The 461373-nt window shown below is 35.1% G+C and carries 429 protein-coding genes, 3 pseudogenes, 1 riboswitch and 4 other annotated features (2 of these 437 only partly in view); of the genes and pseudogenes, 262 read left to right on the forward strand and 170 right to left on the reverse strand.

Translation table 11 applies throughout. The features are described from left to right. From spoIIGA to pyrE, 21 genes are all read left to right on the forward strand, one after another. On the forward strand, positions 1-812 hold the 3' portion of the coding sequence (gene spoIIGA / locus MT489_RS01820) for a sigma-E processing peptidase SpoIIGA (RefSeq protein WP_244679800.1). 115 nt of this gene lie to the left of the window's left edge; 812 of the gene's 927 nt are visible here — the last part of the coding sequence; its start codon lies off the left edge, out of view; the stop codon is at positions 810-812. 36 nt (positions 813-848) lie between these two features. Further along, a complete protein-coding gene (gene sigE / locus MT489_RS01825; RefSeq protein ID WP_244679801.1) occupies positions 849-1568 on the forward strand; it encodes an RNA polymerase sporulation sigma factor SigE in 720 nt (239 codons plus the stop codon). A 328-nt stretch (positions 1569-1896) separates the two neighbouring features. Then, positions 1897-2763, forward strand: coding sequence for an RNA polymerase sporulation sigma factor SigG (gene sigG, locus MT489_RS01830; RefSeq protein ID WP_244680604.1), 867 nt, complete (start codon positions 1897-1899; stop codon positions 2761-2763). 183 nt (positions 2764-2946) lie between these two features. After that, positions 2947-3222, forward strand: coding sequence for a YlmC/YmxH family sporulation protein (locus tag MT489_RS01835; RefSeq protein WP_244679802.1), 276 nt, complete (start codon positions 2947-2949; stop codon positions 3220-3222). Between the two features lie 116 nt (positions 3223-3338). After that, complete coding sequence (locus MT489_RS01840; protein WP_244679803.1) at positions 3339-4010, forward strand: YggS family pyridoxal phosphate-dependent enzyme; 672 nt, start codon at positions 3339-3341, stop codon at positions 4008-4010. Positions 4011-4028: 18 nt separating this feature from the next. Then, positions 4029-4478, forward strand: a complete 450-nt coding sequence (locus MT489_RS01845; protein WP_244679804.1) for a cell division protein SepF — start codon at positions 4029-4031, stop codon at positions 4476-4478. Positions 4479-4480: 2 nt separating this feature from the next. Then, positions 4481-4741 carry a YggT family protein gene (locus MT489_RS01850; protein WP_244679805.1) on the forward strand — a complete coding sequence of 87 codons (261 nt, stop codon included), beginning with the start codon at positions 4481-4483 and terminating at the stop codon, positions 4739-4741. A gap of 16 nt (positions 4742-4757) precedes the next feature. Next, positions 4758-5534, forward strand: a complete 777-nt coding sequence (locus MT489_RS01855; RefSeq protein WP_244679806.1) for a YlmH family RNA-binding protein — start codon at positions 4758-4760, stop codon at positions 5532-5534. Positions 5535-5629: 95 nt separating this feature from the next. Further along, entirely contained in the window at positions 5630-6139 is a 510-nt protein-coding gene (locus tag MT489_RS01860) for a DivIVA domain-containing protein (RefSeq protein ID WP_244679807.1), read from the forward strand. 52 nt (positions 6140-6191) lie between these two features. Next, positions 6192-6425, forward strand: a binding site (T-box leader). A 41-nt stretch (positions 6426-6466) separates the two neighbouring features. Then, positions 6467-9226, forward strand: coding sequence for an isoleucine--tRNA ligase (ileS, locus tag MT489_RS01865; RefSeq protein ID WP_244679808.1), 2760 nt, complete (start codon positions 6467-6469; stop codon positions 9224-9226). A gap of 302 nt (positions 9227-9528) precedes the next feature. Beyond that, positions 9529-10005, forward strand: a complete 477-nt coding sequence (gene lspA / locus MT489_RS01870) for a signal peptidase II (protein ID WP_244679809.1) — start codon at positions 9529-9531, stop codon at positions 10003-10005. Beyond that, complete coding sequence (locus tag MT489_RS01875) at positions 9992-10897, forward strand: RluA family pseudouridine synthase (RefSeq protein ID WP_244679810.1); 906 nt, start codon at positions 9992-9994, stop codon at positions 10895-10897. Before lspA ends, MT489_RS01875 begins: the two co-directional genes overlap by 14 nt. A 188-nt stretch (positions 10898-11085) precedes the next feature. Further along, positions 11086-11631, forward strand: a complete 546-nt coding sequence (gene pyrR, locus MT489_RS01880) for a bifunctional pyr operon transcriptional regulator/uracil phosphoribosyltransferase PyrR (RefSeq protein ID WP_244679811.1) — start codon at positions 11086-11088, stop codon at positions 11629-11631. Between the two features lie 138 nt (positions 11632-11769). Next, positions 11770-12654 (forward strand): aspartate carbamoyltransferase catalytic subunit, encoded by an 885-nt coding sequence (locus MT489_RS01885; protein ID WP_244679812.1) that lies wholly within the window; start codon positions 11770-11772, stop codon positions 12652-12654. Positions 12655-12666: 12 nt separating this feature from the next. Beyond that, a complete protein-coding gene (locus tag MT489_RS01890; RefSeq protein ID WP_244679813.1) occupies positions 12667-13941 on the forward strand; it encodes a dihydroorotase in 1275 nt (424 codons plus the stop codon). Next, positions 13938-15038, forward strand: a complete 1101-nt coding sequence (locus MT489_RS01895; protein WP_244679814.1) for a carbamoyl phosphate synthase small subunit — start codon at positions 13938-13940, stop codon at positions 15036-15038. The genes MT489_RS01890 and MT489_RS01895 overlap by 4 nt, the downstream gene beginning before the upstream one ends. Further along, positions 15022-18237: a carbamoyl-phosphate synthase large subunit gene (gene carB, locus MT489_RS01900; RefSeq protein ID WP_244679815.1), complete on the forward strand. Its 3216-nt coding sequence runs from the start codon at positions 15022-15024 to the stop codon at positions 18235-18237. Before MT489_RS01895 ends, carB begins: the two co-directional genes overlap by 17 nt. Then, on the forward strand, positions 18234-19016 hold the full coding sequence (locus tag MT489_RS01905; RefSeq protein WP_244679816.1) for a dihydroorotate dehydrogenase electron transfer subunit: 783 nt from the start codon (positions 18234-18236) through the stop codon (positions 19014-19016). The genes carB and MT489_RS01905 overlap by 4 nt, the downstream gene beginning before the upstream one ends. Next, complete coding sequence (locus tag MT489_RS01910; protein ID WP_244679817.1) at positions 19013-19954, forward strand: dihydroorotate dehydrogenase; 942 nt, start codon at positions 19013-19015, stop codon at positions 19952-19954. Before MT489_RS01905 ends, MT489_RS01910 begins: the two co-directional genes overlap by 4 nt. Further along, positions 19926-20636 carry an orotidine-5'-phosphate decarboxylase gene (pyrF, locus tag MT489_RS01915; RefSeq protein ID WP_244679818.1) on the forward strand — a complete coding sequence of 237 codons (711 nt, stop codon included), beginning with the start codon at positions 19926-19928 and terminating at the stop codon, positions 20634-20636. The genes MT489_RS01910 and pyrF overlap by 29 nt, the downstream gene beginning before the upstream one ends. A gap of 3 nt (positions 20637-20639) precedes the next feature. Next, the gene (gene pyrE / locus MT489_RS01920; protein WP_244680605.1) at positions 20640-21278 is read left to right on the forward strand and encodes an orotate phosphoribosyltransferase; all 639 of its coding nucleotides are present in this window, start codon (positions 20640-20642) and stop codon (positions 21276-21278) included. 554 nt (positions 21279-21832) lie between these two features. Here pyrE and MT489_RS01925 read toward each other — a convergent pair. Beyond that, the gene (locus MT489_RS01925; RefSeq protein WP_244679819.1) at positions 21833-23545 is read right to left on the reverse strand and encodes an Rqc2 family fibronectin-binding protein; all 1713 of its coding nucleotides are present in this window, start codon (positions 23543-23545) and stop codon (positions 21833-21835) included. Between the two features lie 143 nt (positions 23546-23688). On the opposite strand from MT489_RS01925, the gene MT489_RS01930 reads away from it, so the two are divergent. The 15 genes and pseudogenes from MT489_RS01930 (at position 23689) to spoVM (ending at position 39232) form a co-directional block, all read left to right on the forward strand. Beyond that, positions 23689-26367, forward strand: coding sequence for a cation-translocating P-type ATPase (locus tag MT489_RS01930; protein WP_244679820.1), 2679 nt, complete (start codon positions 23689-23691; stop codon positions 26365-26367). Between the two features lie 123 nt (positions 26368-26490). Further along, the gene (gene remA, locus MT489_RS01935; protein WP_244679821.1) at positions 26491-26751 is read left to right on the forward strand and encodes an extracellular matrix/biofilm regulator RemA; all 261 of its coding nucleotides are present in this window, start codon (positions 26491-26493) and stop codon (positions 26749-26751) included. Positions 26752-26763: 12 nt separating this feature from the next. Continuing rightward, a complete protein-coding gene (gene gmk, locus MT489_RS01940) occupies positions 26764-27378 on the forward strand; it encodes a guanylate kinase (RefSeq protein ID WP_244679822.1) in 615 nt (204 codons plus the stop codon). Next, positions 27379-27585, forward strand: a complete 207-nt coding sequence (gene rpoZ / locus MT489_RS01945) for a DNA-directed RNA polymerase subunit omega (protein WP_244679823.1) — start codon at positions 27379-27381, stop codon at positions 27583-27585. 99 nt (positions 27586-27684) lie between these two features. After that, complete coding sequence (gene coaBC, locus MT489_RS01950; RefSeq protein ID WP_244679824.1) at positions 27685-28884, forward strand: bifunctional phosphopantothenoylcysteine decarboxylase/phosphopantothenate--cysteine ligase CoaBC; 1200 nt, start codon at positions 27685-27687, stop codon at positions 28882-28884. A gap of 2 nt (positions 28885-28886) precedes the next feature. Then, complete coding sequence (priA, locus tag MT489_RS01955; RefSeq protein ID WP_244679825.1) at positions 28887-31292, forward strand: primosomal protein N'; 2406 nt, start codon at positions 28887-28889, stop codon at positions 31290-31292. Between the two features lie 23 nt (positions 31293-31315). Then, on the forward strand, positions 31316-31801 hold the full coding sequence (def, locus tag MT489_RS01960) for a peptide deformylase (protein ID WP_244679826.1): 486 nt from the start codon (positions 31316-31318) through the stop codon (positions 31799-31801). After that, positions 31798-32751 (forward strand): methionyl-tRNA formyltransferase, encoded by a 954-nt coding sequence (gene fmt / locus MT489_RS01965; protein WP_244679827.1) that lies wholly within the window; start codon positions 31798-31800, stop codon positions 32749-32751. The genes def and fmt overlap by 4 nt, the downstream gene beginning before the upstream one ends. Continuing rightward, positions 32744-34078: pseudogene (gene rsmB / locus MT489_RS01970) on the forward strand (16S rRNA (cytosine(967)-C(5))-methyltransferase RsmB); the annotation flags it as partial. The gene fmt and the pseudogene rsmB, both read left to right, overlap by 8 nt. A 21-nt stretch (positions 34079-34099) precedes the next feature. Beyond that, on the forward strand, positions 34100-34849 hold the full coding sequence (locus MT489_RS01975; protein WP_280518509.1) for a Stp1/IreP family PP2C-type Ser/Thr phosphatase: 750 nt from the start codon (positions 34100-34102) through the stop codon (positions 34847-34849). Beyond that, entirely contained in the window at positions 34849-36804 is a 1956-nt protein-coding gene (pknB, locus tag MT489_RS01980; RefSeq protein ID WP_244679828.1) for a Stk1 family PASTA domain-containing Ser/Thr kinase, read from the forward strand. Before MT489_RS01975 ends, pknB begins: the two co-directional genes overlap by 1 nt. 55 nt (positions 36805-36859) lie before the next feature. Further along, complete coding sequence (gene rsgA, locus MT489_RS01985) at positions 36860-37741, forward strand: ribosome small subunit-dependent GTPase A (protein ID WP_244679829.1); 882 nt, start codon at positions 36860-36862, stop codon at positions 37739-37741. Between the two features lie 2 nt (positions 37742-37743). Further along, positions 37744-38403, forward strand: coding sequence for a ribulose-phosphate 3-epimerase (rpe, locus tag MT489_RS01990; RefSeq protein ID WP_244679830.1), 660 nt, complete (start codon positions 37744-37746; stop codon positions 38401-38403). Then, positions 38400-39053 (forward strand): thiamine diphosphokinase, encoded by a 654-nt coding sequence (locus MT489_RS01995; protein ID WP_244679831.1) that lies wholly within the window; start codon positions 38400-38402, stop codon positions 39051-39053. Before rpe ends, MT489_RS01995 begins: the two co-directional genes overlap by 4 nt. Positions 39054-39151: 98 nt before the next feature. Then, entirely contained in the window at positions 39152-39232 is an 81-nt protein-coding gene (gene spoVM, locus MT489_RS02000; RefSeq protein ID WP_144920313.1) for a stage V sporulation protein SpoVM, read from the forward strand. A gap of 166 nt (positions 39233-39398) precedes the next feature. Here spoVM and rpmB read toward each other — a convergent pair whose 3' ends face one another. Then, entirely contained in the window at positions 39399-39587 is a 189-nt protein-coding gene (gene rpmB, locus MT489_RS02005; RefSeq protein ID WP_244679832.1) for a 50S ribosomal protein L28, read from the reverse strand. 258 nt (positions 39588-39845) lie between these two features. Here rpmB and MT489_RS02010 point away from each other — a divergent pair, with 258 nt between their 5' ends. The 121 genes from MT489_RS02010 to cotE all read left to right on the forward strand — a co-directional run bounded on the left by MT489_RS02010 (position 39846) and on the right by cotE (position 164466). Further along, entirely contained in the window at positions 39846-40208 is a 363-nt protein-coding gene (locus MT489_RS02010) for an Asp23/Gls24 family envelope stress response protein (protein ID WP_244679833.1), read from the forward strand. Between the two features lie 17 nt (positions 40209-40225). Continuing rightward, positions 40226-41905, forward strand: a complete 1680-nt coding sequence (locus MT489_RS02015; protein WP_244679834.1) for a DAK2 domain-containing protein — start codon at positions 40226-40228, stop codon at positions 41903-41905. Between the two features lie 282 nt (positions 41906-42187). Next, positions 42188-42850, forward strand: coding sequence for an L-serine ammonia-lyase, iron-sulfur-dependent subunit beta (gene sdaAB, locus MT489_RS02020; RefSeq protein WP_244679835.1), 663 nt, complete (start codon positions 42188-42190; stop codon positions 42848-42850). Between the two features lie 215 nt (positions 42851-43065). Continuing rightward, entirely contained in the window at positions 43066-43953 is an 888-nt protein-coding gene (gene sdaAA / locus MT489_RS02025) for an L-serine ammonia-lyase, iron-sulfur-dependent, subunit alpha (RefSeq protein ID WP_244679836.1), read from the forward strand. Then, positions 43946-45994: an ATP-dependent DNA helicase RecG gene (recG, locus tag MT489_RS02030; RefSeq protein WP_307414901.1), complete on the forward strand. Its 2049-nt coding sequence runs from the start codon at positions 43946-43948 to the stop codon at positions 45992-45994. The genes sdaAA and recG overlap by 8 nt, the downstream gene beginning before the upstream one ends. Positions 45995-46093: 99 nt before the next feature. Next, complete coding sequence (fapR, locus tag MT489_RS02035; protein WP_244679837.1) at positions 46094-46675, forward strand: transcription factor FapR; 582 nt, start codon at positions 46094-46096, stop codon at positions 46673-46675. Next, complete coding sequence (gene plsX / locus MT489_RS02040; protein ID WP_244679838.1) at positions 46672-47661, forward strand: phosphate acyltransferase PlsX; 990 nt, start codon at positions 46672-46674, stop codon at positions 47659-47661. Before fapR ends, plsX begins: the two co-directional genes overlap by 4 nt. A 2-nt stretch (positions 47662-47663) precedes the next feature. Further along, entirely contained in the window at positions 47664-48611 is a 948-nt protein-coding gene (gene fabD, locus MT489_RS02045; protein WP_244679839.1) for an ACP S-malonyltransferase, read from the forward strand. After that, complete coding sequence (gene fabG / locus MT489_RS02050; protein WP_244679840.1) at positions 48608-49351, forward strand: 3-oxoacyl-[acyl-carrier-protein] reductase; 744 nt, start codon at positions 48608-48610, stop codon at positions 49349-49351. Before fabD ends, fabG begins: the two co-directional genes overlap by 4 nt. 232 nt (positions 49352-49583) lie before the next feature. Continuing rightward, on the forward strand, positions 49584-49817 hold the full coding sequence (locus tag MT489_RS02055) for an acyl carrier protein (RefSeq protein ID WP_244679841.1): 234 nt from the start codon (positions 49584-49586) through the stop codon (positions 49815-49817). A 290-nt stretch (positions 49818-50107) separates the two neighbouring features. Continuing rightward, a complete protein-coding gene (gene rnc, locus MT489_RS02060; RefSeq protein ID WP_244679842.1) occupies positions 50108-50857 on the forward strand; it encodes a ribonuclease III in 750 nt (249 codons plus the stop codon). 402 nt (positions 50858-51259) lie between these two features. Continuing rightward, positions 51260-54826 (forward strand): chromosome segregation protein SMC, encoded by a 3567-nt coding sequence (gene smc / locus MT489_RS02065; RefSeq protein WP_244679843.1) that lies wholly within the window; start codon positions 51260-51262, stop codon positions 54824-54826. Positions 54827-54845: 19 nt separating this feature from the next. Then, a complete protein-coding gene (gene ftsY / locus MT489_RS02070; RefSeq protein ID WP_244679844.1) occupies positions 54846-55841 on the forward strand; it encodes a signal recognition particle-docking protein FtsY in 996 nt (331 codons plus the stop codon). Between the two features lie 93 nt (positions 55842-55934). Continuing rightward, positions 55935-56267 (forward strand): putative DNA-binding protein, encoded by a 333-nt coding sequence (locus tag MT489_RS02075; protein ID WP_244680608.1) that lies wholly within the window; start codon positions 55935-55937, stop codon positions 56265-56267. An 11-nt stretch (positions 56268-56278) separates the two neighbouring features. Next, on the forward strand, positions 56279-57625 hold the full coding sequence (ffh, locus tag MT489_RS02080; protein WP_244679845.1) for a signal recognition particle protein: 1347 nt from the start codon (positions 56279-56281) through the stop codon (positions 57623-57625). A gap of 115 nt (positions 57626-57740) precedes the next feature. Then, positions 57741-58013, forward strand: coding sequence for a 30S ribosomal protein S16 (gene rpsP / locus MT489_RS02085; protein ID WP_213123187.1), 273 nt, complete (start codon positions 57741-57743; stop codon positions 58011-58013). An 11-nt stretch (positions 58014-58024) separates the two neighbouring features. Next, positions 58025-58258, forward strand: coding sequence for a KH domain-containing protein (locus MT489_RS02090; RefSeq protein WP_244679846.1), 234 nt, complete (start codon positions 58025-58027; stop codon positions 58256-58258). Positions 58259-58702: 444 nt separating this feature from the next. Then, a complete protein-coding gene (locus MT489_RS02095; RefSeq protein WP_244680609.1) occupies positions 58703-59095 on the forward strand; it encodes a YlqD family protein in 393 nt (130 codons plus the stop codon). Positions 59096-59100: 5 nt separating this feature from the next. Further along, on the forward strand, positions 59101-59616 hold the full coding sequence (gene rimM / locus MT489_RS02100) for a ribosome maturation factor RimM (RefSeq protein ID WP_244679847.1): 516 nt from the start codon (positions 59101-59103) through the stop codon (positions 59614-59616). Beyond that, the gene (trmD, locus tag MT489_RS02105; protein ID WP_244679848.1) at positions 59616-60335 is read left to right on the forward strand and encodes a tRNA (guanosine(37)-N1)-methyltransferase TrmD; all 720 of its coding nucleotides are present in this window, start codon (positions 59616-59618) and stop codon (positions 60333-60335) included. Before rimM ends, trmD begins: the two co-directional genes overlap by 1 nt. Before the next feature lie 152 nt (positions 60336-60487). Then, positions 60488-60832 carry a 50S ribosomal protein L19 gene (gene rplS / locus MT489_RS02110; protein ID WP_244679849.1) on the forward strand — a complete coding sequence of 115 codons (345 nt, stop codon included), beginning with the start codon at positions 60488-60490 and terminating at the stop codon, positions 60830-60832. A gap of 304 nt (positions 60833-61136) precedes the next feature. Next, positions 61137-61679 carry a signal peptidase I gene (gene lepB / locus MT489_RS02115; RefSeq protein ID WP_213109654.1) on the forward strand — a complete coding sequence of 181 codons (543 nt, stop codon included), beginning with the start codon at positions 61137-61139 and terminating at the stop codon, positions 61677-61679. Between the two features lie 20 nt (positions 61680-61699). Next, the gene (gene ylqF, locus MT489_RS02120; protein WP_244679850.1) at positions 61700-62557 is read left to right on the forward strand and encodes a ribosome biogenesis GTPase YlqF; all 858 of its coding nucleotides are present in this window, start codon (positions 61700-61702) and stop codon (positions 62555-62557) included. A gap of 42 nt (positions 62558-62599) precedes the next feature. Then, on the forward strand, positions 62600-63370 hold the full coding sequence (locus tag MT489_RS02125) for a ribonuclease HII (protein ID WP_244679851.1): 771 nt from the start codon (positions 62600-62602) through the stop codon (positions 63368-63370). A gap of 13 nt (positions 63371-63383) precedes the next feature. Next, entirely contained in the window at positions 63384-64652 is a 1269-nt protein-coding gene (locus MT489_RS02130) for a hypothetical protein (protein ID WP_244679852.1), read from the forward strand. After that, positions 64649-64939, forward strand: coding sequence for an EscU/YscU/HrcU family type III secretion system export apparatus switch protein (locus MT489_RS02135; protein ID WP_244679853.1), 291 nt, complete (start codon positions 64649-64651; stop codon positions 64937-64939). The genes MT489_RS02130 and MT489_RS02135 overlap by 4 nt, the downstream gene beginning before the upstream one ends. A 76-nt stretch (positions 64940-65015) precedes the next feature. Further along, the gene (gene sucC / locus MT489_RS02140) at positions 65016-66176 is read left to right on the forward strand and encodes an ADP-forming succinate--CoA ligase subunit beta (protein WP_244679854.1); all 1161 of its coding nucleotides are present in this window, start codon (positions 65016-65018) and stop codon (positions 66174-66176) included. A gap of 54 nt (positions 66177-66230) precedes the next feature. Beyond that, positions 66231-67133 (forward strand): succinate--CoA ligase subunit alpha, encoded by a 903-nt coding sequence (gene sucD, locus MT489_RS02145; protein ID WP_244679855.1) that lies wholly within the window; start codon positions 66231-66233, stop codon positions 67131-67133. 163 nt (positions 67134-67296) lie between these two features. After that, positions 67297-68079 carry a DNA-processing protein DprA gene (gene dprA, locus MT489_RS02150; RefSeq protein WP_244679856.1) on the forward strand — a complete coding sequence of 261 codons (783 nt, stop codon included), beginning with the start codon at positions 67297-67299 and terminating at the stop codon, positions 68077-68079. A 437-nt stretch (positions 68080-68516) separates the two neighbouring features. Beyond that, positions 68517-70592 (forward strand): type I DNA topoisomerase, encoded by a 2076-nt coding sequence (gene topA, locus MT489_RS02155; RefSeq protein ID WP_244679857.1) that lies wholly within the window; start codon positions 68517-68519, stop codon positions 70590-70592. 288 nt (positions 70593-70880) lie between these two features. After that, entirely contained in the window at positions 70881-71786 is a 906-nt protein-coding gene (gene xerC / locus MT489_RS02160) for a tyrosine recombinase XerC (RefSeq protein WP_244679858.1), read from the forward strand. Positions 71787-71810: 24 nt separating this feature from the next. Further along, positions 71811-72353: an ATP-dependent protease subunit HslV gene (gene hslV, locus MT489_RS02165; protein WP_244679859.1), complete on the forward strand. Its 543-nt coding sequence runs from the start codon at positions 71811-71813 to the stop codon at positions 72351-72353. Positions 72354-72416: 63 nt separating this feature from the next. Then, positions 72417-73805, forward strand: a complete 1389-nt coding sequence (hslU, locus tag MT489_RS02170) for an ATP-dependent protease ATPase subunit HslU (RefSeq protein WP_244680610.1) — start codon at positions 72417-72419, stop codon at positions 73803-73805. Between the two features lie 110 nt (positions 73806-73915). Next, positions 73916-74695 carry a GTP-sensing pleiotropic transcriptional regulator CodY gene (codY, locus tag MT489_RS02175; protein ID WP_244679860.1) on the forward strand — a complete coding sequence of 260 codons (780 nt, stop codon included), beginning with the start codon at positions 73916-73918 and terminating at the stop codon, positions 74693-74695. Positions 74696-74899: 204 nt separating this feature from the next. Further along, the gene (gene flgB / locus MT489_RS02180; protein ID WP_244679861.1) at positions 74900-75289 is read left to right on the forward strand and encodes a flagellar basal body rod protein FlgB; all 390 of its coding nucleotides are present in this window, start codon (positions 74900-74902) and stop codon (positions 75287-75289) included. Positions 75290-75296: 7 nt separating this feature from the next. Next, positions 75297-75746 (forward strand): flagellar basal body rod protein FlgC, encoded by a 450-nt coding sequence (flgC, locus tag MT489_RS02185; protein WP_244680611.1) that lies wholly within the window; start codon positions 75297-75299, stop codon positions 75744-75746. Positions 75747-75767: 21 nt separating this feature from the next. After that, a complete protein-coding gene (gene fliE, locus MT489_RS02190; protein ID WP_244679862.1) occupies positions 75768-76073 on the forward strand; it encodes a flagellar hook-basal body complex protein FliE in 306 nt (101 codons plus the stop codon). Positions 76074-76129: 56 nt separating this feature from the next. Beyond that, a complete protein-coding gene (gene fliF / locus MT489_RS02195; RefSeq protein ID WP_244679863.1) occupies positions 76130-77716 on the forward strand; it encodes a flagellar basal-body MS-ring/collar protein FliF in 1587 nt (528 codons plus the stop codon). Positions 77717-77728: 12 nt separating this feature from the next. Then, the gene (gene fliG, locus MT489_RS02200; RefSeq protein WP_244679864.1) at positions 77729-78736 is read left to right on the forward strand and encodes a flagellar motor switch protein FliG; all 1008 of its coding nucleotides are present in this window, start codon (positions 77729-77731) and stop codon (positions 78734-78736) included. After that, entirely contained in the window at positions 78729-79493 is a 765-nt protein-coding gene (gene fliH / locus MT489_RS02205; RefSeq protein WP_244679865.1) for a flagellar assembly protein FliH, read from the forward strand. Before fliG ends, fliH begins: the two co-directional genes overlap by 8 nt. Beyond that, on the forward strand, positions 79493-80818 hold the full coding sequence (gene fliI, locus MT489_RS02210; protein ID WP_244679866.1) for a flagellar protein export ATPase FliI: 1326 nt from the start codon (positions 79493-79495) through the stop codon (positions 80816-80818). Before fliH ends, fliI begins: the two co-directional genes overlap by 1 nt. Continuing rightward, on the forward strand, positions 80815-81261 hold the full coding sequence (gene fliJ / locus MT489_RS02215; RefSeq protein WP_244679867.1) for a flagellar export protein FliJ: 447 nt from the start codon (positions 80815-80817) through the stop codon (positions 81259-81261). Before fliI ends, fliJ begins: the two co-directional genes overlap by 4 nt. An 8-nt stretch (positions 81262-81269) precedes the next feature. Beyond that, the gene (locus tag MT489_RS22285; protein WP_244679868.1) at positions 81270-81866 is read left to right on the forward strand and encodes a MotE family protein; all 597 of its coding nucleotides are present in this window, start codon (positions 81270-81272) and stop codon (positions 81864-81866) included. Positions 81867-81894: 28 nt separating this feature from the next. Then, a complete protein-coding gene (locus tag MT489_RS22290) occupies positions 81895-83130 on the forward strand; it encodes a flagellar hook-length control protein FliK (RefSeq protein ID WP_244679869.1) in 1236 nt (411 codons plus the stop codon). 4 nt (positions 83131-83134) lie between these two features. Then, entirely contained in the window at positions 83135-83764 is a 630-nt protein-coding gene (flgD, locus tag MT489_RS02230; protein ID WP_244679870.1) for a flagellar hook assembly protein FlgD, read from the forward strand. Positions 83765-83780: 16 nt separating this feature from the next. Next, positions 83781-84167: a TIGR02530 family flagellar biosynthesis protein gene (locus MT489_RS02235; protein WP_244679871.1), complete on the forward strand. Its 387-nt coding sequence runs from the start codon at positions 83781-83783 to the stop codon at positions 84165-84167. A gap of 89 nt (positions 84168-84256) precedes the next feature. Further along, the gene (locus tag MT489_RS02240) at positions 84257-85627 is read left to right on the forward strand and encodes a flagellar hook-basal body complex protein (RefSeq protein ID WP_244679872.1); all 1371 of its coding nucleotides are present in this window, start codon (positions 84257-84259) and stop codon (positions 85625-85627) included. A 53-nt stretch (positions 85628-85680) separates the two neighbouring features. Next, the gene (locus MT489_RS02245; protein WP_244679873.1) at positions 85681-85899 is read left to right on the forward strand and encodes a flagellar FlbD family protein; all 219 of its coding nucleotides are present in this window, start codon (positions 85681-85683) and stop codon (positions 85897-85899) included. Continuing rightward, positions 85892-86314: a flagellar basal body-associated protein FliL gene (fliL, locus tag MT489_RS02250; protein WP_244679874.1), complete on the forward strand. Its 423-nt coding sequence runs from the start codon at positions 85892-85894 to the stop codon at positions 86312-86314. Before MT489_RS02245 ends, fliL begins: the two co-directional genes overlap by 8 nt. Positions 86315-86350: 36 nt before the next feature. Next, positions 86351-87352 carry a flagellar motor switch protein FliM gene (gene fliM / locus MT489_RS02255; protein WP_244679875.1) on the forward strand — a complete coding sequence of 334 codons (1002 nt, stop codon included), beginning with the start codon at positions 86351-86353 and terminating at the stop codon, positions 87350-87352. Next, a complete protein-coding gene (gene fliY / locus MT489_RS02260; RefSeq protein ID WP_244679876.1) occupies positions 87342-88511 on the forward strand; it encodes a flagellar motor switch phosphatase FliY in 1170 nt (389 codons plus the stop codon). Before fliM ends, fliY begins: the two co-directional genes overlap by 11 nt. A 19-nt stretch (positions 88512-88530) precedes the next feature. Next, a complete protein-coding gene (locus MT489_RS02265; protein WP_244679877.1) occupies positions 88531-88893 on the forward strand; it encodes a chemotaxis protein CheY in 363 nt (120 codons plus the stop codon). A 6-nt stretch (positions 88894-88899) separates the two neighbouring features. Next, positions 88900-89586 (forward strand): flagellar biosynthetic protein FliO, encoded by a 687-nt coding sequence (locus MT489_RS02270; protein ID WP_244679878.1) that lies wholly within the window; start codon positions 88900-88902, stop codon positions 89584-89586. Then, positions 89579-90247, forward strand: coding sequence for a flagellar type III secretion system pore protein FliP (gene fliP, locus MT489_RS02275; protein ID WP_244679879.1), 669 nt, complete (start codon positions 89579-89581; stop codon positions 90245-90247). The genes MT489_RS02270 and fliP overlap by 8 nt, the downstream gene beginning before the upstream one ends. 40 nt (positions 90248-90287) lie before the next feature. Further along, the gene (fliQ, locus tag MT489_RS02280; protein WP_244679880.1) at positions 90288-90557 is read left to right on the forward strand and encodes a flagellar biosynthesis protein FliQ; all 270 of its coding nucleotides are present in this window, start codon (positions 90288-90290) and stop codon (positions 90555-90557) included. 4 nt (positions 90558-90561) lie between these two features. Further along, positions 90562-91338 (forward strand): flagellar biosynthetic protein FliR, encoded by a 777-nt coding sequence (fliR, locus tag MT489_RS02285; protein WP_244679881.1) that lies wholly within the window; start codon positions 90562-90564, stop codon positions 91336-91338. After that, positions 91338-92420, forward strand: a complete 1083-nt coding sequence (gene flhB / locus MT489_RS02290) for a flagellar biosynthesis protein FlhB (RefSeq protein ID WP_244679882.1) — start codon at positions 91338-91340, stop codon at positions 92418-92420. The genes fliR and flhB overlap by 1 nt, the downstream gene beginning before the upstream one ends. A 210-nt stretch (positions 92421-92630) precedes the next feature. After that, complete coding sequence (gene flhA / locus MT489_RS02295) at positions 92631-94664, forward strand: flagellar biosynthesis protein FlhA (protein WP_244679883.1); 2034 nt, start codon at positions 92631-92633, stop codon at positions 94662-94664. Continuing rightward, complete coding sequence (flhF, locus tag MT489_RS02300) at positions 94661-95812, forward strand: flagellar biosynthesis GTPase FlhF (RefSeq protein WP_244679884.1); 1152 nt, start codon at positions 94661-94663, stop codon at positions 95810-95812. The genes flhA and flhF overlap by 4 nt, the downstream gene beginning before the upstream one ends. Then, positions 95809-96669 carry a MinD/ParA family protein gene (locus MT489_RS02305; protein WP_244679885.1) on the forward strand — a complete coding sequence of 287 codons (861 nt, stop codon included), beginning with the start codon at positions 95809-95811 and terminating at the stop codon, positions 96667-96669. The genes flhF and MT489_RS02305 overlap by 4 nt, the downstream gene beginning before the upstream one ends. 173 nt (positions 96670-96842) lie before the next feature. After that, positions 96843-97448 carry a chemotaxis protein CheB gene (locus MT489_RS02310; protein ID WP_244679886.1) on the forward strand — a complete coding sequence of 202 codons (606 nt, stop codon included), beginning with the start codon at positions 96843-96845 and terminating at the stop codon, positions 97446-97448. A gap of 4 nt (positions 97449-97452) precedes the next feature. Continuing rightward, complete coding sequence (locus MT489_RS02315) at positions 97453-99486, forward strand: chemotaxis protein CheA (RefSeq protein ID WP_244679887.1); 2034 nt, start codon at positions 97453-97455, stop codon at positions 99484-99486. A 19-nt stretch (positions 99487-99505) separates the two neighbouring features. After that, positions 99506-99973, forward strand: a complete 468-nt coding sequence (locus MT489_RS02320) for a chemotaxis protein CheW (protein WP_244679888.1) — start codon at positions 99506-99508, stop codon at positions 99971-99973. After that, a complete protein-coding gene (locus MT489_RS02325) occupies positions 99963-100601 on the forward strand; it encodes a chemotaxis protein CheC (protein WP_244679889.1) in 639 nt (212 codons plus the stop codon). The genes MT489_RS02320 and MT489_RS02325 overlap by 11 nt, the downstream gene beginning before the upstream one ends. Beyond that, complete coding sequence (locus MT489_RS02330) at positions 100594-101088, forward strand: chemotaxis protein CheD (protein WP_244679890.1); 495 nt, start codon at positions 100594-100596, stop codon at positions 101086-101088. The genes MT489_RS02325 and MT489_RS02330 overlap by 8 nt, the downstream gene beginning before the upstream one ends. 42 nt (positions 101089-101130) lie before the next feature. After that, positions 101131-101886, forward strand: a complete 756-nt coding sequence (locus MT489_RS02335; protein ID WP_244679891.1) for a FliA/WhiG family RNA polymerase sigma factor — start codon at positions 101131-101133, stop codon at positions 101884-101886. Between the two features lie 14 nt (positions 101887-101900). Further along, a complete protein-coding gene (locus MT489_RS02340) occupies positions 101901-102212 on the forward strand; it encodes a hypothetical protein (protein ID WP_244679892.1) in 312 nt (103 codons plus the stop codon). Between the two features lie 9 nt (positions 102213-102221). Then, positions 102222-102728, forward strand: coding sequence for a hypothetical protein (locus MT489_RS02345; RefSeq protein WP_244679893.1), 507 nt, complete (start codon positions 102222-102224; stop codon positions 102726-102728). A gap of 151 nt (positions 102729-102879) precedes the next feature. Beyond that, a complete protein-coding gene (gene rpsB / locus MT489_RS02350; protein WP_244679894.1) occupies positions 102880-103599 on the forward strand; it encodes a 30S ribosomal protein S2 in 720 nt (239 codons plus the stop codon). A gap of 118 nt (positions 103600-103717) precedes the next feature. After that, positions 103718-104599 (forward strand): translation elongation factor Ts, encoded by an 882-nt coding sequence (tsf, locus tag MT489_RS02355; RefSeq protein ID WP_244679895.1) that lies wholly within the window; start codon positions 103718-103720, stop codon positions 104597-104599. 324 nt (positions 104600-104923) lie between these two features. Continuing rightward, positions 104924-105649 carry a UMP kinase gene (pyrH, locus tag MT489_RS02360; protein WP_244679896.1) on the forward strand — a complete coding sequence of 242 codons (726 nt, stop codon included), beginning with the start codon at positions 104924-104926 and terminating at the stop codon, positions 105647-105649. Beyond that, positions 105649-106206, forward strand: a complete 558-nt coding sequence (gene frr / locus MT489_RS02365) for a ribosome recycling factor (protein ID WP_244679897.1) — start codon at positions 105649-105651, stop codon at positions 106204-106206. Before pyrH ends, frr begins: the two co-directional genes overlap by 1 nt. A gap of 592 nt (positions 106207-106798) precedes the next feature. Beyond that, positions 106799-107596: an undecaprenyl pyrophosphate synthase gene (locus MT489_RS02370; RefSeq protein ID WP_244679898.1), complete on the forward strand. Its 798-nt coding sequence runs from the start codon at positions 106799-106801 to the stop codon at positions 107594-107596. After that, entirely contained in the window at positions 107593-108378 is a 786-nt protein-coding gene (locus tag MT489_RS02375; RefSeq protein ID WP_244679899.1) for a phosphatidate cytidylyltransferase, read from the forward strand. The genes MT489_RS02370 and MT489_RS02375 overlap by 4 nt, the downstream gene beginning before the upstream one ends. Before the next feature lie 27 nt (positions 108379-108405). Further along, positions 108406-109551: a 1-deoxy-D-xylulose-5-phosphate reductoisomerase gene (gene dxr, locus MT489_RS02380; protein WP_244679900.1), complete on the forward strand. Its 1146-nt coding sequence runs from the start codon at positions 108406-108408 to the stop codon at positions 109549-109551. Between the two features lie 32 nt (positions 109552-109583). Beyond that, positions 109584-110846 carry an RIP metalloprotease RseP gene (gene rseP / locus MT489_RS02385; protein WP_244679901.1) on the forward strand — a complete coding sequence of 421 codons (1263 nt, stop codon included), beginning with the start codon at positions 109584-109586 and terminating at the stop codon, positions 110844-110846. Positions 110847-110875: 29 nt separating this feature from the next. Beyond that, positions 110876-112576, forward strand: coding sequence for a proline--tRNA ligase (locus MT489_RS02390; RefSeq protein ID WP_244679902.1), 1701 nt, complete (start codon positions 110876-110878; stop codon positions 112574-112576). A 229-nt stretch (positions 112577-112805) separates the two neighbouring features. Further along, positions 112806-117134, forward strand: a complete 4329-nt coding sequence (locus MT489_RS02395) for a PolC-type DNA polymerase III (protein ID WP_244679903.1) — start codon at positions 112806-112808, stop codon at positions 117132-117134. Positions 117135-117381: 247 nt separating this feature from the next. Further along, positions 117382-117849, forward strand: coding sequence for a ribosome maturation factor RimP (rimP, locus tag MT489_RS02400; protein WP_244679904.1), 468 nt, complete (start codon positions 117382-117384; stop codon positions 117847-117849). A gap of 201 nt (positions 117850-118050) precedes the next feature. Then, a complete protein-coding gene (gene nusA / locus MT489_RS02405) occupies positions 118051-119178 on the forward strand; it encodes a transcription termination factor NusA (protein WP_244679905.1) in 1128 nt (375 codons plus the stop codon). Positions 119179-119190: 12 nt separating this feature from the next. After that, complete coding sequence (gene rnpM / locus MT489_RS02410; RefSeq protein WP_244679906.1) at positions 119191-119472, forward strand: RNase P modulator RnpM; 282 nt, start codon at positions 119191-119193, stop codon at positions 119470-119472. Then, entirely contained in the window at positions 119472-119777 is a 306-nt protein-coding gene (locus MT489_RS02415; protein ID WP_244679907.1) for a YlxQ family RNA-binding protein, read from the forward strand. The genes rnpM and MT489_RS02415 overlap by 1 nt, the downstream gene beginning before the upstream one ends. Positions 119778-119792: 15 nt before the next feature. Next, entirely contained in the window at positions 119793-122105 is a 2313-nt protein-coding gene (gene infB, locus MT489_RS02420) for a translation initiation factor IF-2 (RefSeq protein WP_244679908.1), read from the forward strand. Next, on the forward strand, positions 122102-122380 hold the full coding sequence (locus tag MT489_RS02425) for a DUF503 domain-containing protein (protein ID WP_244679909.1): 279 nt from the start codon (positions 122102-122104) through the stop codon (positions 122378-122380). The genes infB and MT489_RS02425 overlap by 4 nt, the downstream gene beginning before the upstream one ends. Positions 122381-122394: 14 nt before the next feature. Then, entirely contained in the window at positions 122395-122736 is a 342-nt protein-coding gene (rbfA, locus tag MT489_RS02430) for a 30S ribosome-binding factor RbfA (RefSeq protein WP_244679910.1), read from the forward strand. A 189-nt stretch (positions 122737-122925) separates the two neighbouring features. Further along, positions 122926-123834, forward strand: coding sequence for a tRNA pseudouridine(55) synthase TruB (gene truB / locus MT489_RS02435; RefSeq protein ID WP_244679911.1), 909 nt, complete (start codon positions 122926-122928; stop codon positions 123832-123834). Positions 123835-123846: 12 nt separating this feature from the next. Beyond that, entirely contained in the window at positions 123847-124797 is a 951-nt protein-coding gene (ribF, locus tag MT489_RS02440) for a bifunctional riboflavin kinase/FAD synthetase (protein WP_244679912.1), read from the forward strand. 118 nt (positions 124798-124915) lie between these two features. Beyond that, complete coding sequence (rpsO, locus tag MT489_RS02445; RefSeq protein ID WP_244679913.1) at positions 124916-125185, forward strand: 30S ribosomal protein S15; 270 nt, start codon at positions 124916-124918, stop codon at positions 125183-125185. Between the two features lie 427 nt (positions 125186-125612). Next, positions 125613-127733 (forward strand): polyribonucleotide nucleotidyltransferase, encoded by a 2121-nt coding sequence (pnp, locus tag MT489_RS02450; protein ID WP_244679914.1) that lies wholly within the window; start codon positions 125613-125615, stop codon positions 127731-127733. Between the two features lie 396 nt (positions 127734-128129). Next, positions 128130-129128: a polysaccharide deacetylase family protein gene (locus tag MT489_RS02455; RefSeq protein WP_244679915.1), complete on the forward strand. Its 999-nt coding sequence runs from the start codon at positions 128130-128132 to the stop codon at positions 129126-129128. 59 nt (positions 129129-129187) lie between these two features. Beyond that, positions 129188-130423: a M16 family metallopeptidase gene (locus tag MT489_RS02460; RefSeq protein WP_244679916.1), complete on the forward strand. Its 1236-nt coding sequence runs from the start codon at positions 129188-129190 to the stop codon at positions 130421-130423. Positions 130424-130633: 210 nt separating this feature from the next. Then, complete coding sequence (locus MT489_RS02465; protein ID WP_244679917.1) at positions 130634-130873, forward strand: YlmC/YmxH family sporulation protein; 240 nt, start codon at positions 130634-130636, stop codon at positions 130871-130873. A 162-nt stretch (positions 130874-131035) separates the two neighbouring features. Next, a complete protein-coding gene (gene dpaA / locus MT489_RS02470) occupies positions 131036-131935 on the forward strand; it encodes a dipicolinic acid synthetase subunit A (RefSeq protein WP_244679918.1) in 900 nt (299 codons plus the stop codon). Beyond that, a complete protein-coding gene (dpaB, locus tag MT489_RS02475) occupies positions 131935-132525 on the forward strand; it encodes a dipicolinate synthase subunit B (protein WP_244679919.1) in 591 nt (196 codons plus the stop codon). Before dpaA ends, dpaB begins: the two co-directional genes overlap by 1 nt. Before the next feature lie 326 nt (positions 132526-132851). Continuing rightward, positions 132852-133907: an aspartate-semialdehyde dehydrogenase gene (gene asd / locus MT489_RS02480; protein ID WP_244679920.1), complete on the forward strand. Its 1056-nt coding sequence runs from the start codon at positions 132852-132854 to the stop codon at positions 133905-133907. 28 nt (positions 133908-133935) lie between these two features. Next, on the forward strand, positions 133936-135171 hold the full coding sequence (gene dapG / locus MT489_RS02485; RefSeq protein WP_244679921.1) for an aspartate kinase: 1236 nt from the start codon (positions 133936-133938) through the stop codon (positions 135169-135171). Positions 135172-135189: 18 nt separating this feature from the next. Then, on the forward strand, positions 135190-136065 hold the full coding sequence (dapA, locus tag MT489_RS02490) for a 4-hydroxy-tetrahydrodipicolinate synthase (RefSeq protein ID WP_244679922.1): 876 nt from the start codon (positions 135190-135192) through the stop codon (positions 136063-136065). A gap of 279 nt (positions 136066-136344) precedes the next feature. After that, positions 136345-138015, forward strand: coding sequence for a ribonuclease J (locus MT489_RS02495; protein ID WP_244679923.1), 1671 nt, complete (start codon positions 136345-136347; stop codon positions 138013-138015). 122 nt (positions 138016-138137) lie between these two features. Continuing rightward, a complete protein-coding gene (locus MT489_RS02500; RefSeq protein ID WP_244680612.1) occupies positions 138138-138878 on the forward strand; it encodes a ClpP family protease in 741 nt (246 codons plus the stop codon). Then, complete coding sequence (locus tag MT489_RS02505) at positions 138875-139087, forward strand: YlzJ-like family protein (protein WP_244679924.1); 213 nt, start codon at positions 138875-138877, stop codon at positions 139085-139087. Before MT489_RS02500 ends, MT489_RS02505 begins: the two co-directional genes overlap by 4 nt. Positions 139088-139267: 180 nt before the next feature. Then, positions 139268-140614, forward strand: coding sequence for an MATE family efflux transporter (locus tag MT489_RS02510; protein WP_244679925.1), 1347 nt, complete (start codon positions 139268-139270; stop codon positions 140612-140614). 115 nt (positions 140615-140729) lie between these two features. Next, a complete protein-coding gene (locus tag MT489_RS02515) occupies positions 140730-143036 on the forward strand; it encodes an FtsK/SpoIIIE family DNA translocase (protein ID WP_244679926.1) in 2307 nt (768 codons plus the stop codon). Positions 143037-143496: 460 nt separating this feature from the next. Next, the gene (locus MT489_RS02520) at positions 143497-144528 is read left to right on the forward strand and encodes a BMP family lipoprotein (protein WP_244680613.1); all 1032 of its coding nucleotides are present in this window, start codon (positions 143497-143499) and stop codon (positions 144526-144528) included. Positions 144529-145123: 595 nt separating this feature from the next. Beyond that, on the forward strand, positions 145124-146659 hold the full coding sequence (locus MT489_RS02525; protein ID WP_244679927.1) for an ABC transporter ATP-binding protein: 1536 nt from the start codon (positions 145124-145126) through the stop codon (positions 146657-146659). Further along, on the forward strand, positions 146652-147692 hold the full coding sequence (locus MT489_RS02530) for an ABC transporter permease (RefSeq protein ID WP_244679928.1): 1041 nt from the start codon (positions 146652-146654) through the stop codon (positions 147690-147692). Before MT489_RS02525 ends, MT489_RS02530 begins: the two co-directional genes overlap by 8 nt. Beyond that, a complete protein-coding gene (locus MT489_RS02535) occupies positions 147693-148652 on the forward strand; it encodes an ABC transporter permease (RefSeq protein ID WP_244679929.1) in 960 nt (319 codons plus the stop codon). It abuts the gene before it with no gap. Positions 148653-148799: 147 nt separating this feature from the next. Further along, the gene (gene yfmF, locus MT489_RS02540) at positions 148800-150080 is read left to right on the forward strand and encodes an EF-P 5-aminopentanol modification-associated protein YfmF (RefSeq protein ID WP_244679930.1); all 1281 of its coding nucleotides are present in this window, start codon (positions 148800-148802) and stop codon (positions 150078-150080) included. After that, a complete protein-coding gene (gene yfmH / locus MT489_RS02545; protein WP_244679931.1) occupies positions 150077-151366 on the forward strand; it encodes an EF-P 5-aminopentanol modification-associated protein YfmH in 1290 nt (429 codons plus the stop codon). Before yfmF ends, yfmH begins: the two co-directional genes overlap by 4 nt. Positions 151367-151414: 48 nt before the next feature. Further along, positions 151415-152137, forward strand: coding sequence for an elongation factor P 5-aminopentanone reductase (gene ymfI / locus MT489_RS02550; protein ID WP_244679932.1), 723 nt, complete (start codon positions 151415-151417; stop codon positions 152135-152137). 81 nt (positions 152138-152218) lie between these two features. Beyond that, positions 152219-152476, forward strand: a complete 258-nt coding sequence (locus MT489_RS02555) for a DUF3243 domain-containing protein (RefSeq protein ID WP_244679933.1) — start codon at positions 152219-152221, stop codon at positions 152474-152476. A gap of 197 nt (positions 152477-152673) precedes the next feature. Continuing rightward, the gene (locus MT489_RS02560) at positions 152674-153462 is read left to right on the forward strand and encodes a YmfK family protein (protein ID WP_244679934.1); all 789 of its coding nucleotides are present in this window, start codon (positions 152674-152676) and stop codon (positions 153460-153462) included. Positions 153463-153480: 18 nt separating this feature from the next. Next, a complete protein-coding gene (locus tag MT489_RS02565) occupies positions 153481-154368 on the forward strand; it encodes a helix-turn-helix domain-containing protein (protein ID WP_244679935.1) in 888 nt (295 codons plus the stop codon). Positions 154369-154620: 252 nt separating this feature from the next. Continuing rightward, positions 154621-155199: a CDP-diacylglycerol--glycerol-3-phosphate 3-phosphatidyltransferase gene (gene pgsA, locus MT489_RS02570; RefSeq protein WP_244679936.1), complete on the forward strand. Its 579-nt coding sequence runs from the start codon at positions 154621-154623 to the stop codon at positions 155197-155199. 26 nt (positions 155200-155225) lie between these two features. After that, positions 155226-156470 carry a competence/damage-inducible protein A gene (locus MT489_RS02575; protein WP_244679937.1) on the forward strand — a complete coding sequence of 415 codons (1245 nt, stop codon included), beginning with the start codon at positions 155226-155228 and terminating at the stop codon, positions 156468-156470. 255 nt (positions 156471-156725) lie between these two features. After that, on the forward strand, positions 156726-157775 hold the full coding sequence (gene recA, locus MT489_RS02580) for a recombinase RecA (protein ID WP_307414949.1): 1050 nt from the start codon (positions 156726-156728) through the stop codon (positions 157773-157775). A gap of 510 nt (positions 157776-158285) precedes the next feature. Next, complete coding sequence (gene rny, locus MT489_RS02585) at positions 158286-159851, forward strand: ribonuclease Y (RefSeq protein ID WP_244679938.1); 1566 nt, start codon at positions 158286-158288, stop codon at positions 159849-159851. Between the two features lie 82 nt (positions 159852-159933). Then, positions 159934-160734: a TIGR00282 family metallophosphoesterase gene (locus MT489_RS02590; RefSeq protein WP_244679939.1), complete on the forward strand. Its 801-nt coding sequence runs from the start codon at positions 159934-159936 to the stop codon at positions 160732-160734. Between the two features lie 144 nt (positions 160735-160878). After that, positions 160879-161139: a stage V sporulation protein S gene (gene spoVS / locus MT489_RS02595; protein WP_213123282.1), complete on the forward strand. Its 261-nt coding sequence runs from the start codon at positions 160879-160881 to the stop codon at positions 161137-161139. Between the two features lie 380 nt (positions 161140-161519). Then, positions 161520-163064, forward strand: coding sequence for a tRNA (N6-isopentenyl adenosine(37)-C2)-methylthiotransferase MiaB (miaB, locus tag MT489_RS02600; RefSeq protein WP_244679940.1), 1545 nt, complete (start codon positions 161520-161522; stop codon positions 163062-163064). A 1-nt stretch (position 163065) separates the two neighbouring features. Further along, positions 163066-163494 (forward strand): YlbF/YmcA family competence regulator, encoded by a 429-nt coding sequence (locus tag MT489_RS02605; protein WP_244679941.1) that lies wholly within the window; start codon positions 163066-163068, stop codon positions 163492-163494. 405 nt (positions 163495-163899) lie between these two features. Continuing rightward, positions 163900-164466: an outer spore coat protein CotE gene (gene cotE / locus MT489_RS02610; RefSeq protein WP_244679942.1), complete on the forward strand. Its 567-nt coding sequence runs from the start codon at positions 163900-163902 to the stop codon at positions 164464-164466. A 296-nt stretch (positions 164467-164762) separates the two neighbouring features. Here cotE and pulA read toward each other — a convergent pair whose 3' ends face one another. Then, positions 164763-166859: a type I pullulanase gene (gene pulA, locus MT489_RS02615; RefSeq protein WP_244679943.1), complete on the reverse strand. Its 2097-nt coding sequence runs from the start codon at positions 166857-166859 to the stop codon at positions 164763-164765. Positions 166860-167111: 252 nt separating this feature from the next. Between pulA and glgB the strand changes: the two genes are divergently transcribed. From glgB to spoIIP, 18 genes are all read left to right on the forward strand, one after another. Then, entirely contained in the window at positions 167112-169025 is a 1914-nt protein-coding gene (gene glgB / locus MT489_RS02620; RefSeq protein ID WP_244679944.1) for a 1,4-alpha-glucan branching protein GlgB, read from the forward strand. After that, a complete protein-coding gene (locus MT489_RS02625) occupies positions 169022-170173 on the forward strand; it encodes a glucose-1-phosphate adenylyltransferase (protein WP_280518467.1) in 1152 nt (383 codons plus the stop codon). Before glgB ends, MT489_RS02625 begins: the two co-directional genes overlap by 4 nt. A 4-nt stretch (positions 170174-170177) precedes the next feature. Continuing rightward, positions 170178-171284, forward strand: a complete 1107-nt coding sequence (gene glgD, locus MT489_RS02630; RefSeq protein ID WP_244679945.1) for a glucose-1-phosphate adenylyltransferase subunit GlgD — start codon at positions 170178-170180, stop codon at positions 171282-171284. A gap of 30 nt (positions 171285-171314) precedes the next feature. After that, positions 171315-172748 (forward strand): glycogen synthase, encoded by a 1434-nt coding sequence (locus MT489_RS02635; protein WP_244679946.1) that lies wholly within the window; start codon positions 171315-171317, stop codon positions 172746-172748. A gap of 6 nt (positions 172749-172754) precedes the next feature. Continuing rightward, positions 172755-175196, forward strand: a complete 2442-nt coding sequence (locus MT489_RS02640) for a glycogen/starch/alpha-glucan phosphorylase (protein ID WP_244679947.1) — start codon at positions 172755-172757, stop codon at positions 175194-175196. Between the two features lie 271 nt (positions 175197-175467). Then, on the forward strand, positions 175468-178044 hold the full coding sequence (gene mutS, locus MT489_RS02645; protein ID WP_244679948.1) for a DNA mismatch repair protein MutS: 2577 nt from the start codon (positions 175468-175470) through the stop codon (positions 178042-178044). 22 nt (positions 178045-178066) lie between these two features. After that, positions 178067-179935, forward strand: coding sequence for a DNA mismatch repair endonuclease MutL (gene mutL / locus MT489_RS02650; RefSeq protein ID WP_244679949.1), 1869 nt, complete (start codon positions 178067-178069; stop codon positions 179933-179935). 14 nt (positions 179936-179949) lie between these two features. Further along, complete coding sequence (locus MT489_RS02655; RefSeq protein WP_244679950.1) at positions 179950-180207, forward strand: hypothetical protein; 258 nt, start codon at positions 179950-179952, stop codon at positions 180205-180207. 160 nt (positions 180208-180367) lie between these two features. Next, a complete protein-coding gene (glpK, locus tag MT489_RS02660) occupies positions 180368-181861 on the forward strand; it encodes a glycerol kinase GlpK (RefSeq protein WP_244679951.1) in 1494 nt (497 codons plus the stop codon). Positions 181862-181902: 41 nt separating this feature from the next. Beyond that, positions 181903-183543 (forward strand): glycerol-3-phosphate dehydrogenase/oxidase, encoded by a 1641-nt coding sequence (locus tag MT489_RS02665; protein WP_244679952.1) that lies wholly within the window; start codon positions 181903-181905, stop codon positions 183541-183543. Positions 183544-183608: 65 nt separating this feature from the next. Continuing rightward, positions 183609-184541, forward strand: a complete 933-nt coding sequence (gene miaA / locus MT489_RS02670) for a tRNA (adenosine(37)-N6)-dimethylallyltransferase MiaA (RefSeq protein ID WP_244679953.1) — start codon at positions 183609-183611, stop codon at positions 184539-184541. Between the two features lie 27 nt (positions 184542-184568). After that, positions 184569-184796, forward strand: coding sequence for an RNA chaperone Hfq (hfq, locus tag MT489_RS02675; RefSeq protein ID WP_244679954.1), 228 nt, complete (start codon positions 184569-184571; stop codon positions 184794-184796). Positions 184797-185324: 528 nt separating this feature from the next. Continuing rightward, positions 185325-186266 carry a stage V sporulation protein K gene (spoVK, locus tag MT489_RS02680; RefSeq protein WP_244679955.1) on the forward strand — a complete coding sequence of 314 codons (942 nt, stop codon included), beginning with the start codon at positions 185325-185327 and terminating at the stop codon, positions 186264-186266. A gap of 125 nt (positions 186267-186391) precedes the next feature. Then, a complete protein-coding gene (gene hflX, locus MT489_RS02685) occupies positions 186392-187630 on the forward strand; it encodes a GTPase HflX (RefSeq protein WP_244680616.1) in 1239 nt (412 codons plus the stop codon). Between the two features lie 13 nt (positions 187631-187643). Then, complete coding sequence (locus tag MT489_RS02690) at positions 187644-188915, forward strand: methionine gamma-lyase family protein (protein WP_244679956.1); 1272 nt, start codon at positions 187644-187646, stop codon at positions 188913-188915. A 121-nt stretch (positions 188916-189036) separates the two neighbouring features. After that, positions 189037-190374, forward strand: a complete 1338-nt coding sequence (glnA, locus tag MT489_RS02695; protein ID WP_244679957.1) for a type I glutamate--ammonia ligase — start codon at positions 189037-189039, stop codon at positions 190372-190374. Between the two features lie 257 nt (positions 190375-190631). After that, positions 190632-193382, forward strand: coding sequence for a phosphoenolpyruvate carboxylase (gene ppc, locus MT489_RS02700; protein ID WP_244679958.1), 2751 nt, complete (start codon positions 190632-190634; stop codon positions 193380-193382). Positions 193383-193426: 44 nt separating this feature from the next. Then, on the forward strand, positions 193427-194629 hold the full coding sequence (gene spoIIP / locus MT489_RS22295; RefSeq protein WP_244679959.1) for a stage II sporulation protein P: 1203 nt from the start codon (positions 193427-193429) through the stop codon (positions 194627-194629). A gap of 30 nt (positions 194630-194659) precedes the next feature. Here spoIIP and lexA read toward each other — a convergent pair whose 3' ends face one another. Then, the gene (gene lexA, locus MT489_RS02710) at positions 194660-195283 is read right to left on the reverse strand and encodes a transcriptional repressor LexA (RefSeq protein WP_244679960.1); all 624 of its coding nucleotides are present in this window, start codon (positions 195281-195283) and stop codon (positions 194660-194662) included. A 160-nt stretch (positions 195284-195443) separates the two neighbouring features. On the opposite strand from lexA, the gene yneA reads away from it, so the two are divergent. From yneA to MT489_RS02740, 6 genes are all read left to right on the forward strand, one after another. Continuing rightward, complete coding sequence (yneA, locus tag MT489_RS02715) at positions 195444-195767, forward strand: cell division suppressor protein YneA (RefSeq protein WP_244679961.1); 324 nt, start codon at positions 195444-195446, stop codon at positions 195765-195767. Between the two features lie 13 nt (positions 195768-195780). After that, positions 195781-196452, forward strand: a complete 672-nt coding sequence (locus MT489_RS02720; protein ID WP_244679962.1) for a YneB family resolvase-like protein — start codon at positions 195781-195783, stop codon at positions 196450-196452. A gap of 66 nt (positions 196453-196518) precedes the next feature. Beyond that, positions 196519-196752, forward strand: a complete 234-nt coding sequence (locus tag MT489_RS02725) for a DUF896 domain-containing protein (RefSeq protein ID WP_244679963.1) — start codon at positions 196519-196521, stop codon at positions 196750-196752. A gap of 124 nt (positions 196753-196876) precedes the next feature. Next, positions 196877-198880 carry a transketolase gene (tkt, locus tag MT489_RS02730; protein WP_244679964.1) on the forward strand — a complete coding sequence of 668 codons (2004 nt, stop codon included), beginning with the start codon at positions 196877-196879 and terminating at the stop codon, positions 198878-198880. A gap of 196 nt (positions 198881-199076) precedes the next feature. Continuing rightward, a complete protein-coding gene (gene sirA / locus MT489_RS02735) occupies positions 199077-199514 on the forward strand; it encodes a sporulation inhibitor of replication protein SirA (protein ID WP_244679965.1) in 438 nt (145 codons plus the stop codon). A 75-nt stretch (positions 199515-199589) separates the two neighbouring features. Then, positions 199590-199802 carry a YneF family protein gene (locus MT489_RS02740; RefSeq protein WP_244679966.1) on the forward strand — a complete coding sequence of 71 codons (213 nt, stop codon included), beginning with the start codon at positions 199590-199592 and terminating at the stop codon, positions 199800-199802. Between the two features lie 151 nt (positions 199803-199953). On the opposite strand, the gene MT489_RS02745 is transcribed toward MT489_RS02740, so the two are convergent. Beyond that, a complete protein-coding gene (locus tag MT489_RS02745; protein ID WP_244679967.1) occupies positions 199954-200109 on the reverse strand; it encodes an aspartyl-phosphate phosphatase Spo0E family protein in 156 nt (51 codons plus the stop codon). 293 nt (positions 200110-200402) lie between these two features. Here MT489_RS02745 and MT489_RS02750 point away from each other — a divergent pair, with 293 nt between their 5' ends. Then, positions 200403-201113 carry a cytochrome c biogenesis CcdA family protein gene (locus MT489_RS02750; RefSeq protein WP_244679968.1) on the forward strand — a complete coding sequence of 237 codons (711 nt, stop codon included), beginning with the start codon at positions 200403-200405 and terminating at the stop codon, positions 201111-201113. A gap of 79 nt (positions 201114-201192) precedes the next feature. Next, positions 201193-201657: a CcdC family protein gene (locus tag MT489_RS02755; RefSeq protein WP_244679969.1), complete on the forward strand. Its 465-nt coding sequence runs from the start codon at positions 201193-201195 to the stop codon at positions 201655-201657. Positions 201658-201681: 24 nt separating this feature from the next. Here MT489_RS02755 and MT489_RS02760 read toward each other — a convergent pair whose 3' ends face one another. From MT489_RS02760 to MT489_RS02770, 3 genes are read right to left on the reverse strand one after another with little or no spacing between them, the layout of a single operon-like run. After that, entirely contained in the window at positions 201682-202041 is a 360-nt protein-coding gene (locus MT489_RS02760) for a fluoride efflux transporter FluC (protein ID WP_244679970.1), read from the reverse strand. After that, positions 202038-202433, reverse strand: coding sequence for a fluoride efflux transporter CrcB (gene crcB / locus MT489_RS02765; protein WP_244680617.1), 396 nt, complete (start codon positions 202431-202433; stop codon positions 202038-202040). Before crcB ends, MT489_RS02760 begins: the two co-directional genes overlap by 4 nt. Before the next feature lie 19 nt (positions 202434-202452). Further along, a complete protein-coding gene (locus tag MT489_RS02770; RefSeq protein ID WP_244679971.1) occupies positions 202453-202884 on the reverse strand; it encodes a DUF2621 domain-containing protein in 432 nt (143 codons plus the stop codon). 220 nt (positions 202885-203104) lie between these two features. On the opposite strand from MT489_RS02770, the gene MT489_RS02775 reads away from it, so the two are divergent. From MT489_RS02775 to MT489_RS02785, 3 genes are read left to right on the forward strand one after another with little or no spacing between them, the layout of a single operon-like run. Then, positions 203105-204250, forward strand: coding sequence for an exonuclease SbcCD subunit D (locus MT489_RS02775; RefSeq protein WP_244679972.1), 1146 nt, complete (start codon positions 203105-203107; stop codon positions 204248-204250). Further along, positions 204247-207381, forward strand: coding sequence for an AAA family ATPase (locus MT489_RS02780; RefSeq protein ID WP_244679973.1), 3135 nt, complete (start codon positions 204247-204249; stop codon positions 207379-207381). The genes MT489_RS02775 and MT489_RS02780 overlap by 4 nt, the downstream gene beginning before the upstream one ends. A 10-nt stretch (positions 207382-207391) precedes the next feature. After that, complete coding sequence (locus MT489_RS02785) at positions 207392-207571, forward strand: hypothetical protein (RefSeq protein WP_244679974.1); 180 nt, start codon at positions 207392-207394, stop codon at positions 207569-207571. A 503-nt stretch (positions 207572-208074) separates the two neighbouring features. Here MT489_RS02785 and MT489_RS02790 read toward each other — a convergent pair. Beyond that, positions 208075-208287, reverse strand: coding sequence for a hypothetical protein (locus tag MT489_RS02790; protein WP_244679975.1), 213 nt, complete (start codon positions 208285-208287; stop codon positions 208075-208077). Positions 208288-208479: 192 nt separating this feature from the next. On the opposite strand from MT489_RS02790, the gene MT489_RS02795 reads away from it, so the two are divergent. The 3 genes from MT489_RS02795 (at position 208480) to MT489_RS02805 (ending at position 210747) form a co-directional block, all read left to right on the forward strand. Continuing rightward, complete coding sequence (locus MT489_RS02795) at positions 208480-208893, forward strand: general stress protein (protein WP_244679976.1); 414 nt, start codon at positions 208480-208482, stop codon at positions 208891-208893. 355 nt (positions 208894-209248) lie between these two features. Further along, positions 209249-210097, forward strand: a complete 849-nt coding sequence (locus MT489_RS02800; protein ID WP_244679977.1) for an STAS domain-containing protein — start codon at positions 209249-209251, stop codon at positions 210095-210097. A 32-nt stretch (positions 210098-210129) separates the two neighbouring features. Then, entirely contained in the window at positions 210130-210747 is a 618-nt protein-coding gene (locus tag MT489_RS02805) for a lytic transglycosylase domain-containing protein (protein WP_244679978.1), read from the forward strand. 44 nt (positions 210748-210791) lie between these two features. Here the strand turns inward: MT489_RS02805 and MT489_RS02810 are convergent, their stop codons facing one another. Next, entirely contained in the window at positions 210792-211055 is a 264-nt protein-coding gene (locus tag MT489_RS02810; RefSeq protein ID WP_244679979.1) for a GlsB/YeaQ/YmgE family stress response membrane protein, read from the reverse strand. 357 nt (positions 211056-211412) lie between these two features. On the opposite strand from MT489_RS02810, the gene acnA reads away from it, so the two are divergent. The 7 genes from acnA (at position 211413) to MT489_RS02845 (ending at position 216120) form a co-directional block, all read left to right on the forward strand. Then, the gene (gene acnA / locus MT489_RS02815; protein WP_244679980.1) at positions 211413-214130 is read left to right on the forward strand and encodes an aconitate hydratase AcnA; all 2718 of its coding nucleotides are present in this window, start codon (positions 211413-211415) and stop codon (positions 214128-214130) included. Positions 214131-214256: 126 nt separating this feature from the next. After that, positions 214257-214385, forward strand: a complete 129-nt coding sequence (locus MT489_RS02820; protein ID WP_244679981.1) for an FbpB family small basic protein — start codon at positions 214257-214259, stop codon at positions 214383-214385. A gap of 55 nt (positions 214386-214440) precedes the next feature. Continuing rightward, complete coding sequence (locus MT489_RS02825; protein ID WP_244679982.1) at positions 214441-214584, forward strand: acid-soluble spore protein N; 144 nt, start codon at positions 214441-214443, stop codon at positions 214582-214584. Between the two features lie 41 nt (positions 214585-214625). Continuing rightward, positions 214626-214862 (forward strand): small acid-soluble spore protein Tlp, encoded by a 237-nt coding sequence (tlp, locus tag MT489_RS02830; RefSeq protein ID WP_244679983.1) that lies wholly within the window; start codon positions 214626-214628, stop codon positions 214860-214862. A gap of 187 nt (positions 214863-215049) precedes the next feature. Beyond that, positions 215050-215487 carry an acyl-CoA thioesterase gene (locus MT489_RS02835; protein WP_244679984.1) on the forward strand — a complete coding sequence of 146 codons (438 nt, stop codon included), beginning with the start codon at positions 215050-215052 and terminating at the stop codon, positions 215485-215487. Between the two features lies 1 nt (position 215488). Then, positions 215489-215800, forward strand: a complete 312-nt coding sequence (locus MT489_RS02840; RefSeq protein WP_244679985.1) for a hypothetical protein — start codon at positions 215489-215491, stop codon at positions 215798-215800. Positions 215801-215820: 20 nt separating this feature from the next. Continuing rightward, entirely contained in the window at positions 215821-216120 is a 300-nt protein-coding gene (locus MT489_RS02845) for a HesB/YadR/YfhF family protein (protein WP_244679986.1), read from the forward strand. A gap of 26 nt (positions 216121-216146) precedes the next feature. Here MT489_RS02845 and MT489_RS02850 read toward each other — a convergent pair whose 3' ends face one another. Both MT489_RS02850 and plsY read right to left on the reverse strand, forming a co-directional pair. Next, positions 216147-217286 carry a CapA family protein gene (locus MT489_RS02850; RefSeq protein WP_244679987.1) on the reverse strand — a complete coding sequence of 380 codons (1140 nt, stop codon included), beginning with the start codon at positions 217284-217286 and terminating at the stop codon, positions 216147-216149. 48 nt (positions 217287-217334) lie between these two features. After that, positions 217335-217916, reverse strand: a complete 582-nt coding sequence (plsY, locus tag MT489_RS02855) for a glycerol-3-phosphate 1-O-acyltransferase PlsY (RefSeq protein ID WP_244679988.1) — start codon at positions 217914-217916, stop codon at positions 217335-217337. Positions 217917-218086: 170 nt separating this feature from the next. On the opposite strand from plsY, the gene MT489_RS02860 reads away from it, so the two are divergent. The 17 genes from MT489_RS02860 to MT489_RS02935 all read left to right on the forward strand — a co-directional run bounded on the left by MT489_RS02860 (position 218087) and on the right by MT489_RS02935 (position 239697). Continuing rightward, positions 218087-218500 carry a CoA-binding protein gene (locus MT489_RS02860; RefSeq protein ID WP_244679989.1) on the forward strand — a complete coding sequence of 138 codons (414 nt, stop codon included), beginning with the start codon at positions 218087-218089 and terminating at the stop codon, positions 218498-218500. Positions 218501-218674: 174 nt separating this feature from the next. After that, positions 218675-220651, forward strand: a complete 1977-nt coding sequence (parE, locus tag MT489_RS02865) for a DNA topoisomerase IV subunit B (protein WP_244679990.1) — start codon at positions 218675-218677, stop codon at positions 220649-220651. Then, positions 220651-223095 (forward strand): DNA topoisomerase IV subunit A, encoded by a 2445-nt coding sequence (gene parC, locus MT489_RS02870; protein WP_244679991.1) that lies wholly within the window; start codon positions 220651-220653, stop codon positions 223093-223095. The genes parE and parC overlap by 1 nt, the downstream gene beginning before the upstream one ends. Before the next feature lie 201 nt (positions 223096-223296). Further along, a complete protein-coding gene (argC, locus tag MT489_RS02875) occupies positions 223297-224331 on the forward strand; it encodes an N-acetyl-gamma-glutamyl-phosphate reductase (protein ID WP_244679992.1) in 1035 nt (344 codons plus the stop codon). A gap of 25 nt (positions 224332-224356) precedes the next feature. Beyond that, a complete protein-coding gene (argJ, locus tag MT489_RS02880) occupies positions 224357-225595 on the forward strand; it encodes a bifunctional glutamate N-acetyltransferase/amino-acid acetyltransferase ArgJ (RefSeq protein ID WP_307414977.1) in 1239 nt (412 codons plus the stop codon). Positions 225596-225614: 19 nt separating this feature from the next. Then, a complete protein-coding gene (gene argB, locus MT489_RS02885; protein ID WP_244679993.1) occupies positions 225615-226394 on the forward strand; it encodes an acetylglutamate kinase in 780 nt (259 codons plus the stop codon). 1 nt (position 226395) lies between these two features. Beyond that, on the forward strand, positions 226396-227553 hold the full coding sequence (locus MT489_RS02890; protein WP_244679994.1) for an acetylornithine transaminase: 1158 nt from the start codon (positions 226396-226398) through the stop codon (positions 227551-227553). 66 nt (positions 227554-227619) lie between these two features. Beyond that, positions 227620-228675 (forward strand): carbamoyl phosphate synthase small subunit, encoded by a 1056-nt coding sequence (locus MT489_RS02895; protein ID WP_244679995.1) that lies wholly within the window; start codon positions 227620-227622, stop codon positions 228673-228675. Further along, positions 228668-231772, forward strand: coding sequence for a carbamoyl-phosphate synthase (glutamine-hydrolyzing) large subunit (locus tag MT489_RS02900; protein ID WP_244679996.1), 3105 nt, complete (start codon positions 228668-228670; stop codon positions 231770-231772). The genes MT489_RS02895 and MT489_RS02900 overlap by 8 nt, the downstream gene beginning before the upstream one ends. Continuing rightward, the gene (gene argF, locus MT489_RS02905; protein WP_244679997.1) at positions 231772-232719 is read left to right on the forward strand and encodes an ornithine carbamoyltransferase; all 948 of its coding nucleotides are present in this window, start codon (positions 231772-231774) and stop codon (positions 232717-232719) included. Before MT489_RS02900 ends, argF begins: the two co-directional genes overlap by 1 nt. 171 nt (positions 232720-232890) lie before the next feature. After that, entirely contained in the window at positions 232891-232971 is an 81-nt protein-coding gene (locus MT489_RS22095; protein WP_280518518.1) for a mannonate dehydratase, read from the forward strand. A gap of 179 nt (positions 232972-233150) precedes the next feature. Beyond that, complete coding sequence (locus MT489_RS22100; protein ID WP_280518468.1) at positions 233151-233294, forward strand: mannonate dehydratase; 144 nt, start codon at positions 233151-233153, stop codon at positions 233292-233294. Positions 233295-233965: 671 nt separating this feature from the next. Then, a complete protein-coding gene (locus MT489_RS02915) occupies positions 233966-234925 on the forward strand; it encodes an ABC transporter permease (protein WP_370876367.1) in 960 nt (319 codons plus the stop codon). A 13-nt stretch (positions 234926-234938) separates the two neighbouring features. Then, a complete protein-coding gene (locus MT489_RS02920) occupies positions 234939-235799 on the forward strand; it encodes a carbohydrate ABC transporter permease (RefSeq protein ID WP_244679998.1) in 861 nt (286 codons plus the stop codon). Positions 235800-235946: 147 nt separating this feature from the next. Beyond that, on the forward strand, positions 235947-237488 hold the full coding sequence (locus MT489_RS02925) for an extracellular solute-binding protein (RefSeq protein ID WP_244679999.1): 1542 nt from the start codon (positions 235947-235949) through the stop codon (positions 237486-237488). A 202-nt stretch (positions 237489-237690) separates the two neighbouring features. Next, a complete protein-coding gene (locus MT489_RS02930; RefSeq protein ID WP_244680620.1) occupies positions 237691-238842 on the forward strand; it encodes a Gfo/Idh/MocA family protein in 1152 nt (383 codons plus the stop codon). A gap of 393 nt (positions 238843-239235) precedes the next feature. Continuing rightward, complete coding sequence (locus MT489_RS02935) at positions 239236-239697, forward strand: staygreen family protein (RefSeq protein WP_244680000.1); 462 nt, start codon at positions 239236-239238, stop codon at positions 239695-239697. A gap of 30 nt (positions 239698-239727) precedes the next feature. Here the strand turns inward: MT489_RS02935 and MT489_RS02940 are convergent, their stop codons facing one another. From MT489_RS02940 to MT489_RS02965, 6 genes are all read right to left on the reverse strand, one after another. Then, complete coding sequence (locus MT489_RS02940) at positions 239728-241299, reverse strand: Vga family ABC-F type ribosomal protection protein (protein WP_244680001.1); 1572 nt, start codon at positions 241297-241299, stop codon at positions 239728-239730. Positions 241300-241590: 291 nt separating this feature from the next. Further along, the gene (locus MT489_RS02945; protein WP_244680002.1) at positions 241591-242763 is read right to left on the reverse strand and encodes an MFS transporter; all 1173 of its coding nucleotides are present in this window, start codon (positions 242761-242763) and stop codon (positions 241591-241593) included. 5 nt (positions 242764-242768) lie between these two features. Continuing rightward, on the reverse strand, positions 242769-243305 hold the full coding sequence (locus tag MT489_RS02950) for a PadR family transcriptional regulator (protein ID WP_244680003.1): 537 nt from the start codon (positions 243303-243305) through the stop codon (positions 242769-242771). Between the two features lie 771 nt (positions 243306-244076). Beyond that, positions 244077-245903, reverse strand: a complete 1827-nt coding sequence (nagZ, locus tag MT489_RS02955; protein WP_244680004.1) for a beta-N-acetylhexosaminidase — start codon at positions 245901-245903, stop codon at positions 244077-244079. Between the two features lie 225 nt (positions 245904-246128). Next, entirely contained in the window at positions 246129-247877 is a 1749-nt protein-coding gene (locus MT489_RS02960; RefSeq protein ID WP_244680005.1) for a M56 family metallopeptidase, read from the reverse strand. Between the two features lie 17 nt (positions 247878-247894). After that, on the reverse strand, positions 247895-248281 hold the full coding sequence (locus MT489_RS02965) for a BlaI/MecI/CopY family transcriptional regulator (protein WP_244680006.1): 387 nt from the start codon (positions 248279-248281) through the stop codon (positions 247895-247897). Positions 248282-248784: 503 nt separating this feature from the next. Between MT489_RS02965 and MT489_RS02970 the strand changes: the two are divergent. Together MT489_RS02970 and MT489_RS02975 are read left to right on the forward strand one after the other, a co-directional pair. Then, a pseudogene (locus MT489_RS02970) lies at positions 248785-248974 on the forward strand (TetR/AcrR family transcriptional regulator); the annotation flags it as partial. Positions 248975-249350: 376 nt separating this feature from the next. Then, complete coding sequence (locus MT489_RS02975) at positions 249351-250109, forward strand: cell wall hydrolase (protein WP_244680007.1); 759 nt, start codon at positions 249351-249353, stop codon at positions 250107-250109. A gap of 377 nt (positions 250110-250486) precedes the next feature. Here MT489_RS02975 and MT489_RS02980 read toward each other — a convergent pair whose 3' ends face one another. Next, positions 250487-250996: a YfiT family bacillithiol transferase gene (locus MT489_RS02980; protein WP_244680008.1), complete on the reverse strand. Its 510-nt coding sequence runs from the start codon at positions 250994-250996 to the stop codon at positions 250487-250489. Between the two features lie 424 nt (positions 250997-251420). Beyond that, entirely contained in the window at positions 251421-252176 is a 756-nt protein-coding gene (locus tag MT489_RS02985) for an alpha/beta hydrolase (protein ID WP_244680009.1), read from the reverse strand. A gap of 171 nt (positions 252177-252347) precedes the next feature. Here MT489_RS02985 and MT489_RS22300 point away from each other — a divergent pair, with 171 nt between their 5' ends. The 5 genes from MT489_RS22300 (at position 252348) to MT489_RS03005 (ending at position 255957) form a co-directional block, all read left to right on the forward strand. Continuing rightward, positions 252348-252659 carry a hypothetical protein gene (locus tag MT489_RS22300; protein WP_307414982.1) on the forward strand — a complete coding sequence of 104 codons (312 nt, stop codon included), beginning with the start codon at positions 252348-252350 and terminating at the stop codon, positions 252657-252659. 379 nt (positions 252660-253038) lie between these two features. Further along, positions 253039-253659 carry a hypothetical protein gene (locus MT489_RS02995; protein WP_244680010.1) on the forward strand — a complete coding sequence of 207 codons (621 nt, stop codon included), beginning with the start codon at positions 253039-253041 and terminating at the stop codon, positions 253657-253659. Positions 253660-253777: 118 nt separating this feature from the next. Beyond that, entirely contained in the window at positions 253778-253912 is a 135-nt protein-coding gene (locus MT489_RS22105; protein WP_280518470.1) for a hypothetical protein, read from the forward strand. Next, positions 253905-255260, forward strand: coding sequence for an arsenic transporter (locus MT489_RS03000; RefSeq protein ID WP_244680011.1), 1356 nt, complete (start codon positions 253905-253907; stop codon positions 255258-255260). Before MT489_RS22105 ends, MT489_RS03000 begins: the two co-directional genes overlap by 8 nt. A gap of 19 nt (positions 255261-255279) precedes the next feature. Further along, positions 255280-255957 carry a DUF2642 domain-containing protein gene (locus MT489_RS03005; RefSeq protein WP_244680012.1) on the forward strand — a complete coding sequence of 226 codons (678 nt, stop codon included), beginning with the start codon at positions 255280-255282 and terminating at the stop codon, positions 255955-255957. Between the two features lie 116 nt (positions 255958-256073). Here MT489_RS03005 and metG read toward each other — a convergent pair whose 3' ends face one another. Further along, positions 256074-257711 carry a methionine--tRNA ligase gene (metG, locus tag MT489_RS03010; RefSeq protein ID WP_244680013.1) on the reverse strand — a complete coding sequence of 546 codons (1638 nt, stop codon included), beginning with the start codon at positions 257709-257711 and terminating at the stop codon, positions 256074-256076. A 53-nt stretch (positions 257712-257764) separates the two neighbouring features. Next, positions 257765-258024 (reverse strand) — a binding site (T-box leader). A gap of 170 nt (positions 258025-258194) precedes the next feature. On the opposite strand from metG, the gene MT489_RS03015 reads away from it, so the two are divergent. Further along, on the forward strand, positions 258195-258368 hold the full coding sequence (locus MT489_RS03015; RefSeq protein WP_244680014.1) for a hypothetical protein: 174 nt from the start codon (positions 258195-258197) through the stop codon (positions 258366-258368). 117 nt (positions 258369-258485) lie between these two features. Here the strand turns inward: MT489_RS03015 and MT489_RS03020 are convergent, their stop codons facing one another. The 3 genes from MT489_RS03020 to MT489_RS03030 form a co-directional block, all read right to left on the reverse strand. Beyond that, positions 258486-260108, reverse strand: a complete 1623-nt coding sequence (locus MT489_RS03020; protein ID WP_244680015.1) for an ABC1 kinase family protein — start codon at positions 260106-260108, stop codon at positions 258486-258488. 63 nt (positions 260109-260171) lie between these two features. After that, on the reverse strand, positions 260172-260624 hold the full coding sequence (locus MT489_RS03025; protein ID WP_244680016.1) for a GNAT family N-acetyltransferase: 453 nt from the start codon (positions 260622-260624) through the stop codon (positions 260172-260174). Positions 260625-260638: 14 nt separating this feature from the next. Then, positions 260639-261442, reverse strand: coding sequence for an HAD family hydrolase (locus MT489_RS03030; RefSeq protein ID WP_244680017.1), 804 nt, complete (start codon positions 261440-261442; stop codon positions 260639-260641). Positions 261443-261680: 238 nt separating this feature from the next. Between MT489_RS03030 and MT489_RS03035 the strand changes: the two genes are divergently transcribed. Then, the gene (locus MT489_RS03035; protein ID WP_244680018.1) at positions 261681-262343 is read left to right on the forward strand and encodes a hypothetical protein; all 663 of its coding nucleotides are present in this window, start codon (positions 261681-261683) and stop codon (positions 262341-262343) included. Between the two features lie 110 nt (positions 262344-262453). After that, complete coding sequence (locus MT489_RS03040; protein ID WP_244680019.1) at positions 262454-263083, forward strand: metal-dependent hydrolase; 630 nt, start codon at positions 262454-262456, stop codon at positions 263081-263083. 29 nt (positions 263084-263112) lie between these two features. Here the strand turns inward: MT489_RS03040 and MT489_RS03045 are convergent, their stop codons facing one another. Beyond that, a complete protein-coding gene (locus tag MT489_RS03045; protein WP_244680020.1) occupies positions 263113-264093 on the reverse strand; it encodes an alpha/beta hydrolase in 981 nt (326 codons plus the stop codon). A 214-nt stretch (positions 264094-264307) separates the two neighbouring features. On the opposite strand from MT489_RS03045, the gene MT489_RS03050 reads away from it, so the two are divergent. Together MT489_RS03050 and MT489_RS03055 are read left to right on the forward strand one after the other, a co-directional pair. Beyond that, complete coding sequence (locus MT489_RS03050; protein WP_244680021.1) at positions 264308-265666, forward strand: Nramp family divalent metal transporter; 1359 nt, start codon at positions 264308-264310, stop codon at positions 265664-265666. A gap of 4 nt (positions 265667-265670) precedes the next feature. Then, on the forward strand, positions 265671-266549 hold the full coding sequence (locus tag MT489_RS03055) for a GNAT family N-acetyltransferase (RefSeq protein WP_244680022.1): 879 nt from the start codon (positions 265671-265673) through the stop codon (positions 266547-266549). A gap of 3 nt (positions 266550-266552) precedes the next feature. Here MT489_RS03055 and MT489_RS03060 read toward each other — a convergent pair whose 3' ends face one another. The 8 genes and pseudogenes from MT489_RS03060 to MT489_RS03090 all read right to left on the reverse strand — a co-directional run bounded on the left by MT489_RS03060 (position 266553) and on the right by MT489_RS03090 (position 273421). Next, a complete protein-coding gene (locus tag MT489_RS03060) occupies positions 266553-266888 on the reverse strand; it encodes a L,D-transpeptidase (protein WP_244680023.1) in 336 nt (111 codons plus the stop codon). Positions 266889-266919: 31 nt separating this feature from the next. Next, positions 266920-267603: an HAD family hydrolase gene (locus tag MT489_RS03065; RefSeq protein ID WP_244680024.1), complete on the reverse strand. Its 684-nt coding sequence runs from the start codon at positions 267601-267603 to the stop codon at positions 266920-266922. Positions 267604-267899: 296 nt separating this feature from the next. Continuing rightward, positions 267900-267995, reverse strand: a pseudogene (locus tag MT489_RS22395) (GNAT family N-acetyltransferase); the annotation flags it as partial. A gap of 368 nt (positions 267996-268363) precedes the next feature. After that, complete coding sequence (locus MT489_RS03070) at positions 268364-269182, reverse strand: class I SAM-dependent methyltransferase (protein ID WP_244680025.1); 819 nt, start codon at positions 269180-269182, stop codon at positions 268364-268366. 657 nt (positions 269183-269839) lie between these two features. Beyond that, positions 269840-270904 (reverse strand): dual-specificity RNA methyltransferase RlmN, encoded by a 1065-nt coding sequence (gene rlmN, locus MT489_RS03075; RefSeq protein WP_244680026.1) that lies wholly within the window; start codon positions 270902-270904, stop codon positions 269840-269842. A 232-nt stretch (positions 270905-271136) separates the two neighbouring features. Next, positions 271137-271781: an HD domain-containing protein gene (locus MT489_RS03080; protein ID WP_244680027.1), complete on the reverse strand. Its 645-nt coding sequence runs from the start codon at positions 271779-271781 to the stop codon at positions 271137-271139. 157 nt (positions 271782-271938) lie between these two features. Continuing rightward, positions 271939-272613, reverse strand: coding sequence for an N-acetylmuramoyl-L-alanine amidase (locus MT489_RS03085; protein ID WP_244680028.1), 675 nt, complete (start codon positions 272611-272613; stop codon positions 271939-271941). Positions 272614-272626: 13 nt separating this feature from the next. Then, a complete protein-coding gene (locus tag MT489_RS03090; RefSeq protein WP_244680029.1) occupies positions 272627-273421 on the reverse strand; it encodes an RDD family protein in 795 nt (264 codons plus the stop codon). 112 nt (positions 273422-273533) lie between these two features. Here MT489_RS03090 and MT489_RS03095 point away from each other — a divergent pair, with 112 nt between their 5' ends. Beyond that, positions 273534-274502, forward strand: a complete 969-nt coding sequence (locus MT489_RS03095) for a stage II sporulation protein M (RefSeq protein ID WP_244680030.1) — start codon at positions 273534-273536, stop codon at positions 274500-274502. A 161-nt stretch (positions 274503-274663) separates the two neighbouring features. Here MT489_RS03095 and MT489_RS03100 read toward each other — a convergent pair whose 3' ends face one another. The 28 genes from MT489_RS03100 to MT489_RS03235 form a co-directional block, all read right to left on the reverse strand. Continuing rightward, positions 274664-276022: a DUF58 domain-containing protein gene (locus MT489_RS03100; protein WP_244680031.1), complete on the reverse strand. Its 1359-nt coding sequence runs from the start codon at positions 276020-276022 to the stop codon at positions 274664-274666. Further along, positions 275973-276902, reverse strand: coding sequence for an AAA family ATPase (locus tag MT489_RS03105; protein ID WP_244680032.1), 930 nt, complete (start codon positions 276900-276902; stop codon positions 275973-275975). The genes MT489_RS03100 and MT489_RS03105 overlap by 50 nt, the downstream gene beginning before the upstream one ends. Continuing rightward, complete coding sequence (locus tag MT489_RS03110; RefSeq protein WP_244680033.1) at positions 276899-278023, reverse strand: DUF4350 domain-containing protein; 1125 nt, start codon at positions 278021-278023, stop codon at positions 276899-276901. Before MT489_RS03110 ends, MT489_RS03105 begins: the two co-directional genes overlap by 4 nt. Then, positions 278004-278663: a DUF4129 domain-containing protein gene (locus tag MT489_RS03115; protein WP_244680034.1), complete on the reverse strand. Its 660-nt coding sequence runs from the start codon at positions 278661-278663 to the stop codon at positions 278004-278006. Before MT489_RS03115 ends, MT489_RS03110 begins: the two co-directional genes overlap by 20 nt. A gap of 18 nt (positions 278664-278681) precedes the next feature. Beyond that, positions 278682-279590, reverse strand: a complete 909-nt coding sequence (locus tag MT489_RS03120) for a hypothetical protein (protein WP_244680035.1) — start codon at positions 279588-279590, stop codon at positions 278682-278684. A 133-nt stretch (positions 279591-279723) separates the two neighbouring features. After that, positions 279724-280806, reverse strand: coding sequence for a peptide-methionine (R)-S-oxide reductase MsrB (gene msrB / locus MT489_RS03125; protein ID WP_244680036.1), 1083 nt, complete (start codon positions 280804-280806; stop codon positions 279724-279726). A 23-nt stretch (positions 280807-280829) separates the two neighbouring features. After that, on the reverse strand, positions 280830-282110 hold the full coding sequence (locus MT489_RS03130; RefSeq protein ID WP_244680037.1) for a hypothetical protein: 1281 nt from the start codon (positions 282108-282110) through the stop codon (positions 280830-280832). 61 nt (positions 282111-282171) lie between these two features. Then, positions 282172-283962: a hypothetical protein gene (locus tag MT489_RS03135; protein ID WP_244680038.1), complete on the reverse strand. Its 1791-nt coding sequence runs from the start codon at positions 283960-283962 to the stop codon at positions 282172-282174. Between the two features lie 139 nt (positions 283963-284101). Beyond that, a complete protein-coding gene (gene murB / locus MT489_RS03140; protein WP_370876351.1) occupies positions 284102-285019 on the reverse strand; it encodes a UDP-N-acetylmuramate dehydrogenase in 918 nt (305 codons plus the stop codon). 170 nt (positions 285020-285189) lie between these two features. After that, a complete protein-coding gene (gene argS, locus MT489_RS03145; RefSeq protein WP_244680039.1) occupies positions 285190-286881 on the reverse strand; it encodes an arginine--tRNA ligase in 1692 nt (563 codons plus the stop codon). Between the two features lie 224 nt (positions 286882-287105). Further along, positions 287106-287315 (reverse strand) — a binding site (T-box leader). Between the two features lie 52 nt (positions 287316-287367). Beyond that, a complete protein-coding gene (locus tag MT489_RS03150) occupies positions 287368-288207 on the reverse strand; it encodes a DeoR/GlpR family DNA-binding transcription regulator (RefSeq protein WP_244680040.1) in 840 nt (279 codons plus the stop codon). A gap of 143 nt (positions 288208-288350) precedes the next feature. Beyond that, positions 288351-289601, reverse strand: a complete 1251-nt coding sequence (gene rhaA / locus MT489_RS03155) for an L-rhamnose isomerase (protein ID WP_244680041.1) — start codon at positions 289599-289601, stop codon at positions 288351-288353. A 232-nt stretch (positions 289602-289833) separates the two neighbouring features. After that, positions 289834-291318 (reverse strand): rhamnulokinase, encoded by a 1485-nt coding sequence (gene rhaB, locus MT489_RS03160; RefSeq protein ID WP_244680042.1) that lies wholly within the window; start codon positions 291316-291318, stop codon positions 289834-289836. Between the two features lie 25 nt (positions 291319-291343). Further along, positions 291344-293413, reverse strand: coding sequence for a bifunctional aldolase/short-chain dehydrogenase (locus tag MT489_RS03165; protein WP_244680043.1), 2070 nt, complete (start codon positions 293411-293413; stop codon positions 291344-291346). 249 nt (positions 293414-293662) lie between these two features. Further along, the gene (locus MT489_RS03170; protein WP_244680044.1) at positions 293663-294262 is read right to left on the reverse strand and encodes a response regulator transcription factor; all 600 of its coding nucleotides are present in this window, start codon (positions 294260-294262) and stop codon (positions 293663-293665) included. Continuing rightward, on the reverse strand, positions 294259-295401 hold the full coding sequence (locus tag MT489_RS03175; protein ID WP_244680045.1) for a sensor histidine kinase: 1143 nt from the start codon (positions 295399-295401) through the stop codon (positions 294259-294261). The genes MT489_RS03170 and MT489_RS03175 overlap by 4 nt, the downstream gene beginning before the upstream one ends. 74 nt (positions 295402-295475) lie before the next feature. Further along, a complete protein-coding gene (gene desA, locus MT489_RS03180) occupies positions 295476-296507 on the reverse strand; it encodes a Delta(5) desaturase DesA (RefSeq protein ID WP_244680046.1) in 1032 nt (343 codons plus the stop codon). A 112-nt stretch (positions 296508-296619) separates the two neighbouring features. Next, positions 296620-297144, reverse strand: a complete 525-nt coding sequence (gene mug, locus MT489_RS03185) for a G/U mismatch-specific DNA glycosylase (protein ID WP_244680047.1) — start codon at positions 297142-297144, stop codon at positions 296620-296622. 269 nt (positions 297145-297413) lie between these two features. Then, positions 297414-298013: an adenylyl-sulfate kinase gene (gene cysC / locus MT489_RS03190; RefSeq protein ID WP_244680048.1), complete on the reverse strand. Its 600-nt coding sequence runs from the start codon at positions 298011-298013 to the stop codon at positions 297414-297416. Between the two features lie 14 nt (positions 298014-298027). Continuing rightward, a complete protein-coding gene (locus MT489_RS03195) occupies positions 298028-299803 on the reverse strand; it encodes an SLC13 family permease (protein ID WP_244680049.1) in 1776 nt (591 codons plus the stop codon). Then, positions 299803-300987 (reverse strand): sulfate adenylyltransferase, encoded by a 1185-nt coding sequence (gene sat / locus MT489_RS03200; RefSeq protein ID WP_244680050.1) that lies wholly within the window; start codon positions 300985-300987, stop codon positions 299803-299805. Before sat ends, MT489_RS03195 begins: the two co-directional genes overlap by 1 nt. 26 nt (positions 300988-301013) lie before the next feature. Beyond that, on the reverse strand, positions 301014-301931 hold the full coding sequence (locus tag MT489_RS03205) for an AraC family transcriptional regulator (RefSeq protein ID WP_244680051.1): 918 nt from the start codon (positions 301929-301931) through the stop codon (positions 301014-301016). A 117-nt stretch (positions 301932-302048) separates the two neighbouring features. Further along, on the reverse strand, positions 302049-303074 hold the full coding sequence (locus MT489_RS03210; RefSeq protein WP_244680052.1) for a Gfo/Idh/MocA family protein: 1026 nt from the start codon (positions 303072-303074) through the stop codon (positions 302049-302051). An 84-nt stretch (positions 303075-303158) separates the two neighbouring features. Beyond that, positions 303159-304553 carry a sulfatase family protein gene (locus MT489_RS03215; protein WP_244680053.1) on the reverse strand — a complete coding sequence of 465 codons (1395 nt, stop codon included), beginning with the start codon at positions 304551-304553 and terminating at the stop codon, positions 303159-303161. 6 nt (positions 304554-304559) lie between these two features. Next, positions 304560-305384 carry a sugar phosphate isomerase/epimerase family protein gene (locus MT489_RS03220; protein ID WP_244680054.1) on the reverse strand — a complete coding sequence of 275 codons (825 nt, stop codon included), beginning with the start codon at positions 305382-305384 and terminating at the stop codon, positions 304560-304562. Next, positions 305381-306403 (reverse strand): Gfo/Idh/MocA family protein, encoded by a 1023-nt coding sequence (locus tag MT489_RS03225; protein WP_244680055.1) that lies wholly within the window; start codon positions 306401-306403, stop codon positions 305381-305383. Before MT489_RS03225 ends, MT489_RS03220 begins: the two co-directional genes overlap by 4 nt. 27 nt (positions 306404-306430) lie before the next feature. After that, the gene (locus MT489_RS03230) at positions 306431-306877 is read right to left on the reverse strand and encodes a sensory rhodopsin transducer (RefSeq protein WP_307415004.1); all 447 of its coding nucleotides are present in this window, start codon (positions 306875-306877) and stop codon (positions 306431-306433) included. 56 nt (positions 306878-306933) lie between these two features. Beyond that, positions 306934-307818 (reverse strand): AraC family transcriptional regulator, encoded by an 885-nt coding sequence (locus MT489_RS03235; protein ID WP_244680056.1) that lies wholly within the window; start codon positions 307816-307818, stop codon positions 306934-306936. Positions 307819-307963: 145 nt separating this feature from the next. Here MT489_RS03235 and MT489_RS03240 point away from each other — a divergent pair, with 145 nt between their 5' ends. Next, on the forward strand, positions 307964-308794 hold the full coding sequence (locus tag MT489_RS03240; RefSeq protein WP_370876352.1) for a phytanoyl-CoA dioxygenase family protein: 831 nt from the start codon (positions 307964-307966) through the stop codon (positions 308792-308794). Positions 308795-308825: 31 nt separating this feature from the next. Here the strand turns inward: MT489_RS03240 and MT489_RS03245 are convergent, their stop codons facing one another. The 20 genes from MT489_RS03245 to MT489_RS03340 form a co-directional block, all read right to left on the reverse strand. Next, positions 308826-309662 (reverse strand): sugar phosphate isomerase/epimerase family protein, encoded by an 837-nt coding sequence (locus tag MT489_RS03245; protein WP_244680058.1) that lies wholly within the window; start codon positions 309660-309662, stop codon positions 308826-308828. Positions 309663-309683: 21 nt separating this feature from the next. Then, entirely contained in the window at positions 309684-310145 is a 462-nt protein-coding gene (locus tag MT489_RS03250) for a hypothetical protein (RefSeq protein WP_244680059.1), read from the reverse strand. Further along, the gene (locus MT489_RS03255) at positions 310138-310524 is read right to left on the reverse strand and encodes a hypothetical protein (RefSeq protein WP_244680060.1); all 387 of its coding nucleotides are present in this window, start codon (positions 310522-310524) and stop codon (positions 310138-310140) included. The genes MT489_RS03250 and MT489_RS03255 overlap by 8 nt, the downstream gene beginning before the upstream one ends. Next, positions 310521-311534 carry an ABC transporter ATP-binding protein gene (locus MT489_RS03260; RefSeq protein WP_244680061.1) on the reverse strand — a complete coding sequence of 338 codons (1014 nt, stop codon included), beginning with the start codon at positions 311532-311534 and terminating at the stop codon, positions 310521-310523. Before MT489_RS03260 ends, MT489_RS03255 begins: the two co-directional genes overlap by 4 nt. Before the next feature lie 15 nt (positions 311535-311549). After that, positions 311550-312596: an ABC transporter ATP-binding protein gene (locus tag MT489_RS03265; protein WP_307415007.1), complete on the reverse strand. Its 1047-nt coding sequence runs from the start codon at positions 312594-312596 to the stop codon at positions 311550-311552. Positions 312597-312611: 15 nt separating this feature from the next. Then, positions 312612-313760 (reverse strand): ABC transporter permease, encoded by a 1149-nt coding sequence (locus MT489_RS03270; RefSeq protein WP_244680062.1) that lies wholly within the window; start codon positions 313758-313760, stop codon positions 312612-312614. Next, positions 313757-314755, reverse strand: a complete 999-nt coding sequence (locus MT489_RS03275) for an ABC transporter permease (RefSeq protein WP_244680063.1) — start codon at positions 314753-314755, stop codon at positions 313757-313759. Before MT489_RS03275 ends, MT489_RS03270 begins: the two co-directional genes overlap by 4 nt. Positions 314756-314999: 244 nt before the next feature. Next, on the reverse strand, positions 315000-316943 hold the full coding sequence (locus MT489_RS03280; protein ID WP_244680064.1) for an ABC transporter substrate-binding protein: 1944 nt from the start codon (positions 316941-316943) through the stop codon (positions 315000-315002). 118 nt (positions 316944-317061) lie between these two features. Next, positions 317062-318444: a sulfatase family protein gene (locus tag MT489_RS03285; RefSeq protein WP_244680065.1), complete on the reverse strand. Its 1383-nt coding sequence runs from the start codon at positions 318442-318444 to the stop codon at positions 317062-317064. Between the two features lie 240 nt (positions 318445-318684). Beyond that, positions 318685-319548, reverse strand: coding sequence for a dimethylarginine dimethylaminohydrolase family protein (locus MT489_RS03290; protein ID WP_244680066.1), 864 nt, complete (start codon positions 319546-319548; stop codon positions 318685-318687). Positions 319549-319756: 208 nt separating this feature from the next. After that, the gene (locus MT489_RS03295) at positions 319757-320986 is read right to left on the reverse strand and encodes an MFS transporter (RefSeq protein ID WP_244680067.1); all 1230 of its coding nucleotides are present in this window, start codon (positions 320984-320986) and stop codon (positions 319757-319759) included. A 37-nt stretch (positions 320987-321023) separates the two neighbouring features. After that, positions 321024-322037: an ROK family transcriptional regulator gene (locus tag MT489_RS03300; RefSeq protein ID WP_244680068.1), complete on the reverse strand. Its 1014-nt coding sequence runs from the start codon at positions 322035-322037 to the stop codon at positions 321024-321026. A gap of 127 nt (positions 322038-322164) precedes the next feature. Beyond that, positions 322165-322701, reverse strand: a complete 537-nt coding sequence (locus tag MT489_RS03305; protein WP_244680069.1) for a DUF1572 domain-containing protein — start codon at positions 322699-322701, stop codon at positions 322165-322167. Positions 322702-322747: 46 nt separating this feature from the next. After that, complete coding sequence (cuyB, locus tag MT489_RS03310) at positions 322748-323449, reverse strand: cysteate racemase (protein WP_244680070.1); 702 nt, start codon at positions 323447-323449, stop codon at positions 322748-322750. Next, positions 323446-324627: a dicarboxylate/amino acid:cation symporter gene (locus MT489_RS03315; RefSeq protein WP_244680071.1), complete on the reverse strand. Its 1182-nt coding sequence runs from the start codon at positions 324625-324627 to the stop codon at positions 323446-323448. Before MT489_RS03315 ends, cuyB begins: the two co-directional genes overlap by 4 nt. 121 nt (positions 324628-324748) lie before the next feature. Beyond that, positions 324749-325822, reverse strand: coding sequence for a branched-chain amino acid aminotransferase (locus tag MT489_RS03320; RefSeq protein WP_244680072.1), 1074 nt, complete (start codon positions 325820-325822; stop codon positions 324749-324751). Between the two features lie 31 nt (positions 325823-325853). Beyond that, positions 325854-327101 (reverse strand): glutamate-5-semialdehyde dehydrogenase, encoded by a 1248-nt coding sequence (locus tag MT489_RS03325; protein ID WP_244680073.1) that lies wholly within the window; start codon positions 327099-327101, stop codon positions 325854-325856. A gap of 18 nt (positions 327102-327119) precedes the next feature. Beyond that, positions 327120-328220: a glutamate 5-kinase gene (proB, locus tag MT489_RS03330; protein WP_244680074.1), complete on the reverse strand. Its 1101-nt coding sequence runs from the start codon at positions 328218-328220 to the stop codon at positions 327120-327122. Between the two features lie 58 nt (positions 328221-328278). Beyond that, positions 328279-328492 (reverse strand) — a binding site (T-box leader). Positions 328493-328527: 35 nt separating this feature from the next. Further along, the gene (locus MT489_RS03335; protein WP_244680075.1) at positions 328528-328818 is read right to left on the reverse strand and encodes a DUF6509 family protein; all 291 of its coding nucleotides are present in this window, start codon (positions 328816-328818) and stop codon (positions 328528-328530) included. Between the two features lie 8 nt (positions 328819-328826). Next, positions 328827-329438, reverse strand: coding sequence for a DedA family protein (locus tag MT489_RS03340; protein ID WP_244680076.1), 612 nt, complete (start codon positions 329436-329438; stop codon positions 328827-328829). Between the two features lie 144 nt (positions 329439-329582). Between MT489_RS03340 and MT489_RS03345 the strand changes: the two genes are divergently transcribed. Together MT489_RS03345 and MT489_RS03350 are read left to right on the forward strand one after the other, a co-directional pair. Continuing rightward, positions 329583-330968, forward strand: a complete 1386-nt coding sequence (locus MT489_RS03345; protein ID WP_244680077.1) for an amidase — start codon at positions 329583-329585, stop codon at positions 330966-330968. A 307-nt stretch (positions 330969-331275) separates the two neighbouring features. Beyond that, positions 331276-331656, forward strand: a complete 381-nt coding sequence (locus tag MT489_RS03350) for a VOC family protein (protein WP_244680078.1) — start codon at positions 331276-331278, stop codon at positions 331654-331656. Between the two features lie 84 nt (positions 331657-331740). On the opposite strand, the gene MT489_RS03355 is transcribed toward MT489_RS03350, so the two are convergent. Both MT489_RS03355 and MT489_RS03360 read right to left on the reverse strand, forming a co-directional pair. Continuing rightward, entirely contained in the window at positions 331741-332250 is a 510-nt protein-coding gene (locus tag MT489_RS03355; protein ID WP_244680079.1) for a hypothetical protein, read from the reverse strand. Positions 332251-332560: 310 nt separating this feature from the next. Further along, complete coding sequence (locus MT489_RS03360) at positions 332561-333556, reverse strand: phosphotransferase enzyme family protein (protein ID WP_244680080.1); 996 nt, start codon at positions 333554-333556, stop codon at positions 332561-332563. Between the two features lie 259 nt (positions 333557-333815). Between MT489_RS03360 and MT489_RS03365 the strand changes: the two genes are divergently transcribed. Beyond that, positions 333816-335207: an MATE family efflux transporter gene (locus MT489_RS03365; protein WP_244680081.1), complete on the forward strand. Its 1392-nt coding sequence runs from the start codon at positions 333816-333818 to the stop codon at positions 335205-335207. 121 nt (positions 335208-335328) lie between these two features. Here the strand turns inward: MT489_RS03365 and MT489_RS03370 are convergent, their stop codons facing one another. The 8 genes from MT489_RS03370 to uvsE form a co-directional block, all read right to left on the reverse strand. Then, positions 335329-338499 carry an ATP-binding cassette domain-containing protein gene (locus tag MT489_RS03370; protein ID WP_244680082.1) on the reverse strand — a complete coding sequence of 1057 codons (3171 nt, stop codon included), beginning with the start codon at positions 338497-338499 and terminating at the stop codon, positions 335329-335331. Positions 338500-338994: 495 nt separating this feature from the next. After that, entirely contained in the window at positions 338995-339408 is a 414-nt protein-coding gene (locus tag MT489_RS03375; protein ID WP_244680083.1) for an SRPBCC family protein, read from the reverse strand. A gap of 3 nt (positions 339409-339411) precedes the next feature. Beyond that, positions 339412-339735, reverse strand: a complete 324-nt coding sequence (locus MT489_RS03380) for an ArsR/SmtB family transcription factor (RefSeq protein WP_244680084.1) — start codon at positions 339733-339735, stop codon at positions 339412-339414. Between the two features lie 448 nt (positions 339736-340183). Beyond that, positions 340184-340687: a PTS sugar transporter subunit IIA gene (locus MT489_RS03385; RefSeq protein WP_244680085.1), complete on the reverse strand. Its 504-nt coding sequence runs from the start codon at positions 340685-340687 to the stop codon at positions 340184-340186. A gap of 21 nt (positions 340688-340708) precedes the next feature. Further along, a complete protein-coding gene (locus MT489_RS03390; protein WP_244680086.1) occupies positions 340709-342163 on the reverse strand; it encodes a glycoside hydrolase family 32 protein in 1455 nt (484 codons plus the stop codon). Between the two features lie 97 nt (positions 342164-342260). After that, positions 342261-343667: a sucrose-specific PTS transporter subunit IIBC gene (locus MT489_RS03395; protein ID WP_244680087.1), complete on the reverse strand. Its 1407-nt coding sequence runs from the start codon at positions 343665-343667 to the stop codon at positions 342261-342263. A gap of 192 nt (positions 343668-343859) precedes the next feature. Next, a complete protein-coding gene (locus tag MT489_RS03400) occupies positions 343860-344849 on the reverse strand; it encodes a LacI family DNA-binding transcriptional regulator (RefSeq protein ID WP_244680088.1) in 990 nt (329 codons plus the stop codon). Between the two features lie 86 nt (positions 344850-344935). Beyond that, on the reverse strand, positions 344936-345889 hold the full coding sequence (gene uvsE, locus MT489_RS03405) for a UV DNA damage repair endonuclease UvsE (RefSeq protein ID WP_244680089.1): 954 nt from the start codon (positions 345887-345889) through the stop codon (positions 344936-344938). Between the two features lie 305 nt (positions 345890-346194). Here uvsE and kynU point away from each other — a divergent pair, with 305 nt between their 5' ends. Genes kynU through kynA form a run of 3 tightly spaced genes read left to right on the forward strand, consistent with a single transcriptional unit; the run spans position 346195 to position 348955 of the window. Continuing rightward, the gene (gene kynU, locus MT489_RS03410) at positions 346195-347466 is read left to right on the forward strand and encodes a kynureninase (RefSeq protein ID WP_244680090.1); all 1272 of its coding nucleotides are present in this window, start codon (positions 346195-346197) and stop codon (positions 347464-347466) included. After that, on the forward strand, positions 347466-348104 hold the full coding sequence (gene kynB, locus MT489_RS03415; protein WP_244680091.1) for an arylformamidase: 639 nt from the start codon (positions 347466-347468) through the stop codon (positions 348102-348104). Before kynU ends, kynB begins: the two co-directional genes overlap by 1 nt. Positions 348105-348106: 2 nt before the next feature. Continuing rightward, the gene (gene kynA / locus MT489_RS03420) at positions 348107-348955 is read left to right on the forward strand and encodes a tryptophan 2,3-dioxygenase (protein ID WP_244680092.1); all 849 of its coding nucleotides are present in this window, start codon (positions 348107-348109) and stop codon (positions 348953-348955) included. 548 nt (positions 348956-349503) lie between these two features. Here the strand turns inward: kynA and MT489_RS03425 are convergent. Continuing rightward, the gene (locus MT489_RS03425; RefSeq protein WP_244680093.1) at positions 349504-349722 is read right to left on the reverse strand and encodes a YdbC family protein; all 219 of its coding nucleotides are present in this window, start codon (positions 349720-349722) and stop codon (positions 349504-349506) included. Positions 349723-349826: 104 nt separating this feature from the next. Here MT489_RS03425 and MT489_RS03430 point away from each other — a divergent pair, with 104 nt between their 5' ends. Both MT489_RS03430 and MT489_RS22110 read left to right on the forward strand, forming a co-directional pair. Beyond that, a complete protein-coding gene (locus MT489_RS03430; protein WP_244680094.1) occupies positions 349827-350090 on the forward strand; it encodes a conserved phage C-terminal domain-containing protein in 264 nt (87 codons plus the stop codon). Positions 350091-350474: 384 nt separating this feature from the next. Then, positions 350475-350606 (forward strand): hypothetical protein, encoded by a 132-nt coding sequence (locus tag MT489_RS22110; RefSeq protein WP_280518471.1) that lies wholly within the window; start codon positions 350475-350477, stop codon positions 350604-350606. A 229-nt stretch (positions 350607-350835) separates the two neighbouring features. Here MT489_RS22110 and MT489_RS03435 read toward each other — a convergent pair whose 3' ends face one another. The 4 genes from MT489_RS03435 to MT489_RS03450 form a co-directional block, all read right to left on the reverse strand. Next, positions 350836-352458, reverse strand: coding sequence for an ATP-binding protein (locus MT489_RS03435; RefSeq protein ID WP_244680095.1), 1623 nt, complete (start codon positions 352456-352458; stop codon positions 350836-350838). Between the two features lie 478 nt (positions 352459-352936). Next, positions 352937-353224: a hypothetical protein gene (locus MT489_RS03440; protein WP_244680096.1), complete on the reverse strand. Its 288-nt coding sequence runs from the start codon at positions 353222-353224 to the stop codon at positions 352937-352939. 217 nt (positions 353225-353441) lie between these two features. Next, positions 353442-354050 carry a branched-chain amino acid aminotransferase gene (locus MT489_RS03445; RefSeq protein WP_244680097.1) on the reverse strand — a complete coding sequence of 203 codons (609 nt, stop codon included), beginning with the start codon at positions 354048-354050 and terminating at the stop codon, positions 353442-353444. 29 nt (positions 354051-354079) lie between these two features. Next, positions 354080-355366 carry a DEAD/DEAH box helicase gene (locus MT489_RS03450; protein ID WP_244680098.1) on the reverse strand — a complete coding sequence of 429 codons (1287 nt, stop codon included), beginning with the start codon at positions 355364-355366 and terminating at the stop codon, positions 354080-354082. 338 nt (positions 355367-355704) lie between these two features. Between MT489_RS03450 and MT489_RS03455 the strand changes: the two genes are divergently transcribed. After that, positions 355705-355788: an SDR family oxidoreductase gene (locus MT489_RS03455; protein ID WP_244680624.1), complete on the forward strand. Its 84-nt coding sequence runs from the start codon at positions 355705-355707 to the stop codon at positions 355786-355788. 1071 nt (positions 355789-356859) lie between these two features. Here MT489_RS03455 and MT489_RS03460 read toward each other — a convergent pair. The 8 genes from MT489_RS03460 to MT489_RS03495 all read right to left on the reverse strand — a co-directional run bounded on the left by MT489_RS03460 (position 356860) and on the right by MT489_RS03495 (position 368310). Continuing rightward, positions 356860-358086 carry a retron St85 family RNA-directed DNA polymerase gene (locus MT489_RS03460; RefSeq protein WP_244680099.1) on the reverse strand — a complete coding sequence of 409 codons (1227 nt, stop codon included), beginning with the start codon at positions 358084-358086 and terminating at the stop codon, positions 356860-356862. Positions 358087-358287: 201 nt separating this feature from the next. After that, positions 358288-359193 (reverse strand): retron St85 family effector protein, encoded by a 906-nt coding sequence (locus MT489_RS03465; protein WP_244680100.1) that lies wholly within the window; start codon positions 359191-359193, stop codon positions 358288-358290. A 311-nt stretch (positions 359194-359504) separates the two neighbouring features. Continuing rightward, a complete protein-coding gene (locus tag MT489_RS03470) occupies positions 359505-360026 on the reverse strand; it encodes a Hachiman antiphage defense system protein HamA (RefSeq protein WP_244680101.1) in 522 nt (173 codons plus the stop codon). 249 nt (positions 360027-360275) lie between these two features. Beyond that, entirely contained in the window at positions 360276-361886 is a 1611-nt protein-coding gene (locus MT489_RS03475) for a DUF2075 domain-containing protein (RefSeq protein WP_244680102.1), read from the reverse strand. Between the two features lie 47 nt (positions 361887-361933). Beyond that, complete coding sequence (locus MT489_RS03480; protein WP_244680103.1) at positions 361934-362236, reverse strand: nucleotide pyrophosphohydrolase; 303 nt, start codon at positions 362234-362236, stop codon at positions 361934-361936. 543 nt (positions 362237-362779) lie between these two features. Further along, complete coding sequence (treC, locus tag MT489_RS03485) at positions 362780-364447, reverse strand: alpha,alpha-phosphotrehalase (protein ID WP_244680104.1); 1668 nt, start codon at positions 364445-364447, stop codon at positions 362780-362782. Then, positions 364440-366404, reverse strand: coding sequence for a PTS system trehalose-specific EIIBC component (gene treP / locus MT489_RS03490; RefSeq protein WP_244680105.1), 1965 nt, complete (start codon positions 366402-366404; stop codon positions 364440-364442). Before treP ends, treC begins: the two co-directional genes overlap by 8 nt. A gap of 169 nt (positions 366405-366573) precedes the next feature. Then, positions 366574-368310: an ABC transporter ATP-binding protein gene (locus MT489_RS03495; protein ID WP_244680106.1), complete on the reverse strand. Its 1737-nt coding sequence runs from the start codon at positions 368308-368310 to the stop codon at positions 366574-366576. Positions 368311-368723: 413 nt separating this feature from the next. Between MT489_RS03495 and MT489_RS03500 the strand changes: the two genes are divergently transcribed. After that, on the forward strand, positions 368724-369269 hold the full coding sequence (locus MT489_RS03500) for a DinB family protein (protein ID WP_244680107.1): 546 nt from the start codon (positions 368724-368726) through the stop codon (positions 369267-369269). A gap of 276 nt (positions 369270-369545) precedes the next feature. On the opposite strand, the gene MT489_RS03505 is transcribed toward MT489_RS03500, so the two are convergent. Further along, positions 369546-370382 (reverse strand): hypothetical protein, encoded by an 837-nt coding sequence (locus tag MT489_RS03505; RefSeq protein ID WP_244680108.1) that lies wholly within the window; start codon positions 370380-370382, stop codon positions 369546-369548. Between the two features lie 119 nt (positions 370383-370501). Here MT489_RS03505 and MT489_RS03510 point away from each other — a divergent pair, with 119 nt between their 5' ends. Continuing rightward, positions 370502-370693, forward strand: a complete 192-nt coding sequence (locus tag MT489_RS03510) for a YbxH family protein (protein WP_244680109.1) — start codon at positions 370502-370504, stop codon at positions 370691-370693. A 66-nt stretch (positions 370694-370759) separates the two neighbouring features. On the opposite strand, the gene MT489_RS03515 is transcribed toward MT489_RS03510, so the two are convergent. The 3 genes from MT489_RS03515 to MT489_RS03525 form a co-directional block, all read right to left on the reverse strand. Next, positions 370760-371080, reverse strand: a complete 321-nt coding sequence (locus tag MT489_RS03515; RefSeq protein ID WP_244680110.1) for a hypothetical protein — start codon at positions 371078-371080, stop codon at positions 370760-370762. Between the two features lie 73 nt (positions 371081-371153). Next, positions 371154-371621, reverse strand: coding sequence for an NUDIX hydrolase (locus MT489_RS03520; protein ID WP_244680111.1), 468 nt, complete (start codon positions 371619-371621; stop codon positions 371154-371156). 10 nt (positions 371622-371631) lie between these two features. Then, positions 371632-372051, reverse strand: a complete 420-nt coding sequence (locus MT489_RS03525) for an SRPBCC domain-containing protein (protein WP_244680112.1) — start codon at positions 372049-372051, stop codon at positions 371632-371634. A 156-nt stretch (positions 372052-372207) separates the two neighbouring features. Between MT489_RS03525 and MT489_RS03530 the strand changes: the two genes are divergently transcribed. Then, positions 372208-372672 carry a GNAT family N-acetyltransferase gene (locus tag MT489_RS03530; RefSeq protein WP_244680113.1) on the forward strand — a complete coding sequence of 155 codons (465 nt, stop codon included), beginning with the start codon at positions 372208-372210 and terminating at the stop codon, positions 372670-372672. A gap of 4 nt (positions 372673-372676) precedes the next feature. On the opposite strand, the gene MT489_RS03535 is transcribed toward MT489_RS03530, so the two are convergent. The 4 genes from MT489_RS03535 to MT489_RS03550 are packed head-to-tail and all read right to left on the reverse strand — an operon-like array spanning position 372677 to position 376785. Next, positions 372677-373699 (reverse strand): aminoglycoside phosphotransferase family protein, encoded by a 1023-nt coding sequence (locus MT489_RS03535; RefSeq protein WP_244680114.1) that lies wholly within the window; start codon positions 373697-373699, stop codon positions 372677-372679. Further along, complete coding sequence (locus MT489_RS03540) at positions 373684-374802, reverse strand: DHHW family protein (RefSeq protein ID WP_244680115.1); 1119 nt, start codon at positions 374800-374802, stop codon at positions 373684-373686. The genes MT489_RS03535 and MT489_RS03540 overlap by 16 nt, the downstream gene beginning before the upstream one ends. Positions 374803-374814: 12 nt before the next feature. Continuing rightward, a complete protein-coding gene (locus MT489_RS03545; RefSeq protein ID WP_244680116.1) occupies positions 374815-376200 on the reverse strand; it encodes an MBOAT family O-acyltransferase in 1386 nt (461 codons plus the stop codon). 24 nt (positions 376201-376224) lie between these two features. Further along, positions 376225-376785 carry a DUF4358 domain-containing protein gene (locus tag MT489_RS03550; RefSeq protein WP_244680117.1) on the reverse strand — a complete coding sequence of 187 codons (561 nt, stop codon included), beginning with the start codon at positions 376783-376785 and terminating at the stop codon, positions 376225-376227. A 328-nt stretch (positions 376786-377113) separates the two neighbouring features. On the opposite strand from MT489_RS03550, the gene MT489_RS03555 reads away from it, so the two are divergent. The 4 genes from MT489_RS03555 to ftsH all read left to right on the forward strand — a co-directional run bounded on the left by MT489_RS03555 (position 377114) and on the right by ftsH (position 381518). Beyond that, positions 377114-378460 carry a cytochrome ubiquinol oxidase subunit I gene (locus MT489_RS03555; RefSeq protein WP_244680118.1) on the forward strand — a complete coding sequence of 449 codons (1347 nt, stop codon included), beginning with the start codon at positions 377114-377116 and terminating at the stop codon, positions 378458-378460. Next, positions 378457-379482 (forward strand): cytochrome d ubiquinol oxidase subunit II, encoded by a 1026-nt coding sequence (locus tag MT489_RS03560; RefSeq protein WP_244680119.1) that lies wholly within the window; start codon positions 378457-378459, stop codon positions 379480-379482. The genes MT489_RS03555 and MT489_RS03560 overlap by 4 nt, the downstream gene beginning before the upstream one ends. A gap of 14 nt (positions 379483-379496) precedes the next feature. Further along, positions 379497-379601 (forward strand): cytochrome bd oxidase small subunit CydS family protein, encoded by a 105-nt coding sequence (gene cydS, locus MT489_RS22400; RefSeq protein ID WP_370876353.1) that lies wholly within the window; start codon positions 379497-379499, stop codon positions 379599-379601. Between the two features lie 90 nt (positions 379602-379691). Next, complete coding sequence (gene ftsH, locus MT489_RS03565; RefSeq protein WP_244680120.1) at positions 379692-381518, forward strand: ATP-dependent zinc metalloprotease FtsH; 1827 nt, start codon at positions 379692-379694, stop codon at positions 381516-381518. A gap of 426 nt (positions 381519-381944) precedes the next feature. Here ftsH and MT489_RS03570 read toward each other — a convergent pair whose 3' ends face one another. From MT489_RS03570 to MT489_RS03630, 13 genes are all read right to left on the reverse strand, one after another. After that, positions 381945-382709, reverse strand: coding sequence for a HipA family kinase (locus tag MT489_RS03570; RefSeq protein ID WP_244680121.1), 765 nt, complete (start codon positions 382707-382709; stop codon positions 381945-381947). Beyond that, positions 382706-383821, reverse strand: coding sequence for a glycosyltransferase family 4 protein (locus tag MT489_RS03575; protein ID WP_244680122.1), 1116 nt, complete (start codon positions 383819-383821; stop codon positions 382706-382708). Before MT489_RS03575 ends, MT489_RS03570 begins: the two co-directional genes overlap by 4 nt. A 109-nt stretch (positions 383822-383930) precedes the next feature. Continuing rightward, positions 383931-385016 carry a hypothetical protein gene (locus tag MT489_RS03580; RefSeq protein ID WP_244680123.1) on the reverse strand — a complete coding sequence of 362 codons (1086 nt, stop codon included), beginning with the start codon at positions 385014-385016 and terminating at the stop codon, positions 383931-383933. 193 nt (positions 385017-385209) lie between these two features. Further along, positions 385210-386538 (reverse strand): UDP-glucose dehydrogenase family protein, encoded by a 1329-nt coding sequence (locus tag MT489_RS03585; RefSeq protein ID WP_244680124.1) that lies wholly within the window; start codon positions 386536-386538, stop codon positions 385210-385212. Further along, on the reverse strand, positions 386535-387434 hold the full coding sequence (gene galU, locus MT489_RS03590; RefSeq protein WP_280518472.1) for a UTP--glucose-1-phosphate uridylyltransferase GalU: 900 nt from the start codon (positions 387432-387434) through the stop codon (positions 386535-386537). Before galU ends, MT489_RS03585 begins: the two co-directional genes overlap by 4 nt. A gap of 115 nt (positions 387435-387549) precedes the next feature. Next, positions 387550-387978 (reverse strand): cell wall hydrolase, encoded by a 429-nt coding sequence (locus MT489_RS03595; RefSeq protein ID WP_244680126.1) that lies wholly within the window; start codon positions 387976-387978, stop codon positions 387550-387552. 69 nt (positions 387979-388047) lie between these two features. Continuing rightward, on the reverse strand, positions 388048-389064 hold the full coding sequence (locus MT489_RS03600; RefSeq protein WP_244680127.1) for an HIT domain-containing protein: 1017 nt from the start codon (positions 389062-389064) through the stop codon (positions 388048-388050). Positions 389065-389075: 11 nt separating this feature from the next. Further along, positions 389076-389918, reverse strand: coding sequence for an oxidoreductase (locus tag MT489_RS03605; RefSeq protein ID WP_244680128.1), 843 nt, complete (start codon positions 389916-389918; stop codon positions 389076-389078). Then, positions 389911-390666, reverse strand: coding sequence for an exodeoxyribonuclease III (locus tag MT489_RS03610; RefSeq protein ID WP_244680129.1), 756 nt, complete (start codon positions 390664-390666; stop codon positions 389911-389913). Before MT489_RS03610 ends, MT489_RS03605 begins: the two co-directional genes overlap by 8 nt. A gap of 15 nt (positions 390667-390681) precedes the next feature. Further along, positions 390682-391509 (reverse strand): GNAT family N-acetyltransferase, encoded by an 828-nt coding sequence (locus MT489_RS03615; protein ID WP_244680130.1) that lies wholly within the window; start codon positions 391507-391509, stop codon positions 390682-390684. Then, positions 391503-392516, reverse strand: a complete 1014-nt coding sequence (locus MT489_RS03620; RefSeq protein WP_244680131.1) for a phosphotransferase — start codon at positions 392514-392516, stop codon at positions 391503-391505. Before MT489_RS03620 ends, MT489_RS03615 begins: the two co-directional genes overlap by 7 nt. A gap of 53 nt (positions 392517-392569) precedes the next feature. Beyond that, complete coding sequence (metA, locus tag MT489_RS03625) at positions 392570-393475, reverse strand: homoserine O-acetyltransferase MetA (protein WP_244680132.1); 906 nt, start codon at positions 393473-393475, stop codon at positions 392570-392572. A gap of 90 nt (positions 393476-393565) precedes the next feature. Beyond that, on the reverse strand, positions 393566-393949 hold the full coding sequence (locus tag MT489_RS03630; RefSeq protein ID WP_244680133.1) for a glyoxalase superfamily protein: 384 nt from the start codon (positions 393947-393949) through the stop codon (positions 393566-393568). Between the two features lie 163 nt (positions 393950-394112). On the opposite strand from MT489_RS03630, the gene MT489_RS03635 reads away from it, so the two are divergent. After that, on the forward strand, positions 394113-395816 hold the full coding sequence (locus MT489_RS03635) for a transglutaminase domain-containing protein (RefSeq protein ID WP_244680134.1): 1704 nt from the start codon (positions 394113-394115) through the stop codon (positions 395814-395816). 180 nt (positions 395817-395996) lie between these two features. Here MT489_RS03635 and MT489_RS03640 read toward each other — a convergent pair whose 3' ends face one another. From MT489_RS03640 to MT489_RS03650, 3 genes are all read right to left on the reverse strand, one after another. Next, positions 395997-397766 (reverse strand): ABC transporter ATP-binding protein, encoded by a 1770-nt coding sequence (locus MT489_RS03640; protein WP_244680135.1) that lies wholly within the window; start codon positions 397764-397766, stop codon positions 395997-395999. After that, positions 397756-399486, reverse strand: a complete 1731-nt coding sequence (locus MT489_RS03645) for an ABC transporter ATP-binding protein (protein WP_244680136.1) — start codon at positions 399484-399486, stop codon at positions 397756-397758. Before MT489_RS03645 ends, MT489_RS03640 begins: the two co-directional genes overlap by 11 nt. Before the next feature lie 385 nt (positions 399487-399871). Next, positions 399872-400348, reverse strand: coding sequence for a hypothetical protein (locus tag MT489_RS03650; RefSeq protein WP_244680137.1), 477 nt, complete (start codon positions 400346-400348; stop codon positions 399872-399874). A gap of 157 nt (positions 400349-400505) precedes the next feature. On the opposite strand from MT489_RS03650, the gene msrA (MT489_RS03655) reads away from it, so the two are divergent. Further along, positions 400506-401030 carry a peptide-methionine (S)-S-oxide reductase MsrA gene (msrA, locus tag MT489_RS03655; protein ID WP_244680138.1) on the forward strand — a complete coding sequence of 175 codons (525 nt, stop codon included), beginning with the start codon at positions 400506-400508 and terminating at the stop codon, positions 401028-401030. 33 nt (positions 401031-401063) lie between these two features. On the opposite strand, the gene MT489_RS03660 is transcribed toward msrA (MT489_RS03655), so the two are convergent. The 6 genes from MT489_RS03660 to MT489_RS03685 form a co-directional block, all read right to left on the reverse strand. After that, the gene (locus MT489_RS03660; RefSeq protein WP_244680139.1) at positions 401064-402227 is read right to left on the reverse strand and encodes a DUF2264 domain-containing protein; all 1164 of its coding nucleotides are present in this window, start codon (positions 402225-402227) and stop codon (positions 401064-401066) included. Between the two features lie 572 nt (positions 402228-402799). Beyond that, entirely contained in the window at positions 402800-403630 is an 831-nt protein-coding gene (locus MT489_RS03665; protein WP_244680140.1) for a sugar phosphate isomerase/epimerase family protein, read from the reverse strand. Between the two features lie 103 nt (positions 403631-403733). Further along, positions 403734-404504, reverse strand: coding sequence for an SDR family NAD(P)-dependent oxidoreductase (locus MT489_RS03670; RefSeq protein WP_244680141.1), 771 nt, complete (start codon positions 404502-404504; stop codon positions 403734-403736). 246 nt (positions 404505-404750) lie between these two features. Beyond that, the gene (locus MT489_RS03675) at positions 404751-406307 is read right to left on the reverse strand and encodes an FAD-dependent oxidoreductase (protein WP_370876368.1); all 1557 of its coding nucleotides are present in this window, start codon (positions 406305-406307) and stop codon (positions 404751-404753) included. Between the two features lie 110 nt (positions 406308-406417). Then, entirely contained in the window at positions 406418-407632 is a 1215-nt protein-coding gene (locus tag MT489_RS03680) for a CapA family protein (RefSeq protein ID WP_244680143.1), read from the reverse strand. A 150-nt stretch (positions 407633-407782) separates the two neighbouring features. After that, complete coding sequence (locus tag MT489_RS03685) at positions 407783-407965, reverse strand: cold-shock protein (RefSeq protein ID WP_244680144.1); 183 nt, start codon at positions 407963-407965, stop codon at positions 407783-407785. 184 nt (positions 407966-408149) lie between these two features. On the opposite strand from MT489_RS03685, the gene MT489_RS03690 reads away from it, so the two are divergent. Further along, the gene (locus tag MT489_RS03690) at positions 408150-409769 is read left to right on the forward strand and encodes an ABC-F family ATP-binding cassette domain-containing protein (protein WP_244680145.1); all 1620 of its coding nucleotides are present in this window, start codon (positions 408150-408152) and stop codon (positions 409767-409769) included. Positions 409770-409815: 46 nt separating this feature from the next. Here MT489_RS03690 and MT489_RS03695 read toward each other — a convergent pair whose 3' ends face one another. The 4 genes from MT489_RS03695 to MT489_RS03710 form a co-directional block, all read right to left on the reverse strand. Beyond that, positions 409816-410688: a DUF421 domain-containing protein gene (locus MT489_RS03695; RefSeq protein ID WP_244680625.1), complete on the reverse strand. Its 873-nt coding sequence runs from the start codon at positions 410686-410688 to the stop codon at positions 409816-409818. An 11-nt stretch (positions 410689-410699) separates the two neighbouring features. Then, positions 410700-410906 (reverse strand): DUF1657 domain-containing protein, encoded by a 207-nt coding sequence (locus tag MT489_RS03700; protein ID WP_244680146.1) that lies wholly within the window; start codon positions 410904-410906, stop codon positions 410700-410702. Positions 410907-411200: 294 nt separating this feature from the next. Next, positions 411201-411404, reverse strand: a complete 204-nt coding sequence (locus tag MT489_RS03705) for a DUF1657 domain-containing protein (RefSeq protein ID WP_244680147.1) — start codon at positions 411402-411404, stop codon at positions 411201-411203. 250 nt (positions 411405-411654) lie between these two features. Beyond that, on the reverse strand, positions 411655-412725 hold the full coding sequence (locus MT489_RS03710) for an AI-2E family transporter (protein WP_244680148.1): 1071 nt from the start codon (positions 412723-412725) through the stop codon (positions 411655-411657). Between the two features lie 162 nt (positions 412726-412887). On the opposite strand from MT489_RS03710, the gene pepF reads away from it, so the two are divergent. Then, complete coding sequence (gene pepF, locus MT489_RS03715) at positions 412888-414699, forward strand: oligoendopeptidase F (protein ID WP_244680149.1); 1812 nt, start codon at positions 412888-412890, stop codon at positions 414697-414699. Between the two features lie 57 nt (positions 414700-414756). Here pepF and trhO read toward each other — a convergent pair whose 3' ends face one another. Then, positions 414757-415722: an oxygen-dependent tRNA uridine(34) hydroxylase TrhO gene (gene trhO / locus MT489_RS03720; RefSeq protein WP_244680150.1), complete on the reverse strand. Its 966-nt coding sequence runs from the start codon at positions 415720-415722 to the stop codon at positions 414757-414759. Between the two features lie 233 nt (positions 415723-415955). Between trhO and MT489_RS03725 the strand changes: the two genes are divergently transcribed. Further along, positions 415956-416846 (forward strand): YitT family protein, encoded by an 891-nt coding sequence (locus tag MT489_RS03725; protein WP_244680151.1) that lies wholly within the window; start codon positions 415956-415958, stop codon positions 416844-416846. Between the two features lie 122 nt (positions 416847-416968). On the opposite strand, the gene MT489_RS03730 is transcribed toward MT489_RS03725, so the two are convergent. From MT489_RS03730 to moaA, 5 genes are all read right to left on the reverse strand, one after another. Next, positions 416969-417922, reverse strand: a complete 954-nt coding sequence (locus MT489_RS03730) for an MFS transporter (RefSeq protein ID WP_370876369.1) — start codon at positions 417920-417922, stop codon at positions 416969-416971. Then, positions 417913-418197 (reverse strand): hypothetical protein, encoded by a 285-nt coding sequence (locus MT489_RS22405; RefSeq protein WP_370876354.1) that lies wholly within the window; start codon positions 418195-418197, stop codon positions 417913-417915. Before MT489_RS22405 ends, MT489_RS03730 begins: the two co-directional genes overlap by 10 nt. Before the next feature lie 129 nt (positions 418198-418326). Next, positions 418327-418830 carry a molybdopterin-guanine dinucleotide biosynthesis protein B gene (mobB, locus tag MT489_RS03735; RefSeq protein WP_244680152.1) on the reverse strand — a complete coding sequence of 168 codons (504 nt, stop codon included), beginning with the start codon at positions 418828-418830 and terminating at the stop codon, positions 418327-418329. Then, positions 418803-420089, reverse strand: a complete 1287-nt coding sequence (locus MT489_RS03740) for a molybdopterin molybdotransferase MoeA (protein ID WP_244680153.1) — start codon at positions 420087-420089, stop codon at positions 418803-418805. The genes mobB and MT489_RS03740 overlap by 28 nt, the downstream gene beginning before the upstream one ends. A gap of 11 nt (positions 420090-420100) precedes the next feature. Beyond that, positions 420101-421105: a GTP 3',8-cyclase MoaA gene (gene moaA / locus MT489_RS03745; protein WP_244680154.1), complete on the reverse strand. Its 1005-nt coding sequence runs from the start codon at positions 421103-421105 to the stop codon at positions 420101-420103. A gap of 149 nt (positions 421106-421254) precedes the next feature. Between moaA and MT489_RS03750 the strand changes: the two genes are divergently transcribed. Next, positions 421255-421971 (forward strand): TPM domain-containing protein, encoded by a 717-nt coding sequence (locus MT489_RS03750; RefSeq protein ID WP_244680155.1) that lies wholly within the window; start codon positions 421255-421257, stop codon positions 421969-421971. 18 nt (positions 421972-421989) lie between these two features. Here the strand turns inward: MT489_RS03750 and MT489_RS03755 are convergent, their stop codons facing one another. The 3 genes from MT489_RS03755 to MT489_RS03765 all read right to left on the reverse strand — a co-directional run bounded on the left by MT489_RS03755 (position 421990) and on the right by MT489_RS03765 (position 425374). Continuing rightward, positions 421990-423903, reverse strand: a complete 1914-nt coding sequence (locus MT489_RS03755) for a vWA domain-containing protein (RefSeq protein WP_244680626.1) — start codon at positions 423901-423903, stop codon at positions 421990-421992. An 18-nt stretch (positions 423904-423921) separates the two neighbouring features. Beyond that, a complete protein-coding gene (locus MT489_RS03760) occupies positions 423922-424788 on the reverse strand; it encodes an ATP-binding protein (RefSeq protein WP_244680156.1) in 867 nt (288 codons plus the stop codon). Between the two features lie 94 nt (positions 424789-424882). Next, positions 424883-425374 (reverse strand): Rok-like winged helix domain-containing protein, encoded by a 492-nt coding sequence (locus tag MT489_RS03765; RefSeq protein WP_244680157.1) that lies wholly within the window; start codon positions 425372-425374, stop codon positions 424883-424885. A gap of 266 nt (positions 425375-425640) precedes the next feature. Here MT489_RS03765 and MT489_RS03770 point away from each other — a divergent pair, with 266 nt between their 5' ends. Beyond that, positions 425641-427125 (forward strand): aldehyde dehydrogenase family protein, encoded by a 1485-nt coding sequence (locus MT489_RS03770; RefSeq protein ID WP_244680158.1) that lies wholly within the window; start codon positions 425641-425643, stop codon positions 427123-427125. 220 nt (positions 427126-427345) lie between these two features. Beyond that, positions 427346-427468 carry a sporulation histidine kinase inhibitor Sda gene (gene sda, locus MT489_RS03775; protein ID WP_244680159.1) on the forward strand — a complete coding sequence of 41 codons (123 nt, stop codon included), beginning with the start codon at positions 427346-427348 and terminating at the stop codon, positions 427466-427468. Positions 427469-427724: 256 nt separating this feature from the next. Here sda and MT489_RS03780 read toward each other — a convergent pair whose 3' ends face one another. The 3 genes from MT489_RS03780 to MT489_RS03790 form a co-directional block, all read right to left on the reverse strand. Beyond that, positions 427725-428531, reverse strand: a complete 807-nt coding sequence (locus tag MT489_RS03780; protein WP_244680160.1) for a DUF2935 domain-containing protein — start codon at positions 428529-428531, stop codon at positions 427725-427727. Between the two features lie 446 nt (positions 428532-428977). Then, entirely contained in the window at positions 428978-430237 is a 1260-nt protein-coding gene (odhB, locus tag MT489_RS03785) for a 2-oxoglutarate dehydrogenase complex dihydrolipoyllysine-residue succinyltransferase (protein WP_244680161.1), read from the reverse strand. Between the two features lie 219 nt (positions 430238-430456). After that, on the reverse strand, positions 430457-433300 hold the full coding sequence (locus tag MT489_RS03790) for a 2-oxoglutarate dehydrogenase E1 component (protein ID WP_244680162.1): 2844 nt from the start codon (positions 433298-433300) through the stop codon (positions 430457-430459). A 512-nt stretch (positions 433301-433812) separates the two neighbouring features. Between MT489_RS03790 and MT489_RS03795 the strand changes: the two genes are divergently transcribed. Then, a complete protein-coding gene (locus MT489_RS03795; protein WP_244680163.1) occupies positions 433813-434274 on the forward strand; it encodes an Hsp20/alpha crystallin family protein in 462 nt (153 codons plus the stop codon). On the opposite strand, the gene MT489_RS03800 is transcribed toward MT489_RS03795, so the two are convergent. Next, entirely contained in the window at positions 434269-434913 is a 645-nt protein-coding gene (locus MT489_RS03800) for an MOSC domain-containing protein (protein WP_244680164.1), read from the reverse strand. The two genes, MT489_RS03795 and MT489_RS03800, sit on opposite strands and share 6 nt — an antisense overlap. Before the next feature lie 94 nt (positions 434914-435007). Between MT489_RS03800 and MT489_RS03805 the strand changes: the two genes are divergently transcribed. Together MT489_RS03805 and MT489_RS03810 are read left to right on the forward strand one after the other, a co-directional pair. Further along, positions 435008-436279, forward strand: coding sequence for an MFS transporter (locus tag MT489_RS03805; RefSeq protein ID WP_244680165.1), 1272 nt, complete (start codon positions 435008-435010; stop codon positions 436277-436279). A gap of 52 nt (positions 436280-436331) precedes the next feature. After that, positions 436332-436751 carry a VOC family protein gene (locus MT489_RS03810; protein ID WP_244680166.1) on the forward strand — a complete coding sequence of 140 codons (420 nt, stop codon included), beginning with the start codon at positions 436332-436334 and terminating at the stop codon, positions 436749-436751. Positions 436752-437131: 380 nt separating this feature from the next. On the opposite strand, the gene corA is transcribed toward MT489_RS03810, so the two are convergent. After that, entirely contained in the window at positions 437132-438082 is a 951-nt protein-coding gene (gene corA, locus MT489_RS03815) for a magnesium/cobalt transporter CorA (RefSeq protein WP_244680167.1), read from the reverse strand. A gap of 607 nt (positions 438083-438689) precedes the next feature. Then, positions 438690-438884: riboswitch (cobalamin riboswitch) on the forward strand. Positions 438885-439006: 122 nt separating this feature from the next. Here corA and MT489_RS03820 point away from each other — a divergent pair. Genes MT489_RS03820 through MT489_RS03830 form a run of 3 tightly spaced genes read left to right on the forward strand, consistent with a single transcriptional unit; the run spans position 439007 to position 442715 of the window. Further along, on the forward strand, positions 439007-441271 hold the full coding sequence (locus MT489_RS03820) for a ribonucleoside-diphosphate reductase subunit alpha (protein WP_244680168.1): 2265 nt from the start codon (positions 439007-439009) through the stop codon (positions 441269-441271). Next, positions 441250-441699, forward strand: a complete 450-nt coding sequence (locus tag MT489_RS03825; protein WP_244680169.1) for a flavodoxin — start codon at positions 441250-441252, stop codon at positions 441697-441699. The genes MT489_RS03820 and MT489_RS03825 overlap by 22 nt, the downstream gene beginning before the upstream one ends. A gap of 14 nt (positions 441700-441713) precedes the next feature. Then, positions 441714-442715, forward strand: coding sequence for a ribonucleotide-diphosphate reductase subunit beta (locus MT489_RS03830; RefSeq protein WP_244680627.1), 1002 nt, complete (start codon positions 441714-441716; stop codon positions 442713-442715). Positions 442716-442889: 174 nt separating this feature from the next. Here MT489_RS03830 and MT489_RS03835 read toward each other — a convergent pair whose 3' ends face one another. Continuing rightward, complete coding sequence (locus MT489_RS03835; RefSeq protein ID WP_144919921.1) at positions 442890-443090, reverse strand: cold-shock protein; 201 nt, start codon at positions 443088-443090, stop codon at positions 442890-442892. Between the two features lie 562 nt (positions 443091-443652). Beyond that, the gene (gene ku / locus MT489_RS03840) at positions 443653-444477 is read right to left on the reverse strand and encodes a non-homologous end joining protein Ku (RefSeq protein WP_244680170.1); all 825 of its coding nucleotides are present in this window, start codon (positions 444475-444477) and stop codon (positions 443653-443655) included. Between the two features lie 101 nt (positions 444478-444578). Between ku and MT489_RS03845 the strand changes: the two genes are divergently transcribed. Further along, positions 444579-446423 (forward strand): DNA ligase D, encoded by a 1845-nt coding sequence (locus MT489_RS03845; RefSeq protein ID WP_244680171.1) that lies wholly within the window; start codon positions 444579-444581, stop codon positions 446421-446423. Here the strand turns inward: MT489_RS03845 and MT489_RS03850 are convergent, their stop codons facing one another. Both MT489_RS03850 and MT489_RS03855 read right to left on the reverse strand, forming a co-directional pair. Next, positions 446424-447137 (reverse strand): hypothetical protein, encoded by a 714-nt coding sequence (locus tag MT489_RS03850; RefSeq protein WP_244680172.1) that lies wholly within the window; start codon positions 447135-447137, stop codon positions 446424-446426. A gap of 64 nt (positions 447138-447201) precedes the next feature. Next, positions 447202-447531 (reverse strand): DUF4870 domain-containing protein, encoded by a 330-nt coding sequence (locus MT489_RS03855; RefSeq protein ID WP_244680173.1) that lies wholly within the window; start codon positions 447529-447531, stop codon positions 447202-447204. A gap of 406 nt (positions 447532-447937) precedes the next feature. Here MT489_RS03855 and MT489_RS03860 point away from each other — a divergent pair, with 406 nt between their 5' ends. Together MT489_RS03860 and MT489_RS03865 are read left to right on the forward strand one after the other, a co-directional pair. Beyond that, a complete protein-coding gene (locus MT489_RS03860) occupies positions 447938-448501 on the forward strand; it encodes a GNAT family N-acetyltransferase (protein WP_244680174.1) in 564 nt (187 codons plus the stop codon). A 73-nt stretch (positions 448502-448574) separates the two neighbouring features. Then, positions 448575-449942, forward strand: a complete 1368-nt coding sequence (locus MT489_RS03865) for an MATE family efflux transporter (RefSeq protein WP_244680175.1) — start codon at positions 448575-448577, stop codon at positions 449940-449942. A 45-nt stretch (positions 449943-449987) separates the two neighbouring features. On the opposite strand, the gene MT489_RS03870 is transcribed toward MT489_RS03865, so the two are convergent. Further along, the gene (locus tag MT489_RS03870) at positions 449988-450728 is read right to left on the reverse strand and encodes a CAP domain-containing protein (protein WP_244680176.1); all 741 of its coding nucleotides are present in this window, start codon (positions 450726-450728) and stop codon (positions 449988-449990) included. 395 nt (positions 450729-451123) lie between these two features. Between MT489_RS03870 and MT489_RS03875 the strand changes: the two genes are divergently transcribed. Further along, on the forward strand, positions 451124-451366 hold the full coding sequence (locus tag MT489_RS03875; protein WP_244680177.1) for a DNA alkylation repair protein: 243 nt from the start codon (positions 451124-451126) through the stop codon (positions 451364-451366). Between the two features lie 75 nt (positions 451367-451441). Here the strand turns inward: MT489_RS03875 and MT489_RS03880 are convergent, their stop codons facing one another. The 11 genes from MT489_RS03880 to MT489_RS03930 all read right to left on the reverse strand — a co-directional run bounded on the left by MT489_RS03880 (position 451442) and on the right by MT489_RS03930 (position 459269). Then, positions 451442-452899, reverse strand: coding sequence for a lmo1851 family serine protease (locus MT489_RS03880; RefSeq protein WP_280518474.1), 1458 nt, complete (start codon positions 452897-452899; stop codon positions 451442-451444). Between the two features lie 183 nt (positions 452900-453082). Beyond that, the gene (locus tag MT489_RS03885) at positions 453083-453901 is read right to left on the reverse strand and encodes a D-alanyl-D-alanine carboxypeptidase family protein (protein WP_244680178.1); all 819 of its coding nucleotides are present in this window, start codon (positions 453899-453901) and stop codon (positions 453083-453085) included. Positions 453902-453932: 31 nt separating this feature from the next. Further along, a complete protein-coding gene (deoD, locus tag MT489_RS03890) occupies positions 453933-454640 on the reverse strand; it encodes a purine-nucleoside phosphorylase (protein WP_244680179.1) in 708 nt (235 codons plus the stop codon). A gap of 354 nt (positions 454641-454994) precedes the next feature. Beyond that, positions 454995-455162 (reverse strand): YozD family protein, encoded by a 168-nt coding sequence (locus MT489_RS03895; RefSeq protein WP_244680180.1) that lies wholly within the window; start codon positions 455160-455162, stop codon positions 454995-454997. A 25-nt stretch (positions 455163-455187) separates the two neighbouring features. Further along, positions 455188-455421, reverse strand: a complete 234-nt coding sequence (locus MT489_RS03900; RefSeq protein WP_244680181.1) for a YozE family protein — start codon at positions 455419-455421, stop codon at positions 455188-455190. 161 nt (positions 455422-455582) lie between these two features. After that, a complete protein-coding gene (locus tag MT489_RS03905; RefSeq protein WP_280518475.1) occupies positions 455583-455738 on the reverse strand; it encodes a YjcZ family sporulation protein in 156 nt (51 codons plus the stop codon). Between the two features lie 188 nt (positions 455739-455926). Next, entirely contained in the window at positions 455927-456316 is a 390-nt protein-coding gene (gene msrB / locus MT489_RS03910) for a peptide-methionine (R)-S-oxide reductase MsrB (RefSeq protein WP_244680630.1), read from the reverse strand. A 37-nt stretch (positions 456317-456353) separates the two neighbouring features. Continuing rightward, positions 456354-456890 (reverse strand): peptide-methionine (S)-S-oxide reductase MsrA, encoded by a 537-nt coding sequence (gene msrA, locus MT489_RS03915; protein WP_244680182.1) that lies wholly within the window; start codon positions 456888-456890, stop codon positions 456354-456356. 21 nt (positions 456891-456911) lie between these two features. After that, a complete protein-coding gene (locus MT489_RS03920) occupies positions 456912-457496 on the reverse strand; it encodes a YpmS family protein (RefSeq protein WP_244680183.1) in 585 nt (194 codons plus the stop codon). A gap of 25 nt (positions 457497-457521) precedes the next feature. Continuing rightward, on the reverse strand, positions 457522-458313 hold the full coding sequence (locus MT489_RS03925) for an SGNH/GDSL hydrolase family protein (RefSeq protein WP_244680184.1): 792 nt from the start codon (positions 458311-458313) through the stop codon (positions 457522-457524). Positions 458314-458426: 113 nt separating this feature from the next. Beyond that, the gene (locus MT489_RS03930) at positions 458427-459269 is read right to left on the reverse strand and encodes a DegV family protein (protein WP_244680185.1); all 843 of its coding nucleotides are present in this window, start codon (positions 459267-459269) and stop codon (positions 458427-458429) included. Positions 459270-459430: 161 nt separating this feature from the next. On the opposite strand from MT489_RS03930, the gene trhA reads away from it, so the two are divergent. Then, the gene (gene trhA / locus MT489_RS03935; RefSeq protein ID WP_244680631.1) at positions 459431-460072 is read left to right on the forward strand and encodes a PAQR family membrane homeostasis protein TrhA; all 642 of its coding nucleotides are present in this window, start codon (positions 459431-459433) and stop codon (positions 460070-460072) included. 133 nt (positions 460073-460205) lie between these two features. Here trhA and MT489_RS03940 read toward each other — a convergent pair whose 3' ends face one another. Together MT489_RS03940 and MT489_RS03945 are read right to left on the reverse strand one after the other, a co-directional pair. After that, on the reverse strand, positions 460206-460691 hold the full coding sequence (locus tag MT489_RS03940; RefSeq protein WP_244680186.1) for a dihydrofolate reductase: 486 nt from the start codon (positions 460689-460691) through the stop codon (positions 460206-460208). After that, positions 460688-461373: the 3' portion of a thymidylate synthase gene (locus MT489_RS03945; RefSeq protein ID WP_244680187.1), read on the reverse strand. The gene runs 109 nt beyond the window's last position; 686 of the gene's 795 nt are visible here — the last part of the coding sequence; the start codon falls outside the window, past its right edge; its stop codon occupies positions 460688-460690. Before MT489_RS03945 ends, MT489_RS03940 begins: the two co-directional genes overlap by 4 nt.

Here is a 461373-nt window from a genome sequence, read left to right on the forward strand (position 1 = left end):
GAGGAGTAATAGGTTCTTTACTCATTTTAATGTCTATAACTCCCCTTTCAACATACACTGGACATCCTTTTGTAAAATTAGCTGTATCAGTAGGCATGATCTTAACAACTTTTGGTTATAAAAAGTTCGCCAATTTCCTTTCAAGCTTATTAACCTTTTATTTTGCAACTTTTTTAATGGGAGGCATTTTAATAGGACTTCATTATTTTCTTACCTATGATATGGATCTTAAGTCCACAGTAATCATACAAAGCTTGCGTGGATTTGGTGATCCCGTGAGTTGGCTTTTTTTATTCTTTGCTTTCCCGATAGCATGGCATTTCTCAAGAAGGAGAATAAATGCAATAACAATTTCAAATATTCAATATGATGTAATCGTCAATGTTTCTATTACAATTAACGGAATCATTTTACAATTAAAAGGATTAATCGATAGTGGCAATCAATTATATGATCCAATATCTAAGACACCTGTAATGATTGTTTCTATACAGTCTATTAAAGATAAGATTCCTTCAGAAATTCTTGCGATTGCAGAAGATAAAAATCAGCTGTATGATACCGTTTCTTCTCTTCCTCATGAATGGAGCAGTATAATGCGTCTAATCCCAGCTAAGTCCCTGGGTAAAAATAACCAACTTCTATGTGCTTTTAAGCCTGAAAGAATTAATTTTTATAAAGAAAATGGTAGCACTTCTGTAAATAAGGCATTGGTTGTATTTACATCACAGGCATTATCAAAGGATGAGAGTTTCCAGTGTATCATTCATCCATATATGACAGCGAGTGCTTTCGAGCAGCCGGCTTCATAATTACTAAACTTCTAAGAGTGAAAGGAGGACAATTTTTTGAAATTATTACGTTTACGAATTCAGTACTATTGGTATCGCTTGCTAAATAAATTAGGGTTAAAATCAGATGAAATATATTATATAGGTGGAAGTGAAGCATTGCCTCCTCCACTATCAAAGGACGAGGAAGAAATTTTATTAAAAAAATTGCCTAACGGTGATAAAACTGCTCGTTCCTTATTAATTGAAAGAAATTTACGTTTAGTCGTATATATTGCTAGAAAATTTGAAAATACCGGTATAAATATTGAGGATTTAATTAGTATTGGAACGATTGGTTTAATAAAAGCAGTAAATACTTTTAATCCCGAAAAGAAAATTAAACTTGCTACATATGCATCACGATGTATTGAAAATGAAATTCTTATGTATTTGCGTAGAAATAATAAAACAAGATCAGAGGTTTCTTTTGACGAACCGTTAAATATCGATTGGGATGGAAATGAGCTACTATTATCAGATGTCTTGGGTACGGATGATGATATCATTACTAAAAATCTAGAAGCTAATGTAGACAAAAAACTACTATTTACTGCCCTGCATAAATTATCAGATCGTGAAAAACAAATAATGGAACTAAGATTTGGACTTACAGGCGGTGAGGAAAAAACACAAAAAGACGTAGCAGATATGTTAGGAATTTCCCAATCATATATTTCTCGTTTAGAAAAAAGAATCATTAAAAGACTGCGAAAAGAATTTAATAAAATGGTGTGAGAGTATCCAAAGTGCCTTGACTGTTGACGTCCCTTTGTTGATTACCTAAATGATATAAGGGAGTTAAGTCAAGATCCGAAATACGTAAAGTGTTAATAGGGACTACAAGCAGATATTCCAAAATAAAAACGTCTGTATTTTAACTTCTTTGTCTCTGGTTAATTGATCTCAAACTCCATTAACTTGTAGCTAGACAAGGCATGATGAAGGATGTTTTTATACCCATAAAAGTGATCAAGAAGTTTGCTAGTTGATAAGCGGTGGAGCTGGACATAAAAAAATATTTTTCATGAAAAAAACCAATATTATATTGGTTTTTTCTCTGTTTATGACCTCTGTAAAAAAAAGTAAGTGCATAGATTTTCCTCCTTCGGAAATACTTAATTTTGTACATCAGCTCCTGCAAGGAGGGAAAAAGTTGAAGCGAAATAAAGTTGAAATTTGCGGTGTGGATACTTCTAAGCTCCCTGTCCTAAAAAATGAAGAAATGCGGGAACTTTTAAGGCAAATGCATCAAGGAGATCGATCAGCAAGAGAGAAATTAGTAAATGGAAATTTAAGACTTGTATTAAGTGTTATACAAAGATTTAATAATCGTGGTGAATATGTTGACGATCTTTTTCAGGTTGGCTGTATAGGTTTGATGAAATCCATTGATAATTTTGACCTTAGCCAAAATGTTCGATTTTCAACATATGCTGTTCCGATGATTATTGGGGAAATCAGGCGATATTTACGAGATAATAACCCAATTAGAGTTTCCCGGTCATTAAGAGACATAGCATATAAAGCATTGCATGTTAGAGAGCGCCTGATGGCTAAGACATCAAGAGAGCCAACTTCTGAAGAAATAGCGAAAGAATTAGATATTCCTCATGAGGAAGTGGTATTTGCATTAGATGCTATTCAAGATCCTGTATCATTATTTGAACCAATATACAATGATGGCGGGGATCCGATTTTTGTTATGGATCAACTAAGTGATGAACGAAGCCGCGATACCCAATGGATAGAAGAAATTGCACTTCACGACGGGTTGCAACGCTTAAATGAAAGAGAAAAAATGATCATTCGTAAACGGTTTTTCCAAGGAAAAACACAAATGGAAGTTGCCGAAGAAATCGGAATTTCTCAAGCTCAAGTGTCACGACTCGAAAAAGCTGCTATTAAACAAATGAATAAAAACATTCAATAATGGAGTATGATTCCTTTTTTATCAAAAGGAATCATACTCCATTTTATTTTAAAGTAAAGTTTGGATAAAACTTATTCAAGATTTGTAACTGAATAATCAACAAACAAGATTAACAGAACCTATTGTAAAAAAGATTTCCTCAGCATACATATAGAGTAAATGGGAAGAAGGCGAGGAATCAGAATGGTTAGGATATCTGAATTTCAAACGAAAGATGTTGTAAATATATCTGATGGCCGTAAGCTTGGAAATATAGGTGATATTGAAATTAATTTGGAAACAGGAAAAATTGAAACAATTATTATCGGGTATACAGGGAAATTGCTTGGATTCTTTGGTAAGGATGAAGAGGTAATCATTCCGTGGAATCAGATCGTAAAAATTGGCGAAGATGTGATACTTGTTAGACATCAGGCACAACAATATGTTCAACAGCAGCTAGAAGTACCAAAAAATTGATTTTTATTATCCGACAGACTGCTTTTGTGGTACACTAAAGAAAAATATCTTTTCGTGTAATTTTGACAAGGTTTATTATTATGGATCTTAAAACGAAAAAGTAGGAGCTATTGTACATGAAAGTGGAAACGAAGTTCGCTCTTATTAATGAAAACATAAAATTAGCGTGTAAAAGAGCGGATAGACAACCAGATGATGTAACAGTAATTGCTGTCACTAAATATGTGTCTAATGAAAGAGCATTAGAAGCATTAAATGCAGGAATTGAGCATTTTGGTGAAAATAGAGACGAAGGCCTGACTTCCAAATGGGAGGTTTTGGGAGACAGGCCAGTATTGCATTTTATTGGAACACTGCAAACCCGTAAAGTAAAGAATATCATTGATAAAGTCTCGTATATTCATTCGTTGGACAGGCTTTCGTTAGCTAAAGAAATTCATAAGCGTGCTAAAAACCGTATTAAATGCTTTGTACAGGTCAATGTTTCTGGCGAAGAGTCAAAACATGGAATTAATCCTGAAAAAGTAATACCTTTTATTCAAGAATTAGAATTATTTACAAATATTCAAATTGTAGGGCTTATGACGATGGCCCCAAATACTGATGATGAAGGAGTTCTTCGTAATTGTTTCAGTCGATTACGAAAAATTCAAAGTGAAGTCAAAAAATTAAATCTAGAATATGCTCCATGCAACGAATTATCAATGGGGATGTCGAACGATTATATTATTGCAATTGAGGAAGGCGCTACTTTCGTTCGCATAGGAACTGCCCTAGTTGGAGAATAAAAAAGGAGGCCTCAAGTCGTGGGAATAAAGTCAAAATTTAAAAATTTTTTTCTGCTTGAAGATGAATACGATTATGTTGAAGAAGAAAAAATTGTAAAGGAGACTCCAAAAGTGCCCGAGCAGGAACTAAGTTCTCCCAAAACACGTAAACAAAATGTAGTAAGTCTACAAAGTGTGCAAAATTCTTCTAAGATGATTCTTATAGAGCCAAGGGTTTATGCGGAAGCGCAAGAGGTTGCAGATCATCTAGTAAATCGCCGTGCTGTAGTTGTCAATTTACAGCGAATTCAGCGTGATCAGGCAATTAGGATTGTTGATTTTCTTAGTGGTGCCGTATACTCCATTGGTGGAGATATTCAAAGAGTAGGTAAAGATATATTTTTATGTACGCCGGATAATGTTGAAGTTTCCGGAAATATATCAGAACTACTAGATGAAAGTGATTATCAAGATACGAGGTGGACATAAAAATGGATATGATTTTGGGCATTATTGCCTCAGCAATTGGAATTTATTCTTGGATATTAATTATATATATACTTATGAGTTGGTTTCCAAATTCACGCGAAACTTCTATTGGGCAGTTATTTGCGAAAATATGTGAACCCTATCTTGAACCTTTTCGGAGATTTGTTCCTCCAATCGGAATGATTGATATTTCACCACTCGCAGCATTTTTTGTTTTAAAACTTGCATCAGCAGGCTTGTCAGAAATTGGTAAATGGTTTTAAAGATGGAGTGTGACCCATGTCTGCAATTTACCAGCATTTCAGACCGGAGGAAAAAGAATTTATTGATCAAGTTGCTAGTTGGCAGCAATACGTGGAAAATACATATTCAGAAAAACTAACTGATTTTCTTGATCCTCGCGAGCAATATATTCTTAGATCTATTATTGGAGAGAACAACGAAATTAAGTATCTCTTTTTCGGGGGTACAGAAAATAGTGAAAGAAAAAGGGCATTGCTCTTTCCGGAATATTTGCAGCCAAGCAATGAAGACTTTCAAATATCTTTATTCGAAATTGATTATCCAAAAAAGTTTGTAAATCTTGAACACCGGATGGTCTTAGGCTCTCTCATGTCCATCGGTTTAAAAAGAGAAAAGTTTGGTGATATTATCATTAATGGTGATCGAATTCAATTCTTAACTGCAAAAGAAGTCGAGGATTTTGTTACCCTTCAATTGAACCAAATAGGCAAAGCAAAAGTAAGTGTTTTAAAACAAGATTTACAAAATGCAATCATTTCGGATGAGGAATGGAAAGAAAAAGAGACTACTGCTAGTTCTTTACGTCTTGATGTGGTTTTAGCTGCCGCTTTTAATATTTCTAGGCAAAAGGCACAGCTTATGATTCAGCAAGGGCATGCTAAAGTAAATTGGGAAACAGTTGAGCGCACAGCCTTTGAATGTGATGAAGGAGATGTTCTTTCTGCAAGAGGATATGGTAGATGTAGTTTACTATCAATTCAGGGGAAGACAAAAAAAGACAAATTAAGAATTAAATTAGGATTATTAAAATAAATGTTTAATAAATGAAAAGATTCTAGCAGGTTTAGTCGGAATTTTGTATAATATGGATAAGTACATGTAAGACAGACCGAAGTGGAGGTGGCTTAATGTCTTTAACGCCAGTTGATATACATAATAAGGAGTTTAGTAGAGGTTTTCGTGGGTATGACGAAGATGAAGTAAATGAATTTTTAGATCAAGTGATTAAGGAATTTGAACTTCTTATCCGTGAAAAAAAAGAATTGGAAGATAAATTATCTTCTATGAATGAACGTTTAGGGCATTTTAGTACGATTGAAGATACTTTGCATAAGTCAATTGTTGTTGCACAGGAAGCAGCTGAAGAAGTAAGAGGTAATGCGCAAAAAGAAGCGAAGCTAATAATTCGCGAAGCTGAAAAGAACGCTGATAGGATTGTAAACGAGTCATTATCGAAAGCACGTAAAATTGCATTAGAAATTGAAGATTTGAAAAAACAATCAAAAGTGTTCAGAACAAGGTTTAAATTATTGATTGAAGCACAACTAGATCTTCTTGGCAGTGATGACTGGGAGCATTTAATGGAGTATGAGATAGATTCCTCAGAATTAAAATCCCTACAAGAAATAGAAGAATGACATTGACGAACGATATATCGTTCACATATAATATTTAATACTATTTATTTTATATTAAACGATGACAGGGACAGTACGTTTCTCAGCCCCTATAATAGCGATTCAGGGATAGTGTAAGCCTGGAATAGGAGAGGAATGGAAGATCACCCTTGAGTTCTTAATTCGAAAGCTTAAAGTTAGTAGATGAAAGCGGTCATTCCACGATACGGAAACTAGAGTGGGCAAATCTTTAATGATTTTGCTTATTTGGGTGGTACCGCGGGAAATATACCTTCTCGTCCCTTATTGGGATGGGAAGGTTTTTTATTTTTATGGAGGCGAAATAAAATGGATTACAAAGACACATTATTAATGCCAAAAACGGAATTTCCAATGCGGGGAAACTTACCGAAAAAAGAACCGGAAATTCAAACACATTGGGAAGAAATGAATATTTATAAAAAAGTTCAAGAGCGCACGAAAGGCAGACCACTTTTTGTGTTGCACGACGGTCCTCCATATGCAAACGGTGACCTACATATGGGGCATGCACTAAATAAAACATTAAAAGATTTTATTGTACGATATAAGTCGATGAGTGGTTATTGTGCTCCTTATGTGCCTGGTTGGGATACACACGGACTTCCGATTGAGCAAGCATTAACAAATAAAGGCGTTAAACGTAAAGAAATGACAGTGGCAGAGTTTAGAGAGCTTTGTGCCAAATATGCTTATGAACAAATTGATAACCAAAGATCTGAATTTAAGCGTCTGGGAGTAAGAGGGGATTGGGAAAATCCTTATATTACATTAAAACCGGAATATGAAGCTCAACAAATTCAAGTTTTCGGAGAGATGGCTAAAAAAGGTTATATTTATAAAGGTAAAAAACCGGTCTATTGGTCTCCTTCCAGTGAATCAGCTTTAGCTGAAGCTGAAATTGAATATAAGGATAAACGTTCTCCGTCTATTTATGTTTCTTTTCAAGTGGCTGATGGAAAAGGTGTAGTCGAAGAAGGCGTAAAATTCATCATTTGGACGACAACACCTTGGACAATTCCCGCAAATTTAGCAGTTGCGGTTCATCCTGATCTTGAATACGTTGTTGTTCAAGTTAAAGATGAAAAATACATCATTGCTAAAGATCTATTAGAATCAGTAACTTCCCTTTTAGAATGGGAAAATCCCGAAACTGTTCAAACACTTAAGGGTTCCGAACTGGAAAATGTGGTCGCAAAACATCCGTTTTACGATAGAGAGTCTATTGTCGTATTAGGTGAGCATGTTACAACAGATTCTGGTACAGGATGTGTCCATACGGCACCTGGTCATGGTGAAGATGACTTTTATGTAGGACAAAAATATAACCTAGACGTACTTTGCCCAGTTGATGATAGAGGTCATATGACCGATGAAGCGCCAGGGTTCGAAGGTCTATTTTATGATGCTGCTAATAAACCAATTACAGAAAAGCTTCAAGAGGTTGGAGCATTACTGAAACTTGATTTTATTACTCACTCGTATCCACATGATTGGAGAACAAAAAAACCAGTTATTTTCCGAGCTACTTCCCAGTGGTTTGCGTCTATAAAGGATTTCCGTTCAGAATTGTTAGTAGCAATCAAAGAAGTAAAATGGGTTCCAAATTGGGGCGAAACAAGACTATATAATATGGTTAGGGATCGTGGAGACTGGTGTATTTCCAGACAACGTGTATGGGGAGTGCCAATTCCAGTATTCTATGCCGAAAACGGTGAAATCATTATTACAGATGAAACCATTTCGCATGTTGCAAGCCTATTTAAAGAAAATGGTTCAAATATTTGGTTTGAAAAAGAAGCAGTTGATCTTTTACCAGAAGGATTCACACATCCTGGAAGTCCTAATGGCATCTTTTCGAAAGAAACAGATATTATGGACGTTTGGTTTGACTCTGGTTCCTCCCATCAGGGTGTCTTAGTTGAGAGAGATGATTTACAACGCCCAGCTGATCTATATTTAGAAGGATCAGACCAATACAGAGGATGGTTTAACTCGTCTCTTACAACAGCTGTTGCTGTAACTGGAAAAGCTCCTTATAAAGGTGTTTTGAGTCATGGATTTGTTCTAGATGGTGAAGGAAGAAAAATGAGTAAATCGATTGGTAATGTGATTGTTCCTACTAAGGTAACGAATCAATTGGGAGCGGAAATTGTTCGACTTTGGGTATCTTCAGTTGATTACCAAGCTGATGTTCGTATTTCTGATGCTATCTTGAAACAAGTAAGTGAAGTTTATCGAAAAATTCGTAATACATTCCGTTTCTTGCTTGGAAATCTTGCTGATTTCGACCCTGCTGTAGATGCAATTGAATATAACAAGCTTAGAGAAGTAGATCAATTTATTTTAGTTAGATTAAATAACTTAATTAAAGAAGTGCAAAATTCATATGAAGAGTATGAATTTATGAATATTTACCATGCTGTTAATAATTTCTGTACACTTGATTTGAGCTCTTTCTATATGGATTTTGCGAAAGATGTATTATATATCGAATCGAAAAACAATTATGAGCGCAGGGCTATGCAAACAGTTATGTATGAAAGTGTTGTGGCACTTGCAAAACTACTTTCACCAATTTTACCTCATACAGCGGATGAGGTTTGGATGTTTATCCCTGGTGTGCAAGAAGAAAGTGTTCAGCTTACTGATATGCCGGAATATAAAGAATTGCAAGGAGCTGAAGAACTTGAGGAAAAATGGTCTCTGTTCTTAAAGCTTCGTGATGATGTTTTAAAAGCTCTTGAAGAAGCAAGAAATGAAAAAGTAATTGGAAAATCACTAACTGCAAAGGTAATCTTATATGTGAATAATGATATTAAGGCATTATTAGATAGCCTATCAGAGAGCATGAATCAATTATTTATTGTTTCTGGTTTTGAAGTGGCTGGCTCTATGGAAGATGCTCCAAGCAATGCCTTAAAACTAAACCATGCAGCTATTATCGTAGAAAAAGCAGAAGGTGAAACATGCGAAAGATGTTGGGTAGTAACTCCTGATGTTGGCAAGGATAGTGATCACCCTACACTCTGCCCACGCTGTGCAAAAGTTGTCAAAGAAGATTATTAATAGAAATACGAAAGCGCCTGACTAGGAAGAAGCTACGACGCAGGCATAGGCAACTACGTTCAGTCGCTTTACCTGCACAAGTGCATCTGTGTACTTCGCTTCATAACTGTGCAAAATATCTGGTGGAGAGAAATTACATTTATTTCCTAAAGATATTTGAACTAGTAAGGATATGTGCTAGAGCTAGATAAAAAACAGAAAGCCTTCCGTTTTTTGCGGAAGGCTTTTTAAATCCTGTTTAAACTCAAATATTTATGCTAAAATGCACGAAGGACATCTTTCTTAGAATCGGGGGAAACATAATGATATATTATGCAATCGCGTTATTTGTGATCGCTGTTGATCAACTTACTAAATGGATCATCGTTCATAATATGGATCTAGGACAAAGAATTACAATTATTGATAATCTGTTTTATATTACATCACATCGTAATCGAGGAGCTGCTTGGGGCATACTACAAGACCAAATGTGGTTGTTCTATATTATTACAATCATAGTGATTGCTGCGGTAATTTATTATTTAGAAAAACATGCAAAAGGTAAGCCCTTGTTTCAATTAAGCTTGGCCTTTATTTTAGGAGGAGCTATCGGGAATTTTTTAGATCGCTTATTTAGAAAAGAAGTAGTCGACTTTTTAGATACTTATATTTTCACGTACGATTTTCCGATTTTTAATGTAGCCGATTCTGCTCTTACAATCGGAGTTGTGCTAATTTTCATCCAGATGATAAAAGAGGGACGAGAAGAAAAGGTGAAACCTAATGGACAGAATTGAGCATATAACAATCGAATCTGAAAAAGGTGACCGCCTAGATAAACTTATTACGGGTTTGAATCCAGAGTGGTCTCGTTCACAGGTTCAGCAATGGATTCGGGATGGGCATGTAGAGGTGAATGGGAAAAGAGAGAAGGCTAATTATAAATGTAGCGAAAATGATTACATTGTGATTACCATTCCTGAACCTGAACCTTTAAATATCGAGCCGGAACATATGGATTTAGATATTTATTTTGAAGATTCGGATGTATTAGTTGTTAACAAGCCTAAAGGTATGGTTGTCCATCCGGCACCTGGTCATTATACAGGGACACTTGTAAATGGGATTATGGCACATTGTAAGGATTTGTCGGGAATAAACGGAATTATGCGCCCTGGAATTGTGCATAGAATAGATAAAGATACTTCTGGCTTATTAATGATTGCCAAAAATGATGTAGCCCATGTTAGCCTTGTTAATCAGCTTGTTGAAAAATCGGTTACAAGAAAATACTTTGCACTTGTTCACGGTGTGATTCCGCATGATCATGGAACAATAGATGCACCTATAGGAAGAGATAAAGAAGACCGGCAAAGTATGACTGTTTTAGAAGGCGGCAAGCATGCTGTTACTCATTTTAACGTACTTGAGAGATTTGATCAGTATACATATATTGAATGTGTATTGGAGACTGGGAGAACTCACCAAATCCGGGTACATATGAAATATATAGGCTATCCATTGGTTGGAGATCCGAAATATGGACCACGAAAAACAATGGATACAGATGGTCAAGTTCTACATGCTGGCATTCTTGGCTTTGTTCACCCAAGAACAAATGAATACATGGAATTTTCAGCCCCGCTCCCGTCTTATTTCAACAATCTTCTAGCAAATTTGCGCAATTAGTAATTGACAAATGTTTATTGAAGTATTATAGTGTTTATAGTTTCATAAGCACCTTTAACTTAGTCCAGAGAGGCTGAGAAGGATACTGCTCAATGCTGATGTTATAATCGGCGATATTTTTGGGATTAGTGTACCCTCTTGCCTTATGGCAGGAGGGTTTTTTACTTTGTACTCAAGAGGTGAAAACAGTGGTTCAAAAAACAATTGTTTTAGATGACAAAGCAATTCAAAGAGCACTTACTCGTATAGCACATGAGATTATTGAACGAAATAAAGGTATTAGCGAATGTATCCTGGTTGGAATTAAAACGAGAGGGATATATCTTGCAAACAGATTAGCAAAACGTATTGAAAAGATTGAAGGACAACCAATTTCAGTTGGGGAACTTGATATTACGTTATATCGAGATGATTTAACAATAAAAACAAAAGATGCCGAACCTGAAGTAAAAGGTTCGCATCTACCAACAGATATCAAAAATAAAAAAGTTATTTTAGTGGATGATGTTTTGTATACAGGCAGAACTGTGCGGGCAGCGATGGATGCCCTTGTGGATTTTGGTAGACCATCCGCAATTCAGCTTGCAGTTCTAGTTGACAGAGGACATAGAGAATTGCCCATCCGAGCAGATTTTATTGGGAAAAATATTCCTACCTCAAGTCAAGAAAGAGTGATCGTTGAACTAGCAGAATCTGATGGCTGTGATCAAGTAAGCATTTATAAAAACGAATAATTCCCTTTTAAAAATAGTCCTGTGAGGCTGGCAAAGGGAGGTTGCATGAAGCTGTGCTTAGCTTCTTCTTTACTGTACCCCTCTTTGTCAAAATCAGACTTAGAGGGGTTTTTATTTTGAAAAATGGAGGCAGAACGCATGAAACAACACCTTGTGTCGATGAACGATTTATCCACGGAAGAAATAATGGATATCTTAAAAATGGCTGAGTCATTTGAAAATGGCGAACAATGGTCTCCAAGTAAAAAAACATTTGCTGCAAATTTATTTTTTGAACCAAGTACTAGAACGAAAACGAGTTTTGAAGTAGCAGAACGCAAACTAGGTTTAGATGTTATCCCTTTTGAATCAGGATCATCCAGTTTGCTAAAAGGTGAATCTTTATATGACACCGTCAAAACACTAGAATCGATTGGAATTGATGTTGCGGTAATTAGACACGAAAAAGACAATTACTACGATGAGTTAATCAATAAGGTAAATCTGAGAATTATTAACGGCGGAGACGGATGCGGCCAACACCCAACACAGTCCCTATTGGACCTCTATACAATCAAGCAAGAATTTGGAGCTTTTGAAGGTTTGAAGGTTGCCATTGTTGGTGACTTAAGACATAGCAGAGTGGCAAAATCAAATCGAGATGCATTAAAATCGCTTGGAGCAGACGTTATTTTTTCTGGACCTTCAGAATGGTTTATTGATTCAGCTGATGCTAAATGTAATTTTAATCTCGATGAAGTGGTCGAAACAGTTGATGTCTTAATGCTACTAAGGATTCAACATGAACGCCACTTTAGCTTGACTGCCATCTCGGCTGATCAATATCATCAAAAATTTGGTCTTACTGAAGAAAGAGAGAAAAGGATGAAAAACACAAGTATCATTATGCATCCTGCTCCTGTAAATAGAAATGTAGAAATTGCTGATAGTCTAGTAGAATGCGAACGTTCAAGAATCTTCAAGCAGATGGAAAATGGCGTATATATTCGAATGGCTGTATTGAAAAAATTATTAGAACAATAGGGGGATGAAAAAATGAATTGGCTCATTAAAAATGCTCTTTCAATTGATGGAACATTAACGGATCTTCGAATAAAAGATGGAAAAATTGCTGAAATAGGTGAAAGTCTTGTAAATCATGGTGAAGAAGAATTCAATGCAAAAGGATTAACAATAGCACCTGGTTTTGTAGATCTACATATTCACTTACGGGAACCCGGCGGCGAACACAAAGAGACGATTGAAACAGGTACTCTTGCTGCTGCAAAAGGCGGATTTACAGCAGTTGCCGCAATGCCTAATACAAAACCTGTGCCAGACAACGCCGAACAAATGAGATGGATAGTGAATGAATGTAAAAAACGAGGCTTTGTAAAGGTACTGCCATATGCTGCGATTACGAAAAATCAAGAAGGTAAAGAGCTTGTTGATTTTGCGGCATTAAAAGAAGCTGGAGCATTTGCTTTTACGGATGATGGAGTAGGTGTTCAAACGGCGTCAATGATGTATGAGGCGATGCAAAAAGCAGCTGAACTTGATATGGCAATCGTTGCTCATTGTGAAGACAATTCATTAATTTATGGTGGAGCTATCCATGAAGGCACATATTCGGAGAAATCTGGAATACCTGGTATCCCTTCAATTTGCGAGTCAGTTCATATAGCTAGAGATGTTCTTCTTGCCGAAGCAGCAGGCTGCCATTATCACGTTTGTCATATAAGTACGAAAGAATCAGTAAGAGCTGTAAGAGATGCCAAACGAGCAGGTATTCGTGTAACAGCCGAAGTTTCACCACATCATTTACTTCTTTCAGATGAAGATATTCTTGTTGAAGATACCAACTTTAAAATGAACCCTCCATTAAGAGGAATTGATGATCGAGAAGCACTAATTGAAGGCCTCCTAGACGGAACAATTGATTTTATTGCTACAGATCATGCGCCTCATGCTGCTGAAGAGAAAGCAAAGGGTATGAAATTAGCACCATTTGGAATCGTTGGATTAGAAACAGCATTTCCTCTTTTAAATACACATTTTGTAGGAAAGGGAATTTGCACATTAGAACAGTTAGTAGATTGGCTGACAGTTATTCCGTCAAAAACATTTGGACTTAAAAGTGGAACATTGGAAATTGGACAAGATGCAAATATAACATTGCTTGATTTAAATCTTGTGAAAGAAATTAACCCTGAAAACTTTGCGTCAAAAGGAAAAAATACCCCTTTTGGCGGATGGAATTGTAAAGGATGGCCAGTAGCAACTTTTGTAAATGGCAAATTAATTTGGTCTGAAGGGAATGAAGGACGATGAAACGGAAATTAGTACTTGAAGATGGAACTATCTTTGTTGGCGAAGCTTTCGGTAGTGAAGTTGATTCAATTGGTGAGGTCGTATTCCATACAGGAATGGCTGGTTACCAAGAAGTGATCTCTGATCCTTCGAATTACGGGCAAATTATTACATTTAGTTATCCATTAATCGGAAATTATGGCATCAATCGTGATGATTTTGAAAGCATTCAACCTGTCATTAAAGGAGTCGTCGTAAAAGAAGCAAGTGAGTTCCCTTCAAATTGGCGGAGTAATATGTCCCTAGACGAATTTTTAAAATTAAAGAATATACCTGGTATTGCAGGAATTGATACAAGAATGTTAACTAGATTAATAAGAGATAAAGGGACATTGAAAGGTGCGATATGTGGATCTGAAGAGGATACAGATGCAATCCTCTCACAATTGCGATTCGATAATCATTCTCATAATGCAGTTAAAAAAGTGTCAGTAACAAAGCCATTCCCAAGCCCAGGTCGTGGAAACAGTGTAGTCGTAATGGATTTTGGAGTCAAACACGGAATACTGCGAGAATTAACAGAGCGAGGTTGCGATATCAAAGTAGTTCCATATCACACGTCTGCAGAAGAAATCATTTCACTAAAACCTGATGGAGTTTTGCTTTCTAATGGGCCAGGAAATCCCCAAGATATACAAGAAGTTTGTGAAATTATTAAGGAGATACAACAACATTTTCCACTTTTCGGGATTGGTCTAGGACATCAATTATTTGCACTTGCAAATGGCTGTAAAATCGAGAAAATGGTTTCTGGACATCGAGGATCAAGTTATCCAGTCAAGGAGCTAGAGTCGGGTAAAATTATATTCACTTCTCAAAATCATGGATATGAAGTAGTTGAATCATCTATTGATTCCGAGGTTCTAACGATTACACACAAAGCGTTAAATGGCGGGTCAATTGAGGGAATCAAGCATAATCAATTCCCAGCATTTTCACTTCAATATGAACCAGAAGCATCACCAGGATCAGAGGATGGAAAAAAAGCATTTGATCAATTTTTAAAAATCATGAATGAACAAAATGGAAGGGTGGAGCAACATGCCAAAACGTACTGATATAGAAAGTATTTTAGTAATTGGGTCAGGACCAATCGTCATAGGACAAGCAGCAGAATTTGATTACGCAGGAACTCAGGCATGTCTAGCTTTGAAAGAAGAAGGTTATCGGGTCATCTTAATCAATTCGAATCCAGCCACAATAATGACTGATACTGAAATTGCAGATGCTGTATATATAGAGCCTATTACATTAGAGTTTGTATCAAGAATCATCCGTAAAGAAAGACCGGATGCCATCCTTCCTACATTAGGCGGACAAACAGGATTAAATATGGCAATGCAACTTGCAAAAGCAGGTGTTTTAGAAGAATGTAACGTAGAAATTCTTGGAACGAGGTTATCAGCCATTGAACAAGCTGAAGACCGTGATCAGTTTAGAGAACTAATGAATATGTTGAACGAACCTGTCCCTGACAGCGATATTGTTCATACACTTGAAGAAGCAATAGCTTTTACAGAGCAAGTAGGATTCCCAATTATCGTACGTCCCGCTTATACATTGGGTGGAACAGGCGGGGGTATTTGTGAAAATCTTGATGAATTAAAAGAAATTGTAACGAGTGGATTAAAAAATAGCCCGGTTGGACAATGTTTAATAGAAAAAAGTATTGCAGGATTTAAAGAAATAGAATTCGAAGTAATGCGTGACAGCAATGATAATGCGATTGTTGTATGTAATATGGAAAACGTTGATCCTGTAGGGATACATACAGGTGATTCAATTGTAGTGGCTCCATGTCAAACATTGAGTGATAGAGAAGTTCAGATGATGAGAAATGCATCGCTTAAAATAATTCGTGCGCTTGGAATTGAAGGTGGATGTAATGTACAGCTCGCGCTTGATCCTTATAGCTTTAATTACTACCTAATTGAAGTAAATCCGCGTGTAAGCCGTTCTTCTGCACTTGCATCAAAAGCTACTGGTTTTCCAATTGCTAAGCTAGCAGCAAAAATTGCAGCGGGCTATACATTAGATGAAATTATGAACCCTGTAACGGGGAAAACATATGCTTGCTTTGAACCAGGAATTGACTATGTTGTATGTAAAATTCCGAGATGGCCATTTGATAAATTTGAATCTGCTAATCGTAGACTTGGAACGCAAATGAAGGCAACAGGTGAAGTGATGGCTATCGGACGTACTTTTGAGGAATCATTATTAAAAGCAGTCAGATCCCTGGAAAGCAATGTATTCCATTTGGCACACCCAGACGGAGGTCAGTATGATCTAGATTTCCTACAGACACAGATTGCAAAAGCAACAGATGAACGCTTGTTTTATATAGGAGATGCGTTAAGACAAGGAATTTCCATCGAAGAAATTCATGAATGGAGTAAAATTGACCTTTTCTTCTTATTTAAAATGGAAAAGATCATAAAACTGGAAGAGAGTTTAAGAGAACAACCATTTAATGTTGAACTAGGAAGAAAAGCAAAAGAATTCGGTTTTTCAGATAAAACGGTAGCTAAATTATGGGAAGCTGATGAAAAAACAGTATATGACTGGCGCAATAAGAATGGAATTATTCCAGTTTATAAAAAAGTAGACACTTGCGCAGGTGAATTTGAATCAGATACACCATATTTTTACGGAACATATGAAACGGAAAATGAATCGATCAAAACGGATAAAAAGAGCGTAGTTGTAATTGGATCTGGCCCAATAAGGATTGGGCAAGGGATTGAATTTGATTATGCGACTGTTCATAGCGTATGGGCGATTCAAGAAGCTGGATATGAAGCGATTATTATCAACAGCAACCCTGAGACTGTATCTACAGACTTCAGTATTTCAGATAAGCTATACTTCGAGCCGCTTACGATTGAAGATGTTATGCATATTATCGATTTGGAGCAGCCAGAAGGGGTTGTTGTCCAGTTCGGTGGTCAAACAGCTATTAACCTAGCTGGAGCACTCGAAGAAAGAGGAGTAAAAATCCTTGGTACATCGCTTGAAAGCTTAGATCGAGCTGAAAATAGAAATAAGTTTGAACATGCATTATCACAACTAGAAATTCCACAGCCGAAAGGAAAAACAGCTTTCTCTGTGGAAGAAGCAGTGAAAATAGCAACAGAAATTGGTTACCCAGTGTTAGTTAGACCTTCCTATGTACTAGGTGGTCGAGCGATGGAAATTGTCTATGAAGAATCTGAACTGCTTCATTACATGGATAATGCTGTAAAAGTAAATCCAGATCAACCGGTGCTAGTGGATCGCTATTTAGTAGGGAAAGAAATTGAGGTAGACGCAATTTCAGACGGAGAAAATGTGCTTATTCCTGGAATTATGGAACATATTGAAAGAGCAGGGGTCCATTCAGGAGACTCGATTGCAGTGTATCCACCTCAAAATATTAGTGAAGAAATGAAAGAAAAAATTGTTGACTATACGATTCGACTTGCGAAAGGTCTTGAAATTATTGGACTTTTAAATATCCAATATGTTATTTCTCAAAATGAATTATATGTTATTGAGGTAAACCCACGTTCAAGTCGGACTGTACCATTTTTAAGCAAAATAACAGGGATTCCAATGGCAAATGTAGCTACGAAAGTGATTCTTGGTGAATCTTTACAGTCATTAGGTTATGAAACTGGAATTGCTCCAGAACAAAAAGGTGTTTATGTGAAAGTACCGGTATTCTCCTTTGCCAAGCTAAGAAGAGTGGATATTACGCTCGGACCTGAAATGAAATCAACAGGTGAAGTAATGGGTAAAGATAAAACGATGGAAAAAGCTCTTTATAAGGGCCTTGTTGCATCCGGTATGAACATTAAGACATACGGTACTGTTTTAATAACAGTTGCTGATAAAGATAAAAATGAAGCGCTAGAGCTTGCGAAAAGATTCTCTGCAATCGGTTATCGCATTATTGCAACGAGCGGAACAGCTTCAATCATTGAAAAAGCAGGAATAAAAGTCGAAGTCGTTGATAAAATTGGCTCAACTGGTCCAACACTTATAGATGTGATAAGGCAAGGAAAAGCACAAATTGTCATCAATACTTTAACAAAGGGTAAGCAACCAGAACGAGATGGATTTAGAATTAGACGTGAATCTGTTGAAAATGGCGTGGCTTGTCTAACATCACTTGATACCGCAGAAGCGATCCTTGGGGTACTTGAATCAATGGTCTTCTCTGCAGAGGCAATGGGAAAAGGGGAAGTTGAGCTGAAAGAGGCGATGTATAAATGATTCATCAAGAAAAAATGCTAGTCGTCTCCCAAAAACAAATTGCGAAAGACATTTTCGAATTGACATTACAAGGGAATCTAGTAAAAGAAATGGAGGAGCCAGGGCAATTTGTTCATATTAGAACAAACCCTGGGCTCGACCCCCTTTTGCGTAGACCGATTAGTATTGCTTCAATTGAAAAAGATAAGAATCAATTTACTGTTATATATCGATCCGAAGGAAAAGGAACGAGACTTCTTTCTCAAAATATCGAAGGCAACGAAGTAGATGTTTTAGGTCCGCTTGGTAATGGTTTTCCAGTTGACGAAATTAATTCTGGTGAAACTGCCTTACTTATAGGAGGAGGCATTGGGGTTCCACCATTATATGAACTTGCAAAACAGTTAAACAAGCAAGGTACGAAAACTATTCATATACTTGGTTTTGAAACGGCTGAGAAGTCATTTTATGAAAATAAATTCTCTGAACTAGGTGAAACTTTCATTGCGACAGTAGATGGTTCTCTTGGTACCTCAGGCTTTGTTACGAATGTCCTAGATGAAAATGAGATACATTTTGACGTACTCTATTCTTGTGGTCCAACTCCAATGCTTAAGGCATTAGAAGAACGATTTCATGGAAGAAAGGCCTACCTATCACTTGAGCAGAGAATGGGATGCGGAATTGGAGCTTGCTTTGCCTGTGTCTGTCATGTTGCTGATGATTCAACAGGTTCAAAATACGTAAAAATATGCAGTGATGGGCCAGTTTTTCCTATCGGGAAGGTGGTTTTAACATGAACCGACTACAAATAGAATTACCAGGTTTGTCACTGAAAAACCCGATTATGCCAGCTTCAGGCTGTTTCGGATTCGGAAAAGAGTATAGCCAATTTTACGATTTATCCGTTTTAGGGGCTATCATGATCAAAGCAACTACGTTAGAACCAAGATATGGAAACCCGACACCTCGAGTAGCAGAGACTTCAGCAGGTATGTTGAATGCCATCGGATTGCAAAATCCTGGGTTAGAAGGCGTTTTGGCAAATGAGCTTCCATGGCTTGAACAATTTGATGTTCCTATTATCGCTAATGTAGCAGGCTCAGAAACTGAAGATTATGTGGAAGTAGCGGAAAAAATATCTGTTGCTCCTAATGTGAAAGCTTTAGAATTAAACATCTCATGCCCTAATGTGAAAAAAGGTGGAATTGCATTTGGAACGATACCTGAAGTAGCAGCAGAATTAACAAAAAGAGTAAAGGAAGTTTCCTCTGTACCGGTTTATGTAAAATTATCTCCCAATGTTGCTGATATTGTCGGGATGGCTCAAGCAGTTGAAGAAGCTGGAGCTGATGGTCTAACAATGATTAATACTTTACTTGGCATGCGCCTTGATATTAAAACAGGAAAGCCTATATTAGCTAATAAAAGCGGTGGATTATCAGGTCCTGCGATTAAACCTGTTGCTATTAGAATGATTTACGAAGTGAGCCAGAAAGTGAATATTCCGATTATCGGTATGGGTGGAATAGAATCGACTGATGATGTCATTGAGTATTTTTATGCTGGTGCAAGTGCCGTCGCTGTTGGAACGATGAATTTTACGGACCCATTTATTTGTCCGAGGATTATCAAAGAACTTCCTGGTAAGCTTGATGAACTTAAAGTAACGCATATTAGTGAATTAACCGGAAGGAGTTGGAAAATGTATGGTGCAAAAGCCAATCATTGCTCTTGATTTTCCGGATAGGGTCTATGCTGAACAATTTTTAAATCAATTTCAAGATGAAAAACTATTTGTAAAGGTAGGAATGGAGTTATTCTACAAAGAAGGTACATCTTTTATTAATTGGTTGAAGTCAAAAGGACATTATATTTTCCTAGATTTAAAATTGCATGATATTCCGAATACCGTGTATAGTTCGATGAAAGTTTTGGCAGGTCTTGGTGTAGATATGGTTAACGTCCATGCTGCGGGCGGTTCCAAAATGATGGAATATGCACTTAAGGGATTAGAAGAAGGAACACCAAAAGAAATGGAAAGACCAAAACTGATTGCCGTCACTCAATTGACTAGTACGAGTGAAGAACAGATGCAGAGAGAACAATTGATAGATAGAAAATTAGAGGATTCAGTTATACATTATGCAAAACTTGCATTTAAGGCTGGCCTTGATGGAGTTGTCTGTTCTGCTCTTGAGGCAGGAGAAATTTCTGATGCTACGAATAAATCATTTTTAAAAGTTACTCCGGGAATTCGGATGATAGGAGATAACTCGCATGATCAATCAAGGATTGTAACACCATCCGACGCTAGAAAGCTAGGGTCTAACCATATTGTAGTAGGAAGGTCCATCACACAAGCTGAAAATCCTATGCAAGCTTATGAACGAGTGAAACATGAATGGGAGTTGAATTAAATGATGTCAGAAACAATTGCTGAACAACTACTAGAAATAGAAGCAGTATTTTTACGTCCAAATGATCCATTCACTTGGTCTTCCGGATTAAAATCACCAATATACTGTGATAATCGAATGACACTTTCATATCCAACATTAAGAAAAGATATTGCAAAAGGACTTGTAGATTTAATTAAAACAGAATTTCCTGATGTCGAGTTAATTGCTGGAACGGCAACAGCTGGGATTCCTCATGCGGCATGGATAAGTGATCTTTTAGAATTACCAATGTGCTACGTAAGATCGTCAGCAAAAAGCCACGGAAAAGGTAATCAAATTGAAGGAAAGATTTCAGAAGGGCAAAAAGCTGTTGTCATTGAGGATCTTATCTCAACTGGAGGAAGTGCGATTGCTGCAGCAGAAGCACTTCGTAATGCAGGCATTGAAGTTCTTGGAATTGTGTCCATTTTTACATATGAACTGGACAAAGGAAAGCAGCGAATGGAAGAAGCAAATATTAAAGCTGTTTCATTGACTAACTATAGCAACTTAATAAAAGTAGCTTTGAACAAAGGCATCATTGAAGAAAAAGACGTTGCTCTATTAGAAAGCTTTAGAGATAATCCGGAGACTTGGGGGAGCAAATATAAGTTGAGATAGAAGGAATCTGGGACATAACTAAAACAATCCAACCTAAAGTCGAACAATGATCTAACTAAGCGAAGTATATTTCTGGAGCGGGTATATACACTAATCAACCTAATGTTCGGATTTATCTTTGTCGAAATAGTTATGTCCCGATCTCTTTTATGAAAAATATTAGTAATATTGAATCCCTTAAATGTAAAGTGCAGGTAGAAAGTTAAAAACTCAGAATTTCTCTGAGTTTTTTTCCGGTTTATATTCCTAATTAATTGTTGAATACAAAACTAATAATTATGTTATTTGCAATTTTCTCTCCTAAAACGAAACCAGTTTCTGCTAACCTAGTAACTCTATTGGCTGAAGCAGGATGTGTGAGTATCCTGCCTTAATACAGGGAAAGGGAGACCACATAGGTCTTATAAGCACCTAGGAGGCTCCCCGGTACCACCCATGGAAAGCGGGCGTTTGAAGTACAAATCTACAGTGTTGAATATTGTTATTATTATTAAAGAGGAATTTTTGGTACCTTCAGTTAAGGCAAAATAGTTATTTTGTTTTTAGCTTCTAAATTAACTTCTCTGCATTTCCTTTACACTATCCTCATCAGGTGTAACATAAACCGTCTGCTGATTATCATAGATAACAAATCCAGGCTTAGAACCATTAGGTTTTTTCACATGTCTTATTTTAGTAAAATCTACTGGTACAGAAGCTGAGTTTTTTGCTTTGCTAAAATATGCTGCTAATATAGCGGCTTCGTTAATGGTTTCAACCGACGGATCTTTGCTGCGGATGACGACATGAGATCCAGGGATATCTTTCGTATGAAGCCATATTTCGTCTCGACCAGCTAGTTTATTTGTTAAATAATCATTTTGTTTATTGTTTTTTCCTACAAGTATTTCCGTACCATCTGCTGATTCATATCGATCAATCACAGGTTTTGCGTTCGGATTTTTTCTTTGACCTTTTTTATTTCGCAGCCTTAAATAGCCTTGTTCTGCAAGTTCCTCACGAATTTCTTCGATATCTCTTGCCCGTGCAGAAGTTAGTTGTTGCAGTAATCCATCAAAATAGTTAATTTCATCTTTTGCTTTTTCAATTTGTTCCTTTACTACTTGAACAGAGTTTTTCGCTTTTTGATATTTTGTATAATAGCTTTGTGCGTTTTCGGATGGACTCTTTCTCGGATCTAGCACGATTGTCATTTGTCCGCCATTTTCATCATAATAATTGATAACAGTAATATCTTTCATACCTCTTTTAACTAGATGCATATTTGCTGTTAATAATTCTCCAAGCAATTGATATTCATCTGCTTTTTCTGCAGCTTCTAACGTCGCTTTCAGTTTTTTCACTTTCGTTTCGTTCTTAGTCTTTTCGTTTTTCATTAATCGCTCAAGATCAAATGCTTGCTGCTTTACACGATCGCGATCAGCTTTACCGAAATAAAAACGGTCAAGCATTTCACTAAGAGATGAAAACTTTTTAATTTCTCCTTTTATATGTGTTAAAGGAAATAAATAAAAATGTTCTTTTTCGTCTTCAACCGTAATAGAAGGCTCATATTGATGATTTTTTAACTGCTCCATCAGCAGAACAAATGACTTAGGAACAGTCACCCTATTAGCAAGTGCAGCCTTAAAAATTAATTCTTTTGCCAAAATAGGAGAAAAGCCAGAAAACTTTTCGACAATTTGTTTATCAAGCTTCCCACTGTTAAAATCAATTTTTTTCAGGACATCCTCTTCTGTGGCTGAGAGAGGATTTACTTTATCTTGTTCTGGTGGATAAATATAAGAAGAACCAGGTAGTATTGTTCGATAACTATTTAAAGCCGTGGGTATATGCTTAATACTATCGATAATTTTTTCTTTTTCTTTATCAACTAAAATAATATTGCTATGCCTGCCCATTATTTCAACAATTAATTGTTTATAAGATTCATCACCAAGCTCATCTCGGCCTCGAATTTCAAATATGATAATCCGATCCATATTAACTTGTTTAATATCTTGAATAATTGCTCCTTCCAAATGCTTTCTTAATATCATGCAAAACATCGGAGGCTCAGTTGGATTGTCAAAAGTGTCACCAGTTATTTGTACTCTTGCATAACTTGGGTGAGAAGAAATCAGGAGTTTATGATTTTGTCTTCCAGCTCTTACGGCCATAACTAATTCATTTTTATAAGGTTGGTGAATTTTACTGATTCTTCCTCCCATAAGTTCGGATTTTAATTCATTCACCATCGCTCTTGTAAAAAAACCATCAAAAGGCATTTAAAACATCCTCTTCCTATGTAAATTCGTTCATTTCTTTTCAATTAACGAAAATTATATCATGAAACACCATAACACTGAATAAACTTCCTACTATAATAGGACAACTTCTGTTTGTCGAGGAGGAAGAGAGTGATGGCCGCGTGTTGTATCATGGGATGAAAGAAACCGAAGTGGAACAGACTTTAAATACAAGCATAAAAAAAGGACTATCAGAAAAAGCAATCGAAGCGCGCAGAAAACGGTTTGGATGGAATGAATTATCAGAGGGGGAAAAACAATCAGCTCTCCTTCTATTTTTTAGTCAGTTTAAAGATTTCATGGTCCTCGTTTTACTTGGCGCTACCCTTCTTTCTGGACTTCTTGGTGAATATGTTGACGCCATCGCCATTATGGCGATTGTCCTTATCAATGGGTTGTTAGGATTTTTTCAAGAAAGAAAAGCAGAAAAATCTTTGCAAGCATTAAAAAATTTATCAGCACCTCAAGTGAATGTATTAAGAGACGGTAAATGGATGAAGATTAATTCTCGCGAAGTAGTCCCAGGAGATATTTTAAAATTCTCAAGTGGTGATCGAATGGGAGCGGATGTAAGAATTATCGTTGCCAATAACTTGGAAATTGAAGAATCTGCTCTAACTGGAGAATCGATTCCAACAGCTAAAAATACGGATTCAATAGATGAGGAATCTCCTAATTTAGGAGATATGAATAATATGGCTTTTATGGGGACACTTGTCACTCGAGGTAATGGAATAGGAATCGTTACTTCAACGGGAATGTCGACTGCAATGGGTAAAATTGCCGATATGATACAGACAACTACCTCCGTAATGACTCCATTACAAAGAAGATTAGAGCAATTAGGGAAAATATTAATAACCGTAGCATTATTTCTTACATTGCTTGTTGTTGCTGCGGGTATCACGCACGGACATGATGTTTATACAATGTTCCTTGCTGGAGTTTCGTTAGCGGTAGCTGCTATTCCAGAGGGGCTGCCAGCAATCGTTACCGTTGCTTTATCCCTCGGCGTGCAAAGAATGATCAAAAAAAAGGCGATTGTACGCAAGCTTCCAGCAGTAGAAACTTTAGGATGTGCTTCTGTAATATGTTCTGATAAAACGGGTACAATGACTTTAAATAAAATGACCGTTACTCATCTTTGGAGTGGAGGAAAAACTTGGCTTGTAAAAGGTCATAATGATGAAAATAAAGGAACATTTTATGAAAATGAAAAACTCATCGACCCACAGAAAGAAAAATCAGTTTCTCAACTTCTAACTTTTGGCGTCCTTTGTAATGATACAGAGCTGGTGATTCAAGATAATACTTTGGCAATTGATGGCGATCCTACTGAAGGTGCCCTTCTTTTTGCAGCGTTGAAGGCTAATATGCATAAGGAAGAATTGACAAAGCAATTTAAGATAGAAAAAGAGTTTCCGTTCGATTCTTCGAGAAAAATGATGACTGTAATTGTAACTGATGGAAATGGAAAAAGATTTTCAATTACAAAAGGAGCGCCTGACGTTTTAATCGAAAAGTGTGAATCTATTTTATGGGAAGGAAAACAGCGTATATTAAACGCTCAACTTGTAATAGAAACGAAGGAGGCGGTAGATAATCTCGCAGCTCAAGCGTTGAGAACAATTGCGATTGCCTTCAAACCACTACACTCGAACACAATCCCACAAAAGGAAGAGGAAGTTGAAAAAGGATTAACATTTATTGGACTTCAAGGAATGATTGACCCACCTCGTCCTGAAGTAAAAGCAGCTGTTGCGGAATGCAAAACAGCAGGTATTAAAACGGTCATGATTACGGGAGATCATAAAGCGACTGCATGTGCCATCGCGGAACAGCTTGGAATTCTTGAACATAAAAATCAAGTGATGGATGGACAGCTCTTAAATGAATTATCTGTTGAAGAATTAGAAAACGTCGTAGAGGATATCGCCGTTTTTGCTAGGGTTACTCCAGAACACAAATTAAAAATTGTGAAAGCTTTTCAAAATCGAGGACATGTTGTGGCTATGACAGGGGATGGTATAAATGATGCACCTGCCATAAAAGCGGCTGATATAGGGATTGCGATGGGAATTACAGGTACAGACGTAGCAAAAGAGGCATCTTCTCTTATATTACTAGATGATAATTTCGCGACGATTAAAGCCGCCATTAAAGAAGGACGCAATATATATGAGAATATACGAAAATTTATTCGCTATTTACTTGCATCAAACGTTGGTGAAATTCTAGTTATGCTCTTTGCAATGCTTATGTCTCTGCCATTACCGCTCGTTCCAATTCAAATACTTTGGGTTAATCTTGTCACAGATGGATTGCCAGCGATGGCATTGGGCTTAGATCAACCTGAAGAAAATGTGATGAAACGAAAACCAAGGCATGTAAAAGAAGGGGTATTTGCTCGTGGATTAGGTTGGAAAATCATTTCAAGGGGTTTTCTTATTGGGATTGCCACTTTAATTGCGTTTATAATCATCTACCATCGTAACCCTAATGATCTCCCTTATGCTCAAACGGTCGCTTTTGCAACACTTGTCTTGGCTCAACTAATCCATGTATTCGATTGTAGAAGTGAAATTTCCGTTTTTTCAAGAAATCCTTTTGAAAATAAATATTTAGTTTGGTCTGTTATTTCCTCAGCTGCCCTTATGGTTTCAGTTATATATGTACCGCTATTTCAACCTATCTTTCACACAGTATCTATAGCAGCAAATGATTGGCTCTTAATTATCGGAATGAGTGCTTTACCAACTTTTTTACTAGCCGGATCATTTTTTATAAGAAAAAAGAAATAACTTATGATATAATTCTAAAGGTGATAGAGCATACTCTATTGCCTTTTCTTTTAGATTGTAAAAAAATATAGAAAATAGTATAAAAATAAAGAAAAAAACCGATAGTTGGATTGGGGGAGCAATATGGCTATTAAGCTCTTGAACATAGGTTTTGGAAATATCGTTTCTGCAAATCGAATTATTTCAATTGTACGTCCTGAATCTGCACCAATTAAAAGGATCATACAAGATGCAAGGGATCGTGCTACTTTAATAGATGCTACTTATGGAAGACGGACAAGGGCCGTTATCATTATGGATAGTGAACATGTCATTCTTTCAGCAGTTCAGCCAGAAACGGTTGCTCAGCGTTTATTTGGGAAAGATGACAATGAGGAAGGGTAGGAACAACTTAAAATGAAAGAAAAAGGATTGCTGATTGTACTTTCCGGACCTTCAGGTGTTGGAAAAGGAACAGTGAGGCAGGCAATATTTTCTCGTCCAGGTGCCAAATTCGAATATTCTATTTCAATGACGACGAGAAAACCACGGGAAGGCGAAGTTGACGGCGTTGATTATTTTTTTAGAAGCCGTGAAGAATTTGAACAATTAATTAAAGAGGGTAAATTGTTGGAGTACGCAGAATATGTTGGAAATTATTATGGTACTCCTCTTGATTACGTAAATGAAACTCTTGAATCGGGTAAGGACGTTTTTCTAGAAATTGAGGTGCAAGGTGCTAAGCAAGTTCGTGAAAAAGTTCCAGAAGGTCTATTTATTTTTCTTATGCCGCCAAATCTTAATGAACTAGAAAGCAGGATTGTTGGAAGAGGAACAGAATCCGTAGATTTAATTCGTAATCGAATGGATGCTGCGAAAAGAGAAATTGAATTAATGAGCCTTTATGATTATATTGTTGAAAACGATCATGTCGATTTAGCTGTTGAGCGCATCAATGCCATCGTACTCGCTGAACATTGTCGCAGTGAGAGGGCGGCTTCGAAATACATAAAAATGCTGGAGGGTAAATAAATGCTATATCCATCAATTGATAAACTAATGAATTTCATTGACTCAAAATACTCACTTGTAACGATTGCTGCACGACGTGCGCGGAATTTTCAGGATGAAGAAAATCCAAAGCTAGATCACTATCGTTCACATAAATATGTTGGCAAAGCGCTTGAAGAAATTTATGGTGGTGCGATAAAAATTAAGGAATCAAACGAAGACAAATAATAACAAAATTCTCAATGGCAACCTACTCATGGTTGTCTTTTCTCTTTCTTTTGGACCATAATAATATTAATGAAGATAATTTGATGAGGGAGTAATAAAATGAGCGGAAAAAATATTTTATTATGCGTAAGTGGGGGAATTGCTGTCTATAAAGCTTGCACACTAACAAGCAAGCTTATACAAAATGGCTATAATGTAAAAGTAATCATGAGTGAATCAGCCACTAAATTTGTTTCTCCTCTTACCTTCCAAGCATTATCAAGAAACGAAGTATACACAGATACGTTTATTGAAAATAACCCTAAAGTGATTGCACATATAGATGTTGCAGATTGGGCTGATCTTGTAGTTGTTGCTCCTGCAACGGCCAATATGATCGGAAAACTTGCGAATGGAATTGCAGATGATATGATTTCTACTACTTTGCTTGCAACTACGGCACCTGTTTGGATTGCTCCTGCAATGAATGTCCATATGTATAGTCATCCTGCTGTTCAAAAAAACATAGATACGCTTTATAAATTTGGCCATCGTTTTATTGAGCCCGGAGAAGGTTATTTAGCTTGCGGCTATGTTGGCAAAGGAAGATTGGAAGAACCAGAGGCCATTGTAGAATTGATTCATGCACATTTTAGTCCTCAGTCTCTACCGCTAAATGGAAAAAGGTTTTTAATAACGGCAGGTCCAACTAAAGAAAAAATTGACCCTGTAAGGTATGTTACGAATCATTCTAGTGGAAAAATGGGATATGCACTTGCTGAGGAAGCAGCAAAGATGGGTGCTAAGGTTATTCTAGTTTCTGGTGCAGACAACATATCAGCTCCTGCTGGAGTCACGCTTGTCAAAATTGAAAGCGCGGAAGATATGTATAACGAAGTGATGAAATATTTTCCTGAAAGTGATGTCGTGATTAAAAGTGCTGCGGTTGCCGATTACCGACCAAGTCATGTTTATGATAAGAAAGTGAAGAAACAAGCAGGAAACCTAATGATAGAGTTCGAGAGAACAAAAGACATATTACAGGAATTGGGAAAAAATAAGGATCGTCAATTTCTTGTAGGTTTTGCAGCAGAAACGAATGATTTAGAAAAATATGCTCTGCAAAAGTTAGAAAGAAAAAACCTAGATATGATTGTTGGGAATAATATTCTTGAAGCGGGAGCAGGATTTTCAGGGGACACAAATATTGTAACGATTTTTCATAAAGATCACTCTGTGAAAAAACTTCCTTTATTAAGTAAACATGAAACGGCTAATGAAATTTTAGGAGAAATCATCCTCAAAATGGGAGATGACTAAAAATGAACATAGCTACTGTAATAGTAGACGTTCCTACACTTGGAACAGATAAAGAATTTGATTATCTTATTCCTGAAAAGTGGAAAGGAATCATTGAACGGGGAATGAGGGTAGCAGTTCCTTTTGGACCTAGAACGATACAAGGATTTGTCACAGGACTGAAAAGTAATAGTCCTTATAAAGACAAATTAAAGGAACTGAAAGAGCCACTAGATTTAACACCCGTTCTGAATAAAGAATTGCTTGAACTAGGAGAATGGTTAGCAACAGATACGCTTTCTTTTAAAATATCATGCTTTCAAGCGATGCTTCCTGCCGCTATGAAAGCAAAATACGAAAAAAGATTTCTACGAATTAATATGGAAGATAATCCTTTTCTGGATGATTTATTTGGTGGAAAAACAGAGATTACTTGGAAAAAGGCAGAAGAACGAAATATTCTTCCTGCCCTCCATGCTGAGATTAAATTGGGTAATGCAGAGGTTGTATATGATGTTAAAAGCCTTGCTAGGAAAAAAATGATAAAAGTCTACGAAACTATGATGGACAATGAAGAAATGCTAACATTGTTGAATTCTCTTCCTGCAAATGCAAGCAACCAAAAAATGATTCTTGAATACGTCTTAAAGCAGCAATCTGCACAATACACCGCAAAAGAACTAACAGACGCTGGGGCGCCCCAATCCTCTATTCACGGATTAGTTAAAAAGGGTGTCTTTACTGAAAAAAATGAAGAAGTATATCGTGATCCTTTTGAACATAAGCAATTTGATCGAACCGCACCATTCCTATTAACAAATGAGCAAAGAGAAGTGATTACACCAATATTAGATACGATTGAATCTAAAAAATATGAAACTTTTCTTTTATATGGTGTGACTGGTAGTGGGAAGACTGAAATATATTTACAATCCATTCAAAAAGTATTAGACAAAGGACAGGAAGCCATTGTTCTCGTCCCTGAAATCTCGCTTACACCTCAAATGGTTGATCGATTTAAAAGTAGATTTGGAAATGATGTAGCCGTTCTGCATAGTGGTCTATCAATTGGGGAGAAATACGATGAATGGAGAAAGGTACAAAGAAAAGAAGCTAGAGTTGTAGTCGGTGCCAGATCTGCAATATTTGCTCCTTTCGAAAATATAGGAATTATAATTATTGATGAAGAGCATGAGACAAGTTATAAACAAGAAGAACTTCCGCGATATCATGCTAGAGATGTTGCTATTTATCGAGCAAAATATCATCAATGCCCTGTAATACTAGGCAGTGCAACACCGGCCCTTGAGTCATTCGCAAGAGCACAAAAGAAGGTGTACCATCAACTTACCTTGTCCAAGAGGATGAATAATAAATCACTTCCTCCTGTTTCAATCATAGACATGCGTGAGGAAATGAGAGATGGAAATCGTTCCATGTTTTCTAGGGAATTGCATACTAAACTTGCTGACCGGCTGGAGAAAAAGGAGCAAACGATCTTATTCTTGAATAAAAGGGGCCACTCCTCCTTTATGATGTGTAGGGACTGTGGGTATGTAATGCAATGTCCTCATTGTGATATCTCGCTAACTTTTCATCGATATACAAATGAAATGAAATGTCATTACTGCGGCTTTAATACATTCGTTCCACACACATGTCCTGAATGTTCAAGCAACCATATACGCTACTTTGGTACAGGAACTCAAAAAGTAGAGGAAGAATTGTATAAAGTTTTCCCTGAGGCAAGAGTTGTTCGTATGGATGTTGATACAACAGGACGAAAGGGAGCACATGAAAAGCTTTTAGAGCATTTTCAATCAGGGAAAGCGGATATTTTGCTTGGAACTCAAATGATTGCAAAAGGATTAGATTTTCCCAATATTACGCTGGTTGGAGTTTTAAGTGCAGATACTATGCTTCATTTACCCGATTTTAGAGCAAGTGAAAAAACGTTTCAACTTCTAACTCAAGTGAGTGGCAGAGCAGGTCGGCATGAGTTAAATGGGGAAGTAGTTATTCAAACTTATACTCCAGAACATTACAGTATTGAATATGCAGGACAGCAAGATTATGATCGCTTCTATCAACAAGAAATGGTGATGCGCAAGGTCGGTTCTTATCCACCTTTTTATTATTTGACTCTTATTACAATAAGCCACGAAGATTTGATGAAAACAGTTTCGACGACGGAGAAGATTACAAAATATGTTCAATCGAGAATTTCTGATGAAGCAATTATTTTAGGTCCTGTTGCATCACCGATTCCTCGTATCAATAATAGATATCGTTATCAATGTTTGATAAAATACAAGCATGAACCAGAATTAAAACCAACATTACACAAAGTATTGGAACATTATCAACAGCAATTTATTAAAGAAGGTTTGACTATTTCGATAGATGTAAATCCTTATATGATGATGTAACTGAAAAGAAAAGAGTGAATATATTGTCGATTCTCACCATTGTTGAACACCCTTCCGATATATTGGAGCAAAAATGCGAACCGGTAACTGAGTTCGGAGACGAGTTGCACCAATTATTAGATGATATGTATGAAACGATGATTAAAGCAGACGGAGTTGGTCTTGCTGCCCCTCAAATTGGCATCTGTAAACAAATTGCAGTTATTGAAATTGATGAAGAGGATGGAAGGCTTGAGCTAATCAACCCTAAAATTTTTAAACAAAGCGGGGAACAAATCGATATTGAAGGTTGCCTCAGCTTTCCAGGACTTTTTGGTACCGTGTCTAGATTCCATACTGTTACAGTTAAAGCTATGGATCGAAGTGGCCGTGAGTTTACGTTAATAGCAGAGGATTACTTAGCACGTGTTATCCAACATGAAATCGATCATTTAGAAGGAGTGCTATTCACCTCAAAAGTAATTGAATATGTGGACGAAGAAGATTTAGAAAGTAGTGAAGAGGAATGACGAAAATTGTATTTATGGGTACGCCGGATTTTTCTGTACCAGTGCTAAGAACTTTAATCGAAAATGGATATGATACTTTAGCCGTAGTAACCCAACCAGATCGCCCTGTAGGTCGGAAAAAAGTTCTGACGCCACCACCTGTAAAAGTCGAAGCTGAACGTCACGGAATACGTGTACTTCAACCAGAAAAAATTCGTGATGAGGAATCTGCAAATGAAATTCTTAATCTAGAGCCCGATTTGATTGTCACTGCTGCTTATGGTCAAATATTGCCAACTACTATTCTTGAAGCACCTAAATATGGTTGTATCAATGTTCATGCTTCATTACTACCTGAATTAAGAGGTGGTGCTCCTATCCATTATGCCATTATACAAGGAAAAGAAAAAACAGGTATTACGATCATGTATATGGTAGATAAGCTGGATGCTGGAGATATTATTAGCCAAGTTGAAGTGCCGATACATGAAGATGATAATGTAGGTACATTGCATGATAAGTTGAGCATAGCAGGTTCCAAGTTGCTTATTGACACAATACCTAAGTTAATTTCAAGTGAAATTAAAGCTCATCCTCAAGATCACGAGAAAGCAACTTTTGCTTCAAATATTAAACGCGAACAAGAAAAAATTAACTGGCATGATGCTGGAGAAAAAATTTACAACCAAATAAGGGGCTTATGTCCATGGCCAGTCGCTTACACTACATTTAATGGTCAAGTTTGGAAAGTTTGGAAAGCGGAGAAAATAAAAGTTGCTAAAGAGTATCAACCAGGTAAAATAATTTTAGTTGAACAGGATGGCTTTGTTGTCTCTACGGGAAATAACATAGGAATAAAAATTCAAGAACTTCAGCCAGCTGGGAAGAAAAAAATGTCAGCAAATCAATTTTTGAATGGGGCAGGAAACGAAATAAATATTGGCTCCAGATTGGACAGCAATAATGAATAAACAGAAAAAGACTGTTAGAGAAGCTGCATTAGATGTTTTAGAAGCCATCGATAAACATCAATCCTACAGTAATTTACTTTTAAACCAAACTATCAAAAAATATCAGATTTCCGGTCCGGATACTGGTTTGTTGACAGAAATTGTGTACGGAACAATACAACGTAAGCTTACTTTGGATTTTTATTTAAAACCATTTATAAAGAAGAAGCCTGAACATTGGGTACTCATATTGCTTCGACTCTCACTTTATCAAATGGTTTATTTAGATAAGGTACCTGACCGTGCTATCATTTTTGAAGCAGTTGAAATTGCAAAAAAACGCGGTCATAGAGGGATTGTAGGTCTAGTGAATGGTATATTAAGATCAGTGCAAAGAGAAGGACTCCCATCACTTGATGTTATAAAGGATCCTATAGAAAAGCTTTCATTAGAGACAAGTCATCCTCTTTGGTTAGTAAAAAGATGGACAGATCAATTTGGTTTTGAAAAAGCAAAAGCAATGTGCGAAGAAAATTTATTGGCACCTGTTCAAACTATAAGAATTAATCAGACTAAGACAAATAGAGAAGAAGTATGCAAGTTACTCGAAGAGGAAGGTTTTTCAGTAGAGAAAAGCCCAATCATTCCAGAATCAATTCGAATTTTAAAAGGGAATGCTGCAAACTCCGACTTATATAAAAAAGGATATTTTAGTATTCAAGATGAAAGTTCGATGGCTGTTGCTTATGCTTTAGAGCTTTCGCCGCATATAAAAGTGTTGGACGCATGTGCAGCTCCAGGAGGTAAAACAGGGCATATTGCTGAATTATTGAATGGAACTGGAGAGGTGACTTCACTCGACCTTCATCCTCATAAAGTTAAGCTCATTAAGGAAAATGCAACGCGTCTAGGACTTAATAATATAGATGCTAATGTCATGGACAGTCGTCATGCAAGTGAATCAATTCAACCTAAATCATTTGATCGCATACTAGTTGATGCGCCGTGTTCTGGACTGGGTGTTTTAAGAAGAAAACCTGATATTAAATACACAAAGACAGACCAAGATATTCAATCACTTAGAGAAGTACAACTTTGTATATTAGATGAGGCTGCTTCTTTATTAAAAAATGGTGGACTTCTTGTCTATAGTACTTGTACAGTTGATTTAGAGGAAAACTTTGGGACAGCTGCTGCATTTCTTAAGCAACATGAAGACTTTGAGCCTCATGCTCTTACTTTGCCTGAAGCACTTTCACATTTTACCGAAGAAGGCTCAAATGCTATTCAAATATTTCCGCAAGATTTTGGCGGTGATGGATTTTTTATTTCATGTTTTAGAAGGAAGCAGCCTAAAGGGGACGAGAGTATGAAAGCTTTATTTAAAACAGACAAAGGCATGATCCGGCCACATAACGAAGATAATGGTGGTATTTTTTATAATGAAAAGGGAAACTGTTTAGCAATTGTTGCGGACGGAATGGGCGGACATCAAGCAGGGGAAGTAGCAAGTCGCATTGCTGTTACGAAGCTTCAGGAATTGTGGACTGCTGTTGAGAGTGAGTTAACACCTGAATCCGCAGAAAAATGGTTCCTGGAAAATGTGAGCAAGGTGAATAAGGAAATATTTGACCACTCACAACAATTTCAAGAATATAAAGGAATGGGTACAACATTAGTGGCGGCTATTAGTACTGCTACTTTTGCAACTATAGTTAATGTCGGGGATAGCCGCTGTTATCTTCTAAATGATAATGGATTTAATCAGTTGACTGAAGATCATTCTCTTGTTAATGAATTGATTAAGGCCGGCCAAATATCTCCAGAGGATGCTGAACTGCATCCCCGCAAAAATGTATTATTAAATGCAATGGGAACTGAATCCAATATTGATATGGACATTTCTACCATTACTTTTGAGGAAGGAAATAAACTGCTTCTTTGTTCGGATGGACTGTCCAATAAAGTTTCTAGTTCCGAAATGGCCAAAATCTTAATGGAAGAAACAAATTTAAATGAAAAGGCCGAAGCGCTTATTCAACTTGCAAATCATTATGGTGGAGAAGATAATATTTCAATTGCCATTATTAATGCTTGCCCTGAAAGCGGGTGCGAGTAATGTTATTGGGGAAAAGAATTAGTGGCCGCTATAAATTGCTGCAAATGATTGGCGGAGGCGGAATGGCCAATGTCTATCTGGCACATGATATGATTTTAGATCGCGATGTAGCGATTAAAATTTTGCGGTTAGACTTTGCCCATGAGGATGAATTTATTCGCCGATTTCAAAGAGAGGCCCAATCAGCAACGAGTTTGACTCATGAAAATATCGTAAGTATCTACGATGTCGGTGAAGAAGATGATATTTATTATATCGTTATGGAATACGTTGATGGAATGACGTTAAAGCAATACATACAGTATTATCATCCAATTCCGCTTGAACATACTCTTGATATAATGAAACAATTAACATCCGCTATTTCTCATGCCCATCACAATCATATCGTCCACCGTGATATCAAGCCGCAAAATATATTGGTTGATCATCACGGCCATGTTATGATAACTGATTTTGGCATTGCTATGGCTTTATCTGCCACCTCCATAACGCAAACGAATGCTGTGCTTGGTTCCGTACATTATTTATCACCTGAACAAGCACGGGGTGGAATGGCAACGAAAAAATCTGATATTTATTCTTTAGGAATTGTCATGTTTGAGCTTTTGACAGGTAGGCTTCCTTTTTCAGGAGAATCAGCTGTATCGATTGCATTAAAACACTTGCAATCAGAGACACCATCTCCCAAACGCTGGAATCCTGGTATTCCTCAAAGTGTAGAAAATATTATTTTAAAAGCGACTGCCAAAGATCCATTTCTCCGCTATGAAAGTGCTGATGAAATGGCAAGGGATCTTGAAACAGCATTGGATATAAATAGAATAAATGAACCAAAGTTTACGATACCAGAAGATATTGATGCGACAAAAGCAATTCCTGTTATTACAGCAGAAAACGATCCAAGTATAAATAACAAGACGATTCTTCATAAGAAAGAACAAGCAAAAAAATCAAATGAGCCCGTAAAAAAACCAAAGCGCAAGAAAAAATGGCCCTGGATCATTGGCATATTTATTATGTTGATGCTTTTATCACTTGTGTTTGTGTCGTATGTATTGCCTGCTATCCAAAACGCGAAAATTGTAAAAATTCCTGACGTAAGTGGTGAAGAATATGACGATGCGGTTGTTCGTCTTGTCGATGCAGGTCTAAAAATAGGGAAAAAAATTCAAGCTTCAAGCGATGAGGTACCTGAAGGGGTAGTTATTAAGACAAGTCCTAAAGCAAGTATGGAAGTGAAAAAAGGATATTCCGTCGACATTTATATTAGTACTGGAAAAGATAAATTCATATTACAAGACTATACCGGAAGACAAATTTCTGAAATTGAAAATCTTTTAAGAAATGAAGGATTCGAGGACCCTAAAATTGATGAGGTCTTTAATGAAGCACCTGTTGGTGAGATTATTGAACAATCACTAAGTCCGAATACACCTGTTATCCCTGAGGAAACAGTCTTATCTTTTGTTGTAAGCAAAGGAGAAGAGAAAATAACATTGAAAGATTTACGAGGATTGAATAGTAAAGGTGTGGAAAGTTATGCGGAATCCTCTGGGTTAAATATAGATATGACAAATGAACAATATTCCGATGAAGTTCCTGAAGGACTGGTAATATCACAGGATCCTGCTCCAAATAGTGAGCTTTCTAAAGGAGAACGCGTCACAGTTGTCATTTCGAAAGGAAAAGAAGAGATTCCTCCTAAAACTACGACGAAAAAAGTAACTATCCCATATGAACCTTCAGAAGAAGGGAAACCACAAGTAATTGTGATCCGAATTGAAGACTATAATCACCCCACAATGTCCGTTCCGGTGGACACTTTCACGATCACTGAAACAACAGAGCGGGAATTGGAATTCACTATTGCAAAAGGAAACACTGCAAAATATGAAATATTGAGAGATAATACTGTTATAGAGGCAGATGAGGTTCCTTATCCAGGTGATTAACTATTACCTGGATAGGGGTATAAACTCTCGTGAAATAAGAGAAAGGAACGGTGTTATGACTGAAGGGAAAATTATTAAGGCACTAAGTGGTTTTTACTATGTTCTATCGAATGGTGAGATGATTCAATGTAGGGGAAGAGGAGTTTTCCGTAAGAACAAAGTTACCCCCCTAGTAGGCGATAATGTCATTTTCCAAGCTGAAAATGATAAGGAAGGTTATATAATGGAAATTAAGCCACGTAGAAATGAACTTGTAAGACCACCAATTGCTAACATCGACCAAGCGATATTAATTTTTTCTTCTACAGAACCGGATTTTAGTCCATTATTACTTGACCGTTTTCTTGTCATTGTCGAGTATAGTGAAATACACCCAATTATTTGCATTACTAAAGCAGATTTATTAACGGATAATGAAAGATTGAAAGTGAATAGTTATTTGGAATATTACCGCTCTATAGGTTATGAAGTAATATTATTATCTTCGAAATCAGAAGAGGGGGTTAACGAGCTATACCCCTTATTGAATGGAAGGACAAGTGTTTTTGCAGGACAATCAGGCGTTGGGAAGTCATCGCTCATTAATGCTCTGAATCCTGAGCTGCAGCTAAAGACAGACGAAATATCAAGTCATCTTGGTAGAGGCAAACATACGACTCGACATGTAGAATTAATTGAAGTATGTGGAGGACTTGTTGCTGATACACCGGGTTTTAGTTCGCTTGATTTCACAGAAATTGAAGCGGAGGATTTGGGGCATACCTTTCCTGAAATCTCTGGAAAAAGTGACGAGTGTAAATTTCGTGGCTGCCTTCACGAAAACGAGCCGAAATGTGCCGTTAAAACTGCAGTAGAAAACAACGAGATTTTAAAAGAACGATATGAACATTATCTACAATTTTTATTGGAAATTAAAGAGAGAAAGCCGAGGTATTAAATATGATAAAAATCGCTCCATCCATATTGGCTGCTGACTTTTCAAAATTGGCTGAAGAGGTTAAGGATGTTGAAAAAGGGGGAGCGGATTATATCCATATTGATGTTATGGATGGCCATTTCGTTCCCAATATTACGATGGGGCCAATCGCTGTTGAAGCGGTAAGAAAAGTAACAAATTTGCCTTTAGATGTACATCTAATGATTGAAAATCCTGATCAATACATAAAGGCATTTGTAGAAGCGGGGGCAGATATTATTACAGTCCATGTTGAGGCAACTCACCATTTGCACCGTACATTGCAAGAGATTCGTAGGCTTGGGGTTAAATCAGGAGTGGTATTAAATCCAGCCACTCCAGCTTCCACAATCGCGCATGTATTAGAAGAAATTGACATGGTTTTGTTAATGACTGTAAATCCAGGTTTTGGGGGGCAAGCTTTTATTGATGCCGTTCTGCCGAAAATGAGAGAAGTCAGAAGAATGATTGAAGAAAAGGGCTTAAATATAGATATAGAGGTAGACGGAGGCATTCATGAAGGTACAATAAAGGCTTGCCAAGAAGCAGGTGCAAATGTATTCGTTGCTGGTTCTGCTATTTTTAATAAAAGTGATAGGCAGGCAGCAATCCATGAACTCCGCTCAAAGCTTATTACCAAATGAGTGAACAGAAAAAGATCATACATATTGTGGCTGGCGGACCACTTGATATGATTCCTGAGTTGACACACTATCCTAGAGATATCGTTTGGATTGGAGTCGATAGGGGAGTATATTATTTATTGGAAAATGGAATTAAACCTGATTATTCAGTTGGTGATTTTGATTCCGTATCAGATGAAGAGTGGTCTTTTATTGAACATAATATCCAAGGCTTTAAAAAAGTTCTGCCGGAAAAAGACGAAACTGACATGGAATTAGCATTGATGTGGGCAGTGCAAGAAGAACCAGAACAAATTAAAATTTTTGGAGCAACAGGTGGAAGATTGGATCATTTTATGGCAAACGCTCTAATGCTTTCCCAGTTTCAAAATCCTAATATTAAAATTGAAATGATAGACAAGCAGAATTCTTTATCCCTTTACTATCCAGGTCATTATCGAGTGGAAAGAGACAGTGAAAAAAAATATATCTCCTTTATACCACTTACAAAGGAAATTATCGATCTCTCATTAACTGGATTTAAGTACCCATTAATAAACCGAACTGTTGAATTCGGATCGTCATTATGTATTAGTAATGAACTTATTAAACAATCTGGTAATTTTTCGTTTAAAAAAGGCATATTATTGATGATAAGAAGTACTGATTAACAATTGGCCCATTTTTTGTTAGGGCGCGTACTTATCCATACATGACGAATATAATACATTGGTGACGGGCGGGTATCTTAGTTTAGGAGGGAATTTTAATGAGGTTTTATACAATTAAACTCCCTAGGTTTTTGGGAGGAATCGTAAGGGCAATGTTAGGTACATTTAAAAAAGGTTAATATTAAAATGGAAAAGGCACCTATACAGGCGCCTTTTTGTTTGGGATTTAAGAATTGAATTTTTGTGAATAACTCTTTAAAGGTACTCCGTGTATCGCAAGGAGCCGATCATTAGCAAACTCACTATTGGCATGTATTGCGATGGACAGAAGCTTCCGTTTTTTAGTTATACGCGTTCAACTTTTCCAGACTTAAGTGCTCTTGCTGATACCCATACACGTTGTGGTTTGCCATCAACTAGGATGCGTACCTTTTGAAGATTTGCCCCCCAAGTACGTCTGTTAGCGTTCATCGCGTGTGAACGTTTGTTTCCTGTACTTGTTTTGCGACCTGTAATAACACATTGCTTAGCCATATTTATATTCCCTCCTGTCGCTGAAGTAAGACTATTAGTTGGTTCATCACTTCAATTATTATTCCATTTATTAAAAATATACTTTAATAATTTATCATACTTACCTTTTGAATGCAATACTTCAACAATGTTATGCATGGATCCACACATGTAAAACTTTAAAAAAAACAGCTATTATAGTAAAATAGCCTTATCTATGTTGTGTATGCGATAACATTTTTTATCTGATGTTTTTTCGACCAATAAGGAGGAAATTACATGTCTATCGAAATGAAAACTAAGTTCGGCCAGATTGATATATCCAATGAAGTGATTGCAACAATTGCTGGGGGAGCAGCAGTCGATTGCTATGGAATAGTAGGTATGGCTTCCAAAAATCAAATTAGAGATGGCTTAACAGACATTTTACGCAAGGAGAATTTTACCCGAGGCATCATCATCAGACAGGAAGACCAAGCATTACACATAGACATGTATATCATTGTAAGCTATGGAACGAAAATTTCAGAGGTTGCCCATAATGTGCAATCGAAGGTAAAATACACACTTGAACAGACAATTGGTATATCAGCCGATACGGTAAATATTTTTGTTCAGGGGGTTCGAGTAACGAACCCGTAATGAGGAGGAAAAAGTACGTGTCTATTACAGCGTTAGATGGAAATCGGTTCGCCGAAATGATAATAATAGGAGCCAATCATTTAGCGGCAAATGCTAAAATGGTAGATGCACTAAATGTATTTCCTGTTCCGGACGGAGATACTGGAACGAATATGAATCTTTCTATGTCTTCAGGTTCGAAAGAAGTACAAAATAATAGGCAAGAGCATATAGGAAAAGTTGCCGCTGCATTATCAAAGGGGTTACTGATGGGGGCTCGTGGTAATTCAGGAGTTATCCTATCTCAGCTATTCCGTGGATTTGCAAAAGATATAGAGTCAAAACCTTTTCTTTCTGCAGATGAGTTTGCCCACGCTCTTGAAGCAGGAGTAAACACTGCTTATAAAGCTGTAATGAAGCCTGTGGAAGGAACAATTTTGACTGTTGCGAAAGATGCCGCAAAAAAAGCCGTCGAAGCAGCTAAATTCGAATCAGATATTATCGTTATAATGGAAAAAACGTTAAAAGAAGCAAAAGCTTCTTTAGAAAGAACCCCTGATTTACTCCCTGTTTTAAAAGAGGTAGGAGTTGTTGATAGCGGGGGACAAGGTTTAGTTTGTGTATATGAAGGTTTTTTGGCCGTATTAAAAGGGGAAGAACTTCCTGACACACCAGCACTTGCACCAACGATGGATGAGCTAGTTAGTGCTCAACACCATCAAAGTGTACAAAGCTTCATGAATACAGAAGATATTGTTTATGGATATTGCACTGAGTTTATGGTGAAATTTGAAAAAGACAAAAAGGAATTTTCCGAAAATGATTTCCAAAACGATTTAAGTGAGTTTGGAGATTCATTACTCGTCATTTCAGATGATGAGGTAGTAAAAGTCCATATTCACTCTGAGCATCCTGGAGAAGTTTTATCGTACGGTCAACAATATGGAAGCTTAATTAATATGAAGATTGAAAATATGAGGGAACAGCATAGTTCAATTGTAGGCACTGACAATCAACAACATGGACATACCGTCACCAATCAAAACCTTCCAAAAGAAAAACAAGAATACGCGATTATTGCCGTTTCAATGGGTTCAGGCATTGCCAATCTATTTAAAAGCATTGGTGCAACAGAAGTAATTGAAGGCGGACAAACAATGAATCCAAGCACGGAAGATATTGTGAAAGCAATTAAGTCAGCTAATGCAAAAAAAATCATTATTCTTCCTAACAATAAAAACATTATTATGGCTGCCGAACAAGCTTCTGAAATGGCTGATGAAGAAGTATTAGTCGTTCCGACAAAAACGGTCCCACAAGGATTAGCTGCAGTATTAGCATTCAATCCTACTCAGTCGCTTGAAAAAAATGGTCAGGGTATGACAGAAGCTATCTCTGCTATTAAAACTGGGCAAATCACCTTTGCAGTCCGTGATACAAATATCGATGGTCTTCAAATTGGCAAAGGTGACTATATGGGAATAAACGATGGGAAAATTGTTGAAACCAATAAGGAATTAATAAAGGCCGCTTATAATTTGTTAACGAATATGTTAGAAGAAGAATCTGAAATTCTTACTATTATATATGGTGAAGATACGAAACAGAATGAATTAGATCAACTCTTAGAGTTAATTAATGAAAATTACGAGGATATTGAAATTGAAGTTCATAATGGAAAACAACCGTTATATCACTTTATTTTTTCAGTTGAATAAAATATATAAATGATAAAAGAAATAGAAGGGATAATCCCTTCTATTTCCATGTGCACGATTTAAAAAGATTTAAAAAGTATATTGTCTAAGTATTTATCTAAAAGTATCTATGTAAAGACCTAGCGCTCATCCACTTGCAAACTTCTTATCCTTTTCTTTTACGAAAGAGAGTCGAATTCGTCCTATCGGATTTAGTGTTTCCTTTATATCAATTATTAGGATGAAGAAGGAATGTCGATGAGTAAGACGCTTGTGCTTTTATAACAAGAAAGGAAGATATCAATGAAATATAAAAGTGTCTTTGATATCATAGGTCCTATTATGATTGGTCCTTCAAGTTCACATACGGCAGGAGCCGCCAGAATTGGAAGAGTTGCACGAAGCTTGTTTGGTAGGGAGCCGAAGTGGGCAAAAATTTCGCTTTATGAATCTTTTGCAAAAACGTACAAGGGGCACGGAACAGATGTTGCACTCGTTGGCGGCCTTCTTGATTTTGATACAGATGACAAGCGGATTATAGAAGCATTGAACATTGCTAAGGAACGAAATATTCAGGTAGAGTTTATCGAAGAAACAGCCAACGCAGAACACCCAAATACCGCTCGAATCCTAATCGGAGATGAAAAGGGTGAACTAGAGCTTGTTGGAATCTCTATCGGTGGTGGAAAAATAGAAATTATTGAACTAAATGGTTTTCAATTAAAGTTATCTGGGCATCACCCTGCAATTCTCGTTGTTCACAACGATCGTTTTGGAGCAATTGCAGCCGTATCTAATATTCTCGGATCCCATGAAATTAATATCGGGCATATGGAAGTTTCCCGAAAGGAAAAAGGGAAAATGGCCCTTATGACCATAGAAGTGGATCAGAATATTGATGAATCAATAATTGAAGAAATCAGTAAACTTCCAAATATTACACAAGTGGCACGAGTTGTTGATTAAGGTTATTTTCAAATAGTCTGTTGTTTTTTGTAAAAATATTCGGCTTTAACACCTATTCAATAAAAATTATCTGTCCTGATCAAATTGGCAGCTCTTTTCTTAGCTGTATGATCAATTTTTAAAATAAAATCCATTTAGTTATATGAAAAATCAACAATGTTTGAGAAAAGAGCCTTGATAAAATAGCATCTAAGAGTTAGGAAGGAGGATTAGGAATGTTTAAAAATGTTTCTGAATTAGTCCATCTCGCCGAAACACAAAATAAACAAATATCAGAAATTATGATAGAACAAGAAATGGAAGTTATGAATCGAAGCCGCGAGGAAATCATTGCTCAAATGGATAAAAATTTGACTGTGATGGAAGAAGCTGTTGAACGTGGAATAAGAGGTGTAACTTCGCATTCGGGTTTAACTGGCGGAGATGCAGTTCTGTTGCAAAATTATATTAAGAAGGGTCGTTTCTTATCAGGTGAAACAATCTTGGATGCAGTCAGTAAAGCTGTAGCTACGAATGAAGTTAATGCTGCAATGGGAACAATCTGCGCAACACCAACTGCAGGCTCTGCTGGTGTAGTCCCGGGTACTTTATTTGCTGTCCGAGACAAATTACAGCCAACTAGAGAACAAATGGTTAAGTTTTTATTTACATCAGGTGCGTTTGGATATGTAGTTGCAAATAACGCTTCCATTTCTGGCGCCGCGGGGGGCTGTCAAGCTGAAGTTGGATCTGCAGCAGGGATGGCTGCAGCAGCTATAGTAGAAATGGCCGGAGGTACACCTTCTCAATGTGCAGAAGCAATGGCTATTACATTAAAAAACATGTTGGGGCTTGTCTGCGATCCAGTTGCAGGATTAGTTGAAGTACCATGCGTAAAAAGAAATGCGATGGGTGCGGCAAATGCAATGGTTGCAGCTGACATGGCACTTGCAGGTATTACGAGTCGAATCCCTTGCGATGAAGTTATTGATGCAATGTTTAAAATTGGCCAGCAAATGCCCAGATCTTTAAGAGAAACCGCTGAAGGAGGGTTGGCGGCAACCCCAACTGGGAAAAGATTAGAGGCGAAAATATTTGGGGTTCCGCGTGTAGAACGTGACTAACTCTCTAGGATTGCCTACTACTATTTTGAAAGGTGTAGGTGAAGAAACTGCTGAAAATCTTATGTCAATGGGCATTAACAATATTGGAGATTTATTGCAATATCTTCCATTTCGGTACGAAGACGTCAGACTCCGTGATTTAGCGGAAGTTAATCACGATGAAAAAATCACTGTTGAAGGTAAGGTTCACAGTGAGCCATCTGTCATGTATTATGGCAAGAAGAAAAATAGAATTACGATTCATCTTTTGGTTGACCGTTATTTAATCAAAGTTACCTTTTTTAATAGAGCCTATTTAAAAGGGCAATTATCACCGCAAGATGTGGTAACTGTTACGGGAAAATGGGACAAGCATCGGCAAACGATAACGGGCCAAGATATTAAAATTGGCTCCCAATCACAAACAGCGGATTACGAACCGGTGTACCCTGTAAAATCTCCTATAACTGTAAAATCCCTTCGAAGATTTATTGTTCAAGCATTTAATGAATATGGTGATGAAGTAGAGGAAACATTACCTTCTCAAATATTAAAGGAATATAAATTACCTGCAAAAAAAGAAGCTCTAAGAATTATGCATTTCCCTCATTCACCGGATGAGGTGAAACAAGCTAGACGCAGGTTTGTTTATGAAGAATTTTTATACTTTCAATTAAAAATGCAAGCCTTTCGCAAACTGGAAAGAGAGCAATCTAAAGGAGAAGCACACCATTATAATTTGGAAAAAGTTAAGTCTTTTATTGCCTCTCTTCCATTCCAACTGACAAAAGCCCAAAAAAAAGTTGTAAATGAAATATGTTCGGATTTGAAATCACCTATCAGAATGAATCGACTACTTCAGGGAGATGTTGGCTCTGGAAAGACAGCAGTTGCAATGATTTCCCTATATGCTTGTGTAACTGCAGGCTATCAAGGTGCGCTTATGGTACCAACAGAAATCCTTGCTGAACAACATTTTCAATCTCTCAAAGAATCATTAGCTCAAACAAAGGTAAACATCGAATTACTAACAAGCTCTGTAAAGGGAAAAAAACGTCAGGACATTTTAAAAAGCCTTGAACAAGGTGAGATTCATATATTAATAGGAACTCATGCATTAATCCAAGAGGATGTAAACTTCCAAAAATTAGGACTTGTTATTACGGATGAACAACATCGCTTTGGAGTTGAACAAAGAAGGATTCTCCGAGAAAAAGGAGAGAGGCCAGATGTTCTATTTATGACGGCTACACCAATTCCAAGGACATTAGCGATTACAGTGTTCGGAGAAATGGATGTATCCATCATCGATGAAATGCCTTCAGGAAGAAAAACTATCGAAACACATTGGGCAAAACATAACATGCTAGATAGAATCTTAGATTTTGTCGAAAAAGAATTAAGTAAAGGAAGACAAGCTTATATTATTTGCCCACTAATCGAGGAATCAGATAAACTTGATGTTCAAAATGCAATTGATGTATACGACATGTTATCTAATTATTTTTATGGTAAGTTTAAAATAGGTCTTATGCATGGCAGGCTCCCTGCATCCGAAAAAGAAGAAGTGATGCGTGACTTTAGTGATAATAAAATACAACTTCTAGTTTCCACAACGGTGGTAGAGGTCGGTGTTAACGTTCCGAATGCTACGGTTATGGTAGTGTATGATGCGGAGAGATTTGGTCTATCGCAACTCCATCAGCTAAGAGGTCGGGTTGGTCGTGGAAGTGAACAATCGTATTGTATTTTATTAGCCGATCCAAAAACGGATGTCGGAAAAGAACGGATGAGAATTATGACTGAGACAAACGATGGATTTGTTCTCAGTGAAAGAGACTTGGAACTTAGGGGACCTGGTGACTTTTTTGGAAAAAAACAAAGTGGACTTCCTGAATTTAAAGTCGCTGATATGGTCCACGATTATCGGGCACTTGAAACCGCTAGAAACGATGCGATGAAATTAATCGAAAAAAAAGAATTTTGGTCTGAAAAAGATTATGAGCATATGCGTAAATATCTACAAGATTCAGGAGCGTTATCTGGTGAAAAATTGGATTGAAATACTAGTAAGGAGTGGCGTTATTGTTGCGCTTAACTCCTTATTTTTATATACTACTGTTAATACCTAGTCTTAATATCGTGAATGGTGATGAAAAATATGAGACCTTCAAAAAAAGATCGCCAAAGAATGTTGAGCCAAACAATTAATGAAAATCCTTTTATTACAGACGATGAATTAGCAGAAAAATTTTCAGTCAGCGTTCAAACAATTCGGCTGGACCGAATGGAATTGGTGATACCTGAGTTAAGAGAAAGAATTAAAAATGTAGCAGAAAAGCATGTTGCGGATGAGGTTAAGGCGTTGCCTATAGATGAAGTTATTGGTGAAATAATCGATATTCAGCTTGACCAAACCGCGATATCCATCTTTGATGTGCAGCAAGAACATGTCTTTAAAAGAAATTCAATTGCTAGGGGACATCATTTATTTGCCCAAGCTAATTCTTTAGCCGTAGCAGTTATTGATGATGAACTTGCCCTTACGGTAAAAGTAAATATTCATTTTACTAGACCTGTAAAATCAGGTGAAAGAGTAGTGGCGAAAGCAAAGGTACGTATGCAAGGATGGCCATCTGATAGGACAATAGTGGACGTTATGAGTTATGTAGGAAAAGAGTTAGTATTTAAAGGGGAATTTGAAATGTTTCGATCAAGTCTTAAAGAAGGTGGGCCAAAATGAAAATAGCAATAGACGCTATGGGAGGCGACCATGCCCCTGAGGAAATCATTCAGGGTGTCAATAGGGCTTCCCAAGATTTTTCTGATACCGAATTCTTGTTATACGGTGATGAAGCTCAAATAAAAAAATATTTAACCGCTCAAAGAAATGTTCAAATCATCCATACTACAGAAAAAATTGAAGCTACCGATGAACCAGTAAAAGCAATTCGTAGAAAAAAGGATGCTTCAATGGTTATGATGGCACAAGCTGTTAAAAATGGTGAAGCTGATGCCTGTATATCAGCTGGTAATACAGGTGCGCTAATGGCAGCGGGATTATTTGTAGTGGGCAGGATTAAAGGGATCGACCGCCCAGCTTTAGCTCCTACATTACCTACCTTAGATGGAAAAGGCTTTGTTATGCTTGACTTAGGCGCTAATGCAGATGCAAAACCTGAACATTTACTACAATATGCGATTATGGGAAACATATATGCCGAAAAAGTAAGAGGTATTAATGCGCCAAGAGTTGCCTTATTGAACATTGGATCAGAAGAAAACAAAGGAAATGATCTTACTAAAAAAGCTTTTGAACTTTTAAAATCCGCCAATTTGAATTTTATAGGAAATATTGAATCCCGCGACTTATTAGAAGGACATGCAGATGTTGTTGTAACAGATGGTTTTACAGGGAATGTTGTTTTGAAGTCAATTGAAGGTACGGCATCGTCTGTTTTTTCCATGCTTAAAAATGTGATGACTGGAAGCTTAAAAAATAAAATTGCAGCTAGCCTTCTAATGTCGGATCTAAAAGGCTTAAAAAAAATGATGGATTATACAGAATATGGCGGAGCATGTTTATTTGGCTTGGAGGCCCCTGTCATTAAAGCACATGGTTCGTCTAATGCTAATGCAATCTACCATGCAATTCGTCAAACCCGTGAAATGGTAAGACATAAAATATCCGCAACAATTAAGGAAGCTGTAGACGAAGGGAGATCATAACTATGGGGAAAATAGCATTTGTTTTTCCAGGGCAAGGCTCGCAGTCTGTAGGAATGGGGCAAGTTGCTTTTAATGAAAATGAAAAATCAAAAGAAATATTTAAGATAGCTGATAATCGATTAGGAAGAGAACTTTCTTCGATTATTTTTAATGGACCACAAGATTTACTTACAAAGACTGTGAATGCACAGCCCGCTCTATTAACTACAAGTATTGCATTATTGGAATACTTAAAAGAAGAAGGGATTACTCCTGACTATACAGCTGGCCATAGTCTTGGGGAATACTCCGCTTTGGTTGCAAGTGGTGCAATTGATTTTTCAGATGCCGTTTATGCGGTTTCAAAGCGGGGAGAATTTATGGAAGAAGCTGTTCCAAACGGTGAAGGGACGATGGCGGCAGTACTAGGATTAGATCAAGGCAGTCTTAAGGAAATTACTGACGCTGTAACAATAGACGGAAATTCAGTTCAATTAGCAAATTTGAATTGTCCTGGTCAAATTATCATTTCTGGAACAGTGGCTGGAGTAGAAAAAGCTGGTGAACAGGCGAAAGAAAAAGGGGCAAAAAGGGTTTTACCTTTAAATGTTAGTGGACCATTCCATTCAGAACTGATGAAGCCTGCTGCAGAGAAATTCACTTCAATTTTAAACGAAATAAATATAAAAGACGCTGATATTCCTGTGATTACAAATGTAACGGCTAGCCCAATCAATAAAAACCAAGATATTAAGGAAAAATTAATCGAGCAACTATATTCCCCAGTATTATGGGAGGATTCAGTACAGAAAATGATCGAACTTGGAGTAGATACATTTATTGAAATTGGACCGGGGAAAGTATTATCTGGACTGATTAAAAAAATCAATAAAAATGTACAAATTTATTCAGTTCAAGATCCTGAAAGCTGTGTTGCTACATTAATTGCTTTAAGAGGTGAAGGGGAATGAGATTAGAGGGTAAAACAGCTATTGTAACTGGTGCATCAAGAGGAATTGGTAAGGCAATAGCAATAGCGTTCGCAAAAGAGGGTGCGGATGTCGTCGTTAATTACGCTGGCAGTGAAGAAAAAGCGAAGGAAACCGTTAATGAAATTATTGAACTGGGTAGAAGAGCTTTCGCCTATCAATGTAATATTTCAAACGGTGAATCAGTCCAAGAAATGGTTAAAGAAACGATTCAACAATTTGGAAAGTTAGACATCCTGGTTAACAATGCCGGCATCACCCGTGATAACTTGCTTATGAGAATGAAGGAAGAAGAATGGGATGATGTTATTAATACAAACTTAAAAGGTGTTTTCCTTTGTACGAAAGCTGTAACAAGACAAATGATGAAGCAGAGATCTGGAAGGATTATTAACGTTTCATCGATTGTTGGTGTAAGCGGCAACCCTGGACAAGCTAATTATGTGGCAGCGAAAGCTGGTGTGATTGGTTTGACGAAAACAAGTGCAATGGAATTAGCTCCTAGAAGTATAACTGTTAACGCCATTGCACCAGGATTTATTACGACGGATATGACAGATCAACTTCCGGAAGATGTTAAGGACACTATGCTTAAACAAATTCCTCTTGGACGTTTTGGTGAATCTGATGATATTGCTAACCTTGCCATCTATCTTGCATCCGATGAATCAAAGTATATGACAGGGCAAACGCTTCACGTTAACGGCGGAATGTATATGTGAGGTTTGTGTGTAATAGCTTTTACATTTAATAATATAGCTGTTCTTATGAGGATAGAAACTCTTTTCTAAAGTAATGATTGATGTTTGAGGTTCAATCCATTTTCGGTTACTGCTTAAATAATGAAAAATAAACATTATATAAAAAGATGATTTACTTTGTAGAAAATTTCTTTAAGGCTTGTTTATCTTTAATGGGATATCCTATATAATGTTTTGAGGGGAGGTGAATCAAATGGCAGATACTCTTGAACGCGTAACTAAGATTATTGTTGACCGTTTAGGCGTCGAAGAATCTAAAGTAACCCTTGAAGCTTCTTTTAAAGATGATTTAGGAGCGGATTCCCTAGATGTTGTAGAACTTGTCATGGAATTGGAAGATGAATTTGATATGGAAATTTCCGATGATGATGCAGAAAAAATTGCAACAGTAGGCGACGTTGTCAATTACATAGAAGGTAGCAAATAGTCGCTTGAGTAAGATAATGTCCCGTTGAAGTCGACGGGACATTTCTACTTTACATAAGGCTTTTTTCTTAAATTTTGTTGTTTTCCAATTATTATTGAATTAATTAATGGTTAGATAAATGTCCACCAGAACATGCTAGTTATGTGGGACTATCTCATTGAAATAACAATCTTTGCGAAAAAAGCTTTCGATATAGGTCTTTATATTAACTTTCTTATAATTGATTTGGACGGAAGCAAACATTTAAATTGAAAATAACGTAAACAAATGAATAGCAAGGTGGATTCTTGATGCGAAAATCATATCGTGAAAAAAATACAATGAATAAAATCATTCGTAGCTTTAAGGAATTTCAAGCAAAACTTGATCTTCAGTTCAATGATGAAAAGTTATTAATACAAGCATTTACACATTCATCTTATGTGAATGAGCATCGAAAAAAACCGTATGAAGATAATGAGAGACTAGAATTTTTAGGTGATGCAGTTTTAGAACTATCAGTTTCTAATTTTTTATTTAAGAAATACCCCATGATGAGTGAAGGAGAATTAACGAAGCTGAGGGCTGCAATTGTTTGTGAACCAGCACTTGTGGGCTTCGCAAATGAGCTCAAGTTTGGTGAATTCGTGTTACTTGGAAAAGGCGAAGAAATGACAGGTGGCCGTTCGCGTCCGGCATTGCTTGCCGATGCATTTGAAGCTTTCATTGGTGCATTGTTTTTAGACCAGGGATTAGAAACCGTTATTTCATTTTTAGAGAAGGTTATTTTCCCAAAGGTTGATTTAGGTGCTTTTTCTCATGTGATGGATTTTAAGAGTCAATTACAAGAATATGTGCAAAGAGATGGTTCTGGTGTGCTTGAGTATACGATTCTTCAAGAGGAAGGGCCAGCACATAATCGCGTATTTGTATCACAAGTCTCCCTAAACAAAGAAGTGCTAGGAGAAGGCTCCGGTCGCTCTAAAAAAGAAGCTGAACAGCATGCAGCACAAATGGCTTTAGGAAAACTCGAAGAATATGGATCCAGTGATGTTTTTTAATGGAATATAAGTAAAAGCTATATATCATTTGATTTTACAAAATAGTTTTAATGTCTTGTCCCAGTAGTTGTCGATTGGCAATCTTCCTTTCCTCTCCCTTAGTTTTTTTCTTTTCCATATTTTTTCTCTATTATTTCAAGGATTAGGAAGGAAGGGGCATTTTGCCATGGAATCAATTGACAACAAAGTCCGGAGGGTTTCTTGGTTATGAGCAAGACGCTTGGTCTTTTCTAATATGTATATTACATATAAGTTTTGAATTATGGGTGTTGCTGTCCAGCGCTTCTGGCGCCATCGAGTCGAGATCAAAAAGCCGCCAAAAATTGACTTAATGTGTCTCAGTACTTTATTTATTACGATGGGCGATCGCTTGGCGCTTTTCTTTAATAGGGAGTGATTTGTGTGTACCTTAAACAATTAGACATAATTGGATTTAAATCATTTGCAGAAAAAATTACGATAGAATTTGTTCCGGGAGTTACGGCGGTAGTGGGACCAAATGGGAGCGGAAAAAGTAATATTACAGATGCCATTCGTTGGGTACTTGGGGAGCAATCTGCAAAATCATTGCGCGGCGGAAAAATGGAAGACATTATTTTTGCCGGAAGCGATTCCAGGAAACCACTTAATTTTGCTGAAGTGGCTTTAACTTTAAACAATGAAGATGAGGCTTTGCCGATAGATTATAACGAGGTCTGTGTAGCACGAAGAGTATTTAGATCTGGTGAAAGCGAGTATCTACTAAATGGGCAAGGTTGTAGATTGAAAGATATTATCGATTTATTTATGGATTCAGGACTTGGTAAAGAAGCTTTCTCTATCATTAGCCAAGGGAAGGTCGAGGAAATCTTAAATAGTAAACCTGAAGAGAGAAGGACTATTTTTGAAGAAGCGGCTGGTGTTTTAAAATATAAAACAAGAAAGAAAAAAGCAGAAGGAAAGTTGCAAGAAACTAGCGATAACTTAAATCGTGTCAATGATATCCTTCATGAGCTTGAGAGTCAAATTGAGCCTTTAAAAATACAAGCTTCGATTGCAAAAGATTATCTTGAGAAGAAAAAAGAGCTTGAAAATCATGAAGTTGCATTAACTGTCCATGAAATTGGAGTATTGCACGAAAATTGGGAAACTTCTAAGCAGGAACTACATAAATTATCATTTCAAGAGAAAGAATGTTCCACTAAAATTCAAGCAAATGAATCGAAAACGGAGAAAGAAAGAAACAAGCTTGCATTATACGATGAGACAATTGCAAACTTACAATCTGAATTGCTGACTGCAACCAAAGATTTAGAGAAATTAGAAGGACGGAGAGAAGTTTTAAAAGAAAGAAAAAGAAATGCAACCCAAAACACCGAGCAACTCAAAAAAAACATTGATGATGCTACCTTGAAAGTGTCACAAATTACTGAAAAACGTAATGCAACTAAAAAGGAAGTAAGTCTAAAAGAAACTGAAGTTCAGACATTACAAAAAGAACTAGAAGTGAAAAGAAAACAGTTAAGTCAATTAGACGATACTATTGAAGATACTATTGAATCATTAAAAAGTGATTATATAGAAGTCTTAAATGAGCAAGCTTCTGCTAAAAATGAAATGCAATATTTGGACCAACAACTGAATCAACAAATGGCTCGAAGTAATCGTTTAGATGGAGAAAACGAAAAGTTTATTGAAGAAAGAAGCAATATTGCTGAACAACTAGAAAAAAAGATGGAAGAAATGCATTTACTTGAAAAAGAAATTGCAGAACAACTAATTCAATATAATGAAACGAAGAAAAACATTGAATCTTTATCACAACATCTAGAAAAACAAACATCCATGCTTAATCAAGCTAATCAGTTTATTCAAAAGGCTCAATCTCGCAAGGAAGCACTTGAAGAAATGGAAGATGATTATACCGGGTTTTTTCAAGGTGTCAAAGAAGTGTTAAAAGCTAAGGATAATATTCTTCAAGGCATTGAAGGAGCAATCCTTGAACTAATTCAAGTTCCAAAAGAATATGCTAAAGCAGTCGAAATTGCACTCGGTGGCTCGATGCAGAACATCGTCGTTAAAACTGAAAAAGATGCTAGAGAAGCTATTCAATTTTTAAAAAGGAAGCAATATGGAAGGGCAACTTTTTTACCGTTAAATACCATTAGAGAAAAGGGTATTTCGTCAAACCAAGAAATAATGGTCTCTTCACACCCGTCATTTATAGGAATTGCCTCCAAATTAGTAAAGTTTAAAGACGAGCATGCTGCCGCAGTCAATAGTCTTTTAGGAAATATTATTGTTGCTAGGGATTTAGCTGGTGCGAATCAAATAGCAAAAATTCTCCAACATCGATATAGAATAGTTAGCTTAGAGGGTGACGTTGTTAATCCAGGTGGGTCAATGACGGGCGGTGCCTCTAAACAATCAACAGGCTCTTTACTTGGGCGAAAAAGCGAATTGGAAGATTTAAAAGAAAAACTAGTGGAAATGAGAGAAAAAACGGCTATTCTTCAAGATTCTTGGGAGAAAGCGCGAAACAATTTAACAAATGAAGAAAAACTTCTAGAGTTAATTCGATCCAAAGGTGAACAACTGCGAATAAAACAAAATGATGTAGAATCAACTCTTGCTCAAATTAAAATAAATAAAAAGAATGTAGATGATCGCCTTGCTGTATATGACCTTGAAACATCCGAACTAAAAGTTGAAAAAAATAAAATTAATGACAGGATAAAGGCGCTTTCTGGAATCATCTCAACTTGCGAGGGGAAAATCCACTCCTTAAACGAGCGAATTAAACGATTAACTGCTCAACGAAATAATGAAAGACAATCAAAGGATTCATTGGCAAAAGAGATTACGGAATTATCTTCATTGCTTGCAGTATCTAGAGAGCAATTATCATCCACACGTAATGCCTTCCATTCACTTAACAATGAATTAACGGAGTTGGAAACACGTAAAAATTCTTTAGTGGAGGATCTTCAATGGCTTGAAAGTGAAATGACAGGACACTCATCCACCGAAGGAGATCTTGTTGAAGAAGCGATAAGGAAAAAAGCGGATAAAGAAGAAATTGAACAAAACTTATCCGCTCAAAGGGAAGAAAGACTACAATTACAAATTTCTATTGAACAAAGGGAAGCTGAACTTAAAGAGTTTAACAGAATTTATAATGGAATTACTGTTATGCTTAAAAATGAAGAGGTAAAAAGTAACCGATTGGACGTTGAGCTTGATAATCTTTTAAATAAATTAAGAGAAGAATATTCATTATCGTATGAACGTGCTAAAGAAATATACACTTTAACCTTGCCTGTTGAAGAAACGAGAACGAAAGTAAAATTAATAAAAATTGAAATTGCTGAGTTAGGGACTGTAAACATGGGCGCTATTGAAGAATATGAAAGGGTATCTGAACGATATCACTTCCTAAAAGAACAGCAAACGGACTTAACGGATGCAAAAGATCATTTGTTCCAAGTTATGGATGAGATGGATAGTGAAATGGAAAAAAGGTTCAGTACGACTTTCTTCGATATTCAAAGTGAATTTGAAGGTGTCTTTAAAGCGTTATTCGGTGGTGGAAGGGCGGAATTAACGCTCACAAATCCCGAAGATATGTTGAATACTGGTGTTGATATTGTTGCACAGCCTCCTGGAAAAAAGTTGCAAAATCTAAGCTTGCTATCTGGAGGAGAACGTTCACTGACGGCAATTGCTCTTCTTTTTTCAATTCTAAAAATTCGACCTGTTCCTTTCTGTGTGCTTGATGAGGTGGAAGCTGCGTTAGACGAAGCAAATGTCCAGAGATTTAGTCATTACCTTAAAGAATTTAGTAAAGAAACACAATTTATTGTAATCACTCATAGACAAGGAACAATGCAGGGAGCAGACGTTTTATACGGAGTGACGATGCAAGAATCTGGAGTATCTAAAATTGTTTCCGTTAAGTTGAAAAAAACAAACGAAATGGTGCAAATATAACGAATCGAGGTAGTGTAAGATGAGTTTTTTTAAGAAATTAAAAGAGAAGTTTACTTCTTCTACTGATCAGGTTTCTAGTAAATTTAAAGAAGGCCTAACAAAAACAAGAAACCAATTCTCCGGAAAAATAAATGATCTTGTCTCACGTTATAGAAAAGTGGATGAGGATTTTTTTGAGGAACTTGAAGAAATATTAATTCAAGCGGATGTTGGATTTGAAACGGTAATGGAGATTGTGGAACAATTAAAAATCGAAGTAAAGAGGAGAAATATTAAAGATCCTGCAGAAGTTCAATCTGTCATATCAGAAAAATTAGTTGAAATTTATGATTCCGGGGATGAACAATCAAATCACTTAAATATTATAAATGATGGATTAACCGTCATTTTAGTTGTTGGAGTAAATGGTGTAGGAAAAACAACAACGATTGGAAAACTAGCACATAAGCTTATTCAAGATGGAAAAAAAGTTATGCTTGCTGCCGGTGATACCTTCCGTGCGGGTGCAATTGAACAATTGGAGGTATGGGGACAACGTGTCGGTGCAGATGTTATCAAGCAAGCTGAAGGCTCAGATCCCGCGGCAGTTATGTACGATGCATTACAGGCAGCAAAATCCCGAAAAGTCGATGTTCTTCTTTGCGATACAGCAGGAAGATTACAAAATAAAGTGAACTTAATGAAAGAATTAGAAAAGGTAAAGCGTGTAATCGAGCGGGAAGTACCGGATGCTCCTCATGAAGTATTATTAGTACTGGATGCAACTACTGGCCAAAACGCCTTAATTCAAGCGAAAACCTTTAAAGAGGCTGTTCGTGTAAGTGGGATTGTTTTATCTAAACTTGACGGTACTGCAAAAGGCGGGATTGTGCTTGCCATTCGCAACGAACTAAACATTCCTGTTAAATTTGTTGGACTTGGAGAAAAAATGGATGATCTTCAAGAGTTTGATGCGGAAAAATATGTGTACGGACTTTTTTCCGATGCAATAGAGTCTTCCGAAGATACGAATTAAGTTTAAAAATGTAGGATTGTTGACTTTTTATTAATTGATATGTATGATTTGTGTGTAAAGGATTTTAACTTAACAAGGGGGATTTATATGACAATGCTAGAGAAAACAATGCGCATTAATTATTTGTTTGATTTTTATCAAGCGCTGTTGACTCCAAAGCAACGCAGTTATATGTCCCTATATTATCTCGATGACCTTTCACTTGGTGAAATAGCGGATGAATATGAAGTAAGCCGTCAAGCGGTATACGACAATATAAAGCGCACAGAAGCCATGTTGGAGGAATACGAAGTAAAATTGCAGTTGTTCCAAAAGTTTTTGGAGCGAAGCAATATTATCGAGCAAATGGAAAAAAGTTTGTCTCTTGGAAAATTGGACAATACCAAGTTAGGACAATTTTTAGTATTGCTTAAGGAATTGGATTAGGGGGCGGCAATATGGCATTTGAAGGATTAGCCGACCGGTTGCAGGCAACTATGCAAAAAATCCGGGGGAAAGGAAAAGTAACTGAAGCTGATGTAAAAGCAATGATGCGTGAAGTACGTCTTGCATTGCTAGAAGCTGATGTTAATTTCAAGGTCGTTAAGCAATTTATTTCAAAAGTAAGTGAAAGGGCAGTTGGCCAAGAGGTTATGAAAAGCCTCACTCCCGGGCAGCAAGTCATCAAGGTTGTTAAGGAAGAACTTACGGAGTTGATGGGTGGCGAACAAAGTAAAATTGCGGTTGCCAGTAGACCGCCAACCGTCATTATGATGTCTGGATTGCAAGGGGCTGGTAAAACAACTACAGCTGGAAAATTGGCTAATTTATTGAGGAAGAAATTCAATAGAAAGCCACTTCTTGTTGCAGCTGATATTTATCGACCTGCTGCTATTAAACAGCTAGAAACACTTGGTAAACAATTGGACATCCCTGTTTTTTCCTTAGGTGACAAAGTTAGCCCAGTGGAAATTGCTCAAAAAGCAATTGAGAAAGCGAAAGAAGATCATCATGATTATGTTTTAATTGATACTGCAGGAAGACTGCATATTGATGAAGAATTGATGAATGAGCTAAAAGAAATTAAAGAAGTTGCAAAGCCTGATGAAATTTTCCTCGTAGTTGATGCGATGACCGGGCAAGACGCGGTAAATGTTGCACAAAGTTTTAACGAGATGCTTGAAATAACCGGGGTTGTTCTCACGAAGCTTGACGGAGATACCCGTGGTGGTGCGGCATTATCTATTCGCTCTGTTACTGAAAAACCGATTAAGTTTGTTGGTATGGGTGAAAAAATGGATGCATTGGAACCTTTCCATCCGGAGCGAATGGCTTCACGGATACTTGGAATGGGAGATATGCTCACCTTAATAGAAAAGGCACAAGCATCCGTAGATGAAGAAAAAGCGAAAGAACTGGAGCAAAAGTTCCGCACAGCTTCATTTACATTGGATGATTTTCTCGATCAGTTAGGTCAAGTTAAAAATATGGGACCTCTCGATGAGTTATTAAAAATGATGCCTGGCGCTAATAAGATAAAAGGCATAAATAATCTCCAAGTAGATGAAAAACAAATAGGTCATGTTGAAGCTATCATTCGTTCCATGACGACAAAAGAAAAAGAGCAGCCTGAGATCATTAATGCTGGCAGACGCCGACGAATTGCAAAAGGAAGCGGCACAACTGTTCAAGAAGTAAACCGTCTTTTAAAGCAATTTGAAGAAATGAAAAAAATGATGAAACAAATGACTGGCATGCAGCAAAAAGGGAAAAAGCGTGGCGGCTTTAAATTGCCTTTTATGTAATTATTTTGTGTCAAGCTTCAGTTTTTCTAACCTGTTAAGAAAAAATACTTTACAAACAAATAAAACATCTGATATTATACTATCTTGTGTGAAACTATTCGGAGGTGCTATTAAAATGGCAGTAAAAATTCGTTTAAAACGTATGGGAGCAAAAAAATCTCCTTTCTATCGTATTGTTGTAGCTGATGCTCGTTCTCCACGTGATGGACGCATCATTGAAGAAATTGGAACATATAATCCAATCTCTCAACCAGCTCAAGTTGCAATTAATGAAGAAACAGCACTAAAATGGCTTAAAGATGGTGCAAAACCTTCTGACACTGTTCGTAACTTATTCTCTAAGCAAGGTATTTTGGAAAAATTCCATAACGCAAAGAACAGTAAGTAATTGTGATAGCCATGAATGATCTAATTTTGTCGATTGTAAAGCCGATTGTTGATTATCCCGATGAGGTTGGGGTACGTGAAGTAGAAGAAAATCATCGTATTACGTATCACCTTTCAGTAAATGAACATGATATCGGAAAAGTGATTGGAAGACATGGTAGAGTTGCAAAAGCAATTAGAACAGTAGTCTATGCCGCAGCAGGATTAAAACAACATAAGAAGGTTTACTTGGAAATCGACGAATAGGGAGGCGGAATACCTCCCTTTTTTGTTTATCTTAATAGATTTGTTATTAGTTGGATATGGCGATCATAAGACTCCTGTAGGAAAAGTGAATTAAGAATTTAAGATAACCTATCATCGACACGACTTATCTAGCTGCAGGCGCAAGGCGTTCAAGGTCCAAATTAACCCTACCTCAAAAAGTTTAAGAACAATTTCCTAGGAAGAAATGTTTCCTTCTAGCTAATGGTCAAGTGCCTTCCGATTATCCAATTTTGTCGTTATTCCTTAATCTAAATTAATAATCTAAAATAATCAGATACCATTTGACACGCAGGGACGAGGCTAGTAGCCTGCTAACTGCCTCTGCATATAGGCATGAATGGAAAACGAGTGCTATTTAGGAGAAAACCTACTAATACATTTAAATCAGCTAATTACATAATAGATTATCGGAGGATGATGATGATGAGAATTCTCCAAACTGTTTCCGTTAAACAGGTTTTAACGGAAATGAGTAAGTATAAACTACAAAAAAGATTTAAAGATAATAAACAGCAGCTCAAAAAAGAATGCGATCAGCTTCTTTTTGAATTGAAAAAATTAGAAAGAACTAGAAAGTTTACTCCCTCTGGATTGAAAACTCAGTTCGACAAAGAAATTGAAATGCGCAAGGAAAAAATTAAGCTAATTGACTTCCAAATTGAACAACTTGATATGTTATCTATTGGAAGTGAACTTCATGATCAAGATATACAAGCGATTATTGATATTAAAGTTGGCGATAATTGGGATGAAGTCGCAAAAGGCAAAACGATTGTAATTAAAGATGGCATCATAGTAGAAATTCGCGAGAGGTGAGATTTATGAATTGGTTTAATGTGGGAAAAGTAGTTAACACTCATGGAATAAAAGGTGAGGTAAGAGTGATTTCAAAAACTGATTTTCCAGAAGAAAGGTATTTCCCTGGAAGTTTACTTTATCTTTTTTTGCCAAAGAAAAAAGAACCCATCGAATTAATTGTAAAAACCCATCGTAAACATAAAAATTTTGATTTACTATCATTTGAAAATTATTCGAACATCAATGATGTCGAGCAAATGAAAGAAGGCATATTAAAGGTTACCGAGGAACAGTTAATAGAATTATCAGAAGGAGAATTCTATTTTTACGAAATTATTGATTGCACAGTTGTTACAGAAGACGGTGAAGAAATTGGCACGGTGAAGGAGATTCTAACTCCGGGGGCAAATGATGTTTGGGTTGTAAAAAGTAAAGATGGAAAGGAATATTTGATTCCTTATATTAAAGATGTAGTAATTGATATTTCGGTAGAAAATAAAAAAATTATCATTAATCCAATTGAAGGGTTACTAGAATAATGAAAATCGATATACTAACTTTATTTCCAGAAATGTTTTCAGGTGTTTTAGGTTCTTCCATTTTGAAAAAAGCTGCAGAAAAAAAAGCTGTTTCTTATAACGTTGTTAACTTTCGTGAGTTTTCAGATGATAAACATAAGACTGTTGATGACTATCCTTATGGTGGTGGAGCAGGGATGGTTTTAAAGCCTCAACCTATTTTCGATGCAGTCGACTATTTAAAAAATGAGCGTAACGCAAATCCGCGCGTTATTTTGCTTTGTCCACAAGGGGAAAAGTATACCCAGAAGAAAGCAGAAGAATTTGCTAAAGAAGATCATTTAATTTTTATATGTGGACATTATGAAGGATACGATGAACGGATAAGAGAGCACCTTGTTTCGGATGAAATATCGATTGGTGATTATGTTTTAACTGGCGGAGAGCTTGGGGCTATGGTCATGATAGATTCAGTAGTTCGCTTGTTACCAGGAGTACTTGGTAATGACGAATCACCTATTTATGACTCTTTTTCTTCAGGATTATTAGAACATCCTCATTATACACGTCCTGCTGATTTCAGAGGGATGAAAGTTCCGGAAGTTCTTTTATCAGGTAACCATCAAAAAATTAAAGAATGGCGTGAAAATGAATCACTTTACAGAACTAAGAGCAGGCGTCCTGATTTAATGGAAAAATACTTATTAGAAAAAAATAACAATATTGATCCTCTTAACTAGAATTTCTTAAAAGTTACAATTGCAATCAATATATGTGTATGTTAATATAGTTTTTGTGGCTAAGGCTGATAAGCCTTATTTAGCCTGTAACAACGGTGTTCCGCTGCATGTTTTCCTTTTGCAAGAGCGTCGGTTGGAAGGAGATGAATACGATGCACAAAATTATTGAAGAAATCACAAAAGAACAACTTCGCAATGATCTTCCGGCATTCCGCCCTGGTGATACTGTTCGTGTCCATGTTAAAGTAGTTGAAGGTACACGTGAAAGAATTCAGTTATTCGAAGGGTTAGTTATTAAGCGCCGTGGGGGCGGTATTAGTGAAACTTTCACTGTCCGTAAAATATCTTATGGTGTTGGAGTTGAGCGTACATTCCCTGTACACACTCCAAGAATTGCGAAGCTAGAAGTAGTGCGTCGCGGTAAAGTTCGTCGTGCGAAGCTTTACTATCTACGTAGTTTACGTGGAAAAGCTGCGCGTATCAAAGAAATTCGATAAAACAATGGCAAAAAGAGAAAGGAGCTTGATTTCAAGCTCCTTTTATTCATATAAACATATGATTTTATGTTTAATAAGCAATATTTTCAATGTCCAGCTTTTGCCCTTAGCCCCACGATGTTAAAACCAGCATAATTTATAGTCAAATGCCGGACTTTTTTTGCCCCAGAACATTTATTTGTCGGACTGACTAAGGTGCCTTACGCTTTTCAAGTGATAAATGTTTATTTTTCATTTACAATAGTGTATACATAAATAAAAACTATCAATTAGAAAATGATTGAGTTTATTGGATGGTGAAACGATGACAAAAGAAAAAAACGAATTATGGGAATGGACGAAAGCACTCCTTATTGCAATTGGACTGGCAGCCATCATTAGATATTTTCTTTTTGCTCCAATTGTAGTAGATGGTTATTCTATGATGCCTACTCTACATAATGGGGATCGAATGATTGTGAATAAACTGGGAAAACCACAAAGATTTGATATCATCGTTTTTCATGCACCCGAACAAAAAGACTATATAAAGCGTGTAATTGGGTTACCTGGCGATACGGTCGAATACAGAGATGATACGCTCTATATTAATGGAAAACCATATGCTGAGCCATATTTAGATGCTTATAAAAGTCAAATTGTTGAAGGTCCGTTGACGGAAGACTTTACATTAGAAGAAACCCCTGTTGGCCAAAAAACCGTTCCAGAAGGGGAATTATTTGTAATGGGTGATAATCGTAGATCAAGTAAGGATAGTAGACATATCGGTTCAATTCCATTAGAAAAAGTAATCGGTGATACGAATATTGTTTACTGGCCTTTTAAAGATATTAGATATGTTAAGTAGAATGTTGGAGGAATAGATTCATGACAATTCAATGGTTCCCAGGGCATATGGCTAAAGCTCGCAGGGAAGTGACAGAAAAACTAAAATTAGTTGATATTATTTTTGAACTGGTCGATGCGCGAATACCTGAATCTTCCTCTAATCCTATGCTGCAAGAAATTATTCAACATAAACCAAGACTTATTTTATTAAATAAAGCAGATATGGCAGATCGCATGTTGACTAATAAGTGGATTGACTATTACGCAGAAAAGGGTCAACTGGCATTGTCTATTAATTCACAAGCCGGAACAGGTATTAAAGAAATTGTGAAAGCTGCTGAAAAGATTTTGCATGAAAAAATCGAGCGTCAAAAAGCAAAAGGAATAAGACCAAGGGCCATAAGAGCTATGATTATCGGAATTCCAAATGTCGGAAAGTCTACTTTGATTAATCGATTAGCTAAACGAAATATTGCAAAGACGGGAAATACCCCAGGAATAACAAGGGCTCAGCAATGGATAAAAGTAGGCAAGGAACTTGAACTACTTGATACACCAGGGATATTATGGCCAAAATTTGAAGATCCTGAAACAGGTTATAAGCTTGCGTTGACAGGAGCAATCAAAGATACATTGCTTAACATGCAAGATATTGCTGTTTTTGGACTAAAATATTTACAAGAATATTATCCGGAAAGAATGTTAGAACGTTATCAATTAACCGAAATCCCGGAAGAAATATCCGTATTATTTGATAAGATTGGTCAGCTTAGAGGATGTCTTACTACTGGTGGCGATGTTGATTATGACAAAACATCCGAAATTGTGATAAGAGATATTAGAATGCAAAAATTTGGTAATATTACTTTTGATTTACCGGAGATAAAACCTGAATGAGATCCCATTATGGGGTCTTACATTTTTTTATGGAGCTAACATATGAAAAAAACATCAATTCAAGAGATAAAAAAAATTATAGACCAAATTCAAGATGAAAATAATCCATTCTTGAAACAACTAACATTAGATTCAAGAAAGGGAGTAAAAGATTTACTGGAAAAGTGGCATCATACGAAAAAACAAGAAAGAGACCAACGTAAGCAATATATCATAATGGAAACCTATGAAAGAAGGCTTAGGAAGGATGGGTTTAAATTAATTGCAGGTCTTGATGAAGTTGGTCGAGGACCGCTTGCAGGTCCAGTTGTATCAGCAGCTGTAATACTTGAAGAAAATTCGTATATTCCAGGCTTAAACGATTCTAAAAAATTGACTGAAAAAAAACGTGAAGAATTATATTCGGAAATTATGTCCAAATCTGTTGCCGTGGGAATTGGCATTTTATCATCCGAGGAAATTGATAGAGTTAACATTTATGAGGCAACGAAAAAATCTATGTTGGCTGCAGTACAAAATTTAAGTGTTCAGCCAGATTATTTATTATTGGATGCAATGAAAATTAATAGTATCTATCCTGAAATATCCATTATTAAAGGAGATGCAAAAAGTGTTTCAATTGCCGCCGCTTCTATCGTGGCAAAAGTGACACGCGACGGTATAATGAAGGATTATCATGAGCAGTATCCTCATTATGGTTTTCATTTACATATGGGTTATGGTACGAAGTTACACCTTGATGCATTAAATGATTTTGGACCATGTCCAATACATAGAAAAACGTTTGCTCCAATTAAAAAGCTGTTTGAATAGAGGTGGCATACTAATGGTCATGCAAGCAGTTATGAGAGCTTTGTTGCAAAATCAAGAAAATATTCCTCAAGGCTCTATTCATTTTCGGAATGGGCAAGTTTTTTATGGCGTTATTCAAAGATTGTTTCCAAATCAACACGCGGAAATCAAAATGGGAGTTCACAAATTAATTGCTAGACTTGAAGTTCCATTAGCTGCCGGGAAAGGTTATTGGCTCCAGGTAACTTCGAATGAAGGTGCGCCAAGGTTAAAACTTCTTAACTCAAACCCCATGTCCAATAATGAATCAACAACAAATCTATTACAACAATTAGGACTTTCAAACGATAAAGTCAACCAATCTCTTGTTAGACTTTTAATGAACGAACATATCTTTTTAACGAAAGAAGATATTGTTAATGCTGTCCAACTTCTTAAACAATCACAAAATCTTGAGGAAGGACTTCAAATTATAAAATTAATGTCCCAAAGAAATTTACCTTATAATGAAGGTGTTTTTAAATCGTTAATCGCTTCCGGAAATAATGATTCAACAGAACATTTATTAAAAACTTTACAAGCTTCACTTATATTAGAAGAGAATCAACTCGATTCAACGGGAAAAGAAATATTAAAGCTGCTGAAATCTTGGGATGTAGAAATATTACCTAATAATCGTGAAAATGCATTGTTGTTGTTAAAGCAGTCGTTACAAAGAACAGGGATATTTTATGAAAATACGTTGCTAGACAGTGAACAAAATCATGAATTGTTAAAAGAATCAATGAAACCCCTTTTAGTACAATTTTTACAAGAATCTCAATCCATCCAGAGCGAATCAAAATCCATAGCTGAACAACTGTTATTTAGAATGAATGGTTTTCAATTATTATCTTCTGAAAATGGACCCATTCACCATCTTTTGTATGAAATTCCAATTAAACTTGGTGATTATCCATCTGAGATTGCAATGCAATGGTCGGGTAAAAGAACGGAAGATGGAAAAATAAACTCTGACTTTTGCAGAATTATTTTTTATCTGGATCTGGAACATTTGAAAGAAACGATGGTCGATATGCAAGTACAAAATCGAATCGTCTCAGTTACCATCCTGAATTCAAGTGAAGAATTGAAAAATCTTTCTACAGATATGCTGCCTGCTGTAATATCTGGATTAAAGGAATTGGATTATCGATTGTCATCAATAAATTTTAAAACCCCTGATAATTACAATAAACAAGATTCTAAGAAAAATAGATATCATTCTAAACAATCCTATAATGGAGTGGATATCAGGATATGAGTAAACGAAGGGAACTACCAATAAAGGAAGCAGTAGCTTTACATTATAAAAGTAATATACACGACGCACCTATTGTAGTAGCTAAAGGAAAAGGAATCATCGCTGAAAATATATTATCTATTGGTAGTGAAAACGATATTCCCATACAACAAGATCCAACTCTTGTAGAATTACTAGGTCAACTAAATATTAATGAAACAATACCAGAAGATTTGTATAACGCTGTTGCAGAAATATTTGCATTCGTATATCAATTGGATAAACGAAAAGGAAAAGTCCGTCTTTAATATTGGACATCCGATAAGCGTTTTAATACAATATATAAGGCAATCTATTTTTGACATTGTGATTGGAGGATGCAAAATGAATATCCATGAATATCAAGGTAAAGAAATCCTCAGAAAATATGGGGTTTCTGTACCTAATGGAAAAGTTGCTTTCACAGTTGAAGAAGCTGTTGAAGCAGCGAAGGAGCTTGGTTCCGATGTTAGTGTTGTAAAAGCACAAATACATGCAGGTGGCCGTGGTAAAGCTGGTGGGGTAAAAGTAGCTAAAAACTTAGAAGAAGTGCGTACATATGCCAACGAAATTTTAGGGAAAACACTTGTAACTCATCAAACTGGACCAGCTGGAAAAGAAGTAAAACGCCTATTGATTGAAGAAGGCTGCGATATTAAGAAAGAGTATTATGTTGGTTTAGTAGTGGACCGTGCTACAGATCGTGTTGTCTTAATGGCTTCTGAAGAAGGCGGTACTGAGATTGAAGAAGTAGCAGAAAATACTCCTGAAAAAATATTCTACGAAGTAGTTGATCCAGTTGTCGGTTTAACAGGATTCCAAGCTCGTAGAATTGCATTTAATATTAATATTCCAAAGGAACTTGTTGGTAAAGCCGCTAAATTTATGCTTAGTCTTTACCGTGCCTTTGTTGACAATGATTGTTCTATTGCAGAAATCAACCCATTAGTTGTTACTGGTGATGGAAACGTAATGGCTCTTGATGCAAAATTGAATTTTGATGCAAACGCTCTTTATAGACATAAAGATATTCTTGAGTATCGTGATCTTGATGAAGAAGATGAAAAAGAAATCGAAGCATCTAAATATGATTTAAGCTATATTTCACTTGATGGGAACATTGGTTGTATGGTTAATGGTGCAGGATTAGCGATGGCTACAATGGACATCATTAAATATTATGGCGGAGATCCCGCTAACTTCCTTGACGTTGGTGGCGGTGCGACAGCAGAGAAAGTAACAGAAGCATTCAAAATTATCCTATCTGATGAAAATGTAAAAGGTATATTCGTAAATATCTTTGGTGGAATAATGAAATGTGACGTTATTGCAACTGGGGTTGTTGAAGCAGCTAAACAAGTAGGACTTGAAGTACCACTTGTTGTAAGACTAGAAGGAACAAACGTCGATTTAGGAAAGAAAATATTGAATGAATCCGGATTAAACATCATTGCTGCGGAATCAATGGCAGATGGTGCTCAAAAGATTGTTGGATTAGTCGGATAAACATATATGCTGACTTACTGTCTGCATCGAGAAAACTGAAAGGTAGGGAAAATAATGAGTGTTTTTGTCAATAAAGATACGAAAGTAATCGTGCAAGGAATCACTGGATCTACTGCACTTTTCCATACGAAACAAATGCTTGAATATGGCACGAAAATCGTTGGCGGCGTAACACCTGGTAAAGGTGGTACAGAAGTTGAAGGTGTTCCTGTTTTTAATACTGTAGAAGAAGCCGTAAAAGCTACAGGTGCCAATGCATCCGTTATTTATGTTCCAGCACCATTTGCTGCTGACGCTATTTTAGAAGCAGTAGACGCTGAATTAGATCTTGTCATTTGTATAACAGAGCATATTCCAGTTCTTGATATGGTAAATGTAAAACGTTATATGGAAGGCAAAAAGACACGTCTTGTTGGTCCAAACTGTCCTGGAGTCATCACACCAGATGAATGTAAAATTGGAATTATGCCAGGGTATATTCATACAAAAGGCCATGTAGGTGTAGTGTCCCGTTCTGGTACATTAACATATGAGGCTGTTCATCAGTTAACTCAAGCGGGTGTTGGCCAATCTACTGCAGTTGGAATTGGCGGAGACCCTGTCAATGGAACAAATTTCATCGATGTATTGAAAGCATTTAACGATGATCCTGAAACTGAAGCTGTCATCATGATTGGTGAAATCGGTGGTACAGCTGAGGAAGAGGCTGCAAGATGGGTTAAGGCTAATATGACTAAGCCAGTTGTTGGATTTATCGGTGGGCGTACAGCACCTCCAGGAAAACGTATGGGACATGCAGGTGCCATTATTTCTGGCGGAAAAGGTACTGCTGATGAAAAAATCCGCGTTATGAATGAATGTGGAATTCAAGTTGCCGATACACCATCTGTAATTGGTGAAACACTAATTAAAGTGATAAAAGAAAAAGGTCTTTACGAAAAGTGTAAAACACACTAAAATATGAGATTTTCATTAAAATAGCCTCTCCAAAAGAGGGGCTATTTTGTAAATTCTAAAAAGGAGCTTGATTGAAATTTTTAATAATAAGCTTTTCCACCTCGTTCATTCCAGGTTCTTAACGAGTACATCCATAAGAAAACTTCTGAAGCATGATCCTCAATTGAAAGATCTCTACAATATGTCCCCAGCAAACCTGCAACATATTTTTCAATTTGATTCGAGTACGATGGAAAAATTCACAAATGAATTCCTTTCAATTAATGTGCATAAACTTATTAAACTATATAAATCTAATAAAATATTTTTTATTACTTATAAAGATCCAGAATATCCAAGGCAGTTAAAAGAAATTCATGAGCCTCCCCTAATATTATTTTACATGGGGGATAAATCCTTATTATATAAACCTTCGATTGCTGTTGTGGGAGCGAGAGCTGCTAATCAATATGCAAAAAATGGACTTGATTTGATTTTGCCAAAATTAATAAAAAATAATATTGTAATTATAAGCGGTCTTGCCAAAGGAACAGATACGTATGCACATGAAAAAACAATTGAATTTGGAGGAAAGACCATTGCTGTTCTTGGTGGAGGATTCTTTCATTTATACCCTGCAGAAAATAAAGCGCTTGCAGCAAAAATAGTTAAAAACCATTTGCTTTTATCGGAGTATCCTCCAATAATAAAACCAGAACGTTGGCATTTTCCGATGAGGAATCGTATTATAAGTGGGCTTTCGAGAGGAACCGTAGTTATTCAGGCAAAAAAGAGAAGTGGATCACTAATCACGGCTGATTTGGCACTCGAAGCTGGCAGAGAAGTTTTTGCCTTACCTGGCCCAATCGACGATTCACTTTCGGAAGGTACCAATCATCTCATTCAACAAGGAGCTAAGCTGATTGCTTCTGGACAGGACATTTTAGAGGAAATATTGATTGATTAAACATTTTTTTTAGTTTCAGGCTTTAAAATAAATTATTATTCAAGTATAACTTTGATTAGGCTTAGATGCGAGACACCCTGCTGAAAAAAACACAAAAGAACCTCGCAGTAGTTTCAAGAGCTGAGGAGGCTTCATAGAGTGTTAAGATGCAAGTATTAGAGGTTAGCGGTCCATTTCTATACCTTACATTTGCTTGTCTCTCCTTTTCAAGCGCCTTCAATTTTTAAACTACCAGGAAAATGAGTTTTTAGAGCGGAAATCAAAACAAATGGTCAAAAGAGCTAAAATAAAAAGCTTGCATTTCCGTATATTGTAGGATAGATTTTTCATAACAATTTATTAAAATGTTAAAGATCATTTACACTCGACAATTTTCTTCATTGACAAAATGTTCTTTCCCATATAGTATTTACACTGATTTATAGGGAGGATTGTGTATGTCGGATTACTTAGTTATTGTGGAATCGCCTGCAAAGGCTAAAACAATAGAACGTTACTTAGGAAAAAAATATAAAGTGAAAGCGTCCATGGGGCACATAAGAGATCTACCAAGGAGCCAAATGGGTGTAAACGTTAACGATAATTATGAACCAAAATATATAACAATTAGAGGAAAAGGACCGGTATTAAAAGATTTAAAAACCGCAGCAAAAAAAGCAAAAAAAGTTTTTCTCGCAGCTGACCCTGATCGTGAAGGCGAAGCTATTGCATGGCACTTAGCTCATAGCTTGGATGTAGATGTTAATTCAGATTGCCGTGTAGTATTTAATGAAATAACTAAAGATGCCATTAAGGAGTCTTTTAAGCACCCTCGTCCAATTAATATGGACTTAGTCGATGCCCAACAGGCTAGAAGGGTGTTAGATAGGCTTGTTGGCTATAATATTAGCCCACTTTTTTGGAAAAAAGTAAAAAAGGGACTTAGTGCAGGAAGAGTACAATCTGTCGCAGTACGATTAATAATTGACAGAGAAAATGAGATTAAGAAATTTATTCCTGAGGAATATTGGTCAATAGAAGGGGATTTTAAAAAGAATAAAGAACGCTTTCAAGCCTCGTTTTATGGATTAAACGATAAAAAAACAAAGCTCAGCAATAAAGATGATGTAGATTCCATCATGAACAAAATAAATGGCGATACCTTTCTAGTAGAATCAGTCGAAAAAAAGGAGAGAAAGAGAAATCCTGCTTTGCCATTTACTACTTCTTCATTACAGCAGGAAGCTGCAAGAAAATTGAACTTTAGAGCAAAAAAGACGATGATGCTAGCTCAGCAACTATACGAAGGGATAGCAATTGGCAAAGAAGGCACAGTCGGTCTCATCACATATATGAGAACAGATTCTACAAGAATCTCCGAAGTAGCTCAGAAAGAAACAGCAGAATTTATTAAGGCTAAGTTTGGAAATGACTATTTAAAATATTCCAATTCAAAAGATAAAAAACAAACAAATGCTCAAGATGCCCATGAAGCCATTAGACCCACTAGTACTTTTAGAGACCCTATTACTGTAAAAGATTATTTAAGCAGAGATCAATATCGCCTGTATAAGTTGATATGGGATCGATTTGTGGCGAGTCAAATGGCACCTGCCGTAATGGATACAATGGCTGTAACTTTAACAAATGGTGAAGTGTATTTCCGTGCAAATGGATCAAAAATTAAATTTCCTGGTTTCATGAAGGTTTATGTTGAAGGAACAGACGATCAACAAGAAGAGAAAGAAAACATGCTCCCAGAACTGGTTGTAGGTGATAAGGTTAAAGCTGAAAAGTTAGTTCCAAAACAGCATTTTACACAGCCCCCTCCAAGATATACTGAGGCAAGACTTGTAAAAACACTTGAAGAACTTGGAATAGGCAGACCATCTACGTATGCGCCGACACTTGATACCATTCAAAAACGTGGATATGTAGCTCTTGATAATAAACGATTTGTCCCAACTGAACTTGGGGAGATTGTGCATGAGATAATGGTGGAATTTTTCCCAGAAGTTATCGATGTAGAATTTACTGCTAAGATGGAAAATGAGTTGGATGAAATCGAAGATGGTAAAATCAAATGGGTTTCAATCATTGATGAATTTTATAAAGACTTTGAGAAGAACTTGAAAAAAGCCGAAAAAGAAATGCAGGAAGTAGAAATAAAGGATGAATATGCAGGAGAGAATTGTGAAAACTGCGGAAATCCTATGGTCATTAAAATGGGGCGTTTCGGAAAATTTATGGCGTGCAGCAATTTTCCGGATTGTCGAAATACAAAGCCAATCGTGAAACAGATCGGTGTTCAATGTCCTAAATGTAAAGAGGGACATATTATTGAAAGAAAAAGTAAAAAGAATAGAATATTTTACGGGTGTGATCGTTATCCATCTTGTGACTTTGTCTCATGGGATAAACCTCTAGAACGGCCATGTCCAAAATGCAACGATGTTCTAGTCGAGAAAAAACTTAAAAAAGGGATTCAAGTCCAATGTGCCGCATGTGACTATAAAGAGAAGCCCGTTCAATAGCAAGACAAAAAAGCTATCTCCAAATCCAAAGGGGATAGCTTTGATTTTTTAGAGCTTATGAATGTTATTTGCTTGTCGAATAGTGTAAAATGCAATAATAATATATAACTTGAAAATTCTTAAAGATACGAGTGTTGTCGTTGCCATTTACTGAGCATTATTCCTAAAAAAAGTAGTAATTGGCAAAAGTTAGTAAGAACAATTCAAAACTTTGTGAAAAATTTGTAACATTAATTGCATCGATGATTAAATTGTGTTAATATTTAGTAGCCTTCGAGAGGTGAAGCGATGAATAAGTTTTCAGATGAATCAGTATACTCTTTTATAGAATATTTGCAAATAGAACGTAATTATTCGGAGTACACAATCGACTTTTATAAGAAGGATATTGAGCATTTTGCTTTGTTCATGAATGCACAAGGGCTAAAATCGTTTTCTGATGTTGAATATTTTGATGCGAGGCTTTACGTTACTGAACTTTATAATCAAAAACTTGCAAGGGCAAGTGCATCTAGAAAAATTTCATGTCTTCGAAGTTTTTATAAATTTCTTTTGAGAGAAGGACTGGTGAAAGAAAATCCTTTTTCTCTCATTATCCAACCTAAAACTGGAATCAAGATTCCTAGTTTTTTCTATGAAGAAGAAATGAATTTACTTTTTGAAGCTTGCATGGAATCAACATCATTAAATATTCGAAATCTTGCTTTGTTAGAATTGTTGTATGCTACAGGAATAAGAGTTAGTGAATGTGCAAATATTCAACTTAAAAATGTTGATTTTGATTTTTCGACCATCCTTGTAAAAGGAAAAGGCCGAAGAGAAAGATACGTTCCTTTCGGTAGTTTTGCAAATGAGGCATTACAAAATTACATACAAAATGGTGTAAGAAAAGAACTATTGAAAGGTCGAGAAGATCACCAATATTTATTCGTCAATTCACGAGGTGGCCCGCTTACAGACCGTGGAATCCGCCATATTTTAAAAACCGTTATAGAATCTGCGTCATTGACTGGAAAAATTCATCCACATATGATTCGACATTCCTTTGCAACTCACTTGCTTAACAATGGTGCAGATATGAGAACTGTTCAAGAATTGTTAGGTCATTCCCATCTATCGTCCACACAAGTATACACTCATGTTACGAAAGAACATTTGCGAAGTACGTATTTGAACCATCATCCTAGGGCATAAGCATAAAGCAGGGAGGAATGGAAAATGAACCAATTTCATGCTACAACTATATTTGCAGTACAACATAAAGGAAAATGTGCAATGGCTGGAGATGGTCAAGTCACATTTGGAAATGCTGTCGTAATGAAGCATACTGCAAAAAAAGTTCGAAAACTTTTTAATGGAAAAGTTTTAGCGGGATTTGCGGGCTCCGTAGCAGATGCCTTTACTTTATTCGAAAAATTTGAAGGTAAGCTCCAAGAATACAATGGAAATCTTCAACGTGCAGCCGTGGAGTTGGCAAAAGAATGGAGAAGCGATAAGGTATTACGAAAGCTCGAAGCAATGCTGATTGTAATGGACAACGATAATTTATTGCTAGTATCCGGAACTGGTGAAGTTATTGAGCCAGATGATGGAATACTTGCTATAGGGTCAGGTGGTAATTACGCATTAGCTGCTGGCAGAGCACTTAAAAATTATGCAGCTGATCATTTATCTGCTAAGGAAATGGCGCAAGCAGCTCTAGAAATTGTGGCAGATATTTGTGTGTACACGAATAGAAATATTATTGTTGAAGAGCTTTAAAAAACTGAAAACATCGCTTTTAAAGGAGGGTTCTGTTTGGCGGCTGATAAAAAAGGGTTTAATATGACCCCGAGAGAAATCGTTGAAAAGCTCGATCAATTCATTGTTGGTCAAAGAGAAGCGAAAAGGGCAGTTGCTGTAGCACTTCGAAACAGATATCGAAGAGGATTATTAAGTCCCGAGTTGAGAGACGAAATTATTCCGAAAAACATTCTAATGATTGGTCCCACGGGAGTAGGTAAAACCGAAATTGCCAGGCGAATGGCGAAACTCGTCGGTGCTCCATTCATTAAGGTAGAAGCTACTAAGTTCACTGAAGTTGGATACGTTGGCCGTGATGTTGAATCTATGGTCCGTGATTTAATGGAAACCTCGATAAGAATAGTTAAAGAAGAAAAGATGGATGAGGTAAAGAGTCAGGCTGAAAAGCAAGCTAATCAACGTCTAGTTGAATTATTAGTGCCAGCTAAGAAGAAAACAGAAGGCTTTAAAAATCCGTTTGAAATGATATTTGGCGGCGGGCAGCAAGACTCTGATGAGGATATTGAAAAACAAGAGGAAATGAGTATCCGTGAAAAAAGAAAAATTATTGCTGAGAAATTAGCTAACGGAGAACTCGAAAATGAAAACGTACAAGTGGAAGTGGAAGAACAACAGCCATCTATGTTCGATATGCTGCAAGGCTCTGGTATGGAACAAATGGGAATGAATATGCAAGATGCACTAAGTAACCTCATTCCTAAGAAAAAGAAAAAGCGAAATCTTTCTGTTAAAGATGCACGTATTGTTTTAACGAATGATGAAGCACAAAAATTAATAGATATGGATGAGGTTTCTCAAACTGCTATAAGTAGAGCCGAGCAAACAGGAATTATTTTTATTGATGAGATTGACAAAATTGCAAGTAAAGGTAATTCTGGATCCAATGTTGATGTTTCGAGAGAAGGCGTTCAGCGTGATATTCTTCCGATTGTGGAAGGTTCAACTGTTGTAACGAAGTATGGGCCTGTTAAGACAGATTTCATCTTGTTTATTGGTGCAGGAGCATTTCATATATCAAAACCTTCTGACTTAATCCCTGAGCTGCAAGGTCGTTTTCCGATTCGTGTAGAACTTGGTAAACTCTCAGTTGACGATTTTGTCAGTATCCTTACTGAACCAGATAACGCCTTAATAAAGCAATATATAGCTTTACTTGAAACAGAAGGTATACAAATCGAATTTTCTGACGATGCTATTTATAGACTTGCTGAAATAGCATTTAATGTAAATCAGGAAACGGATAATATTGGGGCTAGACGCCTCCACACCATTATGGAAAAGCTGCTTGAAGATTTATCTTTTGAAGCTCCTGAAGTAGGAATGGGGACTATTAAAATCACTAAACAGTATGTAGATGACAAACTAGCCGCCATTTCTAAAGATAAAGATTTAAGCCAATTTATTTTATAAAACGTTTTACACAATAAACGTATGGGAATGGTACGATAAGTAGTCTTTCTATTAACATTCGTTGCAAAGACTTTAAATATATGTGTTATTTACTTTTAGGAGGAGAATCCATGGAATTATTAACTAGAACAAGAACTATTAATGCAATGCTACAAAAAGCTGCAGGGAAACCAGTAAATTTTAAAGAAATGTCTGAAACATTAAGCTCTGTTATTCAAGCAAATGTTTTCGTATTAAGTCGAAGAGGTAAATTGTTAGGCTATGCCATCAATCAAGCGATTGAAAACGAAAGAATGAAAAAGATGCTTGAAGACAGACAATTCCCTGAAGAATATACAAAAAGCTTATTTCATATAACAGAAACATCTTCAAATCTTTCAGTAGATAGTGAATACACCGCTTTCCCGGTTGAAAATAAGGATCTTTTTAGTAACGGATTAACTACAATCGTTCCTATTATCGGTGGAGGTGAGCGTCTCGGTACACTAATATTAGCACGTTTGGAAGAAGAGTTTCGAGATGATGATTTAATCTTGGCCGAGTATGGTGCTACTGTGGTAGGGATGGAAATTTTAAGAGAAAAATCAGAAGAAATTGAAGAAGAAGCTAGAAGTAAAGCGGTCGTTCAAATGGCAATAAGTTCATTGTCATACAGTGAGCTTGAAGCAATCGAACACATTTTTGAAGAATTAAACGGCAACGAAGGATTACTTGTTGCATCGAAGATCGCAGATCGTGTTGGAATTACTCGTTCTGTAATCGTGAATGCGCTGAGAAAACTTGAAAGTGCTGGGGTAATTGAATCTCGTTCACTAGGAATGAAAGGAACATATATTAAAGTGTTAAATTCAAAATTCCTTAAAGAACTTGAAAAACTTAAATCAAACTAAAACTAAATAAATTGTTACAAAAAAGTTACTAGATTGTAAAATCTAGTAGCTTTTTTTGAGTCTAAAGAACTATTTTGTCTAGTTTTGACGTATTTTAGCTTAAAAGTATAGTCCGGTGTATAGACGTAATATGACAAAAACATTACAATGTAAATGTGGTAATTGTAGGTAAATAGATAAAAATGTAGAAATGCGGTGTCAAAATTGAAATTATTTTCTAGTAATTTTCAAACACTTGAAAAAGCCTTGGGTTATTCGTCACTTAAACATAAAACAATAGCTCAAAATATCGCAAATGTGGATGTACCGAATTACAAAGCAAAAGACGTAAGTTTTAAGCAAGTTCTAACTGAATCCACTAAACCTATTATGGCGAATAGAACCGATTCACGTCACTTTCAATTTAGCATTAGTACAGGTCAGTTAAATGTTTACACAAAGAAAAATACAGAATACAACCACAACGGAAATAACGTAGATATTGACAGCGAAATGTCTGACATGGCAGCCAATCAAATTTATTACCAAGCTTTAATAGAAAGATTAAACGGTAAATTTTCTACTCTTCAAAATGTGATTAAAGGAGGAAGATAACATGTCTATGTTTCAAAGTATGGGAATCACGTCCTCCGCACTCACATCTCAAAGATTAAGGATGGATGTTATATCCTCTAATATGGCTAATGTCGATACGACTCGTGGAAAATTAGTGGATGGTCAGTGGCAACCCTATACGAGAAAAATGGTCGTTATGCAGCCAAAAGAATCATCCTTTTCATCCATTTTTAATTCTAGTCTCCAAAACACTGGAAATAACAAAATGAATGGTGTGAAAGTTTCAAATATTGTAGAAGATGAATCTCCATATCGGCTTGTGTATGATCCTGAACATCCAGATGCTAACGAGGAAGGCTACGTTCAAATGCCAAATGTTGATCCACTAAAAGAAATGGTGGACTTAATGAGTGCCACCCGCTCATACGAAGCAAACGTAACTGTATTTAATGCGTCCAAATCTATGTATATAAAAGCTTTAGAATTAGGAAAGTAAATTTAGGAGGCACATGACTTAATGCCGATTAATAATATTAATTTTTCAAACATTCAACTCGCTCCTGTGAAAAATAATTTTAAACAAGATGGAGGAGTACAAAATAATTCAAGTTTTAAAGATATGTTAAAAAATGCAATTAATGAAGTTAATAACGCTCAAATAGAATCCGATGTTGCTACAGAAAAATTAGCAAGAGGGGAAAATATTGAGTTACATGAAGTAATGATTGCAGCTCAAAAAGCATCTATTACAATGCAAGCTGCACTTGAAATTCGCAATAAAGCTGTTGAAGCATATCAAGAAATGATGAGAATGCAAGTTTAACTTTGGGCTGATGAGGTTTGCCTTTTTAGATTTGCTTTATAGTAAGGGGCTTTTAAATGAGAGAGACAATAAACAAGAAAATAGCTAGTTTAAGAGAATACTGGACGACCAGAACAGGCAATCAAAAATTCATTATACTTGGTTCGATTCTTACTGCCCTTATTTTAGTGGCTGGCATCTTCTATTTTGCCTCTAAGTCCACATTAGTCCCGTTATATACAAACCTATCACCTTCAGAGACAGGCTCCATCAAGGAAAGTCTCGACGCAAAAGGAATTAAATCGGAAATTGCTGATGGTGGAAAGACAATCAAGGTACCCGAAGAACAAGTTGATACCTTGTTAGTAGAGTTAGCTGCAGAAGGTATTCCAAAATCAGGAAATATTGATTATTCCTTTTTTGGCGCAAATGCAGGTTTTGGCATGACAGACAATGAGTTTAATGTGCTTAAATTAGAAGCTACTCAAACAGAACTAGCAGAATTAATGAAAAGTATTGACGGAATAGAGCAAGCCAAAGTGATGATAACTTTGCCTGAAAAAGGGATATTTTTAAGTGATTCAAAGGAAGAAGCTTCTGCTTCTATCATATTACACACTAAGCCTGGTCATGAGTTTAACGAAAAACAAATTAAATCACTTTACCATCTTGTATCAAAAAGTATTCCGAATTTACCAGAAGAAAATATAGTGATTCGGAATCAATTCCTTGAATATTTTGATTTGAATAATGAAAAGTATGCTGATAATGGTTACACACAGCAAATGCAAATTAAAAGTCAAATTGAAAGAGATATCCAACGTCAAGTTCAAAATATGCTAGGAACTTTGATGGGTTTTGATAAAGTCGTTACATCTGTTACTGCTGATATAGACTTTACCCAAGAAAACAGGGAAGAAAACCTGGTTACACCAGTTGATGAAGAAAATATGCGTGGTATAGCAATAAGTGCTCATCGGATTACGGAAACTTTTACAGGTAAAGCTGATCAAGTCGGTGGTATTCCACAAGGTGGAGATACACCTGATGCAGGGACGAGTTATCAAGCAGGAAGTGATTCCAATGGTGACTACGAAAAAACTGAAGAAACAATTAATAATGAAGTTAATAGAATTCGTAAAGAAATTGTAGAAAGTCCATACAAAATTAGAGATCTCGGGATACAAGTCATGGTTGAACCACCGACTCCAGAAGACATTAATACATTCCCCGAGGATCGGAAACAAGATATCCGAGAATTACTATCTACAATTGTGAGAACGTCAATAGATAAAGACGCTGGAACCGACTTATCGGACGATTCCATTCAAAATAAGATAGTTGTGTCGGTACAACCGTTCAATGGAAAGGTTGATATCCAAGATATACCAACTCAAAAACTTCCATGGTGGATATACGTAATAGGTGGAGTATTACTAATCATAATCGGAATTCTTCTATTCTTAATGTTGCGTGCTAGAAGAAATAGTGATGAAGAAGACGAGGAATTTGAAGAAACGATGGAAGAGCCTATTGAAATCCCTGATTTACCAGAAGAAGTTTTAACAGAAGCTGGAATGCGCAAGAAACAGCTAGAAAAATTAGCAAAGGAAAAACCAGACGAATTTGCCAAATTATTGCGCACATGGTTAGCAGAGGATTAGGAGGAGTTACCATTGTCTAAAAAAGGATTAAGCGGAAAGCAAAAGGCAGCCATTCTCTTAATTTCGCTTGGACCTGATGTTGCATCATCTGTGTATAAGCATTTGACAGAAGAAGAAATGGAAAAATTAACACTAGAAATTTCAAGTGTAAGAAAAGTTGACTCCTCTGCAAAAGAAGAAGTAATGGACGAGTTTCATAATATTGCTATAGCTCAAGATTATATTACTCAAGGTGGAATAGGTTACGCGAAAACAGTGTTAGAAAAAGCACTTGGAGCTGAACAAGCTATGACCATTATCAACCGACTCACTTCCTCTTTACAAGTTCGCCCATTTGATTTTGCAAGAAAAGCAGATGCTGGTCAGATTTTAAATTTTATTCAGAATGAACATCCACAAACAATAGCACTGATTTTATCGTATTTAGATCCTGAGAAGGCAGGACAAATTTTGTCAGAGCTTCCTCAGGAAAAGCAAACGGATATTGCTAAAAGAATTGCAGTAATGGACCGCACTTCTCCTGAAGTGATAAGTGAGATTGAAAGCATACTCGAACGAAAGTTATCTGCGACCGTCACACAAGATTACACACAAACAGGTGGAATTGAGGCAGTTGTTGATGTATTAAATGGTGTTGACCGCGCGACAGAAAAAACAATTTTAGATGCTTTAGAAATCGAAGATCCTGTTTTAGCTGAAGAAATTAAAAAGCGAATGTTTGTATTTGAAGATATTGTCACGCTTGATAACAGGTCAATCCAAAGGATTATTCGCGAATGTGATAATGAAGATCTTTTATTGGCACTTAAGATATCCAGCGATGAAGTGAAAGATGTTATTTATAGAAACATGTCAACACGTATGGTTGAAACGATTAAAGAAGAAATGGAATATATGGGGCCAGTCAGATTGAGAGATGTAGAAGAAGCCCAGACGAAAATAGTTGGCATTATTCGCAGGCTTGAAGAATTAGGAGAAATCATCGTTGCTCGCGGTGGAGGGGACGATATCATTGTCTAGGATTATAAAAAATAATTCAGCACCACCTATTCAAAGTGAGTCAAAGGTGATAAGTGTAAGACGCATCCAATTGACTAGTCAAGAACACGTTGAGCAATCTATTGAATCTGTATTAGAAGAAAGAGACGAAATCCTTCATAATGCTGAAATTGAAGCAAATAAACTTCTAGAAGCTGCAAAAGCTGAAGTAAATCAATTGTTACAGAATATTGAAATGCGTCGTTCTGAATGGGAACTAGAAGAAAAAAAGCTTATAGACGATGCATATGAAAAGGGATTGAATATTGGGATAGAGGAAGGCAGACGAAATGGTTACGCTGAATATGAAAACCTTATTGAAAAGGCGAAAGAAGTAGTAAATACCTCAAAAATCGCCTTTAAAGAATATCTTGAAAGCTCTGAAACTGTAATCGTTGATATTGCCATAAAATCTGCGGAAAGAATCATTCATACTAGTCTGGCCGACCAAAAAGATAACTTCATACCTCTCGTTAAAAGAGCGCTTAAAGAAGCAAAAGATTTTAAGGAAGTACAGATTCACGTGCATCCTTTGCAATATGAACTTTTAATATCTGAAAAAAATGAATTGGATGCAGTTTTCCCAAATGGTACACAATGTTTTATTTATCCCGATGAAGATTTGGAAGAATACTCATGCTATATAGAATCCGAACATGGGAGAATTGATGCAAGTGTATCAAGCCAGCTTGTGGAATTAAAAAAGAACATGATGGAATTACTTAAGGGCGATGAATAATGGAAGCAAAAGAACTAATTCCCCATATAAAAAATCTTTCAACGTTCCAGCGGTTTGGACGGGTTAGCAGAGTTGTAGGCTTAATGATAGAGTCTCAGGGGCCAGAAAGTTCTATCGGTGATGTCTGCCTCATCCATATAGGTGGGAAAGCAAAGAAGAGAAAGATTATTGCTGAGGTCGTAGGCTTTAAAGAGCAGCTTATAATACTTATGCCATATACGAATATACAAGAAATTTCTCCTGGAAGTCTTGTAGAGGCCACTTCGAAACCTCTACAAATAAAAGTTGGTCCAGAATTAATTGGTCGAGTGGTCGATTCTTTAGGAAATCCAATGGATGATTTTCAAATGCCAATCAAAATGAAGACTATCCCGACTGATCGAACACCGCCAAACCCACTTAGCCGACCTCCAGTTTCAGAAAAGCTTGAAGTAGGAGTAAGGTCAATTGATAGTCTATTAACTGTAGGAAAAGGTCAAAGAATGGGAATCTTTGCTGGTAGTGGAGTAGGTAAAAGTACGCTGCTTGGAATGATAGCAAGGAATACGACGGCTGATATTAATGTTATTGCCTTGATTGGAGAACGAGGCAGAGAAGTAAGGGAATTTATTGATCGAGACCTTGGACCTGAAGGGTTGAAAAAAACTATTATTGTTGCGGCAACTTCAGATATGCCAGCACTTATGAGAATAAAAGGTGCATTCACTGCTACAGCTATAGCTGAATATTTCCGAGATAAAGGAAAAGATGTCATGTTCATGATGGATTCCGTAACAAGGGTTGCTATGGGACAAAGAGAGGTTGGCCTTGCTGTTGGTGAGCCGCCTGCAACAAAAGGATATACACCTTCAGTGTTTTCTATACTACCTCGTCTTTTAGAACGTACTGGAACAAATGAGTATGGGTCGATCACAGCCTTCTATACTGTATTGGTAGATGGAGATGATATGAATGAACCAATTGCTGATGCAGTTAGAGGAATATTGGATGGACATATTGTTTTAGATCGCGAATTAGCGAATAAAGGTCAATATCCAGCAATTAATGTTCTAAAGAGTGTTAGTCGACTTATGAATCATCTATCTACTAGAGAACACAGACAAGCTGCTGAAAAAATACGAGACTTATTAAGTACGTATTCAAATTCTGAGGACCTTATTAATATTGGGGCTTATAAACGTGGTGCTTCGAAAGAAATAGATGAAGCCATTTTAGCTTATCCTCATATTATTTCATTCCTTAAACAGGAAACAGATGAACACTTAACGATTCAAGAAAGTATTGATTCTATGATTGACCTGATGAAAATAGGTGAATTGAGTTGAAATATGAATACAAATTTCAAAAAATCTTAACGCTGAAAGAACGGGAAAAAGATGAAGCATTGTCCTTATACCAAGAATCAGTAAAAAAGTTTGAAGATGTTGCGGAACAATTATTTGATTTATTGAAGAAAAAAGAAAATCTTGAACAATATCAACTTCGTGAACTTACAGGTGGACTATCCATTCATAAAATCCGTCATTATCAGCAATTTATTAGTAATTTGGAAAAAACGATTAGCCACGTTCAACGCCTTGTTATGAATGCACGTAACACGATGAATTGGTATGAAGAGAAATTAAAAGAGACTAATATCGAAGTGAAAAAATATGAAAAATTAAAAGATAAAACATATCAATATTACTTGCAAATGCTTGATAAAACAGAAAATACATACCTTGATGAATATTCATCCGTTCAATATTTTCATCGAGGCGGAAATTAGGTGAAGAAGTGGAAAAAACCTTAAAAAATCAAAAAACAGAAAAAGAACCGGGCATTTTTCATCGGTTCATCTTTTGGTTTATAATTCCGCTTTTATTTGCCCTCTTTTTAGCTTTACTTATAGCTTCTGTGGCAGGTGTTAATGTTTTTCAAAAAGCTAAAGAGTTTAGTGACAATGTCCCGATATTATCAAATATGTTTGACGAGAAAGAAAAGGCCAATGTACTTGAATATGAAGAGAAAATTGTTAATTTAGACGCTGAAATTCAAAATAAAAACGCTCAAATTGATCAACTTAAATCACAGCTTGAAAAAAATGAAAATGAAAAAGAACGTTTTTTACTTGAAAAGCAAAGACTTGAGCAAACAATAGATGAATTAATGCAAATGAGAGACGAAAATAAACGTGCTTTTAAAGAAATCGTTACAACTTATGAAGCGATGGCTCCAAAAAACGCAGCCCCAATTATTTTAGAGATGAATGATGAAGAAGCTGTAAAAATTTTATCTAATATTGGTACCGAATCTTTAGCTAAGATATTAGAAAAAATGCCTCCTGAAAAAGCGGCAAAATATTTGGAAAAGCTAGCGGCAAAAACAGAATAAAACTTGTTTTTTGAAAGGGGGTGAAAGAGTGAAAGTTGGCAGTCTTGAATCGACGATGATACAGGCACCGTTTGCAACTTCTAGTCCTATACAATCGAATAATTTGAGCTTTCAAATGATTTTAGGTGCAACGATGGATAAAAGCAAAGAAATTATGCTTATACCATCACCTAACCAAGAGTTGGGATCTGTTGCTGATTTAATTGACATTTTAAAAGGAAATGTTGATTTAGAATTCAATGAACAAGATTTAGATGTAATAGAATCTAGCATGCTTGAAACCATTCATGAATTGATAAATTGGCTAAAGGAGAACGTTGATTCAAAACATTCACTAGATACAACAAATTTTGATGAGCCACTTCCTGCTGATTTTTTAGCTGCTTCTGTATTATTATTTCAGATTATTAATGAAGTAGATAATGAAACTTTGGAGAATTTACCTTTTGACAAAACATTACCTTATGTGAAGGCTGTTAAAGAATTTTTGATTATATCCAAAGGAAATACTGTTAGCCTTTCAGAAATTAAACAGCTTGAAGATTTAGAGACTTCCATTGATAATTTGCTATTACGACTTCAAGAGTTGACAAAAGAAAATAAATATCAAACGATGCGGAAATCAATCGATCACGCATTTTTTAAAGGGAAGGAGATAAATGATTTCCATCCTCAAAACAAAAATTCAAATGTATTACAGACCTTATTAGGAAAATCTCCAAACGATCAATTGTTGAACAAGCGAATTGTTAGTCCGGACGTAATGATAAATGCTAATCCTGCTTTACAGACAGAGTCATTTATCTTACGTGTTAGTGAACCAGTTAACGAAGAAACCGCGATGCGAGGATTGATTAAGGAATTTGCAAATATTTTAAGTAGATCAAGTCTTACTCAAGGTCCTAATGCTACAAAATTATTAATTAGACTGCATCCAGAAGAATTAGGAACATTAAGAGTAGAGCTATTACAAAAGGATGGACAATTGACTGCAAGAATCTTAGCTTCTACACATAAAGCCAAAGAAATACTAGATTATCAAATCAATAGTTTAAGACAATCCTTTACACAACAAAATATTTCAATTGACAGAATAGAAGTAACATATACCCAAGATGATCTTCAGCGGTATACGAATCAAGAAAAACAAGAAAATCAGCAACGTCAGGATGAACAAAATCAAAAACAGGGAGAATCTAACCCGGAAAATAGCGAGAAATTTAAGGATGCATTAAGTAATGTTTTATTCGAAACGGAGGTGTAGTTAAATGTCCATTTCTATTAATTCAGATTTGTTGTATTCCTCTGTTCAAAAAAGAGAAGTAAAAACGGGAAAAGATATTTTAGGAAAAGATGATTTTCTAAAACTATTAATGGTCCAGTTACAAAATCAGGACCCAATGAATCCGATGCAGGATAAAGAATTTATTGCCCAAATGGCTACTTTTTCGTCTCTAGAGCAGATGACTAATATGAACAAATCAATTGAATCATTAGTTCAATTTCAATCACAATCTAGCTTAATTTCTCTTAGTCAGTTTGTTGGCAAAGAAGTGACATGGCATAAAGTTAATGAAGAAACTAGTACGTCTGAACCAACTTTTATTAATGGAAAAGGAATTGTAAGTTCAGTTCAATTTGTCGGTGATACTGTAAAGTTCACATTAGAGGACGGAACCGAATTAGCTCCAGCAAACATTTCTGAAGTTAATAATATTTCTGCTGAATCGCCTCTTATTTCCGCAACATCCATGATTGGAAAGAACATTTCTTGGATGGAAGATGAAGAAGAACTAAGCGGTATTGTGAAGTCAGTATCAATGAAAAATAATATTGTGTTTCTTCATACTGAGGAAGGGCAAGCAATCAAGAATAATGATGTCATTAAAATAAGCTAGTAAAGGAAGTATTGAAATGGAAAATATAATTCATAAGCTTCCTGTACAACCAATTGCCCTACATTCTAAAACCAAATCTAGTAAGACAACAAAATCTAGCAATCAAACCTTTTCTCAAATTCTTGATCAGGAAACTTCCAAGCAGACCAGACTAACAATTAGTAAGCATGCAGGTATAAGAATGAGTGAAAGAAAAATCTCAATCGAGCAGGACGTCTGGGATCAAATCGAGATAAAAGTTAATGAAGCAAAAAGGCAAGGGGTTAAAGATTCACTAGTCCTATTAAAAAATGCAGCAATGATCATAAGTGCCAAAAATAATACAGTCGTAACAGTCATGGATAGACAGGAAGCAGGAAGTCAAATATTTACGAAAATCGATGGGACCATCATTTTGGAATAATACGATAAAAAAGGATGCAGCTGGACCTAAAATAGGAAGCTGCGAGCCGCCGACTGACAGACGCGGTTCATTGAAGGGAGAACAATAAAATGATTCGTTCAATGTATTCGGGAATTAGCGGGATGAAAAACTTCCAAACAAAATTAGATGTAATTGGAAATAACATTGCGAATGTTAACACATATGGATTCAAAAAAGGCCGTGTTACGTTTAAAGATATGGTTAGTCAAACAATATCGGGTGCAAGTGCTCCAACACAAGGCAGAGGTGGAACGAATCCGAAGCAAGTTGGACTTGGTTCACAGTTAGCTTCTATTGATATGATAGATACCCAAGGAAGCTTGCAAACAACAGGAAGAGTTCTCGACCTTGCCATACAAGGTGATGGATATTTGACAATTGCCGAAGGGACTCCAAGTGGAGATACTTTCTTTGCAACGTCTACTTATTATACGAGGGCAGGTAATCTCTATTTAAATAATGATGGATACGTAGTTACAGGCACTGGGCATTATGTTTTAGCTACTAATCCTAGCGATAATAGTTTACAGCCAATTCGTATTAATGGAGGTAAAATACAAGAAATAGAAAGCTTTAGTATTTCTGAAAATGGAAAAATCAGTTTTATTAAAACTTCAAATCAAACTTCAATTGATAAAGCTCGTGAATTAATCGGAAATATAGCAGGTACTGCAAAAAATCTTGTAGAAAATCCGACTTCAAAGAAATACCTTGATTCTTTAGTAAAAATAACAGATGAACTAGACGAAGTGTTAAAAGAAGCAGAAAAGGAAGCTCAATTATTGAAGGTTGAAGCAGATAATTTACTTGCAAAAGCAAATGCTGGCACCGATGCTCGTGCAAAAACAGCTGCTACCGATGCTCAAAATAGAGCAGTAGATGCCTTAACGAAAGTTCAGGACATTAAAGCAAAATATGATGATTTAAAAAATAAAGTTACTGATGTTGACAATAAATTTACAACATACCAAACTACACCAAATGATACGAATAAAAAGGCAGTAGAAGATGCGGCAACTTTAGCACTTACTAGTGCAAATGACGCTTCAGCAACAATATCAGTCGCCTCTGACGGTGTTTCTAATGCAATGGATGCAATTGATTACATTCACGCTACAGAGCTAGGCCTTTCTAAAGACGGAGATTTATATACAACTAATTTTTCGATTACTCTCGCTCGCTTTTCCAATAGTGGTGGGCTTCAGAAAGTGGGAGAAAATATGTTTACACAAACAGCCGCATCTGGTATAGCGACATACACAGTTCCAGGAAGTGACGGTTCAGGGACACTAGTTTCAGGTTCACTTGAAATGTCCAATGTAGATCTTTCAGAGGAATTTACAGAAATGATAGTAGCCCAACGTGGCTTCCAAGCGAACACAAGGATTATTACAACATCCGATGAAATTTTGCAGGAGCTCGTTAACTTAAAACGATAATGTAAGGGGGGAGAAGGGTCGGGTGCTCCCTGCGATCCGGCCCTGATCATTCTTTGATCAAAATAACTAGATTAAATGGAAGTACATTTATATTAAACGCATTATATATTGAAAAAGTAGAGTCATTTCCAGATACTACAATTACCCTCACGAATGGACGAAAATATGTAGCAGCAGAATCAGAGGAGTTAATAAACAATCGTATCGTGGAATTCTATCAATCCATTAATCTCCTTGGCCGAAAAGAATTGGAGGATTTGAAAGATGAGTAAAAAAATATTTCCAACTATGATGGTTGTTTTAACATCAATTTTACTGCTTGCTACATTATCCTTAATTATTATCATGAATCTTGGTGATAAAGATAAAAAGGAACCAACTATAGATGAAGTTATAAAAGTATCCGTAGATGTCCCTGAGATTATGACAAATGTAAAAACTGGGGATTATGTTAAAATTTCTTTTAAAGTTCAGACAGATGGAAAAAAGGCAAAAGAAGAATTTAAGAAAAGAGATTTTCAAATTAAAAATCTAATCATATCCGAGCTTTCTGAAATGGAACCTTCCGATTTAGATGGAAAGGAAGGTAAACAAAATCTGGAAGAGACGATTAAAGGGAAAATAAACGATCTAATGCAAAACGGAAAAGTAGTTAGAGTGTACATCACCTCCTATGTCATTTCTTAAATTACTTATAATCTAATTTGAAACGGAGGTGCAGCTATGCCGGAAGATGTGTTATCGCAAAGTGAAATTGATGCTCTGCTATCCGCTATATCTACGGGTGAAATGTCAGCGGAAGATTTTAAAAGAGAAGAAGACGTTAAAAAGGTAAAAATATACGACTTTAAACGAGCATTAAGATTCTCTAAAGATCAAGTCCGAAGTTTGACGAGAATCTATGAGAATTTTGCACGTTTATTAACAACATATTTTTCTGCTCAACTAAGGACGTATGTTAATATTACCGTTGCTACTGCGGATCAAATTCCATATGAAGAATATGTACGTTCCGTCCCTAATATGACCATTTTAAATGTCATAGAGGTCCCTCCTCTCGAAGGTAGAATGATCATGGAAATACATCCTAATATTGCATATGCGATGATTGATAGAATCCTTGGGGGAAAAGGAACCTCAATAAATAAGATTGAGAACTTAACTGAAATAGAAACACGGCTTATGACTAACTTATTTGAGCATACGTTGGAGCATTTACAGGAGGCATGGTCGGGCATTGCAGAAATAGATCCCATTTTATCCGAACTGGAAGTAAATCCGCAATTTTTACAAGTTGCAACTCCAAATGAAACTGTAGTAGTTATTTCCATGAACGCAAGTGTAGGAGAAACGAGTGGGATGATTAATATATGTATACCTCATGTTTTGTTAGAGCCTATCATTCCTAAACTCTCGGCACATTATTGGATGGAAACAAACACAAAGATTAGAAAGCCGGAAGAGGTTGCATTACTGGAAGAAAAAATAAAAGAAGCACATATGGAACTAACCGTTGACCTTGGATTATCTACTATTACAATTGATGACTTTCTATCTTTAAATGTGGGAGATGTTATTGAATTAAATAGACGTATTGATGAACCTCTTACGATTAAGGTTGGAGAAAAACCTAAATTCATCGGACAAGCTGGTAAAAGGAATAAAAAAATGGCTGTACAAATTATTGATAATATAGAGGAGGGCGAAGGAAATAATGAATGGTGAAATGCTCTCACAAGATGAGATTGATGCGTTATTACGCGGTGAACCAGTAAATGAGGATGTAGTGAAAGAAGAAGTTCTTGAAGTATCTGATTATTTAACCGAAATGCAGCAAGATGCTATAGGAGAACTTGGAAATATTTCTTTTGGCAGTTCAGCAACTGCATTATCTACATTATTAAATCAAAAGGTAGAAATTACAACACCATCAGTTTCCATTATTGATAATGCAAAACTGGAAGAAGAATTTCCACATCCTTATGTAGCAATTCAAGTTAAATATACGGCTGGTTTCTCTGGAGTAAATATTCTTGTTATAAAGCAAAGTGATGCAGCCATTATTGCGGATTTAATGCTTGGTGGAGATGGAACATCGCCTGCTAACATGTTAGATGAGATACATTTAAGTGCGGTTCAAGAAGCTATGAATCAAATGATGGGTTCAGCTGCAACTTCAATGTCATCCATTTTTGAAAAGAAGGTAGATATTTCCCCGCCTTCTATTGAGTTATTAAATTTTTCTCAGGGGGAAGGAACTCAAACAATTCCACAGCAAAACCTTTTAGTAAAAGTATCTTTTCATCTATCGATAGGCAATTTAATAGATTCCGATATTATGCAAGTTCTTCCAATTGAATTTGCCAAGAAGCTTGTAGTAGATTTGTTTGAAAAAAATAGCAATACACAATCGGAGACAAACCCTCCAATTATTTCGAATGATGATAAGTTGCAAGTTTCAAAAAATGAACAAAGTTCACAGCAATCTCAAAACACAATAAATAATAATCAACCGAAAAATGAACATAACCAAGAGTCAAATAGAGAGGCTCCAAAAAGTCAATTGAACGTTCAATCAGCAACCTTTTTAGATTTTAATCAATCTAATACACCCGCGCCAGAGACGAAAAATCTTGACATGCTTCTTGATATACCATTGCAGGTTACTGTAGAGCTTGGTAAGACCAAAAAATCGGTTAAAGAAATTCTTGAACTTGGTGCTGGATCTATTATTGAATTGGATAAGCTGGCAGGTGAGCCTGTAGAAATACTAGTTAACAGCAGGCTAATTGCTAAAGGTGAAGTAGTTGTAATTGATGAAAATTTTGGAGTAAGAGTAACTGACATTGTCAGCCAATCCGATAGATTAAAAAAGTTAAATTGATATTTTAGGAGGAAATACAGTGGCAAATAGAATTTTAATTGTGGATGACGCCGCATTTATGAGAATGATGATTAAGGATATTTTGGTGAAAAATGGTTTCGAGGTAGTTGGAGAAGCAGTAGATGGAGTTCAAGCTGTAGAAAAATATAATGAGCTTAAACCAGATTTAGTCACAATGGATATTACAATGCCTGAAATGGATGGAATTACAGCTTTAAAAGAAATAAAAGCAATCGATCCAGCTGCAAAAATTATTATGTGTTCTGCAATGGGGCAACAAGCAATGGTTATTGATGCAATTCAAGCAGGCGCAAAAGATTTTATTGTTAAGCCGTTCCAAGCGGATAGGGTAATAGAAGCTATCCAAAAAACATTAGGATAATAAAAAATGAATTCAATCATCAAACAAGTGGCAATTGTTTTCACCATCATGTGTATACTTCTTAGCCAAGCGGATCAAATAATCGTTTTTGCTGAAAATAATCCGCTTGGTGGAACTGTAAAAGAATGTTATACGAACAATTGTAATGAAGTTAAAGATAAAGTACAGGATAAAGGCACGAAATTAGATCAACCGGATAACAAAAATTCATTTGGTGTAGGTGTTGCAGAATTTCTAAAAATGATTCTTGCATTAATTTTTGTTATAGCCATATTATATTTTTTATTAAAATTTATTAATAAAAAAAGTCAATCGTATCAACAAAATAGACTTGTTCAAAATTTAGGAGGAACGCCATTAGGTGGCAATCGCTCTATACAAATAGTCAAAGTCGGTAATCGTTTGTTAGTTCTTGGAGTTGGAGAAAATGTACAACTTTTAAAAGAAATAGCAGATGAAGAAGAATATGAAAACTATTTAAAGCAATATGAAGATCAGTTGGATCAGAGCTTACAGCCGGTAAATATGATTACGAATTGGATCAAGCGATTAAATAAGTCTACAAACGAAACGAGAGAAAATGAACAGCAGCCATTTCATATACATTTGAAAAGACAGCTTGATGAAATCAAAAAGGAGCGCAAACAGTCAATGAAAAAGCTTGATCATAAGGAGTCTAATTTAGATGAATGAGTTTATGGAGTTTTTTAATAATAGCTCATCAGATACTGTATCTACTTCTGTCAAGCTATTATTATTACTTACTGTTTTATCTCTCGCTCCAAGTATATTAATATTGATGACGTCATTTACGAGAATAATAATTGTTCTTTCTTTCGTACGAACATCTCTTGCGACACAGCAAATGCCACCAAACCAAGTGTTGGTTGGACTAGCTTTATTCTTAACTTTTTTTATCATGGCCCCTACGTTTAGTCAGGTGAATGAACAAGCACTAACCCCTCTTTTTAATGATGAAATTAATTTAGAAGAGGCCTATGATAAAGCGGCTATACCGTTTAGAGAGTTTATGAGTAAGCATACAAGGCAAAAGGATTTAGAATTATTTCTTTCCTATTCAAAAACAGAAAGGCCGGCGACCATTCAAGATATTCCATTGACAGTATTCGTACCTGCATATGCGTTAAGTGAATTAAAGACAGCTTTTCAAATTGGATTTATGATATTTATTCCTTTTTTAGTTATTGATATGGTGGTTGCAAGTATTTTAATGTCGATGGGGATGATGATGCTTCCGCCAGTTATGATCTCACTACCGTTTAAAATATTGCTTTTTGTCCTTGTTGATGGATGGTACTTAGTCGTAAAATCCTTACTGGAGAGCTTTTACTAAATTAAAATTTTGTTATGTTGTAGATTAATGGAGTGATCAAATGAGTGCTGAAGCTGTTATCTCACTCGCGGAAAAAGGGGTATATACGATACTAATAGTAGCAGGTCCACTGCTTGTTCTTGCTTTAGTTGTAGGTCTTGCAGTGAGTATTTTTCAGGCGACAACACAAATTCAAGAACAAACTTTGGCTTTCATACCGAAAATTGTAGCTGTTTTAGTTGGTGTTGTTGTATTAGGGCCGTGGATGTTGAGTAGGCTCCTATCATATGCATCTGAAATTTTTGAAAATTTAACTCGGTTTGTAGGTTGATTAAATGGAAGCCTTGCTACCAAATTTTTCAGTGTTTTTGCTTGTATTTACTAGAGTTGCAACATTTTTTGTAACAATGCCATTATTTTCATATAAAACTTTACCCGCTTCCTATAGAATCGGTTTTGCATTTTTTTTAGCTTTGCTAATGTATTATACATTGGATGTTCAATCAATAAATATTTCAGGGGAGTATTTCCTATTAATCATAAAAGAAGCAGGGATTGGACTTTTTATTGGTTTTATAGCATATATGATTCTTTCAGCAATTCAAATTGCTGGAGGATTCATAGATTTCCAAATGGGATTTGCTATTGCGAATGTGATAGATCCTCAGACGGGAACCCAAAGTCCTCTTATCGGACAATATCTATATATGTTTTCATTATTATTTTTACTTTCGGTGAATGGGCATCATCTAATATTAGATGGAATTTTCTATAGTTATCAATTTATTCCAGTCGATCAAGTTTTTCTCCCTCTTGGAGATAGTTCACTTGCTGAATATATTATTAAATCATTTAGTGCGATGTTTACAATTGCTTTTCAAATGTCTATCCCGGTCGTCGCTTCACTTTTTCTCGTCGATGTAGCACTAGGGATAGTAGCAAGAACCGTACCACAGTTAAATATTTTTGTTGTAGGTTTTCCAATAAAAATCGCTGTTAGTTTTATAATATTATTTATCGTTTTAGGTGTAATGTTTGGTGTCGTCCAGCATCTATTCGAAACTATGCTGTACGCTATGCGAAATGTGATGAGGCTTTTAGGAGGCACGTGATGAAACAACTAAATCTGGATCTCCAATTTTTTGCGGGAGAAAAAACAGAAAAGGCTACTCCTAAAAAGAGACAAGATGCAAGAAGAAAAGGACAAACTGCAAAAAGCCAAGATGTAAATACCGCTATCGGATTATTAGCTGTTTTTTTATTCCTTTTATTCTTTTCATCTAATATGGGAAAAATCGCAGTCGATACTTTTCGTCACTCCTTTACCAAGTTTTTATTAATGGAAGTTTCTGAGGATAATATTCAACTAATTTTATTAGATATATTGAAAGAAATTGTATTTTTGCTTGGCCCTGTTATGTTAATTGCACTTGTTGCAGGTATTGCTTCCAATTTGATGCAGGTAGGTTTTATGGTAACTGGTGAACCTTTGCAGCCAAAGCTAGAAAAACTTGATCCAGTAAAAGGGTTAAAACGTATTTTTTCTATTAGAGCAATCGTTGAATTATTAAAATCAATCTTAAAAATTGGCTTTGTTGGGGCGATTACCTTTTTTGTCCTATGGATTCGGATTGATGAAGTTCTCATTCTATCTCATAAGCCTGTTGCATCTGCATTAAAAACAGTAGGGAGTCTTACGATGCAGATGGGAATAGCAGCATCACTGGCACTATTATTTTTATCTATATTTGATTATTTATATCAGAAGTATGATTATGAAAAAAACATTCGAATGTCCAAACAGGATATAAAAGATGAGTTTAAGAACACCGAAGGGGATCCTTTAATAAAATCAAAGATCAAACAAAAGCAACGAGAGATGGCTATGTCGCGCATGATGCAGGAAGTACCAAAGGCAGATGTCATTATTACAAACCCAACTCATTATGCCATCGCCCTACAATATGATGATGAAAATGATGATGCACCAGTAGTCATTGCAAAAGGAATAGACTTCATGGCACAAAAAATTAAACAAATTGCTGGTGAACATAATATTATTATGGTTGAAAACAGACCATTAGCCCGTGCTTTATATGACCAAATGGATATTGGACAAAAAATCCCTGAAGAGTTTTTCAAAGCGGTTGCAGAAATACTTGCTTATGTTTATAGAATTAAGCACAAAATTTAGAACTTGTTAGTAATGTTTTTTAGATATTGAAGTGCGGATTTGAAACGGAAGCATGTAACTTCTGTGGGAATAACATTAACGGTAAACCCCTCAGACGCTAAGCCGATTTTCAGTGTCTTAGAGAAAGCTAGCGCTTGACCAAGGTACTAAAAAGACATTGAACAATCGCATTTCAACTTTTATTATTTAGGTTTTTTAGGAGAGATTGTTGTGAAAGTGAAAGATCTTGCAGTTCTATCAAGTGTAATATTGATTGTTGCCATGTTGGTTATTCCTTTTCCTCCATGGTTATTAAGCTTATTAATCATAATAAATATTTCACTTGCGCTTCTTGTATTATTAACATCAATGAATATGCAAGAGCCTCTTCAATTTTCAATTTTTCCTTCATTGTTATTATTATTGACACTCTTTAGATTGGGCCTGAATGTTTCAACGACAAGATCGATCCTTTCGAAAGGTGATGCTGGCGGTGTTGTTGAAACGTTCGGGACTTTTGTAGTTGGTGGAAATGTGTTAGTCGGTTTAGTCGTTTTCTTCATACTGGTTATTATTCAATTTGTTGTTATCACTAAAGGTGCTGAACGTGTATCAGAGGTTGCTGCTCGTTTCACCTTAGATGCGATGCCAGGGAAGCAGATGAGTATCGACGCAGATTTAAATGCTGGAATTATTTCAGAACACGAAGCACGATCAAGAAGAGAAAAAGTTTCGCGAGAGTCAGATTTTTATGGAGCGATGGACGGAGCAAGTAAGTTTGTAAAAGGTGATGCAATTGCGGGTATTATTATCGTTATTATCAACCTTTTATTTGGAATAATTATTGGAATGCTTCAACAAGGACTACCAATTGGAGAAGCCGCTGTAAAATATTCAATGCTTACCGTTGGGGATGGAATTGTAAGTCAAATTCCAGCACTCCTAATTTCAACAGCTACGGGTATTGTTGTTACTCGTGCAGCTTCTGAAGGAAACCTTGGATCTGATATCGTTGGGCAGCTATTTGCTTTTCCGAAAATGCTCTATGTTGCTTCAGGTACCATTTTTCTTTTAGGATTGGCAACTCCAATCAATGATATTTTAACAATGCCTATTGCAGCATTACTAGCTGTAGGTGGTTTCGTTCTCTCAAAAGTACCCGCCAGACAAGAAGTTGATCAATTAGATCAGCTTGAAGATACCGAAACAGATGACTTAAGGAGTCCTGAAAGTGTGATTAATCTACTAAATGTAGAGCAAATTGAATTCGAATTTGGTTATGGGCTAATCCCGCTGGCAGATATTAATCAGGGCGGAGATCTACTTGATCGTATAGTTATGATTAGAAGGCAGTTGGCACTAGAGTTAGGTATTGTTATCCCTGTTGTAAGGATCAGAGATAACATACAGCTTGAACCGAATGCATATCGTCTAAAAATAAAGGGAAGTGAAATGGCAAGGGGTGAGTTATTATTGGATCATTACCTAGCCATGAGCCCTGGTGGAGAAGATATGCTGGAAGGAATCGATACTATAGAACCTTCATTTGGACTACCTGCTAAATGGATAACAGAGGAAGTAAAAGAACAAGCAGAAATACTAGGTTATACAGTTGTCGATCCTCCATCAGTCGTTTCTACCCATATTACTGAAGTATTAAAAGCGAATGCACATGAACTATTAGGAAGACAAGAAACGAAGCAATTGATTGACCATATTAAAGAATCATTTCCAATTCTAGTAGAAGAAGTTACTCCTAACCCTCTTACAATTGGTGAAGTTCAAAAGGTTCTTGCAAAACTTTTGAAGGAGAATGTCTCTATACGAAATTTACCAATCATTTTTGAAACTTTGGCTGATTATGGGAAAATGAGCACCGATACAGATTTACTAGCGGAATATGTAAGGCAAGGCTTAGCTAGGCAAATTACCAATCAATATGCAGATGAGAATTCGATGTTAAAAGTAATAACAGTATCAGGTAAAGTGGAAAAATTAATTGCAGACAGTGTCCAGCAAACAGAACATGGGAATTATCTATCAATGGATCCAGATGATTCCCAATCTATACTTGAAGCAACAGCAATTCAAATTGAACAACAATCATTAATGCAGCAAGCACCTATTTTACTGTGCTCGCCTGCTGTTCGAATGTACGTAAGGCAATTAACAGAAAGATACTTTCCTCACGTTCCTGTTCTTTCTTATAACGAATTGGAAGCAAATGTAGAGGTTCAAAGCACTGGGATGGTGAGTGTTGAATGAATATAAAGAAAGTAATTGCTCCGACTATGTCGGAAGCAATGAAAAAAGTAAAAATGGAGTTAGGCGAAAATGCGGTTATCTTGAATTCAAAGGTCATTTTTCATGGCGGTTTCTTTGGATTATTTAGAAAAAAAAGCATAGAAGTTATTGCTGCATTGGATGAACAGCCAATGCATGTTCAACAAACAAGAAAAAATAAAAATAGAAAGATTCCTAACACTGGAATAAAGCCTTCTGATTTGAGTTCATCAAATCAAAAGGTAGGACAGAAAGATACGGATATACTTTCGGAAATTTCCGAGTTGAAGTCAGAGATTAAAGCAATGAAGAAAAGCAATCAATTCTACAATCAATATCCGGAACGAATCCAAAAATATTTGTTCAAGCTTATAGAAGAAGAAGTGAATGAAGCATTTGTATTAAAAATTGGAGAGGTTTTACTTGAGAAATGGAGAAATTCAGATAAGAAACCGAGTGATTTAGAACTTTCACAATGGTGTGAAACATTTCTAATAAATCAATTAAGCCATGTTAACTTTAACGGTATTTCTTATAAAAAGAAGTTTGTAAATTTTGTTGGTCCAACAGGTGTAGGAAAAACAACAACCATTGCGAAATTAGCTGCTGAAGCGGTTCTGGAACACAAGAAAAAAGTAGCATTAATCACTACAGATACTTATAGAATTGCGGCAATAGACCAGCTTAAAACTTATGCGCAATTGCTAAATATTCCTGTAGAAGTTGTGTATGAGGAAGATGACTTTCATTCAGCTGTTATCAAATATGAAGACTATGACATCGTACTTATCGATACAGCCGGTCGTAATTATCAAGAAAAACAATATATTCATGATTTGCAGTCATTGTTTGGAGATGAAACAAATATTGAAACTTACTTAGTTTTATCCATTTCAATGAAAGAAAAAGATATAGAGAGAATTATAGAAAACTTCTTAGAATTGAATTTCAATCAATTTATCTTTACGAAAGCGGACGAGACTAGAAGTTTTGGAATTATGTATAACTTAATTTGCAAATATAAAGTAGGGGCAGCTTACATTACAACTGGTCAAGATGTACCCGATGATATTATTGCCGCTACTCCTAAAGTGATTACCGAATATCTTCTCAGGGATGAATTATCATGAAAGATCAAGCTGAAAAGTTGAGATTGAAAATGACAGATATCGCCAAAAAAAGCCAAGCTAAAACAATTGCTGTTGTTAGTGGGAAAGGCGGTGTGGGGAAATCAAATATTTCGATTAATATTGCAATGCTATTAAACAAAAAAGGCAATAAGGTTTTATTATTTGATTTCGATATTGGGATGGGGAATGTAAATATTCTTCTCGGTAAACCTTCTCGATTAACCCTTTCGGAATTTTTACATGAAGAAGCAACATTAAAGGATTTAATTAACGATATTAATGAAGGAGTTTCATATATAGCTGCAGGAAATGGCTTAAATGAGACGATAGACATCGATGAAAGAATGTTAACAAGACTTTTAGAAGGCTTGAAAGATCTTCAACATCAATATGACTATATCATTTTTGATATGGGAGCTGGAGCGACTTCAGCTTCTTTAAAAGTATTGCTAGCAGTTGAGGATATTATCGTCATCACGACACCTGAACCTACGGCGATTACTGATGCGTATTCGATGATGAAATTTATTTGCCTTGAAGGAGCTACAGGTAATTTTTTCTTGATTTGCAATCGTGCAGATAACGAAAAACAAGGAAGAGAAACATTGGAGAGATTGAAACAAACAGCTCTAAAGTTTTTGCATAAAGAAGTTGCATCACTAGGAATATTACCTGAAGACAGCCATGTAAGAAAAGCAGTGATTAATCAAACAGCATTTTCTGTTTCTTATCCTAAATCTTCTATTTCAATAAAATTAGAAAACCTAGTACGTTTATATTTAGATGAACAGAATATGGATGATAGCAACAAGGCAGAAGATTCATTTATTCATAGATTGCGACGTTTTTTCTTTTAGTTAGGTTCTTTTCTCAAAAAAATATTGCCCTTTTTACAAATATTAATTTAATGTCATCCTGAGAAAGGGCTACTAACTTAATAGAGTGTTAAACATCTATATAAGATGTAGAAGTGGGCTACTGGATTTACGAAAACTAGCCTTTAGTTAAGATTAGAGGAGTAGTAATAAATATGACATCACGTATAGAGCGGCACAGAAAAAAAATAATATGCATCGGAACATCAACAGGGGGCCCTCGAGCCTTACAAGCTGTTTTATCTCAATTACCTAAAGAATTAGATGCTTCGATAGTAATTGTTCAACATATGCCTCCGAAATTCACTAAATCTTTAGCCGATAGATTAAACACTTTATGTGAAATTGATGTCAAAGAAGCTGAGGATGGGGAATTATTAAAAGAAGGAACTGCATACATAGCACCGGGTGGACGACATATGACAATCGTGCAAATAGCCGGTAAAGCAAAAGTAAAAGTATTAGACAGTCCTCCAGTTAATGGACATCGCCCTTCAGTCGATGTCATGTTTAACTCCATTCATCATTTAATTAATTTTGATAAAATTGCAGTGATTATGACAGGAATGGGCTCTGATGGAGCAGCTGGTTTGATAGAATTAAAGAAAGAAAATAATGTTTATGCCATAGCAGAATCCGAAGAAACCTGCATTGTTTATGGAATGCCCAATGCTGCTGTAGCAACAATGAAAGTCGATGCTATTGCTAAGCTTGATGATATTGCTGAAACGATCTTAACCTATATGAAAATAAGGACGTGAGCTTATGGATATGAATCAATATTTAGAAGTGTTCGTTGATGAAAGTAAAGAGCATTTATTAGCACTAAATCAAAATCTGCTTGAATTGGAAAAAGCCCCTCAAAACCTTGAGATTGTCAATAATATATTTAGAGCAGCTCATACGTTAAAAGGTATGTCAGCCACTATGGGTTATACAGATTTAGCTAATCTAACTCATATTATGGAAAATGTTCTAGACGATATAAGAAATGAAAAAACGAATGTGTCATCACAATTGTTGGATACTGTATTCCTAGCAGTGGATGATTTGGAAGCAATGGTAGAATCAATCGCATCTGGCGGAGATGGAATTCGTGATGTAAGTATAGCCATTGCAAAGCTTGAACAGATTGAAAAAGGAAAGATAACAAAAGAGCATGCCAAAGAAGAAATAGCTGCAACCTTAGAACCAATTACATATCCTAAAAATAAATATGACCAATATGAAAAAACGATTATCGAGCAATCAAAAGAACAAGGCTATGATTGTTATGAATTAACGATTTCTTTACGTGCCGACTGCTTATTAAAAACCGCTCGAGTGTTTATGGTATTTGAAGTTTTAGAAAAATGCGGAGATGTAATAAAAACTACCCCTGCCGTTGAGCAATTAGAAGAGGAACAATTTGATTCCGAATTTACTGTTACCATAATTACAAAAGAATCAAGGGAAGATCTTAAGAAGAAAATCATGAAAATTTCGGAAATTGAATCGGTAGAAACGAATTTAATAGACCCAGTTTCAATTACTGAAAATAGTGAAGACAAAATAGGGAAAATAGAAGAAAACAATAATAACGAGATTCAAGCTTCTTCACCTACTTCCTCTAAAAAGCAGGAAAAAGTAGAGAAGCAATCAAATAAAGTTGCTAATAAAACGATTAGAGTAAATATTGAGCGTCTTGATACGTTAATGAATCTTTTTGAAGAACTTGTCATTGATAGAGGTCGCTTAGAACAAATTGCTCAAGATATAGAAAATACTGATTTAACTGACACAGTGGAAAGAATGTCGAGGATATCTGGGGATTTACAAAGTATTATTTTAAATATGAGAATGGTTCCTGTTGACAATGTTTTTAATCGATTTCCAAGAATGGTTAGACAGCTAGCAAAGGATTTAAATAAACTTCTTGAATTGGAAATTATTGGAGCGGAAACGGAATTAGATCGTACTGTGATTGATGAAATTGGAGATCCTATCGTTCATTTATTACGAAATGCTATTGATCATGGAATTGAAAGTCCAGAAGTACGTCGTACAAATGGAAAACCCGAAACAGGTAAAATTCAATTGAAAGCTTATCATAGTGGAAATCATGTATTCATTGAAATTTTGGATGACGGGGCAGGCATTAATCGAAATAAAGTAATTGATAAAGCTATTTCAAAAGGAATAATATCTCAAAATGAAGCAGCTGAACTAACGGATACTAAGGCATTTGAATTAATCATGGCACCTGGGTTCTCAACAGCAGAAACGATATCAGACATTTCAGGACGTGGAGTTGGTTTGGACGTTGTCAAATCCAAAATTCAATCATTAGGCGGTACAGTTTCAATTGATTCAGTAGAAGGAAAGGGGTCAACTTTTTCCATTCAATTACCATTAACTTTATCAATAATATCTGCCATGTTGATAGAAATTGGCCCGGAAAAATACGCAATACCGCTCTCATCTATTATTGAAACAGCGATTATTAAAAAGTCTGACATTATGATTGCACACAATCAAGAAGTTATTGATTTTAGAGGTAAAGTAGTTCCTCTCATATCATTAAAAGACATCTTCGGACTTCATGATAATCATAAATTAGACGAATTTATTTCCATTGTAATTGTGCGAAAAGGCGATAAAATGGCAGCACTAATTGTTGATTCTTTCATTGGACAACAAGAAATAGTACTTAAATCGCTTGGAAATTATTTAACTGAAGTATTTGCTATTTCTGGTGCAACTATTTTAGGTGATGGACAAGTAGCTCTCATCATTGACTGCAACGCATTAATCAAATAATTATAAGGGGCTGAAAACAATGAATAATACGATTGCCACTGATCGTAAAGTAATTGTTTTACTATTAAATGATAAAGAATATTCAATATCAGTTGAACATGTTACGGCAATTGAAAAAATGCTTCATATTACAAGAGTACCAAACGTTCCTCCTTTTATTAAAGGTGTGACGAATTTACGGGGTGTTATAATTCCGATTATTGATTTAAAAAGGCACTTTAATCTAGGAGATGCAGATTATACAGATCGTACGAGAATAATCATTGTATCTTATAAGAATATGACAGTAGGTATGATTGTCGATGAAGCAAATGATGTATTAGATATTCCACTGTCAGCCATTGAGCCATGTCCGGATGTAGCCGGAGCTGCGCCTGATGAATTTATCAGCGGAGTCGCGAACTTGGAAAAAAGACTAGTTCTATTATTAAACCTTGAAAATATTGTTAATCCTCTTTCTTTTAGGGATGGAAACTATGGAGCTTAAAAAAGTCATTACACCTTTTCATTTAGACGTTTTAAAGGAAATTGGTAATATTGGAGCTGGAAATGCAGCTACGGCCCTTTCTGTTTTAGTTGGGAAAAATATAGATATGAAAGTTCCATCAGTAAGGATTGTATCATTTGATGAAATGCTTGAAATGGCAGGTGGACACAATACTGTAGTCACAGCAGTATATTTGAGGGTGGAAGGCGATGCCTCAGGAAGTATGTTCTTTATTCTTCCTATAGAACAAGCGACTAAATACGTACAAATATTAACAGGCGATACTTCATTTTCATTCAAAAATCCACCTTATTCAGAGATGGGACTTTCTGCTATGCAAGAATTGGGGAATATATTGTCAGGATCTTATCTATCATCTCTATCGGATTTTACTGGATTGGATCTTTTCCCGTCAGTTCCGTCTATTAGTATTGATATGGCGGATGCTATTTTAAGTTATGGGTTGATTGAATTATCACATACTCAAGATTATGCAATTGTGATTGATACGGCATTAGATGAAGAAAATCCTAACTCCAATTGTGTAAAAGGTCACTTTTTTCTACTACCTGATCCAAACTCGTTTTCAGTTATCTTTAATACACTGGGAGTCGAATTGAATGATTGATACAGTTGTAAGAGTTGGAATTGCAGATATGAAAATAGTAAAGTTTCCTGACAAAATTAGAACATCAGGACTTGGATCATGTGTCGGGGTAGTTATTTATGATAAACAAGTGAATATAGCAGGACTTGCGCATATTATGTTGCCAGACTCATCTCTTTCACGAGGAGAAAAGGCGATTAATAAGGCGAAATTTGCAGATACAGCTATAAAAGAGCTTACAAGTGAACTAGTTTTAAAAGGTGCAAATAATAATAGGCTCAGAGCTAAAATTGCTGGAGGAGCGCAAATGTTTCATTTTTCCTCCCAAAATGATCAAATGAGAATAGGTCCACGCAATGTGGAAGCAGTTAAAAAAGAGCTAAAGTCATTAAAGATTCAACTCATTGCTGAGGATACCGGGGGCCATAGTGGCAGGACGATTGAATTCGATACAGAAACATGTATGCTGCAAATCAAAACAGTTTACCAAGATATTACGGAAATCTGATCAGCATACTATAATGGCCTGTAACTGTTTGGAGGAGAAAATATGTCAAACTCACCACCACTGGAAGAGAAGAAATATTGGGAGCTTTGGACTCATTCCCGTGATGCTGATGCAGGAGATATACTTGTAGAAAAATACTTGCCTTTAGTTTCTTATCATGTTCAACGAATTTCAGTAGGTTTGCCTAGAAATGTTAGTAGAGAGGAGCTAAAAAGCTTAGGGTTAATGGGCCTCTTGGATGCATTAAATAAATATGATATATCGAGAGATTTAAAATTCGATACATATGCTTCATTTCGAATTAGAGGGGCAATCATAGACGGACTAAGAAAAGAAGATTGGCTTCCAAGAAGTACTAGAGACAAGGTAAAGAAAATTGAAACTATAACTAATATGCTAGAACAAAAGTTGCTGCGTCATGCTTCAATCGAAGAAATAGCTTCAGAAAGTGGATTTTCCGAAGATGAAGTATGCAAAACTCTAAATGAACATTTTTATGCAAGTGTCTTATCAATGGACGAACAAATTTACGATCAAGACGACGACAGTCACAGCCATAACATACATGATGAAGAAACACTGACACCAGAAGAACAGATTGTAAAAAAAGAATGGCTTAATGACCTTGAAGTGGCACTTGCCGAACTCAATGAAAAAGAACAGCTTGTATTAAGTTTATTTTATAAGGAAGAATTGACATTTACGGAAATTGGAGAAATTTTGCAACTATCAACATCAAGAATTTCCCAGATTCATTCTAAGGCGATAGTTAAATTAAAAAATGTACTTCTAAAATAACGGAGCTATAATATATGAGCCTTAAATCGATTGAAATGCAAGTTGCCATCCCAAGAACAGTAGAAGCTGGAAAAATGTCCGAGCAGCTTCAGCAAAGAGGGCAAGTGATTGTTGAACAGGCAACGGAAGAAATGAAAGAAAAAGTGGAACGTGAACGTACCGGGATTATTGAAACAGATTCAAAGGGAAAATTATTGTTAAACGATAACAAATCATCTGGTCAGCATAATGATGGATTGCAATCAAAAAAAAAGAAAGTAAGACAATTAAAGAAAGTGGTGGCCAACCACCCTTATAAAGGAAAAACAATCGATTATAATGGGTAGTGATAACATTTGACCGGAATACTAATCTTTATATTATTTATGTTAAATATTTTTTTGATTTTGGCAGTCGTAATCTTATATCAACGCCAAAATCGTTTTATAGAAATGGAAAAAAATCAACGTAAAATCCAACAGGAATCTGAAGAAATGTTAGCTGCATTTCTAATGGAACTAAAAGAAGAAAATAATTCATTCATATCTAACTTTCAGCATGTAGAGAAGGATAATAGTTCAAATTTTCAGCCTGAAACTAGTGAGATAAATGATGAAGTAACAGTGAATATAAAGCAAGAGGAACCAATTAATTCTGAAGTATATTCTAGAATGTTAGCTTCAGATATTTATCAAAAAGCTAATAAACAGATAAGAGATTCTGAAGTATATATTGAAAAAACATTCGAGGAACAAGTAGAAGAACTCTCTCAAAAAGGTCTGAACAGCAGCCAAATAGCTAAACAATTAAAAAAAGGGAAGACTGAAATAGAACTTTTACTCAAATTTCACGAAAAATCGTAAGTATTACTTGATAGCATACTTTTTTTATGCTATATTCATTGATGGTGTTAATACACACGTTCCGTGATTTTGTTACATGGTGCTGCTCAAAAACAGAATGTACAAAAAATGAGCGGGGCGGAGGATAAAAAACCAAGGAGGAAAAAACACTATGTCAGTAATTTCAATGAAGCAATTGCTTGAAGCTGGTGTACATTTTGGACACCAAACACGCCGTTGGAACCCAAAAATGAAAAAATACATTTTTACAGAGCGTAACGGCATTTATATCATCGACCTTCAAAAAACAGTTAAAAAGGTTGACGAAGCTTATAACTTTATGAGAGAGCTTGCTGATAACAACGGAAAAGTCCTTTTCGTTGGTACAAAAAAACAAGCTCAAGAATCAGTTAAAGAAGAAGCAGAGCGTGCAGGACATTATTATGTTAACCATCGCTGGCTTGGTGGAACTTTAACTAACTTCGAAACTATCCAAAAAAGAATCGACCGTCTAAAAGCGATTGAAAAAATGGAAGAAGACGGTACTTTTGAAGTATTGCCTAAAAAAGAAGTCGGTGTGTTGAAAAAAGAATATGACCGTCTTGTTAAATTTTTGGGCGGTATTAAAGATATGAAAACTCTTCCTGATGCAATGTTCATTATTGATCCTCGCAAAGAAAGAATTGCAGTTGCAGAGGCACGCAAATTGAATATTCCTATCGTCGGAATCGTTGATACTAACTGTGATCCTGATGAAATCGACTATGTAATTCCTGCAAACGATGACGCGATTCGTGCGGTTAAACTACTAACTGCTAGAATGGCTGATGCATTAATCGAATCTAAGCAGGATGAAGAAGCAGAAGAAGCAGCTGAAACTGCTAACGTCTAACATATTAAAAAGCTATAGCACTGGAGTTTGACAGAGCTGTATCATTACGATAAAAGGTGATAAGAGTGTTAGACGCTTATCACCTTTTTTCAAACTATCATTTAGGAGGACTAGACAAATGGCAATTACTGCACAAATGGTTAAAGAATTGCGTGAAAAAACGGGCGCAGGTATGATGGATTGTAAAAAAGCGTTGACAGAAACAAACGGAAATATGGAAGAAGCTATTGATTTTCTACGTGAAAAGGGAATTGCATCTGCAGCTAAAAAAGCTGACCGTATTGCTGCTGAAGGAACTACTTATATTTTGAGCCAAGGCAATAACGCTGTCATCCTTGAAGTAAATGCTGAGACTGACTTCGTTGCGAAAAACGAAAACTTCCAAAGCTTAGTAAAGGAATTAGCTGAGCACCTTTTAGCAAACAAGCCAGCATCAGTTGAAGAAGCATTAGATCAAAAAATGTCTAATGGGCAAGCAGTTAGTGAGTACGTGAACGCTGCTATCGCGAAAATTGGTGAAAAAATCACTTTGCGTCGTTTTGAAGTTAAAACAAAAACTGACAATGGTGCTTTTGGTGAATACTTGCATATGGGCGGACGCATTGCGGTACTTACTGTATTAGAAGGTACTACTGATGAAGCTGTTGCTAAAGATGTAGCGATGCACATAGCTGCTATCAATCCTAAATATATTTCACGTGATGAAGTATCAGAAGAGGAAGCAGAACATGAGCGCCAAGTACTTACTCAACAAGCTTTAAATGAAGGAAAACCTGAAAACATTGTTGCTAAAATGGTAGAAGGTCGCCTTCGTAAATTCTTCGAAGATATTTGCTTGCTTGATCAAACTTTCGTTAAAAACCCTGATCAAAAAGTTCGTCAATTTGTAGAATCAAATGGTGGGAAAGTTGTAGAATTTATCCGTTTTGAAGTTGGGGAAGGTATCGAGAAGCGACAAGAGAATTTTGCAGAAGAAGTTATGAGCCAAATTAAGAAGTAATATTGAAGGGAACATTCTGTGTTCCCTTTTTTCAAAGAAAAGAAACTGTTAAAAAATATAAATGATTCTTTTCTTTGGCTCCAACGATTCAGGGCAAAAATTCGTAATGCCAAATTTCAAAGTACAAACTTGTTCTTAGAACATTTGTATAGAGAAGGTAGAACGTGTGCCTAGGGCTTTTCTTAAAAATGTCATCATTATTTCTCTTAGAGCAAAAAATATCGAAATATGGCTTCCATGCCATTTGGCTTATAGGAGTGGAAAACAACTTGTTTGGTTAATAAATCCAAGCAAAATAATACATAACTACATACGGAGGTTCTTATGGGCAACCCAAAATATAAACGAGTCGTGCTTAAACTTAGTGGTGAAGCACTAGCCGGAAATGAAGGCTTCGGTATTAATCCTGCTGTCATTAAATCAATTGCTGAACAAGTTAAAGAAGTAGCTGAATTAGGCGTTGAAGTTGCTGTAGTAGTAGGTGGAGGAAACATTTGGCGCGGGAAAGTAGGAAGTGAAATGGGAATGGACAGAGCAACCGCAGATTATATGGGGATGCTAGCAACTGTCATGAACTCACTCGCACTTCAAGATAGCTTGGAACATCTTGGAATTGAAACACGCGTTCAAACATCAATTGATATGAGGCAAGTTGCCGAGCCTTACATCCGTAGAAGAGCAATACGTCACTTAGAAAAAAATCGCGTCGTGATCTTTGCTGCTGGAACTGGAAATCCGTATTTCTCTACAGATACTACTGCTGCGCTTAGAGCTGCTGAAATAGAAGCTGAAGTTATTCTTATGGCTAAAAATAATGTCGACGGTGTTTATAACGATGATCCAAAAATAAATAAAGATGCTGTAAAATACGACCAACTCTCATACTTAGATGTTTTAAAAGAAGGTTTGGGGGTAATGGATTCTACAGCTTCTTCATTATGTATGGATAATGATATACCATTGATTGTTTTTTCTTTTACAGAAAAAGGAAATGTTAAACGTGCAGTCATGGGTGAACAAATTGGAACATTAGTGAGGGGGAAAGAATAATGGCGAAGCAAGTAATTTCTGAAACGAAAAACAAAATGGAGAAAGCAATCCAAGCTTATACTCGTGAACTAGCAAGTATTCGTGCAGGTAGAGCTAGTGCATCATTGTTAGATAAGCTGACAGTTGATTATTATGGTGCACCGACACCTGTGAATCAAATGGCTTCTATTTCTGTGCCAGAGGCTAGATTGCTTGTTATTCAACCTTATGATAAATCCATTCTCGGTGATATTGAAAAAGCAATATTAAAATCGGATCTTGGACTTACACCTTCGAATGATGGTACTTTAATTAGACTTAGCATTCCTCAACTTACAGAAGATCGCAGAAAAGAACTGGTAAAAGTTGTGAAAAAAGAAGGCGAAGATGCGAAGATCGCTATTCGTAATATTCGTCGTGATGGAAATGAAGAATTAAAGAAACTTGAAAAAAATGGGGAAATTACTGAAGATGATTTGCGCGGTTACTCTGATGATATTCAAAAATTAACAGATAACCATATTAAGAAAATTGATGATATTACAAAAGAAAAAGAGCAAGAAATATTGGCTGTATAAAAGGATATCAATGAATCGATTTATCTCCCTTTATCATGAAGGGGGATTTTTCTTTTTGTAAATTAATAATTAAAGCATGATAAATTCCCTTTCAGGCACTCACTTACAATTAGTGCCAAAAAGTGGAAAGTTCATGCCCTAGTCAAGATGAGTGGATAAGTCGATGATAACCTATGTAGGAAAAGAGCGGAAAGTTACTAAACGCTAGAAGTCGAAGCTGACAGATGGCCGTGGATTTCAATTGACACAAGTTTCTAAGGGGGACTTGCGCCTTCTGCTTCAATTGAAATGGTGTCAATTATTGATGCGTGTGTGATACTTAGAATCTACAAACTAATAAAAGTAAATTTAGTAATTACTTTATTAAAAGTTTGGTCTGACATCCATTTACACATTTTATTTTAATTATTTAAAGTAATTGCTATGATGTTGAACGCTGATGAACATAAGCTTTCGAACTTTACTATGTTATAAAATGTATAATATTTATACTTTCTGTATCATTCTCTATCCAAATAGTAATATTTTATTTATAATAGGAATTATGGTCTTTCGATTATATAAGGAAGCAACTCTGATGGAGGATCCTTTCATGTTAAATAAAATAAATTTATGGAAAAGCTCAAGAAAAACACTTTCAATAGATGAGAGAATAGAACATGTGTTAAAACAGCCCATACCAAATCATATTGCCATCATTATGGATGGGAATGGTAGATGGGCAAAAAAACGGGCTTTACCCCGAATAGCAGGTCATCATGAAGGTATGAGAGTAGTACGAAAAATTACGATGTTAGCTAATAAGCTTAATATTGATACGTTAACCCTTTATGCCTTTTCAACGGAGAATTGGAAACGTCCTAAACAGGAAGTAGATTATTTAATGGGATTGCCTGAGGAATTTCTTGGGAAATTTCTTCCTGAATTAATTGAAGAAAACGTAAAAGTTTGTATGATTGGCAATAATAATAGAATTCCTGAACATACAAAACGTGCTGTTCAAAAAGCGATAGATAAAACTTCTTCTAATACAGGACTAAAGTTAAACTTTGCTTTAAATTACGGAGGCAGAGCAGAAATTCTTGAGGCAGTTAAGGAAATATCAAATGATGTAAGGAATGGGAAATTAATTGAAAGCGATATTGATGATGAGTGCTTTTCTAAATATTTGATGACTCATAATCTTACAGATCCTGATCTCTTAATTCGCACAAGTGGGGAGCTGCGTATTAGCAACTTTATGCTTTGGCAAATTGCCTATTCTGAATTATGGTTTACAGATGTGTTATGGCCAGATTTTAAAGAGGCGCATTTACTAGAGGCAGTTGAGGCATATCAGCGGCGTACAAGACGATTTGGAGGAATACATAGCGAGGAGTCACAGAAATGAAACAACGAATCATAACAGCCACGATATTGATTGCGATATTTTTACCAATTGCCATACTAGGTGGAATTCCTTTTCTTTTTCTTGCATACGTAATGGCATCGATTGGATTATATGAACTTTTTCAAATGCGAAAGCTCTCAATTTTTTCTTTTCATGGATTAATAGCACTTATTTTACTGTGGATTTTCTTATTACCCAATCATTATTTTGACATAATTAATATTACTGGTCTTTCAAAAATTGAACTAGCTTTTGCAGCTGTACTACTATTTTTATCATATACTGTAATTGTCAAAAATTATTTTTCGTTTGATGACGTAGGTTTTATACTTTTATCCGTTTTATATATAGGGATCGGGTTTTTCTATTTTGTGCAAATTCGCGAGGAAGGACTAGTTTACCTTTTTTATGCTTTATTCGTTGTATGGGTAACAGATTCAGGTGCGTATTTTGTGGGAAGGAAATTTGGAAAACATAAATTGTGGCCAGATATTAGTCCGAATAAGACAATTGAAGGATTTTTTGGAGGAATTGCGTCAGGATTAATTGTAGCCATTTTATTCATTTTCTTTTCCAACATTCAAATTCCTTTTTTACAATTGCTAATCGTTACGATTATTGTTTCTATTTTTGGACAAATGGGGGATTTAGCTGAATCTGCATTGAAAAGACATTATAGCGTGAAAGATTCTGGTAATTTATTCCCAGGGCACGGAGGCATCCTAGATCGATGTGATAGTTGGTTATTTGTATTGCCCCTACTCCATTTTTTAATATTTTAATTCAGATTTTTTTCAAGGAGCGAAATAATGAAATACATAAGTTTGCTTGGTGCGACTGGTTCAATTGGTATACAAACTCTAGATGTTATACGCAATAATCCAAATCACTTTAAACTAGTTGCCATTTCTGCGGGGAAAAATATAGGGCTTGTTAGGAAAATTCTGCATGAATTTAAACCGGAATTTGTCTCAGTACAATATAAAGAGGATTATGAACGATTAAAAATTGAGTATCCACAAGAGATAACTTTTGGGTATGGGGCAGAAGGATTAATGGAAGCCGCCGTATATCATAAGTCAGATGTACTTTTAAATGCAGTGATCGGCAGTGTAGGTCTATTTCCAACATTACAAGCCATAAAAGCAAAAAAGACAATTGCGTTAGCTAATAAAGAAACATTAGTGACTGCAGGACATCTTGTTATGAGCATCGCTAAAGAAAATAATGTTCCTATAATACCAGTTGATAGTGAGCATTCCGCTATTTACCAATGCTTGCAAGGGGAAAAACTATCAAGTGTGAGAAGGCTGATCATTACAGCATCTGGCGGAAGTTTTAGAGATTATAGCCGCGAGGAACTTCAAAATGTGACATTAGAACAAGCACTAAATCATCCAAATTGGTCAATGGGCTCCAAAATAACGATTGACTCTGCTACAATGATGAACAAAGGATTGGAAGTAATAGAAGCTCACTGGCTATTTGACAAACCATATGAAAAAATAGATGTTCTTTTACACCGTGAGAGCATTATCCATTCCATGGTTGAATATGATGACAGCAGTATAATAGCTCAATTAGGAACACCAGATATGAGAGTACCGATTCAATATGCACTTACATATCCGGAAAGATATCATTTTCAAACAGACAATCGTCTAGATTTAGCTAAGATTGGTCAGCTTCATTTTGAAGAAATGGATTTTAAAAGGTTTAGATGTTTAGAATTTGCTTATGAGGCCGGAAAAAGAGGGGGTACTTTGCCTACTGTACTAAATGCTGCAAATGAAGTAGCTGTACATGCATTTCTTTCAGGAAACATCTCTTTCCTAGCGATTGAAGATATGATTGAAAAGGCACTTACCCGGCATACTTATATTAAGAACCCAGATCTTTATACAATTCAAGAAGTTGATGCAGAAACACGGGGTTATGTTAACTCACTAGTTTAGTGAGAAGCTATTTCTAAAGGAGGTTGAGTCATTTGAATACCGTTATTTCCTTTATCATAATATTTGGGGCTCTCGTATTTTTTCATGAACTGGGACATTTTATTTTTGCTAAGCGTGCCGGTATACTTGTAAGAGAGTTCGCAATTGGGTTTGGTCCTAAAATTTTTTCATACAAAAAAGGTGAAACGATATATACAATACGTCTTTTGCCTATAGGTGGATTTGTAAGAATGGCTGGGGAAGATCCTGATATACCGGAAATAAAACCTGGGCACCGGATCGCAATCCAATTTGATCATGGTGAAAAGGTAAATAAAATTATCTTAACAGGTAAAAATCGTTTTCCAAATGTAAAAGTGATTGAAGTTGAAAAAGCCGATTTAGAACATCGCCTTATTATCCAAGGATATGAAGAAGGAGAGGAAGATCTTCTTCAAACATTTAACGTCTCTCGTGAAGCAATTGTGGTTGAAGACCAAGTAGAAACACAGATTGCTCCATGGGATCGACAATTTGCTTCAAAAAAATTAAGTGCAAGAGCTATGACTATTTTTGCTGGGCCATTGTTTAATTTTATTTTGGCAATTGTTGCCTTTACGTTGATAGGGATTATTCAAGGGGTACCTTTAGAAGAAGCTAAACTTGGTAATGTGCTTTCAGATGGGGCAGCTCAAGAATCTGGATTGCAACAAGGAGATCTTGTATTAAGTATCGACGGTTCTGAAGTAAATACATTTACTGATATGACTAAGATTGTTAGAGCACATCCGGAAGAAGAGCTTGTTTTCACAGTTGAAAGAGACGGCAAAACTTTGGACATCCCAGTAACTCCAAAACGATTTGTTGAAGATGATAAAGAAATTGGCTTAATAGGAGTTCAATCATATTTAGATAAATCATTTTCAAAAGTCGCCCTGAGCGGTTTTATTGAAACCTATCATTGGACAATAAAAATTTTCCAATTGCTTGGACAATTGGTAGTGGGTAAATTTTCTATTGATATGCTTTCAGGACCAGTAGGGATTTATAAATCTACAGAAGAAGTTGCAAAAGCTGGCATACTTTATTTAATGAAATGGACTGGTCTTTTGAGCATTAATTTAGGCATAATGAATTTATTGCCGATTCCTGCACTTGATGGTGGACGACTATTATTTTTCGGAGTTGAAGCTGTCAGAGGAAAACCTATCGACCGCCATAAAGAAGGACTGGTTCATTTTATCGGCTTTGCACTTTTAATGGTGCTGATGATAGTTGTTACTTGGAATGATATTCAACGATTTTTTATTAACTAATCAATGTACTAAAAGATGGGGTGCTAAGTTTGAGACAAAGTATGACATTAATTCCTACTCTTCGTGAGGTTCCAGCTGATGCGGATATTAAAAGTCATCAGCTCCTTCTTAGAGCGGGCTTTATTAGACAAACTGCAAGTGGAGTTTATACATACATGCCACTTGCAAAAAGAACGTTAGATAAGATAGAGAGTATTATACGTGAAGAAATGGAGAATGCTGGTGCAGCTGAATTACTAATGCCTGCATTACAACCAGCTGAGTTGTGGCAAGAATCAGGCCGTTGGTTCACGTATGGCGATGAATTAATGCGTATGCATGATAGACATGGAAGAGATTTTGCGTTAGGGGCTACTCATGAGGAAGTAATTACAAGCATTGTAAATGATGATGTACAATCGTACAAGCGACTTCCACTTACACTTTATCAAATTCAGACAAAGTTTAGAGATGAGAAAAGACCAAGATTCGGCTTATTACGTGGACGCGAGTTTATTATGAAGGATGCATACTCCTTTCATACTTCTGCTGAAAGCTTAGATGAAGTTTATAATAAAATGTATACTGCGTACATGAATATTTTTACTAGATGCGGTTTAGACTTTAGAGCAGTTTTAGCAGATTCAGGAGCAATTGGTGGTAAAGATACTCAGGAATTCATGGTTTTATCAGAAATTGGTGAAGATACTATAGCTTATTCCGATACTTCTGACTATGCTGCAAATATTGAAATGGCTGAATGTGTTGTCGACTATAAGAGAACAACTGAGGAAGAAAATGAATTAGAAAAAATCTCTACTCCCAATCAAAAAACAATTGCTGAAGTATCGTCATTTTTCAATGTAAATTCACAAAAATGCATTAAGTCACTAGTATTTAAAGTAGATGATGAGCCTGTTATGATACTAGTTCGCGGAGATCATGACGTCAATGATATAAAAGTTAAAAATGTATTAAATGCTAAATCTGTTGAGCTTTGCGATCACGAAGAAACGGAAGAAATATTAGGATGCCCTACTGGTTCTCTTGGCCCTGTCGGGGTTAATGGTAAATTGAAAGTATATGCAGATCATGCAGTAAAAGTTATGGTTAATGCTGTTTGTGGTGCTAATGAAGATGGCTATCATTTCTCTAATGTGAATCCTGGAAGAGATTTTGAAGTTGATTTTTATGCAGACTTTAGATTTATTACCGAAGGAGATCCTTCTCCGGACGGACAAGGAAGAATAAGATTTGCCCGCGGAATAGAAGTTGGCCATATTTTTAAACTAGGTACAAGATACAGTGAAGCGATGGATGCCAATTATTTAGACGAGAATGGGCGTGCCCAAAACTATATTATGGGTTGTTATGGTATTGGGGTTTCTCGTACGTTGTCTGCAATTGCCGAACAATTTAACGATGAAAATGGACTAGTTTGGCCTAAAAATATTGCTCCATATCATGTTCATTTAATCCCGGTAAATATGAAAGATGACGCCCAAGTCTCTCTAGCAGAAGAACTATATGAATTATGTAAAGCAAATCGATATGATGCTTTATTAGATGATCGTTCTGAAAGACCTGGTGTCAAATTCAAAGATTCTGACTTAATTGGTCTCCCAATCCGCGTAACGATTGGAAAAAGAGCTAGTGAAGGGATAGTAGAAGTAAAGGTAAGAAAAACTGGCGAATCGTTTGAAGTGGATAAAGCAAATTTGCTGCCATTAATTAACGATTTATTAAAATAACAGTCATTGTAAAAAATTAAAATGCAGTTAAGTTGATTGGAGAAGAAGGTGCAAGACACCCGCGGGATAAGAGTATACCGGAGACCCCTTCGGCGCAGTAAGCGCCGAGGAGTCTCCGAACTCCCTGTGGAAAGCGAGTGCTCTAAGTGGAAAATCAACTTAACGGTTAACAAAGTCAAATAATAAATAATAGGTACCTATTTGGGTACCTTCTTCATTGGAGGCAGATATGGCAATGAATTCCGCCGAAAAAAGAGAGAGATTTCAGTTGCTACTGCAACAACTCAGTTTAACTGATGATGCATTTATTCAATATTTTTATAATGCAGAAATTACAAAGCTTATCATTGATCGATCTCAAAAGAAATGGCATTTTTCCTTCATGTTTGAAAAAATAATTCCGCATAATGTGTTTTCTACGTTTTCAAATCATCTTCAAAAATCTTTTCAACATATTGCTTCTGTTAGTTTTGTAGTAGAAACACAGGATGCAGATACTGTTCCTACTGAACAACTAATATTAGATTATTGGAATGCATGTGTTAAGGAAATAGATGGCATATCTCCAATGCTATTAATCTTATTAAACGAACAATCTCCTAAAATAAATGGAAATAAAATGATTATTCGTGCACGAAATCACACAGAAGCAGAGACTTTAAAAGTAAAATATGGTGGAATCATAGTTAATATATACAAGAGTTTTGGTTTTCCTCAGCTCCAATTTGATACAGAAGTAAACGAGGAGCAACAATCTGAAGAAGTCCAAAGAATCATAGAAGCAAATCGAAAAGAAGATGAGGAACGGGCTAGACAAGCTGTTGTAGATATGCAACGTACGGATGCTGAAAAAGAGAAAAGTAATGGGGAAACCGTTGGTCCACTTACGATTGGCCTCACCATTAAAAACGATGATGAAATTAAGAAGATTGAAGAAATTATTGATGAAGAAAGAAGAATCGCGGTAGAAGGATATATTTTTGATGCAGAAGTAAGAGAACTAAGAAGTGGACGTTCCCTATTGACATTTAAGATGACCGACTATTCGGATTCCATTTTAGTAAAAATGTTTTCAAGAGATAAAGAAGATGCTGAAATGCTGAATTTGGTAAAGAAGGGAATGTGGGTGAAGGTAAGAGGGAGCGTACAAAATGATACATTTGTCCGCGACCTAGTCATGATAGCTAATGATATTAATGAAGTAAAACCAAAGACACGATTAGATTTAGCAGAAGATGGTGCTAAACGTGTAGAATTGCATCTTCATTCTCCTATGAGTCAAATGGATGCAATAACTTCAATATCAAGCTACGTTGCTCAAGCGAAAAAATGGGGACATAAAGCAATAGCGATTACAGATCATGCGGGTGTACAATCTTTTCCCGAAGCATATAGTGCAGGGAAAAAAAATGACATAAAAATTCTTTATGGATTAGAGGCTAATTTAATCAATGATGGTGTACCAATTGCTTATAATAGTGACCACAGACTTCTTGAAACTGCCGAATATATCGTTTTTGACGTGGAAACAACAGGGCTTTCTGCTATTTACGACACGATTATAGAACTTGCAGCGGTCAAAATAAGAGATGGTGAAGTAGTCGACAAGTTCGAGAGCTTTGCCAATCCACACCATCCTCTATCAGCGACTACTATTGAATTGACTGGAATAACAGATGATATGGTAAGTGACGCACCAGAAGTAGAAGAAATGCTACAGAAATTTTACGAATGGTCGGAAGACGCTATATACGTAGCTCATAATGCAACATTTGATATGGGGTTTTTAAACACTGGATTCCAAAAGATTGGAATTGGAAAATCTAAGAACCCTGTTATAGATACGTTAGAGCTTGCTAGATTTTTATATCCCGAATTTAAGAACCACCGCTTAAATACTTTGGCTAAAAAGTTTGATATAGAATTGACCCAGCATCACCGTGCTATTTATGATGCTGAGGCTACAGGATTTTTATTTTTGAAAATGTTAAAGGATGCTAAAGAAAAAGGCATAGAATATCATGATCAATTTAATGATTATATGGGTGAAGGTGATGCCTATAAGCGGGCAAGACCGAGCCATTGTACATTGCTTGCAAAAAATGATATTGGCTTGAAAAATATATTTAAGCTTGTTTCTATTTCTCATCTAAACTATTTTTACCGCGTTCCTAGAATTCCTAGGTCTGTTCTTGAAAAATATAGAGATGGGATTTTGATAGGATCAGGTTGTGATAAAGGTGAAGTTTTCGAAGCAATGATGCAAAAAGGGCAGGCTGAAGCTGAGAAAGCTGCTGCTTTTTATGATTATTTAGAAGTTCATCCTAAATCTGTTTACGCTCCATTAATAGAAATGGAGCTAGTAAGAGATGAAAGTGATTTAAAAGATATCATTAAAAATATCGTAAACATGGGTGAGAAGTTGAATATTCCAGTGGTCGCGACTGGAAATGTCCATTATTTAAACGAAGAGGATAAAATTTACCGCAAAATATTAATTTCATCTCAGGGTGGCGCAAATCCTTTAAATAGGCATGAATTGCCAGATGTCCATTTCAGAACAACAAATGACATGCTTTCAGAATTTGCCTTTTTAGGAAAAGAGCAAGCTCGGAAGATTGTTGTTGAAAACTCAAATTTAATTGCGGATATGATTGACAACATTAAACCTATTAAAGACGATCTATATACTCCAAAAATTGAAGGTGCTGAAGAAGAAATCAGGACAATGAGCTATGAGAGAGCAAAAAGCATCTACGGTGATCCACTCCCTGATCTTATTGAAGCACGCTTAGAAAAAGAATTAAAAAGTATCATTGGACATGGTTTTGCTGTTATCTATCTCATTTCACATAAGCTTGTTAAAAAATCATTGGATGATGGCTACTTGGTAGGTTCCAGAGGATCAGTTGGATCATCTTTTGTTGCAACAATGACTGAAATTACTGAAGTAAATCCAATGCCTCCTCATTATGTTTGTCCGAATTGTAAGCATTCGGAGTTTTTCGATGATGGATCGGTTGGTTCGGGATTTGATTTGCCTGATAAGGATTGTATTCAATGTGGTACTGCATACAAAAAAGATGGTCACGATATACCATTTGAAACATTTCTTGGCTTTAAGGGAGATAAGGTACCAGATATCGATTTAAATTTTTCAGGTGAATATCAGCCTCATGCACACAACTATACAAAGGTACTCTTTGGAGAAGATTATGTTTATCGTGCTGGTACAATAGGAACCGTCGCAGAAAAAACTGCTTTTGGTTATGTTAAGGGATATGCTCAAGATAATAACCTTCATTTAAGAAATGCTGAAGTTGATCGCTTAGTTCAGGGGTGTACAGGGGTTAAGAGAACGACAGGACAGCATCCAGGCGGAATAATTGTTGTTCCAGATGATATGGAAATTTTCGATTTTTCACCAATTCAATATCCTGCCGACGATAGTGATTCTGAGTGGAAAACAACCCATTTTGATTTTCATTCCATACATGACAATTTATTAAAACTGGATATTCTTGGTCACGATGATCCGACTGTTATAAGAATGCTTCAAGATTTAAGTGGAATCGATCCTAAAACAATTCCAACTGATGACCCAGAAGTTATGAAAATCTTTAGCGGAACTGAATCCCTTGGGGTAACTGAAGAGCAAATAATGTGTAAAACGGGGACACTGGGTATTCCTGAATTTGGTACTAGATTTGTTCGACAAATGTTAGAAGATACAAAACCAACTACCTTTTCAGAACTTGTTCAAATCTCGGGCCTGTCACATGGTACTGACGTATGGCTTGGGAATGCACAAGAACTTATTCAAAATAAAACATGTACATTATCAGAAGTTATTGGCTGTCGTGACGATATTATGGTTTATTTGATATACCAAGGGCTGGAGCCTTCACTTGCATTTAAAATCATGGAATCTGTTCGTAAAGGGAAAGGACTTACTCCTGAATGGGAAGATGACATGAGGAAGAATAATGTTCCCGAATGGTATATTGATTCGTGTAAAAAAATCAAATATATGTTTCCTAAGGCGCATGCAGCTGCATATGTATTGATGGCTGTAAGAATTGCTTATTTTAAAGTGCATCATCCTTTGTTTTATTACGCTGCTTACTTTACCGTAAGGGCAGAAGATTTTGATTTGGAAGCTATGGTTAGAGGTTCCCAAACAATTCGAGCAAGAATTGAAGAAATCAATATGAAGGGTCTTGACGCATCTCCGAAAGAAAAGAGTTTACTTACAGTATTGGAGCTTGCACTGGAAATGAGTGAAAGAAATTTTAAATTTAAGCGGGTCGATCTATATAGATCAAGTGCTACTCAATTTATTATTGATGGAGACGCGTTAATCCCTCCATTTAACTCTATACCAGGTCTAGGAACTAATGCTGCGTTAAACATAGTTAAAGCAAGAGAAAACGGTGAATTCTTATCAAAAGAGGATTTACAGCAAAGAGGAAAAGTTTCTAAGACTATTATTGAATACCTAGAAAAACATGGTTGCTTAGAATCTTTGCCTGATCAAAACCAGTTATCATTGTTTTAGGGAATTTGTATGATTTGCATATACTTGACGGATATGGTATATTTTTAATGGAAATACTATGAATAACTCTCTGTTGACAAAAAAGAGTGGGCATCCCCCACTCTTTCGTATTGTTCTAAAGAAAAACAGAAGAGGCCAACATCTAGACAAATCAGCAAGTGGTTATGACTTACAGTTATATAAAAACCTAGTTATCGATTTCAATCCCAAAAACAAAACTATTGAAACTCTCATCATGGAGGTCATTATGAGTAAGGTAACAGAAATCGTTGAAGAACTCGTAACTCCTATCTTAGAAGATATGAAGCTTGAACTTGTCGATATTGAGTATGTAAAAGAGGGGAAAAACTGGTTCCTCCGCATATTTATTGATAAGGAAAATGGTATAGACATTGAAGAGTGCGGTATTGTTAGTGAAAGACTAAGTCTAATATTAGATGAAATCGATCCGATACCTCATAATTACTTTTTGGAAGTTTCATCTCCAGGTGCAGAACGGCCATTGAAAAAAGAATCTGATTTTAGATCTGCAATTGGTAAGAATGTCAATCTCAAAACGTATGAACCAATTGACGGTGAAAAAACGTTTGAAGGTAAGCTTATAGATTTTAATGAAGGAACGATTACACTTGAAATGAAAATCAAAACACGGGTTAAGACGATTGAAATTCCATTAGATAAAATCGCTAAAGCGAGACTAGCCGTCGTTTTTTAAAAAGACTTAGTTGTGGACAGTAGTTAAGGGCATACTCCTTTAGGAAAATGTACCAGTGATACTTAATATGTGCTTCAAAGCTACACATCTGTTCGCTGAATGCGAGAGCTTGGAACTGAAATCACAATATGATTTTAGGGCCTAAAATAAATGTTTGAATCATACAAAGGTAAAAAGTGAATTAAAGGGGATGACCATCAAATGAGCTCGGAACTATTGGATGCTCTCATTATTCTGGAAAGAGAAAAAGGAATTAGTCGTGATGTATTGATTGAAGCAATCGAAGCGGCTCTTGTTTCAGCATACAAACGGAATTTTAATCAAGCGCAAAATGTCCGTGTTGATCTCAATTTAGGAACTGGCACTATGCGAGTATTTGCGCGTAAAGAAATTGTTGATGAAGTATTTGATTCTAGACTTGAAATTTCTCTTGATCAAGCCAAAAAGATTAACCCTGCATATGAAACTGGAGATATTCTCGAGTTAGAGGTAACACCGAAAGACTTCGGAAGAATTGCAGCCCAAACGGCGAAACAAGTTGTAACCCAACGAGTTCGTGAAGCAGAGAGGGGTATTATTTACTCGGAATTTATTGACCGAGAAGATGATATTATGACAGGAATTGTTCAGAGGCAGGATCCTAGGTTTATTTACGTTAGCCTTGGTAAAATTGAAGCATTATTACCTCTAAGTGAACAAATGCCAAATGAAACATATAAACCGCATGACCGTATTAAAGTCTATATCACAAAAGTTGAAAAGACAACGAAAGGTCCACAAATATATGTTTCACGTACACATCCAGGTTTGTTAAAAAGGTTATTTGAAATCGAAGTTCCCGAAATATATGATGGCACCGTCGAAATAAAATCTGTTGCTCGTGAAGCAGGAGACCGATCTAAAATCTCTGTTAGTACAGATAATGCGGAAGTTGATCCAGTAGGTTCTTGTGTTGGTCCTAAAGGTGCTCGAGTACAAGCGATTGTCAATGAATTAAAAGGTGAAAAAATTGATATCGTAGAATGGTCCTCTGATCCAGTTGTTTTTGTTGCAAATGCATTAAGTCCATCAAAAGTATTGGATGTAGACATACACGAAGAAGAAAAGGCAACTACTGTTGTTGTTCCAGATTATCAATTATCACTCGCAATTGGAAAAAGGGGACAAAACGCTAGACTTGCAGCAAAATTAACAGGTTGGAAAATTGATATTAAAAGTGAAACTGATGCTCGCGCAGCAGGCATATATCCACGCGAAGAAGCTCTCTTCTTTTTTGATGATGATGAATCAAGTGACACATTCGATTTAAATGACGAAGAAATCGAATAGGGGTGAGTTAGATTGGCAGTTCGAAAAAAAATTCCAATGAGAAAATGTTTGGCTACCGGGGAAATGAAACCGAAAAAAGAAATGGTACGAATTGTCCGCTCTAAAGAGGGGGAAGTATCTGTTGACTTATCAGGTAAAAAATCCGGAAGAGGCGCTTACGTTTCTCTAGATCGTGATGCAATACTTATTGCACAAAAGAAAAATATATTTTCTAGCCAATTAAATGCGGAAGTGAATGATTCCGTTTATGAAGAGCTTCTCGCATTATTAGAAAAAGAAAGTAAACCTAAATAATGAAGCAAGAAAAATGGATGTCACTGCTTGGATTGGCAAATCGAGCAAGAAAGATTATTTCCGGAGAAGAATTGGTCGTTAAGGAAATCAAAAATAGAAGAGCCAAGCTTGTACTAATTTCCAAAGATGCCTCTTCAAACACTTCAAAGAAAATACAGGATAAGTGTACTTTTTACGACATTCCTTTTCATTTTGTAGAATCAAGAGAAAAACTTGGATTTGCTATAGGGAAGGACGAAAGAGTAGTTGTAGCAATCCTGGAAGATGGCTTTGCCAAAAAGCTTACTTCATTGCTCGATGAATAAAACGGGGGTGAACCTATGAGTAAAGTACGTGTATATGAATACGCTAAAAAGCAAAATACATCTAGTAAAGATGTAATTTCTAAACTAAAAAGTTTGAATATAGAAGTCACCAATCATATGTCTATGATTGATGGAGAAACAACTGGAAAGCTAGATTCGATTTATAATAGTAAAGGTCCACAAGCCGATGCAAGAAAACAAAGCCAACAACGTAATGGACAATCGAATAACCAGCAATCAGGACCAAAATCTCCTAGTAATAATCAAACAAGACAGTCCAAAGACAATAAACCAAAGCAAGTAAAAAGTACAAATGACAACCAACGCCGATCTGAAAATACTCAAACTAAATCAGCACCAAATCAAAGACCGGCTGGAAAACAACGCAATAATGAGATGGGGCAAAATAATTCTAATATGAAAAATGGTACGGGAAATACTCATAATAAAAATCAACAACAAAAAAACAATAATAGAAACGCAAATAAGAATCGTAGTAATGTAAATAATAAAAACAATAAGCAAAGACAAAGGCCGCAGCAACATCAGCCGGCACCACAAAAGCAAAAAGAGCTTCCAGAAAAAATAACATTCAGCGGTTCTCTTTCATTAGGAGAGCTAGCTAAGAAGCTGCATCGAGAACCAACTGAGATTATTAAAAAATTATTCCTTTTAGGAGTAATCGCGACAATTAATCAAGAACTCGATAAAGATGCGATAGAACTTATTTGCTCGGATTATGGGGTTGAGGTAGAAGAAGAAATCCAAATCGATGCGACAGATCTAGAAGTGTATTTTACTGAAGATAATGAGGAAAACTTAGTTGAACGTCCATCAGTTGTGACGATAATGGGGCACGTTGACCATGGAAAAACAACCCTACTTGACTCACTTCGAAATACAAAGGTAACGGCAGGAGAAGCTGGAGGTATTACTCAGCATATTGGTGCATATCAAATTGTTGCAAATGGAAAAAAAATCACTTTCCTTGATACCCCGGGACATGCTGCGTTTACAACAATGCGTGCTCGAGGAGCTAAAGTAACAGATATCACTATTCTTGTTGTTGCTGCAGATGATGGAGTCATGCCGCAAACTGTTGAGGCAATTAATCATGCCAAAGCAGCCGAGGTTCCTATCATTGTTGCTGTAAATAAAATGGATAAACCAACTGCTAATCCTGACCGTGTCATGCAGGAATTGACCGAGCATGGTCTCATTCCTGAAGATTGGGGTGGAGATACAATATTTGTTCCAATCTCCGCATTAAAGGGTGAAGGAATAGACAACTTACTTGAAATGATTTTACTTGTAAGTGAAGTTGAAGAGTTTAAAGCTAATCCAAACCGAAATGCTATCGGAACAGTTATTGAAGCACAGCTTGATAAAGGACGTGGATCTGTCGCTACTTTACTCGTACAAAATGGTACATTAAAGGTCGGGGATCCAATAGTTGTGGGTAGTACATTTGGTCGGGTACGTGCAATGGTAAATGATGTAGGTAGAAGAGTAAAAGAAGCACCACCATCCACACCTGTAGAAATCACAGGTCTAAATGATGTACCACAAGCAGGAGATCGCTTTGTTGTATTTGATGATGAGAAAACGGCTCGCCAAATTGGGGAAGTGCGCGCACAGGAAGCACTTCTTGCTTCAAGAAACGAAAGCTCTCGTGTCAGCCTTGATACATTGTTCGAACAAATGAAACAAGGTGAAATGAAAGATTTGAACGTTATTGTAAAAGCGGACGTACAAGGATCAGTAGAGGCACTTGCTGCAGCGCTTAAACAAATCGATGTTGAAGGTGTTAATATCAAAATCATTCATACTGCCGTTGGTGCTATTAATGAATCAGATATTACGCTTGCAGCAGCTTCGAACGCGATCGTAATTGGCTTTAATGTTCGTCCAGATGTGAATGCCAAGCGTGCTGCAGACTCTGAAAAAGTAGAGGTTCGTCTTCACCGAGTAATTTATAAAGCAATTGAAGAAATTGAAGCAGCGATGAAAGGAATGCTTGATCCAGAATTTGAAGAAAAAATTATCGGACAAGCGGAAGTTCGTCAAACTTTCAAGGTATCAAAAATTGGTACGATTGCAGGGTCATATGTTACGGATGGTAAGATAACTCGTGACAGTGGAGTTCGACTTATCAGAAATGGCATTGTCATATATGAGGGTGTAATCGACGCACTTAAACGTTTTAAAGATGATGTAAAAGAGGTTAGCCAAGGATATGAATGTGGTATTACAATTAAAAACTTCAATGATGTGAAAGAAGAAGACATTATTGAGGCATACCTTATGGAAGAAATTGAGCGTACTTGATTGGATTTGTTGAGTGCGAATACAGAATTTTTCATACCCATTCTTTAAAAGAGAAGAGGGCAGTCCTACAGCGTACGCTAACTAGACTTAGACAGAAATTCAATGTTTCTGCAGCTGAAGTTGATCACCAAGATGTATGGCAATTAACTAAAATTGCTATTACAACTGTTTCGTCATCAAGACAGGCTGCAGAGCGTGAACTAAATCATGCTCTTAGTTTTCTGGATTCTTTTCCAGAATGGGAAAGAGTAACTACAACCTTTGAATGGCTGTAAGAGAGGTGTTTGATATGAGTTTACGTGCCAATCGTGTTGGAGAGCAGATGAAAAAGGAACTCGGAGAAATAATCAGTAGGAAAATTAAAGATCCCCGTGTTGGTTTTGTTACTATAACGGATGTGCATGTTACAGGGGATTTGCAGCAAGCGACTGTTTATATTTCCGTTCTTGGGGATGAAGAACAAAAGGAAAATACGTTAAAGGGACTTGATAAAGCCAAAGGATTTATTAGATCCGAAATTGGCCAAAGGATCCGTCTTCGCAAAACCCCAGAAATTTCTTTTGAATTTGACGAATCTATCGGATATGGAAATAGAATCGAATCGATACTAAAACAAATTAAAGAAGACTAAGCAAGCTAAATTTCAGCCGTCCCATGTGCGCTTTGTATTAATCACTTATGGCAAGTAATATGTGATTGGTCTAAGCTCCAAGTGGTGACGGCTATTATTGTTATCTATAGGTGTTTAGTTAAGTTACATTATCGATTTGCCAACTAGTTGATTGGATTAGAAATTTACGAAAAGGAGGAAAGTAATATAATGGATGGAATATTGCCATTGTGGAAACCAAAGGGAATGACTTCACATGATTGTGTCTTTAAAGTACGTAAACTTCTTCGTATGAAAAAGGTCGGACATACTGGCACATTAGATCCAGATGTCGACGGAGTTCTTCCCATTTGTTTGGGAAAAGCAACAAAAATTGCTGAGTACATAACCGATGCTGGTAAAGTGTATGAAGGAGAAGTGACAGTAGGCTTTTCTACAACAACTGAAGATGCTTCAGGAGAGATTGTAGATAGAAAAAATGTAGACCGTGATATTTCTATTGAAGAAATAGAGATAGTTTTGCATTCATTTATCGGAATGATTAATCAAACTCCCCCGATGTTTTCCGCTGTTAAAGTAAAAGGAAAACGGTTATATGAATATGCACGTGAAGGTGTAACAATAGAACGACCATCTCGAACAGTACATATTTATGAACTAAGGCTACTTGGCGATATGATTGAAAAAAAGAATGGAACTATTTCATTTCGTTTTCGTGTCCACTGTAGCAAAGGCACTTACATTAGAACATTGGCCGTTATGATAGGAGAAAAATTAGGATATCCTGCACATATGTCTTTACTAACAAGAATCGCTTCTGCAGGAATAGAAGCAAGTGATTGTCTTACGTTCGAGCAACTGGAAAAAGCTTTAGAGGAAGACGAAATAATTCAATATATCTATCCCTTAGAAAAAGGAATATCTCACTTGTCCTTTTTTTCATTAGATAGTAATTTAATTGTAAAGATTAAAAATGGAGCTGTTCTTCCGCGACCAAATCATTGGCCAAAACATGGTCAAGTTGTAATGATATTCGAAGGAAAAGCTTATGCAATTTATCAAGTACATCCAGAAAACGAAACACTTATTAAGCCGGTAAAGGTTATACGAAATGAATAGCAGGTGAAAAAAATGAAGGTAATTATGATCAATCATCCCCATCAATTAAGTAAGAAAGACTTTTCACCTATGGTGATTGCGTTAGGATTTTTTGATGGCGTGCATAAAGGGCATCAAACAGTTATATCTACTGCAAGAAAAATAGCAATTGATAATAAGTGGAAGAGTGCTGTCATGACATTTGATCCTCATCCTTCTGTCGTACTAGGAAAAGAAAGAAAGACGGTTCAATATATCACCCCACTTGAAGATAAAATTGATTTAATTTCTACACTTGGTATAGATTTTTTATTTGTAGTAAGATTTACCTCGGCATTTTCGAGTTTAGAACCAGAAACTTTTATTAATGAATACTTAATCAACTTAAATGCCAAGCATGTGGTAGCAGGCTTTGATTATACATATGGAAGGTTTGGAAAAGGAACGATGGAAACTATGCCTATCCATGGAAAAGGAAATTTTGATGTTACCACAGTTTCAAAATTGGAAGAACATAATGAAAAAGTAAGTTCCACGAAAATTAGAAGCCTTTTACATGGCGGTGATATGTGTGGAGCTCAAAAGCTATTGGGTCGATTTTATATAACGAAAGGAACAATTATTCACGGAGAAAAACGTGGACGAACAATTGGTTTTCCAACAGCAAACATACAATTGGAAAGTGATTATCTTATTCCAAAAACAGGGGTGTATGCAGTCCGCTTTTTTGTTGCTGGTAAATGGTATAACGGCGTATGTAACATTGGATACAAGCCTACCTTTACCGCACCAGGAGAAACTAGACTTTCTGTCGAGGTGCATATTTTAGACTTTGACCAATCTATTTATGGCGAAAAAGTCAAGGTAGAGTGGCATATCCACATTAGGGATGAAAAAAAGTTTAATGGTATCGAAGAATTAAAAACGCAAATTTCGAAAGATGTCCAAACAACAATCGCTTACTTCGATAATATGAACAATTAAACTTGATTTTTACCTTGGAAAGATGTATTCTTATACAGTATCAAGAACCTTTGCTTGGCAAGGCGACTCACCAACGTTTGCTAGGTAACAGGGGATAGAAAAACAGGAGGTGAACAGGATGGCGATTTCTCAAGAGCGTAAAAACGAAATCATCAACCAATATAAGATTCATGAAAATGATACCGGATCTCCGGAAGTTCAAATTGCGGTTTTAACTGAAGAAATCAACAAGTTGAACGATCATCTTCGCGCGCACAAAAAAGATCATCATTCGCGTCGTGGCTTGCTTAAAATGGTTGGCCGTCGTCGTAATCTTTTAACGTACCTACGTAATAAAGATGTGCAACGCTATCGTGAACTAATTAACAGCCTTGGCTTACGTAGATAATATCCGTAAAGCCATGTAAAAAGCGGGATTTTTCCCGCTTTTTTGTTAGGTATTTTAGAAAGTGGTTTCATTGAGGTTTCATTGTTGCTGACCGAGGCAATACTGCTTAGGACTGTCAAGCAATGCGTGGCAGAACTGAACATTTGACATGGGTGCGAATTTTATATCGCCTAGCAAACGTATGACACGATCTTTTGTGTAAGTCATTGTCAAAAAGAACGTGGATTTATAACCACTATGTCTTATGACTTTACGTACTAAAGGTCAGAAAGTATGGACAGGCGTTTCCGTTTTTATTCGTACATATGTCTAATGTTCAGTAATCGGCTAGCGGCATTGATTCCAAAAAATGACAATAACTATTTACTATCACTAGTCCACAATATATTATGGACGATGGATTCGTATGAAAGTGAGGAATGAGTGCATGGAACAACAATTGAAACAAACATTTAGTATGGAATGGGCGGGAAGACCCCTAACAGTAGAAATTGGACAATTAGCCAAGCAAGCAAGTGGAGCAGCCTTAATCCGTTATGGTGATACAGCGGTGTTAAGTACAGCTACTGCTTCTAAAGATCCAAAAGCTGTAGATTTCTTTCCTTTAACCGTAAATTATGAAGAAAGACTATATGCAGTAGGTAAAATTCCAGGTGGATTCATCAAAAGGGAAGGCCGTCCAAGTGAAAAGGCTATTTTGGCAAGTCGTTTAATCGATCGTCCAATCCGCCCATTATTTGCTGATGGTTTCCGAAATGAAGTTCAAGTTGTCAGCGTAGTTATGAGTGTGGATCAAAACTGTTCTTCTGAAATGGCTGCAATGTTTGGATCCTCCTTGGCACTGTGTGTATCAGATATCCCATTTGAAGGACCAATTGCAGGAGTTGTCGTTGGTAGAATAGATGGCGAATTCGTAATCAATCCAACGGTAGAGCAAATGGAAATTAGTGATATCAATCTAACAGTTGCTGGTACAAAAGATGCAATTAATATGGTTGAAGCAGGTGCAGATGAGGTGCCTGAGGAAATCATGTTAGAAGCAATCATGTTCGGCCATGAGGAAATTAAAAAGCTAATTCAATTCCAAGAAGAAATTGCAGCAAAAGTTGGAAAGCCAAAAAGAGAAGTTGTTCTTTATGAAGTAGATGCTACTCTTGAGGCAGAAGTTCGTAACATGTGTGAAAAATCTCTTATTGAAGCAATTCAAGTAGAGGAAAAACATGCACGTGAAGATGCAATTCAAGCTGTCAAAGAAAAAGTAATTGCTGACTTTACAGAACGTGAAAACATTGAAGATGAAACCCTAAAGCAAGTAAAAAAAATATTGGACAGCCTTGTTAAAGAGGAAGTGCGTCGTTTAATTACTGTCGAAAAAGTTCGTCCGGATGGTAGAAAACCGGCTGAAATTAGACCTCTTTCTTCTGAAGTTAACCTTTTGGCCAGAACACATGGATCAGGTTTATTTACACGTGGACAAACTCAAGCACTAAGTATTTGTACACTTGGTGCGTTAGGTGATGTGCAAATTCTAGACGGATTAGGGATAGAAGAGTCCAAACGTTTTATGCACCATTACAATTTCCCACATTTTAGTGTTGGGGAGACTGGCCCAATTCGAGGACCAGGCCGTCGAGAAATCGGACATGGTGCCCTTGGAGAGCGCGCTTTAGAACCAGTTATTCCTAATGAAGTAGATTTTCCGTATACTATTCGTCTTGTTTCCGAAGTTTTGGAATCAAATGGTTCTACTTCACAAGCCAGCATTTGTGCAAGCACGCTTGCGATGATGGACGCAGGAGTTCCAATCAAGGCTCCAGTAGCTGGTATTGCAATGGGTCTAGTGAAGTCTGGTGAGCATTATACAGTATTAACAGATATTCAAGGAATGGAAGACCATCTTGGAGATATGGATTTTAAAGTGGCTGGAACTTCTAAAGGTGTAACTGCCTTACAAATGGATATAAAGATTGAAGGTCTATCACGTGAAATTCTTGAAGAAGCTTTAATGCAGGCAAAAGAAGGACGCATGCACATCTTAGAATCAATGCTAGAAACAATCAGAGAACCGAAAAAACAATTATCGCAATATGCGCCTAAGATTCTTACAATACAAATTAATCCAGATAAAATTAGAGATGTTATTGGACCAAGCGGTAAGCAAATTAATAAAATCATTGAAGAAACTGGCGTAAAAATCGATATTGAACAAGATGGAAAAGTATTCATAGCATCTGCAGATGAAGAAATGAACATTAAGGCAAAGAAAATCATTGAAGACCTTGTTCGTGAAGTTGAAATAGGGCAAATATACTTAGGAAAAGTAAAACGTATTGAAAAATTCGGCGCATTCGTCGAATTATTCCCTGGAAAAGATGGATTGGTTCATATTTCACAGCTTGCGGAGGAACGTGTCAATAAAGTGGAAGATGTTGTATCGATTGGCGACGAAATTCTCGTTAAGGTAATTGAAATAGATAACCAAGGTAGAGTTAACATTTCTAGAAAAGCTGTACTAAAAGAACAAAAAGAACAACAAAATAAGGAATAACAAACAATGAAGCCAAGGTATGGTAGTTTGAGATTGCTTTAACATTAATTTGTCTACAAACTAAAGCCAAGATATCTTGGCTTTTTTTGGCTGTATAAAGTCATATTCAATTTGCTTCCAGGCTTTTGTATGGGGCGGATAGCACACAGGCTTGTGGCAATAAAACATTCTGCATAGTGCCGAAGTCCGCAAGATTGGTGGAAGATGACTTGTAAGGATAATGTTTTCTTAATGTCACCTTATACTATAATCCAACTATTGTTCATAAGATTGAGCTCCTTAAGGAGAAATCTACGGTACTATAGCTTTTAACATATTTTTATTAAGAACTTGATTATGTACAATTGGTCTAACATGTCCACTATACTCATATTTTAAAATGAGGGAGGTAGGTACATGTTTAGTTCAAAAAACTTGATAGCCTTAGTTCTGATTGCTATTCTATCATTATCTGCAATATTTAATCCTTATACGAATCAATATGTAAAACAGTTACAAAGTAATAGTATCTTTGTCAGTAAACATCAAGGAGAATTATACGATTTAATCATAAAAGCTGCGGATTATTATCAAATTGAACCACAAAATGCTAAAATAGATCGAGTCTGGAAAGCAATGCCTGGTTATAATGGAATAAAGGTAGATATTGAAGCATCTTATCAAAAAATGAAAAAAGATAATAAATATGATGAGAAGAAACTAGTTTTCATTCAAATTCAACCAGATGTCCATTTATCTGATTTGCCCCCCTCACCAATTTACCGGGGCCATCCAGAAAAACCAATGGTTAGTTTTTTAATAAACGTTGCTTGGGGAAATGAATATATTCCCTCCATGCTGGCTACTCTTAAAAAAAATAAAGTACATGCTACTTTTTTTTTAGAAGGTCGTTGGGCGAAGGAAAATCCTGAATTGACTAAAATGATAGCAGATGGGGGACATGAAATCGGAAATCATTCTTATAGTCATCCCAATATGCAAGTGTTAAGTGCTGCTGAAACTCGTCAAGAACTTTCTAAAACAAATGAAATAATAGAAGCTACTACTGGAAAAAAAGTAACATGGTTCGGCCCTCCAGCTGGTGCTTTTCGTAAGGAAACAATCGACATAGCGCATTCACTTAATCTTAGGACTGTGATGTGGACAGTTGATACAATTGACTGGCAGAAACCTTCTACAAATGTATTAATCCAGAGGGTCACATCAAAAGTCCATCCCGGAGCAATGATATTAATGCATCCTACGGAACCAACCGATAAAGCATTACAAACATTAATATCAGAAATTAAATCCCGTAATCTTAGATTTGGGACGGTATCCAAATTAATGGACGAAGAACGTATTATTAAATTATATGGACAACAAAACATGGAACAAGAGAGAAGCAATCCATAAACCTGTTGGATTATGGACACTCGGCATGTTTGTGCACCAAGTTAGGAGGAATTGCTAAAATGAAAAAATATATATGCCAAAATGGAGTGAGAGTTGTCCTAGAAACAATTCCAACGGTAAGATCAGTAGCAATAGGAATTTGGATTGGAACAGGGTCACGAGATGAAAATCATCATAATAATGGCATCTCGCATTTTTTAGAACATATGTACTTTAAAGGTACAGAAAAACGAACTGCGAGAGAAATTGCTGAGTCTTTTGATTCAATTGGTGGACAGGTGAATGCTTTTACTTCTAAAGAATATACTTGCTATTACGCAAAAGTACTTGATAACCACGCCGAATATGCTTTAGATACATTAGCTGATATGTTTTTTAACTCTACTTTTGATAGAGACGAATTAAATAAGGAAAAGAATGTAGTTTTAGAAGAAATTAAGATGTATGAGGATACACCAGATGATATCGTTCATGATTTATTAAGTAAAGCTGCCTTTGAAACTCACCCTCTTGGATTTCCAATTCTTGGAACGGAAGAAACACTTGAAACGATTAATAGTGAATTGTTAAGAGAGTATATACATGATATGTATACGCCTGAAAATGTAGTGATTTCGATAGCTGGAAATATAGATGAGAACTTTATTCATATTGTAGAACGTTATTTTGGTTCTTTTGAAAGAGGAAAAAAACAAGTATCTGATATTAAACCTGAATTTTTTGCTAACAAATTCACGAAGCAAAAGGATACTGAGCAAGCACATTTATGTATAGGATTTAAAGGATTACCTATTGGCCATAAAGATATTTATGACTTAATTGTAATGAATAATATTTTTGGTGGAAGTATGTCCTCCAGATTATTTCAAGAAGTTCGTGAAGAAAAAGGATTAGCTTATTCCGTATTTTCTTATCATTCTTCTTTTAAGGATAGTGGATTAGTAACTATATATGGCGGAACTGGAGCAAATCAAATGGATGAACTATATAGCACGATCCATTCGACGCTTGATTTATTAAAGAAAGATGGAATTACATCAAAAGAGTTGCAAAATAGCAAAGAACAAATAAAAGGAAATTTAATGCTCAGTCTTGAAAGTACAAATAGTAGGATGAGTAGAAACGGCAAAAATGAATTATTACTAGGTAAACATCGAACTCTCGATGAAATGATTGAAGAAATTGATCAAGTTACCATCGATAGCGTAAACAACATTACTAACCAAATTTTTACTGATGATTATACGCTAGCGTTAATTAGTCCAGATAATCGCATACCAAAACGAATACAATAAGCCTTGTCGAAGTGATAAGGCTTTTTTTTGTTCTAAAAAGCATACAGACAACTTATATATTGTTAATAAGGCAAGTATCATATGTTGTTCAAAAAGTCAGGCGAAAATGACACATCAGTAATTCTAGTTGGCTTATTTCTCCATTACTCGAAGCCATACATCCTCGAAATTCTTGATTCTTTTTGAACACTAACTATAAGGAGGGGGATTATGCGTCTTAGTGAATTAGGGGGAAAGGAAATTGTTGATTACAAAAAAGCACAAAGATTAGGTGTCCTTGGACAAACAGATCTTGAGATAAATTCTAAGACAGGAGAAATTAATCATTTAATAATTCCTTCGGGAAAATGGGGTATGAGAAAAGGAAGCAACGAAATAAAAGTACCGTGGCACTATATAAGAACAATTGGAACGGATATGATTATTCTTGAAGTTCCTGAAAATAAGTAACATTTTGTTAGGGCGATAAAATCGCCTTATTTTTTTTGTCTAGATGAACGACAAAATATTATTTATTCGATTCCTGTGTTCATGCACAGTGGGATTTATCCTACATACACTATTGGTGCGGTGTTATTCTGCCATGCATAAAAAAGAAGGTGAAGAAATGTGATGTTGACAGATATGCACATAGCTGTTTTAGGTGGAGATGCCAGACAATTAGAAATTATTCGCAAGTTAACTGAACTAGATGCGAAATTATATTTAATTGGTTTCGAACAATTGGCTCAATCTTTTACAGGAGCAGTTAAGGAAAAATTGGAACATGTAGATTTTTCAATAATTGATGCTATTATACTTCCTGTTCCTGGAACGAGCCTTGAAGGTGAAATTGAAACCATATTTTCTAGTGAAAAAGTCATTTTGACAGAACAAATTCTTAATAAAACGCCTTCTTACTGTAAGATTTATTCCGGTATAAGTAATAGTTATCTCGACAAAATAGCAAATCTTTCGAAAAGAACATTAGTACAGCTTTTTGAACGGGATGATGTAGCGATATATAACTCCATACCAACAGTAGAAGGAACAATTATGATGGCCATACAAAACACTGATATTACTATTCATCAATCATCCATAGCGGTTCTAGGTCTAGGAAGGGTCGGTATGAGTGTAGCAAGAACATTTGATCTTCTAGGAGCAAATGTAAAAGTGGGAGCTAGAAAAAGTTCTCACTTAGCGAGAATTACAGAAATGGGGTTAAAACCTTTCCACTTTAATGATTTGAAAAATGAAGTTAAAGATCTAGATATATGTATTAATACTGTACCCCATATGATTTTAAATGCTGGTGTTATAGCAAATATGCCAACAAATACTTTGATTATTGATTTAGCATCCAAACCCGGAGGAACAGATTTTCGTTATGCTGAAAAGCGTGGTATCAAGGCCTTGCTTGCCCCAGGGCTGCCAGGAATTGTTGCGCCGAAAACAGCAGGGCAAATACTTGCCAATGTACTTTCGCAGCTTCTTGCTGAAGATCTTGAAAAACGGAAGGAGAATTCATAATGAGTTTAGAGGGAAAAAGAATAGGTTTCGGAATGACAGGTTCCCATTGCACTTATGATGCTGTAATACCTGAAATAGAAAGATTAATGGAGCAAGGAGCAGAGGTAATTCCTGTCGTTACATTTACTTTAAAAAACACAAATACAAAATTTGGAGACGGGGAAGATTGGGTAGCTAAAATTGAGGAAATCACTGGACGAAAAGTAATAGATTCAATAGTAGATGCTGAGCCTCTTGGACCGAAAATGCCTCTTGATTGTATGGTAATTGCCCCTTTAACAGGAAATTCTATGAGCAAATTTGCTAATGCATTGACAGATTCTCCAGTACTTATGGCTGCAAAAGCGACATTAAGGAATCGTAATCCTGTTGTGTTAGGAATATCTACAAACGATGCACTAGGTTTAAACGGAATCAATTTAATGAAACTGATGACTGCAAAGAACATTTATTTCATTCCTTTTGGGCAGGATGATCCAATTAATAAACCGACATCGATGGTTGCAAAAATGGAATATCTTTCTGAAGCGGTCGAGGCAGCAATAGAAGGATATCAATTGCAACCTGTTATTAGAGAGTATGGTAAATAATAAAAAAATCAAAAACAATGGGAGTAGATCAGGTAGGGGGAACTTACCTGATTCATTTTGTTTGCTTTATAAAAGCTAATTAAAATTGTATAAATATTCCACGATATAAATAAAAATATATTCTTAAAGAAAAATATCCGCAAGGAATCTAAGATTGTGATACGGAGAATTGCATTTTTATATATTATAAAATTGTTCTTTTAATCGCCTTTTTTTATCAAATATATACCGGTAGCAAAGATATATGTGATAATATGATAGTATTAATGTATTTAAATAATAAAACAACAAAGATTCACTTTCTTTGGCTGGAAGGAGTACTATAAATGGCAAATAAAGATGGTTTTCACGTAGCAGTAATGGGAGCTACCGGTGCTGTAGGACAACAAATAATTAAAACGTTAGAGAAAAGAAATTTTCCAATACGTAAATTAACTTTACTTTCTTCTGCCCGTTCAGCAGGCAAAGAAATTGTATTTAATAATGAAGTCATTACTGTCGAAGAAGCAGTACCCGAATCATTTGAAGGTGTAGATATTGCTCTTTTTAGTGCGGGTGGGAGTATATCGGAAAAATTTGCACCTGAAGCAGTAAAACGAGGAGCAATTGTAATTGACAATACTAGTGCCTTTAGAATGAATCCTGAAGTTCCACTAGTCGTTCCTGAAGTAAATGAAGAAGCTCTCCGTGAGCATAACGGAATTATTGCAAATCCTAACTGTTCTACAATCCAAATGGTTGCTGCTCTTAAACCAATTAAGGAAGCCTATGGATTAAATAAAGTAGTTGTCTCTACTTATCAAGCAGTTTCTGGTGCAGGTTCTGCCGCCATAAATGAATTATACGAGGAAACCAAGGCGATTTTAAACAATGAAGAGGTTAACCCTACTGTTTTACCAGTAAGCAGTTTAGATAAACATTATCAAATTGCCTTTAATGCAATCCCTCAAATTGATAAATTCACTGAAAATGGATTTACATTCGAAGAGATGAAAATGATCAATGAAACAAAAAAAATTATGGGAATGTCTGAATTAAAAGTAGCGGCAACTTGTGTAAGGCTCCCTGTAGAAACTGGTCATTCAGAATCAGTTTATATCGAAATTGGAACATCCGATGTGTCAGTTGAGAATATTAAACATGTATTATCAGATGCGCCAGGAGTTACACTTCAAGATGAACCAGAAAAGCAAGTGTACCCAATGCCTGCTATGGCAGTAGGAAAGGATGACGTATTTGTTGGTAGAATTCGCAAAGATTTAGATGAGCCAACAGGATTCCATATGTGGATTGTTTCCGACAATTTATTAAAAGGTGCTGCACTTAATACAATACAAATTGCTGAAAGCTTAATTAAATTGGGCTTAGTGTCTGCTAAATAACCCAGTTAAGGTTAAATGGGGTGAAACCATGAAAATCATCGTCCAAAAATATGGAGGAACTTCTGTTCAAAGCTTAGAAACGAGACTTCAGGCACAAGCTCATATTAAGAAAGCAATTGAAGAAGGGTATAAAGTTGTAGTCGTTGTCTCAGCTATGGGAAGAAAAGGTTCTCCTTATGCGACTGATACATTATTGTCATTAATAGGTGGAGATAAAACGTTATTAACCGATAGAGAGCAGGATGTTTTACTTTCCTGTGGGGAGACAATATCCAGTGTAGTATTTACACAAGAACTAAAAAACACAGGTATTAGTGCAATTTCTATGACTGGTGCACAGGCTGGTTTTGTAACTAACAACGATCATACAAATGCTAAAATTATTGAAATGAATTGTAAAAGACTGCTTAATGAATTAAGTACTAATGATGTGATTGTTGTTGCAGGTTTTCAAGGTGCTGCGAAAAATGGGGACATAACTACAATCGGAAGAGGCGGAAGCGATACTTCTGCTGCGGCGCTTGGAGCTGCCCTTAAAGCAGAATGGATAGATATTTTTACTGATGTTGATGGAATGATGACTGCTGATCCGAGAATTGTCAAAAAAGCCCGTCCTTTATCAGTTGTCACTTATAATGAAGTTTGTAATATGGCATATCAAGGAGCAAAAGTTATACATCCTCGTGCAGTCGAAATTGCTATGCAAGCTAAAATTCCGATTAGAATTAGATCAACGTATACAAACTCTCCAGGTACACTAGTAACGAGTTTGACAAGAGGGAATGAAACTGCAGAAATACATGAGAGACTTGTAACAGGAATCGCTTATGTTCCAAATGTATCTCAAATAAAGGTGTCTGCTGGTAAAAATCAATACAATTTACAAACAGATGTTTTTAAAGCTATGGCTAATGAAAATATTAGTGTTGATTTTATAAATATTTCCCCAAGTGGAGTTGTCTATACAGTGCCAGACGCTACCATAGATAAAGCAATCTCCATTTTGGAACGTGAAGGCCATCAACCATCAGTGATTAGAAACTGTGCGAAAGTATCAGTGGTAGGAGCGGGTATCGCAGGTGTTCCGGGTGTCACCTCAAAGATTGTTTCTGCATTATCTGAAAAAGATATCAGGATTTTACAATCTGCTGATAGTCATACAACAATCTGGGTACTTGTTGATGGTAAAGATTTAGAGCTTGCTGTAAACGCGTTACATGATGCGTTTGAATTACAGTATGATTTGTTGGAATATGAACGATAAGATTTGGGGTGTAAAAAAATGGTCCATTTTGGCCAAGTATCAACTGCAATGGTTACGCCATTTGATAGTAAAGGAAATATTGATTTCCAAAAAACTACTAAGCTTGTCAACCATTTAATTCAGAATGGTTCTGACTCCCTTGTTGTAGCAGGAACAACAGGAGAATCACCTACTTTGTCTACTGAAGAAAAATTAGCTTTATTTAGGCATATAACAATTACAGTAGATGGAAGAGTACCTGTTATAGCTGGAACAGGAAGTAATAATACGTATTCATCTATTGAGCTAACTAAAAAAGCCGAAGAAATAGGTGTAGATGCGATCATGTTAGTAGCACCATACTACAATAAGCCAAATCAAAATGGTTTGTATCAACATTTTGTTTCTATAGCTAAATCTACAAAGCTACCGATCATGATTTATAATATACCAAGTAGATCTTCCGTAAATATTGCACCTGAAACAATGATTGAACTTTCCAAAGTTGATAACATCGTTGCAGCTAAAGAAGCAAGTGGAGATTTGAATGCGATGGCAGAAATTATTTCTAATACTGATGATGATTTCCTTCTATATAGTGGCGATGATAGTTTGGCACTTCCAGTGTTGGCTATTGGAGGTTGTGGTGTTGTTTCAGTTGCAAGCCATGTTATTGGTAAAGAATTGCAGGAAATGATAAATCTTTTTAAAGAAGGTAAACACCAAGAAGCTGCTTCTGTTCATAGACGTCTTCTACCTCTTATGAGAGGATTATTTGCTGCACCAAGTCCGGCACCTGTAAAGACTGCCTTACAAATGACTGGGTTTGATGTAGGATCCGTAAGACTTCCATTAGTTCCTCTAACTGAACTAGAAAGATCAGATTTGTCAAATCTACTTGGAGATTTAAAATAAGTTAAATTATTTTTCGAAACAAGAAGCTGGTTCCAATTTCGGAATCAGCTTCTTTTCTTTTATTTTTTACAAAATAATCATTATATAGTATTTAGGATATAGAGCAATTGATTGAGATTAATTTCATTTATATAAGAAGAGAATATTGCTTTTCAATTTTTCTCCATGAATATGTTCCTTTTTATATCTTTATAGGTAAAAGTTGAACAGTGATTTCATATTCAAGTATAATGAGATTGACTGATGTAGATCGGGAATAAAAAATAGGAGGACATAGATTTGACAAAAACGAAAAACGAAATAATAAAGATTATTCCACTCGGTGGTGTGGGAGAAATCGGTAAAAACATGTACGTCGTCGAAGTAGATTCGGAGATTTTTATTATCGATGCCGGACTCATGTTTCCAGAAAACGAAATGCTTGGAATAGATATCGTAATTCCAGATATTTCATGGTTAGAAGAAGAAAAAGATCGGATAAAAGCAATATTTTTGACGCATGGACATGAAGATGCGATTGGAGCTTTGCCATATGTACTTCGTAAAATCAATGCACCTGTTTACGGCTCAAAGTTAACTATTGCCTTAGCTAAAGAAAAAATGAAAGAACATAATATGAATTCTACAGCTGGATTTCATACGGTAAGATCGAATTCAAAAATCAATTTTGATTATGCAACTGTTACTTTTTTCCATACCACTCATAGTATTCCTGATTCATTGGGGGTTTGTATTCATACTTCTGAAGGTAAGATTGTCCATACTGGGGATTTTAAGTTTGATCAAGCTGCTACTGGATTGTATAAATCAGAAATTGGAAAAATGGCTAGTATCGGTGATTCAGGTGTACTTTGTCTATTATCAGATAGTACAGAAGCGGAACATCCTGGATTTACAACCTCCGAATCTGTAACTGCCCGGCAAATTTCTAATTCCTTTCATACTGCGCCTGGGCGTGTAATTGTTGCATGTTTTGCTTCAAACTTTATTAGAATTCAACAAGCTCTTGATGCCGCATATGAAAATGGCAGAAAAGTTGCGGTCGTTGGAAAAAGTATAGAGAAAAGCTTTGAAATTGCACTTAAATTAGGCTATATTTCACTTGCTGATCCAGAATTGATAATCCCGATTCAAGATATTGGAAAATACGAAGATCAGGAAGTTGCCATAATATCTACTGGTAACATGGGTGAGCCTATTGAAGCTCTACAAAAGATGGCTCGCGGAAATCATAAACAAATCAATATCAAAAAAGGTGACACTGTTCTAATTACAGCAACGCCTTCTCCAGGATTAGAAACGAGTATTTACAAAACGATGGATATGATTTATCGTGCTGGGGCTATTGTAAGCTCAACTAATAGAAAGACACACATTTCTGGTCACGGAAGCCAAGAAGATTTAAAATTAATGTTAAACTTAATGAAACCAAAATATTTTATTCCAATTCAGGGTGAGTATAGAATGCTCTTTTCCCATTCCAAAATTGCTCAGGAAGTGGGGCTAAGTAAGGAGCAAATATTTATCCCAGGGAATGGGGAAGTGATTGAATATAAAAATGGAGTCATGACGACAGGTAATCGAGTTCCTTCCGGTAATATATTAATTGATGGTAGTGGAGTAGGGGATGTAGGAAATATTGTTCTCCGAGATAGGAAACTTTTGTCCCAAGATGGAATCTTTACAATTGTAGTTACCATTAATAAAAAGCAAAAGAAAATTGCATCAGGTCCAGAAATCATCTCACGCGGTTTTGTATACGTTCGTGAATCAGAACAATTATTAGAAGAAGCAAGTGATATTGTTCGCTCAATTGCCGAAGAAGCAATTGCTGGAAATTCATTTGATTGGTCCAGCTTTAAACAGGATATACGTGATCGACTCAATTATTTTTTATACGAAAAAACGAAAAGAAGACCGATGATTCTCCCAATTATTATGGAAATTTAAATTTAATTAGAAAAGGTAGTCTCAGAAATAAGAGACTGCTTTTTTTATGGATTGAAAAATGGTATGCAGTTCATACTATGGGTAATTCATTAAAGTAGGAGGCTGCTATGCTTAATCAAAACATGTCTAAAACCGACATAGAAGATGATTCAAATGAAACCCCAGAAGTAAAACCTGAAGGGATAATAGAGAAAATTCAACAACTTGGTCAAACGAATGTCCCTCAATTGTCCCAAGACACTAATATTCATTGCTTAACGATTATTGGCCAGATAGAAGGGCACATGCAATTACCTCCACAAAACAAAACGACAAAATATGAGCATATTATACCGCAGCTTGTAGCAATTGAACAAAACCCAAAAATAGAAGGGTTGCTAGTCATTCTTAATACGGTAGGTGGCGATGTGGAAGCCGGACTTGCCATTTCCGAAATGATTTCAACTTTATCCAAGCCATCAGTTTCAGTGGTTTTAGGTGGGGGACATTCAATAGGCGTTCCGATTGCAGTTTCTTGTTCGTATTCCTTTATAGCAGAAACTGCAACGATGACCATACACCCAATTAGATTAACTGGACTTGTAATTGGTGTGCCACAATCTTTTGAGTATATGGATAAGATGCAGGAAAGGGTCGTCAAGTTTGTTACAAGGCACTCAAATATTTCGGAAGAAGTGTTTAAAGACTTTATGTTCGCAAAAGGAAATCTTACGAGAGATATTGGTACGAATGTAATTGGTTCGGATGCAGTAGAATGTGGATTGATTAATGAAGTAGGAGGCATCGGAAAAGCTTTGAGAAAATTAAATGAACTAGTTGCACAAAGAGGGAAAGATAGAATGGAAGAAGGGTTAATACAATGATATTACACACCATTGTACCGCCTGAACTTATTTTTCAAAACAGTGATGAAGTTTTTTCTAGTCAAATCTCTATTACAAGAAGAGGAATTCCTATGATAGTTGAACAAAGTGGTCATACGTATAAAGTGGTTCGAATCATGAGTAGCAACCCAGATGATTACTTAAGGGCTGAATTCTCACCAGGCACTTATATTCCATTACAAGAATAGATTCTAAAAGCATCTTTCAAAAAAATAATGAAAGGTGCTTTTAATTTTATAATCGAAGCTGAGACAATCAAAAATAGTGCTTAATTCAAAAAACTTTTTTTGCATCTATTCTTTTATGTAATTATGTGATTAAATTATATAATCTGTATGAAATTGTAATTAGAAATAGGGGAACTATAAATGAAAAACTGGAAAAAAATATTATTGTTGGCAATACCTTCTATTGCTTCATTTGCATCAATGACTGTAACAGGAATGATCAATTTAATTATGGTAGGTAATTTAGGGGCACTTGCTATCGCAATAGTAGGTGTTTCAAACGTTATTATGTATAATGCATGGGCGATGTTTTCTGGAATAGGACATACGGTGAATTATCTAGTTGCTCAAAATTATGGATCTAATACGATGAAAAAAGGGTTGGACCGTACTTTTCTTGCTCTTATATTTGGATTAATTGCCGGAATAATAGTTATTTTCATTGGTTTTTTCGGAGCTGAAGGAATTTTGCGACTAATGGGAAGTCCCGAAAACATGGTAGAAGAAGGACGAATATATTTACAAATTCGTTTTTACGCTATGTTATTTTCTATTTTGACATTTACATTATTTAGCTTTTTCCGAGGTATTGGTGATACGAAGACTCCTATGTATGCATCTATATTAGGAAATGCTGTCATGATCTTCTTCACTTATTCGTTAACTTATGGTAATTTTGGCTTTCCTGAACTAGGATTAAAAGGAGCGGGAATAGCATTATTTTTAGGAGAGCTTTCAGCTTTCTCACTAATTACTTTCGCCTTTTTTAAAAATCTAAAAGAACGATTTTTTATACGATTTAAGCCTGTTTTTGATTTGTTAGAATCAAAATTAATCTTTTTTGAAAGTTTTAAACTAGGAACGCAAGAATTTTCAAAAAGTATGGCCATGCTTGTATTTACAGCATTTGTAACAAGACTAGGAACGAACGCGCTTGCTGCAAATGAAATAAGTTTAAGCGTCATGAGTTTAGGCTTTATGCCTGCTGCAGCATTTGGTTCAACTGCAACCATTTTAGTTGGACAGGAAATTGGAAGACATCAACCTCATCTTGCTAAAAAACTGGGTATAGAAACAGCAAAAATAGGTGCTATGTTTATTCTAGTTTTAGGAACTTTTGAATTCTTTTTTGCTGAGTCAATTTCAAAAATCTATACAGATGTACCAGAGGTTTTTACTTTATCAGCTAATCTCATTATGATTTCCGCATTTCTTCAATTATTTGATGCACTAGCTAACTTCTTCGCCGGAGGTCTGCGTGGTATTGGAGACACTACTTTCTTATTGAGGGCTTCCTTAATCCATGCATGGGGATTATTTGTACCACTTTCATATGTTTTGGTATTTGTATTTGATTTTGGAAGTTATGGAGCATGGATCGCTTTATACAGTTATTTGACTGTTTTCGGAACGACAATGATGATTCGTTATTTTAAGAGAGATTTTTCTCGTATTAAATTAAAAAGTGCACTCAAAAAGACAGGTTAACAGTAATAAAACAGGCTGCGGAATATTACGGTGGCCTGTTTTTTTGTTTTCTGCATAGGACGAAAGCTAAATATGGTATAATGTACTAATAAAAAGAGTTTGACAAGGTGATTGAATGGCAAAGAAAAAACGAAGAAGACGTACGTCTAAAAAAATGAATACAATTCTTAAATATGAAATAACGGGAATCGCATTAGTTGCATTATGTTTAATTATTATTGTAAATGGTGATAAGCTATCACCTTTAAATTCACCTTTCTACTTTTTACTTGGTGAGTGGCATATTGTTGGCCCGTTGACGATTCTAATAATAGCTGTATATATGATCGTTAAGAGAGAACTTCCCCCTATTTTTGGACAAAGATTAGTTGGTATTTATTTGTTTATCGCATGTTTCTTACTACTTTCTCATATTAAATTTTTTGATTTAAAGATGGAAAATGAAAAAATAAAAGGTTTTAGTATTATGAGGAACACGTATAACGACTTTTTTCAGATCATGAAGGGGAAAACGTCAACAAAGGAATTAGGCGGAGGGATGATTGGCGCTCTTCTAACAACTGCAACTTATTTTATTTTTGGGTCAATAGGAACGAAGATTTTAAGTTTTTTCCTCATGCTCATTTCCCTTATTCTCATTACTGGAAAATCAATTGGAGAAGTGTTAGGAACTGTTGCAAAGTGGATCGGAAAGTTAATAAAAACTCAATGGCAAGTATTTAAAACGGATTTAAAAGAATGGAAGGAAGAAAGAAAAGAAAAGAAAGTTAAACAAAAGTTGGAAGCAAGTAAAAAAACTCAAGAACAAATGCCTTCTCCTCAAATTCTTACTTCGATTGATGAACAGGAAAATATAGCAGAACCGATTATTTCAAGTTTTACGGAACGAGCATATTCAGAAGATGATGCTGCAAGTGAAGTAATAGTTGAGGAAGCACATAAAGAGGACGAGGTGGAGTTAGCCGCACCTATTGTTTTTACTGAGCATGAAAATAAAGACTATAAATTACCGCCTTTATCGTTGTTATCAAGGCCGGGGATTACAGATCAAAGCAGTGAATATAAGATGATTCACGATAATACTACCAAACTCAACAAAACGTTCCAAAGTTTTGGTGTAAAAGCTAGAGTCACCCAAGTTCATTTGGGACCTGCAGTTACAAAGTATGAAATACATCCAGAGGCTGGAGTAAAGGTTAGTAGAATTGTAAGCCTTAGTGATGATATTGCTTTAGCACTCGCAGCAAAAGGTATACGAATTGAAGCTCCTATTCCTGGGAAGTCAGCTATTGGTATTGAAGTACCTAATACTGAAGTAGCGGTTGTTTCCCTCAGAGAAGTTCTAGAATCAAAAGAACATGATAATCCGGAAGCAAAGCTCCAGATTGGACTTGGCAGAGATATTACTGGACAGGCTGTAGTAGCGGAGCTAAATAGAATGCCACATTTACTTGTTGCCGGGGCAACTGGTAGTGGAAAAAGTGTTTGTGTTAACGGAATTATTACGAGTATCTTAATGAGGGCTAAACCACATGAAGTGAAAATGATGATGATAGATCCAAAAATGGTAGAATTGAACGTATATAATGGTATCCCTCATTTATTGGCTCCAGTTGTGACAGACCCAAAAAAAGCATCACAAGCCTTGAAAAAAGTTGTAAGTGAGATGGAAAGAAGATATGAGCTTTTCTCACATTCAGGTACTAGAAATATTGAAGGCTATAACGAACATATGAGAAGATACAATTTGGAATCGGAAGAAATTAGACCGCTACTACCATATATCGTTGTTATTGTCGACGAGTTGGCAGATTTAATGATGGTTGCTTCTAATGATGTAGAAGACTCAATTACTAGACTTGCACAAATGGCTAGAGCAGCCGGGATTCATTTGATAATTGCTACACAAAGGCCTTCAGTTGATGTCATTACGGGGGTTATAAAAGCGAACATCCCATCTAGAATTGCATTTGCAGTCTCATCTTCAACAGACTCAAGGACCATATTAGATTCAGGTGGAGCAGAAAAGTTGCTTGGAAGAGGCGATATGCTATTTTTACCTGTCGGAGCATCTAAACCTGTCCGAGTACAAGGAGCATTTTTATCCGATGATGAAGTAGAAAACGTAGTAGACTTTGTTATTGCACAACAAAAAGCTCATTATCAGGAAGAAATGATTCCAGAAGATATTCCTGAAGTTACAAGTGAAGTGGAAGATGAATTGTATGAGGAAGCTGTTCAGTTAATTGCTGAAATGCAGACTGCCTCTGTATCGATGCTTCAGCGAAGATTTAGAATTGGTTATACGAGAGCTGCAAGATTAATTGATGAAATGGAAGCAAGAGGTGTTGTAGGACCATATGAAGGCAGCAAGCCTCGTGCAGTACTTGTGCCAAAACCTGCAGAAGAACATACGTCGTAAAATTTAGCTATCCAAAAATGGATAGCTTTTTTCACTGTCGAAAATTATAGAATTTAAACTTGTGGATAACTTTAAAAAGGTATTCCAGTCCCTAACACCTAGCAAACTTTCGGTTTCTTCCTCCGATAATCGGCTTGTCATATAGGCTCACCGTGTTTCCTTTATCTTATCAAATCCCGAATATGGAACGTTAACTAAAACTGCTACGTCCTTTGCAACGTAGACGGACCCAAATCCTGTGGGCATGTAAGTCGCTGAACAGACGCTTGCGCTTTTGTTCTAGTTATAATCCTTCTCGTTTTACTTTACTCGATACGATAAAAAATGTTATATTATGAGCGATTGGCAGGCATGATATAAATACATAGTTCATTTGCTTTGCCGAATCTGAAAATAATAGGAGGTTCTCTAAGTGAAGAGGAACAAAGGATTATTGCTATCACTAATTTTAGCGGTAGGCATGATTTTGGGTGCTTGTGGTAGCAGCAATAACAACAAGAATAACGAAGGAGCCAATGGAGCACAGGAAAATAAAAACTTTACAGCTGCAATGGTGACAGATGAAGGTGGAGTAGACGATAAATCCTTTAATCAATCTGCATGGGAAGGACTTGTAGCATTTGGTAAAGATAATAATTTAGAAAAAGGGAAAAATGGTTACAACTATTATCAATCAAAAAATGAGGCGGATTTCTCAACCAATCTAAATGCTGCGGTAAGAGATAAATTCGATATTATTTATGGGGTAGGTTTTAAATTAACGGACGCTATTGCTAAAATTGCAGATCAGCGTAAAGATAGCCATTTTGTTATTGTAGATTCAGTAGTTCCAGATAAAGATAATGTTGCAAGTATTACGTTTAAAGAGCATGAAGGCTCCTATCTTGTTGGTATCGTTGCAGGAATGATGACAAAATCCAACAAAGTTGGTTTCGTTGGTGGAATTGAAAGTGATCTAATTAATAAGTTTGCTGCTGGATTTGAAGCGGGAGTGAAAGAAGTAAATCCTAATGCTACTGTGGATATTCAATTTGCTGGTACATTTACAGATTCTTCAAAAGCACAAGCAATTGCTGCAGCACAATATAGCTCCGGTGTTGATATTATTTATCATGCTGCTGGTGGAGCTGGTCTAGGTGTATTCACTGAAGCAAAAAATCTAAAACAAAAGGATCCAAATAGTGAAATTTGGGTTATCGGTGTAGACCGAGATCAACATCCTGAAGGTGACGTAAAAATCGGAGATAAAACAGAAAACATTACATTAACTTCAATGGTTAAGAGAGTAGATGTTGCTGTTCAAGATGTTACTACAAAAGCTAAAGACGGGAATTTCCCAGGCGGACAAATTCTGGAATACGGAATGGAAGAAAATGGGATTAAAATTTCTGATTCAAAAGAACATTTAACAGATGACGTATTGGCAAAAGTAACAGAATATGAAGGCAAAATTAAGAACGGCGACATAAAAGTTCCTGATAAATTAAAATAATAAGCAAACTATTAACGGGCTTGGCTTTTATGGCCAACCCGTATTTTTCATGAATAAAATGATTCAATTAATGGGATAAGTGGTATTCTATCTTATGGGGTAAACCTTTTGGTATTATTGTATAGGTTAAAATATATAATGTTAGTCTTTTATCAAATAATGCATAATCTAGCTTTAATCACGATTGGATTGAGGCAAGATACCCGTGAAGCTAAAAGTTAAAAGCCGCTTTTTGGTTTTAAGAATATTTACTATTCTTAACGATTGGCCGGACCATTGCAGTCGAGGCAAACTGAAGCTCCGTACTCCCAACAGAACCGAAAAAAGGAAAGGCGTATAATAATTGCCTCGTCCTGTGGGGCGTCGATTGACCGGACTAGACTGGCGCTTGCATTATTGTTTATAGATAGAAAGTTAACAATTTATTAGCTCATTATTTTTGAACTCAGGCTTTTACTGGCTAGCCCAAGGGCACGGTTTGAGATCAAATAACCTGATCCGCAAAAAGTCGAAGAACGATCTTTTGTGTTTCAGAACGTTTGATTGTCGCCTAAGGCTGCGCGCCTTGCGCTTTTCTTTAATAAGGAGGATCAGAATGGATTATGTCATTGAAATGTTGAATATTCGCAAAGAATTTCCAGGCATAGTAGCTAACGATAATATTACTTTACAAGTAAAAAAAGGCGAAATTCATGCATTGCTTGGTGAAAATGGTGCGGGAAAATCAACATTAATGAATGTATTATTTGGATTATATCAGCCTGAACGTGGAGAAATTAAAGTAAATGGAAAAAAAGTTGAGATCACAAGTCCTATTATTGCGAATGACTTAGGAATTGGTATGGTTCATCAACATTTTATGTTAGTAGAGCCATTTACTGTTACTGAAAACATTGTTTTAGGTAAAGAACCAAGAAAAGGTCTATCAATCGATATTAAAAGTGCTGAGAAACAAGTACAAGAAATCTCTGAAAAATACGGTCTTTCTGTTAACCCAAGAGCCAAAATTGCAGATATTTCTGTCGGTATGCAGCAACGAGTAGAGATTTTAAAAACACTTTATAGGGGCGCTGATATATTAATATTTGATGAGCCAACTGCAGTGCTAACACCACAGGAAATTAAAGAATTAAGTCAAATTATGAAAACGTTAATTAAAGAAGGAAAATCGATTATTTTAATTACACATAAGCTAAAAGAAATCATGGAGATTTGCGATCGAGTTACCGTGATTCGAAAAGGTAAAGGAATTGGCACCGTTAATGTAAAAGAAACAAATACAAATGAACTTGCTAATTTAATGGTTGGTAGGGAAGTTTTATTTAAAACAGAAAAAACTAAGGCACAACCAAAGGATAATGTTCTCGAGATCAATGATTTGTTTGTAAAAGATAATCGCGGTGTTTCTGCGGTTAATGGACTTAATTTGACGGTAAGAGCAGGAGAAATAATTGGAATTGCTGGCGTCGACGGAAATGGACAAGCCGAACTTATTGAAGCGATTACGGGTTTACGCAAAGGTGACAGCGGATCGATTAAATTAAACGGGAAAGAAATCATGAACCTTAAACCAAGAAAAATTACTGAATCTGGTTTAGCTCATATCCCTCAGGATCGTCACAAGCATGGTCTAGTTCTTGATTTTTCTATTGGTGAAAACATGGTATTACAAACGTATTATCGTGAACCGTTTTCAAAACTAGGGGTTTTAGACTATAAAGAAATATTCAATAAAGCAAATAATTTAATATCGGAATATGATGTTCGCACTCCAAGTGCATTTACCCATGCACGTGCTCTTTCAGGTGGAAATCAACAAAAAGCGATTATTGGAAGGGAAGTTGACCGTGATCCTGATCTGTTGATTGCTGCTCAACCAACACGAGGCCTTGACGTTGGAGCAATTGAATTTATTCATAAGCGTCTTATTGAGCAGCGCGATAATGGGAAAGCTGTATTACTGATTTCGTTTGAATTGGATGAAGTTATTAATGTTAGTGATCGCATAGCTGTTATATTTGAAGGTAAAATCATAAAAATTGTGAATGCTGACGAAACCTCAGAACAAGAACTTGGGTTATTAATGGCTGGTATGAGACGGGAAGCAGTAGGGGGGGATTCTTATGTCTAATCGTTTAACAAATATATTAGTTCCAGTTATTGCTGTTATTTTTGGACTTATAACAGGGGCTATAATCATGTTGGTGAGTGGATATAACCCTATTGCTGGATATGCCGCCTTATGGAATGGAATATTTGGAGAATCATATTTAATTGGTGAGACATTAAGACAAATGACTCCTTACATTTTTGCAGGACTTGCTGTCGCTTTTGCGTTCAGAACTGGGCTTTTTAATATTGGGGTTGAAGGTCAATTATTAGTCGGTTGGGTGGCGTCCATTTGGGTTGGGCTTTCCTTCGATCTCCCGAAAATCATTCACTTGCCTTTAGCTATTATTGTTGCTGCCGTAGCAGGTGCGATTTGGGGATTTATCCCAGGTTTCTTAAAAGCTAAGCTTAGAGTCCATGAGGTTATTGTGACGATTATGATGAACTATATTGCTTTATATGTAACAAATTATATGATTCGTTATGTATTATCCGATCAAAAGGATTCAACAGCAATTATCCCTGATTCCGCTTCACTTCATTCTCCATTTTTTGAACGGATTACAGATTATTCAACCTTGCATAATGGAATTTATCTTGCACTTATAGCTGCTTTTGTCATGTGGTTTCTTTTAGAAAAAACGAAGGCAGGATTCGAATTACGAGCTGTTGGTTATAATCACCATGCAGCAGAATATGCAGGAATGAGTGTTAATCGAAATATTATCTCATCAATGGTTATTTCCGGAGCATTTGCTGGTCTTGCTGGCGCAATGGAAGGATTAGGAACATTTGGAAATGCATTTATCCATACAGGATTTTCAGGTGTTGGTTTTGATGGAATTGCAGTTGCTTTATTAGGGGGTAACACCGGAATCGGTGTTGTACTTGCCGCATTTTTATTTGGGGGCTTAAAAGTAGGGGCACTTCAAATGCCGAATGCAAATGTTCCAGAAGAACTGGTTGAAATTGTAATTGCTTTTATTATTTTCTTTGTAGCATCAAGCTATATGATTAAATGGCTGATAGCTCGTTTCCGAAGGAGCGTGAAATAAGTGGAAGTTACTACACTATTATCTCTTATCATCTCCTCATCAATTTTGGCGGCGGCTCCACTCATACTCACTGCACTTGGGGGAGTTTTTTCAGAACGTTCAGGTGTTGTTAATATCGGATTGGAAGGTTTAATGGTAGTTGGTGCTTTTAGCGGAATTCTTTTTAATTACTATACTGCTGATATTTTCGGTGCTGCCACTCCATGGATTTCTATCCTTGTTGCAATGATTTTTGGTGGAATATTTTCGTTATTGCATGCATTAGCATCGATTACTTTTAGGGCAGACCAAGTTGTAAGTGGAGTTGCAATCAACTTTTTGGCATTGGGGTTAACTATTTTCCTTGTTAAAAAGATATTTGGAAAAGGACAAACCGAAATGATTGTTGAAAACATAAGAAAGGTCGATATTCCTTTTTTAAGTGATATCCCAATTATCGGAAAGTTATTTTTCACAAATATTTCTTACGTGGCATATGCAACTATTCTTCTTTCATTTGTCGCTTGGTATGTCATCTATAAAACTCCATTCGGTCTGAGAATCAGGACTGTTGGGGAACACCCAATGGCAGCCGATACGATGGGAATAAGCGTAACACGTCTAAGATATATCGGAGTAATATTATCAGGCGTCTTAGGAGGAGCTGGAGGTGCGGTTTACGCACAATCTTTTACAGGAAATTTTAGTCATACAACAATTACGGGTCAGGGCTTTATGGCGTTGGCTGCAATGATTTTTGGAAAATGGCATCCGCTTGGTGCTATGGGTGGGGCACTATTTTTTGGATTTGCTCAAAGCCTGAGTATTGTGGGATCTAGAATACCGATTCTTCAAAATGTACCATCTGTATTTCTATTTATCGCACCGTATGTATTAACGATACTAGCTTTAGCTGGTTTTATCGGTAGAGCAGATGCACCAAAAGCATCAGGAACACCTTATATTAAAGGAAAACGTTAAGTCTTTATTGAATAAAGAATCTAATATGGTCATAAACTATAAAGAAGTTTTTAAAAGAACCATAAAAATATTATGTAAAGTGGAGTGGTTATTTCGTTCCACTTTTTATCGGAATGTGAAATTACTGTGAGTATTGGAGGAGCCAATATGGAACTTGTTAAGGAACATTTAGTTGAAAAGTCTGGATACACTCTTCATATCATTCCAACAGAAAAATACAAAACCAATACTATTGTATGGAAGATGAAAGCACCACTCGAGATAGAAACGGCTACATATCGTGCATTACTTCCAAATGTTCTTCAAAGCAATTCAAAAAAATACAATACTACAAGTGCATTACGTTCATATTTGGATGATCTTTATGGTGCCTCCTTTTATACAGATGTAAGTAAAAAAGGCGAGTATCATATTATTTCTTTTACTATAGAAGTAGCCAACGAAAAATTCTTACAAGATAAAACACCTCTCCTGCAAAAAGCGATTGAATTTTTAAGCGAAGTTATACAAAATCCTAATACAACAAATCGTGTATTTGATGAATCTACATTGAAAAAAGAAAAACACAGTTTAAAAAGACGGATACAATCGGTATATGATGATAAAATGCGTTATGCTAGTGTTCGTCTAGTTGAAGAAATGTGTAAAGATGAACCATATGCTATACAAGCTACAGGTGACGAAAACAAAGTGGATGAGATAACGGGTGCCTCTTTATTTGAATATTATGAGCGTGCATTTATGGAAGATCAAATGGACTTATATTTTATAGGAGATATTGATCTTAATGAAGTGGAAAATCTATGCTCATTATTTCAATTTCAAGCAAGAAGAACAAACCTGCATAAGAATTCAATTAACAAAGAAGTAAACAAAATAAAAGAAGTGAAAGAAACTCAGGATCTTAACCAAGGAAAGTTGAACATAGGATGTCGTACGAATATCTCATATGGAGATTCTGATTATTTTGCATTGCAAATATTCAATGGAATCTTCGGTGGATTTCCACATTCCAAGCTGTTTATCAATGTTCGCGAAAAAGAAAGCCTTGCCTATTATGCAGCTAGCAGGGTTGAAAGTCATAAAGGTTTACTTATGATAATGTCAGGTATCGATTCCCAAAATTATGAAAAGGCAGTTTCTATTATTAAGGAACAGTTGAAATTGATGAAGGAAGGCAGCTTCACTGATGATGAAATTACACAAACAAAAGCTGTTATTCAAAATCAATTTTTAGAAACAATTGATTCGGCAAGAGGTGTAATTGAAGTATTTTATCATAATACTGTTGCAGGCACGAATGTGAAAATTACCGATTGGATTGAAAAAACGAACTCTACCACCAGGGATGAAATAATTGAAGTTGCAAATAAAGTTGAGCTTGACACAATCTATTTTCTTTCCGGAATGGAAGGTGAGAATATATGAAAACAATCGAATTCGAGCAAATAAACGAAACGCTTTACCATGAAAAACTAGATAACGGATTACAAGTGTATATACTCCCTAAAACAGGATTTAATAAAACATTTGCTACTTTTACAACAAATTATGGATCCATTGATCACCAATTTAAACCGTTAGGGAAGGATGAGTATATTCGTGTTCCTGATGGAATTGCACACTTTTTAGAACATAAGATGTTTGAAAAGGAAGATGGTGATGTGTTCCAAAAATTTAGCAAGCAAGGTGCGTCTGCAAATGCTTTTACTTCTTTTACTAGGACCGCATACTTATTTTCAAGCACTAATGAAGTAGAGAAGAACCTAATTACGTTAATTGATATGGTTCAGGAACCTTATTTTACTGAAAAATCTGTTGAAAAAGAAAAAGGCATTATTGGTCAAGAGATTAGGATGTATGATGATAATCCTGATTGGAGACTTTTTTTTGGAACAATCGAAAATATGTATCATCATCATCCGGTGAAGATCGACATAGCGGGAACAGTGGAATCAATTTCTCATATTACTGCCGATCTACTGTATGAATGCTACCATACATTTTATCATCCGAGTAACATGTTGCTGTTTGTCGTAGGACCAGTTAATCCTGATGAAATAATGAATCTCATACGTTCAAATCAAGCAAAGAAACAATATAGCGATGCACCCGAGATTCAACGATATTTTGAGGAAGAACCCGAAACGGTAAATAATAAAAAGCAAGAATTGAAAATGAATGTTCAAACACCAAAATGTTATGTTGGAATAAAGTCGAAAAAAGTACATCAACAAGGAAGAGAAATGCTAAAACATGAGTTAGCTTTGAACATGGCATTGGAAATATTATTCGGAAAAAGCTCTAATAATTATGAGGAGCTCATTACAAGTGGTTTAATAGATGATACTTTTCAATATGACATTACTTTTGAGCAAGGGTTTGGATTCGGATATGTAGGAAGTGATACGAATGATCCCGATACTCTATCGGGACGTTTGCAAGCCATCTTATTAGAAGCTAAAAATGGTCAATATTTATCAGATGAGGCTTTACAACGCATAAAGAAAAAAAGAATCGGAGGATTTTTGCGTTCTATGAATTCTCCCGAGTTTATTGCCAATCAATTCACCAGATATACATTTAACGGCATGAATCTGTTTGATACCGTATCTGTTTTAGAAGAATTAGACTTTGACTATGTTAAAGAAGCCGCCAAACAGTTTATTGAAGAAAATAGAATAACTGTTTGCCAAGTCGTTCCGAAAAAATAAAGATCATGGCCCGGAAAATGACCGGGCTGTTTTTATGGGGAGAATTAGATGAAAAAGTATGCGCTAATTACCGGAGCAAGCGGGGGAATAGGTGCGGCAACTGCATTTAAGCTCGCTCATGAAGGTTGGAATTTGTATTTACATTATTATCGAAATGAAACAAATATATTAGAATTGATTGAAAAACTAAAAGTTTTTAATATCGAATTGATACCAATATGTGCTGATCTTACAACAGAAGAAGGGATTCATCAGGTTTGCAACTCGGTATTAAATCTTAACGCAATTGTCTACTCAAGTGGCGTTGCACCATATGGGTTATTTACCGATTTAAGTGAGCAAACGATTGATGATATGTTACAGCTGCACGTGAAAAGTCCATTGATTATTGTCCAAAAATTGCTTCCTAAATTAATGAAATATCCTGAAAGCAGCATTGTTCTTATTAGTTCAATATGGGGACAGACGGGTTCAGCATGTGAAGTTATGTATTCAACAGTTAAAGGTGCACAAATATCCTTTATGAAGGCGATTAGCAAAGAAATCGCAAGATCGGGAACAAGGGTAAATTGCGTTGCCCCGGGAGCAGTAAAGACAAATATGTTGAATGGCTTTTCTGAGGAAGAACTGGATGTGCTTGAATCTGAAATACCGATAGGACGGTTAGCTGAGCCAAAAGAAATTGCTGACGTTATTTCTTTTTTATTGTCGAAGGATTCCTCTTATATTACAGGACAAGTTATTGGAGTAAATGGTGGATGGTATACATAAACTGTGGAAAAAAATCTGCATAATGTCAGTTTCTCGTGAGCATAATAACGTCGAACGTTAAATTCCAAAGGAGGAAATGGCATGTCAGTACTTGAAAATTGGGATCAGTGGAAAAATTTCCTTGGTGATCGCTTAGACAATGCTCAAGAACAAGGAATGTCACAAAAGGTAATCAATCAACTGGCACATCAAGTAGGTGATTACCTTGCGAATCAAGTTGATCCTAAAAACGAGCAGGAACGAGTGCTTTCTGATTTGTGGTCTGTTGCTTCTGAAGATGAACAAAAAGCGATTGCAAGCGTAATGGTGAAACTTGTCGAAAATAATAGTTCACATTAATAATATTTAAGACTGTCCTATAAGCTGCATGAATCCTACCTAGGATTTGCTCTTAATTAAGGGCAGTCCTTTTTTTGTCTAATTATGACGATTTTCCTATATGTTTTTCTTTCATGTTTATTTAATATCAGCTATGATATAATCGAGACAATTATGAAGAAGAAAGATTTAGTGGCCATCTTCAAGGGGATGTTTGAATGGACAGAAAAGAATGGTATTTAGAATATGAAATTATGATTGATCGTCCAGGCTTACTCGGCGATGTTTCATCTTTATTAGGGATGCTATCCATCAATATCGTAAGCATTAATGGGATAGATAGTGGAAGGCGTGGATTACTCATTCGTGCCAGCAGTAGAAATCAGATATTGCGTCTAGAATCGATTCTGAAAACAGTTGAAACCATAAAGATTACAAAAATACGCGAACCAAAGTTAAGAGATCGCTTGGCAGTTAGGCATGGCCGATACATACAACGTGACATGGATGATAAAAAAACATTTCGGTTTGTTCGTGATGAACTGGGACTTTTAGTTGATTTTATGGCCGAGTTATTTAAGCAAGAAGGACATAAGCTTATTGGAATAAGAGGAATGCCCAGAGTAGGAAAAACTGAATCAGTTGTAGCTTCTAGTGTTTGTGCGAATAAAAAATGGCTTTTTGTATCATCTACTTTATTAAAGCAAACAATACGTAAAGAATTGATAAAAGATGAATATAGTGCTGATAATATTTTCATCTTAGATGGGATTGTTTCAAGAAGGAGAGCAGATGAACGTCACTGGCAATTGGTTCGCGAAATAATGAAGCTTCCAGCTGTAAAAGTAATAGAACACCCTGATATTTTTGTCCAGCATTCGGAATTTTCGATGGAAGATTTTGATTATATTATTGAGTTAAGAAATAATGAAGATGAAGAAATTACTTATGAAATTGTACAAGAACATAACTTGTTTACCGAACCGGACTTTGGTTTTGACTTTTAGGATTGGCAGGTGCTTTTAGTGACGGAATTAGGAAGCCGGCTTCGCATGGCTCGAGAAGAAAAAAGTATGTCTTTAGATGAGTTGCAAAATATTACAAGAATTCAAAAAAGATATTTAGTCGCAATAGAAGAAGGAAAATATGATATTATGCCGGGTAAATTTTATGCCAGGGCATTTATAAAGCAATATGCAGAAGCAGTTGGTTTAGAGCCAGACCTCTTGTTTGAGGAATATAGAAATGAAATTCCGCTTGCATATGACGAGAATTTACCTGATCAGCTTTCTCGGACACAGTCTCGAAGATCAGTATCACCGAGTAGTTCCAAAGCTCTAGAAATGTTCCCTAAAATTATTACAGCTATTTTTGTTCTGGCCATTTTAGTATTAATTTGGTTTTTGGTTGTAAAATATTTTAACCCTGGAGAGAAATCTTCTGTTAATAACAATAATAACGGAGCTGTAGATATAAGGGAATCAGAGGAAGTTACACCACCTGCGGATAAGAACAAGGAGGATACAACAAATCCTGATGAGGAAGAAACAACACCGCCTGAAGAAGAACCTATTTCAGAGGAAACAGTACAGCAGGAAATAACCATGGAAAGTGTAACTGGAAATACGACTACGTATAACTTACTAAATGCAGATAAATTTGAACTGGAAGTTAAGGCTGCGAACCCAGGAAGAAGTTGGATTAAAATCGCCAATGGTAATAACGAAGTACTCTTCCAAGGTGAAATAAAAAATGGTGAAGGTCAGAAATTTGATCTTACGAATGATACTAAAGCTTTTATTAGAGCTGGGGATTCCACTAAGACTGAGATATATGTCAACGGGGAACTGCTGGAATATGAACTAACTACTACTGTACAAAACATTAATATTCAATTCCAGAAGAAGGAATAGAATACTTTATTGCCGCCGTAATGGCGGTTATTTTTTCAAAAAATAAGAAAGTATAATAATTTTTTTATCTAAATTTTTGAACTTAATCTTTCATTGTCTAGTTCAAGGCGTTATTGGCTAAAGGGTAGAAACACGATAAGCAGAATAGCTTTTTTGCGTAATAGAACATTTGCTTGTCCCAAAGGCTGTGCACCTTGCACTTTTTCCTAAATGAAACATATTTTTAAAGGTGTTGTTTGAGGAGGTACGAAAATGAATTTGCCAAATAAAATTACTGTTGCAAGGGTCATCTTAATTCCGATATTTTTAATATTAATGCTAGTCCCCTTTAACTGGGGAAAAGTAAGCTTGCCTGGTACTGAACTTGAATGGGCTCATCTAATTGGTGCATTAATTTTTATAATAGCATCTGTAACTGATTGGATTGATGGCTATTACGCACGCAAGTTTAATTTAGTTACAAATTTAGGGAAATTTTTAGATCCGTTGGCTGATAAGCTTCTTGTTTCAGCAGCTTTTATTGTATTAGTTGAAATGCAGCTTGCTCCTTCTTGGATTGTCATAGTTATCATTAGTAGGGAGTTTGCCGTAACAGGATTGAGAATGATTTTATCTGGGCAGGGAGAAGTTGTTGCAGCAAATATGTTAGGGAAAATTAAAACGTGGACACAAATCATTGCTATATCACTATTATTATTACATAATGTATTTTTTGAAGCGATCGGATTTCCTCTTGATACAATCGCTTTATGGGTTGCACTATTTTTTACTGTATGGTCTGGATATGAATACTTTTATAAAAATCGAGCTATATTTAAACATTCAAAATAAAAAGTTTAAAAGAAAGGATTTGTTATATGAACGCAGAAATTATTGCCGTAGGAACAGAGCTATTATTAGGACAAATTGTTAATACAAATGCCAAATTTCTATCAGAGCAGCTTGCTGAAATAGGGGTCAATGTTTACTATCATACTGTTGTTGGAGATAATCCCACTCGACTTGAACAAGCGATTCAACATGCAGAAGATAGAGCAGATCTAATTATCTTTACTGGAGGATTAGGTCCAACAAAAGATGATCTTACGAAAGAAACGATTGCTAAACATATCGGGAAAACTCTTGTGCTTGATGAGGATGCAATGCAAACGATACTAACATATTTTCAGAAAACTGGTCGTACTATGACAGAAAATAATAAAAAGCAAGCTCTCGTTCTTGATGGAGCAAAGGTGCTTCCAAATGAACATGGAATGGCACCAGGTATGTTTTTATATAATAAAGAACATTCATATATGCTTCTACCTGGACCCCCGCATGAAATGCAGCCTATGTTTCGAAAATACGGCCGCTTAGCAATAATGGATCAATTAGAAACAAATGAAAGAATTGAATCTAGAGTATTACGCTATTTTGGAATCGGAGAATCGCAGCTTGAAGTAGAAATAGAAGATATACTAGATTCACAAACTAACCCTACTGTAGCTCCACTTGCTGGTGATAATGAAGTAACGTTACGAATTACAGCTAGGCATCATTCCGAAAGTGAAGCTCAAAGAATGATTGATGCGATGGAAAAAAAGGTAAATGATAGAGTAGGAAAATATTTTTACGGATATGACCAAACTTCAATTATGAAAGAGCTCCTTAAAGTATTGGAAGAAAAGAAAATGACGATTGCATGTGCAGAAAGTTTGACCGGTGGACTATTTCAAGCTGAAATGACATCAATAGTAGGCGTAAGTACTATGTTAATCGGGGGAATTGTTTGTTATTCAAATGATGCAAAAATAAAGCTTTGTAAAGTAAAAAAAGAGACAATTGATAACTTTGGAGTTGTCAGTAAAGAATGCGCAATAGAGTTAGCGGAAAATGTAAGAAGCATACTAAGTACGAACATCGGTATTAGTTTTACTGGAGTAGCAGGACCTGATTCACTTGAAGGTCATCAGGCAGGTACAGTATGGATAGGAATTTCTTTTGATAACAAACCGTCAAAGGCTTTCTTGCTTAACTTAGCTGGTTCTAGGAATGGAAATCAGAAGAGATCGGTTATGTATGGCTGTCATTATTTACTGCAAGAATTGAAAAACAACAATTAATAGAGAGCGCATTATGCGCTCTCTAAATTTTTTTAAAAGAAAGTAAAAATAGTTTATTAAATGATTATCTTGTACTAAAAATCGATTTTCCTATAAAGATATATTAAATTTAGGTATTTTTTAAACTTGAAAATAATCGAATAAATGTTCGCTTTTTACTTGGCAAACGAAATGAAAACCTGTATACTAAAGTTAGCTTTTGATATGAAACACACATTAATTTGATAGAATATAAGTGTATAAGGAGGAAATTTAGTGAGTGATCGTCAGAAAGCATTAGAGATGGCTTTAAAGCAAATTGAAAAGCAGTTTGGTAAAGGATCGATTATGAAGCTTGGTGAGCAGACTGATCGTAAAATTTCCACTGTTCCAAGCGGATCTTTAGCTCTTGATGTAGCTTTAGGAGTAGGTGGGTATCCACGTGGACGTGTGATAGAAATATATGGACCTGAAAGTTCTGGTAAAACGACAGTAGCTCTTCACGCTATTGCGGAAGTGCAAGCTAAAGGTGGCCAAGCAGCATTTATCGATGCAGAACATGCACTTGACCCAGTTTATGCCCAAAAATTAGGAGTTAATATCGATGAGTTATTACTCTCCCAACCTGATACAGGTGAGCAAGCACTAGAAATTGCAGAGGCACTTGTTCGAAGCGGTGCAATTGAAATTATCGTTATTGACTCAGTTGCAGCATTAGTGCCGAAAGCTGAAATTGAAGGTGAAATGGGAGATTCACACGTAGGACTACAAGCACGCTTAATGTCTCAAGCACTCCGTAAACTTTCAGGTGCTATTAATAAATCGAATACCATTGCTATCTTCATCAATCAGATTCGTGAAAAAGTTGGAGTTATGTTCGGAAACCCTGAAACTACCCCAGGTGGTCGTGCATTGAAGTTTTATTCCTCCGTTCGCCTTGAAGTTCGTCGTGCTGAACAACTCAAGTTAGGTCAAGACATCGTTGGTAATAAAACGAAAGTAAAAGTAGTCAAAAATAAAGTTGCTCCTCCATTCAGAGTGGCTGAAGTAGATATTATGTATGGTGAAGGTATATCTCGAGAAGGCGAAATCATAGATATGGGATCCGAACTTGACATTGTTCAAAAGAGCGGTTCTTGGTACTCGTATAATGAAGAGCGTCTTGGACAAGGCCGTGAAAATGCGAAGCAATTTTTAAAGGAAAATCCTGAACTGAAAAATGAGATTATGTTTAAAATCCGTGATCATTATGGATTGGACGAGGAAAAAATTGCACCACCAGAGGAGATAGACCCTGAAGAAGAATTTAGTTTATTAAATGATTAATTGGTTCAATAAGCAAAGCCTTTACTTACTGGCTTTGCTTTTTTCATTATCTGGAAAATGTAAGACTTGAACTTGTAGATAACTTTTAAGAAGGGAGTTCCCGTCTAGTGCAAAGAGCCAGCACCTAGCAAACTTCCGGTTTCTTTTTGATTAAGTCAACCTCATTGCCATATAAGCTCAACGTGTTTCCTTTATCTCGTCAGAATCCTAAAGAGGAATATTGACTAAAACCGCCACATCCTCTGGGCAATGTACGTTGCTGAACAGGCACTTGCGCGGTTGTTCTTTTTGATACTTTTTTTCTATATTTAAGTAGAATGAAAATAAATTACCAATTAAATGGCCATCCCTTGACAATGAAACGTCACAACTATAAAATTAACATGTATATTTTACATTTTTTTCGCATGAATTTTTGAGCTTGGCTCAGTATATTGAAACCTATGTAACAATGTACCAGCCGACATGTTAAAAACATGATACAAGTTAATAGCAAGAGGGGGTGAAATTATGCCTGATGTAATCATAATCATCATCTCCATTTTGCTTAGCCTTATCGTCGGTGTAGTTGTTGGCTATTTCATCTTTAAATCATTTGCTCAAGCAAAAATAACAGGTGCTAGAGGATCTGCCGAACTTATTTTGGAAGACGCAAAGCGTGAAGCAGAATCTATGAAAAAAGAAGCTCTGTTAGAAGCGAAGGATGAAAATCATAAACTTCGAACTGAAACTGAACGTGAACTTCGGGATAGAAGAACCGAATTGCAAAAACAAGAAAACCGCTTATTGCAAAAGGAGGAGAACCTCGACCGGAAAGATGAAACTCTTGACAAGCGTGAAAATATGCTTGAAAAGAAAGAGGAATCTCTTAATGACAGACAACAACATATTGAAGAGATGGAAAGCAAAGTGGATGAGATGATCCGCAAGCAGAAAAGTGAGCTAGAACGCATTTCAGGCTTGACTCGTGAAGAGGCAAAATCCATTATTTTATCTGGGGTCGAGAAAGAATTAGCACATGAATCGGCTCTAATGATAAAAGAAAGTGAAATGCGAGCAAAGGAAGAAGCGGATAAGAGAGCTAAGAATATTCTTTCCCTTGCCATTCAACGTTGTGCAGCAGAGCATGTTGCGGAAACAACAGTATCCGTAGTGAACCTGCCTAACGATGAAATGAAAGGACGGATTATCGGCCGTGAGGGCCGTAATATTCGGACACTTGAAACATTGACAGGGATAGATCTCATCATAGATGATACACCAGAAGCTGTCATTCTTTCCGGTTTTGACCCTATTAGGCGGGAAACTGCTCGGATAGCATTAGAGAAACTTGTTCAAGATGGCCGGATCCATCCTGCGCGTATTGAAGAAATGGTGGATAAAGCAAGACGAGAAGTGGATGAACACATACGTGAGATCGGTGAACAAACAACATTTGAAGTGGGAGTTCATGGATTGCATCCTGATTTAATTAAAATTCTTGGGCGCTTGAAATACCGGACAAGCTATGGACAAAATGTTCTAAAGCATTCCATGGAAGTGGCATTCCTATCAGGTCTTCTTGCAGCGGAATTAGGAGAAGATGAAACACTTGCTCGACGTGCAGGGTTACTTCACGATATCGGTAAAGCGATTGACCATGAAGTGGAAGGTAGCCACGTAGAAATCGGAATTGAGCTTGCCACAAAGTATAAAGAGCATGCTGTTGTCATTAATAGCATCGCTTCTCACCATGGTGACACTGAGCCTACATCCATTATTGCAGTTCTTGTTGCAGCAGCAGATGCTCTGTCAGCTGCAAGACCAGGTGCAAGAAGTGAAACGCTCGAAAATTATATTCGACGCCTTGAAAAGCTGGAGGAAATCTCCGAGTCTTATGATGGTGTTGAAAAATCATTTGCCATTCAAGCAGGTAGAGAAGTTCGGATTATAGTAAAACCTGAACAAATCAATGACTTGGAAGCACATAGACTTGCTCGCGATATCCGTAAAAGAATTGAGGATGACCTTGATTACCCTGGTCATATCAAAGTTACAGTTATTCGTGAAACTAGAGCTGTTGAATATGCGAAATAAGCAGTGTGATCTCACACTGCTTTTTTGTGCCTATGATGGTAGAATAAAAGTTGTATGAACTTAATGTTAGAAAGGGATCAGTATGGACATTTTATTTGTAGGCGATGTAGTCGGCTCACCCGGACGAGAAATGATAAAAGAATATCTCCCAGTATTAAAAAGAAAATATCGACCACACATAACGATTGTAAACGGGGAAAATGCTGCAGGTGGCAGAGGGATTACGGAACAAATTTATAAGCAATTTTTAGAATCGGGAGCTAATGTTGTAACTCTCGGAAATCATGCGTGGGATAATAAGGACATTTTTGAATTTATCGATACTGCCAAATATTTAGTAAGGCCAGCTAATTTTCCAGAAAATACTCCCGGAAATGGTTTAGTTTTTATAAAAATGAATTCTATAGAGGTAGCTGTCATTAACTTGCAAGGGAGAACGTTTATGCCGCCTCTTGATTGCCCATTTAATAAAGCGGATGAACTAATCGAAATAGCCAAAAAAAGAACAAACATTATTTTTGTTGACTTCCATGCCGAAGCGACGAGTGAAAAGCAAGCAATGGGATGGTATTTAGATGGTAAAGTGTCATCGGTCATCGGTACTCATACACACGTCCAGACTTCAGATAATCGTATACTACCCAACGGAACTGCGTATTTGACAGATGTTGGGATGACAGGTCCCTATGATGGGATACTTGGAATGGAAAAAGAAGCTGTAATAAAAAAATTTCTTACTGCACTCCCTTCCCGCTTTGAAGTACCGAAGAGTGGGAGAAAACAACTTAGTGCATGTTTAATTACGATTGACAATAAATCTGGGAAAGCATTGAAGATCAAAACTATTTTAATCAATGATGATCAACCAATGTTTACGGATTAATTTATAATCTTGTTTCTCCTATAATGGTTTTGGACAAACCGGAATAGTTCATAAATTACCTGAATATAGTAACAATGGAAAGGTTAACAGCGATTGACAATGACAAGGCAATCGTTATGGGGATATGACAAGGAGGAACAAGAAATGGAAATATTAAAAGTTTCAGCAAAATCTAATCCAAATTCCGTGGCGGGCGCGCTAGCAGGTGTTCTACGTGAAAGAGGCGGTGCAGAAATTCAAGCGATTGGGGCTGGGGCATTGAATCAAGCAGTAAAAGCAGTAGCAATTGCAAGGGGATTTGTCGCCCCAGGTGGTGTAGATTTAATTTGTATACCTGCTTTTACAGATATTATTATTGATGGAGAAGAAAGAACTGCCATCAAGCTTATAGTCGAACCTAGATAAATTAATAAAGATTGTGTAGTAGTGAATGTTTAAAAAGGAAGATTAAAAGTACCAAGTGGGCGGCTATGCTGATGTCCAGGGGCAGCACCCCATTAGTACAATCCTGTATGTCGGATATTCGAGTTGGAATAGTTTCCTGTATCCGAGAAACAGGCTAATTAGAAACACTAAGCCTCATTTTTACCGGACTTTTAAAACATTCTCTAAATGCTAAATAGGACTTGGTTGCTCAATTCGCAATCAAGTCTTTTCGAATTTTATGCAACAAATATTCCCTTATGTTGTATTCAAAAATAAAAGGCTATATACTAATAGAATGGATACATTTAAATAGAAACATTTTCGTTCATCGATTTTGTATAATAGGAAAGGGGATTTTCATGAACGAGAAACAACGTTTAGAAAGTCAACAAATTAATCAATCAAAAAATCCTACCTCGAAACAAGAAAAGGATTATAGTCAATATTTTCAAACGGTATACGTTCCTCCATCCATGAAGGATGCTAGACGACGTGGGAGAGAGGAGATTAAGTATCATAATGATTTTGAAATAGATGAGAAATATCAGGGGATGGGTAATGGCAGGACATTTTATATTCGTACTTACGGCTGCCAAATGAATGAACACGATACAGAAGTAATGGCCGGAATCTTCTTGGGTCTTGGGTATGAGCCAACCGACACAGTGGAAGATGCAGATGTCATTCTATTGAATACATGTGCCATCAGGGAGAATGCCGAAAATAAAGTATTTGGTGAACTTGGCCACTTAAAATCTCTGAAATTGGAAAAGCCAGATTTACTATTAGGTGTTTGTGGATGTATGTCACAACAAGAGTCGGTTGTAAACAGAATTCTAGAAAAACATCAATTTGTAGATATGATTTTCGGTACACATAATATCCATCGTCTTCCTGATATATTACATGAAGCGTATATGTCAAAGGAAATGGTTGTTGAAGTATGGTCCAAAGAAGGAGATGTCGTTGAAAATTTACCGAAAGTTCGTAGAGGTAATATTAAAGCTTGGGTAAACATTATGTACGGTTGTGATAAGTTCTGTACTTATTGTATCGTTCCATTTACAAGAGGGAAAGAGCGAAGCAGACGTCCAGAAGATATTATCCAAGAGGTTCGACAATTAGCAGCTCATGGTTATCAAGAAATTACACTTCTAGGTCAAAATGTAAATGCATACGGAAAAGATTTTGAGGATCTTGATTATCGATTCGGCGACTTAATGGATGATTTAAGAAAAATCAATATTCCAAGAATCCGTTTTACGACAAGCCATCCACGTGATTTTGACGACCATTTAATAGAAGTCCTTGCTAAAAAAGGAAATATGGTTGAACATATACATCTACCTGTGCAGTCAGGTTCTAGTGATATATTAAAAATTATGGGGCGTAAGTATACAAGAGAGCAATATTTAGAACTTGTAAGAAAAATTAAAGTTGCTATACCTGACGTATCACTTTCTACGGATATAATTGTCGGGTTTCCAAATGAAACAGATGAACAATTCGAAGAAACGATGTCACTATACCGTGAAGTTGGCTTTGAAATTGCTTATACTTTTATATACTCTCCGAGGGAAGGCACTCCTGCTGCAAAAATGAAGGATAATGTTTCGATGGAAGTGAAAAAAGCTCGTCTTCAACGTTTAAATGAGCTTGTAAATGATTTATCTCGTGAAGCAATGAAGAAATATGAGGGTCAAATTGTAGAAGTGCTTGTTGAAGGGGAAAGTAAAAATAATCCTGAAATTCTTTCGGGCTATACTAGAAAAAACAAGCTAGTTAACTTTAAGGGACCCAAATCAGCAATTGGTCAATTAGTTAAAGTTAAAATCAATGCATCTAAAACCTGGACTTTAGATGGAGAAATAGTAGAAGAACTTGAATCAATAGAGGTGATATAAATTGGGAAAATACACCAAGAACGATATTTTAAAACAAGCCCATGAATTGGCAAAAATGATTGCAGAAACTGAAGAAGTTGATTTTTTTAAACGTGCAGAAGCCCAAATCAACGAAAATCAAAGCGTTCGTGAAATGATTGCAAGTATAAAAAGTTTACAAAAACAAGCGATCAATTTCCAACACTATGGCAAAGAAAGAGCATTGCAATTAACAGAAGAAAAACTTGAAAAGCTAGAAGCAGAACTCGACGAGATTCCAATTGTACAAGAATTTAAACAATCTCAAATCGAAGTGAATGATTTGCTTCAATTGGTTGCTTCGGCAATATCTAATAAAGTAACAGACGAGATTTTGGTTTCCACTGGCGGTGACTTGCTAACTGGAGAAACTGGTTCAAAATTAAAATATAGTGAGTCTAGCTGTTCCTAAGATAAAAGCCATTATCCAAATACGGGTAATGGCTTTTTTCGTTTTATAAGAATGTTTAGAGCTTACGCTTTACTTATTAGATTATTAGTTCTATATTTTTGAACAAAAAGTTACGTTCCCTCCTTCCATGCAACCATTGCTTTAAGGTCAGAAACCAGTTTCAAAGAAAGGAAAACAGCCTTTTTCATTTATCTCAGGACATTAGCTTGTAACTTATAAACAAGATATCTTGCACTTTTGATTTGAGCCCAATTCATTGAAATAAGCATTAGATCTTAAACATAATTCATTGCCTTACATACAATATCGTAGATAGACCTAGTGAATTAGCCTTCACGTAATTAGCACATTCGTCTAGAGAAATGCATACGATGAAGGGAAAATGAATGAGGAGGGTTCGCTCGAATGGCAGAATATAGAGAAATAATAACAAAAGCGGTCGTGGCGAAAGGAAAGAAATATACACATTCCAACAATGCGATTACACCGCAGCATCATCCTTCGAGCATTTTAGGCTGCTGGATTATCAATCATAAATATGAGGCGCGAAAAGTCGGCAAAAAAGTCGAGGTAAGCGGTTATTTTGATATGAATGTTTGGTATTCCCACCACGATAACACAAAAACATCAGTAGCAACGGAGAGAGTCGATTATAAAGATGTAATTGACCTCCACTACCATGACCCCGATTGCTTAGATGACAAAATAGTATCGGCTCGAGTACTCCAACAGCCTAATTGTTTAGAAGCGGTAATTTCTAAAAAGGGGAATAAGATTATCGTAAGTACCGAAAGAGAATTTCTTGTGGAAGTCATTGGCGAAACAAAAGTTTGTGTAGCTGTTCATCCTGGTGAATGTCCATGCGATGATGAAGATGATGATGAAGATGAAGATTGGACTGAAGAACTATCCGATAGCGAATTGGCTGAGGAGATTAATCCAGACTTCCTAGTTGCAAATGAAACTGAATAAGTTCCGGGAAGATAATCTTCCCGGTTTTTCTTTTATAAAATTATCGACTATATTTTAAATTCTTCAGGATTGAGAATATGTCAGCCAAAGTCTTCATAACTTAGAAACGAATTTAATCCTTTGGCTAAACTTATCCTGTATTCCAATGGTAATGATACCCTTGCAGGCATCATTCCATATTAATATTTCAATTTTCTATCCTTTTGAATTATCTTTAGTTTGTATATTTTTTTGTAATTTCCTCTATTAACAACCTCTAGTTTAATCAATTTCACATATAAATGAATAATTGATGATTATCTTGCTTTTTTCAAGACAATTAATTCATATGGATTAACCGAAAAATATTCACCTACTACATTATGAATTACCTTATTATCATCATTAGTTGCTTCTATTTTCCATAAGCCCGGTGAAGGTAACTGTACTTCATAGTTTTCATCAGTAGGATTAATATAAATAGAAAAATCTTCATCATTTCCAAATAAAGTATAGGCAAATACTGGTTGAGGCACATGTAATATGTGAATTCTTCTTTTGATTTCTTCCTTAGATCGAAGACGAAAAACATCATATCTTCTTCTAAGACTAATTAGCATCCTAATAAAATTTATATTTTTCTCTTCCTTTTCTCTTCTCTTCCAATCTAATTGATTGATTTCATCACCTGATATATAGCTATTTTCAATGCCATTCTTAGTTCTAAACCATTCTTGCCCAGCATGTATAAAAGGAACACCTTGGCTTAATAACATAATCCCTGTGGCAAGTTGATGCATTTTTTTTCTAATATCATCACATTCATCACCGTTTGTTAAAAGCAATCTATCCCAAAGAGTATGATTATCATGGCATTCCACATAATTAATGGTTTGTTCGACACTGGATACAAGAGGATCTCCCCATTCTTCTAAGGAGGAACCTGTTACAAGGTGGGCTAGACGTTCTAAATATCGTCCTTTACCATTTACATAGCCTAAATCATCTGTATTAAATATATTTCCTTTTAAGGAATCTCGAAAAAAATCATTGAAGTATCGAACAGCCAATAATTGATTAGAATTTTTTGAAGTTGCTTTTTTATGTGAAGGGAGTGAGGTTGATAGCTCCCAACCTTCTCCCAGCAGCATTATGGGCGTGGGCTCTTTTTTACATCGTGTGACAACGGCATTCATTGTCTCAATATCAATTGCACCCATTAAATCAAATCTAAATCCAGACACTTGAAATTCTGAAAGAAAGAAATCAATCGTATCAATAATTAATTTCCGTACCATTACTCTTTCCGTAGCCAGGTCATTTCCTACTCCTGTTCCATTACTTACACTTCCATCCTCTTTATATCGGAAATAGTAACCAGGTACTAGCTTTTCTAATGAGGATTGTTCCATAACAAATACATGATTAAAAACGACATCCAGTATGACAGAAAGTCCTTCTTGATGAAAGGTTTCTATCATTTTTTTGCATTCATTGATTCGGGAAATAGGGTCATTCGGGAAATTTGAATAACTTCCTTCTAATGATTGAAAATATAGAGGATCATAACCCCAATTATAATAATTTTCGGGTTCAAGTTCGTTTACACGTGCATAGTCGTTGATAGGCAAGAGTTGTATATGTGTACACCCTAATTCCTTTATATAAGACAATCCCGTAGAATAGCCATTTTCGGTTGTCGTTTTTAATTCACTTAAGCCAAGGAATTTCCCTTTGTTTTGAACTCTACTCTCAGATTGAATCGTAGCATCACGAACGTGTAACTCATAAATAATGGCATCCTGCAAATCTTTAATAGCTGGCCTTTTTGTAGTGATTTGATCAGTTTTAGAGAAATCTATGACAACTCCTTTTTCACTATTGGCAAGCATTGATTTTGCATAAGGATCATTTACTCGAATTGTTTCTCCATTAACTGTCACTTCATATTCATATGAAAAACCATGCCAATTACCATTTATTTGGCACGTCCATATCCCTTTTTCTTGTCGATTTAACTTTTTTGACATATTATTCAAATATAATATTACTGATGTTGCTAAAGGACTCCATATTGAAAAATAGGTTGTATCATTTTTAGAATACGCTCCTAATATTTCTTCATTTGCTGAAAAATTTTCATCGAACCATTGAGTTCGAACAATTCCTCTTGGATAGATAGGAAAAGACTTTTCACCCCAAATCAATTCTAATGTTTCCCCCATAGGTAAAACATCTGAAAAACTAAAAATTACAGCTGATTCACTAATTTTTTCATTAATTGTTAATGGAAAACATTTATTTTTTTTACCCCAATAAATTACAGGCGATTTATTATCTAAAAGAAAAGAAATATTATTCGTATTTAAAGTAAGAAGATGAACATCGTCAATCCACGCGATATTAGTTTCCACTTAAGACACTCCTTTAAAGCTAGGTATTTGCAGTATATGTGTAATGCCTCGTTCACGTAAGCAATATAAACAAAGTACTCGTTATAACAAAAAAACTTACACTAATAATCATAACTATATTTAAATAATTTAATCGACAAACCCATACATAATCGTATAAAACCCTCAAATAACTGTCGAAGGAATCTTCGGTAAAACCACTTAAATGTCTCCTATAATAGAGTTGTTATGGTCTAGAAAGGAGATAGCATATTGTATTTCAACATTTCCGAAGATGACATTTTTTTATTTCATCAAGGAACTAACTATCATAGTCAGGATAGTTTAGGCTGTCACAAAATACAGTGGGAGGGGAAGGTAGGCTTTAGATTTGCAGTATGGGCACCAAATGCGAAAAACATATATGTTGTTGGAGATTTTAATCAATGGAATGGGGAATATCATCCGTTAAAACAAATCACAACTGAAGGTTTATGGGTAGGTTTTTTTACAAATATTCCAATTGGAATTGCATATAAATACAAAATTATCACGTCAAATGGAGAAACCCTTTTAAAATCTGATCCATATGCTCTTCAATCGGAGCTTCGCCCAGCTAATGCATCTATAGTAACAAGACATTCGATTTATGAATGGAAAGATCGAGATTGGCAAGAAACAAAAAAAGAGGTTCACCCTTTTTCATCACCGATTTCCGTGTATGAAGTTCATTTAGGATCATGGAAAAAGAAAAACAATGGGCAGTTTTATACATATTGTGAACTTGCAGATGAGTTGGTTCCTTATGTAAAGACATTAGGTTTTACTCATATCGAGCTACTTCCTCTTGCAGAACATCCATTTGATCTTTCATGGGGATACCAAATTACAGGCTATTTTTCCGTTACATCAAGATACGGTACACGAGATGATTTTAAATATTTCATAGATGTATGCCACCAAAACGGTCTTGGCGTGATAATTGATTGGGTACCTGGTCATTTTTGTAAAGATGATTTTGGCTTGCGAGAATTCGATGGTATGCCTTTATATGAATATCAAGATCCATGTAAAGCTGAAAAACTGTCATGGGGAACATTAACTTTTGACTTTGGTAGACCAGAGGTTCAAAGTTTTTTAATTTCTAATGCATTATTTTGGATTGAAGAATACCATGTGGATGGGATTCGTGTAGATGCCGTAGCAAGCATGCTCTATCTCAATTTTGATCGATATGATCAAGAAAAAATCTATAATTCGTACGGTGGAGAAGAAAATCTTGAGGCGTATGCATTTATTCGAAAATTAAATGAAGTTATATTTTCTTTTCATCCAAACGTGTTAATGATGGCAGAGGATAGCTCTGATTTACCACTTGTAACGGCACCAACCTATTTAGGCGGACTGGGATTTAATTATAAATGGAATATGGGTTGGATGAACGACATGCTGGAATATATGGAGAAGGACCCCATCTATCGAAAATGGCATCACCATTTACTGACTTTTTCGTTCATGTATTCGCATTCGGAAAACTTCCTGCTTCCATTATCACACGATGAGGTTGTTCACGGAAAAAAATCATTGCTAGATAAAATGCCAGGAGATCAGTGGCAACAATTTGCCAACTTAAGATTACTTTATGGCTATATGATGGGACATCCAGGTAAAAAGCTTTTGTTCATGGGCGGTGAGCTTGCCCAATATTCAGAATGGAAAGATCAAGAGCAGTTAGACTGGCATCTTCTTGAATATCCATTGCATAGAGGGATTTTTGACTATGTAAAAGCGTTAAATCACTTTTATATAGAAAATCCTGCACTTTACGAATTAGATCATGAACACTCTGGGTTTGAGTGGATTGATCCACATAACATTGACCAAAGCACTATTGTGTTCAGACGATGTGGTAGGACCCCAAATGAAGAATTAATTTTTGTTTGTAATTTTACTCCTAACGTTTCATATGACTATAAGGTTGGCGTTCCTGTGCCGGGCGTATATAGAGAAATATTTAATTCGGATAGATGCGAATTTGGAGGATCGGGACAGTTAAATGAAAATCCTCATATAAGTTTTCCTAAAAAATGGCACGGATTGCCACAACACATAAGAATAAAAATACCCCCTTTAGCCATTGCTGTTTTTAAACGAGAGGAATCAATCACTGAGGAGGATGGAAATTGAAGGAATGTGTAGGTATGCTTTTAGCTGGTGGAGAAGGCAAGCGACTAGGAAATTTAACAAAAGAAGTGGCAAAACCTGCAGTACATTTCGGTGGAAAATATCGAATCATTGATTTTACATTAAGTAATTGCACAAATTCAGGAATACACACTTTAGGGGTTATGACCCAATACTCTCCACTGGAACTTAATAAACATATTGGTAACGGGAAACCGTGGGACCTGAATCGGCAAGATGGTGGTGTGACTATTTTATCACCCTATACTGCTCAAAGCGGGGGAAGTTGGTATTCAGGTACAGCGGATGCTATTTATCAAAATATCCACTTCATTGATCTGCATGACCCAGAGTACGTTCTTGTCATTTCTGGTGACCATATTTATCAAATGGATTATACCGAATTACTTGATAAGCACAAACGCGAAAATGCGGATGTTACGATTTCTGTCATTACGGTTCCTTGGGAGGAAGCTTCCCGATTTGGAATTCTAAATACAACTGAAGATCTTAGAATATATGAATTTGATGAAAAGCCAAAGGAGCCAAAAAGTAATCTAGCTTCAATGGGAATTTACATGTTTACATGGAAAACATTAAAAACATATTTATTGGAAGATGCTAATAATAAATATTCAAGTCATGATTTTGGAAAAGATATTATTCCTGCAATGTTAAACGATCAGCGCAAGCTCTACGCATATCAATTTAAAGGGTATTGGAAAGACGTTGGAACGGTACAAAGTTACTGGGAAGCGAATATGGATTTATTAGATGAAGATTGGAGCTTATCCTTATCGAATAAAAATCGCAGATTGTATTCTAATGATTCCGATTTTCCACCACAATATATTGCAGAATCAGGTGTAGTAAAACACTCGCTAATTAATTCAGGGTGTTGGGTTTTCGGAACAGTTGAAAACTCAGTCTTATTTCAACATGTTGTTATCGAAGAGGGAAGCTATGTTCATCAATCGATCATACACCCGGGAGTAACTGTAGGGAAAAATTCCACTTTGGAGCGTGTCATCGTAATGGAAAATGTAGAAATTCCTGAAGGGACGTATATTCGAATCGAGAATGATAAAGAGCCACTTGTCATTGATGAAGGTAAATTAATTGAAGTTATTCAACAAAAAAAGGAGGCGTAGTTGAATGAATACTATGATGGGATTAATTAATTTAGAGCATGAGCATCAATTCTTTCATGAATTAACGTATTTTCGCAACGGAGCCTCCGTTCCTTTCGGCGGTCGCTATCGATTAATAGATTTTACACTTTCTAATATGGTGAATTCTAATATTGAAGAAGTGGCAATCTTTACGAGGAATAAATATAGAGCTTTAATGGACCATCTTGGAACAGGTGAAAATTGGGAATTAGATAGAAGAAATGGAGGTTTATTTATCCTCCCACCTGATTGGAACGATCCATCTGATATTTCAAGAGGCGATTTGCAATTTTTTCACAATAATCGTGATTATTTTCATAGAGGAAAGGCATCATATGTGCTTATTAGTGGAAGCCAATTTATAGCAAATATGGATTATAAAGAGGCTTTTACATATCATCTAGAGCGGAATGCTGACGTAACTTTCATTTCAACAAAGGCTGAAACAGAGCTGCCGGAACATGAACGTGTGTTTAGGATAGAAACAGATGATGTTGGATGGGTTAAAAATATTACAAATGATAGATCGAATCCCCTCTTATTTACAGGAGTGTACATTATTCATAAAGATCTATTGATGAAATTGATTGACAAGAGTATCGCGCATCACCAAGATAATTTTTTCGAGTATGGCATTAAGGAAAATATATCCAATTTGAATATTCAATCTTTTGAGTATAAGGGATATAGCGCATTTATCAATTCCATTGAAAGCTATTACCGCCATAATATGAATCTTTTAAATGAAAAAAATTATAAAGCTTTATTTTATAAGAAGCCTTTTGTTCGAACAAAGGTAGGGAATAACCCACCTGCTACTTATAGCGACAGGGCAAACGTGAAAAGATCGCTGCTTGCAAATGGCTGTGTCATTGATGGGAATGTGGAAGGAAGTATTCTTTTTAGAGGGGTTAAAATTAAAGAAGGTGCGACAATCAAAAATTCTATTATTATGCAACGATGCACAATTGAACCAGGAGTTTACTTGGAAAATGTCATTCTTGATAAAGATGTTTACGTAAAAGCAAATCAAAGATTTATAGGATCAAAAGATAAGCCATATGTTGTAGCAAAAAGAATAGAAATGTAAGTCGTCAAAGCCGGCGGAAGGAGATAGCAGATGAAAAATGTATTATTTGTAGCTTCAGAATGTTCTCCATTTATCAAAACGGGAGGGTTAGCTGATGTAATTGGTTCATTGCCTCAAGCATTGAAGGCAAATGAACGAATCGATGTTCAGGTTATACTTCCGTTATATGATGAAATATCAGATGACTGGAAAACTCAAATGGACCTCTATGCTACCATAGATGTTCCGCTTGGTTGGCGAAATCAAGAGGCAAGATTATATAAGATAGTAAATAACCAAATAACGTATTATTTTATTTCTAATGATTATTACTTTAGCCGTAAAGGTGTTTACGGGTATTACGATGATGGTGAACGTTTTGTATTTTTTAGTCGAGCAGTGATAGAAGCATTGAAACATTTAGAACAAAAGCCAGATATACTCCACTCGCATGATTGGCAAGCTGGAATGGCTGTTGCACTTGCGAAAATCATTCAGCCAATTAAAGGTCTAAAGACCGTTTTCACTATTCACAATTTAAAATATCAAGGAATTATGCCAATTGAGACGTTTGATGATTTCTTTCAATTACCAGCTGAGCATATCGGGGGAATGGAATGGCACGGAATGTTAAATTGTCTAAAAAGTGCACTATTTCACGCTGACAAGATTACGACTGTAAGTCCTTCATATGCAGAAGAAATCAAGGATCCTTATTACGGGGAAGGTCTCGAATCTATTTTACTAGAAAGAGCAAGGGATTTAGTCGGAATATTAAATGGAATTGATGTGAAAGAATACAATCCATTAACAGACCCAGCTCTTCTAGTAAAATATCGTTCTTCTCGTGTAAGAAAAATAGAAAATAAAATGCGCCTTCAAGAGAAATTCGGTCTTCCCATAAATGGCGAGAAGCCATTATATATAATGATTACTCGACTTGATGAACAAAAAGGGCTTCACCTTGTTCAACATATTTTAGATGAATTTCTTCAAGAAGACGTACAATTTATTATTCTAGGAACAGGTGATGAAGCGTTCGAAGTATATTTTGATGAGGTGGCTAATAATTATCCTGAAAAAGTAGTTTCGTTATTAACATTTAACGAAGAGTTGGCGAGACAACTATATGCAAGTGCAGACTTCCTTATTATGCCATCCAAGTTTGAGCCATGTGGATTAGCTCAGCTTTTAGCTTTGCAATATAAAGCAGTCCCCATTGTCCGTGAAACCGGGGGATTGAAGGACACAGTACACCCTTTTAATGAGATAACAGGTGAAGGAAATGGATTTAGTTTTACACATTATAACGCTCACGATCTTTTAAATGTCCTACGTTATTCGTTAACAATTTTTCATACTCCTGAGCTTTGGGCTACTCTTATTAAAAATGTAAATAAAAGTCAGTTTAGCTGGAGAAAATCAGCACAAGAATATATGGAGTTGTATGAGAGTTTAGCCGGGAATGTGTTTAAGGAGGTGTGAGGGCACTTGCCTCAATTTACTGTTAATGAATTGACGGAAAAAATTAAACATAAAATTATTGTGGAAAATCAGAAGGACATAAAAGATGCCTCAAATAAGGAAATTTATGGTGCTCTAGCGTCTTTGCTTATTGAAGAAATCCAATACAATTGGGATACTACGAATAAAAAATATAAAGAAATAGAATGTAAACAAATTTATTATTTGTCAATGGAATTTTTAATTGGTAGATTGCTTGAAAGTAATCTACTTAATTGTGGTTTACTTGATATTACTAATATTGCACTTAAAAATCTTGGATTTGATCCCGAACAAATATATGCGTTAGAACGTGATCCTGGTCTCGGCAACGGAGGGTTAGGAAGATTGGCGGCTTGCTTCTTGGACTCTTTAGCCTCACTAGAATATGCAGGGCATGGTTATGGAATAAGATATCAATACGGACTTTTTGAGCAACGTTTTATCCATGGGAATCAAATTGAGCTTCCCGATTATTGGTTGAATGATGGGTATGCATGGGAAACACGAAAAGAGGAAGAATCCCTCTGCATTCATTTCAATGGAATTGTTCATATGTTTAAAAAGAACGATGGCAACCTCGAATTTAAATACGAAAATACGGATAAGGTTATGGCTATACCTTACTACATTCCTATTGTTGGTTATCAAAACAAAATTATCAACACATTACGTCTTTGGAGTGCTGAACCAGTTCTTAATGAAAAAATGAATTCTACTAAAGAAGTGACTCGTTACCAAGACCTTAATCATCAGCACTCAATCGAACAAATTTCTGGTTTTTTATACCCAGATGATTCCACACATGATGGAAAGCTGCTTAGATTAAAACAACAATATTTTCTCGTTTCATCAAGCATTCAACACATTATTCAAACGTTCAAGAGAAATCATTCATCATCATTAACATGTTTGCCTGAAAAGGTAGCCATTCAAATAAATGATACTCATCCAAGTATGGCCATACCTGAACTTATGAGAATTCTTATGGATGATGAAGGATATGGCTGGGACATTGCGTGGGATATCACAACGAAAGTTATTGCCTATACGAATCACACTACTTTGAGCGAGGCGTTAGAAACATGGCCAAAGGAAATGCTGAATCAACTACTACCCCGTATTTATATGATAATTGAGGAGATTAACGAACGTTTTTGTATAAATATTTGGTATGAACATCCTAATCTTCGAGAACGAATTCCAGAGATGGCCATTATTGCCGATAACCAAGTCCACATGGCAAGATTAGCTATAGTAGGAAGTTTTAGTGTGAATGGAGTAGCAAGAATACACACTGAAATCTTGAAAAATAAAGAAATGAAGCATTTCTATACTTTATATCCTGATCGTTTTAATAATAAAACGAACGGAATTACACACCGAAGATGGTTGTTAAAGGTGAACCCGGAATTATCGAATCTAATTACTGAGATTATCGGCCCTGAATGGATCCGTCGCCCTAAACAATTGATCAGTCTAATAAAATATTCGAAGGACCGTTCTTTTTTGGAGAAGTTTTATGATGTGAAACAGAAAAATAAACAAAAGTTAGCAAATTTAGTCCATCAACGAACAGGGATATTAGTAGATCACCAATCTATTTTTGATGTACAGATAAAACGACTCCATGAATATAAACGACAGCTCCTTAATATTTTTCGAATCATTTCGATATACAACGATATAAAAAACAATCCAAATCTCGATATGATACCACGAACTTTTATTTTTGGGGCAAAAGCTGCACCAAGCTATCATTTAGCCAAAGAAGTGATTAAGCTAATTAATAAGGTAGCATCAATTGTCAATCATGATCCAGATATTCGTGGGAAATTAAAGGTTATCTTTCTAGAAAATTACAATGTAAGTCTTGCGGAAAACATCATTCCGGCTGCAGATATAAGTGAACAAATTTCCACTGCAAGTAAGGAAGCATCAGGAACTGGCAACATGAAAATGATGATGAATGGTGCATTAACTGTTGGAACTTTAGATGGGGCAAATATTGAAATAAGAGATTTAGTTGGAGATAAAAACATATTTATTTTCGGATTAACAGCTGAAGAGGTTATTCATTATCAACAGAATGGTGGATATAACGCAGTTGATATTTATAACACGGATGAAAGAGTGAAACGAATATTAGATCAATTACATCACGGCGAATTTGGGAAACACGATATAGAATTTAAAGATATTTACTATCATATTCTCTCACATAATGACCCATATTTCGTGTTAAAAGATTTCGATCCATTTATTGAAATCCATAACTTTGTAGAACAAGCATATCGTGATCAGTTTACATGGCTTCAAATGAGTGTAACGAATATAGCTCACTCCGGCAAATTCTCAAGTGATCGAACGATACAACAATACGCTTCTGAAATTTGGAAAATAAAACCCGTGTATGAGAGCTATCCTTAATGGGGTAGCTTTTTTTATTTTTATCATTATTTTATTAAGAAAAAGCTTTATAAACATGGAATATGAATAGGATTCTTCATTGGAATGGAGAATATTGCTAGACTACAATTATCTAGAACTTTGTCGTTTTTGATTGAATCTCGGCTTCTCTAAAAGTAAATGCTTAAGTGTTGAATCTGGAATACATTTATCCATAAAAAAATGAAGTGTTATCTATGATTATGTTATACTATTCAAGATAGAGGTTTGAACGGAAAGGAAATAGGTACAAATGGTTCAATATACGCCAATGATTCAACAATATTTGCAAGTAAAGGCAAATTATCAAGATGCCTTTTTATTTTTTCGACTAGGAGATTTTTATGAAATGTTCTTTGAGGATGCTATAAATGCATCACAAGAACTTGAAATTACGTTAACTAGTAGAGAAGGCGGAACGGAAGAACGCATTCCGATGTGCGGCGTTCCGTATCATGCGGCTGCAGGGTACATCGAGGTTTTAATTCAAAAGGGTTATAAAGTGGCAATTTGCGAACAAACAGAAGACCCTAAGCAAGCAAAAGGTGTTGTCAGGCGTGAAGTTGTCCAACTTATTACTCCTGGAACTGTAATGGAAGGAAAAGGGTTACAAGAAAAAGAAAATAACTATATCTCATCTATTACGATGTTTAATGATGCAACTTTCGGGATTGCCTATAATGATTTATCGACAGGTGAAAGTAAAGCAACTATTTTAGAAGGATCATACGAAGTTTTATTAAATGAATTATCAACAATCGGAACGAAAGAGGTTGTCGTAGATTCAAATTTTGACAGCGACCTGAAGAAAAAGATAAGTGAACGTATGAATGCGATTATTTCCATAGAGGAAAATATTAATAACGACCATGAATTTAATAATATACTGACTAAACTATCAAATGAGAATTTAAAAACTTCGGCAACTCGCCTCCTTCATTATTTGCGGAAAACGCAAAAGCGGAGTTTGGATCACCTCCAGCCTTTTTCTGAATACGAAGTAAATCAGTATATGAAACTTGATTATTATTCAAAGAGAAATCTTGAACTAACGGAATCGATAAGAGGAAAAGGCAGTAAGGGAACATTACTTTGGCTTTTGGATGAAACCGTAACAGCTATGGGTGCAAGGACGTTAAAGCAATGGATCGATCGCCCATTGATAAACGAAGCAAATATCGAAAGAAGACTCGATCTAGTTGAAACAACATTACAACATTATTTTGAACGCCAAGAGCTTCGTGAACTATTAAAAGGAGTATACGACCTTGAAAGACTTTCTGGACGTGTAGCTTTTGGGAATGCGAATGCAAGGGACTTTATTCAATTAAAAAAATCCTTAACCCAAATTCCGGCAATAGTTACATTAGTAAAACAACTAAATCATATTGAAGCAATAAATTTAGCAGATCATTTGGATCCATGTGAAGAATTAACTCATCTTCTTGAAAAATCAATCATTGACAACCCTCCGCTTTCCATTAAAGAAGGTGGAATCATTAAAGATGGTTTCCATAATGAATTGGATACATATAAGGATGCAAGTCGAAACGGCAAGCAATGGATTGCTGAGCTTGAGAAAGAAGAAAGGCAAAAAACTGGAATCAAGTCGCTAAAAGTCGGTTATAATCGAGTTTTTGGCTACTACATTGAAGTAACTCGCGCTAATGTACATTTATTAGAAGAAGGACGTTATGAGCGAAAGCAAACATTAACAAATGCCGAACGTTACATTACTCCAGAACTTAAAGAAAAAGAAGCCCTTATTCTCCAAGCGGAAGAAAAGTGTATTGATCTTGAGTATTCTTTATTTATGGAAATTCGTGAAACAGTAAAATCATATATTCCTAGAATTCAACAATCAGCCAAAATCATTAGTGAACTAGATGTATATCAAAGTTTCGCAACAGTAAGCGAAGCAAGACATTATGTTAGACCAATTTTCAATAATAAACGTCAAATTCATATACTAAATGGCCGACATCCTGTAGTTGAAAAAGTAATGGGTTCTCAGGAGTACGTTCCAAATGATTGCATGATGGATTCTGAGCGTGAAATGTTGCTTATAACGGGTCCGAATATGTCAGGAAAAAGTACATTTATGAGACAAATTGCATTGACAGCAATTTTGGCCCAAATTGGCTGTTTTGTCCCTGCTGAAAAAGCAAATATTCCTATATTTGATCAAGTATTTACGAGAATCGGCGCTGCCGATGATTTAATTTCGGGACAAAGTACCTTTATGGTAGAAATGCTTGAAGCTAAAAATGCGATTGCAAATGCGACAAAAAATAGCTTGATTTTATTTGATGAGATTGGTCGTGGTACTTCAACTTATGATGGTATGGCACTTGCACAAGCAATCATTGAGTATATTCACGATAGAATAGGTGCAAAAACTCTTTTTTCTACACACTATCATGAGTTAACTGTTCTGGAAGAAATACTTTCACAACTGAAAAACATACATGTAAGTGCAATAGAACAGAAAGGTAAATTAGTTTTTCTTCATAAGGTAAAACCAGGTCCTGCCGATAAGAGTTATGGTATCCATGTTGCCGAACTTGCGGATCTTCCTAAGGAATTAATTAATCGAGCTACTGAAATATTAAACGAATTAGAGAATGAAGAGGCAAGAAACAAAAATAATCTAGAAAAAAGTGAACATGTAAACGAACAACTTGCATTATTTACTGAACCAGTACAAACAAAATATACAGAACATGAACGTAATATTCTTGATGAGCTTCGGAAATTGAACATTATGGAAATGAATCCGATGCAAGCGATGAATAGCCTTTATGAAATACAAAAAAAACTAAAGAAATAGATACGAAAGGAGGCAGGGTTCCATGCACGAAATTATTGAATTAAATGATTCATTATCTAATAAAATCGCGGCGGGAGAAGTAGTGGAGCGCCCGGCCTCTGTTGTTAAGGAATTACTCGAAAATTCTATAGATGCAAAGAGTACAGTAATAGAAATAGATATTGAGGAAGCGGGCTTAAGCAAAATAAGAGTTATAGATAATGGAAACGGCATACAGGAGGAGGACGCTCTTCTAGCTTTTAGAAGACATGCTACTAGTAAAATAAAAGACGAAAATGATTTGTTTCGTATTAGAACACTAGGGTTCAGAGGAGAAGCACTCCCAAGTATTGCTTCAGTTTCAAATTTACAATTGGTGTCAGCTAAAGCAGGGCAAGATGGAACTAAAGTGATTCTTGAAGGTGGCAAGCTAATTCTACATGAAAAAGCCCCATCCCGAAAAGGAACAGATATTTCAGTAACGAATTTATTTTTCAACACTCCAGCCCGCTTGAAATATTTAAAAACAATTCATACTGAAATTGGCCATATATCTGATATAGTGAATCGCATTGCGCTTGCCCATCCTGAAGTATCAATCAGATTACGACATAATGAAAGACTTTTGCTTCATACTAATGGAAATGGTGACGTACGACAAGTACTGGCGGCCATTTATGGATTATCAATAGCTAAGAAAATGATTCCAATTCAAGCAGAGTCTCTTGATTTTAAAGTATCTGGATTCATATCGCTTCCTGAGGTGACACGTGCTTCACGGAATTACTTGTCTACAATGATAAATGGACGATTTATTAAAAATTACTCTCTTATTAAGGCAGTCTTGGAAGGATACCATACTCTATTACCTATCAATCGTTATCCAATCGTATTATTGTCAATAGATATGGATCCAATTCTTGTCGATGTCAATGTCCACCCTGCGAAAATGGAAGTACGTTTAAGTAAGGAAGCGGAGTTAAATGAGCTGATTACAGCAACAATTAAATCCGTATTTAAAAAGAGAGAACTGATACCGTCTAGTAATCTACCTACAAGCAAAAGACCCGTAACTATATCTGAACAAACAGCATTAGAATTGGATAACAGTCAAGTTAATACAAATAGTACATTCAAAAACCCTTCTAATAGCGGCTTGCAACAATATAGACAAAAAGAAGCTCTATTACCTACTGAGGAAATGAAAAAGCTATATGAACCAGCCGAGAAGAAGATATCTCCAGGTTTTATTGCAAATGAACCTCAAATTGAAGAAGTTCATGAAACAGAGGAATCTTTAGTAGAAAATCCTCCATCAAAGGAAAATAAGAGAATTCCTCCTTTGTATCCCATTGGGCAAATGCATGGAACTTATATTTTTGCACAAAATGATCAAGGTTTTTATATGATTGATCAGCACGCAGCACAAGAAAGAATTAAGTATGAATATTATCGCGAAAAAGTAGGAGAAGTTGATAAAGAAGTACAGGAAATGCTTGTCCCACTACATTTGGAATTTTCCCGTGATGAGTTTATTAAAATAGAAGAATACAAGCAAGATTTAGAGCAAATTGGAATTTTCTTAGAAGATTTCGGTATGAATAGTTATATGATAAGATCGCATCCAAGCTGGTTTCCCAAAGGGCAAGAAACGGAAATTATTGAAGAAATGATTGAACAACTTCTTACAATGAAAAAAATAGATATTAAAAAAATCATGGAAGAGGCAGCTATTATGATGAGCTGTAAAGCTTCCATCAAAGCAAATCAATATTTGCGGAATGATGAAATCCAAGCATTATTAAATGAATTACGCAGAACTGAAGATCCATTTACGTGCCCACACGGAAGACCAATTATTATTCACTTTTCAACAAATGAAATAGAAAAAATGTTTAAGAGAATTATGTAAAAGGTGGAGAAGAATTGACAACGTTTTTAATTATTGCAGCAGTATTTACTTGTATTGTTGCTCTTATAGGAACATTGCTCGTAGGGAAAGAGATAAGTGCAAAAATGAACGAATATGAAACTGAAGGAGACACAATCGAGAACGAACTTGCGAGATCACATGAATATGAAACAAAATCAATCAAAACCAATCTTAAATCTCTTTCATGGATTTATATTATATTGATTCTTCTTGTGATTTTTGTGTGTATTGGAATATTACTTTATGAATGAAAAGGGCCATCATGGTCTTTTTTTTTTTGTTAATTATTAACATCAGTAATATATATATACAATAATAATATTATGTAAACAAAATTATAATTTTAACAATTTTTCCCTCACTTTGTTATACTTATATTATTCTAATCGAAATTTTAGGAGTGGTTGCCTAGTGGAAAAATACATACTGTCCCTTGATCAAGGAACGACAAGTACGAGGGCCATTTTGTTCACGAATGAAGGGAAAATAAAGCATATTTCTCAAAAAGAATTCACTCAATATTTCCCACAGCCTGGATGGGTTGAGCATGATGCAAATGAAATTTGGGGTTCTGTTTTGTCCGTCATTGCAACTTGTTTAACAGAATCTGGTGTAAAACCATCTCAAGTATCTGGGATTGGGATAACAAATCAGCGTGAAACCACAGTCGTGTGGGATAAAGATACTGGAGAACCAATTTATCGTGCGATTGTATGGCAGTCTAGGCAAACCGAAAAGATTTGCAAGGATTTGAAGGAAAAAAACTTAGATGATTTTTTTAGAAAAAAAACTGGGTTGCTTATTGATCCATATTTTTCTGGAACAAAAGTAAAATGGATTCTTGACCACATTGATGGTGCAAGAGAAAAAGCATTTAACGGGAAACTTTTATTCGGCACGATAGATACTTGGATTATTTGGAAGCTATCAGGTGGCACAGCTCATGTGACAGATTATTCAAATGCTAGCAGGACCTTATTATATAATATTTTTAATCTTGAGTGGGATAAAGAAATATTGGAGTTACTTAATATACCTAAGATAATGCTTCCTTCCGTCCGACCATCTTCAGAAATATATGCTCATACAGCAACTTTTCACTTTTTTGGTCAAAAAATCCCAATAGCAGGCATTGCTGGTGACCAACAATCAGCGCTGTTTGGCCAGGCGTGTTTTGAAAAAGGAATGGCTAAAAACACTTATGGTACTGGTTGTTTTATGCTGATGAATACGGGGGAGGAACCTGTTAGATCTGAGAACGGATTATTGACCACAATAGCATGGGGGCTAGACGGGAAGGTCGAATATGCATTGGAAGGAAGTATTTTTGTTGCTGGATCTGCCATTCAGTGGCTTCGAGATGGGTTAAGACTAATTAGGGAAGCAAAAGAAAGTGAACAATATGCTCTGAAAGTTGATTCATCAGATGGAGTTTATGTTGTTCCTGCATTTGTTGGTCTTGGGACTCCTTATTGGGATAGTGATGTGCGAGGTGCCGTTTTTGGTTTGACACGTGGAACTTCGAAAGAACATTTTATTCGAGCTACATTGGAATCCTTAGCCTATCAAACGAAAGATGTATTAATGGCTATGGAAGCGGATTCAGGAATAAATTTGAAGACACTAAGAGTTGATGGCGGTGCTGTAGCGAATAACTTTTTAATGCAATTCCAAAGTGATCTATTACGAACAGCTGTTGAAAGACCAGAAATAAATGAAACAACAGCTCTAGGATCTGCATATTTAGCAGGATTGGCTGTTGGCTTTTGGGAGAGTAAAGAAGAAATCACTAAAAAATGGGAATTGAATAGGCGTTTTCAACCTGAAATGGATGTTGAAGCTTCAAAAGATTTATACGATGGGTGGAAAATGGCTGTACAGGCGGCTACTCATTTTAAACGTTAAGTGATTCTTTCATCCATATCCTTTTGAAAGGAAAGAAGAATTTGAATAAATTATCCGGACTTAATAGACAAACTCAATTTGATTTATTATCGAATACTCAATATGAGGTATTAATAATCGGTGGCGGTATTACAGGTGCAGGGATCGCATTAGACGCTGTTACTAGAGGTATGAAAACTGCACTTGTTGAAATGCAAGATTTTGCAGCAGGAACATCTAGTCGCTCCACAAAACTTGTTCATGGTGGTTTACGATATTTAAAACAATTAGAGATAAAAGAAGTTTCTGATCTTGGAAAAGAAAGGGCCATCGTATATGAAAATGGTCCGCATGTCACTACTCCGGAATGGATGCTCCTTCCTTTTTACGAAAAAGGTACTTTTGGTAAATTTACTACCTCAATTGGGCTAAAAGTTTATGATTTTTTAGCAAATGTTAAAAAAGATGAACGGAGGAAAATCTTATCCAAGGAAGAAACGTTAATAAAGGAACCACTAATAAAGAAAGATGGATTACTAGGTGGTGGTTACTACGTAGAATATCGTACAGATGATGCGCGTCTAACTATAGAAGTCATGAAATCTGCAGGTGAGCATGGTGCGAATTTGATGAATTACGCCAAAGTGGAAAAGCTTCTTTATGATGAAAAAGGGAAAGTAAATGGAGCAATGGTGAAGGATTTGATTACGGGTAAGGAATATACTATTCATGCGGACATTATAATCAATGCTACAGGGCCATGGGTTGATTATTTGCGTTCACTTGATCAATCTAAAGAAGGTAAGCACTTGCAGCTTTCTAAAGGAGTTCATATAGTTTTTGATCAATCAAAATTTCCCTTAAAGCAGTCAGTTTATTTTGATGCACCTGACGGAAGAATGATTTTTGCCATACCACGTGATGGTAAAACATATGTGGGGACAACAGATACCTTTTATAAGGGGGATATTCAAAACCCGACACCACAATTAGAAGATATAGGATATTTATTGGAATGTATACAATACATTTTTCCAACATTACAGATATTGAGAACTGATATCGAATCAAGTTGGGCAGGTTTGAGGCCACTCATATATGAAGAAGGAAAAAACCCCTCCGAAATCTCTAGAAAAGATGAAATATGGGTTTCAGAAAGTGGATTAATAACAATTGCGGGAGGAAAATTGACTGGCTATAGAAAAATGGCTGAAACTACCGTTAATTTTATTGCAAATAAATTAAGTAAAATAAACCTTAAGGATTATGGCCCGACTAAAACGAAAACTTTGCCAATATCCGGTGGGAAAATCGGTAGTTCAAAAAACATAAACATATTTATTAATAACCAAATTGAAAGGGCCAAAAACTTTAATCTTACATCTGGTGAGTCCTCTCAGCTTGCAGCTTTTTATGGTTCAAATATTGATTTCGTTTATTCATTTATCGAAGAAGGAAAATCGTTACCACCTATCATTTATGCACGACTAATGTATGCGATTCATCATGAAATGGCGATAAAACCAGTAGATTTCTTCATTCGACGAACAGGTTGGCTATACTTTAATATCGATGAGGTTAATAAATGGAAACAGCCTGTTTTAAACATTATGTCCGAAGTTTATCAATGGGATGATAATCAATATGAAGAATATAAAGAAGAGCTAGAACAAGCAATTATGACTGCTAACTTTCAAGTTTGAATAGAAATTGGTAAGATAGGGCTATAACGAATTAATAAGTCTTAATAAAGAGGTTGGCACAGTAAATGCAGAAAATAATCGTTATAGTAGGTCCTACAGCAGTAGGCAAGACAAAATTAAGCATAGAAACAGCTAAACGTTTTAACGGTGAGATTATTAGCGGAGATTCAATGCAAGTGTATAAAGGAATGGATATAGGGACAGCAAAAATTACCGCTGAGGAAATGGAGGGAATCCCCCATCATCTCCTTGATATTAAGGAACCACATGAAGCTTTTTCGGTTGCTGAATTTCAAAAACTAGTAAGAGAAAAAATTACCGAAATTACTAATCGCCATGCTATACCGATCATTGTTGGAGGTACTGGTCTCTATGTCCAGTCGGTTTTATATGACTATCAATTTTCTGATAGTGAAAGTGATCACCCGCCGATAGATATATACGATAAGAATCCCTTGGAGCTGCATAAAAAGCTTGAATCGATCGATCCAGAAAGTGCTAAAAAAATTCATCCTAATAATGTTAGAAGAGTGATAAGAGCTTTAGAGATTTTTGAGCAGACTGGAAAGACAATGACCCAATTACAAAGTGAACAAAAGAAGTCAATTTTGTATAATACCGCTCTTATTGGACTGACTATGGAAAGAGAGAAATTATACGAAAGAATTAACAAAAGAGTAGACATCATGATAGAAGAAGGTCTTTTGAATGAGGTCCAACATTTTTATAAAAATGGTATTTCAAGGGAATCTCAATCAGTAAAAGCAATAGGTTATAAAGAAATCTACGATTATTTAGATGGAAAAGTATCCTGGGAAGAAGCGATCATTGAATTAAAAAAGAATTCACGTAATTACGCGAAAAGACAGTTTACATGGTTTAGAAATAAAATGGATGTTACATGGTTTGATATGACAGAAGAAAGGGAACACTTGAAAAAAACAAGTGAGATTATTGATTTTATTGCAGGAAAGCTGCAAATAAAATCGAATACATAAGTATAGAGAAAAAGAGGAGGCCATTATATGAAACAACCAATTAATATTCAAGATCAATTTCTGAATCAACTAAGAAAGGAATCAGTACCTGTCACAGTTTTCCTTTTGAATGGATTTCAATTACGGGGAACTGTTAAAGGGTTTGATAATTTTACGGTTTTGTTTGAAAGTGAAGGTAAGCAACAGCTTGTGTTTAAACATGCTATTTCAACTTTTTCTCCTCAAAGGAACGTTCAGATTAATTTTGAGGAATAGTTTTTATTTTTTAAAAAGTAAAGGTCGCTCACCTATCATTAAATGGTCTTAGAAAAAACTGTTATTTTACTTTTCGTAGCAGGTAATTGACCTTGAGTGGATGGGAGCTAAAGCTAGACCGTTCTAAATTAGACAATATAAAATGTTTTTCTTTCTTGTAAAATAACCGTCCTTATTCTATTCCATAAATAGAAAAGGGCGGTTTTTTTCGTTTCATTTCCTATTCTTATTATGAATATAATGTAGAACGCATAGTTTGGCTCCTTTTTTGGTAATGGACCTTGTTAAACTTACTTATTATTTTACAACTAAGTTGATTAGAGCATAAGGTACCAGTCTTTTTCGGATAAAAGAGCTTAGCGGAGATTTCACAGTATCCTTAACCGCAGGGAGGAACAGGAACCTCTCCACAGAAGCTAACGCCTTTAACGGACATCAACTTTAAAGCAATATAGTTCATCAAAACATAAAAAATGGAACCAATCTCATTTCTGGGCGTATACTGTTTTTGAATGTGAGGTGATGGGGATGAATGAGCCAATTCGTATGAAAAATAATGGTCAAATCAGCATTATGTTAAATGTAAACAAGAGAGAAAAAATAAAGGTTCAAAATAAACCAATATCTTCTAAACCATTATCACATGAACATGCCGTCTTAAACGAAATCGAAAATGAAATGAATACACTTGTAGGAATGGAACAAATTAAAAAAATGATGAAAGAAGTTTATGCATGGATATATATTAATAAAAAGAGAGAAGAAGCTGGTTTAAAAGCTGGTCAACAAGTCCTTCATATGATGTTTAAAGGAAATCCTGGAACCGGAAAGACGACTGTAGCACGTTTAATCGGCAAGTTATTCCAAAAGATGGATGTTCTCCCCAAAGGACACTTGATTGAAGCAGAGCGGGCTGATCTTGTAGGAGAATATATTGGCCACACAGCCCAAAAAACACGAGATTTAATCAAAAAAGCATCTGGTGGTATTCTATTTGTTGATGAAGCATACTCATTAGGTCGCGGAGGAGAAAAGGATTTTGGAAAAGAAGCAATTGATACATTAGTTAAGCATATGGAAGACAAACAAAATGAATTTATTTTAATTCTAGCCGGGTATTCTAGAGAAATGGATTATTTCCTAAGTTTAAATCCTGGATTACAATCAAGATTCCCACTTGTTTTTCATTTCCCTGATTATACTGTAAATGAATTAATGGAAATTGGAAAAAGAATGCTAAACGAAAAAGAATACACAATTAATAAAGATGCCGAGACTAAGTTAAAAGATCATCTTTTATATGTTAGAGGAATTAAAGGCGATAGTTTTTCAAATGGACGTTATGTAAGAAATATAATTGAAAAAGCAATACGTTCCCAAGCAATGCGGCTTTTAAATGAACATAATTTGGAACGAACGGTTTTATCATCTCTCATAAGTGAAGATTTTATTTTTCCAGAAACAATGTGATTTGAATTTGGCTGTTCCTCGATTAGGAACAGTCTTTCAATTATTTGATTCGTTTTCCATAATTGTTTTTGATATGATGGGGCTATGGCATTTGAAAGAAAGTAGGGATTTTCTTGCAGGAAAAAATGAAGGAAAAAGCAATTCTAGTCGGCTGCCAACTTCAAGAAAAAGATGACAGATTTACATATTCAATGACGGAACTCGATTCTTTAGTTGATACTGCTAAGGGACAAACCGTCGCAACCCTTACTCAAAAACAAGAAAGATTGCATCCTGCAACATACATTGGAAAGGGGAAATTAGAAGAGCTTCAATTGTTAGAGTCTGAGCTTGAGCCAGATATCATTATTTTTAATGATGAATTGACTCCTAGTCAATTACGTAATTTACAAAATAGTTTAAATGCAAGGGTATTGGATAGGACGCAGCTTATATTAGATATTTTTGCACAACGAGCACGTTCCAAAGAAGGGAAATTACAAGTCGAATTTGCTCAACTTCAGTATTTATTGCCACGACTCGCTGGACAAGGAACAGCTCTTTCAAGACTTGGTGGAGGAATTGGAACGAGAGGTCCTGGAGAAACTCAACTTGAAACTGATCGACGTCATATTCGTAGAAGAATAAATGAAATAAAAAAACAATTGCAGCTCGTAGTGGAACAAAGGGAACGTTATAGGGAAAGAAGAAAAAGAAACAAAGCGTTCCAAATTGCCATTGTCGGTTATACTAATGCGGGAAAGTCAACATTATTTAATCGGCTTTCAACTGCGGAATCACTCGAAGAAAATCAATTATTTGCGACTCTTGATCCATTGACAAGAAAACTAGTACTACCTAGTGGATATTCTACAATCATTACAGATACGGTTGGCTTTATTCAAGATTTACCTACGTCCTTAATTGCCGCCTTTAGGTCGACTTTGGAGGAGGTCAAAGACGCCGATTTACTACTTCACGTAGTAGACAGTTCTAACCCTGATTATAAAAACCATGAAAAGACAGTTCAAAAATTACTGAAAGAATTAGAAATGGATCAATTGCCCCAACTCACGGTGTATAATAAAGCGGATGAAACACACGTTGATTTTGTACCGAGTTCTGGTGAGCATTTTATTATGAGTGCATTTGATGAAAATCATCGAAATCAGTTAAAGAAAAGAATAGAAGATATGGCTGTATTAAGTATGCATTATTATCAGGTAGTCGTTCCTTCTAATGAAGGAAGGCTTTTATCGGTATTGAAAAATGATACGATTTTACGAGAACTCATTTTCATAGAGGAAGACCAAGCATATAAATGTAAAGGCTACGTACATAGAGACCATCCAGTGATGGGATCTTTAAAATTATTTGAGCGTTAAAGGGGTATTCAGCATGAAAGATGGAAGGTTTTATAGTAACGAATTACAATCTATTATTGATGAAATAGAAAATCAAATTTTCCCTATACATCGGGAAATTGATAATATGATCGAAATAAATCAATACCGTGTGTTGAAAAGTTTTCAAGAACATCGAGTAAGTGACACTTATTTTACTCCATCAACTGGTTATGGATACGGAGATATTGGTAGGGATGCATTAGAAAAAATTTATGCGGACGTATTTGGAGCGGAAGCCGGGTTGGTAAGACCGCAAATTATTTCTGGGACACATGCAATATCCATTTCATTATTTGGAGTATTGCGTCCAGGTGATGAACTTCTATATATTACAGGTAAGCCGTATGATACATTAGAAGAAGTTGTTGGATTACGAGGAGAAAATAATGGATCACTAAAAGAATTTGGGATTGGATATAACTGTGTAGAGTTAACTGAAACGGGCGAAATTGACTATCCTGCTGTAAGTAATGCGATGAAGCCTAACACTAAAGTAATTGGGATTCAACGGTCAAAAGGGTACGCCGAGAGACCCTCTTTCACGATTGAAGACATTAAAGATATGATTCGTTTTGTGAAAGAGATAAATCCAGAAGTGATTGTATTTGTTGATAATTGTTATGGGGAGTTTGTTGAGGATTTAGAACCTTGCCACGTAGGTGCGGATTTAATGGCAGGCTCACTTATAAAAAATCCTGGTGGAGGAATTGTTAAGACAGGCGGCTACATTGTCGGTAAGAAAAAGTGGGTGGAGGCTTGTTCTTACCGTATGACTTCACCTGGAATTGGAGCCGAAGCAGGAGCATCTTTATATAGTTTACTTGAAATGTATCAAGGTTTTTTCCTCGCTCCTCATATTACCGGCCAAGCATTAAAAGGTGCTGTATTTACATCAGCTTTACTCGAGCGGGTTGGATTAATTACATATCCTAAATGGAATGCTAAGCGAACGGATTTGATTCAGTCAGTTCAATTCGATAATGAGCAAATGATGATTGAGTTTTGTCAAGCCATACAGTTCGCATCTCCGGTAGACTCATACGTAACACCGTACCCGAGTTATATGCCCGGATATCAAGATGACGTTATTATGGCTGCCGGGGCATTTATTCAAGGGGCAAGTATCGAATTATCAGCTGATGGACCTATTAGACCTCCTTATACAGCATACGTTCAAGGTGGATTGACGTATGCACATGTAAAAATTGCCATTACAATGGCCTTGGATCAATTGATAAAAAAAGGTTTAATTAATCTTAAATAAGGAATATATAGTAATGACGGCAAAAAAATTGCTGTCTTTTTTTTAATTTTTTTTGTAAAATTTTAAAGTAACTTTTTTCATAGTGTATGAACGTCAATTAAAACAGGAGGACTTAGGGAAAATGGGAATGTATACAAAAGAAAGTATTTTACAGCTATCAGAAGAACAAAATGTAAAGTTCATTAGGCTACAATTTACGGATATTTTAGGTACCGTAAAAAACGTAGAAATTCCAATAAGTCAGCTTGAAAAAGCCTTGGATAATAAAATGATGTTTGACGGTTCTTCAATTGAAGGGTTTGTTAGAATTGAAGAATCAGATATGTATCTTTATCCTGATTTAGATACATGGGTTATTTTTCCATGGATTGCAGAAAAAGGTGGAAAAGTAGCTCGATTGATTTGTGACGTGTATGGTTCTGATTTAAAACCATTCCCAGGAGATCCTCGCAGTAATTTGAAAAGAGTATTAAAGGAAATGGAAAAGTTCGGGTTTTCAAATTTTAATCTAGGTCCTGAACCGGAATTCTTTTTATTTAAGTTAGACGAAAATGGCGACCCAACGCTTGATCTGAATGATAATGGCGGTTATTTTGATCTTGCTCCGACTGATCTTGGTGAAAACTGTCGCCGTGACATCGTGTTGGAATTAGAGGAAATGGGATTCGAAATTGAAGCATCCCATCATGAAGAGGCGCCTGGACAGCATGAAATTGATTTTAAATATGCAGATGCAGTAAAAGCCTGTGACCAAATACAAACATTTAAGTTAGTTGTGAAAACAATTGCTAGAAAGCATGGATTGCATGCAACGTTTATGCCAAAGCCTTTATTTGGTGTAGCGGGATCAGGGATGCATTTTAATATGTCTTTATTTAAAAATGGAGAAAATGCGTTTTTCGATGAAAATGGTGAGCTAAAAATGAGTGAAACAGCTTATCAATTTTTGGCGGGAGTACTAAAACATGCTCCAGGATTTACAGCTATCACAAATCCAACAGTCAATTCATATAAAAGACTTGTACCGGGATATGAAGCACCATGTTATATAGCTTGGTCCGCGCAAAATAGAAGCCCATTAGTAAGAATCCCTTCTTCACGTGGATTAAGCACTAGAATCGAAGTGCGAAGTGTAGACCCAACGGCAAACCCCTACCTTGCAATGGCTGTACTATTAAAAGCTGGATTGAGTGGAATTGAAGATCAATTGACCCCTCCACATTCAGTAGATAGAAATATATATAGTATGGATAAGAATGAACGAATGGAAGAAGGAGTTCTAGATCTTCCTTCAAATCTCCTTGAAGCTCTTGAACAATTAAAACAAGATGAAGTAATCAAAGAGGGGTTAGGACAACATATTTTTGAGAATTTCGTAGAAGCAAAAGAAATAGAATGGGATATGTTTAGAACTCAAGTCCACCCTTGGGAGAGAGAACAGTATATGAGAATGTATTAGGAGAGCGCGGTTCTGACATATATTGTCAGAGTCGACTCGCCTATTTTCTAAAAATATCGACAGTAATCATTTGATATGATGAAATACCTATGATAAAATATTATGTACTTTCAGGTGGTACATAATCCAGCGTACAGGGACAGTTTATACCCTTTGGGAGATAAACTGTCTTTGGTTTTATTAAATCCTTAATTATATTAAAATGTATTTACAAATTAACTGTATTGTTGTTTTTTTTGGGAATAGGAGGAGATAAAATGAACGACACGATTGATCATAACGCTCGATTACGGAGCGATGTGAAAAAATTGGGCAATATCTTAGGTGAAATATTAGTTCATCATGGAGGTATTGAACTTTTTAATAAAGTAGAAGATATTAGAGAATTAACAAAAAGCTTGCGTAAGCAATATGACGAAAAGACATACTCCGAATTAAAGGATATGATAAGTAAACTTCAACCACCTACACGTCAGCAAGTTATTAGAGCTTTCTCTATATACTTTCATTTGATTAATATTGCTGAACAAAATCATAGAATTCGACGAAGAAGAGAATATCAGTTGCATGATGAAGGCGGTCAACCTTTTTCATTAGAAAATGTAGTTTCTAGAGTAAAAGAGTTAAATCTATCGAATGAAGTCCTTCAACAGGTATTGAATGATTTATCAATAGAACTAATCATCACTGCACATCCTACTGAAGCTACAAAGCGGACAGTTTTAGAAATTCAAAAAAGAATATCAACGATTTTACAAAAACTAGATAACCCGATGGTTACAAAAAAAGAGCGTCGAAACTACGAGGATAGCTTATTCAATGAAGTAACTGCTTTATGGCAAACAGATGAACTACGACATAGAAAGCCAAAGGTATTGGATGAAGTAAGAAATGGCCTTTATTATTTTGATCAAACATTATTTGATACGCTGCCATCTGTTCATCAAGAATTAGAGCTACAGTTACAAGAGAATATTCCTGACTATCATTGGGATGTACCGAATTTCCTCCATTTTGGTTCTTGGATCGGTGGAGACCGGGACGGAAATCCGAATGTTACTCCTGAAATTACTTGGGAAACATTGCAAATGCAACGAAGTCTTGTATTAAAGAAATACGATGAATCTGTCAATGAATTGATGAAAAGATTTAGTCATTCTACAGAACGTATCCATGTTAGCGATGATTTGATTTCATCTGTTGAAAAAGATGAGTCAATTTATTTAACAGAGGATGAAAGATGGCCGATTGAGTCCGAATTTTATCGAAGAAAATGTGCAATCATTTTAAAAAGACTTCATGAAATAGGAAAATCAGATCTAGGTTATAAGAATTCCGAAGAATTACTGGATGATTTGAATCAAATAAAGGAAAGTGCTGAAAAACATCAACCAGCTAGTAGAAAGCTTAAAACGATTAGAAAGTTAATAAGGCAAGTCCAATTATTTGGCTTCCATTTAGCTACATTGGACATTAGGAACCATAGCGGTGAACATGAAGCAGCCGTAAATGAATTACTAAAAGCTGTCAACATTACTGAAAACTATTCACAGCTTCCTGAGGAAGAGAAATTGCATATACTCAGGAAAGTATTAAGTGATCCAAGACCACTACTTTTGCTTGAGGAAGCTTATTCAAAAGAAACAATTGCCGTACTAAATGTTTTTAAAATGATAAGAAAAGCACATATTGAATTCGGCAAGCGTTCTATTGAAGTTTACTTGATCAGTATGACTCAGTCTGCTAGTGATTTATTAGAAATTCTTGTACTTGCAAAAGAAGCTGGAATCTATCGTCTCTTCTCGGATGGTAGAGTCGAAAGTGATTTACATGTGGCTCCACTTTTAGAAACAATCGATGATTTAATTGCGGGTCCAAATATATTGAAAACATTGTTTGAAATGGATGTATATCGTAACCATTTAACTAAACGTGGAAATCATCAAGAAATTATGTTAGGTTATTCCGATGGAAGTAAAGACGGTGGAACATTAACAGCAAATTGGAAACTTTTTAAGGCTCAACAAGAAATCCATAATATGGCAAGAGAATTTAATATTCGTCTGAAATTTTTCCATGGCCGTGGCGGTTCACTTGGCCGTGGTGGCGGATCATTAAATACAAGTATTCTCTCTCAGCCTGTTGAAACACTCGGTGATGGAGTAAAAATAACCGAGCAAGGAGAGGTGCTATCTTCTAGATATTTATTAGAAGACATTGCTTATCGTAACTTAGAGCAGGCGGCATCAGCTCTATTGGAAGCTTGCTCGAAAGTTGCCTCATCTAATGGAGATGCCTATTTGCGCAAAAAAGAATGGGAAATTGCGATGGAGGAAATTTCCAAGCATGCATTGGAAAAATACCAATCCCTCGTATTTGGTGATAAAGATTTCTTAACTTACTTTAATCAGGCGACCCCATTAAAAGAATTGGGAGCCCTAAATATTGGTTCACGTCCAATGAGTAGAAAGAATAGTCAGCGATTTGAAGATTTACGTGCCATTCCTTGGGTATTTGCTTGGACACAATCAAGGCAAATGATTCCAGCATGGTATGCATCTGGTACAGGTTTAGAAACCTTCCTAAATTTACAGGAATCAAATCTTGAATTGTTGCAAACAATGTATAAGCATTGGCCATTCTTTAAATCAACAGTAAATAATTTACAAATGGCTTTAATGAAAGCTGATATGGCTACAGCTAAAGAATACTTAAGCTTAGTTGAAGATTCGGAAATGGCTAATCGAATTTTTCAAAATATTTCCGATGAATATTACAGAACAAGGAAAGTTCTTTTACAAATTTCTGGAAATGAAGAATTATTAGCGCATACTCCAAATATTCAAGAATCAGTCCATAGGAGAAATCCTTACGTAGATCCTTTGAATTTCTTACAAGTTGATTTAATTAAAAAGTTAAGAGAAACCGAAAATCCTTCTGATGATCTTGTAACAGAAGTGCTGCTCACGATTAATGGAGTCGCAGCGGGATTAGTGAATACTGGTTGATAATGAACAAAAAGCCTTGTGGTTAAACCATAAGGCTTTTTTTCGTGCTTAAATTAGTAGTAGCGATTCTCTTCTTCTATCAATTTTTTTCATTAATCATTCATAGTCTATTATTTTTTTCATATAAATGGAGTGTAGATACAACTTATAAAGGGATGAAGACGATGATTAAAATTGCCGCAAGATCCTCTCTATCTGTCATAGCTGTGTTTTTTATTATCTCCGTAATAGCTTTTTCGAGTTTAAAGATTAGTTCATTTTCCTTCGTAGGAAATGAATCATCCCGTACCGATTCATTTCTTTATATTTTATCGTTGGAAAATCACTCGCTTCATTCCATATTGCCATCCCATCCAGATAGATCTCTTGGAAAAGTGGCATTAGAAATTTTAACAAATATTAATTTGGCTGATATGAAAACATTTTTATTTACGGAAATCCCTGGATTATATGCCTCAAGTCCCAAAATTCTGATTGCTGGCCAGGGAACGGATTTTACAAACCTACCTATTGAATCACCTCCTCCAAAGGATTTTGGCATGCATGAAGAACCAGATGAAACTGAAACCCAACCTGATGATGAAAAGAGAGAACTAACAAATGATTATATTGCATATATTTATCATTCACATACATGGGAATCATTCTATCCATTAGTCCCCGGTTCAAAAGATCCTAGTAATAAAGAAAAAAATGTCACATTGCTAGGAAAAAGACTCGGCGAAAAACTAGAAGAAAGAGGCATCAAAACATTAGTGGATGAGTCAGATACACAGGAAAAGCTCTTGAAACGAGGTATGAAATATTACCAATCTTACGCAATGTCAAGGGAAAGTGTTGCAGAAGCTATGGGACAAAATAAACAGCTGCAACTAATGTTTGATATTCATCGTGATTCCGCAAGAAAACATGTCACAACAAAAGAAATAAATGGAAAATCATACGCCAAATTATATTTTGTGGTTGGCACAGCACATCCGAACTATGGGAAAAATCTTCAATTTGCAGGCAAACTTAATAGTTTGATTGAAAAGAAATATCCTGGGCTTTCAAGGGGGGTCTTAGATAAATCGAAAACAGAAGGAAATGGAATATACAATCAAGACTTGTTCGAGCATAATCTAATAATTGAAATTGGTGGAGTAGATAACACCCTTGAGGAGCTTAACAGAACTGTCGACGTCTTGGCGGAAGTAATTAGTGACTATTATTGGGGAGAAGCAGTAGAAGCTAGCAAAAATAAATAGAGCCTGAACGGGAGGCTCTATTACTCTCTATTAATGTATAACTTGTCTATATAGTCCAATCACTTTTCCTAAAATAGAAACATCACGCAGAATAATCGGTTCCATGTTTGAATTTTCCGGTTGTAAACGGAAATAATCTTTTTCTTTAAAAAATCTTTTAACAGTAGCTTCGTTTTCATCCGTCATCGCAACTACGATTTCACCATTATTAGCGGTACTTTGTTGGCGTACGATTACGTAATCACCATCTAATATTCCAGCTTCTATCATACTTTCTCCAACAATTTCAAGCATAAATACATGGTCGTCAGAAGGAACAAGCTGTTCAGGGAGAGGGAAGTACTCTTCAATATTCTCAATTGCAGATATCGGCAAACCTGCTGTTACTTTACCAACTAAAGGAACACTGATTGTATTTTGACGTGGAATTGAATCATCTTCTGGCTGGATGATTTCAATTGCTCTTGGTTTAGTAGGATCACGACGTATTAATCCTTTGTTCTCAAGTCGAGCAAGATGCCCATGAACAGTTGAACTGGATGCTAGTCCAACTGCTTCCCCGATTTCACGAACAGAAGGTGGATACCCTTTTGATTTAACTTCCATCTTTATAAAATCAAGAATATCTTGTTGCCTTTTCGATAATTTTATCAATTATGCTCACTCTCCTTTATCTCATTAATAACTTAACCTCATTATATCATGTACTCACCATGTATACAAACATAAGTTCGAATTTTTGGTTGACAACAAACAGGCGTTCGTATTACAATCATAATAAATAAGAACATACATTCGAAGGAAGGTAATATATATGATTTCAATATGGAAAAAATACTCTTTTGTAATTTTATTTTTCCTAGTTACATTGTTAATGGGATTTTATTTATTATTTAGTGGAGATAGCAAAAATCATACAGAATTCGTAATTAATGTTCAAAATGGTGATACACTTTGGTCAATCTCTCAAAAGAATGCTGAGCGTTTTGGAATGACTACTTCAGATTTTATGAAACTATTAGAAAAGCAAAATCAATTAAAATCTACCACAATCAAAGGTGGAGATCAGCTCGTCGTGACCGGTTCCTTTTTAAATAAATCCAATGATAAGATTGAGCTAGCGTTTGAAGAGAAATGAGGTAAAGCTAAATATGAAGGCAGTTATTTATTGCAGAGTAAGTACGGAAAAAGAAACACAGGAAACATCTATTAGTAGGCAAGAAGAAGAATTGCTCGTTGCAGCAAAAACATGGGGGATGGAAGTAGATGCGGTAGTTTGCGACAGATCTAGCGGATATGATCTCGATAGACCCGGCATCTTGACTCTACTTGAAAAAATTAAATCTAACTCTATTGATGCCGTATTGATTCAAGACGAAACAAGATTAGGAAGAGGAAATGCAAAAATTGCATTGCTTCATACATTATATAAAGAGGGTGTGAAATTATTTAATCTTTCACATAACGGGGAATTACAGCTCTCTGAAACTGATTCAATGGTACTAAATATTGTTAGCATGGTCGAGGAATACCAAAGAAAACTACATAATATTAAAATAAAGCGCGGAATGAGAAAAGCAATTGAAAGAGGATATCGTCCCGAAAAGAACTTAAAAAAACGAGGAAATATCGAAGGAAGGGAAAGAAAGGAGGTTCCCCTAGAAGAAATTATCCGTTTAAGGGATAATGGACTTACGTTTAATGAAATTGCTGCAACCATGAGAGGCTTTGGATACGATATTTCAAAAGCAACTGTACATAGAAGATATATAGAGTATTCAGCAAAAAATGAAAATATTTCAAAGAGGGCAGATGATTTGTAGTCTCCCTCTTTTTTTAGTACGATTAATTTTAATCTTTACAAACCTTTTATTAAAGGAGTTATTAATATGATTTCAAATGAAAAATTAGCGAGAATCAATCAATTAGCAAAAAAAGCAAAAGAACAAGGTCTTACAAAAGAAGAAGCTAAGGAACAATCTAGCTTGCGCTCAGAATATTTAAAAGCTTTTCGTTCATCCATGAGAAAAACAATTGAAAATGTAAGAGTTTTTGATGAAACAGGGGAAGATGTTACACCGGATAAAGTTAAAAAGATACAATCCTTGAAAAAATTGCATTAATTTCTGATTAAGAAATTTCATATCATTTCTTGTTTAACTTTCACAATTTTTAAAAATGGTTGTTTAATCAATCATTTATCATTATTATAGATATATGTAAAATTAGATAGAAAGGTTGTTGTCAATGTTTGAAAAAGTAGATCAACTAGCGATAAACACAATTAGAACGCTTTCCATTGATGCTATCGAAAAGGCAAATTCAGGTCACCCTGGTTTACCAATGGGTGCTGCGCCAATGGCATATACTTTATGGACACGTTTTATGAACCATAATCCTAAGAACCCTGCATGGTTTAATCGCGATAGATTCGTTCTTTCTGCAGGACACGGTTCGATGTTACTGTATAGTTTGCTCCACTTATCGGGATATGGAGTTGAAATTGAAGATTTGAAAAACTTCCGTCAATGGGGAAGTCGAACTCCTGGTCACCCGGAATATGGTTACACTCCAGGTGTAGAAGCAACAACTGGTCCTCTTGGACAAGGAATTGCTATGGCAGTTGGTATGGCTCTAGCAGAACGTCATTTGTCAGCTGTGTACAACAAAAATCAATATGATATTGTCGACCATTATACATATGCACTTTGTGGTGATGGAGATTTAATGGAGGGGGTAGCTTCGGAAGCTGCATCCCTTGCAGGACACTTAAAGCTTGGCAAAATGATTTTATTATATGATTCCAATGATATTACTCTTGATGGAGAGTTGGATAAATCATTTTCTGAAAATGTAGGTGAACGATTCAAAGCCTATGGATGGCACTACATTAAAGTTGAAGATGGGAACAATTTGGAGGAAATCGCAAAAGCGATTGAAGCTGCTAAAGCAGAAACTTCCAAGCCAAGCCTAATTGAAGTAAAAACAGTAATTGGGTACGGATCTCCAAATAAATCAGGAAAATCAGCTGTTCATGGTGCTCCGTTAGGTGAGTCCGAAATGAAACTAACGAAAGAGTATTATAAATGGACATTTGAAGAAGACTTCTATGTTCCATCAGAAGTATATGATGTATTTGAAAAGACTGCTGTTCAAAATGGTAAGGATAAGGAAGCTGAATGGGAAAGTCTATTTGCGAAATATAAGGAAAATTATCCTGAACTTGCTGTACAGCTTGAAACAGCGATTTCTGGGAAATTGCCAGATGGTTGGGATAAAGATCTTCCGGTATTCGAAGAAGGAAAAAGTCTTGCTACTAGGAAGTCAAGTAATGAAGCTTTGAATGGCATTGCGAAAAACTTCCCTCATTTATTGGGAGGAGCTGCAGATTTAGCTGGCTCTAACTACACAATGATCAATGGAGAAACTGATTTAAGTGCAGATAATTTTTCAGGTAAAAATGTTTGGTTTGGAGTACGAGAATTCGGTATGGCCGCTGCCATGAACGGTATTGCTCTTCATGGCGGATTAAAAGTGTTTGGCGGTACATTCTTTGTATTCTCTGATTATTTACGTCCTGCCATTCGATTAGCAGCACTTATGGAGCTTCCAGTCACTTATGTATTGACACACGACAGTATCGCGGTGGGGGAAGATGGACCTACCCATGAACCAATTGAACAGCTAGCATCTTTAAGAGCAATGCCTGGCTTATCAATCATTAGACCAGGTGATGCAAATGAAACTGCGGCAGCTTGGCGTTTAGCAATTGAATCTAATAATAAACCGACTGCTTTAGTGTTAACTCGTCAAAATTTACCTACATTGCCAGGTACTGCTGAAAATGCAAGAGATGGAGTAGAAAAAGGTGCCTATGTAATTTCTCCTTCTAAGGAAAATGTAGATGCATTATTGCTTGCAACAGGATCTGAAGTGAATCTTGCAGTAGAAGCTCAAAAAGCTCTGGCTCAAAAAGGCATTAATGTTTCTGTTGTAAGTATGCCTTCGTGGGATCGCTTTGAAGCACAAACAAAAGAATATAAGGAATCTGTTCTTCCGCGTTCCGTTAAAAAACGGTTGGCAATTGAAATGGGTTCATCATTTGGTTGGGAAAGATATACAGGTGATGAAGGAGACATTTTAGCAATAGATAAATTTGGAGCATCAGCACCTGGTGAAAAAGTGATTGAAGAATATGGTTTCACTGTCGAAAATGTAGTAGCAAAAGTGGAAAATCTATTACAAAAATAAAAGTCATTGTAAAAAGGGAGGAAAAAATTCCTCTCTTTTTTCATCGAAATACGCAGGAATTATGAAATCTTTAAAGAATATTTAAGAATGAAGTAGATAATAAATACTATTTTTAATTATTCGTACAACTTTAGACAATTATTTTACAAAACCTCGTCTACAATAGGAGGAAAGGTGACTGAGGAGTGAAAATGATATGAGAATCTATCTAATATATTTAATAGAGGATGAATTTGCAGATTTTTTTTATGGTAGAGAAAGTAAATTTGTAGAACTTTTCATTGCCGAGCGAAGATTACGCGGCGAAATGAAGGAAATAGTTCAAAAACAAATTAGATACATAACGAAACCATTGCCATATTTAGATCTACATAAACATCTAGCTCACTCGGTCGAAAATAAGGAGTTTTATATAAAAGGAAAAGTTTATTGTACTGAAAATACGAACCTTCATCAAGGTGCTGAATTATCGATAGGCGAACATTGTTTACAATTAAAAGCTTGGGGAAGCTATGCCTGTGAATCGATATTTTTTGAGGTGCTGAGGAAATTTAATGGCCGTTTTCTAGCAATGGATATTGAAAATGATCAGTATGGTTGGGTAAAACCTATTAAAGAACGAAAATTCGTATGAAAACGTCATACATTATTGTATAATATTCGGGTATTTAGTAAACTGAGGTGTAGACAATTTGAAGGAGGAAAAAGGATGTTTTGGTATTTTTTCTGGGCTTTTGTGGGAATTTTAGCAGGCGTGGCACTTGGCTTCTTTATTGCCCGTAAATATATGATGAATTATCTTAAGAAAAACCCACCGATTAATGAACAAATGTTAAAAATGATGATGATGCAAATGGGCATGAAGCCATCCCAAAAGAAAATCAATCAAATGATGAGTGCGATGAATAAACAAATGAAATAATTAATATCTTTTCATGGATATGAAAAAACGGACGCCATAAAAATTTATGAAGGCATCCGTTTTTTTATTATTACTTTGTACTTGAATTTACTGTTTTTCAAATATTCCATAGTTTTACCACTGACTTATTGATTAAAGTGTAAAAACTTAATCACGCTTTTTTTAATAGTAAATACTGATTTATTAGAGTATCCAGTTCCATACTATACTGAAGAGACAATGTCGATGTCAAACCGGTTTGAGCAGCGACTGAAAGTAATTGTTGACGTTTTGTTTCAATTTTAGCAAGAAGCTGTTTATTTGACATAGTCTATTATCCTTTCTATGATGAAATTTGTTTCCTCATTATATTTTATAAAGGCATATTCATTTCGTTTTATAAGTATGTAGTATAAAAATATGTATAGTAATTATACGAATGAATGATTAAAACGTTTCAATAGAAAAAATCAACTTAAAGGTATTAAGACGATAATAACATATTTATTAATGTTATAACAACTTTTTTTATTCGACACAGAAGATTCACAATCGATAAGTGACAGTAGGGGCCAAATATTTGATAGAATGAATGCAAAAGATATTAGGAGTTGTCATATAATGACCGGAGATATTAATTTGTTCTTGGCTTTGGGAGCAGGATTCCTAAGCTTCATATCGCCATGCTGCCTACCACTATACCCTGCATTTTTATCATATATTACAGGTATGTCTGTAAGTGAACTAAAAAATGAAAATGCGATGTTTAGACGTAGAAGTATGCTTCATACGCTCTTTTTCCTATTGGGCTTCTCTATTATTTTTGTCTTTCTAGGATTTAGTACTTCATATATAGGTAATTTTTTTCAGGAATATCAAAATTTAATTAGACAAATTGGTGCTATTTTTATAGTATTTTTCGGATTAATGGTAACAGGTATCTTTTCGCCGGAATTTCTCATGAAGGATCGCCGTTTTGAATTTAAACATCGTCCTGCAGGATATGTTGGTTCATCGCTAATCGGCATGGCGTTTGCCGCTGGTTGGACGCCATGTACAGGCCCAATTTTAATGATGGTTATCAGCCTAGCAGCATCTAACCCGGGTTCAGGAATGTTATACATGATTGCCTACACTCTCGGTTTTGCAATTCCGTTCTTTATTCTTTCTTTCTTTATAGGAAGGATGAATTGGATTCGTAAGCATAATGTTAAGATCATGAAAATAGGTGGGTACATTATGATTTTAGTCGGTATTCTCCTTTTCTTTGATGGTATGACCTTAATTATTAGTGTTTTATCCATGTTATTTGGTGATTTTGTAGGCTTTTAATTATGGCAGATATATATTGTTTCAATTTATAGTATCTTCGTGTATAATTTTCAAGTCAAATATTTTACAGACTTAAGGGATGATGGAATTGAAAATTTTAATACCTTCAATCTTAGCCGTCATGATGAGTATTGGAGTCATTTTTATTCGAATGAAGGCGTCGCATAAGCCTGTTTCTGCTAAGAAAATTATCCTTCCACCTGTTTTTATGAGTACGGGTGCTCTTATGTTTGTATCGCCCTATTTTCGAGTAACTGGCATGGAGATTGTAGAAGCAAGCATTGTAGGAATACTTTTTTCATTATTACTAATAAAAACTTCTAAATTTGAAGTACGTGATAATGCGGTATATTTAAAACGCTCTAAAGCATTTGCATTTATATTAATCGCTTTACTTATTATAAGAATTGTAGCTAAATCCATCTTAAGCCAGCAAATCGATGTTGGCCAATTAAGTGGGATGTTTTGGATATTGGCATTTGGAATGATTGTCCCTTGGCGAATCGCGATGTTCATACAATATAAAAAACTTGTTACTACATGAAAAAAAGCAGCTTAAGCTGCTTTTTTATTTTCCTATTGATATACCAATTGTAAGTCCTCCAAGGGCGAAAGTAATTCCGATAATATAACTTAAACAAGTATACAAGAACATCTTTTTATAATTGTTCTCTAAAATCATTTTCATGTTTTCAACCATAAATGTTGAATAAGTAGTAAAGGATCCTAAAAAACCAATACCGAAAAAAAGATTCATTCCTGTCGGTATAGATGCTCCTATAATAAAACCCAGGAAGAAGGAACCAATAATGTTCACTATAAAAGTGGGAATAGGAAATTGCGATTCACTAATCTTAATAAACTTACTAAAAGTATATCGGGCAATTGAACCTAAGAACCCACCTATGGCAACATAAAGTATTGTCATTCACTCATTACCTTCTTCCACTTTCCTCCGGAACCGATCAAAAAACCTATATATGCCATTCCTAATCCACCAATAAAACTTCCAATGAAATATATGAAGACTTGCATGTAAAGCTTGTCTAGCATCAATTGTACCATTTCATTACTGAATGTAGAAAAAGTGGTAAAGGAACCGATCAATCCGGTTCCTATGGAGAGTTGTATATAGGAGGGCAATTTAGGAAAACGACTGTAAAGCCCTGTTAAGAGTCCTAGTAAGTAAGAACCTAGTAGGTTAACGATCAAAGTGTCTAATGGAAGGTATTCATCAGATAGACCAAAATGAATATTGCTGACAAAAAAACGTAATAAACTTCCAATGATTCCGCCGATTCCCACTGCCAAATACTTCATATAGATCACCTAATATCCTCTATAAAAACAAATGTTCGTATGGTGTTGCATCAATATTCATTTCGGCAAGCTTCTTCTTTAAAAATTTATGATCTCTTTTTGGTGTTGCCATTATATAGCCTCTGATTAACACATCTAAATCAATTTTCTTTACTCTTTCTTTTAACGCAATTTCTCCTATTTTTCCTGCAATTTTTTGTCTTGCAACATCTCTGAACAATTCAGGTACTGGGCTGACTAGTTCATCAAGTAAGGATTTTTTATCTGGAGTCCATAGTTTTTGCGTTTTTTCAACATAGTATTCTTCCCAATCCATATCTGATTTTCCATCTTGTTTTGGCAACCTTTTTAAAAACTTTCGAAACATAAAAAAACCGCCTATCCCCATTAAAGATATGAGAACCACTACCCAAAAAAGAATAAACCACAAAAACCAACCAGAAAGAACCATACATTTCACCTCATTTCAAAACAAACCATCTCGTATACATTATAGCGAAAGAAAAAACTTAATGACAAGCGAGTAATATAAAAGGTGAACAGATATAATATAAATTTTCCGGAAATGTATATGTACAATCTGAATTTAAAAAAGGGAACTTATATTTTTGTGATAACCCCTATCTATATGTTTGGTATAATAGTAGAAAAGTGTTAAAGGGGTGGGGCGGATGAAGTTTATACATACGGCCGATTGGCATTTGGGTAAGCTTGTTCATGGAGTGTACATGACTGAAGATCAAAGATATGTTTTAAACCAATTTGTGCAGTTTATCGAAGAAGAAAACCCGGACGCAATTATAATTGCAGGGGATCTTTACGACCGTTCAGTGCCTCCTACTGAATCAGTGAGTCTTCTAGAAGAAATGTTGTTTAAAATAAATGTACAATTAAATGTTCCTATTCTAGCAATATCAGGAAACCATGACAGTGCGGAAAGACTTTCATTTGGATCTTCCTGGTATAAACATAGCAATCTTTACATTAATGGAAAAATAGAAGAAAGTTTTAAACCGATACATATAAATGGAGCAAATTTCTATTTAGTTCCATATACAGAACCAGGTATTATTAGGGAATATTTTCAAGATCAATCTATCTCTTCACATGATGATGCTATGAAGAGGATAGTTTCTGAAATTGAAGAATGTATAAATCCAAACGAACCAAATATTTTTGTCGGACATGCTTTTGTATTAGGTGGAAAAACAAGTGATTCCGAACGAACGTTATCTGTCGGGGGATCCGGCTGCGTTTCGATAGACCATTTTTCACCTTTTTCCTATACGGCATTAGGTCATTTACATAGCCCGGACGCAATTAAACACGATTCAGTTCGTTATTCAGGATCGCTGTTAAAGTATTCATTTTCAGAAGTAAATCATAAAAAGAGTGTTTCTATTATCGATATGAATCAAGATGGCTCATATGTGTTACAGGAAAAAACGATTAATCCACAAAAGGATATGAGGGAAATAAGCGGTTATTTGGAAGAACTATTAGATGTTAGTTTCTATCAACACCAAAAAGTAGACGACTATTTAAAGGTTACATTGTTAAATGAAGGTGCCTTAATCGACCCTATTAATAAACTTAGGCAAATTTATCCGAATGTCATGCATTTGGAAAGAAGAATTGAACTTTATGATTTAAAGAACAAACACTCCTTTACAAATAGTGGATTTGAGAAAAAATCTGAATTAGAATTATTTAATGATTTTTATCAAGAAATGACCACAAGTGAGTTCTCTGAGGAAAAAAGACGCTTAATGGCACAAATGATAGATGATGTGAAAAAAGGGATGGTGCTTGTATGAGACCATTAAAATTAATGATGCAAGCTTTCGGACCTTACGCAGAGACAGAAATAATCGATTTCTCAAAGCTTGAAAACCATACGATGTTTGTAATTTCAGGTAAAACTGGATCGGGTAAAACGACCATCTTTGATGGAATTAGTTTTGCCATATATGGTAGGGCCAGTGGAGACGATCGTGTTGGCGCTGATTTACGGAGTCAATTTGCCCAAGATGACCTCACAACGGAAGTTTCACTTGAGTTTTCATTAAAAGGCAATACGTATTACATATTGAGATCACCTCAACAAGAAAAGAAAAAAAGTCGCGGAGAAGGTTATACGGTTATTAATGCGAAAGCAGAACTATATATCATTGATCCTGCCGGGGAACGAAAGCTACTTGCTGCAAATGTTAGGGATACTGATGAAAAAATCAAGGAAATCATTCAATTAGATGCCAATCAATTTAGACAGATTTTGATGATACCCCAAGGCGAATTTCGTAAACTATTAACATCTGACAGTAAGGAAAAGGAAGCTATTTTGCAAAAGCTTTTTCATACGGAACTTTACAAACAAATTGAAGAAAAATTAAAAGAATTAGCCAGTAATCTAAAAAGAGAAGTTGAGCAAGGGATAACAGAAAGAAGCCGCCTTTTAAAAAACATTGTATACAAACAGAATGAGCAATTAGATGAAGCATTACAGGCAGACCAACTTAATGACACGAATATTTTATTATTATTAGAAGATCAAATCATTAAGATGGAAAAAGAAAAAGATTTAATGAAAAATAAAATGGAGCAACAAAAGTTACATAGAGACGAAGCTAAACGTCTTGTTGATGCAGCGGAAGATTTATTAAAGCAGATGAAGGTTCGAGATGAGCTCCTTGAAAAAAAGAGAGCATTATTAAACAAAGAGGAAGACATTGTTTTAGCAAAAAAAGAAATTGACATGGCTCACAAAGCTAATAAAATCCAGCATCAAGAAGAACTGTGTCAAAGATTAAAAATAGACCTAGAACATTTCGAAGTACGTATCAAATCTGAGAGTAGTCAATTAGAACAATTTGAAATTCAACTAAACAAGGCATATGAGCAACTCCACTTGGAAGAACAAAAGGCAAGTAAACGAGATCAATTATTTAGTGAACTATCAATGCTTAAGAACATGCGGGAAGGCGTTATTTCATATGCTTCAAGAAAAGCTAATGTTATAAAGTCGGAGAAAGACCTAATACAATGTCAAAATCAAATGACCATTACCAAAAGGAAATTAGAAGAAAAATCGAAAGAATTACAGGAACAGGAAAACAAATTAAAGGAACTAGAGAAGCTTCAAATTAAAGCTTTTGAATTAGATAGAGAAGTCGTAAAATTAGAAAGTGGGTTACGATATTTACAAACGCTAAATGCCTTTATCGAGAAGCATACTTCGTTAGAGGATAAGATAAGCATAAAAAAGTCAGAACTAGAACACGCCAAAAAAGTTGTAGATGACGCTAAAGAATCATTAAAAATAATAGAGAATCAATGGAATGCTGGACAAGCCGGACATCTTGCTACTTCATTAATTTCAGGACAGCCTTGCCCGGTATGTGGGTCATTAAAACATCCCAATCCAGCAATAGATAAAAACTTCCAAGTTGATGATAAAGACATTAAATCAGCTCAGGAAAATGTTGATTCCGCTTTTTCATACCACTCTCACATAGAAAGAGAATGGTTGATAATGAGCGCAGAATCAGATGTATTAAGGAATCAAATTGATGATACATTAAATAAAACATTAGATGCTATCCCTCATTTTTCAATAGAAGAGAAAGATGTATTTTTGGTTGATTATGAACTGCAGCTCTCGAAAACGAGTGAAGTATTAAGTAATCATAGATTACAAATAAAACGAATACCTGCCATTGAAAAAATCGTTTCACAACATAGAGAAGTGATAGAAGAGGTAAGGTTAACTTTAGAACATTTGCAAGAAAAAGAACGTCATCTTTCTATTATGCATTCAGAATCAGTTCTAATTCTTGAAAATCTTAGTCTTACTATTCCAGAAGAGCTAAGAGACATAGAAAAGTATAATAAAAAAGTGTCATACATTGAAAATGAAATAAAAAAAATGGATTATGCTTTAAAAACTGCGAGAGAGTCTGTTACGAAAAATAACGAGCAAGTGGCGCTAGTTAAGGGTACAATTAATACTCTACAAGATAATATCAAGTCTGTTTCAGAAACATTAAAAATTGAACGTAACATCTTTTTAGAAAAATTAGAAGAGGAAAAATTCACATCATTCAAGCATTATAGTGAATCTAAAAAGAATGTTAATGAAATTAATCAACTGGATAATATGGTTAGACAGTTCTATGAGGAACTAAGGTCAATTGCAGATAGGTTGTCAGATTATGAATCACGACTTGAAAACAAAGATCAGCCGGACTTGGAAAGCTTGCAAGATGCATTCATAGAAAGCGAAAAAATTCTTCAATTATTTGGAGAGCAATATTCCCATTTAAATATTCAGATTGAAAAAAATAATGAAATCAAAAGATCAGTAACTTTGATAAATCAACAAATTAAGGATTTAGAAAGTGAATATGAATTGGTAGGTCATTTGGCAGATATTACGAGGGGCCAAAATACATATAAGCTTTCTTTTGAACGCTTTGTACTTGCTTCTTTTTTGGATGGAATATTAGAATCTGCAAATGTTCGCCTTATAAAGATGACAAACGGAAGATACCAATTAATACGTAAAAAAAATCGCTCAAAGGGAAATATTCAAAGTGGATTGGAATTACTAGTGTTTGATCAATATACTGGACAAGAACGTCATGTAAAAACTCTTTCCGGTGGTGAAAGTTTTAAATCCGCTTTAGCACTTGCGCTTGGTCTTGCTGATATTGTTCAAGAATATGCTGGTGGGGTATCTTTAGAAACAATGTTTATTGATGAAGGATTTGGTACATTGGATCCCGAATCTCTTGATCAAGCGATTGAGGCGTTAATGGATATACAGAGCAGTGGAAGGCTTGTTGGAATTATCTCACATGTCCCAGAGTTAAAAGAGAGAATTGATGCAAGGCTGGAAGTGTTCGCTGACCATAATGGAAGCAAGACAGAATTTCAATTTATAGGTTGAAGGTGATTTATTGGAAAAGACATATTTCGTTATGACATTAGTATTTGGATGGATTATTACGGTAAGTCTAGCAATTTTTACTTATTTTGCATTTAAACTTGAATATTCTATTATTGGAATTTTCATCTTCTTAATACTTCTAGCATCCATTTCGATGAATATTATTATGATACGTAAGTGGAGGAAATAAAACGATTGAAGACCTGTTGATAATGTAGACAGGTCTTCAATCTTTATTTCTATTTTTTTCTTGGTTTTTAAGGAATACGATAAAAATGATAACAGCGGCAGTGAACATTACAAACATGACACCTGCTAGTAATACTGCAATACTTGTTATTCCCAATGCTATACCACCCCGTTTCTTTCAATCACTATTATTACCATATCATATTTAAATAAATAATTTGTTAAAAGTTTTTGAAGTTTATCATTTTCAAATAATTAACGATTACGAAAGTAAGATGGTTTCACGTAACATTGTAACTCTCTGGAGGGTTAAACATTGCAGGAAGAATAACCAGATGTAAAAACTATCCATTTTTAACTAGGTTAATATATACATTAATAACTCACGGAGTTTTGTCTCAAGCAAATCGCACCTAAAGCTTGACTAAGATTAATATTACTGGTTGCATTAAAAATTATATATCTTCAAAAAAGCGGTCAGTAAATTCTGACCGCTTTTAACGTCTAACCTTTAAAAGAAGAAAATAACTTAATTAATCCTGTTATTATGATTGCCAAAGCAAATATTACTACTACAATTACCGCAATCGTTAGCAAGATAGTAGCTAAAGCTCCAAGAAGGCTTGATACACTTGAAATAACGACTAATCCAATTAAAGCATAGGCAGCTAAAATACATGAGAGATATAAAGAGACGGTACTGTTATTCAGACTCATAATATACACCTCCTTAGAAGTATTCTATGTTCTTGTGAAAGTGAGTGTGTAGACAAGAATAAAACATAGTTAATTTTCCTAGATTTTTTGCATGATTAACTCCTTGTTTTAATTATTTGAGAAGAGGGTAATTTAAACAAAGGCACGGTATGCAAAATTGCCCAATAGATCAAGTAAGGAGAAGTGATACACATGGGAACTCAAATAGTTGGGATTTTTGACAGTCAGCAAGAAGTAATAAATGAAATTAAAAAATATGAAACTCAAGGTATTGACCGAGAAAAGTTCTCGGTTTTAGCAAAAGACGAGAGTAAAACTGATTATTTAACTGAGAAAATGGATGTTGATGAACAACATCCTGCTAATGAAGGGGCATTCGGAATATTAGGAGGCTTCCTTGCTGGTATTGGAGGAGGTGTTGCAGTACCGGGAATGTCAGTCCCAGGTACTGGACCTATAATGGCGGCCGGTCCAATGGCATCTGCATTTGTTGGGAATAATGGGGATTTACGGAATATGTTTTTATCAATGGGAAATGAAGAACTTACTGATCGCTATATGGAAGATTTGGATGCTGGCAAAATAATTCTTTTTTTAGAAGATTAAAGCGTAAAGCACCTAAGCGAATATGCTAAGGTGCTTTTTAATTTGTTTAAGAGGAAATAATAATTGAAACCGTGGGTTAAGTTTCCGTCTAGTACCTAGTAATTTTTGAGGAACTTTTCCTACAGGAATAAAATATTTACTCTCCCATGACCGCCGTTTCCCCAGATTCAGTTAACGAACTATAAGGACATTAAATAAGGTTCCCATGGTTCTAAACTGCTTGTAAGTTTTAAAAAATGTTTATCTTTATATTTTTGATATAAATTTTATTAACTTGCGATTTCTTTCTGTTTTTCCCATAATAAAAATTATACCTTTGGTTTGGAAATATTTTAGAAAGGAAGATCATCTCACCATGAATCATATAGAACAGAAAATGTATGAATATTTGAACACCCATGCGTCGAATATGACTTCAGAATGGATAAATCAAGCTTATACAAGCGGTACGGGAGTATACGCACAACCAAAAGATTCGGACGTTTATAGTCAATTGCGCCTTATGAATAAACAATTTTGTTTAACATTAACAAATAATCTATTTGGGAAAGAGGAATCTTTACAAGAATGGGCAACCTCTATTGCATCTGCAAGGACACGTACCGCAACACCTCTTTATGATGTTATTGTTAACTTTTCAATCTTTAGGAGTATTTATTATTCTTATATTGAAAAGTTTATTGAGGGAAATAGAGATGAAATATCAGGTAATATGGTTATAAAATGGGTTCGGATAATAAGTAAGAAATTTGATAAAGCAACACAACTAGTCACTAAAAAATATATGGATGATTATGAATACATATTTACTTCTCAACAAGAAACCATTCTTGAATTAGGTACACCAGTTATTAAGGTTGATAAAAAAATAGGAATTATCCCTTTAGTTGGTGAAATAGATACATACCGAGCATCAAAATTGCTTGAAACTAGTTTGAATAAAGCAAGTGAAATGGAGTTAGAATGGATAATTCTTGATCTATCAGGAGTACCGGTTTTAGATACTATGGTTGCTAATCAAATATTTCAACTTGGAGAAACTTTTCGCTTACTGGATATATCGATGATTATCACAGGAATGAGACCAGAAATAGCACAAACGAGCATTAGTTTAGGACTAGATTTCTCCCAAATGAAAACATTTGCTCATCTGTATCAGGCAATTCATTATTTACGAGATAATTTGACCATTGTAACAAATTGATCTTCTTTTCGAAATTAGGAGGAGAAATGTAGGTGAAGCAAATAAGCAAAAATAATAAATCAGGCAAGAACCAATCTCAAAGAAAGCGAATGGTTTTGCTTATTCTATTTATTCCTATTCTCACATTTATTATGTTAGGGATTTATTCTAATAATAAACCCAAACAATCCGAACCTGAACGATCTATCATTCCTGAGGAATTTATTCCAATTTACTATTCTGCTGAAGAAAAATTTGGTGTTCCATGGTATTTACTGGCAGCCATTCATAGAGTGGAAACTATTTTCTCATCAATGGACCCAATGTTATCTCCAGTTGGTGCTGAAGGTCATATGCAATTCATGCCATGCACTTTTGTAGGGTGGTCGCATCCCACGTGTTCTGATCTTGGACAAGGGGAAATCCCAGAAGAGGATAAAATGAATCCTGAAATTATCAAAAAATATAATGGTTATGGAATTGACGCTAATGGAGATGGTAAAGCAGATCCATGGGATATTGAAGACGCTATATATAGTGCCGCAAATTTTCTATCGAAAAGCGGGGCTGCAGACGGGGAAATTAGAAAAGCAATATTTGCATATAACCATAGTGATAAATACGTGGACGATGTTATGCATTATGTAAATCTGTATAAAAACTTAAAATAGGAACAGAAAAAACGGGAGGCCTGACCTCCCGCTCATTAAATATATTAAGTGTTTCGACGTCCTCTTGCCATAGAACCTAATATTAGACTTAATACGAAAACAAGAACTAACGATCCGATTAATGCTGGGACAATTGCAATACCTGCTACATCAGGACCCCAGTCACCAAATATTGCTCCGCCAAGCCATGCCCCAATTATACCTGCGATGATATTACCAATTATTCCTCCAGGGATATCCTTGCCTAAAATTAATCCAGCAAGCCATCCAATGATGCCACCTACAATAAGGTATAATAAAAAGCCCATTTTTCATTCATCTCCTTTAGGATTGTCTTTTCTTTGAGCTTGGTTATATTATTACCGGTTATATTAAAGGATAAACATTTTTATGAAAAGGATGATGAGAAATATATGGTAATGTATTTATTCATACATAAAAAACATAAATATTTTTCTTTATGTAAGATATTTGATATTATGAATGGTGGAGTTTTACTACATGTACGAAAGCTTTGATAAGTTTTCTTTATTGAAAACCATAACTTTCTCATAATTTACTTATGAGTAGAATTATCATAAGATAGTATTGTGAGTAAGTTTGGATAGTAATACTCAATTTATACTTTTTTTCTGATACTATTTATTAAAAAAGGGGGAATTAACATGGCACAAACTAAAAATGATGTTTTTGGTGCACGCTCTTCCTTCGATGTTGGCGGCAAACGCTATAACTTTTATCGTTTGGCAGCACTAGAGGAAGCAGGAGTAGCAAAAGTATCACGCTTGCCATATTCCATTAAAGTTCTACTTGAATCTGTATTAAGACAAATGGATGGACGTGTCATTAAAAAAGAACACGTTGAAGATTTAGCCAATTGGGCATCTGATGAGGAAAATAATGGTGAAGTACCATTTAAACCTTCCCGTGTAATTCTTCAAGACTTTACTGGAGTACCTGCTGTAGTTGACCTTGCATCATTAAGAAAAGCAATGTCAGATATTGGCGGAGATGCCGAAAAAATCAATCCTGAAATTCCAGTTGATTTAGTTATCGACCACTCTGTTCAAGTTGATACTTACGGAACTCCTGAAGCATTACAAGTGAACATGGATTTTGAATTTGAAAGAAATGCAGAGCGCTATGAGTTTTTAAGTTGGGCCCAAAAAGCATTTGATAACTACCGTGCTGTTCCACCTGCAACAGGTATCGTCCACCAAGTTAACTTAGAATATCTTGCTAATGTAGTTCATGCGATCGAAACTCCAAATGGAGATTTTGAGGCATACCCGGATACTCTAGTTGGTACAGACTCACATACTACAATGATCAACGGTGTTGGTGTTTTAGGATGGGGAGTCGGCGGTATTGAAGCAGAAGCTGGAATGCTTGGACAGCCTTCCTATTTCCCAATTCCAGAAGTTGTAGGAGTAAAATTAACAGGCGAACTACCAAATGGAGCAACTGCTACAGACTTAGCGCTTAAAGTGACTCAAGTTCTACGTGCTCATGGTGTAGTTGGAAAATTTGTTGAATTTTACGGACCAGGTGTAGCGAGCTTACCTCTCGCTGACCGTGCGACTATTGCTAACATGGCGCCTGAATATGGAGCTACTTGTGGATTTTTCCCAGTTGATGATGAAACATTAAATTATTTACGTTTAACTGGTCGTCCTGAAGAACAAATTCAACTTGTAGAGAAATACTTAAAAGAAAATGATATGTTCTTTAGTATTGATAAGGAAGATCCAGTATATAAAGATATCGTAGAGCTAGATTTATCTGAGATTGAGGCTAATCTTTCAGGACCAAAACGCCCGCAGGATTTAATTCCTCTTTCTAAAATGCAAAGTGCTTTCAAAGAAGCATTGCAATCTCCAGTTGGAAATCAAGGCTTTGGCTTAGATCCTGCTGAAATTACTAAGGAAGTAAAAGTAGAATTTAATAATGGCGACGAAGCTGTCATGAAGACAGGCGCAGTCGTTATTGCAGCTATTACAAGTTGTACAAATACTTCTAACCCTTATGTAATGCTTGGAGCAGGGTTGCTTGCGAAAAAAGCGGTTGAAAAAGGATTGCAAGTGCCGAAATATGTAAAAACATCACTTGCTCCTGGATCAAAAGTTGTAACAGGTTACCTTCGTGATGCTGGATTAATGCCATATATGTCTAAACTTGGTTTTGACCTTGTTGGATATGGATGTACTACATGTATTGGTAACTCTGGTCCATTGAAAGATGAAATCGAGAAATCAATTATTGAAAATGATTTACTTGTAACTTCAGTACTTTCCGGTAACCGTAACTTTGAAGGAAGAATCCATCCACTAGTTCGTGGAAACTACTTAGCTTCTCCTCCACTAGTTGTTGCATATGCTCTTGCAGGTACTGTAGATATCGATCTTAATAATGAGCCTCTTGGAAAAGATAAAGATGGCAATGATGTATTTATGAAAGATATTTGGCCAACTCGCGAAGAAGTTGTGGAAGTAGTTCAAAAAACTGTTACTCCGGAATTATTCCGTAAAGAATACGAACATGTATTTAGTGATAATAAACGTTGGAATGAAATTAAAACGAGCAATGATCCTTTATATAAATGGGATAATGACTCAACATATATTCAAAACCCACCATTCTTCGAAAATTTATCAAATGAATTAAATACAGTAAAACCATTAACTGGTTTACGTGTTGTTGGTAAATTTGGAGATTCAGTAACGACTGACCATATTTCTCCAGCTGGTGCAATCGGTAAAGACACTCCAGCAGGAAAATACTTGCTTGAAAAAGGAGTACAGCCTCGTGAATTTAACTCTTACGGTTCTCGCCGTGGAAATCATGAGGTAATGATGCGTGGTACATTTGCTAATATTCGTATCCGAAATCAAGTTGCACCTGGAACAGAAGGTGGCTTCACAACTTATTGGCCAACAGGGGAAGTAAGTTCTATTTATGATGCTTGCATGCGTTATAAGGAAGATGGAACAGGTCTTGTTGTGCTAGCAGGAAAAGATTATGGAATGGGTTCTTCACGTGACTGGGCTGCAAAAGGTACAAACCTATTAGGAATTAAAACAGTTATCGCTGAGAGCTTCGAGAGAATTCACCGTTCCAATCTTGCAATGATGGGTGTTCTCCCATTACAATTTAAAAAAGGCGAAAATGCAGAAGTTTTAGGATTAACAGGTAAAGAAGTCATCAATGTTCAAGTTGATGAAACGGTAAAACCTCGAGATATTATTAAAGTAACTGCTGTCGCTGAAGATGGTTCTAAGAAAGAATTCGAAGTACTTGTACGCTTTGATTCTGAAGTTGAAATTGATTACTATCGTAATGGTGGTATTCTACAAATGGTACTTCGCGGGAAACTAGCAGAATAATACTAGAAACACTTTGCTAACTAAGTTGGCAAAGTGTTTTTTACTTTATAAAAAGTTTGAAAATTTGGTTTAATCTTTCTGTTTTTTGACAATAATAATAGTAGAACAATTTGAGGAGTGAATGAATTGAGAAGACGTGGGAAAAAAACTTTTTTAGATCTTGTACAAGAAAATAAACAGGCATTATTAAATGATTCGAAAGCATTAGAGAGAATTGAAAGCAGATTAGATGAAAAGCATATGAGAAGAGCTTAACCTTATAATAATTCTTTCCTTTCTGGAAATAGTAATACAGAAGGGAGGAGAATGAATGAGTAATCCAAAAAGGGGCCAAGAAAATTTTACTCCTGATCACCTCGGTGAAAAGCAAGTTGCCGTCGATGCAAATAAAGGTAAAAAAATGGCAGATAAATCTGGTCAGCATCCTCATATTATTCAAACTAAAGGGGAATAATAATTCATCATGGAAAATCATCTAGAGAAGGGATGTAACATATGAACAATAATCGTAAACCTAAACCTGATGATCGCAGTGACAATGTAGAGAAACTTCAAGAAATGGTCCATAACACTATAGAGAATATGGAAGAAGCAGAAGCAACAATGGAATTCTCTAGTAGTGATGACCAAGAACACATTAAAGCAAAAAATGAAAGACGTCGTGAATCTATTGAAGGTATGCGAGAAGAAATAAAAGACGAAGCTTCAGAACAACATAATCAAGAATATTAACTACATTCCAAGTAAATTCTTCGTATAAAAAAACCGGCACATTGCCGGTTTTTTCATCTTTTTACAAAGTTGGAGTCCTAAGTGGAAATCAAAATCAGTAAAACACTTTTTATAAAAATCATATTAATTCAAACCGAGGATTGAATGTGATATTATTAACATATAAAAGAGTATAGGTGGCATACATATGGTTATTTCAGAAACGGAAATTGAGGTTCGTTATGCAGAAACAGACCAAATGGGGATTGTATACCATGCAAATTATTTAATTTGGATGGAAATTGGTCGCACTAAACTTATTGAAGAGTTAGGATTTAAATATGCGGATCTCGAAAAAGATGGAATATTAGCACCTGTAATAGATGTACAAGCTTCATACATACACCCTATTAAATATGGGGATATCGTAACGGTTAAAACATGGATAGAAGAATACAATGGTTTAAGAACTACTTATGGTTATGAGATATTATCATCAAATGGAGAGCTGGCTGTTACAGGATCTACAAAGCATGTCTGTGTAAGAAAAGACAGCTTTAAGCCAATAACGCTGCGTAAGTCATATCCAGATTGGCATGAGGTATATATGAACGCAAAAAAGCCAATTGACATTGAGGAGAAATAAAATGGCTTTTGGAATTACAAGAAATGAGTTGCTTCAATGGAAAAGTGATATTGATAAAGGAAAAATCGCCTTTCTTACCCATTATTGGCTCGATGATCGTTTTCCCGATATCCATACAGTTACAAAGGTCGGGTGTAAAGATTTAAAATTGCTTTCTGAGTGGGGTAAACAATATGGATTGAAAAAAGAATGGATTCATCATAGGAAAGATGGTTATTCCCATTTTGATTTGCTCGGCCAAAAACAAGTAGAAATTTTATTCAATGAAGGTTTGGAAGATCAATTGAAAACATTTTCTATTTTACATTCATAAAAGTCAGGGGGCTCATTAACATGCAAATTCATTTAACTAATAAGGCATCAGAATGGTTTCATAATGAGATGTTCCTAGAAAAAGGAGATTTTGTTCGTTTTTATGTCAGATATGGTGGGTCAAGTCCAATACAGCATGGCTTTTCTTTGGGAGTTAATAAAGAAGAACCAATTGATTTAGGTGTCTTAGAAGAGATAGATGGAATTAAATATTTTATCGAAAATAGAGATACTTGGTATTTTGATGGTCATGATTTGTATGTAGATTACAATGAAAAACTTGATGAACCTTTATATGAATATAAAAAAAATAACGGTTGATCCCTTTATGGGTCAACCGTTATTTTTTATTTTTTATTATAAAAAAACTTTTGAATTTCATCTCTACTATGCTTCGTAAATCCTTTATCTTTTGCAACATCAAGTGGATATAGCCTGTAAGTTCTAAAATTTATACTAGAAGAAAAGGTTGGCTCAAAATTTACTTTTTCGATTGAGGTAATGGAATTGTTACCTTTCACTTCTTTTTTTATAGTAATTTCAACCATTCCGCCAATGTCTTTATAATCCCATATTTGGCCAGATAAAAAGTTCCCTAAAGAATAAACAACGAGGCCTTTTTTTCCATCTGGTTTATCAAACCACTCCATAGGCTGAAGAACATGAGGATGATGTCCTAAAATAATGTCCGCACCTGCATTCATAAATTCGGCAGCTTGATCTTTCTGAATTTGATTAGGCTGCCGAACATATTCATCGCCCCAATGGATAGCCAATAAAACAAGATCGGATTTTGGTTTAGCTTCCTCAATATCTTTTATGACTTGTTTTGGATCTAATTGACTAACAAGGTATTCCTTTCCTTGAGGAATAGGAATACCGTTAAAGTGTGTTGCGTATGCTAGTACGGCAATTCTAATTCCATTTACAGTCATAATTCTAATGTTTGCCTTATCCTCAGGATCCTTAAATGTACCGGTATAAGGCAGTTTTTTCTTTTCATAATATCGGATAGCACTTAAAATCCCACGTTCCCCTTTATCAAGTGAATGGTTATTGGCTGTGGTTACCATATCAACACCAGCATTCATTAATGTGTCAACGATTTCATGTGGGCTATTAAATGACGGATAACTAGTTATACCAATTTCTGTTCCACCAGGAATAGACTCTTGATTTGCAATTAAAAAGTCAGGTCTTTGCAACAAAGATTTTACGGGTTCAAACATAGGATTAAAATCATAGCCGCTATTAGTTTTAGCGTCGTTATATACCCAATCATGAATTAAAATATCACCTATGCCGCCAATGACAGCCTCTGTTTTATATCCTTTTGGTTCAATCTCAATGTTTCTTTGATTTTGCGTGTTAATACTTTTATGTATCGTTTCTGAGGATTGTTTATTTTGGTATAAAAATAAAGTTATAATGCCTGACAGTAATACAATAATCAATATGACCCCAAATATTATACTTTTCCTATTCATCGGCATTCAATCTTTCTATTTTTTATTTTCTAAAGTAATTTTTTCAAGTTAAATCCATTTTACTTTAGGTTCTGTTTTATTAATAATCCTTTTTATGTTCGTTCGATGTCGGATTATAACAAATGATGCTAAAGCCACAGCGACAAGAATTAATGGTATATCTCTTGTAAAAAGTGAATAAATAACTGCGAATACTCCTGCCAATATAGATGATAACGATACGTATTTAGTCAATTTTAAACTTAATAGAAAAACTAAAACTAATAATATAAACAGTATAGGAACATAACCTAAAAGGATTCCGCCGGAAGTTGCGACAGCTTTCCCGCCTCGGAAACCTGCAAAGATTGGAAACATATGTCCTACTACAGCGAAAATCCCCGCAATCAATGGATGCATATCAACCCCAATAAACTTTGTTAATAAGATGACAATTGTTCCTTTTAATATATCGGCTAAAGTGACGGTGATTCCAGCCTTTTTTCCTAGTGTACGAAAAGTATTCGTACCCCCTAGATTACCACTACCATGCTGTCTAATATCTATTCCATAAAAGACCTTGCCTACGATCAGGCCTGAAGGTATGGATCCGATTAAATAAGCTCCTAGTAACACAAGTACATATTCCATAAACATTGCTCCTTTATCTAATACCTATCAATTCATTGTACCATGAAGATTCTGCAAAGAAAAAACAATTTTCCGCAGAAAATGTCATTCTGAGTATTGTACTTGCAACAATGCCTTTACTAAATTACCATAATATTCAACACCAATTTATTAATAGGGAGGAATTAGTTATGCCTATAGAAAATCCAAGCCGCGAAGAAATCGGAGAAATTTTAAAAAAAGCAAAAAGAATAGCTGTTGTCGGAATAAGCGATAATCCAGAAAGAACCTCATACATGGTATCTGAGGCGATGAAAAATGCCGGGTACGAAATAATTCCGGTTAATCCTCTCGTAGATGAGGTTTTGGGAACAAAAGCAGTGGCTTCTTTAAAGGACATCGAAGGACATGTAGATATAGTAAATATTTTTAGGCGTCCGGAGTTTTTACCTGAAATCGCCAAAGAGTTTACAGAAATTGATGCAGATGTATTTTGGGCACAATTAGGTATCGAAAATGAAGAGGCATATGAGTATTTAAAGGAAAAGGGATATACTGTTATAATGGATCGTTGTATTAAAGTAGAACATGCAATAACAAAATAATTTGGTTAAAACAAGCACTTAATTGGTGCTTGTTTTTTATTGATACACCAAAAGCAAATTTGCCAAAAGTGGATAAAGGGTTATAGAATAAGACATACGCGCTTTTTTTTGATAAAATAGATAGAGGGCGAACACCCGTTTGATTATTGTTTGGTTTTTGAAAGGGGTATATAAGTGACAAAAAATATAACAAACATTGAATATAATGATGATTCAATACAAGTATTAGAAGGATTAGAAGCCGTTAGAAAAAGACCGGGAATGTATATTGGTTCAACTGATTCCCGAGGATTGCATCATTTAGTTTATGAAATTGTAGATAACTCCGTTGATGAAGCGCTTGCAGGTCAAGGAAATGAAATTATCGTGAAAATCCATAAAGATAATAGTATCAGTGTAGAAGATAAGGGTCGGGGGATGCCTACAGGGATGCACCAAACAGGTAAGCCGACGACGGAAGTTATCTTTACTGTGTTGCATGCAGGAGGAAAATTTGGCCAAGGTGGCTATAAAACAAGTGGTGGTCTTCACGGGGTAGGGGCCTCAGTTGTTAATGCACTTTCAGAGTGGCTTATCGTTACAATTAAACGCGATGGCTTTATTTTTGAGCAAAAATTTCATAATGGCGGAAAGCCTGAAACGACTCTTGAAAAAATCGGTACTTCAAAGCAAACTGGTACGAAAATACATTTTAAGCCTGATGCATCTATTTTTAGCACTACGACATTTAATTATGATTTGCTATGCGAGAGATTAAGGGAATCTGCCTTTTTATTAAAAGGTTTAAAAATAGAAGTGATTGATCAGCGTCATGATCAACGCGACGTGTTTCATTATGAAAATGGAATTGAAGCATTTGTTGAATATTTGAATGAAGAGAAAGACGTTTTGCATCCAGTTGCTTCTATTGAAGGAGAGGCAAATGATATTGAAGTAGAATTTGCATTTCAATTTAACGATGGTTTTTCCGAAAACATGCTTTCATTTGTCAATAATGTCCGAACAAAAGATGGTGGAACACATGAGGTTGGCGCAAGAACTGCCATGACGCGGATTTTTAATGAATATGCAAGAAAGACAGGACTATTAAAAGAAAAAGATAAAAACCTAGAAGGTTCAGATATAAGGGAAGGTCTTTCCGCAATCGTATCTGTCAGAATTCCAGAGGGATTGCTCCAATTTGAAGGACAGACAAAAGGCAAGCTGGGTACAGCAGAAGCTAGATCAGCTGTTGATACGGTCATTACGGAACATCTAACTTATTTTTTAGCTGAAAATCACGATGTAAGTACTTTACTTGCGAAAAAAGCGGTAAAAGCAGCTCAGGCTCGCGAAGCAGCAAGAAGAGCACGGGAAGAAGCAAGAAGCGGAAAAAAACGTCGGAAGACTGACGCGCTTTTATCAGGAAAATTAACGCCTGCACAATCACGTAATCCCCAAAAGAATGAATTATACCTTGTGGAAGGTGACTCCGCTGGCGGTTCAGCAAAGCAAGGAAGGGATCGTAAATTTCAAGCGGTGCTGCCTCTTCGTGGAAAAGTCATTAATACAGAAAAAGCTAAGCTCCAGGATATTTTTAAAAATGAAGAAATTAATACAATTATTCATACAATAGGTGCTGGAGTGGGACCTGATTTCAGTCTGGAAGATGTGAATTACGACAAAATTATAATAATGACGGACGCTGATACAGATGGTGCTCATATTCAAGTGCTGCTATTAACTTTTTTCTATCGATATATGAAGCCACTAATTGAAGCAGGTAAAGTATATATTGCACTTCCTCCTCTTTATAAAGTGAGCAAAGGAAGCGGTAAAAAAGAAGTGATTGAATATGCATGGACAGATGATGACCTTGATTCAGCTACTAAAAAAGTTGGAAAAGGTTATATGCTTCAACGTTATAAGGGTCTAGGAGAAATGAATGCTGACCAGCTGTGGGAAACGACAATGAATCCGGAAACGAGAACCTTAATTCGTGTCATGATCGACGATGGAGCAAGAGCAGAAAGAAGAGTAACTACTCTAATGGGAGATAAAGTAGAGCCACGTAGAAAATGGATTGAAAGCAATGTTCAGTTTGGAATGGAAGATGATCAAAGTATATTAAATAATGATAACTTGACATCGGAAGGGGGACCTCTGTTCTAATGAGTTTACAAGAAAGATTTCAAGACTTACCTCTTGAAGAAGTTATTGGTGACCGTTTTGGTCGTTATAGTAAATATATTATTCAAGATCGGGCACTGCCTGATGCAAGGGACGGTTTAAAGCCTGTTCAACGTCGTATATTGTATGCGATGCATATGGAAGGTAATACTGCGGATAAAGGGTTTCGTAAATCAGCAAAAACAGTTGGTAATGTTATAGGTAATTATCATCCGCACGGTGATACATCTGTATATGATGCAATGGTTAGGATGAGTCAGTCGTGGAAGGTCCGGCAAATGCTAGTAGAAATGCATGGGAATAACGGAAGTGTTGATGGTGACCCTGCAGCTGCTATGCGTTATACAGAGGCACGCCTTTCACAAGTTGCATCAGAATTATTACGTGATATAGATAAAAGAACTGTAGACTTTATTCCTAACTTTGATGATACATCATCAGAACCAACGGTATTGCCAGCAAGATTCCCAAACCTATTAGTAAATGGTTCAACGGGTATATCTGCTGGTTATGCGACTGATATCCCTCCTCATCACTTAGGGGAAGTAATTGATGCTGTCATTATGAGAATTGAAAAGCCGAATTGTACCGTAGATGATACAATGACAGTTTTAAAAGGACCTGATTTCCCTACTGGTGGGATTATTCAAGGTGTTGATGGCATTAAAAAGGCGTATGAAACTGGCCGCGGAAAAATGATTGTACGAGCTCAAACAGAAATCGAATCAATTCGCGGAGGGCGCCAACAAATTGTTATTACTGAAATACCATACGATGTTAATAAAGCGAATCTCGTAAAAAAAATGGATGAATTCCGTTTAGATCGTAAGTTGGAAGGAATTGCAGAGGTTCGTGATGAAACAGATCGAACAGGTCTTAGAATCGTTGTTGAGTTGAAAAAAGAAGCAGACGCTGAAGGCGTTTTGAATTATTTATTTAAGAATAGTGATCTTCAAGTAACGTATAACTTCAATATGGTTGCAATTGATAATCGTAGACCGAAATTAATGGGTCTTATTGACTTGCTTGATGCTTACATCGGCCACCAAAAAGAAGTAGTGACAAATCGATCAAAATATGAACTGCAAAAAGCGAGAGAAAGACATCATATTGTCGAAGGGTTAATGAAGGCACTTTCTATACTTGATGAAGTGATTGCAACAATTCGCGCTTCTAAAGATAAACGCGATGCTAAAGATAACCTCATAAAGAAGTATGCTTTTACAGAAAAACAAGCAGAAGCGATTGTTTCTCTTCAACTATATCGATTAACGAATACAGATATTACAGCCCTTCAGACAGAAGCTAGCGAGTTAATTAATACGATTGACTACTTAACGGGCATTTTAGAAAGTGAAAAGAAACTTTTAAATTTAATTAAAAAAGAACTAAAAGACATTAAAAAGAAATATTCAGACGCAAGACGTACTGTAATAGAAGAAAAAGTTGCTGAAATTAAAATTAATCTAGAAGTCATGATTCCTAGTGAGGATGTTATTGTAACAGTAACGAAGGAAGGGTATATAAAAAGAACGAGTATCCGTTCCTATTCAGCATCAAATGGCCAAGAACTAGCTATGAAAGAATCAGATTGGCTCTTATTTATGCAAGAAATTAATACGACCAATACCTTGTTATTGTTCACGAATAAAGGAAATTATTTGTACATGCCTGTTCATGAGCTTCCAGATATCCGTTGGAAAGACCTAGGGCAACATATAGCTGCTATCATGCCGATTGCTCGTGACGAGGAAATTATTAAAGCTATTCCAATTAAGGAATTTAATGAACATGAGTTCCTTGTTTTCTTCACTAAGCAAGGGATGGTTAAGAAAAGTACTTTAGATTTATACAAAGCACAACGATATTCCCGCCCGTTAGTTGCTATCAATTTAAAAGATGATGACCAAGTTGTAGATGTCCATATTACAGATGGTAAAAAGGATATATTTATCGCAACACATACGGGTTATGGTTTATGGTTCTCTGAAGAAGAAGTAAATCAAGTTGGTGCAAGGGCAGCAGGTGTAAAGGCAATTAACTTAAAGGACCTAGATTATGTCGTAAATGGTGAAGTGTTCGTGCCTGATGAAAGTGGTATCGGTATTCTAATTGCTACTCAACGAGGGGCAGTCAAGAAAATGAAATTATCTGAATTTGAAAAAGCCAGTCGTGCAAAAAGAGGCGTCGTTTTATTACGTGAGTTAAAAAATAATCCACATCGCATAATTGGTATGAAAACAGTTAAAAATCATGATGAATTAACTCTTGTAACAGAAAAAGGCCATGAAGAAGTCATTAATAGTTCAAATGTCAGAAATAGTGATCGTTATTCAAATGGTTCCTTCATAATGGATGAAATGAAGAACGGACCTGCGAAATTAATGTTTAGGAATGTAAACATTGGGGTACAAGAAGAGAATTGAGAAAAATAAGCCTTCAACTATGAAGGCTTATTTTTTATAAATAAATTTATAAATATACTATTGTATTTATTTTTATTCAAAGTATAATAGAAAACATCATAAATAATTATTGGGATAACGTCTTATTAAAATTAATAAAAAAATTTTTTATACTCTAATATGCAATTGGCAAACTTGTAAGACTTTTTAGGAGTGAAACGAATGAGAGTAGGAATTGTTGGTGCTACGGGATATGGCGGGGCGGAATTACTACGCATATTACATACCCACCCATACTTTGAAATTACAGCATTATATACATCTTCTCAACAAGGAAGAAATATACATGAGCACTATCCGCATTTGACAGGGATTATCCCTCTAACTTTAGAAGAAATTAATCCTATAAAAATGGCAAAAGATACAGATGTTGTTTTTCTGGCTGTTCCGACAGGTGTTGCTTCACAATTAGCACCGGAACTCCTATCTGCTGGATGTATGGTAATTGATTTGACAGGTGACTTTCGCTTAAAAAATACTGAAGACTATGAATTTTGGTATAAGCGAGAGGCAGCTCCGAAGGAATGGATTCAAAAAGCTGTATATTCTATTCCTGAGTTAAATAATGCTTCAATAAAAGGCAGCCAATTTATTTCCAATCCAGGTTGTTATCCAACAGCCACCCTATTAGGTTTGGCTCCATTAGCAAAAGCAAAAATGCTGAAAGAAGGATCTGTCATTATTGATGCAAAATCAGGAGTCTCCGGTGCAGGTCAAACTGTAAGTCTAGGAAATATATATAGTGAACTCAATGAAAATTTTAAAATATATAAAGTCAATCAACATCAACATATACCGGAAATAGAGCAAATGTTAAAAGAATTAGGTTACGTTTCTCCTGTTACATTTCAAACTCATCTTGTTCCTATGACCAGAGGAATTATGACAACTATTTATGGATCGGTTGAGGAAAAAATAACAGAAGATGAACTGTGGAAACTGTACTATGAATTTTATATTGATAAGCCTTTTGTTCGTGTAAGAGAAATGGGAGTATTTCCTGCAACAAAAGAAGTTGCTGCGTCTAATTACTGTGACATTGGGATTTCATTTGACGAACGTACCGGAAGAGCAACAATCGTGTCAGTTATAGATAATTTAATGAAAGGGGCTGCTGGTCAAGCGGTACAAAATGCAAATTTATTATTTGGTTTTGAAGAAACCGCTGGATTACATTTCAGTCCTATATATCCGTAAAATTTTTAAAAACATCTAAAGAGGAGTGATTATAGTGCAAATAACGGGTAAAGAGCAAATATTGAAATTAGAGGAAGGATCAATTATTACCCCTCTAGGCTTTTCGGCTGCTGGGCTACATACAAAGGTGAAAAGAAAGCGCAATGATTTAGGGTTAATATATTGTGATGTTCCTGCGGAAGCTGCAGCTGTGTTCACATTAAATCAAATTCAAGCGGCTCCTCTGAAAGTAACAAAAGAAAACATAAATCAAGAAGGAAAACTCCAAGCTATTGTTGTAAATAGCGGAAACGCAAACGCATGTACAGGTAATCAAGGGTTATTTGATGCTCATTCAATGAAAACTGCAGTAGCTAATTTGTTATCTATTAAAAATCATCATGTAGCTGTTGCTTCTACAGGGGTGATCGGAGAAAAAATGCCTATGGAAAAAATTATTCCTGGTATTGAACTTCTAGTCCCACAAAAAAACAAACAGGCTGCACTTGATTTTAACGAAGCTATTTTAACTACGGATACATGCATGAAAACAACATGTTATGAAACTATTATAGATAATGTCAAAATTAAAATGGCGGGTTCTGCTAAAGGGTCGGGGATGATAGCACCAAATATGGCGACAATGCTGGGCTTCATTACAACGGATGCTAACATATCCCACAACTTCTTACAGGCTGCATTAAGTGAAGTGACAAATAAAACATTTAATAGAATTACAGTTGATGGTGATACATCTACAAATGACATGGTTATCGTTATGGCGAGCGGATTAGCGGAAAATACAGCTCTAACTCCTGAACATGATGAATGGGAACAATTTGTCCAATTACTTGAAAAAGTTTGTGAAGATCTAGCCATAATGATTGCAAGAGATGGTGAAGGGGCTACAAAGCTAATAGAAGTGAATGTACACGGAGCTATTTCTGATGAAGAAGCAGGTAAGGTAGCTAAAACAGTCGTTGGCTCGGATCTGGTTAAGACAATGGTTTATGGCTCGGATCCTAACTGGGGGCGGGTTATGATGGCGATAGGAAAGAGTGGTATGACGTTAGATCCTGAAAAAATTGATATTGCAATTGGCCCTTATTCATTATTAGAAAATAGTCAACCAGCAAATTATGTTGAAGAAACATTAAGCAATTATTTGAAAAATGAATCAGTTGTTATGAATATCAATTTAAATATTGGCAACGGGTATGGAAAAGCTTGGGGTTGCGACTTGACGTATGATTATGTGCGTATCAATGCCAGCTACCGGACGTAATTAAAGGGAGGTCAAGCGAATGGAAAAAATCATTGTCATTAAGTGTGGCGGAAGCATGATTGACACTTTATCCGATGACTTTTTTATAGCAATAAAAAAATTGCAAGAAACGGGCTTCCATCCTATTATCGTCCATGGCGGCGGACCTGCCATCAATGAATTGCTGGAAAATCTTCAAATAAAAACTGAATTTATAAATGGCTTAAGAAAAACCACTAAAGAAGTAATGGAAGTAGTGGAAATGGTTTTATCGGGCACAATTACAAATAAGTTAGTTCGCAAACTTCATAAACATGGGATTTCATCTATCGGTGTAACCGGTTCTGATGGTGGATTGATGTATGCTAAACCAAAAGATGTAGAGAATTTGGGTTTAGTAGGTGAAATAACCCGTGTGAATCAACAATTTCTTCTGAATTTGTTATCAATCGGAATGGTTCCAGTTATATCTCCAATTGCAATTGGAATGGATTTTGAAGATTATTACAATATTAATGCAGATACAGCTGCTGGAGAAGTTGCAGTTGCAGTAAATGCAGAAAAAGTTATTTTTGTAACAGATGTTCCAGGTGTTTTAAAAGATAATGAAATTATTGAAAAGGCAACTGCTTCTGAAATATTAAGGTTTATTGATGATGGTATTATTTCAGGTGGAATGATTCCAAAAGTAATGGCTGCCATCCACAGCTTAAAAGGTGGAATGAAGGAAGCTATGATTGTCAGTGGTCATACACCACTAATAGCTGGTGAAAATATTATTGGAACAACGATAAAAAGAGAATTGGAGGCAGTGAAATAGAATGACCCATTTATTCGAAAACTACGCAAGATGGGACGTTGAAATCGTCTCTGGTTCTGGAGCTAATGTTAAAGATACTACAGGAAAAGACTATTTAGATTTTACTTCAGGAATCGGTGTTTGCAACTTAGGTCATTGCCATCCACAAGTTGTAGAGGCTACGGCCAATCAGTTGGAAAAAATATGGCATACATCCAATTTATTTAAAAGTTCACTTCAAGAGGAAGTTGCTGAAAAACTTACTTCTCACTCAATGGGGGAATATGTTTTCTTCTGTAATAGTGGTGCTGAAGCGAATGAAGCAGCGATTAAACTAGCACGTAAATTTACAGAGAAATCAAAAATAATTACATTCCTACAATCCTTTCATGGACGTACTTTTGCGACGATGGCTGCGACTGGTCAAGATAAAGTGAAACAAGGATTTGGATCTATGCTTGAAACATTTGTACATCTTCCATATAACGATGTAGATGCATTAAAAAATGAAATAGGTCACGAAACAGCTGCCATCATGCTTGAGATAGTTCAAGGTGAAGGTGGTGTTCATGTCGCAGAAGAAGACTTTTTGGCTACAGTTGAACAACTATGTAAGGATTATGGAGTACTCCTTATTATCGATGAAGTTCAAACTGGTATTGGACGTACAGGTAAGCCTTTTGCTTATCAGCATTTTAATCTTTCTCCTGACATCATTACTTCAGCTAAAGGCCTTGGAAATGGCTTTCCAACAGGAGCGATGATTGGAAAAAAATATTTAAAAGATGCATTTAATCCAGGCAGCCATGGCTCGACTTTCGGCGGAAATCCCCTTGCAATGTCAGCGGCAAAAGCAACATTAGATCTTATTTTTGAAGAAGAATTTTTAAATGAAGTAACTAAAAAAGGTGAATATTTTGTATCGAAACTCGAGGAAATATTTTCTCAATTGGAGCATTTCAAAACCATTCGCCATAAAGGGTTAATGGTTGGGGTTGAATTTTCCGAAGAAGTAGGTTCAATGATTAGTTTATTAAGAGAAAATGGATTACTTGCATTAGTGGCTGGACCCAATGTCATCAGATTTTTACCGCCTCTTACAGTGACATATGGAGAAATGGACGCTGCACTCGGTATTATTAGTGGCACTTTGCTTGATTCCAAAAAAGTAACATGCTAATATTTTTTTATTTATAATGTATAAAAATACATCTTTAGAAATAAAAATGCGACGAGGTGAAGGTGCATGATGGAAGGTATTATTAATCTGTCTAATGGAGTTTCCTATACCGGCCATTGGCACGGAGAGAAAACAGAATGCTCTGGGGAAATGATCTTTTATACTGGAATGGGAAATTTATTAGAATTTATCTCTGACCCAGCTGTAAAAGGAAAAATTGTGTTAGCGACATATCCTAATATCTTAAACTGTTATATTGATCAGGAAAAATTAGAAAGTGATGATATTCAAATTGCGGGTCTCGTTATTCAGCAAGAGTATGGAGAATTTTCTGTATCAATGAAAAAATGGCTAACTGTATTTAAAGAAAAATGTATTCCTGTAATGACAGGGATGGATACACGATCAATTATTAAGCAGTTGTTAAAAGTAGGAGAAGTTCCTATTACAATGAAAGCAAATGTAGGAGATTTAATTTCTTCTGCCAAGCAAGTTAAAGAATTGTCAACTTCTACTTATAAAACCATTAATTCAAATGGTAAAACCCATGTTGTATTGATCGACTTTTTTGTAAAGAACTCTTTAATTAAGTGGCTGATTAAATCAGATTATAAGATTACTATTGTTCCTGCGGAAGTTACAGCAGAAAAAGTAAAAGCATTGAAGCCAGATGGCATAGTATTTTCCGGTGGTACTGGAAATCCTTCTAGCTATAAAAATTGTTATCCGGAGTATAGGGAAATAGCGAAAGAATATCCTACTATGGCATTTGGGTTAGGCCATCAAATATTAGCAGAAGCATTTGGTGCCCATGTTGAAAAAATGAAATGGGGACATAGGAACTTTAAACATCCTATTATTCATGTGGAATCAAAAGAAGTATATATGTCGAATCAAAATCATTGTTATTCAGTTTTAGAGGAAGGTCTAGAGGCTACCGGATTCATTGTATCGTATCAATCGATACAAGATAAGTCTATTGAGGGACTGTCCCATAAAATATATCCTATTACGACATATCAATTTCATCCAGATGGAAAAAATCCAAAACTTGAAAAAATCATCATATGTGCTTTTTCTAACCAGGTGAAGCAAGCAAAAGGAGTAAACATATATGCCTAAGCTAAAAGGTTTAAAAAAGGTTTTGGTTATTGGTTCAGGTCCAATCGTAATTGGTCAGGCAGCTGAGTTTGATTATGCTGGCACACAAGCATGTATGGCATTAAAAGAAGAGGGTATTGAAGTTGTACTAGTGAATAATAATCCAGCAACAATTATGACGGATGAACAATTTGCAGATATCGTTTACTTTGAACCAATGACTGTCCAATCCATTACAGAAATAATAATAAAAGAACGACCTGATGCAATATTAGGTACTCTTGGTGGTCAGACTGGGTTGAATTTAACTGTCCAATTATATGAGCAAGGTGTGTTAGGTAAGTATAATGTTAAAGTTTTAGGTACGACACCAGAATCAATTATGCAAGGGGAAGATCGTGAAGCTTTTCGAGCTTTAATGCATAAGCTTGGAGAACCTGTTCCGGATAGTTCTATTATTCATACAGTTAATGAAGCAATCGAATTTGCTAATTCTATTGGCTATCCTGTCATTATTCGGCCTGCATACACATTAGGTGGTGGCGGTGGAGGTATCGTAACGACAGAAGAACAATTAATATCAGTCGTAAAGAAAGGGCTTGATGCTAGTCCTATTACACAATGTTTAATAGAAAAAAGCATTGCAGGATTTAAAGAATTAGAGTTTGAGATGATAAGAGATGCTAATGATACATGTATAGCAGTATGTAGCATGGAAAACTTTGATCCTGTCGGGGTCCATACAGGAGATTCAATTGTTGTAGCTCCTCAGCAAACTTTAACGGATAAAGAATATGAAGCTCTTTATGCATCAGCAGTAAAAATTATTAGAGCTTTAAAAATTATTGGGGGGTGCAATATACAATTTGCACAAGACCCAAACAGTGATCAATATTATCTAATTGAAGTAAATCCTCGATTAAGTCGTTCATCAGCTCTTGCCTCCAAGGCAACAGGTTATCCGATTGCAAAGATAGCAGCAAAATTAGCACTCGGATATCATTTGCATGAATTAATAAATCCGGTAACAGGAACGACCTTTGCAAGCTCTGAACCAGTTGTAGATTATACTGTTGTAAAAATGCCTAGATGGCCATTTGATAAGTTTATGGAAGCAGACCGTAAACTAGGTACTCAAATGAAGGCAACAGGTGAAATCATGGCAATCGAACGCCATCTACCCGCAGCACTTCAAAAAGCGGTTCGGTCACTTGAAATTAATACAATTGGTCTTGAATTAAAGGGAATCTCATTTAACAGTGATAAGCAACTGTGGGATTCTGTCACCTTACCAGATGATAGACGCTTTTTTTCAATACTCGAACTGATACGCCGTGGGGTAACATCAAAAGAAATTCATAATGTGACCAAAATTCAGCCCTTCTTTTTAGATCAGTTGGTTTTATTGGTAAGTTATGAGAAAAAAGCGAGAGCTGTCAGCCTCGATACGATTACCCCTAATTTACTTAAAGAATTAAAAACACTAGGTTTTTCAGATGAGTGGTTAGCTTATATTTGGAATACAGATTTGAAAAGTGTCCGTGAAAAACAAAAACAGAATCATATTCAGCCTGTATATAATATGGTAGACTCATGCGCAGGGGAATTTCCTGCTGCGGCACCTTATTTTTACTCCACTTGGAAAGGTGCAGGAGACATTGTTCAGAGGAGCAAAAAACCAAAAATAGCAATTGTCGGTTCAGGTCCTGTTCGAATTGGTCAAGGAATTGAATTTGATTATTGTACTGTTCATGGAGTACTTGCTCTTAAAAAGGCAGGTTACGAAGCCATATTAATCAACAATAACCCTGGAACAGTCAGTACAGACTTCCAAATTGCGGATCGTCTATACTTCGAACCTCTTCGTGCAGAAGATGTTTTAAATGTACTAGAGTTTGAAAAACCTGAAGGCGTTATTCTTCAATTCGGTGGGCAGACTTCTATTAATCTAGCAAAAGAGTTGGAAGAGAATGGAGTTTCATTACTCTCTCTTTCGCAGGAGCATATTGATATAGTTGAAGACCGAGAACGTTTTTATTCTCTTCTGAAAGAATTGGATATACCTCATATTCCTGGATTAACGGCATTGAGTAAAGAAGAGTTGATTATTAAATCATCTAAAATCGGTTATCCTCTTTTATTGAGGCCATCTTATGTCATTGGTGGTCAAGGGATGTTAATTATTGATAATGAACATGAATTGCAAGCGAATTTTGATAAAATATCATACCCTGTTTTAATTGATGCTTATTTCAAAGGCACGGAGATGGAAGTAGATGTATTATCAGATGGTGAGAATATTTTCATTCCAGGATTTTTTGAACATATAGAAAAAGCAGGTGTCCATTCTGGAGATAGTATGGCTGTTACACCTCCAGTATCCATAAATGAAATTTATCAACAAAAAGCTTATGAATATACAGAAAAAATCGCAAAAAAACTTGGTTTTAAAGGTATTTTTAATGTCCAATTTGTTATTTTTGAAGGCACAGTATACGTATTGGAGGTTAATCCAAGGGCATCTCGTACCGTTCCGATAATAAGTAAAATGACAGGTGTTAATGTTATTGAAGAGTGCATTAATATTTTGACAGGTGGAAGCATCAAGGATAAACCAATAAACCAAACATATTACGCAATTAAAAACCCAGTTTTTTCAACTGGAAAGCTTGATGGTGTAGATCCGTTATTAACTCCAGAAATGAAATCGACTGGTGAATTAATTGCATTTGGTAAGACATTTGATGAAGCTTTGGCTAAAGCAATTAAATGGAATTCAAATAAAGGGAATTTAAAATTAGAAGTGTATCTAGATGTAGAGGAAAAAGAGCTTCCCCTTATACAAGATATTTTATCCCGACAAGGTGTTTCAGTCGCAAATGGCACCTATTCCTTTACTGAATGGTTAAAGCAAAGCAGCGGCTCAATTTTTCTAAGTCTTGGAAAATCTAAGGAATCAAAAGAAATGCGAATGGTAGCTTCTAACGCTCAGTTAACTGTTATAACAGAAATGGAAACATTATTAACAACAATTACCGCATACAAACAAGACATAGAAAAACCGAAGTCTATGCAAGAATGGCACACACAATTATCAAATAAAGAGAGGGTGATTTGATGGTGACAACAGCGGCTAGTAGTTTAAAAGGAAAGCATTTATTGAGCTTATTAGAGCTTTCAACAGATGAAATTACTCAATTAATCGATGTCGCTATCGGTTTAAAGAAAATGCAAAAACAAGGAGAACCCCATCAATATTTAAAAGGAAAGACATTGGCAATGATTTTTGAGAAATCCTCAACTAGAACTCGTGTTTCTTTTGAGGTTGGCATGAATCAACTAGGTGGCCACGCACTTTTCTTAAGCCGTAATGATATTCAACTTGGAAGAGGGGAAACTGTTCAGGATACAGCAAAAACACTTTCAAGATATGTTGATGGAATAATGATACGTGCATATGAACATAAGGCTGTTGAAGAATTAGCGGATAATGCAGGAGTGCCTGTTATAAATGCGTTAACGGATGATCACCACCCATGCCAAGCACTTGCCGATTTAATGACACTTTATGAAGTGAAGGGAACATATGCAGGGCAAAAACTAGCATATGTAGGGGACGGAAACAATGTTGCTCATTCATTAATGATTGCTTGTGCAAAGCTCGGTGTGGATTGTTCCATTGCTTCTCCAGAAGGATATGAACCTAAAGAAGAAATAACTCAACTTGCACTTGAAATAGCTAATGAAACAGGTGCTACTATTGAGGTATTAAACGATCCACAAGCAGCGGTAAATGGTGCAGATGCAGTATACACAGATGTCTGGACGAGTATGGGATGGGAAGAAGAACAAGAAATTAGATTAAATGCCTTCCAACCTTACCAAGTGAATAGTGAATTGATGTCTATTGCTAAAAATGATGCTATCTTCCTACACTGTCTTCCAGCAAAACGAGGCGAAGAAGTAACAGCTGAAGTAATTGATGGACCACAATCGTTTGTTTTTGAAGAAGCTGAAAATAGACTACATGTACAAAAAGCATTGATGGTAGCGTTGATGGGATGAAGACTAAAAAGATGCATACTATTATTAATAGTATGTGTCTTTTTATCCACAATAAAGTACCATACTAGCATACAAAATAAAACGACTTTTTGACGCTAATAGGAATGTATCAAAAGAGCAATTATGGATAACAAGGAGTATTTTTTACATAAGACTATACCAATGGCTGAAATGCATAGTATTAAAATGGCGATTCATCCAGAAAATACGCCATGGGAAATATTTGGTTTGCCGAGAATAATTACTTCTTAAGAAAATATTAGAAAGCGGCTAAAACTAGGTGATAGCCGATCCATTCTTATGCAGTGGGTCATTAGGGTGCAGATCCAAGAAACGATATAACGAAAATGATTAAAGAATTTGAGGATTGAATTCCATTTACTCATATAAGAAACATAGAAATCTATGAGAATGAGGATTTCTTTGATACTTTGCATCGAACGAAAGATGTATCGCTTAATATTACTAATATTGTAAAGACTTTTCAAGAATACGGTTTTACAGGATATGCACGTCCCAATCACGGAAGACTATTTTGGATGAAGAATGTAGACCAGGATATGTTTAAACGATAGAAATTTAGGAATCATGTATCTTTGAGGAATATGGGATTCTTTAGAGAATGGAAGACAATAGAACTCTGTATCATCACAATTAAATGATACTTTAAATGGTATAAGTCAATACAATTAGGAAGAAAGTATTAAAAAAAAATGTATTGATTATTTTAATGAATATAGTTATTATATATATAAAACTAACATACTAGTAGGTTAATTATAGATCTTTATGATCATTATCCGATTGAAGATGTTAGAAAGGAAGAAACATTTTTGAAAGCGCTTGACTACATTAATAATTGACACAGATGCATAGGGGGAATGAATGTGCAACAAATTGGCCAAAAGAGGCAAGTTGAAATATCACATAAAAAAACAACGAGATTATGATAGTTCTCAGAACGCTTTGGAAAAATTGTTAGCTGTACTCTTTATTAATACTATTAATCAATTATTGATTTTTTTAAAAATGAACTTTGTACATGGATGGGTTTTACATTATGAGAAAAGAATAAACTATAATATTTTATGAAAGAACTAAATATTATTGAAATACCAAAGTTATCTTGCTAAATTTATTATACTACCATACTAGTATTAATTAAATGAATGCTTACTGTGAAAAGAGGTGATAAAAATTTCTTAAAAACAAAAATGAAAGGGGATTCATAGAATCTATGAAGTTAATGGAAGGTAGCATTGATCTGAATAAAAAAAATGAAATTCGAAAGAGCTTAAATAAGAATAAGGGCGTATTTTATTATATAAAGCGTGATATTATACTCTACCTAATGTTGGTTCTTCCTGTGGCCTATATATTGACATTTAAATATGGATCCATGTATGGCATACAAATAGCCTTTAAGGATTACAACATGTTTGAAGGTATGAGCAAAAGTCCATGGAATAATTTTGAAACATTCAAGGAAATCTTTGCATCACAACAATTTTATCAGGTTGTTAGAAACACTTTGGTGCTTAACGGATTGGATTTAATTGTGGGATTTCCAGCACCAATCATTTTAGCAATCCTAATAAATGAACTAAGATTTAAAAAGTTTAAGAGGGTAAGTCAGACAATACTGTATCTGCCACATTTCCTTTCCTGGGTCATCATTGGGGGAATTGTTGCTCAGTTGCTAGCACCTACAGGAATGTTAAACTCATTAATTACCCGTTCGGGTGGGGATGTTTTACCGTTTCTAACGAACAAATTTGCGTGGGTCGGAACTTATACCTTAGTAGGAGTATGGCAGAGTGCAGGATGGGGTACAATTTTGTATCTTGCCGCTATGACGGGAATTGACAAAGAGTTATATGAGGCGGCTGACATTGATGGCGCCGGAAGACTAAGAAAAATTTGGCATGTTACACTGCCGGGAATAAAACCGACCATTGCAATACTTCTAATCTTGCAGCTTGGTAATATCATGGCAATTAATTTTGACCGTCCATTCAACTTGCAAAACAACCTTGTAATGGACTACGGCGACGTTATCAGTACCTATGTTTACCGTGTAGGTATTCAATCCGCAAATTTTTCAATTGGTGCAGCTGTAGGTTTGTTCCAATCCGTTATTTGCTTAGTATTTTTATTATCATCCAATTTTATTAGTAAGAAAATGGGTGAACAAGGAATATGGTGAGGTGGGACTGACTATGTCACAAAAATTAAAGAATAAAGGTTTTGACTATTTTGCAACATTTATAGTTTTAATATCCGTTTTTATATGCCTGGTACCTTTTCTTTATATTCTTTCGCAATCACTCAGTTCCAATCGGGCTATTATATCCCAGTTGGTTACCATATACCCTATAGACTTTAATATAGAAGCCTATAAAGTTGTATTCACTGACAACGCTATGTTGTACTCGTTGTTTTACACTGTGATACTCGTTCTTGTATATGCGCTCCTTGCCTTGACAGTCACTGTATTGGCAGCGTTTGCACTAAGTAGAAAAAGACTTAAGGGTAGAAATATTATATTGCTAGTGATGGTGTTTACCATGTATTTTAGCGGTGGTTTGATCCCAGATTATATGCTTGTAAAGGATCTAAATCTTTTGAACACTCCATATGCACTGATCCTTCCGGGAATGATGAGCGTATTCAATATGATTATATTAAAAACGTTCTTTCAGAATTTACCGGAAAGCCTAGAGGAAGCCGCATACATAGATGGATGCAATGATCTGCAGATACTGCTTAGGATCATGCTGCCTCTCTCAAAGCCGGCTCTTGCCACAATCGCTTTACTGTACGCAGTATTCAGGTGGAATTATTTCCAAGACGCACTATTCTATATTACAGACCAAACGCTGTATACAATACAGCTTAAGCTATACAATGTGATCAATATTTCACAACAAATGGCAGGAGAGAATGTCAATGTAAATCTTCCTTCGGAGGCATTGAAAGCAGCAAGCATTATATTTGGCACAGTTCCGATTCTTCTAGTTTATCCATGGCTGCAAAAATATTTTGTATCCGGAATTACGATTGGTGCAATTAAGGGGTGATATGGAGTTGCGATACAGTTAATTTTCACGATTCGCAAATTTATATAAAAATATAAAATATATAAAAAGGAGAGGCTCTTTATGGAAGTAAAGAAACCAAAGATTATCTTTGCTTTATTTACCGCTCTAGCACTCGCTGCTTTATTGGTGGGTTGTCAGAGTACAGCATCTAACGACAAGCAAAAAAGTGATAAAACAGAGAAAACAACTGAGCATCGAACATTGACTGTTGAAGTGTTTGACAGAGGCCAACCTGGTCAGCCAGATTTGAATGATAACTACTGGACCAGGTATATTAATGACAATTTTGGCAAGGAGAATAATGTAACAGTTAAGTTTGTTACAGTTCCTAGAAGTGAGGAAGTTGACAAGTTAAATGTATTGATGGCATCCAATCAGGCACCTGATATTTCCTTCACTTATAACCAAGGAGTTGTTTACAATTATGTGAAACAGGGGGGATTGGCAGACCTTGGCCCGGCCCTTGAGCAGTATGGTTCTACCCTTACAAATTATCTTGGTGATGAAGTACTAAAGTATGGAAAGTTTGACGGTAAACAGTTTGCAATCCCGGGCAAGAGAACCGTACTTATAGCTAATAACACATTTATCCGTAAAGACTGGCTCGATAAACTTGGATTACCTGTTCCAAAGACTCCGGAAGAGTTCTTCGATACTATGGTTGCCTTCAAGGAGAAAAACCCTGGAGATGTACAAGGCGTTATTCCTTACGGTTATGCACTTCAACCAGCATATCCTGGGTTAGGTTATATACCAGAAGCCTTTAAACCATCTAACCTGAGTGAAGAAGAATTTGCCACAACGCAGACATTAAATATGTTCTCGAATTCAAACTGGAATTTACCAGGATATAAAGACGCTGTTAAATATATGAACAAGATGTATCATGCAGGCTTGATCAGCCCAGGTTTCGGGACTGACAAGGATGGAAAACAGTTGGATGCTGATATTTCTAATGGAAAAGTCGGAGCATTTCAAACGAACTGGGATGGTCCGTACAGAACATCTCCAGGTACTTTAACCAATCTCAAGAATAATGTCCCAGGCGCTGAGCTTATTCCTATTGATCCTTGGGCAAATGATGCAGGAGAGTATCCAAAGGCCGGATACGCGCCAAATGGAATGTATATCATTATTCCTAAGTCAAGTAAAAATGTTGACCTTGCAATCCAATATCTTAACTGGATGGCAGATCCCGAGGTAACCCTCTTCCTTCAGAATGGTAAGGAAGGTGAAGATTACAACATGGTCAATGGGGTGCCAGTACAGACAGGCACGACAACTTCAGGTGATAAGATGATGACTGTTGCCAACAACCTTGATTATGATATACTTTCGAATGGTATTGAGCTTGGAGATCCGGAAAAAAATGCTGCAGCAATCTCAGCAGGATACCCAGGTTTTGAAGAACAAGTAGAGAATGCATTAAAGGTTGGGTCAGTGGGTTACTATGCTCCTTACTACCATTCAATACCTAATTCTGCGGATGCAAAGAACAATGCACAGCTAACGAGCTTATCCGCTCAGATGCTTGCAAAATTAATTGCTGCTAAGCCTGCTGATGTAGACAGCCTGTACAAATCATTAGTTCAACAGTACATGGATCAGGGCGGGCAGGAGGTTTATGATGAGTATGTAAAGAATTACAAGGAACAAAATAACAAATAATAAATTGATAGCCATTTGGAAACTGTCTCATTATGAGGCGGTTTCTTTTCATAACAGACTATTAGCTAATAAAGCACTTGTAAGAGAAGCAGTTTTCGAAATTAACCGAAAAACAATTTAAAAGAGATACCATATTACTTTGCATTGCGTGTTTTTCTTATACTAAGATTTATACTATTTATAAACGGAAGGGCGAAAAATGATGTTAAAAATTGGTGTTATTGGAACAGGAGCTATTTCTTCTTCACATATTGATGCATATTTAAATTTCCCTGAAAGATGTGAAATTGTTGCCTTATGCGATATCTATCCCGAAAAGGCAAAAAGCGCTGCTGAAAAATTCAAGCTAGACGCTGATATTTATGATAATTATCAAGAAATGTTAAATCGTGATGATATTCACATAATTTCTGTTTGTACTCCTCCTTATACGCATGCAGATACAGCGATTGATATATTAAATGCAGGTAAGAATGTAATTGTTGAAAAACCAATGGCTTCTTCTCTTGAGGAATGTGACAGAATGATTGAAGCTGCAAAAAAGAATAATAAAATATTATCTGTTGTCGCACAAAATCGTTTTAGAACCCCTATGATGAAATTGAAAAATCTTCTTGATTCAAAATTAATGGGACCAATTGTGCATACTCAGGTAGATTCATATTGGTGGAGGGGTCATAGTTATTATGATCTTTGGTGGAGAGGAACATGGGAAAAAGAAGGTGGGGGCTGCACATTAAATCATGCAGTTCATCATATTGATATTTTTCAGTGGATGAATGGAATGCCTCAGGAAGTAACGGCTGTTATGAGTAATACATCACATGATAACGCAGAAGTAGAGGATATTTCGGTAGCTATATGTAAATACGAAGATGGAAGTCTAGCCCAAATCACAAGTTCTGTCATTCACCACGGGGAAGAGCAACAACTTATTTTCCAGGGGAAAAATGCGCGAGTATCTGTTCCATGGAAAGTAAAAGCATCTAAGTCACAGGAAAATGGATTTCCTGAGGAAGATAAGGAACTTGAGGATAAATTAATAGAGACTTATAATGCCTATCCGGAAGTAGAATTTGAAGGACATGCTGGTCAAATTGATAATGTGATGACTGCAATTGAAAAAGGTAAGAGTATCCTAATCGATGGGGTACAAGGACGTCAAACTCTTGAACTTATTACTGCAATCTATCAATCTGCAAGCTTGGGGGGTACTGTAAAACTTCCATTAGAAAAGAACAGTCTTTTTTATACTAGGGAAGGCATTATGGAAAACGCCATTCATTTTTATGAAAAGAAAACAAGTGTAGAAAACTTCTCAGATAATAAGATTACAACAGGTGGCAATTATTAATTTTACAAGGAAGTTCAATAATGAGCAAAAAATGATAGCATGAAATATGCGCCAAAAGCTACAAAAATTACAAGAGTAGTTGAAAAAAGTGAACCCTTTTTACTGCTATTGGACTAGACCACGGTCATATTTATGATATGGCAAATGGATTAATAGAAGCTGGCGGAGAATTAAAATTTGTTTCCCGTATCGATAAGATCATATTGAAGAAGGTCGATTAAGTTAACTTTTATATTTCTGTAAGGGGCTAATTTGAATTTGGTTGGTTCCGCTTTTTAAAGTAAATGTTCATTGAATCGTAATATCATATAGATATGAAATATATCGTGCCAACTCACCTAAATAGGCATCTGCCATATAATACAGTAACTACGTAAAAAGGGGAGCTGCAAAATGGAAAAGCTGCAAACCAACCAGTTTACCGTAATGATTGCACCACCCGCCACCTCATATGGACCAGTAGATGGAAGGAAATACACACTTAGTGCATCGGAAACAGACAATTCCCGACATTTAACCATTGGTACAAAATATAATGTGAGCATATATAAAAATTGTGAAGATATTTTCACCGCTGAATGGAAATCCAAACTCGGTGAATACGTATTTTCCGGAAGAATTTATATAAGTGGTGGGGAGTACGATGAAGAACAAGCGGTAAATCGATTTAATTACTTGCATTCATTATTGCCAGAATTGCTATTTCTTATTATCAAATCCGATTACGACCTGTTTAAATATGTTCCTTGGCTCCTTGATGCGCCAATCTTAATCGAATATGTATCAAATTACCAGCAGCTGCGATCAATTAAAAACTATGGTACTCCAAGAAAGTTTTTATCTTTACAGGATTAACTTGTAAAAAAGGGATGAGAGGCCAATTCCTCATCCCTTTTTTAATTTGTTTTTTTCAGCAATTAATATTTGAAACTCCATCTCTAATTCGTCTGAAGGGTCAATGCTTAAACGACTTAATACATCTGAAATCTTCGTTTCTAATAAAAGTAACTCATCTTCTTTTGTATTGCGGTCCTTGGCTGGACTATATTGTAGATATTCTTCATATGTCCCATCAAAAATTTGAATCTCCTCATTTTCAATGGATAAAATTATATTTGCAATTGACTGAATGAATCTTCTGTCATGCGAAACAAGTATTACCGTTCCTTCATATTCCTGAAGAAGTGATTCCAGCGCTTCCACGGATTCAATATCTAAAAAATTGGTCGGTTCATCTAAAATTAATGTATTGATGTCACTAACAAATATTTTTGCAAATGCTACCTTAACCCTTTCTCCACCACTTAAGACATTCACCTTTTTATAAACATCATCTCTAAAAAATCGCAATCTAGCGAGTACGGTTCGAATAAAAGATTCATCTTGAGTGGAGGTAGACTGTACATTGGTAAGAATTGACTCATTTACATTTAAAATATCTAAATTTTGGCTAAAATAACCAATTTGTACGGAAGGGGAGATGGAAATCCCGTAATCTTTATTCATTATTTTCTTAAGGAGAGTAGTCTTCCCGCTACCATTTTTTCCGATGATGGCTAACTTATCTCCACCTTTTACTTCGAAACTCGTTTTTTTCCATAGTATTCGATTAGGTATTGAACCAGTCACATCTTTTAATCTTAAAACAGTTCGACCTTTAAAAGATTCCTCGTTAGGGAGCTTCATCTTTACAGCTGGTATGTCTTTCAGTTTTTCTACTTTTTCCAGCTTATCTAGCCTTGTTTCAATTGCTTTAGCAGCTTTTCTAAGTTTCTTCTGTTTATTTGCAAAATAAGGTTTTGCTCCAGTAATTCTAGATTCAGAGGGACTGACTTTTTTGGGAGTTTTTGTTGCGCGTGCTGCTTTTTGTTCTTTTAAAATCAAAGCTTCTTCTAATTGTTTTTTCTTACGTTCATATTGTTCATAAGAATTTTCTTGCTGCTTGCGCTCTAATTCTTTATAAGAGAGATAATCTGTATAATTACCTTTATATTCACGAACTTTCCCATCCTCAATATCCCATATTTTCGTACAAAGGGAATCCAAAAAAGCTCGATCATGGGAAACAATTACGATTGCTCCTTGCCATTTTTTCAATTGCTTCTCTAATTTTTCAATATGAAATGTATCCAAATTTGTTGTAGGTTCATCCGCTAGTAGTAATTCAGGTTTATTAGCAAGTGCTCGGTTTATATATTCTTGAGTGATCTCACCACCACTTTTTGTTGTGTGTGTATGTTTTAACTGAGGGAGCAGAACAGATTCTACATTTGAAGTAATATTTCCTTCATCTGGGATTAGCTTTTTCGAAAGAAGTTCCAATAGTGTAGTTTTCCCGCTGCCATTTCTACCGACAAGTCCTATACAGTCACGACTTTGAATCATTAAGTGCTCAATATCGATAAGTAAGCGATCTTTTATATAGAGTTTCAGTTCATTTGCTTCCAATAACATCATAATATCATCTCCATTTATACAAAGATGGAGACAAAAAAATGCCTCCTATTATTTTCAGAATAGGAGGCACGGGTGCATACCAAAACAGAGACTACGCCCTTAATGGTATACATGAAGATCCAATCCTATTCTGAAAACTGAATGAAAGCACCATAAATAAAACAGAGGTTAATCTGTTTACAGTAAATACTTTCATTTGTTTGTTTTCAATTAATAGGATTAGTTCCACATGTAATACATTCACCCTTCCGTTTTAAATTAATTTTACTATATGCTAAACGAAAATTTCTGTCAATTCATATGAGCGGTTTTTTTAGATTTTGATGTGTACATCTGATACAAAAGAAGTGCGATAATAGATAAAATGATTCCCGAAATATAAGGGAGGCCAATTGCAATGGAAAAAAGCAATCCACCGAGTGGGGGACCTGCTATTCTTCCTAATGAATCAAAAGATGAAAGTAATCCAGTTGCACTCCCATGTCCAGACGTAGATTTTTTCGTTAATAAGGCAGAGATACTAGGACGAATAACTCCATTTCCTATACCGAAAATGGTTAAGAAAAGTGCTGCTGTCGCAAAGTTGTTGACTAGTAAAATAAGAGCAAAACCGATAGCAGAGATAATAATACCTACTTGAATAACAAATCCTTCTCCGTATTTTTTTGTCATCCTACCGACTAATCCACCTTGAACTATGGCACCAGCCAATCCCATAATCATAAATAAATAGCCTAAGGTTACTGTCCCTAAACCAGCTTTTTTAGCAGCATAATAAGCAAATGTTGCCTCTAATCCAGATAGGGAAAGGGAAATAAACAATTGCAATATAAATAATATCGATATTGATCCATTAAAAGCTTTCCATAGCGATTCTTTTTCCGAATTGGTTTGGCTTCTATGTTCTTTCTTGAGTGATTCTTGGAGTAGAATCCAGACAAGGAAAAAGGTGATTAATGAAGATGTTCCTGCGATATAAAAAGGAGTATTTAAGCTGAATTTGGAAAAAATTCCTCCGATTGCAGGACCGAATACAAATCCAAGACCAACTGCCGCTCCAACTATTCCCATGCCTTTGCCGCGATCTTCAGGAGTTGTAATATCAGCAACATAAGCCATTACGGTAGGCATGTTCGCGGAAGATAAAAATCCCCCAATGATTCTTGCTGCAAAAAGCATCCAGAGCTGTGATGAAGATCCCAATAAGAAAAAAGAAACGGACAGTCCGAATATTCCAATCATTATTACAGGTTTTCGGCCAATCTTATCAGAAATTCTTCCCCACATCGGCGCAAAAATAAGTTGCATAAGAGAATAGACAGCCATTAATAATCCTAATTGAGTAGGGGTAGCTCCGACATTTTCTGCATAGAAGGGGAGTACTGGAATAATAATTCCGAATCCAACCATAACTAAAAACATGACTATAAATAAAATAGGTAAAGCTTTTTTTGTTTCGGACATCATACTCACTCCGTTTCTTGGTGAAAAATACGTTCAGATAAATGTTGAATAGTTTCATTTATAAAGGATAGATCAGCTTCGAGCATTTTTTTCTTATGATTCATTGCAATCATAACGCCGCTACTACATTCGTGAATCGAAAGATGTTTGATTGCTTCATATTGTTTCTCCAACTCTACATATTTTATTTTTAACGCCTCAATTGCCTCATATAGAGGTAATTGATCAATGAACATAAAACCAATATCTCCTTCAAAAAAAATGTTTTCAGCTTCAGAAAGATTTTTTAATAATAAGTGATAAAACTGCTTTCTACCTTCATCGTTAATTGAATAAACCTTTCTGGGCGGACGATTACCATCATACTCGACAGATACATCGATAAATCCCTTTTTACTTAATTTATCGAGTAGGGAGTAGGCAGTTGCCTTTTTCATATTTGAAATAAATTGAAGATTTTTTTCAATAAAATCATGTATCTGGTAACCATGCTGACTATCCGACATAAGCAAGCCGAGCAGAAGCAAAGATCGATGTTCCATGACAAATCTCCTTTGTTTATGAAAGAATATATTCATTATAAATATTTTTATTGTGAATAGTCAACTTCTGACTACAATTGGAAAATACCCAGATTTAAAAAAACTTGAAGAATATATGGAATAAATCATTGAATATTTGGACGGTAAACTGGAGAAGTTTATAATGTAAATTGACCTAAATGGAACGGAATTCCAATTGACAGTTTGGGATGTATTATGTCTAATTTAAGAAGGAAAGCAGAAACTTATTCTGGCAATGGCTTAAATAAACCAACCATCAGCTGTTCGTCAACAGAATCTTCAATTTTGCAATTGGCAAAAATCCAAATCGGATTTCTGGAATGGATTAAAAATGAAAAAGAAAACTCTGGGAATTAGAAAGTCATGTAAATAGGTAGAAAAAACAAAAAACAGAAACTTGTAAAAACCAAATTCCTGTTTTTTTATTTTTCGTCTCAATATTAATAGCATACTTTGGTTATGATACGCAGATATTGTTTTTGAGTTAACTTCCGATAATTTATATTATGTAAACTAGAAAATGAAGTAAGCAAAGAATGAATATTTTCCTCCCCCACGCCTGTCCATTGAAGAGAATCTCACTACATCAATTTATGTAGCAGTTTTCTGTTACAAAGTCTGCATTAAATTGATTGATTAAATTGATTGTTTGCAGAGTGTATGTGGTAACACAAGGTGCTGGTGGGTTTAATTATATAATATATAGGCTCGATTCCTATTTTAGTGGAATCGAGCCTATTTTTTCTATAATTACTGTAAATAATTATTCAGAAGACTATTTATGGAGTTATTTATTTCATTTATGTTAGGATTTCTTACTTTCTCATCGTTAATGCTATATTTCCTTTTTAGTTTAATAATTCTTCCTATACTTTCATTTAATCTTTGTTCGGAAATTTCCCCATTTTGAACAGCAGTTTTTAAAGAGGAGATAATCTTTACAACATTATTATAGTCATGCCCTACTAAAATAATATCGCTTCCTGCTTTAACTGATTCTACCGCTGCTTTACCAATATCAAAATGTTCTGTTATGGCTCCCATTGTCATATCGTCCGTTATGATGACTCCTGTAAAACCAAGTTGTTTTCTAAGAAGATCTGTCTGGACAGCTTTTGACATGGTCCCTGGATTCGTTTTATCTAATTGAGGCAATAAGATATGGGCGACCATCACAACATCTGCTCCTTGATTAATCGCACGTTCAAACGGAATTAACTCTAATTCTTTAAGTTCCCTAAGGCTTTTATTTACAATCGGAAGGTCCAGATGGGAATCAACCGATGTATCTCCGTGACCAGGAAAATGCTTAATAGTCGTGATGACGTTTTGAGAATGTATCCCTCTCATTGTTTGAATTCCAAGTTTACTTACTATTTCCGCATTGTTCCCATATGACCGATCACCGATTACTGGGTTATTTGGATTGCTGTTAATATCAAGTACAGGGGCAAAATCGAGATTTAAACCAAATTCTTTTAATTCATTCCCTAAAAGTGTTCCAACCTTATAAGAAAAATCGGGATTATTCACCTGTCCGATCCGTTTATTTGGAGGAAAGTTAACAAGTCCACCTGGCAGTCTTGTCACACGCCCACCCTCTTGGTCAACACCTAGTAAAAGCGGTAGACTCGAACTATTTCCAGATTTCAGCTGATTCACAAGTTGAACGGTTTGTGCAGGGGTATCAAAATTATATTTGTAGAAAATAATTCCCCCCACATGGAATTTACCTATTAGTTGTTTTGCGTTTGCATCCATTGTAGTCCCGGAAACACCAGCAAGAATCATCTGACCAATTTTGTCTTCTACGCTCATTTTAGAGATCACTTCTGAAATGGATTGATTTCCTTGTTGATTCGATTGTTTCCCTACATCTTCTTGTTTATTTGGGCTTTCAACTTGAGCTTGCTGATTTGGTGTTTTTTTTACCTGTGTAAAGAGTGAGATATGGTGAACTTTAGGATTTGGTTCCTGCCCTGTTTTTACTGGTAAAACCCATAACAAATCAGTTGAAGACGTTGTATGATAGACAAGAATCATTTGGTCAACAGTTGAATCTTTATAGTATCGAATGGCATCGGGTTCTCCACCAGTTTTCTTAATTTCATTTAAAGAAATATTTTGTAGTCCTGTATCATATGACCGTATATCATTTACAATCTGATTGGCATAGCCGATTGTAGTATGATGACTTTCGTATTCCTCATACCTTCCTTTAGCAGTTTCCGAAATATGGTCTGATTTTCCCCACTCTTTGTTTACTTCCTTCCATTCTGTTTTACCGGAAACAAAGGGAATATTCGGAACCTTGCCATCCTTAGATAAGGAAAAAGTTTCTTCTACCAATTTCTCAAGATTTGAATTCTGATCATTCTTCGAATCCACTGTACTTTTATCGGCAGTTTGAGTTTCGGTAGGTTGAGTAATAGTTGGACCTTCTTTATCTTGCGTCGTCTGTCCGCTACTACTTTCTTTGATTGCATAATAATAAACGCCAAAAATTAAGGATAAAATTAAAAGTGGAATCGTAAAAATTAGTAGTTTATTTCGTGATTTTCTTTGTTGTCTTTTCATATCCAATTTCCCTTTCTAACTTATCGCCTTTAGCTATTATGACCTTTTTTACATTTTTCGAATTCAACTTCCGAAGGTTATTTCTATTGCGTTAAATCGATTCAATAAAGTCTGTAATTTAAAGAGGATGAAATCATCCTTTCATCCTCTATTTAAGTTGTTAATTATTGTTTACGTCTTAAAAGAAGCTCGTTACGAGTGGTTACTTTTTCGCTTCACATTATATTACCATTGTCTTCCCGGATCGTTTGACATATTATTAACTGTCCCCTTAGGGTAAAACACGGAGTAGTGATCCATTACCGGGTCCGGATTACTGTTTGTAGGCTTAGGAAATACTAACAAAATGTTGTATTCCGAATTTGCAACATACCCAATAATTTCCTCGCCATTACTTTCCACGTTATATGCCGGAGTTCCATACACTTTCTTTACCATAGAAAGTGATAATTCGTTTAATTTCTTATCAAACGATCTCGCCTCAAAAATCCGTGATCCTTTGTTGAAACCAAATACCACATTGTATTTTGAAAATACAGCATAATTTCCATTAGCATTAGGCACCCAATCAACCTTATCTGCATTTCCTAGTTTTTTCTCTACGTCTTCTATAACGGTAGTTTTAACAGGAAACTCTGAGTTGATGATTTTACCCTGCTTTGCCAATTGCATGATACTTGAAAGAAGTTTTCGCTGGGTATCCCCATTAGATGATAAAGCAGAGGTATTGTTATTCGATGCTTCCCCTTGGTTTGTATTATTATTTTGTTTTGCACTGTTTTGTGACGCTTGGCTTGTATTGTCTTGTGTTAGATCGTTTTGAGTTGCTTGATTTTTATTATCTTGTGTTGTATTGCTTTGTAGTGCTTCATCTTGAAAGATTATTTCTTCTGATGGAGTGGAACTACTTGTTCCACTATCTTCATTTGGGATATCCACTGAACTGCCTGGTTTAATGGTGCTTGAGCAGCCAACCATAATTGTAAGAGTTACAGCTAAAACTGCACATATTGCTGAACTTTTTTTAAATTGTGTAATCATAATAATTCTTCTTTTATTGAAATTATTTGCATATCCTAATGTCCCAGAAGTACTTCTTTTTTCTGAGAATAGCCTAAGCATATTGACCATGGTCTGACCGTATTTTTTGACTTCTTCTTTTTTCAAAGTGTTGATGACAGACGCATCACAGGCAACTTCACAGTCTTGTTTTACCTGATTAAGTGAATACCAAATTAAAGGATTGAACCAATAGATTGCCTTAACAATCAAAAGCAAGTTGTTTACCACCAAATCCTTGTTCCTAATATGGTTTAATTCATGGCTGATCACGAATTTAAACTCTTCCGGTGATAATTTATCTCTAAGCTCATATGGAATTAAAATTTTTGGTCTAATTATCCCGTAAACTGCGGGTGATTTCGAGTAATTACAATAAATAATTTTTACCTTTGAATTTATCTTAAGTCTTGTTTTTTCTACTTCTAGTAATTCAAGTAAATCTTCACTATCACAGATTGAACACTTTTTCAATTTAGCCATCATCAAGATATTTACGCATAGAAGATACAGTAAAATTAATGAAACACCTATTATCCACAGCACCGCTGCAGTATCATAACTAAAAATAGCACCTATAATTCCTGGATCAGCTAATGCGTTACTATCTTCTATAGACGGTGTATTTCCGGTTGTGATAGTACTGTTTGGTATTATGTTAGGAACATATTGTTCTGCTATAAAATGGGGATCAAGTTTTTTTTGTTCAATAGGAATAAAGTTCATAAAGCTTATATGACTTTGAATGTCTATTGGCACTATTAGCCTAAGTACAAGCAAAATCCAAATATAATAATGAAGCTTTGCACTAAGTCTTTGTCGAAAAATCGCCTTTACGGCAAGTATCCCCGATGCTAGAATACTGCCCATAAGTGACAGTAATAAGACTTCTTTAAATACTGCAGATAAAACCATGCACCATTACCTGCCTTTTAATCGTTATTTTTTTTACTAAGCAATCTTTCCAGTTCTTCTATTTCCTTCTCAGAAATCTTCTCTTCTTTTATAAAATTGGCGAGCATAAGGTGGATAGAACCATCGTATACCTTTTTAATAAACGACCTTGTTTCTTCCAGTACACAGTCTCTTTTATCTACCAAAGGATAATACTCATAAAGAGGCATCTCCTTATTTACACCTAAGGCACCTTTCTTTACCAGTCTACTTATTAATGAATGAATTGTTTTGGGACTCCATTTCTTTTTAGAACTTACAGCCTCAACTATCTTCGCAGAAGTTAATGGAGATGGAGTTTCTTCCCATAGCACCTTCATTACAATCCACTCTGCATCAGATATATTGCACTCTGCTTTCTTCATCTTTCTCCTCCATCCTACAAGTGTAATCTGCAATAAAGACTACACTTGTAGGACGGAGTTGTCAACGTCCTTTTTTTCCCAAATTGAATAACCCACAATGTTTTTGCTACAAAATTAAAAATGAATAATAGACCGAAGCTAACGCAAACAATTCATTTAATGAAGGTATGAAAAATGAGTAATTATGTACATTTTTAAAAAACAAGAAGGCATAGGCTCCAATTACTCTACCTATGTCTTCCTTCTCATTTAACATTTGTAGTAAACGTTCATGAAATGACTTTTTTATTAAGGCAGTGCAACTGTAAATAATTCAAAGCAAATTTAACCCCCGTTACTAAATGGAAATAAATACGTCTCAAATACATCTGATATATCCATAATAATGCAGGGAGTCTTCTATAGAAATCTCCTGCTTTGATGTTACTCAACCATTTTTATGTTTACATAGCACAAAAGGATTACATAACCACTTACCAGGTCAGAAATTAATTCTTGGGAATCTTGAGAAAATAATTAATCAAGTCATTGAAGAAGGAAAAATGAAAGGAGAAATTTCACAAGAGGCTAACTCTGAATTAGTTGCATATTCTTTATTAAGATTAAATCATAGCATTAAATTAATGTCTAAATATTAAAAAAGAAAAAAATCTAGCATACGAACTAGTAGATAAGACTATTGCTGACTTATAGTCTTTCTTTTTTTTAGTATTTTGGAACGAATGTACCAGAAAATAAACATAAGAATTGATACTGTTGACTAAAAAAGCAAACTTTGTGCTAGATTATCTTTCAATGCATGTATTTTAAATTCAGCTGTATATTGAATCGCACATCCGTTACAGAAGCAACATTTGGATTCGTTTCGTTCCCTTCTCGGGTAATTTATCCCTTAACTTCGTATAATTTCCTAGTTTATGACATTTTCATAGGTATATTGTCACGGAACAAATTTTTTTGAAATGTTGTTCATCAAAACATAAAGAATTGTAATGCCATGGTTCTGTAAATCAGATAAATGCCATGTTAGGTTAATATTATGATAATTTTACTGGAGGTAGCACACAGCATGAAGAATTCTATGAACTCATTTATTGTAGCTTGTGTGGCTACAATTACCTTAGGTGTACACACTACTACAGTGAAGGCGATCACCGAATCTTTCATTCAAAATGAATATGGCCTTCCGGTACATGACATACAAAATAATTTAGCCATTGGAAATAATGTGGTAAAACAAGATATTTTTATTGGAGAAATCTTGCAACCTCGGAGCTTATCCATCCAATTAGTAAAACCTGTGATACATGTAGCTGTAAAAGCCATTGAAATACTAGCAGACCAGTCAAAACCTACAGCTGAGAATGCTAATTTGACAGCAGAAGAAGAAGAAAAGATTCAACCAATTGAACCAAAAGTGGAAGCTCCAGTGGAAGAGCTTGAAACACCTGCGATTTCTATTTCAGATAAAGAAAAAGACTTATTTGCCAGATTAGTTGAAGCGGAGGCAAAAGGCGAATCCTATAAAGGAAAATTAGCCGTTGCAACCGTCGTACTAAATCGAGTGGAATCGCCTCAGTTTCCTGATACAGTGAAAGAAGTGATTAATGAAGTAGTCGGTGATGCTTATGCCTTTTCACCTGTTCAAAATGGTGAAATTACTAAACCGGCTTCAGAAGAATCAACTCAAGCGGTAGAAGAGGCTCTAAAAAGAGAAGATACTTTACATGATTCCATTTTTTTTTATAACCCTGAAATTGCGACAGATAATTGGATTCGTTCTCGTCCAATAGTAGAGACAATCGGGAATCATGTGTTTGCGAAATAGAATTGCCACTCGGACGGTTCTTACGGTTTATAGTGAGAATCGTCCTGTCATCAAGAACCGTCACCATGTAAGACCCATGTTAGTATTTGAATGGTCGGAGCATCAATTCCCAATTGTACCCATTTCTCTATTGCAGCCAATGAATCCCTGGATTTTAACTAAGTAAAGCTATGTGCATCATTGTAAACGATTCTTTATTATTAGCTTTAATAAGAATTGGATTTACTTTCTCATTCATTTACAAAAATAAAGATCAATCATAGTAATACGAAAATACTATAATCTCGCCCTTTTGTTGAATAAAGCTTTAATAAATATTCCTTATATTAATTTTTTTAAATGGCTTATCGAGGTTCGCCACTTTTATACATATTGTATTATTTTAATAATGCGATTTGTATATGTGCTAAGTGATGCTCCTCGTGCCAAGCTAATTTTGCAACTTTTGCTGCAACTGTTATTATACCGTTTATCTGGTGAGTAAAAGCTCGATCTAATTGCGCTTCAGATAAACTATGAACTAAAGATACAATGCGCTCATTTATACCTTCCAACATTTTAATAGAACTTTCTACAGGAAGCTTTGTATCCGGTTGAATAGCCCACTTTTCTTCATCAAAAGCTGGTACTGTTGGATTCTCATCTGTTAAAGCCAGCTTCAAACGTTGATACATGTTCAACTGAGAATCTGCAATGTGATGAACAAGTTGACGAACTGTCCAGCTACCTTCGCGATAAGTTCTGCTTAATTCCTCATCACTTAATGAGCCGACAGTTTCTCTTAATCGAATCGTGTAAGTTTCGATTTCCTTTAGCCATTCTTGAATATTTTCTAATGTTACTCTTTCAGGAACTTGTAGTTTCCCAATTGGGTATCTTACATCCATTTTCAATCTCCTTTTCCCTATTCGTTATTTCTTTTACTTATTTTTTATTACATAATGATTGTGTACGAATTACTCCATTAATCTGTTCAAAATGAGGTAAAGCATGATCTGAAAAATTCTTCATTTATTCATATCCTAAAGATATTGTTCCATAGTGTTTTGTATTTCGGTATTAACGTTTAAAAACCCTGTCTTTTTCTATATCTTTTCTAACCACTCTTCTATACTTCCTTCAACAAACACTATTTGATTATTCGACCCGGATTTTCAACAATTGTTTTATTAGCAGTTGTTTTAACCAGGAACTTATATAAAACAACTATCCATAACCTAAGAAACAAAACACTTCAAAACAACATTTCGAAAGGTCTTGTTTTTTTAGTCCTTATATCGAATAATAACACATAGGTTCTATACTTATCTTTTAAGATTCTTTATTAGCCTCATAGTCACCAATTACTTTATGCAGCCAAGAAATACCCAAATCAAACCATTTTGCAAAATCGTTATCTACAAAAGATTTCATTCCTGATGAAGTTAAGGATTTACCTAATGACAATCCATGTGTTCCTCTTTGAAAAATATGTGATTCAAATGGGATGTTTTTTTCACTTAAAGCTTTCATAAAGAGAATCGAGTTCTCAATTGGAACAAGTTGGTCATCAAAGGTAGAGAACAAAAAAGTTGGTGGAGTCAATTCATCAACTTTTTTGTCTAGAGAAGGTACGGGGAATGCAAGTATATTAGACATCGATGACAAAATACAAGGATAGCCTAACATTAATGCATTCGGTCTATTTTTCCCCATAGTACCAAGTGCTGCTGCAAGATGACCTCCAGCAGAAAAACCGATAACGGCGATTTTATTTTCATCTATATTCCACTTTGTAGAATTATTTTTCAACATAGCTATTGCGTCTTCTGCATCCTTAAATGATGTTTCAAATGTAATATCTTCACCAACAGAATAGCGTAAAATGAATGCATTAAACCCTTCAGCTAAAAATGCCATTGCAATTGGTTCTGCTTCGCGATCAGACGTATGATAATAACCACCGCCTGGAAATATCAATACAGCCGGACGAGTGGTTATATTACTGAATGCTGAGGAATTGTCTAATAAATATGCAGTTAGAGTGACTTCATTAATATTGTTTATATTAACTTTTTCGATTATCATAATTAGCCCCCTTTATACTGTAAAATAAGATTTCTTTTATCAATTTTAACAGAATTTACATATTTCAAAAGAGTTAATATGACTGAATGTAAGATAACCATGAATATAACCTGTAAATAATCAAACCAATTGTGTATACTAACAATAATATATTTTTAAGGAGTGATTGCTTTGTCATCTTCTAAAGCAAAAAAACATAGACAAAAATTAATTCGTGAAGGACGTAGGAACCCTGAAGAAAACAGAAGCCCTTTTGCTTTTTCTGATATGAGAACAAGAACAACTAAAACCAAAAAGGATCAATTATATAAGATTAAGTATAAAAACCATTCTTCCCATAACGGAAATGATGGTTTTTATTTTTTTGCACGAATAGCAAATAAAATTCACTCGATTTTATTGCGTATTTATTTGGAATTTACTAATGCCCTCCTTCCTGTTACTTATATAGATCAAACAGCGCACCTAAGAATTATCAAATAAATTAACTTTTAATTTATCATCAAATAATATGTAATTACACATTTTTACATAAAGCCCAGTTTAAGATCAATAAAAAATTATTACTATTACTTTCATTAATACATTTATTACTCCCCTATTTCGGCATTAATTTATAGAAATAAATTAATCCATCATAACTACTTTTAAAGCATTTTTTTTCTAAGGTTTATTGCTCTGTAATAGTTTATTTCTCATAGTACAAGTTGCATATCATCAAAATTAATAACTGACAAAAATACATTCTTTATACTGCCCCCCTTCTGACCTAATTTCGATATAAATAGACATTTAGCTGTTTCTTTATCATTCCATGACACATATAGATGTAAGGAAAATACTACATTGGGGGTAATAATTTATGAATATGGAAATGATGCTTACATTAGTAGGTAAGTCTATAAAAATAGGTAGAGGCGGGGCGGAATCTAGAATAGGTCAATTAATGACTGTTGCTGACGATCATGTTGCTCTGCTTACTCAAGATGAAGGTATAGTTTATTACAACACACAACATATTAAAAGTTTAACTGAAAATGCTAAAACCGAATCAACATCTAACATAGCGGTTTCCGAAGACTATGAATTTATACAAGCAAGAGATATGAATAGTGTTTTAGGGAACTTAAAGTATCATTGGATAAAAATTAACCGAGGAGGACCAGAATCTATAGAAGGGGTATTGGACGAAGTTAATGGAGATTATTTAACTATCATTTCAAATGAGGAAATAATCCGTGTATCTATGTTTCATATTCGTAATTTTAGCTACGGAGCTAAAGTTGATCAATCATTGACACAAGTAGATGTAGATTTGGACAAAGAAAAAGATAATAATCAACAAAATGCAAAAGAAGAAAACACAAAAGAAGATAAAAACGAAAAGAAAAAGAATAAAGAAAGCAAAAAAAATAAAGATAAGAAAGATAAAAGCAACAAACAAGAGAAAAAGCAAAAAGAAAAAGAAGGAAAAAAATCGTAAAACACATAAATATAATACTAAAAAAATAGAGATTGATAGGCTGCACTATGAACCTTTTAAAAATTTACATTAGATTTAGCAAATAATGCGCCAAACCAAGAAAGGAGGAGAAATCTTCATGGTTATTCTTTATTTTTCAATTATAGGTGGATTGTTTTATAAAATGTTTTTATATCCATCAATTGAAGATAAACATCGAAACAAATCAGCTAATACATCAATTACAAAAAAGGCAGCTGATTTAAATGCTTGAAACCTCTTTTACTATAATGTTGGTTGTTTTTACATTAACGATTATATTAATGTTATGGCGGCCACTTGGTATTAACGAAACAATTCCAACCACAATTGGTGCAGCTATTGTTCTATATACAGGTATTGTTTCCTGGGATGATGTAATAGGGATATTATTGATTGTAAACGGTCCTGCATTGACCATATTGTCTACTATTATGATGACAATTGTACTAGATAGTATAGGTTTTTTTCGGTGGATCGCATTAAATATAGTAAATAATTCAAAGGGTTCAGGAATTAGATTATACCTATTTACTAACTTACTTTGTTTTTTTATGACGATGCTATTTAATAATGATGGCAGTATTCTGATTACAACACCAATTATTATTTATATAGTTAAAATCTTAAAACTAAAACCTCATCAAATCCTCCCTTATTTAATTTCAGGTGCTCTCATTGCGACTGCTGCAAGTGCTCCGATAGCTGTTAGCAATATTTCAAATCTGATAGCCCTAAAGATTGTTGGCTTAAGTTTAAACAGTTATGTTCAAATGATGTTTATCCCCTCGATGCTTGGAATTTTAACGATTGCTGTATTGATGTTTCATTATTTTAAAAATAACATTCCAAAAAAAATAAATACTATTCAATTAAAATTAGACCCCCATAACATGCAGTATAAATACTCTCACCCGCTTGAAATAAAAAGTGATAATACAATAATTGATTGGAAACTGTTTAAAATCAGTCTGATCATTGTAGTTGCAACAAGAGCCAGCTTTTTTGTCCTTTCTCCTCTTGGAATAGCAACCGAATGGGTTGGCTTAATTGGAGCTGCAACTTTGGTTTTGTTAAGGTGGATAAAAACAGGTACAGGTATATTTGATATAGTAAAAAAGACACCTTGGCATATATTATTGTTTGCATTTAACATGTATGTGCTCGTTTACGGTTTGAAAAATATAGGTTTAAATGACTTTATTGTCTTATCAATTAAAGGTTTCGTAGAACTTGATCCTTTAAACGCTACATTTGTAATGGGATTACTTTCCACATCTTTTTCGAATTTATTTAATAATCTTCCAGCTGTTATGATTAGCACCTTGACGATAATAGACATGGATTTGGATCCATTGCTTCTACAGGTGGCATACCTAGCAAATGTAATTGGAAGTGATATTGGGGCTTTATTAACTCCAATTGGGACCCTCGCTACGTTAATTTGGATGTTTATCCTTAAAAAAAATTCAATAAATATATCTTGGGGTCAGTATCTAAAAATAACGCTTTTTGTAATTCCAATAGGCTTGATTGTTAGTTTATTAAGTTTATACTTATGGGTTATTTGGTTATTTGATTAATAAGGAGTGAAAAGCAATCTTGAAAAATATATTTCAAAGTCTTTCCAAAGAAGTTATTCTTTTGGAAATATCCGGAAAAAAATATATTCATGGTACTTTTATTGATTCAGGTAGTGATATATTGGTCTTATATAACGGTAAAGAGTTTGTTTATATTCCCTTGGTTCATATTCAAAATTTTAAAGTCGATAATAATAATGAATATTTTATAGAGGAACCTCCAGAATTTCAGGGTATCTATACAGAAGCTAATAAAGAGGAATTGTCATTAAGAAAAATACTTACATTGGCAAAAGGTATGTTTGTTAAGATTTATGTAACGAGCAGCCAACCTTTGAGCGGCTATATAACGAGCATAATGAATAATTATTTTGTATTTCACTCTCCAGTATATAAAACTATGTATATTACATTAAATCATCTTAAATGGTTGATTCCTTATTCCGAAAATGAAAGACCTTACAATTTAAGTGAAGAACATTTTCCTGTACAACTGACCGACTTATCTCTATCAAGAACTTTTGAAGTGCAGGTCAGTAAATTTAAAAACAAGATGGTAATGATTAATATAGGAGAGAAAGAGCACCATATTGGTAAAATTAATAATGTACAGGATCAGATTGTAGAGATTCAAACGGCAGATCCAACCCCATATTATCTCACCCTAAATCACATTAAAACTCTTCATCAATTATAAAATAGGTTTATAGATTAAAACCGCCAATATAGATAACTGTACTGCACCCCAATTGTTAGACACAATCTAATTAGAGGTGCAGTTCATTAATTCTCTGGAGTTCAATTATATAATCATTAACTGCATGATTTTTTTTTCAGTTTTTCTACTTCAATTGCAATATTTTCCACATCAACCCTATTAAATAAAGGATTCACTGTTTTCAAAGAAGTGGCGGTGCATTCTATTGCTTCCCACTTATAAGCGGATATTTCTAATAACTCCTTTATCTTCTCACTTGAAAATGGTAAAAACGGATGCAGCAGCTGTGCTAAATTTACGATAATATACATGCATGTTGCCATTGTATTATCACAATGTTCCTGTTGATCTTTAATTTGTATCCAAGGTTTCTCTTCATCGAAATATTTATTTGATTTTCTAATAAAATCAAAGATGATTTCCAGAGCATGTTTAAAGTGTGTATCTTCAATTAATTTACCTACATCATCATATAATTGTTGTACCGCTCCTTTGATTTGTTCAGCAACATTTCCCATTGGAATGATCCCTGAATACGATTTTTCAAGAAACTTTAAAGTTCTATTAACAAAATTTCCATATGCGCCTAATAACTCACTATTATGACTGTAGATAAATTCTCTCCACGAAAAATCGGAATCTCTGTTTTCTGGTGCATTGATCGTTAAAAAATAACGAATCGAATCTGGTTCATATTTTTTTATCATATATGGAACCCAAACTGCCCAATTTTTACTAGTAGAAAGCTTTTTCTTCTCTATTGTTAAATATTCATTTGATACGATATGCTTAGGCAGACTTTTAATCCCTGCCCCTAATAAAATAGATGGCCAAATGATTGTATGAAATGGAATGTTATCTTTTCCGTGTATATAATAGGATTTTGTATCTGTTTTCCAAAAGTCTACATCACTTTGATTACAATCCTTCGCCCATTTTTTGCTAGCTGAAAAATAACCTGCCACTGCTTCTATCCATACATAGATTTTCTTTTCTTCATAGCCTTTAACAGGTACAGAAACACCTATCGGTAAATCGCGAGAAACAGGGCGATCGTGCAAACCTTCCTTTAAATACCTCTCAGTCAAATGAATAGCATTTTCTCGCCACAAATGTTGTTTTTTTGCATGTTCAACATATTCCTTTAATTCAGTTTGAAATGCACTTAATTTAATATAAAAATGTTCTGTTTTCTTAGATGAAGGAGAATCACAACATATTTTACATCTTTTCTCTAAAAGGTCTAATGGATCTAATATTTCTGAACAGTAATCACACTGATCCCCCCTTGCTTCCTTCTTACAGTTAGGACAAATCCCTTCGACATATCGGTCCGGCAAAAATTGATCACAAGTATGACAATATGCTTGCTCAACCTCTCTTTTATAGATGTATCCGTTTTTTAACAACTGTAAAAATAGATCCTGAACGATCTCGTGATGAAGTGCTGTATCTGTACGTGTGTAACAATCATACGTGAAACCTAGCTTTTTAAAACAATTGCTAAACTCTTCATGATATTTGTCTGCAATTACTTTAGTAGTAACACCTTCCTGTTTTGCTCTGATTGAAATTGGTGTTCCATTACAATCACTGCCTGATACATATAGAACCTTCTCCCCCTTAGCTCTATAATATCTCGCTAAAATATCCCCTGATAATAAACTGGCGATGTGTCCTAAATGAAGAGATCCATTTGCATATGGCCATGCTCCACCAATCAAAATATTCATGATATTCCCTCCTCCTAAATCAAATAAAAAAACCCCGTCCCAAGACAAAATTGTCAAAGGACGAGGTTTACCTCGTGTTACCACCTTTATTTACTAATCACTCACATGATTAGCCTCCAGAAGTACGGAACTGAATCGTTCTTATACTTTGACATTTATAACGAGTGCCAAATCTCGTCGTAGCCTTACTGCATAAAAGCTCGGCTATACAACTCTGAGACCATCTTCAATCAACTCTCCTTTGCTTCTTTTCAGCTACCGAAGCTCTCTGTAAAAGAATTCATTGATCTACTCTTCTCTTCATCGTCTTTACAATAATAATTTTCCTTATTATTACATTTTCCTTAATGAAAAACAAGGTGATAATGAGGAATAAATAATAAAAACTTTACTTTTTCTCAGCAAAATTATTATTGACCACTATACATTTAAACAATCATTTTCTATACTATTTTTAAAGGAATTAAACTGGAGGTTTATTTTATGACGGAAGGTCCTAAGAAAATATCACTACAAGAATTGATGCAGAAAAAACTTGCCGACAAAAAAGCTGCACAAAAATCTCAAACTGGTTCAAAAGGCAGTACAGAAACAAAAAAATTAAAAAGTCAGCAAACTAAAAAAACGAATAACACAAGAAGAAAAATGGGAGTTTAACTCCAAAGAGGTTTATGGATTAATTAATTCCATAAACTTTTTTATTTCAGATAAAATACTGAAATTCTTAAATCACTAAAAATAAAAAAAGTATGAGAAGCAGTGACTCCTTCTCCCTCATCCTCTTCTATAATCTTGCATATATTTCAACCATTTTTTCTGCTTAGAGTTGGATATTATGTACCCTACACTACCAATTACAAATATACCAATCGCAAGTTTCCATAATATAGGGCTTGTCAAATAAAAACCAATTGGAATACCTATCATCCCAATGAGTATTAATTGATATAACCGTTTTTTATTATTTTCATAAATCGTAAATTGAAATTGTCTTCTTTGCTCGACTTCTTTCAAATGTTCTAACTGTTGAGGCAATGTTAGAAACTCTTTTAATGAATAGACAATTCTAAATAAAGGCTGTGATTGAATCCAATGCCACACAAATGACCACATATTATTTCCGTGTTTTTCTAACCAATCCATAAAAACAGGCTTAACCAAGACAATTATTTCTTCCTCTGGAACCAATTCACGGATCATACCTTCTATCGTAACAAAAGATCTACCAAGGAAAACAAACCTTGTTGGAACTTGTATAGGAAGGGCTCTAATTAAATCGTTCATTTCCAATTTTAAAGCAATTAAATCAATTTCTTTTAATTGTGAAGGGCTGAAGGACATAAGTTCAGCCAATAGTCTCTCCATCGTTCGAGTATCGGCTTCAGGAAGTAGAAATCCTAAATGAATAAAACTTTCAACAGCTTTAGAATAATTTTTGGATAATATACTTTCTATTAATGCTTGGAAATGGGCAGCATCCGTTTTCGTTATTTCCCCAATCATGCCAAAATCTAGTAATATTATTTTTCCTTCTTCAGTTACAAGAACATTTCCTGGATGTGGGTCAGCGTGAAACATACCAGCCTCTAACCATTGTGGGAGAAAAATAGAAATCAGATTTTGTGCCAACTCATTTCGATTAATCGATAATCGGTCCAATGCTTCTACATTAGTAAGTCTTACTCCTTCCATCCATTCCATCACAAGTACTTTTGACGTACTTAATTCTGTATAAACGGATGGGATGATTATATCTTCAACGTCTTTAAATCGTTCCTTAAATGAATGAAGTGAATTTTGTTCTTTTACAAAATCAAGTTCTCTTTCAATTACTTCTTTCAGTTCCTTAAATAATACCTTTAGATTTATGAAGCCTTTTGGTATAGGAATTAAGTGATCGACAAACCATATTATAAAACTAAGTGTACGAAAGTCAGTTCGTATTATCGATTCTATATTAGGACGCTGTACTTTAATTGCGACCTTACTACCATCATTAAGTATCCCTTTATACACTTCTCCAATAGAAGCGGAGGCAATAGCCTTTTTTTCTATCGACAGCAAGTATTGATCAATTGTTCCTCCCCACTCTTTTTCTAGAATATCCTGAATCTTATCAAAATCAGAAGGTGGAACATTATCAGTTAGATCTTGAATTTGCCTAATGAATGAGTAAGGAAGTAAATCTCCACGAATGCTTAGCATCTGACCAATTTTTATAAGTAAACCTTCTAATTCAAACAGTGTTTTTCTAAAACGCTCCCCTATTTTCTCCCACAGCTTATCCCAGTCAGCTTCTGACTTTCTAAGGATTTTATAGGAATAAATTTGGAGAAAACAAATAAAGAACATCGAAAGTACCTTATAAATACGAAAAAGCTTATTCGTTTTTTTCATAAAAAACCTCTCATGTTCAATGTAAATATCAATCCATTTACTAACATTCACATTGAAAATAAATTATAGGTCAAGAGATAAACGCACCATATCTACAGCTTGTATGCCATTTTCATAAATCACTTCATCATAATGTTTAATAAAAAAATCTTTATCAATTCCAGTTATTCTAAATCCACATTTTTGATATAAGGCAAGTTGACTTATACTTGAATTCGCTGTTCCAATTTCGATCGTTTTATATCCTTTTAACTTTGCTCTATCAATAGCATCAATGACTAATTGCTTACCTATTCCTTTCCCATGGAAATTTTCAGCAACGGCAACATTAACTAATTCTACTGTTTTGGGTCTTGTAGGTAAGAGGACAAAAACGCCTATAATATTATGATTTTCCTCGGCAACAAAGCATTCCCCTCTACTTATATATTCACTGATTAATTCATAAGAAGGGTCAGCTAACAATAATAGATTAATTGGAGGTTGTTCATTAACATTTAATTTTCGAATGTCCATTTACTAATCCACCATTACCGAACTCTAACATTAATAGCTAGTTTATCTAATATCGGGAAAAGCTCCTCTAAATGTTGAATTTCATAGGTTGGTATTACATCAGAGCGTTCTTTGTTATGACGGTTAATCCATACGGATTTAATGCCTGTCTGATTGGCACCAAGAATATCAGTGTTTAAATTGTCTCCAACCATCAGTACTTCATCCTTGGTCAATTCCATGAGGGATAAGGCATGTTCAAATATAGACGGATCGGGCTTTCCTTTTCCAAATCCTCCAGAAATCACAATGTGCTCAAAATATGGAGAAAGCTCAGGTGTAATCGTCAGCTTAGTGTTTTGTAAATCTGGTGAACCATTCGTCAAAAGTAAAAGGCGATATTTCCCATTTAATTTATTTAAAACATCGAAAGTTTCTTCATATACAAATGGAAGATTTCTTCTCTCTAGTGGAAAGCGTTCTGCTAACATAGCTCCGAATTCCGGATCATCAATGCCTACTATTTTTAGTCCTTCAGTCCAAGCGTCTTTTCGATACGTTGGAACAATATCTTTCATCTTTCTAAAATCCGGTTGATCATCTAAAAAGTTCCCCCAAAGTCCTTCAAACGGATTAATTCCAATCATCTGTGTAAATGAATAAGTTTCATAAGTTGAGTATAAATTACTAGCAGCTTTACGAACGGCCTCTTCTAATCGTTCTACTTCAATTCCGTATCGTTCCTCGGCAATTCTACATGTTGCTAAAAATGCTTCTTTTACACTTCTCTGATCCCAAAGCAGTGTATCATCTAAGTCAAAAAATATCGCATTAATCATTTTCGTCTCCGCCTCTTATGTAAATATTCTATTAATATGGATAGTTTACCATCTTTATAGATTAAAGAAATAGAAAAAACAGTTTTATTATCTTTTTTATAGGTTATATATATACTAATAGTAAATTACTAGATTTTGTAACGATTTTGTAACAATAGAAATATTTTTGTTAATTAGGTGAAACTTTTTCTGTTTCCATACGTCTAATAAGTATAGGACGAAAAGAGGAGTGTTAAAAATGAAATCAAAATTTTATGCCATTATCATCATGTCATTTGTTTTATTTATTGCAGGAGCGATTGGGCATGAAGGACTACATAGCAATGCCACACAACAAGAATCATCAGATATTTTGGAACACCCTCAAAAATCCAATAGTGAATTATCTAAGAGTCTTGTTCTTGAGGACGCAGTGATTGAAAATGAAAAAAGTGAAACAGTATCCTATATTGAAAAAGATTCCGAATCCACTGTTGTTACTGAAAAACTAGCGACGAATGAAGTAGCGCTGAATAAAAAGGATAATGAATTATTACCCGATGAGGTTACCATAGATGGTACTATATTTGTAAATATTATGAATGAAGAAAAATTTTCTGACCTAAGCCAATTGGCTCGTAAATATAATGCAGGTTTATATGCGATACCTGAAAGTGACGTTTTTGCTATTGTAAAAGATGGAAACCCAATCTTCTTCATGAGTACAGGTGCAAAATCAGCTTCAAAAGAATACTCTGACCTCCTTGCTGAATCTCTTGCTTTCAGTGGATTTGAAAATCTTGAAGAGGTTCGTGATAACTTGAATACTGTTTTAGAAACAGGTAAAGATGTAAATGTTGGAGATGATTATGAAGGATATTCCATTTTCCAAGAAGATGAATGGATATATGTATCATGGTAAATAAAGGATTAGCGCCGTTAAATTAAGCGCTAATCCTTTTGTTATTTTAATACTATGCTATTCATGTTACGATACTAATCTATTAGTTATAACATGAAAGGATGCATGTAATGGACGGTAAAACTCATTTTGTTGTAGGAGGAATCGCAGGAATTGGTGTAGCAAGTTATATAGGAGCGGAACTGCCAACCGCTATTTCTTTTACATTATTAGGGGCATGTATTGGCTTAGTCCCTGATCTCGATGTAAAGGGAATACTTTCCAATAAAATTTCTCTAAATAAAAATTGGATTGTTACCCTTTTAGGATTATTAGGTTTGTTAATAATTGTAAATAGCTTCATAGTGTATAAGGAAGTTGATCGTTGGCTTGGAGCTGGGTTAGGACTTGCTTTAATAATCCTCCCACCTTTTTTGATAAAGCAAAAGTATATGTTATTACTGACAGGTATAGCTACTTCATTAATAGGGATGTCTCAACAAAGCACATGGTTAATGATGCTTGGGGTATATATAAGTATTGCGGCTCTGCTCCCCCACCGTTCTCTCACACATTCATTAATTGGCTTGTTCTATTTTTCTTTAATCGGATATTACTTAGAAAAAGACTTTCAAATAAATGGAATTTTACTTGTATGTGTTTTAAGCTATGCCAGCCATTTATTATTAGATATGAAAATATTTCCAAAGAATCGTAAAGGTGTAAAGCTGTTACAGCCTTTCTCCAAAATTGAGATTTGAGAAAGGACCGATGCATTAACTCAATTGGGTTAACATCGGTCTTTTTGTGTCTCATTTAGTATTAATTCTAAAAACTTTTCCCTTTCTTCAAACATTGGAGAGTGTGCCGAGTGTTCAAACCAAATCCAATTTTTTTCGGTAGCAACGACATTATTAAAAAATGTAAGTGTCGGTTCATAGGGAATGGTTAAGTCATGTCTACCCATACAAAAATATATTGGTACAATCACTTCACGGACAACATTATTCAAATTGACTGTTTTCAATTCATCTTGAAGCATTTTCATACTAAAAAATTGCCCCTTTATATGATTGATCATATCTACGAAGGAATACTCAACACTAATTAACATCTCTTTAATCATTTTAGTAATTAGTTTTCCATCATGCGAGATACCACCACGAAAGACTTCTAAGAACTGTTGGTGTACTTTGTCATGTTTTAAATTATTCCATGGTGGCATTCCAATCTCCAATAATTTCTTAATCGCTTTTTGGTTATTTTCTTGCTGCGCTTTTTCCAAAACATATTTATATGAAAGTTGTTCACCTTCCATATAATTAATAAGTTGCGCAACACCAAAATATCGATAAAAAAGAGACGGCTCTTTATGAATAGCTAATAATCCGATAATTGTGCCCCAAGAATGTCCGATTAAGTAAATCCTTTCTTGCTTAAATTGTTTACGAAGATAATTCGTTAATTCAATTGTATCATCGACAAAACGATCAATGGTCATTGTTTCAGCCGCAATATTTTTATGAAAGGACAATCCAGATCCTCTTTGATCCCAATTTACGACTACAAAGTGCTTTTCAAATTCCTTTTGAAATTTGCGAATAAAGCCAATTTGAGCGGCACCTGGACCACCATGTACCATTAATAATACTGGCTTTTTCTGATCTTCTCCCCTAATATAAATCCATTGTTTATGATTTCCTATTAGTAATGAGAAAAGCTTTGATATTGAATTTTCCTTATGAATTTTATGGGCTTTTCTTTTAAACATTTTTTTCCCACCTATAGTTACCTCTGCCTGCTTATAGAATATCATAAAATGTAAATTACTAGCATTATCATTATATTTCCATAAATAGATCGATTTTTTTTCTTGCAAAATAAATTGAGTTGGATTTATTATTAAAACAAAGTATTTTTTTACACTAAATTTTGCATTAGGTAAACTTATTTAGATTGTTGCTAAATTTTAAGGGGTGAGAAAGTTGAGTAATAAAGATACCGTCTTAGATCATAAACAAGGTTGGTTAAAGAGGAGTTCAAGCATTAGCTTGGAAGAGGTAAATAATTCTGTTCGAATTCCTGAGAACGCAGGGTTTTGGAGAAAATTATTAGCATTTGCTGGTCCGGGTTCACTTGTAGCCGTTGGATATGTAGATCCGGGAAATTGGGCAACTTCTATTGCAGGAGGAGCTCGTTTTGGTTATACGTTGCTCTCAATCATATTAATTTCGAGTTTAATGGCTATTTTGTTGCAAACATTGTCTGCAAAACTGGGGATTGTAACAGGAAGAGATCTTGCACAAGCGACTAGGGATGCTACTGGGAAGAAAACAGCCTTTTTCTTATGGATCATGGCAGAACTCGCCATCATTGCGACTGATCTTGCCGAAGTCATTGGATCTGCAATTGCATTGAATTTGCTATTTGGTATTCCTTTACTAATAGGAATTTTGATAACGACTGTGGACGTATTATTACTTTTATTATTACAGAGAAAAGGATTCCGTATCATTGAATCAATTGTCATCGTATTAATGGTTACGATATTTGGCGTTTTTACGTTTGAAGTCATTGCTTCAAAACCGGAAGTTAGCGCATTATTAAATGGCTATATTCCTAAGAGGGAAATTGTGATGAATCCTCAAATGCTGTTCATTTCATTAGGGATTCTTGGAGCAACGGTTATGCCGCATAATCTTTATTTGCATTCCTCCATAGTGCAAACACGTCAATATAAAAGAACGGAAAAAGGAAAAAAAGAAGCTGTTAAATTTTCCGTCATTGATTCAACTTTTTCATTAAGTATTGCTTTTTTAATCAACTCTGCCATTTTGATATTAGGTGCTGCTGCTTTTCATGGAAAAGGAATACAAGTTTCTGAAATCGAAGAGGCTTATAAATTACTTAGCCCTACTGTAGGAGTTGGAATTGCAAGTACATTATTTGCAGTGGCATTATTAGCCTCAGGACAAAATTCTACGATCACAGGAACGTTATCTGGTCAAATAGTGATGGAAGGCTTCTTACATTTAAGGATATCTCCATGGCTAAGAAGGATTATTACTAGAATGCTTGCTGTTGTACCAGCATTTGTTGTTACGTGGATTGCAGGCTCAAGAGGAACAGCAGACCTTCTTCTTTGGAGTCAAGTAATTTTGAGTTTACAACTTCCATTTGCTGTAGTGCCGCTCATTCTATTTACGAATAGCAAAAAGAAAATGGGCATCTTTGCTAATAAAACAGCCACAAAAGTATTGGCATGGGTATGCACCGCTGTTATTATCGTTTTAAATATATTTTTAATTGGTTATATCCTCATAACCGGACAGGAATTGGGCTAATAGTATGAAAAAATTACGCTTTGTAAAAGATTATAAAAATGATAAGTGTTTAAGAAAAAGCTTCAATGAACTGGCAAACAAAGTATTTGGAATTGATTTTGAAGAATGGTACGAAAAAGGATTTTGGGATAATCAATACATTCCCTTTTCTTATGCAGATGGTGATCGTGTCATCGCTAATGTTTCGGTCAATGTTTTAAATTTAATCATTGACGGGGAAACAAAGAAGGCCATCCAAATTGGAACTGTCATGACCCATCCAGATTACCGCAACAAAGGACTTTCAGCCAATTTAATGCATAAAGTTTTGGAAGAATTTGAGGAAAAGAGTGACTTTATCTATTTGTTCGCTAACCCATCCGTATTGGATTTTTATCCTAAGTTTGGTTTTGAAGCTGTTGAGGAAAATGAGTATTCTATGAAGTTACAACTTGAAACTAATTCAGCAGTGAACTTATTTAAACTAGATGTGAAGAGTGCAAATGATTTACATTTCATTCATCAGTTCGTATGTGAAAGAGTCCCTGTTTCAAAAAAGTTTAGCACTGATAATGCTTTAGGGATTTTTATGTTCTATTGCCTGAATGTTTTTCCTGATGATATTTACTATTTAGAAAAAGAAAATGTGATCGTGCTCTTCAAGAAAGAACACGATCACCTGCATATCTTTGACATCGTAAGTAAAAATGATATTAACATTCAACAAATTTTACGTAATATTTCTGATAGAGAAACTAGAAAAATAATATTTCATTACACACCGGACTATACAAATATTCAAGTAGAGCAGAAAAAGCATAATGGCTCTGAAATTTTATTTGTTAAATCCAAACACAATCGTTTTCCAACACAAATAAAACATCCGATCACATCTCAAGCGTAGACGTTATCGATGAATAACCACTTTTGTCCCTATCGGAACACGTGACGATAAATCTAATACATCGTGGTTAAACATTCTAATGCAGCCATGGGAAACATTTTTTCCTATAGAAGAGGGATTTTTTGTCCCATGAATTCCATAATGAGGTCTTGATAGCCCCATCCACAGCACTCCAAACGGACCACCTGGATGGGGTTGTTTATTAACAATGGTATACGTTCCAGATGGTGTCGGAGTTAACATTTTTCCTACTGCAATTGGATACACTTTAATAATTCGATTTCCATCATGAAGTGCTAATTGATGCTTCGATGTCGAAACACTAATCCATTTCGCCATAAGATCACCTCATGATATCGTATGAGGGCTCTTATCCTTTTGTTTTTAAAATTGTTAAGATGTCGGAAGGCTTTTTCAGTTTTGGAAATCCTGTTATCTTTTCATTAATAAATGGTGGCTGAAACCATGTTGCATGGTACGCCATTAAACCAGCCTGAGCTGCCCCATTTAATTCATCCGATCCTCCATCTCCAATAAATAATGAATGTTCTGGTAATACATTTAGATTTTTACACGCGATATCGTAAATTTCTTTATCAGGTTTAGCGCATTTAACTCTATAAGAGAAAATAACAGTATCAAATAGATTGGCTAAAGAAGAATTCTCCCACTCTAATACTTCTTCAGGTGCACAATTACTAATTAGTCCGACTTGGATGTCCATTGCTTTTATTTGAATGATGGTATCAAGAATTTTTTCATCAATAGATTGAAAAAGAATCGCTTTAGCTTGGATTCTTTTTTCAATTACCTTATTAATATCATCCATATTAAATGAAGTTTCCAATTCACAAAACATATCGACTAAACAGCTTTTTGCATCCTTGAAGGTTCCATCCATTCTTTTATCTTTTCTTTTACCCCATTCTCTTTTGAAAATGTCTTGCTCCATTCCAAGCAATCTTGAAGGATTAAAGTCAGCTTTCTTTTTTTCATTCTCCCATTCTGTTATTAATGTTTCATATAAATCGAAAAACACAGCTTTTACCATCATTTCCACAACCTCCCCCCTAAAAAGAAAAGTGCAAGGCACCCATAATTGGTGATAAGCAAATGTACTGAAATGCAAAAAGTCCGTACTTCTAATTTTTACATCTCGTGGTTTTTTGACATCGAACCGAAGGCCCCTGAAGTGTATTTGGCAATTAAATAATGCTGTTTATTGAGGCATGTTGTATGAATGAAAAAAAGCTGAAATTATGCAGGAAATGAATAAAAACTTGTATGTTTTCGGCTTATTAATAATTGGGGATATTGAATAAACGCCACTTTTACTTTACGTGAAGTATTTTACATTGTTTCAGCAATTACTTTTGAATGTTTTAATTTATTTAAATCATAGTTAAATATCAATTGAACAACTTCTGTTGCAAAACCATTTCCCCACCATTTCGGTAAAAATTGATATGAGAGTTCAAGGTAAACTCCCTCGTGGTGAGGATCAAGTAAATAAACCCAACAAAATTACCCGTGTGTTTTTCTCTAACAACCCAATAATAAGAGTCACAACGCGTTATTTAAAAATGGCCCGTTTATTGAATAGGATTATCCATTTATTTTATTTCTTCCGTACAATTCACCCCCTGATTATTGAATAATTAATGAATCTTCAACGACCTTTTATTACGTTCACTAAGTAAGCGATCGAATTAACTTGGAAACTAATTAAATTTTTTTGTAATTTACTCAATGCTACTAGACAGCACATTTCTTTTTTTAAAACTTTCCAGCATATAGCAGATAGTGCAGATAGTTCACATTTTTTTAGTATCAGTTGCTCGAGCCTGTATCAAATAATAAAAGTTTGTAATCTTAATGCCTTTCCCCTTGGCATGCTGTTCAAAATTGGTAATAATTTTGTCAAGGCACATTTCTCTAACGTACTGTGTGTATTTTTCACTCTGCCCGAAACACTTCATAGCAAGGACATCTTCAGGTGAAGGAATCCATACAGTTTCCTGTAAGTGCCTAAACTGTATGTCGATAAGTCCGCTTTTAGCAAGTCTCTCCATTATCATATCTATTACCGGTGTTCCATTTGAGGGTGGAGGAAACAACCCTGGAAAGTATTCCCCTAACTCAGAACCTTTTCCATTACCATCTACCGGATGAAATAATATTAGATTACCTCCAGGACGAACAACTCTATTCCCTTCTTGATACCAACTTGTCGGCCCTTTTTTGGTATAAGCTACATCGAAGTAATCATTTGGAAAAGGTAAACCATCATGTGTACGACCTATCACGTACCTTACATTTGGCTTTTTATAATTATTAGCCGTTGTAACAAATCCTTCAGTCATATCATATCCGATGACTTCATCCGCAAAACTTGCCCATTTATTTGTAAATTCTCCATGTCCACACCCAACATCCAATACCTTTCCGTGCAGATGAGACTCTAACTCCTTCTCAAGTATTTTTTCTGCAACTAATCCTTCATGGTGAAAATTCCAGGTATACTCATACTTTCCAGTTAGAGACGCCAACTGTTGACACCATTCTTTGCTTTGAGCACTTAAGTAATCCGGATGTTCATTCATATTTGGAAAGGCAGTTTCATTAGGACGCATTAGATTTCCCCTTTATCAAATTATTGTATTCCCATAGTTATTCTATTTCTACAACGATATCCCTTCTTCAGTTGTCACTTCTTCTAGTCTTCGGACTTGCCAAACAAGTTTTTTAGAATAGAATCAGTAAATTCTTCCGACGATTTTACATGTGTATTAATTATTCGCTGCGGATTCTATACGGAAGAAATACCCAATTCAAATGTATGTCCATAGAGGGGGAAAGTGTAGATCAAGTTTGATTTTCGAGGGATACTATTCCGAAGTAATGATTAAAGCCAAATTTTTTAATTTAATGTTGAGAATTGAACTTTTTATATTTATTTAAAGTGCAAAATACCTCTTAAAATGGGTGTAAAATAACTTTCTAAGGTGACAGCCCAAGGTGTTGCCATTGCCTTACTTATCCCCTTTATTAGAATATTAACAGTCTCCAAAAAAAACCTCAAATACCTTCTTTTTTCACTAACCTTCCCATAAGTGCAGCAAGCACAAGTTCCTAACTATGTATAAATATTAGTGATAGTTCAGTTATCCTTTGAATAATGATTCGTATAGATTAATAGACATACTGCCAAACATACTTGTTTAATTGCCAGAAACACCTGAAGCTAATTCCAATTTAATAAAAAAACGCATCTAAAAAATAGATACGTTTTACACTGATTTCGTCTTCTTTATTTGTTTACTTCTTAGCTGTCCACATGCGGCATCAATATCTGTACCTTGTTCGTGGCGAATTCCACATTGTATACCTTTTTTCTTTAGTGTGTCGTAAAAAGCAAGGATGGATTTCTTTTCACTGCGTTCATACTGAATATGTTCATTTACAGGATTGTATGGAATCAAATTCACGTATGTGAGATGGCGCTTGTTATGAAGCAGTTTTGCAAGCTCCAATGCTTCCTTCTCATGATCGTTGACATCCTTCAATAAAATATATTCAATCGTCACCCTACGGTTATTTTTTTCTAAATAATAATCAAGGGCAGCCATTAATTTCTCAATTGGGAATGCTTTATTGATTTTCATGATTTGCGTTCTTAATTCATCATTAGGTGCATGTAATGATAAGGCTAAGTTGACTTGTAATTCTTCATCTGCAAACTCGCGAATTTTTTGAGCTAATCCGCTCGTTGATACAGTAATATGTCTAGCTCCAATTGCAAGCCCTTTTGGATTATTTACGACATGAAGGAAATTCATTAAATTGATATAGTTATCAAATGGTTCTCCAATTCCCATAACAACAATATGGCTAACCCTCTCATCTTTCCCTCTTGCATCAAGGAAGTGTTGCACCTTCATAATTTGGCCAACAATTTCGCCACTATTTAGATCGCGGCTTTTTCTCAAAATTCCACTGGCACAAAAACTACAACCGATATTACAACCAACTTGTGTTGTGACACATACGGATAAGCCATACGAAAAACTCATCAACACGGTTTCAATCAAATTTCCATCAGGTAGTTCAAATAGAAACTTAATTGTTCCGTCTGCTGATTCTTGTTTAATGGATTCCTTTAAAAGCTCAATTTCAAAATGGTCTTCCAATAATTCTAGACAATCTTTATTAATATTTTTCATATCAGAAAAATTAGTTACACGTTTTTTATATAACCAATCCCAAACTTGCTGTGCGCGATATTTTTTCTGACCATTTTCCAATAACCATTCGGTAAGTTGTTCCATAGTCAAACCATATATGGATTGTTTCATTATGATTCCTCATTTCTAATATTTACCTGAATTTCAATTTAAGACTCTCGGTAAATTATACATACATATCATAAGGCTAGGTTAAAATTAATTTATACATAGCCAATTTATCTATCACTTGATTTTCTCGAAAAAAATTACACCCTATTGGCGAAATAAAGATAAACATTAACCTTATCTATAATAAAGGAAAAACAATCGTATAACAACTACCAAATATTGAGTTGACCAATTATTTCATTTCCCATTCATTAAAAAATGTTTCTATGTATTCTTTCATATATAGATGTCTACTTTCAGCCATTTTTTTACCCATTTCCGTATTCATTAATTCCTTAAGTTTGAAAAGTTTTTCATAAAAATGGTTGATAGCCGTGGATTTTCTTTTCCTATATTGATCAGCATCCATTTTTTCAGCAGGCTTAATATCAGGATGATAAATAAGTTGATTTTTTGCACCTGAATAAGCAAAGGTTCTTGCAATGCCGATCGCTCCCATTGCATCAAGACGATCTGCATCTTGAACTATCATACCCTCGAGAGTTTTCATCGGCGGCTGCCCTCCACCTTTGAAAGACATGGTTGTAATAATTTCCAAGATTTTTGAAACATATTCGTTATCGACATTTACTGATAATAAAAAGTCTCTAACTTTTTTTATGCCTACTTCTTCAGATGTATTTAATTTTTCATCGGCAATATCATGTAGTAATGCTGCCATTTCACAAAGAAATAAATCAGCATTTTCTATTACTGCTATTTTATGAGCTATGTTCGTAACGCGATGAATATGCCACCAGTCATGACCACTAGCATCGTCATGTAAATGTTGATAAGCAAATTCTTTTGTTTGTGAAATGATTGATTCCTTATTCACTTGTTTAACTCCACCTTAATTGCTTTTTAAACCAAACAATATGTACTAAAAGCAGCTGTAAAAGCAACGATGATCAATAACAAGAGGTTAGAACGAACTTTTATAAACTTGGAAAGTTCCAACCACACTTTCATCAATTCACCTTACTATCTTACCGTCACCAATATTGCTTAGAAACCAATCTTTGACCAGTCAAACAATGACCAGGATCGGTTTTTCTCCCTGGTGCATAATCGTCGTGTCCAACAATATACGTACGACTTCTCTCTATTGTAGGATTTCGATTGATAATGTCTTCCAATAATATATTTAATGATTTGTATTGTGCATCAGTATAACCAATGAATGCTGGATTTATAGAATTATATATTTCTTCCTGTATCATCGATTCCATTTCTTCTTTCGTCCCAATTGCTAACATTTCAATCCCAATTGAATATTGATTCATTTTATTTCGGTATTTTGTAAAATAAGGCAAAACACCTGATCCTGCATGGTACGCAACCCTTTCATCAGGCACGAGCTGAAAGATCTCACCTGACCTGCCAATTAAGTAATGTGTTGAGACTCCGTATTCTAGAAATATTGTATATACATCTTCGAGATTATAAGGGTCTTGCGCATTATTTCCAACATTACTTATAAAATGTAAAACCACATGCGTAGGTTTTTCTGTACGAATCTCTGAATTTTGGAGCGGAAGAAGATAATCAATGATATCGATTGCCTGTTTGGTTGGCTCTAAAATTGGCTTTTCGGGTTCAGATACAACTTCAGACGTACAACCCGCTAAAAAAAGTACAACTATTAATAAGGATGCTCTTATCCTCAATGTAAGACTACTCCTAAAGTTCATACTCCCATTCTTCCTTTAATATTAAGTAGATGACGAGAAGCTTATTTTCCAAATCTTCTTCATGAGGATCTAATCCTAGTTTAGGGAATAATATTTCAGCGATTTTTTTTGTCATTACTTCTCTTTCTTTAAGAGGTAATTGCAAAAAACGATTGGAATAGATTTGGATTAATTTCCAATCTTGTTTATTAATAGATTTTAGAGCCCACTCATCAACCACAAGATCATTTTTAGATAAACCCCTAGCTTGAATTTCTTTTTCAATCGGAGAAAGTTTATTTTTTCGATTTGTTTTTCTCTCATGTACAACTATTGTACCTGCAACTAGATCACCAATTCGTTTATGTTTCGAATGAAAGAAAATCATTAATATTCCTAGAAAATATCCTGAAGGTAATGAATCGATAATTCTAAGGAGATTACGTATAAAACTTGATAATAAAGTGATACTATGCCCATTTTCTTGTATCACTCTAATACCCATCATCCTTTTTCCAGGAGTTCTCCCACCCGAAAAGTATTCAAATGCAAAAAAATAGCCCCAGTTAATAAAAAATAGCCCGATAATAATAATCGCTATAAGATAAGAATGCAAATCAAGAAAAACCAAAAAGTCTGGTTGACCAAACGAAATAATAAGAAAGATTATAAGAATTGCAATATTAAAAGCCATCAAAATAAGTTGATCGATTATAAAAGCAGAGGTCCTACTACCTAATCCTGCAATTTGAAACTGAAGAGATACGTATTCAGGTGTTTTTATATCTATCCGATCCTCATTCAAAGGAAATACCTCGTTTCATTGTTAATTTCATAGGAATTGTTTCTATTTTTTTACGATATTACTATAATAAGAATAGAAAATGATATTAAATATAATTCGTGTAGGTGCTAGGATGAATATTAAGCAATTTATTAAACAACACCGTGATGAATGGAAACAGCTCGAACATCTTATCAGCGTTTTACAAAAGCGTAAAAATACATATACAGCAATGGATATTGAACAATTTAATAGACTCTATCAAAAAGCAGCCCAAAATCTATCATATTGCCAAACGTATTTTTCAAATGAAGATGTTACAGTTTATCTAAATGGACTTGTTTCAAAATCACATAATCTTTTGTACAAAGACCAAATATCAAGTTTGAAACAAGTTCGACATTTTTTTAGCACAACTTTTATTGGCCTACTATTAGGACAATGGAAAGCAGTTGTAGTCGCAATGTTGCTTTTTAGCCTTGGTGCATTAGGAAGTTTTTTTGCCGTAATTAGCGATCCTCTCCACCTGTATTCCATTCTTCCTGGAGAAATCGCTAAAAATGTTGATCCTACCCAACTAGGGAGTCAAGATGGAGCCGTGGATTCTGCTCTTATGTCTGCAAGTATCATGACAAATAACATCCAAGTAGCTATTTTAGCTTTTGCTGGTGGAGTCACATTCGGCCTATTGACTGTGTATGTATTAATTTATAACGGAATAATTGTTGGCGCCCTAGCTGCATTATTTTGGCACTACGGAAAGTCGTATGATTTTTGGGCATATATTGTACCCCATGGAATGATAGAGCTCACAGCTATCTTTATTGCTGGTGGCGCTGGTCTTTTAATGGGATACAAACTTTGGGTTCCTGGCGATTTTTCGAGAGGGTTTCATTTAAAACACCAAGCGAAACGTTCAGTCCAGTTATTGCTTGGAACAATACCCCTCTTTATTATTGCTGGAATCATTGAAGGCTTTATTACCCCAGCTGCAATTTCGTTAGAAGCAAAATACATCGTTGCTATCATTACTGTATTTGGTTTAATTCTTTATATGTTGATTGGAAAAATATTGTTGAACCGTTCTCTCTCTAATAAATAAATTAATTCTACATTCTTTAGCGAATCTATAGCAGTCATGCTGATAGATTCGCTTTTTTATTGGTTAATTTATTTTTAATTCAGAGGTTGTTTTTGAATCCAGTCAGTCTTTTAGGGAAAGTCTATTAGCTGATTATCTATTTTTATGCGACATTATCAATCCTACAGCAAGTTTCGGTTCATAATATCGATATAGTGGGATACGGCGACAGTCGCAAGGTTTTCTTCTTTTGCTTCTATCATAACGAGCCCCTGCCTTTCCCACTTTGTTTTTTCCTTTTTCTTGAACATAATTTGCTGCTGTGCAATACTTTTAATCATCGTTGTTTGAACGGAATCCGGTTTTTCATTGGCCCTATTTTGAAGTGTCGAGTCTTCAATTCCAACCATGAGAAATAAATGCCTCTGTCTAAGTCGCTTCAAGTAAAGTAGAGCATGCTCTTCATACAGGAATGTTCTAAAATCACTAAACAATAGGAGAAGACTTCTCTTTTTTTGCATCGTTTCCATAAAAGAAAATACGGATGCATAGTTGGATTCTGCTGAATCAACAGTAACATTATAAATGGAATGGAGAATTGTCTGTAAATGAGCCATTCCTTTTGCTGCAGGGACAAATACTTTTACATCCTTTGAGAAAGCTAAAACAGAAACATAATCACCATTTTCAAGTGCAGCAGCCGCCACTAAATGTGCAGCCTCCAATGCTTTTTCAAGCCTATTCCCTTTTTCTAGCTCGGACCCCATCATTCTGCCACAGTCTATTAAAATTGTAATATATTTCCCATGCTCAGGTTCATATTCATTTGTCATGACTTGGCGCAATTTTGCCGTTTGCCGCCAATTGATTTTGCGCGGGTCATCCCCTACTACATAGTTGCGAATTTGTGCAAAATCACCAATGCCTGTTTGATGCCTACGAATTTTATTTCCTTCAAATAATAGATATTTCTGTGCATTTTCTAAAAATTGTTTTGTCTCTGTAAGGTCAGGAATCACTTTAACAGTATCTATTAAGTTCACAGTCATCTGTTTTTCCCACAAACCAAGCACACTAGAATAACGAAAATATAGCTTTGTTATTTCATATTCTCCTCGTACGGGGGCTTTTGTTTCATATTCAATGACTGAGGTTACTCCATGTTGAATCCTTCCTTTTAGCGGAAAATGCTGGTGAAAGCTTTGTGGAATCCCGTCAACTAATGAATAAGACATAAAATGATTCGAACGATTAGTCACTTCAATATTAACTTTATAGGCTAAGTTTCTTTCAAATTCATCTAGAATTCGCCGTTTGAAATAAAGATCCTTTCTCTTAGGAGAAAAAAACAAATCAATCAAACTTAATAAAAATAGAACGACATTCATGAATACAACTGTCCACCATGAAAAATATCTGAAACTAACCAATATAAGTACAAATGACAGAATGACAAATATGATAAGTAATCTCCAAGACGGAAGTATTCCATTACCTTGGAACAGGAACCGAGCCCACAAGTTCTTCAATGATCTGGTCAACAGACGCTCCCTCCAATTCTATGTGAGGAGATAATTGAATACGATGTCTTAACGCAGGTTTAGAGACCATTTTAACGTCATCCGGAGTTACATAATCTCTACCAGATAAATAAGCCCAGGATTGTGCAGCTTTTCCAATTGAAATTGCCGCCCTTGTGCTTGCTCCAAAGCGAATTGATTCAGTCTCACGTGTTCTTCTTACAATTTTCATAAGATAATCCATAACATTTTCGCCGATAGTAACACGTGAAATTTCTTCTTTTATTTCTAAGAATTCTTCAATATTGATAACAGCCGATAATGGAATTGAATTGCTTTTATTTTCGATAACTTGATGCAATACATTTTTTTCTTCTTCAAAACTAGGGAAATCTATATAGAGTTTAAAGAGAAATCGATCCTGTTGGGCTTCAGGCAAAGGATAAGTTCCTTCAAACTCAATCGGATTTTGAGTAGCGACAACGAAAAAGACATCTGACAACTTGTATGTTTCTCCTTGAATTGTCACTTGCTTTTCTTCCATTGCTTCTAAAAGCGCGGCTTGCGTTTTAGCAGGTGTACGATTAATTTCATCAGCTAACAGAATATTTGTGAATACGGGTCCTTTTATCGTTTCAAAAGTACTGTCTTTCATATTGTAAATAGTGCTTCCTGTAATATCACTAGGTAACAGGTCAGGAGTAAATTGAATTCGATTAAAGTTTCCGCCTAAAAGTCCGGCAAGTGTTCTAACCATTTGTGTTTTTCCTGTACCTGGCACACCTTCTAAAAGAACATGCCCACCAGCCAATATAGACGATAATAGTAGTTTTATATTTAAGCTTTGCCCTATAATTCTTTCCTCATATTTTTCTATTAAGGTTTGTAATTCCATTTTCATCGCCTGACAACCTCTTCTCTTAATCGATCTAATCTTTTCGACCATAATAAATATTCCTGCTTATTTAATTTTCCTTTTTGTAAAACTGGGCCAATATCTTTTAACATCTGCATATTACTAATATCGATTTTTTTACGAATTAATAAGTCAGAAATCTCAGTCCATTCCTTCGAAGCAGATATACCAAACCGCTCGTTCAACAATTGTTTAATATAATCTGCCTGGATTACTAAAGATTCATAGTATCTTTGACCACGCAAATACCATGCAGCTAAAGCTTTAATTCCTTCATCACCAAAACGCACAGTTTCTTCTCTAGGAACTAATATTGGTCCAAACCTCTTCCCTTTTGCCCAGAGCCAAAGAATACTTAAAACAATAAGTTGAAGCATCAAAATTAAAAACCATTTTGGATAAACAGTCCATATCGTAGAAGCATTTTCTCCCGTATGAACATATTCATCAAAGAATACGATATCGGCTTTTTCTTCATGAAGTAGTGAAAGAATAAGAGGTATATTATTATTTGATAAGATGTTGCCATTTGTAAGCCACTCTGGTGTTATAGAAACTATTAAATTTCCGTTTCCATACTTCTTTTTTAACGCAATTGTTCCCTCTTTATCTTCTAATAAGATTTTATCTTGTTTATTTGTTTGCAGTCTCACAGGAGAAACTACTGTTCCATTTAAAGAAGTTTTATGAGAATCCCTTATTTTTATTTTTTTACCTGAAAGATCCTCTTCCAAGAAGTTGGATTTAAGATCAAAAAATCCATCAGGTCTCTCACTGAATAATATAATTGTATTTCCCGCATTCATAAAATCTATATATTCATTGATTTCCTTAGTTGTTGGCATAAAAAATGGTTCTATCATAACAAGGAGCTGATTTCCTACATGCTTATTCAATAAGTCCGGCCTATGTTTCCATCTATTTACCGTGTCATTATTATTTTGCAAATATGTATATAAAGCCTTTACTCCCGTAGGGGAGGGAGAATCAGTTACATAATTTGGATAACTCTTTGGCTTTTGTGAAAACATGAGAAAGCTTGCCAATACAAAAATGACTAAAAGGATGATAAGCCAAATCCATGTCTTACTTATACTTCGTAGCATTTATTGGCCCCTCCTTTGCTTCACTAAGCCAATCTAATACTAGCGACTTATATTTTATGTATTCATGCTTTTCGATAGTCCGCTCTCCATATGTAATTTCATCGAATAAAAGAGCTAGATTAAAAAATCGATCTGCCCACTCTCTGTTCACTTTTCGAAGCTCGTCGTAGTATTCCCAATTCGTTTTCCAAATTTTTGCTACGAGCCATTCATTCTCGTGGAAGTATAAAAGTAAGGAGAGGAAGAGATGCCGAGTTGATAAAGTATATTCACCTTGCGATTCCAATCGTGTTGCCTCGTCAAAATGAGTTTGAAAGGTCCATTCCATTTCTTTTAATGACTGGAAAGGTTTATTTTCTTTATATTTTCGTTTGCGTACTTGCCTTCGAACTAGAAGAAAGGCCAAAATGGCAATCATGGCAACAACGACGACGATTATGGTAATAAGAATCGGACCTGCCGCAGAATTACTGGCCGATTCTAAAGAAGGGAACATTTTTTCCAATTGATTGGCAAGCCATTCTTTTGCTCGTTCCCACCATATTGTCAATATACTCTTTGACTCGTTCGCATACAATTGATATTCTTTTCCGTTCAAAATGTCTCGAATGTCTTCTTTGGCCTTATCTAGATTTTCCATCCCTTATCACCTATCGATTCACGATTGTACCGCATTATAATCTTCTATCATTTCCTTTAAATCGTCCGCATCATGTCTTGTTTTTGCATCAAGGTACATGACTGCATATCCAACTGAAAAAATCATCGTAGTAAACAAACTTACAACACCTGAAATGATTGATAACAATACACTATTTCCTAAAAAGATTCCGAAAGATACTTCAACTGCATAACTAATACTAGAAACAATCAAAGAAAACACGATATACAATCCAAACAATGCCCATGTTCTTTTTTTGCTAAGCTTCCGGCTTCTTGAAAATCCTAAAACTTCATCGTCAAGTACTACAGAGCCAAAATAAAAACTCCAACGGGTAAGCAATAAACCTATTCCTATCGCAAACCCAATGAATAAAAGAATTGCCATAAGGATTCCTACAATTGGATTTGCGAGTGATCCGACAACTCCGACAAGGACGACGATGATAATTGGAATAAATACTAGTCCTATTACTAGAAGTACAAACAGTATGCTGCTCCCGAGAATTGGACCGTATCTTGAGAAGGCTTCTTTAATAACCGTACCCACTGTATATTTTTCGCTTTTTCTCATATGATTAATGGCAATAAGAATAGCAGCGCTAGCTACTGGAAATAAAAAGATGCTTAAAAATGAAACTGCGATAATGCTTAGGTCAGCTCCTAAACTAGCGGTTCCAGTATCCTCAAAACTTGAGAGTATTTGTTCATACCATACGTCACCAGACCCAAGCTCTCTAAAAAAACTAACTCCGGAAATAAGCTGAATAAATACTTGCAGTAAATAGATTGGCCCCATAAAAATAAGATTAATTAGTAAAAAATCCGAAAATTTATACTTGCTTAATCTAAAAGTGAGATCTAAAATCTCTCCGAACCCTTTAGGGCGGTTAAATTTAATTTCCAATTTCCATATCCCCTTACATATTAATTAAACTATCATAACGCTTATTTTATCATTATTTTGAAATAATTTGTCTAAAAACTTTATTATAAATAAAAAATGGCAATACCCAATGTAATCTTGGGCATTGCACTGACTATTTTACTTCGCCTATGAAATTTGCATAACCTTCTTTTTCCATATCTTCTAATGGAATAAACCGTAGTGATGCACTATTTATACAGTATCTTAAACCACCGTCTTCTTCTGGTCCATCATCAAAAACATGCCCTAAATGAATATCACCGGAACGGCTACGAATTTCGGTCCGATTCATATTGAAACTTGTATCCTCGAGGTACTTTACTGTTTTACGTGAAATTGGTTTTGTAAAACTTGGCCACCCGCAATCGGAGTCATATTTATCACTGCTTGAAAATAGCGGTTCACCAGTAACAATGTCGACATAAATTCCAGGCTCATAAAAATCCCAATATTCATTATCGTAGGCAGGTTCAGTTTCATCTAATAAAGCGACTTGATATTGTTCAGGTGTTAATTTATCCTTAATTTCTTCTTCACTTGGTTTTATATAACTCTCTGCATCGTTGTCAGCTTCATTTAAAATATTTAAATCAATATGACAATATCCATTTGGATTCTTTTCCAAATAATCTTGGTGATATTCTTCTGCTAAGAAAAAATTTTCCACTGGCAAAACTTCTGTTACGATTTCTTTATCGTATTTTTCTTGCTCTTCTCGGATGTAATCTTTGATAATAGCTTCTTCACTTTCATCTTCAAAATAAATGCCCGATCGATATTGAATTCCACGATCGTTTCCTTGCTGATTTATACTTGTTGGATCAACTACTTTGAAAAAATACTCTAGAAGTTCCGTTAAAGTAACTCTTTTGGGATCGTATTCAACACGAACTGCTTCGGCAAACCCTTGCTCTCCCTTGATTACATCTTCATATGAGGGGTCTATTCCTTTTCCGTTCGCATATCCAGACGTAGCATTTTTAACCCCTAATATTCGTGCAAAATATGCTTCTACACCCCAAAAACAACCACCAGCAAAATAGATTGTTTTTAGATCACTTGTTGAATAATTAATATTTTCATTTGGGTTATATGGCAAAGTATTATTACTAGCAATCTGGGAGTCAATTTGTGAACAAGCAGATAAAAAGAAGATGATAAGACATAACGATATACAATATTTAAGCCGCTTCATTCTAACTCCTCCCGAAATAACTTTTACTTTACTTTCAGTATATTCCATTTTCCTACTGCGGAAAATAATTTTTCATCAGCCCAACCATAACAATAATAAAGGACATCGTTCGCATCACTATTTTCAGCAGCTTCCAGTGCTTCAATTAAATGATCTTCTTCAATATTCCACATCTGGATGCCACTAAATATGTTTGTATTTGCCTTCGAAAGTTCACGGACTTTATCATTTTCATTTTTTACAAAGGATATCGGATAACCGTGTTCTCTAAATGTTTCATAAGTAATGTCGTATTGTAAATCGAAAAATGTTAGGAAAGCTTGAAATGCTTCTTCTTGTTTAGCAGGTGTATCTGCAAAGAATTCGATAAACCCTTGTACATCTGCACCTCCGCCAAGCTTATGATAAGGAAAATGTTTGAGTGTATTAGATGCTTTTGTTAAACGTTCGTAATCTTGCCCTAACAGCCATGCGTAGGACGGGGGCCATAAATCAAGCCATAATTGAATATCTGAGTTAACCTTCTGAACTTCTTTTAAAAGATCTTCAACAAAATTTGAGACACTATCTTGTCTAAATTGAATCCATTGTTTTATAACTTCAGATTGAAACAAAGTTTGAACGGCATAATGGAAATCCTGATTTTTTAGATGATTAGCAACTCTATTCATTGTATCAATGAGTACTGGAATGTTTATTCCTACTGAGTCCATTCCTTTTTTACAATGAGAACAAAAACAACTGAAAATTCCTTTTGGATTTACTTGTTTTCCTGCCCAATCGGGAAAGCGAATTCTATCAATCAAATATGTTGTATAGCCGTATTTTTCAGTTAAAGCACTAATTAATTTTGACCACATAGGAACCACATCTGGTCCATTTGGACACAACCAATACTCTACTTCATTTCCCAAGAAATCCACGACTCCATTATTAGCTACATTACCTTGAAAATCTCCATTAAGCAGATTTAGCCAAGGAATAATTTCGAAAGTCGTTTTTGACGAGCCTTCTTTTAGCAATTGTATGGAATCCTCACCTTTTTGAACAGAAGAGTCGACTTTTTGATATAAATTTTCATATATCTCCTTTACCTTAATTGGGACATGCCAAGTGCCTTCACCTTGTACAAATTCATGGACAGGATTATGCGGTAATATACCTTTAGGGTAAGGGTTTCGTTCAAAAATCGTGTTCACCTGTGGGAAGATATATTGTATATCTCCCATTACATTGAGTAAGGAAAAGATTTTCTCTGTCCCCTCATCTATAATGTCATGAGGATGAAGATGAATACCATTCATAAATAAATTACCTCCTTTATAGATAAAACACCGCAACAAATATTGTGCGGTGCTATGAGCTTTAAATTACTGTTTCTAATGCTATAATGTCTTTTTCTAAGATAAATAGTTTCTCAATATTAGATATTTTGCTTTTTTGCTCCTCTGTAAGAGCAGAATAAGCTGAACGAACAAGGGCAATTTTTTCTTTATCTTTTAGTTTAAGATTATTAGAATATAAGTTTTCGATACGTGTTTCAATGGCTTTCGTTTCAAACTGCATAAGAGTAGAAATATATTCTTGATTTAATTGACTATGCTGATCGTCGGTTAATAAATTTATTATTTCTCGAAGCCTCGCTATGTATAAGGCATCCGTCACTGTTGCTTTATTGTTGTTAAATCGTGTACCTACTCTACTAAAGGGAGTATCCAGTAGGTATCGTAATGCGGAGTTTACAGAGCCAACCAATTCGGAATCAGATTTGAAAAGATCAGGGAATGTCATTGGATCCTTTATTGTAAAGTCTACCCATGCTATTCCTAATTTTTGCCTAGTTACCTCCGCTAATCCTTCACCAAGTTTCTGAATAATCGGTGTATCTTCTGCATAATACCAAGTTGCATCTGGACTATAGCCAATTTGATATAGTACTTCATTTGGATAGAAGTGATCTGCCCATGCCTTAAATTCCGGAAGAAATCCGGGTTGCACCTCTCCATCCAAACTACCTAATCCTTGGCTATCATTGCAGAATAATAGATCACTACGGTATGTTGGTGGCAGCCAGCAATAATTATAATGTTTTAAAAACATACGATAATTTGGATTAATTGATTTAAGGTGATCATTCCATTCTTTAGCTATTGCATCAGTTACTGGAATTCCAGCATCTTCGGTGATACCGTAATACCACTCAACGTCTACACCAAAGCCGATTACGCTTTTGTGGTGTCCATATTTTGCAAAGATAAGATCCATTAACGTTTTCATATCGGCAAAGCCTGATTCAACCTGCAGATATACCTTTATACCTTGCTCGTCAAAGTAGTTTAAATAATCCTCATGCGAAAGATGCCCGGGCTTAGTCGGGTCACCAAAACTGATATTTTGCGAAGCATAGTCAATCCCATCATTAGGAGCTTCAAATTCTAAGTGTGTACCACCAATCCCTACTTCAGTATCTAATTTTCCAACAATCCAAACATACGTTGGCTGTGCCCCAGGGAAGTACCCATCCATTTTATCTGTAATATGCTGCCAATCTTGTATTCCCAACCATTCACCTCTAATACCGTATATGGAAGAACGGGTTCCGGCATATGCAATATTACTAGGTGTTTGGTGAACTGGTTGACGACTAAGTTTATTTTCCGCTTCTTTTAATTCAAGGTAATTTCCAACCATTGACTTTTGGTCACTTGACAATTCTTCGTATGCATCTCTTGCAAGTGTTACTTCAGCATCTACTATATCCATTCGATCAATGATTTTTTGTACCTCTACAGCTTTCTTGAAGTTTTCTTGTTTAATAGATTGAATTGTTTCAAGTTGAGCTTTAATACTCTCTATACGATCAATATTCGTAACAAATGATTGTTGAACTTCATTCAAATTATGATATTGTTCCAAAATGACATATATAAGACCTCCTGCAGCAGAGGTTACTTCACCAATACTATCAATCCAATGGCTAAGTATTTGTGCTTCTGCTTTGTCCAAAAGCTCTATATTTGTTATAGCTGCCTTTTGCTCATCACTTAATCTAATATATGCTTGCCTTGCATAGGTAACAGCTTCTCTGTCAGAAAGTGATGTAACGTTTAATTTAGCAATCATGTTTTCTATTATTTCTTCTTTTGATATAGACATAATTTCTTCCCCCTTTATTTAAGCGCTTTCAATTAAATTAAAATAAGAAAAGTCAGACAATTATGTTATACCCTATTACCGATTAAATGTAAAGAAAAGAAAAAGCAATTCGCCGTTTAGACAAATTGCTTCTTCCCTTTTAAGATTCATCACCAATAATTTTTACTTCCGTTTCTAGATCAATCCCAAACTTTTCTTTAACTGTTTTCTGAACATGTCGGATTAATTGAATATAATCAGTCGATGTAGCACTGTCTACATTCACAATAAATCCTGCATGTTTCGTAGATACCTCTGCTCCACCTATTCTTGTTCCTTGGAGCCCGCTATCTTGAATTAATTTTCCTGCAAAGTTTCCTGGTGGCCGTTTAAAAACACTACCGCAGGAAGGGTATTCCAGTGGTTGCTTGGACTCACGAAGAAATGTATTTTCATCCATTTTTGCTTTAATTAATGTTGGATCAGCTTTCTTTAAGGAGAAGACAGCATCCAAAATAATTAGATTTTCATTGGCAAATACACTACTTCTGTAGCCAAATTGGAATTCACCAACCTTTAAAGTACGAATCTCTCCTGATTGTGTGATCACCGTCGCGCTCGTTAAAACTTCGGAAATCTCACCACCATAGGCACCTGCATTCATGATTAATGCACCGCCAACTGTTCCAGGGATCCCACAAGCAAATTCCAATCCAGATAATTGATGTTGCAAGGCAATTCTTGATACATCAATAATATTTGCTCCGCTTTCGACTGTTATCGTTTCACCAGTAACAGAAACTTTATTAAGTTGATCAAGACTTACAACTATTCCCCTTATCCCCGTATCTCTAATAATTACATTTGTTCCTTTTCCTAAAACGGTCAGTGGGATATCGTGAGAAAATGCATATTTTACAATTTTCTGTAGATCATTTACATCAAATGGCTTTGTAAAAACGTCTCCAATGCCACCTGTTTTGATAAATGTATGTTTTGATAATGGCTCGGACATTAATATTTCAGCATTAGGAACCATATTTTGTAAATCTTTAAAAACCATTAATATATCTTTCATTTTATTCTGCCTCTTAATTTATTTTAAGTATATATTGATATTAAAATAATTACGATGCATTCGCAACGCTTCTTATTGATTTCATAATAAACTGATACTTTATTCACATATGAATATTCGTACCGTAAATATCATATTCATTACCCCGCATTATGTTTCTTATCTTCTAATTACATCTCTTCGGGTGCCTTTAATCCTAATAATCTTAAACCCTCTTTTAAAATTATGGTTATTGCTTCGACAAGTGATAGTCGACCTTCCAAACCATCGTCATTAGATAAAATTTTCACATGACTATAATATTTATTAAATTCTTTTGACAGATCAAGTAAATATTTTGCAATTTGGGAAGGTTCGTAATGAATAAAGCTCTTTTCAATGATGGATGGGAAATCCATTAATAGTTTAATTATAGACCAAGAATATTCATCATCCAAAGCCGTTGTGATTTGCGCTTGTCTTTTATGATCAGCTTTTCTTAGAATCGAGCACGCCCTAGCATGTGTATACTGTACATATGGCCCGGTCGTTCCTTCAAACTTTAGCATTTCTTCCAAGGAGAACTCTATATTATTTTGCCTTTCATTTTTTAAGTCCTGAAAAATAATAGCACCAATACCAACCATATGAGCCACTTCTTCTTTATTCTCAAGGTTCGGATTTTTAATTTCAATATTCTTTTTAGCCATTTGAATCGCTTCAGCAATCACTTCTTCCAATAATACCACTTTGCCTTTTCTCGTTGACATCTTTTTTCCATCTTTTAAAATAAATCCGAAAGGAATATGAACTATTTCTTTTGCCCATTCATACCCTAGCTTTTCAAGGACAAGGAATACTTGTTTAAAGTGTAGACTTTGCTCTTGGCCAACAACATACAAAGCTTTATCAAACTGATACGTTTCTTTTCTATATAAGGCGGCAGTAAGGTCTCTTGTTGCATACAAGGTTGCTCCATCTTTTTTCATAATTAAGCACGGAGGCAGATCATATTCTTTTAATTCAACAACTTGTGCTCCGTCGGATTGAGTAAGTAGATTATTTTTCTCTAATAATTGTATTATATTGGCCATTTTATCATTATAGAAGGCTTCTCCACTATATGAATCAAAATGAATGTCTAATAATGCATAAATTTTAGTGAACTCATGTAAAGACTCATCTTTAAACCACTTCCAGAGGTTTTGTGCTTCACTGTTCCCTTCCTCTAATTGTTTAAACCATTTTCTAGCTTCATCTTCTAAACTTGGTTTTTTTTCTGCTTCTTCATGAAATTTAACATAAAGGCTTAATAATTCTTTTATTGGTTGTTCTTTTACCTTTTCTTCATTGCCCCACAGTTTATAAGCAACGATTAACTTTCCAAACTGGGTTCCCCAGTCGCCTAAATGATTAATTCTAATTGCTTTAAATCCGCATTTTTCGACTATATTAGCAAGCGCATTTCCTATTACAGTAGATCTAAGATGTCCCATCGAAAATGGTTTTGCGATATTAGGTGAAGAAAAATCAATCGTGATGTTTTTCCCCTTTCCAATTGGAAGAGAGCCATAACTGCTTTTTTCTTTTAAAATTGTCTGCAAAATGTTTTGACTAGCCATATTTTTATTAAGAAAGCAATTTACATACGGGCCATTTGCCTCTACTTTTTCAAATAAGTCATGTTTGATTTTGTTTGCAATATCTTGTGCAATTTGGGCTGGAGCTTTTCTTAATTGCTTTGCAAGCGAAAAACACGGAAATGCCAGATCACCTTGATCATTAAATCTAGGCTTTTCGATTAATTCTATAACATCATCTAACGTCAATAAATTATTTAATGTATCTGTAATTTGTTCTGCATATGTTTTAATGAAATCCATTTACATTACCTCCTATTGTTAAAAATATAGTCTTTTTTAGATTTTCATGTTCATTTTTCGATCCTAGTAGCAATTTTCCAACGATTAATACGCTCCTTCTCGGCATTAGATTGCTCATTAACCCCTTTTTTCTTGAGGAGTCTCGCACTTTCTAGAAACTAACTAGGTGTCGATATACACACGCGCCTTAATAAAACCTGTAAAATAAAAAAATCCCGTCTCTAATAAGAGACGAGATTTACCCGCGGTACCACTCTGATTGTTCATAAGAACCTTCTTAAATTGATAACGGGGTCCACCCCGATATTACCCTACGTATCGTTTCAGGTATATTTCTCAAAAGTGCGCTTCATTATGGTTTATCTATTAGGCTTACACCATCCCTAATTCGCTACAAAACACTCCATAATTACTCTCTTTTTCATCGAAATGACTATATATTTTTTGTAAGTATAGATGAAAAAAATGTACAAATCAAGTACTGATTCATCGACGAAGTCTTAATTTTTGATTTTTCCCTTTTATGATTGGTATTTTTCTGTCTTGAGACTCTGGAATATTTATTAATTGAGTAGTTACGACAGAAATGTCATTTTCTTCTAATGTTTGTTTTGCAAGTGGATCAATTTTTTTATCTGTAATGACTACATTCACTTCGTTTAGCGGGAGAATTTGTGAAAACGCCCTTTTCCCAAACTTACTCGAATCCGCCATTAAGTAAACGCGTTCTGCTCTAGTCATCATTTGCTTTTTCAGTAATGCTTGTAGTTCATTTGAGTCACTAAGTCCATCTTGAAAATGCACTCCTGTACAAGATATAAACGCTTTATCGACATGATAATTTGAAATCGATTGTTCTGCTAAAGGTCCTACGTATGATAGTGATCTGGAAAGAAGCTTGCCCCCGGTTGAAATTACTTCAATTTTTTCCTTTTTGCTTAGCTCCATCACAACTTTAATGGAGTTTGTCAAAACAGTAAGAGGTATGTTTGGTAATTCCTTTGCCATATACCATGCTGTTGTACTTGCGTCCAGAATAATTCGATCACCGTTATTAACATGTTTAGCAGCTTCTTTTGCTATGGCTTTTTTCTCGGGAACATTTGTTGTAACCCTTTCTGAAAAATGTATTTCAGAATCGGGTTCTTGTATACTAACGGCCCCGCCGTGACTTCTTTGAAGTTTTCCTTCACTTTCTAACTTCTCGAGGTCACGACGAATCGTTTCTTCTGTCACTGAAAAGATATCGCTTAATTCGGATACGCGAATACTTAAACGTTGGTTCACGAGTTCTACTATTTTTTTATGTCTTTCTGCTACGAGCAACGCAAACGCCCCTGACTTTTGTTTGTTTTTGTTTGTCTGTGATAACGAAATTATAACACAACTATTCTATAAAAAGTAAGGACGACTATTTTATATAGAGTCGTCCCGAAGTAGTAATACTTTTGATATTTAAAGCTTATTTTTTATCGTTTTGATAATACTGTTTCTTCATAGGTTTTTATTTCATTTAACCAAGCTTCTTTAACAGGAACCTTCATCATTTCACAATAATAATCCCAAATTGCACCAAATGGATAGGTTTTAAACTCCTCAATTAGTGCCAGTCTTTCAGTATAATTCCCATCTTCTTGTAGTTGTTTCATATATTCATTAGGTGTAAGAAGTGCGTAAAGCATTGCTTTAATCATATTGCGCGTACCGATAGTCCAAGCTGCAACACGGTTAATACTAGCATCGAAGAAATCTAGTCCAATCAAAACTTTATCAAGGGCATCATTTCTAACAATTTCGAGTGCAATTTCCCTAAGTTCATCATCTAATGTGACAACATGATCGCTATCCCATCTAACAGGACGGGAAACATGTAAAGCTAATTGATCGCTAAACAAAAGCATGGACGAGATTTTATTAGATACCGTTTCTGTAGGATGGAAATGCCCTGTATCTAGTAAACATAATTTATTGTTTTTCAATGCATAGCCAAGGTAAAATTCATGAGATCCAACAACAAACGCTTCAGAGCCAATTCCAAACAATTTACTTTCAACAGCGTCAATATTAAGAGATTCATCCACATCTGCAGCAAAAATTTGATCGAGAGAATCCTTCAGTCTTTTTCTCGGTGTTAGTCGATCACTTGGCATATCTTTATAACCATCTGGAATCCAAATGTTTGTTAGACATGGCGACTCAAGTTCCTTACCAAAATATTCACCAATTTTTCTACTTGCAATACAATGTTCAATCCAAAACTGACGTATTTCTTCATCAGGATGTGATAAAGTAAGTCCATCTTCAGCCTTTTCATGAGAAAATAAAGTCGGATTAAAGTCTAAACCAAGACCTCTTTCTTTTGCCCAATTTACCCAGTTTTCGAAATGCTTTGGTTCGATTTCATTCCGATCAACGTTTATGCCATTTGTTTCAGCATAGATTGCATGTAAATTAACTCGATGTTTTCCTGGTATTAAAGATAGAGCTTTGTCTAAGTCCATTCTCAGTTCATCTGGATTTGTAGCTTTACCTGGATAGTTCCCGGTTACATCAATACCACCAGACAGTTCGCGTTGATTTACTTCAAATCCTGAAATGTCGTCACCTTGCCAACAATGGATTGAAATTGGAACCTTTTTTAAAGTTTCCAATACATTCTCAACATCTATGCCCCATTTTTCATACGCTTTTTTTGCCATATCATAATTTTCACGAATCATTAATTGGATCCCCTCTCTATTTTTGCTTCTTTAGTTTATGTTTCTTTGCATTGGTCCTTCTTATGATTAGCTAAAAGTTCCATTGCTTTAACGGTAAAATAATTTCAGAGTGCCCTTACCGCTTTGTTATTTCCTTTTAAGGCTAAGATGGAAGGTTCAATGTGCCCTCTCCTGGTTTCGGTCACGATGGGTGATTCTTCATGGCCATACCACCCACTTTTACTGAACATAGTCAGGATGAACTTTTTAAAGTGTCATTTTCATTGCTTTTATTCTTGAAAACTTTTTCCTTAAAAAGCTGAATGACCTCTGTACTGTACTTGGGACGCGGTTTATATTCTTTTATCTCAAATGACTTGCTTACGAGTATCCTTCCGTCTTGTAAGCTATCAATATTGTTAATGGAAATAAGTTGCATCAACAGATTTCCAATTGCGGTTGCTTCGACAGGCCCGCTGAATACAGTTTTTCCACTTAAATCAGCAGTCAATTGGTTTAAGAACTCATTTTGTGATCCTCCACCTACTATATGGAGTCTATCAATTTTTTTGCCAACGATTGACTCTAAATCTTGTAATGCAACCGCATACATTATTGCTAAATTATAAAAAACAGCTGCAGCAAGTTCACCTGCCGATTTGGGTACGGTTTGGTTCGTTTCGATACAAAAGGCTTGGATTTCAGTAATCATATTTTCTGGATTTAAAAAACGTTGGTCATCAAAATTTATAAATTGTTCGAATGCAGATACTTGTTTTGCTTCTAATACGAGCTCTTCAAAACTATACTCTTCTGGCAAATTACGCTGAACTTCTTGTAATATCCACATTCCCACTATGTTTTTTAAGAACCGATATGTTCCAAACGCTCCCCATTCATTCGTATAATTTCCTACAAAAGACGCTTCGTTTATCACCGGGGAATCAAGTTCCATTCCAAGAAGAGACCAAGTACCACTGCTAATATATGCCCAATTATTTCCTTGTCCCGGTGTTCCAATAATGGCGGAAGCGGTATCATGAGAAGCAACACTAATAATCGTGCAACTAGGTAATTCCAACTCTGGAAACCAATCATTTCGTAATTTGCCAAGAGTGGTCCCGGGATTAACTAGATTTCCAAATTGCTCTGCTTTAACCGATATTGTATCTAGTAACTCCATATCGAATGTTCTATTTTCAATATTCATTAATTGCATGGTCGAGGCATTGGTCATTTCTGTAACAGCTTTTCCTGTTAATCTGTATCCTAAATAATCAGGTACCATTAAAATTTTGTTTGCGTCATTCAATAATTTTTTGTTTTCTTCATACAACTGATATATGGTATTGAATGGTAGAAATTGTATTCCTGTTTTTTCATATATTTTTGCTTTCGAAATAATTTTTGTGAATTTTTCAATAGAATGATCTGTACGATGGTCCCGATAGGAAACAACATCCTGAAGTCGCTTCCCATCTTTACCAACTAACGCATAATCTACTGCCCACGTATCGATTCCTAATGTGCAATCTTCATAACCCATCGATTTTACAAGTGATAATCCATATAAAATTTCATATAGAAGATGGTCGATATCCCAGTAATAAGTCCCATCTCTATTCTTAAACCCATTTGAAAATCTATGAATCTCTTGAATTTCTAACGTTTCATTTTCTACTTTCCCTGCGACTAAACGTCCGCTAGATGCGCCTATATCAACGGCAATATGGAGCATTATTTTCACCTCCAAATAATGATTTCTATCTTGTAAACGCTGCTGGAACCCCACCATCAACCGTTATCATGCAACCCGTCGTTTTTTCGGCTTTCGATGATGCAAAAAATGCAATTGATTCTGCAATATCGTTAGGGTATATATTAACTTGCAAAGTTGTCCGTTTTCTATAATGTTCCTCAAGTTCATTCGGGTGGATTCCATAAGCTGCAGCCCGTTCTTCACGCCAACTTGAATCCCAAATGGCTGAACCTTGTAAAACTGCATCAGGTAACACAGAATTCACTCGAATTCCAAATTCTCCACCTTCAGCTGCAATACATCGTGCTAAATGTGTTTCAAGAGCTTTAGCCGAACTATATGCTGTTACATTTTTACCTGCATATAATGAGTTTTTGGAACCGACGAAAACCATATTTCCTCCGATTCCTTGTTTTTTCATCTGTTTAAAAGCTTCGCGAGCAACTAGAAAATATCCTGTTCCAAGAACATTAATATTTAAGTTCCATTCGTCTATACTTGTTTCATCGAAAGGGCTAGAAGTAGCAAGTCCTGCATTATTGACAATAATGTCCACCCCTCCATATATTAACGCAGAGTTTGCAAAAGCTGATTTGACTTGTGCTTCGCTTGTCACATCCATTTTTATCGCATGTGCTCTTCCTTCGCCAAATGATTCATTTATTTCTGTTGCTAGTTTTTTTGCACCTTCTATATTCAAATCGGCGATGAGGACATGGGCGCCTTCAGAAACAAGTCGGCGAGCTGTTGAACTGCCAATTCCTCCAGCACCACCTGTAATAAATGCAACTTTACGAGAAAACTCTAGTTCTGGTGGAGCGAGTGTTAGTTTATATAATTCAAGAGGCCAATATTCAACGTTATATGATTCATTTTCACTTAAGGAGACAAATCTTCCTAGTGTCGTTGAACCTTTCATTACAGCGATGGCTCGGTGATAAAGAGCTCCGCTTACTTTTGCCATTGCTAATGTTTTTCCTGTATTAACCATTCCAATCCCGGGAATGAGAATAACTCTTGGAGCGGCTTCGAACATTTGGTCATTTTCGCTTTTATTTCTGTTGAAATATTCTGCATACTCTGATTTGAAATCACCTATCCCCTCTATAATTCTAGTTGTTAATGTTTCTACATCGTCCACTTGAGGGTTCCAATCAATATAAAGAGGTGTACGTTTCGTATGAACTAAATGATCAGGACAGGCAGCACCTATTTGAGACAACTCATTAGCATTTCCACTATTTACAAATTGCAGAATGTCATGTGCATCATCAAAAGACAGAATCATCTTATTTTCCTTGCTGACTTCTCCCCTGATGACTGGCATTACTTCAGATAATATTTGCAAACGATGACTTTTTGGTAATGTTATGTATTTTTGTCCACCAAAAATCGTTTCTTCATTAATCATCCGCTGAATATAATCTTCAGCTTGATTGATGATCGAAAGTGTTTTTTCATATGACTCTTGGGATGTTTCTCCCCAAGTAACAAGCCCGTGTTTTTCCATTAATACAAGTTCAGCGTTAGGATTGTTTTTTACCCCTTCAGCGATCATTTTCGAAAGTGTAAAACCTGGTCTGATATATGGAACCCATACAAAGCGATCACCATAAATTTCCTTCGCAATATCCTTACCGTTATCTGCACAGCAAATGCTAATGATTGCGTCTGGATGGGTATGGTCCACATGATTAAATGGCAAGAATGCATGCAGCAATGTTTCGATGGATGCACGAGGATGCCTGCTGTCGATCATACAATGCGCAAGATAAGAAACCATCTCCTCATCGGACATTTCGTCTCTCTCAATCAATGGTCTTATTTCTTCCATTTTTAATCCTGTGAAGTTTTTAGATTTCATAGTGGCAAGATCGGAGCCGCTTCCCTTCACCCACATAACTTCGATATCGCGCCCGCGAAAATCTTTTTCTACTGTTTTCATAGAAGTATTACCGCCGCCCCAGTTACAAACGGAACGGTCTGAACCAATTAAATTTGAACGATAAACAAGTTCCTCTACACCTTGAGGTAACTGTGAAGTGAAGTCATGATCCCATAAATTTTTTACCATTCTGCCCCTCCATATTTTTATTGTTTGTTTTATTATATACTATATTTGTTTATTTTTGAATATGTTTATTTAACTTTGGTTTGTTTTTGTAAATCAGCATATATTACTGAAATAATTCATCATCATACAAATAAAAAAAGACGGGAAAATTTGATTCCGTCTTTTTGGTGGATTATATAAAATTATATTGGTTGATCGAATGATATAAAAAAATGCGATTGATAAACTCTCAGGTCGCTAGGAATCATTTTATTTGAACCATCCCTTTTTCCTTGAGTGAGTAATGGCTTCTATTCTGTTTGTTACTTCAAGTTTATCCAAGATTTGTGATATATAATTCCGGACCGTTGCAGCTTTAATACTAAGTTGATCTGCGATTTCTTTTGTGTTTTTTCCATCTGCTACTAGTTCGAGGACAGCTTTTTCCCTAGTTGTTAGCGGATTTTCTTCACTATATAAATCGTCCATTAACTCAGGAGCATAGACCCTTTTACCTGCCATAACACTGCGAATTGTCTCAGCAAGTTCTTCACTGGGGCTATCCTTTAATACGTAGCCTTTAACTCCAGCTTTAATTGCTTGCTGGAAGTACCCAGTTCTAGCAAAAGTGGTTAAAATAATCACTTTGCATCCCAATCCATTTAATTCCTCAGCTGCCTCTAACCCTGTTTTTTCAGGCATTTCAATATCCATGATGCATATGTCGGGCTGATATTTTCGTACAAGAGAAATAGCTTCTACTCCGTTATTGGCTTTTCCCACTACTTCCATGTCTTCTTCCAAATTTAGTAGTGAGCCTAATGCTCCTAACATCATTCGCTGGTCTTCGGCTATTACAATTCTAATCATATCAACTCCTCCTTATCCGTTAACTTTTTTGCCCGTGGTACAGTCATGTTAATTAAAGTCCCTGTACTCCCTGTACTGCTATTAATTTCAAGGTTTCCGTTAACAAACTCTAAACGTTCCTTCATTCCTAATAATCCATTCCCTTTTGATAAATCTTTTTCAGCTATTCCTACTCCATTGTCTTCAATTTTTATACAAATATCATTTTTGGATTGCTCAATGGATATTTTACATACCGTTGCTTTACTATGCTTAACAACATTGGTCACAGCTTCCTTCATACACATACTTAGTATGTTCTCTAAAAATAACGAGACATTGGATAATTTACAATTTCCATCAATGATTAAATCAATCTCTGCAGCTTTCAGTATTTGTTTAACACGAACTAATTCTTCCTTTATTCGAATCCCACGCATTTGCGAAACCATATTCCTAACTTCATTCAAAGCGGTTCTTGCAGTTTGCTGGACATCTCGTAATTCATTTCTCGCTTCTTCAGGATTTTTGTATACTAATTTTCTAGCTAAATCGCTTTTTAATCCGATAAGGGAAAGCTTTTGACCTAAAGTATCATGAAGATCTCTAGCGATTCTCTGCCTCTCTTCTTGTTTTACGAGGTCAGCAATTCTTTTGTTTGCAAATTCGAGTTGCTGTTCGAGTTGTTCTTGCTTCTTGCGGTTATATAAATTAAAAGGAAGGAGGATGACACTTATCCATATAATGATAATAAATGGCAGTTGTTTTATAAATAAATCATTTTTCATAACGAAGCTATAATTAATAGAGAAAGTCGTACAAACTAAATGAATAATATATAAGGTTAAAAAGGCGATTCGATTTTTTATGTTTCCATTATAATAAGCAATATAAAATGCAAAATAAATAAATTGAAATATGATTGTCATTGTAATGGAAATCGCAATTAAAATACTAGTCCAGAGATAAACCGGCCATTTTTTTGATATAAATGCAAGTCTGTAGATGATTAAAAAGACAATAGTTAACACAATTCCAACTATAATCTCAATCGTTGAAGAAGACTGAAAAATAAAATAGAAAGGCAATATGGTAAAAATACTCCATATATAAGGGTTAATCCCTGAACTTTTTAGGAATGATAAGTACTTCTTTTTCATTTAAATACCTCGTTTTATTAAAAAATGTAGCTCCTTGTTATCATATCACAACAGAGCTACATCGGTTTATTTGCTTATGCAAGAATGCTTGTACTTTTCTTTTTCTTATTTTTTTCAAGTCTTTTCACTTCTTTAAAGCCAATAAACTTTTTCCCTTGTTCATCCCAAAGTCGAAAGTTAAGTGAACGAAGACTTGTTTTAATTGTTATTGTTTGGACTTCTTGTAAGCGTTTATGATTATTATGAACTTCCTCGAGGTAATAATTCGGGACCCTCGGGCTTAAATGGTGTACATGATGAAAACCGATATTTCCAGTAATCCATTGAAGGACTTTTGGTAGCTTATAATACGAACTACCATCCAATGCAGCTTTTACATAATCCCATTCATCTTGATTTTCAAAATATGAATCCTCAAATTGGTGTTGTACGTAAAAAAGCCATATACCTAATGAACCAGATATTAAGAAAATCGGTCCTTGAACTAGCAGAAATGCTTGCCATCCAATTGCCCAACACAATAAACCAGCAATGGCAACAATTGCAATATTCGTAATATATGTGTTTCTACGCTCTCTTGCTCTAGCATTTTTTGTATTAAAACGGTATGAAATTAGGAATATATAGATGGGACCGAGAACAAACATAACGAAAGGGTTTCGATATAAACGGTAAGCTAACTTTTTCATTCTTGATGCTTCCGTGTATTCATCGACTGTAAGAACCCAAACATCACCAGTTCCTCTCTTATCTAAATTGCTACTAGTAGCATGGTGAATAGAATGGCTATGCTTCCACTGTTCATATGGGCATAAAGTAAGAATACCTGTAATAGTTCCTAGAATATTGTTGGCACGACGATTTTTAAAAAAGGAGCCGTGGCAGCAATCATGAAATATGATGAATATTCGAACTAGAAATCCAGCTGCAATAACGCAAATCGCAATAGTTAATAAATAGGAAAATGAAAGTGAGTAAAAAGCTAGAACCCAAAGTGAAAAAAATGGCAAAAGCGTATTAATAACTTGTCTTATACTGCTTTTTGTATTTGATTTCTCATAAGGAGCAATTTGCTTTCTCAATATTTTCGGATCAAGTTTAGACATTTAAGCATCTCCTTCTATCGTCTTTGTATATAATCATACACATAAGAAAATGATCTTTGAAGGCATAAATGTCATACAAAAACCATGATAAATATCATGGTTTTTAAACTTGTTATTCATGGTGGAAATTTATCATATCAATTAATCGTGGTATCTCGGAATAAATTTCCGCAATATCATCAATACCCATTCTAACAAGACCGCTAGATGAAGGAGCGACAAAGTCAACTACCCCAGGAATGATTGATTCTGATTGCTTTCCCCAACTAGCTTTCTTTCTACCACTATATTGTTGGTATACTCCTTTTCCTACAAAACATACGATCTTCGGTTGAAATTTTGCTATTTTAGCTTTTAACTCGTCTCTCCCTATCCGATACTCATCTGAAGAAATTTCCTGTGCATTTTTAGTTGGTCTTGCAACAATGTTGGTAAAACCATAACCGAGATCAAGTAATTTTTCGTCCTCTGTCGGTAAATATTTTCTATCTGTAATCTTGGCTTTGTATAATATTGACCAAAAACGGTTTGTTGGATTAGCAAAATGATGTCCGGTTTCACTCGACCGAATACTTGGATTAAATCCAACGAAGAGGACGTCTAAATTTTCTTTTATATGGTCAGGAATAGGTTTCATGAAAGTCTCCTTCCTTATGTTGTTTTTTCTCTGTTAAGGTAATAATTGTTTTTCAACTTTTATGGCGACAGACTAAGGAGAGAAAAATAAGGTTAATTGACATTCCGCAGACACTTTATGCGTTAGGAATTGTGTACTGCCCGAAAAAATTTAAGCGCCAAAAGTGAAGTTTAAAAAAATCATTTTTTAAATAAGTAGATGTAAAAAATACCCTTAATTATGGAAAAAGTATTTACCATAATTAAGGATATTTTTAAAGATAATTTTTTCTACTCTATATATTGATGATCCTTTAAATATTGTATAACTTTCTCTACAGATGCTTCAATTGTTTGTTTGTCACTCTCTATTATTATTTCGGGATTAATAGGTTCTTCGTAAGGTGCAGTAACACCTGTAAAGTCCTTTATTTCCCCTAGTCTCGCTTTTTTATATAATCCTTTAGGATCTCTTCTTTCACATTCTTCTATGCTACATTTTACGTAAACTTCAATAAATTCATGTTGATCGACCAAATTTCTGACAAGTTCACGATCTTTTCGATATGGAGAAATGAAAGCTGTTAAAGCAATAACTCCTGCATCTACCAATAATTTAGATACTTCTCCAATTCTACGAATGTTTTCCGAACGGTCCTCTGGACTAAATCCTAAATTTTTATTAAGGCCATGCCTTATGTTATCACCATCTAGTATATATGTGCTCAATCCTAATGCAAATAATCTTTTTTCAATTTCAACACAAAGTGTGGATTTTCCTGAAGCTGATAAGCCTGTAAACCATATAATAGTGCTTTTATGTCCGTGCAATGATTGTCTATCATTTTTGCTTACATGTTGATCATGCCATGTAACATTCGTTGATTTCATTCATAATCCCCTTTCTATATCCAAAAAGTGTAGATCATCAGAATAGTCGAAAGCATAACGATTATATTTAATGGGAATCCAATTCTAACGTAATCTATAAATTTATATCCCCCTGGTCCATAAACGATTAAGTTTGTTTGATAACCTATTGGTGTTGAGAAACTTGCTGACGCTGCAATCGTAATGGCAAGAACTAATGGTATAGGGTCTATCCCTATCTGCTGAGCCATCTCTAATGAAATAGGGAACATTATGACCGCAGCCGCACTATTAGTAATGATTTCCGTGAGTAAATTAGTTACAAGATAAAGAACACCGATGACAGCTAAAATTCCATAAGGCTTTGCTAAATGTACCATGCCCCCTGCCAAAAATGAAGCGGTTCCACTTTCCAATAAGGCTGTTCCGATTCCAAATGCACAAGCTATTAATAGTAACACAGGAATATGTAATGATTTTATTGCTTCCTCCGGCGTAATCACTTTTAACAATAACAATAAAATTACTAGCAATATCATTGCCTTTAACATTGAAAGAATATTTAATGTAACTAGCATAATCATGGTTAAAAGTAAAAACAGTGATAATAGGCCCTTACGCTGGTCCTCTAATAATGAAGGAGTCTTTAAAGGGGTAGTGACATAAAAATCATTTGATTGACTAATTTTTTTATCAAAATCTGGACCACATAAAAGTAATAGAGTGTCCCCTGGCTTTAAAGTAATATCTCCAATTTTGCTTTTTATCCTTTCACGATGCCTATGTACTGCTATTACTCCCGCATCAAATTTACTGCGAAAATTAGAATCTTGTATCTTCTTATATAATAGAGAAGAATGATGAGATACAACAGCTTCTATAAGCTGAGTGTTTCCGTTCTTTAACATATCTAAGGAAAAGTCAGAGTCTGTTCTTAGTTGCAGACCTTTAATTTTTTGTAATTCCGCTATAGTAGAAATAAGACCGGTAAAAATGAGTTTATCCCCTTCTCTTATTATTGTCGTTGATTTAACAGGGGACACTTTTTCATCTTTACGAATAATTTCAATTAAAAATAATCCTTTCAATCTTCTAAGCCCGGCAGTTTCAACAGATGCGTTTAAAAAAGGAAAATCTGCATCAACTTCCATTTGTGAAATATATTCTTTACTATGCTCATTTACTTTATCCAGCAGGTCTTTATGATCCGGAAGTAGCTTATACCCAAACAAAATGATATAAAGCAATCCAAAAAAAACGGCAGGAAATGCTACAAAACCGATTTGAAAAAACGAGAACCCTTTCTTTCCGGCATCCAGCAACATTCCGTGAACAACTAGATTTGTTGATGTTCCGATTAATGTCAATGTTCCACCTAAAATAGTTGCATATGATAATGGTATTAAAAACTTTGAAGGTGATAGTTGATGATCTGCACACCATTTTCTTAAGATTGGAGTTAAAGTAACGACGATTGGTGTATTGTTTAAAACACTTGAGAATGCAGTAACTGGCGTAAGAATTTTAAAAAGTGTCCACCTAATTGAGTTACTACTCCCTAAAAGTTTCCTTATTACCCTATCCGCTATACCACTTTTTTGAATGGAAGCAGCTACGATGAAAAGTAACGCTATTGTAAGCATTCCTTCATTTGAAAAGCCTTTAAGAGCTTCTTCCGTAGTTATTATTCCAGATAGTAAAAGTAATGATAAAGTGAAAAAAAGAATAATGTCTGGCCTAGTTATTTCAAAAACTAGACCTAGCAACATTAAAATTAGAATGAGTAAGACAAATCCTATTTCACTTGTCATTATTCACTTTTGGCACGAAGTCCACTAATTAAAATTTCTGCCACTTCCGGACGAGAAAATTCTTTAGGCGGCTTTATACCATCCTTTAGCATAGCTCTCACCTTAGTACCGCTTAAATGTAGATGATGTTCCTTACTGTGAGGACAGGTTTTAGCTGTAGCCATATTCTCGCACTTTTTACAATAAAAAGAGTGTTCAAATTTAAGGATTGTCATTCCAATTTCTCTTTCATAGATGCTAATTAATTCTTGTGCTTCATATGTTCCGTAATAATCACCAACTCCAGCATGATCACGTCCTACAATGAAATGTGTACATCCGTAATTTTTCCGAACCAGTGCATGTAAAATTGCTTCTCTCGGACCTGCATACCGCATGGCAGCAGGATAAATGACCAACCGCACACGATCGCTAGGATAATAGTTGTCTATTAATACTTCATAGCTCTTCATACGAATGTCTGCTGGGATATCATCTGATTTTGTTTGTCCCACTAACGGATTTAATAACAAGCCATCGACATTTTCCATAGCAATTTTTTGAATATATTCATGTGCCCGGTGTACAGGGTTGCGTGTTTGAAAACCAACGATCGTTTTCCAACCGAGGTTTGCAAACATTTCCCTCGTTTGGAGAGGATCCTTATAATAAGCAGCAAATTCTCCATGTTTCGGTCTATTTAGTAACGTAATAGGTCCGGCGAAATATATTTCCCCTTGTTCATATAACTTTTTGACACCAGGATGAGCGTTATCTGTCGTGCCGTATACTAAACGGGCTTCCTCTTCTTTGTCATATGAATATTTATCTTCAAGTTTTAAAATGGCGTATATTACATCATCTTGTCCTTTAAGAGCAATTTCTTGGCCAATTGAATATAAAGAAGCCTTATCATATGGAACTGGTAGTGTAATTGGGATGCTCCAAATAAGGCCATTTTCAAGTCGCATTTTATTAATAACAGAAAGATAATCTGACTGTTTCATGAACCCTGTTAAAGGACTGAAACCACCAATTGCAATTAATTCTAAATCAGAAATAGTCCATTCAGAAACAACTAATGCAGGCAATTGTAAAGCTCGTTTCAATTGGATGTCTCTATCTGATTCACTAACTTCTCTATTAATTAATACTCCACCATGTGGCTTGATGTTAGGATGATAGTGCAATGCGTGGACACTCATTAATAAACTCCTTTCTATTACAAATGTTAGACCTTGACTATATTTACGTTCATATTTCCTTTATATTTTCCAGGTGAGCAACCGACCATTTTACGGAATAATTTGCTAAAAAAAGCAGAATCATCATATCCAACTCGAATTGCCACATCTATTACCTTATCGTCAGTCTCTACAAGGAATTGTTTTGCTTTTTCAATCCTAATACTATGTAACATTTCAATAACTGTTTTCTTCGTTTCTTGTTTAAATAGTCTATTAAGATGCCGAGGACTTATATTAAAAATATGGCAAAGATCTTGGATCGTTACCTTTTGGTCATAATTTCTAGATAAGTAGCCGCAAATGCGTTGAACCAAAATGCTATTACTGCTTTCCGGTGTATAAGTATTTTCCGAAATAGAATTTCTTTCATTATAAATACGAGAAAGCAAAATTAATAATTCAACCATCTGCAGGCGTATTAAAGTCGAATAACAGGAATTCTCCCTATTGTATTCATGCATCATCCCTTCCAATAAAGATAGAAATCTAGTGGAATAATTAACATCTAAATTTAAGAGATGATGAAATCGTTCATTTCGATCTAAAAATGGATGAATATAGAAATAATCCATTGACTGCGACACGCCTAATTCTTTTAACCAAGAATCTTTAATTAAGCTTGGTAAAAATAAACAGTTAATAATTTCAAGGCTTTTATTCTTCTCCACTTCAAAAGTGTGGACTTCTCCGGGATTAATAATAAAAACATCATTTGTTTTAATTGTATACGATTGACCTTCAAAAACGTGTTTGGCATTACCTTGTATTACAAACACTAGTTCAATGAATTCATGTGAGTGAGCTGGTGGTACATTAGTAGAATCATGGCGGAATCTTTGAATCCAGAAAGGGAAATCCTTTGTCTTCATGTACTCACTACTCTGATATCTCATCGTACTCATTGTTACTCCTCCTATGAATTGATTCACTTGAAATATGAGTAATTGGTGTCCTCACTAGTTTTTGAAAGGGGCTCTCATAATGCTAATCCAAATGAATATTAATAACATTCAGCTAATTCAAAGCAGTTGTTTTCCTTCTTCTTTAATTTTGTTTACTTCAATAACTTTCCCATTCTCCTTTTGAGAAAGAATGATGGCTTCAATGACCTCTTGGGCGGCCAATGCATCTATTCCTGAACCAGAAATATCATCTGGAGAAACCTGATCTTTTATTTCTTGTAAAAATGTATTGATACGATTTTTAAAAGTTTCATTAAACCCATTGATTCCTGAAAGAACAGAATTCCTGTAAACTCTCAATTCCGAGTTATTATGAGGAAAAAAGGTCATTTCATTATATACGTCATTTATGATGAATCTTCCTTCTGTCCCTGCTACTTCACAAAATTCAATCGGATGTCTATTATCCATGTCATAGCTTCCTGTTAAATGACCAACCACTCCAGAAAAGAACTCCATATTGATGGATGCAGTCGACCAAACAGTTCTCCCCGGTGCTTTTGTCATAAATGCTTGCACTCTTTTTATGTCCCCGCAAAAATAACGCATGACATCAATAGAATGTGGATGTAAAGCTCTTAAATGAATCCAAGGACTAGTTTCATTTGGATTTCTAATTGTTAGTTTCATATTTATAAATAGAAGCGACCCCAGATCTCCATTATCGATCCATTCTTTAGCTTTATAAGCAGTTGGAACATATCTATGGTTAAGATTACAGGCTAGACGCACCTTTTGTTTTTTGGCAAAATCAACCATTTCTCTAGCTTCAGAAATGTTGTTAGATATGGGCTTTTCAACTAATACATCTTTTCCAAAGTCCATTGCAATCATTGCTGGTTCATAATGATGGGAACCATTTTCAAATCCACCAGTTGCAACACTTACTACATCTATTTCTTCAGACTTTAGCATCATTTTTATATCTGAATAGGCTGAAATACCATAACTTGCAGCAACTTTTTCTGCTAATTCCTTATTTAAATCGCAAACGGCTACTAATTGAGAATTAGGATTTTCTTGATAATAACGACAATGAAGCTTCCCAATATGATTTACACCAACTACAGCAACTTTAATCAAGTAGTCCTCTCCTTTCCAATATGCTAACTTTTTCTAAAGTTAATGAGAATGCTTCGAAAGTAACTCTTTCGAAGCATTTTCTTCTTAAACTTTTTCTTTATCTTTTGCTTGAAGCTTCTGAGCGGTACTAATTGATCCTATATACAATGAATCATATGCATCTTGGGAAGTTTTGAATGGACCATGATCACTTCCATGCCAATTTAAATTTGTATACATTGGGTTCGTTCTCCCGGTTTCAGCTTCTCTTTTAGCGATATATTTATTCATTCTTCCCATGAGCAAATTGACGATTTCAGGCTCTTGGTCTGCAACATTTTTCAATTCATTAGGATCTTTAATCAGATTATAAAGTTCTATTTCAGGCTTGAAGTGAAAATCTGGTTCTAACGAACATATCAATTTCCATTCTGGAGTACGCCACCCGTGCTTCCTCATCCAAGTGCACTCAGTAATATAAAAATCTGAAACTTGTTGAACTTCTTCTCGCTCGGAAACTAGGTCTAATAGATTTCGTCCATCAAAGGAAATTTCAGTTTCAATTTCAAGAAGTTCCAAAACTGTTGGCATTATATCTTTAATAAGTGAATAGTTTGAAATTCTTTTTCCTTCTGGAAGTTTTCCTGGGTATTTCATAATCAATGGCACCATTAATGTATTTTCATAAAGACCATGATGGTCATAATAACATTCATGCTCATTTAATGTTTCGCCATGATCAGAAGTAATTATGATTAATGTTTCTTCTTCAATTCCAAGTGCTTCTACAGTTGTAAATATGTTTTGAATGCATGCATCCATATACGCAATGGCACCATCATATTGTGCATCTACATACTCTGCATCTGTGCATCCTTCTGGGAGCCAAGAAGTGATGTAATCAGCAAAAGGTTTGAATTCTTTCAACTTATTTAATGAGTCATTGTTTGGATCACATTCATTTCCATCATAAAAGATTCGTTCATACGGTTCTGGAGGCAAATATGGGGAATGAGGATCCATATGTCTTAAAAATAGGAAAAACGGTTTATCTTCATTCACTAATCTTTTTAATTCGGGAATCGCAACGTTATTTAAATTTTCCGCTTTTGGACATTTGCCTGTTTCATCAGGTCCCCATCCTTCATAGTCTATATATTTTTGAAATCCTCTAGAGGAGGGATTGCCTGTGAAACCTACGCAAGTTGTATTATATCCATTCTCACCGAGCACTTCAGGTAGTGTTTTCACATGATTACCTAGAGGCCCTTTATGCCTGAGTGCGACAACATCTGTTCCGAAACAATCCATTCCAGTTAGCATTGAGGCATATCCTGGCGTAGTTGGAATACTCGGGCTAAAATGGTTTTCAAATAAAACCCCACCATTTGCAAATTTATCAATATGAGGAGTTGTCAAGCGGTTGTACCCATAAGAACTCATACGGTCTCTTCTAAGACTATCAATCCCAAAAAGAATGATATTCGCTTTCTTTTTCATCTAACCCTATCCTTTCTGAACGATATTTGCTTCTCTTGCACCAAGTGCTTTTAAACATGCATTTAAATAACCAAAACTTTCGGCAGCGACAATCGAAACGTCAGCTAGTGAATGGTTATTTGCTCCAATCACTTCGAGAACAACAGGGCCCGAATAATTTCCATCTACCAACACTTTACAATAAGCAAATAAATCGATATCCCCTCGTCCACAAGCCTGATTTTGAATTGGCCCAGGTCCTGCGGAACGCCCTTTGCAGTCACGTATATGGATATGTCTAACTTTGCTTAATACCTTTGGCAATTCTTCTTCTGGATTTTCATTACCACGATAAATATGGCTAGGATCCATATCAATACCAAATGCAGAAGAAGAAATTTCATCCATCGCTCTAAGAGTTGTTTCAGTATTATAGATGGCATTTCCTACATGGGCCTTCACGCAAAGTGTTACCCCATAACTTTCTGCTTTCTTCGATAAACGGTAAAGTGTTTCTATCGAATGTTCTAAATCCGTTTCTACTCCTGATTTTCCTCCAGGCCCAACATTGACAACTGGAATTCCAATTGCGGCAGCTGCTTCAAAAGCTAATGTAAGTCGTTCCTCATCCAATGAAGCAACTTCCATAGACAAAAATTCCAAGCCAGTTTCTTTTACAATTGAACGTAATTCATCTGCTTGTTCCTGCCAGCGCTCCAACTCAAGGTGCTCACACATGCCTTTAATGGCCGATATTTCTACTCCGTCATATCCGCATGCAGCAATTTGTTTTGCAGCTGTGGCAAAATCAAAATCCTTAAATAAAACGGAGTTCACTCCAAGTTTAATCATTTTACCCCTCCTGAGATGAGTCCTACTTCTTTTAAATCTACAATGGTACCAGTCTCCCAAGATTTTATTGCTGCTTCAATGATGAGCTGTGCTTTTAGCGCATCTTCACCTGATCCATCTACACGGTCATATGTAACACTAGAAGCAAGTTGATCAACAAAAGAATTGATACGACTTTTAAATGTTTCAGGGAAAGAGCGCATCCCTCCAAGATAACTAAATTTTTCCGTTTCAATGCTATTTCTAGGATAAAAAGTTAAATGTTCACAAGCATCTTCTAAAACAAAACGACCTTTTGACCCTACGACTTCACATAATTCAAGACCATAGCTTGCACCTGCATCATAACTTCCGACAAGGTTACCAATTGAACCATTTTCAAATTCCAAAATTACTTGGGCATTTGACCAAATTTCGCGGCCTTCTCCTTTCATCATAAAAGCAGCAACCCGCTTTACATCACCGCAAAAATATCGAATAACATCGAAAGAATGAGGATGCAACGCACGTAAGTGAAACCATGGTGAGCTTTCTACCGGATTGTTAATCCACATTCTCATATTAATCATATGGATTTTTCCTAATCTTCCACTTTCAAGCCATGACTTCGCTCTTTCAGCAGCAGGAGTAAAACGGTGATTTAAATTTACTGCATATGGAACATTGTTCTTCTTGGCTAATTCCACCATTTGTTTTCCTTCGTCAATGTTATTAGAAATTGGTTTTTCACCTAGAACAGGAATACCCGCTTTTAATAATTCCATCGTTGGTGCGAAATGCTCACTTCCATTTTCTTCACCCTTAGTACAAACACTGACAAGATCCAATTGAATGTTGCTAGAAAGCATCTCTTCAACACTGTAAAAGGCAGTTCCGCCAAATTTTGCAGCAGCAGCATCGGCTTTTTCCTTAACAATATCGCAAACAGCTACAATTTCAGTTTCTGGATTATCTTTGTATACCGATGCATGTATACTACCAATGTTTCCTACTCCAACAATCCCTACTTTTAACGTCATTTTTTCATCCTCCAATAAGATTATTTATTAATTAGCCGGATAACCCATAGTTGTAAATAACGCAAGAGCCTCTTGAGAAGTATCTAATCTACTATGCTGTACGATGATTGGTACATTACTTTCAACTTTAATGGCATATGGAACTCCTCTTGGAATTTCATTTCCTTCACTGTCCTTAATCTTATCTAAACGAATATGATGTGTTCGATTAGATCCACATTCGGAAAAAAATCGATCCATTGGTTCTCGATCTTCGAAGTATAATGTAAGATGAATATCAGCTGAATCATCCGTCAAATTCAATACACATACAGCTTCATGACTTATTTGATCACCAGTACTTTTAGGTTGTAAAAAGCCATCCGGTATAATCCAAGTCCGTTTTCCTATCAAATGTTTCTCCTCCGTTTCGACAATTATTGCAAGCGCTTTCCTTTGTAAAATCATTTTATCTTCGAACAATAAAATCATCATTGTTCATTCTGCCAATTTTATGGTCAATTTGGCCATTTTATAAAAAAGCTATATTTCTAAAGCTCTAAACTTTGTAATTTAAATTCAGTTGGAGTTAAACCCGTAATCGATTTAAAATTTCTACAAAAATAATGGATACTTGTATAGCCGAGCTTTAAAGATACCTCCTCCACTGTTTTTGCATCTAACAATAAAAGTTTTGCTTTTTTGATTCTTTCATTTATTAAATATTGTTTCGGAGAATAACCTATTAGTTCTTTAAAGAGGCTTGTAAAATAAGTTGGATGATACCCACTAATATCCGCTAATTCTTGTATTGTCCAATTTTTCTCAGGATGCTTTCTAATACTTTCCAAGGCTGGAGCTATTTTTCTCCTTTCCCCTAAAGACGGATTCCCGTTTATTTCATTCCTAATGATTAGTGTAATTAACTGAGTAACGAGTCCTCTTAGAATAAAAGTGAAGCCTGGTTCTTCATATCGGTATTCCTTAACGATATTAGCAAATAAACTTTCTATATTTGGCATGACAAAATAATGAGGAAAATTAATTTCCCTTTGCTCATCTATTTTTATTTTGTAAGTTGCTACTTTTCTATTTAATTGGCAATCCTTTATTCCATGAAGTGGATGAATTGGTTCCGGAGATTCAGCATTCCAATCAAAATGGATACTCATAAAAGAAAATGGATTACTATTAGACGAAACCAGCTTATGTGGGCTATTCGCGCCATAAAAAACACATTCCCCAGCATTTATCGAATAAGAGTTCGCCCCAAGTGTTAATGTTGCTGTTCCTGATTCCACAAATATAATTTGGCAGTCGGAAATAGTGCGTGGCCCCCAACTTTGCCCTGGTTTAGCTGTCATTTTATTTGCAAAATTTACTTTTGGTTTAAGGGTAGAAAGAACCCCAACATTTACTTCATTATTTGTGTCCATCTTAATCTCCTAGATTTTTTATCTAGTAACTAAACATCTGTGAAAAGTGCAAAGATTTTATTGAAAATTCTAACGACATGTCGTATCTCGGTTGCTATCATCTAATTAACGAATCGCCAAACCTTAACTTGAAAGGATGAGAAAATTGCTAAGTGCTGAACAATTAAAAGAATTTGAAGTAAATGGTTTTGTCAAAGGTGATGTCATTTTAAATGATGAAGAAGTAGAAATTCTTCGTGAACAACTTGATTTAGTAATGGAAGGTAAATCTGTAAAAAAACCGGTTTTGAATCGCGATATGAAAGATAACTCAGAATTTGCGATGAAAATGGCTAAAAAAGATACGGTTGTCCAGATTGTAAATATGTGGATGGCAAGTGAGGCATACTTAAACCACGCTGCCAATGAAAAACTATGTGAAGATGTTGCGCAACTTTGCAACACAGATACTTTACGAATCTGGCATGATCAAGTACAATACAAACCTCCAGTGCTTGGTGGACCTGGTGACTGGCATCAAGATCATCCTGCATGGCCGATAATTCAACCAGCAGACCTTGTTAGCGCCTGGGTTGCACTTGACGATGCAACGATTGAAAATGGCTGTATGTGGATGGTTCCTGGTAGTCATAAATGGGGAGATCATCAACAATACTTAAAAAACACAGCTGACTATAAACCGCTCCATACAAACCCTGAATTATTGCCGGATGGGGTTAGCATAGAACCAGTTCCTTTTGAAATTAAAAAAGGTCAAGTAGGTTACCATCACTGTCTAACATGGCATGGTAGCGGACCTAATACATCACAAAGAAAGCGACGAGCTATAGCAGTCCACTATATGCCTGGACATGTCCGTTACGAACCAACTGGATCACATCCTATGGAGCCATTCGTAACAGTAAAACCTGGTGAAATTTTAGTTGGAGATGATTTCCCTGTAGTTTATAGAAAAAAGCCTGCAGTACAACTGTAATTTTGTAAAGGGATGTCTATAAGACGTCCCTTTATTTATATTGAAACGCTGCCATTTCATTAAAATGGAGAACCCGATCTCGGATATCGCAGAAATTATTGATATTTACATACTCCATAATAAAAGGAACATCCTCTGTATATTTGTGGTACAAATGTAAAAATAATGGCCAATTAATATCACCATCTCCAATTGCTCGACCATACGTATCATTTACTTTTCGATCTTTCCCATGGAAATAGGCGATATGAGGAGATAAATAAGAAAACATATCTTCCTCTGAATTATTGGCAATTAAATTAGCTGGATCCAACAATACTTTCACACGATCGGAACCTACTTGGTTAATAAAATCAACCATCCGTTTTGCACTAGGGATGATATCTAATACACATGGTTCAATCGCAATTGACACTTTATATTTTTCTGCTTTTTGGGCTAGATATTTTACATTTTCTAAAATTCTTTGAAAATCAGCTTCATATGTATCTGCATTCACGCCTCTCTTACCTGGGATAAAACCACATTCGGTGGATACGTACGGAACATTATTTATACTCGCAATTTCTATTAATCGTTCAAAGTATGCAAGATTTTCCTCTGCTTCTTTTTCATTTGTTTCTAATAGATTAGTAAATACCCCTATGGCACTTACTTCTATACCTTCATTTCGAAAACTCTCAACTATTTTAATACTTTCTTCATCCGTAAAATTTTTCATATCCGACATTCCGTTATACACCCAATAATTTGAATCCGTTTGAGAGAAACAAAGTTCGGTCCATTTGAAACCTTTTTCAGACAAGAGCTTAGCAGTTTCTTCATTACTTAATTGAGGAAAGCTCCTTGATACGACACCGACATCCATTTTTTTAACCTACTTCCTTTTTTAAAATTTTGCAGAAACTTTATGATTCTTTCTTTTTGTTTTAATAAAAAGTGAGCAGGAAATAAATATAGATCCAATTAAAAACTCGCTAATTAGTAAATATATATTGGACAATTTTCCCTTGTCTAAAATGATCATGATGCTTTCACATATAAATAGTAATAAGGATTGGCAACCTGTAATTATTAAAAACAATTGTAGCAACTGACCATTTTGTTTGCCTTTGTTATAGAAATGGAACACGATAAAAACAAACACCATCCAAAGAATTCCGAGTATTAAAAAGCTAAATTGATCAGCTGCCGGTACCTTCCATTTATCTATTGAGTAATAAAGTAAAATGATCATTAAAGTATCTTTCAAAAAAAACCAAAGTACTAATCCAATTCCAGAAGTGATAATGCCCAGTAACATAACGAGCAGATAAGAAATCCATCCCTTTCCAAGAAACTTATCATTCATGAATTTTTTTCTCCTCCCAGCAATACCGCGTTTTTTCCAATTCGGAGAGGATCGATGAACGAGTTTCTTCACTATCTACTAAACTTGTTTTTTGTATATAGGAAACGATTTTATTTAGTTTCTTCATATAATCCCTTATTGCTATACTTTGTACTCTGTTTGCTTTTTCCAACTGTCCTTTATTTTCGAACTTCTTCTGTTTTTCTTTATATTTCCTAGACCAAATTTCAGGAACTTCTCCTTTAGTAAGCTCCTCAAGAACCATATGTTTTTCCCCGATATATTTTCTTGTAAAGACATTCATGAACCATACTGAAGCAGCCATAATTGAAAAGATGGCAATGATAAAAAAAATGAAAACCAAAAGAATAGGGTTCATATTGCAACAGATCCTTTTAGATCTAATTCTCCTGCAAAGTGACATGCTACGTGATGCCCTGGACTCACTTCATTGAAAGAAGGTGCTTGAACTTTACATATTTCTTGGGCATACGGACATCGAGGATGGAAATAACATCCTGATGGAGGATTGGCTGGATTCGCCACTTCACCCTTTAGGATGATTCTTTCCTTTTTTAACCTTGGATTCGGTAAAGGTTTGGCGGATAGCAATGCTTCTGTATATGGGTGTTTCGGATTTGAAAACAGTTCATCTGACGTAGCTGTTTCTACCATTTTTCCTACATACATGACACCAACCCTATCAGAAATATGCTGAATTACACCTAAATCATGTGAAATAAATAAATAACTTAAATTTAATGATTTCTGTAGATCTTCTAGTAAGTTAATAATCTGTGCTTGAATGGAAACGTCAAGGGCGGAAACTGCTTCATCACAAACAAGAAATTTAGGATTCGTAGCTAATGCTCGAGCAATACCTATCCTCTGTCTTTGTCCTCCACTAAAAGCATGTGGATATCTTTCTAAATGACGGCTATTTAACCCAACAATTTCCATTAAATTTTTTACTCTATCTCTTAATTCCTCACCTTTTGCTAACTTATTACAAATAAGCGGCTCGCCGATAATACTTAGAACTGTCATCCGAGGATTTAATGAAGAATAAGGATCTTGGAATATTAGCTGCATATCCCTTCTAATATCTCGTAACTGTCTATAGTCCAAGTCCATTACATCAACCAATTGATTATGCCGGTTTTTAAATTTCACCGATCCTTCCGTTGGCTCAATCGCCCTCAATAAGCTTTTTCCTAAAGTAGATTTTCCGCATCCGGATTCACCAACTAGACCAAATGTTTCTCCTTCTTTAACATAAAATGAAACATCGTCTACTGCCTTTATCTGTCCAACAGTTCTTTTGAAAAAACCTTTTTTAATAGGAAAGTACTTTTTCATCGACTGTACTTCAAGAATAATATCTTCCATATTGATAGATGCCCCCTATAATTGTTCTTCTGCCAGCACGCATCTGACAAAATGGTTTTCCTTTACTTTTACTAGTGGAATATCATCTACGTTGCAAACTCCATCTTTTGCAAATTTACACCTAGAATAAAATCCGCAGCCTTTCGGAAGATTCATAGGAATCGGCACTGTTCCTTCTATAGACTCCAGCCTTTGATTCTTTAAGGATATTGTTGGGATTGACCTTAATAATCCTTGTGTATATGGATGAACTGCGCCAAAGAATAAAGTATCAACGTCTGTATATTCAACCACTTTACCTAAATACATAACGGCAACATCGTCAGACATCTCTGCAATAACTCCCAAATCATGTGTAATAAAAATGACGGCAGATCCCACTTTATCTTTTAAATTATTGATTAAATCTAAGACTTGGGCCTGAACTGTCACATCTAATGCGGTAGTCGGTTCATCTGCAATGAGAATGGAAGGATTACAGCAAAGAGCCATAGCAATCATTGCTCTTTGTCTCATTCCTCCCGACAGTTCGTGAGGGTATTGATCGATTCTCTGCTCCGGATTGGACATTCCTACACTTCTCAGAGTATCAATTGCTATTTTTCTAGCTTCCTTTTCATCTTTTGTAACATGCAGCATAATACCTTCAATAAGTTGATTTCCAATTGTATGTATGGGAGAAAAGGCTTTCATTGGTTCCTGAAAAATCATTGATATTTCTCCGCCTCTGATGTTCCTTACTTCATCACCTTTAGGATGAAGCTTCCCAATATCAACAACGGTGTTATCACTGCGCCGAAACTTTATTTCTCCTCCAACTTGTCCAGGTGATTCAACAATTTGCATAATGGCCTTTGCAGTAACGCTCTTTCCGCTACCGCTTTCTCCGACTATTCCTAGAGTTTTCTTTTTCTTAATTCTTATATCTACACCGTTAACAGCTTCTAACAATCCCTCATCCAGCTTAAAATGTACCTTTAAATCTTTTGTTTCTAAAATAATCTCATCATTATTTTCTATATTCGTATCAATATTTTGATCCTTTGCTTCAATTGTCTCCACTTTTCCCATCCTCCTTTATTTATAAGGATCTGCTGCATCTCGCAAGCCATCACCAAGGAAATTGAATACAAGAACCGCCACTACAATAAATGCCGCGGGCCAGAGCAGCCATGGATGATGAGCTAGATTTTCTAACTTTTGAGATTCTCCTAATAAAACACCCCAACTTACAACTGGTGGCTGAAGCCCTAAACCAAGGAAACTTAAAGATGTTTCACCTAGAATCGTGGCTGGAATTGAAATTGTGACACTGATGATAATGTAACTTGCAAAAGAAGGAATTAAATGTTTTGTTATAATCCTCATATTGCTTGCTCCTGCAAGTCTTGCCGCCATTGTAAAATCTTCTTCACGAAGGGATAAAATTTTTCCTCGTACTACACGAGCTAAACCGGTCCAACCAATTATCGAGAATATCATCACCATGCCTAAATATATTTTGGCTGGTGACCAGTCAGAAGGAAGAGCAGCTGCGAGCGCCATCCATAGTGGAATAGTTGGAATACATAATAATAAATCGATTAGACGTTGAATCACTGTATCTGTGACGCCACCGAAATAACCTGAAATTCCCCCTAAAATAATTCCTAGAATTACTGTCAGAATGATACCAAGAAAGGCAAAGGATAAAGATATTCGTGAACCGTAAAGTGTTCTAGTAAATAAATCCCTTCCTAATGAATCTGTTCCCATAATAAAAAAAGGAGCATCAGGATCTTTTAATCCAATAATGTGGGTCTTTGTTTTAAATAATCCCCAAAATTTATATTCCTTTCCTTTTACAAAGAAATGAATTGGATGAGTTTTAGTCGTATCCTCTGTAAATGTTCGCCTGAATGTTTTCTCGTCCATTTCTTGCTTTAAATCATATACAAATGGTCTAATGCTAAAACCTTTTTCTGGGTGGATGAAATGCAGTTTTTGAGGTGGAGCATATTTATAATCCGAAAAGCGCTCTAATGGCAAATGTGGGCTTAAGAATTCAGAAAATGCCGCGATAATAATTAGTAGCGTAAGTATAGGTGCTGAAATAATAGCCAGTTTATGCTTTTTAAATTTCCACCACATCAACTTCCATTGGGAGGCAACTTCATAATCTTCTTCTGTTTTTTTATTGTCAATTGTTATGTTAGGTGTAGTCCTTTTATTAAAAACTAGCTTCATTCCTGTACACCCCCAAACCTAATCCTAGGATCTATCCATGCTAGCAAAATATCAGAAATTAACGTTCCTATAACAGTCAAGACGCTTAGTATGAATATAAAACTCCCAGCTAAATACATATCTTGTGTCATTAATGCATCTAACAACATGGGTCCAGTTGTTGGTAAATTTAGTACTATAGAAACAATTGCTTCACCGGATATAATGGCTGGTAACGTCCATCCAATTGTACTTATCAATGGGTTAATGGCCATTCTCACCGGATATTTGAATAATAATTTTCCTTCTTTTAATCCTTTAGCACGTGCAGTGATCACATATTGTTTTTGTAATTCGTCCAACAGCATTCCACGCATGACCCTAATTAATCCAGCTGTTCCAGCCGTTCCAATAATTAGAATAGGAACCCAAATCCTTTGTAGCATGTCTATGAATTTAGCTATACTCCATGGTGCCGAAGCATATTCAGGTGAAAATAATCCCGTTATGGCTACACCCGTATTTACAAACACGGTATAGATGACAACAAGCGCTATCAAAAAGTTCGGCAAAGCAAGTCCGATAAAACCAATTAACGTAAAAACATAGTCCAAAAAGGAATATTGACGAACAGCCGAATATATACCGATTGGAATGGCGACAATCCATGTGAAAATGAGAGTCATGATTGAAATAATAACGGTTAACCCGAGCCGTTCCCCTATTACATCTGCAACTGGTTCATTCCAAGTAAACGAACGTCCAAAATCACCATGTAAGACTATGTTTTTAATCCAAATAAAATATTGAATATATATCGGTTTATCAAGTCCATACTGCCGTTTTAAACTAATAACAGTACCTTCAGATACTTCAGTACCGGATAATTCCAATTGATTAATATAAGTAGTTAAATAATCGCCTGGTGGTAATTGAATGAGCGCAAAGGAGATGATACTGATGGCGATCAGCAATGGTATTAATTGTAAAAGCCTTTGTCCAATGTATGTAAGCATCTTTGAATCTCCTTTATTTCCGAATTTTAAGAGGATGTTCAAAAAGTCCGGTAAAATGACACTGCGAATTTCTTCGTTGGCTTGTTTCTCCGCTGCTCATGTATATAAAAACATACATTCCGCTGCTCGAAACTGCGCCGCCTCGAAATTCTGGGTCCTTTTTATCCTCCTTTTTGAACACGCACTTTAAGGAAAAACTTAGGCAGTAATACAACCTACTACCTAAGTTTTTTTGTTTTCTTTATTATTCTCTAAAAAACATTTGTTCCCCAGCAAAGTTAATGCTGATTGCGGTACCTTTATCTGTTATATTCCCTAGCTTGGAATTGACTATTAACGGCTGTTTTACATGCTCAATATGGACGAAATAGTAGATGTTTTCCTTCATTTTTCCCTTCAAAGTTTCCATTATTTTTACTGCCTCTTCAGGCGGACTTACATTCATTTTATTCATCAAACTATAAAATTCTTTTACGTCTTCTGGCGGTTCCTCACCTTTTTGACCACCTGAATTCCACCAAGCATTCCAAAGGTTACCCCATAATCCTTGTCCCCAATCTTGCATGTAGTAAAGAGGAGTATGTGTCCATATTATGGTTGCTTGAATCTCGTTTGCAGCATTTCTTGTGCCAAATAATGCTGAATCTAATGTTTTTACTGTGACATGGATGCCAATTTCCTTCCACATCTCAGTGAGTAATTCAGCTAGAGGAACAATATCTGGTGCAGCAGCTTGAACTTCAATTGGAATCGTAAATCTTTTTCCATCCGGCCCTTTACGGAATCCATCCGATCCTTTTTCCATTCCCATTTCGTCCAATAATGCGTTAGCCTTATCAAGGTCAAGTGTGCTATCAGTAATTGTTGATGGATCGGCAAATCCATAGTAAAGTGTGTCTATAATTTCATCACGATCAATGGCATAGTTCAATGCCTGTCTAAAGCGAACATCTCTTACTACTTTCCTCCAATTTTCGTTATCGTAAGTTAAATTTAAAAATATGTCAGTTGGAGTTACATGCATGTTTGCAAGGAGTGCTTCATAGCCGCCCTTTTCTGCGTTTTCTCTATAAACAGGCATTTTGGACAATGCAGTTGCTTCTCGGTTAAAGTCAACTTCCCCTGCAATAATCTTTAAACCTGTCATTTCGATGTCTTGAACAATAGCACTTTTCACCATATCAATGTATGGCAACTGATTACCTGCTGCATCGACTTTAAAATAATATGGATTTCTTTCATAAATCCCATGTGTTTTTGTCATTTCTTTAAGTTTCCACGGATATAAGACTGGGAATCCTACAGCGTTTGGATGACTCATTTCTCTCTCAGTAATATCCATATAGTTGAATAGATTCACCCAACTCACATCTTGATCTTCCTCAAATTTATGTTCGGCAATTAATTTCTTCAGCTCAGCTTCATCCGCATATTTCTTATGGAACTGCTTAAGATAATGAGCTGGTTTTAAAAGATCAGCATAACCTCTCCAGTTTTGGATAGCTAAGCTAATTGGAAAACCACCATTAGGTTCGTCAAAGGAAATTTTAAAAGTAAAGTCATCAACTATCTCAAGCTTTAAAGGTGTTCCCTCTACATTTCCTCCAGAGTGAAGCCATGCAGGTAAAATCGGTACCAATTCCTCATTAAGCTGGAAATCCTCTATTGCAAATCTTACATCCTCTGTCGTAACCGGCTCTCCATCAGACCATCTTAGCCCTTCCCTCATATGGAAAGTAAACTCTTTTTCGTCATCAGATACTTCATAATCTTTTAAAACATTTCCTGTTACTTCTTCACCTAGTATTCCAGGAGTATTAAGTAAAGGTTCATTGCTCATTACAAAAAAGTCCGGGTCCCAAGTAGGTGATTGAGCAACTGTATTTAAAGTGCCTCCATACTTTCCAATTTCAAATTGTAGAAATTCCGGTGGCATTTCATTAGGCAATTTCGGTTCTTTAGGAAGCCTATCTTTTACATCAGGCAAATCCATACCATCAAGCATAGGCGATTGATGAAACTCAGTAATTTCAGACACATCTACCACTTCAGGTTTGCTGTTTCCATTTCCATCAGGGTTTTCTTTTTGAGGTTCATTGGAGGATTGATTGCTTTTTGGTGAACAGCCGACGATTATCAACGAAAAAATAACAAGCAACATAAAGCCTAGTTTAATAGTTGATCGCATACATTTTCCCCCTACTGTTATTGTTGAACTATTTAACCATTTTAAATATTTAGTTATTTATACTTACAACACCCTCTCATTTTATTTTTCAATAACTTCCCTTCTTAACCTTGATTATTTATGCTTTCCTTGTTGCTAAATCAATTCTTTCTCTTTTCGGATTTGCTTTCCAATCATCCCAATTTAATCCATACTCACTTAATACTTTTTCAATCCTACGCTTAAATGGTAGACCGTGCTCTCTTAATACATACTTCATTGGATCTTCTTGAGATTGTATCTTCTCATTTACCCAATCTATTAATTGTTGCTGAAAAGCTGATGCTTGATCAGGAAGACTTTCAATCAGATTTATCTCTTCATTTGGATCTTCAATTAAGTCGTAAAGCTCCGCTGGAGGCCTCGTAAATGGTCCGGAATCATATGTTTCGATATATTTGTATTTCGCAGTTCGAATACCGCGGGCAGCTTGCCATGCGCATTCACTTAAGAAAACTTGGGTATGATGAACCTGCTTAGATCCATCAATTAGTGGTAATAGACTTTTTCCATCTAATCCTGGTGGTATTTCTAAATTGAGAGCTTCAAGTATAGTCGGCATAAGATCAGCATGCTGCACTAAGTTCTGAATCCTTTTACCTGCAGGAATGCCATTTGGCCACCTTATAATTAAAGGGATATGGACAGTTTGATCGTATAAACCGCAGTGATCCCAATAAATATCGTGTTCTGTTAAGCTTTCTCCATGATCCCCAAACAAGACAAGCATTGTTTCATCTTTTATGCCTAACTCGTTGAGATACTCATCTAATTCTTTTAATAAATCGTCTAAATATCTAATCTCCGCATCGTATAATGCATTAACATAGTTTGAATCCGTTATATTTCCAAGTAAATCATAATGGTGATATTTAAAAAAAGGGTATGCAGGATGATTAAATGCACGTTCCATGCTTTTATTATTTGGATCATATTGATTTTTGTTAGAATCGTAAAATGCTGGGATATAATCTTTTGGTGGTAAATACGGGGTATGCGGATCCCAATAATGAAGAAATAAAAAGAAATCCTTGTCTTTATGCTCTTTGATCCATGGTTTGGCGAGACTATTTATTGTCTTTCCGTCAATCCATCTTGTTTTACCAACGGTGTTGATATAATAATGATATCCTCTTGCAAACCATTCTTTTAAATTGTATAAATTGTCTACTGCAGCTGTCGTGTATCCAGCATTTCGCAATATAGTCGGCAACCAATCCACTTCTTTAGGCAAATATGTTAACGATGAACCGTGTGATACAACACCAGTAGATAAACCGACTTTTCCAGTAAATATACTAGTGTGGGCGACTTCGGTAGGAATATCGGATGCGAAAGCGCTTTCAAACAGTACACCTTGATTTGCAATTTCATCAATATAAGGACTGGTAGGGAGTTGATATCCATAACACCCTAATCTATTTGCTCTTAATGTATCTAATGAGATAAATATGATTTTCATTGTAGCCCCCTATGCTCTTGATACAAAATAGTTTTTATATGGAACTAAGTTAAGTATCATTGTACTTTCTAAAATTTCTTAATTCATGGTCAAAAAGGACATTTTCATAGCGCATTTGGCCAAATGTTGGATATACTTCCGATTTTCTTTATATATAATTGTTTTTTCGGAGAAAAATAAAGATAAAAGTAAATGAAAAAAGGCAAAGTCAAAATGACAATGCCCTTTATACCTCTCACTTTATTTATATTCTTCTCTTAATATAGGTAATGTACAGCAACGAAATGAACCCCCTGATTTAATGATTTCTGATATATCTACTTCAATTACTTCAAATCCATTTTCTTTAAGCTTTCTATTTACATCTTTATTAATTGGCAAGCTAAATACCCTTTTCTTCCCTATTGATAATACATTGGTTCCTAGTGTAAATTGTTCATCTTTCGAAACTTCGATTAAACGAAACCTTGTCTTTAAAAATTCAATCGTTTTTTGTTCCAACGCTTCAGGAAAATATAAAGCTTCATCAGGGGATAGAATATTAAATACACAGTCTAAATGGAGATACTTTTCTTTAAATGGGATTGGCACAATTTCGTAATCTGTTAAATGTTTTTTCAGTTGTTCCACAGCCTTGCTATTGGTCCGACTGCTAATCCCGATATATACTGTATTTTTGTCTATAATTACGTCTCCGCCTTCGATTATGCCTGTTGTTAAGTCTTGAACCTGGATTCCTTTACCCATTAAGATATTCTTTAATATCTCTTCCTCACCTAATCTAATATCACTGGCCATCTCTGCAACAAATAATGTGTTCCCTATAGTAAAACCGATATCACGAGTAAAAACTTGTTCGGGATATTTTTTGGATGGAGGAATAAGAATTACATCTACACCTTGTTGTTCAAGCGACCTTATAAATTCCCTATGTTGAGTAGTCGCAAGATCTGAATCGATATTTTCTTCTTTATATTGTTTTTGTGTTTCATTTATAACCTCTTTAATTTCCATATGCTTAGGCTGGCATAAAATTACTTTATGTAATGTTTCATATTCTGTATCACAAAAAACCTTCAATTGTCTTTCAAAAGCTAATGCCATTTGAAATCCTCCTAATAATTTTATATTATGTTTTCCAGACACGTATCTCCTATTCCCCTCACTACATTACATTTAAACAAAATATGGTTTCAAAAAAAGCAAGAGTTAGAAAAATTGATAGTTTTTCTAACTCCTGCTTTTTTTTTGATTGGCTAAATTTAAAATCGATAATTCATTCGTGGAACATTACACTCTGTTCGTTTGATTCTTAGCTTGCCGATGAATTTGATATGCTAGGTAATGAAAGATGCTTTTTTCTTAAATGTTTATTTAATTTCTCTGACACTAAAAGCATTGATACCACAAAAAGAACAATAAATAACGGGAACAGTTTTATTGTTGAATGAGATGCAATGAAACCAAATAGGGGTGGTAAGAAAGTACTTCCTGTGTAAGCAAAAGCCATTTGATAACCTATAATTGTTTGTGAATGTTCTTTACTAAAACGAGTTGGTGTTTCATGTAACATACTTGGAAAAATAGGAGCAAGACCTAGCCCAACCAAAATAAAACCTACTAATGAGAATATAGTGGTTAAGGGCAAGAGAAGAAATAATGCACCAATTAACGCAATGATTTGCCCACCTCTTATAAGCATTTTGTTTCTTACTTTTAACGTAATAAATCCTGTTATCAATCTTCCAACAGTAATACCACCGTAATATAAAGAAACCCATCTTGCAGCAACCTCTACTGGTAAATCTTTTACACTTACCAAAAAACTACTTCCCCAAAGCCCCATAGTTGCTTCCGCACCACAGTAGAATAGAAAAGATAATAGAGCTAACTTAACTCCTCTAATTTTCAAAGGTTTTATATTTCTAACATTTTCATCAGCGGAAGTGTTTGCGGCATCTTTATCCTCATTTGCAACATTATTACTTCGACTCGCGACTTTATCCCATAAAGGCAAGCTAAAAAAAAGAATAATAACTAGAGCAAACTGAATTCCTGCAATCGCAAAATAGCCATTTCTCCAAGCATTTTGTTCTGAAATAAACTGTGCCATAATGATAGGACCAAGAGTGGCACCTACTCCCCAGAAACAATGTAGCCAACTCATATGATGAGCTTTGTAATGAGTAGCAACATAATTGTTTAATGCTGCATCTACAGAACCTGCACCTAATCCAAGTGGAATAGCAAAAATTACTAACCATAATAGTGATGGTGCATATGTAAAACCAAGTAAAGCAGCCGCTGTCATTAATACACTCACAAATGTAACTTTTCCGGTTCCAAATTTATGAATAACAATACCACTAGCTAAACTAGAAATAATTGTGCTCCCAGCAATCGTCATGAAAAGCAGCCCTGCTGTTTCTAGCCTTGCCCCGTACTCAGGTTGCATTGCTGGCCAAGCTACTCCTAATAATGAGTCCGGTAAACCTAAACTAATAAATGCTAAATATATAATAATTAAAAAGAATGTTGCCATTTATTAAACCGCCTTTTACTATTATGTCGTGCTTCTCCTACATGCTTGTATTAGAAATCATTAAATCAATACCAAGACTTTGTAATCCGTGCAGATAGTCTTGTTTCCATTCACTCATTTTAATTTCTGGAAGATGTTCTCGAGGAATATATTTTGAACTTGATAATGTAATTTTCTCTATAATAGATGTGGTCACTTCGTCATTACAAAATATAAATGTATGAGGGTTAATGATAGCTGTAACAGAGGCAATTAATCTAGCAACTGCATCAATTTGATTATCCTCATGAAATGACTTACTTTTATTCCCTATTTCTTGAAGGAAATTATGATTGTCATATAAAGGGACAAATGAAACCTCCCCTGAGAAAAAAGTACTGCCTCTAACTACTTTTCCATTAATCAAAATCCCTGACCCTGGTCCATTTTGTCCGTAAGATAAATAGATCATTGATTGATCTTCCTTAATTGCTTTATATTTGTAATATCCTAGTACTGCAGCATTCATATCGTTTTCTACTACAACCGGGATGGAAAAATAATCTTCAAAGTACTTTTTCAAGTCAACATCTTGGAAATATTCGTAGTCTGGTATAAAAAATACTCGCCCATTATCTACAGAGCCTGGAACTCCAATGGCAATAGAACTAATCTTTGGATACTTCAAAAATATACCTTCTATTAGTTTGGTTAGTTTATCTATATTATCTACACTATTTGTTTTACTCTGTTCTTTAACTTTACCTAAGCAATTAAAAATTGAAAAATTTGTCTCTGTTCTTTCCAAAAATATTGCTAATCCTAACATATGCTCAGGATTGTAAGCATATCTTTTCGCTCTTCTTCCCCCGCTGGATTGATCGAGACCTACCGATATAATCTCTCCTTCCTTTTCCATCTTCGATAAAAACTTACTAATGGTGGGGAAACTAATACCCAATGCATCGCTAAGTTCAACTTTTGTTGAACTGCCTTGTTCTAAAAGAGTTGCACGAATTCTACGATGAATAACCGATTTCATTGTCTTTGGTGTAGTGAAATGATCGTTCAATAAAAACACCTCATTATCCTGCGAACTTATTAAACTTCTTTAATAAGTATTGTTCATAATATAGCATAGCCTTTTTTAGTAAACAACAAAAAAACGCTCATTCTGAACGTTTTTAAGTAAAGTATTATTAAGGCTTATGTTTTTTCAACATTTCTTGTAAATATGATTCTGATTTTCCTTTCGGGATACTCAAGCTTTCCCAATTATCACCTTTAAGTTGTTTACCAATATAAACAATCTGCCCAATATGATAGGAATAATGGGCTAACTGTCTTTCAATCGCATCAATAACTAAATGTTTTTCGCCACGGATATATATATCTTTCAATAAATCTGTTTCATTCAAACTTTCTAAGGTTTTGAAAAGGACACTCCAGCCTTTTTCCAAATTTAAGATCATTTCTTTTTTGGAAATTGTATCATCAGCGAATTCTATTTCTCGATTCCTATCAGGCTTTTCACCGTCCGAATGTAGAAAATCAGTCCATCTTGAAATCATGTTTCCGCTTAAATGTTTTGCAATAATAGCAATACTATTTGAATAATCATTCATTCTCCAATGAATCTCTTCTTCTGATAATTGTTCGATAGTTTTATCTCCGAGAGCTTTGACACTTTTAAATCTTTCAATAACGATTTTTAAATACTCAGTTCCAATATTCATTGGATTCCTCCTAAATATATAGTTCCTATAATATATTCCAAGGAGTCTATTTATATTTTGCTATTTTCACAACTTGTTTTGCAATTATTTCATTTGGATCAATTAAGGGAACCTCTGTTTTAACTTCGGATAAAATAATTGGAATTTCAGTACAGCCCATAATAACTGCTTCAGCTCCACTCTTAACCAAGGAGTCTGCTGCATCTTTTATTTTCTTTACGTTTTCAGTATTTTTCCCATGATACTTAAAGGAAAAGATGGCTTCATGCACATTTTTTTGTAAATCATCAGGAAGCAAGACAATGTTTAAGTTTTGTTTATCTAGGCTCTTTTGGAAAATTCCCGTCTTCATCGCTCCCATAGTCGCAAGTACCCCAACTTTATTAATATTGGATTCAATTAAATTATTCACTGTTTCCTCTATAATGTGTAAAACCTTAATCCCCACAGCATCATTAACATAATCATAATAATAATGTGCTGTATTCGCACAAATGATAATAACATCTGCTCCAGCCCTTTCTAAGTTTCGAGCTGTTTGCGCCATAGCAGGGCCAGGATTTTCAGTTCCTAGTAAAATAGCATCCTGCCTACTTGGCATTTTAGGATTACTATCAATGATGATTCTTAAATGATCCTCATCTTTTTCAGCAAATGTGTATTCAGTAATTTTTTGATAAATGTCGATGGTAGCTTCAGGTCCCATTCCACCTAGTAAGCCTACAATCTTCTCTCTGTGTGCACTCATTTTTTATTACCCACAATTGCGGCTACAACTACAGATCCAACAACATTTATAGTTGTAATTCCCATATCCATTATTCTAAAAATGCCTGCTAAAAGACCGATGACTTCGATTGGCAAGTTTAAAGAAGTTAAGAAAATAGTTGTCGCTACAAAGATTCCACCAGGAATGCCTGGACTTCCTAATGTCATCAGAACACCAAGTAAAACGGCTATAACTTGTTCACTAATTGACATTTCTAAACCCGTTAATTGAGTAACAAAAATGGCTACAACTCCAAACCATAGAGCATTTCCATCCATATTCATTGAAGCACCTAAAGGAATCGTTAATCCAACAACATCTTTTGGTAATTTTAGCTCTTCTTCTGATGTTTTAATGGATACCGGCATCGTTGCTTTTGTACTACATGTAGTAAAGCTTGTTATCCAAACTGGACTGATTTTTTTGAAAAATTGAAACGGATTTTTCTTTGTAAAAAGGAAATAAAGAATAAAATAAACTAATAATAATTGCAAGAATAAACCTACATAAATCGAGCCAATGAACTTTGTTAAAGGTCCAATGACAGATGTTCCATATTTACCAGCAGTAACAGCCATCAATGCAAATACACCGTATGGAGAAAGCAATAAAACGATATTTAATACTTTCATAATATAGTTGTTTAACGTTTGGAACATAATTTGGATTTTATTTCGATCATGTTCCTTTAACAATAAAATGGCTACACCCGAAAATAGTGCAAACACGATGACTTGTAGAATATTTCCTTCTGACATCGATTGAATAATATTTGTCGGAAACATTTCTGTTATGACACTACTAAATGTTGGAGCATGATCAACCTTGTCTACTTCTGGTAAGTCACCTAATACTAGTCCTTTACCGGGTTTAATCACATTTCCTACCAAGATTCCGATTGCTGCAGCAATTAAAGTAGTGGACATAAATAGAACAATCAATTTACTTCCAATCACTCCAAGCCTTTTGACATCTCCCATACTAATAATTGCTGTTACAACACTAAAAAAGATAAGTGGCACTACTGCCATTTGTAAGGCTCTCAAAAAAATAGTTCCTATAAAACCGATAGCTTCAATCTTCGGTCCTACTATAAAACCAATTATGGCGCCAAGCACCATTCCTATTAATGTTTTTGTAGATAATGATAATTTCATAAACTCTAACCTCTCTTGTTGAATTTATTATGTAAAATGAATATTAGAAAAACTCTTAATAAAAAGAAACCATAGCTAGTGGCATTTCCCACTTGCTATGGCAACTATGGAAATATCTCTTTTACTCCACATTCACTCTCCACCCAAATGGATCTTCTACTGCTCCTGTTTGGATTCCAGTTAATGAATCATATATTTTTTTTGATAACTCGCCTGTTTTTCCATTATTAATAATGATTTTTTCTCCATGCCAAGATAACTCGCCGATTGGTGAAATGACTGCTGCTGTTCCTGTACCGAAAGCTTCTTCCAATTCTCCTGCATGGTAAGCTTGGAAAATTTCATCAATGGATATTTTCCTTTCGGCTACTGGAATTTCCCAATAGTTTAAAAGTTCTAAAACGGATTTTCTAGTAATACCCTCTAGGATACTTCCATTTAATTCAGGAGTTACAACTTCTCCATTTATTTTAAAGAAAACATTCATACTTCCCACTTCTTCTATATACTTATGCTCTTTTCCATCAAGCCATAAAACTTGTGAATAACCATCCGCTTCTGCTTCTTCTTGCGCTTTTAAGGATGCAGCGTAATTTCCTGCGGTTTTCGCATTTCCTGTTCCACCTTTAACAGCGCGGACAAAATCACTTTCTACTGCAATTTTAACAGGATTAATTCCTTCCTTATAATAAGCACCTACAGGTGATAGGATAATCATAAATTTATACGTATTTGAAGGAGCTACGCCTAAGTAAGGTTCATCTGCAAAAATAAATGGACGGACGTAGAGTGAAGTACCTTCTACATTCGGAACCCAATCCTTATCAATAGAAATTAGTTTTTTTAATGCAAATAAAGCAAATTCTTCGTCAATTTCAGGTATGCATAGTCTTTCATTGGAGCGATTCAATCTTTTCATATTTTCGTCTGGTCTAAATAATACAACTTCATTTTCTTTCGTGACGTAAGCTTTAAGTCCTTCAAAAACAGTTTGACCATAATGAAAAATAATCGAAGCAGGATCCAAAGTAATTGGCTGATATGGAACAATTCTTGCATCGTGCCAACCTTTTCCTTTCGTATAATCCATTACAAACATATGGTCTGTAAACACAGTACCAAAGGATAGTTGGTTAAATGCAGGCTTTTCTTTTTTGTTTGTGCTAAGCTGCACATCAATTTGATAATCTTTCAAAAGTGCCATCTCCTTTAAGTCGTTCACTCTATTATATACGCACTTGGCCATTCCCATAAATAAAAAATTTACTAGAAGTTAGTGCTTGTAATCCCATTGGCCCTCTTGCATGTAGTTTTTGTGTACTAATTCCGATCTCCGCACCATATCCAAATTCGAATCCATCCGTAAATCGAGTTGAAGCATTATGATAAACAGCAGCTGCATCAACTCTATTTAAAAAGATGGCTGCATTTTTTTCATCTTCTGTAATAATCGCTTCAGAATGCTGAGTACCGAATTTATTAATATGATCGATCGCTTCTTCCAAAGAATTTACCACTTTTATACTTACAGCTAAGCCAAGGTATTCAGTCTCCCAATCTTCTTCATTAGCAATAATTGCAGACTGAAGTACTTTTACAACCTTTTCGTCACCATGAATCTCTACATTGTTTTCTTGTAGCTCTGATAATAGTTTTTCACCAAACTGAGCAAACCACTTTTCATGGATAAGAATTGATTCTACCGCATTGCATACAGACGGACGTTGTAGTTTGGCATTTAATACAATTTCTTGAGTCATTTGCTCTTTTGCGGTTTCATCAATAAAAATATGACAGTTTCCAGCACCAGTCTCAATAACAGGGACTGTCGATTCGCGAATTACAGTATCAATTAAATTTTTTCCGCCTCTTGGAATTAAAACATCTAAATAATCATTTAACTGAAAAAGTTCTTTTGCAGTTTCACGACTTGTATCTTCGATAAGTTGAATAGAATCAACCGGCACAGAGCTTTTTTCAAGGGCAGCATGAATTGATTTTATTAGTGCCATATTGGAGAATTTTGCTGAAGAACTTCCTCTTAATATCACTGAGTTTCCAGTTTTAAGGGCAAGTGTTGCAGCATCAATCGTTACATTTGGCCTAGCCTCATAAATCATCCCAATTACACCAATTGGTACACGTTTTTTTCGAATTTGTAAACCATTGTCTTTATTGATTGTTTCAAGTGTTTCTCCGATTGGATCCTTTAATTCAATTAGTTGATGTATGGCATGTGCCATATCATCAATGCGTTTCTCATTCAACATAATTCGATCGAGAACGGCATCTGTCAATCCATTGTTTTTACCTTCAGTTAAATCTTTTTCATTTTCAGAAAGAATGATCGCTTTGTCTTCAAGCAACTGGTTTGCAATTAACGCTAATGCAGCATTTTTCTCGTCTTCGGTAAGCGATACGAGTGAATAACTCGCTATCTTAGCCGCGCTACCTTTTTTCTTTACCTCACTCATTTTTACCCCTCCAAAATGTTAAACTTGTACCCATCGATTTCGATGAATGACTTCAACAGATGGTGCAAGAGCTTCTGTTCTTTTTTCTTCATTTCTTCTTTTTATTTCCATCATTAATTCGTTTGATGAATAGCTTACTTCCCCTTTACCAATTAAACCATTCATTCCATAAACTTCAACGACATCACCTTTTTGAAAAGTACCATGGATTTTAAATACTCCAGCGGGCAATAAGCTTTTGCCATTATAAAGAATCGCTTCTTCTGCTCCTTGGTCGACATATATTTTCCCAGTTGACTCTGAATGAAAGGCGATCCATTGTCTGCTCGTATTAATTGGGGGAAAATCCGCACTGGAAATGTATGTTCCATCTCCATTACCGTGAAGGATTTCCTGCAATTTATCAGGACCTTGTCCTTTCCCAATAAAAACAGGCACTCCAAGAGAAGTAGCTTTTTTTGCTGCGAGTAATTTAGATCTCATTCCACCAGTACCAACTTTAGATCCTACTTCATTCGTACCTTCGAGCATTTCCTCAGTAATTTCATTCAAAACATCTAATTTCTTTGCTAACGGATTTTGGCGTGGATTAGAATCATATAATCCATTAATATCCGTTAAAATAATTAGCTGATCTGCATGAATAAAACCACTGACTAAGGCTGAAAGCATATCATTATCTCCAAAAGTTAATTCCTCAACAGAAACAGTGTCATTTTCATTAATTATTGGCAAAATTCCGCGTTCAAGTAGTTCCATGATCGTAGCAAATGCATTTCTATATCTTTCACGATTGGAAAAGTCATTTCTTGTTAAGAGAATTTGAGCGGGGATAATTCGATACTCGCTAAATTTTTCAATATAAGACTGAATCAACACGCTCTGTCCCACTGCAGCAGCAGCTTGCCTACCTTTAATTGTAACTGGTCTTGAAGGATAACCAAGTCGAGCAAACCCAGCCGCAACTGCTCCAGAAGAAACTAAAATGACTTCATGTCTTGCTTGTCTTAATTTAGCAACTGCTTGAACATGATCATTTAACTTCTCTTGATCAATCTCGCCTCTATCATTTGTCAAAGAACTACTCCCAATTTTTACAACAATCCGTTGCTTTCTCATCTTCCTATCCCCTTGTTTTTACAATAAATGGAAATAAAAAAAGCTCTTCATCCCTTCATTTAAGGACGAAAGAGCATTGCTTCCGCGGTACCACCATAATTAGATGTAAAATACATCTCTCTTTGCCTCATAACGTGAGGTTTACGCTTATGTTTTTCATAAGACTCCAAAGGCAGGTTCCGTAAATTGATCGTGGCGAAATCTTTCAGCTCATAAATTTCGCTCTCTTTCACATCAAGACTTACGTACTAGTCCTTCGTCAACGTTCATTGATTTTATAATATTATGACGATGAAATTAAGAAAAGTCAAGTAGTTGAATCAAGTTGTTGAAAACAATAATCCTCTACCATTTTTTCCTCTTCTTCATCCAATGCAAAGTCCAATACTTGATTTGTAACTTGTTCAATAAATTCATAATGTGCTACTCGCTTTTTATCACCTATAACAGAAAAAATGACGCGTAATTGGATTCCATTTTCCGAAAAAAGTTCATCATCTTCAGGAACATCAATATTAAGGTAAAATTCATATCGATCTCCTTCAAGAATCCCTGTTGGATCTTGCAGTTGCTCTACTGTATATCCTGTAATTTCCATTTAAAGACCTACTTCCTTGACAATCTTTTTTTCATAAATAGTATGGCTAGTATAATGACTAATACTACTAAAACAATATATATGATATTTGAATAAACATCCATTATCTTAACAATATCTTCCCAAGATTCTCCTACTGCAGCGCCCAAATTAACCAAAACAATGTTCCAAATAAAAGTTCCAACAGCCGTTAATAATAGAAAAAGTCCAAAATTCATATTAGCCATTCCAGCTGGAATTGATATAAGACTTCGAATCAATGGGATAAAACGACAAAAGAATACTGTCCATACTCCGTATTTAGCGAACCAAGCATCCGCTTTATTCAGATCGTCTTTCGTTAATCTTAAATAATGGCCGTATTTACCTACTATTTTTTCCAGTCTATCAACATTAATAAGATGACCAATTCCATATAAGACGACCGCTCCGACAACTGAACCCAATGTTGCAAACCATACAACGCCCATAACAGTGAGTTCAGTTTTAATTGTCATAAAACCACCAAATAATAAGATTACTTCAGAAGGGATGGGTGGAAATATATTTTCAATTGCGATTAAAATTAAAATTCCGATGTAACCGAACTTTTCCAATATCTCTATTATCCATGTTTCCATCTTGTACACTCCCAAAATAATCATTACTTTATCATACAAAACATAGAGTAATTTTATTACTAGATTGCTAAAAAGTATATAAGGACAGATAAATCTCTTTATATGATAAGCTAGTAGTATATTACTTTGTGGAGGTTCGATTGTATGGAAAATTTGTCGATTCGTTCGCTGATAGAAGGATTTAGGAAAAAGCAATTATCACCTGTAGAAATAACTAGATTATATTTGGACAGAATTCACCACTTACAAGATTTAAATGCATACATAACTGTAACAGAAAATGTAGCACTTCAACAAGCTGAGATAGCTGAGAAAAAATATTTAGCAAATGAAGCTTTGGGAGTTTTAGAAGGAATCCCCCTCTCTTACAAAGATAACCTCGACACAAAAGGTATTCGAACAACAAGCGGTTCAAAAATTGATGAAAATTACATTCCAAATAAAGATGCCGGTGTAGTTTATACCCTTCAAAGAGAAGGAGCCATTAACTTAGGTAAAGTAAATATGCACGAATTTGCGTTTGGGATTACATCTAACAATCCGTTTTACGGCTCTGTTAAAAATCCTTGGAATAATGACTATACTCCTGGAGGATCAAGTGGCGGGTCAGGTGTAGCTGTTGCAGCTTCACTAAGTGTAGCTTCGATTGGAACTGATACAGCAGGTTCAATACGTATTCCTGCGGCTTCTTGTGGCGTTGTTGGATTAAAACCGACACATGGTTTAGTGGATGCTTCAGGTGTAAAACATATTTCGTGGACTCTTGACCATATTGGACCCTTAACAAGAAATATGGATGATTTAGCTATTATGATGGATGCTATGACTGGTAAAAATTATACTAAGTATTTAAAAGAGGATATTCGCGGATTGAGAATTGGTGTTCCGAAAAACTATTTTAATGAGGGAATTGATCAAAATACAGCACTACTTTATAAGAAAGCATTAGAAGATTTAGAGAGCCTTGGGGCGATTCTAATCGAAATCGATATCCCATATACAATTGAAGATCTTGCCCTTTCATTTGCAATTGGATTGTCAGAAGCAGGATATGTACACGAAGAGTCAATATTATCTGCATTGGATTCCTTCGGTTTAGATGTAAAAATGTCACTAGAAAATAGCCATTCCATCCCAGCCATTGATTATATAAAAGCGTTAAAGAGAAAAACTCAATTGACTGTAGAATTCGAGCAAATTTTTGAAAAGGTAGATGTCATAGCAACCCCAACTACTCCTATAACTCCTCAAAAAATCGGTGAGGAAATGGTAACGATCAACGACATTCAAGATAGTGTATTTAATACTATGATTCGGCTTCCAGCTGTATTTAATCTAACAGGACATCCCGCATTATCAATACCTTGCGGATTAGCTGAAAATGGCCTTCCAGTTGGATTACAGTTTGCTGCTGCAAAACATAAGGAAAAAGTTTTGATTCATGTTGGTTATGCTTATGAACAAGCATTTTTGAGATCATTTTATGAAAAGAGAAATAGATTAGCTGACTTAGCAATTGAAAGTAAGTAGAGTGTTTTCGAATAATGAGAGCGGGACATAACTAATTTCGACAAAATAAATTTGAAAAATAGGTTGATTAGTCTATATGCCCGCTCCGGAAATATACTCCGCTAAGTTAGATCATTATTAGTCTTTAAGTTTTATTGTTTTAGTTATGTCCCAGCCTATCTTATTTGTGAATCTAGTGGGGTTTTTATTTTTTTCAAATGCAATACTAAAAAAAGATAGTATCCGGCATAAGGTCATTAAAATTGTAAATAATTTCAATTTCAATGATATAATTAATTAAACTTTTTTCATAAAGGAGAAACGGAAAATGATTAATCAAGTCGGTCAAATTATGTTATATGTACATAATCAAGATGAATCATTAAAATTTTGGACGGAACAAGTAGGATTCGTTGTCATTTCTGAGACAGATACTGGACAAGGAATGAAATGGTTTGAAATTGCCCCATCAAAAGAAGCACAAACGAGTATCATACTCCATAACAAGGATTTAATTGCCAAAATGCAGCCTGAATTAAACCTTGGTACTCCTTCATTAATGTTTTTCACTGAAGATCTAGACAAGTTATATCAAGACTTTACTGAAAATAATATTACTGTTGGAGAAGTAGTAAATATGCCATCCGGAAGAGTATTTAACTTTGCTGACCGTGAAGAAAACTATTTTGCCGTGATGGAGAGAAATTAACAATTTTCTTTATAAAAAAATGCAGAGATTTTGTTCTCTGCATTTTTTTGAACATGTGACAGATTATCGCTATTCGTAATTTTTTTAAGATAATACCTCTATCGTTTCTAAAACATGATTAAGAAAATCCTCAATTTCATTCATATTTTCCTCATCTATTTTATGCTTGAATTTAGCCTCGATGGTGTTTAAGTAACCAGCATCTTCTTGTTGATATTCAAAACTTAATGTTTGTTTTATCTCGATTTCGTTTTCCCAAATTGAATTCAATGCTTGATTAATTATTTCGCATTCTTTGGAAACATTATCTATTCGTTTATAAAATTTTAACGTAATCGAACAGCCCGGATTAGCGCTCGGCAATTCTAGTATTTCCTCAGCTAAATCCTTTAAAGAAGCCTTCAAAGCAACTTCAGCTATTACATCAGGACAATCCACTAAAATAAATTGAATGGAAAAATTTCTAGCTAGGACTGCAAAATCCATTTGATCTACCCTGTTTACAATCGAAATAATTCCGTCAATGTTATCAAGATCATACACCTGATTTTCTATTGCAACTTTTAAATTCTCAAAAACTGTCGGATCGTACATTTATGTCCTCCAAAAGTATGTTGTTTTTCTTTTGTTATTCATCCAGTCATGAATTTTTCTAGGAATGTTTTTTGTTTATCCCAATGAATCATATGTTATAAATTATTCAAAAAAACAATCGTAACACATTCTACATTGTCTTTATTCATGTATTCCCCGTTTTCTAGCATTAGCTAACTTTTTAGGAATAGTCGAATGAATGAATGAATTGATTGGTGAAATAATATATGATTTAGTTGAGAAAAAGGTTTTAAAAAGGCTGTAATAATATAAAAGACAAGTGAAAAGCTCACATATCACTCATATAAAGTTAAAAATTGTACAGGATACTTTCCCCATTTAAAAAGGGTTTACAGTGTAATTTACAAAACAACGGCATTCGTTCTTTAATCCACTGATGGACTTCAACATTCTCCATATGATTTGCATAATAAAATATAATCGAAATCAGCATAAAACCTTCAACAATTAGTAATATATCTTTCGAATAAGTGGTGTTTCCAAAATAAGAATTTAAGAAAATATCCCTTGTTTCAGAAGTTGAATTCAATGCACCCATAGCAACATCTAAAAGATAATGACCGAAGCCAAATAACCCGAAATCAATAAAAGCTATTTCCCTTTTATCCGTCACAAGAATATTCCCCATATTTAAATCTCCGTGAATAATTCCCCAATCATTAACGTTTTCTTTACTACCAAACAAACGAGAATGAATTAAGTCGATTGTTTGTACGATAATATCATATTCATATAGTTCGAATAACCCTTTTTCCAAACCTTTAAAAATTTTTTCAAGCATAATCTCATTATAGTTTCTGGAATAATGTGGGCGTGAATTAAGTATTTCTATATTCTTTAAGGTTTTAAAATATTTATGCATACGAGCTAACTGTTCCCCTAACTGAGCTACTAGCTCACAATCGGAAAAATCTTCATTTTGTAAATTTCTACCTTCAATCCAGTTTAACAACGAACAATAGATTGGTTGGTACCCATTTAAAAATAATTTGGAAATAAGCTGACCAGAGCTGGTTCTCACGGGAGTCTGTAAAACTAAATCAGTTTCATCTGCCATCTTTTGAAGTAATGCTAATTCGCAAAGTATCCCTTCTTTCGCATGTTGTATTCCTTCGATATTTTTTGTAAAAGGATAGTGAATCCGTAATAAATAGGATTGATTAATAGTTGGATCAATAACTTTATATGTCAAATTTTCATTGTGCCTGATCAAAGAGACTTGAGGAGCGTGTATTTCATAATCCTGAAGTATCATATTAACTAATGAAACAGGTATAGATATCATTTTTTAACTCCCGTCTAATATTTAGAATTAATAACTTCTATAAAAATAAAGTAAATTCCTTTTTATGAAGAGGTTCATAATTCCATTTTATGTATTGTATTCTAGTTAGAATCTGATAAAATTTCAATATTGTATGAAAATACTAAATTCTATCCTTAAAATAAAATTGGACCTTTTCTCTCTTAAAACAGTGAAGTATGTTTTTAGTTTCGGCTCCAATTTACATATACAAATACAAAAATAAAGAAGGGTTCCAACAATGAGCTTATTTGTACGAGAAAAATCATTTTACAAAACTTTTTTTACCCTAACAGTTATCATCGGATTACAAAATGTTATTACTTTTGGAATTAACCTATCTGACAATCTTATGATTGGAGGATATAGTGAATCCGCTCTCTCAGGAGTTGCCCTAGCAAATCAAATTCAATTTGTCCTGCAAATGCTTGTTATGGGTGTTGGTGAAGGTATGGTCATCATGTCTGCAAGATACTGGGGAGCGAAAAACATTGGATCTATCAAAAAAATATCAAGTATTGGGATGAGAATATCCATTCTAGTAGGATTGGTCATGTGGGCAATTATCTTCTTCTTCCCTGAAGCTGTTCTTTCATTGTTTACGAATGATGTCAACGTTATTGCTGAAGGAACGAATTACTTAAAGATTATTTGTTTCTCTTATATTTTCTTTTCAATCACAAGTATTCTAGTTGCTATTCTAAGAAGTGTAGAAACTGTAAAAATCGGTTTTATTTTATCCACTTCTACTCTTATCATCAATGTTTGCTTAAATTACATTCTGATTTACGGCCATTTTGGCTTTCCAAGTTTAGGTGTGCAAGGTGCAGCTATTGCAACGCTAACTTCAAGAATCATTGAATTAATTATTATTATCATTTTTGTTAAGCGCTTTGATCAAAAAATTTACTTGAAACTAAGAGATTTCTTACAATTTGAGCTCGATTTATTCAAACAATATATTAATCTTGGATCACCTATTATTATGTCTAACTTTATTTGGGGTTTAGCTATGGCTGTACAAACTGCTATTCTCGGACATATGGGTGCTGCTGCAATTGCAGCAAATAGCATTGCGACAACAATATTCGGAATTGTAGCTGTTGCTGTATTTGCTTCAGCTAGTGCTACAACTGTATTAATAGGTAAAACCATAGGTGAGGGTAACGTTAATAAAATTAAATCGTACGCCAAAACCTTGCAAATTCTGTACCTTATAATTGGATTCTGCACGGGTATCATTTTATTTTTCACTAAGGACTTTGTTCTCGATTTTTATACTATTTCTACTGAAGCAAGAAGTTTAGCATTGCAATTTATGACTGTGTTATCTATCACAGTATGTGGAACAGCTTACCAGATGCCAGCTTTAACAGGAATTGTTCGAAGCGGCGGAGATACGAAATTTGTTTTAATCAATGACACAATTTTCATGTGGATGATTGTGCTGCCAGCATCTGCCCTTTGTGCATTTGTATTTGAGCTTTCACCATTAATCACATTTATTTGCTTGAAGTCGGATCAAATCTTGAAATGTTTTGTGGCAATTGTGAAGGTAAATCGATTTAAGTGGATTAGAACATTTGATTCGGCAGCGGATGAAATGGAGGAAAAAGTGTTAAAAGCAAACTGATTATAAATATAAATTCTATAAAAACTGCAGGTCCAATGTTTAAATGAGTCTAAACATTGGACCTGTATTTAATTTTGTACTCGTATATCATTTTCTCGATTTAGATATCAAGTATTTCTAATTAATTATTTTGTTCAAGACAATGATACACCGCCATCATATCTCGTTTATTCAACTCACGAATACGATTGAAAATTGGGATATCTGCAACAGCCTCAATGTTCGAGCTTTCATCAACAACATCCTTTACTGTACCTGTTAGCCATGTTTGGACATCTATGCCATCGACTTTTTCCTTCCGCCCTTCATCATCAATGCCACTTGCATAGCAACTAACACATGGAATTGTTAATTTAAACACACCTTCGTACAGATTATCTTCTGATATAACTTTTTTACCTTTACAAAATGGACATGGATTACTTTTTTTAATCTTATTAATTTCAGTGACAATTTTTTTGTAACCAAACGCTTCGTAGACATACGTTATTTTTTTGTATTTTCCTTTGGTGAAATACTTTTCAATAATAGTTTCTCTCGTTTCATCAATATTGGAAAAATCACAAATTGTGATCCGATTTTTGCTGCTTATTGCCTCTATATTCTCTTTGATTCTGTCCCAGAATGGAAAAACATTTTGTAAAACCATTTCATAACCTACAAAGCTTGCTAGTTTTAGTTCAAGCATTTTCAGCGATACTTGTGTTTCCCTAGGAAGTAAGGAGACATCTTCCGTAAGTGCAATATCTCCTCCAACAATGGCTTTTAGTTTTTCTAGTTCCGGTAATTTTCCAACTGTTTTAATGACCTGATCAATCGGTTGATGAATAACCTCACGAATATCCGTGTCACCAAATGTTAGTTTTTTATGGTGGTTAAGAACTGATCCTTCACAAATCGGACAAGTAATCATTTCTTTTGAAGCTTTCATATGCTCCTTAATCATTGATTTTGAAATAGACATATAGCGTCCAATTATTATATTAAAACCTTCCCATGTTCTCCGTGTTTTCCCTTCTTTATCATAAAAGGACTGTTCCCAATACCCGTATAAAAATGTATGCTTTTCTGCTTCTGTCATTTCATTATAACTTTTACTTATATCCTGACCGAGCTCATTTTTAATCTCATCAAAGAGGAATTGTAATTTCGAGTATTGATAATATTTTAATACTTCCATTACATCTGGATGTAATAATCCATCCCAGAATGGTACGTTTTTGTCTTGAATGACAACATCAATATCAAATTTTTCAATAACCCTGCGACCGGAACAACTTGGACAATGATTTTCTTGATTATAGAAATCGAAGCTTCTTGTATCTTTATTCGTCGGATGAGAAGCCACAATATGGTTGATCAAACCACCTATCTCATAAAGAAAACTATATTGACTATACAAATGCCTTTCAAAATCAATTGCGATGACAGGTGCAATCGTATCGGATTCGTATTCACCGTAAATTAAACGAGCCATTGATGATAAGCTTTTCAAGATTCCACCCTTATAGACATTTTCTGCATTTTTAAAATAGTCGATATGGTTTTCTTTTAAGTATTTAACGCCATTTTTTGAATCTAGTGTTGAAGAAATATGCATAGATTCAACTTTATGTATACTTTTATCTTGACTAAAATAATCATTATGAGTGATAACATCCAGATGTCGAACAGGTTCTAGCTGTCTTTTACCAAAATCAACAATAAAATCAGAGCTTTCTAGCATATAATCGTTATGTTCAATCATTATAATGCTGACATTTTCATCTTGCAGGATGGCCCTGACACTATCAATAAATTGATTTAAAATATTTTGTGATAAACCTTTAGAAGGCTCGTCAAAAATAAAAAGAGTATGTGGGTTTCTTGAGTTCGAAAACAGCTCAGAAACTAAATGAACACATTGAAATTCACCTGTCGATAAGGTTTGTGTCTTTCTTTCCAAGGTCAAATATCCGAGTCCTAGTTTAATCAATAAGCTTAAGCGCTTATAAGCGATGTCTTCTTTCGGAATATCCTCAATAATGTCTTCTATTGAGCGTTCAAAAATATCATCGATTTCGTCACTGAATTTGGTAAGTCTCCTTTTTATATCAAGAAACGTTGCAACAGTTGATCTACTGGTAATTGATTGGTTTCGATCTTGTCCAACCATTACAAGTTTATCTTTTGGATATCGCTTCACAAAATCTTTGGCTATACATTCATTGACTAGTGTTGATTTACCACATCCAGATTCGCCTGTAAAAGTGACAAGTCTATTTTTCGGTATCCTAATTTCATCCATTTGAATATTACGACAGTAAAGATCATGAAATTGATAGAATTCTGTAGGCATTGCCTGATTACGTTCCCAATACGTTGGTTTTGGACGAGGTGATACTTCTACAATCTTACCGCCATATTTCCCACTCCCAGGTCCAAAAAACAATTGCTCATCCGTTGTATCGAGCACCGTGTCTGAATGATCAATAAGCCAGATTTGATTCTTATAGCCTAATTGATTAATTTGTTCTAAAATGTTCAAAAGTGTTTGGTGGTCAAGACCCACGGAGATTTCATCAATAATAATAACGGTATTTTCACTAGAAGACATGAATTCTGCCAAGTAAAGCCTTGTTAATTCTCCACCTGACAATGTACCCATAATGCGATTTAATGTTAAGTAACCAATATTCATATTGATAATATTTTTAAGAATTAATTGTTTTGCTTCGCTAATCTGTAACTCTTCTGCTAGTGAAAGAATCGTTTCAATGCTCAACTCGTTAATATCGGAAATACTATGTGGTTGATTACATAATTCTATTCTTTTTTGTTCAACTTCCGGATTATACCGTCTGCCATTACATTTATTGCATTCTACATTTTTGGTTGTGCCACGACCTTTACAAGTTGGACACCAGCCTAATTCATTATTAAAAGAAAAAACTTCTGGAGAAAGATTAAATTTTTCAGCAAGACACACACGGATTTCTTTAAAAATGCCGGTATGTGTGCCAATCGTTGAACGCGGATTGGTAGAAATAGAAGATCTTCCAAGAAAAAGGACTAAAGGCATGTCTTCCATTTTAATGGCACTAAAATTCGTTTCCATTATATTAGAAAATAAATACTGATATTCTGCCTTAGGTAATAAGGAAACAAGACGCTTCTTGGATTCTTCACCAATAGTTTGACAAAACGTAGTTTTACCAGAACCCGATAAACCAGCAATTCCTAACGATTGATCTTCCGGTAAGACGGCATCTAAACGGTTAATATTATTGGCAATTAATTGATTGATTTTCATCAGCTATCCTCCCCATTCTCTAAATTTAGTATTGTCATGAAAGTAAACTTCAAATGAAATTAATTATTGTATTTTTTCTATCGAAGTAATTAGTTTTAGAAAAATTTCATCGCTTAAATCCAGCGATTAGTGGTGCTTTGATCAATAGCCACACAAAGTATTTACCTAATTATAAAAACTTCTACCCCATTCATTAGCTAAAATATTATTATTACAAAGCTTGTTATTTACCTCAATCCATTTTTATTAAAAATAATGCTCTCTCTAAATAGCAGAAGGCTGATTCACGTATACAGACTGTACTTTTCCAGATTAATTGTTATGTTCTAGTATCTATAGGAAAAGAATTAAATAGGCGCCTTTCTTGCTTCAGAAAAGCGCCCGATTGTTTAATAATGGTTTAATTGAATAAAACGTTTAATATGAATAAGGATGAATTTTTACTCGAATAATGTATCAAGCACCCAGGCATCCTTATTGATGAAGAAATCATCTTTATAATTCAGCCAACACTTTTTCTAGTTGTTCACCATTTTTTGTCCAAGCATATTTAGCCCCCTGGATCGCTCCGGCGCGTGCTTTTGTTGCTTCACTGAATCCAGTTTGCTCCATATGGAGATGGGTGGTTCCATTTTCATCTTCTGTTAAAGTCCATGTAATAGTAGTTCTTTCTCCAGCACTTTCCCAAATATAAGATAATGTATGAGGCTCGTTCACTTCGAGCACCTCGCCATTTACAATTCCATCCCACCATTCATTTGGCTCGGAACGGAATTGAAATTTATGTCCTACGATTGGTTTAAAGTCATTTTTCCATATCCATTTTGCAAGCATATCCGAATCTGTTAATGCATTCCATACTTTATCGATTGAACTTTTATACTGAAAATCTAATGATACATCTGCCATTTTTTACTCCTCCTCTAATAAACTTCTTAAAATTACCATTCTATCCGTCCAAAACTTCTCGTAAAAAGATACCCAATCTTTAATCTCCTTTAAGGGAGCAGCATTTAGGCGATATCTTGTTTCTCTACCAACTTTACGGTCAACAACTAAACCAGCATTTTTAAGAATGGCCAAATGTTTAGAAACAGCAGTACGACCCATTTGAAATTGAGGGGTTATTTCGTGAAGAGGTAACTCCTCTGATTCTGCTAACAAACTTAGCAATTTGCGTCTTGTTGGATCAGCAATTGCTCCATAAACATCTCGCTCTTGATTCTTCTCGTTCAAAATCACCCTCTCCTTACTTATTGGCCACCAATTGGTGCCATTATTATATGACACCAGACAGTGTCCAGTCAATATCTATTTTTGACATAATTGCATTCGTTTTATTCTCTTTTATGACATATAAAGGTTATTTTTTAATAAATCATTGAAAATCATTAATTCTATTAACTAAACTCCTCCTAAAGGATTATAAAACTTGAGCATTCTTGATTATAGGAAATGAAGTTCATATTCCTTTATAAAATGAGTCTATACAAATCATATTTGTAATACAAACATATGCTCCTGATAGAATAAGCGATATTCTGTTAAATTTTCTGAATAACTTTCTGTTGTTCTCATTTTCTCTTTTATTTAGCCATAATAAAAAGCACCTCTTTTTGTTAAATGAGTGTCTAACAAATTGAGGTGCAGTTAAAGAAATCTGAATTTCATTTTTTATTAGGAGCTACTTGGAAGTTACACATAAAATAACTTCCTCATTTTTTGAAACTTTACCAGTCGTAATCGAATGGTCAATATTTGCCATCTCATCAGAATTCGTAATAACAATCGGAGTTATGATACTTTTTGCTTTTTCTTTAACTTTTTCGAGATCAACTGTGACAAGGGTATCACCAGCCTTTACTTTTTCCCCTTCTACTACGTGAGAAGTAAAGCCCTCTCCATTCATTGAAACTGTTTCTAGTCCAATGTGGATTAAAATTTCTGCGCCATTTAATGCTTTAATTCCAATCGCATGTTTTGTGGGGAAAACTTGCATGATTTCCCCATCAACTGGAGATACTAATTTCCCTTCATGTGGTTCAATTGCAATCCCATCGCCCATCATTTTTTTAGAAAAAACAGGATCTGGAACATCTTCTAAAGATAAGATGTTACCTGAAGCGTATGCTTTAAGCTCGATTGTTTTAGAAGCTGATTGCTTTTTACCGAATAGATTTTTAAACATATAAACACAACCTTTTTAAAACTATTTATTATGAATTTGATATGAATGTAAGCTCCAATTTTTCAAACTAAATTTTGTTTTTCCGTCCACCGTTATTACACATTCGTTTTTAACAGCTTCCTCATAAAATCTGCTTGTAAATACAATTTGTCCATCGTTAATAAAAATTTCTAATGATGAACGGTCTAGATACATGTGGAGGTTTTGTAAATTATCAATTTTACATTGCCTAGTTTCAAGATTTAATTGATCAAAGCTTTTTCTTTCAAATGTTAATATCCCTTTTTCATTATTAAAAATGAGCTTACAATTGTTCTGGAGTTGAACTTCAAACTGTTTTCCAGCAAATTGTTCAATCTCAATCATAATTTCATTAAGGTCGCTGATTAATGGGATTTTTGTATGCTCATTGGCGATTGTTATGTTCTCTGAGTTTTCCTTATTTCGTAATTGCTTCATTTCCTCAACAGGCTTTTGATATAAACTGCCGTCTTGTATGAATATTTCTCGAGGAATGGTTAATGCATGAACCCACCCACTCTTAATTGAATGATGAGACTGTTCCTGTTCATCCCCCATACCCATCCAAGCTATTAAAATCCTTCTGCCTGTTTGATCTTCAAAAGTCTGTGGCGCATAAAAGTCAAAACCATGATCGAGTTCATTGAACTCATCATGAACAAAACTTTTTGATTTCATATTCCATTCGCCGATAAAATATCCGGATTGAAATAAATTTTCATATTTAAATGGTTCTGTCTTTAATCCTTGAGGAGACACCAATAAGATATCTGTATTATTTAGAGAAAAAAAATCAGGACACTCCCACATATATCCAAAATGATTTGGAAGCGATATGCCCTTTCCAGCTAATGGACCTTCCAATTGCCAATGCTCTAAATCGTCTGAAGAAAATAGAACAACTGTTCCGTCATGAGATGTAGTTTGTGCGCCAATGACCATAAACCACTTATTATCATGTTGCCACACTTTTGGATCTCGAAAATGAGGTGTGTATCCATCAGGTAAATGAATGACCGGTCCTTTTTTCTCAAAATGAATACCATCTTCAGATATTGCTAAGCATTGATATGTTTCCCGGCCACCATCTTCTGTTTTAACGTTTCCGGTATAAAAAAGGAATAACTTATGATCATATTCAATGGCAGAACCAGAATAACATCCGTCTTTTTCATACCATTCACTTGGAACTAGTGCAGGTGGGTGTTCCTCCCATTCAATTAGATCATTTGAAGAATAGTGCCCCCAGCATTTAAATGTATGTTTCGTATCAAACGGGTTCCATTGGTAAAATACATGATATTTTCCTTTATAATACACTAACCCATTTGGATCGTTCATTAAACCAACCGGCGGAGTCAAATGAAAAGCAAGTCGATAATTATCTGGACTTTTAGGCTGGAATTGCTTTATCCTTTGAAAAATATCATTTCTTAGCTGTATTTCCTTCTCCATAATGAACTCCTTTTAAAAAATATTAAGCTATAAGTTTTATAGCAGAAAAGCGGTATAGAGTAAGGTTTACTCTTCACCGCTCATTTAGTTTTATTAATTAGTTTTTATTCAAATCCTTTACCATTTTATCGGAGAATCCAAAAAGCCATGTTAAAATAAACGCCGTAACAATCGCAACAATATTAACGAGCAGGTATAACAAGATTTGTCCATTTAAATAGAGTAACGTACCAGGGATAACTGTAATTGCCATTCCTGTTGCCTTAAGACCGAATATGGCAGATAAGAAACCGCCTACTCCCCCTCCGATTAATCCAAAAATAAAAGGTTTAAAATAACGAAGGTTAACTCCAAAAACTGCCGGTTCGGTTATTCCTAAAAACGCTGAAAGAGATGAAGGCAGAGCTAGAGCTTTTAACTTCGCAGACTTCGTTTTTAATCCAACTGCTAGTGCAGCACCACCTTGAGCAGCAACTGAACAAGTAACGATTGCATTATATGGGTTATTACCATACGCTTCTAATAGCTGGATTTCTAACATATTAAAGATATGATGCACTCCAGTTACAACGATAAGCTGGTTCAAACCACCGATAATAAGTCCGCTAATTCCTAATGGCCATTCTAATATTGCTTTAAATATTGAGAGAATAATATTTTCTGCGGAATGGAAAATAGGTCCAATTACAAATAATGCTAGAGTAATCATTATTAATAAAGATAAGAATGGAGTTACAATTAAGTCCAACACCTCTGGGACTCTTTTCCGGATCCAGCGCTCAAGTTTGGCACCGACGATTCCTGTTATAAATGCCGGCAATACAGAGCCTTGATACCCTACTACTGGAATAAATCCTAAGAATTTAATTGGATCAGCATCACCTGCAGCTACTGCATATGCATTTGGCAGTGCAGGACTAACGAGCATTAATCCTAGTACTAATCCGATCGTAGGACTACCACCGAATACTCGAAAAGTAGACCATGCTACTAATGCTGGTAAAAATATAAATGCAGTGTCTGTAAGAACTTCAGTAAATAGAATAAAATTCTGCGAAATATCATTTGGTGTTAATCCAAACAAAGCTAAAATTTGTTCCTGCATGACCAGACCACGCAACCCCATAAATAAACCGGTTGCAACAAGTGCAGGAATAATAGGAACAAATACATCTCCAAATGTTCGAATAGCGCGTTGAAAACTGCTACCAGCTTTAACTGCTTCTTGAGCTTGATCAGATTTCGTCAAACCACTAATTCCTAGCTTGACCACTTCTTCATACATCCTATTAACAGTACCAGTTCCGAAAATAACTTGGTACTGCCCGGAATTGAAGAAAGCACCCTTTACTTTATCAATACTTTCTACACGTTCTTGGTCAATCTTTTCCTTATCTTTGACCATGATTCGTAATCTAGTAGCACAATGGGCAGCTGAAATAATATTGTCTTCTCCGCCGATTGCTTCAATGAGGTCTTTTGCAATTTGATTATTCTCTGCCATGTATTCTCACTCCTTATTTTATTGTTTACTACACTTTACCCACTTTAATATTTCATAGGCATCATTCTTCTACTTAGTATGGAATCGATTCCATAAAAGGTTTAATGAGTAAAGGTGATGTAAAATACTTAAATTATTCATATAGGGAATCGATTCCACACTGTGAAGAAAATAAAATATAATTTATGTTAATTATAAAGTATCTCCCTCTATTATTCTATAATTTAATACTATTTTATTCTCTCCAAATCCTCCCATCTTCATTTTTTCATATAATATCTCAGCCCCTGCCTTTCCAGCTTTTTCGTTTTCGTAATCAATCGTTGTCAGTTTTGGCGATATATATTTTGATAACTCCGACGTACCGATACTAACAATACTTACCTCTTCTGGAATTCTAATGTTTTCTTCTTGTAAGTAACTCATGGCACCGATCCCAATACGATCTGTCGCAGCAAAAACAGCGTCTGGTAAGTCTTCATTATTTTCAATTAAGTTTTTCATACACTCATACCCTGACTCCAGATTAAAATTACCGATTTCTATCCAGTTTTCACTTAAAGGAATATGATTTTCCTTTAAAGCATCGATATATCCTTCTTTTCTTGAGACACCTACCGCCTGGTCAGTTTCATGTACGCCAATATAAGCAATTTTCTCCTTCCCTTTGTTGAGAAGCAATTGCGTTAGATATTTTGCAGCATGATAATCATCATAATAGACAGAAGATATTCCGGGCATATTTTGTCCGATTACAACGAAAGGAAGTTTTAATTTTTCTATTTCCTTTATTAGTTCTTGCTGAACATTCGTTGCAACTAAAATGATTCCATCTACCTGTCGATTGGCTAATAATTTTAAGTACTCAATTTCTTTTTCAATTTGCAAATTGGTGATGGCTAATAAAATTTGATACCCATGTTCACTTAATACCTCATCAATGCCACTTACGACTTTACTTGAAGTGTCAGTACTAATTCTTGGTAAAATAACGCCTACAACTTTTGTTTCCTTTGTTCGAAGTGACTTCGCTTGCTGGCTGGGAACATATCCTGTTTCTTTTATTACCTTCATGACACGCTCCCTAGCCTCTTCACTTACGTAGCCATTATTATTTAATACGCGGGATACAGTAGTCCGAGAAACATTTGCCATCTTAGCGATATCTAAAATTGTAATCATAATATACTACCCCACATTGTTAATTCCATCATAATTAATATCAAATTATATATTATCATAAAAAACATAGGCTACCCTATTATACGTTAAATCTTTATCGCCCCTCCATCTACTCGTTTGAAACCACGTAATTTACTTATTTCTTCAACTAGCTTTAATGCAGCTTTATCTTTTGCTTTTGCTTCTATCATAATATCAGCTGATTTTCCGTATGTTTTTAATGCTTTTATAAAAGGCATCGCAAACTCCAGATCAACATATTCCGCATGTGCTCGAATCATTTGTTCTGACTTAGGAGAGGATAAGTGAAATTTAGGTGCTCTTCCTGTACGGCCCCATGTTGCATAGATTCTAGGTAGTAATTTCTCAAATTCCACATTTTCAAAATTTGCAATATGATGATGATAGTCAAAAACAAAGGGTACACCATGCTCTTCACAGATTTGTAGAGTTTCTTCTGCTGTATAAGTCTTGTCATCATTTTCAAGCGTCGTTTGCATTCGTATATCTTGATCAAGCTTAACAAAGTTTCTATTAAATCTATTTATAGCCTCTGCCTTATTGCCATACATCCCACCAACATGGATATTGATGGTTGATTCTTTGTGTAAATTCATTGCTTTTAACATTTCGTAATGATAGGTCATATCAATAATTGCATTGCTCGTAACATGATCATCTGGACTTGTAAACAATGTAAATTGATTAGGATGAAAGCTTACTCGCAAATGATATCTTCGTACCAATGCTCCAATTTCTTTAAAAAGATCTTCAAAAGGAGTTACAAAATCCCACATGACTTCCGGATGAGTTGCAAGTGGTACCAAAGAAGATGACATTCGATAGATTTCAATGCCATGTGCGATATTATAATGTAGGATTCTCATCGTATTTTTTAAATTTTGCTCTGTAAGGTGGTGTAGCTTCTTTGTTCTACTATCTTTATCTAGCTTCTTCCAGTTCGTAAACGTTAACGTTCTAGATGGAGAAGCTTCCCACAAAGAAAGTGCCGTTGAGACATAACCAAATCTGAGTATCATCATTCCACTCCAACTCATAATTATTGATGAAAATAGTGTTTGTTATTTAAAGAAATAATACCCTTATGTTACATTAACTATAAACTGGAATAACTCACCTGAATTCCCAAAAGGATATGTAACAGAGTTTGTTGAAATCGCCACCTGCCAATATTTTAACCAAATTTTTAAGGAGACCTCGGAACTCCTGCAGAATATACAGAATTCCGGACCACAATCAAACAACTAGACGAAGAGGAATACTGAGTTTTCGGAAGAATTCATATAGATGTAATATTGTAAATTAATTAAGGGGTGCCAATTACATGCAAACGCAGTTTTCCTATGCACAAGAAATGGATCAAAGCGATGTGCTAATAGAATACCGCAATGAATTTTACGTTTCGGAGAAAAAAATTTATTTTGACGGAAATTCATTGGGGCTTTTATCAAAACGTGCTGAACTTGCAACAGGGAAAATATTAGAAATGTGGAAGGAATATGCCATCGATGGTTGGACTGAGGGAGAACATCCATGGTTTTATTTATCCGAAAAGCTTGGTGAGATGTCGTCCAAACTAATAGGTGCAAAGCCAAAGGAAGTCGTTATAACAGGCTCAACTACAACAAATCTCCATCAACTCGTTGCTAGTTTTTATAAGCCGGAGGGAAATAAAACAAAAATACTTGCCGATGAATTAAACTTTCCTTCCGACATATATGCATTAAAAAGCCAGCTAAACTTGAGAGGCCTTGACCCCGACAAACATCTAGTTCAAGTGAAAAGCAAAAATGGAGACACATTGGAAACAGAAGATATTATCGCTTGCATGACCGATGAAATTGCCTTGATTGTTTTACCCGGGGTTCTTTATCGCAGCGGCCAAATTCTAGATATGAAGACATTGACAGAAGAGGCCCGAAAACGAAATATTATTATTGGCTTTGATCTATGCCACTCTATAGGAGCTATTCCGCACCAATTGTCAGAATGGGGTGTTGACTTTGCTTTCTGGTGCACGTACAAACATTTAAATGGAGGACCTGGAAGTGTTGGTGGTCTTTATGTGAATGAAAAACATTTTGGCCATGAACCTGGACTTGCTGGCTGGTTCAGCTCGGCAAAAGATAAACAATTTGATATGGAGCATACGCTGATACCAGCTGAAAGTGCCGGTGCCTATCAAATCGGCACGCCGCATTTATTAAGTGCCGCTCCATTATTGGGTTCATTGGAAATGTTTGAGGAAGTAGGCATCGATAAAATTCGTGAAAAATCACTCCGTTTAACAGATTACCTGATGAAATTGATCGACGCTGAACTGGTGGAGTACGGCTTTACAATTGCAAACCCAAGGAACGACCTGTCACGAGGCGCACATATTTTTCTGAAACACCCCGAGGCAGCCCGTATTTGCAAAGCTTTAAAAGCTGAAGGAGTTGTGCCGGATTTTCGCAACCCAAACGGAATTCGTTTGGCGCCGGTAGCATTATATAATACATTTTCAGAAGTTTGGCAAGTCGTGCAAATATTGAAAACAATCATGGCAGAAGGACGTTATAAAAAGTACGAAAACAAGCGAGGTGTAATTGCCTAATGACCAAATGGATTGATATTTCCCAACCGCTGACAAACGATATGGCGCATTGGCCGGGAGACACACCTTTTTATTTTTCGCTTACGTACACAAAGAAGCAAACCGGATCCGTTAATATCGGACAAATGACAACCAGTTTGCATACAGGAACACATATTGATGCACCATTTCACTATGACTCAAGGGGAAGAACAGTGGATCAACTCGATTTGGATCACTATATTGGCAAAGCGTTTGTTGCGGACGTAAGCCATACTGACAAAATAACTGCATCGGTATTACAGAAATTCAACTGGGACAATGTTACTCGAATTTTATTGCGGACAGCACTCCCAAATAATCCGAAATATTTTCCAGAAAAAATGCCCTTTCTGGATCCTGATATTGCTCCATTTTTGAAGGAAAAGAATGTAACTTTACTCGGTGTTGACATGCCTTCTGTTGATCCGCCTGACAGTAAAACGTTAGACACCCATCACGCACTTTACGAACATGAAATTCATATTTTGGAAAATCTTATGCTTGATCATGTCAAGGAAGGCTACTATGAGCTAATTGCCTTGCCGCTCTCAATTACAGGGGCTGATGGGAGTCCGGTGCGTGCTGTTTTACGGCCAATTTCGGAAGGAGAGATTTAAAAATGCGTGAACATGATCCGAATGATACATTCAAAACGGAAAAAAACATCCATACCAATTTTAAAGAAAAAATGACGTACGGTGATTATTTACAGCTTGATACATTATTATCCAGTCAAAAGCGATTATCCGACCATCATGATGAAATGTTATTTATTATCATTCATCATGTAAGCGAATTATGGTTAAAGCTGATTATTCATGAAATCCAAGCTGCCATAGGGGCGATTGAGCGGAATGAATTACAAACTTCATTTAAAATGCTAGCCCGTGTTTCAAAAATTCAAACTCAAATTATCCAGGCATGGGATGTATTATCAACATTAACACCTACAGAGTACATGGAATTCCGCGACAAATTGGGAAATGCATCCGGCTTTCAATCCTATCAATATCGGTTGGTTGAATTTGTCCTTGGCTATAAAACGCCTTATATTCTAAAAATCTATCAAAAGGATTCGGAGCTTTTTGAGATTTTGGATAAAGCATACCATAGTCCAGGGCTTTACGATGTTACGATTCAGGCATTGTCCCGTGCAGGATTTCCAATTAACCCAGCAGTTCTGCATCGCGATTTTTCAAAAACATATAAAAAGGATGCCACTGTCGAACAGGCCTGGCTAGCAATCTATCGAAATGTCGACAAGTACTGGGATTTGTACCAACTAGCGGAAAAACTAGTTGATATCGAAGATTGGTTCCAACAATGGCGCTTCCGTCATATGAAAACGGTTGAAAGAATTATCGGACATAAGACAGGAACCGGAGGCTCATCGGGTGTTGGTTATTTAAAGAAAGTTCTTGATCATTATTTCTTCCCGGAATTGTGGGAGATTCGGACAAAGATTTAAATGATTAGGATAAACGGATTTGGGATTGATGAAAATTGGGTCCAAGGGAATGTTGAAACCACTGAAAACAGAACTTTTTTCAACTCAAATAGTATTGTCATCTTTAAGCTCAAAAAATGACAATAAAATATGAATCCGTGAAATTTTTAGATGGTAGTATTGCTACTATCCTTTTTAACATTACCGTAAATGCGGTTAACTAGTTATTATTACCCTTTTGATCTATTTACTTTTGGCATTCAACACTAGATTTATGAATTGGTGAGCTGAGCTACCTTTTTCAGCTGTTTTCCCAAAAACAAAAAAACACAAACATTGATGTATCCACAGTTTGTGATTGTTTAATCGTTTCTTAATTTAACTCGTTTTTACATAAAGATACTGATGATCGTTCAATTATCGGGCAAATTGTTCTTGAGATACCCCTTCTGCTTCAAGCAGGAATTTAATATTATGAAATTAAGCCATGTTGATCATCCTTTTCCTCTCTTAAATTGAATACAAAAAAGACAGGAGGTAACCTGTCTCACCTTTTCGATGCTCTTAGTTTAAACTAAATCACCCAATATTTTCCTCAGCTTATCCAACTCTTCTATTGTTAATGTAACTCCCTTACCCATTTTCTCGTGATTTGGAGCCCAATCTCTTATGTCATACTTCGGTTCACGACCATTCCAACTAATAAGGTTAAGCTCTTTTGTCCATCCTTTTGGTGATTCCGAAAGGACAGCTATGTGCTCGGTAATTTCATATTTAAGGTCTGCCATGAAAAAATCCTCCTTGATAATACTTATTCATTTTCCTAAGACGTTCTTAATAGAGAGTTCCCTTCCATATTACCTTCAAATCCTCCAAGAGGAAAGCAATACCAATGACTACTACAGAGACTGAAATAGATATAAATATCTCTTTTGATAGCATCATCGACTACCTAATTGAAAAAACCATAAGCTTGTACAAACCAACGACAAAGAAAACACAAGGCCATATTCGTGCCAGGAGGCAGGAAGGATTTCGTATACCTGACTTTCAAAAAGTAATCGACATTAAATCAGCGGAATGGCTGCAGGATGACCATATGAAAAAATATTTACTCTCTGAGACATTATTTGAAATAAGTTTGAATGGTATTTAAACCAACAACCGGTGAAAAATGAAGGCGTGAGGAGGATTTTGATTTAGATGATGAAGCGTGAAACTTTTACTCTTCTAGCTTTAATTGCTTTGTATTGTGACAGTTTGTGGTGAACCAGAAAAAAATCGATGTCTGGAATCAAGCATTTGAGAATGAGGACTATGATTGTACTGGTAAAAAATCTACACATCCATGTTAAAGAATCACCCAACTCACCAAAAAATCGCTCAATTAACGAGAAAACTAGCAACAATTGATCGCATAATTCCTAGTTTTGAAGAGATAAGCCCGTACCTATTCTGATTGAAAAAAAACTGCACAAGATAATGTCATGCAAGAGGAATTACGAAAAATGAGGATCATGTTGGTGCTGGAGAATGATGTATGAAGATATATAGCCTGGCAGCAGAGGGATTACTGATTGCATCATTATTTTTAGGACATGCTCCTCAAGACATTTGTAAACGAAAAACTAGTGATAACCCGCCACTAAGACTTCAGCAAAATGAGAAATAAAGAATCATCTTATTTCAATGTTGCGAATTAACCCAGCAGTGAAAACATCTGAGTGACTCTCACCTATACATTATTTTGATTTAAAAAATAGCACTGTGTTCAGCATTTATAAATATATCCACGTTGGCCAAAATGGAACCCTGTGTATCCAAAAGCTATCATGATAAGATCTTTTGGGGACCCGGTAGGCTCACTACGCAAAGTATTCCTCCGGGATTTTGTTTCCCCCTCAACTCACCAACGGCATTACAATCTCGACCAAGGTTCCTTCCTTCACTTTACTATGATAAGTTATGGTGCCATGATGTTGTTTAATAATTTTATGACAAATCATTAGGCCCAGTCCTGTTCCTTTTTCTTTCAGAGTATAAAAAGGCTCACCTAAACGTGGGAGTATATCTTCCGGAATTCCACAACCCTCATCCCGAACAGAAATTATACACTTACCTTCTGCACCTTTTCGCAGGTTCAAATGAATCTCTCCACCTTCACGCATAGCCTCCATGGCGTTCTTTAATATATTAATAAAGACCTGCTTTATTTGATTTTGCTCACATGTAATAAAAAAAGATGATCCTTCATAACTCAATTTAAATTGAATATTGTTCATATTAGCTTGAGGCAAAAGTAGCTCGAGCGTGTTCTCAATCAAGTCTTTTAAATTCGTACGGTTCATTTGGATGACTTGAGGTTTTCCCAAGGAAAGAAGTTCGCTAGTAATTCTTTCAATACGTCCCAATTCGCTTAGGAGCAAGTCCGTATATTCAATAGCCTCATTGCTTTTATAAATTTGAACAAAACCTTTTATGGTTGTAAGTGGATTTCGGATTTCATGCGCTATACCCGCAGCTAATTCTCCTACGATTGATAATTTTTCAGATTGTAATAGCTGCTCTTCCGCTTTTTTGCGTTCAGAGATATCTCGGCTGATAATAACAATATGTTCTATGAGTGATTTCTCTCCCAAAACAGGCATACAGCGAGATTCAAATTCAATCCAAAACCCTAGTTTATGCTTTAAACGGAACTCTATCGTCTGAGGATCTGTATTTTCAAACAATATCTTAATCGTATTTCTAAATATATCAACATCATCGGGATGAACTAATTTAAAAAGTTCCATATTTTCCAATTCAGAGTTTTGGTAACCTAAAACGTGCACATGGGAAGGAGAATAGTAACTAACGTTATGCTCTTTACCGACAACCAATATGAGGTCAGATGTGTTCTCAGCTATTAGTCGGTATTTATATTCACTTTTTTCCAAAGCCTTCTTCATACTTATCTTTTCAGTAATGATTCTATACAGATTCTCATTTGACTCAATCAATAACCCCCCAATAATCACTCCAATCATCACAAATACTATATATTGAAGATGAAAGATCGGGCGATCCGGAAATACATTAAAAATAATTGGAACAGTAGTAACATAGATTACTACGTATGCTCCAAATAGAATGATGCATCTTTTTACAGGTGTGAAACGGAATATAAATAATTGCAATAATGAGAAAACAATCATGATAATGAGCCACCCCACAATAGCAGGAAGCCAATGAACACTGACCGATAGTCTGGCAATTAACGCGAATCCTCCAGTAATTATGCCCGCCAAAGGTCCAAGATAAGCAAAAACAAGAATGATTGCAGAGTACCGAATGTCATAAGAGTAGCCTTCTTGCTGGAAGGATAATGCAACAAGGATTGTGGATACAATTCCCGCATATATTCCAACCCAAATACGAAACTTCTTAAGTGGATAGTGATTAATTAACGAACGGATGACTAAAGGAGTACTGACCAATAGTGAAAAAATTGAGAGATTAATAATATAGTCTAAAAGAATCAACTGAGTCCCGCCCATTTCTAATCGTATGTTAAACTTCCATTACTAAAGGTGGAAATGTAACCCATTTTTTTTATCATACACTATATGACAAAATTATCCAACGTAAATTTTAATATGCGTTTAAAAGCCAAAAAGATCCCCTGTTACCAGTGGATAATTTTTCGGGAAGTGGAAATAACATCTTCACTTATTGAAGAAGCACAATGATTAGTTTAACAGGTACTACTATTAAAATTGTAGATATCCACTGACCAGCTTATTTTCACACTTTAACTTTATAATTTAGTGTAAGTTCATCTCCTGTCACTTCCCTAATAAAAAAATGCACTAAAATAATTCTGAAGTGTACTGGAATTGTGTCTGTGCTTGGAACATGTAAAGTGCCAGTCCTCCACTACTTTAAATCTTTATAGTAGAAGAAGACTGGCACTAGATTCCCGAAGGATTTGTTATGTGATTATAATTCCAATTTTTTTGATTATGGTTGTACATCATCCTGCATAGCTTGAAGGTTTATAAGTGATCTCTCCAAATGCCCTACAGAATCTTCTACACGCAAATGAGCGTCAAATAAAGGCTCACTAGAATTACCGTTTCCTTTCATTTCTTTTCCCTGGGCCTGTAAAATCCGCTCCTGTAGTTCATGTAATTGTTGTTTTACCTCTTGAACAGCTTCAATATCCGCACCATTTCTAGCAGCAATTGCTTCTTGTTCAAGTTTACGGGATAGTTCGATAAGTTCCCAGTTCTCTCTCGCATTCGCCATACAGCATTCCTCCCAAAATATTCTCAACCATATCTTTAGCTAATTTTAATTTTTGTAGACTCTTTTCTTAACTAAAATTGATTGTAAAATAAAGGAATTTATATCGACTACCTACTCCCTAAATTTCATGTTTACATTCCAGAAAAATAGGGGGAGGTTACCTCTTTTTGTATAGAACTAAATGCTATCATATGTAGAAAAGAAATAGGTTTAACAGTTAATTCACGTCCTTGTTTCTTTCTTCTATTCTCTCTCCAAGTTTAAATAAAAATCGATAAATTAACCGAAAAGCTTCCTCTAATGACATCTCCTCTTGGAACCCATTCACATAATTCAAGGCGAAATTCAAGTCCCATAAGCCATCGTTTTGATTAAACATCAATTCAAATCTTGCATCATCTCCTTGTAAATCTTTACGTAAGTTTTCTTTAATAGATATCTCAAACTTTTTCTGCTGCTTCAATCCTACCATGACGTCGTATGTTCCAAATACATCATTCACTTCCAAAGAAATTGCATCGACGCCGATAACTTCCAACCAGTTAGATTCTAAGTAGATAAATTCATTTTTATGTTTTTGCAGGTAGTCCAACGGTTGTTGTAAAAAAGCGAATGATTCTTTAGAAAGAGTTTCTTCTGTTTCTTTGTCACATCTTTCAATATACGCTTCTTGGAAACGTGTAGTAGGATCTTTTTCTATTAGTGTAACGTCGTTTGAGATTAAATCATGCTTCTCTATATACTCTTTTTCCTCTGTATATATCTCCAGCTTTTTCTCTTCAATCATTTGTGATGAAATGTATTGTTGCATTTGTTTATATAACATAGGTATCTCCTCCTATTATTATCAACTCTTTAGCGCGAACGTTTTCTACCTCTTGTCGTAGTGCCTGTATTGCCTTTCGGTCGGCTATTATTCGTTTTTCTACTAGAAGAAGGTGTTGCAGTTTTTTTACGACCTTCCGAGCGTTTACCAGATTGTTGCTTGCTGCCTACTCTCTCATAATCCTCACGATCAGGGATACTGACTCCTTTAATCACTTGTATTTCCAGTTTTTGATGAATCCCTTTTTCAATCATTCGTAGGAACTCTAAGTCCTTAGGAGCCACTAACGTAATGGCAACTCCAGCACCACCTGCACGGCCAGTTCGTCCAATCCGGTGAACATAGCTTTCCACATCATGTGGAATATCATAGTTGTAGACATGTGTCACCCCTTCTACATCAAGTCCCCTTGCAGCAACGTCTGTTGCAACTAAAAACTGAATTTTCGCATCACGAAAACGTTTCATCGCTTTTTCCCGTTTAGACTGCGATAAATCACCGTGCAATTCGTCTGAATTGTACCCGTTGGCAATTAGCGCTTCATGAAGTTTGCTGGCACGAATTTTTGTACGACAAAATATAATCGCTAAGAATGGCCGATGTTCATCGATTAAGTGGAATAATGTTGCTTGTTTTCTGCGATCAGTTGTTTCAATCACAACTTGTTTAACTTCTTCCACCGTTACTTTTTTTGCTTTCACTTCAATGAATTCTGGTTCCACCAAATATTTTTTGACAAGAGTTGTAATTTCATTTGGCATTGTCGCAGAGAATAGCATTGTTTGTGGGGAAGAAAGTGATTCTTGTATAATCTCATCTACCTCTGGGAGAAAACCCATCAGTAACATTTGGTCCGCTTCATCTAATACAAACATTTGAACAGTTGAAAGATCAATCGTTCCACGGCGAATATGATCTAATAAGCGACCAGGAGTTGCCACGACAATATGCTGTGCACCTTTCAACTTTTTCAATTGATGCTCCACATCTTGACCACCGTACACAGCTAACACATTGATGCCTTCTACATTCTCCATGATTCTCTTAATTTCTTTTGATATTTGCTGAGCCAATTCTCTTGTAGGAGTTAAAATAAGCGCTTGAACATCCGAATTGTGCACATCTATCTTTTCAATAATGGGAAGAACAAAAGCCAACGTCTTTCCTGTTCCCGTTTGTGCTTTTGCAATAACATCCTTCCCCTCCAGTACGGATGGAATCGTCCTTTCTTGGATGGGAGTTGGAGCTTCTATTCCTAATGACTTTAATGTATAGTTAATTTCTTTTCGAATACCAAGTTGTAAGAAGTCAGTCAAGGCTAATCACGTCTCTTTTCTTATATGAATGCCGTTATATTTGTATAAAGGCTTATTTACTATAGCATATTGGTTAGTATTTACAGAGTGATTCGCAATATTAATTTTGTATTTCAATGGATGTGGTTCTTTTTTGAAAAAAAGGGGCCTGACCCCAGATCCGGTAATGATTTAAGCTATATCAAACTTGTGGTCAGGCGCGGTGATCCTGTCCATCCAAGTCTAATAAAAACCCAGTTAGAAGAAACTACATTGAAAAGAGAGCCTGATTTAAGAAAGACACTAGAGGACAATTTCCCAATTCCACCGTATGCAGCAGAGCCTAGAGATCTTCCTATATGGTATTGTTCTTAACATCTGATGAGTCTAGTTATGCTACAGGAAGTGAATTTGTTGTGGATGGAGGATTTACTTCTAAATAATGGATAATGATCTACTAATTTTGTTAAAAAGATACTAACTAAAGCGTATAAAGTGGAGTTTAAGAAATTTAATAGAATAAAAGAAAAGATGATTTTACCTTCGTCAAGGTGCTTTATTCTATGTGGAATGAATTTCAATAATTAAACAAAACGTGTAGACTGTCCAACATTACGGAATAAATCTATTAAAGCTCAAAATAAAAATACTGTCTAAAAATATATTAATAATGTTAGACAATATCCGCTAAGCCCCCTTATACTATATAATTTCGTCATTACTCATCATTTAAATCATCTACATAAACAACAGCGCTAAATATATCTCCACTTACATCATCTTTCACAGACACCGTTACCTTCGACTCCTACACTTTTGACACGGCAAAAACTTAGAATATTAGGATCAGTCTCCCGTCACGGTAATTGTAACATTACACCAAAATCACAATACCTTTTCTTTAATTAACGAAGCCGAATCCTAATCCCCAAATAAAGGGTAAAATTATGATGACTTCTTAGATAGTTGCTGGTATTTCATTGGTGAATTTTTCACTTTCTAATACATTCTTAATGGCTTGTGCTTTTACTAAGAATGGAACCGGAGATACAATAAATCGGCATTGTAAGATTTGGTTAACAGACATCGTAATAGCTTGTGGAGGTACTACATCAATCGATGAAAACCAGCTTTCGCCTACTTGTTGTTCTTTACAAGCCTGATCGAGGTTAACGATAATAAATGGCTCTATTGTTTGAAAGTCTGCTGGCGTATCATTAAAAGCAATTTGGCAGTTTTCCCCAATACCGATAATGCCTAAATCAATGGATTCTTTACTAATTTCTTCATTTAAATTGTTTGATCATCTCGTCAACATTGCCTTCGCAATCTATAAAGTGAGCCTTTTTTAATGGAAGTTTACTAGTAAAGCGTTCCTTTAATTAATTTCGAAAGCTTGCAGGGTGATTCTCAGGCAAATGTATATATTCATCTAAATGAAACATTTCAACCTTTTCCCAATCAATAAGATGGCTAATCAAAAAAACGCATCCAAAATAGGTTGCGTTTAATTACTAAAATAAATCGGTATCTTCCTCTATATCAGCCGCTGATTGGAGAGTACCCAACTCTTTTTCAAGTTCTGTATCTTTTAAATGATACTTTTCTAGATACACTCTCCTGCTTTCTAACATGTTTAGATACTCATAATATTCCATTTCATCTAGATCAAAACCATGTTTAAAATATTGTCTATAATATGTTTTTATATCAAAAGCAAAACTAGTATGGAAATCAATTTGTACCATATTATTTAGCTCTTGGAACAATTTATTTTTATTATAGGCATCTACTAAGTCGGGGTAGTGCTTGTAATCTTTCATAATTAGGATATTTATATAATTAATTACTTTCTTTTTATAGCCATTTTCAATAGAATTAATAAATGAAACATAACCTAAAATTATATTGTTATTAGAATAATCACCTGTAACAATTGACTTATGTATCATTGCCCTAACTTTTTTCTTTAATTCCTTGTCAGCTTTCGTTTTTTGATGATCAATAGTTATTCCTGTTAATTTCTTATGGGATATGGGTGACAGAAACCTAGTTTTTGATCGATTTACCTCGAAACCCTCATCTACAATTATCCCCTCTAAAACTTTATACATTTTCTTTAGTGTATCCTTATTATCGCATGAAAAGGTTAAATCATCAGCGTATCTTGAGTATACAATGTCTCTTTTTTCACACAATCCCTTAATTCTTCGGTCCAAGTTGTAACATATTATATTAGATATATATGGTGAGGTGACAGCACCTTGTGGTAGTGAATTATCAAGCGTACAAAGATTTGATAGAACGTTTGATATAAAATTATTATACCCTAAGTTTTTGAATAGATAAAATACCTTTTCTCTTGAAATAGATGGAAAGAAATCTTTAATGTCTATACCAAGTATGTATAAGCTATAAAGATGGTAGGTAGCATTTTGTTTTATACCGTTAACACCTTTCTTAAAAGCAAGGGCTTCATCAGTAACATTAATTTTATAGAATACCTCTTCTAAAATCCATCTTTGAACTAACTTTAAAGAGTACGAAGGACTACTAATTTCCCTAAATGTATTGTTTTTTTTAGGTATCTGAAATTGCTTATAATATTTATTCGTTTGTTGAGATAATAAATATAACATTCTTTTGCTAATACCAACTTGATTTGATAAAGTATCTAAACTATCAATCACGGGTAGCTCTAACGAGTTTAAAATAAATGTATTTGTAAAATCCCTTTTCATATTAGTATCGCTCCCCTTACCAAAAGTAATTTATTGAAATTATGGGGTGAATTTCACTTATCGTGAGATTTAACACATAATATCAAGAATAATGAATGTCATTTAACCATAGGATGACGAACCGTCTCCCATTACCGTGTCTTATAGAGTTTGAGTAGTGCACCCTCTATAAAACTTGCAATAAAATCTAAGGGAAGCGAACTAATAATAAACTTCTTTGATTATATCAAACCTAATCTTATCGTACAACTTAGTTTTATTCGCTAACTTTACATTTTTCAGTAAATCATTTATGTATTTATATCCCTTTTCTGATAAAGAATAATTAATTTCTCCCTGTGCCATATGTCTAATTAAGAATTTATCTTTATATAATAATCTCAGAGATGCTTTATATGTAGCATTAAAATCGTCTATTCCATGATCATTCCTTGCCAACAGAAATTTTATTATTGTAACAACATTTTTAGAATCTATTTTCTTAAAGAAGTATAGCAATAATGGGATAAAATAATACATTCCAATTATCGTATTCAATGCTTTATTATTAGATGATCTGTTATCAATAATTTTTTTTCTTTTACTTTGATTTAAATTAAATATCTCATTTAAATCGTTTTCAAGTTTTCCAATATCAGATTCGTTATAAAATACTACGTTATTTTTATTTATTTTTTGTAGTATTTTAATAGGTCCTAACATAATAAAGCTTTTATCCCTTTTTCTTTTTTCGTCAATAACTGCCACAACTTTATTTACTGTTTTATCATTGTTTGTAAATGCTCCTAGTTCAACTAATGAACCAGCACTTTCACAAACGATACAAATAATATCACTATTATCAGCTAGGAATCTCTCCAGACTTAACAGGTCATAATTTTTATCTTTGTTTAACATCTCAATAAACATGTCTTCGGGATACAGTATTCTTATATTTGAATACTTTTTCATCTCGTCTCTTACCTGGTCCCTAATTGATTTTTTATCTGAGTTGCTTACTCCTCCACAGAGAAATACATCAATATAGTTTTGATTAATATTATAAAAAATTTCGTCATATATTTGGTTAATTATTTGCTCAGTAAAATTATCAATCTTAAATGCCATCTTATTCTCCTTACCCCTATATTATATACAAATTATACCAATATTTTATGACATTACAATTCTTTAGGCTAACTATATTATAGCTAGTTTTATATAAATATTATCTTTATACACTTTTGTGCTTTTTCGTATAACTTCTTCGCTTTCTCCAGTCTTTCATTTAGCAGCCCGATTAGTACGTCCTCTATATACTTTATTACTGAAGACATCTATTGCTTTTTCAAGAACTTCAATCTCTCTCTTAAAATCTTTTTCCTTTCTGTAAATGATTGTAAGTCTATCATATGGGTGGTTGCCTTCAAACTCTTCCTCTAAGTTTTGAAGATAAAGTTCCTTAGCTTCTTCGAATTTACCTTCTTTTTCGAGTTCCTTACCTTGGAGATTACGTTCAAATTGTTTATTAAATTAGGTTCAATATGCACAGCGTCAAAACCATGAACTGTATGCCCTAATGAATCTTTCAAATAGATTTTGGAAAGAAAAGGAATTGTTAACTCTCCAAACTCACCACGTTTTAAATATTTATCCTCTATATCATCATCTATACAACCGCCATTTAGATAAATGTCTCCTGTATCTACAAACCCTTTTATTTTATATATCGCTTTAGCAGCTTCTCCTATTTTAGTTACCATACTTGTATTTGGTGTACTAGTTCCCTCGTGGAAACCAAAAGCAAATTCGGGGATAACATCGATAAGTATATCAACCAATTCGTTTAATCTATATACACTGTCATTGTTGTCGTCAAGATCAAAACCAACAAAATATGTAGAAAGTTTTGCTTCGGATATATTATTTATAATTACATTTTCAGAACCAAAAACCGTCAATCTATAACACTCTCCTTTTAAATAAGAAAAGACGTATATTTAACCATCTACAAATAATTGCTAATTTCACATTTTATTTTTACACTATTTTACCAGTTATTCCGACACTTATTCCTATTAATAGACAATAATATACATAAAATAGGAGGGAGAATTTCTTATCTTATATAAAAAAGCAGTAGGAGATTCCCCCACTGCCTATTAATAGATCAAAATGCTACAATTTTATGTACAAAAATTTTTCATATTCTATTGAAGCTGCAATAATCTCGACCTTAGTTTTGGATCACTAGCATAAATATACAACCCATGTATTCCTCTCTTCATCAGAACATTAAGAGAATTTAATATGATTTTTTCCTTTACATTATCGCTATTTTGAAATTCATCTTTACCTCTAAACGCTTCCGTGTCCTTATAATTATCTGTTATAATTTTCATCTCATCTGTGCGTTCATCATACGAGATTGATGGACCTAAAATTACACCAACATAATTCAAATCGAAACCTTGTATTGTATAAATAGATCCAACTTCCCTTACTGTATCTGCATTCTCAGCCCATGTAACATTTCCATAATCTCCATTCCAAGGAAGTTTGAAATCATCTTCTTCGACGTAATATTCTTTATTGTCTTTCTTATGTATGTAATCAAATGTAGATACAATTCTAGCTAACCCATATTTATTATTCTGTTCTTTTATAACTTCGTACATTGCAGCTGCTGACTCAAAAATTCTAAAATCATATTTAGGGTCTTTTGGTATTTTATTAAACTTCTTTTCAATAAACTGATCAATCCAATTAACCATTTCATTATTAGCTTGCATTCGGAATTGGTTAGTTAGCCTATAAGTAGGCTCAGTATTGTAATTACCTATAATAGTATGAAGCCTTTCCTCATCCCAGTAGCTCTTCATCTTTAAAACTTGCTTATCATCATATACTGCAATAACAATCTTGCTATGCTTAATAATCTCTTGTAACTGGTTTTCCTCAACAAAATTATTATAGGGATCAGGTTTTGTTAGTAATAAATGAGCTTCATCAACTAATACAATATCAGCCTTCTTCATCAGTTTTTTTCTCTGATTAATAAAGGAAGTTGGTTTTTCAAAATTTTTTTTTGTGAGTGCTTTGACATTACCGGCTATTTTCTTGTATGTTTTTAACATCTCTGTATGATTTACTAGTAAATAATTATTGGTTTTATACAAAGGCGATGATTTTTCCTTTGATAGCTCTTGGATTTTGTTAATAACAGAACTTAAAACAACACTCTTTCCTACTCCCGCTTCTCCTTTTATTAAGAAGACAAAAGGCTCATCATCATTAATGTGTTGCTTACAAACCTCAATAATCTTTTGCTGAAGTTCCAACTGTTCGATGGATAATTCCTTGAATGGTGAAAGCTTGAATATATCTTTATTTTCAATCGTATGTCTAGAATTATCTACAATATCTCTATTTAAAAGCTCGTCCCATATTTCTTCAAACAATTCCTCATTAAAGAATTTTTTTTCATAATAATTGTGCATGACACTATTAACGGTTTGACTCTTGTTTTGTAATTTGTATCGTTCATCTGCGAGAAAATAATTGATCAACTTGGTTTCGATATTATATGTTGCCGATCTATTAAATTTTTCATGAATTATCAGGGACATTTTCTTTAATGATTTTCTTTCAGTATTATTTAAGTGGTCCCTCATACGATTTCTTATTGCCACAGTTTCACCAATATAGACCGTGGTATCATTATTCAGGAAGTAAACTACAGGATAATCAGTATAATATCCATAAATACTGTCTATTGATGATTTCTCAAAAGGCATTGTTTTAATATCCACTTTACTCATTTTGTATTTTCCTACCTCACGATTGCTGAAATATTAAGGATGACCTATTATTTACTTCTTTCCGCTGGATATTTCAAAGCATTCTTTTCCATTTTCTTAAATGCTTCCTCTACCAAATTTACATTCATTTTTTCGGCTAGCTGTAAAAGATATATAAATACATCTGCCATTTCTTCTTTAATATTTTGTTTAGAATCAGCAACAGCTTCTTCACTATTTTTCCACTGAAAATTTTCTAATAGTTCATTGGCTTCGAGAGATATGGAAATAGCTAAATCTTTTTCATTATGATAAGAGGCCCATCCCCTCTCATCTCTAAACTCAATGATTTCTTGCATTAAATCTTTCATTTATAGCCCACCCAGTTCGAATTCTATTTTTGTAAATATATTCTATTTTATCACTTATTTTATTGTAATTGTAAGTTGTAGGTTCATAGTTTTAAAAAGCGATAGTTTAAAAACTAGATTGTATTTTAAGAAACATTATCTTTTTCCTAATCTAAAATTATTTCTTTTAATGTGTGTATTATTTCTTTTCGTGAATAATAATAAAAATATTAGTGCAATTTGTATGTCTTAGAAGAAGAGGTGTTTAAAACCCCTTGAAGAATTCAATTCTTATCGTTTTCTATCGTATTCTCGGATAAGAAAAAACGCCCACAAACCTTGTTAAATCAACGTTTGTGAGCATTTAAAGTTCTTCTAAACGGACTAAAAAATTCCTAGGTATATCGGTGGTCGGGGTCGAAATTAATACACCTTAGGTGAATAAATGGTATTGCATAAACATTACAGCTACTTACGAATATATTCGCTATCGTTTCGAATAAAATTCCGAAACACCTTAGAACCGTTTGATATATGCCGACCTTTTCTGCTAAATATCCTTTGTTAACCCTGCCCTCTGTCCCAATACACGATTGACTCATAAGGTCTCAACGTTATCTTGTCCAACCTCTTTGAAGAATCAGCGTAATTCGATAGTAGGATTTGCGGGTTTTCTACTTCTTCTACTGGAAGCTCTATCGAAACTTCATTAGCATAAAAATTATTTACCACAATCAATTTTTCATTTTTCCATTCTCGTGTATAGGCAAAGATTTGAGGGTCATTTGCTAGAAGCAGATGATAGTCCCCATACGTTATGATGTCATATGTTTTACGAAGCTCAATTAGCTTTTGATAATGACTGAAGATCGAATTGGGGTCATTCATTGCTTTTTCAGCGTTAATTTCATTGTAATTTCTGGCTGGTTCAATCCACGGTACACCTGTTGTAAATCCAGCATTATCTACACTGGACCACTGCATAGGTGTTCTGGCATTGTCACGTGATTTTTGCTGAAGTATGGCGATAATTTCTTCCTCCGATTTTCCCTTTTGCTTTAGAATCTCATATGTATTCAAAGATTCCACATCACGGTATTGAGTAATTGAAGTAAACTCGGGGTTAGTCATCCCGATTTCTTCACCTTGGTAAATATACGGGGTTCCCTGCATCATATGGATTGTGGTTGCAAGCATTTTTGCTGATTCCTTATGATATGTTTTATCATCGCCAAATCGAGATACTGCACGTGGCTGATCATGATTACACCAAAAAAGGGCATTCCATCCCGCGCCTCTATGCATACCAACCTGCCAATCGGAGACGATTTTTTTTAATTCAATAAATTCAAATGGTGCCTTTGTCCATTTATCCCCATTCGAATAATCTACCTTTAGATGATGAAATTGAAAGGTCATATCCAATTCTTTTCGTTCTGGTTTTGTATAAAGGATGCAATTTTCTATTGTCGTCGAAGACATTTCCCCAACCGTCATCATTTTATAAGGCGCAAAAACAGCCTGGTTGATTTCATGTAAATATTCATGGACTCGTGGACCATCGGTATAGAACCTTCTGCCATCACCGGTATGATCATTTGGGAAATGCTGATCTTTTGAGATTAAATTGATCACATCAAGGCGAAAACCATCAATTCCCTTTTCTGCCCAGAAGCGAATCATTTCAATCAATTTCTCTCTAACCTCATCGTTTTCCCAGTTAAGATCTGCCTGTGTTACATCAAATAAATGCAAATAATATTGGCCCGTTTTCTCATCATATTGCCATGCGGAACCCCCAAATTTTGATTCCCAGTTTGTCGGCTCCTTTCCATCAACTGCATCCTTCCATATATAATAATCACGGTACTTATTTGTTTTGGATGAGGCTGCTTGTTTAAACCATTCATGTTCCGTCGATGTATGATTAATGACTAGGTCCATAATTAACTTCATACCACGTTTATGAGTTTCATCTAATAATTGCTCGAAATCAGCCATTGTCCCATACATTGGTTCAATGGCGTAATAATCACTAATATCGTACCCATTATCTTTTTGCGGTGATCTATAAATAGGTGTTAACCAAATTACGTCGACACCTAGTTTTTTGAGATAATCTAGCTTTTGGATAATTCCCTGAATATCACCAATACCATTTCCGGTTGTGTCATTAAAACTTTTTGGATAAATTTGATACACTGTTGCCTTTTTCCACCAAGCTTCACTCATTACTTTCACTCCCAGGTAATGATATCCTCCTTCTTGCAATAAAATACGTAACGATAAACGGAAAGACAATGACGATAAGCATGCCAATGAAAAACGATACCCAATTAGACGCCACAATCGATAATATCGCAGGAATGCCTCCAACACCGATTGATTTTGCTTTTACGCCTTGTAATGTGATAAAAGCCCCAGCAATCGCAGTACCAGTGATTGCTGCAAAGAACGGATATCGATACCGCAAGTTTACCCCAAACATTGCAGGCTCCGTAATTCCGAGCCATGCAGAAATACCCGATGTTCCCGCCAATCCTTTTAATTTTTCATCTTTTGCAACTAGCATCATGGCAAATACTGCTGCACCTTGGGCAATGTTAGATAGAGCAACAATTGGCCACAAGAATGTCGTTCCCGTACTACCGATCAGTTGCAGATCTACCGCCAAAAACGTATGATGCATGCCGGTGATAACGAGTGGAGCATATAATGCACCATATACTAGTCCTCCGATGATTGGCACTGCATCAAAGACGTATACCAATCCTTCTGTAATCCAATTACCGATTTTAAATGTAACAGGACCGATTAAAACAAATGCCAAAAAGCCGGTTACCAATAACGCAACTGGTGCAACCACCAATAATTGAAGTGAATCAATGACACGTTTCCTTAGAAAAATCTCTATTTTAGCCAGTACCCAAGAAGCAAATAATACCGGCAGAACTTGTCCTTGATATCCAACCTTATTTATTTCGAGTCCAAAGATATTCCAAGTAGGGATTTTACCTTCCGCAACTGCTGAGCCATATCCCCATGCATTCATTAAGTCTGGATGGACAAGAATTAAGCCAAGGACAACACCCAGTAATTCATGACCCCCAAACCTCTTAACGGCTGACCAACCAATTAATGCAGGTAAGAATGTGAAGGCTGTATTCGCAATGATATTAATCATATCCGCAATACCAGCCCATTGTGGGTATGTCTCGATAAGTGCAGGTGACCCTTTGCCAAAGATTCCTGGATTCGCTAATATATTATTAATCCCCATTAATAAACCAGCAGTTACAATGGCCGGTAAAATCGGAATAAAAATATCCGCCAATACTTTAATTGCTTTTTGCAGTGGATTTAGGTTTTCTCCACCTGCTGCTTTAACATCTTCCTTCGATGCTTCCTCAATACCTGTCTCATGGACCATCGCTTTATAAACCTTATCAACAGTACCTTGACCAATCACTATTTGATATTGGCCATTTGCCGAAAACGTACCTTTTACGATTCCCATATTATCTAGGGCTGCTTTATTAACTTCACTCTCATCTTTTAGCGCGAAACGCAGACGGGTGACACAATGGGTAGCTGCATTTATATTCTCTACGCCGCCGACTGCAGCTACAATTTCACTTGCTTCTTTACTATACTGAACCCCATTTGTTGATGAATTCTTTTGTTCCTTATTTTTCGACTTAGATTCTCCCTTTGGCACTGTTCCCAAAAGAACCGAGTCTAAGGCAATAACATCTTTCTCTTTTGTTTTATGCAATTCTTCGAACTGATCTCCGTTTGTAACAATGATCGGAGTGACATGACTTTTCGCTTTTTCCTTAATAAAATCCAAGTCAAAAGTGACTAATGGGTCACCGGCTTTTACTTTATCCCCTGACTTGACATGTGCTTCAAAACCTTCTCCATTAAGGGAGACGGTCTCTAGGCCAATATGTATTAATAATTCAAGTCCCGAATCGCTAACAAGCCCAATGGCGTGCTTGGTTGGAAAAATTTGAATGACTTCCCCATCAAATGGAGCGACTACCTTCCCATCCGTTGGTTCAATCGCAATGCCATCCCCCATCATTTTTTGAGAAAATGTCGGATCTGGAACATCTTTTAAAGCTACCACATTACCACTTACGGGAGCATAGATTAAAATCTGATTGGATTCTCCATTAGTTGCCATTCAAAGACCCCTTTCATGTATCTTTGCCTATCAAAACAGCTATTTAAATAAAAAGTTATTATTATAATGTTTCCCAGAAAGCCATGGGTCAAAACAAAATATAAAACCGTTCTACCTTCAGACAACAAATCTCCCTTTTCAATATTGAAAAGGGAGATTTCTCAAACTGCTATATCACAAACTGCATATTGTATAAATGAGCATACGTACGGTCTAATGCTAGCAATTCCTCATGTGTACCTTCTTCAGTAATTCCATCATCAGTTAGCACAATAATCCGCTTAGCATTTCTTATTGTCGACAATCGGTGTGCGATCACAATCGTTGTACGATTTTTTGCTAAAGCTTCCAGTGATTCTTTGACGATTTTTTCGCTTTCATTATCAAGAGCACTCGTTGCTTCGTCAAAGATTAAAATAGGTGGATTTTTTAGAAAAACACGTGCGATGCTTAATCGCTGTTTTTGTCCTCCGGATAATTTGACGCCACGTTGACCTATATCGGTTTCATATCCGTTTGGCAAAGCAATAATAAAGTCATGTGCATTAGCATTTTTAGCCGCCGCTATAATTTCTTCTTTTGTTGCATCAGGTTTTCCGTAACGGATATTTTCAAGAACCGTTCCTGCAAACAAATACACGTCTTGCTGAACAATTCCGACATTCCTTCTTAGCGAATGCAAACTGATATCCTTGACGTTTATGCCATCTATTAGTACTTCTCCTGCGTTTACATCATAAAAACGCGGTATGAGTGAGCATAAAGTTGTTTTCCCTATACCTGATGGTCCAACCAATGCAATATAATCTCCAGAATTAATTTCCAATGAAATGTTATTTAAAACACTTCGATTGTTTCCGTTGTAATTGAAACTGACGTTTTGGAACTGTACATCTCCTTGTACATTCTTCAATTCCATTGCATTTGATGAGTCTTTGATAGAAGGTTCAATTTCCAACATTTCCATAAAACGATCAAATCCAGTGATTCCATCTTGAAACTGCATCGTTACATGGGTGAGCTTTTGAATTGGCTCAATCAAATAGGCAATATATAACAAAAACGTAATCAAATCAGCCAAATCTAATGAAGCATGAACAATATTAATGCCACCAAACACAATCACAGTAATAGTAATGAGTTGGACAAAAATATCCATTCCCGTTGAAAAATACGCTTCACTTTTATAACCGTTTTTTCTACTTTCTAAAAAGCGATTATTTTCATAATGAAATTTATTTGCTTCATAATCTTCATTCCCAAATGACTGAACTACCCTAATACCTGAAAGATTATCTTCCACTTGAGCATTAATATCTGCAATTCGATCTTTATTTCTCCTAAGTGCAATATTAACCTTTTTGTTAAAATAAAGAGCAAACACCGCCATTAATGGCAAAAAGCAAAAAATAGCTAATGTCAATTTAGCATTGATGAAAAATAAGATGATAAAAGCCCCGACAAATTTAATAAAATACTTTATATAATCCTCAGGACCATGGTGATATAACTCGGACAAGAGTAGCAAATCATTTGTTACCCTTGACATCAATTGCCCTGTTTTTTGCGTGTCATAAAAATTGAATGATAGTTTTTGATAATGCTCAAATAATTCTCTCCGCATATCACTTTCCATCATCGCACCCATTTTATGACCATGATAATCTACGACAAATTGACAAAGATTTTGTATGACCACCAAAACAAGCATGATCCCGCAAACGATATAAATCTGGCTTAATGCACTTGAAAGATCATTTTCTAAAATATCCTTCGTAATATACCTTGTTAACAATGGATACAACAGAGCAATACCTGAACCAACTAAGGCACAAGCCATTACAGTATAAAACAGTCTCAAATACGGTTTGTAATAAGATAAAAACTTCTTAATTCGATTATTCACAAGTTTACCCCTTTAATGTTAGATTTCCAGAATTCAAATCTACACATAAGGGGAACACCTTAATGTTTAATTTAGTGTTACACCCCTATATGTTTGTACAAGAATTGTTTGTTTTCTCATTGATATTGCCTCCTTCAGTTTCGATGCATAAATTATACAAAATAAACCAAATATTTGAAAGATAAAAAACATCTTAATCCATTTTCTCCTCATAAAACACTCGTATAGAGAAAGTATCCTCTAGCTAGTGGAATCCTTAATATGCAATTCTACCTTGGCTGATATTATATTTAGTCCTAATAAAAACTGTAAGACCATGTATAACATCACTAATAATTTTTAAAAAAGGATTTAACGGTCTTTTAAAGAATATATAAAAAGTGATGTATTCTTAACAGAATGAAGGTGGAAAAATGTCTATAGATATCAAGACATTGTTTTTAATCGATCAAAAGGATGGTTTGAGCGCAGAATTTAGTAAATTAGTTTCAATGATGAATTATTCAAGAGTTATGACGCTTGAAGAAGTAAAGAAATTAACCGTAGAAGAGCTGGATTTTCTCTTTGATGAGGAAGATGCCAATTCAATAGGGATGTTGCTTAGTCATATGACAGCTGTAGAAAAAGCATATCAAATTGAAACCTTTCAGAATCGCGATTTGACTGAAGAAGAAATTAATGAGTTGAATCCCGCTTTGGATTTAGGGAATAAAGCACGTGAACAGATTAAAGGTCATAGTATTGATTTTTATTTGGAAGAACTAGCTAGTGTTCGAGAACGGACAATCGAAACCTTTAAAACACTCCCAGATGAATGGTTGTTTCACCAAACCCCGTTTTGGTTTGGTGAGCAAGCCAACAATTATTTTAAATGGTTCCATGTATTTGAGGATGAATTAAATCACAGAGGACAAATAAGGATTATCAAAAAGATGATGGCAAAGCAGTTGCACGTTTAACAATTTAAGAAAAAGGCTGGGACATAACTAAAACAATGAAACCTAAAGAGAATGATCTAACTTAGCGGAGGAAATATACGAAGACTCCTGTGAGAGGAAGGCATAGGTGAGACCCCGCAGCTCGGGACGAGCGAGGAGGCTAACCAGCCGCCCACGGAAAGCAAAGTATATTTCCGGAGCGGTATATACACTAATCTACCTATTGTTCGAATTTATCTTTGTAGAAAATAGTTATGTCCCGGTTTCTTTCCAAATTAATACCTTCGATAATTTCAGTTATATAGCTTGTTCTTTTCCTATAAAAATTTCCTTAACAAAACGCTTACTGTCGACCTTCCACCCATCAGTAGGAGAAAACCTCATTAAGTGAATCTTTCCATTAAAAATATGACGTTTTGAATGATCATCAATCCATTCAACCTCTATGGGAATATCAAGATACAATTCGTCTTTTCCGTAAGGTCTTGTGGTTATTTGTAGCGGTTTTATATTTTCAACTTTTTGGAATTGCTTTTCCCAATTCATTTTTTGTACAGAAATTGTCGAGACAATACGGCGATCCTTTTGTTTTATTCCTGCTATATAAGCTTGTATAAGTAATTCTGGCTCTGCACTATTTAAATACTCATTCAATTTTCCTGCTGACTTTAAAATCATAAGCTGATGTGAAAGATCTACAGATTTTTTTCGATGTGTTTTACTTCCATTAAAATGAACACAGAAATGACCTTTGAAGTTATTATCAAGCTTTCCAGCACCATGTGGCATTCCATGCATCGAAGCAGCAATCCATTGATCGTTGTGTATTACAATGATTGCTCTTCGTTTCCAGCTCCATTTTCCATTATAAATATCCTTCATAATTTTCGTATCTTTAGATGTTAACGGCTGTACATCCGCATGCCCACTTCCCGCTCTCCTCTGTACATTAAATCTTTTTCCTGTTTCAACATCCAAGATTGTAAACTTGCTGTACTTTGGTATTATTCCATCGACTTCATCCCAAGGAAGCATATCAACCCATATTCCAATCCCTTCGTCCTGGGCAGATGCAAATTGTCCATTAACAAGTACGAAAGAAGTAAGTAGAATAAACGAAATTATATAACGCATCTAAACACTCATTTCTGAATTTTTACAAGAAGTTTTCCAAAAATGATTGGAACATATTCATGATTTATTGTTTTAAAATAGGGAAAAGTAAAATGAAAATAGCTGGGAGGTATGTCAGAATGGGAGCGATTGAACGAAATGGGTATATATTTGAGCCTGAATATAGTGTAATTGAGCAAAACGGAGCCGTTCATGTGTATCGTAATGGTCAATTCATTGAAGAATTAAAATTTACGTTTCAAGGAGAATATCCGGAATTGGACCTAATCGAACAGCTTGTTGCTGATTACTGTAGGTCAAATGGAATCTAATAACTGCATCACAATTATCAGTGTTTGCTACCTATCGTGGTGCAGTTATTGCAGGAGTGTAACTTGTTATGGACCGAAAGAAACAACGTAACCTATCATAATCATCATAAAAGCAAAAACGGAAATGGTGCTTATACAGACTAAATTCATTAGAATATAAAGTATTTTCTTTTTACCTTTTATAAAAAATGAATATATGAAACCAAATGCTGGAATTAAAAGTAAAAAGAAGAGAATAAAAATAATTAGTATTCTTTTTACATTAAATACGATAGTTGAATCAATGTCTGGTACATTTAATAATATGATTAGGAATATAAATGCTATTATTGTAGAGACCAAAGAAAATAGCGCCACTTTAGAAGGGTTTCGAAAAAACTTCTTCATATAAAATCCCCTTTTTTTAATAATTTTTCAATAAATAATCTTTGCTCTTAAAAAAAGATCTCCTTCTAAAAGTCTATTGTTTTTCAACAAAATGTTCCGTAGTAATAGGCAAATTATTTAATCCAGTTCTCAAATATCTTGGATATAACTCCATATTTATAATTTCACTAATAGGTGTCCATTTATAGATTAATCCGTCCCCTTCAAGACCATAAAAAGGTTCTATGCAATACAAAGAATGATTTGAGGTGATCATATAATAAAAACCAATCTCGTGAAATTCCTTTCCCCTATATTCAAAAAAGTTCTCCCCAATCCATACTAATCGATCAATATGAATGTCTACGCCCAGTTCTTCTAGAAATTCCCTTCTAATGCTTTCTCGTGATTCTTCTAATAAAGCCACTCTCCCTCCTGGAAGTGACCAATTTTCCTCATTGACAGCTCTATGAAGAAGTACATGGCCATTTTCTATCCATATTCCAGCAACGCGATAGTTGAAAATAGCTGTTTCTGTTTTAAAAACTGCATCCAAAATCAAACATTCCTTCCTATCCAATATTTTGTGAACGTTCCATTATAGTGTCCAATACCTTCTCCCATAATATCTTCATTTCATCTCTAACCTTCTCATCAGAAAGATGTTCTTGGTGAAAGCTAATGGTTGTTTTATTTTCATCTTTCGGCAAGAAACGAATTTGAACTGTCGAGGGCTTTGCCCAGTCCTTCCTTTGCCAAGTAAGTCGGATTTGCTGTAAAGGTTTAATTACACGAATTTCACCATTACCAGTTTCTGCACTGTATTTCTCATTCTTTTGTAATGGAAAACTCGTAAAGTCTCCTAACCATAATTTTAAGCCTTCATTTGAAGTTGCAAGGTCCCACGCTTTTTTTTGAGATATTGGAAATGTTCTTCTTACACCTATTTGAAAACCAACGTTTTTTGTTTGCCCCACGACTTTTGAATTCATATAACCATCTCCTTATTTCTTTATAAAATCACTCTATAATTATAACCTTTAAAAAATTCAATTAATATTGCATGCAATAATGTTATCATTAGTAAATGAATGTAAAAATAAATGGTTTATTATCTAAGTGTCTATCCTAATATCAAGGAGAAAATAATGTATATAAAAAATTTAACCAAAGAGCAAGCTAAGCAAATCATCAAATGGAGATATGAGACTCCTTATGATTTTTATAATATGGATGACGATAAGGATTCTCTGAATGAGCTTCTTCACTATTATGGAGTATTCGATGGTAAAGATTTAATTGGCTTTTATTGCTTAGAATCGTTTGCCCAAGTGCCCATAGGACGAGAAAAGGGTTTATATCCGGAAATGGAAGGATTAATAGATTTAGGATTTGGCCTCAAACCGGAATTAACCGGTCAAGGCTATGGTTATAGATTTATAAACTTTATCATTGATGAGATTCAACAAAAATATAATTTAAACAAAATTCGCTTAACTGTTGCCGAGTTTAACAAAAGAGCTATTTCACTTTATGAGAAATTAGGATTTGAAATGAAATCATCATTTACTGCGAACAATACTGCTTTTTTAGTAATGATAAAAAAGCTTTAATATATCAGATTAATTTTTCCAAGTCCAACCGAAAGCGATCAGCTCTTGAACATTCCTTTAAAGTCGTTCTAAGAAGCTTAAGCGTAATATCTTCTGATTTTACAAGGCCTTCATAGCGCAAATCTTTAATCCACTCCCAGATGTCTTCTAATTTTCTCTTTAGGAAATAAAATTCGAATGCATCTATATCAATTTTTGCATAATTCATGTGTTTTCTGTACTCTTTTAAAAACTGTTGTGCATAAGGCTCTGTCACGATTAAAATGAGGTCTTGTTCTTGAGGTGCCATTTTCACACACTCCCAGTCAATTAGCATCAGATTTTCAGCTTGCATTATGTTCCAATTATGTGCATCTGCATGGCATAATACGTATTTGAGGGCTTTGTGTTTTAACGTATTTGATAAATAGTTCATCCTTTCAATCTTATCCAATAAACAACTAGTGTAAGGATTAAGAATTTCTAAAACTACATCGTGTTTTTTATCAAGATCTTGAAGAATAAATGAGGATAATGAATCACAATATTCAATATCAAAGCTTTCAACTTTCTGCTGTTCTATTAATTCATTAGGTATAATGGAAGTATATGAATGAAGCAATCCAAGAATCCTTGCTAGATCATTAACCTGACTATGATTTAGAGGATTCTCGCCAATTGTTGTACCTTGTACATACTCGGAAAGTAAGTAAAGAAAGCATTCGTCTTCACATTTATTAACGTCAAATTTCGTGGAGATGGGACTTACAATATTGCTATTTAATTCTGTTTGATCGTAAATCCACTTTACAAGAGGGATGTATCTATCAATAGCATCGATCCACTGGATAACTGAAGGCTTGTGTTTGTTATACACTTTTAGAAAATACTTCATGTTCTTACCTTCAATTAAAAAAGCGAGCGCTGACCATCCCCCAGTCCGTTGTTCTATCCTAGTTGCTTCTATATCGTAGTATTCTCTTAAAATCGCCTCTATTCGATTGTTAATTTCCGTCCAGCTCCCACCTTTTTCTACTTCTTCAACCAAATCAGATTCGAGTCTTTTGAGAAATTCACAATATTATAAAGGAATAGAACTTCGTTTATTTCGTTCTCACTAATAAATTCATCAAGATCAGAATGGAAGTATCGCAAATCGATGACATATATTTCTTCAAAATGATTAGCTAGAAAGGGAATAAGTGCATGAGCATATGAGTCTTTGATAATGGCTAATTTCCTGCCATTTATCACATTGGATTTTATTGTTACTAAACTATGATTTCCATTTAAAAAGAAGGAATATTGATCTTTTTTACTTAAATAAGACCATTCATATAAAGAATTTTTATTTTTTCCATCGTATTGCACAGTATAGGATCTTTCATGAATAGGCTCGAACATTTCAATCGTGTCAGGCTCTACCCTGTGTCCTAATACTTTCGAGGCGAAAGTTCCATAAAAGTTGTTTGAAACTATTTTTTGATTAAAATCATTAATAAGATAAGGTTTGAATCCTAATGTATTTGCAGCTTGGACATATGCATAATATGCGCCGCGCATCGTCCAATGATGATCTGTTTTAAAGTAAATTTGTTCGTTTTTATGATCCGTTAATATGTTTGAAACTTCAATAAAGTGAACTGAATCTAATAGTTGCCTTTTCACATCATCGATGACTTCTCTTTGCGAAAATGACTGGGCAAAAAGAGGCAGCTTTTCATTATAGATTTCAACAGATGTCGGGACAAGTAACATATAATAATCAAGATTCTTGTTTTTCTCTGCAAAAAAATTGATATGCTCTATGTTCTTATTTAATTGATCTTTAGGCTTTTTAAATTCTTCTAATAAATATCCATCTTTCCCAAAGTAAATCCCATTCGATTCTTGCTTCATTAATGCTTTTTCCGCTCCAGCTTTTATACCTAACCATTCCTTTTTCCAAGCGAATTGATCTGAAATATATGTTTCATATCGATCCATGAATTCTCCGGATAGAATGTTTTTTAAGGAAAGTGTTGGCTTTTGTTCGAGAATACGATTTTCATCTTCGGAAAAAACAACGTCCTTCGATATCAAATTCAATATACAAATAAATCCTAAAAAACTTATAAACATGAAGGCTATGATTTTATCAGTATTGCGCATGTTTTTCCCTCATTAAAATCGAAAATATAAAAAAGGATTATATGATTCGTTTACAAGAAAAGCAGTTGATAGTAACAAAATGACAAAATAAATAATGGGCGAAATATCTCTCACAATTTTTCTATTGATGAATAGTTTGCCAATCGGAATGGCACCCATAATCCCAATAATAAACAGAACACCATTTGTATATAGCTCATACATTGTTTGTTGGTCTAGTACTTGGTTCCCCGAAATTCCAAACATAATAGATAAATATGTAAGTCCTTGAGTAAGATCCTCAAATACAAATAAAACCCAACCAATTAAAATGAAACATATAAAATAAAGATGCTGGAAAACGGGATGAGCACGGAGTAATATCTTACTAAGCCCCGCCTTCTCTAAAGCTATCAACACACCAAAATAAATTCCCCATACAACAAAATTCCAGCTTGCCCCATGCCAAAAACCTGTCAAACCCCACACAATCAATAGGTTTCGATAAAGTTTTTTCTGTCCCTTTCTACTTCCACCTAGTGGAAAATACACATAGTCTCGAAACCAACCACCAAGTGTCATATGCCATCTTCGCCAAAATTCTGAAATGCTTCGTGAAATGTATGGATATTGGAAATTAATCGGAAAGTTAAAACCAAACATTTTTCCAAGTCCTCTTGCCATATCAGAATATCCACTAAAATCAAAATAGATTTGTAGTGCAAATGCGATAATCCCTAACCAGGAAGATATTACTGTTAACTCTGTAAAGCTCCGACTCTCAATGCCGTTCCATAACAAACCGATATTATTGGCAAGCAATACTTTTTTTCCTAATCCAATTACAAATAAATTGACTCCATCAGCAAATTGCTGTAAAGAAACACGACGATGAATTAACTCTTTTTCAATCGATTCATAACGCACTATTGGTCCTGCGATAAGCTGAGGAAATAAACAAACATACATCGCCAAGGCAATCGGATTTTTTTGCGGTTGCACCTTCCCTCGATATACATCAATCGTATAACTCATCGTTTGAAAAGTATAAAAAGAAATTCCGATTGGAAGAGGCAAGTTTAATAGTTCAATATCCGTTCCAAGTAAGAAGTTAATATTTTCTATAAAAAAATCGGAATATTTAAAAAATGAAAGTACACCGATATTAATAATGATTGAAGATAATAAAAAGAATTTCGATAAATATTTTCCCTTATATTTTGCAATCAATAATCCGTGAAAGTAATCTGTAACTGCCGAGAAAATCATCAGAAAAATATAAACAGGCTCCCCCCATGCATAAAAAATCAAACTTAGTATGAGAAGGAGCAAGTTTTTCATTTTTCTTGGACTTATATAATAGAGCGATAATGTTATAGGTAAGAAGACAAATAGAAATACTAAGCTGCTAAAAACCATATGCTATCACCATAGCGTCAAAAATCATTTAAGCTTTTCATCAAATATTTTTTCTAACTTTTCCGGCTGTTCATATGTGATATAAATTAAATAAGGACCTTTTACTTTAATAATATTATTATTTACTTTTTCGTACTGATCAGGTAAGTATTGTTCCCAAGTCGTGACTTGTGCTTCTTTTTCTTTTTTCAACACTTCAATTAAGCCATCCACTTTTGAGTCGTCTTTCGCTTTGAGAAGAATAATTTCATCAGAATTTACGTTCATCATTGCGGCGATGATATAGCCTTCTTCAATATCATTTGGATCAATATTTAATTTTTCCATTAAAAATTCGCTATTAGGATTGTTTTCATCTTTTTCTACAAGGTCACTTTCTATGTATGCTTGTAAAACTCCATCCTTTAGCGCATCTTGCACACCATTTGCTTCTAAATCTTCAGCAATTTTCTCTTTTATTCCTTTAACAATTTCTTCTAATGAAATATTAGCAGTTCCCTCTTTATTATTTGCTCCAGCGCTACATCCAATAAGTGTAAAAAGTGCTATTACTATCATCCCTGTTAAATATAATGCTTTTTTCATGTTTGCACCTCATTTTTAAATTGTTCTCCATAATCTTTGACGAAAGTTTTGTGGTTTTGTTTCACTATATTCTATAATATTTTTATGTGATAAAATTCACAATATAGACTAAAGTATGTTGCAATTTAGTCAAACCCTTTAAGTAAAAACTCCTCTTAAACGGGTATGATGTATATTAGGAGAATGCTTCACCACTATCAATTAAGGGGAGTTATCACATGTATAAAAAACATGAAAAAGGTCTTATTTGGCTTGCATTTGGTGTAGCGACAATCATGTTAATTTCAATTTTAGGGAGAATATTCGGTTCGTAAAGGAGGAGAAACTTTTGGTTAATGAAGAAGCACTTTTTTTTAGCCGGATTTTAACAGAACTTACACTTTCTTTTCACATTATTTATGCCACCATTGGCGTTGGAATTCCACTCATGATCATGATTGCACAATGGGTTGGGATCAAAAAAAATGATGAACATTATATTCTTTTAGCCAGAAGATGGACACGCGGTTTTGTCATTACAGTAGCAGTTGGTGTTGTAACAGGAACTGCCATTGGGTTACAGTTATCCTTACTGTGGCCAAACTTCATGGAGTTAGCAGGTAATGTTATTGCACTTCCCCTGTTTATGGAAACATTCGCTTTCTTTTTTGAAGCAATATTTTTAGGTATATACCTATATACATGGGATCGTTTTGAAAATCAAAGAAAGCATTTGCTATTGCTTATTCCTGTTGCTGTTGGAGCATCTTTTTCTGCAGTATTTATTACAATGGTCAATGCATTTATGAATGCACCGCAAGGATTTGAGCTAGTAGATGGCCAGCTTGTTAATGTCAATCCTATCGTAGCAATGTTTAACCCTGCTATGCCTACAAAAGTAGCTCATGTTGTCGTAACTGCATATATGACTTCTGCTTTTGTTCTTGCATCTATTGCAGCGTTTCGTCTATTAAAAGGCTCCAATCATATTTATCATAAAAAAGCTTTGTCTTTAACAATGAAGCTAGGGCTTATTTTTTCAATTGCAGCTGCTATTATTGGAGACTTTTCAGGAAAATATTTAGCGGAATACCAACCTGAAAAGTTAGCTGCTGCTGAATGGCATTTTGAAACAGAAGGAAAAGCACCGCTCATTATGTATGGAGTATTGGATGATGGTGAGGTTAAGTATGCGATAAAGCTTCCATTTGCTTTAAGTGTATTAGCACATAACGATCCTACAGCCGAAGTTCTCGGTTTGGACAAATTTCCCGAAGACGAAATCCCTCCCCTTTATATCCATTATCTTTTCGATATTATGGTAACGATCGGAGTTTGGATGGTTGTATTATCGTTCGTATTTTGGATAGGCATGAAACGGAGATGGCCATTCATTCATAAGAAATGGTTTAGATGGCTAATCGTACTAGGTGGTCCCCTTTCTATACTCGCGATTGAAGCGGGTTGGTGGATGGCAGAGGTCGGTAGACAACCTTGGGTGCTTCGGGGTTTGATGAGAACTGCTGATGGAGCTACCTCAAGTAATCATGTGGACATTATGCTCGTATTATTCGCTGGATTATATATTGTCTTAGCCATCGGTACAATTGTTATTTTAAGTAGGATGTTTCGAAAGAATCCGGTCGAACGAGAATTAGAAGATCGTGCAGCGGAAAAAGGCGGTGATCCAAGATGAATTTAGAAATCCTCGGTATATTAGTTCTTTGGACATTCCTATTTGGATATGTAATCGTTGCTTCTGTCGATTTTGGTGCAGGTTTTTTCAATGCTTACAGTGTTTACTCCGGTAAAAAACATATATTAACAAATATCATTCAACGGTATTTGTCACCAGTTTGGGAAGTGACGAACGTTTTCTTAGTGTTCTTCTTTGTCGGAGTTGTTGGTTTTTTTCCTAAAACTGCATTTTACTACGGGACGATTCTTCTTGTACCGGCCAGTATTTCGATTTTACTTTTAGCGATTCGTGGTTCTTACTACGCATTTGAAACATATGGTTCCAGAGGTCATAAAGGATATGCATTTATGTATGGACTGTCAGGGTTATTTATTCCAGCATCCTTATCAATTGTACTAACAATCTCCGAGGGTGGGTTTGTTTCAATGGTTGATGGCAATCCAGTCTTGGATTATTGGGCTTTATTTTCTAGCCCACTTACATGGAGTATCGTTGTGCTAAGTCTTGCTGCTGTGTTATATATTTCAGCAGTATTTCTCACTTGGTATGCCCATAAAGCAAAGGATACAAAAGCTACTGAACTAATGCGAAAGTATGCGTTACTTTGGGCGTTTCCAACGATTGTGACTGCTGGGGGAATTATTGTTGAGCTTCGTTTTCACAATCCCGAACATTACGCTAGAATTCTGGATTTATGGTGGTTGTTCGCTCTTTCATTTCTGATGTTTATTGGAACGGTTTGGCTTATTTGGAATCGAAAGAATTATGGTCGAGCTTTCGGGTTACTTGCTGGCCAATTCGCTCTTGCCTTTTATGCATATGGGTTTTCACATTATCCTTACTTGCTTTACCCCCATTTAACTATTTATGACGGATTTACAAATAAAGCGATGGCCATATCACTAGTTACAGCCTTCATTGCAGGTCTTTGTTTGTTGATTCCTTCATTGTACTTGCTTTTACGATTATTTTTATTTGATAAAAAATATGTAGAAGGAAAATCTGATTATCACCCGTAAGGAGAGATGCTTTCATGACCAAATTCTTTATTTTTGCCGCACCATTTATCGTCTTATTTTTGTCAATTGGCGTAGCATTCTGGGCAGCTGCTCGAGAAAATCCATATTATGATGAGTAAAGTATGTGCCTAATTCTTAAAGGATTAGGCTATATTTACTTTTAAATTGGAGAAACTAGCTTTGTTATTAATCATCTGGGAGGATGCTGAATGAAAGAAATAAAACCGCCCAAAAAACCACTTATTTTTTATTATGGAATCACAATACTTGTGATATTGCTTCTTAATTCTTTTATTTTGCCAGCCATATATAATTATTCTATTAAAGAGGTTGATTATGGAACATTCTTAACTATGGTTGAAGAAGGAAAGGTAGAAAAAGTAGAAATTAAAAATAATGAGATTGTTTTTGAACCATTTGATACCTCAAAAGCTAAGCTTTACAAAACAGGAACAATAAATGACCCTAAATTAGTAGACAGATTGCATAATGCAAATGTCGAATTTTCTAAGGTTATCCCAAAAGAAACATCTCCTGTACTAACGTTCCTATTATCATGGATTCTTCCCCTTCTGATCTTTATACTCATAGGTCAATGGTTTGCAAAAAAAATGCAAAACCGCTTGATGGGTGGAGGAAATGCACTTTCCTTCGGTAAAAGTAAAGCAAAAGTATATGTCGAAGCTCAGACAGGAATCACATTTGCAGACGTCGCGGGTCAAGATGAAGCGAAAGAAGCATTGCAAGAAATAGTTGACTTCCTTCACAATCCGAATAAGTATAGGGATATCGGAGCAAATATTCCAAAAGGCGCTTTATTAGTTGGCCCACCAGGGACAGGTAAAACTCTTCTTGCCAAAGCCGTTGCTGGAGAATCAAAAGTTCCCTTCTTCTCCATTTCAGGTTCTGAATTTGTGGAAATGTTTGTTGGTATGGGAGCTGCAAGGGTTAGAGATTTATTTAAGCAAGCACAAGAAAAAGCACCTTGTATTGTTTTTATTGATGAAATAGATGCTATTGGGAAAAGCCGTAACTCAGGAATATCTGGAGGCAATGACGAGAGAGAGCAGACATTAAATCAGCTTTTAACAGAAATGGATGGTTTTGATGCCGATAAAGGTGTCGTTATTCTTGCCGCAAGTAATCGACCTGAAACACTTGATAAAGCACTTCTCAGACCTGGAAGATTTGATCGAAGGGTTCCAGTTGAATTACCGGATTTGGCAGGACGTGAAGCGATTTTGCGAGTTCATGCAAAAAAAGTAAAATTAAATGATGAAATCGATTTTAACGTAATTGCAAGAGCAACTTCAGGAGCTTCAGGTGCTGATTTAGCAAATATTATTAATGAAGCAGCTCTTAGAGCGGTTAAGATGGGACGAAATAAAGTAATGCAAAACGATTTGGAAGAATCAGTTGAGGTTGTAATTGCAGGTTACCAAAGAAAAAATGCTGTAATTTCCATGAAAGATAAATTAACAATTGCATATCATGAAATTGGACATGCATTGGTCGCGGCGAAGCAAACTCACTCTGCACCTGTTCATAAAATAACGATTATTCCAAGAACATCAGGTGCTTTAGGCTATACAATGCAAGTTGACGAACGTGAAACTGTTTTAATGACTAAGGAGCAAGCTTTAGATAAAATAACAACATATATGGGAGGACGCGCTGCTGAGGAAATTATTTTTAAAACCATTACTTCCGGCGCTTCCAACGATATTGAACAAGCAACTAAAATTGCCAGGTCCATGGTAACAAGATTTGGTATGAGCGAACAATTTGATATGATGGCACTGGAAACAGTGAATAATCCATACTTGGGAGGAGATACCTCTCTTTTAGTATCAGCAGAAACAGCTTCTAAAATCGATGACGAAGTTTTAAAAATAATTAAATCCTGCCACCAAAATGCTATCAAAATATTAGAGGAAAATATAGATAAATTGCACGAATTGACAAAATATCTCCTTGAAAAAGAAACAATCAGTGGCGAGGAATTTATGAATATTTTATCCCGAAATCAAAAGTAAAATCACAGCATAAAGTTAATTGCGAGGCTGGGACATAACTAAAACAATCAAAACTAGAGACGAACAATGATATACCTTAGTGGAAATATCTGAAGACCCCTGTGGGAGGAAGGCATAGGTGAGACCCCGGAGCTCGGGACGAGCGAGAAGGCTCACCAGCCGCCCACGGAAAGCGAAGTATATTTCCAGATCGGGTATATACACTTATCAACCTATTGTTCGGATTTATCTTTGTCGAAAATAGTTATGTTCCGTCTCTTTTTTTTAAAATTTAACTTGTACGTATAAGTTTTTATCGTGAATTAGTACCAGGTATCAAGACCGCTATACCGCTATTAATACCTCATAATAATTAATCTCAAATAAATATTATATCGATATAACTAATGAATTATATTGAAAAAAGACCCCGTTGGAGTCTTTTTGCTAATGCAATGGCCGATACACTTCTCGAATAACTTTCTCTAACAGATTAGGAAGTATTTTTTTCCGACGTACATTCAAAGTGCTTACTATTGCCTTCCTTTCTTCCCTTGATACATTCCATTCTTCAGGTATTAACGATACAGTTTCTTCAATTAAAAATGTAGGCATAGTTTGAATTAACTCTAACTGTTCATAAAAAGTATTTTCATCTTTAATAAACATTGCCATAAATTGATGAGTTGCACTTTTCATAATTTGTTCTTGTTGTATTTCCATATCAGATAGGAGCCAATTATACGAACCAAAAACCTCTGCATGGTCTATAGCCCATAATTGATAAGATTGAGGTTCTTTTTCGAGCAATAAAATATTTTTTCGTGTTCGATCATGATTATTTAGCCAATAATCAAATAAAATGATGCTTGCCAAAGTCTCAAAATTAATGATCTCTGTAACGTTGTTAACTTCGTGCCCATTGATACATTCAGGGATATACATAGATGCAAAGTGGAATTGAGTATCACTCATTTGTTGAAGTTCAGGTATATTTGCAGAAAACTCGGGTGGTACTTCTACTATCTTCGAGAAGGGAATCGGAAGTCCAAGATATCTTCCTAAACAATAGGAAACCCACTCATTTGGTAATGCTTTATCGAAACCTGGTTGAAAATATTTAACAACATAATCTTTTCCGTCGTCAAAAGTAATTAGATGAGCATTCGACTTTCCATCAAGTGTTTTTTTGTATTCAAGAGGCTTAATCATAACGCACTCAACTCATTTTTAATTTCATTATTGTTAGTAATTATATTTTTTATCAACTCGATATACTGATCTCCAACCTGTTGAATCGAAAAATGATTTTGTACATGGTTATTAGCTTCTATTGACATCTTTTGATGTAATTCAGGATCATCTAAAATCCGGTAAATTTGGGTCACTGCATCTTTTACATTCCGCTCTTTATAAAGCATTCCTGTTTCCTCGTGAATTACTAATTCAGTCATAGGCATTAATTTTGAAGCCACTACTGGTACCCCGCATACCATAGATTCTATAAATGTATTACCAAATGATTCAGTTTTTGTAGTCGCTAGTGTACATCCGCCAGATTGCCGAATCTTTGCATATATTGAAGGCATCTTCTGATAATGGATAACAGGAAACCATTTAACAATATCGGTAAGCTGCTCTTCTTCTCTTTTCATGGCAAATTCTTCACGTTGTACACTTTGTGCCCCGCCAATCAACCATATTTCAATATCATTTCTTTCTTCTTTAATCATTTTTGCGATTTCTAAAAGCATTGGCCAATTCTTTCGTTTATCTACTCTGCCAATCCAGCCAATAATCTTTTTGTTATTTGGTATTACAGGTAACTCTTCTTCATCAATTTCCTCATTAGATAATATTCGGAAGAAAGAAGTATCGATACCGTTATAAATCACATTTATTGGGATTCCATCAGAAAGTATTGAAACTAATCGCTTTTGATATTCCGATGGAACAATAATTGATTTTGGTTGTATTCCTCTAAACTTCCTTAAATGTGGTTGGAGTTTTATAAGCTCAGGTGTTCGTGCTTCGACAATAACTGGTCCTTTATATTTTGCTTTTTTGATCCATTTAAATGCAGCACCAGTATCAACAACAATAATTGCATCATAAGAATTGTTTTTTATGATATTGATAATTTTTTTTTCATCTTTGGTTAAATAAACTGATGCTACATCTTGCATGATATGAAGACCGCCATGGTCGGTTGTATAAAGGAATTCGGTATGAATTCCATGCTTTTTAAAATGAATTGCTCGATTCCTCCAACCTGCGTTAACCCCCCCAACTGTCAGTAGACGCCATATAACAAGTAATTTCATTCAATTATCTCCTCGTAAATATATTTGGGTCTTAGCAATTGATGTATATTAGGAAATAAAGAATATTTTTATTGTATTGGAACAATATTAATAAACTTAACTTCTTGAACTAATTCCATTTAATTTCTTGTATACGCGTAGGCCTTTTATAAGGGATATATTCATAAACATTAGTTTCTTCTTTCTTACGCTTTTTCTTACTTTTACGTTCCTCTTTTGAGTTGTTTTTTGAATCATCATGCCAATAAACAGTTGCATTTTCTTCATTATATATTAATGGCTTTCTTTGCTTTTGAGTAACTATTTCATATTCATACCCACCACTATCATCTGAAACTGAAGTTTTATTTTCATTAAAACTTTGTTCATAATTATCCCAATGCTCATCAATTTTTTTCATGACAGAATCTATATCATATCCTCTAGCAAGCATCGCTTTAATCCATTCTTCTTTAAAAACTTTATGTGAAAGGCCTTCAAGAAGTATTACATATTGTTTTTCGTCATTTGTGGTCAACAATCCTGAACTTAGATTTTGCAAACTGTTTTTCTGCGGTTTTTGTGCGATAAATGACTGTGTGATTTGTCGTGATATTTCTTCCATCCGAATATAATGAATCCATTCATCATATAATTCAGGCGCCAATTCTTGAACATGGGACAAAAACAAAGCTTTATTTTTTTCACCTAATGAAGTCATTAATTTGCGAGGATAAGGATATACACGGTCGCGCCAAACGGTCCTTGAGACATCAATTACTTTTAAACTACCATCTTCTTGTATGAAAATTTGTCTTTTATGATGGTCTATCCGTTGGAAGCCAATTTCTTTAAATGTAATGAGCATTTTGACTAATTTCTCAGAAAGAGCTTCTGTTAATGGTTGAGATTGTAAATATTCCCTTACATCGATTCCTTTAATAAGATCCATTACGATATAATTTGACCCTTTTGCATGAATCTTAGGAAAAAGATCTGTACGTTGTCCTAGTGACAATGCATAATTTTCTCGGTCACAGTCCTCCGAATTCCCAAATACTTTTACACAAGTATCATTATCAATTTGAAAAACTGCACCTTGACGGCCTTTTCCTATCATAACCAACGGTGATTTATTAACCACTTCCACGTCTTCATTTTCTATATTCTTAACTTTGATGTTCTTAATCCAATCATCCAGTAATTTAGTATCCATAACATTCTCCTTTTTCAGTAATAAAGGGATGACAGAAATTAAGAATGAGCAGAACAAGTATATACTTTCAGCACATTCTTCTAATATTTATTTATTACTTTAATTTTAAAAAATAGTTTAGTATCACCTCTTAATATAGTTAATTCAATGATGGATAAAAGTGTAAAGGCAAGCGTCTAAAAAAGGAAAATAATTAATCTGATTTCTGATTAGAAAATATAACTGAAGGTCTTCCAACAGGATAATATTCACCAATTTCAAGTAAATGCAACATGGATTCATCCAAGCAATTTCTCCCATCAAAAATGATAGGACATCTCATTTTTTTCAATATATTAGTAATATTTAAGTGTTTGAATTCATCCCAATCTGTAACGATAAACACTGCATCCGCATCTAGAATAGCTTCTTCCGGAGAGTTTGCATAACTAATCATATTTCCCAAAACTTCCCTTGCGTTATGAGTTGCTACAGGATCATAAGCTACTACATTTGCTCCTTCATTTGATAATAATCTTACAATTTTTATGGAAGGTGCTTCTCTCATATCATCAGTATTGGGCTTAAATGAAAGTCCGAACAATGCAATTTTTTTTGATTTTAAAGATCCAAAACGCTTTTTCGCTTTTTTTACAAGAAGTTCTTGTTGCTCATCATTAATTCTCATTGTTTCTTTTAGCAAAGAAAATTGAATTCCGTGCTTTTCAGCTGTCAGGTGTAAAGCTTTAACGTCCTTTGGAAAACATGATCCACCGTATCCAATACCTGCTTGTAAAAAGGATAATCCAATACGTTTATCTGTCCCCATGCCTAATGCAATATCGTTTACATCAGCACCTACCATTTCACATAAATTTGCAATTTGATTAATATAGCTAATCTTTGTCGCTAAAAATGCATTAGAAGCATATTTTATTAATTCAGCGCTTCTAATACTGGTCTTAATAATCGGCGCTTTTAATGGAAGATACATTTCTTCTATTTTGTCTGCTACTTTCTTACTATTTGCACCAATAATGATTCTGTCTGGATGCAAAGTATCATTAATAGCAGATCCTTGTCTTAAAAACTCTGGGTTGGATGCCATATTAATCGTGATGTCGTTGTTACAATGACTCATTATTATTTTTTCTACTAATTCGTTTGTTCCAACAGGAACGGTACTCTTAATAACAACGGTCACACCATCAGTCAAGTGAGGTGCAATATCCTTTGCACATTTCATAATATATGATAAATCAGCACTACCATCCTCAGATTGAGGTGTTCCAACTGCTAAAATAATAATGTCAGTGCCCTCTAATCCATTCAGGTAGGAGGATGTAAATTTCAATCTGCCTTCATCTGCATTTTTTAATAATAAATTCTCAAGAAATGGTTCATATATTGGGGATTTCCCTTGACAAAGCTGGCCGATTTTATGTTGATTGATATCAATACATGTTACGAAATGACCTATTTCTGCTAAACATACTCCAGTGGACAGTCCAACATATCCGGTACCTAAAACAGAGATTTTCATGTCATTTCATCTCTCTTTTGATTTTCTTTCTTGTACACTTCATTTATATATTCAAGAATCTCTTCTCTAATATCATTTCTTAATATGGCAAAATCAATGGTTGCTTTGATAAATCCTATTTTATCTCCAATATCATAACGGCTCCCTTCAAAATTATAAGCTAATACGGCCTGTTTTTTATTAAGTTCATTAATTGCATCCGTAAGTTGTAATTCTTTTCCATCCTTTATTGGAATCTTTTCCAAAATCTCAAATACCTCAGGTCTTAAAATATACCTCCCCATAATGGCATAATTGGATGGTGCTTCTTCTGGTTTTGGTTTTTCAATTAATGAATCTATGTTAAAGAGATTAGGATCTGTAGTTACTCCTTTTGGCTTAATCACACCATACTTGCTAATATCCTTTTCTAAAACCTTTTGAACTGCTATTACGGAGCTATTATAATATTCAAAAACATTCATAATTTGTTTTAGACATGGAGTTTCTGAAACTACAATATCATCACCAAGTAAAACAGCAAACGGTTCATTCTCAACAAAACTTTTTGCACAAAGAATAGCATGTCCAAGCCCTTTTGGCTCTTTTTGGCGAACATATACAATATTAACCAAATTTGATATTTTCTTTACTTCCTCTAAAATAGAAAACTGTTTTTTTCTAAAAAGAATATCTTCCAATTCATATGATGTATCAAAGTGATCTTCAATGGATCGTTTACCTCTGCCGATAATAATAATGATTTCTTCTATACCAGACTCTACTGCTTCTTCTACGATATATTGAATGGTTGGTTTATCAACTATAGGCAGCATTTCTTTTGCCTGAGCTTTTGTTGCTGGCAAAAAACGTGTACCGAGACCGGCTGCAGGAATAATTGCCTTTCTAATTTTCATCAAAACTGCCCCCAATAAATGTTCGTTAATCTTTTATATGCTAATGTACACAATCGGGACACGATAGACGCCTATCAAACCAATAAAAAAAGCATCGATAACGATGCTAAATAAATTAATACGTATTATATACATTTTCACACTCTTCGCCAGTCGGCTCATAAAAACAATGAAGCTTATATTTTCCTACAAAAGGTTGATTATACCATTTTGATGGACAATCTCCTTGTGGTCTAAAATACCATAAACTATATTTAGATGGCCAAAGACGGTGTCCGTTCACTGCTTTTCTTGCCAATGATCTTTCTTTTTCCCTTGCACCTTGATAAAAATATCCATGGATAACCGCTTCAAATGCATGAGGCTGATAAATCATTTGTGGAATAGTACGAATATCCTTAAAATCGGAACAATTTGCCCTAATTCGATTGATACCGACATTGCCGACCATCAACATCCCTTGAGTCCCTTCTCCTTCTGCTTCGGCTCTTAATAGGCGGGCTAACAAATTAATATCTGATTCTCTGGCCTTTACAACAGCCATACCTCCACCTCCATCAATCATTCACCTTTATCATATTTAAATTGGGTGTGATTGTTGCCGAAGTTTGGTTTAAAAATGCTTTCGTGCTAATTTACATATTTCTTCAGGAGAGAACACAGATAGAGGTTCTTGTTGTATAGTTTGGAAAAAACTCATATCACTAGTTCCAAGCTGTCCAATTGAAAATCTTGGAATAAGACGTACATGAATCGGTTGCTTAAGACTGGGATTTACTGTTAATTGCAAAGATAAATTAAAGCTAGGATATCCTTGTTCCTCTAATAATAGGAAAATGGCTGTTAAACCTTTAGCAAAATCTTCCCAATCCTTTTCGGTAATATCTTGTATTCCAAATGCATCTGGAAGTATTCCGATAAAATCATTATGGCTTTTCGGGGAAAATGCATGATTCCAGGCAAAATTTCCATATTCCCCAATCCATCTTTCATCCATTTCTTTCTCAATTTTGAGGAGCTCAGTAAAATATTCCTTACCCGTTTTTTGTTTAAACTCTGCTGCTTTTTCCATGACATTTGCCTGATAGTTTGTAGGTGATTCAGATACAATTACGTGTAAATGTGGATGAAGAATGCTGCCACCTGAATTAGGTAAGTAATTCCAATTTATAGAAACATATGATGAGGAAGAATCCGTTTCTAATACACTAAGAATATACTTTTGAGCAGCCATAAACGCATGTTTAATCATATCCATTGTAAATTCCTGCATACGAACGTAATGTTGGTTTGAGAAAATGACTACTCCATTATGTTTACTATATGGAAAAAGATTTGGGAAAACGATAGCATTTTCGTGAAAAATCCGTCCTTCACTTGCAATTTCTTGTTTAAAAATGGGTGTCATCTTAAGAATATTTTCTGAACAAAAAGGGCAATTTTCCCCTCCAGTTTGCTCACCTGCTATTGTATAATCTTCTGATTTCAACGCTAAACCATGTCCATGTAGAACGCGGGAGGTCTCACCAGTTAAAGGATCATAACGTACTTCTATTTTTCGTTCAATGTTATTTCCATTAGCATCAAAAAACGTAAACCATTCTTCATTTTTCGTAAATTTTATCGCCATAACCTTTCCCCCTATACATTTAAACGTTTATGAAAAATCCTTTCCCAAACCTTCCAGGGAATAAAATTTTTCAAAAAGAGTGTTAACTTAACCCCTTTTCCAATGGGATATCGCAGTTTTGTCAATTCTTTTTTTGAACATAGTTCAACGATAAGTTTGGCCACTTCAGTTGGATCACCATAGCTTGATTTTCCTGATTCTAATTCCTTTTCGATTGATTTCATATAAGAAGCATATGGTGAAGAAGGAAATGTTGATTTTTGAGCAATTTTCTTTCCTTTAGTCCATATATTTGTTTGAAAAGAACCTGGTTCTATAATAGCGACATCTATCCCAAAAGGTTTAACTTCAAGGCGTAAACACTCGGACCAACCTTCAAGTGCATGTTTAGATGCAACATATGGTGAGAGTCCTGGAAATCCTATTTTCCCTGAAATACTACTCATATTGATTACTTTTCCACCTTTTTGTTTCCTCATATATGGAAGAACAGCCTGAGTAACCGCAATTAACCCAAAAAGATTAGTATTAAATTGTTCTTTATATTCTAAAATACTCACTTCTTCGCAAAATCCACCAAAAGCAAAACCTGCATTATTAATGAGGATGTCAATGGAAGGAAGGTTTGATAATTGACTAGAGAGCTCTTCAATCGATTCCTTAGCGGTTACGTCAAGCTGCATAAAAGAAACTTTTGATTGGATATTGTTTTGTTTACATAACTCTATTATAGTATCCTTTGATTTTAGATTTCTCATAGTTGCGATTACATTAAATCCGTTTTTTGCTAATTCAATTGTGGCAAGAAGTCCAAATCCACTAGAAGCACCTGTAATAATTGCTGTCTTATGCATTTATTTCTAACACCACTGGACAGTGATCGCTACCCATCACATCACAATGAATTTGTGAATCTATTAACTTAGCTGCCATTCTTTCAGAAACAACAAAATAATCAATCCGCCAGCCAATATTTCGCTCTCTCACTTTGTTCATATATGACCACCATGTATAAGCACCCTCTTGGTTAGGATAAAAATGACGAAAAGAGTCTACGAAGCCATTTTCAAGCAAGGTCGTAAATTTATCTCTTTCTTCAAAAGTAAAACCTGAATTCCCTATATTCGATTTTGGATTTCGTAAATCAATCTCTTTATGAGCAACATTCAGGTCGCCACAGAGAATAACTGGTTTGTTTTTATCCAATTCCTTTAAATATTGAAGCATGCGGTCTTCCCAAGATAGACGAAAATCAAGTCTTGCTAAATCTCTTTGTGCATTCGGTGTATAGACATTGATTAAATAAAATTCTTCATATTCTAATGTAAGAATCCTTCCCTCAGGTTCTCCCTCCTCTTCACCCAAGCCATATGTTACGTTTAATGGTAGAATTTTTGAGAAGACAGCTGTACCAGAATAACCTTTTTTCTCGGCATAATTCCAATATTGATTATAGCCTTCCAGCTCCAGTTCAATTTGTCCGGCTTGTAATTTCGTTTCCTGTAGACAAAAAATATCTGCATCTACTTCAGAAAAATAATCTAAAAATCCTTTTTTTACACACGCTCTTATGCCGTTTACATTCCAAGATACAAGTTTCATAAAGCCTTTTCTCCTTCATTTCCGGTATAAAATTGAATCCATAATCGGTTCATAACCAATTTCCATATAGATTTTATTAGAAGTTGGATTATCTAAATCTGTATACAAGCTAGTTGTTTTATAGCCCTTATCCAGCATTAACTGTGATAAGGCTGATACACAGTTAGATGCAAAGCCTTTTTTTCTATTTTCAATTGGCGTAAAGACGTAGCTTATACAAATATTATTTTTTGTTGGACGACTTACACTTGCCATTGTAACGAGCTTGTCCTCATTTACCCAAGCATACAACCGAGCTCTTTGGATTAATTCAATGGCTTTTTCTTCAGATTCTTCTTGACTGATTTTCTCACCTATTTCCTCACAAAACAAATACAGCCATTGCTTTATAACTGAAAGGTCTTGCATTTTTACAAGGCGTAGCTCTCCATTATGATCTGCTACCTTTTTTATCGAAGTTAATATATATAGCCTTTGATTCATATGAACGCTGAAATGTGGATTATTAATCATTTTAACTACTTTTTCAGTGAAGTCCCTTTGCCCAATCAAGCCTGGAATATCTTCTACTTGCTCCTTAATAAGTTCCGCAATCTCTGCAATGTCATCATCTGCCATTTTTGGTGGTTTTGACAAAATAATCTGCTTAGGATGGGTTTGTAACAAAACAATTACTATTTCTTCACCCTTTGAAATCGTGGCCATCAAGTATATAGTTGATTCTTCTGTTAATGAATTTAGCACCCCTATTGGAAGATTGTTCTCTGCTTCATGTTTTTCTAAAAATGGTAAAACATCTGTTTGGAATTTTTCATAGTCATTGTATCTCGTAAATTTTAACATTTGTCCAACTCCTTTTTTATGTTGTTGAGACTCTTTGCAATTTCCTCATGAGGTAGTGGCAAATAAGGTTGTAATTCTGCCCAAGCATGTTCGTTTTCCTCTTCACCCATAGAGCCGAAAAAAAGTTGAGATCCATAATCTGAGATTTCTTGTAATGCCCAACGATATAAATAAAATTCAAAAACGTCTATATGAAATTTAGCGTTCTGATTATGTTTTACATATTCTAATAGAAACGGTTGGAAGAATTCATTTCCTATAAAAGCTACGATATCTCTTTCTATAGGTCCATATGCAACCTCACCAAAATCAATTAAGTATAGTTGTCCTTCTGATTCACGCATAATATTGGCATAATTAGGATCACCATGAGTAAAGGAGTAGATTAATGACAAGGATGTTAATTTTTCTTGCATTATTGTCATACGATGCAGTGTGGACAAAATATCCGCTTTTTCATTCTCGAATAATTTCCGTGCTTGTTGCCTATATGTAGAGACAGAATTATCTTTTTCCTTTAGGTTAGATAATATTTTTAATATGTTTTTTTCAAAAGGATTATCAAATTGCTCACTAGGTAAGCTAAAGATTTCACTTTTATCAATCAAATGAAAATCTGCCATCATCGTTGCTATTTGAATTGTGTCATCTAAAGTAAGTTGTCCTTCGTATATAGATATCCCGTTTATATAAGGAAAGACAGAAATTTGATATAATCCAAAACAAACAACAACATCACCCGATTTTGATTGAATCGGTGATAGTAAATAAGTTTTATTTTTAACTAAATGAAAATTATGTATTGCTGTTAAAGCTTTTGTAAGATTCCTTTCCGTTTTTATAACTTTTACAAAATACTTTTCTCTTGATTTAGTTTCAAGAGAATAACAATATCCTTCTTCCCCTTTAGGAATAAAGTCAATTTTTAAGCCTTCTCCAATATTATAGGATTTATTAATGAATTCTAGTAAACTTGGCTTATGTATTGAGCTATTATCTACCTTCACCCATGTTCCTCCTTATTAAAAAACTTATGGGCCAATATGGTCCATAAGTTTTTTTAGTTCCAGTCATAAGGTGTTTCTTGATATACATAATAGTTTAGCCAATTAGAAAACATTAAATGGCTATGAGACCGCCAAGTATTGATTGGTTTCTTAGTATGGTCATCATTCGGAAAGTAGTTTTCAGGAGGCTGAATATCGATCCCTTTATTAATATCTCTATTATATTCTTCAGCTAAAGTTGTAGTATCATATTCGAGGTGTCCGGTTATCATGATGTTCTTTTCATCTTTTGACAAAATGATAAATGGTCCTGCTTCACCTTCTGATAAAAGTGACAATTCCGGGTGTGCTTTAATTTCATTACTTTGAACACTTGTATTTCGTGAATGCGGAGCAAAAAATACATCATCAAATCCTCTGAATAATTTTACCTTTGGATCTGCAATATGATGTTGATAGATTCCAGAGCACTTTTCGGATAGCTCATACTTTTCAATACCATAATGATAAAATAAAGCGGCCTGTGCTCCCCAACAAATGTGCATCGTGGAAGTGACATGATCCTTTGTCCACTCCATTATTTGTTTCAATTCTTCCCAATATGTTACATCTTCAAATGGCAAATGTTCGATAGGTGCCCCTGTAATGATCATTCCATCAAAATATCTCGTTTTTACTGCCGAAAAAGTTGTATAAAACTGATCAAGATGAGACTTGCTAACCGTTTTTGATTGATGTGTTTCCATATGAAGAAATGAGACATTCACTTGAAGAGGTGAATTTCCAAGCAATCGTAACAATTGAACCTCTGTCTTCTGTTTTTGAGGCATCAAATTTAAAATTAAGATATTCAAAGGGCGAATATCTTGAGTTGTTGCTCGCTCCTCATCCATGACGAAAATTTTCTCTTTTTCCAATATTTCTCTTGCCGGCATTCTAGGTGGTATATTGATCGGCAACTTGAACTCCCCCTCACAAACAAAAAAAGCTAATAAGAATAATTATAAAGTTGTTTGAGAATTTCATCAATAGTGACTTAATTGAAAACTTTATTCTGACTTGTTTTCGTAAAAAATAATGCGATTAAAAAATGGGTCGCCAACTTTAATCTCTAGAGTATTCCATGGTGTCTCTTCAACCCCTGGTCTAGCGTACTTATATTGTTTTGAAATAAGTTTTTCGTGTAATTTTCTTATATCGTCTACCATGATTCTAATTGAGGATCCTGGTGAAGCATCACCATAATGTTCGGATAAATGAAGAAGACATTTCCCAGAAGATAATTGCATATAAATAGGTGTATTTTCTTCAAATCGATGTGTCCAATCAACTTTGAATTCCAAAAAGTCTACATAAAATTCTAATGCCTTTTTTTCATCAAAGATTCTTAATATTGGTATTGGATGTAACATTGTGATTTGATTTGTATTCATTTTCATAGTCCCCCCTAAACATCTATTTTTATCATCATAGTTCAGTTAAAGAAATTTTGCGAGTGAAATAGTTCTCATTTTTAAAAAATTAAGAGATTTAAATTGTTTATACAATAACGTTTATGGTATATATAAAGCAAGTTTATTTGAAAGGAGAATATTTTTGAAAAATTGGCGTCCTTTAATAGTAATCCTTCTTTCATTATTTTTTCTGGTTACAGCATGTAATAATGAAACTATCGTTATACCAAAGGAACCTAAAAAAGTCGAATCTATTCATAACAAGAAAGAATCAATAAACAAATATACTAGTTTGTCAGAAAAAAAAAATAGCGACATAGAACGGAAAACGGTACAACTTACTAGCTATGCGGATGTCGTAGATGCCTCTTTTTCGGAGCAAATTTATGAGTCAAATGAAGTAGAAAAGGAATTTACCATTTCAGGGATCGTTAAAAAATATGATCTATTAAAAGGTAAATATGTATGGATTAAACTTAAAAGTTTGGACACGGATGAAACGTTTGAATATTATTCTCCTATAAAAGAAGGGAAATTTTCGCAGAAGATTCATTTTTTCAATGGTAGTGGAGAGTATTCGGTTCAAGTTTTACTTCCTAGTGTCGACCAAGAAAATTATTATTCTGAACTAGCTTTATTTGAAGTTAAAAATAATAATCCAGATAAAATTCGAGATATAACATATACAACTTATGGTTTAGACGCAGGATTACATATTAACGAACCTCTCTCTGGTTTCGTTGAAGAAAGTGAACTAATTAAGATTTCTGGTAATGTAGCTGAAACCACTAGCACCGTTATGCTGCAAATTGAAAAGGACACGGATTCATGGCAACATATTATTCCTGTAACGAATGGAAATTTTTCCTTTGAACTACCTCTTTTTTTCGGGGAAGGAATTCATAATATCCACGTTCTTTTACCTGACAAGGATTTGGAAAATCGCTATCAATATGGTAGTACAATAAAAGTTCGCAATTCATCTACTAAAAATGTAACACCGATTGAATATCACCGAGGTTATGAGGAAAAAGGAATTACACTCGAATCACCAAAATACGGTGGGAACGAAATCAATTTATTATTACCAATTAAGGGGTATATTGATTCAAGCGCAGTGAATGCCGAAAAATTAACACATTTATATATTAAAACTAAAAAAGGTCAGTATGAAGCTTTAGACATTGTTCCCATTCATCAGTTTCGTTTTGACGAATCTATTTATCTGCGATTTGGACCAGGTGAATACGAAGTAACAATAAATGTACCCGAAATAAATCCCGAGAACAAATCGTATTTCAGTTTTTCATCTATTGCAGCCCTAAAAGTGACCAATATTGCAAAAGCAGATAAACGAGATTTACTACCTTCAAGAGGCATTCAATCTGATGCACCACAAATCATTTCTTTAGCAAATGAGATTACGAAAAATTTTAATAGTGACAAGCAAAAAGCGAAAGCAATTTATGATTATGTAGCGAAAAATATTTCATATGATGTATCGAAATATCAAAATAGTGCTTTTGAATGGGATGATAACGCATTAAAAACGTTATCGACCAGAAAAGGAGTATGTCAGGATTATGTTTATTTAGCAACTGCTCTTTTGAGAGCAAGCAATATTGAAGCTAGATTTATAGCTGGTGAAGCTGGGATTGGCGCGGCCAAAGAAAATCATGCTTGGATTGAGGCAAAAGTAGATGGAAACTGGCTAATAATGGATCCAACATGGGGTTCTGGATATTTACAAGGAGATCGTTTCGTTGCAAAATATACCGATAAATACTTTGATCCAGAAGAAGCTGAATTTAATAAAACACATATAAGAGATAAAGCAGAATATTAATGGAAAAGCCTGACATGTTATATGTCAGGCTTTTTTAAGGACATGTTTACAACAAATTATCGTCATTTGATTGATGTACAGTGCAAACGACGCTTTTAGTAAAAGCAGGTAACTTTGACATCCACCCACTCATACTAAACCTAATAACTAGCTGAAAACAACTATGTGTTTAACAAAACACTACGAACTTACTTCTTGCTTTAACTGACCATTGTACAAACCATAGTAGAAACCTCTATTTTTTAAAAGTGCTTCGTGGTTACCCTTTTCAATGATTTGCCCATTATCTAGCACTAAAATTTGATCTGCGTTTTGGATAGTATTTAGTCGGTGAGCAATTACAACACTTGTTCGTCCATTCATTAATCTATATAAAGCTTCCTGAATTTTCATTTCTGTTATGGTATCAATATTACTTGTTGCTTCATCAAGTATAAGTAGAGAAGGATCGGAAAGCATTGCTCTTGCTATTGACAAAAGTTGGCGCTGACCTTGGCTTATCCCACTACCATCTTGTTTCAAAACCGTATCATATTGGTTTGGCAGTTTCATAATAAATGAGTGGGCATTTGCCATTTTTGCAGCTTTTTCAACTTCCTTATCTGATGCATCTAATTTTCCATATCGTATATTTTCACGTATTGTCCCTTCGAACAAATAAGTATCTTGTAAAACAAATCCCATTTTGCTTCTAAGGTTATTTCGTTTTATTTTTCCAGTATCATGACCATCTATTAGTATGATCCCTTCATTTGGCTCATAAAAACGTGCAAGCAAATTAATGATAGTAGTTTTTCCAGCCCCTGTCGGTCCAACCAACGCGATAGTTTCACCCGGTGTTGCATGGAAACTCACGTTTTTAATTGTTTGACTATCTTCACCGTAAGAGAAGGAAACATTTTTAAATTCTACTTCACCAACTATTTCTCCTAATTTGCTACTTGCTACATCATCTTTTTCTTCTTCCTCATCAATAATTTCAAATACTCTTTCAGCTCCTGCAACTGCAGAAAATAAAGTATTGAATTGGTTAGCCAAATCATTTAAAGGACGTGTAAATTGACGTGAGTATTCCGTAAATACTATTATCGTTCCGATTGTGATATGACCACGCAGAGCTAGCCATCCACCAGCCCCTGCTATTAAGGCAAAACTTAAGTTATTTAACATGTTCATCAGCTTTGGAATAAAACCAGAATATGTTTGTGCCCAATAACCGGCTTTTCGCAATCTTTCATTTTTTTCCATAAAGTCATCTATCATGTTTTGCTCTTGCGAAAAGGTTTTGACAATTGTTTGTCCAGAGATTGTCTCTTGGATAAATCCATTTAGATCGCCTAGATGCTTTTGCTGTTCCTTAAATAATCTCCCTGTTCGATTCGTAATCCATTTCATTCCAAAAAACATGAGTGGGATAATAATCATTGTGATAAGAGTTAATAAGGGACTTAAAACAAGCATGACAGAGACGGTACCTACAAGCGTTAATACACTTGAAAATATTTGAATAACTGAGCTATTTAAAGTTTGACTTACATTATCTATATCATTTGTCAAACGGCTCATTAGCTCCCCATGTTGTCTTTTATCAAAAAACTTGATAGGAAGACGATGAAGCTGACTAAAAAGTTGACTTCTCATTGTAAAAACAGTTTTCTGACCAATCCCAATCATCCAATAGTTTTGGAGAAAACTTGATAAAGAGAAACAAAAATAAACTGCTCCAATCACAATTAGAATTAGAATTAGTGATTTTCCGCTATGTGTCGCAATATACTTATCTACTGTTCTACCAATTAAATAAGGACCTAATAACCCCAATCCAGAACTAACAACAACCATAAATAATACAAGGAATAATTGACTCCGGTAAAAATCTAAATACTTCCATATCCTTATAATTGTGGACTTTAAATTTTTAACTTTTGAAGATTGTTTTTTATTGGACATCGGCTAACCCCTCCTTTGAAAGCTGGGATCTGTAGATATCCTGATATAAAGCTGAGGACCTCATTAGACTTTCATGGTCACCACTTGCTATTAACTTTCCATCATCAAGTAACAATATTTGATCTGCTTCTTTTGCGGTACTAATTTTTTGTGTAATGATAAAAGTTGTACAATCATATTTGCGTAAAGACGCCAACAGCTTTGCCTCTGTCTTTAAATCAAGAGCACTTGTACTATCATCTAAAAAAAGTAGTTTTGGTTTTCTTATTAAGGCGCGAGCAATAGATATCCTTTGTTTTTGTCCACCAGACAAATTAACGCCTTTTTGACCAATTTTTGTATCATACATATCCGGCAACCTTTGGATTGTTTCGTGTATTTGTGCATCTTTTGTACTATCCACAATATCTTCCATCGAAGCCCCTTCTTTCCCCCACCCAATATTATTCTTTACGGACCCCGTAAACAGGATGGATTCTTGAGGAACAAAACCAATTTGCTTTCTTAATGAATTAAGATCCATCTTTTTAATATCACTGCCATCGATTTTAATCGAACCACTCGTTACATCATATAATCTTGGAACAAGTTGAAACAAAGAAGTTTTCCCAGACCCTGTTGCACCCATAATTGCAACCGTTTCTCCAGGTTTGGCAGTAAATGATATATTTGATAATACATTTGTGTTAGAACCCGGAAATTTGAAACTCACATTATTAAATTCTACTTTTCCAAAATCAATAGAACTTGATAATCCTTTAGTAGTATTCTCGAAATCTTCAGGAGTAACCAGTACCTCAGTAATTCGCTCTGAGGATGCTTTCCCCCTCGAAAATGCCATAATTATCCAGGAAAGCATAGAAAGTGCCATTGTAATACGGAAACCATAATTTACTATAGCTACGACTTCTCCAACGTTTACCTTGCTTTGATTTACTTCAATTGCACCTACCCAAAGAATGAAAAGAATACCAACATTCATAACAAATAATAGAACTGGTCCAAGTAATTCAACTAAACGTAATACTTTTATTGTTTGATCTCTTAATTGTTCGTTTGCATTTTCAAAACGCATTTCCTCGAACTTTTTCCTAATAAAAGCTTTTATTAAACGCATCCCGGTTAAGTTTTCTTGCATAACATTATTTACTTTATCCAATTTTTCTTGAACAATTCGAAATAATCTTCCGCTTTTATTCATCATCCATATTAATAAGATTACTAATATTGGGATTGGAAATATTAAAAAAAGTGCAAGTTTCACATTTACAAATAAAGCCATGGTGGCTCCACCAAGAATCAGTAATGGAGCGCGGAGTGCTATTCTCAAACTCATAAAGACTGTATTTTGTACTTGAGTAATATCATTTGTTAAACGTGTAATGAGTGATGATGATTGAAAGCGAGCCAAGTTATGAAATGAAAACGATTGAATTTTTTTAAATAATGCTGCTCTTAAATCAAATCCAAACCCTTGAGCTGCATATGAGGAGAAAAAGGAATTCGTAATGCCTGCCAAAAAACTTAGCAAAGACATACCTACCATAACTCCTCCCCACTTCATCACGACTCCTAAATCTTCTTTAAGAATCCCATCATCTATAATCTTCGCCATAAACATTGGATGCCAAAGCTCAACAATAAGTTCCGTTAACATCAACATCCATGCAATTATCATTGCACCTCGATATGGCTTTAAATAAGATAGTACTTTTCCCATTTTTTATGACCCCCAAGCAAAACAAAAAAACATTTAGTAACCCGTAATTAATTATAATCATAAATGACATAAATAAAAATGTCATCTAAATCGTTTTAATATTTTGAAATTGTAAGAATCAATATCATCAACTCCTGTAATATGAAGTAACTAATTCATTGCCATCATTATTTAAAAAAGGGATAAGTTTCTTTAATGCTTTTACTGTTTGAGAACGGAATCCCCCGGCGTCATGAAAAAGTATGATATCTCCAGGTCTATTATAAGGACCATCATCAAAAATTAAGGCAATTACTTTTTTATCTGTTTGAACTTACCAAATATTATTAAAATAGCTGTCCCAATGATTGAATGTCAATTTGGGACAGCTTTATTATTATCATGATTAGTATTTCTTTTTATTAGTATTTTGCTGACTATTCATATTTGATGCTGTGCTTTGTTGTGCTGAATTCCCTTTAGCAGTTTGTTGCGAATTTTCCATACTATTTTGTTGGGCTGTTCCTGTGGCATTTTGCTGAGCTGTTCCTGTTGTGTTTTGCTGCATAGTTCCAGTAGCATTTTGCTGTGTCATATTTCCTGCATTATTTTGATTTGAACCACCAGAAGCCATAATAGTAGAAAGCTCTTGTGAAAATTCCGTTAGAGGATTTGCAGTTGACCCAGCAAGTACGTTTTGAATACCTGTATTTTGAAACTTTTTCATGAAATTTTGGATAGGAGTCATGTATTTACCGTCTTTAAATTTGCGAAGACCATACATGGCTGCACTTATACCAACAGTAGTTAAAATCGGTACCCACATTTTGTTAGATTTTTTTTCTGTATTTTGTCTTAATGGAAAAATAGAATTTTTATTCACAGACACGGCTCCTTTTATATGCATTGTCCAAAACTGGACAATCTTATTGTCTGTAGTAAATTAGGCTTTATTACTGCCAACATTTTCATCGCTAACACAATTTTTCATTGTCATGGTATGATATTATTCATAAGGTAATGGAAGAGGAGTTGTACAAATGAAGAAAACATTACATATCGCTACATTTGCAGGAGGCTGCTTTTGGTGTATGGTGAAACCATTCGACCAATGGGATGGAATTGAAAGTGTTATTTCTGGCTATATGGGCGGTCATCTCAAAAACCCCACATATGAGGATGTAAAAGCTGGCGAATCCGGACATCTGGAAGTTGTCCAAATCACTTTCGATCCTGATTTGTTCTCTTATGAGCAATTACTTGATATATTTTGGCAGCAGATTGATCCAACCGATGCTGGAGGACAGTTTCATGATAGAGGTTTATCCTATCGTTCAGCGATTTTTTATCATGATAACGAGCAAAAAGCGGCAGCTGAATTATCAAAAGAAAAGCTTGCTTCAAGCGGAAAATTTAAAAAGCCGATTGTAACCGAAATATTGCCAGCTAAAACTTTTTATAGAGCAGAAGAATATCACCAAGATTTTTACAAGAAGAACGAATCTGAATATTTAGTAGATAGACAAAAATCCGGTAGAGATGAATTTATTACAAAACATTGGTGAAAATAAAGGTGAAGAAAAGCGTTTTTTCTTCACCTATTTTATTTTATCCGCATAGTCAATGGGGATGGTTTCTCCTGACCACGCACGTTTGGACGTCCAGTCTGCATTTCCTTGCCAAAATGCTGCATCAGCAGGTAGGCCCAGTGGCAAAAATACAGTTGCGCATAAATATAAGCTCCCGGTAGAGATATAATTTTCTCCTAATTCTGGTTGATGACCACATAAGCCAATTTGCAGCCACCCATCGTCGTTAAAGGTTCCTGGCATTTCAATTATTCTTTTTATAACTGCAGTTAAAGCACAGCGAATTTGAGCCGGCTCCAAACTTTCATCCAATTTCCCTTGTAGAGCCATCTGTGCTAAATGTTGGAATGCTCCAAAACGATAAGCTAGAGATCTCCCAAATACTGGAAACGTCCCTTCAGGTGATATACTTCTTTCCTGTATGATTCCTAACCTTTTCGCTCGATTAATGACTCTTTCTTTCATTTCTTGCCAATCTGATTCTTTATGTCCTATTAATTCAATAATATCTACTATCATTGGCTGTATGACGAAGCTATTATAGTAATCCATCCTAAACTCAGGTCCATCTCCATACATACCATCACCTTTATACCATTGATCATGCTGCTTTAATGCATAATCAATCCTCATTCGATCCCAATCTTCTTCGTTCATTAAGAATAGAGCTGTTTCAATCATTGCAGAAAATAATAACCAATTGCTAAAAAACGGTTTTTGCTTTCTAGTGGATTTCAAAGCCTTAACCAAATTATCGCGAACTCGAACATCAAGCTTTTCCCAAAGTTCTTTTGGCGCTCTAACAATAGCATGTGCCAAAAAAGCTGCATCAACAATTGGCTGATGACCGTAGGTAAAATTCATAAAATCAGGTGAATTTGGATCTGTTGCGGCATCAATGCATTCCCTAACTAATTGGGCATATTTTTCCCTTAACTTACCTTCTTCTCCCACAGTTGGCCCTGTTTCCAACCAAGGTGCTATACCACAAATTAATCTACCAAAAGCTTCTAAATGACTATATTGATCTCGATCAAATAATTTTGCTTCTATTGGCATCCTTATTTTTAATTGTTTTTCAGACAACGCTTGGAGTACCGGATCTGCTATTCTACACATTGTTTCAATCCAATATGTACGGTCATTATTTGTTCTCTGGCTTACTTGATTCATCTTCTTCTTTCCTTTCGTACAACATTCAAGAAAGGTGTTTTTTACCTCTGATTGGTACGAGTTATTTGACCTCGAGCCGTTGGCACCTGACCTCGACAAAGAAAGCCACAGTCTTAAATATTGACCTCATAAAATATTATACTTTCTGATCTTTTTAAAGAGACCGGGACATAACGATTTTCGACAAAGGGTAAATCCGAACAATAGGTTGATTATTGTATACCCGTTCCGGAAATATACTTTGCTTTTCGTAGGCGGCTGGTGAGCCTCCTCGCCTGTTCGGTGTTGAGGGCTCTCACCTATGCCTATCCTCCCATAACAGTCTTCGTATTTTTCCTCCGCTAAGTTAGATCATTGTTCGACTTTTGGTTTGAGTTTTATCTATGTCCCAGCCTCATCAATACATATACTCTGGATATCGCTCTTTCATTAATGTAATAACAGCATGCAGATTTATCTAAAAAGGTGCTTATCAAGTATTTACTTATTTTAAAGCTGACTTATTATTTTCTATTCCATTCTCATGATAAATTTATAAGACAACAATAGAAAATTGCCATATTTAAAGTCTATTAATAAGCAAACTCCTCCTCTAACTCTTTCATAAATCTCGCGTACTGACTAAATGCCTCTTCCGGTTCTTCAATTTCTGGACACCAAAGTTTTTCCCATTCTAAGGTAAAATAGCCGGTATATCCATTTTCTTTTAAAATATGATAGATTTTCCCCAAAGGTATGTCTCCATTACCAAGTAGACATAATTGATAGCCACGTACTGTATCTTTTTTAATATATGAATCTTTCCAGTGTGTGTATTTAATGTTTTCTCCCAAGGTATCCCAAGTTAATTGCGGGCTTTCACCAACTGTTCGATATGGATGATGAATATCCCATAGTACTTGAATGTGTTTTGATTCAGCTCTTTTTAATATTTCATGTACATATTCACATCTTGTCCAATCATCATGTGTTTCAAGTAATAATGTTATATCGTATTCCTCAGCAATTTTAAGCATGTCTCTCAAATTACTTTCGACAATGTTAAAAGCCTCTTCTCGAGATATATTACCAATGGATCCACCAAAAACTCGTATATATGGAGTATTAAATTCGTTACAAAGTTTACCGTATTCTTTTAATTCTCCTAAAAATTTATTAAGTTCTTCCTCTGAAGTTGTAAATAAGCGGACAGAGCTAGAAAAACAAGGAATTTCTAAAGCTGCTTCTTTAAATCTTTTTTTCGTTGTTTCTATCTCCGATGAAAACTCAGGTAGTTTATATATTTCCATTTGTCCTAAAAACCCTCTAAAATCAACTCCATCATATCCACACTCTACTGCCTGTGAGATAATAGTTTCCATATCCCAATTTGGACATCCTAAAGTGGTAAATGCCAGTTTCAAAGTAATCATCTCCTTTTATAACATACTTTCAACATTTATCCTTTTTTTCCTCCTATCATTACACCTTTAACAAAGTACTTTTGTAGAAATGGATACAAAAATATTATAAACTCAATCCTCCATTAATATGGAGTTCCGTTCCTGTCACTTGCTTTGATTCATCAGATAACAAATAAACTACTCCATAAGCCATATCCTCTTCTGTTTGCATTTCACCTGTAGGGATAACACTTTCAGCCCAATTTTTAAGTTCCTCTTCACTTGTTCCCATACTTTCATGAAGCTCTATTTCCCCTTCTGATGCTACCCAACCGACAGTAATCCAATTAGATCTTATTTTATGTTTAGCATAATGTGAGGCAATGCTTTTATTTAACGTGCGCATTGCACCTTTAGAACAAGAATAAGCTACTAAATTTTCCATACCACTATAAGCGTTAGTGGATCCAATTTGGACGATAGATCCGCCACCATTTTTTAACATTTCTTTTATTGCATATTTTGAACAAAAAAATGGACCTTTCATATTTACATCAAAAATCGTATCAAATAGCTCCTCCGTAGTTTCCAAAATAGTTCCTCTTGGAAAAATACCCGCATTATTGACTAATCCATCAATTTTACCAAACTGAGATATTGATTCTTCGATTAATTCACGACATCCTGATTCAGATGAAATATCTTTTTGGATAAAAATTGCCTCTGTGCCGTACTTTTGCTGAATATCTTTTGCTACCTTCATACCAGCTTCTCTATTTCTTCCGTTTACTATGATATTTGCTCCTTCACTAGCACAAATATAAGCAATCCCTTTGCCTATTCCTTTCGTTGCACCAGTAATAACGACAACTTTTCCTTGAAGACGCCCAGTCATTTTCAACACTTCCTTAACTAATCTTATTAGTAATGCCTATAAAATTATTAGTACGACATTGGAAGTGTTGTTTCCTGTTTTTACATTATAGTTTTCAGAAGATCACTACTTTCTTACCATATGTTTGAAACTAAGCTCGTCTTAAGAATACATTCGTTAACGTTTACTTTTACAAAATATTTTTTGAGTAAGAAAAAACTGGCCTTATCAATCAGTTTTCACTGATTAACAGGACAGCTTTCACAATTAAGAGGTTGTATAATCAATACTATTTGGATCTATTTTCTTAAGTGGTCTTTCGGCTGGGCCTTCAATAACATCCCCTTCTATAGAGAATCTAGAACCGTGACAAGGACAATCCCACGTTTGGTCTGCACTATTCCAATTAACTTCGCATCCCATATGGGTGCACGTAGTATCTACTACATACAGTTGCCCATCCATTGTCTTATATGCGCCAGCACGACCTCCTTTAATAGATACAACTGCCCCTTCCCCTTCTTTAATATCTTTCATCTCTTTATCAGGACGCTCAAATTTTCCACTAATTAAATTAGCTGCTACATTCATATTTTGCTTTACGATTGTTTTTATGCCAGGATCTGCTGTGAATCGTGAAGGTGAAAATATTTCTTCGTAACGATTTTCTTTTCCAATTAATATATCCTTCATAAGTTGAGCAGCCACCATACTCGTTGTCATTCCCCATTTTCTATAGCCCGTTGCAACGAGTACTCGTTTATCATCTGCATTATTACATCCTATAAATGGAAGCTTGTCTTCAGTCACAAGATCTTGGGCGGACCATCTGTACAGTATTTCTTTAGCTCCAAATTCTTCTTTTGCAAATTTCTCTAATGATTCGTAATGCTCCTTTTCAGGTTCGCCTTGTCCAGTTTTATGACCGTCTCCACTAAATAATAATATTTCTTCACCTTCTACCTTCACCGATCGAATTGACCGTGTAGGTTTTTCTGCATTTATATACATGCCACCTGAGAAAGATTTTTCTGGTTTGGCAGCAACAACGTAAGATCTTTCAGGATGTAGGCGGGCAAAATACCCTCGATTATCATGAAAAGGGAAATGCGTAGCTGATATAACGTGTTGTGCCGTGATTTTTGCACCGTTTTTTAAATGAACTATTGGTTTATCTTCTATATCCATATGGGTAGCTACAGATTGTTCGTAAATTTCACCGCCACTGTCTTTAATAAAATCCACCAACTCAGATAAATATTGGAGTGGATGGAACTGTGCCTGATTTTTCATAACAACTGCGCCTTTAATGTTCCCTAAGTCTAACGGGATACTATCAACAAAATCACCTTTGATTCCTAGTCTTTTATAAGCTTCATATTCCTTTTTTAGATTTTGTACATAATCATTCGAATTCGTATAAACATAAGCGTCTTCAGTTTTATAATCGCAATCAATTCCGTGCAATTTAATTATCTCAGCGATTTGTTCTGCGGCTTCTTTATTGGCTTCATAATAAAGACGTGCCTTTTCTTCACCAAAATGCTGTATCAATTCATCATAAATTAATCCATGTTGAGCTGTTACTTTGGCTGTTGTATGCCCTGTAGTACCATTTAAAATAGTGCTGGCTTCTATTACAGTTACCTGATAGCCTTCTTTTACTAGTAAATATGCAGTTGTGATTCCTGTAATTCCTCCACCTATAATAGCAACATCCACATTTAAATCTTGCTTAATCTGGGGAAACGATGGAAGGTTTGTTGACTTTAGCCAATAAGACGATAGTTGATCAGGAAGTTTTCCCTCTCCATTATTTTGTATATTCACGTGACGGTCCTCCCTTTTTATTCTCTATTACTTGATATCCCCCATTTCATTAAAAATCATGTACGAAAAAGAAAAAAACCGGATTTTATCCGGTTAATCTAACATTATTTTGAAATGATATCGCCAGTGCTCGTAATTTCTACATCAAAAGATATAGATTGCAAATAACGAAAAAATTGATCTCTATGGGCATCTTCAACAGGTATTATTTGTCCTTTTGAAAGGATATATGGATCAAAGTTCATCGATATTTGATCACCTTTAAACGTTACGTTTAATAAGCCTGTTTGAGCTGATTCATTTTTAACGTAAGGAGGAAATAAAAAATTACCGAGGGAATACGCAACTGGCATGCCATTATAGTATTGAAAACCTTGAAGCCAGTGTGGATGAGAACCAACGATTAAGTCAACGCCAATTTTTTGAAGTTCCTTGACGTATTCATACTGGTAATCGTCAGGAATGTTATGCTTCTCTTTTCCCCAATGAAAATAGACAACGGTATAGTCTGCGTCCCCTTTTTGTTCCAAAATCGTTTTCTTAACAAGTTCCAAATCATAACCGGTCGGAATACCGGATCGATCTTTATTGGCAATCCAATTAACATCAGGAAGAAAACGAACAAACGAGAAAAATCGAAACTTTTTCCCTTTAATCACAATTTCTTTAGAAGCATATGCTTCTTCTTCATTTCGTCCGGCTCCGATATAATCAAAACCAAATTGTTCTACAAATTGTAATGTATCATTAAGCCCGGGTCTTAAATAATCCAATGTATGATTGTTTCCAAGGTTGAGTATATCAAAACCTGTATTTTTTAGAGCTTGAAGGCCTCTTGGATCTGACTTTATCCAAAACAATTGTGATGGATCTTTATCTGTTTTATTTGTAAATACTGTTTCAGCATTTACAAAAGCATAATCTGCTTTTTGAACTTTATCTTTAATATAAACAAATGGATAATCATATCCATTTACTTCTAGTATTGGCCGTAGATCCCAATCAAACATTGTATCGCCTGCAAAAACAATTTTAATTTCTGGATCTATCTTTCGAGCTTCTGGTTTTGGAGCAGAATTTTTGTTTTCCACTTCTTGTTCCTTTGCTTTTTTAGGAATATGTGTATTCTTTTTAGTATTTTCTGCAAGTGTCGGGAGTGATTGTTTTTTTATATTGTCTTTCAAAGGCAACGCTTGATAATCATTCCACTGAACTAGTAAAATAACAAAACAAAATACTAGTAAAGTAAGTAATCCAATAAAGATTTGGTTATTTCTCTTTTGACGTCTCATCCTTCTAAATTTTGTTTTTCTATCCAATTTTTTCTCCCCCTAGAAAATTATAGTATCATAATTTTCTAGAGCGAAATAGCACATTTTCAAAATATATCTTACAAAATTATCCAAACATCATCTGAGTTATTGTAAAATTAAAAAAAGACTGTCAAAAAGGCAGTCTTTTCAAAAATCTTAACTTATTACCGGCAATATTCTTGTTTCCTTTTCCATCTCTGATTTACAGATAGGACAAACTGTTTTTTCATCTGAAGAAAAGGCATCCCTCATCCAACATGAACAATCAGCATTCGTGCATGACCAAACAATCGTTTCCTCTTCTGGAATAGGCTCCTGAGGTCCCCTTCTATAAGCCATGGCAAGATCCCCCTTCTTATTAATAATTCTATTATACGCTAATTTTCTGTTTTAACCAAATCACATTGGAAATATTGTGGAAATCCCTCTTTAAAATATGAGGTATCTATACCTACTATGAATACTTAAGTAGAACATGCTATAATATTTTGGAATATGGTTTAATTGGAGGAATGGATATACCTTGATTACTGTTACTAACGTTGGTCTACGATACGGCGACCGGAAATTATTTGATGATATAAATTTAAAATTCACACCTGGAAACTGCTATGGTTTAATTGGTGCGAACGGGGCAGGCAAATCAACATTCGTTAAAATATTATCTGGTGAAATTGAACCGCAAACAGGCTCAGTTTCAATTACACCTGGTGAACGTCTAGCTGTCTTAAAACAAGATCACTTTCAATATGAGGATGAGGAAGTGATTAAAGTTGTCATTATGGGACATTCTCGTCTTTATGAAATAATGCAGGAGAAAGATGCTATTTACATGAAAGCTGATTTTTCTGAAGAAGATGGAATGAAAGCAGCTGAACTTGAAGGTGAATTCGCTGAATTAAACGGCTGGGAAGCAGAATCCGAAGCCGCAATCTTACTAAAAGGCCTTGGTATTAAGGAAAGTCTTCACACAAAGAAAATGGCGGAACTTTCTGGAACTGAAAAAGTAAAAGTGCTTTTGGCACAGGCTCTGTTTGGAAAACCAGATATTTTACTTCTTGATGAGCCTACGAACCATCTTGATATTAAAGCTATTCAATGGTTAGAGGAGTTCTTAATCAACTTTGAAAATACAGTCATAGTGATTTCCCACGATCGGCACTTTCTAAATAAGGTATGTACACATATAGCTGATCTTGATTTTGGAAAAATTCAAATTTACGTCGGGAACTATGATTTCTGGTATGAGTCTAGCCAGCTAGCACAAAGAATGGCGCAAGATTCTAATAAGAAAAAAGAAGAAAAAATTAAAGAATTACAAGCCTTCATTGCTAGGTTTAGTGCTAACGCATCAAAATCGAAACAAGCGACATCGAGAAAGAAATTACTCGATAAAATTACTCTTGATGATATCCAGCCTTCTTCACGTCGTTACCCATTTGTCGGTTTTAGCCCGAATCGTGAAATCGGAAATGACTTATTAAGAGTAGAAGGACTTTCTAAAACAATTGATGGAATAAAAGTTTTAGACAATGTTAGTTTTATTATGAATAAAAATGATAAAATTGCCTTAGTGGGTAGAAATGAAATTGCCAAAACAACTTTATTTAAAATTTTGGCTGGTGAGATGGAGCCGGACTCCGGAACATATAAATGGGGAGTTACGACATCCCAAGCATATTTTCCTAAAGATAATACAGAATACTTTGAGGGATCTGAACTGAACCTAGTAGATTGGTTAAGGCAATTTTCACCTCAAGATGATAGCGAAAGTTTCTTACGTGGTTTCTTAGGAAGAATGCTATTTTCAGGAGATGAAGTTTTGAAAAAAGCATCTGTTCTTTCAGGTGGAGAGAAAGTAAGATGTATGTTATCAAAGATGATGTTAAGTGGAGCTAATGTTCTTCTTTTAGACGAGCCTACAAACCATTTAGATCTTGAATCAATTACGGCACTTAATAACGGATTAATTAATTTTAAAGGATCCATTATTTTTGCATCGCATGATCATCAATTTATTCAAACGACTGCTAATCGGATTATCGATCTTACTCCTAAAGGTATCATCGATAAGGAAATGACTTATGATGAATATCTTGAAAATGAGCAGCTTCAAAAGCAAACCGAAGAAATGTATGCATAATAAAGCAACAAGTACCCGGATGACAATTAACATTCCGGGTATTTGTTTACCCTTTAATCAATAAATGTTCTGTTTTCTTTATTATTTGTTCCATTTTATGGGCATTCTTTTTGTACATTTGTTTTGCTTCATCTGAATCAGTTTGCAACGAATAAGATTCTAAATCTGCCTGACACTTTTTTAATGCACTCAATAGGCTCTGTCTAGGTTTAGGTTCTGGAATTTGAATTTTATCATCGTAAATATCAACAGTAAGCTGCCCAAAAGAATCAACTTGACCTACATATACATTATCTATTGCAACATTTAATTTTGCTAATTCTAATTCTAACCATGCTCTAGTCAATCCACTAGCGGCTAATGCAGCATCCATGATTTCTCCCTCTAAAATAACAGTTTGAGGTACTTTTTCAGGTGCAACCTCAAGCTGTATATCAGATGGTGTAATTGGTTGTTTTTCCTTTTTAAGTAATACACTTAAATCTCCATTTGCTTCCAACACTGCAAACTCTACATCAGCAACTTGAAATGCGTTTTTCTTTCTAAGTAATTGCATTAGTTCATCAACTGAATACTGCTCTTTTTGTAAATTGTCTTCTTGAATTTTTCCGTCTTTAATTACAACAGTTGAAGATCCTTCAATAAAGTTGCGAGCTTTTTTACTTTTCATTCCAATCAATCCTGCAATAAAAGGAATGGCTGTCCAAACGAGTAAGCTGTAAATACCATTCATAAAATTACTTTCAAGGCCAGTTGAAATCTCTGCAGCGATACTACCAATTGTAATACCCGCGACATATTCAAAAAATGATAAATGGGAAAGTTGTTTTTTTCCGAGAAACTTCGTGAGTAAAAATAAGACCAATACGAGTATCGTTGATCTTACAGTAATTTCAAGCCAACTTGGGACATCCATAATTGTTATCCCCCTTACGAATTCCTATATTGCAATTCTTCGGCTTTCATAAATTCTACCCTTTTTTGTAGGTCATGTATTACATCATCTATCTCCATCATACAGTCATGAAAAATAGCACTTGCTTTTGGATCTTTCGTCATTTGAGCTAAACGACTGAATTCTGATTGAATTGATTTTGCACTTGCAAGGGTTGCTTTTACATTTGAAAATACAGTCATGAACTTTCCTCCGAACTATTCAAAGGAGAGATCGGGACATAACTATTTTCGACAAAGATAAATCCGAACAATAAGTTGATTAATGCATGTCCCCGCTTCGGAAATATACTTCGCTTTCCGTGGGCGACTGGTTAGCCTCCGCTCGTTCGAGATGCGGGGTCTCACCTATGCCTTCCTCCCACAGGAGTCTTCGTATATTTCCTCCGCTAAGTTAGATCATTGTTCGTCTTTATGTTTGATTATTTTAGTTATGTCCCAGCCTCTTTACTAATTTTTTTTCTCTTTCACTTTTCCTTATTGGTTATACTGCGGCTCTTCTTGCATAATTTCTTGCATACGTGGTGATAAAGAGTCAATTATCGATTGAGTTTGTTGAGCACACATTTTATATAATTGTTTTGCTTGTTGATTATCAGTATCCAATGCAAAACCTTCTAAGCTGGCTTGTGCTGTTTTTAATCCTGTAATTGTTTGCTGTACCTTATTGATAACTGTCAATTGATTGCCCTCCCTGTTTCTTGTTCTATTGAACGTTCCTATTTTGTGAAAAATGATTAGACAATATGAATTGAAAAAAATACCTGTCACTATGACAGGTATTTTACATCGCAAAAAATTCACTTGTTCTAAAAAACGTGATACTTTTAACACTTGCTTCCATATATTACTGATGAATGTTATTAATTTAAATTAACATGTATAGCACAAGTTAAAAACAATACAAATTAAGGTATAATTTTACTTTTTTCTATTCAAGACGGATGTAGCGATAAATGTGGCTTACGATCACTTTTAATAAGGCATAAGCAGGTACAGCAAGTATTAAACCAAGAAGGCCACCAAATTGACCTGCTACTAGTAATACAAAAATAATCGTTAAAGGATGCATGTTCAATGCTTTCCCCATAACAAAAGGAGAAACAAGATTACTTTCAAACTGCTGTACGACAACGGCAACAATAACAACTAATAGGGCTTGTAATGGAGAAGTAAATAATCCTACAATTACTGCAGGCAATGTACCTATCCAAGGTCCTACGAATGGAATGACATTCGTCAACATAGCAAGAACACCTAGAATTAGTGCATAATCTAATCCAATGATTAAATATCCTATAAACGCCAATGTCCCAACACAAAGACTTACAATTAGCTGGCCTTGAATATACGAACTTAGCGCCCCATCCATTTCTTCTAATATTTCATCAGCTTCTTTTTGATGTCTTTTTGGCAATATTTTTTCTAAAAATTTTGGAGCATGCTTACCATCTTTCAACATGAAAAATAATACAAAAGGCACAAGTGCAAAAATCATAACCATATTTGCAATAAATCCAACTGTACCAGCAATTTTCGAACCAAATCCTTGTAATATCATACTTGCATTTTGCTCAAATTGGTCTGTAAATTTCTCTACTGAAAAATAATTACTTTGTTGGAATTGAACAAACCAATTCTTTTCTGTAAGAGATGTAGCCCAAATTTGTATATTTTGAGCATATGCCGGTATATTTTCGATTAATAAATTAAATTGTTTTTGTAGTTCAGGACCAATTAATAATACCGCTCCTGTTGCAAGTCCTGCTATTGCAATAAACATAATAACAATTGATAATGTTCGGGGAATTTTTCGTGAAAGGAAGTTTACCGCTGGCCGCAGTATATAATATAAGACTCCCGCTAATAAAATTGGTGGAAATAATGTTTTTACGATAATAACAAGTGGTGTGAATATAAATCTTATTTTTGTTCCAAGCAAAATGATTAAAAAAATCATGATGATGGCAATTCCTAGTTTAAACCATTTTTCCTTAAGCATAACTCTCCTCGTTTCTCTCTTTTTCCATGGCTTTTTCTCAATATTATCGCATTTTTTCTATGAATTCCAACAGTTTCTATTTTTATCGTGGCATATATTAAAAAGGTCCGATATAATTTAAATGTTAGTGTATCGAAATAATTTATTTAAGGGGGATTAAAAATGGAAGCTACTGAAAAACGATTATTACGATCAGAAGTACCAGATAAACTTACTTGGGATCTACGAGATCTTTTTCAGACAGATGAAGATTGGGAAAAGGAATTAAAAGCTGTTCAGGAAAGTCTTTCAGGCATCGTATCATTTAAAGGGCAATTAGGACAAGACTCCCAAAAATTACTTAATTGCTTAAACGAATTAGAAGCTTTACAAAAAAGAGTTATTCGTGTCTCAACTTATGCTAGCTTACGTCAATCGGCAGACGGAACAGACCCTGTTAACCAAGGAAATTCTTCCAAAGTAGCTGCTATGCTAGCAAAAGTAAATGCTGATTTATCTTTTATTAGTTCTGAAATATTAGACTTGCCTGACGGTACAGTAGATACATATTTAAAGGAAAATAATGATTTACAGAAATTCTCTAAATATTTGTTAGATATTCTAGAAACAAAACCATATAAATTATCACCTGACACAGAGAAAGCCTTGGCATCTCTAGGAGAAGTACTAGATGCTCCATATACGGTGTATCAGTTCAGTAAATCTTCCGACATGCAATTTGATTCCATTCAGGATGATAATGGGAATGTTCTTCCAATGTCTTTCGCTTTATTTGAGGATCGATATGAACTTGTTCCTGATACAAATTTAAGAAGAAAAGCATATGATTCCTTCGTGAATACTTTAAAACAGTATAAAAATACATTCGGTGCCAATTATGCAACAGAAGTAAAAAAACAAGTGGCATTGGCGCGTTTACGTAACTATGAATCCGTTACACATATGCTACTTGCGCCACAACAAGTTTCTTTAGATATGTATCATAATCAATTAGATATTATACAGAAGGAACTTGCACCACATATGCGCAAATTTGCTAAGTTGAAAAAAGAGGTATTAGGCCTTGATACGATGAGATTTTGCGATCTAAAAGCTCCACTTGATCCAGAGTTCAATCCTACCACTACATATGAAGAAGCTTCAGAAACGATTTTATCAGCTTTATCGATAATGGGTGATGAATATAATGAAGCTATGAAAAAGGCGTTAACAGAAAGATGGGTAGACTTAGCAGATAATGTAGGTAAATCTACAGGCGCATTCTGCTCTAGTCCATATGGTGTTCATCCATATATATTGATTACATGGACGGATACAATGAGAGGTGCATTTATCCTGGCTCACGAACTTGGTCATGCTGGTCATTTTTATATGGCGGGACGCAATCAGGACTTAGTTAATACACGTCCTTCTATGTATTGTATTGAGGCCCCTTCTACTATTAATGAATTGATCCTTGGTGAGCACATATTATCTAAAGCGGAAGATCCGAGAATGAAACGCTGGGTAATTTTACAATTACTTGGTACGTATTATCATAATTTTGTAACACATTTATTAGAAGCTGAGTTCCAAAGAAGAGTTTATGACCTTGCAGAAAATGGTACACCATTAACAGCTAGCGTATTTTGTGAACAAAAAGCGAATGTATTAAAAGATTTCTGGGGCGACACTGTTGAAATAGATGAAGGTGCAAGCCTTACTTGGATGAGACAGCCGCATTATTATATGGGTCTTTATCCTTATACGTATTCGGCAGGATTAACAGTTGCAACTGCTGCGGCACAAATGATTAAAGATGAAGGCCAACCTGCCGTTGATCGTTGGCTTGAACTACTAAAAGCAGGCGGCACATTAAAGCCTCTTGATTTAATTAAAATTTCTGGTGTTGATATGTCTAAGCCTGATGCTATTAGAAAAGCTGTGGCATATGTTGGATCATTGATTGATGAACTAGAAAAAAGCTATAATTAAAATTTTAACCCGATATCTTTAATGATATCGGGTTTATTAATATATCTTTATAATAAATTATTTTACAGCAATTTCTTCAATATGACTTAATCTTTCTTTCACTTCTTCTTCTGTTAGACCATGTTCTTTTATATACATGTTTCTTGGATGAACGCGACACTCATCAGTACAGCTTCTCATATATTTATGCTCATTTTCTTCTGAGCAGAGGAATTGTCTATTACATTCTGGATTTGCGCAATTTACATATCGTTCACATGGAGTGCCATCAAAATATTCACGTCCAACAACGACATGTTCTTTTTGATTAATCGGAACAGCAATTCTTTGATCAAAAACATAACATTGACCGTCCCAAAGCTCCCCTTGCACTTCTGGATCTTTTCCGTATGTGACGATTCCACCATGTAATTGTGAAACATCTTCGAAACCTTCTTTAAGAAGCCAGCCTGAAAATTTTTCACAACGAATACCGCCTGTGCAATACGTTAGAATCTTTTTACCTTCAAATTGGTGCTTATTCTCTCTCACCCAATTTGGCAAATCCCGAAAAGTTTCGATGTCCGGGCGAATAGCACCACGAAAATGACCTAGATCAAACTCATAATCATTCCTGGCATCTAGTATGACCGTGTTTTCATCCTGCATTGCTTCATAAAATTCTTTCGGACTCAAATATTTACCAGTAGTTTGATGAGGATCAATATCATCTTCTAACCGAAGAGTTACTAACTCTGAACGAGGGCGAACATGCATTTTCTTAAAAGCATGTTGATCTGCTTCATCAATTTTAAATACCATTGTTTCAAAGCGTGGATCATTTTTCATTTCATTCATATACATTTCTGTTTGATCCCAAGTTCCAGAAACAGTTCCATTAATTCCTTCATTTGCAACTAAAATACGTCCTTTTAAACCAAGCTCCTTACAAAATGCTAAATGGTTTTTAGCAAATTCCTCTGGATCTTCGATATGGACATATTGATAATACAATAATACCCTATACTTTTGATTTTCTGACATGACAAATACCACCTATCAACTTATATTTGCAAGATATAAACGTGTTTAGGAGGATATAGTTTCGGACTATTACCGAAGATATACACTTTATTCTTACTCAAAGTATTTTACAGTTTACATTTAAAAAAATCAAGAATGATCTTTCTTCCAATATTTTTAATGCTTAATATTTTTCTGAAAGAAAATAATTCAGTTATAATATAAATATAGATCGTTTTTGAAAGGATGAGGATATGAGCGATGCAGAACAATTTGTAAATAAAATTACGCATAAAAGATTACCTAGGAAAATACTTCTATTCCGCATGCTCCTTGTAACAATTGGCGCTGCATTAATGGCGGTTGCTCTCGAACTATTCCTCGTTCCTAACCATATTTTAGATGGTGGCATTACCGGTATATCCATCATAATTGCCCATTTTACAGGTTGGCGTCTTGGAATTATTATCTTTACTCTTAATCTTCCATTTATTTATATAGGATATAAACAAATCGGGAAAACGTTCGCTTTAACAACCTTATATGGAATTTTTATTTTATCTATTACCTCTATCATTCTTCATAATATGATAGTTGTAACAGATGATCTGTTATTAGATACGGTTTTTGGTGGAATTATTCTTGGCACTGGTGTAGGAATGGTTATTCGTTATGGAGGATCATTAGATGGCACTGAGGTTCTGTCTATCTTGCTCAATAATAAACTCCCATTCTCAGTTGGCGAAATCATTATGTTTTTTAATTTTTTTATTTTTGCAACTGCAGGGTTTGTTTTTAGCTGGGAGCGAGCAATGTACTCTATTATTACTTATTTTATAGCATTTAAAGTTATAGACATTGTTGTAGAAGGATTGGATGAATCGAAATCGGCTTGGATTATTACGGATAAAGCTGAAGAAATTGGTGATGCCATCTTAGCGAGACTTGGCCGAGGTGTAACGTATTTAAAAGGTGAAGGTGCTTATACAGGTGATGATAAAAAAGTAATTTTTTGTGTTCTAACTCGACTTGAAGAAGCAAAATTAAAATCGATAATTGAAGAACTTGATAACAGCGCCTTCCTTGCGATAGCTAATATATCTGAAGTGCGCGGTGGTAGATTTAAGAAAAAACATATACATTAATAAACAAGGTACCATCCAATCGGCGACTAACAAATGTTCTGAAACAAACGTCATTTTTTTACTTTTTCACGCAGGTTTTTGACCAATAGAAATGGGAAAAGCTGTCATTAGGACAGCTTTTTTTAAGAATTATATTCTCTTACTTTTTTATCACTCGGTAATAACCATGTTAGAACACCAATTATTGGTAAAAAGCTACAAATAATCATGATAAATTTAATGCTAAAAATATCAGCTAATGTTCCAAAAAACACAGCTCCTACAGCTCCCATTCCGAAAGCAAATCCCACTATCAATCCTGAAACCATACCGATTTTCTGAGGGACTAATTCTTGTGCATAGACTACTGTTACACTAAAGCTTGATGTAATGATAAAACCGATAAGGAAAAACAAAGGTATTACCCAACCAAGTGACACATAAGGCAAAATAAGCGTAAGGGGTGCGGCTCCAGCCATTGAAAGAAAAATAATGTTACGCATTCCGAATCTGTCAGCAAGTGGTCCACCTAAAAAAGTGCCAAGCACACCTGCAAACATAAAAATAAACACATATAATTGCGCTTGTTCTATAGAAAGTCCATAATCTTTTATTAAGTAAAATTGATAAAAGTTTCCTATACCCGCTGAATACCATGAACGTGCTATAACTAAAAAGACTAAAAGAGCTATTGCCGCTTTTATTTTCGGGTGAATCGGAGTTCCATTTGTTCCTTTTTCTCGTTTAATAGGCTTAAATGCTTCTACCTCAAGTTGAGATTTATACCATTTTGATACGTATAAAAGCAGCAATATTCCCATTAACGCTACTAGTGTAAATCCGAGCGCCCCTTTTTGGCCTAAACGGACAAAAATAAAAGCCGTAAAAATTGGAGCTAATGATTGACCAAAATTCCCCCCGACCTGATAAATAGATTGAGCCAATCCTCTTCGCGTTCCCGCAGCCATATAAGAGACCCTGGAACCCTCTGGATGAAATACAGCTGATCCTAAACCGATAAAGAATACGGAAGCTAATATTACATAGAAGTTTGGTGATAATCCAAAGCCGATTAAACCCAACATACTTAAAAACATTCCAAAAGGCAAAAGGAATGGAAAGGGCTTCCTGTCCAAAAGTAACCAAAAACAGGCTGCATAACAGAAGATGTCATATTTAAAACAAATGCAATCCAACCAATTTGTGCATATGACAAGTTTAATGTTTTTTCAAAAATTGGATTCATTGCAGGTACTACTGATTGAATAGCGTCATTAAAAAGGTGTCCGCCACTTATCGCAAATAAAACTCCATAAACTGTCGCCATTTGCGGCATTGCTTTTGGTGCGTTAGTTGCCTTTGCTGTACTCATATTCACATCTCTCTTTCTAGGTAAAAACAAAAAAATGGTATGTATGTTATTATACAATACCATTCTATTTAATAATATTCATCAATATTTTACTAGATAGGAAAATTGTTTCTGCTGTTTAAAAGATGGCTAATTAATTAAAATACTTTCGTAAAAGAAATCAATAAAGTTTTCCAATTGAGTATTTGAAAAAATACGATAACTGGATTCTAGTGGGAACCAACTAACCACTGCTCTAATATTTGTAAGTTGCTCCAGTAATGAAAGATCTTCTTCATTTTTAATTAATACAACTTTAGGATAAGTGGAATATTTATAACCTTCAACTAGTATTACATCTAAATCAAAACCATTATATATTCCAATAATTTCTTCAAGTTTCCACTCATTATTAGTTGCTTCAATAAGTAAAGTGTCTTCCCCTGCTACAGTTGAAACGAGTGAACCTGAACGTAGATGACGTTTTGAATCCTTATTTATCATGTGATGATCGAGAGAGCCACCATGCCCATGGTGCTTGATTGAGCCAACTTTCAGTCCTCTTTCATTTCCTGTTTTTATTAACTTTTCCATTAAGGTAGTTTTTCCGCTATTTTGGTATCCTACTATTTGGAAAACTTTGCTTCCACCCATGGTTTGTCACATCCTAGTTGATCATCAAGAATTAATAGTTCAACTTGATCACCTTTCTTGTATCCTCTTGTACCTCCTGGAAGAATTATTAAACAGTCTGCCCAAGCAAGTGATGTTACAACCCCTGATTTATCTAAACCTACAGGTTCTGCAAATACCATACCATTTTCGTAAACTATCTTTCCACGAACAAATCGGCTGAATGGATTTGCTTTTAGAAAATCTTTCTTTAAAGTACCACGAATAAAACGTAAAAATGGTTGCTCCGAACGAAGCCAGTAACGTATGTAAGGGCGTACAAACAATTCAAACCCGATATAGCATGCAGAAGGATTTCCCGACAGTCCAAATAAAAACTTTCCATCTTTTTCTGCACAACTCGTTACACTACCAGGGCGCATAGCGATTTTATTAAATAATAAATTCGCACCGAGTTTACGATAAATTTCTGGCAAATAATCAAAATCACCTACTGAAACGCCACCAGTTGTGATCAAAATATCACACTCGTTTAATGCAATCATTATTGTTTCAAATAGGCTGTCCAAATTATCCGATATTGAACCGTATCGTTTAAATTTAGCACCGGCTCTTAAAATTTGGGATTCTATCATATACCCATTACTATTTCGGATTTTCCCTGGCACTAAATTTTCATCTGGATTTAAAAGTTCGGAGCCGGTTGCAATAATTCCTATGACTGGTCTTTTAGACACTTTTACATTGCTGTACCCAAATGTAGCAAGTAAAGCTTTTATTCCTGGATTAATAGCTACTCCTTTATTGATTAGTAGATTCCCTTTTTTTGTATCCTCCCCCTGATAGGATATATTGTCCCCCTTATTTAAGGAACGTTTAATCGCGATAAACGTCCCTTCACTTCGCTGTTCTTCTTGCGTTAATTCTAGCATGATAACACAATCAGCACCTTGTGGAATTTGTGCACCTGTCATAATTCGTATTGCTTCCATACATCCAACCTCAAATGGGCTTACCTGTCCAGCTCCAATCTCATCAATTACTTTAAAAGTTAATGGAGTTTTTCCTGAAGCTTTCTTCGTATCAATTGCTCGTAACGCAAATCCATCATAAGGAGAGCGATCAAATGGAGGTACATCGTGGTCGGCAACTAATGGCTCTGCTAAAAATCTCCCATCACAATCATCTATAGAAACAATCTCGGTATCTCCGTGTTTTTTTAATTGCATAACATAGTCAATTGCTTCTTTTACCCAAATTGGTTTTCTTCGTTCAAGCATTGTACGCCTCCTTATCCTCCGATATACGACATTTCTATTTTTTTCGTTGACGAGAGGGAACCTATAACCCTTTCATCCGAATAACGATCATCCCTTTTTTCCCATATATCACTTATTATTTTGAGTATTTGCTCGTCATCGTGATTGCTTCGTACAATCGTCTTTAAATCATGTCCTTTTGAAGAAAACAAACAAGTATAAAAATTCCCATTTGCTGATATCCTTGCTCTTGTACATGTTGAACAAAAAGATTCAGAAACAGATGTAATAAATCCTATTTCTGTTTCACTATTTTCATATTTATAACGTTTCGCTACTTCTCCATAATAATTAGAATCTACGGGTTCTAATTTAAAATGTTTGGATAGACTATCGTAGATTTCTTTTTTAGTAACAACTTGATCCCAATTCCATCCATTTGTGTTCCCAACGTCCATAAATTCAATGAATCTTAAGGTAACTCCCATCTCTTTAAAGTGCTTCGCCATAGGGATGATTTGGGAATCATTTACTCCTTTTTGTACGACCATATTGACCTTAATAGAAAAGCCAGTCTTTAATGCGGTTTCAATTCCTTTTAATACAATTTCAGATTTAACTCCTCTTCCATTCATCTTTTGAAAAATTTGATTATCTAAAGCATCTAAACTAATATTCAATCTCCGTAATCCGGCATCATATAACGGTTGTGATTGTTTTTGTAGTAGTACTCCATTGGTCGTTAACCCAATATCTTCAATTCCTTCAATTTGATTGAGCATGGTAATTAAGGAAGCGACATTTTTTCGCATTAAAGGTTCGCCACCCGTAATTCTTAATTTCTTAACACCTAGCTTACTAAAAATACGTGATAATCGTTCAATCTCTTCAAATGACAATATTTCATCTTGAGTTAAAAACTTGAAATCCGGACCGAATATTTCTGCAGGCATACAGTACTGGCAACGAAAATTACATCTATCCGTAACAGATATTCTGAGATCATGCAGTGGACGTTTTAGTTTGTCTTTTATCATTCCTACTGAACAACTCCTATCTGAACTCTCATTTATTCATTGTAACATCACCATTGTTTTATCACTAATAATGCGATTTTTAAGTGCAAGTGACAATAATCGCCAAATATTATAAAATAAACATATTGTTTTTGAAGGGATGGGGATTGATGAAAAAAGCGCATCTCCTTTTTATCATATTCGTTTTTACAGCAACATTTCTTACAAGTTATCATTCATATGCTGCAACAGTTCCTGAACCAGTGGGAGATATTTATGTACAGGACTTTGCGAATATTATAACAACAGAGCAAAAAAATGAACTAATTAAACTTGGTGAGTATTTAGAAAAGGAAACAGAAGTTGGAATCGTAGTTTTAACCGTCGAATCACTTGAAAATATTTCAGTGGAAGAATATGCAAAAGAAGCTGTTAATGCGTATGAATTAGATAGTGGAATAGAAAATATTGGTGTCCTTATATTGTTTGCATTAAATGAACGTAAAATTTATATAGAAGTTGGATCTGATTTACAAGATACGTTACGTGAAGATAATATAGGAAAAATAATAGAAACCCATGCATTGCCATACTTAGAAGATGGTGAGCTATCACAAGCTATCTCCAATACATATAAAAAGCTATTTAATGAAGTTGCTAGCGAATATGGAGTAGATAAACAAGTGAAGACAGAAAGCTTTGAATATGGATACGGTGAAGAAAAAAGTCGCTTGTTTTTGATTATCTATATTTTTATTATTCTTGGCATAATTTATTTAGATTATCGATTTTTAAAAAGTGCGATTGTAATAACTATACTAAAGATAGTTGCTGTAATTATTCGTGCTATATGGAGGCTAACTCGTAAGATTCGTTCAAAGATATAGGCTGTCGTTGTGACAGCCTTATATAATTGACTTTAAAAGCAGTTTTTTCAATAATGGCAGCAATAAATCAGGTAACTCTGATACCGTTTGAGCAACTAAACTATACGGACCATAAATATTTTGGAATACCTTTCTTTGTTCATCCCCTACTCCATATTGCGAAAGTAGTATATTAAATACCTCAATTCCCTTTTTCCTTGCCTCTGTAACTGCCGCATGGGTGTCCATTATACCATTTTGGTTATAACCAAAAGCAGCAGGTTCTCCATCTGAAAATACGATTAAAAACTTTTGCTTTTCAAGTCTCTTCAATAATCCCTCACTTATAATTCTTATCGCAAAACCATCACGATTATCTTCTTTAGGCTCAAGCTGCATGATTTCCGGTCCTGATTGCCCCATTAAAGATGTTGTAAAATCAATTACCCTTTTAAAATAGTTAGGTTGTTTATTTGCTGAAGCTTCATTTGCATCTTCCCAAAAGCCTATAATTTCATGAGGAACTTTAACAGATTTCAGTGCCTCATGAAAAAGAATGATTCCTTTTTTCGTTTCAGCCATTTTATCTTCCATTGATGCAGAACAATCAATAAGTAGACTAAATGCGGCATCGATATCCTTCGACTCATCCATTCTTTTATGAAAAATTCTAGGCTGTTCCTCTGTAAAAAATCTGATTAGTTTTCTATTTAATTTACCAAATTGCAAATCAGAACGTGGCAAAATCTTTTTATGCTCTAATGTAAGATCTATCGATTTTTTTAATCTTTTTTGATAAAGCTGAACATTATTTTTTAATAAATGGTAGTTAGATATGTGTTCACTTTGAGGCGGCAGCTTAGTTATAAAAATCGCTTCTGCATGTTTATTTTCGATACCATAAGGTGCTTTTGAACTGCTGAGTACTGAATCTTTCTTTTCGATTGCTTCTAGAGATGAAAAATCCTTATTTGTTGTTTTTTTAGTAGCTCCTTGTATGATGGCGAGTGCTTGGTCTCCTGCTTCCCCTTCTCTAGCATCATTAGTTAACATATCTGTTTTTGTGCCTTGATTTAAATCAAACTGAAGAAATGAATCACCAGGCTTTTCCGTTTCGCGATGCCATGTTTTTAATTCTTCTTCATATATTTCTTCTTTCCCACTATTTTCTTCATCTGACTTATCATCATTCACAAGCGGATCTTTTCTTAACAAATCATTAAATAGCATATCTTGCTTTTCTATTGGTGGAATGTATAAATGAAAATAATCGTTAATCATATCACGATTTGTGTTGTTTTCTAAGATTTCAACAATCGACCGGCAAATTTCAGCAACCTCCGCAGTGGATGAAGCATCAAAAAAAAGTTCAACCTTATTTTTCATTAACGGCATAATTGAATCCACATTTTCATGAAGTTCAGGTAAGCTGAAAAATGGCGTATCGCTATTCATAATCAAATAAACAAGACTAAAGATTGCATCAAGAAAATTACTCCGTTCTCTGTTTACTTTCAATTGAGTTTCGAAGTAATTATTGTATATATTTCGTCTAACTCGAAATTCTTGACCCATCCCAGGACGAGATTTTTTACACTGTTCCTCGATTCTTACATCTTCAGCCAGAGCAAAAAGCTGTTTTGCAAAGCGTGGAATTTTTCTTGTCTCACACCAATTTCCATATTTATTAACTTCTTGATCATCAGTAAAGTATATATTTCCATAAGCTCTTAAAAATACATCACTCTTCATACCTGCCTTCATATCCATTTCAGGTCGATGATTCCAAAAATGACTAACATAAATTTGTTTTTCTACTTTATTAATATATGAATGCACTCGAAACTCAGTTTTGTACTCCTCGTCTTTTGCCAAGGTTTTAGTCAAATCTGCTAATTCCATTAATAGTAAAGAATCTATTTTCTCATCATTAAAATTAATAAAACGATACATGTTCACAATTGTCCCCACCTATACAAATAAGGTTTGTGCAATATTCATAACAGCAGCTTTTTCCCTTTCATCTTCTAATTTATCTGCGATTCCTCTTTGAATAGCTCGCAGTGGTGGCATGAAGGAGGCTAAGTCACATGTATCAATTAATGCTCTAATGGAAGCAGCTTCTTCTGGAATTTGACCGTTTCGTACTTGAGTGATGAGATCGTCTGATAAAATAACGAATTTCTCAATCATTCCTTTATCTTTTAATATACTTTCATTGGAAAGTACTTCCTTGAGAATGTCTCCTTGAACATAAGGTACTTCTATTACAACAAATCGATTTTTTAATGCTTCGTTTAAAGGCACTGTACCAATATATCCTTCATTTATAGCTGCAATGACTCCAAAATGAGTTTGGGCCCTTACAACGGAACCAGTAAATGGATTAAAGACCATTCGCCGATAGTCCAATACACTGTTTAAAATAGGTAAAGTTTCAGGTTTTGCCATATTAATTTCATCTATATATAATAAATGACCTGTTTTCATAGCTTTTATTACAGGACCCGGCACAAATTCAATCAAATTTTGACCATTTTTCTGTTCTATTGTTTTAAAACCGAGTAAAGCTTCGGCATCCATATCAACCGAGCAATTGATACTATGCATCGGCTGATTAAAAATATTGGAAAGTGTTTCGGCAAGTTTTGTTTTTCCTGACCCAGTCGGACCTTTTAAAAGTACATTTTTACCTAAAGATAATGCAATGACTGCATCTGTAAAAATATAATCATTTGCTGATATAAATCCACCGTTGAAATTTATTTTTTCGTCAGAATTAGAAAAAGCTAAACGTCTTTCGTCAATTAAATTTTGTATTTCTTTTGGTATGTTCATAATGATGTTTCCTTTCTAATCTAAACTCCACATAATTAAACATATAAAAAAGCTTGCAGTTCAGCAAGCTTTTAGTTTCCAGATGTTATCCATATCATCCTAGACTTCTTGTCTCATTTTTATTATTTAGAGTAGTCTTTTGATAATAGTACAAACCTCTTCCTAATTTCGCAATATTATCATCTGATTTTTTTATAGTATTCATGAATGTAGTCATATTTGCAATCCTAAAACCAGTTCTTTCTTCAATTTCTTTCTGTAGAACCGTTCCTCTAATAGGTGCATCTTGCTCTTTTAATATTGTGATCGCCGATTCTCTCATTTTAGTCGTTTTACTTCTTCTAGAAGGGCGGCCTTTTCTAGCTTTGGGAGCAGTTTCTATGATGTTTGAAGGCGCATCCATTGTTATAGATTCTATAAAATGAACTTTATCAGTAGTTGACGTACCAATATCTGACATAGAATCTAACTCTCTGAGTCTATTAAAAATTGCATCTCTTTCTAATTGAAATTTAGAAAGTAATTGTTCTTCTGCATCTTTCATTTGTTCCAATCTCATTTTTAAAGCGTGTCTTTCATTGAACATTTCCCCGCCCCCTCACGAAACTTTCTAAATTGAATATATATTTTTAATTATAGTTTACACAAGTGATAATAGTAAAGAGTATAAATAAACTATTTTTTTATCGAAAAAGTAGGAAGTTGTCGAGTTTTACATAAAAACATAAAATAATGTTTATAATTATCTGAAAATATTAGTTGTATTTATTATTAAATACTACTAGAATAGAGTTTGGTAGCCGTCTATCAAGAATCTCTCTACAAAATTTAATAAATTTTAGGAGGTATTCAATGAGCCAATTGACTGTGGAAGTAAACGAAAAAGTGCAAAAGTTTTTACAAGGGACGAAAAAGTTGTATATTAACGGCAATTTCGTAGAAAGCTCATCCCGCAAAACGTTTGAAACACCAAATCCCGCCACTGGAGAAACTTTAGCCACTTTATATGAAGCCGAACAAGATGATGTTAACCGTGCTGTCATGGCAGCGAGAAATGCTTTTGATAATGGTCCTTGGTCAAGAATGAGTGCTTCAGAGCGAAGTCGCCTAATGTATAAACTTGCTGACTTAATGGAAGAAAATAAAGAAGCACTGGCACAATTGGAAACGCTCGATAACGGTAAACCAATTCAAGAAACAACAAATGCAGATATTCCACTTGCTATTGATCATATGAGGTATTATGCTGGTTGGGCAACGAAAATTACGGGGCAAACAATCCCTGTAGCTGGCCCTTATTTCAATTACACACGTCATGAAGCTGTAGGAGTAGTCGGTCAAATAATTCCATGGAATTTCCCCCTTTTAATGGCGATGTGGAAACTTGGCGCTGCACTTGCGACTGGCTGTACAGTCGTACTGAAACCTGCAGAACAAACACCACTTTCAGCATTATATTTAGCTGAATTAATTGATGAAGTAGGCTTTCCTGATGGAGTTGTCAATATTATTCCTGGATTCGGAGAAAGCGCTGGACAAGTATTAGTTGATCACCCTCAAGTTGATAAAATTGCCTTTACTGGCTCTACAGAGGTTGGAAAACTAATTATGCAAAGAGCCTCATCTACTCTAAAGAGGGTTACGCTAGAACTTGGTGGAAAATCACCAAATATTATCTTGCCAGATGCAGATCTAACTAAAGCTATTCCAGGTGCATTAAACGGAGTTATGTTTAATCAAGGGCAAGTCTGCTGTGCTGGTTCACGTGTTTTTATCCAGAAAAAACATTTTGACAATGTAGTAGCTGATATGACGTCCCATGCTCAAAACATTAGACAAGGAGCAGGACTAGATGTTAATACTCAAATGGGACCTCTTGTATCGTCCGAACAACAAAATCGAGTTTTAAATTATATAGAAAAAGGAATAAATGAAGGTGCTGAATTGTTAACAGGGGGACAAAAGCCGAGCGAAGAAGGATTTTTTGTAAAGCCGACCATTTTCGCAGATGTTAATGATGAAATGACTATCGCAAAAGAAGAAATATTTGGTCCTGTCATTGCTGCCCTTCCATATGAGGATTTAGATGAAGTTATCAAACGAGCAAACAATAGCGATTACGGACTAGCAGCAGGTGTTTGGACACGCGATGTAGCTAACGCACACTATATCGCAAACCGACTACGCGCAGGTACCATATGGGTCAATTGTTATAATGTCTTTGATGCGGCTTCCCCATTTGGCGGGTACAAGCAATCGGGAATCGGCCGTGAAATGGGGTCATACGCTCTGGAAAATTATACAGAAGTAAAGAGTATTTGGATTTCAATGAATTAAGAATAGAAACGTCAGTTTCTGTGTTTGCTTACCCAAACAGAGGCCGAAAGTTTGTCAATAGATTCATGCTTGCTTAGACACAGTTTAGAAGAAATACAGTTTATAAAATTACTGTATTTCTTCTTTTTTATTGTTATCGCTTTCTTTTTTGTTAGATAAAGAGTACAATTAATGGTATATAGAGAATAATCCAAATTCACGAGGAGGTTTTTTTGCTGGCATGAAAATCATGAGTAACGAGCTGCTAGTCGCTGCCTATCGAGACGCTAAAAAGAATGAGCACGAGAGTGAATGGATAAGGTTATTAAAATCGGAAATGAAAAAACGTGGTTTAAAACCATAATAGATTTTTAGTCAATTCTCTATGAAACTTTAAGATTAAGAGTATGCGTGCCCTTTTGGAGCACGCTTTTTTACTGCTTAGGAAATTATAAATATTAAAAGTTGTGGACATCTTTTTTTAATATAATTTCAGCCTAGCTCCAGGAGCCATCGGCTCGAGGTCAAAAACCCGCGAAGCTTAAAAGTCAAAAAGCGGACTTTTTGCTTCTCAGAACATTTGCTTGTCGCCTAAGGCTGCGCGCCTTGCGCTTTTGTTCCTATTTTTCAATTCTTTTAGAAGCTGGATCGCAATCGGGTTGAGTTGAATTTGTGGATTGTGCTAATTTCGTTAAGTAATAACACTCTTCTCTATACATATGATCAGCCATTAATGCGGGAAATGTACCAAGAACTTGTTTTGAAATTTCTAGTTCCAATAATTCATTTAGAAACATTTGAAATGCTTGGATTTCTAGCTTTGCTTCATTATTTAATCGGGAAAGTGCCGGGAACTGGTACATTTGAGTACGAAGGTAACCTGCAAATTCAACAGCTTTTAAATAGAGATCTTCAAAGTCCTTTAAAAAAACTCCGCTTTCATGTTTCAACATTTTTTCAGTTGCATCTAACTGATCCTGTATAGCCCCAGCATGCCCCGCAGCATCACTTAGCCATAATAAATGATGATGCAATTCATGTGTTTTAGGAGGCGATTCATTTTTCAAGAAATATCCGAGTATCCTTTCATATTCCTCCAACTCATTCACCATATGGTTAACAAAAGATGAAGATAAATGAAATTTAATTTTTTTGAACAATAATTTCTCAATTAAAGATAATTTAAATGCCTTTAACTCGGATGTAGCTGATTGTGCTTCAGATGTTAACCTATTTCCTTCTTCAAGGTTCGTTAATTTTCTTGCTTTAGCCAATAATTGATCAAATGTACTCTTAAACTTCTTAGCTAAATCAATATTAACTGTTTCAGATGGAGCTAAAGAATCCAATATAAATCTAGAATGATCCCCTAAAATTTGTAACCAAAATTCATGTTCAAACTTCACCTCTTTTAATGTAAGAGACAAAATAACGACCTCCTCATATTTGCATTCATTTCAGCATATTCTATGTGCTTAATTTCTTATGCATGAAATACAAATACACTTAAATGGTAGTTTTGTTTACATAATGTTTTTATGGTTATCTAAAAAAGAAACGCCGCCGTCCATCATCTTCCACTTAACGACAAACTGCTGATTTTTGTCCATTATTCCCTTTATTAGATAAAACCTTGATTAAATTGAAATTTTGTTTTATATATTATTCATATTAAACAATTTTTTAAAAAGAGTGATATTTTGTCCAACATTTCACTCAATTTGAAAAAAAACGCTTAAATTTAAGAGGTTATCCAACGAGCCCTTCTAATGGAAAACTCTTAAGCAAAAAACTTATTCTAAATAATTTTCAATCTAATACTTTTCTCCAAAAAAAAGAACGACCTAATAAAAGAGTCGCTCTTTTTTGCTTATTAACCTTGTAATAAAAGATCTTCAGGGTTTTCTAATAATTTTTTAATAGTAACGAGGAATCCAACAGCTTCTTTACCATCAATAACTCGATGATCATAGGAAAGTGCTACATACATCATAGGACGGTTTTCCATACGTTCTGCATCAATTGCAACAGGTCTAGTTTGAATTGTATGCATACCAAGAATACCAACTTGAGTTCCGTTTAAGATTGGAGTTGATAATAAAGATCCAAAAACTCCACCATTTGTGATTGTAAAGGTTCCGCCTTGTAAATCACTCAAGGCTAGTTTATTATCTCTTGCTTTTTTTGCAACTGCTAAAATATCTGCTTCGATTTCCGCGAAGTTTTTGCGATCACAATCACGAATAACTGGAACTACTAGGCCTTCGTCTGTCGAAACTGCAACACCGATATCATAGAATTTTTTCAATAAAAGCTCGTCACCTTGCAGTTCGGAATTGACAGCTGGATATTTTTTCAATGCCGCCACTACTGCTTTAGTGAAAAATGACATAAATCCAAGACGAACATCATTTTCTTCGAAGAATTTATCTTTTTTGCGTTTACGCAAATCCATAACAGCAGTCATATCAATTTCATTGAAAGTAGTTAACATTGCTGCATTCTGTTGAACTTCAACAAGTCTTTTAGCAATTGTTTGACGACGTCTTGATAAACGAACACGCTCTACAGGCTTACCTTCTTCTTGTGCAACAGGTGGTGCTGCTGCAGCTTTAGGTGTTGGCGCTGATTGCTGAACTGGCTGTTGCGGCTGATTAGAATAAGATGTAATATCTTGTTTTCTAACCCGGCCAAGCGGGTCAACTGTTGGAACCTCACTTAAATCAATGCCTTTTTCTCTTGCAAGCTTACGAGCAGCTGGTGAAGCGATAGGTCGATCTTTCTTCTCGTTTTCTACTGGGGCTTGTGTTTTTTGTGCTTGTTCATTTTGTGTTTCTTCAGCAACAGTTTCAGCTTTTGCTGGAGCTGCAGCAGGCTGTGCTTCTGCAGGTTGTTCTCCACCTGCTTCGACAATAGCAATAACTTCACCTACTTGAACTGTATCGCCTTCCGCTGCTTTCAATTCTTTAACAATACCTGATACCTCAGAGATTACTTCAACGTTGACTTTATCAGTTTCAAGTTCAACGATATATTCTCCCTTTTCAACATGATCACCTGGTTGTTTAAGCCATTGCGCGATTGTACCTTCCGTAATCGATTCTGCTAATTCAGGTACTTTAATTTCAGCCACTTTAAATCCTCCTCTAATATCAGTGCCGCCTAGGCAAAAATTAGTCAAAAATTTTTTATCAATCCTATTTACGTAAAAATCTGAGAAAACAGCCATAGGCTTTAGCTTAATTCAGCAAACTTTATTCCTCTATGTTTTAATTATTTCTTCAGACATTAGAAGATTTTGCTGAATTAAGCTATTCCAATCTAATCAAATATGCTTTTATTCTTAGTTCGTTTATTTTCCTAATGCTTCTTGAATAATGCGGTTTTGTTCTTTTTTATGAATAGTTGGATCACCTTCAGAAGGGCTAGAACGTCTTCTTCTTCCAGTGTATTTTACGTCTACCCCTTTCGGAGCAACGTCCCTTAAATACGGATCTACATGCATCCATCCGCCCATATTTTTTGGTTCTTCCTGTACCCAAACAAGTTCTTTTAAGTTAGGATAACGAGTTAAGATATTTTCAACTTCTTTTTTAGGGAATGGATATAATTGTTCTACCCGTAAAATATGAAGCCAATCCATATCAGAATCGTTTTTCAAATGTTCTTCAAGGTCAATTGCAATTTTCCCACTACAAAGTACAATCCGTTCTATTGTATCTTTATTTTGTCCAAGACCTTTTTGTTCAATCACTTGCTGGAAGCTGCCTTCTGTTAGCTCATCAACATTTGATGATGCAAGAGGGTGTCTTAATAGGCTCTTAGGTGTCATGATGACTAGTGGTTTTACTCCATCAGATCCAAGTGTTGCAGCCTGTCTTCTTAATAAATGGAAATACTGAGCAGATGTTGATAAATTCGCAACAGTCCAGTTATTTTCTGCTGCACTTTGAAGGAATCTTTCAACTCTTCCGCTTGAATGTTCCGGACCTTGACCTTCGTATCCGTGTGGAAGCAACATAACTAAGCCTGATTTTTGCCCCCATTTAGCACGACCTGATGAAATAAATTGGTCAAAATAAACTTGTGCCATATTGGCAAAATCACCAAATTGAGCTTCCCAAATAACAAGTGTTTCTGGAGCAAATACGTTATATCCGTATTCAAATCCAACTACCGCTGCCTCTGTCAAAGGACTGTTGTACACTACAAATGAAGAATTAACACCAGAAAGATGATGCATAGGAATAAATTCTTCACCTGTTTTTTCATCATGTAATACAAGGTTTCTCTGAGCAAATGTTCCACGTTGGGAATCCTGACCAGTAAAACGGATTGGAGTACCATCTTTTAAAATAGAACCAAATGCTAGAGACTCAGCATGCGCCCATTCAATTTTTCCATCTGTATCAAAAATATTTTCTCTTCTTTTTAAAATACGACTAAGCTTTTGGAACACATTGAAATTATCCGGCCATTGCAATAATTCATGGTTGATTGTTTTTAATTCTTCTTTTTCAACGCTTGTATTATATTGTGTTAAGCCATTCATAATGTATTCCGGTGGTTCCATTGCAATATCCTGGTCTTCTTCCCTATTTGCAACGACCTCATCATATTCTTTTTGCAATTTTTCTTGAATAGTATTATCGATTTTTACTGCGTCTTCTTTAGTAATGATTCCTTTAGAAATCAATCGATCAGCATAAATTTCTTTCACAGTTGGATGGCTTTTAACCATATTGTACATTAATGGGTTTGTAACCATTGGCTCATCCATTTCATTATGACCAAAGCGTCTATAACCTATTAAATCGATAACAAAGTCTTTACTGAACTTTTGTCTGTATTTATAAGCTAAAATAGCTGCTGCGAATACTGCTTCTGGATCATCTGCATTCACGTGAACAATTGGAATTTCAAATCCTTTAGCAATATCTGAAGCATATTTCGTTGAACGTGAATCTGAACTTTCTGTCGTGAATCCAATCCTATTATTTGCGATAATATGGATTGTACCACCTGTGTTATACCCATTTAATTGACCCATGTTCAAGGTTTCTTGAGTAATTCCTTCTCCAGGAAAAGCCGCATCTCCATGAACCGAAATTGCAAGACAGCTTGCTACATCCTGTTCAGGATATCCAGGTTTATTACGATTTTCTTGAGCAGCACGAGTGTAACCATCGACAACTGGCCCCACAACTTCAAGATGACTAGGATTGTTGGCAAGTGTTATTCTCGTGTTTGCTGTGCTATCATGTTTTACTCTACGGTCAGCACCTAAATGATATTTTACATCTCCAGTCCATCCATACGTAATTCCGATTGAACCTTCTGACGGAATCATATCTTTATTAGGAGAGTGTTGAAATTCTGAAAAAATCATTTTATATGGTTTTTCCAAGACATGCGCAAGAACATTTAAACGCCCTCGGTGAGCCATGCCAATGTTAACTGTTCTTGTTCCAGTTTTAACCGTTAAGCTAATAATTCGATCCATTAAAGGAATAAGAGTGTCGACACCCTCGATCGAAAACCGCTTTTGGCCTACGAATGTTCTATGTAGAAACTTTTCGAATCCTTCAACTTCCGCTAAACGATTTAATAAATTAATTCGTTCCTCTTTTGTTAATGAAGGGTAGAAGCTTTCTGATTCAATTTGTTGCTGCAACCAGTTTTTCTCTTCCAAGTCATGCACTTGATGATATTCAAAAGCTAATTTTTTCGTATATACTTTTTTCAAATGGTTAATCGCTTCTAATCCATTTTTCAAATCTGAAGGTGCATTGGGTGAAATGAAAGATGCCGGTACAAGTTTCAGGTCTTCTTCAGTTAAATTGTATTCTGAAAGTTGTATTCGTCTATTTTCTTTTTCTTTATCGTCCAATGGATTAATATCCGCGGTTAAATGACCGTATGTTCGTATATTATCCGCAAGCTTAACTGCTGCAACAATCTTACTAAATAAATTTGGATTTGCTGGAAGCTGGAATGAAACATCCGCTTGCCCTATTGTTGACTCTTCTTCAGCATTCGAAATAGGTGCACCCCATTGATCAAAAAGTTGTTTCAAATCGGGTTCAACACTATCTGGATCTATTAGATATTGCTCATATACTTCAATAACATAACCTAGGTTTGGACCTGAAAAATTATGCCAAGGTGTCCCTTGAAATGAAGCCTTTTTACTCATTAATGATACGCCTCCACCATTTCAACCATAATTTTTGTTTTTCAAATATTATTCATAAAATTTTCGTAAAAAGCTCACAATCTCCATTTTATCACTGACTAACCTTAATATAAAGACTAAATGTGATTTTTAATCCTATTTTAGCTATTATTGTCGAATGAAAATTATTGATTTGATTTTATTGCCTTTTAACCATATCAATCTTACTATGATTGCTTGAAAAATCCAACGGTTTTGCTTATTGTTTTTAATCACTATTCCCAACTGAGCCTACATTCGCATATATTGTATAAGAAAAGCGTAATAGCCTTGTCCATTGCCGTACAAACATAAAGAGAAACTCTGGACCACGCCTGGCGAGAGATTACTTATATACACTAAAACGGACGGGATATTTGCTATTTGCTTATGGCTGATGCTAAATCGATAAAAATAGGACTTAATATAAAAAAGTCTATATCCAATAATATAGACTTAAAAAATCTTAAGAAATTCATGTTGGAGTGAGAAATATGTTTCCATGGGGGATGTTTCCTTTTAATGAAGATATAAAAAAGTTAACAGAACAATTGAATCCTTCGGACGTTCACTCATATGTAAATGATATGATGAAAAACCTTATGAAAAATACTCCAATGGATAATATGATTTCTCAACAAACGAGTAATTCAACCACTACTCAGCCACCCAATAACGGAATATCCGCCCAAGTGTTTGAAACATTTGATGATGTATTTGTTAGAGTACACTTACCTGAAAATGTTACGCTAAGTCAATTAAAAATCTTCCATACCTCAAACCAAGCAATAATTGAAAATTTACAAGGGGATGGGTCAAGGCAAGTAATTACATTACCGAGTTTAGTCAAAAAAAAAGGAGCTAGCGCTCAAGTAAAAAACCAAATATTGGAAATTAAAATCCCTAGAAGTGATGATCTACAATATACCGAAATCACTGTTTCAGAAAAATTATAGACGCTTAGATGCTAGTAGTTTTTCAAATTTATTTCTCATATCATTTGCAAGTTCAGGAACGGCAATCACTCTTAGTATTTCCTCGTAATTTTCACGGTCATGGAAAAATAACCGATGTAAATCTAATATATTCAAGCCTGGATTAGGGCGTTCTTGAAGTATAAGCTCTAAATCAGGTTTGATTTCTCCCTCTAGAAGCACTTTAGCAAAAAATCCTGTTTTACCAGTCCGAATAATTTCATTTAGCATTCCTTTTATTCCGTTTGATTGGTCAATGGTAATGCATGGAATTCTCCCCTGTGTAATCTGTAAAACGGTATCGCCCACCTCATAAACATCACCTATACAGACATTATATTCAAGCATATTTGTTACTGTTAAATTTTCTCCAAACGAAGGAATCGACAGACTTTTTCCAGTTCGCTCTTCCCACCCTTGATAATGTTCAAATGGGTAGAAACAAACCGCTCTATCATCTCCACCATGGTTCCGCAAATCAGCAACCCCATCAAGTTCAAAACCTCCAAACCGAAGAAATGCTGATTGGACAGGCTTTTTTCTTATCCCCGATTTAAATGTCTGACCATACTGATTACTAATTAACTGAGGTCTTCCTATGCTTACTGCTTTAATATACATTCATGCCCTCCTCCCAATAAATGCTCTGTGTATCATAGGATAAAAAATTTCTATAAGTAAATATTAATCTTACTATGCTTGAAAGGAAATAGCCATGGAGATTATTAATAAACAAACCTTATTCGAAAGGTATGGTAAGGAAAGAAAAGGAAACAAATGGGCGATTATAGCAATTGCCTCTATTCCCTTGATCATGACTTTAGGAAACTCAATGCTTATTCCAATCTTACCTTTAATGGAAAAGCAGCTACATATATCAAAACTTCAATCAAGTTTAATCATTACGGTGTACTCGATTGTTGCAATTTTTTTAATACCAATAGCTGGATTCCTATCGGATAAATATGGGAGAAAAAAAGTCATCATTCCCTCGCTAATTACCGCGGGGATTGGTGGAATACTATCTGGTTGGGCATCATGGCAGCTTGACTCAGCATTTACTTGGATAATCATCGGTCGGATTCTTCAAGGAATTGGTGCTGCTGGAGCATTTCCTATCGTCATACCTCTAGTAGGTGATATTTACAAAAGAGAAGAAGATGTTAGTTCATCACTTGGCATTATAGAAACTTCTAATACTTTTGGAAAAGTTTTAAGCCCTATTCTTGGATCCTTAATTGCTGGAGTGATTTGGTTCTTGCCATTTTTCGCAATCCCTATTTTTTGTCTTATTTCATTAATATTAATAATTGTTTGTGTAAAGAAGCCAAAAGATGATAATCACCAGCTGTCCTTCGGAAGATTTGTAAAGAATACTAAAAAGATCTTTTCAGAACATTGGAAATGGTTATTGGCAGTATTTATTATTGGTGCGATCATTATGTTTATTTTGTTTGGTATTCTTTTTTATTTGTCGTCCATTCTTGAAGATAAATATGGATATGATGGAGTGAAAAAAGGGTTTTTACTTGCAATACCTCTTGCTACTTTGTGTATTGCATCTTTCGTGGCTGGAAAAATAATAAAAGATAGTTTAAAAAAGATGAAATGGATTACTTTTTTTGGAATGGTATTAACAGGAGTTAGTGTTGCTGCAACAATGTTTTCAGAACGGTTTATATATTTAATCATTGTGATTTTATTTTGCGGAATCGGAATTGGTGCCTCCCTTCCTTGCTTAGATGCAATATTAACACAGAGTATTGATAAGGAGATGAGGGGAACAATTACGTCTATTTTTAGCGCTATGCGCTTTGCAGGTGTAGCCGCCGGCCCTCCCATCATTGCCATCTTAATGAAAGGAAAAATTTTAGACATGATTATATTATTGACTACCCTTAGTGTCATTGCAGCACTTTTAGCATTTAAAGCAATAAAACCTGGGAATGAGAAAAAAGTAATTGAAATGGAGCCTGCATTAGATTAAATGGTAAAAGTTGTATATAATTTATGTAATACTATACTAAGGAGTGTTGTAAATGGCAGTCAATGTTTATATGAATTTCAATGGTAATTGTCGTGAAGCTGTAGAATATTACGCCCAAATATTTAACTTAGGAACCCCTGAAATTATGACTTTCGGAGAACAACCTTCCCATCCTGATTATCCGCTTCAAGAGGAAATGAAGAATTTAGTTTTACACTCACGTCTTAATATTTTTGACAGCGATGTCATGTTTTCCGACACGATGCCTGGGATGCCTTTTACCGTAGGCAACAACATCACCTTAGCGATTGTTAGTGACAAATTGGAAGAAATGAAAACCGCATTCAAAAAATTGGGTGAGGATGGGGAAGTTAAAATGGAGCTTCAAGAAACTTTTTTTAGTAAGTGCTACGGTCAATTAATAGATAAATTTGGAGTTTATTGGCAGTTCAGCTACGATAATGAAGGTTAAGAACAAAATTACAAGAGCCATTTCATCGACGTGTTTGCACACTATACGTGGATTCTTTCATCTGTCGCAGCGGCATTAGCTAACGTTCAAATCCAGAATTCTGATGAAATAAATGAAAGTATATGAAAAGTAGAAGGCGAAAGAAAGATAAAAAAAGATTATGTCCTTTTTCGGACACGCAGTAACGTCGCAACTCCTTTCTAACCTGTATCCTAAGGTTCTGATACAACAAAATTAGCTCTCTGACTATTTGTTTTGTGTTTTTGCCCTATGGCAAATGGCAACTGAACCTAGCCGACTAAAGTTTAGTTTGAAAAACATTATTTTTTGATCTTGAAATATTGGATATGGGAAGATAAATTGACATCCCATATCCTTTCTTATTTAAACCAACCCTTCCGTTTAAACAAAACAAACATTCCAAATCCTAATATTACCATCACAAGAAGAGTTCCAAAATAGCCGTACTTCCATTTCAATTCCGGCATATTCACAAAATTCATCCCATAAATACCCGCAATAAAAGTTAATGGCATAAAAATAGTTGTAATAAGCGTGAGCACTTGCATAATACGATTTGTTTGATGGGCATTTAAGGATAAGTAACTATCTCTAATGTCCGTTGTTAGTTCACGATTTTCTTCAATCATTTCTGATAGTTTGACTAAGTGATTGTGGATATCGGAGAAATATTCCATTTTCGGACGAAATTCTTTTAAGCGTTCAGAATTTATTATTCGATAAACAAGATCTCTCATCGGCGATATTACATGCCGAATTGATAGTAAATCATGTCTTGTATCATAAAGATCTTGTAGAAGCAAACGCATTGGTCTTCGGTTAGAATTTTCATCAATATCATTTAATACGTCCTCAATTTTTTCAACAATAGGAAAATAATTATCAACGATTTCATCAAGAACATGATATAAAACCTGAATCGGATCCCAATGTTCCATAGTCGATGCATTGATGATACGATCCCACACTTTATCTATTTCTGTTGATCTTTCTAAATGAAAAGTTACTATATAGTTTTCACCTAAGAAAAAATTAACTTCTTCTCTTCTAAGGCTTTCGTCCTTTATTGCTTGAGCGACAAAAAAGAAGTGTTCATCATAATAATCTAACTTAGGCCTTTGAATATCGTTAATACAGTCTTCAATTGCTAAAGGGTGAAAACGTAAAGGATTTTTTAATAATTTTAATTCCTCTTCGGTTGGTTGATCAAAATCTACCCAATACCATAGGAAATCTCCACTAAGCAACTCATTGATACCTATATTAAGTTGGTACTCATGATTTTTATTTATAGCAAATGTTTTAATCATCGTTTCTCCCATCCCACTTACAATCCTTTATTAGTATATTAACCGTTTTTTCTATGCCACACACTTTTTAGGGTTTGATACAGTTTAAATAGTCTTTAATTCTACTCCAACAAATTGGATAGCAAAATCAGCAAAAAAAATTTAATACAGCTTACGAATTATTCATGCCATGCAGAAGAGCTGATTCTTTTTTAATGATGTTCCCGAAATGCCCTTGGATGGGTATGGGTCAGAGGAGATGTTGCAAAGCATTGCAACGGAATGTTGAAATTTAATGTGATTTAAGATGGTCACGTTCCTGATTTTCGCCTATAATTTTTTTGCCAGATGGATGCTAGATTCTTTTATAAAGAATTGAAAAGCAAATTACTGCTCAAAAGGTCTTTTACATTTTTGAATTAAATTAGAAAACCGCTGAAAGAAAATGATATATTGTTAATAGACAGTGAGAAGTACAGAAGCTATTGTTAATATGATAGCTACCATCCAACAAGATATGACAATTTTTTAATTTAATATCTTTTATAGTTGCTATTCTCAATCTCACATGCTAATATCATAATCGACACTATATTTAGTAGTTTGATAGAAAACTTAATACTATATATTGAATTCCAACGAGTGAAGGTGCCCATTCAGGGCTTAAAAGGGAATCCGGTGAAAGACCGGAACTGTCCCCGCAACTGTAAATGCGTACGAACGGGATTACCACTGTATTGATTTGCTTCATGGCTTCAATACGGGAAGGACCCTATTAGGATGATGCATAAGTCAGGAGACCTGCCTTACTTGTCTGAGTTTCTATTCTTCGGGGATTGGGAAGATGAAACGATAGTGAAAATACGTTTCTTCCCTTTCCCTATCGTTTGATCCACTCCTTTCCTGGAGTGGATTTTTTATTTTTATAAAAGAAAGGTGAATTATATGACCACAATATCGAAAGAACAAGGAAACCGTTCATTAGTATTTGATAAAAACCGACTGGAAGATTTTATTAAACGTGTTACTTCAATTAATTCAAAGGAATTCAACGAGAAAATCATAAGAAGCATAGAAGCAAAAGATGAATATAAAGCGGAGCATATTACCTCCCTTCTTATCAAAACAGCCTTGGAAAATGTTGATGAGGCAAGCACACAATGGACTTTTGATGCTGCAAAAATTTACCTTCAAAGCCTTTATAAAAAGGCAAGTGTAAATCGTTCATATGATAAGGAACTAAAATACGGTGATTTTTATGGTCTTTTAAAATCACTTGCTGGCAAGGGTATTTACTCCCCAAATATATTAAAAAAATATAGTAGAGAAGAAATTAAAGAGTTATCAAAATTAATAGATCCAGATCTTGACTTACTATTTGATTATATTGGCTTGCATACATTGGCAACAAGGTATCTTGCAACAGATCATGATAAAAATACATACGAGCTTCCACAAGAACGGTGGCTAGTAATTGCAATGCATCTTATGCAAGACGAACCGGCAGAACAACGTTCGCATCTTGTTGCTGAAAGCTATTGGGCTCTATCTAATTTATATATGACCGTGGCAACTCCTACACTTGCGAATGCGGGACTTGCTCACGGACAGTTATCGAGCTGCTTTATCGATACAGTTGATGATTCTTTAATGGGTATTTATAACAGTAATACAGATGTAGCAAGGCTCTCCAAAGATGGCGGCGGAATCGGCGTTTATATGGGAAAAGTAAGAAGTCGTGGCAGTTCCATAAAAGGATTTAAGGGTGCGTCATCTGGTTGTATTCCATGGATTAAACAATTAAATAATACAGCTGTCAGTGTTGACCAACTTGGGCGAAGAAAAGGCGCTATTGCAGTTTATTTAGATGTTTGGCATGCTGATATCCTATCCTTCTTGGATTTGAAGTTAAACAACGGTGATGAAAGACAAAGAGCACATGATATTTTTACAGGAGTATGTTTACCGGACGTATTCATGGAACAAGTGGAAAGACGCGGAGATTGGTACTTATTTGACCCACATGAAGTAAAAAACGTAATGGGTTATGCACTTGAAGATTTTTATGATGAGAAAAAAGGACAAGGTTCTTTCAGAGAAAAATATGAAGAATGTGTCCAAAATAATCATTTAAATAAAACAAAAATCCCAGCAATAAAAATCATGGCAAGGATAATGAAATCTCAGTTAGAAACTGGGACGCCATTTATGTTCTATCGTGATGAAGTAAATAGAAAAAACCCAAATAAACACGTAGGAATCATATATTCAAGTAATTTGTGTACAGAAATAATGCAAAATATGTCCCCCACTATTCAATATGAAGAAACTGTAGAAGGAGACACAATTATCAGCTATAAAAAAGCAGGTGATTTTGTTGTTTGTAACCTTTCTTCTATAAACTTAGGAAAAGCTGTGCCTGAGGACGCCTTAGAACGTTTAATCCCTATTCAAATAAGAATGCTCGACAATGTAATAGACCTAAATACAATCGATGTAAAGCAAGCAACCATAACAAATAAGAAATATAGAGCGATCGGATTAGGTACTTTTGGTTGGCACCACCTATTGGCACTAAAAAAGATTAAATGGGAATCCCAAGATGCGGTAAAATTTGCAGATAAACTATATGAACGTATATCCTTCTTAACAATTAAAGCGAGTCTAGAATTAGCAAAAGAAAAAGGTTCATATTCAAAATTTGCAGGCAGTGATTGGCAAACAGGAGATTATTTTATACAGCGTGGATATCTTGAGGGTGAAAATGCGGATAATTGGAAGGCATTAATGAAAGAGGTAGCTGAACACGGTATGAGAAACGGTTATTTAATGGCAGTTGCTCCTAATTCTAGCACTTCTGTTATCGCTGGATCCACTGCTAGCATAGATCCTATTTTTAAAACGTTTTATCATGAGGAAAAGAAAGATTATAAACTGCCTGTCGTTGCTCCAGATTTGGATCACAACACTTATGATATTTATCGACGTTCTGCCTATATCGTAGACCAGCGTTGGTCAATCTTACAAAATGCTGCAAGACAACGTCACATCGATCAATCAATTTCATTTAATTTTTATGTACCAAATCATATTAAAGCTCAGGTGATGCTAGATTTACATTTACAAGCATGGGATTCCGGTTTAAAAACAACATACTACGTTCGATCCACAGCTTCGGATATTGAGGAATGTGTGTGGTGCGAGTCTTAATTTGTTATGCAAGTTTTAGTGGCAATACGAAAGAAACAGCAGAATTAATTGCAGAAACCTTGCTAAAAGAGAAATGTAACATTGAACTTTATAGGATTGGGACTGGGAAGATTCCAGATCCCTCCCTTTTTGATGTAATGATGATCGGTTCCTTTACATGGGCTAAAGGTTCAACCCCTAATGATGTGAAGGACTTCGTATACGAAGTAGGCTACAAGCCTCCTAATGTTTTTGTTTTCGGTACTGGTGATACACAATTTGGCGGTGATTATTTATTTTGTAAAGCAGCAGAAAAACTTGCGAAATTCTATCATTCATCGTACGAACCATTAAAAATAGAACAAAGTCCAAGAGGATCTCAAGAAACAAAAGTGATTGCTTGGACGAAAGGAGTTATGAAACATTGTCAACATTACTTGATAGAGTAGTTATATTAGAACCCATGCATCCTAACAAATCAACCGCACTTTTTGGTGGAAAAGCAAGTGGTATACTAAATTGGAATGATCTTGCTTATCCTCATTTTTACAATCATCGCGAACAAATTCGTGCACTTTTTTGGCGTGCAAGTGAAGTGGATATGTCTGCGGATATTAAACAGTTCCCAAATCTATCTGATGAGGAACGAAACGCTTTTTTAAAAATCATTGGACTACTAGCAACACTAGATGGACCACAAACAGATATAGCTGCGAGAATATCACATTTCTCAACTGATCCATCCGTGAAATCTATAATGGCTACGATCGCTGACCAAGAAAGCGAACATAACCATAGCTATGCATATGTACTCTCATCTGTAACTAATTTGATTGAACAAAATGAATCCTTTGAAACTGGTCGTAAAGACGAGATTCTATTAAAACGTAACGAACGCATTATGGAAGTTTACAATGAATTCGCTGATACTCCAACCATATTAAATGTTTTGAAAGCAATGGTTTATACGTCCCTTCTGGAAGGTCTATTCTTCTATTCAGGATTTGCTTTCTTTTATAATCTTGCTAGAAACCAAAAAATGGTCGGGACATCGACAATGATCTCCTATATTAATCGAGATGAGCTCCAGCATGGACGTTTTATCAGTGATTTATTCCGAGCTACTCTTGCTGAAAATCAGGAATACAATACGAAAGAATTCACTGATTGGGTGTATGATCAATTTAGACATTCAGTAGAGCAAGAAACCATTTGGAGTAAGTATGTTCTTGGTGGAATTGATGGAATTGATTTAGTCGAAATGGAAGGTTATATAAAATATCGCGCCAATAAAATGCTTAGACTTCTTGGATTAAGTGATATATACGAAGATTATACACATAACCCAATGAAATGGATTCGTGCATATGTAGATAATTTTGATGATACTAAAACTGATTTCTTTGAACAAAAATCACGTCAATATACAAAAACAAGCGATCTTAATGGATTTGATGAGTTGTAATATTTACAGTAGATGTACCTGTCCTTAAAATTAAAATGTTGTGTACTAATAACTTTTCACCGGACAGGTCAGCTGCTACCGCGAATAGATAAATCTACTATAAAAAATGTGATTACCTATTTATTTTAAACACGAAAAAACTGCCCCTTGAGGCAGTTTTTGTTTGTGAACTTATTATAGTTTAACAACGTTTTCTGCTTGTGGTCCACGTTGTCCTTCAACGATTTCAAATTCAACTTGTTGACCTTCGTCAAGAGTTTTGTAACCCTCTCCTTGAATAGCGCTGAAGTGAACGAATACGTCGTTTCCGCCTTCAACTTCGATGAAGCCGAATCCTTTTTCACTGTTAAACCATTTTACTGTACCTGTTGCCATGCGTAAAAACCTCCAAAAATTTTTTAATATGTTACTCATATTTACGGTGTAAATAAAAATTCACATATTATAAGCAATACCCACAATTAGGAGTAGATATTCATTATAACATGTGAATTTAACTCCATACATATTCATTACTATCAAACATTTCTAGGTAATACAGGATAAATCGAAATGATCTTACATAATTCAAAACAACGAAAGCCCTTCCTCTCTCCCGTCCTTACGGCTCCAAAACCGTTCCAGTGAGATTTGTATTAGCAAACAATAGTTAATATACTTAACCATTGGAGAAAAAGGATTCTATATCTATTTTTTAGATATTTTTACTATAACTACTAATAAGTTTAAACTTATCATACATGAGTTATATGTAAAAAGCAAGAAAATGGGCAAAATCTTTTTTCGTCTTTTTTCGTCAAAAAGTCCGATGGCTCTAGGCTTTTCTCGACATTTTTTATACTCATGTTTTTCAAAAACAAGAATTGACTGTAACTATTTTACCCATTTAATTTAGCTTTATTCATTAAAAAGAATTTAGAATAAATTATTAATTATATTAAGCCTCTTTTTTAGTAGCCCTTTTACGTTTAGTAGGTTGTTTAGCAGCTGGCTTTGTTCGATCAATTGAAGCCTGTAATGCGGCCATTAAATCTGTCATTGGGGCTGTAGGCTCTTTTTCTTTAACTGTTACAAGTTCCTTTCCATTGCGTTTGGCCTCTATTAATTGCAAAACTTTATTTCTATATTCGTCTTCGTAATTTTCAGGTTGAAAAGTAGTCGTTAATTGATCTATTAATAATATTGCTGTATCAATTTCCTTCTTAGATACTTGATCACCTGTAGGAACATTCGGTACATCTGAAGATTTTCTGACTTCATCTGGGTAATGAATCGTTTCCATTACGAGAGTATCCTTATATACTCGAATAACGGCCAATTGTTCTTTTGACCGTATCATTATTTTAGCGATTCCAACTTTTTCTGATAAAGTCAATGCTTTCCGTAGTAGTCCATATGCTTTGACGCCTCCTCCATCTGGAGACATATAGTAGCTTCGGTTAAAGTAAATCGGATCAATTTCATTTAATTTAATAAAATCAATCATTTCAACTGCCTTTTCCCCACTTGCATTGGTAAGCTCTTGCAATTCGTCATCTTCCACAATTACAAATTGTCCTTTTGACACTTCATAACCTTTTACAATTTCTTTAATATCCAGTTCTTTTTCACAAGCTGGGCAGATTTTTTCATATTTTATTGGAGTATGGCATTTTTCATGGAGTGAACGGAATTTTACATCCTTATCTTCTATGGCAGCATGGAGCTTAATAGGAATATTTACAAGGCCAAAACTAATGCTTCCCTTCCACATCGTATGCATAATCTCACCTCATTTTCTTTCACTATAGTTTTTACTAATGAAAAAAATACATTCGCATAGAATACATGATGTGAGATTAATTTTTAATGAGGTGCAAACTTATGAAACCTATGCTTCCGACTCTAAGTTTTCAATCTCCAATACAAGGTGATTGGCTATATGAAATAAAATATGATGGTTTTCGTGGTATCTTAGAATGGACAAAAGAAGATAGCTTTTTGTGGAGTAGAAATGGAAAAGATTTAATGACTCAATTTCCGGAGTTGAAAAAATTTTTGAATAATAAGCAAGAAGAAGCTTCAGATTTACTTCCTCTGATTTTTGATGGGGAAATTACTATATTGGAAAATGAGAATAAAGCAAATTTTGGACAGCTCCAAATACGAGGAAGGATGAAAACAAAACAGAAAATAGAAGTGGCCTCATTGACAAGACCATGTAAATATTTAGTTTTTGATATTTTAACTAAAAATGGAGAATCTACAGAAAATTTAATATATACAAAAAGAAAAGAATTACTATTATCTATTTGTAAGAAACTTGATTTCTCTTTAATTCCAACTGTTGGAGAGGGAGCAATTATTCAATTTGTTCCTTCCATATCCGATTTTCATTCTATTTCTGAGGTAATGAAAAATTCAATGAGTGAAGGAATTGTTGCTAAGAAATCAAATAGTAAGTGGGAATCCGGTAAAAGAACAACTACATGGACAAAAATTAAAAATTGGAAAACAGTCAGTTGTTTTCTAACAGCATTTGATCAAAGCAATGGCTTTTTTTATGTTGGTGTATATAAGAATAATGGGGAAATCTACTCATTAGGCAATTTTATTAATGGATTAGATTCTGAAACTAAATCGGCTCTAAGGGAAGCAATTGTCAGAAACTCTCATGATAAAAATGGCGATATTTTTTTTCTCCATCCCAGCATCTGTATCGACTTGTTTTTTCTTGAATGGAATGGTGAGCAACAACTAAGAGAGCCATTTTTCAAAGAAATTCGATTTGATCTTCATCCAGATGATTGTACATATGAACAATTTTTAATTGCTGATGCTGCTTTTCCTGATGAGATTGTTATAACTCACCCTGATAAAATATTATGGCAACGTGATTCAGTTACAAAATTGGATTTTTTACGCTACTTAAGAAAAAGTTCATCCTTGATACTGCCATTTTTAAAAAACCGTGCATTAACAGTTATTCGTGCTCCACATGGTGAATTTGGAGAAACATTTTATCAAAAAAATCGACCCGATTCTGCTCCTGACTTTGTAAAGTCTTATTTACACGAATCTAACGAGATGATTGTATGTAACGACCTTAAGACACTTATGTGGTTAGGCAACCAGCTAGCTATTGAATACCATATTCCTTTCCAAACAATCAATAGTATGTTTGTAAGTGAAGTCGTTTTTGATTTGGATCCTCCATCTCGTGACGATTTTCATTTAGCAATCAAAGCATCACAAATTCTGAAAAAAATTCTTGATTCTTTTTCTCTTATAGCATTTGTAAAACTATCAGGGAACAAAGGGATGCAAGTATATATACCACTTCCAAATGAAACATTTACTTGGGATGAGACTCGGGTTTTCACAGAATTTATTGCACAGTTTATGATCAATTATGATCCGGAGTCCTTTACAATTGAGAGATTAAAAAAGAATCGTGGAGGTAAACTCTACTTCGATTACATACAGCATGGTGAAGGTAAAACAATTGTGGCACCATATTCTGTTCGAAACCATTCAAATGGACTTGTAGCTGCGCCGATTTTTTGGCATGAAATTGATAATAATCTTAATCCTGCTGATTTTACAATCAAACATGTTAGCCAAAGGATTACCTTAAATGGCGATCCTTTTTCAGCATTTTTTGCCTGTAAAGAAAAACAACCATTTGCTAAAGCTTTACAAATGATCAATGAAGGCAGATTAATTTAATTATAGTAAAAAAATTGCCAAACATAATGCCCGCTCATAATCTTTAATATTAGAATCCAAAATGACCATTGGAGTAGAGGAAGAAAAAAGCTTTTGTAGCCTAAGAGGCATTATTCCTTGGGAGACAGTCAGTATTTTTCTTCCGTTTTTTTTGACTACACAATGATACACTTTTTTTTGAATTTGATAACGATCTTTACCATTATTTGCCCAAAATTCCTTTTTATCAATTTTAGAAGCGATAAATACTAAGCTTTGATCATGGGAAAATACTTTAATAGCCTGCTTATCAATATGAATGGTCCATAATAAGTTTTTCTCATGGTCCATGGTTCGGAATATTCGCCCAGAATATTTTATTAATTTCTTTTCTTTACCTTTTACTTCCATTGCGGAATAACGACAAAGACCATTTCCAGTATATAACTTCCAATTATACGTAGAAACAGGTGTTGGCATTATCATAAATAGTGTAGAGCTTTGCTGATTTAATATTCGAGGACTAGGCAGAGAATTGCTTTTATATGTAAAATATAAATATTTAAGAAAAAAATATACTATAAGAATCAACACAAAAATCCCCGCACCGATTGCAGGGAAAAATTGTGTTATTTTAATACTAGGTAAAATCACGATGATAAACACAATCGTGCATAGTATTGTTTGGTGACTATATAAACGGGACATTCCTGTATAATAATCTTTTATATTCATGTGGCTCCCCCTGCTCTGCCGTGTGAAATCATTATATGACACGGAGGACAAGGATATGCTAGTCTTATACAGTCTTTAAAAACTGAATGGTGAACGGAATTTTATAAGCTTGCCCATCAAAAGCTTTGATTGCTCCAATAATAGTAAAAATGGTCATAAGCAAACCAATGATAGGCAAAAGAAGAAATCCAATTAAAACGATACAAAGTATTCCTGCAATGATTAAATAAATAGTATAGGATATTAAAAAGTTCAAATATTCTCTTCCGTGGAAATCGACAAGAGACGATTCATCCTTCTTTAAAAGCCAAATAATCAATGGGCCAATGAACGTGGAAAAAAAACTAGTTACATAAATTGCAGTTGCAAAAATTCTTTCATTTTGATCTCCCATATATTTCTCTCCCTCTTTATTGTTTCAATAAAATATACGTAATGAAATGAAAAAAGTTTCATAGAGTATTTATTTTTTTGATTAATACCTGTAGATGTTTCTTAGTGCTATCAACGAAAAATAAGCTTAATTTTTATTATAAGAAAATGCTGTCAAAATTAGTAGAAAATCGTCACTAATTAGATGCAATTTACTATTTTCAAATAGTGTTTTTTTTTGTATGATGTCATTAGAAATCAAAAACAAAATATAACTCATAATTGAGGGAAGGCAAATGGTGCGCCACCTATCCTTAGTAAGGAAGGTTCTAGTGGGTTCGATTCCCACCCCGAAATTTTTTATGCAATTTTAAAAAATTTCGAGGGTAGGAACGATAATACGGGACTGCCCTATTGGAGGGGTTCAATTGCTCAAAAAGCGAGAATTAAATGGGCATGAATGTCATGTATTATTTGAACTGATGACGCACCCGGATGTCTTCCCTTTTGTACGCCAAAAAGCTCATTCTTTTGAAGAATTTATGTTTTTAACTAAGCAAACGATTGAAGCGGAAGAACGAGGAGAATTAATTTCAAGAACTATTCTTGACGAATGGGAAAATCCAATCGGGACCATTAGTTTATATGATATTAAAGACCAAGCAGGATTCTTAGGAACTTGGATTGGGAAGCCGTATCACGGCAAAGGTTATAACAATCTGGCAAAAGGAGCATTTTTCCAAGAAGCATTTTTTGAAAAAGGGATAGCTACCATATATATGAGAATACGTCAAAAAAATGTTCGTTCTAGAAAAGCTGCTGAAAAGTTACCTTATACTGTAAAAGCAAATGATACACGACCATCTATTTTTCAACAATTAAATAAAGATGAATATATTTATGATTTATATGAGATACCAAAAGATTTATTTACAATGAATTATATTAGACAGTCTTCGGAACAATCTGAATTACAGCCACTTGAAGCATAACAGTTGGATAATCACAACCAACTGTTTTTTTGTGCTATAATAGATTTTATTATTTTTGCATTGGGGTTTATATATGAGGCAGACATTTACAATTAGAGATAAAATTAAGCAATTATGGACTATATTTATTCCTATACTAATCACTCAACTAGCAATGTTTTCAATGAGTTTTTTCGATATTATGATGACAGGTAAATATTCAGCCGATCATTTAGCTGGAGTAGCCGTTGGTTCATCCTACTGGGTACCTATTAATACTGGACTAAGTGGAATTTTATTATCTGTTACTCCTATTGTTGCCCATTTAATTGGAGCCAACAAAAAAGAAAAAGTGCCTTTTTCAGTTTTGCAAGGCGTTTATGCAGGAATAGCAATGGCTCTTTTCATTATCGTCATTGGCTTTTTTGTTTTAAATCCATTGTTGAATGGAATGAACCTGGATAATGAAGTGCGGAAAGTCGCAAAATATTATTTAATTTCACTTAGCTTTGGAATTGTTCCTTTGTTTGTATACAACGTTTTAAGATCTTTTATTGATGCGTTAGGTAAAACAAGAGTTACAATGATTGTTACATTGTCATCTCTACCAATTAATGTAACACTTAACTATATTTTGATTTTTGGAAAACTTGGATTCCCTGAATTGGGAGGAATTGGGGCAGGAATCGCTTCAGCTATTACTTATTGGATCATTACATTTATTGCTGTTTGGATCATTCATAGAAAGAAACCATTTATTGATTATAAAATTTTTCATTCTTTCCCTACAATCTCTTTTAATAAATGGAAAGAAATCTTCTCTCTTGGTGTTCCTATTGGTTTATCCATTTTTATCGAAACAAGTATTTTTTCTGCGGTCACATTATTCATGAGTGACTTTGGAACAAAAGTAATCGCCGCCCATCAGGCTGCATTAAATTTTTCATCGTTCATTTATATGATCCCACTTAGCATTTCTATGGCACTGACCATCTTGGTTGGTTTTGAATCAGGTGCCAAAAGAAATAAAGATGCAAGGCTCTATAGCTACCTCGGCATTGGTGGAGGAATAATTCTTTCCTTAATCACAGGGACACTTCTATTTATTTTCAGGGGAAATATCGCGTTTTTATATAGCAATGATTTGGATGTTGTTGATTTGATCACAAAGTTTCTACTTTTTGGAGTGTTTTTCCAATTGTCAGATGCAATTCTTGCTCCAATTCAAGGAGCACTTCGAGGATATAAAGATGTAAATGTAACATTTATAATGGCATTAATTTCTTTTTGGGTAATCGGACTTCCATTGGGCTATGTGTTAGCAACAATTACAGAATTAGGTCCTTTCGGATATTGGCTTGGATTAATTGCAGGTTTGGCTATTGGTGCTATGACACTTTCTTCCCGCTTGATATATGTTCAAAGAAAGCAAATCCGAATACAAAAAAGCGAACTTGCGTAACTTAAGAACTAGGTTACGAGTTCGCTTTTCTACTTGTATATTTTCTTATTTTCCAATGAATTGTTGTGTCCAGTAGTTACCGTTAGCAACATATCCAACACCGATATGTGTGTAGCTGCTATTTAAGATGTTTGCACGGTGACCTTCACTATTCATCCAAGCTTTTACAACTTCTTGTGGAGTTTGTTGTCCCATTGCAATGTTTTCACCGGCAGAACGATATGTGATGCCAAATTTCTTCATCATATCAAATGGTGATCCATATGTTGGGCTTGTATGGTCGAAATAGTGATTTGCAGACATATCTCTAGATTTTTCTCTTGCTACTTTGCTTAATTCGATATCCACTTTAAGCGGAGCAAGACCGTTTTTAGCTCTTTCTTGGTTTGTCAAATCAACCACTTGCTGTTCAAAAGCGTTTAATTGGGAACTTGCTTGCGTTGCGGGTTTTGCTTGTTGTTGTGCAGGCTTCTGAACTGGTTGCTGCTGTACTGGCTTTTGTACTTTTTGAGTTGGTTGTTGCACTGGCTTTTGTGCTGGTTGAGCTGGAACTGGTTGTTTTTGAGTATTACTTGGTGGTGCTTGTTGATAATTAAAAAATTGGTTTAAATCTATATTATATTGGTTCAAAATTTTGTACCAATCTTGTGAATCTGATAAATTAACTTGATAGTAAACTACTTTTGTATTTACAGGTTGTAATCCTGCTGCATTTGCTTTACCGGTAGTAAATGGTGCTGCAATTAGTGCTGCCGCTGCAACAGTTGAAAGGACTATTTTTTTCATTTATTTTTTCCTCCCTTAATCTCTCATTTCGTTTTGCATAATTATATTAACATATGATTTTATGTAATATTTATGGAAGGAAATTCCTATTAGACTATTTAAATGATAATGTTAATCCTTTTCAATCATATTATTCTTACAACCTAATATTCTAGCATCTTTTCTCTAAATTTTTATCATGGCTTTCATTAGTTCTTTTGCCATTCTTATTCAACTTTTACCATAAACTACAAGAAAGTTCATATTGACAACTTTTTAAAAATCTCATTTTATTACTAATATTACAATCAAGTTTCAATTATTTCATACTTCGTAAAGCGTAATCTTCTTATATAAGCAAATAATGTTTACTAATTTTGTCAATAATATAAATAAAAATTACTTAGGAGGACTTTATGAGCACTCGATACTGCTGTCCTAATTGTAAAACAAATCGTTCCCGATTTAATATTATTGAACAAAACGTTTATCCAGTCAGATTAGATCCGCAGACAGGAGAAACGATTGAACGGTATGAGAGCGCATCAGATGCAGGGCCCTTTCACACCATTTATAACGGACCTGAAAGAAGAGTTCAATGTGGTTCCTGCGGTTTAATTGAAGATGAAAGGACTTTTATCAAATTTGCTGAAAGATAATTTTCCTTCATTAAATAAGTTTTAAAGAAAGGGATATATAAAGGACTCCGCTTATTAAAAAACGGAGTCCTTCTTTTATTTTTCTTTAGATATTACTTCAATAGCTTTTTTTACTTGCGAATCGTTCTTTTGAATGTGTTCAGTTAGACTATTCATTAATTTAACTGTTGTTTCGCCAGTTAAAATACCATTTTCTTTCAACTTTTCATCTTTTTGAAATGTCTTAACAGCTTTTTCCGTATCAGTATCATAAAAACCATCAATTTTACCTGGTTTATACCCTAATACTTTTAACATTTCTTCAGCTGATTTTACTTCACCAGATGCTGATGAAAGCTTTAATTCTTTATCTGGATCGATATAAGATAAATTTGCGTATTCAGGTAAGGATACTTTATAGTCGGGCTCTATTCCTTTTTTATGGATCCAGTTGCCGTCAGGCGTCAACCATTTCGCCATCGTATATTTTACATTAGAGCCGTCCTCAAAATTATCAGCAGTCTGAACTGTTCCCTTTCCAAACGATTTGTCCCCAATTAAAGGAATGCCAACTGTTTCACTAACAGCTCCTGCTAAAATTTCTGATGCGCTAGCACTCCCCTTATCGATTAATACAACAGTTGGAACATTTATTTTCTTGCCACCTTTGGCAACCGTTTTTTCAATAGTGCCATCACGATACTCAACTTGAACTATATTTTTTCCTTCAGGAACAAAAAGGTTGGCTATTCCGATTGCCTGATCTAAAAGCCCACCAGGATTCCTTCTTAAATCGATAATAAGAGATTTCATTCCTTTATCTTCCATTTCCTTCAAAGCAGTAGTTAAATCGTCATACGTATGCTTTGAGAAAGTGGTAATTTGGATTTTAGCCACTCCATTTTCTAGCATTTCAGGATAAACCGTATTAATTGGAATTTCATCTCTTGTAATTGTCATTTTAATGATTTCATGATTATCAGGTCGTTGTATACCTAAGGTTACCTTAGTTCCTTTTTCACCCCTAATTAGAAGAACAGCTTCATTTGCAGACATACCTTGAATATTTTTATCATCCACTGTGATAATTTTATCGTTTGGTTTTAATCCTGCTTTTTCGGCGGGTGATCCTTTAATCGGGGAAACCACGACAATTTCTCCATTTAATTCTTGAATTTCTGCACCAATACCTTGAAAAGATGCAGAGATACTTTCTTGGAACTTTTCATTTTCCTCTTTTGTCATATAATCGGAATAAGGGTCATCAAGAGCTTTTACCATTCCAGCGATTGCACCGTCTATTAACTTTTTATGATCTACTTTTTCATAGTACTTCTCATCCAGCATATCATAAGCTTCATATAATTTACTGAATTCTTTTCTTTCTGGTATTGCTACACTAACGGCTTTTTCATCGCCAAACGAAAGTGCTATTAATGTTATACCAGCAGTTGAGAATACTAATAGGAAAATGAGCATTATAAATTTGAATTTTTTCATTCTTATATAACTATTTTCCTCGGAGTGACCCTCTAGCTTTTTTTCTTCTTCCATCTAAATCACCACTTTCATTTCAGCAGCTGAAACTAGCATAACTTGCTTTTTATTAATTGTATTGTAATTTCTTTATTTTATCAGCTTTTTTTACAATATTAAAGCCACATTAGTAGGTGGCCTAAAAAAGCCAAGCATTCTCTATGCCAGTGCATACTTTGAGAAGCTTGGCCTTCTAGTGATTTATATTTTGCGGACTTCTTTAAAAAACTCTTCAAGTGTCCAATTGTTTTTATACATTATTTGAGCATTCTTTTCTCCAACATATCGAAAATGCCATGGTTCAAACTGATAACCAGTTATGCCTTCCTTATCTTTGGGATAGCGAAGGATAAAACCAAAATGATGAGCATTTTCTTTTAGCCATTTTCCTTCCTTTGTTTCACCAAAATTATCGGTTAATAAATATTGTACACTTTCACTTGAAATATCCATAGCTAGTCCAGTTTGATGTTCGCTTTTTCCAGGAATAGCTACAGCTTGCATTGCTTGATCTTTACCAACTCGCTCAATTTCATTGTTTAAAATAGCTACTTGTCTATTATAGGAACGATATCCTGATACAGCAAAAAGGTAAATATTTGAATTTTCTGCAGCTGCAAACATTTTCTCTAGTGCTACAGCTGCTTCCTTTCGCAAATAACTTTTTTCTATATCTTGTTCTCCAAAGGAAAATTGAACATTAGGTTTCACTAAATCTTCCGGTATATACGTGCCAGGTAAAGCAAACTCTTTATTGACTAATGCTAAAACATTATCAGCATTAACAATCTCTTTCACCCCATTGACCTCTTTGATTGAATTAAAATGGGCGGCTTCAAGGGCAAATAATTCTTCATTCGATTGGTTGCTTCCGTAATTTTCTTTCGTTTGTTCATTCCGTTCTACAAGTTGTGGATTCTGTTCAGCTTTTTCTTCCGGCTTTTCATTTATAAACGGAATTTTTACTGAACAGCCTGAAAGGAGAGCAGCAGCAGTTAGTGTAATGATTATTTTTTTCATAATTACCCACATTTCTATTTTCTTATAACTTTTATGATTCTTTAATAGCCGCTTCCAAAGCTACTTCAATCATATCATTGAACGTCGTTTGTCTTTCTTCTGCAGAAGTTACTTCACCTGTTATTATATGATCGCTGACAGTGAGTACGGATAGAGCCTTTCTACCGAATTTTGCAGCAAGTGTATATAAAGCGGATGTTTCCATCTCGAGGGCAAGGACACCATATTGAGCCCATTTTTCATGTTCTGCATTATCGTTATAAAACATATCAGCTGTAAACACGTTACCTACTTTGACATGAAGACCTTTTTCTACTGCTCCATCATACGCATTTTTAAGAAGATCGAATGAAGCAGTTGGCGCATAATCGATACCGTTAAATATGAGTCGATTCATTTGTGAGTCAGTAGATGCAGTCATAGCTAGAATAACATCACGAACCTTTACATCTTTTTGGATAGCTCCACAAGTGCCCACTCTTATTAGGTTTTGAACATTATAACTTTGCATCAATTCGTTGATGTAAATGGATATAGAAGGAACTCCCATTCCAGTACCTTGAACTGATATTCTTTTACCCTTATATTCGCCTGTGAAACCAAACATATTTCGAACTTCATTGTAACAAACCGCATTTTCAAGGAATGTCTCAGCTATGTATTTTGCACGTAATGGATCACCTGGTAATAAAACTGTTTCAGCAATTTCACCTTGCTTTGCAGCGATATGAATACTCAAGAAAATCCCTCCTAATTTTTTTGTGTATAGCGTAAGCAGCCATCAACTGTGTAACTTCTTGTCCTTTTAATTGCATAATCTCATCAACTTGCCCTGACTAATGGTTTCCATTATCACTTGAATAATGTCGAAAGAAGAATGTCGACTAATATATCCATATTAAGAATCAATATAAACTTGTCTACTTTTTGCTACCTGTACAACAAAGAACAAGATGCTTACGTATTTCTATTTACCATTCTAATTCTTTCAATCCTTCCTTGCAAATTTTGTAGAAAGAAAATCGTGAAATGTAGAATTTTTGCCATTAAAAATACGCCAGTGATTTGGCGTTAATTGTAGAAAAGTATATGGCTATTCATCCCATTCTTCAATAATACATTTGGAAATTAAATAGTCAAAAGTGATATCAGCTAATTCTTCTGATTCAAGCTCCGTAGGTACATAACCTCTTTTTATTAGCTCACGATAGAAAAATTCAGCAATTTCCTCTGTATCAATGAACACCTCTGTTTCACGCATACCCTTCTCTCCCTTTCCGAATTTTCTATCTTGACTTATTTTTTTCTGATTCTAAATATAATTCCCAAGCATAATCAAACAGAGCCAATGTTGGTAAATAATCTCCATTTAGCTCTAAATAAGCACTTAATTCATAATAATCTTCAGAATGCTTAGGGAAACTGTGATCTTTATATGCTTCGTTTGCAAATTTGCTAATGTCATCTCTTAAATGCGGTTGTCTATATTTCATTAGGAAATGATAAAAGGATTTATTCATATGATGTTAATCCGCCTTTCTTTAACCACTCTTTGTAACAAATATAGCGGATTGGACAATATTCGTAAATGGATTTATTAGTTTACTTTGTATCAATGTATGCTTTAACCTAACTTTCATTCGAAATTTTTAGCCCCCTTTTTCAATAAGGGGGCTATTTATTATACCCAACAAGCGCCAATAATAATTAAAAGGATAAACAATACAACTATTAGCGCAAAACCATTTCCTCCTACGAATCCGCCTCCATAGCCACACCCACCGTATATCGGATAAGTAGGGCAGCAGCCATCGTAACCGTATCCACCGTAATACATATCATTCACTCCTCAATTCTTTAATATCTTCGTTCCTATATTATGTATGTGAGATATGGGCTGTTTGTGCGTTAGCCCATATAGTCAACAAAAGCCCGCAATACATGTCTAACTTATAAAAAAAATAAATGCATCCAAATGATTGGATGCATAACAAATGATTATTTTAAAAATTTCTAAGTAAAACCTTAAAAAAATAACTTCTCATACTCTTCATAGCCTTCTTTTTTCAAGTCCTCTTTCGGAACAAAGCGAAGCGCTGCAGAGTTGATACAGTATCGAAGATGTAAAGGTCCTGGTCCATCCGGAAAAACGTGTCCCAAATGAGAACCTGCCGTCTTACTCCTAACTTCCGTTCGTATCATTCCGTGGCTAAAATCTTCTTTTTCTAGAACTTCAGTGTCCTCTATAGGTTTTGTAAAGCTTGGCCAACCACATCCTGCATCATATTGGTCCCTTGAACAAAAAAGTGGTTTTCCAGATACAATATCAACATAAATTCCTTCAGCTTCGTTATTCCAATACTCATTATCGAACGGAGGTTCTGTCCCATTGTTCTGTGTTACATGATATTGCATCGGTGTGAGTTTATTTCTAAGTTCATCCTTATACACTTTAATTCCCCCAATGCTTATTAATAAAATGTTTCCTCCCAGACCCTAACTGATAGGCTTCATACCGTGCTGGATTTTTGCGATAAAAAGATTGATGATACTCTTCTGCAGGATAAAAAGTTTGAGCAGGTTCAATGGGAACAACAATTGGGCGAGAAAACCTACCGCTTTTTTCTAACTCCATTTTTGATTGTTCAGCAAGTTGTTTTTGCTTATCCGAATGATAAAATATGGCAGTACGATAGGATTCTCCTCGATCATAAAATTGCCCATTAGGGTCCGTAGGATCTATCTGCATCCAAAAAATATCGAGTAAACGCTTATATGGAAATATTTCCGGATTAAAAGTAATTTGTACTGCTTCCGTATGTCCGGTTAGTCCCGTACATACTTCCTCATAAGTAGGATTCTCTGTTTTCCCTCCGGTATAACCAGAAACAACTTTTTCAATTCCTGGAAGCTCGTCAAACGGCTTCACCATACACCAAAAACAACCACCTGCAAACGTAGCTACTTCATTTTGTATAGTTTTTTCCATAACCAACCTCCTTTCTTTATATTAATGAACAGGCACAAACATTTTCATAGCAATTCGATCATCTACTAAATTAAATTCCTCAATCCTTACTTGAATGCCACTTTTCAATTTCATTTGCTGAAGTGAAACATATATTTGTTTGTCATTTGGTTGTATGATAACCCAGTCCGGCAACTTGTAAGCATCGCTAATAAACTTTAGGATATACGTAACGGGAAGTTTAACATCCCCAAGCGATAAAGATTTTTGTTTTAGGATTAAATCACCGTTTTCTAATGCGATAGGCTCGAAAGTCATCTTTAAAAACATGCTTTCGGAAAAAACTTGAACCTCTCCATAAAGTTCAACTTCATCAGTCAACAATACACGGTAATGAATTGGACCGTCCAAACCTTCCTTCTCAATGTAATGATTAATCAGTTCATTGAGGTCCTGTTTTTGTGTGCGTATTAAAAATTCTGACATATTCGCTGTCGAGACAGTTGTTTCAGGGGCAGGTTCTTGATCGCCCGCTAGAAAAAACAATATTCCTATTCCTAGCAGAACAAGTATATTAAATGATAATAAAGCGATGAAAAGTAGTTTCCAAATGTTCTTATTCTTCATTCTATACCTTCCCAGTAGCTCTTTGTTATTTCAATTGCTTTTCTAATTTTCCCTTTTTACCTAGATATTCGTATATTCGATCTGCAATTAATTTATATCCTTCGTTATTTGGATGGAAATAATCAGTATAAAGTAAGCTTTCCACTTGATTTCGAAATATATCATCAACGGGAACAAATGATGTTTGGTTATATTTAGAGATTACAGATGAACTGGAATCATTCCAACTATTTACGATAACATCCATTTCTTTTAAATCAGAAAACCATCTCATGAATGGATTATAAATTCCTACAAGAAATATATCTGTATCATTGTTATATGAAATGATTGTATCAATTATATCAGTTAATCTTTGACTATACCCTTTTTCAGCATCTAAAAACATTCTTACATGAAGTCCCATTATATTTTCTCTAAATACTTTCATTACATCATTACCACCTATCGTAATAATGACAATATCTGCTTCTCTTATTGAATTTTTAATTTTTTCCTGCCCGAGACGTTTCATTAATTGATCTGTTCGATTGCCCTTTACTCCAAAGTTACTAAATTCGGCCTCTTTAATACTACGATTATTCTCTAATTTATTTTTCAAATAAGGAATATATCCTCCCTTTTCTTCTACATCGCCTATGCCTTGCGTAAGGGAATCACCAATGGATACTACTTTTATCGATAACGGCATAAAGTCATCAGGAGGCATTTGCTTTTCTTCACGATTTATATTATTAATTCCTTGTTTTGAGGAATGTACTGAACAACCTGTTAAAAATAGAATACAGCTAATCACAATGATGTATTTTCTTATCAATTATGCTCACCCTCAACTGTAAAGTCTCATTATTATAACATGCTTAGGCAGAGTGGAGACACATAAAACACAAAAAAGTGACCCGGTTTAGATCACTTTTTCTGCCTTACTCACTATTCTGTATAGTACATAAAACCAATAGCACCAGGGCCTGTGTGAGTGCTGATGACTGGAGTCGTATCCACAATTTCAATTTTATTAAAACCGGTAAGTTCTTCCACCTTTTTCTGAAATAAATGAGCTAATTCTAGTCCATCAGCGTGGCAAATGCATACACTTTTTAATGTTTTTCCATTAATGTCATGTAAAAATTCTTTAATGACATATTTAACTGCTTGTGCCTTACTTCTTACCTTTGTGACCGGAGAATATTCCCCTTCATCTAAAAGGGCTATCGGCTTTATGTTAAGAAGGGAGCCAATCAGTGCCTTCCCTTTTCCTATCCGTCCACCCTTAACTAGGTTTTCTAATGTATCGACTACGACATATAATTTTGTAGCTAATCGAACTTCCTCAATAGACGTAAGTATTTCTTCCAAAGACTTATCTGTATCTGTCATTTTTGCTGCTTCTCTAACTTGAAAAGCTAAAGCCTTAGAAATGAAAGTTGAATCAACAACAGTTACTTTGGAAGACGTCATTTTTGAAGCAGCTCTGGCAGAATCTACTGTACCACTTAATTTACCAGATAAATGGATTGAAAGAATTTCGCTTCCATCCGCTCCTAATTCATCGTATAGTTTCACGAATTCTCCCACTGCAGGCTGAGAACTTTTGGGTAATTCATCAATAATCTTCATTTTTTCCATAAATGTTCTTGGTGAAATTTCTATTCTGTCTAAATAAGTTTCACCTTGAATGGTAATGGATAAAGGAATTACATGTATGTTTAATTTTTCTACTTCTTCAAGTGACATATCACATGTTGAATCAGTAACAATTTTTATTCTACTCATTTGGCCACATCCTTTAGAGGTTCAACCTTCATTATACAAGTTCTAGATATGGTTAGAAAGCTTATTATAATGAATATATGTAAAAACATTGCTAATATGAATTCAACGTTCTATGATTAAAAGAGCGTTTAATAATAAGGATGGTGATAATATTGGAAACGATCTATTATACAGATGGTGAAACATATAATTGGAAAGAAGAACTAGCAAATGCCATTACCCATGGAATTGGCTTTTTACTAAGCATTCCCGCTCTCGTTGTTTTAATTGTCTCGGCAGCCAAAAATGGTGGAGCACTTCAAGTAGTAAGTTTTACTATTTTCGGAGTGACGATGCTCCTTCTTTATTTGTTTTCAACGATGCTTCATAGCTTCAAACCATCTAAGGCAAAAAATGTATTTGCAATATTAGACCACTCAGCTATTTATCTTTTAATTGCAGGAACGTATACTCCTCTTGTCCTTATAAGTCTAAATGGTGCACTCGGATGGACATTATTTGGAATCGTTTGGGGACTTGCAGTAGCTGGAATTACCTTTAAATGTTTTCTAATCAATAAATTCCGAATTATTTCCACTATCTTTTATTTGGCTATGGGTTGGCTTGTCATTATCGCTATAAAACCTCTTTATTCAAGCTTAAGTGGACCTGGTTTTGCACTATTGTTAACTGGCGGTCTCTTTTATTCTGTAGGTGCTATTTTTTATATATGGCGTAACCTTCCTTATTCTCACGCAATCTGGCATCTGTTCGTTATTGCAGGAAGTACGTTTATGTACTTTTGTATATTGTTTTATGTATAATAATTTAAATGGTTCAGCGCATTGCGTCAAGCAAGTTAAAATAAATAATAAATAACAGCTCTTAGAATTTTAATATATAATAATATAACCATGGAAGAGCCGAAAAAAAAGCGAATCATAATTGATTCGCTTTTTACTTTTTCACATATACTCTAAATTCATAATCATACGGATTTTTCTCATCTTTTGGTCCTTTTTGACTTGAATAAAGAACCCAATTATCCCAGTTCAATTTTGGAAAATATGTATTACCCTCGAATTGATGGAAAATTTTAGTAACGTATAAACGACTTACTTCTTCTTGAAAGAGATAAAATATCTCCGCACCACCTGTGACAAAAACAACGGAATCATTCTCATTAATCCAATGAAGAAGTTCATCTTTTGAATGAAATACAAGACACCCTTCTGCCCTATATTCTTTATCACGAGTAAGAATAATATTCGTCCTGCCAGGCAGGGGTCTTCCTATCGATTCAAATGTTTTTCTTCCCATAATAATCGCGTGGCCCATCGTTGTTTCTTTAAAGTATTTTAAATCCGCAGGAAGTCTCCAGGGCAAATCATTATCCTTACCTATTAGTCCATTTATATCCTCAGCCCATAAGAAAGAAATCATACACTGACTACTCCTTTTATAGCTGGGTGCGGGTCATATCCTTCAAGAATGAAATCTTCAAATTCAAAGGCAAATAAATCTTTTACTTCTGGATTTAACTTCATTGTTGGTAAAGGACGTGGCTCCCTTTGCAGCTGAAGTTCAATTTGCTCGATATGATTTGAGTAAATATGTGCATCTCCAAGAGTATGAACAAACTCACCAGGTTCAAGACCAGTTACTTGAGCCATCATCATCGTTAGCAATGCATACGAAGCAATATTAAAAGGAACACCTAAAAAGATATCAGCAGATCTTTGATATAGTTGGCATGAGAGCTTTCCATCCGCTACGTAAAATTGGAAAAGACAATGACATGGAGGAAGTGCCATTTTATCAATTTCGCCTACATTCCAAGCATTTACAATCATTCTGCGTGAGTCTGGGTTATGTTTAATTTGATGTAACACATCTTTGATCTGATCCACTGTTCTCCCGTCGGCAGTAGTCCATGATCTCCACTGTTTACCATAAACAGGGCCTAATTCACCATTTTCATCAGCCCACTCATTCCAAATTCTTACACCATTTTCTTGTAAATACTTTATATTCGTATCTCCAGCTAAAAACCATAAAAGTTCATAAATAATTGATTTAGTATGCAATTTTTTTGTCGTAAGTAAAGGAAAACCTTTCTGTAAAT

Origin of the sequence: Lederbergia wuyishanensis, from assembly GCF_022900255.1 — a bacterium.
In the GTDB taxonomy this organism is placed as follows: Bacteria; Bacillota; Bacilli; order Bacillales; family Bacillaceae_C; genus Lederbergia; species Lederbergia wuyishanensis.

What these genes read in the sequence shown, in the direction of transcription:
- sigG (WP_244680604.1), top strand. Translation starts at nt 1,897, where the DNA reads ATGACCTCTGTAAAAAAAAGTAAGTGCATAGATTTTCCTCCTTCGGAA.
- MT489_RS01835 (WP_244679802.1), top strand. Translation starts at nt 2,947, where the DNA reads ATGGTTAGGATATCTGAATTTCAAACGAAAGATGTTGTAAATATATCT.
- MT489_RS01840 (WP_244679803.1), top strand. Translation starts at nt 3,339, where the DNA reads ATGAAAGTGGAAACGAAGTTCGCTCTTATTAATGAAAACATAAAATTA.
- MT489_RS01850 (WP_244679805.1), top strand. Translation starts at nt 4,481, where the DNA reads ATGGATATGATTTTGGGCATTATTGCCTCAGCAATTGGAATTTATTCT.
- MT489_RS01855 (WP_244679806.1), top strand. Translation starts at nt 4,758, where the DNA reads ATGTCTGCAATTTACCAGCATTTCAGACCGGAGGAAAAAGAATTTATT.
- MT489_RS01860 (WP_244679807.1), top strand. Translation starts at nt 5,630, where the DNA reads ATGTCTTTAACGCCAGTTGATATACATAATAAGGAGTTTAGTAGAGGT.
- ileS (WP_244679808.1), top strand. Translation starts at nt 6,467, where the DNA reads ATGGATTACAAAGACACATTATTAATGCCAAAAACGGAATTTCCAATG.
- lspA (WP_244679809.1), top strand. Translation starts at nt 9,529, where the DNA reads ATGATATATTATGCAATCGCGTTATTTGTGATCGCTGTTGATCAACTT.
- MT489_RS01875 (WP_244679810.1), top strand. Translation starts at nt 9,992, where the DNA reads ATGGACAGAATTGAGCATATAACAATCGAATCTGAAAAAGGTGACCGC.
- MT489_RS01885 (WP_244679812.1), top strand. Translation starts at nt 11,770, where the DNA reads ATGAAACAACACCTTGTGTCGATGAACGATTTATCCACGGAAGAAATA.
- MT489_RS01890 (WP_244679813.1), top strand. Translation starts at nt 12,667, where the DNA reads ATGAATTGGCTCATTAAAAATGCTCTTTCAATTGATGGAACATTAACG.
- MT489_RS01895 (WP_244679814.1), top strand. Translation starts at nt 13,938, where the DNA reads ATGAAACGGAAATTAGTACTTGAAGATGGAACTATCTTTGTTGGCGAA.
- carB (WP_244679815.1), top strand. Translation starts at nt 15,022, where the DNA reads ATGCCAAAACGTACTGATATAGAAAGTATTTTAGTAATTGGGTCAGGA.
- MT489_RS01905 (WP_244679816.1), top strand. Translation starts at nt 18,234, where the DNA reads ATGATTCATCAAGAAAAAATGCTAGTCGTCTCCCAAAAACAAATTGCG.
- MT489_RS01910 (WP_244679817.1), top strand. Translation starts at nt 19,013, where the DNA reads ATGAACCGACTACAAATAGAATTACCAGGTTTGTCACTGAAAAACCCG.
- pyrF (WP_244679818.1), top strand. Translation starts at nt 19,926, where the DNA reads ATGGTGCAAAAGCCAATCATTGCTCTTGATTTTCCGGATAGGGTCTAT.
- pyrE (WP_244680605.1), top strand. Translation starts at nt 20,640, where the DNA reads ATGTCAGAAACAATTGCTGAACAACTACTAGAAATAGAAGCAGTATTT.
- MT489_RS01925 (WP_244679819.1), bottom strand. Translation starts at nt 23,545, where the DNA reads ATGCCTTTTGATGGTTTTTTTACAAGAGCGATGGTGAATGAATTAAAA.
- remA (WP_244679821.1), top strand. Translation starts at nt 26,491, where the DNA reads ATGGCTATTAAGCTCTTGAACATAGGTTTTGGAAATATCGTTTCTGCA.
- gmk (WP_244679822.1), top strand. Translation starts at nt 26,764, where the DNA reads ATGAAAGAAAAAGGATTGCTGATTGTACTTTCCGGACCTTCAGGTGTT.
- rpoZ (WP_244679823.1), top strand. Translation starts at nt 27,379, where the DNA reads ATGCTATATCCATCAATTGATAAACTAATGAATTTCATTGACTCAAAA.
- coaBC (WP_244679824.1), top strand. Translation starts at nt 27,685, where the DNA reads ATGAGCGGAAAAAATATTTTATTATGCGTAAGTGGGGGAATTGCTGTC.
- priA (WP_244679825.1), top strand. Translation starts at nt 28,887, where the DNA reads ATGAACATAGCTACTGTAATAGTAGACGTTCCTACACTTGGAACAGAT.
- fmt (WP_244679827.1), top strand. Translation starts at nt 31,798, where the DNA reads ATGACGAAAATTGTATTTATGGGTACGCCGGATTTTTCTGTACCAGTG.
- MT489_RS01975 (WP_280518509.1), top strand. Translation starts at nt 34,100, where the DNA reads ATGAAAGCTTTATTTAAAACAGACAAAGGCATGATCCGGCCACATAAC.
- pknB (WP_244679828.1), top strand. Translation starts at nt 34,849, where the DNA reads ATGTTATTGGGGAAAAGAATTAGTGGCCGCTATAAATTGCTGCAAATG.
- rsgA (WP_244679829.1), top strand. Translation starts at nt 36,860, where the DNA reads ATGACTGAAGGGAAAATTATTAAGGCACTAAGTGGTTTTTACTATGTT.
- rpe (WP_244679830.1), top strand. Translation starts at nt 37,744, where the DNA reads ATGATAAAAATCGCTCCATCCATATTGGCTGCTGACTTTTCAAAATTG.
- MT489_RS01995 (WP_244679831.1), top strand. Translation starts at nt 38,400, where the DNA reads ATGAGTGAACAGAAAAAGATCATACATATTGTGGCTGGCGGACCACTT.
- spoVM (WP_144920313.1), top strand. Translation starts at nt 39,152, where the DNA reads ATGAGGTTTTATACAATTAAACTCCCTAGGTTTTTGGGAGGAATCGTA.
- rpmB (WP_244679832.1), bottom strand. Translation starts at nt 39,587, where the DNA reads ATGGCTAAGCAATGTGTTATTACAGGTCGCAAAACAAGTACAGGAAAC.
- MT489_RS02010 (WP_244679833.1), top strand. Translation starts at nt 39,846, where the DNA reads ATGTCTATCGAAATGAAAACTAAGTTCGGCCAGATTGATATATCCAAT.
- sdaAB (WP_244679835.1), top strand. Translation starts at nt 42,188, where the DNA reads ATGAAATATAAAAGTGTCTTTGATATCATAGGTCCTATTATGATTGGT.
- sdaAA (WP_244679836.1), top strand. Translation starts at nt 43,066, where the DNA reads ATGTTTAAAAATGTTTCTGAATTAGTCCATCTCGCCGAAACACAAAAT.
- fapR (WP_244679837.1), top strand. Translation starts at nt 46,094, where the DNA reads ATGAGACCTTCAAAAAAAGATCGCCAAAGAATGTTGAGCCAAACAATT.
- plsX (WP_244679838.1), top strand. Translation starts at nt 46,672, where the DNA reads ATGAAAATAGCAATAGACGCTATGGGAGGCGACCATGCCCCTGAGGAA.
- fabD (WP_244679839.1), top strand. Translation starts at nt 47,664, where the DNA reads ATGGGGAAAATAGCATTTGTTTTTCCAGGGCAAGGCTCGCAGTCTGTA.
- fabG (WP_244679840.1), top strand. Translation starts at nt 48,608, where the DNA reads ATGAGATTAGAGGGTAAAACAGCTATTGTAACTGGTGCATCAAGAGGA.
- MT489_RS02055 (WP_244679841.1), top strand. Translation starts at nt 49,584, where the DNA reads ATGGCAGATACTCTTGAACGCGTAACTAAGATTATTGTTGACCGTTTA.
- rnc (WP_244679842.1), top strand. Translation starts at nt 50,108, where the DNA reads ATGCGAAAATCATATCGTGAAAAAAATACAATGAATAAAATCATTCGT.
- ftsY (WP_244679844.1), top strand. Translation starts at nt 54,846, where the DNA reads ATGAGTTTTTTTAAGAAATTAAAAGAGAAGTTTACTTCTTCTACTGAT.
- MT489_RS02075 (WP_244680608.1), top strand. Translation starts at nt 55,935, where the DNA reads ATGCTAGAGAAAACAATGCGCATTAATTATTTGTTTGATTTTTATCAA.
- ffh (WP_244679845.1), top strand. Translation starts at nt 56,279, where the DNA reads ATGGCATTTGAAGGATTAGCCGACCGGTTGCAGGCAACTATGCAAAAA.
- rpsP (WP_213123187.1), top strand. Translation starts at nt 57,741, where the DNA reads ATGGCAGTAAAAATTCGTTTAAAACGTATGGGAGCAAAAAAATCTCCT.
- MT489_RS02090 (WP_244679846.1), top strand. Translation starts at nt 58,025, where the DNA reads ATGAATGATCTAATTTTGTCGATTGTAAAGCCGATTGTTGATTATCCC.
- MT489_RS02095 (WP_244680609.1), top strand. Translation starts at nt 58,703, where the DNA reads ATGAGAATTCTCCAAACTGTTTCCGTTAAACAGGTTTTAACGGAAATG.
- rimM (WP_244679847.1), top strand. Translation starts at nt 59,101, where the DNA reads ATGAATTGGTTTAATGTGGGAAAAGTAGTTAACACTCATGGAATAAAA.
- trmD (WP_244679848.1), top strand. Translation starts at nt 59,616, where the DNA reads ATGAAAATCGATATACTAACTTTATTTCCAGAAATGTTTTCAGGTGTT.
- rplS (WP_244679849.1), top strand. Translation starts at nt 60,488, where the DNA reads ATGCACAAAATTATTGAAGAAATCACAAAAGAACAACTTCGCAATGAT.
- lepB (WP_213109654.1), top strand. Translation starts at nt 61,137, where the DNA reads ATGACAAAAGAAAAAAACGAATTATGGGAATGGACGAAAGCACTCCTT.
- ylqF (WP_244679850.1), top strand. Translation starts at nt 61,700, where the DNA reads ATGACAATTCAATGGTTCCCAGGGCATATGGCTAAAGCTCGCAGGGAA.
- MT489_RS02125 (WP_244679851.1), top strand. Translation starts at nt 62,600, where the DNA reads ATGAAAAAAACATCAATTCAAGAGATAAAAAAAATTATAGACCAAATT.
- MT489_RS02130 (WP_244679852.1), top strand. Translation starts at nt 63,384, where the DNA reads ATGGTCATGCAAGCAGTTATGAGAGCTTTGTTGCAAAATCAAGAAAAT.
- MT489_RS02135 (WP_244679853.1), top strand. Translation starts at nt 64,649, where the DNA reads ATGAGTAAACGAAGGGAACTACCAATAAAGGAAGCAGTAGCTTTACAT.
- sucC (WP_244679854.1), top strand. Translation starts at nt 65,016, where the DNA reads ATGAATATCCATGAATATCAAGGTAAAGAAATCCTCAGAAAATATGGG.
- sucD (WP_244679855.1), top strand. Translation starts at nt 66,231, where the DNA reads ATGAGTGTTTTTGTCAATAAAGATACGAAAGTAATCGTGCAAGGAATC.
- topA (WP_244679857.1), top strand. Translation starts at nt 68,517, where the DNA reads ATGTCGGATTACTTAGTTATTGTGGAATCGCCTGCAAAGGCTAAAACA.
- xerC (WP_244679858.1), top strand. Translation starts at nt 70,881, where the DNA reads ATGAATAAGTTTTCAGATGAATCAGTATACTCTTTTATAGAATATTTG.
- hslV (WP_244679859.1), top strand. Translation starts at nt 71,811, where the DNA reads ATGAACCAATTTCATGCTACAACTATATTTGCAGTACAACATAAAGGA.
- hslU (WP_244680610.1), top strand. Translation starts at nt 72,417, where the DNA reads ATGACCCCGAGAGAAATCGTTGAAAAGCTCGATCAATTCATTGTTGGT.
- codY (WP_244679860.1), top strand. Translation starts at nt 73,916, where the DNA reads ATGGAATTATTAACTAGAACAAGAACTATTAATGCAATGCTACAAAAA.
- flgC (WP_244680611.1), top strand. Translation starts at nt 75,297, where the DNA reads ATGTTTCAAAGTATGGGAATCACGTCCTCCGCACTCACATCTCAAAGA.
- fliE (WP_244679862.1), top strand. Translation starts at nt 75,768, where the DNA reads ATGCCGATTAATAATATTAATTTTTCAAACATTCAACTCGCTCCTGTG.
- fliF (WP_244679863.1), top strand. Translation starts at nt 76,130, where the DNA reads ATGAGAGAGACAATAAACAAGAAAATAGCTAGTTTAAGAGAATACTGG.
- fliI (WP_244679866.1), top strand. Translation starts at nt 79,493, where the DNA reads ATGGAAGCAAAAGAACTAATTCCCCATATAAAAAATCTTTCAACGTTC.
- flgD (WP_244679870.1), top strand. Translation starts at nt 83,135, where the DNA reads ATGTCCATTTCTATTAATTCAGATTTGTTGTATTCCTCTGTTCAAAAA.
- MT489_RS02235 (WP_244679871.1), top strand. Translation starts at nt 83,781, where the DNA reads ATGGAAAATATAATTCATAAGCTTCCTGTACAACCAATTGCCCTACAT.
- MT489_RS02240 (WP_244679872.1), top strand. Translation starts at nt 84,257, where the DNA reads ATGATTCGTTCAATGTATTCGGGAATTAGCGGGATGAAAAACTTCCAA.
- fliL (WP_244679874.1), top strand. Translation starts at nt 85,892, where the DNA reads ATGAGTAAAAAAATATTTCCAACTATGATGGTTGTTTTAACATCAATT.
- fliM (WP_244679875.1), top strand. Translation starts at nt 86,351, where the DNA reads ATGCCGGAAGATGTGTTATCGCAAAGTGAAATTGATGCTCTGCTATCC.
- fliY (WP_244679876.1), top strand. Translation starts at nt 87,342, where the DNA reads ATGAATGGTGAAATGCTCTCACAAGATGAGATTGATGCGTTATTACGC.
- MT489_RS02270 (WP_244679878.1), top strand. Translation starts at nt 88,900, where the DNA reads ATGAATTCAATCATCAAACAAGTGGCAATTGTTTTCACCATCATGTGT.
- fliP (WP_244679879.1), top strand. Translation starts at nt 89,579, where the DNA reads ATGAATGAGTTTATGGAGTTTTTTAATAATAGCTCATCAGATACTGTA.
- fliQ (WP_244679880.1), top strand. Translation starts at nt 90,288, where the DNA reads ATGAGTGCTGAAGCTGTTATCTCACTCGCGGAAAAAGGGGTATATACG.
- fliR (WP_244679881.1), top strand. Translation starts at nt 90,562, where the DNA reads ATGGAAGCCTTGCTACCAAATTTTTCAGTGTTTTTGCTTGTATTTACT.
- flhB (WP_244679882.1), top strand. Translation starts at nt 91,338, where the DNA reads ATGAAACAACTAAATCTGGATCTCCAATTTTTTGCGGGAGAAAAAACA.
- flhF (WP_244679884.1), top strand. Translation starts at nt 94,661, where the DNA reads ATGAATATAAAGAAAGTAATTGCTCCGACTATGTCGGAAGCAATGAAA.
- MT489_RS02305 (WP_244679885.1), top strand. Translation starts at nt 95,809, where the DNA reads ATGAAAGATCAAGCTGAAAAGTTGAGATTGAAAATGACAGATATCGCC.
- MT489_RS02310 (WP_244679886.1), top strand. Translation starts at nt 96,843, where the DNA reads ATGACATCACGTATAGAGCGGCACAGAAAAAAAATAATATGCATCGGA.
- MT489_RS02315 (WP_244679887.1), top strand. Translation starts at nt 97,453, where the DNA reads ATGGATATGAATCAATATTTAGAAGTGTTCGTTGATGAAAGTAAAGAG.
- MT489_RS02320 (WP_244679888.1), top strand. Translation starts at nt 99,506, where the DNA reads ATGAATAATACGATTGCCACTGATCGTAAAGTAATTGTTTTACTATTA.
- MT489_RS02325 (WP_244679889.1), top strand. Translation starts at nt 99,963, where the DNA reads ATGGAGCTTAAAAAAGTCATTACACCTTTTCATTTAGACGTTTTAAAG.
- MT489_RS02330 (WP_244679890.1), top strand. Translation starts at nt 100,594, where the DNA reads ATGATTGATACAGTTGTAAGAGTTGGAATTGCAGATATGAAAATAGTA.
- MT489_RS02335 (WP_244679891.1), top strand. Translation starts at nt 101,131, where the DNA reads ATGTCAAACTCACCACCACTGGAAGAGAAGAAATATTGGGAGCTTTGG.
- MT489_RS02340 (WP_244679892.1), top strand. Translation starts at nt 101,901, where the DNA reads ATGAGCCTTAAATCGATTGAAATGCAAGTTGCCATCCCAAGAACAGTA.
- rpsB (WP_244679894.1), top strand. Translation starts at nt 102,880, where the DNA reads ATGTCAGTAATTTCAATGAAGCAATTGCTTGAAGCTGGTGTACATTTT.
- tsf (WP_244679895.1), top strand. Translation starts at nt 103,718, where the DNA reads ATGGCAATTACTGCACAAATGGTTAAAGAATTGCGTGAAAAAACGGGC.
- pyrH (WP_244679896.1), top strand. Translation starts at nt 104,924, where the DNA reads ATGGGCAACCCAAAATATAAACGAGTCGTGCTTAAACTTAGTGGTGAA.
- frr (WP_244679897.1), top strand. Translation starts at nt 105,649, where the DNA reads ATGGCGAAGCAAGTAATTTCTGAAACGAAAAACAAAATGGAGAAAGCA.
- MT489_RS02370 (WP_244679898.1), top strand. Translation starts at nt 106,799, where the DNA reads ATGTTAAATAAAATAAATTTATGGAAAAGCTCAAGAAAAACACTTTCA.
- MT489_RS02375 (WP_244679899.1), top strand. Translation starts at nt 107,593, where the DNA reads ATGAAACAACGAATCATAACAGCCACGATATTGATTGCGATATTTTTA.
- dxr (WP_244679900.1), top strand. Translation starts at nt 108,406, where the DNA reads ATGAAATACATAAGTTTGCTTGGTGCGACTGGTTCAATTGGTATACAA.
- MT489_RS02395 (WP_244679903.1), top strand. Translation starts at nt 112,806, where the DNA reads ATGGCAATGAATTCCGCCGAAAAAAGAGAGAGATTTCAGTTGCTACTG.
- rimP (WP_244679904.1), top strand. Translation starts at nt 117,382, where the DNA reads ATGAGTAAGGTAACAGAAATCGTTGAAGAACTCGTAACTCCTATCTTA.
- nusA (WP_244679905.1), top strand. Translation starts at nt 118,051, where the DNA reads ATGAGCTCGGAACTATTGGATGCTCTCATTATTCTGGAAAGAGAAAAA.
- MT489_RS02415 (WP_244679907.1), top strand. Translation starts at nt 119,472, where the DNA reads ATGAAGCAAGAAAAATGGATGTCACTGCTTGGATTGGCAAATCGAGCA.
- infB (WP_244679908.1), top strand. Translation starts at nt 119,793, where the DNA reads ATGAGTAAAGTACGTGTATATGAATACGCTAAAAAGCAAAATACATCT.
- rbfA (WP_244679910.1), top strand. Translation starts at nt 122,395, where the DNA reads ATGAGTTTACGTGCCAATCGTGTTGGAGAGCAGATGAAAAAGGAACTC.
- truB (WP_244679911.1), top strand. Translation starts at nt 122,926, where the DNA reads ATGGATGGAATATTGCCATTGTGGAAACCAAAGGGAATGACTTCACAT.
- ribF (WP_244679912.1), top strand. Translation starts at nt 123,847, where the DNA reads ATGAAGGTAATTATGATCAATCATCCCCATCAATTAAGTAAGAAAGAC.
- rpsO (WP_244679913.1), top strand. Translation starts at nt 124,916, where the DNA reads ATGGCGATTTCTCAAGAGCGTAAAAACGAAATCATCAACCAATATAAG.
- pnp (WP_244679914.1), top strand. Translation starts at nt 125,613, where the DNA reads ATGGAACAACAATTGAAACAAACATTTAGTATGGAATGGGCGGGAAGA.
- MT489_RS02455 (WP_244679915.1), top strand. Translation starts at nt 128,130, where the DNA reads ATGTTTAGTTCAAAAAACTTGATAGCCTTAGTTCTGATTGCTATTCTA.
- MT489_RS02460 (WP_244679916.1), top strand. Translation starts at nt 129,188, where the DNA reads ATGAAAAAATATATATGCCAAAATGGAGTGAGAGTTGTCCTAGAAACA.
- MT489_RS02465 (WP_244679917.1), top strand. Translation starts at nt 130,634, where the DNA reads ATGCGTCTTAGTGAATTAGGGGGAAAGGAAATTGTTGATTACAAAAAA.
- dpaA (WP_244679918.1), top strand. Translation starts at nt 131,036, where the DNA reads ATGTTGACAGATATGCACATAGCTGTTTTAGGTGGAGATGCCAGACAA.
- dpaB (WP_244679919.1), top strand. Translation starts at nt 131,935, where the DNA reads ATGAGTTTAGAGGGAAAAAGAATAGGTTTCGGAATGACAGGTTCCCAT.
- asd (WP_244679920.1), top strand. Translation starts at nt 132,852, where the DNA reads ATGGCAAATAAAGATGGTTTTCACGTAGCAGTAATGGGAGCTACCGGT.
- dapG (WP_244679921.1), top strand. Translation starts at nt 133,936, where the DNA reads ATGAAAATCATCGTCCAAAAATATGGAGGAACTTCTGTTCAAAGCTTA.
- dapA (WP_244679922.1), top strand. Translation starts at nt 135,190, where the DNA reads ATGGTCCATTTTGGCCAAGTATCAACTGCAATGGTTACGCCATTTGAT.
- MT489_RS02500 (WP_244680612.1), top strand. Translation starts at nt 138,138, where the DNA reads ATGTCTAAAACCGACATAGAAGATGATTCAAATGAAACCCCAGAAGTA.
- MT489_RS02505 (WP_244679924.1), top strand. Translation starts at nt 138,875, where the DNA reads ATGATATTACACACCATTGTACCGCCTGAACTTATTTTTCAAAACAGT.
- MT489_RS02510 (WP_244679925.1), top strand. Translation starts at nt 139,268, where the DNA reads ATGAAAAACTGGAAAAAAATATTATTGTTGGCAATACCTTCTATTGCT.
- MT489_RS02515 (WP_244679926.1), top strand. Translation starts at nt 140,730, where the DNA reads ATGGCAAAGAAAAAACGAAGAAGACGTACGTCTAAAAAAATGAATACA.
- MT489_RS02520 (WP_244680613.1), top strand. Translation starts at nt 143,497, where the DNA reads ATGATTTTGGGTGCTTGTGGTAGCAGCAATAACAACAAGAATAACGAA.
- MT489_RS02525 (WP_244679927.1), top strand. Translation starts at nt 145,124, where the DNA reads ATGGATTATGTCATTGAAATGTTGAATATTCGCAAAGAATTTCCAGGC.
- MT489_RS02530 (WP_244679928.1), top strand. Translation starts at nt 146,652, where the DNA reads ATGTCTAATCGTTTAACAAATATATTAGTTCCAGTTATTGCTGTTATT.
- yfmF (WP_244679930.1), top strand. Translation starts at nt 148,800, where the DNA reads ATGGAACTTGTTAAGGAACATTTAGTTGAAAAGTCTGGATACACTCTT.
- yfmH (WP_244679931.1), top strand. Translation starts at nt 150,077, where the DNA reads ATGAAAACAATCGAATTCGAGCAAATAAACGAAACGCTTTACCATGAA.
- ymfI (WP_244679932.1), top strand. Translation starts at nt 151,415, where the DNA reads ATGAAAAAGTATGCGCTAATTACCGGAGCAAGCGGGGGAATAGGTGCG.
- MT489_RS02555 (WP_244679933.1), top strand. Translation starts at nt 152,219, where the DNA reads ATGTCAGTACTTGAAAATTGGGATCAGTGGAAAAATTTCCTTGGTGAT.
- MT489_RS02560 (WP_244679934.1), top strand. Translation starts at nt 152,674, where the DNA reads ATGGACAGAAAAGAATGGTATTTAGAATATGAAATTATGATTGATCGT.
- pgsA (WP_244679936.1), top strand. Translation starts at nt 154,621, where the DNA reads ATGAATTTGCCAAATAAAATTACTGTTGCAAGGGTCATCTTAATTCCG.
- MT489_RS02575 (WP_244679937.1), top strand. Translation starts at nt 155,226, where the DNA reads ATGAACGCAGAAATTATTGCCGTAGGAACAGAGCTATTATTAGGACAA.
- rny (WP_244679938.1), top strand. Translation starts at nt 158,286, where the DNA reads ATGCCTGATGTAATCATAATCATCATCTCCATTTTGCTTAGCCTTATC.
- MT489_RS02590 (WP_244679939.1), top strand. Translation starts at nt 159,934, where the DNA reads ATGGACATTTTATTTGTAGGCGATGTAGTCGGCTCACCCGGACGAGAA.
- spoVS (WP_213123282.1), top strand. Translation starts at nt 160,879, where the DNA reads ATGGAAATATTAAAAGTTTCAGCAAAATCTAATCCAAATTCCGTGGCG.
- miaB (WP_244679940.1), top strand. Translation starts at nt 161,520, where the DNA reads ATGAACGAGAAACAACGTTTAGAAAGTCAACAAATTAATCAATCAAAA.
- cotE (WP_244679942.1), top strand. Translation starts at nt 163,900, where the DNA reads ATGGCAGAATATAGAGAAATAATAACAAAAGCGGTCGTGGCGAAAGGA.
- glgD (WP_244679945.1), top strand. Translation starts at nt 170,178, where the DNA reads ATGAATACTATGATGGGATTAATTAATTTAGAGCATGAGCATCAATTC.
- MT489_RS02635 (WP_244679946.1), top strand. Translation starts at nt 171,315, where the DNA reads ATGAAAAATGTATTATTTGTAGCTTCAGAATGTTCTCCATTTATCAAA.
- mutS (WP_244679948.1), top strand. Translation starts at nt 175,468, where the DNA reads ATGGTTCAATATACGCCAATGATTCAACAATATTTGCAAGTAAAGGCA.
- mutL (WP_244679949.1), top strand. Translation starts at nt 178,067, where the DNA reads ATGCACGAAATTATTGAATTAAATGATTCATTATCTAATAAAATCGCG.
- miaA (WP_244679953.1), top strand. Translation starts at nt 183,609, where the DNA reads ATGCAGAAAATAATCGTTATAGTAGGTCCTACAGCAGTAGGCAAGACA.
- hfq (WP_244679954.1), top strand. Translation starts at nt 184,569, where the DNA reads ATGAAACAACCAATTAATATTCAAGATCAATTTCTGAATCAACTAAGA.
- spoVK (WP_244679955.1), top strand. Translation starts at nt 185,325, where the DNA reads ATGAATGAGCCAATTCGTATGAAAAATAATGGTCAAATCAGCATTATG.
- hflX (WP_244680616.1), top strand. Translation starts at nt 186,392, where the DNA reads ATGAAGGAAAAAGCAATTCTAGTCGGCTGCCAACTTCAAGAAAAAGAT.
- MT489_RS02690 (WP_244679956.1), top strand. Translation starts at nt 187,644, where the DNA reads ATGAAAGATGGAAGGTTTTATAGTAACGAATTACAATCTATTATTGAT.
- glnA (WP_244679957.1), top strand. Translation starts at nt 189,037, where the DNA reads ATGGGAATGTATACAAAAGAAAGTATTTTACAGCTATCAGAAGAACAA.
- ppc (WP_244679958.1), top strand. Translation starts at nt 190,632, where the DNA reads ATGAACGACACGATTGATCATAACGCTCGATTACGGAGCGATGTGAAA.
- yneA (WP_244679961.1), top strand. Translation starts at nt 195,444, where the DNA reads ATGATTTCAATATGGAAAAAATACTCTTTTGTAATTTTATTTTTCCTA.
- MT489_RS02720 (WP_244679962.1), top strand. Translation starts at nt 195,781, where the DNA reads ATGAAGGCAGTTATTTATTGCAGAGTAAGTACGGAAAAAGAAACACAG.
- MT489_RS02725 (WP_244679963.1), top strand. Translation starts at nt 196,519, where the DNA reads ATGATTTCAAATGAAAAATTAGCGAGAATCAATCAATTAGCAAAAAAA.
- tkt (WP_244679964.1), top strand. Translation starts at nt 196,877, where the DNA reads ATGTTTGAAAAAGTAGATCAACTAGCGATAAACACAATTAGAACGCTT.
- sirA (WP_244679965.1), top strand. Translation starts at nt 199,077, where the DNA reads ATGAGAATCTATCTAATATATTTAATAGAGGATGAATTTGCAGATTTT.
- MT489_RS02740 (WP_244679966.1), top strand. Translation starts at nt 199,590, where the DNA reads ATGTTTTGGTATTTTTTCTGGGCTTTTGTGGGAATTTTAGCAGGCGTG.
- MT489_RS02745 (WP_244679967.1), bottom strand. Translation starts at nt 200,109, where the DNA reads ATGTCAAATAAACAGCTTCTTGCTAAAATTGAAACAAAACGTCAACAA.
- MT489_RS02750 (WP_244679968.1), top strand. Translation starts at nt 200,403, where the DNA reads ATGACCGGAGATATTAATTTGTTCTTGGCTTTGGGAGCAGGATTCCTA.
- MT489_RS02755 (WP_244679969.1), top strand. Translation starts at nt 201,193, where the DNA reads ATGATGGAATTGAAAATTTTAATACCTTCAATCTTAGCCGTCATGATG.
- MT489_RS02760 (WP_244679970.1), bottom strand. Translation starts at nt 202,041, where the DNA reads ATGACAATACTTTATGTTGCCATAGGTGGGTTCTTAGGTTCAATTGCC.
- crcB (WP_244680617.1), bottom strand. Translation starts at nt 202,433, where the DNA reads ATGAAGTATTTGGCAGTGGGAATCGGCGGAATCATTGGAAGTTTATTA.
- MT489_RS02770 (WP_244679971.1), bottom strand. Translation starts at nt 202,884, where the DNA reads ATGGTTCTTTCTGGTTGGTTTTTGTGGTTTATTCTTTTTTGGGTAGTG.
- MT489_RS02775 (WP_244679972.1), top strand. Translation starts at nt 203,105, where the DNA reads ATGAAGTTTATACATACGGCCGATTGGCATTTGGGTAAGCTTGTTCAT.
- MT489_RS02780 (WP_244679973.1), top strand. Translation starts at nt 204,247, where the DNA reads ATGAGACCATTAAAATTAATGATGCAAGCTTTCGGACCTTACGCAGAG.
- MT489_RS02790 (WP_244679975.1), bottom strand. Translation starts at nt 208,287, where the DNA reads ATGAGTCTGAATAACAGTACCGTCTCTTTATATCTCTCATGTATTTTA.
- MT489_RS02795 (WP_244679976.1), top strand. Translation starts at nt 208,480, where the DNA reads ATGGGAACTCAAATAGTTGGGATTTTTGACAGTCAGCAAGAAGTAATA.
- MT489_RS02800 (WP_244679977.1), top strand. Translation starts at nt 209,249, where the DNA reads ATGAATCATATAGAACAGAAAATGTATGAATATTTGAACACCCATGCG.
- MT489_RS02810 (WP_244679979.1), bottom strand. Translation starts at nt 211,055, where the DNA reads ATGGGCTTTTTATTATACCTTATTGTAGGTGGCATCATTGGATGGCTT.
- acnA (WP_244679980.1), top strand. Translation starts at nt 211,413, where the DNA reads ATGGCACAAACTAAAAATGATGTTTTTGGTGCACGCTCTTCCTTCGAT.
- MT489_RS02825 (WP_244679982.1), top strand. Translation starts at nt 214,441, where the DNA reads ATGAGTAATCCAAAAAGGGGCCAAGAAAATTTTACTCCTGATCACCTC.
- tlp (WP_244679983.1), top strand. Translation starts at nt 214,626, where the DNA reads ATGAACAATAATCGTAAACCTAAACCTGATGATCGCAGTGACAATGTA.
- MT489_RS02835 (WP_244679984.1), top strand. Translation starts at nt 215,050, where the DNA reads ATGGTTATTTCAGAAACGGAAATTGAGGTTCGTTATGCAGAAACAGAC.
- MT489_RS02840 (WP_244679985.1), top strand. Translation starts at nt 215,489, where the DNA reads ATGGCTTTTGGAATTACAAGAAATGAGTTGCTTCAATGGAAAAGTGAT.
- MT489_RS02845 (WP_244679986.1), top strand. Translation starts at nt 215,821, where the DNA reads ATGCAAATTCATTTAACTAATAAGGCATCAGAATGGTTTCATAATGAG.
- MT489_RS02850 (WP_244679987.1), bottom strand. Translation starts at nt 217,286, where the DNA reads ATGAATAGGAAAAGTATAATATTTGGGGTCATATTGATTATTGTATTA.
- plsY (WP_244679988.1), bottom strand. Translation starts at nt 217,916, where the DNA reads ATGGAATATGTACTTGTGTTACTAGGAGCTTATTTAATCGGATCCATA.
- MT489_RS02860 (WP_244679989.1), top strand. Translation starts at nt 218,087, where the DNA reads ATGCCTATAGAAAATCCAAGCCGCGAAGAAATCGGAGAAATTTTAAAA.
- parC (WP_244679991.1), top strand. Translation starts at nt 220,651, where the DNA reads ATGAGTTTACAAGAAAGATTTCAAGACTTACCTCTTGAAGAAGTTATT.
- argC (WP_244679992.1), top strand. Translation starts at nt 223,297, where the DNA reads ATGAGAGTAGGAATTGTTGGTGCTACGGGATATGGCGGGGCGGAATTA.
- argB (WP_244679993.1), top strand. Translation starts at nt 225,615, where the DNA reads ATGGAAAAAATCATTGTCATTAAGTGTGGCGGAAGCATGATTGACACT.
- MT489_RS02890 (WP_244679994.1), top strand. Translation starts at nt 226,396, where the DNA reads ATGACCCATTTATTCGAAAACTACGCAAGATGGGACGTTGAAATCGTC.
- MT489_RS02895 (WP_244679995.1), top strand. Translation starts at nt 227,620, where the DNA reads ATGATGGAAGGTATTATTAATCTGTCTAATGGAGTTTCCTATACCGGC.
- MT489_RS02900 (WP_244679996.1), top strand. Translation starts at nt 228,668, where the DNA reads ATGCCTAAGCTAAAAGGTTTAAAAAAGGTTTTGGTTATTGGTTCAGGT.
- argF (WP_244679997.1), top strand. Translation starts at nt 231,772, where the DNA reads ATGGTGACAACAGCGGCTAGTAGTTTAAAAGGAAAGCATTTATTGAGC.
- MT489_RS22095 (WP_280518518.1), top strand. Translation starts at nt 232,891, where the DNA reads ATGCATAGTATTAAAATGGCGATTCATCCAGAAAATACGCCATGGGAA.
- MT489_RS02915 (WP_370876367.1), top strand. Translation starts at nt 233,966, where the DNA reads ATGGAAGGTAGCATTGATCTGAATAAAAAAAATGAAATTCGAAAGAGC.
- MT489_RS02920 (WP_244679998.1), top strand. Translation starts at nt 234,939, where the DNA reads ATGTCACAAAAATTAAAGAATAAAGGTTTTGACTATTTTGCAACATTT.
- MT489_RS02930 (WP_244680620.1), top strand. Translation starts at nt 237,691, where the DNA reads ATGTTAAAAATTGGTGTTATTGGAACAGGAGCTATTTCTTCTTCACAT.
- MT489_RS02935 (WP_244680000.1), top strand. Translation starts at nt 239,236, where the DNA reads ATGGAAAAGCTGCAAACCAACCAGTTTACCGTAATGATTGCACCACCC.
- MT489_RS02940 (WP_244680001.1), bottom strand. Translation starts at nt 241,299, where the DNA reads ATGATGTTATTGGAAGCAAATGAACTGAAACTCTATATAAAAGATCGC.
- MT489_RS02945 (WP_244680002.1), bottom strand. Translation starts at nt 242,763, where the DNA reads ATGTCCGAAACAAAAAAAGCTTTACCTATTTTATTTATAGTCATGTTT.
- MT489_RS02950 (WP_244680003.1), bottom strand. Translation starts at nt 243,305, where the DNA reads ATGGAACATCGATCTTTGCTTCTGCTCGGCTTGCTTATGTCGGATAGT.
- nagZ (WP_244680004.1), bottom strand. Translation starts at nt 245,903, where the DNA reads ATGAAAAGACAACAAAGAAAATCACGAAATAAACTACTAATTTTTACG.
- MT489_RS02960 (WP_244680005.1), bottom strand. Translation starts at nt 247,877, where the DNA reads ATGGTTTTATCTGCAGTATTTAAAGAAGTCTTATTACTGTCACTTATG.
- MT489_RS02965 (WP_244680006.1), bottom strand. Translation starts at nt 248,281, where the DNA reads ATGAAGAAAGCAGAGTGCAATATATCTGATGCAGAGTGGATTGTAATG.
- MT489_RS02975 (WP_244680007.1), top strand. Translation starts at nt 249,351, where the DNA reads ATGAAGAATTCTATGAACTCATTTATTGTAGCTTGTGTGGCTACAATT.
- MT489_RS02980 (WP_244680008.1), bottom strand. Translation starts at nt 250,996, where the DNA reads ATGGATGTAAGATACCCAATTGGGAAACTACAAGTTCCTGAAAGAGTA.
- MT489_RS02985 (WP_244680009.1), bottom strand. Translation starts at nt 252,176, where the DNA reads ATGATAATCGAAAAAGTTAATATAAACAATATTAATGAAGTCACTCTA.
- MT489_RS02995 (WP_244680010.1), top strand. Translation starts at nt 253,039, where the DNA reads ATGAATATGGAAATGATGCTTACATTAGTAGGTAAGTCTATAAAAATA.
- MT489_RS22105 (WP_280518470.1), top strand. Translation starts at nt 253,778, where the DNA reads ATGGTTATTCTTTATTTTTCAATTATAGGTGGATTGTTTTATAAAATG.
- MT489_RS03000 (WP_244680011.1), top strand. Translation starts at nt 253,905, where the DNA reads ATGCTTGAAACCTCTTTTACTATAATGTTGGTTGTTTTTACATTAACG.
- metG (WP_244680013.1), bottom strand. Translation starts at nt 257,711, where the DNA reads ATGAATATTTTGATTGGTGGAGCATGGCCATATGCAAATGGATCTCTT.
- MT489_RS03015 (WP_244680014.1), top strand. Translation starts at nt 258,195, where the DNA reads ATGACGGAAGGTCCTAAGAAAATATCACTACAAGAATTGATGCAGAAA.
- MT489_RS03020 (WP_244680015.1), bottom strand. Translation starts at nt 260,108, where the DNA reads ATGAAAAAAACGAATAAGCTTTTTCGTATTTATAAGGTACTTTCGATG.
- MT489_RS03025 (WP_244680016.1), bottom strand. Translation starts at nt 260,624, where the DNA reads ATGGACATTCGAAAATTAAATGTTAATGAACAACCTCCAATTAATCTA.
- MT489_RS03030 (WP_244680017.1), bottom strand. Translation starts at nt 261,442, where the DNA reads ATGATTAATGCGATATTTTTTGACTTAGATGATACACTGCTTTGGGAT.
- MT489_RS03035 (WP_244680018.1), top strand. Translation starts at nt 261,681, where the DNA reads ATGAAATCAAAATTTTATGCCATTATCATCATGTCATTTGTTTTATTT.
- MT489_RS03040 (WP_244680019.1), top strand. Translation starts at nt 262,454, where the DNA reads ATGGACGGTAAAACTCATTTTGTTGTAGGAGGAATCGCAGGAATTGGT.
- MT489_RS03045 (WP_244680020.1), bottom strand. Translation starts at nt 264,093, where the DNA reads ATGTTTAAAAGAAAAGCCCATAAAATTCATAAGGAAAATTCAATATCA.
- MT489_RS03055 (WP_244680022.1), top strand. Translation starts at nt 265,671, where the DNA reads ATGAAAAAATTACGCTTTGTAAAAGATTATAAAAATGATAAGTGTTTA.
- MT489_RS03060 (WP_244680023.1), bottom strand. Translation starts at nt 266,888, where the DNA reads ATGGCGAAATGGATTAGTGTTTCGACATCGAAGCATCAATTAGCACTT.
- MT489_RS03065 (WP_244680024.1), bottom strand. Translation starts at nt 267,603, where the DNA reads ATGATGGTAAAAGCTGTGTTTTTCGATTTATATGAAACATTAATAACA.
- MT489_RS03070 (WP_244680025.1), bottom strand. Translation starts at nt 269,182, where the DNA reads ATGCGTCCTAATGAAACTGCCTTTCCAAATATGAATGAACATCCGGAT.
- rlmN (WP_244680026.1), bottom strand. Translation starts at nt 270,904, where the DNA reads ATGAAACAATCCATATATGGTTTGACTATGGAACAACTTACCGAATGG.
- MT489_RS03095 (WP_244680030.1), top strand. Translation starts at nt 273,534, where the DNA reads ATGAATATTAAGCAATTTATTAAACAACACCGTGATGAATGGAAACAG.
- MT489_RS03105 (WP_244680032.1), bottom strand. Translation starts at nt 276,902, where the DNA reads ATGAAAATGGAATTACAAACCTTAATAGAAAAATATGAGGAAAGAATT.
- MT489_RS03110 (WP_244680033.1), bottom strand. Translation starts at nt 278,023, where the DNA reads ATGCTACGAAGTATAAGTAAGACATGGATTTGGCTTATCATCCTTTTA.
- MT489_RS03115 (WP_244680034.1), bottom strand. Translation starts at nt 278,663, where the DNA reads ATGGAAAATCTAGATAAGGCCAAAGAAGACATTCGAGACATTTTGAAC.
- msrB (WP_244680036.1), bottom strand. Translation starts at nt 280,806, where the DNA reads ATGAAGCGGCTTAAATATTGTATATCGTTATGTCTTATCATCTTCTTT.
- MT489_RS03130 (WP_244680037.1), bottom strand. Translation starts at nt 282,110, where the DNA reads ATGAATGGTATTCATCTTCATCCTCATGACATTATAGATGAGGGGACA.
- MT489_RS03135 (WP_244680038.1), bottom strand. Translation starts at nt 283,962, where the DNA reads ATGTCTATATCAAAAGAAGAAATAATAGAAAACATGATTGCTAAATTA.
- murB (WP_370876351.1), bottom strand. Translation starts at nt 285,019, where the DNA reads ATGAAAGATATATTAATGGTTTTTAAAGATTTACAAAATATGGTTCCT.
- argS (WP_244680039.1), bottom strand. Translation starts at nt 286,881, where the DNA reads ATGGATTTCATTAAAACATATGCAGAACAAATTACAGATACATTAAAT.
- rhaA (WP_244680041.1), bottom strand. Translation starts at nt 289,601, where the DNA reads ATGATTCGTGAAAATTATGATATGGCAAAAAAAGCGTATGAAAAATGG.
- rhaB (WP_244680042.1), bottom strand. Translation starts at nt 291,318, where the DNA reads ATGCTCCATATTGCCGTTGATATAGGCGCATCTAGCGGACGTTTAGTC.
- MT489_RS03165 (WP_244680043.1), bottom strand. Translation starts at nt 293,413, where the DNA reads ATGGTAAAAAATTTATGGGATCATGACTTCACTTCACAGTTACCTCAA.
- MT489_RS03170 (WP_244680044.1), bottom strand. Translation starts at nt 294,262, where the DNA reads ATGATTAGAATTGTAATAGCCGAAGACCAGCGAATGATGTTAGGAGCA.
- MT489_RS03175 (WP_244680045.1), bottom strand. Translation starts at nt 295,401, where the DNA reads ATGAAAAAGAAGTACTTATCATTCCTAAAAAGTTCAGGGATTAACCCT.
- desA (WP_244680046.1), bottom strand. Translation starts at nt 296,507, where the DNA reads ATGTCTAAACTTGATCCGAAAATATTGAGAAAGCAAATTGCTCCTTAT.
- mug (WP_244680047.1), bottom strand. Translation starts at nt 297,144, where the DNA reads ATGAAACCTATTCCTGACCATATAAAAGAAAATTTAGACGTCCTCTTC.
- cysC (WP_244680048.1), bottom strand. Translation starts at nt 298,013, where the DNA reads ATGAAATCAACGAATGTTACATGGCATGATCAACATGTAAGCAAAAAT.
- MT489_RS03195 (WP_244680049.1), bottom strand. Translation starts at nt 299,803, where the DNA reads ATGACAAGTGAAATAGGATTTGTCTTACTCATTCTAATTTTAATGTTG.
- sat (WP_244680050.1), bottom strand. Translation starts at nt 300,987, where the DNA reads ATGAGTGTCCACGCATTGCACTATCATCCTAACATCAAGCCACATGGT.
- MT489_RS03205 (WP_244680051.1), bottom strand. Translation starts at nt 301,931, where the DNA reads ATGAGTACGATGAGATATCAGAGTAGTGAGTACATGAAGACAAAGGAT.
- MT489_RS03215 (WP_244680053.1), bottom strand. Translation starts at nt 304,553, where the DNA reads ATGAAAAAGAAAGCGAATATCATTCTTTTTGGGATTGATAGTCTTAGA.
- MT489_RS03220 (WP_244680054.1), bottom strand. Translation starts at nt 305,384, where the DNA reads ATGATTAAACTTGGAGTGAACTCCGTTTTATTTAAGGATTTTGATTTT.
- MT489_RS03225 (WP_244680055.1), bottom strand. Translation starts at nt 306,403, where the DNA reads ATGACGTTAAAAGTAGGGATTGTTGGAGTAGGAAACATTGGTAGTATA.
- MT489_RS03230 (WP_307415004.1), bottom strand. Translation starts at nt 306,877, where the DNA reads ATGATGATTTTATTGTTCGAAGATAAAATGATTTTACAAAGGAAAGCG.
- MT489_RS03235 (WP_244680056.1), bottom strand. Translation starts at nt 307,818, where the DNA reads ATGGACACAAATAATGAAGTAAATGTTGGGGTTCTTTCTACCCTTAAA.
- MT489_RS03245 (WP_244680058.1), bottom strand. Translation starts at nt 309,662, where the DNA reads ATGGATGTCGGTGTCGTATCAAGGAGCTTTCCTCAATTAAGTAATGAA.
- MT489_RS03250 (WP_244680059.1), bottom strand. Translation starts at nt 310,145, where the DNA reads ATGAATGATAAGTTTCTTGGAAAGGGATGGATTTCTTATCTGCTCGTT.
- MT489_RS03255 (WP_244680060.1), bottom strand. Translation starts at nt 310,524, where the DNA reads ATGAACCCTATTCTTTTGGTTTTCATTTTTTTTATCATTGCCATCTTT.
- MT489_RS03260 (WP_244680061.1), bottom strand. Translation starts at nt 311,534, where the DNA reads ATGGAAGATATTATTCTTGAAGTACAGTCGATGAAAAAGTACTTTCCT.
- MT489_RS03270 (WP_244680062.1), bottom strand. Translation starts at nt 313,760, where the DNA reads ATGAAGCTAGTTTTTAATAAAAGGACTACACCTAACATAACAATTGAC.
- MT489_RS03275 (WP_244680063.1), bottom strand. Translation starts at nt 314,755, where the DNA reads ATGCTTACATACATTGGACAAAGGCTTTTACAATTAATACCATTGCTG.
- MT489_RS03280 (WP_244680064.1), bottom strand. Translation starts at nt 316,943, where the DNA reads ATGCGATCAACTATTAAACTAGGCTTTATGTTGCTTGTTATTTTTTCG.
- MT489_RS03285 (WP_244680065.1), bottom strand. Translation starts at nt 318,444, where the DNA reads ATGAAAATCATATTTATCTCATTAGATACATTAAGAGCAAATAGATTA.
- MT489_RS03290 (WP_244680066.1), bottom strand. Translation starts at nt 319,548, where the DNA reads ATGGCATTAGCTTTTGAAAGACAATTGAAGGTTTTTTGTGATACAGAA.
- MT489_RS03295 (WP_244680067.1), bottom strand. Translation starts at nt 320,986, where the DNA reads ATGGCAACATTCTTTTTAATTATTATATATTTAGCATTTATTAGTTTA.
- MT489_RS03305 (WP_244680069.1), bottom strand. Translation starts at nt 322,701, where the DNA reads ATGAATATTGGAACTGAGTATTTAAAAATCGTTATTGAAAGATTTAAA.
- cuyB (WP_244680070.1), bottom strand. Translation starts at nt 323,449, where the DNA reads ATGAGTGCACACAGAGAGAAGATTGTAGGCTTACTAGGTGGAATGGGA.
- MT489_RS03315 (WP_244680071.1), bottom strand. Translation starts at nt 324,627, where the DNA reads ATGAAATTATCATTATCTACAAAAACATTAATAGGAATGGTGCTTGGC.
- MT489_RS03325 (WP_244680073.1), bottom strand. Translation starts at nt 327,101, where the DNA reads ATGAGTGAGGTAAAGAAAAAAGGTAGCGCGGCTAAGATAGCGAGTTAT.
- proB (WP_244680074.1), bottom strand. Translation starts at nt 328,220, where the DNA reads ATGAGAAAGCAACGGATTGTTGTAAAAATTGGGAGTAGTTCTTTGACA.
- MT489_RS03335 (WP_244680075.1), bottom strand. Translation starts at nt 328,818, where the DNA reads ATGGAAATTACAGGATATACAGTAGAGCAACTGCAAGATCCAACAGGG.
- MT489_RS03340 (WP_244680076.1), bottom strand. Translation starts at nt 329,438, where the DNA reads ATGGAAACATGGATAATAGAGATATTGGAAAAGTTCGGTTACATCGGA.
- MT489_RS03345 (WP_244680077.1), top strand. Translation starts at nt 329,583, where the DNA reads ATGGAAAATTTGTCGATTCGTTCGCTGATAGAAGGATTTAGGAAAAAG.
- MT489_RS03350 (WP_244680078.1), top strand. Translation starts at nt 331,276, where the DNA reads ATGATTAATCAAGTCGGTCAAATTATGTTATATGTACATAATCAAGAT.
- MT489_RS03355 (WP_244680079.1), bottom strand. Translation starts at nt 332,250, where the DNA reads ATGTACGATCCGACAGTTTTTGAGAATTTAAAAGTTGCAATAGAAAAT.
- MT489_RS03360 (WP_244680080.1), bottom strand. Translation starts at nt 333,556, where the DNA reads ATGATATCTATACCTGTTTCATTAGTTAATATGATACTTCAGGATTAT.
- MT489_RS03365 (WP_244680081.1), top strand. Translation starts at nt 333,816, where the DNA reads ATGAGCTTATTTGTACGAGAAAAATCATTTTACAAAACTTTTTTTACC.
- MT489_RS03370 (WP_244680082.1), bottom strand. Translation starts at nt 338,499, where the DNA reads ATGAAAATCAATCAATTAATTGCCAATAATATTAACCGTTTAGATGCC.
- MT489_RS03375 (WP_244680083.1), bottom strand. Translation starts at nt 339,408, where the DNA reads ATGGCAGATGTATCATTAGATTTTCAGTATAAAAGTTCAATCGATAAA.
- MT489_RS03385 (WP_244680085.1), bottom strand. Translation starts at nt 340,687, where the DNA reads ATGTTTAAAAATCTATTCGGTAAAAAGCAATCAGCTTCTAAAACAATC.
- MT489_RS03390 (WP_244680086.1), bottom strand. Translation starts at nt 342,163, where the DNA reads ATGGAGAAGGAAATACAGCTAAGAAATGATATTTTTCAAAGGATAAAG.
- MT489_RS03395 (WP_244680087.1), bottom strand. Translation starts at nt 343,667, where the DNA reads ATGGCAGAGAATAATCAAATTGCAAAAGACCTCATTGAAGCAATCGGC.
- MT489_RS03400 (WP_244680088.1), bottom strand. Translation starts at nt 344,849, where the DNA reads ATGATTACAATTTTAGATATCGCTAAGATGGCAAATGTTTCTCGGACT.
- uvsE (WP_244680089.1), bottom strand. Translation starts at nt 345,889, where the DNA reads ATGATACTCAGATTTGGTTATGTCTCAACGGCACTTTCTTTGTGGGAA.
- kynU (WP_244680090.1), top strand. Translation starts at nt 346,195, where the DNA reads ATGCAAACGCAGTTTTCCTATGCACAAGAAATGGATCAAAGCGATGTG.
- kynB (WP_244680091.1), top strand. Translation starts at nt 347,466, where the DNA reads ATGACCAAATGGATTGATATTTCCCAACCGCTGACAAACGATATGGCG.
- kynA (WP_244680092.1), top strand. Translation starts at nt 348,107, where the DNA reads ATGCGTGAACATGATCCGAATGATACATTCAAAACGGAAAAAAACATC.
- MT489_RS03425 (WP_244680093.1), bottom strand. Translation starts at nt 349,722, where the DNA reads ATGGCAGACCTTAAATATGAAATTACCGAGCACATAGCTGTCCTTTCG.
- MT489_RS03430 (WP_244680094.1), top strand. Translation starts at nt 349,827, where the DNA reads ATGACTACTACAGAGACTGAAATAGATATAAATATCTCTTTTGATAGC.
- MT489_RS22110 (WP_280518471.1), top strand. Translation starts at nt 350,475, where the DNA reads ATGAAGATATATAGCCTGGCAGCAGAGGGATTACTGATTGCATCATTA.
- MT489_RS03440 (WP_244680096.1), bottom strand. Translation starts at nt 353,224, where the DNA reads ATGGCGAATGCGAGAGAGAACTGGGAACTTATCGAACTATCCCGTAAA.
- MT489_RS03445 (WP_244680097.1), bottom strand. Translation starts at nt 354,050, where the DNA reads ATGTTATATAAACAAATGCAACAATACATTTCATCACAAATGATTGAA.
- MT489_RS03455 (WP_244680624.1), top strand. Translation starts at nt 355,705, where the DNA reads ATGGTATTGTTCTTAACATCTGATGAGTCTAGTTATGCTACAGGAAGT.
- MT489_RS03460 (WP_244680099.1), bottom strand. Translation starts at nt 358,086, where the DNA reads ATGAAAAGGGATTTTACAAATACATTTATTTTAAACTCGTTAGAGCTA.
- MT489_RS03465 (WP_244680100.1), bottom strand. Translation starts at nt 359,193, where the DNA reads ATGGCATTTAAGATTGATAATTTTACTGAGCAAATAATTAACCAAATA.
- MT489_RS03475 (WP_244680102.1), bottom strand. Translation starts at nt 361,886, where the DNA reads ATGAGTAAAGTGGATATTAAAACAATGCCTTTTGAGAAATCATCAATA.
- MT489_RS03480 (WP_244680103.1), bottom strand. Translation starts at nt 362,236, where the DNA reads ATGAAAGATTTAATGCAAGAAATCATTGAGTTTAGAGATGAGAGGGGA.
- treC (WP_244680104.1), bottom strand. Translation starts at nt 364,447, where the DNA reads ATGAGTGAAGCTTGGTGGAAAAAGGCAACAGTGTATCAAATTTATCCA.
- treP (WP_244680105.1), bottom strand. Translation starts at nt 366,404, where the DNA reads ATGGCAACTAATGGAGAATCCAATCAGATTTTAATCTATGCTCCCGTA.
- MT489_RS03500 (WP_244680107.1), top strand. Translation starts at nt 368,724, where the DNA reads ATGTCTATAGATATCAAGACATTGTTTTTAATCGATCAAAAGGATGGT.
- MT489_RS03505 (WP_244680108.1), bottom strand. Translation starts at nt 370,382, where the DNA reads ATGCGTTATATAATTTCGTTTATTCTACTTACTTCTTTCGTACTTGTT.
- MT489_RS03510 (WP_244680109.1), top strand. Translation starts at nt 370,502, where the DNA reads ATGGGAGCGATTGAACGAAATGGGTATATATTTGAGCCTGAATATAGT.
- MT489_RS03515 (WP_244680110.1), bottom strand. Translation starts at nt 371,080, where the DNA reads ATGAAGAAGTTTTTTCGAAACCCTTCTAAAGTGGCGCTATTTTCTTTG.
- MT489_RS03525 (WP_244680112.1), bottom strand. Translation starts at nt 372,051, where the DNA reads ATGAATTCAAAAGTCGTGGGGCAAACAAAAAACGTTGGTTTTCAAATA.
- MT489_RS03530 (WP_244680113.1), top strand. Translation starts at nt 372,208, where the DNA reads ATGTATATAAAAAATTTAACCAAAGAGCAAGCTAAGCAAATCATCAAA.
- MT489_RS03540 (WP_244680115.1), bottom strand. Translation starts at nt 374,802, where the DNA reads ATGCGCAATACTGATAAAATCATAGCCTTCATGTTTATAAGTTTTTTA.
- MT489_RS03545 (WP_244680116.1), bottom strand. Translation starts at nt 376,200, where the DNA reads ATGGTTTTTAGCAGCTTAGTATTTCTATTTGTCTTCTTACCTATAACA.
- MT489_RS03550 (WP_244680117.1), bottom strand. Translation starts at nt 376,785, where the DNA reads ATGAAAAAAGCATTATATTTAACAGGGATGATAGTAATAGCACTTTTT.
- MT489_RS03560 (WP_244680119.1), top strand. Translation starts at nt 378,457, where the DNA reads ATGAATTTAGAAATCCTCGGTATATTAGTTCTTTGGACATTCCTATTT.
- cydS (WP_370876353.1), top strand. Translation starts at nt 379,497, where the DNA reads ATGACCAAATTCTTTATTTTTGCCGCACCATTTATCGTCTTATTTTTG.
- ftsH (WP_244680120.1), top strand. Translation starts at nt 379,692, where the DNA reads ATGAAAGAAATAAAACCGCCCAAAAAACCACTTATTTTTTATTATGGA.
- MT489_RS03570 (WP_244680121.1), bottom strand. Translation starts at nt 382,709, where the DNA reads ATGATTAAGCCTCTTGAATACAAAAAAACACTTGATGGAAAGTCGAAT.
- MT489_RS03575 (WP_244680122.1), bottom strand. Translation starts at nt 383,821, where the DNA reads ATGAAATTACTTGTTATATGGCGTCTACTGACAGTTGGGGGGGTTAAC.
- MT489_RS03580 (WP_244680123.1), bottom strand. Translation starts at nt 385,016, where the DNA reads ATGGATACTAAATTACTGGATGATTGGATTAAGAACATCAAAGTTAAG.
- MT489_RS03585 (WP_244680124.1), bottom strand. Translation starts at nt 386,538, where the DNA reads ATGAAAATCTCTGTTTTAGGTACCGGATATGTTGGACTGTCCACTGGA.
- galU (WP_280518472.1), bottom strand. Translation starts at nt 387,434, where the DNA reads ATGAAAATTAGAAAGGCAATTATTCCTGCAGCCGGTCTCGGTACACGT.
- MT489_RS03595 (WP_244680126.1), bottom strand. Translation starts at nt 387,978, where the DNA reads ATGGCTGTTGTAAAGGCCAGAGAATCAGATATTAATTTGTTAGCCCGC.
- MT489_RS03600 (WP_244680127.1), bottom strand. Translation starts at nt 389,064, where the DNA reads ATGGCGATAAAATTTACGAAAAATGAAGAATGGTTTACGTTTTTTGAT.
- MT489_RS03605 (WP_244680128.1), bottom strand. Translation starts at nt 389,918, where the DNA reads ATGCATAAGACAGCAATTATTACAGGTGCTTCTAGTGGATTTGGACTT.
- MT489_RS03610 (WP_244680129.1), bottom strand. Translation starts at nt 390,666, where the DNA reads ATGAAACTTGTATCTTGGAATGTAAACGGCATAAGAGCGTGTGTAAAA.
- MT489_RS03615 (WP_244680130.1), bottom strand. Translation starts at nt 391,509, where the DNA reads ATGTTAAAATTTACGAGATACAATGACTATGAAAAATTCCAAACAGAT.
- MT489_RS03630 (WP_244680133.1), bottom strand. Translation starts at nt 393,949, where the DNA reads ATGAATACAAATCAAATCACAATGTTACATCCAATACCAATATTAAGA.
- MT489_RS03640 (WP_244680135.1), bottom strand. Translation starts at nt 397,766, where the DNA reads ATGTCCAATAAAAAACAATCTTCAAAAGTTAAAAATTTAAAGTCCACA.
- MT489_RS03645 (WP_244680136.1), bottom strand. Translation starts at nt 399,486, where the DNA reads ATGGGAAAAGTACTATCTTATTTAAAGCCATATCGAGGTGCAATGATA.
- msrA (WP_244680138.1), top strand. Translation starts at nt 400,506, where the DNA reads ATGAAGAAAACATTACATATCGCTACATTTGCAGGAGGCTGCTTTTGG.
- MT489_RS03660 (WP_244680139.1), bottom strand. Translation starts at nt 402,227, where the DNA reads ATGAATCAAGTAAGCCAGAGAACAAATAATGACCGTACATATTGGATT.
- MT489_RS03670 (WP_244680141.1), bottom strand. Translation starts at nt 404,504, where the DNA reads ATGACTGGGCGTCTTCAAGGAAAAGTTGTCGTTATTACTGGTGCAACG.
- MT489_RS03685 (WP_244680144.1), bottom strand. Translation starts at nt 407,965, where the DNA reads ATGGCTTATAGAAGGGGACCTCAGGAGCCTATTCCAGAAGAGGAAACG.
- MT489_RS03700 (WP_244680146.1), bottom strand. Translation starts at nt 410,906, where the DNA reads ATGACTGTATTTTCAAATGTAAAAGCAACCCTTGCAAGTGCAAAATCA.
- MT489_RS03710 (WP_244680148.1), bottom strand. Translation starts at nt 412,725, where the DNA reads ATGCTTAAGGAAAAATGGTTTAAACTAGGAATTGCCATCATCATGATT.
- pepF (WP_244680149.1), top strand. Translation starts at nt 412,888, where the DNA reads ATGGAAGCTACTGAAAAACGATTATTACGATCAGAAGTACCAGATAAA.
- trhO (WP_244680150.1), bottom strand. Translation starts at nt 415,722, where the DNA reads ATGTCAGAAAATCAAAAGTATAGGGTATTATTGTATTATCAATATGTC.
- MT489_RS03725 (WP_244680151.1), top strand. Translation starts at nt 415,956, where the DNA reads ATGAGCGATGCAGAACAATTTGTAAATAAAATTACGCATAAAAGATTA.
- MT489_RS03730 (WP_370876369.1), bottom strand. Translation starts at nt 417,922, where the DNA reads ATGTTTTTAAGTATGTTGGGTTTAATCGGCTTTGGATTATCACCAAAC.
- MT489_RS22405 (WP_370876354.1), bottom strand. Translation starts at nt 418,197, where the DNA reads ATGAGTACAGCAAAGGCAACTAACGCACCAAAAGCAATGCCGCAAATG.
- mobB (WP_244680152.1), bottom strand. Translation starts at nt 418,830, where the DNA reads ATGGGTGGAAGCAAAGTTTTCCAAATAGTAGGATACCAAAATAGCGGA.
- MT489_RS03740 (WP_244680153.1), bottom strand. Translation starts at nt 420,089, where the DNA reads ATGCTTGAACGAAGAAAACCAATTTGGGTAAAAGAAGCAATTGACTAT.
- moaA (WP_244680154.1), bottom strand. Translation starts at nt 421,105, where the DNA reads ATGATAAAAGACAAACTAAAACGTCCACTGCATGATCTCAGAATATCT.
- MT489_RS03750 (WP_244680155.1), top strand. Translation starts at nt 421,255, where the DNA reads ATGAAAAAAGCGCATCTCCTTTTTATCATATTCGTTTTTACAGCAACA.
- MT489_RS03755 (WP_244680626.1), bottom strand. Translation starts at nt 423,903, where the DNA reads ATGTATCGTTTTATTAATTTTAATGATGAGAAAATAGATTCTTTACTA.
- MT489_RS03760 (WP_244680156.1), bottom strand. Translation starts at nt 424,788, where the DNA reads ATGAACATACCAAAAGAAATACAAAATTTAATTGACGAAAGACGTTTA.
- MT489_RS03765 (WP_244680157.1), bottom strand. Translation starts at nt 425,374, where the DNA reads ATGTTCAATGAAAGACACGCTTTAAAAATGAGATTGGAACAAATGAAA.
- MT489_RS03770 (WP_244680158.1), top strand. Translation starts at nt 425,641, where the DNA reads ATGAGCCAATTGACTGTGGAAGTAAACGAAAAAGTGCAAAAGTTTTTA.
- sda (WP_244680159.1), top strand. Translation starts at nt 427,346, where the DNA reads ATGAAAATCATGAGTAACGAGCTGCTAGTCGCTGCCTATCGAGACGCT.
- MT489_RS03790 (WP_244680162.1), bottom strand. Translation starts at nt 433,300, where the DNA reads ATGAGTAAAAAGGCTTCATTTCAAGGGACACCTTGGCATAATTTTTCA.
- MT489_RS03795 (WP_244680163.1), top strand. Translation starts at nt 433,813, where the DNA reads ATGTTTCCATGGGGGATGTTTCCTTTTAATGAAGATATAAAAAAGTTA.
- MT489_RS03800 (WP_244680164.1), bottom strand. Translation starts at nt 434,913, where the DNA reads ATGTATATTAAAGCAGTAAGCATAGGAAGACCTCAGTTAATTAGTAAT.
- MT489_RS03805 (WP_244680165.1), top strand. Translation starts at nt 435,008, where the DNA reads ATGGAGATTATTAATAAACAAACCTTATTCGAAAGGTATGGTAAGGAA.
- MT489_RS03810 (WP_244680166.1), top strand. Translation starts at nt 436,332, where the DNA reads ATGGCAGTCAATGTTTATATGAATTTCAATGGTAATTGTCGTGAAGCT.
- corA (WP_244680167.1), bottom strand. Translation starts at nt 438,082, where the DNA reads ATGATTAAAACATTTGCTATAAATAAAAATCATGAGTACCAACTTAAT.
- MT489_RS03820 (WP_244680168.1), top strand. Translation starts at nt 439,007, where the DNA reads ATGACCACAATATCGAAAGAACAAGGAAACCGTTCATTAGTATTTGAT.
- MT489_RS03825 (WP_244680169.1), top strand. Translation starts at nt 441,250, where the DNA reads ATGTGTGTGGTGCGAGTCTTAATTTGTTATGCAAGTTTTAGTGGCAAT.
- MT489_RS03830 (WP_244680627.1), top strand. Translation starts at nt 441,714, where the DNA reads ATGCATCCTAACAAATCAACCGCACTTTTTGGTGGAAAAGCAAGTGGT.
- MT489_RS03835 (WP_144919921.1), bottom strand. Translation starts at nt 443,090, where the DNA reads ATGGCAACAGGTACAGTAAAATGGTTTAACAGTGAAAAAGGATTCGGC.
- ku (WP_244680170.1), bottom strand. Translation starts at nt 444,477, where the DNA reads ATGCATACGATGTGGAAGGGAAGCATTAGTTTTGGCCTTGTAAATATT.
- MT489_RS03845 (WP_244680171.1), top strand. Translation starts at nt 444,579, where the DNA reads ATGAAACCTATGCTTCCGACTCTAAGTTTTCAATCTCCAATACAAGGT.
- MT489_RS03850 (WP_244680172.1), bottom strand. Translation starts at nt 447,137, where the DNA reads ATGAATATAAAAGATTATTATACAGGAATGTCCCGTTTATATAGTCAC.
- MT489_RS03855 (WP_244680173.1), bottom strand. Translation starts at nt 447,531, where the DNA reads ATGGGAGATCAAAATGAAAGAATTTTTGCAACTGCAATTTATGTAACT.
- MT489_RS03865 (WP_244680175.1), top strand. Translation starts at nt 448,575, where the DNA reads ATGAGGCAGACATTTACAATTAGAGATAAAATTAAGCAATTATGGACT.
- MT489_RS03870 (WP_244680176.1), bottom strand. Translation starts at nt 450,728, where the DNA reads ATGAAAAAAATAGTCCTTTCAACTGTTGCAGCGGCAGCACTAATTGCA.
- MT489_RS03875 (WP_244680177.1), top strand. Translation starts at nt 451,124, where the DNA reads ATGAGCACTCGATACTGCTGTCCTAATTGTAAAACAAATCGTTCCCGA.
- MT489_RS03880 (WP_280518474.1), bottom strand. Translation starts at nt 452,899, where the DNA reads ATGGAAGAAGAAAAAAAGCTAGAGGGTCACTCCGAGGAAAATAGTTAT.
- MT489_RS03885 (WP_244680178.1), bottom strand. Translation starts at nt 453,901, where the DNA reads ATGAAAAAAATAATCATTACACTAACTGCTGCTGCTCTCCTTTCAGGC.
- MT489_RS03895 (WP_244680180.1), bottom strand. Translation starts at nt 455,162, where the DNA reads ATGCGTGAAACAGAGGTGTTCATTGATACAGAGGAAATTGCTGAATTT.
- MT489_RS03900 (WP_244680181.1), bottom strand. Translation starts at nt 455,421, where the DNA reads ATGAATAAATCCTTTTATCATTTCCTAATGAAATATAGACAACCGCAT.
- MT489_RS03905 (WP_280518475.1), bottom strand. Translation starts at nt 455,738, where the DNA reads ATGTATTACGGTGGATACGGTTACGATGGCTGCTGCCCTACTTATCCG.
- msrB (WP_244680630.1), bottom strand. Translation starts at nt 456,316, where the DNA reads ATGCAATATCATGTAACACAGAACAATGGGACAGAACCTCCGTTCGAT.
- msrA (WP_244680182.1), bottom strand. Translation starts at nt 456,890, where the DNA reads ATGGAAAAAACTATACAAAATGAAGTAGCTACGTTTGCAGGTGGTTGT.
- MT489_RS03920 (WP_244680183.1), bottom strand. Translation starts at nt 457,496, where the DNA reads ATGAAGAATAAGAACATTTGGAAACTACTTTTCATCGCTTTATTATCA.
- MT489_RS03930 (WP_244680185.1), bottom strand. Translation starts at nt 459,269, where the DNA reads ATGAGTAGAATAAAAATTGTTACTGATTCAACATGTGATATGTCACTT.
- MT489_RS03940 (WP_244680186.1), bottom strand. Translation starts at nt 460,691, where the DNA reads ATGATTTCTTTCTTATGGGCTGAGGATATAAATGGACTAATAGGTAAG.